Source organism: Paenibacillus sp. FSL P2-0322, assembly GCF_037975315.1.
Classification (GTDB): Bacteria; Bacillota; Bacilli; order Paenibacillales; family Paenibacillaceae; genus Paenibacillus; species Paenibacillus polymyxa_B.
Map to the genome: position 1 here is coordinate 1,776,886 of NZ_CP150243.1, position 461,373 is coordinate 2,238,258.

Genomic DNA, 461,373 nt, shown 5'->3' on the forward strand with positions numbered 1-461,373 from the left:
GTGTGGTACGTAAAGTTGATCAGCTGGGGAGAATAGTTTTGCCTAAGTCACTGCGTAAAAGGTACCAAATGAATGAGGGAGATCCTGTCGAAATTTTGGTTCAGGGTGACCACATTATTTTGGAGCGTTACCGTCCAAAATGTGTATTCTGCGGGTCCGTAGAACAAGTGAACGATTTCAAAGACCGTTATATTTGTGCTCAATGCCTGACAGAAATGACACAGTATTCCTCCTAAATGAGGCAAAAGCATCACGACATTCGTTCGTGATGCTTTTTTTCGGATAGAGCCGTACGTCGGCTAGCATATTTAATTTAGTAGTAGACTATTAGGTAGCTATTTATAGAACAAAAAATGAGTAGGGACTGGACGCAAATTACCATCGGACGGTTTGTTTACGACTCGACCGTTAAGTATAAGCGACGAGGAACCGCCTCCGTCCAAATTATAGGCATCTTGAACACCTAGATTGTACATTTTCCCTTGCAGTTCTTCGAGCGTCGCGCCCGAACCCCCGCTTTCATTGTAGCCGTCTACGACAATAATGAGCAACTGATCATCTTTATAGTTGCCAATGACCGTACGCGGGGCCCGCTTGGGGGAGACTTTCCATTTGTCAGGAATAGGCATTTTTTGTCCCCTTTGCAGCAGGACGGGAACGAAGGTAGCCCCAAAGGCAGGCTTTAAGCTGTCAAGAGCACCTTGACTGTAAAATTTGCCACCGATAAGCTTGCCATCGTTACTCAGTCCGACGAAGGATAAATCCTTAAAACTGGACTGAAAGCCAGTAAGGTAGTGGCCGTTCAAGACAGTAGTGCTTAATGGATAGCGTTTGCCGTCTCCATCCGCAAAGCCGCCTGCATTGATGCCTGCAATAGCTCCGTGTCTCAAGACTGCACGCATGGTGGTTTCGGAGCCACCCAATTTGTCACTTCCCAAAGACATTTTCATAGCAGTAGGATCTTTAAGTTTGACCTTCATAGCGTAGCCATGATAAATTCCCGGGTTTACCTTAAACAATTCAATGGTAATCCGGTTGCTATCTACCCGCTCATAGGGAACCCCCAGTTTGGCGGTGATACGTCGATCATAGATGATCGCGGGCCGCTTGGACTGCGTAGAGGCAGTCACGACAAGCTGATTCATCGTTTGGGTCGTTTGCTTGTATAGCTCAGAAGTCCGGCGAATCGTAGACAAGGTGTATGTTGCCGTTTGCTTGGCTTCATCAAGCTGCTTGCCTACTGATTGCGTTTGTAGAGTGACTTCAGCTTTTTGCAGACTCGAAGAAGTAGACCCAGGAAAGCTCAATGAGGGATGCACTAACAAAATACACCCCAACAAACCGATAAAAGGAGCAAGGGCCAACATAAAGAACCGGTTCACTTGTTTTGCGTCTACATTCATTTTAGCAAGTCCATTTTTTTCTGAAGTGTATTGAGTTGCTGCTTGACTTCGTTTAATTGGGTATACAGTTTATTGCTGTTATCGGTCTTATTGTTTGCATTATCCTTCGTAAAGGTCAGTAGTTCATTGAAGGACTGGACTTTTCCTTGCAATCCGCTAACTTCCTTGGAAAGAGCAGTCAGTTGCTTTTCATAGTCAGATTTGAGTGCTTGAATCTGTTGGTCTGTATGGGTTTGCATCTCGTTTAGCATTTGCTGCTTCAAGTGATTGCTATACAGATAGGTTGCGAGAGCACCTAGTATAATAAGAATGAACCAAAATAGCAGAAAAGCCTTTACGGGTAACCCCTTTCTTGAATTGCTCCGCCGAGCTTCGGTAGGAGGACGTTCAGGTGAAGCTTGCATACGATTTTCAACTCCCGTGTAAAGTCAAATTTCCAGTCTTTATTTGCAGTACCAATTCTATCATGGGCCTATTTATTTCGCAAAAGCGAAATAGTCGTATAAAAATATTGGAAAAAGAGATTGCATCGGAAGGAAGTCCTAGGATACAATTTCCTTAAACGTTTTTCGCTTCCTATACGTTCACATTCGCGCAATTTCTACATATGCAATCCCCAATTTTAGAATTATTTTCGCTACTAACTATGTATTTTTTTGTAAAATCAGGAGGTTTAGATATGAGAAAAGTATGGCAGGTGGTCATCATAGATATCCATCCTACAAGTATGCTGGGAACAAAGCTTATTTTGGAAGACCAGCAGGATTTGCTTGTCAGAGGGATGTCTTCCTCCGGAACGGAAGGCTTGGAGCTGGCTTGTTCCATTCGACCGGAAATCATTTTAATGGACTACAGGTTACCTGAGGGAACGGCGGAACCATTTTTGACACAAATGCGGGCCTTGTCTCCGGACAGCCATATTGTTATTATGACGGATGAGGATAATATTACGTTGTTTCAGCAGCTAATTTCGCTTGGAGCAAATGGAATGTTATCCAAGCAGGCATCACCGAGCCAGTTAATCCATCTGATCAACGGTTTACGCGAAGGATTTGCTTCTTTACCAATGGACTGGATTCGGTGTGGAAACTGGCCCTTTATGCCGTTAATGGCATCCGAGCCTTTTGACGAATTGACACAAACCGAAGTGTTTATTATGGAACGTATTGTACAAGGTATTACATATGACAAAATTGCTATCGAGATCGAAGTTAGCCGGCGCTCCATTGATAATTATCTACGTAAAATTTATGCGAAATTAGGCGTGTCCAGCCGGGCGCAGGCGATTGAACGTTATGCCTTATATGCGCGTCAGATGAAGCAGCTATATGCCTGACGCGTCAGCCCGGAGATCATGACCTATTTTTCAGGAGAAGGAGGATGTTCATGCAATATTCCTTTGCTTCACGAACGGCTGCGATGTTGGCTTCTCCAGTGCGTCATATCCGGGAAAATGCGAGAAGACACTCCTTTATATCTCTGGCTGAAGAACTACCTGCACAAGAGCTGTTTCCGGTGAAGTTGCTGGAAGAAGCGGCCCATGATGTGTTTGGCTCCGGCCCTGACGCCCTCCAGTATGGTGAACCGGAGGGCTATTTCCCTTTGCGGGCATGGCTTGCGGGAGAGTGGGAACAGCGTAAAGGAGTAAGAGTACCACCAGGTCAAATCCTTCTCACGACAGGCAGTCAGCAGGCCATTGACCTGATCATAAGGCTGATGGTGGATGAGCGTGATCCGGTATTAGTTGAAAACCCGACATCTCCTGGATGTTTACAAGTACTATCTATGCAGGGTGCGCAGATCGTTCCTGTAGAATCAGATGGGGAAGGTGTCATTCCTGATAAGCTTGAAGCTTTAATGATCCGTTATCGACCCAAGCTTTTTTTTGCCACGCCAACGTTTACAAACCCGACGGGCTCCTTGTGGAGCGCGGCAAGGCGGCAGGAAATTTTGGACCTGTGCAGGCATCATGAGGTGCTAGTAGTTGAGGATGATTCTTATGGTGAATTGCATTTGAAGCAAAAAAATGAGTCCCATGACAAGAGTCCGCATGGTCAGAGTCGAAAATTTGCTGAGACTTACCCCTCACTATTTGCGCTGGATCATGCGGGCCAGGGAGGTCAAGTACTCTATATCGGTTCGTTCAATAAAACAGTTGCTCCTGCGCTGAGAACGGGTTGGGCTGCTGGTCCTGCACCGTTAATTGAAGGGATGTACGCATTGAAGCAGCTGGCTGATATGCAATCCAGTACGATGAACCAACGGCTGCTGTTCCAATTGTTGACCAGCTCGCGTTTTCAATGGCACGAGCACTTGGCGATGTTGAACAAGGAATATTCGACTCGACTTCAATTAATCTTGGAGCTGCTCAAGCGCCCGTTTTGGAAAGACGTGACGTATCATATTCCGTCCGGTGGCATGTATGTATGGGTGCAGTTGCCCGATGGGCTGGACAGCGCATTGCTGCTAAAGGCGGCGTTACCCAAAGGCGTAGCCTTTATGCCCGGTGCGCTATGTGCGGTTGGCAGTGAAGGCGCGTCCCATATCCGACTCAATTTTAGCCATCCGGGCCGTGAGCAATTGCTTATGGGCATGAATCTGATCGGTGAGACGATCAGTGAATTTACTGCGCGGAGCTAGCAAAAACCATCGCCCCATGTCAGTCATCCTCCGCTTCCGCAGCAACGGTGGAGTAAGTGATTGGCGCTTCCGCAATCTGAAGCTGTCCACTGTCCTCGTCAAGCTCTGCGTCCATTCCAGTGGCCGTTTTAATGCCATGCTCTTGCAGTACTGCCGCATACTCGTTCAGGGCAGCTTCGCCAAACGGAGTCAGTCGATAGCGGCCGCGGGATACGCGCTCAAACCAGCCGTAGTAGTTGTGCTGAAGTACGGCAGCAGCTGTGCTGACGGCTGCTATGCGGGCGAGCTGCGCCGGAGCGGCTTCCCCCAAGCTCTGCAAGGCTACGGCTACACGCAGCGCTTTTTCCCGATAGGCAGTGACCAGCTTGCGTCGGGTGCTGCCGCCGATATTGTGGTCACCGCTGCGTGCGTGAAATTCCCGCAGCAGCTTTTCCTTGCGCGAGCCGGGGCGTACCTTTGCTGCATTGTGGACATTGTCGCTAGGCGCCGCAGGCTTACACAGTACCTCAACGAGTGGCGGCTTAGTTTTAAAATGGGTGACAGTGAGCAAGCCAAGTCCTAACTGGCGGCACAGTCCGACCAGCTCGTTCCAGCGCTGATTGACTGCCCCTTTTTTGGCACGATTCCGTTCTACAGCTACATATACATTGCTGCTTAGTTTCAAACGCTGCATGCCTTGCAGCACAAGCGCCAGGTTAAACGTCTTTTTGATCTCCACAATCAGTGGTGTCTGTTGCCCTGGCTTGATACCCACCAAATCGCAGTTGCGTACCTCTCCTTTGACTTCATATCCCAAGTTCTCAAAAAAGGCTTTCACCGGAGCGTACAGCTCCGTCTCATGCCGAACCGCCATGACTTCTCCCGCTCCTTTATCCCATTATTCCGAGCTTATATTGTACCATAATGCGTCAGGTCCGCGTCGTTGTTGTATATTTTAGCACAGTGTATCCCTTGTTTTTTTCGAAAAAGCAGAGAGACCTGTCATAAAAAATAGGTCAATTCTGAAATCAATCTGCATAGGTATGTATTACACTTTTTTTAAGGGGATTGCATCATATCCTGAAAGGCGTGACGAGTGTAGCCATAATCATCAGGAGTGGAGGATAGTCATTACGCAGTCATGGGAGGAACCGAGCATGAATATTTTTGAACGCGTTGCGGAGTACCGGGCGGAAAACAACCGTCTGGCCTGGAGCGGCACTTTTAGAGAGTATATTGAGATACTCAAGAAAGACCCGACGCCGGCGATGACAGCTCATGCACGGGTTTACAAGATGATTGAATCTTTTGGTGTAGAAGAGGTTGGGGGACATAAGCGATACAAATTTTTTGAGCAGGAGATCTTTGGACTGGATCGAGCGCTGGAAAAGTTGGTGGAGGAATATTTCCATTCATCAGCCAGGCGGCTCGATGTACGCAAGCGTATCCTTCTTTTGATGGGTCCCGTCAGTGGGGGGAAATCGACATTGGTCACGTTGCTAAAACGTGGTCTGGAGAAATTTTCGAGAACGGATCAGGGAGCTGTATACGCGATTGAAGGCTGCCCCATGCACGAGGACCCGCTTCATCTGATTCCTCATGAGCTGCGTCCCGATTTTGAAAAGGAGCTGGGTGTACGGATTGAAGGTAATCTCTGCCCATCCTGCCAGATGAGATTGCGCACGGAATTTGATGGCGATATTGAAAAGGTCCGCGTGGAGCGGGTATTTATATCGGAAGAAAACCGGATTGGTATTGGTACGTTCAGCCCTTCTGATCCGAAGTCACAGGATATTGCTGATTTGACGGGCAGCATCGACTTTTCCACGATTACGGAGTATGGTTCGGAATCTGACCCGCGTGCGTATCGGTTTGACGGAGAATTGAACAAAGCGAATCGTGGACTGATGGAGTTTCAGGAAATGCTGAAATGCGATGAGAAGTTTTTGTGGAATTTGCTTTCTCTGACCCAAGAGGGAAACTTCAAGGCTGGGCGGTTTGCGCTCATCAGTGCAGATGAACTGATCGTGGCTCACACCAATGAATCCGAGTATAAAAGCTTTATTGCAAACAAAAAGAACGAGGCGTTGCAATCACGGATGATTGTAATGCCGATTCCTTATAACCTGAAAGTATCTGAGGAAGAAAAGATTTACGCCAAGCTCATTGAACAAAGTGATATGAAACATATCCACATTGCGCCTCATGCGCTGCGAACGGCTGCCATTTTCTCCGTGCTTACCCGCTTGAAGGAGACGAAGAAACAGGGGATGGATCTGGTCAAAAAGATGCGCATGTATGACGGTGAAGAGGTCGAAGGATACAAGGAAGCCGATCTGAAAGAAATGCAAAGTGAGTTTCTAGAGGAAGGTATGTCCGGGGTAGACCCGCGGTACGTCATTAATCGTATTTCTAGTGCATTGATTAAGCAAAATGTGGAATCCATCAATGCCCTGGACATTTTACGAGCAATTAAGGATGGTCTGGATCAACATGCCTCCATCACAAAGGAAGAACGAGAACGCTATCTGAATTTCATTTCCGTGGCTCGTAAGGAATATGACGAATTGGCTAAAAAAGAAGTGCAGAAGGCCTTTGTGTACTCTTTCGAGGAATCAGCCAAGACGTTGTTTGACAACTATTTGGATAACATCGAAGCTTTTTGCAATTGGGCGAAAATTCGCGATCCACTCACAGATGAGGAACTCGACCCGGATGAGCGGCTCATGCGCTCTATTGAGGAGCAAATCGGGGTATCGGAAAATGCGAAAAAAGCGTTCCGTGAAGAAATATTAATCCGTATTTCCGCGTATTCTCGCAAGGGACGGAAGTTTGAGTATCATCATCATGATCGGCTGCGAGAAGCCATTGAGAAGAAGCTGTTCGCCGATTTGAAGGATATTGTGAAGATTACGACTTCGACCAAAACGCCTGACGCTAATCAGCTCAAACGGATGAATGAAGTGATTAAGCGATTGATTGAGGAGCATGGCTACACAGGAGCCAGCGCTAACGATCTGTTGAGGTATGTAGGTAGCCTCCTGAATCGGTAAGACGAAATAATAAACAAGTAAGTATGGTGAAACCATGGGTTGATCTGGATGGTGCCACACGGTTGTGAGGTATCCGATCAACGTGTTTCGTAGAGGGAATTCGGCAAGCACAGGGGATTTCAGGTGCTGCCGGATTCTTTTTTGTATCATCAGGCAGTTGTGATTATATATTTTCTGAAATTGCTATGAAAAAAATCATAATCAATCTTCTGCTTTTTTAACAATTTCTAAAAAGTTGCCGATAAATATGGTAATGTAAAATCTATGTAAACTATTATTTGGAGGAACTTATGATTCATGTCGCGGAGAGTAGATTAAAACAGATACAATATATTGGTATTACTGATGATGATTTGGCTTTATTGCATCATTATCAGGGACTATTCCAATCTATTGTGAATGAGGTGGTCGATCGGTTTTATGAGCATGTAGAAAAGGTTCCGCATCTCATGTCGATTATTTCCAAATGGTCGAATATTGAACGACTAAAACAAACGCAACGTGAATACTGGTTTTCTCTCGCAGATGGAAAAATAGATGATCCGTTTATCGAACACCGTCTTTTTGTGGGGCAGGTACATTCCCGAATCGGATTGTCTTCCGATTATTATTTGGGCACGTACATTGCTTATCTTGATATTGCAGTGGACATTTTAAAGCGTTCGGGGATAGAGGACTGGTTTTTTATTGTGCATGCTCTTTCCAAAATGTTCAACCTGGATTCCCAGCTTGTACTGGAAGCTTATCAGGAAAAGGAAAAGGAAAAGGAACAAATCAACGAGCTGGCCGACGAACAAACGCAGGTGCTGACCGTTGTGTCCCGAATTGCGCAAAATTTGACCGGGATGATTGCTGAGCTTAGGGAAAATACGGATAATATCGCGGAGAGTGCCTGCAACACTGCTTATTCGCAGGAACATACAGAGGAATTGGTACAGCATTTGAGTGACGAGATTAAGCATATTGAGCAGATGAGCGGTACGATCCGGGAACTGTCCGATCAGACTCATCTGCTGGGACTGAATGCGGCGATTGAGGCTGCCCATGCGCAGGAAGCAGGGCGCGGGTTTCAAATTGTGGCACAGGAGGTGCGAAAGCTTGCATCTAATTCGAAGCAAGCACAGGAGCAAATTCAGCGCAAGGTGCTGGATATTGCCCGTATGCTTGACAGTGTACAATCCGAAACAGCTGCCACAACAGCCAGTGCCCGGCAACAGGCTTCCAGCTCAGAGGAATTGGCTTCGTTCACAAAGCTGATCGAAAACATGGTGAAGGAATTGGAAATGCTACAGCACTCCTCGGAAATGCTGCAGGTGTAAGATGTGGCTTGAATGTACTATGGGGGCAGCAAGTCGATTGGCTTTAGCGGCATGCGCTTTTCCTGTAGTTGTTGTCAGAACACAAAAAAACAGACCTTTTCAGCGGGTCTGTTTTTTTTGTTTAGTTCCAAGCTGACAGATTATAATAACGATCTAAGTTCACGTCGGTATTTGTTCAAATGCACGAACGACGGAATGACTCGCTTGGCAGAACGGAAGCCGCCTATTCTGATATTGCGGACCACATGATAGGGAGAGATCAATAGTGCGTGAAGCAGATGCAAATCATGGGTGCTCAATGGACGATATCGTTGATAGTAATCTATCGCACGCAGCATCTTTGTCCCATTCCAAAGACAATTCCGATGAAGAAGATGGGAGAGATCTTTCATCCTTACATGTAGGGAGCAGTTTTCAAAGTCGATCAAATGGATTTTGAGCTGTTTGTCTTTAATCAGATTGGGATAATTATAGTCGCCGTGTATAAATGCGGCGGCTTTTTGCTCTTGAGCAATGGCTTCTCTAACTTTGGGCTGCTGTAGGCGATGGGACACTTCTTCACAAAGAGCTACGAGATGTGCTGTACCTCTGTATGGGATGAGGCGTTTTTTGTATCCAGCTATTTCATCGCTCAAGCCTTCATAACGGATTCTGGATGGCGGAGCTTCAGTGATAGGAAAGCTAACGGCACTGGAATGGAATTTGGCTAAAGTAGCAATTCCCTTTTTGAAGTCTATTCTTTTTGTGAATTCTGGTCTGAGTCCATGAACCCAATTGGTTAATGTATACGAAACACCTTCATAGGTCATGTAAGCCGTTTGTTGTACTGTTGGATAGACCTTTTGGCTGCGTGTAAACCCGCGCTCATCCAAGTAGGACAAGACACGTGTAATAAAACGGATCTCTTCTTCCGGAAATTTGTAGGGTTTTAAGCAATAAGTCGTATTAGCGGTCTCAATCTTGTGAATGTCCTTCATTTGACGGGTACGCTGAATTTTGATTCCGTACATCTGCTCAACGTTCGATAAAATCGACATTTTGATCCTCACTTTCTTTTATACATGAGCCCACTCTTGCAAAATATGGATGATTTGTAATCGAAGAGGCCACGACTGATCCCAATTGTCCAGGATTTCGCGATCTCTTGAACGATTCGGGTGTCGGGAAGCATGCCAGGCTTCTCGTGGTAGTTTATATAAAGCTGTAACAATCTTCCGTTCAGTACGGCTTAGTGGTTTACGCTTTTGGTATCCCTTCAGCAAGGATTGCACAAATTCAGGATTGAATTGAGTCGTATTCATAAGGGCCTTTGCCAAATCAGCATAGATTGAGCCGATCTTAGCCCGATCCCAATCAATGATTTTGAGATGACCGTCATCCGAAATAATGACATTTGGGGTAGTGATATCACTGTGTATCAAGGAGGGATGCCGATGTTCCATCCGAAGCAGCCTTATGATGGATGCATCCTGCAAATCCTTCCATGCTCGCCTGGATAAACGTTTGCAGTCTTCGCCGTGAGCATTGTACCAGTTGCGGTACGTTTTATCATGGCGACTGTTTTTTATCATTTTTCTTTGAAAAAGACGATCTTGGTTTTTCCATATCCGCAATTGTTGAATGGTCGGAGGGGACTTTCCTTTATCCATCCGATGCAAGCCGGTGGAGGTGGCGTGAAGTGTGGCAAGTGCCCGCCCCAGTTTTTCGAAATCTTCAGCGGTTTCCAGTCCCCGTCCTTTGATCCACTGACTTACATAAAATGGCGTTCCTTGATGTAGAGTCCATAACTTGCCGGAATGAGTGGGGAGCCATGCGGGCATGTAGGTATACTTTCTCTTTTTCAAAAGCCTTATATGACTCGCAGCTCGTTCCATCTGTTGAATCGTATTTGAACGGACCATCTTTGTACGACTAAAGGGCTTTAATGCATAAGTTCCCTTTTTCGTTTTCACCTGGATCACTGCATTTTTTCGGTATAATGATGAGACTAATCTTGATTTTAACGGGATCAGGCCGAAACGACGGGTGATTTTGCGAATCTGTGCTTTAGTATAGGATTTCGCCATAAGAACCTCACTTGACTTTGGATTGAAGAAAAAGGTAATCCTCTGTTAGTTATCAGTCTATTCATGAAGAAATAATAGGTGCAGTTTTATGAAGCCATCTTCGTTCTTTTCCTATGTCACATTGGTCAAAAAAACGGAGCAGCAAAAGTTCGCTGCTCCGTTTTAATTAGCTCTGTATTTAGTTACCCTGATTATGACCTGGGTGATTAATATTCGTTGTCATCATCATCTTCGTCTGTATCCACGATTGCGCCAGATGATGCATGGATTTCAAGCTCAACGGTTCCTTCGTTGGTGAGTACCTTTACCTCGTAGATGAACTGTCCATCTTCCTTATCCAATTTAGAAGACAAAAGGGTACTCCCGGGTACGTGCTTAAGCGCAATTTGTCCAGCCTGTTTTTCAGTCAGGGTGATGTGATTTGGCTTGTTAAGGGAGGACTCGTCATTCGAGTCATGATCAAGCTCAGAATGGGAACGGATGGTTTTCCCAGTATAAGCATCAACATCTATATCCCAATCTTTATCCCCTTGCTGGAGATCCACCTCATAGTAGACTTTTCCGTTCTTGCGCTCCAGTTCGACATCTTCAACTTGTGCATTATTCCCCACAGCCTTCTTGGCAATGTTGGCAGCGGCGGTCGCTCCAATAAGGCCCGTAGGTTTAGCGGCCCATACGGCATTCGCTGAGACACCCGTAACTGTAACTCCAAGCAGAACCGTGGCTGCCATAATTCCTAATGTATAGTTTTTTTTCATTACATAATTCCTCCTTGTGCTATAAGCATGAATACAGCTTATCTCTTGAACATGAGAGGAACATAATAGAATCATGAGAAAACCATGAGAAAACATGAGCTGAGATGATCATCAAGTCGTCATGATTCGTTGTGCTCCTGTTTTTCTTTTTCCCACGTTATAGAGTCGATAGAGCCCGATACTGCATTGACCTGTACTACTGCTTCACGCCCATCTTTTACCTCAACCTCAACCAGATAGTAGAGGCCTTTGTCGTTGCGATGAAGCTCAATATCATCGGATGTTCCGTTAACTGCTTTGGCAGCAAGCTTGGCTGCTTCTTTCTCTGTAATAACGAGAGAAACCGGGTCAGGTTTATTAGCTGGATTCGATGTGTCTCTGGTTGGTGAGGTACCGGGTTTGTGATCTTGGGGCTCCTGCTTCGCATCTGTATAAGCCTGTGTCCGCTTAATGGAGTCGATGACACCGTCATAGGCATTGGCTTTTATATCGTACTTCCCTTTGGCGCGTTCCAGCCTGATCAGATAAAAATCACCCAAGCGTTGGGATTCGAGCACCTCGCCGGGATACTGATGCAAAACGGATTGGATGACGGCCTTTTCTTCCAATGGAGAAGCTGCTAACGACCGTGCCCAAGGCCACTGTAAAAGACAAATTGTAATCAACACAGCCGCCAGCGTACCTCCAATCACCCACACATAGATGGCTTTCATCGTTATTCCCTCCTTTGGCTTATTATTTTGGAACGGTAGGGAGGATGATCGTTGCAGTTGTTCCGCTCCCCTCTACACTTTCTAGCCCAATTTGAGCATGTATAGCTTGTGCAATTCCTGTAGCCAATGATAAGCCTAGCCCAGCCCCACCTTCCTCGCGGCTTCTGGCTTCATCCACACGATAGAAGCGGTCGAATACTTTAGATAACTTTTCTTCCGGGATTCCAATTCCTTGATCTGTGATTCTTATGCAGGGTTGAGCTGTACCGCCCACCGTATCAATCATCAGGTGTATCGGCTCGTCACTGTATTTGCGTGCATTATCCAAAAAGATAAATAGGAGCTGCTTCAGCTTATTTTCATCGGTATAGCCAATGCAGTCTGTCTGTACATCCAGTTGAATTTGTCGGGCGAACGCATTTTCAAATGTAGCTTTTAATTCTGTCGCTATTCTGGTCAGGTGTACAGGCTCCAGCACGACATTCCATTGTTCTTCGTTTCTGGCCAACAGAAGAAGCTGCTCTGCCATGTCCTTCATTCGGATCGCCTCGGAATGAATCGCTTCAACGGATTCGGCGAAAATGTTGGGATGCTGCAACCCCCGCCGTTTGAGCAGGCTGGCATAACTTTCAATAATGGTGAGCGGTGTCTTCAATTCATGGGACGCATTAGATACAAATTGTTCTTGCCTGACGAAATTCCGCTCCAGCAGTTCAATCATGTCATTAAATGTTTCTCCCATTTCGACCAGTTCGTCGCGTGATGATGAATTGAGCGGAAGGCGTTTAAATTTCCCGCTGCGCTGAATTTCTTTCATCGTGCTAATCATAGATGTAATTGGACGTGTGATCAGTCTGCCGAGCAGCCTTCCCGACACCACAACAGGAATGAGCGCAATTCCAGTGACAGCCACAAGTACAATTCTGAGTACCTGTAGCGTCTGCATCGTCGGTTGCAGACTTTCGGTCACCTGGAGATTGACAACCTCGCCATTGGTCCAAATCATGGGGAGCGATACAAGAATGTAACGATTGCTTTCATAGGTAATCATGCGAACCTGCCGTGTTTCATCAAAAACGCCCTTCATCAAGCTAAGAGATTGCTCGGAAGAAGAGGTGATAGGGGGAAGAAAGTCACCTTCTGGTTTCATCAGCCGAAGCATGCCATCCAGCGGTACATAGGCTCGGAGAAGATCCTCAGCGGCTACGGATACCGGAGCACGTTGAATCCCACGAACTATGTTCTCTGCTGCGGCCTCTACCTGGTCTTTTCGACTGTCTATCGAAAGTTGGCTGAATAGGAAGTAGACTGAGAAATGAATGGCCACAAGTAAAACCCCGAATAATAACGAGGTATACGTATGGATTTTGTTTTGTAGCTTCATAAGGATTCCTTCAGAACGTAACCAATTCCGCGTACAGTATGGATCAGCTCAGGGAGCTGGCGCGTAGGGTCGATTTTATTGCGCACGTAGCGAATATACACATCGACCACATTGGTATCGCCCATATAATCTATGCCCCATACATTCTCCAGTAATTGTTCACGGCTAAGTACCTGCCGCTGGTGTCTGAGTAAATGAACGAGCAAGTCAAACTCTCGCGGTGTAAGCTCAATGTTGTGCTCTCCTCGAAGAACTTCACGAGTACCTTCATGGAGACGTAAATCCCCGGCACTAAGCCATTTATCTACCCCTTGTGGAGCCATGTCTTTCGTTGCACCCACTCTGAGTGCGGCCCGTACACGTGCAAGCAGCTCTTCGATCACAAACGGTTTGGTAACATAATCATTGGCTCCCAAATCGAGTCCCTCGACCTTATCTGCAATGGAACTTTTAGCCGTCAGCAAAATGACAGGAACGTTCGCATCATGCTTACGAATCCTACGAAGTAGCTCGATGCCATTGAGACCGGGAATCATAATATCCAGCAACACTAGATCCCAATTGCCTTTGCAATACGTCTCCAGCCCATCAATTCCGTTTTTTTCTTTACATACTTGATAGCCTTCAAATTGAAGTTCGATCTCTAGAAGCCGAGCAATCTTTTCTTCGTCTTCTACGATCAAAATAGATTGTTTCATGATCATGCCCTCCTGTAGGCGAATAGCCGATACGGAAGTATTTTAGCATATACGGACAGGTAAGACACTCCAAAGCGCAGGGCAGTGAGGGAAGAGATGTTTATACTGCGTTATATTTCTTGACACTATAAAGGGATAAAATGTAATAATAGCGCTATGATTTTGTTTTTTTATCCTTAATGCACAACAAACAAGCCTTTGTTTTGGTCAGGACGAACATTGTTTATGTTAGGAAAGTTGCAGTAACATAAGTTAAAACTATTCACCAGAACCGAAATAAAGGCAGACCGCGGGCTTGCCCTTTGTCGCCAGGAGCGTAAAATAAAATGAAGCGAAAGCAGGGATTCAAAATGCATAAGCTTGGGATGATTACGATTGGGCAAGCCCCCCGGTCAGATGTGACCCCTATCGTAGAAAGGGCATTGGAAGGACGGGCAGAGCTGGTACAGGCTGGTGCGCTAGATGGGCTCTCATTGGACTATATACAACAGCATCTATCACCGTCACCGGGAGAATATGTATTAACCTCGCGCTTGACGACCGGGGAGTCGGTGGTCATTTCACGCGAAAAAATCCAGCCACTGCTCCAAGACAAAATCACACGTTTGGAGGAGCAAGGCATACGTACTATTTTGCTACTCTGTACCGGTGTGTTTCCTGGATTGCATACCCGAAGCGCTTTTCTAATTGAGCCAGATCATGTGCTTCCTCCTGTACTAAAGGCCATGTCCAGCGGAAGAAGGTTGGGTCTCATTGGACCGCTCGAAGAACAGAAGAACAACCTCAAGCTTAAATTCAGCCCTTATGGATTGAATCCAGAGTTTGCGGCAGCCTCGCCTTACAGTGGCAGTGAGGAAGAATTTCGCCGAGCAGCAGGACAGTTCAAGAATCAAGCCGATCTGATCGTACTGGATTGCATGGGCTATACGGAAACGCATAGAGAGCTAGCGGCGCATTACTCAGGGGTTCCCGTTGTATTGTCCAATGCCTTGATTGGCAAACTGGTATCGGAAATGGTGTAAGGAGCTAAAAATTGGAGGTAAGAACTATGAGTCAACAACGTATTGAAATCAGTAAAAATGTATTGCAAAAATGTTTGGGACTTACCGCTGGAGAGACGCTTCTGGTCGTAACCGACGATGATAAAAAAGAATTGGGCGAGTCTATATATGAAGCTGGCAAGGCACTGGGGGCAGAAGCAGCTATTTTGACGATGAAGGTTCGTTCCAAATCGGGCGAGGAGCCTCCGGCCCCTGTTGCCGAAGCCATGCTTCGCTCCAACGTTGTTGTATGTGTCACCCGGTATTCGCTGACACATACAAGTGCCCGTAAGCAAGCCGCAGCTGCTGGAGCACGCCTGGCGACCATGCCCGGCATGACAGACGATATGTTCATGAATGGAGCAATTGCTGCTGATTATCCGAAGGTCAAGGCGCTGACCGAAGAGGTGACCGCATTGCTGACTGCTGCCAAGCAGGTACGGATTGAAAAGGATGGATATAGTCTGAACTTTACCATAGAAGGGCGCAACGGCGTTCCCAGCACAGGTATGTATTTGAATCCTGGCGAATCGGGGAACCTGCCTTCAGGTGAAGCGTATATTGCTCCGCTGGAAGGAATGGCACAGGGTCAGATTGTGGTGGACGGTTCTGTAGCGGGAATCGGTGCCTTAAAAGAGCCGCTGCTGCTGACGGTGCAAAATGGAAGATTAATCGCGGCAGAAGGGGAAGCCGGACAGTCCCTGTTGGATATGCTCGGCGAAGGCGATGGTAGAATGCTGGCCGAATTTGGTATTGGAACGAATGATAAAGCCCGCATTACAGGTGTTGTGTTAGAGGACGAGAAAGTATATGGCACGATTCATGTCGCTTTTGGCAGCAATAATACCTTTGGGGGAACTGTCGCTGCGGGTGTACATATTGACGGAGTCGTACAAAAACCGGATGTATATCTGGATGATCGTCTGATTATGAAGGCTGGTCAGTTGCTAGAGCGATAAAGGGAGGAAGTTATCATGCTTGGAATGATCAGAGTGCTTACCATGCAGGACAAAGCAGCTATCGACCTTCACGGCCGGGTTATTGAGCAGCACTACGGGCTGCCTGTCACCAGTGTATGTATCCCCGATCAGCCGAAAGGAATCTACGATGATATCACAGACCGGGAAGCGGTGCCTAAAATTGTGCTCGCGGCGCAACAACTCGTTGAACAAGGCTGTACGTCTATCGGTATTAGCTGCGCGGCTGATCCGGCGCTAGAGGAAACTCGTCAGGCTGTATCTGTACCTGTATACGGGGCGGGGTCCTGTGCGGCACTCTTGGCTCTGACATCGGCCAGCCGTGTAGGCGTGTTGACCATTTTGGAGGAGGCTCCGCCGCTGATTCGCCGCATTTTGGGCGATTCCTATATCGGTACAGAGCGTCCCATAGGTGTGCAGACGACACTGGACTTGAACACTCCACAAGGTAAAGAGGCAGCTATGGCAGCAGCGTTACGGCTTCAGGAGAAGGGGGCTGAGGTAATTGTACTTGCCTGTACAGGTTTTGTAACAATGAACTTTGCGCCAGAGCTGGAGCGTACACTAGGGATTCGGGCTATTGACCCGATTGTGGCGTTGGGTGCAGCTGTTTCGGTACGCTAGCAGCCACTTCGTGTGGGGTACAAGCAGGATAGTTCTTAAACTTCATTATAAATAGTTGAATATTAAAATAAACCGCCTTTTCCAGAAAAGGGCGGTTTATTTATGTTCCATTGAGCTCCTAAAGATAGGAATGGGCTGGTGTGGATAGATTTGACCAAGCGGTAAAAGGTTTTGTTTTGTACACTTTTTTGGTACACTATCCTGAAAATTAGATGAACTAAGGATTTTGCAAAATAAATAGCAGGGTGGTCTGTCTTTATGAAAATACCGGGTGTAACAGTTCAAGAGCTCATGGCAATACCCGTGTTGAAGGAGGCGAAGGTATTAAGCGGAGAACAAGGGCTAAGCCGGGTTGTCCGGTTTATTGACATTATGGAAGTCCCTGACCTGAAAGGCTGGGTCCGGGAAGGTGTATTGTTAATGACAACGGCTTATTCGATCCGTCATGAGCCTGAGGTATTGTGTCAAATTATTCAATTACTGCATCAGGGCGGGGCGGCGGCGCTTGTGATCAAGCCTACCCGCTTTCTCACGGAAATTCCCCATAGTGCGCTTGAAGAAAGCAATGCCTGTGGCCTTCCTGTGATTGAGATTCCAGCCGATATTCCCTATACGGATATTACGCAGCGTGTCATGGATATGGTGTTGAACCGACAGGCAGAGCTGCTGCGACGTTCGGAAGAAATCTATCGAACGTTAACGACGATGGTGCTGGAGAACAGTGGCATACAGGCTGTAAGCGATAATATAGCAGAGCTTTTTAAAGCTCCGGTTGCTTTGGTTGATAATGGTGGTCAAGCCATTGTCACTTCACCACAAGATTGGGATTGGGCGAAGGTACAAGATGCTCGTCATTTTCCAATTAGTGTGGATAAACGTACAGTCGCCAAGTTGGTCATTGCCCGCAATGAACTGGATGATATGGAGCAGGTTGGTATTGAGCAGGCACGGCTGGTGATGGCGTTAGAATTAATGCGTGAAAAGGCAGTAGAAGATACGGAAAGCCGACTACGGGGGAATTTTATAGATGAGCTCATGACACCTCCGTTGCCGGTGCGGCATGAGGTTGAGCGGAGAGGTCGTCAATTGGGATTCAACCCGGAATATAACTGGGAGGTGGCTGTACTGGAAAGTGCTACGGCTCCGCCAGAAGAGATTCTTTCTGGGTTATTGAGTATCGAATCGACCCGACGGCGTGTGGTGTCTCATATTGAGTTCCGTTCAAATCGTGCGATATTATTTCTGCCGACTCTTCAGCCGAATGATCATCAGAACGCACCTGGCTCTGATCAGGAAACGTCCTGGAGTGATACGCTGAAAAACTGGTCAACTGAAAAAGCCTGGGGTACCGCCGATTATTATTTAGGCATCGGAAGTGCCAAAAAGTTATGGGAGCTGCTGCAAAGCTACAATGAAGCACGTCGTGCCATTACTGTAGCCCAGCGGCTGTATCCTGATAAACGTGTATGCAAATACAGCGATATAGAGATGCACTATATGCTTGGAGAAGCGATGGACAAAGAGGAATTTTCAAATTTGTTTGAACGCAAGCTGGGGAGACTTCAGCAATATGATCGCTCACATGGCAGTGACTTACTCAAAACGTTATTTTATTATTTGGAAAACAGGGGCAGTCTGGTAGATACAGCCAATTATCTTTTTATACATCGTAACTCAGTAAAATACAGATTGGAACGGATACGCGACATGACAGATTTTGATCTTAACGATCCACGTGAGCAGTTTATATGTCATACATGTCTGATTCATTATTATTTGCGGGAACATAGGTAGCTGGAGCGTTTTTTTAATGCAGGGAGGGCAGGACATGGATAAAAAAATACTGATAGCGGACGATGAGGCGAGCATTCGGAATGCGCTGGCTTATGCGTTAAAGCGAGAGGGTTTTTTGGTGGAAACTGCTGTTGATGGGGAGGACGCCTTGGAAAAAGTGCGTTTGTTCCACCCGGATGTTCTCATACTGGATGTGATGATGCCCAAACTGGGTGGATATGAGGTGTGCCGCCGTTTGGAAAGTCGGAAGGGCATCGGTATTTTACTGCTGACGGCCAAAAACGATATCGTTGATAAGGTACTCGGGCTGGAGCTGGGTGCGGACGATTTTATGAGCAAACCGTTTGACCTAAGGGAGCTGCTCGCTCGTATTAAAGCATTGGTACGGAGACTGGAGCGAGAAGGAGCGCCTGCCCCGGAAGGAACAGAAATGGTACTCGGCCCATTACGGGTACGTCCGTCCAGCCGAACGGCTGAACTTGGAGCCATAGCGCTGGATCTGACCCCCAAGGAGTTTGATGTGCTGGCGCTGTTGGTGTCTCATGCCGGGAGGGTGTATACACGGGACGAGCTGCTAGAGCAGGTATGGAGCTTCGATTATGTGGGCGGAACGCGGACGGTGGATATTCATATCCAGCGCTTGCGCAAGAAGCTTGAGCCGCATCAGGCGATATTGCAGACCGTGTATGGTATCGGCTATAAGGCAGAGAAAATGACGTGAACGAACATCATTCACTCCATCAGCAAGGAAGCTTGCGGTCCACCGACCAACAGAAACGCAAACGCAAACCTACAGGCTTAAGCCTGCGTTGGAAATTTCCCCTGGTACTGGCGGCTTTGCTGCTGTTTACTGTCGGTGTGCTGAGCTGGCTCGTGCTTACTGGCATTCGCGCTAACCAGACAGACCAAATGGAACGCAGCTTAAAGCGCCAGGCCGAAATTGTAGAAATGCGTGTAAAACAGTCTTACCTGTTGGGAGTGCGCCAATCACCGGAAGGCTTCATGAAGAAGCAGGCGCCCCAACTCGCAGTGGAACTGGGCGTATCCAGCAATATGCGCGTTATTTTATATGATGGTCAGGGGCATGAGGTTGGCAATTCTCTACCGCTGGCTTTTAGAACAAATGTCAGCCAGGCCCTTTCCTATGCGCTCCAAGGCAAAATTGCGTATATTACGGAAGGTAGCGCAGTCACCTATTTGGCTCCGCTTCAAGGTCCGGACGGCTTACTGGGAGTGGTACAGCTTCATAGCTCAACAGAAGCGCAGCAGCAGTTCTACCAGGCCATTGCCCAGTTGTTTCTATGGACAGGGGGTGCGGTGCTGGTATTGAGCTTTATTTTGGGCTTAGGCTATGTCAGCCGCCAGACGAGAGATATCGGACGACTGACTCGCGCTTCCGAGCAGATATCGACAGGGCACTATCCAGAAGCCAGACTGCTGCGGCGGCAGGACGAGCTGGGAAGGCTGGATGAAGGAATGCTCCAGATGAGTCATGTGATTCGGGAGAGCATTACCGCGCTGGAAAACGAAAAGCTTCGGCTGGAAGAAGCGGTTCAGCGTTTGAGAGAGCTGGAGCAGCAGCAAAAATCTTTTATTGGAAATATCAGCCATGAACTGAAGACTCCATTAACCTCTATTCAGGCCTATGCTGATTTACTGGACATGTATGGGGATGATCCTGAACTGGTGCGTGAAGCGAGAGAAAGTATCAGTAAGGAAACAAAACGGTTATACGAGCTTGTCGAGGACTCGCTGCGGCTATCTGTGCTGGATAAATATGATTTTGAATTGCATACGGAGGCTGTGAAACTGCATTCGTTGCTGGAAGATGCAGGGAGCCATATTCGAGGAAAAGCGGCAGCGCGTAGGCTGAATTTTTCGATAGATACCGTTCCTGCCCAGGTGTGGGGAGACCCTAAGCATCTGATGCATATTGTACTGAATTTGCTGGATAATGCAGTGAAGTACAATCGGGACGGTGGATGGATTACGTTATCGAATCGAGTAGAACAGGACACCGTGATTGTGTGTATACGCAATTCCGGCCCATGGATTCCTAGGGAGCAATGGGACATGATTTTTGAGCCGTTTGCTACCTTAAGTCGTGATCGATCTCGTCAGGACAGCGGTACGGGACTCGGTCTTCCTCTGGCGCGCAGACTGGCGGAGCGCATGGGGGGAGAGTTGCAGCTTACAGCTTCAGATCATAGTGGGTTGGAAAATGACAACGGGCATACAAATGTAAGTGGGAATGAATTTTCGCTTAGACTCCCTCTCTTGGTTCACGATGGCTCCCTGTAAATGGCCAACTGTTAGCACAGGGCTAAAATGGTGTCTTGTTTACAACTTGGAAACAATCCGATGTATTCATGAGATGTTCGGGCATTAAACTGGGGGTATCGTTAACAAGGAGGCCGTTATACATGATAAAGAAAAACATAGGCAGCTATGGGCAAAAGAACGGCTCCTCTCATCGCGAAGATTCCCGTACAAGAGTTTTCAGACAGAAAGCCACGGGGGTGCTCATGACCGGATTAATCGCCGGGGCATTGTTCAGCGGTTGCGGCATGAAGAGCGCAGGAGAGACAAATCCAGCATCCGGTATGAAACCGGGCCAACAGCTTACTGTGATTGACACGGATGCAGCCCAGCAGCAAGTAACGGACGAGCTGGTGGTATCGTCTATCGACAGGCTGGGGGATGTCTACGCGAGGTCTTGGCTGAGCGACGAAGAGCTGATTGTGGAGCGTAAAACCCAGCTGTGGATTCATAATGTAGAGACAGACAAGGAGCGGATTTTAACACCAGGTCGTAAGGCTCCACAGTTACTTGCTGTGGTATCACCGGATCAGCGCCATGTCTTTTTTACTGAAGGTAGCACCAGCAGCAAATATGATATTCAAGGCTACATTTTGGAACTAGGCAGTGGTAAGGTTACATCGATCGGCAAGCTGGATATGACTAACGAAGTGAGCTGGAGCGATGAGAATGATCTCATTACAGGCACACCGGATGGTAAAATCCAGCTCATTGGTCTGGACGGAAAAGCTAAAGAATTGAGTTTTCAAGATCCGAATCGCTCTGAATTGATGTCTCATGTCGAAAAAGTGGGTAACGCCATATTTTATACAGGCAGTGATAAACAAGGGTATCCGGTGCTGAATCGGTTCACCCTCAATCATCCTCAGTCTGTGACCATTGCAGAGGGTGCCATGTCCTTTGCCGTGTCGCCTGATGGTAAGTCAATTGCCATTGAAAAGCGGAAATGGAATACATCCGAACCAGCCCGTATGATCATTTTGGATGAACAGGGCAAAGAGAAAGGAATCGTCGGTCAAGGCACTTTAATGAGTCGTGGAAGCTGGTCCAGCGACGGGTCCAAGCTTGCTTATTCCATTTATGATGAGGATCAGCAAGGCATGAGAGGGCTGTATGTGTTTGACCAGTCTACGGGTAAAACCACTCCGGTTACGACCGATATCCAATCCTATGACAGCCCAACGGTATGGAGCCCATCCGCCCGGTTTTTATCCATGTACCAGAACATCTCGGAAGGTGGAAAACAGCTCAATCAAAGCTACATCGTCGAATTTAAGAGGAAGTAGTTTCTGGACCCAGTCGTACACGAGGCTCATCGTTGACAAGGAAATCATACCAGCGGTTGCGAAACCGAACCTGAGGTCCATCAGCGGGGACGTGTGCCTCCATTCGCAGCGCTTCTGGGATTGGACGCGGATGCTGGCTTTCCACCACGGCCCGATCCTCTTCCAGCACCTTGCCACTGTATCTGGAAAAAATGTGGCTCATACCCGGTACAAATCTGGCAAAATTACGTCCAGCCATTCCGTAGATGGCAGTTAACTCTTGCTCAATCGGAGTGAAGGTGACGAAATTAATAAACTTGCTGCGTCCTTCCTTGGCGGGAGTCAAAATCCATTGCTGTGGAAAGGTATATTGTAATAGACCTTTCCCGTTTTTCACTCGAATATGATTGTCATCCGCTTCAAACTCGATATGAATGTCGGTGGAGGATTTTTTACCGATCGTTTTGTTATGGACAATTGGCAAATGAGCGACATCCAGCACGCTCTCCACAACTCTCGTCAGATGTGCCTTCCACACGGAATCGTAGGGAGACAAAATGAGAGAGGGGTCCTCAAGCTCGGGAAAAATCTCCAGAGGAGGGGGGGATGTGGATGTTCCCAACCCTGAGTTTATCTCAGACTTTGAGCCAACGGCCTGAGCATATACCCACAGCAGACCGGCTTTTTCAATCGCGGGATAGGCATAGGTATGAGCAAATTCAGGAATAGCCCGTCCCGGATGTGCCGGAATATCCACACACTGCCCACTCTCATCGAAAGACCATGCATGATATGGACATGTGATGTGCCCGTTTTGACAATAGCCGAGCGACAAATCAGCTCCTCGGTGCGGGCAATAAGCATGGATGGCATGTACCTGACGATGATCATCACGGTACAGGACAATATCTTTGCCAAGCAGTCGCTTTTTAAGCGGTTTATTCTTTAGTTCCTTGGACCAGCCAACGGCATACCAGGCGATCGGGAATACCTGCTGATCACTTTCACGAACTTCACGAAAGCTGGGATGGGTGTTCATCTATATCAACGCTCCTCGTTCTGCTTCTCAACTATGACCCGTGGGTCATTTATCATATTAGTATAATACACCCCTGATCCAAAACGAAACAGGTGTCCTGAAATTGGCAAGAAACAAAGGTCGCTTAAGGTTGTATGAAATAGTAAAAAAAAGGCGCATATCCTTTTTAGGAATGCCCCTTTTTTAAATTAGGCTGGCTATTTGATTTTGTATGACTATACAAACTTACGATGATGTTTCTTACCGTCATATGAGAATAAGGCGAGCTTACCCTCAATCAATGTTTCCAAATGAACGGTGCGCCCCCACAGCTGATATACATACGGAAGTGTGCGCTCCATATATTTTAAATCCAGCTCAATGCCTTCGTACTGGTGCTTGAGCTTCAACTCGCCCGTATGCAGGTAATCTCCATCCTCGACGACGATATAAGGGGAGCCTCCATTCACACGTGAAAACACGAGCTGATCCCGTATGTTTTCCCAGGATTTATCGGTAATTTTCCAATCGGGTCCCCGTTTCTCAAACACGTACAGATCCAAATCCTCTGTCAGTTTCTTGGTCATGTAATTGCGTATAAAAGAGGTGTCTGAGTCGAACTCTCGTACCTCGAACATTTTAGCGCGTCCTTGGCCCGGTTTGCGTCCTTGTCGCTCTTGCTCCTCACGGGTTGGGTTATCCCATCGTTTTTCAATATCCTCAAATATTTTCAGTCCCAAATAGTACGGGTTCAGGCTTTGCTTGGAAGGCTGTACGACAGAAGCGTTCAGCATCGCAAATTCAACGGTTTCCTCCCCGGTCAAATCTAGTTCCCTTACAATCCGCTGGTGCCAATAGGAGGCCCAGCCTTCATTCATGATTTTGGTCTCCATTTGAGGCCAGAAATACAGCATTTCGTCCCGTAGCATCGTCATAATATCCCGCTGCCAGTCCTCCAGTACCTCCGAGAATTCCTGAATAAACCAGACGATATCTTTTTCAGGTTCCGGTGGGAACTTGCGTACCTTGATGCCCTCGGTCTCGGCGGGATCATGCTGCTTCACTGTGTCCAGTGACCATAGATCATCGTAAGGCCCAGGGGGACGCTGGCGTTTTCCGGGTTCTTTCTGCTCCCGAATTTTGAGCTCCATATAGCGCTGTTTATCCAGATGCCTTGGTTTGATAATCTGTGGATCCACATGCTCTTGTATCGCCAGTACAGAGTCAATGAAGGATTCTACAGCCTTTGACCCGTATTCCATTTCATAGCTGTTGATTCGATCTGCTGTGGCCGACATACTCTCTACCATATTGCGATTAGAAGCTGAGAAGCGAGCGTTGTGTTTGAAAAAATCACAGTGTGCCAGTACATGGGCGACAATCAGTTTATTTTGCACCAAAGAATTTCCTTCCAGCAGGAAGGCATAGCAGGGATTGGAGTTAATGACCAGCTCATAGATTTTGCTCAATCCAAAATCGTACTGCATTTTCATCTTGTGAAATGTTTTTCCAAAACTCCAGTGGCTGAAGCGCGTGGGCATACCATAGGCTCCGAACGTGTATACAATATCCGCCGGACAAATCTCATACCGCATCGGGTAGTAATCGAGCCCGAATCCATCGGCAATCTCCATAATTTCTGATATCGCATATTCTAGCTCCTTCTGGTCGGTACTCATCCCACCGATCCCCCTTCCCGTTTGCGAAAAAAGGTACGTAAGGCTTGGTATACCTCACCTTTTTCCTTGATGACATAGTACATAAACTGATCCTTTTTAATATTCTTGTAGGCTGACATCAGCGTGCTGCTGCGATTATATTGATTCACTTCTCCATAGCCGAACATATTGCTCCGCTTTATAAGTTCCTCGATTAGCTTCACACACCGCTCATTGTCCGAGGTCAGGTTATCGCCATCCGAGAAATGGAAGGGATAAATATTGTAGCTGGAAGGAGGATATCGTTTGTCGATAATCTCCAGTGCTTTTAAATAAGCGGAAGAGCAGATCGTGCCGCCACTTTCTCCGCGGGTAAAAAATTCTTCTTCCGTAACCTCTTTAGCCTCGGTATGATGCGCGAGAAAGACAATTTCCACCTTTTCATACTGACGGCGCAAAAAGCGGGTCATCCAGAAAAAGAAGCTGCGAGCGCAATATTTTTCAAAAGAGCCCATCGAGCCTGATGTGTCCATCATGGCTATAATCACCGCGTTGGATTGGGGAATGGTCTTCTCTTCCCATGTTTTGTAGCGAAGATCGTCCGGACTAATATGATGAATGCCCGGTTTCCCCTCACGGGCGTTGCGGCGCAGATTTTCGAGAATGGTTCGTTTCTTGTCAATGTTCGCTTGCATGCCTTTTTTACGTATATCATTAAATACGATAGATTCAACCTCAATTTGATCCTTGTCTTTTTGCTGTAAATTCGGCAATTCCATTTCCTCAAACAGCATATCTTCCAGTTCTTCTATGCTGACTTCCGTTTCCATAATATCGTGTCCCGGCTGGTCGCCGGCTTTCTCACCTTTACCTGGCTTCTGGGAAGCAGGATCACGTCCAATGACATCCCCCACCTGACTGTCGCCATCTCCTTGGCCTACATGCTTTTGCTTTTGATAGTTATAAATGAAGCGATATTCATCCAGACTGCGAATCGGCACTTTAATAATCTGTTGACCGTCCGACATAATAATATTTTCTTCCGTTATCAGATCGGGTAGATTTTGCTTAATGACATCTTTGACCTTCTGCTGATGACGTTGCTGGTCCTGGTACCCTTTGCGATGCAGCGACCAATCTTCGCGGGATACGACGAATGAATATGGCTGGCGTGGTTCCGGCATTATTAGGCACCCCCCAAGTGGATACACGGCACAGTTTGGCCTTGTTGGTTATTAAGTATATTCACGGGGATGAACGATATGTGATGGAACTCGATTTAAATTCTGCCCGTTTGCTTTTATAATGAAAGTAAAAAATGTAAAAAAAGAATGGAGAACCTTGGGTTATGGAAGAAATTGCAGTACTTATAGTAGACGATGAGCAGGGGTTGCGGGATATGCTGACAACGGTGTTAAAAAAAGAAGGATTCCTTCAAGTCAAGCATGCTGCAACGGGTCGGGAAGCGCTGCAAGTCGTGATGGAATCTCATGTGGATGTGATTGTACTTGATGTTATGCTGCCTGATAACGATGGGTTTGAGGTGTGTCGTCAAATGCGTCTATATACGGATGCCCCTATTCTTTTTTTGACGGCAAGAGATACAGACCTAGACAAATTAATGGGGTTTGGTATCGGAGGGGACGATTATATTACCAAACCGTTTAACCCGCTGGAAGTCGTTGCGCGTATGAAAGCTCGAATGAAATATCGGAAAGTTTCGACAGTGGCCATGAAACCGACCTTACGCACTTTAGATTTTGGATATTTTCGTCTGGAACTGGAATCCGGTGTATTGTATGTGGAGGACAAGCAGGTCGATTGTCCGGCACGTGAATGGCTACTGCTGGTATTTCTGTGCAAGCATCCTAACCGTATTTTCAGTGTACGGCAGCTTTATGAGGCGATATGGAGCGAGGCCTTCTTGGGTGATGAGAAGACCGTAGTGATTCATATCTCCCGTTTGCGGAAAAAAATAGAACCTGATCCCAAGCACCCGCAATTTTTAATCAATGTAAGAGGACTTGGTTATAAAATGATGTCAGTCAAGATGGAGGAGCAAGAATGAACTCTCTAGTTAAGATGTCCTTTCGTTTTATGAAAGTAACGTTATGCTTTGTACTGGCCTATTTTCTATGTTTTGTTATTTGCACGATCTTATATATTTTTATAAAAAGTATATTTGGAGCATCTCAAAATATAAATATTGATCTATTCTGGACAGGACTTGGTATCGTGCAGAGTGTTGTGTTCATAGCTGCCTACGGATGGTATATAGGCAAACCTTTGGTGTATGTAATTAAATGGATTGGAAATATTGCGACAGGGGAATTCCAAGCGCCGCTAAGTGAACTGGAACTGCCAGAGGGCAAAAAAAATCAGAAAAATAGTTATAAACCTCCGTATCAATTGTATAAAGAAGTTTTTGAACAAATGAACATCTTATCGGCCCAATTGCGCAGCAATGAGGAAGAGAGAGTGGCAATAGAGAAACGAAAACAGCAGTGGGTAGCAGGTGTAAGCCATGATCTGAAAACACCATTATCTTATATTGAAGGATATGCGGTCATGCTGACTGCTCAAGAGTATGACTGGTCTGATGAAGAAAGAAGAAGCTTTAGTATGGGTATCAGTGAGAAAGTGACGGAAATGAAGCAGTTGATTCAGGATTTGAATGCTTCTATGCAGCTTAAGGAAGGTCCATTGCCAATCCAATTGGAGAAGAAGGACATTGTGGAGTTTCTCCGTAGTACAGTCATAGATATCGCTAACCATCCTTCAGCCGAGCAATACGAATTTTCTTTTACGTCAATGGACGCGGCATGTATTATGCCCTTCGATAGTAAATTATTAGGCAGAGCGCTCCAGAATTTTTTGATTAATGCTATCATTCATAATCCTCCAGGTACACACGTTTCCATGGAAGTAAGCAAAGCGAACGATAAGCTTCATATTTCTATCGAAGACGACGGAATAGGAATGAATTCCAATGAGTACATGCAGGTATCTCATTCCCAAGGGCATGGAATACCTATTGCCAAAAGCTTTATTGAGGCGCATAACGGAACGCTTCATATCCTTTCAGGCAGTAAAGCGGGTACTAGGATGGAGATTTCACTGCCGCTAAACATCTAACTTTTTAACATCTAATCTCACATTTTGCAGTTTGCTCGGTTTTTTTGCCTGTTGTTTAGGGACTGTTTACCTGATGTTTACTTTACTTCAGTAAACTGTATGTAACTTAAGCTTCAGCATTAGAAGTCGAGAGGAGATCAGGAAATGTCTGAATATGTAATACATACACAGCAGCTAACTAGGCGTTTTGGAAAACGGGAATTTGTAAAACGAATAAATCTCCAGGTACCCGGACAGCAGATTTATGGATTTTTAGGACCTAATGGAGCGGGTAAAACAACCACGATTCGTATGCTACTTGGGCTGATTAAATCCACATCCGGGGAAATTGAGATTTTCGGGAAAAAGCTGAAGGATCAGCGTATGGAAATATTGAAGGATATTGGTTCCTTGGTTGAATCACCTGCCTATTATGCCCATTTATCCGCATATCGAAATTTAGAAATCGTTACAACCATGCGTGGACTGCCGACCCGAAGAATTCATGAAGTGCTGGATTTAGTGAGATTAACCAAGGATGCGTATCGTCCGGTAAAGGGATATTCCTTGGGGATGCGACAAAGACTGGGGATTGCTATGGCGCTTATTGCCAACCCCAAATTATTGATACTTGATGAACCGACGAATGGTTTGGACCCGTCTGGTATTCAGGAAATTCGGGAGTTAATTATGAGCCTCCCTGGCGCTTACGGAATGACGGTACTGGTTTCGAGCCATTTATTAAGCGAAATTGAGCAGATTGCAACCTATGTAGGAATTATTAATCAGGGTGAAATGATCTTCCAGGGAACGATGAAGGAACTCACCGCCAAAAGCAAGCCTCAATTATTCATTGAAACCCCAGATCCTGTTCTGGCTGCCGGTGCACTGATTCAGCATGGGTGGACGGCCGGGGCTGAATCGATTGAACAAAATGAGGTCGTGACTCCTATTGTAGATCGGCAACAATCTTCGGAGATGATCAAGGTGCTTGTGGAACACAATCATCCCATTTATCGGGTCACAGAGAAGAAAAAAACATTGGAGGAGATATTCCTGGAACTGACAGGTAAGGAGCGAAGCTTATGATACTCCGGGTTATAAAGGCAGAGGGGCTTAAGCTGAAGAAAATATGCTGGTGGATTCCTCTTATACAGGGGTGTGTACTTACAGGCATGACTGCTGTGGAATGGTATCTTTACTTTCGGCAAGGACCGGGAGGTGTCTACGCTGGTTTTGCCGTTATGTTTATGTTCCTTTCGTTTGTGATGCTGCTTGGCGGTACACTTTTGGCGAGTATTATGGCCGGTACAGAGCATGATACTCAAACATGGAAGCAGCTTATGGCCATGCCTGTTCCCAGAAGTTATATCTATTTATCCAAAATCGTATGGATTGTGATTCTGCAGTTGGGTACCGCCTTGATCACTGTAGCAGGTATGAGCCTCATCTGGGTGTTATATACAAACGAACCCATTCCTTGGCGGATCATGTTGTTACAGCCGATTAATGCAAGCTTGGCTACCCTACCAGTACTTGCAATTCAACTTTGGCTGTCTACGCTTTTCACTAATCAGGCATTCCCATTAGCGTTTGGTATATTCGGTTCAATTGCAAGCTTGTTTTTGGCACGCACAAGTATTCTGTGGATTAAAATATTGCCTTGGTCGTACCCTGCATTATCAAGTCCTCTGATGAAGGAACACATGATTTGGGTGATCGTTGCTTTAAGTGCAGGAGTCATCTTTACGGGACTTGGTACACTACAGTTTACCAAGCATGAATTCAAATAGAGAGGAAAAGATACATGGGCTCTATTTTACGCGTGGAGACAATAAAGCTTCAATGGATCATGGTTTGGATTCTCATTATATTGGATGCGATCATAAATTCTTTAATGGGAGTCCTGGAACTGAATGATTTGAAGCAGTTTTTTTCACCCAGTTGGTTAACTTTATATACTTATTCAGCGCAATTTCACTCTATGTTTTTTTATCCGCTCTATTGTGGAATTATTGCTTCTCTTTTGTGTGCGTACGAGCACCGGGATGGAGGATGGAAGATTTTATTGAGCAGCCCGTATCCTCGTCAGCAAATTTATTATGCAAAATATATATTGCTCATTCTCATACTGGGTCTGGATCAGCTTATATTTATAGTAGGCTATTTTGTAAGTGGAAATATAGCAGGTGCTCCAGGAGAGATCCCTTGGTCTGTCGTTCTTTCTACCAGTTTGGGAGGGTGGCTCGGGATTTTTCCCCTGGCAGCACTACAGCTTATGCTCTCGATAAAAATTCGGAATTTTGGAGCTTCTCTGGGAATGTCCATTTGTTGTGTGGTTCCTAATATTGTTATAACAGGCTTTCACTCTTCCATAGGTGCGTGGTTTCCTTTTACGATTCCTTATTATATTATGATGCCGCAAACAGCGACTTATGCACCCAGAGTTGAGCCTTACAGTCTCGGACTGATTGTCATTTTTACGTTTTTAGCCTATCTGTATGGTGGAAGAAAGATGTTTGTGAATAGGGACTGGTTGTAGTTAGGATAGCATGAGGATGTAATCCCAACCATTATTTTAATGGAGGAGGGCAAAATTGTGGAAGCAGGTAGCCATGAACACTTAATGGATATAGACGGAGTGTATGCAGAAATGTTTAGGCTGCAAGCCTCCTCGTATCTTTCACAACGAGAACGTGGTTTTGAGGAAGGAGATCTGTCGCCCTCGTTAGTAAGGACGACAGGTGGAGCCTAAGAAAGGACAGATGCCCTCCTATTGTAGGAGGGTAATTTTTTTCTTCACCACAAAAGTCGAATTACAGCCATACTCACAATACCGACAACGACGGTAGCCAGCAGGTTTTTGCTCCACAAGGCGGTCACTAGCGTAGGAAAGACAGCCATAAGCACTTGTCCATTAAGAGTGACTGAGGTTTCGGTTCGAACGAGCAGATTTTCCATCACGAGGGCCGTGAATATGCAGATGGGAATATAGGAAAGCCATTGTAGCACTGGCTTGGGTAGCGCCAGCCTTTGCAGCACGACAAAGGGAATGATCCTTGGAATCGCCGTGACAAGCATGGCACCGATTATGATATACAGGACATTGGGATTAATGTTCATTTGTCAGTTAACACTCCAATCGTTGCGGTGATCATGGTCGCTACAATGACGGCGATATGTGATGGTACCCACCAGGACAATAGGTACATCAGAACAGCCATACACAGCACAAGCAGCAGACGATGCTTGAGTTTGGAGGTCTGGACACTTTGGAGCTGGGAAATGAGCAGGGCAAGAAACATCGCTGGCAAGGCAAAGTCCAGACCAAAAGCCTCCGGCCGGGAAATCCAGTTCCCGAGAACCCCTCCCGCTACACAGGATGCAATCCAGGCGAGATAAGCTGTAATATTAAGCCCGTTCATCCAGCGGTCACTGACCTGCCCGCCTTTAGCCAATTTATCCGACGCTACTCCAAAGGATTCGTCCGTCAAAAGAACACCGATGCCTATGTTTTTCCACAATGAATATTTAGAAAAGTAAGGAGCCAGCGACGCACTTAACAGCAGATGACGAGCATTCACAATGAAAGTCGTTAAAATAATGACGGATGGAGGACTGGCTGCAGCCAGCATCGAGCACATGATAAACTGGGAGGCTCCTGCGTATACAAGCGCCGACATGAAGGCAATTTCCATGGTGCTAACCCCTGATGAAGCGCCCACAATGCCTGCCGCGAACCCAATACATACATAACCGAGCAATGTAGGAATACAATCTTTAACCCCTTGTAAAAAGCTGAGTGAATCGTGCTTCGTTCCGCTCAACTCCGAAGCTATGGACATTTTAACCTTACCCCCAGTGTATAAATTTTATAATAGTATATAACGTAAGTTGTAAAGTATCAATATATTATACGTTTGTATGTTATGTTGAATAGTTCCTACAGGAGAATTGCTCTTAAAAAGCTGTTTTACTGTTGACAACCCAATGAAGGCTATGTATTTACCAAAAAGGTTCGGTCGTGTTCCGGTTCCAGACGATTTGGCAGCAGCCAGTCATCCAAAAGCGGTGTTCAAATGTACTCCCGATGAGCTCTTCGAAATGGCAAACGGGCAAGAACTGATGATGAATCAAAACAGCTCGGATGTGTTCATATAAGGGCTGTTTTGACTGAATGGGGAACTCGTAAAAAAAGGGCGTCCCAGTCAGTTCATGACTTATGGGGCAACCCTAAGGTGGTGATTTATATAAGCTCCTGCCGCTTTTTCAGATATCCGTAGAGAATAATTCCCGAGATCGCGCAGATGGCTGCGCATAGACCGATAACTCCATATCCCGCCTGAAGTCCGCGCAGTATGCCAAGCTCAGTGGTTGCGCCGTAGACTATCTTGACCCCTTCGATTACCCAGCCGATCACATAGTTGCCAATGACACTACCTATGCCCATCAGCGTGACGACGAACGTAATAGCTGTATCACTGTCCTTCGGATATCTCCTTGCTATGAACGCCATCACGGTCGGATAGATCATTGCAATACCTGCACCTGATACGGCAAAGAGAAACGCCAGTCTCTCTCCACCCGCGATTGCTGCGAACGTACATATCGCTGAGAAGGCGGAGAATAGAATCGTCGAAAGCACGAACCCCATCCGGTCTGTGAGTGGACCAAGCAATAGGCGCCCCAACGAGAAGGTAAGAAAGAACGCTGAGAGCATGCTGGACGCCTCCACCGTGCTCCATGAATACGCTTTCTCTAAAAAGTTGACCAGCCAGCCCCCAACTGCGAGCTCAGAGACTACTCCAAACGACAGGATCATTACCATCATCCAGAGTGCTGGATCGCGGGTTAGCGTCTTGAGTGAGGTTCGATCCTCATGCTGCAAATCGTCTCCCGGGAAGGTGCTGAGCAGTGCGGCCACAATCGGCAGCAAGCAGAGCGACAACATAGCCAGATACATCCCCCGCCAGTCCAGCATATGTCCAAATACCGTCAGTGACATGACTCCCGTCGCCAGCAAAGGGGCGACTGTTGAGCTGAGCCCATAGAAAAAGTGGGACAAATTCATCATCGTGCCGGTATTTTTCACAAAAATCCTCGCCCCCAAAATTGCGAGCGCAATCTCCAGCATGCCGTTCCCGATATACATCAAGAAGTAGGACGAGGCGAAGAACGGATACGTGTGCGACAGATAGATGAACACTCCCGAGATGATCATGGAAGCAAAGGAAATGATGCTGACCGCCTTGATTCCCCACTTACGGACAAGGACAGCGGTGAACGAGCAGGCAATCAAATAACCAAGTGCGTTTAGAGACAACAATGTTCCGAGCTGCTGTTCATCCAGATTGAAGTCGAATTGGATGCGTGGAATGGCAGGGCCTTTAATATTTTCCGAGATGCCAAATACAATAAAGCCAATAAAAATTGTCGCCAGCTGCATCGTATACATGTGGCGGGACTTGCGGGTTTGCAGATTCAAATTTAGTCCCTCCTAGATAGCCAAACTTGATTTTCTCACCTGTTGGGTGTTCAGGGACGGAAAAGTCATAGGATAGCAGCCCTCCTTCAGGATATTACAATAGTTTTGAAAAAAGTTTTAATAAGTGAAAAGTTTAAGGACATTTATATTCAATGTCAAATGTTTTTATTGCATGTTGAAGTAAGCGAGGAACCTGACCATATTACAATTACAGTAAATTGTAGCATGTCTACTTCCCGTTTAAGCTTTGTATTACCTTGATCGGCTACACTTAATTTACTGTGGATAATAAGTCATGCATCCAAAATTGCAAAAGATAAATGATATTTTACGATACAGTCTATATATAGCGAACACACAGTCTTTTGTGTATTCTTCTTATATAGACTTTTGGATACAAGGAGGCATCGTCCGTGGATTCAATGCAGCATATTATTGGCTCTAATTTGGCTCAAATCAGGAAGACTAGAGGATTAAGTTTGGATAAGGTGGCTGAACTGACAGGGGTCAGCAAAGGGATGCTGGCTCAGATTGAGAAGGGGAAATCCAATCCTACGGTAACAACCCTTTGGAAAATTGCGAACGGTTTGCATGTATCCTTCTCCACCTTTCTCAAAGAAGATCCGCCGCAAATCACGAAGATTCGGAGGGAAGACCTGCATCCGGTTATTGATGAGGACGGTAACTATTTTGTTTACCCTGTATTCCCGTATCACGCTGAAAAGAAGTTTGAGGTGTTCACGGTAAGTCTGAAGCCAGGCTTTACACACCAGGCAGAGAAGCATTTGGGGGAGGAAACGATTCTCATGATCCGTGGGGAAATGTACTTTGAAATGCAGGGGCAACAGCTCAAGCTGAGTGCAGGGGATGCCGTGCAATTTCAAGTATCTGACATACATACCTACCGAAATGATTCGGATGAGGATGCCGATTTTTATGTATTGATTTATTATGCGGATTAGTGGGATGATTAGCATAGTCTAAAACAGGCTTCCACATCATGATTTTGCAAAATCCTGAGATATAAAAAGAGAGCAACGAGGAAAAGAGAGGAAAGAATCCATGGAAAGCAAGTACATCCGAGAAACCTACTGCTTCAAGACGTCCCGAGTATTTCCCAACGATATCAACAATCATAACACGCTCTTCGGCGGCCGATTAATGTCGTATATCGACGATATCGCATCTATTGCAGCTGCTAAGCTGTGTCGTACGAACACAGTTACAGCCTCTACGGATTCGGTGGATTTTTTGCTACCTATCCATCCGAGTGATTCTGTCACGCTAGAAGCGTTCGTAACCTGGACAGGCCGTAGCTCGATGGAGGTGTTCGTAAAGGTAATTCGTGAAGGACTGATGACTGGCGACCGGAAAATCGCAGCCACCGCCTTCCTGACCTTTGTGGCATTGGACGAGAACAACCGTAAAGTGACCGTCCCGCAGGTGATTCCAGAAACAGAAGAGCAGTTACAATTGCACCAGACGGCTCCATCACGCGCAGCCATACGGCGTCAGCGGAGAGAAGAAAGTAAGCAGCTGGCTAGTTTTTTGACAACAGATTATCCGTGGGAACTGTAACGTACTAGAGATTATCAATTTCATCGTTTTACGTAAAAAGGAGCCGTCTTTTCCGTTAGCAGTCACCATGATCTGCTCGGAATACGGCTCCTTTTGAAAATAACTTGAGCTATTCTACCTTAACTACACGGAAATGCTGATTCGTTCCACCATTATCGCCCCATTGAATGGCTTTGGCTCCATCGGCGGTGGCGCCTTCAGAAATATCGATCAGCTTGCCGGTTGCCCGATTTTTCAGCTTGTAATAACCACCGGTTACGGATACTAATTGCCAATGCTGACTGGACCAGCCTCCGTCACTCCACTGCTCAATAACTGTACCGTCTGTTGTGGTACCGCTTTCAACACCAATTAGCTTTCCGCTGTTGCGGTTCACAATTTTATAATATCCGCTGCCTGCATCCTTGAGCTGCCATTGCTGGTTTGCTGCTCCGGAATTTGCACGCTGCTCCAGGTCTGCGCCGTCCGTCGTTGCATTGCCAATAATGCTTAGTGGCTTATTGCTCTTGCGATTCACTAGCTGATAATAGGCACCCGGATCAATGGCAATTGACGTTGTTATCCCCTCGACCGCACCACTGGCGGTGTCAATATTAATGCTGTCGAACCAATCCATGGCTAATGAAGTCGCTGTTGGAAAACGCAGTGGCAGCCATACATATTGAGAATCCTGCACAGGACCGCTCCACGCACCCGCCCAACGGTCGCCCAAATACAGGTATGAAGTTGTCTGGGCACCTTCAACAGGAATCACGTAAGCCGACTGTGAACCATATGTCGTACCGTCTCCGAAGTTTATCGTATTACTCCAGGTTCCTTCAATGCTGGATGAGGTAGCATACTTGGCTTGATTGGGATTCCAGCCGGTTGCCCCGGATGTAATCAGGAAGTAGACGTCTCCTTTTTTGAACATCGCCGGAGCTTCACGATATTGTCCTGGCCAAAGTGTAGTCACCAGCGATTCAACTTGCAGAAAATCCGGTGTCAGACGATAGATGTTCAGATCCGCGTTTACCCGGGTAGCCGAAATGAGGTAAGCTGTACCGTTATCGTTGTATACGGTCATATCGCGCGAATCGTGATCCAGAGGACGGAAGCTGCCCTGATACGTGTAATCGCCGTCCACGGTATCGGAAGAAGCGATAGCCACTCGGGCCTCGTTGTAATTAACCCCATTCTCCTTATGCATCCATAATACGTATTTACGTGTTTTTTCATTGTAAATCACTTTCGGACGTTCAATATTCGAAACATTCAGCTCTACAGCGGAGCTGCTGGTCAGTACGTTTTTACGAAACTCCCAGTTTTTTAAATCAGAGGAACGGTAGGCGGATACCGCCTTGAATGTGCCGTTGGGATTACGATTTTCACCAAACCAATAATAGTAACCATCTACTTTAATCATACCACCCCCATGGGCATGGACCACGTTTCCATCTGTATCTTTAAACTGAATGCCATTCACAACATTCGCTGAAGCGGCTGAAGCGATCTTAGGAGAAAACATCTGAAAAATGCTCAACGTCAGCAAAATAGAGAGCATAATACACAGCAAGCGGGCAAAATCATATTTCATTGTTTCGTCCTCCTCTGTATGCGTTATTTTAAAGCGCTTTCATTAATAGGCTCTATGAAGTAGTTTTAATAGAGATGCTTATCCCAATTGTATCCATATTGAATTGAAAGTGCTAGAGTAGTATATTGACCATGTACACGGCACACGCCATCCATATCTAACAGACTTCAATCGAACGGTGAGTGTTACAAACTGGCTGATATTCATTAGATATACAGGAGGCAACCATGAAAATATACGCGATTGATACGAGCAAGCCGGAAGCTGAGGAGCATTACGAATTACTGGTAAATCGGGTTTCGCTGGAAAAGCAGCACAAGTTAGATCGTTTTTTACATCGGGAAGATGCTTTGAGGGGCTTATATGCCGATGTGCTGCTAAGATGGTTGGTCTGCCGGCAATTGAAGGTATCTAATTCCAGTCTTCAATTTACATACAACGCGTTCGGTAAGCCTTCCTTGATAAATGCACCCGCATTCCATTTTAATGTTTCTCACTCGGGAAAATGGGTGGTGTGCGCTATTGATGATCACCCGCTTGGAATCGACATTGAACAGCTCCGTCCTATAGATTTTGAGGTAGGTAGAGTGTGCTTTTCGGACACAGAGTATGATGCGTTAATGCGTCAGGATGCAGACAACCGCTTATCGTATTTTTACGATCTATGGACGCTTAAAGAAAGCTTTGTGAAGGCCGAGGGGCAGGGACTAACTCTACCGTTGAAGTCTTTTTCATTCGAGCTGAAGGCACAACCGTTCATAGGCTTCACGACAGAGGGCTTTACCACCGAGTATTGTCATTTTAAGCAGTATGAGTTGGATCAGGATTATAAAATGGCTGTCTGTGCAGCTCATGACCAATTTGCCCAGCAGGTGCAGCAGGTAGATATAAATACACTACGCTTGGAAGTGGCAACACAGGCGTAATATGAAGTGGATATGCGTATAGTTGAAAAAAGGAGATGAGTGGCGTTGACATTCGTTTTGTTCAAGCACGGCCGGTTGCATGGGGATTGGGCTTCCAAAGGAGACTCCATCGTTGTACAGCAGGGTCGGATACAAGCCATCGGATATGCTCGGGAGCTTGAATTGCAGTTGACCGGTAAGGAATATGAAACTGTGGATTGGGAAGACGCCTATGTACTGCCAGGCTTAACTGATTCACATATGCATTTGTCTATGCATGGTATGAAGCTGGCTATGCTGGATTTAACATCAGCTACCTCCAAGGAAGAGATGCTGGCTATGCTGCGCAAACGGGTCGCTGTAACACCGCCGGGAGAGTGGATTTTAGGACTTAACTGGAATGAAAATGCGTTTATTCCTGTTGAAATTCCAGGTATAGCCGAGCTGGATGCCATTACAGATCAGCATCCGGTATATCTCACTCGTACGTGCTTTCATACGTTCTTGGCCAATTCAGAGGCATTTCGGCGTGCGGGTATTAGCGAGGACACCCCTGACCCGGCTTCGGGAGCCTATGGACGAGACGCACATGGACGGTTGAACGGATTGATTTATGAGGAAGCATCCTTTGCCTTTACTAGCGTGCAGCCAGAGCCGGATTATTTGGTTAAGAAGGATACGATTCGGCGGGCTTGCCTGGATGCGCTACGGCTTGGTCTAACTGCTGCGCACACGGAAGATTTACGTTTTTTGGGCAGCGTGGAGACGATGCAGCGAATTTACAGGGAGCTGAGGGAAGAAGGTCTTGCTTTTCGCACACACCAGCTCATCTATCATCCCTTTATGGAAGAAGCGAAAGTGCAAGGGCTGCGTGCAGGTACCGGAAATGAGTGGTTTAAAATCGGTGCGATTAAAATGTTTGCCGATGGCGCTATTGGTGGAAGAACGGCATTATTGTCAGAACCTTATAGTGATGCTCCACATACCCGCGGAATGGCGATTCAACCGCAGCCAGAGCTGAATCAGATGGTGGCAGCTGCGAGGGCCGCAGGCTTTCCAGTGGCTGTACATGCTATAGGGGATGGGGCAGCGCACATGATTTTGACAGCGATGGAGGCCCATGTGCTCACGGAGGAAAGCGGTTTGCCAGATCGCCTGATCCATGGACAGGTGCTTAGGAGGGATTTGATCAAGAGAATGGCGAAGCTGCCGCTGATTGCGGACATCCAGCCCCGTTTTGTCGCAAGTGACTTCCCTTGGGTACTGGATCGGGTGGGGAAAGAACGGACTGAATATTTATATGCCTGGAAAAAGCTGCTGGAAGCAGGCATTCCATGTGCTGGAGGTAGTGACGCGCCGATTGAGCCGTTAAACCCTTTTCTTGGTATTCATGCGGCAGTGACTCGCGCCAAGCCCGAAGAAATACATGAGGGCTATCTTCCCGCTGAAAAGCTAGATGTACATGAAGCCATTCGTTTGTTTACCACGGGAAGCGCAGTAGCAGCCGGGGAAGCTGATGAGAGAGGGGCGATAGCTGAAGGGAAAGCCGCTGACTTTACAGTCATTGACCGTGATGTATTGGAAAGCCCGCAAGCTTTACTTGACGTGAGGGTACGAATGACAGTTGTAAACGGGAAAGTAGCATATCGGTCATAGGCTGGTGATAAGTTGTATGCCAAAAGCCTTCAACTTCACTTTTCACGTGAGGTTGAAGGCTTTGTATTTTATAAACCACGCTGTATAAATCGGTCTGCGTTTTTTACACTGGACCATAGATCAGAGCTGGCTCCGCCCGGATACCAGTAGGCGAAGCCAGCAAACCCAGCATCCTGCCCCAAGCGATACTTACGAGTGAAGGATCGTCCTTCCTCAAGCCACAGCTTATGAAGCTGTGTGTCTTTGTAAGACACGGTATACTGCTGAATATCCTCATTCCAGATTGGTTTGGAGACGGAACGGGATACTAGCTGGTTTTGCTGATCTAGTGATATATCAGAGGAAGCGATTGAATGTCCGCTAGCGTTAAGCGTCCAGTTCCGTGTAAATAATGGCAACGCCAAGATCGCTTTCTCCGGATAGGTGGTTTGTACAAAACGCCGTACGCTTTCACGGAGCCATGGCAATGAGGACACAGAGCCGGGGATCGAGCTACCTCCCCAATGCTCGTCATATCCCATCAGGATCAGATAGTCTGCCGCAGTGCCAAGCTGTTTATAATCAAAGGCGGCAGTCCAGTCCGTTCCATAATCAGGAGATACACAAATCGCCAGTACCGTATTCTGACTCTTCAACTTAGCTTTTAATTGTTGGACGAACAATGTTAAATTGGCACGATCCTGACCATCTACATTTTCAAAATCAATGACAAGTCCGTTCAAACCGTATACAGATACGGCATTGGCAAGCTGAGTTATAGTTTTATTCCGTAGAACCTCACTGGATAGAATTTGGTGCGTCAGCACCAGATTGGAACGGTTGCCTACCATAGCCCAGATATTTTTATGATGCTGTTTGGCCCAGGTAAGCAGCGACGCATTGGTATAGTCGCTTATACTACCTGTTTCATTTAGAAAAAACCAACGTGGTGACAGGGTGTTGATGTTGGATTGGAGCACCGTATTTTCAAACTGCTGAACGGTTTGATCATATTGCCAGCCTAGTCGGATGGAAGAAGCCGTGGAAGCAGTTTGGTTAGCATGCTTTGTTGAATACGTTAGCAGACGCTCCAGCAATGCCGCTGTTTCTTCGCGGGTTAGAGAGGATGCTGGACGAAAATAGTTACTTTCACCTTTCATAAAGCCGTAACGATTTACGGTGGTTACCGCATCAAGAGCCCAATCTGCAATTTCCCCAGTATCTGTGAAGGAGGAAGTAGCATTTCCTGATCCGCCCGAAGAACGGATGAGACGTGCGATCATCAAGGCCGCTTCTTGACGGGTTATAGGACTATTAGGTTGGAATGTGGCAGACGTTCCCCCCTGAACGATATTGAGTTGAGAAGCCGCTTCAATCCATCCATAGTACCACGTCTTTTGGGCAACATCTCGGTAGGAGGAAACGGCTGCTTGTACAGGCTCCAGACCGAGTGTACGGTCCAGTGCGGTAACCCATTCGGCTCTGGTAACAGCCTTTTTAGGAGAGAAGTAACCAGGTTGTGTACCGTTCAAAATTCCTTTAGCGTGCAGGGAAATAATAGACTGATAGGCATAGCTGTGTGCAATATCTTGGAACGTAGCGCCGGATGATGCTGCTGCTGGAGCAGCTAAGTATGAAGTGAATGTTGTGAATATTGTGATGGCTGCAGTTGCTGAAAGGGTGAGCCTGGTTAACCAACGTGATCGTTTGGAACTCATACCAAATAACCTTCTTTTTTATGATAGATTGTAGATTCATATATCGTTACTCGACGAATAATACTATCAAAAAGAGGAAAGTTATTCATTGCTAAATTGCTGGAAAAACACCAAAAAACCCGCTACCTATGCGGCAACGGGTTTGATATTGGATAAACTATGCTTTTTTGGCATACATAATACCGATAGTCTGTGGACCACAATGACTGGAAATGACACAGCCTGCTGTAGTTAGCAGTACCTCTTGTGCGTTCGTTTCTTCTTTCAAGCGAGCTTGCAACATCAGCGCATCTTCCTCGGCCAAAGCGTGCACGACAATAATGATATCGTTATCCATCTGATCTCGTTGATTCAGAGCGTTTTGCAGCATCTGATCCAGTGCTTTTTCACGTTTGCCGCGGACTTTGTAGGCAGGCGTCATTTTTCCGTCAATCACTTTGATCACCGGACGAATTTTGAGCAGACTGCCAATCAGGTTTTGCATGCCTGAGCATCTTCCGCCTTTATACAGGTATTCAAGTGTATCAATGACAAATTCCGTGTCTATTAACGGCCTGGTTTTTGTCAACATGTCTACAATCTGCTCTATCGTATTGCCGTTGGTTGCCGCACGAGCAGCTTTCATCACAAGCAGGCCAAAGCCGCACGACAAATTCAAGGAATCAAAAACCGTAATGCGACCTTCCGGAAATTCGGAGGCAGCGAGTAGCGCATTCTGGTACGTCGATGATAGCTCGGAAGACAGACTGATATATAAAATGTCGTCCCCTTGTTCTATGTAGGGCGCAAAGGCTTGAATAAAATCCGACGGAGAAGGTGCGGCGGTACGCGGTAAATGTCCCTCGCGGCTTACACGTTGAAATAATTGTTCTGGGTGAATGTTCACACCATCCTGCAATGCTTCATCACCAAATACTGTATACAATGGCACAATACTAATCTCGTACTGTTGACGCCAGTGAGCAGGAATATCACTGGTACTGTCGGCAAAAATTTTAATTTTGTTCATACATTGAATCCTCTCTGTGTGATGCAGAAAAATTATAAAGATTGCACGGAGGAAGGATAGATATCCGCTGTGCTATTCGGAACGGAAAGACCGATGGCAAGAAGTGCAATAAAGCCCACAATAATAAGTGCATTAATGATTAAGCCTGTAATAGCAAAGGTTTTCTTACGGTTTTTTAACGCAATTCCAATGATACCGACCACAAGTCCGCTACAATTCAGCAACAGGCTGCCTAAAAAAATAAAAGGAAGCAGTACCGTTCCGGTTTGCTGCAGAGCGACTTCCGGGTTCATCGTTTGGTATTGGCCGAAATGAGCCAGCAGATTAATAACCATAATAGCCAGAATAATATATCCGATCAGGCTGACAAGCGACATAATAAAAGAAGCAATTCCGGGACCGGAATGTTTGAGCTTGACCGGAGGCTGGAACACAGGAGTTTCTGAAAAAACAGGGTGCTCCTCAGGCGCAGCAGGCTTTTGCAAATTAGGATCTTGGTAACTCATTTTTTCAACTCCTTGAACATAGTCCGAACAGGTACTAATTTTCCACAAAATAAACAAAAAAGCAAGCCACCCTACACATTACCCTTCAAAAGACAGGGTCTAATCATCCAATTCTGTATGCGGTCTGTTCACACACGCTGGCTGGTAAACTTCATACGGTTTCGATAAAATAAGAAGAACATTCGGCTAAAAGGATGAGATGAAAAGGAGTACACAAACATGCAACGAAAATGGATATTTGTGGGATCTATAATGATGATGTTGGCGGTAGCCATTGGAGCGTTCGGGGCACATATTGTGAAAGCCCGGATCGACGCGGATGCTTTGGCCGTGTATGAAACAGGTGTGAAATATCATATGATTCACGCTGTCGGTTTGCTGATCATTGCGTTGGCTGCTGGACAGTGGGGTTCTTCCAACCGTTTGAGATGGGCAGCGCGTCTGTTATTAACGGGTATCATTTTGTTTTCCGGCAGCTTGTATGTGCTAAGTTTGACCGGAATCCGTGTGCTGGGGGCTATCACCCCCTTAGGAGGCGTGTGTTTTATTGCAGGATGGATATTGTTGGTATGGGCTGCCATGGGCCTGAAGAAAGAGGATTAGAGTTCTTTTCGGATAATGCAAAAAAAAGAGAACGGGCAGGAAAAACATAACGTTTTTCTTGCCCGTTCTCTTTTTTTTGCTTCGTTTTTTTATGAAGTATTTACATTTACGATGTGATTTCATCGATCTCATTCATTTTAAAGGAGTACACTTGCTTCTCATCTACATGATACACACTCAGCAGGCTATTATCATGATCCAGATTGAGGATGCGGCAAGGGATGCTACGCTGTCCGCCATAGCGGTTCACGATTAACCGTACAAGCGTATTATCTTGTATATAGCGTTTGATCCATTCATACGTACTAAGTTCTTGTTGTGTTGCAGGCTTTGGCTGTACGTGGGATTGTTTGATCTCTTGAACGACTGGCGGCTTGTTCGTAACTGCGGCTGACTTCTTTTTGGAGAACTTTTCCGCAAGCGTAGCAGCTGCGTCAGACGGGTTATTACTGGCTGACTGTTTTTTTAGATACAGTGCAGCTTCGATTAAATTCCCAAGTTCAATACCGGATTGAATCCGGCTATCCGCAATGTGTTCGTTTTGGCTCAAGAGATTAAGCAGGAACTGAAGGGCCTCTACGTTCGAACGGCCTTTAACTAATACATCTACATTAAATAAATAACTGGTTTCGTCTTGATTTGATTCCTTTTTCATACATCCTCCAGCCCAAGCCATGGGTAATTAGTCTTTTATAGTACCTATCAATATATCATTAAAACGTAATCTATCATAGTGCCTAAGGCCCTGTTGTTGGATATTAACAAAAATAAAATCTATATAAAGCCCTATGTGTAAAATTTTAATGGAGTACACCGGAATTGTACATTTTTGCATGTGTACACGAATGAGGTCAGTATGTGAGCACCAGATATAGATAAGCAAAGCCAGGTTTACATATACAGAGAATAAAGGAGGTAGGGGGTGAAATCAAGTAGTTTAAATTTTAAATATGTTACAGTGGGAAAATATAACGAAGCAGTATCATCCATCCAGAAGAAAAGTAAAATCCCCCTTAACGAAAGGGGGATGGGGCATATCAAAAACATGATATATTATAGTAATCGCAATTAAAGTAAATTTTATTTGCGATCAAAAGGGGATTCGTTGTGGTCGAATAAGGTAGTCATGTTCGACTGCCCAACTCACAAGACCACTCCAAAAATCTTCACAGGCTGAAATGATCTTCGCTGGTTCAGCTAAATCTCCGGACATCACCAACTTAACTACATCATCAAATCCTTCTGGACGACTCGGCAGTTCCATGGCCTCCGGTAGAACCATTGAACCCGTTGAGAAAAGCTTCTGATTGTGCAACCCAACTAACATAGCCCCATATTGGGCAAACTGCATTACCAAGTACGGCAAGTAGGTATGAGGGCCATTTACACGGACATTTCTAAGCTTTCCTATAAACTCGTACATTTCACCTACAAGCACTTCGTTGATGGCATGCCTGAAATCTTCCTTTGTTGGGGATTCGGCCGCTTCCTTTAATATAGAAAAAAAGTTTTTAGGATCATACAGACGAAGTGGGGAAAAGAAGGGTCCATGTGTCAATGGCCAATCGCCCTCAACAGTAGAGGCAATTTTAAGAAGAATGTCTGAACTACAGACGTTCACCTCAGCTTTCCAGGGCCCCGCCGACCATTCATGGCTAAATTCTACGGGGCCGTTTGGTTCCACTCAGTACACAAAACATTTCAATGTCCGAGAAAGGGCCGTCAGTACCTTTGGCAACAGATCCATAGATCCCTATAGCCAGAATTTTGTCTCTGTATACTTCATGTAACCTCGCAGCTATTTCGTGGCAAGTCTGAAGTCTCTCACTTCGAGAAATATTGACAGGTCCATTCATGTCCATTAGTGATCTCCCTCTATTTCCTACGGTCTAAGTGACTTGTCCAATTTACGGATTTGCCATTCAGCGAGGGTTTAATTTCACTTGTGAGCCCTTGCCGCCCGTCTGGATTCCAGTTTCCTTCACTCCGGCTTCCTTCAGATCGACCAGTAGCCGCTCTAGTACCGCTTTAGCAACAGGTGCTTCTTTTGCTCCAGAAGCTTTAACGACCAACTGCACCGGTTTGCCGGAACGCAGATGTTTGTCTGCCTGACGCAGCTTCGTGTCGTAATCATGCTCCTCAATATGAGCAGTGAAGCGAAGCTCCTTGACCTTTTCTTTGCCGCTGTTTTTTGCGGTTCGGCCGACATTCGTTTTGCTTGCTGCGGCTTCTTTTTGCGCAATCGCTTTTCCTTTGCCCTTTGCGACCAAGCTACAGGGCGGTGGACTGCTCATCAGTGAGGTGCAGACCAGGTCCACCCCTTTGGATCGGGCCATAGCCAAGGCTTCTGACTTCGAGACAACGCCGAGCTTCTCCCCTGCGAGTCCAGTGAGTACCACTTCGTCAGCTTTAATTTGCTCGTTGATTAATACTGCCACGTAAATGTAGCCTCCCTTAAACAATGATAAAGCTATCATATACGGAACCCGTTTGCGATTCAATTTTAGATCTATCCGTATTGACAAAAGTCACTAAGCCCTATACTCTTTTACTGATAATGATTATCATTTTCCAATGCAATATACATACAGGGGTGATTGAGAGAAATGAAAAAGATGTTGAATAGCCTATTGTTATTTGTAGTATTTACTATTGTATTGGCGGGCTGCGGTGCAGCTGGGGATAGCTCGAAGACGGAAGGTACTGCTGGGTCTGAGCAGACATCTACTACGGCTGGTCCAGTTACGGTTAAGGACGACCACGGGGAAGTCAAGCTGGACAAGCCAGCGGAACGTGTCGTTGTACTCGAATGGACGTTTACCGAGGACCTCATTGCACTTGGCGTACAGCCTGTCGGCAATGCGGACAATGAAAACTACAAGCTGTGGGTAACACCGGAGGCAAAGCTGGCTGATACCGTAACTGATATCGGCACACGGGGCGAACCGAATCTAGAAGCGATTGCGGCGCTCAAGCCAGATCTTATTATCTCTAACGCCGATAACAATGCAGCGATCTATGCACAGCTTAAGGGGATTGCACCGACGATAGAATTCGATCCTTACAAGGGGAACGGCTATGATTACGACCGTATGGTCGAAATTTTCAAGCAAGTCGCTGTGGCTACCGGAAAAACGGAACAGGCTGATAAGGTCCTAAGCGAACTTGACCAGCACTATGTAGATGCAAAGGCTACATTGGAGAAGGCAGGCAAAGCAGACTTTCACTATGCGCTGACACAAGCCTTTACAGCTCAAAATGCTGCCAGTCTACGAATGTTCAAAGAAAATTCGGTTGTAGTGGGAACGCTTGCGAAAATCGGCATGGTGAACGACTGGAAGTCGGACAAGACTGAGAAATATGGGTTTAGCACCGTTGGCATTGAAGCTCTTCCAGCTGTGCAGGACAGCAATTTTATCTATATTACGCAAAAGACGGACGATGTATTTGGAGCCGCGATGAAGAACAACTCGGTATGGAACGGACTGAACTTTGTCAAAGAAAAACGGACCTACCCACTGGACGGTACAACATGGACGTTCGGCGGCCCAATCTCATCCAAAGTGCTGGTTGATCAAGTAGTCGGAGCTCTGACGAAATGACCCGAACAGGCACAACGGGTTTATCGAAGACTTGGCGTGTAGGAAGCATTTTTGGGGGCGGATTGATCGTCCTCATCGTGCTTTTTTTTGTAAGCTTGTGTTATGGAGAGGCTTCAATCCCGCTGCATACAGTAATTGAGGCGTTGACCCAGCGTCAGAATACGCTCGATCATAACATGGTGTGGGATCTCCGAATGCCGCGTACGGTCATCGGAATCCTGGCTGGTGGTGCGCTGGCCATCGCCGGTGCTCTGCTCCAGGCCATCACCAAAAATCCGCTGGCGGCTTCTGATACACTAGGAATTAACGCCGGTGCCTACTTTGTGGTCGTCCTTGGCGCGGTGATGTTTCCCGGATTGCTGCATCAGGCGCCGTTTCTATTTGCCGCTGTCGGCGGCCTGCTTGCAGCGGTACTGGCTTACTTCATGGGCGGGGGACGAGCTGGAAGTCCGATTCGGTTGGCGCTTGCCGGCTTGATTGTATCCATGGTTCTCGGTTCGTTTACCGGAGCTTTGCATATCTTTTATTCATTTGAAACGCAGGGACTGTTTCTCTGGGGTTCTGGCTCGCTTGTGCAAAACGACTGGAGCGGGACGACTTACGCCTGGCCCTGGGTCGTAGGACTCTCGGTCATTGCCGTTCTTTTGTCAAGGCAGTTTGATGTTCTGGATCTGGATGAGTCCACATCCACGTCACTCGGGCAAAAGGTTAGCTTGACCCGGGCGGTGGGAATTGTATTGGCTGTCCTGCTGTCAACCATTACAGTTAGCGTCATTGGACCCATTGGTTTTGTGGGTTTGGTAGCTCCGCATTTGGTGCGCTTAAGCGGTCTAAAAATGCATCGTTGGGTGCTGCCCGGTTCCTTCCTGTGGGGGGCATTGCTGTTGACGGGTGCTGACGTGCTGGCGAAAATGGTCCACCAATCAAGCATGGATCTGCCGACCGGAGCAATGATGGCCTTGATCGGTGCTCCTTGGTTAATTTGGCTGATTCTGTGGAAAATGAAGCTGCCTTCTGGTATTAGTGGACAATCTTCAATGAACATAGGTGTGCGCTCTCGGAAATTACCGTATGGCAGGCTGGTCATGTTGCTTGGGTGCGGTGCCCTGCTGTTGACCGTATTCAGCCTGATGTTTGGAGGAATGCGAATTCCTGTCGGCGATCTATTGTCCGGCCTGTTCGGCGGTGAGAACGCAAATTCGGCCTTGCTGCAGTTTAGAATTCCGCGCACGCTGGTGGCAGCCGGGGCTGGTATCGCGCTTGCGGTCAGCGGTGTCTTGATCCAATTAGCCGTTCGTAATCCCTTAGCGGATGCCTCGATCATTGGTGTTTCTTCAGGGGCTGGCTTTGGTGCGCTTGCAGTGATTATCGTTTGGCCTGGGCTACCTGTTTATATGCTGCCCATCGCGGCGATTGCCGGAGCGACGGTGTCGGCGGCGGTGATCTTCTTTTTATCATGGAACAAGCACCTAAACCCGTCTGTGGTCATCCTACTTGGGATTGCTGTATCAGCGATCGGAGCAGCCGGCATTCAGATACTGATTATCCAAGGCTCGCTTTGGGGCAGCACAGGCTATATTTGGCTGACGGGTAGTACCTACGCTCGAAACTGGGGGCAGGTGGCGACGATTCTGGCTTTTCTGCTCGTGTTGTTGCCAATAGCCTGGTGGCTAGCTCGCCGCTTCGATCTTTTGGTGTTTGACGATAGCAGCGCCATGGGACTGGGACTTCCGGTGCGCCGCACCCGGCTGCTGGCCATGGCAGTGGGTGTGCTGCTGGCGGGCGGAGCGGTGGCCTGTGTTGGTACAGTTGGCTTCATCGGGCTGATTGCCCCGCATATCGTGCGTACGTTGATTGGGCACCATGTACGCCGCTCCATTGTTCTGTCGAGCATCTTGGGAGCGGTGATGCTGGTGCTGGCTGATACGATTGGCCGGACAGTGCTTGCGCCGACCGAAATTCCTTCCGGATTGCTGATCGCACTGATCGGTGCACCGTATTTCCTATACTTGATGTATCGCTCCAATAAGAGTAAGTCAGTGTAATTGAATATGTACACAAACAGGCTGTTTCCCAGCGGATTTTCCGTGGGGAAGCAGCCTTTATTATTTATTTTTCTACGTAATCATTGGACTTTATATTTACAAATCTAATAAAATAGATATAATGTTTTATATGGAACCGTCACTGATTTATAAAGCATTGTCAAACGAAACTCGTCGTCTAATTATGCTGTGGTTAAAAAAACCAGAAGAGTTTTTTGATGAACAGGCTTATCTAAAGCAAGGGCTTAATTTTCAAATTGGTGTATGTGTGGGAGATATACAGGCTAAAGCGGGACTTGCGCAGTCTGTGATTTCAAGTTATTTATTAACGATGCAAAAATCCGGTTTGTTAGAGTCTGAGCGTATTGGGAAGTGGACGTACTATCGTCGGAATGAAAAAACAATCCGGGAATTTGCAGAGTACGTTCAAAAGGAACTATAAACTGAAAGGAGGTTTTTTTTCACATAACATATCTACAAATCTATATATATAATTAAATTGGAGGCTTATACTTAAAATGAAAAAGGTTAACCCGTTACTTATTATCATTCTGGCTTTAGGCGTATTCGGTATTATTACAACGGAAATGGGGATTATAGGCGTTCTTCCTCAAGTAACTCAAAAATTCAATGTATCAGCTGCCCAGGCTGGTTGGCTCGTCAGTATTTTTTCTTTAGTTGTAGCGATTTCAGGTCCGTTCTTGACCTTACTCGTTTCCGGCATGAATCGTAAAGTCATTCTATTAACCGCTGTATTCAGTTTTGTCATTTCCAATATTGTCTATGCCTATACCACTCATTTTGAGGTCATGCTCATTTTTCGTGTTCTTCCTGCTATTTTTCATCCTGTCTTTTTTTCGGTCGCTCTCGTGACTGCATCTCATCTTGTCCCCCCTGAAAAGAGTAGTAAAGCAGTCACCAAGGTTTTCGCTGGAATTACAGTAGGATTTGCTTTTGGCGTGCCTTTGACTTCCTATCTTGCTGATAAGATATCGTTAGAAGCTGCTTTCTTATTTGGTGCTGTCGTAAGCATGATTGCATTTGTAGGAATACTCGTATGGCTTCCTTCCCTGCCAGTTCAGGAAAAGATGTCTTATGGCAAACAGCTTGGTATATTACGTAAACCTCAATTGTGGTTCAACATTGTGACTGTTATTTTTATCTTTGCAGCTATGTTTTCGGTGTATAGCTACTTTGCTGAATATCTTGGAGAAGTAACTCTTATGAACGGGTCATGGATCAGTATGATGTTGATGGTCTTTGGAATCGTCATGATTTTTGGAAACTTTTTATTTGGAGGATTATTACATAAAAATCTGACTAAGACCGTCATCATGTTCCCATTGCTATATATGGTCATTTACGTATTCACTTATGCTCTGGGGGCTTCTTTCCTACCGATGATTGTGGTTGTGCTCATTTGGGGGGCCGTGCATTCCGGGGGGCTAATTATTAGTCAAACATGGTTAACCACTGAAGCGAAAGAAGCTCCAGAGTTTGGAAACAGCCTGTTTGTCTCATTTTCTAATCTAGGTATTACGATGGGAGCTGCTATAGGCGGCTGGTTTATCTCTCACTTGGGAATACACCAGCTCATCTGGAGCGGAATGATGTTTGCACTGCTAGCGTTCTTATCTATGATTATAAAAATAAAATTGTTCAATTCGAATGCAACGGAAGTCAACGTGCGTTAAAATATGGAGAGACATTAGAAGAGTACTCTACATTATCTAATTGGGAGGAATAGATGAATATTCGAATGTATCACGATCTGGAGGCTCAATTGGAAGAGGAAATTTGGGCTCTTGGTGAGGAAGCAGCTCATATACTCCCATTAGATAGCAACTTAGCTGAGGAAAAAGCACAGAAGGCCTGGGATCTAATACCCGAACCTAAGCATACATGGGGCATTACAGGTGTAACCTTACATCAATACGTTCAAATTCTCAATTATAACGGACATACTCAGCGATCAGTAGAGCTTTTAAATGAGGAGATTTTAGATTTGGAAGGTGCAGGGTACCTTATACATGCTGAACCTTATATCCAGATGGCGGAAACACTTCTTCATCAGAGCAAGCCTGGATTAGCTCATAAATATCTCAAGAAGGCATACTCGATTGGGGGCGCACGGGCATTTCGGGATCAGCCCAAGCTTTATCTCGAAATGGCGAAAAGTAAAGCTCTGGATGAACAGGATGTATTACTTCAATTTGCAGCGTTAGATGTGAATGCCAAACTTCTAAGCGATTTAAAGGATAATCAATAACCAATGAAATGGCCTCATACAGTCTGAGATAAAATGCTGATCTGGATACGACGGAAAATGGGTTTCAATATTATTTATGGGGAGGACTAATGCATTGAAATTAAAAGAAGTGCTTTTAGGCACCCACAGTTTCGAAGCGATAAAAGCTTTTTACGGCTCTCTCTTGGATTTGCAGGTTGTGGAGGAAAACCCTTCGCGGTTGTCTTTTCAAGTAGGGGAATCGGTTCTTGCTTTTCAGGAATCCTCCCACATGGAAAATGAATTTTATCATATTGCGGTTACGATTCCAACGAATAAATTCATAGAAGCAAAACAGTGGATAATCGACCGTGGGATTTCATTGATTTCAAGACCCCAAGAAGATGAGTTTTTTTTCGAAAACTGGAATGCAACAGCGCTTTACTTCTATGATCCGGATCATAACCTTGTCGAGTTCATCGCTCACCATACACTCAACAACGCAGTCACTGAAGCTTTCGGGCCCCACTCTCTACTTCGTATAAGCGAGATCGGTCTTCCTGTCGATGATGTCTCCGAAGTATCTAGGATAATCGCCGAAACGTTCCAACTTGATTCATGGGGAGGGGCTGGACAGAAATTCGCGCCGCTAGGGGATGTAGAAGGATCATTTATAGTCATAGACAAGCAACGGCCTTGGTTTCCTGATGATAGGCTTCCGGTCGTATTTAACACCAGAGTCTTGTTCGAAGCTCCATGCTCTGCCAGTCTTTCGCTTCACAATGGTTTGTATGAATTGAGATCAAACTGATTTAGGGCTTCCCCGGATTTCTGGAATAAAGCTTGCACAAGGGGGAAATCCGGGGGGCCATAATACATTCAGGAGAGAATATATGAATATTAGACTACTTGATTCAAATGAAAAATATCCATTAGAGCTCTTGTTACTAGCTGATCCTTCGCACCAACTTGTTGAGGAATACTTAAAAAGAGGGCAGTGTTTTGTAGCAGAGATTGACCATCATATTGTTGGAGTCTATGTTCTTTTACCTACAAGACCTGAAACAGTTGAGTTAGTGAATATAGCAGTATCAGAAGGTATGCATGGTAAAGGAATAGGCAGACAATTAGTAACACATGCAATTGAAACAGCTAGGGCACAAGGTTATAAAACGATGGAAATGGGCACAGGAAACTCTAGCATTGGGCAGTTAGCTCTCTACCAAAAATGTGGGTTCAGAATTGTTGGTGTAGATCTAGATTTCTTTGTCAGACATAACTATCTAGAAGAAATTTATGAGAATGGCATACAGTGTAGAGATATGATTCGTATGTCTCAGGATTTATAGAGCTTAATTTCTTTGCAAACCCTTCAAAGGTATCTTAAGTAAGGTTCTGAAAGGTATATGATATTGTGCCAAAAGATGGTACAATAAATTGCGGAAAGGCTATACAATCATTGGATTGCAATAGTCCTCTTTTTAATGAGTTGATATCCTAACAAGTTCCTGATAAGGGGTGGTTACTTTTGTACAACACAACCACGATACTCACAGAGATAACAAAACATATGAAAGATAAAGATTTAATCCTTAGTGATCTTGCCAGAGAGGCAGAAATGAATCCGGGAACCATGAGCAGTATTATTAATGGGAACCGCACTCTTTCAGTGGATCAGCTAGACCGAATTACAAAAGCAATGGGGCATCCCGTTGGCTATTACTACGAACGGTATGTGTCTGAGTATTTAACAGAGGCTAATCCGAATTGGCGTCGAATGAGTCCTTTCATACATAATTGTGCAAAATTGAATAAGCTGGACTGTATTCATGAAGTTGTTAATTTATTGATGGATAAGTTAGGCTATTCAGAATCCTTATTTGAGCTTGCTGAAGAATTATTTCATGAAAAGATGTACCAAGCGGCAGCCATACTTTATGAAAATGTAGCTGTAAGTGAGAAAAAACAATACTCAGAACGTCTGGCTATGTGTCAGTACCGCTTGTTCCATACGAGGCAAGGAGACAATCAAGAGAAAAACTATGAAGCGGCAGTTCAATTTGAAATATATGTTGAACGACTAGATGAGATAGATCAGTTAGAAGCGTTAAAAGATTTGGCGAATACATACCGTTCGTTACGTAAATGGGACAAAGTAGAATTGTTCGCTAAAGCTTTGGGAGACAAAGCTAAAATTCAATACAAATTGGAACAACAGCGGCATCATGTGAAAAAAGAAAATTCAAAGAAACCAAGTTTTCCTCTGTTTGCTTATTGGGCATTTTCTCATTTACTTCGTGCAGAAGTTTGTGAGGCTCATAAAGATTATGAGAAGGCACTTCAACATACGTACAAATATGGTGACTTAAGTTGGGTGAAAGATTCAGATGAAACTACTTTGAAGTGGAAAAGGCAATATGAAGAATGGTCTAAAGCCAATACTTATGTAAATAAACTTCATGCTGGTGAAATTGGTGTTTTGGCTGATTATGTAACATTTTTTTCTTCAAGGAAAGAAGAGTTACTTTCCGGATTAGATAACATACTTGAAGCTGCTAATCGATATCATTTAAATGTTGATAATATACTAAATCAATTTCAAACAGAAATTTTAGTTTTGCTGGATAAACCTGAGTGTGTAGGTACGTACAACCAACAATTAGTTATAGAACGTTATGTTCATTTCACACATGAATTAGCGGTTTACTACTTTAACAAAAATAATTTTGTGGATGGATTTACTTTTTTGTTAAATTGTTTGGGAAAATCTACATTAATCAATAATAAGTCGTATATAATTAAGTGTGTAAAGCTATATGAGTTCTATCAGGAATGTGCAGCATCTGAGACGAAGACAGCATATAGAAATTTAATTAATGAGGTGGATAATGATGAAACGTAAAGTAATTCTATCTTTTTTAGTTACCAGTTTTATACTAGTAGTAGTAGCGGTTCCCCTTCTTCAGCACCAAGACAAAGGGTCTACTTATGAGCCTACAGGGCAACATGGAGGAATGTGAGAATAAAGTGTCGCAAGTTCATGATTACAGTAGAGCATAGAAAATCAACTATTATCAAGTAGTTAGGTGGGATTATCCGTCTAGCTCTTTTTATATGACTTATTTTAATATTATTTTACTATACATGAATAAACCCTAAATATTTTATGGCTCCACGGATGTCCACAGTACTGCAATTGCTGCATAAAAATATCTGGATAAATAAAGCTTTCATAGCTGTTTTCAATTTACTGATATGTACTGGTTCATTTTATTAAAATCTCATAACTGACTGAAATGAACAGACTCTAAATTCATATGTGTACACTCGTACACTGTTGCAGCCTAGATAATATGTCTAGGTTTCTTTGTTTTTAATATCCATATATTATTATTTAGATAAAATGAGGGGGGGGATTTACACCCAAAACATCTCTTTAATTTCTACAATTTCCTCCAGCACATCTATCTACACCGTATAGTTATTTAATGGACGCTGATTTCTGCTTCTAAATACCCCGGAGGTGGTTAAAATCAAATTACCATTCAATTTCCACAAATATGGGCATAGCACTTTCACTCCCTGACTCAGCCTATTTTTCGACTTGATACCATACGCAAATTGTAGACGGTAGTTGGTCAGCTTTACATATCAATTTTAAGACCAATCTACAGATAAATTATAATGGAATTTGAACACATCTACTCAATCTGATAAATTTGTATTGCTTGATTTGTCCTCTGATATTCCACTTTATCATGAAATCATTGTAAACTATCCAAAAAGGTATCTTGAGTAAATATCTGAAATATATATGATTTTATTCTAAAAAACGGTATAATCATGAGTGATCAAATAAATTAATTTTATAACTCGTTTCTCAATTACATAGTTTTTTATCTATGCATCATATGAAAAGTTTATGATGAAGGGTGGTTTATCTATGGAGATCACACCTACGATTAGAGCAGAAGTTCAAACCTATCTGATACGGAAAAGCTTAACCATGACCGAGTTTGGACACATCATTGATTTGAATGTAGGTACGGTTAGCAGTATTGTTACTGGAAATCGTATTTTATCCGTTAACCAATTGGATCGCATTACTGCCGGGATGGAATTACCACCAGACTATTTTTATGAACGTTACATTGAAGAGTGTATCATAGAAGAAACGCTCAACTGGCGAAGAATTAGCCCTTTTTTGTACCGATGTGTGGAGCTTGATCGACTCGATTGCTTGCAACGAGTTGTATTTTTGTTGCTGGATAATCCAATCTATCCTCCGTTACTCTTTGAAGTAGCCGAGAATATTTACAGAGATGGTCACAATGAAGCAGCGGCGTTTCTTTATGAAAATGTGGCCGAGAGTGAAAGGCAGCAACATTCAGAGCGATTGGCGGTTTGTCATTATCGATTGTTTACGATTCGTGTTGGAGACGATCAAGAGAAAAACTATGATGCAGCGGTTCAGTTCGAGCCTTACGTTGAAAGATTAGATGAAATAGATCAGCTTGATGCACTAAGAGCGTTGGTGAATACATATCGTTCTCTACGAAAATGGGTTAAATTGGATTATTTTGCTAAATCGCTGGGAAATAAAGCGAAAATACAATACAAAATTGATCAACAGCATTCTGAAAATAGTGAACATACAAAGAAGCCGCTATACCCTTCATTTGTCTACTGGGCATTTTCGCATTTAATACGTGCTGAAGTTTGTGATGCTAATAAAGATTATGAGACAGCACTCCAACATATCCAGAGATATGCCGATTTAAGCTGGGTAGAAGAGAAAGATGAAACGACCCTAGAATGGAAAAATCAATTTAAAGAATGGGCAAGCGCTAATATTTATGTGAATAGGCTTATGTCAGGCGACTTAAGTGTAATCCCTGATTATGTTGCTTATTTTTCTTCAAAGAAAGATGAAATACTCCCCGCAATAGATAATATAATTGAGGTGGCTAATCGATATAATATAAATGTAGATCACATCCTTGAATTGTTTGAAGCAGAAATTCAGTCTTTTTTGAATGAACAAAATCAGGTAGGCGTATATACTCAACAAATTAGTTCAGAACGTTTTACTCATTTTTCAAGGGAATTGGCGATCTATCTTTTGCGTAAGGGGAGATTTTCAGACGGCTTCACATTTTTGTTCAGCTGTTTGGAAAAGTCTGCTGAAGCTAATAATAGAATACAAGCAATCAGATGTATGAGGTTGTTTACACATTTTAAAGAACATGCATCTGCTCACACGAGGGCAGTCTACGGAAATCTAATTAAAGTGGTTAATGAAGATGAAGATGAAGAGTAAGTTGATTCCACCCTCCTAGTATCCAGTTTTATGTCAGTAGCATTAGTAATTACGATCCAACTGGACAACATGGAGGAATGTTGGAATAAAATAATCTCAAGTTTAAGATCACAATAGACCTAGAAAATTAACTATGATCAAGAGGTTAGATGGAATTATCCGTCTAGCCTTTTTCATATCGTTTGTTTTGCTCTACATAAATAAGCTTCTAGAAGTGACTTAGCTTGGACTTTTATCTGTCAAATGCTTATTTGATCATTGGAAGATTATATAATGTGGAAAGTAGTATTTAAATAACAAGACATATTGCCTATTCCCTTCATTTCCCTTATGATAATTGCACTACTACCAAAGAAGGAGATACATATGAAGAAAGCTATTCTACTACTATTAATGTTTGCTATCTTAATTCCATCACAAGTATTAGCAGCAAAAGCTACAAAAGCTATGTCAACAAGTGAAATCGAAAAAATATACTTTGAGGATTACAAAGGCCATGTCAAAGAAATTAGAATTGCACAGAAACATCTAAATGCTGTTCTGGGGGCAGAAGTTCGTGAGCTAACTCAGAAATTAAGTCAAGCATCAGCGCGCTATAAAAACGAAGTGAAAAATAAATCAAGTAAAGCGGTAATAGCTCAAGCCAAGGCTGAATGCGATAAATTAAAGAAGCAGCTCAGCGTGGCGAAGGTGGAACTAAGTAAAAGTATTAAAAATTACAAAAAAGAAAGCGAACAAGCATTAAAAGATATTGCAAATCAGAAAGCAGAGCTTATAAAATTCATTAAGAACCACACAGCAGGAAAAGATAAACTTACGGAGTCTCAATTTAACCAACAGGTTAATGGAGATATTAAGTCGATTAACGGCTCATTTACCGGCATTTTAAAAATGTTGATGGAAGCTAAATAATGGTGAGTAAAGGCAGCAGGTATCACCTGTTGTCTTTTTAATTTAGGCTTATAATGGAAGTTATTGTTGGAGACTTTGGATTGCTGTGGAATGGAGACAAAGAGGATATATGGATATGGATGAAATAAATTTGTTCGTTTTTATATAATGAAGTACGATTAGCGAGGAGAAAAATTTATGAATCGTAAGTTTTTTATCATGGCTTTGATAAGAGGTATTTTCGGGTATTTCCCTTGTGGGCTGGGAGTTGCAGTATTTATTGGAGGCTTATAGCAGATATAGTCTAAGAGGTTTTTTAATTGGAGCTACATTTTTCCTTATCGGGGGATTGGTGCTTTACTTCACAAGACGCTATGAATCATCAGATTGGTTACTTTAGATAAAGCAAATATTACATTAGAAGGAGTATAGATGTTATCACCAAAACAAGAAGAGAGCCTTAGTAAATTTATGAGTAAAATTCTTAGGCATACACCAGAACAGTTTGGAATTAAGTTGGACCATGAAGGTTATTGCCACGTGCATGACTTAATTTCAGCAATTAAATCAGAGAATAGATGGTTGGATATAGGAGAAGCAGGGATTGATCAAGTCGTAACTAATTGTCCAAAGAAGCGATACCACATGGTAAATGGATACATACGAGCGAACTACGGGCACAGTGCAGGAAGATTAGATTACAAAGAATCCATTCCGCCAACTGCTCTTTATCACGGAACAAATAGCAAAGTAGTTGATAAAATTATTACCGAGGGAATTAAACCAATGGGGAGAAAGTATGTTCATCTATCTGAGACACTTGAATTTGCAACATTGGCAGGTAAGAGACGTGGTGAATTAGTCATTCTTGAAGTCGATACAGTAAAAGCGCTGGATAATAATGTGAAGTTCTATATCGCTAACAATGGTGTTTGGCTTGCCGATTTTGTGCCTCCACAATATTTCAAAAAAATTTAACAATGATATTTTCGTTTATATTAAAAAGAGGCTTTATACAATACTTTTGACATAGTAAATCCGTTTATATCAGTCCATTTGTCACATAATATAAAAGGAAATCTCAGGATAACAGGTGGATATCCCTAAACATCTCCTTCTGATAAGATTATTTCCATCTAAATTAAAATGGACGTGATCAATTGGGGAGAATATTGGTTCCACCTGACAAGCTTATGGAAGTGGCTGACCAGTTCTTGCATGGTAAACACGAAATGGAACGTATATTGAATTTACTGAATGGAAGAATTGATTTTGTCCAACAAGGTTGGTCTGGTGCTACCCGAGAGAGGTTTTTCCAAGATTTTCAGGTCTCTAGACAATCCATGGGCGTGACGCTTGAACGACTTTCTACGGTTGCACAAGAACTCATTTTTATTTCAAAAAACTTCACACAGGTAGATGGAGAAAAAGTCGTACTGGATGTGCCAGGGAATGGTGTGCCTGTTAAAACGGCATCAAGCGGTGAAGGTTGGTTACATAAAATCTTTGAACAGATCGGTAAAGCTGAGATCACAAAAGCCGAAGCTCAGATGGAAGCTAGTAAGCTTCAAGGGGAAATTTTGTGGGATACTGCTCAGGGAGCGAAAGGTGCTATTCAGGAAGATTTAACCTTGGGGATGCTGCCTGACAAAGACCGTGACTATGATCATCCTATGGCTGCTAAAGTAGGTGAAATTCTCGGTCACGTAGCTACGACATTGCAGGGAGCTGGTGAGGTAATCGTTGGAACAGGTGGAGAAGGATTATCAGTTGCTGTTTCATCCACGGGAGTTGGTAGTATTATCGGAATACCTGGATTGATTGGCTCAGCAGCTTTAGCGGCACATGGAGGTACAACCGCAGTTAAAGGCGCAAGCGGAATAGGAAAAAGCTCAGCGGAATTGTGGCAGATGATGAAGGGAGAAGGTGGAGGTTCATCTAAATCTACTCCATCTTCGGGAGCTAAGGCAGAAAAGGCTCCACATGTAATCGAGGGAACTCACAATAATAATATAGGGAGTATAATTAAGGAAGGAAATAAGACGAAATATACAAACCCTGCTGGCAATGAATTGACATGGGTTGATCAACATCCCAAAAATATTAACCGGGATATTGAGAACTTTATGAATAGCTCAGATGTAGGAAAGGCAACTGAAGCAAAAGTAGCTGGCTTTTTAAAAGAAGAACGGGAAGTCACTGGTTTTGGACAAAAAATTTTAAAGAAAGATGGTCAATTTGCAGGTGATTTAGATGTAGTTACAAAAAATGAATTAATTGAGGTTAAGGCTTCAATCAAAGCAGTTAAAGAAGGACAACTTGAGAAAATGACAATTACGACTGATAAGCTTTATTTTAATCCAGAACAGAAGAAAGTTATACTTTATATCGATAAGCCTTTGGGCAATCTATCTCAAAGTAATATAGAAAAATTAGATAATATCAAGAAGCTAGGAGTAACTGTTGTAAATTCCTTAGAGGAATTAAGAAAGGTGGTTAAGTGATGGGAAGTTCGGCTTTTATTTTAATAGAACGAGAAAAATATACACCTGAGAAATTACTGGGAGATGCAATCGTAGCTGCCTTTCATGCAGATGCTGGATTATATTTTGACAATGATAAAAAATATAAGAACGAACAGTTTTTTTCAACAACTCTAAATATATCTTATAACCCACTGGGTGCTGAAAATAACCAGCAGTTTATATTCTATATTGACGGAATTGATAATTACGAAATTAATTATGAGCATGATGAAGATATTAGTGGATTAGATTCAAGCTTGTCCTTGTATCAAGTAGGATGTATTGAAGATGTTTATGGTGTTGAAGAGCTAATTTTTCGATTTATATATGAATATCTCAAGCTAAATCCTACTGACTATTTTTGGATTCCTGATTATGATTGGGTTTACAGTTGGGAAGATATTCAGAAGTTCAGATCTCTGCCCTATGATCCAAACTGGTGCTATAAAAATCCTAAATCAATATAATTCACAGCAATTGATAAATATCTATAAGCTTGCTCCTTTAATGATAAAATGGGGGAAAGCTTTTTTCATATTAATTTATCTGATAAAGAAGATAATTTGCATGCACCTAAGAATTAAGAGGCAGGATTAATAGGAGAGTCTTCAATCAGACTACTAACTTAGTGATATGGTTAAAGTATACGGGAAGGTACGTAAATGTTATGAAGTATGATACATACTTAAAATTATGGGAAGAACAAAATAGTCTAATGAGACTATTAGAGAGGAGGGGGATGAATCAGAAATTTTTTATCATGGCTTTGATAAGAGTTTTTTTAATTGGAGCTACATTAGGGTTATTGTGACATTCAAGATTTGATTCAAGGGATAAGATCAGAGAATAGATGGGCCGATGTCTGTGAGTCGGATATCAAGCAAGTAGTAAACCATTGTCCAAAGCAAAGGTATGAAACTGTTAATGGATACATAAAAGCTAATTACGGTCACAGTACAGGCAGGTTAGATTATAAGGAAGCTACTCCACCAACCATTCTCTATCACGGTAAAAACACAAAGGTAATCCACAACATTTTTAATGAAGGAATTAAGCCAATAGGCAGAAAGTATGTACATCTATCGGAATCCCTTGAGTTTGCAATTTTAGTAGGCAAAAGACGTGGGGAACTAGTGATCCTCGAAGTAGACACAGAAAAGGCATTAGCTAATCAAGTGAAGTTTTATAAAGCCAACCATGGTGTTTGGCTTGCTGACCTTGTACCGCCACAGTACTTAAAGAAGTTTGACAAAGCGTAGACCTAGAACATTAACGATGATAAAGAGACTAGATGTGATGAATCATCTAGTCTTTTTGATATGGCCTGTTTGCTGTAAATACATAATTCTCCTAAAATTTTGAATGTATCCACGAGTGTCCACACTTACCCGGAAATGCTGCATAAAATATCCCGGGTGAACAAAGAGGAGGTGCATGTGAGAACAATGATACACATGGAATCCGTGCAAGTGGGTGAGCATACATTTATCGGAGTCGAGGTCAAACTGCCTAAAACAACGCTGCTGACTATCTCCTACTCCGTGGTTACTCATGTTTGGTGCGTCTAAGATACGGCTACTTCAGGGGATTAAAATCTCCTTTATTTAAGCCTTAAAGTCAAGCAGGACAAGCTTTCATAAATATTTGCTTCGAACCGTCAATTAAGAAAAGAAGCCGTTGCTTGGATGGCTCCTTTGCCTTAAAATTATTCGGATGAAATCTACTTATTTACTCTTATGCATAAAAAAGTAATTGTATACACCACTCCAGCAAAGAGGCTTAGTAGAAACGAGGTTGATAATGTTCTGAAAATAAAAGTAGAAGTGGGTACCGTATAGAATTCAAACATACCGTTGACCGAAGAGCTCGTTGTTGTTGGCCCTTTAATAAAAGAATAGTATATTCCTACAAAAAAACCGTAAGACAAATACTTAATAAGATTTTTTTCGAATTTACTCATTTGTTAGCCTCCAATAATGTTTTTGTAAAAGTAGAATTCTTGTACTATGAAGCCATTCAAAGTAATGTAGGAAAAGTCTATTAATATAGCGATCTTAAAAATCTTTGGTAAGGATGTTTATTGATATTATGTCAATTATATTGTTTTGAATCAAGAAAAAGGAATAATGATATATTCATCTTTACTCAATCTTTGGTATTAGCGCTATGGATAAAATCCCTGAAAATCTAGGTTATTAGGTGCGGAATAGGGAAGAGCTCAGCGGAATTGTGGCAGATGGCGAAAGGAAAAGGTAGAGGTTCATCTAAATCCCCAGAAGTTAAGGTAGAAAAGATACCTGATGGACTTGAAGGAACGGGTGAAATTCAAAAGAGAACGTATGAGCCTAATCCCAAACATGATCCTCAAAGTGGGTGGGGGAGTCCCAACCCAATTCCAGACGCTGAGACAGGGCAAAAGTTATTGGATGCAGCCTACTCATCTTCAAAAAATAAGCAACTATATAATATTTATGAGGGGAAGCTTGTTAAATTTAAACCAGATGGTGAAATGGGTTGGCATCCATATGAGGTTACGAACCCTGCTAGGGAAGTACCTGCCGATGTATTAAGGCAGTTCCTAAGGGATGGTAAAATTACGAAAGTGGAGTACAATAAGCTATTAAGAAATAAGTGAGGTGCGTTATTCTGAGAACATTTGGAGATAAAAGTACTTTTGCTATCCAATATGAATTTGTAAATAATCCTTTTAACGAAAAGAGTTTAGCTGGTGAATCATGGGGAAGAATTGAATTGTTTGTTCGAGGAAGAAATATTTTCGAGTATAAGAGAGAAAACGTTGCAATACCTTTTCAATGGAATTTAATTTATATTGTTGAATGGTTTAGTGAAAATCATATGCATATATTGAGTGATGAAGCATTTCCTCTTCCAGCTGAAGGACAAAACACTCTTGAACTTATAAATAATTGTTTGTTGTTTGAGTCCGATAATGACGCTGAATTTGATCAATGGTTTGATACAAAGCAAGAATGGGAGTTTAAACACTCATGGTTTTCAAATAGAGCAGGCTCATTTTTGCCTGATGTATTCTTCAGGAGAGTTAACGATGAAATAGAGATTGCATGGGATAATGAGTCTACGTACTCTTCGGAAGGGATCACTTTCATGAATCCAATTGGAGTTGAATATATCCCCATGGGTATATTTGATTCTACTGTAAGGAATTTTGTTGAAGATTTCTTGGATAATCTTCTATTTAATTCTAAGAACAAAAGTGACGCCGAAAGAATTTGTGAAAAAATAAAGGGTTTAATAGTCCAAGAATAGTTTTACTGCTTTGATTATCTTTATGCCTCTAAGGCTTTTTTGATGAGCTATCAGTGCCCAATAAACCAATCATTAAACTATAACTCTTAATACTTAACACTAAACGATACAGTGGGCTAGATGGGATTATTCATCTAGCCTTTTTGGTTAGTATGGGTTAGAGGATTTATGTTTTTTAAAGACTGAAAAAATAAAGCCTCATTTAAAGGACTTTTTGTGGTCTGGGTGCTGTGTATGGGTACTATATAAATTGTAAGCACGACAAAGCATATAGTCTCCTATGCTCTAACATTCGTTATAAAGTAGTAAGATGCCATTACACCTAAGAAAATTAAAACAATTGCGCTACACGCGATGTAGGTTACACGAATCATGGAAATTTAAAGCAGCATCCAGAGTGGTCTCATGAACATGTTTTTGAATGGAAAGAAAGATGGGGCATTTAAAAGAGTTAACAAGAAGTAGGAGGGACTTTTTTGGAATACAATGAATTGGTGGAACGTTTTGAAATGGGGGAAGAGTTTCAGTTCTCCTATAAAAATGATAGCTATTGGATTAGCCAGAATGAAGAAGGGTACTTTCTTACTCGTGAAAGAGACAGTTTTTCGCAGTCGTTTGAATCAGCAAGAGAGTTGTTTATTCTTGGGAAGATTGATGATAAGACTATTTTAGAGTTGTGGGATAACATAGACATTTGAAAAAGTACTATTTGAGCCTACTCCTTAATAATAAAAACGGGAGTGGGCCTTTTACATAGTTAGTCAATCTGAATAAAGGAGGATGACATTTACAAACACCTTGCTTCAAACGAAGGTGCGTCAAATTCAAATTACCATGCTCCAATATCAACATTACAAGTTGTTGAGCTAATCAAGCAGATGAACAAAATGCCCATCTAAAAGATATTACCGATATTGTTAAGGAACTCGGTATCACGAAACAACAGCTACATAACTATAAAAAACTCCTAAAGTTGATTCCTGAGTTACAGGGTATGTTTGAAGATCAGGAGTTGAAAGCGATGACTATAAGCTTTTGGTCATAGGTATAAAGTTATCTTATTTCACATAACAATTAGGAATTAAGTTCGTTTTCCATAAATCGGAATAATGTTACTATGTCATAACGAACTCAAACAGAGGTATATTATGACAACAATTAAAGTGACACCTGAGCAGCTTATGACTGCCTCCAAGCAGTTTGAGTTAGCACAGCAAACGGCAACTCAAATGAATAGTAATTTAGTACAACAAATTTCATCTATGGGGCAATTGTGGGAAGGACTGACTAAAGAGCACTTTTACTATTCCTTCCAAACCTCTCAGAAGAATATGAATGACTTTGTTACCTTGACGGATTCTATTGCTAGGGAATTACGTCACCATGCAGATAAATTCAGATTAGCAGATCTGATGGAAGCAGGTAACATTGACGCAAGTTGTTTACCACCTCCACCGAATTCATGTGCTGTTCCTGCTCCAGATACACGGAATGCGTTCCAAAAATCAGTAGATAGCTTAACTGAACTAGGTCAGGATTTTGTAGACGCTAACTCAGTACGCTATGAGAAAAAGTTTAATTCAGTCTGGAGCTTTCTAGATTATATGTCATATGGTATTCCAAAAGGAATGTACCAAGGGTACATGGAACGGGCAGCTAAACAAAACGATTCATGGAATGACATGCTCAATTTCGGTACATTTGGAGTAACAGGTATGATTCAAGGGGCATTTAATCCAAACAATGCCTGGTCAAAGGAACACTGGGCTAATATGATCGGTACAGCTGGATTAATTGGAGGAGTTAGTTCAGTAATCAAGCCTAAAATTGGTTTGAAATCATCTATTAAGTATGAGATTCCGAAGAATAATGCGAATTCGAAATTGCGTAATTCAATAGAATCTGAACCTAAAACAGAAGTACAAACAGGTGGAAGAAACGATCTTTCAATTGATGAATATTTTCGTAGAGAAGCTGAAGCAGATGAGATGTATGATCAAATCAGAGCGTCTGATAGTGATGTAAGAGCAATAGCTGAAAATTCTGGAATGAAGGAAAGTAGAGTTCAAAGAATCAAAGAACACGTTTTCATAAATGAACATATAAAGTCGAGTGGTTATGGCAGATTTCATTCTGATTACGAAATAGCTCAAGCATGGGATAGATTACAAAAAGGATTACAAACAGAAAAAGATATGGATTTGCTTAATCATGAATTGTTTGAATCCAGATTTGAGGGTATATTTAAAACAGACTATGAGACTGCTCATAAAGCTGCGGTAAGGTCGGGTCGTCCATGGGAAATAGAATAGAGGAGATTTTATAATGGGAGCATTTGTTTTACTTTTTAAAGAGCATGAGGATGAGAATGTAGTTATTTATAGATATGGCCCAAATGAACACATTATGGGGAAAATTCAATTGAACAAAGAGACTAAGCTATTCTCTGAAATTGAACCTTTACCAGATCCGAGTCATTCAAATAAATTTTATTTTGATAGGGCTGCACAGCGGATGGCACGTTGCTTCGTTAAAGAAGGTGGTATATTTCCCGAAAAGTTGACATTTGAATCATAAAGTAGCTTCAATAATACGAACCGAGCTTGCTCCTTTAACAATAAAATAGGAGTGAGCTTTTTTCATTTTTCATAGTAATTTATCTGATAAAGAAGATAATTTGCATGCACCTAAGAATTTAGAGGTGGGTTTAAACAGGAGAGTCTTCAATCAGGCTACTTACTTAGTGATATGGTTAAAGTAACGGAAGGTACGTGAATGTTATGAAGTATGATGCATACTTAAAATTATGGGAAGAACAAAATAGTCTAATGAGACTATTAGAGAGGAGGGGGATGAATCAGAAATTTTTTTCATGGCTTTGATAAGAGGTTTTTTAATTTGAGATACATTTTTCCTTACCGGGGCATTAGTGCTTTACTTCACAAGGCGCTATGAATTAATAAAGTGCTACTTTTATCACGAAAAGAGAAGCGCTGAGTAAATATATCAAACGCTTCTCTTATTAATAATCTGGTTAATAGATATAGAATAAGTAGTATGCCTAGCGCTATCCCTATTATTGTAACAGGTTCTTATTCATAATATTTATTGCGTCCTTTGTTATTAATTTAAAAATTGTGATTCCCAAGTACCGTCTGCATATCCCCAAATTGTATGTGTACCAGTTCCGATTACCTCTTCAAGAGACGGATGAGTAAAGTTCCAAGTGAAATATGCTGTCTGGTAGGCGCTGCGCTTGTCAGAGTTAATATGTGGTTTCTCTTCTTTTATGGTGATATTCACTAAAGGGACCCACTTTCTTGTAACAACTCCACCGCCATTTAGAATTTCAGTCACTTTCCCCGCACTAACTCTGTAATGTATATATACTTGTGTTGTAATAATATTGATACCAAATGTAGAAACGACTGTTTCAGCATGAGGTGTATATTCAGTCGCAAAAGGAGTAGTAGAGTGTGCTTGTTTGTTTTGGTTTACCCTCACTTTTATATCTCCATTATATAAATCTGAATCTTTTCCGCTTTGTATTACATTAAAAATTGATTTTATCGCTTCAGGATCATTCATATAATTTACAAACTTTTGTTGTTCTTCTTGCGAGAGATTTGTGAACTGCTCTAGAATGACAGAGGAGTCATTATCGTTCTGCGAGTTGAGTTCTTTATTATTGGCTTTTAGATAATTAATGTAGTCTTCAGGGGTGTTAATAGATAAAGAATCCTGTGCGTTAACTGAGTAAGGAAGTACACTTAAAAATAATACAAATACAACAAACAAACTTAATAATTTTTTCACTTTATAATCACTCCTTAGATATGTTAGTAAAACAAAACCATTAACATCCTTTAAATGGATTTGATTTACAAGGAATATACTACCATATATAAAATAAATTATCAAATTGTAGACTAGTAATAAATCTAATTGAAATCAAACAAATAAATATAATGAAAGTTGATAATTTAATAAAAGTATGTAACTAAAGTTCAGCTAAGGATGGAGACTATAACATATATGAATTGTCAAACGGCATCTTTTATTATTTCTGGTTGCGAGATCCCTTTAGGGGAAGTAATGAGGCGATGTACATATCTTAACTAATGATGATAAGGAAGTTGGATGGGTTACACTGATTAAGGATGTAAATAGTCTAGCAATGCTTATGAATTGGAGAAAAGTTGCTGTTACTATAACAATTAATCAGTTCTTGAGAAAACCGAATAATAAGTACTACTTCAAGAAGTTAGTGAAGCACTTACTACTTACTTGAGGAACATAAAAACAGTATTTGATAATCTTTTGAAGGGAGAAAATTACGTATGAAGCACTACTCAAAATACAAATATGTTTATAATAACTGGTATGTAGCTAGTTGCGAGAAGCATGGTGAAAAACCAATTGATTTGACATCTACTTTGAAATTGTTCCTGAATGTAAAATGGAAGAAATGAGACAGTTGTTGCATCGATGGAGTAACACCATAAAAGCAGGATTTTACTGTCACTTTTAAGAAATGTATATGGAATAAATATAGGAAGGCAAGTTGTTGAATAGTAAAATCACAATTCTCAATGGCAAAGAATCATTTTTGTATCGATTTATCTTAAATACAATTAACTTTGGAACCTTTCATGCTGATACTTTACATATTTCGATGAATTAGTGATTGAAGAGTTGCAAACGCACGAAAAACTAGTTGGTTAGGGAAAAATGATGCTGGAGAGCCTTTTGGAGATAATTCAGTATTAAAATTGATTACCACAATAAGACTGCCAAATGGCCATCAATGAGAATATCAAAAATTACTGGATGGATTCGCCCCAATGAAAATATGACCTATGAAGAAGTATACACTTTTTACGCCAAGTGCGATTTTATCCCAGATGGAAAGTTGCTCAAATATATAGAATAAAACATAACAGTATAACATTGAAAAGATAAACCATAACAGTATGGCAATGGTAAAAAGATTTTATGGCTGTAACATTAAATTTTGAATTAGAATGCAGACTGATAAAGATCTAACCCAGTACCAAATTCATAAGATTGTTAATGCCGCAGTTGAGAAAGTGCATAAGGAATTAGAAGAACTCAAAAAAGATTAAAAGAACTCGATGATGGCAAAACTCATGGGATATTGCTAATGCTTATTCCTGAGTTGCAGGATATGGTTGTTGTTACATCCTATAAGGCCTTTAGACGCAGATAGAAAGTTTATCCTTTCTTGTAACGATTGGGAATTAATATGGTGTTCCATAAATTTGAATAGTGTTTTTATGTCATAACGAACTTAAACAGAGGTATAATATGACAACAATTAAAGTGACACCTGAGCAGCTTACGACTGTCTCCAAGAAATTAGAACAGGCACAACAATTAGTAGCTCAAATGAATAGCAATTTAGTACAACAAATTTCATCTATGGGGCAATTGTGGGAAGGGCTGACTAAGGAGGAATTTTACAATTAACCCCATACATCTCAGAAGAATATGAATGACTTACCCTGACGAATTCTAGTGCTAGGGAGTACGTCACCATGCAGATAAATTCAGATTAGCAGATCTGATGGAAGCAGGGAACATTGACGCAAGTTGTTTACCACCCCCACCTAATTCTTGTGATGTTCCTACTGCAGATACATGAAACGCATTTCGAAAATCGGCAGATAGCTTAACTGAACTAGGTCAGGATTTTGTAGCCGCTAATTCAAAATGCTATGAGAAGAAATTCAATTCAGTGTGAAGCTTCTTAGATATATGTCTTTTGGTATTCCAAAAGGAATGTATCATGGGTACATGGAACGGGCAGCTAAACAAAACGATTCATGGAGATGTTCTTTTGGAGATTATGAAGTTAGACGATATTATTAAAACACCCAATAAAGGAATCATTTTAATTGGAACAAATATTGGATTAGATAAGCAGGATCATACGAATCTGAAAAGTTTGATAGGTTCAAAAATACAAGTAGATAAGGTAGATGGGACAAAATGTGAACTGGACGTATTGGATATTAGCCTTTCTTTTTCCATTGCTAACCTTCCACTCATTGGTATTAGTGTAAAGGATTCAGAAAATATTAAAGATATAAAAAAGGGAACACAAGTAGTGCAATTGTTGGATGGATAAGGTAATCAAGCAGATGGACAAAATGTCCATATAAAAGATATCCCCGATTCAATTGGAGAAGATGAATGGGTTGAAGACTATAAATGGTATGCTGCAATAGCAGCAAGGAACAGCCACATCTGAGCAAGTAAGGATGTTGGACCAGAGATACTGAAGGAATAATATTGTGAACACAGATAAAGTAAATGTGTCCACTTTCTAGTCTAGACCCATAAGCCTCCTAATATTTTGAATGTATCCACGGGCGTCCACACTTACCCGGAAGTGCTGCATAAAATATCCCGGGTGAACAAAGAGGAGGTGCATGTAATAACCATGATACACATGGAATCCGTGCAAGTGGGTGAGCATACATTTATCGGAGTTGAGGTCAAACTGCCTAAAACAACGCTGTTGACGATCTCTAACTCCCGTGGTTACATCATGTGTGGTGCCCTGGATGTTGGACTGCTCAATGAACGGCTGGCGGATCGGAAAATTCTTGCCGCACGAGCTGTGGGGGTAAAAACGCTGAAGGAATTGTTGGAAGCGCCGATGGAATCGGTGACGACTGAAGCGGAGCAACTAGGGATTAAGCCAGGTATGCCAGGATACGAAGCACTTTTGAAACTGGTGTAATGAAGCCTATGTGCATATGTTGCATAAAAGTAGAGGAACAAGAACCGAAAAAAACCGGACTTTTTGGCTCCGGTTTTTTTCTATGAAAAGTATTATTCTATCGAGAAGAATCATTTGAATTATATACGAACGATATGACCTGCAAGAACAATTATTCGGCAAACAAATGGGTCAGGTTCTCGCTAAAGGGTGCTTGTACAATCCCTTTTTCGGTAATGATGGCGGTAATGTACTCATGAGGTGTAACGTCGAATGCTGGGTTGTAGACTTTGATGCCCTGCGGGGCGGTCCTTTTACCAAAGCTTTCGGTAACTTCCTCCGCAGAACGCTCTTCAATCGGAATATCTGAGCCTGTTGCGGTCTGCAAATCAATGGTAGATAGTGGCGAAGCGACATAAAAAGGAATGCCATGCGCCTTCGCTAGCACAGCTAGACTATAGGTGCCGATTTTGTTGGCCACATCTCCATTAGCAGCGACTCTATCTGTGCCGACAATAACGGCCTGTACCCATCCTTTGGACATCACCATGCCCGCCATATTGTCACAGAGCAGGGTGACATCAATGCCTGCCTGCTGAAGCTCGAAAGCGGTCAGGCGCGCCCCCTGCAGCACGGGGCGGGTTTCGTCGGCAAATACTTTGAGGTGAATGCCGTTCTCCTGCGCAAGGTACATCGGCGCGAGCGCTGTTCCGTATTTCGCTGTCGCCAATCCGCCTGCATTGCAGTGAGTAAGTACGCCCATCCCGTCCTCGAACAGAGGTAAAGCATGGATGCCGATCTGGCGACATACTTGCTCATCCTCTGCCTGAATGGCTGTGGCTTCACGTTCCAGCCCGGCATTCCAGTCTTCGACCTGACCTTCGCTAGCTTCAACGATGAGTTCCCCAGCCCGCTTCTTCATGCGGTCAAGGGCCCAGAATAGGTTCACTGCCGTCGGGCGTGAAGTAGCCAAATGTCCGCACACGGTGTGTACATGCTGCAGCCACCCAGCAGCGTCGGTGCCGTCGTAGGCGGTAGCTCCTAGCACAACGCCGTAGGCCGCAGCCATCCCGATAGCAGGCGCACCACGTACCTTCATGGCATGTATGCCATCCCATACTTCCTCGGCCGTGAATAAATCCAGCATGACAATCGTTTCGGGCAGCAGACGCTGATCCAACATAGACAAGCGGTTGCCTTTCCACACCAGCGAAGATAGAGCCTGACTGGACACTGCAGCTTTCCCAGAGGTTACGGGCGCCGATTCTTTCTTTTCACTCATATTCATTAAGCTCCTTTAGTTTGGGCAGCTGTTGCTGTCCGAACAATGTCTCCCAGTTCCCGAATCGAATGAAGCTCGCGATTGCGAAGAACCAAGGATTTACCGATAGATAACGCCAGACGTTCCGCAGCTTCCTTGATAGCAGGATCGGCAATGGTGTCGATATCTGCCACATGCGACAGGCTGATGATACGGCGAATCACTTTGCACCCTGCAAAACCAATCGTATCTTGCAGTACTTTCTGGAGATACAAGTCCTGATATCCCGCTGTACGTGCCATATGATCGGTGACATGCTCGTCCCACAGTTTGCGGAACCTACGCTCAAACTGTTCCCATACCTGAATGGCGGTCTCCAGAACCCAGTCACGCCTTTCCTTTAGAGCCTTCTCGCCAGAGGTCCATCCGGGTTGTGCTGCGTAGTTCAACAGCAGATTGGCGATCACCGCTCCGATATCAAAGCCCATGGGTCCGTAGTAGGCAAATTCAGGATCAATGACTTTAGTCGATTCGGTCGTTACAAAAATGCTGCCAGTATGAAGGTCACCGTGCAGAAGCGCTTCGGTTCGTGTCAAAAACTTTTCTCGCAGCAAAGCCACTTCCAGGTGAAGCACTTGATCTGTACGTAGTGCCTCTGCTTCGTCTTCGATGTACGCACCATAGTTGTTATTATCTGAGATCCGATACGGTTCATCCAGAATCAGATCTTCAGTTATTTTGCAGAGATCCGGGTTGATAAAGCGTTTAACCAGGTCTTTTTTATCCTGCTGATTCATGCCCAAATCTGAGGTGAAGAAGAGCGTGCGTGCCAGAAACTCCCCAATATGATTAGCGAAATATGGATAGGTGTTTCCTTCTATTAGTCCCTTGCGCATGATGGTGTGTGAGCTAAGATCCTCCATCACGGTCAACGCAAGCTCATCGTCATACGCCAGTACCGCAGGAACCAATTCGGGGCAAATGTAGTGTTCCTGCTGAAGTGCCTCGCGTTCAATACGGGCACGATCCAGTGAAAGCGGCCAGGATTCACCCACAATTTTTACATAGGGAAGTGCCTGCTTGGCAATGATACTCTTGTTAGATTCAGAATCCGTAATATGAAAAACCAGATTTAAGTTACCATCACCGATTTCTCGGCATTCCAGATGGGCTTCCTGACTAAAAAATCCGGGGATGTTCTTCACGAATTCGATTGCTTCTTCAGTCGTTAAAGGATGATATTGGGACAACGAAGTCACCTCCATAAAATGTGCGCATGTAAATAGTTTAAAAAATATCACAATATTAAACCAAGTATTTTGATAGGATAGAGAAAGTATAACGAAAATCATTGAAGTTTTGTACATTTTTTTTATGGGAATTGAAAGAGGAAGAAAGGAGTACTCTTTTTTTGTTTCGTCTCCGTATAGAGAGGGTAAATATGAGACAGACGTCCGGCAGGTGATATTAGGATGCCCGCTGGCGTCTTACCGTCAGCAATGGCGGTGATGGATACGTAAACGTTCCTGAAAATCAATTTGATGAAAAAGGAAGGGATTTATGATGGCTAAAACAACAAGTAACTCGAAAAATACGCAAACCAAATCGGTGGAGGAACTTTTAAACCGTCAAGTCGCTAACCTCAATGTGTTATATGTAAAAATTCATAACTATCACTGGTATGTGAAAGGCTCCAGTTTCTACACACTCCATGTTAAATTTGAAGAGTTATACAATGAAGTGACATTGAAAATGGATGAGATCGCCGAGCGTTTGCTCGCGTTGAAAGGTTCTCCTTCCGCAACGTTGAAGGAATACCTGGAGCTGTCGTCGATTCAGGAAGCAACCGGCAACGAAGATGCTCCTAAGATGGTACAAACCTTGATCGAGGATTTTGCAACTGTATGCGAGGAGTTTCAGGAAGGTATCGAACTGGCGGAAAGCAATTCCGACCAGCCAACTGCAGATTTGCTGATTGGTTATAAAGCGGATCTGGAGAAACATATGTGGATGCTTCGCTCTTATTTGGGCTAATTGGCCGAATTTCGCTCCATCACTCAATGCCTAGTTCGGTGAATTTAATTCCACTCCATAGTGATGGGGTTACGCTCTGAAATAAACTCTCTACATGTAAAACGCTACTGACGTCATGCTGTCAGTAGCGTTTTTATGGCTGGAAAAAGATCATGCATCCCATGTTTTTTGTACAAATTTATAATTATATGAACAACCACAGGATGAATTTTGCTATTTGTGTGCCTGGTAGGGTGAACATTTTATGAAGAAAGTTGGATAACGTGTGTCTGTTGGTTGCACCCTTAAAGATATTTATTATAAAATAACTTGAGAATCATTGAGAATCAGTTTAGAATGATTATAAATAAATTTTTAAATATTACTTGAAATCAGGGGGCTCCCCTGTTTAAATATACTTTCTGATTTCGACACCACACTACATTTTTTGGAGGGTATTGCGAATATGGCTACAAACTTTAAGATTGAAGGTCTCAAGGCGACCATTGAAGGCAAGGAAATTTTGAAAGGTATTAACCTCGAAATGAAGGGCGGAGAAATCCATGCCATCATGGGTCCTAACGGTACGGGTAAAAGTACACTCGCGTCTGCTTTGATGGGTCATCCTAAATATGAAGTCACAGATGGCAAAGTAACTTTGGATGGAGAAGACGTGCTGGATATGGAAGTGGATGAGCGTGCACGTGCAGGATTGTTCTTGGCGATGCAGTATCCGAGTGAAATTGCAGGGGTAACGAACTCCGACTTTTTGCGTAGTGCGATTAACGCGCGCCGTGAAGAAGGACAAGAAATCTCCCTGATTAAGTTTATCCGTCAAATGGAAAGCAAAATGAAAGAGCTCGAAATGAATCCTGAGTTTGCTCACCGTTACCTGAACGAAGGCTTCTCTGGTGGTGAGAAAAAACGGAATGAAATTTTGCAAATGATGATGATTGATCCGAAAATTGTCATTCTTGATGAAATCGACTCCGGTCTGGATATCGATGCTTTGAGAATCGTGGCTAGCGGTGTCAACGCTATGCGTTCCGAAGAGCGTGGTTTCCTTATCATTACTCACTATCAACGTCTGTTAAACTACGTTAAACCAGATTATGTACATGTAATGATGCAAGGACGTATCGTTAAATCCGGTGGTCCTGAGCTTGCTGAGCGTCTGGAAGCGGACGGTTACGACTGGATCAAGGAAGAGCTGGGTATCGTTGATGAAACTGTAGGACAAGAGGCGTAAGCCGGAAGCGAGGAGGAAAACTAATGACTACACAAACAATCCTTCCGGTAGATTCCGAGCAACTGCGTGTTCTGTCCGAACGTAACGGCGAACCATCTTGGTTGGCCGAAGACAGACAAAAAGCACTTGAGCTTGCAGGCAAACTGGAGCTTCCGGTATTTGAAAAAACAAAAATCGAACGATGGAAATTAAACGATTACGGTCAACATAAACAGAACGAGGTCATTGCATCGGTAGGGCAGGTCCCGGCAGCCATTGCTGATCTGGTCAAAGAGCAACAGGAGGGTGGTCTGATTATTCAGCGCAACTCCGGCGCGGTATATGTGAAGCTGAGCGAGGAATTGGCGGCGCAAGGCGTCATTTTCACGGATTTACAAACAGCGGTTAAAGAGCATGCTGATTTGGTTAAAGCTCATCTGAACACAGTTATTAAGGCTGAAGAAAATTCATTATCTGCATTGCACGCAGCACTCTGGAACGGTGGAGTATTTGCTTATGTGCCTAAAAATGTAGAGCTGAACGTTCCGCTTCAAGCTGTATTTCTGACGGACGATGCGACTGCAACGTTTGCACCGCATGTGCTGCTCATTGTTGAAAGCCACAGTTCCGTGACTTACGTAGACAACTATGTATCTGCGGATTTGGCGGCACCTGTTCTTCATAACGGTGCGGTAGAAGTTGTTGCAAATGCAGGAGCTAAAGTACGTTATGCGACAGTCCATCAGTTTGGAGAGCAAGTAACGGATATTTCGATTCGTCGTGCTACGTTGGGAAATGACGCAGCTATCGAATGGATTGTGGGCGAAATGAACAACGGTAATACAGCAAGCAATACCATGTCCGTGCTCAAAGGCAATGGCTCCAATTCGGATGCCAAGATCATTGCTGTTGGTTCCGGCTCACAAAAGCTGAACTATACGACACAAGCACAGCATTTTGGTAAAAATTCCGCCAGTCAGATGATTACGCGCGCAGTAATGCGTGAAGAAGCGTCTTCCATCATTAACGGAATTACAAAAATTGAAAAAGGTGCTACCAAAGCAGACGGTCAGCAAACAGAACGTGTTCTTATGCTCAGCCCGAAAGCGCGTGGTGACGCTAACCCGATCCTGCTGATTGATGAAGATGATGTAACGGCAGGTCACGCAGCATCGGTTGGTCAGGTAAACCGTGAACAAGTGTATTACTTGATGTCCCGCGGGATTAGCCGTGCAGAAGCTGAACGTCTGATTATTTATGGCTTCTTGGCACCTGTCGTATCTGAAATTCCGCTCGAAGGACTTCAACATCAGCTGCAAAGCCTTGTTGAAAGGAAGTTAGGCCAATGAATACTGCATTGATCCGTGAACAGTTCCCGATTTTACATCAGGAGATTAACGGTCATCCGCTGGTTTATTTGGATAATGCGGCCACTTCGCAAAAACCGCTGGCGGTCATCGAGGCGATCAAGCACTACTACGAATTTGATAATTCAAATGTTCACCGTGGTGTGCATACCTTGGGTAGTCGCGCAACGGATGCTTATGAAGGTGCGCGGGAGAAGGTAGCCCGCTTTCTGAATGCAAAGCGCAGTCAGGAAATTATTTTTACAAGAGGAACAACAACGGCGTTGAATCTGGTCGCTTCTTCCTATGGCAGGGCTAATTGCCAGGCAGGTGATGAAATTGTCATCACACAAATGGAGCATCACAGTAATCTGATTCCGTGGCAACAGGTAGCCAAAGCCACAGGCGCGACTTTGAAATATATTCCACTTCAAGAGGATGGTAGCGTTGATCTTGCTGATGTGGAGAATACCATTACAGAAAACACGAAAATTGTAGCGATTGCGCATGTCTCCAATGTGCTGGGTGTTGTGAACCCTGTCAAAGAGATTGCAGCTATTGCGCATCGCAAAGGCGCAGTCATCGTTATAGACGGTGCACAAAGCACACCACATATGAAAGTAGACGTGCAAGACATCGATGCTGACTTTTATGCCTTTTCGGGTCACAAAATGTGTGCTCCTACTGGGATCGGAGCACTGTACGGCAAGAAGACGCTGCTGGAAAACATGGAGCCCATTGAGTTCGGCGGTGAAATGATCGACGATGTGGGATTGTATGAATCCACATGGAAGGAGCTGCCTTGGAAATTCGAAGGTGGAACCCCGATTATAGCCGGAGCCGTTGGCTTGGGAGCTGCCATTGATTTTCTGGAAAGCATCGGACTGGACGCCATTGCACAGCATGAAAGCCGTCTGGTCGACTATGCTCTCAAACGTCTCCGTGAAGTGGAGGGGTTGACGATTTACGGACCTGCAGAACGTCATGTCGGGCTTGTAACATTCAACTTGGATGATGTGCATCCGCATGATGTAGCTACCGTATTGGATAGCAAAGGGGTGGCTGTACGTGCAGGCCATCATTGCTGCCAGCCATTGATGCGCTGGTTGAAAGCCAGTGCGACTGCACGTGCCAGCTTTTACCTCTATAACACGGAAGAGGAAGTCGACGCTTTGGTCAGCGCCTTAATCCAAACAAAGGAGTATTTTGGCGATGCAACTTGATGACTTGTACCGACGCGTGATTATGGATCATTATAAAAATCCGCGCAATCGCGGACGTTTTGAGGACGATGCCGTTACGGTGGATTTGAATAATCCTACGTGTGGTGACCGGATTTCTCTTCAACTCAAAACGAAAGACGGCGTGGTCGAAGATGCCCGTTTTACTGGCGAAGGCTGCTCGATTAGTATGTCCTCAGCTTCGATGATGACAGAAGCGGTTAAAGGAAAAACGATTGACCAGGCACTGGATATGGCGAGCCGCTTCTCTTCTTTAATGAAGGGAGAAGCCGTCGAATTCGATGATTATGAAGAATTGGAAGCTTTGTCAGGTGTAAATAAGTTCCCGGCCCGCATCAAATGTGCGACACTGGCTTGGAACGCGCTGCGCAAAGGGATTGATGAAGATAAATAATTTAAATAGAACAGAGGAGGTTTGAGAAACATGGCCAAGAAAGCACCGGAAATGGAAGAGTATAAATATGGCTTTCGTGACGAGCACAAGTCCATTTTCCAAACAGGTAAGGGTCTCACTCCGGAAATTGTAAAGGAAATCTCCAAAATTAAGGATGAGCCAGAATGGATGCTGGAGTTCCGTCTGAAAGCACTGAAACAGTTTGAAAAAATGCCAATGCCAAACTGGGGCGGAGATATGGATGAACTGGATTTCAACGATATCCAGTACTATGTAAGACCTTCCGAGAAACAAGGGAAGACATGGGAAGAAGTTCCGACGGAAATTAAAGAAACCTTTGATAAACTGGGTATTCCTGAGGCGGAGCAAAAGTTTTTGGCTGGTGTATCCGCACAGTATGAATCCGAGGTTGTCTACCACAGTATGCAAAAGGAACTGGAAGACCAGGGCGTTATTTTCATGGATACCGATACGGCGTTGCGTGAGCATCCTGAGATTCTGAAAGAGTATTTTGCAACAGTTGTACCTCCTGCGGACAATAAGTTTGCTGCACTGAACAGTGCGGTATGGTCAGGCGGTAGCTTCATCTATGTACCAAAAGGCGTGAAATGTGAAGTTCCATTGCAGGCTTACTTCCGTATCAACTCGGAAAACATGGGTCAATTTGAGCGTACGCTTATTATTGCGGACGAAGACAGCTTTGTGCATTATGTAGAAGGTTGCACGGCTCCAATTTACAGCACGAACTCACTGCATAGTGCCGTGGTCGAAATTATTTGTAAGAAGAACGCACGCGTTCGTTATACAACGATCCAGAACTGGGCACCAAACATCTATAACCTGGTAACCAAACGTGCGGTTGCAGAAGAAAACGCAACGATGGAATGGGTCGATGGTAACATCGGTTCCAAGTTGACGATGAAGTATCCAGCCGTTGTATTGAAAGGCCGTGGAGCGAAAGGGATGGTCCTGTCCATCGCTGTTGCAGGCAAAGGCCAGCATCAGGATGCAGGTGCGAAAATGATCCACTTGGCACCAGACACCACCTCCACAATTGTATCCAAGTCGATCAGTAAGCACGGCGGTAAAGTAACGTATCGCGGATTAGCTTCATTCGGTCGTCAGGCTCAAGGTGCAAAATCGAATATCAAGTGTGATACGCTGATTTTGGATAATCAATCAACTTCAGATACTATTCCTTATAATGAAATCATGAATGACGACATCACGCTTGAGCACGAAGCAACGGTTTCCAAGGTATCGGAAGATCAGCTGTTCTATCTGATGAGCCGTGGTTTGACTGAAGCAGAGGCAACGCAAATGATCGTTATGGGCTTTATTGAGCCGTTCACCAAAGAGCTGCCGATGGAATATGCGGTAGAAATGAACCGTTTGATCAAGTTCGAAATGGAAGGCAGTATTGGTTAAAACGCAGTAACCCTTGGTGTGACAAGGTTTTTGAGGTATTCTAAAGCTGTTAAATCGGAGTCGTGCCGATTTTGTGCCGACTCGGATTTCCTGCTAGTACAGAAGGCGAACTTTTTAAGTTCGCCTTCTTCTATTTTTTCCGTAATGTCTAAAAAGATGTCGGCAGTTTTCTGAATTGTCTTATGATCTAACGCTTTTATAAGGGGAGATAGAATTAAAAAAAATTATTGTTAGGACTGCGGATAATTGCCTAGCACTTAACTATGTTTGCTTAATAGGATATTGTAAAGCCACAAAACATAAGGAGGCAGGCAACGGATGCAGAAGAATAAAGCTGGAGTGAAGAAGAAACCCCTCTCTTCTAAACAGACACAGAGGCATGTACATGAATTTGAAGGTAGTACCAAACTGGCTGAAGAAGGCGCAGACCGACATAACCACCGCTTTGCAGGTGTTACTGGGCAAGCGATTCGAGTTGGAAGAAGTCATGTCCATGAAATTGATCTTTCAAAAACTGATTTCGTGAACCATTTTCATAATCTGAGAAGGATTAGAACAGGACCCGCTATTCCAGTCGGAAATGGCAAGCACGTACATTTTGTTACGGGCCAAACCACATTAAATGATGGTCATGTACACCAGTTCAATTTCGCAACATTGATTCAGGCACCTCTTATTTAATAAACAAATGTAGCAAATAATATAGTAGTAGAAACGCGTTTTTATTGTGTTTGATCGTTGTAAATTGTGACTAGGTTAATGTCCCTAACATAAAAAGAGGCTGTCCTTCGTAGAAGAACCTACGAATCAAGGACAGTCTCTTTTTATTCGCGTAGCCTGGGCTTCGGCAAGACATTTCGTTCCACCGAAGTAACGCCGGGAGGCAGTAGCGGATCAGGATTCCAAATAAATTTCATCAATGGATACATGGCGTTCCCTAGATAAATCTACATATTCATCATCGTTAATTCTCACTAAGGGTCTGAAGTAATCAGCAGGATTGTTCAGAATAATCGTTCCTGTCTGCCCTGTAGTCAGCAGAACCTGCTTATTAATGAAATTAGGAAGCATATGTCTGATGAACACTTGGGTAGCTTCTGGGTTTAGATGTCCAAAACTCATGCTGTGCAGCTCGCGTAATACGGCGAGTAGCTCCTGCTTCGTCTGGTACACACGATTGGAAATCATCGCGCTATACACGTCTGCAATAGCTGTTATGCTGGCAAAAGGATGAATTTCTTCCTTGAACAGTCCATGGGGATATCCACTTCCATCTTCACGCTCGTGATGCTGCAAGGCGACAATTGCAGAAATCTCATCGCTGGTTGAATTGCGAATAATATCATAGCCATAGAGAGAATGTTTCTTCATTTCATGAAATTCTTCAGGTGTCAGTTTATCCGGTTTGTTCAAAATTTCATCCGGTATCATGGATTTGCCTATATCGTGTAAATATCCGGCTTTACCAGCGGCATAAGCTTCTTCTTCTGTATATCCAAGCCATGTGGCAATGTAATATGACAGTACACCTACTTGGAGAGAATGATTATAGGTATAGTGATCTCCCCGCTCCATAATTAACAGCAGAGATACGACATCTTTTTGACGAGCCAGCTCTGAAACGAGAGGGCCGAACAGTTCATCAACTCGATATTCATCAAATTTTCCAGTTGAGGAAGCTTCGAGAAACATGCTTTCAAAGCCACTGATCGTCTGCTCCATGAGGGGAACGGCGCGTTTGAGGGATTCAGGGGAAGCTGGAACATCGGGGGCAAAGTCAACCGGAATGCTCGCAGAACCGGCATCAATGTCGATATAATCGACACCATGCATAATGAGTTTGGAAATGTCGTCATGCTGAAGCTCGGTGCCCTGAATCATGACAGGTACACCGTGCCCATTGTATGTATCGGATTTGAGGCGATCTCCCGGCTTGGCATCGGTAACGTGAACTCTCATGTGCTAACCTCCTTATTGTCGTAAATTTGTCGAAAATATGAAACAACCCTAATATATCAAGAATTATATGGGATGACAACGACTAAATTACTATTATTCCAAGCTGTAAAATAGGTCCCAGGCACCCGTTTCCTATCAGATTCCTACAGTAGATTACGTCAATGCTTTTCACTATGTTTATGATGTGAGATTGTTCAGAGAGTACAGCGAAGCTTAAGGACTATGTCCACTCATATGTACCATATTGCTAAATAACATGGTATGCTTAAACATTAGAAGCTCCAAAGTCGATATATATAAAGTATAGAGGAGGGCGGTTATGGAGATGACGACTCGGCAAACGTTGACCATTTTGCATACCAATGATATCCATAGTCATTTTGGCAGTATGCCTTCGATAGCCGCGATGATCGATGAACGAAGAGCCGCATCACGGGATGCGCTGCTTGTGCTCGACATAGGAGACCACATGGACCGGATGGCCCCCGAAACGGAAGGAACGCTCGGTGGGGCAAATGTGGATGTGATTAATCTAACAGGATACGATGCAATTACGATCGGTAACAATGAGGGACTGACTTTTACCCCGGATATGATTGAACAGGCATATGCGGGGATTCATTGTCCGGTCGTATGCGGCAATATGACAGAGCGTGCTACGGGGATGAGCCCTTCGTGGATGAAGGAATCCCTTATCGTAGACAAAGCTGGAATCAAGGTCGGTTTACTCGGTGTGACGGCTCCTTTTGTAGAGTTTTATCAATTGCTGGGCTGGGATGTGCTCAATCCGTTTGAGGTGCTGGGGAAGCAGATCGCGGCACTGAGAAAGCAGGTTGATGTTTTGGTCGTGATGTCGCACCTGGGTCTACCTTCCGATCAAAAATTAGCGTCGCAGTTTCCTGAAATTGACGTTATCCTTGGAGGTCACACCCATCATGTGCTGGAGGAACCGCTTTGGATCGGAAAAACAGCTTTATGTGGGGCGGGGAAGTTCGGAACGCTGCTGGGTGAAGTGACACTAAGTCGTAACAATAGCCTCGAACCGTTTCGAGTCACGTCAGGCGGCGTAGTTCCTGTAGATCAGACACTACTGGACGAAAAAGTGGCATCGGCCATTGTGGTGCATCGCAGACAAGCAGAGCGCGCCATGGAGAGCACCATTGCGGTGACGGATCGGAAACTGGAGATTGCATATGATCAGGAATCCCCTTTTGGGAATATGCTGGCACAAGCGGTGTCCCATTTTACAGGAACAGAAATTGCCCTCGTCAATGCGGGACAACTGCTCGGCCCATTACCTCAAGGGGATATCAGCAAAGGAATACTACATTCCTTATGCCCTTCGCCGATTAATGCCTGTGTTATGAAGTTGCGGGGAAGAGATATTCGGTTGGCGCTGGAGCAGTCCTTGCTGCCTGAATTTACAGACAAGCCCATGACGGGCTTTGGCTTCAGAGGCAAAGTGCTTGGCACGATGTGTGTGGAAGGCTTGGCCATTCAGTATGACTCGGGCCGTGCTCCTTATGAAAAAGTGACGGACATTCGTGTAGCGGGTCAACCTTTGGAAGAGCATGAGGAATACACAGTGGGCACGTTGGATATGTTCACTTTCAAAGCAGGTTATGAAGTGCTTGCGAACGGAACAGATCTCCGATTTATGCTTCCAGAATTTTTACGGGATTTGATTGAAATGGAGTTGAAGCGTCCGGGCGCGATGGAAGAATGTTTTGCAGCTAGGTGGCTTCAGGTATCAAAACAATCGGGAGAGGATTAAGCTGCGACTGGTACCTGTTACATTATTGAGAGCCGGCATGAAGCTGGGCAAAAAAATATACAATGAAAACGGAATGGTGCTGCTCTCGGAAGGTGTTGAGCTTACTTCGCGATTGATTGAACGTCTAGGCCAAGTCGGTATTGGATATGTATACATTGAGGATGCTGTGACAGAAGATATCGTCATTCCTGAGATGATCCATGAACAGACAAGGGCCGCGGCGCTACAGGAAATCAAAAAGCAGTTTCAAGGGTTGTCATCCTACTCCGTAGATCATAAGCACAAATATTTTGGCAAGTCATTTTATAAGGTGATGGAATCCATTCTGGACGATATTGGAGGCCGTCAGGACACCATCATTATGTTGATGGATATCGGGGCCGCGGATCAGGATTTGTATCATCATTCTTTGAACGTATGTTTATATTCACTAGTACTTGGAATATCCAATGGCTACGATAATAACCAGCTCATGGAGCTGGGGATAGGTTCACTACTGCACGATATCGGTAAAATGAAAATTTCACCTCAAGTACTCTATAAGCCGGGTAAATTGACGGATGAGGAATATGAGCATATGAAAACACACACGGTGATCGGCTACAAGCTGCTCAAAGACGAGCCTGGAATTCCCTTGTTGTCGGCTCATTGTGCATTACAGCATCATGAGCGTATCGACGGCAGTGGATACCCACATGGTTGGAAAAAGGACCAGATCCACGAATATGCGAAATGGATCGGTCTGGCGGACTCGTACGACGCAATGACAGCAAGTCGGATATATAAACAGGCTTTGTTGCCTTATGAAGCGATGGAAGTGCTGTACGCCGGGGCAGGAACGTTATATGAGCAGCGAATGCTGGAAGCCTTTCGTGATTGTGTAGCTATTTACCCCCTGGGACTCTCTGTGGTGCTCAACACGGGGGAAGAGGGGGTCGTGGTGCGTATACATCCCAAAATCCCGCAAAGACCCGTCATTCGCATTGTAAGGGACCGGGATGGGCAGGAAGTGAAGGCACCTTATGATGTCGATTTGTCCGTATCCCTCTCGGTTATGATTACAAACACATTGGGCGCTACTGCCGCCCCTTTCGGAGGAGTACACGTAGATTAGCAGATGATGTGGAAGAAAGCATGCAGACACTTTACACATCATGATATGATAATTATACGTCTTTTGAGGTTAATAACAGAAATAAGGTGAAAACATAATGACAGTTCTACAAAATAACACGCTACCCCAAATATCGCCAACCTATGATCCGTGGGACCCGATTGTCTCACTGCGTACACATGGTCGTCATTTGCTAACGAGTGTGGAAATGACCGTAACGCATCTATGTAATATGCGCTGTGAGCATTGCGCTGTTGGCGACATGTTAGTTATGAAGGAGGCCCCTTTCCTGCCGTTAGACCTAATGCTGAAGCGTCTGGATGAAGTCGAGCATCTGGAGACCATCAGTATTACAGGCGGGGAACCTGCTTTACTCGATAAAACAGTGGATGAAGTGATCGTTCCACTGCTGAAATATGCCAAGGAGCGCGGTATTCGCTCACAAATCAACTCCAATCTGACGTTAGATATTCGCAGATATGAGAAGATGCTTCCTTATCTGGATGTGATGCATATTTCGTTTAACTATTTGAATGCGGACGATTTTTATGAAGTGGGTTTTGCAAATACCGGCCGGCCGACTCCACGTGCGGGTGCTGTTCGCCTGTATGAAAAAATGATGGAAAATGCCCGCAGATTGAGTGAAATGGGAATGTTCATTTCAGCTGAATCCATGATTAATTATCGGACACACACGAAGCTGGAGGGCATTCATCAGTTAATCAACGAAATGGGATGCCGACGGCATGAAGTTCATCCAATGTATGCGTCGAATTTTGCCTCTGCTTTGCCTGTGCTTTCACTCGACGATATGCGAAACTCTATCCATAAGCTGCTGGATGTACGTAATCAGGACATGTGGATGTTGTTTGGGACATTACCGTTCTTTGCTTGTTCGGATCGGGAAGAAGACCGCAAACTGCTTCGCCGCTTGCGTCAGGAACCGAATATTACGGTGCGTAATGATCCAGACGGAAGAAACCGTGTGAATGTGAATATGTTCACGGGTAGCGTGTATGTGACGGATTTTGCAGACATTCCGGCTTTCGGAAACATTCAGGAAGACAGTCTGGACGATATTTTTGGTGAATGGCTGAATGAGCATCCGCTGAATCAGACTGTGAACTGTCATTGTGATGCCGCTGCCTGTTGTGGACCGAACCTGCTCGTGGCGGATATGTACTACAAAGGAATAGACTTTAAATCAAGAAAAGCATTACAATTATGAGTATTTTTGCATGATTTTAATTAGCAACTTCCAATCAATAAAATTTGGATTGAATTGCTTGCAAACCAAAAGATGCAAAATGCAAACTATAGAAATGGGGAGTTCGTATTGGATGGTCATACCGAGTTTCATTGGGGATTGCTAGCTGTGAATCTCCTCTTGGTACTGCTGCTTGTCTTTCTAAATGGTGTATTTGTGGCCGCAGAATTTTCGTTGGTCAAAATGCGCCAATCCCGATTGACGCAGCTCCAAAGCGAGGGTCATCGCCTGGCAGGCTATGCGCTGAAGGTGAACCAAAAGTTGGATGCTTATCTGTCCGCCACCCAATTGGGCATTACGCTGGCTTCATTGGGCTTGGGTTGGATTGGAGAGCCAGCAATATCCGGCTACCTGATAGAGCCACTCATGCACAAACTCGGTGTAACTGACGGTACACTGATTACAACGGTATCCGTTATCGTCGGATTTTGCGTAATTACCTTTTTGCATATCGTATTGGGGGAACTGGCGCCAAAGTCCTTAGCGATTCAGAAGACCGAAGGTGTGGCGTTGTTTTTATCGGCGCCTTTGCTGCTTTTTTATAAGGTCTTTCTGCCTGTGATCTGGGTATTGAATGCTGCGGCAAATTTACTGTTGCGTGCATTCGGCATTCAGCCGGCGAGTGAAGCCGAAGCGGCTCATTCGGAGGAAGAGATTCGTATATTGATGAATCAGAGCGCCAAAAGCGGTGTGATTGATAAGGACGAAATTAAGCTGATGGATAATATTTTTGATTTTTCTGACTTGCTTGCCCGCGAAATCATGCTGCCGCGTACAGATATGGATTGTTTGTACACGAATTTGTCGTTTAAGGAAAATCTCAAGATTATCAGCGAGACCAAGCATTCCCGCTACCCGGTAGCGGTTGAGGATAAAGACCAGATTATCGGTTTTGTCCATATTACGGATCTTCTGCTAGCTGAGCAGGGAGAGCAACTGGATCTGGCTTCGGTGGTACGTCCTATTTTGAATGTGCCGGAGTCCATGGAAGTGAGTCACGTGCTACGCCTTATGCAGAAAAAACATTCCCAAATGACTCTCGTGGTAGATGAGTACGGCGGAACGGCCGGGCTGCTGACAGCGGAGGAAATTTTGGAGGAAATCGTCGGGGATCTCTATGATGAATTTGAGGATGAACGCCCGAGCGTGGAAATGAAGGAGAACTTCATCTCTGTGGACGGTCGTATGCTCATTGAGGATGTCAATGATTTGACTGGAGTGAATATTGAAGACGACGAGGTGGATTCCATCGGGGGATGGCTGTTCAAGGAATTGGAAGGCATTCCGGTGAAAGGGAAGAAAATTGAGTTTTATAACCTTACCTTTGAGGTGGAGGAAGCAACAAGGCTTCGCATAATGAGAGTGAAGATTCACCGCAAGCCTGAGCCTGTGATTGAAGATGAGCTTTCTACCGATTGATTCCTGATCCACAGAGATAGGTAAGATCAGTTGAGGTATGTAAGTTATTATAGAGTGCTGAAGAAAGAGCCTTTAGATCCACGTACCGTGGGTTTAAAGGCTCTTTTTTGATTAGAAACAGTTCTATAGTTATTTTCTTTGAACAATTATTTTTATCTGTGATTTTTTGTTCGAGACTTGGGCGATGCGGCATATGTTGAATAGTAAAGCAGATGGATCAATCAAAGGAGGTCCCGGCCCGTGAAATTTCCACAGCAAGGTGAGTATGCCCCGTTTGTCGGCCCGTTCGATCCGTGTCCACCCGTCCTGTGCAAGACTTATGTGCTTCCGCCAAACTTATTTGTACAATTTCAGCCCCCTGGTCTACCGCAATTCAGTCCAGATGAGGCGCTGACGAAGGGGACACTATGGCCTCTACTTTACAGCCCTTATGAGCCTATGAGAAACCAGGGGGGAGGCGAATAGAATGGAGAATCCAAAACAGGGTCAGTCCCCAAACCCATTCCAACAGCAAATTCAGCATGAGAGTGGGTATCAACAGCCGAATCCATATCAAAGCCCTTATTCAAATCCGTATTCATACCAGAACCAGTATCAGAGCCAAGCTCAGGACTATAGTCAAGCCGGAAACCCAGCCCAAGGCTGCACGCCCCAAACCAAGCCGGGTGATGCCCAGTTTTATGCGCTGTTGGAGAAGCTTCAGGCGGTAGATTTTGTATTGGTGGAACTGAATTTGTATCTCAATACACACCCGGATGATTTACAGGCTATCGAACAGTTCAATAAGCTGACGCAGGAAAGAACGGCGATTGCTAACGAGTACCAGATCTTATATGGGCCTTTACAAAATTTTGGCCGTGCCTATTCCAAGTATCCTTGGGAATGGAACCAAACTCCTTGGCCGTGGCAGGTCTAGGTAGGTACAACCTTTTATAAAGGAGGAACATGAATGTGGGTATATGAGAAAAAACTGCAATATCCCGTACGTGTCAGCAAATGTGATCCTCATATGGCCAAACTGCTTATGGAGCAGTATGGTGGAGCGGATGGCGAGCTGGCGGCGGCTTTGCGGTATCTGAATCAGCGGTATACGATTCCGGATAAGGTTATCGGCGTACTTAATGATATAGGTACGGAAGAATTTGCGCACCTCGAAATGATTGCGACTATGATTTACAAGCTGACCAAGGATGCGAGTGTAGAGCAAATGAAGGCAGCCGGGCTGGGGGAATATTATGCGGCGCATGATCATGCGCTGTATTACCAGAGCGCAGGCGGAGTTCCTTTTACAGCGACCTATTTTCAAGCCAAGGGTGATCCAATTGCGGATTTGTATGAGGATATTGCGGCAGAAGAAAAGGCGAGAGCTACATATCAGTGGCTGATTGATTTAACCGATGATGTGGATTTGCAGGATAGTCTGAAGTTTCTGCGTGAACGCGAAATAATCCATTCGCTCCGTTTCCATGAGTCTGTGGAAATTTTGAAGGGGGAAAGAGACCGGAAGAAAGTGTTCTGAGAAAATGATACACAAGGTCTCTTGGTGAGCTTAAGCTTGCAGGAGACTTTTTTCTTTTGAAGTCATCTAAGCTATGAAATGGTCGTTCTCAAGGAGTAGCAATGGGCATTTTGTATATAAGAGGGGGCAAAAATAAAAGCCCCCAAAAATTGCAGGCTGTCAGCCCGGGTATCGTGCCGAGCACATATCGGCATGATGACTAAAAGGCCGGCTACATTAAACGACCTTCCCTGGCGCGTCTTTCTCATCCCTATTGCTTCAGTTGTGCAAAATATTGCTCGTTATATAACACGCTTGGATGGGTAGGATGGTGCAACTGAGCGATGCGATGATGCGATTTTGCCTTTTCGATGTCACCGATTCGGTCGTAACACAGGCATAATTGCAAGTGTGGAAACCAGGTATAGTACGAGGAATTGGTTAAGGCCATCACATCTTGTGGAGGCTCTATCAGCGTCGCCTGACGAAACCAGTAAATGGCTTGAGTATACTGCTCATCTTCAATGAACAAATTGCCAAAGGCACAGCAGAACTGTGCGCGTGGTACATCAAGGTTAAGTGTGCGAAGCAGAGCCATACGCTGCTCCTGTTTTTGACCCTGGTGAGCGTAGCAATCCGCTAGCTTAAAGCAAGCAGCAATCCGATCTTCAATCCATCCGAGATCTAGACCCAGATAGTGTTTGTACTGCTGGATGGCTTCTAGTATGCGTCCGTTATCATAAAGTTCATTAGCGAAGTAGTAGTGATCTCGTTCAGAAAATGCGGTGCCTTGCTCCCGATGCTTGAGATAGATATGCAAATTACGATCAGTGTAAGCACGTGTCTTTTTATGAGTCACCGCCATATTACTGTGAAAGGTACTGCCTGTCACATTCAGGAATTCGTGAACAAATCCGATCCATCTGAATTTACGATCACGTCGCACCATTCGGTTTCTTTTGAGCTTATGCAGCGGCTGCCCCTGTTCATCTACAGATAGCACATAATCCATCGTAATGCTGTCATACGAGACGGTGGCTTGTTTTTTCCAGTCGAGAAATGCCAGTCGGTCTTGCTCTTCTAAGATGTCGTCGGCATCCAGCCAAAATTGATATTCCTGTGTTGCCTGATCAAACGCATAATTGCGGGCTGCGGAAAAATCATCACACCATTCAAAAGGGTATATCCGAGCGTTGAACGATGCAGCTACCTCTTGGGTACTGTCGGTAGAGCCAGTATCAACGATAATGATTTCATCTACCAGGTCATGGACTGATTTCAGACAGGTATGAAGTGCTTCTTCTTCATTTTTGACAATCATACATAAGCTGACAGTTACCATGCTCTTTGTCCCTCCCAAAAAACTTGATATAATCTCCATTTTATGTAGGATAGCTTGCTCATTATGTAGTAATTCCGATGGAGCATTTAGAGGATGTGTAATGATCATAAATTCAAACTTGCTCTAATAAATTAGAAAATCAAAGTCTGATATGAAGGGGGAGGAGATTGTGCGAAATTCGATATTATCAAGTGCGACCGGGAAATAAATTTGATGGCTAAATGTAGTTGGAAAACAGGTGAAAAACAGAAAAAAGGCAGTTAACTGGATGTTAAGGTTGTATTTTTGTATTGATGTCGTTTTCATTGATATTTCCAGGTGTAAGTCCATTCCTACCACGCTCACTCCCATATCGCTTGGTCGCAATTATGGTATGCCTTAGGACATGGAGGGAGAACGGTTTATGAGGCTTCTACCTGATGGAGGCGTTGAATCATGCGTATACTAATCGGTAGCCCGGTGCACCAGAAACCGGAAACATTGTCTTTATTTCTTCAAGCTTTGGAGCGACTGGAGGCACCTGACGTGCTGCCCGATTATTTATTTGTGGATGATAATGACAATCCGACTTCAAGCCAATGGCTTGCCGATTTTTCCAATCGACTGCCAGGCAGGGTTTTGCCCTTGTTGACAGGCTCACAGCAAGTGGAGAACCGAAGTGATGAGCACACTCATTATTGGCCGCCTGCCCTCGTCTGGAAAGTGGCTGATTTTAAAAATCGTCTTATTGATTATGCACTTCAGCATAATTATGACGCGCTGTTTTTGGTCGATTCAGACCTGATTCTCCATTCCCGTACCTTATGTAAACTGGTAGAGGCGGAGAAGGATATTGTATCTGAGATTTTCTGGACACGCTGGCAGCCGGAGGGGCCTCTATTGCCTCAGGTGTGGGTTAGTGATGAATATAATTTGTTCCATCGTGAAGAAGGCGAAGTGTTGTCGGCAGAGGAGCGAGCGCAACGCGAGTTGCATTTCATACACCAATTGCACGTTCCTGGTTTGTACGAGGTGGGTGGTCTAGGCGCTTGCACCCTAATCCGCAGACGTGCACTGGAAGCAGGGATTCACTTTGGTAAAATCAAAAACGTTTCCTATTGGGGAGAAGATCGACATTTCTGTATTCGGGCAGCTGCATTTGGATTTCCACTTTTTGTAGATACACACTATCCGGCGATGCATCTGTACCGGGAAGCGGATAGAATAAAGGCAGAGCAGCTACTATTCACCCTAAAGTATTTTACAACGAGTGGTGTTCATACGGACCATTCAGAACATTTAGCATATCTGGATCACTCCGATACTTCTACTAACTCTCCTGCCTTCAATCGTTCTGCATCATCAAGTCCCTCTAAGTTCCCTGAACCTCCTGTTATACCGTATGATCTCCGTGAGTCAGCTGTCTTTGCCAAGTACACTGCAGATTCTTTTGCTGTACCACAAACATTCTCTGGTCCACGACAAAGTGAACTTCATACGCCGCCTGTCTCCAAACCCAAATTGACGCTGACCATGACGGTATACAATGAGGCAGATCGCAAGCTCATTGACGTGCTGCGGAGTCATCGGGAATATATTGATGAAGCGGTCATTATTGATGATGGCAGTCAGGATGATAGCGGAGAGTTGTGCCGCGAGATCCTGAAGGGAATCCCATTGCGTTTAATACGCAATGAAACAGCTTCTTTTACCAATGAATTAGAGCTGCGAAAACAGCAGTGGAGAGAGACGTTGGCATCCTCTCCCGAATGGATATTAAACATGGACGCTGACGAAATGTTCGAATCCCGTTTTGCTCAAGGGGTACATTCGTTGTTAGCAGGAACGAAAGCGGATACGATTTGTTTCAGGTTGTTTGATATGTGGACTTCCACGCATTATCGCGATGATGATTATTGGCAGGCTCATCAGTATTACCGTCCTTTTTTAATTCGATATAAGGAAGGGTTTTCTTATAAATGGAAGGAGCAGTCCTTGCACTGTGGGAGATTTCCCGAAAATGTGCTTGACCTACCCAGTGAAATCAGCAACTACCGTATCCAGCATTGGGGATGGTGTACACCTGCTATTCGCATGGCCAAATTTCAGCGATACCAGTTGCTTGATCCAAGTGCTCGTTATGGCTGGAAAGAGCAATATGAATCTATTTTGGACCCGAACCCCCGACTCACGCTTTGGGTAGATCAGGACAACATAAATGCAGAAAAAGAAACTGCACCAGAGTATGAAGCTGCCGATGATGTGAACGCCATGGATGTTGCTGAGATTGCGAGTGTCCAGGTTATTAATAATTCCGACCTACAAATAAAAAGTGAAACAAAGGACTTACTTTATAGTAAATGCAAACTGTGTGGCTCATCTGACACGGCAGTATTTCATAGCTATGAACGCTTTACCTTGATGGGATGCGGCTCCTGCGGATTGGTTTTTCGTAATGATGTAGATCATATACAGCCAGAGGATATGATTGCAAAAATTTATAATGCCGAATGGGTTGCTATGCGGGATAGTGCAGCAACTTCAACTTATGGAGATCATGCCCTTTTTGGACTTATGCTGCTGGATATGTTCAGTACCAGTAAAGGAAAATTGCTTGAGATTGGATCAGGTACCGGAGAATTTATTCATGCTGCCCTTCAAGCCGGCTGGGATGCAGTGGGCATTGAACCTTCCATAGACTCGCGTGCTTACGCCAAATACAAATATGACGTGGATTTATTGCCGGGTTACTGGGGCGATGAAGCCGAAGAAGATACTCAAACCGAAGAAGCACATGAAATACAGGAATTGAATGAAGAACAAGAAGCAGAAGAAGATACTGACTTATCACTGGATCACAAATACGAGGCCGTAGCATGCTGGCATGTGCTGGAGCATATTGCGGACCCTGTTACATTTTTGACAGATTTACGCGAACAGCTTCAACCTGACGGGACGTTGTATATTACGGTGCCCAACAAAAACTCGTTCACCAATGAGGCTTATGGTGTTTATTCGCCTTTATTTACGGAGGAAGATCATTTGTATCATTATTCTGAGCATACGCTTGCGCTCTTACTGGAAAAGTCTGGCTTCCGCCCAGTGGCTATGTTCACCCGCCAACTTCCCTCTGGTTTGGATGCCCTGCTGCAAGCCCATCCTTTGTACGGTGAGCTTGCCTTTACGGAGCAAATGGGATTGTTAGCCAAACTTCAAGGCGAGAAACGGGGTCATGAACTGTGCTGTGTCGCAAGAGTAATTTAATCATCCCTAAAAGGAGGCAGCATCCATGAACATGTCTGACCCGTATCTGTCTCGCTTTTTTGTATATTCTGATCCCAACTCCTCCAGCATGATTTACAGACTCCCCCAAAGCTGGTGGAGTCGCCCCTATGAGTATGAGTGGTGTCTTCAATTTATGTCTGGGCAAGATACAGTGCTGGACGCAGCATGTGGAATCCCACATCCATTCAAATTTGAGTTGGCCCGCCGTTGCGCTCAGGTCTATGCCTGCGATCTGGATATTCGGATCATTTCCGTGGATGCCATTTTGGCCGAGGTGCGGCGGGATATCGGAGAGGAGGCTGCCGAGCGCATTCAGGAGATTTTGCCAGTTCGGCTCCACTCCGCACATGCCAATCTGACGGCTCTGCCCTATGAGGATGCCAGTTTTGACAAAATTGTATGTATTTCGGTGCTGGAGCATTTAACACCTGATGAATCTTTGGCAGCCTTACGTGAATTTCACCGGACCTTACGCGATGACGGAATGCTTCTGCTGACGTTTGATTACCCTACAGTGGACCTGTCAGCGATGGAGCAATGGATAGAGCAGGCGGGATTTTCGTATTGGAATGGTGTGGATCTCAAGCTTCCACGGGGTGCTTTACACACGGATATGTGGGGTGGTTTGCATTGTTTCAGGACTGTTTTAAAAAAATATAAGAGTTAGCGGTATGCGCAATGAGGTTTACACGGACCTCTCTTATTGCTTATCATGAGAGGGGTTAGAGTTGTAAACCTACATAGGAAAGGAATGACTGATAACTACATGAACAATGCACCTGTGTTGAAGAAACCTGAGGCTATGGTATTTGATATGGACGGTACACTTTTTCAGACGGAGACGCTATTGCTTCCTGCGTACCACAAGCTGTTTGATACGCTGCGCGCCGAAGGGCTTTATGAAGGAGAGACTCCTCCCGAGGAGCTTATTTTGAATAGTTTGGGCATGCTGCTGGATGAAATCTGGAGAAGAGTGATGCCGGAAGCCAGCGAAGCGGCCCATAGAAGAGCGGACGAGCTGCTGCTTCAGCTGGAACTGGAAGGATTGAAGAACGGAAGTCATGCCCTGTATCCACATGTAAAAGAAACACTCCAGACCCTTCATGAGCAAGGTGTTCGATTGTTCGTAGCCAGTAACGGGCTGGAGGACTATGTAAAGGGGATCGCTGCTGCGTATGAAATGGTTCCCATTTTTGAAGGACTGTACAGTGCTGGGGAGTACAGCACGCTTTCCAAAGTGAATTTGCTGGAAATTCTGTTGAGCAAGCACGATATTTCGAACGTATGGATGGTAGGAGATCGTTCCTCAGATGTGGAAGCAGGCAAAAAGAACGGACAGACGGTGATCGGTTGCGCTTATGCTGGATTTGGTGTGAACGATGAGTTGAAGGGGTCCGATGCGATTATTACAGACTTTACGCAACTGCTTACACTTTATAAAAACGCCGAGTAACTGTGAAACACAGGTAATTGGTTATAAATAGGCTCGACGCACCATATAATTAAAACATGCTGGTACTGTCGGGCAGACGAAAAAAGAAAGGAAGGCAGCCACTTTACGTGGAGCCTTCCTTTGTCTTATTCTCTGTCTTATTCTCTGTCTTATTTTCTGCTTTATCTTCTGTTTTATCTTCTGCTTTGTAGTCCGTCTGAGGCTTAGGATTAATTTGTGTGTGGTAGACCCACAAAGCATATTCCATGGGCTTGGCGATGGAACGGCGATAGGTTTCTTTTTCACCAATACGTGAAAAGACCTCACGGGCTGGCTTCGGGTTGACTTCCAGCACGTATATATGACCGTCCTTATTAATTGCCAAATCGAGCGCAAGCTCGCACAATGCCCCGTAGCTTTCTTCCAGATATGCAGCGATGTCCAGTCCGAGTTTTTCCCCTTGCTTGATGATTTTCTCTCTATGGCTTTCATCACGAATCCATTGCGTCAGCAATTGGCTCATCGGTACCGCCTTGCCTCCACCATGCAGGTTGGAAGTGACACTCCGATGTGCCCCGATTCGCCCGGCGCATCCGGTTAGCTCCCATACTCCTTGGCTATTTTTCTGTACCAGCATACGGTAATCATGGACTCTGCCATTCGGCAACTGCACAGGAATGCCTTCCTGAACAATGTAGTTATCCATGTTCCAGCTGCTCAGACGCGGCTCCAGACGGTCTAGACGTACCCGCTGCTGGGGAATAATATGGCGTTTGCGATTGCGGCCCTCAATCAGATACAGGCCTCCTTGCTTGTTAACAGGTTCAATACGTAAAATGCCGCGGCCTCCCGTACCGTTAATCGGCTTGAGGTACACTAGTGAATTCTGTTTAAGCATCCGTTTTACACTATGAAATCCACTGAACAGCTCTGTTGCAGGCAAATGGGCGCGAAAGGCAGACCTCCTCGCAAGCTGCTGATGAATGACCCACTTGTTACTCAGCGGTCGGTTTAAATATACAAGGTCTGTGTATTGCAATCGGAACTGCTTCAACTGACGATATCGCTCACTGCGCTGTACCCGGCAACGGTCGAAAATCATATCTGGAAACTCTCGCCATTTTCGGGTCCATTTTCCGCTGTGTGGATCATAGATTTGGGCAAGGAGCAGCCTGCGATCCTTGTGGACATCTGCAGGAGTGAATACATACATATCCAGTCCCAGCCTTTTCCCTTCTGCAATCATGCGCTCATATATGTCGCGCTCCTCCAATTGCTTCTTGTTGTTCAAATACAAGGTCATGATGCCTAGGACAGGTTTTGGCACAGCATTCCACCTTCCTCTGCCGTCTGCTTATCTTGGGATAACTCCCCGTGAAATATCAGCGTGGGTTTCCCGGTCGGTCCAGTCGTCATTTCGTGCGCAACAAGTCCAGCGCGGAAACAGGTTTTGAGACTGGACATATTGTCGGCGGCTACGCTGCACGTCAGACGGCGCAGCTGTTTGAGCTGGGCGGACAGCAGTCTAGCGCCCAGTCTGCGGCCCCGGTAAATCGGACGAACAATTACGATGCAAGCATCCTTCCCGTAATTCAGAGCGAGGGAAAATCCCGCAATCCGCAGCCCCTTCTCCGTGCGCACATATGCGCACAAGAGGGAGGAGCCGGGGGTGTTCAATAGCTCGGGCGTTAAAACTGCCAACTGCCGCAGAGCATTACGAGTAATGCGCATGCCCCCTGAACTGCGGGCCAAAAACAGCAACTGTCGTCGTCTCAGTAGCCAGCTCCGGGCAGGCAAATGTTGAACATCGCTAATTTGCGGCATGATTCCACTTCCTTGATCATGATTTCAATCGTCCGGCCAAAAAGGAGCTGTACTGGAATATGCGTCTAAGCGACTTTTGGCGGATTTCCGGCTCGTCAAATTTCATCGGTTTGGCATTGGCCTCAAAAAACCAGAGTGTTCCGAGCGTATCCACGCCCAAATCCATGGACATTTCGCCGTGAGAAAGACCGGATGCGCGTTCAATTTGACGTGCAATCTGTATGGCCGTACTTTTAACTTTGCTCAGTAGATCCGTGCTGTCCTCAGGCCCAAACAGCGAGGACAGTAGCTTGAACGGGTCCTCTACACTCCCGCCACGCGGGACATGTGTGGTGATGCTCCCTTTACCCGCCAGTCTGGCACCGACCCCGGTTATACTCCAGGAGCCACGGATATTTTTTTGTACCAGGATACGCAGGTCGAAGGGTTTTTTCTGATAGGTTGCCAGATCGATACCCTGTTGAATGATATAAGGCGAGTTGCCTGCTTCCCGGCGGATACGTCCCCACAGCCGGGATAGCGATACAGATTTGTAGGTTACACTTTTTTTGTCATGCTGAATGGTCAGTCTGTAAGCCATGAGATGGTCTGGGTGGAATTTAAGAATCATAATCCCTTTTCCGGCCTTACCGTTTTCCGGCTTGAGATACAGGTATGGATACGCAGACAGCATTTTTCCTAATGAAGACAGGTTGCTTAACCGTTTGGTTGCCGGAACAAGCTGACGAGTGGTTTCCGAGGTACGCAACCACTTGAACAGTTCCCATTTGTTAAAAAAGCCTGGATTGTACAGTTCAATGCCTGAGGCATGTGAAATTTCATCCAACTTTGTGCGCACAGAGGTTTTAAGTTCATAATTACGGTTTGGGATGCGATTATAAATGACCTGTGGAGGTGGGAAATTCTGTTCCTCCCACGTCTGTAAGCTCTTGTTGAAGACATAGCCCTTAACCGTCTCATCTGCCAGTTTCAGGTCCCTGACGGTAACAATGTACACCTGATATCCCATCCGTGTTCCCGTTTCAAGAATATCCCTGAAATTGCGCTGATTGCCCTTGAAAAATTGCCCTTCGTCGTGCACTGTCAATACAGCAACGACTGGCTTATGCTCCGCCCGGGTATTCATAGTTCCTCTTTTCTGCGGAATTTACTGAGGTAAAGACAGTGGTCCAAAATATGCTCCACGGATGCTTTACCCTCCGCACGCAACGATGGATGCTGAAAAATGGATCGGCCTGGCTTGGAGTTGGCTTCAAACATCCATACCTTTTCATCCTGATCAATGCCCAGATCAAAACCGATTTCACCCAGTAGATGCTGGTGGTGGTGTTCAATGGCTTCAGCGAGCGTAACTGCTACATTCTTGGCACGTTGAAGCACTTCACCCGCCCGGTCTCCGAATACCCGGTTCAACGCCTGTTCAGGTGTCATAAGGGAGCCGCCATTTTTGATATGGGTTGTGACACTGCCACGTCCGGATTTTTTGGCTCCAATGCCGACAACGACCCACTGGTTATTTCCATTTTTATGCATGTGAAACCGGAAATCAATCGGGCAATTGTCAATCTCGATCAGCTGGATGCCCTGTTGAATGACATAACCCTTTAGCATCTGTCCCTGATTGGAGTGAAGCATCCTGAGCATGGAGTTAAAAGAGGTGAATTTTAGCAATACATTGCTATTTTTCTTACGGTACCTCACATAATATCCTTGCTTGGGAACATGGGACAGACGGTAGATTCCTTTACCGAGACTGCCTCCACTTGGCTTGTAATAAGCAAATTGATGTCGCTCCAGCATACTTCGGATACGTTCAGAGCTGGGATTCGTGTATGATTCAGGGACATAGCGGTTAACATCTGGGTTATTCTCCAGCAGATTATAGATATCGGACTTATTGAAAAAGCTCCAGTTAAAGAAGGGAATTCGTTTGCGGGAAAAGCGTTCGCGTAGTTGATTGATCGCTGGGGAAAAATCAGAGCGACGGCTCGGCAAACGATTATAGATCACGTCTGGCAAAGGTACAAGTTTACGTGTAAATTCCCCGCTGGATGACAGAAAATAGCCGTTAATCGTATCATTTTGCCAGTTGATATCCCGAGGGGTGAAGGCAAAAATATACGATTTTTTGCTACCTTCCTTCAGCAGTTGCTTAATAAAGCCTGTGCGTGATCCGAAAGGGCGAGTGGTGGAGGTGGTACCGTCAGACAGCACGCCAATCAACGGCCCTAGCTGTATATCACCATCCAGATTTCGCAAATAGATGGACCCGCTTTTGGGAACACGGATTGCGTTACGTAAGCCGGAGGTCAAGTATAGATGGCGTCCCGCCTTCTGAATTGGTTTTACTGTAGCGGGGATCTGATCCTTACCGAGCCGCAGACGAACGGACTTGGCTCCGGATAATTTAAGGCTTTTCAACAAGGCAGTGGATATATACGCCACCTTGTCGGGCTGCTGTGAGAAATGCACATTGCAATGCGTTAAACTCATCTGTTTATCCTCCTATACCGTATGTTCAAGGGAGGCGTCCGCGCCCTTTGGCCCTGTCGCTTTGGAATGGGTCATTAAATATCGAGCATATTCGAGCGGGCGGTTGACCGACTGGAAAGCGCACTCTGGCTGACGGGTCTGAAAAAAGGAGGCCCGCCCAGGTCGGGAATTAACCTCCAATAGCCAGATGTTCCCGATCCGGTCAATACCGTAATCAATTCCCAACTCGCCAAGGCGGCCATAACGTTCCTCCAGCGCCCTGGTAATGGTCAAGGACAGCGTCATCATCTGCCTGATGATGAGACGCGTGGTGTCCGCGCCAAATTGTTCACGAAGGTAAGGCTCAGCAGGATGGGCTTCGCCTCCACCGTGCAGATTAGAAGTCAGGGTTCCTTTTCTGCCTTCTCTTACGGCAAAGCCCGTCAGGCACCAATAGCCGTTTCCATCCTTTTGCATGAGTGCGCGAACATCAAAGGGATGATTGCTTTGGCTTGTTAATTTCAAATAAGGCTGCACGATATAAGCGCGTTTGTGTGCAATTCCGTGGATCCATGACAATCCTGCATCCAATTCGGAAAACGAGCGCCGGAACGGGCGGTTACGGGAGTCTCTACCCTGTACAAGTAGTCCCTGACCTCCTTCTGCCAGCCGGAGATACAGTGTGCTCTTGCCATGTGTTCCGGTCTGTGGCTTCATAAACAGCTCCGAATGGCGTCGTAGCCATTCCACAAGCTGAGTCGTGTCCCGGTAAGGCGCCGTAGGCGGCACAAAGGGACGCACTTTATCTACCGCATGCAAAGCGCGATACACCTGCCATTTGCCAGGTAAGTTACGCGACCAGTAGATGAGCTTGCGCGATTTTTGCTCCGCCATGTCTTCCAGTGTGCGCCTGACATTCTGGCTCTCGTGGACATGGAGACAGCGGTTATACACAATGTCCGGCAACGGAAAGCGGCCGGATGTCCATACTCCGTTACGATAAACATAACCTCGTATGGAGTGATCTTCAGGTGAGACTCCTTCGGCGGTAAACGCCATTACGCTAAGACCAGAGCGCCTGCCCAACAGACTTAGCCTGCGGCAAAAATCGGCTTCGGTAATAGGGGGAGTGACGGCCTGATTCCGGCTAACAAGCACGCCCAGCGTACCTGGCACAACAAGAGACACCGACAACAGCTCCTTTGGCAGCCAGACTCTGGAAGAGATGAATTCATTTGAAGCCGGCTGAATAACAGCAGTATTCAATCATTTTTTTTACGGACGGGCGAGTTTTCTGATCATTTAACGGCGTGTTGTCATTCTTTGATGGCTTCGAATTGACCTCCAGCAACCAGATGCGCCCTGTGCTATCTATTGCCAGATCAATACCAAATTCCGCGAAATGGGCGGGAATTTCTTTTTCCACTCCGCTTGCGATATCCAGTGCTGCTGTTTTCAGAGAGGTATGCCCATTCGATTTAACGGTTGCGGGCAGCGTGGTTTTGGCAAGTGCTTCCTTGACTGTGCTCAGCGTGCCGCCTCTTGCCAGATTGGACACAAAGTGGCTTCCTCCAGCGATCCGGGCGACAATGGATGTTACGGTCCAGGTTCCGGACGAATTTTTCTGTACAAGCGCACGAAAGTCGACCGGACGCTTACCGTGATCAATCAAGGTAAGTCCCTGTTGGAGTTGAAAGCGTGTTGTTTTCATTTTTCCCGCTAAGCTTTTGTACAGCTTATCTACGTTGGCATACGTTTGCTTGCGGGGCGTGCCCGCTGTTGTGGATAACACCGAAAAGGTGCCATCGGTTTGCTTGTTAATGCGCATTATGCCTTTACCTAAGCTTCCGCGCACTGGCTTGAGAAAAACAGCGGGATACTGGTTGCACATTTTTTTGAAAACAGCAAAGGTTTGCAGCAAGTGGGACTCGGGTAAATACTTGCGCAGGGAAGAATTTGATTTAAGCGCATCAAATACTTCATTCTTATCCAGAAACTTTTCGTTAAAAATGGTCGTGCCGTACTGCGATTTTACTTCTTTCATGAAATGCTGTACGCTAGTTCTGTTCTCGAGTTTACGGGAGGTAAGACGATTATTGACGACATCGCCTGCGGGCATGACCGTCTTTTTCCAGCCTCCGTCATACACCCATCCCTGAACTCGCCCGGGCTGACTTCCGATATGCTCCGGGGTGAAAAAATACACATATGCTCCTTGTCTGCGGCATTCCCCGACTAGTTCACGGCAGAACAGGGTGATCGACCCGAAAGGCTTGTCGGGCTGTTCGGGATAGTCCCGACTGACCAGCACGCTAATAAGTGGGCCCACTCGAAGTGTCCGGCGACCTCGGCTGTAGGTTACTCGCAGATCACAATTGGCATGAAGCCCCATTTTTCGGGCTAGCACGCTTCCCACACGTAGGCCGCTGTAGCGGGGCACCGATATGACGGTAACCTCTTGGCGGAACGAACCGAAGGCGAGCTGAACGGGGTGGCCAGCGGATATTTTCCATTTGCGAAGCAGGGACTCGCCGACCATGAGTACGTCATCCTGCAAGATGCCCGATCCGATGATTTGAATCGTTGTTTTTTTGATGGACATCGTGGATCTCCTTCCGGGCAGCAACTTGATGTCTTGAAAGTAACGGGAAACGTGAATGGGCTGTAATAGCACTGATTCATCATATGAGGACATATATCCCTTGGTGATTGACGGACAATGTGAAATGTTGACACTAAACTTGTATTGGAGGAATAAACAATCATGAACATCTATGACAAAGCCCATGATTTAGCGAAAGCATTGAAGGAAAGCAAAGAGGTAGAGGAAATTACGTCAGCGATGAAGCTGATCGAAACCGATCCAGAAGCCAAGAAAATGCTCGACGATTTCCGTGAACGCCAAATGGAAGTACAGCAACGGATGATGAGCGGCGATATGCCAGCACAGGAAGAGATGGAAAAGATGGAGAAGCTGTTTGAGGTACTTAGCTTGAACCTCAACATCCGACGCCTGTTCGACGCTGAACGCCGCTTGAGCGTGATTATTGAGGATGTTAACAAAATTATTGCAGACAGTCTTCAAGATTTGTACGGTTCATCTCTGTAAGTTTGTCTCATATTCCTTCCTGTCCTCTCATAGACTAGATACATAGAGTCACAGGGAGAGGAAGGGATACGATTGGGTTCTTTTAAAAAATGGAAACACGGTTCGTACACACTGATTGCGCTGGCTATGGTCTTGGTTGCGTTACCACGCATCTCGCTTGCAGGCGGTTTGAACTGGGTCAACGGCTTTGGGATAGTATGGGTACTTTTTGCGCTGCTAGTCATCGGGGCGAACATGCATTTTTTGCTGGGTGTGGATGAGGAAAAGCGCAAAACGCTGGAGCGTGTGCGGCGGGCCAAAATGCAGCAGTGGCAGATGAAATGGGATAAAAAAGCTGACAAAGGTAGCATGCAGTGAGTTTTTTTTAGCTTGTCCTGGGATTGCCCCCAGATACAAATCAATCATAGTAAGAAGCGGTCCTTGTAATAGAGGGGATCGCTTTTTTGCTATTTCCGAAGCAGAAAACTCAAAATGAACAAAGGTCTAAAATAAAGGTATTTTGTGCTATAATAGATACAGAATGATACAGATTGAACGTTGGGGGTGTAACAGAGTTGGACGGGCTAGATGAAACAGTTACGAAGCATGAGCAGCTATTGCGACATATCGAGCAGTTGAAAATAGGCTCCAAAATTTCTGTGCGCAGGTTGGCTAAAGAAATGAGCGTCAGCGAAGGAACGGCCTATCGGGCCGTGAAGGAAGCCGAGAACCTGGGAATTGTCATTACCAAGGAACGGATCGGAACAGTACGAGTAGAGAAGCGTCCGCGCGGCTTGTCCGAGCAGCTGACCTTTGCAGATGTCGTGAATATTGTAGAGGGACATGTGCTGGGCGGAAGTGAGGGGCTGGAGAAGCCCTTGCACAAGTATGTTATTGGGGCGATGCGCGAGGAAGCTATGGCCCGTTATATTGACGCTGGCAGTTTGCTGATCGTTGGTAACCGTGAGGATGCGCATTCACTTGCATTGGAGCAGGGGGCAGGTGTGCTGATTACAGGGGGATTCGGTACGAGCCGAGAGGTTAAGCAGCTCGCAGACAAGATCAGTCTGCCGATTATTTCCTCACGCCATGATACTTTTACAGTGGCATCTATGATTAATAGAGCCATATTTGACCGCTTGATCAAAAAGAAAATTATGCTGATTGAAGACATTGCGGCAGGCAAACCGAAAACGTTGACCTTGAAAATCAACAGCACGCTTACCGAGTTTGAAGAACTTTCGGTGACGACTGGACATCATCATTTTGCAATAGTGGATGAATGGAATCGTTTAATTGGTATCGTCAGCCGCAAAGATGTGGAGGGGCTTCAACCTGAGCATACGATGGATAAATGTCTGATCCGCAATCCGATAACGGTCACTTACCAGACCTCGCTGGCTTCAGCCGCGCAAATGATGGCGTGGGAAGGTGTGGATTACTTGCCGGTCGTGGACCGCAACCGCAAGCTGCTCGGGTCCGTTACACGGCGTGAGGTGCTGGAGGCGCTGCGTAACGCCCAAAAGCAGCCACAACTTGGCGAGACGTTCGACCAGTTGATCTGGAACGGGTTTGCTGAAGAGCGTAATGAGGATGGATCGTTATTTTTCCGCGGTTTTATCATTCCGCAAATGGCGACCAATTTAGGTACGATCTCGGAAGGCGTACTGGTCAACGTGATGACACAAGCGGGCTACCGGGCAGCTAGAGACATGACCGGCAAGGATTATGTGCTGGACAATTTAACGACTTATTTTATTAGACCCGTACAGATAGAGGATGCTGTCGTTCTTCGTCCGTTGTTGCTTGAGATGAGTCGCCGTACCTGCAAGCTAGAAATTGCAATTTCACGGGAAAATCATTTGGTATGCAAAGCAGTGATGACGCTTCAATCCATTGAACATGGTTAGTCTACCAATGGATTGGAACAAGGTGTGAAGGCGAATAGATCGACTTAGTGGCTTTCAGGCAATCTTTCTTTTGCTTCCAGCCAAATTTGCAGCACACCTTCCATTACAAGCATCGTTTTGACCTGGATCGTATACTCCTTGTCACGAACGGTGTATTTTTTTTGGTGCAGCAACATACGTACCAGCTTGCTGTCAGAGTCAATCTCAAACATATCTCTGCCACGCAGCACCTCCAGATCACGACTGACACGGCGCAGAAGTTCCTTTAGGTTAATAGAATCAATTTTTTCGGCCGAAGCTTCCTCCGGAATCAGCTTGATCTCTTTGACAACGGTTTGGCGCTTGCTGTATTTGCGCAATGTTTTGTTGTCCTCCTCGGCTTGCTGGAGCTGGAATTGAAGATCCTGGTTGTTCGTCCATAGCTGATTGAAGCTGGCATGCCAGATGGCATTGTAGATCATTCCTCCCGTAATCATACCGAGTACAAAGACGGAGGATAATTGCATAAAAGGGCGCAGGCGCTCAAAAGGGGGGACTCTCATAGTCGTTTCACCTCACGGCCGTCCGTTGCCGCATACCCACTTGACCAGCTCTGCACCCATATGAGCGCCTAAAAAGGCGAAAATCAAATACAATATCTGCTTAATGGCAGGTGACAAATTACCATCTAACATATTGCTTTCAATAACCCGGATCGGGTCCATCGTCCCCCCCACAGCGGCGGCAAGCGCCCATATTTTAATTCTTCCAGCAACCTCCAGCATGGTCTGGGTAGGCGGCTGAAGCGATACCACAGCTCCCATTCCGCCGAGCATGGCTCCCCCGAGCACGATGCCGAAGGCAATGAAGAAGTCGAGAATCGCTTTGGATATAAAAGTGCTCATGCTCTTTTCCTCCTTAGGTATACGAATCAGGACGGCGCTTGTCCGCCGAGGTCTGTACTTTTTATTCTATGGGCGCTACTAACGCGGATATGATAAAATAGTTTGAAGAAAATCAAGCGGTGAAAGGAAGAGAAGCGCATGAGTTCATTTGTGCATTTGCATGTTCATAGCGAGTACAGCCTGCTGGACGGCGCGGCTCGTACCGCGGAGTTGGTCAAACAGGCATCAGCTTACGGAATGAAGGCGCTGGCCCTTACAGATCACGGGGTCATGTACGGTGCCATTCCTTTTTATAGAGCGTGTGTAGAGAACGGCATTAAGCCGATTATCGGGTGTGAGGCCTATATGACGGCAGGATCGCGCAAGGAGCGTGGCAGCCGGAAGGATCAGCCCATATATCATTTAATTTTGCTCGCCAAAAATAAAACAGGCTATCAAAATCTGATGAAGCTGTGCTCCATCGGCCATTTGGAGGGCTTTCACTACAAGCCGCGCATCGACATGGAGGCTTTGGCTGCCCATCATGAAGGCATCATATGCCTGAGCGCTTGTTTGGGCGGTGAAGTGCCGCAGCATTTACTGCATGGTCGGGAAGCTGAAGCACGACGAGCAGCGGAGCGATATCGTAACATTTTTGGCGATGATTTTTATCTGGAACTCCAGGATCATGGTCTATCGGAGCAAAAACGCGTAAATCCTCTCTTGATCGCACTGGCGAAGGAACTGGATATTCCACTGGTGGCGACGAATGACGTGCATTACTTGACTGAGCCAGATGCAGACGTGCAGGACGTTCTGATCTGTATCGGGACAGGGAAGACAGTTGACGATGAGGAGCGCTTGCGTATACCAACACGTCAGTTGTATCTGAAAAGTCAGGAGGATATGGCTCGTTTATTCCCGCATGTGGCAGAAGCCATCGCCAACACGGTGCGTATTGCTGAAAAATGCGAACTGGAGCTGGAATTCGGTCAATCCATTTTGCCTGAATATCGTCCGCTGCCGGAAGGAATGACCTCTTCTTCCTATTTACGCAATTTGTGCGTGCAAGGGCTGGAGCATCGCTATGGAAGCGATCCCGGATGGGAGCAGCCGGAAGAACGGGAAAGGCTGAACCAACGGCTAAACTATGAGTTAAATACCATTGACAGTATGGGTTTCAGCGATTATTTCCTGATTGTATGGGATTTTATTGCCTTCGCTCATAAGCATAAGATAGCAACGGGACCGGGGCGTGGTTCCTCAGCAGGCAGTTTGGTTGCCTATGTGCTTAACATCACGAATGTCGATCCGATGAAATACAACCTGCTCTTTGAACGGTTTCTGAATCCCGAACGAATTAGTATGCCGGATATAGATATTGATTTTAGTGATGAACGGCGTGACGAGGTTATCGACTATGTAGTACAAAAGTACGGAAATGAGCATGTAGCGCAAATTATTACCTTTGGAACGCTGGCGGCAAGAGCCGCTGTCCGTGACGTCGGTCGTGTATTGAACGTGCCATATGGCGAGGTGGACAAGGCAGCCAAGCTGATTCCGGCGCAGCTAGGCATTAATATCCGTCATGCGTTGGAAATTACCCCGGAGCTGAAAACGCTATATGAAACGAAGCCCAAGACACGTGAACTGCTGGATATGGCGATCAAGGTTGAAGGAATGCCTCGTCATGCTTCGACACATGCAGCAGGTGTTGTCATTTCGCGGACTCCATTGACCGATGCGGTTCCGCTTCAAGAGGGGAGTGAAGGGGTACCTTTGACGCAGTACTCGATGGAAAATCTAGAGCGCATTGGTTTGCTTAAAATGGATTTCCTTGGGCTGCGTACACTCTCCATTATTGAACGGTGCATACACTGGATTGCGGAAGACCATGGAGAAACGCCTGATTTTAGCCGTATTCCCGATAATGATCCACATACCTATGACTTGCTGGGCAAAGGAGATACAGGAGGCGTATTCCAGCTGGAGTCGGCCGGTGTACGCCGGGTACTCAAGGATTTGAAGCCGAGTGTATTCGAGGATATCATTTCTGTCCTGGCTTTGTATCGTCCGGGCCCGATGGGCTTTATTCCTAACTTTATACAGGCCAAGCATGGTCAGATTGAGATTTCTTATCCGCATCCTGACCTGGAACCGATCTTAAAGGACACGTACGGTATTATTGTGTATCAGGAGCAAATCATGCAGATTGCTTCACGCATGGCGGGTTTTTCCCTGGGAGAAGCCGATCTGTTGCGCCGAGCTGTGTCCAAGAAAAAGCGCGAAGTGCTGGATCTGGAGCGCGGGCATTTTGTCGAAGGCAGTATCAAGCAGGGATATACGGAGGAGGAGGCCGGAAGGGTTTACGATATGATTGTCCGTTTTGCTGACTACGGCTTCCCGCGTGCCCATGCAGCTGCTTATGGTGTGCTAGCATTTCAGACGGCTTATTTAAAGGCCCATTATCCGGTACAATTTATGGCTTCAATGCTGACAGCGGTGATGGGAAGTCATCGAAAAGTGGCTGAATATGTTGTCGAATGCCGTCGTATGGATATCGCAGTGTTGCCACCTGATGTGAATGAGAGCGGGGTGCTGTTTACTCCGTTACAGCAGGGAGGCATCCGCTTCGGCTTGGCTGCGATTAAAAATGTCGGCACACAGGCGATGGAGAGCATTCTCGCTGTTCGCAAGGAACGGCCTTTCGACAGCCTGCTCGATTTTTGTCGACGTGTCGATTTGCGGGTATGTAATAAGAGAGTAATTGAATCGCTTATTCAGGCAGGGGCCTTTGATTCGTTGACGGGTCATCGGGCACAGTTGCTTGCCATGCTGGATGAAACGGTGGATGCAGCCGTCAAATGGCGCAAGGAACGGGATGACTTGCAAATTGATATGTTTGGTTTTGTGGAAATGCCCAATTGGGATATCGAATATCCCAATGTACCCCAATTTAGTGCCAGCCAGCAATTAGAGCTGGAACGTGAACTGCTGGGACTGTATTTATCGGGGCATCCGTTGGATGATTTTGAGTCGCTGTTAGAAAGCAGCGAGGCGGATCGTTTGATGGAGCTGGGCGATGTCCCCGATGAAACGGTTGTTGTGACTGCAGGCATGGTAGTGTCACTCAAAACGATTACGACCAAGCAGGGTAAGGCTATGGCCTTTATTGAGCTGGAGGATCAGATTGAGCGCTGTGAGGTTGTGCTGTTTCCTGAGGTATGGAAGCGAAGCCAGCAGTGGATTGAAAAGGGAGCTTTGCTTACGCTTCGAGCCAAGATGCAGCAGCAGGACGAGCACTTCAAGCTCCTTGCGGATGAGACCGCCCCGCTGGCGGAAGACTCGCTGGCACGGCTCCTCCAGCGCCGACGTGCCAGTACGCGCTCGTCCGCCACAGCTGGAGCATCCGTACCAGCTGCTGGCCCTGCTGCTGGCGTCGCGGGTGGGAGAGCGTCGCGTATGTCGTCTCCGCCTTCGACAGCCACTGCATCTGCTTCGCCTCAACCGAAGGCGGCCCGTCCTGTGACGGCTACTTCACCGCGCGGAGCCGAAGCGGCTCGCGGTGAGCAGGTGCCGGGCCCGCGCAGCGTGGAGTCGACCACTCGTCAGCGGGTGTTTGTCAAAATCACCCGCCAGGCCGAGGAGGACGCCAGCTTGCTGGTCAGTCTCAAGGCACTGCTACAGGAGCATCCCGGTGCTATGCCTACCGTGCTTTTTTATGAGAGCAACCAGCGTCTGCTTGCGTTGAGCGATGCTTACAACATTAAGCCTTCTCCTCAGCTTTTTGATCAAATGGAGTCGATGTTGGGTGAAGGCACGGTGAAAGTCAAATGATAGGCACACAGCAAAGCGCCCTTATTGTAACGGTTTAATGAACATTTTCCTTCCCTCCAGCATACACTTGGAAAACTGGCGGAACAGGAGATTCAACACGTACCCTGCACCATAAGGTCCCGTACGGTGAAAGAATAGAACTGCACGGTGAAAGCGGGAGGGAAATTATGTCCTATGAATATGCAGAAACTTTGTTAAATCGCAGAGGCATTCGGATCGAGTCCATTGCGGACATTGTTTTTCAGCTTCAGCTAAAATATTATCCTCATTTGACGATGGAAGAATGTATAGACAGTGTCAAAGCGGTTTTGCAAAAGCGCGAGGTTCAATATACGTTGCTCACAGGTATTGCGCTTGATGAACTGGCCGAAAAAAAACTTCTCCCCCAGCCATTGCAAGCCATTATGGAGGCTGACGAACCGCTGTACGGAGTGGACGAGACACTGGCTCTTGGAATTACGAGTGTGTACGGTATGATCGGCTTAACCAGTTTTGGTTATCTGGATAAGGAAAAGACGGGGATTATTGAACAGCTGAACCAAAAAGGCAGTGGTATTCATGTGTTTTTAGACGATCTTGTCGCCGGACTGGCTGCCGCTGCTTCTTCGCGCATTGCACATCGGAGCCTCCATGCTAAGCATTATCCTGCATCATTGGATGCTTAATTGACCTGTGTGGACAGAGTTGATGATTTTCTAGGCCCTCCGACGGAACTTGAATGATCAGGAGGGCTTTTGTTGCGGGAAAAAAGTAAGGTATGTTATCATGAGTCTATTATATGGGCTCAAAACTTGAGGCTTAGGGGGTAGAAACAAGGCATGTGGACGGTGATTTATATTGCACCGACGGCCAGACTGGCTGACATGATTAAGCTCAAACTGTCTGAAGAAGGTTTTATGGTGCAGGCCCGGGCCATCAGCGCATCCAAGCAACAGTTTGAGATACTTGTGCCTTCGGGTGAAGTCGAAGAAATACAGGAAGTGCTTAATTCGATTTTGCGCCCTTGAGTCCGGAACGGCGGAAGTGATACAGCAGCATGAGTGGAACAAAGGATGCACGATCGGCGGTAATGTTTTAGTAACAGGCGTTGACGTGTGTATGAACATAATGCTTAGAGGTGCCGCATAGACGGCAGAGGACCTTGTATCGGTTACGGCTGACAAATAAACGGCTGGAGAGGTGTAGTTGTGTTTAAAGATTTATTCCAAAAGAAGCGTAAATACGCGACCATCCCTTCGGAACGGGCGCTGAGCGGCGATCAAGCGGACATGCCGGATCGTCCCAAACGGGAAATTCCCGAAGGTCTTATGACCAAATGTGGCAAGTGCGGAAGTATTCAATACAGCAAAGAACTAGAGAAAAATTTGAAAGTGTGTCCGGTGTGCGGATACCATATGCGTTTGAATGCAATGGATCGCATTCGCATGGTGCTCGACGAAGACACATTTACGGAATATGATGCAGATATGATTTCGGTTGACCCGCTGGACTTTCCGGGATATGCGAGCAAGCTGGAGCAACAGACCCTGAAATCTGGCTTGCGAGAGGCTGTCGTTACAGGCGACGGCCTTATTTATGGACATCCTGTTGTCGTTGCTGTGATGAGCTTTGACTTTTTTACCGGCAGTATGGGTTCGGTCGTAGGAGAGAAAATTACCCGCGCCATTGAGCAAGCAATAGACAAGCGTCTGCCGCTAATTATTTTCTCAACTTCTGGCGGGGCACGTATGCAGGAAAGTATTTTAAGCTTGATGCAGATGGCCAAAACAAGTGCTGCTCTTGCTCGTCTGGATGAGCAGGGCTTGCTCTATATTTCTGTTATCACCGACCCGACTACAGGCGGAGTATCCGCCAGCTTTGCTACGCTTGGAGATATTAATATTGCGGAGCCAGGAGCTGTATTCGGCTTTGCAGGGCGTATTGTAATTGAACAGACAATCAGACAGAAGTTGCCGGATGATTTTCAAACATCCGAATTTAATTTGCAGCACGGACAATTGGATATGGTTGTACACCGCAAGGAACTGCGTGATACCCTCGGGCAACTGCTTGATCTGCACAGTGTGAAAGGGGTGGAATAGATGGCTGGTGAATTGCCTTATGAAAAGCCCCTGGTCGAGATGCGACAGAAGATCGAAGAACTCAAGCAATTCGGACAGGATAAGCAAATTGATTTTACAGATGAAATCAACCGTCTCGAGGACCGTTATCTCGAGATGGAAGAAGAAATATATTCGAACATTACAGCACCACAAAAAATGCATTTGGCCCGTCATCATCAAAGACCAACGTCTCTTGATCTGATTGAGCAGGTGTTTACGGACTTTATTGAATTACACGGCGACCGCTTGTTTGGAGACGATCTGGCGGTTGTGGGCGGAATTGCCAAGCTAAATGGTATTCCGGTGACCGTCATTGGTCAACAGCGTGGTAAGGATACGAAAGATAACATTGCACGTTTCTTTGGTAGTGCTCATCCGGAAGGATTTCGTAAAGGCTTGCGTCTGATGCAGCAGGCTGATAAATTCAAACGCCCAATTATTACATTCATTGATACGAAGGGCGCTTATCCGGGTAATACAGCAGAGGAGAGAGGTCAATCGGAAGCGATTGCCCGCAACTTGCGGGAGATGGCAAAGCTTTCGGTGCCTGTTATTTGTGTGGTCATCGGCGAGGGTGGAAGCGGCGGTGCGCTTGCGTTTGCAGTCGGTAACCGTGTGCTGATGCTGGAACATGCCATTTATTCGGCCATTTCTCCAAACGGTGCTGCCTCGATTCTATGGAAAGATGCTTCCAAGGCCGATCAGGCAGCTGAAGCCATGAAGATTACGGCTAATGACCTCCTGCGCATGGAAATTATCGAGGATATTGTGCCGGAGCCGAAAGGAGGCGCGCATCGTAACTATGAAGTGACCGCTGCCGCAATCAAGGAGCTATTGGAACGTCATTTGGCAGACCTTACGAATATGAGCTGCGATGAATTGAGGGAAGATCGGTATCAAAAATTCCGAAAAATAGGTCAATACACCTTCTTGAAGTCTTCGGAATCTGAGCCTATGTTGTAATACGCTGTAAACGGGTAACAATAAATATGACGAACTTCCTATACAAATAGGAAAAAGTGTAGTAGATTTAATTGTTGGAAAAAGATATAAAGAGTAGCACCTTTGAAAACGGAGGAAAAACCCAAATGCGCAAAACTAAGATTGTATGTACCATCGGTCCTTCCAGTGAGTCATTGGAAAATGTGAAGAAACTGATTTTGGCTGGTATGAACGTAGCCCGCCTGAATTTCTCTCACGGTGATTTCGAGGAGCATGGCAACCGGATTAAAAACATCCGTCAAGCTTGTAAGGAGCTTAACAAGAACGTTGCTATTTTGCTCGATACGAAGGGGCCGGAAATCCGGACAGGAAAGCTCGAAGTTGAACCTATTGAGCTTGTTCAGGACGAGTTCATTACGCTGACAACGGAAGAAATTCTCGGTACGCAAGATCGTATTTCTATTACGTACAAAGATCTTCCCTCGGACGTGGAGCCCGGCTCCACCATTCTGATCGACGATGGTCTGATCGGACTCACCGTTATTGAAGTATCAGGCACTGAAATCAAATGCCGCATTGTTAATGGCGGAACGATCAAGAGCAAGAAGGGCGTTAACGTTCCAGGCGTCGCTATTTCTTTGCCTGGTATTACGGAAAAAGATGCTAATGATATCATTTTCGGTATTGAGCAGGACATTGATTTCATCGCGGCTTCTTTTGTTCGTAAAGCAAGTGATGTGCTGGAAATCCGCGAATTGCTGGCGAAACACAACGCAAGTCATATTCAAATCATCTCCAAAATAGAAAATCAGCAAGGTGTTGACAACCTGGATGAAATTTTGGAAGCTTCGGATGGCCTGATGGTTGCTCGTGGTGACCTCGGTGTGGAAATTCCTGCTGAAGAAGTGCCTCTGGCGCAAAAATTGATGATTAACAAATGTAATGTAGCTGGCAAGCCTGTTATTACGGCAACACAAATGCTGGATTCCATGCAACGTAACCCGCGTCCGACTCGTGCGGAAGCAAGTGACGTGGCGAATGCTATTTTTGACGGAACAGACGCAATTATGCTGTCCGGCGAAACAGCTGCGGGTAAATATCCGGTAGAATCCGTATTGACGATGTCACGTATTGCAGAAAAAGCTGAGTCTTCTCTGAACTACCGTGATTTGTTCAAAAAACAAAGAACGGCTCAAGAAATTAGTATTACAGAAGCAATCAGTCAATCTGTTTCTATTTCTGCACTTGACCTGCATGCCAAAGCGATCCTGACGTCCACACAAAGCGGAACAACGGCGCGTATGATTTCTAAATACCGTCCTGAAGCTCCGATTGTTGCTGTTACAACACAGGAAAGAACAGTTCGCCGTTTGGCTCTGATCTGGGGCGTACATGCAGTACAAGGCAGACCAGTCGTTGACACAACAGATAGTCTGTTTGACAATGCGCTGGAAGGCGGTCGCAAATCTGGCCTCGTTAAAGAGGGCGATTTGGTTGTGATTACTGCGGGCGTACCTCTTGGTGATTCCGGTTCTACGAACCTGATCAAAATTAGCTGCGTTCCAGCACAAGCGTAATTAAAGTCTCGAAATAATACCGAGGCTGTATGTATTCGTTACAACAAGCAAAAGAGCATTCAAGTCAATAAGACTTGGATGCTCTTTTTTTATGCTCTCTAGCTTTTCATTTCCAGTCCTTCTCGTCGTATGAAATCAAGGAATGCCTGTTGCGTCAAGTTCATGTGTGTATCTTGTTGGTACACGATGTTTATTTGATAATGACTCCTTTTGTTATCAGCCTCGGGATAAGGAAGCCATTCCACCGAGGGAACAGCATTTTCATTATTATCGACTCCACTTGCAGGAAAGAAGGCAAGCGCTTCTCCGCCGCTTACGACTTGCTTTACCGCTTCCCAAGAGTTGATTTCCAGATGAGGCTTAACTAGCGAGGAATACTGATCTACAACTGATGAACCGCTATATTTTACCCATGTGTGCTTGTCCAGCATATCGGGTCCATCGAACTCCTCTGATATGGATGCAGGTGCAAGTGCAGATGCAGAACGGATAACTCCTACTTGATCTGAAGCCACTGGCTCTGCCACCGTATACTCTGAAAGAGAATCTCTATCGTCGAGAAAAGCAAAATCAATTTCTCCCTGTTTCAGTAGCTGCTTAATGGCATCCGGGGATTGAATCTCCAACTGAATACGACAATCTGGATATCGTTGAGCAAACTTAGCCATCAAAGTGGGGAGGAGATACGTACCTGATATCGACTCTGCACTCAGATGTAATTGACCCTGTGACTCTTCTGTCAGTTCATCTACAGCTTGTCTAGCTTCTTGCTCCAGAGAGATGATCTGTTTTGCGTAAGGTAATAATTTTTTTCCAGCTTCCGTTAGCATAATCCTGCCTTGTTGAAGAGAGAATAGGGAAACACCCATTTCCTTTTCCAAGCTTTTCATATGAAAGCTGACGGTAGGTTGTTTGACTTGCAAAGCTTCGGCCACATCCGTTGCCTTATGGAATTTGTCGATCAGCATCAAGATACGCAATTTTAGAATATTCATGGAATCCAGCAGCTCTCCTTATATGTCGTTCATATGTGAATTTCAAACTATAGATTAATTATATACCGAAAAATAATTTATCTATCAATATTTTATATTTGTTTTACAAAACCACGTCGTTCGTCTAACATTCCAGGCCTACAATGTAAAAGTGTTGATGGTCATAAATAAAAAACCGTCACTTAACTAAGGGGAGGACAATAAAAAATGTTGAAAAAATGGCCGTTCATTCTGATGACTCTCACCATGGTATTTGCACTTGCAGCTTGCGGATCAGGTAACAATGCTGCACCACAAGGAGAAGCTGCTACAGGAACAGACAATAAAGCAGCTGCTGAACTGACAGGAAATATTCTGGCTGTTGGCTCCACTGCACTTCAACCATTGGTAGAGCAAGCGGGACAAAAATTTATGGCTGTCGATAAATATAAAGGCATTGCAGTTCAAGTACAGGGCGGCGGTAGCGGTACTGGCTTGACTCAAGTTTCCGGCGGACAAGCGGACATCGGTAACTCCGACGTGTTTGCAAAAGAAAAACTGGAGAGCGGCGCAGATGAACTGGTCGATCACCAAGTAGCTGTTGTAGCCATGTCAGCGGTAGCGAATCCTAAAGTAGGCGTTACAGACCTGAAAAAAGATCAATTGGTACAAATCTTTACAGGTAAAATCACGAACTGGAAAGAAGTTGGCGGTGCAGATCAAAAAATCGTTATCGTAAACCGTCCAAGCAGCTCCGGTACTCGTGCAACATTTGAAAAATACGCATTGGGACAAAAAACGGAAGATCTGCCGGGCTCCATTCAAGAAGATTCCTCCGGTACTGTGAAAAAACTGATTGCTGAAACACCGGGTGCGATTGGTTATCTGGCTCTGTCCTACATCGACAACACAGTAACTACTTTGAAATATGATGGCGTTGAAGCTAACGTTGAAAATGTAGAACAAGGTAAATATCCAGTATGGGCTTACGAGCATATGTACACTAAAGGTGAGCCAAAAGAGCATGTAAAAGCATTCCTTGACTACATTCTGTCAGATGAAATCCAAAAAACGGATGTCGTAGACTTGGGATACATTCCAGTAGCAGGTATGCAAGTGAAACGTGATGCTGACGGTAATATCACGAAATAAGGAGAGTCACACCTCCTGTTCGATGAACGCAGCTAACGCGAGTATATTCACGAAGAAGAGGCGGACTAGCGTCCTGCCTCTATTCTTCGGTTAAAGGAGTTACAGTATGGAACCAATTGAAGGGAAGGCATACATGGAACAGAATAAACGATCCCGAGTTATGAAAGAAAGACATTACTGGGAAGAATGGACCGGCCGCATATATACGTCGGTTTGTGTCGTTTTTTTAGTTGCAGTCATTGTCTCCATCGTATATTTTGTTGCCTCCAAAGGTGTAGCTACATTTGCGGTGAATGGAGTCAGTCTGCGAGAGTTTTTCTTTGGAACCAAATGGAGCCCGGATGGCGAGCCTAAGTCCTTCGGAGCGCTTCCGTTTATTACGGGTTCTTTTGCAGTAACCATACTGGCGGCTTTAATTGCCAGTCCGCTCAGCTTATGTGCGGCTTTATTTATGACGGAAATCGTGCCGAAATCGGGTAAACGTATCCTTCAACCCGCGATTGAATTATTATCTGGTATTCCGTCGGTTGTATATGGCTTTGTCGGCTTGACCGTCATCGTCCCGCTGCTGCGGAACGTGTTTGGAGGACAAGGCATTGGCATTCTGGCAGGCTGCCTAGTGTTGTCAGTCATGATTTTGCCGACGATTACGAGTATTATGGCGGATGCATTGTCTTCCTTACCGGGGGGGCTGCGTGAATCCTCTTATGCTTTGGGTGCTACCCGCTGGCAGACAATTGCCCGTGTTATTATTCCGACGCTGCTGCCTGCTCTTTTAACAGGAATTATTCTCGGTATGGCTCGTGCCTTCGGAGAAGCGTTGGCTGTACAGATGGTAATCGGGAATGCTCCGCACATACCGCATTCCTTGCTGGAATCCGCTTCGACCTTGACCAGCGTCATTACACTTAGCATGGGGAATACAGCGATGGGCTCCGTTCATAACAATGCTCTCTGGAGCATGGCGCTTGTTCTTCTGCTCATGACATTCATTTTCGTGCTGCTGGTAAGGCTGCTTGAAAGGAGAAACCGGGTTTGATGAAAGCTAAAACGACCGACAAGATCGCTACATTTGTAATCTGTTTCTTCGCCTTGTTCATTGTTGCACTTTTGGTGGGATTACTGGGCTTCATTTTGGCCCGCGGAGTCAGTCATATTTCTTTTGACTTTTTAACCAGTGCTCCCCAAACATTACGTGCAGGCGGTGGCATTGGCCCACAACTATTTAATTCCGTATTTTTGTTAATCTTAACTTTGATTATCACCATTCCGATTGGCTGGGGCGCAGGTATTTACATGGCGCAATATGCAAAGCCGGGGAAAATTACGGACTTTATACGACTTGTCGTCGAAGTATTGTCCTCCTTCCCGTCTATCGTCATCGGATTGTTTGGACTACTACTTATCGTAAATACGTTTGATTTTGGCTTTTCCCTCTTATCAGGAGCCTTGGCTTTGGCCGTATTCAACCTGCCGCTGATGGTTCGCACAACTGAGCAGGCTTTCCGAGCTGTGCCGAAGGAGCAAAAGGAAGCTGGACTCGCGCTTGGATTATCCAAGTGGAAAATCATCACCTCCATTTTGTTGCCAGCTGCGCTGCCAAGCTTGATTACGGGTACGATTTTGGCCGCAGGCCGTATTTTCGGGGAAGCCGCCGCACTGCTGTTTACAGCAGGGATGAGTACGCCGCCGCTTGATTTTACCGATTGGAATCCATTGCATGCCAGATCGCCTATTAACCCGATGCGACCTGCTGAAACATTGGCTGTTCATATTTGGAAGGTCAACAGTGAGGGGATTGCTCCTGACTCCAAAGATATTGCTGCAGGCGCTTCTGCCGTACTGGTGCTGCTTGTGCTTGCATTCAACTTGAGTGCAAGATGGTTCGGAAGAGTTGTATACCGCCGTCTGACAGCTGCCAAACGTATGGATTAGAAAGGGGATGGAGAACAATGGAACATGTGATTACGCGAACGGCAAAAACCGCCGCACCAGCAACATCCGTTCAGTCTACGCGTTCGGAACAGCTTGCGGGGCAACCGCCGCATCCGTTCAGTACTGAGGATTTGAGTATTTATTATGGCAGCTTTGAGGCTGTGAAAAAAGTGAATCTGGCCTTTCCCGAGCAGACTGTGACTGCCCTGATCGGGCCTTCCGGCTGCGGTAAATCGACCTTTTTGCGCTCCCTTAATCGAATGAATGATGAGATTGCATCTTCCTCTACAACAGGTCACATCTGGATGGATGGACAGGATTTGACAGCACCGGAAACGGACGTGATCAAGCTGCGTCAGCAAATTGGCATGGTGTGGCAGCGTCCCAACCCTTTTTACAAATCTATTTACAATAATATCGCCTTCGGTCCCAAATACCGTGGGGTGCGTAAGAAGAAACAGCTTGATGAAATCGTCGAAAGTAGCCTGCGTAAAGCAGCATTATGGGATGAGGTCAAGGATCGCCTTCATGACTCCGCTCTGGCGCTGTCTGGCGGGCAACAGCAGCGGCTTTGCATTGCACGTGCACTATCCGTTCAACCGAAAATTCTATTGCTTGACGAGCCAGCCTCCGCGCTGGACCCTGTGTCTACAGGCAAGGTAGAAGAGCTCATTACCGAATTAAAAAAAGAACTGCGCATCGTTATTGTGACGCACAATATGCAGCAGGCTGCACGAATTTCCGATTATACTGCTTATTTTTATATCGGAAGTCTGGTTGAACATGGGAAAACGAACGATATTTTCACGAATCCTGAAAATGAGCTGACTCAGGAGTACATCATGGGTCGATTTGGTTAAGCGATGTTGCTCATCGACCTACTATATATTAGCTGCACGTAAAATCCTCTTACTAATCCAGCATTAGTAAGAGGATTTTTATTGTTTTCAACGTTTTGTAACTTTTTTAATCTATTAGTAAATTAAAATATATTGATCGTTTGGATATATTTTCATATAATACAACTAACTATTTATCATGCATAAATAGTGGTTCAGTTCCCTTCGCTATCAAAAAGAATCTTCAGCAAGAATATATAGGGTTAAACTGAACGCAATTACCCAACTCAAAATAAGGGAGAGGTTCAAATGAAGAAGAAGATGTGTCCAACCGTAAAGATGATAGCGCTCTCAAGTTTGGCGATTACAGTAACGTCAGGACTCCTAAGTCCCTCATGGGCTGCGGCACAGGAGATGGTGCCGGCTACATATGATTCAGGACGTGAATCGGCGACTGCTTCTTATGAGCTTACCACAGATTCAGCTGTGGGACGGGACGTTTATGGTGACGGTGTAAATTCAGGTGTTTTGGATCGTGAGCAATTATTTGGGCTGTCGGCTGTGACGAAGCCAACCGCTGTTGTGAATACAGACAGCCTCCTGAACAAAATGCGCGACTTTAGCAAGTTCTCTACGGGGAATACATCCAAGGATACTACACTTGCCTTAAATATTGTATCCTGGCAATTACCACATGGCGGATTCTTCAAAGCTATGGAAAAGAATTATAAATCCAAATGGGATGGCAAAACTGCACGCTCCACATGGAAGAGCAAGGATGGTGTTGAGCTCGGAACGTTCGATAACGAGGCCACGACAACCGAGATTCGCTTTTTGGCGGATGTATACAAAAAAACAAAAAATAAAGACATTAAGAACAGTGTACAAAAAGCAATTGACTTCGTTTTAACCTCTCAGTATTCCTCCGGTGGCTGGCCGCAAGTATACCCTAAACGTGGTAATTATTCCGATGCTGTAACTTATAATGATGATGCGATGGTTAGAGTTATGGTTTTGGCTGACGATATTGTGAACAAGAAGCAGCCGTTTGATAGCGATATTTTGGACGATGCATCTCGCTCCAGACTTCAGCAAGCGCTAAACAAAGGTATCCAGTACACAATTAAGTCTCAAATTGTAAATAATGGTACACCGACAATCTGGGGTGCACAGCACGATCCGGCTACTTATGCATCTGTTGAAGCCCGGGCATTTGAGTTACCTTCCAAAACAACTACGGAATCAGTAGGCATTACTGCTTTTCTCATGTCCCAGCCGCAAACCGCTGAAGTGAAAAAAGCGGCTCAGAGCGCTTTGAAATGGTTTGATGCCAACCGAATCGACGGTATCAAATACAATCGTCAAGGTCCGGAGTTTTTCCAAAAGGATGCATCGAGCGTAATGTGGTATCGTTTCTATAATGTGGAAGACAATAAGTATTTCTTTTCAGACCGGGATGGCAAAAAGTATACCGACATCATGAAAATTAGTGAGGAAAGACGACTTGGTTACGCCTGGGCGGGAAGCCAGGCTAAGAGCTTGCTTAAGCTGGCTTCGGATAGCGGATATTATAAACTGTCCAAGCCGCTGCCACAATAATAAAGGCATTATTATATATGATTTGCGAGGGTGGACCGGTCGGTCTGCCCTCTTTTTGTTCCTGGGCTGTAAATATGGTTTAATGGAGAGAGGGCAAAATAGAGATAAAGATGCACAAAGATAGGAGAGCTTGTATGACTCAAGAGGAGAAACAAACGGAATTACGCTGGTATGGCGCACCGCTACGTGTCCGTTATCAGGAAAGCGACCAGATGGGGGTCGTATATCATGCAAATTATTTGAACTGGTTTGAGATCGGGCGTACCGAAATGATCCGGCAGGCGGGCTTTAACTATCGGAGCATGGAGGAACGAGGAGTCTTGCTGCCAGTTATTGAAATCAATGCGAAATATGCGAGTCCTGCTCGATATGATGATTTAATTACCATTTATACGGCAATTACGGACTTCTCTAGACTACGTCTAAACTATACCTATGAGGTTCGACGGGTAACGGACGATGAGCATCAAAGGTATCTGGGAAAGGTATGGACCCAGGCAGACACGCTACCGGGAGAACTGCTTGTCACAGGGATGACACGTCATGTATGGTTGAACACCGAATGGAAGCCTGTTCGACTAGATCAGGCGCTACCTGAGCTGTACACTGCATTAAGGTTTGCTTTTACAGGCGGGGAGGGGCAGAAGTCATGATGATGCGTAAACGTCTATGGCTGTTGCTGCTGCTCATTCCTTTGGCGGAGCTGTACGGGTTTATATGGGTAAGTCATTGGATTGGAGCGGGCAAAACGATTTTACTCATCATTCTGACGACCCTAATCGGGGCTGCCATGATGCAATTTGAAGGTCGTAAGGTGATTGCCGATGCGAAAAATGAAATGAACCGGGGGCAAATGCCCGGCCGTAAAATGCTGGATGGATTATGTGTCTTTTTCGGTGGGAGCTTGCTGCTTATCCCCGGATTTTTAACAGATATTATTGGTTTTACGTTGGTATTCCCTTTAACACGAGCGTTGTACCGACGCTTTTTATTGAAGTGGCTGGAGAAAAAAATGAAAAACGGCAGTATTACGTTTCGGCGATTTTGACGTGAGCTGCCGTTTTTCCTATCCATGATCTAGCGGACTCTTCCAGCGAGAATATAGTTGCGCAAGTCCTGAATGACATTCGCGCGATTCAGTGCATCAACGACAATCAGTGATACAGGTCCGATAATTAGTCCTAAAACGCCAAACAGCTTGAGCCCGATGAACATACCGATGAGGGTGGGAAGCGGGTTCAAGCCCACGCTGCTGGCCAGCACCTTAGGCTCCACGATCTGTCGTCCAATCAACAGGATGATATAAAGGATCGACAATCCTACCCCTAGTGCCAAATTACCAGACATATACGCATACAGTATCCACGGAATCATCACAATGCCAACCCCCAAATAAGGTAGCAAGTCCACTAGCCCGATCATCAAACCGATGGTAAAGGCGGATTCCACACGCAATATGAACAGCCCAACAATGACTGTTAATGCCGTAATGGAGATGATAATAAACTGTGCACGCAAATAGCCGTACAGTGCTTTACGCAGATCGTGCCATATATCCGACAATGGTTTGCGAATCGTATCAGGAACCGTATTTGAGAGCATCCGACTATGTCGGTCCCAGTCCTTACTAATAAAAAAGGCTGCTAATACAATAACCATTAGAACTGCTCCCATATTAGGCAGAGAGGTTAGCAAGTTCAAAACTCCATTAAAAAATTGAGCGACTAGCGTAGTGACAGCCGAACTGACGGTTTGAGTTGTCTTATCAATATTACTGTTAATGGTATGTTGGTAATCCGGATTATCCCGGATAAAATGGTTAATTTCAATAATTACATTTTGAATCAAATCGCTTTGTGTCCAATCGATAAACAGACTTTTAAAACGCTCAATATGTCCGTCGAAAGTCATGGCCAACTTAATAACTTCTCGGACCATGCGGGTGATTGCCGCAGAAAGGATAATTGCAATTCCACCTAAATATACAAATAATGAGACCGTGACAGCCGTCCAACGTGGCATACGGGCTTTGTTACGCAGAAAACTAACCAGTGGATTCATGGCATAAGCCACAAGCCAGGCGAATAGGAAAGGATAGATGAGAGGGAAAAGCGCATATATGCCCAGTAACAGAGCTACAATCACGATTGCCACCCATATAGCACGAAATATGCGATTCAGGATTAATCGGCTCAAGCTCTCACGGCTCCTTTCTTTTGCGATAGTTTTTCATAAAATAAATGCTCTACTATACATATGCGGGAAAGGGGGGAGACAAGACCTGTGTAAAAAAGTGCAAATAAATCAATATTTTTTGTAAGGGGTTTCAAAAATTTATTTATGGAAGCGATAAAACATTTGAATGTGTTGGAATAGCCCTCAATGTTCACATAAACGACAAAATCCAGTATAGTGAAAGAAGGTTTAAATATTGACATATGGCGTTAACATTACTCAGCTATTTAAAAGACATATCTTACTTTTGAAAATGTTTACATTGCAAGTCCGTTCACAATGTTTTTACAAAGGAGAGATGTAACGATGACAGCGACTAAAGGTCTGGAAGGGATCGTAGCGACCACTTCCTCCATAAGCTCTATCGTAGATGGCGTTCTCACGTACCGGGGTTATAACATTGATGATTTGGCTGTTAACGCCGATTTTGAAGAGGTAGCTTATTTGTTGTGGTTTGGAAAATTACCTGATAAAGAGCAATTGCAGGAGCTTCGCAACCAGTTAAGCGAATACGCTGCTATTCCGGATGAAATTGTTACTCAATTAAAGTTATACCCTAAAAATTTGAGCACGATGGCTGCCTTGAGGTCAGCCGTATCGTCTCTCGCTTTGTATGACCCAGAGGCGGATGATATGTCGAGAGAGTCTAATGTGACTAAAACCGTCAAGCTTCAGGCGCAATTGCCCACCATTGTGGCAGCGATAGCACGTATACGCGAGGGCTTGGAGCCGATTGCGCCTAAAAAAGGTATTTCCATCGCTGAAAACTTTTTGTATCAGCTGACTGGCAAGGATCCAGAGGAGACGGCTATTAAAGCGTTCAATCAGGCTCTCGTGCTGCACGCCGATCATGAATTAAATGCTTCTACCTTTGCTGCGCGTGTAACGGTAGCCACATTGTCGGATATTTATTCTGGAATCACGTCTGCAATTGGAGCTTTAAAAGGACCACTGCATGGTGGGGCCAATGAGGCTGTGGCCAAAACGCTGGAGGAGATTGGTGGTTTGGATCAGGTGGACTCCTATATTCAGGCGAAACTGGATAACCGCGAAAAAATTATGGGCTTTGGACACCGAGTCTATAAAAACGGTGATCCGCGTGCCAAGCACTTGCACAAAATGTCCCGCGAGCTGGGGGAAATGAACGGTGACACAACGTTGTTTGATATGTCAGTTCGAATTGAAGGAATTGTAACAGGGCAAAAAGGCTTGAAGCCCAATGTGGATTTTTATTCTGCCTCTGTGTATACCCAACTGGGTATCAAGAGAGACCTGTTTACACCTATTTTTGCTGTGAGTCGTGTATCTGGATGGACCGCACACATTTTAGAGCAGTATGAAAATAACCGCCTGATTCGTCCTCGCGCCGAATATACAGGTCCAATGGATCAAAAATATGTATCACCAGAGTTGCGCTAGCCCCTTGTCGAAGGAAGATTGAGGTTGTATACCCTGAATTTAAAAAATAAGGTACAATAGAGGGGACGACGAGAGATGTACGTTTTTGTCAGTGATAAAGATCATGTCTTTCGTCCTGTACCCATTCATATCTGAGGAGGAAAAGGAACTTATGGCGAAATTTGAAAAGTTTGAGCTCCCAACTGAAGGCGAAAAAATTACGATTGATAACGGTCAACTACAGGTTCCGAACCATCCGGTAATTCCGTTTATCGAAGGTGACGGCACGGGTCGCGACATCTGGAAAGCTTCCAAACGCGTACTGGACGCAGCTGTAGAAAAAGCATATAACGGCAGCAAAAAGATTGCCTGGTATGAAGTATTCGCTGGTGAGAAAGCTTTCAATACATACGGCGAATGGCTCCCTAACGATACTTTGGAAGCCATCCGTGAGTATATTGTAGCCATCAAAGGACCACTTACGACACCTATTGGCGGTGGTATCCGTTCGTTGAATGTGGCATTGCGTCAAGAACTGGATTTATACGTATGTCTGCGTCCTGTTCGTTATTTTAACGGTGTTCCTTCTCCAGTGAAACGTCCTGAATTGGTAGACATGGTTATTTTCCGTGAGAACACAGAAGATATTTACGCGGGGATCGAGTATGCTGAAGGGTCTGAAGACGTGAAAAAGGTTATTCAGTTCCTCCAACAAGAGCTGGGTGTGAACAAAATCCGTTTCCCTGAAACCTCTGGTATTGGCATTAAGCCAGTTTCTTCCGAGGGTTCAAAGCGTCTGGTGCGGGCTGCCATTCAGTATGCTGTTGACCACGGACGCAAGAGTGTAACGCTCGTACACAAAGGTAACATTATGAAATTTACCGAGGGTGCCTTCAAAAACTGGGGTTATGAAGTGGCTGAGGAAGAATTTGCAGATAAAGTATTTACTTGGGCCCAATATGATGTAATCAAGGAAAAAGACGGTGAGGATGCGGCGAATGCAGCTCAAAAAGCAGCTGAAGATGCAGGCAAAATCATTATCAAGGATGCGATTGCTGATATTGCACTTCAGCAAGTACTGACTCGTCCTTCTGAATTTGATGTGATTGCTACGCTCAACCTGAACGGGGACTATCTGTCCGATGCTCTTGCTGCCCAAGTTGGTGGAATTGGTATTGCGCCAGGTGCGAACATTAACTATGTAACAGGGCATGCTATCTTTGAAGCTACACATGGTACAGCTCCAAAATACGCCGACAAAGACGTAGTGAACCCTGGTTCCGTAATTCTGTCGGGCGTAATGTTGCTTGAACACTTGGGTTGGCAAGAAGCGGCTGACCTGATTTACAAAGGGCTGGAGACGTCCATTAATAAGAAGATTGTAACTTATGACTTTGCTCGTCTGATGGATGGTGCTACACAAGTGAAATGCTCCGAGTTCGCAGATACCATTATTAGTAACCTGTAAGGAAGGGGAATACCACTTGTCCATTCAACGTAAAAAAATATCCATTGTTGGCGCCGGTTTTACCGGTGCCACTACCGCATTGCTGCTGGCTCAAAAGGAGCTAGGTGATATCGTACTCATCGATATTCCGCAACTAGAGAATCCGACCAAAGGCAAGGCGCTTGATATTTTGGAGGCCGGTCCGGTACAGGGATTTGACAGCCAGATCACGGGCACTTCCAATTACGAGGATGCAGCTAACTCGGATATCGTCATTATTACAGCCGGGATTGCACGCAAGCCGGGTATGAGCCGTGATGATTTGGTAAATACGAACGCAGGAATTGTAAAATCCGTTTGTGAGAACGTGAAGAAGTATGCGCCGGATTCTATCGTCATTATTCTGAGTAATCCGGTAGATGCTATGACCTATACTGCCTATCAAACGCTTGGGTTCCCGAAAAATCGGGTTATTGGCCAATCAGGTGTGCTGGATACAGCGCGATATTGTACCTTTATTGCACAAGAACTGAACGTTTCTGTCGAAGACGTGCGCGGCTTCGTTATGGGTGGTCACGGTGATGATATGGTGCCCCTGGTACGCTATTCCAGCGTTGGAGGTATACCTATCGAAACCCTGATTTCGCAGGAACGTATCGAAGCGATCGTACAACGGACACGCGGCGGTGGCGGAGAGATCGTTAATCTGTTGGGTAATGGTAGCGCATATTATGCTCCGGCAGCTTCGCTTGCACAAATGACAGAAGCGATTGTAAAAGATAAAAAACGGATTATTCCGGTCATTGCCTACCTGGAGGGAGAGTACGGCTACCAGGATTTATTCCTTGGCGTACCGACACTTCTTGGCGGCAATGGCATCGAAAAAGTGTTCGAGTTGGAATTGACAGCCGAAGAAAAAGCAGCGCTCGATCAATCCGCCGAATCGGTCCGCAGTGTGATTAAAATAGTTACCGTATAGATTCAATTTTCTACTAAGACGGTATACTTTTACTTGAAGAGGTGTCCCCAAGCCATAGTCATGGCCGCCGGACACCTCTTTTACTTTTAAGTAATCTATTCGTTTTCTTCCGTATTCCTTTGCTTTGACCCACTTCCCCGGTATAATAGAGTTCATATGTATTGATAGTTACATGAGGATCTTGCAAAATCCTGACATAGAAAAGCATGTCCCAAAACACTGAAAAGATGGTAGTCATTCGTTGGAATATGATCGTTCTATGGAAAAAAAGTTTGTAAGAAAACAAAGAAATGGAGGTTGTAAAGAATGTTTTTTATTCACATTATTGGATCACTGGCAATGGGTTTTTATTTATTGCTCCCCTTCGTTGTGGGCAAAATCGACAAATTGGCTCCTAGCGTGCAGGAAGGAACGATATCGGCTGTTCAGCTATTGAACCGTTTGGCTCAATTTGCACTGATCCTTGTGCTTGTTAGCGGTATCTATATGATTTTTCCCTGGGGTTCTTATTCGGTAGCATGGATCGTTGTCGTTTTGCTGTTGTTTCTCGCCATTTCTGGTATCGCGGGAGCCATGGGTAAGCCGTTACGGCTGTCGCTGGAAGCGATTCGTAGCCAACAGCCTATTACGCAATACGCTGGCAAAATGCGAATGTTCAGTACGCTGCTTGCCGTCTTCCTGATTTTAATTACGTTTTTAATGGTATACAGCCATATTATTTAATTATGCATTTGGTGAGAGCCTGTAATCGAATGATGAAAAATGCTAAATTGAAAAAACGGTCTGTGCTGAATAAGCATAGGCCGTTTTTTTGTTTGCTCAAATAACTACATTTTCCTTTTTTCGTTTAACGAATAACTTTGTGTGGTAAATCAGGAGTAGAGTGGATGCAAATGTTGCATCCTAAAAAATATCTGATTTTGAAGGGAGAATGTACAATGCCTAAAAGTAACCAACCTCAGCAAACCTTGCCCCCACAGCATCAGGACCAGCAACCGGGGATTGAGTCCAAAATGTCGCCTGCACCCCAGTTTGAAAAACCAACTTACAAAGCTGCTGGCAAGCTAATAGGTAAAGTTGCACTTATTACTGGTGGAGACAGTGGAATTGGACGGGCTGTAGCTGTCACGTATGCCAAAGAAGGTGCGGACGTAGCTATCATTTACTTGAATGAACACAAGGACGCGGAAGAAACAAAACGTCAGGTAGAGCAGGAGGGACGCAAATGTGTGTTGATTCCTGGCGATATCGGAGATGACCAATTTGCCAAAAAAGCGGTTCAACAGACGGTTCACGAGCTGGGCAAGCTCGACATCGTTGTGAACAATGCGGCAGAGCAGCATCCACAGCAAAAGCTGGAGGATATTACCAAAGAACAGTTGGAGCGTACTTTCCGTACGAATATTTTTGGTATGTTCTTCCTGACGCAAGCAGCATTGCCGCATTTGAAGAAAGGAAGCACTATCGTCAACACAACATCGATTACCGCGTACGCTGGGAACAAGACACTCATTGATTATTCATCGACGAAAGGGGCAATCACATCCTTTACTCGTTCCCTTTCACTCAATTTGGCGGATCAAGGTATTCGGGTGAACGCTGTAGCACCAGGGCCAATCTGGACGCCGTTAATCCCGTCTACATTTGATGCCAAGACGGTCAGCGAGTTTGGAGGAGCACAGCCAATGAAGCGTCCGGGTCAGCCGGAAGAATTGGCGCCAGCCTATGTGTACCTTGCTTCAGACGATTCTTCATATGTAAGCGGGCAGGTTATTCATATCAACGGCGGTGAAGTTATAAACGGATAAGAGGATAAAGGAAAGGCTGGGGGCGTGTTATGCCCTAGCCTTTTTTTCTTTTCACAGTGGAACATAATGAAGGTAGCCTGTAGAATGAGACTTAACTTACATAAAGGATGGGCATATTTTATGAAATCGTTTCGTTTCAGGCTTACCCTGATCATGCTGATTTTGATTGGCGTATCTGTCCTTGCTGCTGGAATCACGATGGGACAAATTTTTAAAAATTCGAATATGAAGGTGCTAGAGGAGAACATGGGACGGGAGATTGACCTTCTTCGGGCTACATTCCCTTTTGTTAATGCAGATGCCCTGTCCAGTACGGATTATGTCTCTTATTATTCTCAAAAGGCGAAAGAAATTGCTCGTCTGACGGAATCGCGGGTGACCTTCATTCGCAAGGACGGGACGGTGGTTGGCGATTCGTTAAGTGATCCTCGTAAGATGGAAAACCACGCATCTCGTGATGAAATACGGCAAGCCACGGTGGAAGGAATCGGTCGGACAATACGCTACAGCGAAACTCTGCAACGAAACATGCTATACGTCGCTGAACCTGTTGTATCGGACAAGGGCTTTGATGGGTATATCCGTTTGTCTATGAGCCTGAAAGCGGTGGAGGAGGGAGTACGGCGCGGCTGGACGGCCATCGGGATTGGTCTTGTGTTGCTGTTTATTGCTGCTGGATTGGTGAGCTATCGTATTGCTCGCAGCCTCACCTCGCCCATTGAACATATTACAGGGGTAGCCAACCGCATATCAGGGCTGGATTATGACGCAAGAGTCGGTGTACAGCGCCGGGATGAGGTAGGGCAACTGGGTGAAGCCATTAATCGTATGGCTGACAGTCTCCAAGACCAAATGAAAACGATACGCGACAATGAGGATCTACTCCAGAGCGTCATGAGTAATATGACAGGCGGAATTCTAATGATTGATGCAAGTGAGTGTATTGCGCTTGTAAACCGTGAGTCTGAGCGAATGCTTGGTGTCGTGGGTAAACGGGTGACGGACAAGCCGTATCATGAGCTGAAGAAGCACTATGAGCTCACAAAGCTAATTGAGGGCAGCATACAAAGCCGAGAGAGGTTGCATGGTGAGGTTCATTTGTACAATCCCGAGGAGAGACTCGTGTTGCTGGACGGTGTCCCGATGTATGAGGATGAAGGCGGATACCGCGGGATGCTGTTCCTTTTACAGGATATTACGGCCATTCGACGGTTGGAAAATATGCGGAGCGAATTTGTGGCTAACGTTTCTCATGAGCTAAAAACACCGATTGCCGCGGTCAAGGGCTTTGCCGAGACGTTACTCGGTGGCGGGGTTAAAGATGAAGAGACGGCCCGCTCATTTTTGCAAATTATATATGATGAAAGCGAACGATTGAATCGGCTAATCGGTGACATTCTGGAGCTATCCAAAATTGAATCCAAGCGTTCTCCGCTGGATTGCTCGCCGGTGCACGTTTCGTCGTTCATAGATTCATTGCTGGAAAAACTGAACAATGTTGCGGCCAAAAAAACAATTACGCTACACATGGATATCCCGGATGAGTTGTTTATGGAGGCAGATGAAGATAAGCTTCAGCAGATTTTCTTGAACCTTTTGTCTAATGGCATCAACTATACACTTGATGGTGGCAAGGTAAAGATCAAGGTTCTAACGATACAGCGGGAGAATGACACGGAAAAGGTCGTATTTACAGTCAGTGATACAGGTATTGGAATTCCGAAGAAGGACCTGCCACGTATCTTTGAGCGCTTTTATCGGGTGGACAAAGGACGCTCGCGCAACTCTGGCGGAACGGGGCTGGGATTGTCGATCGTCAAACACTTGGTCGATTTGCATCATGGCACCCTTTCGGTGGAAAGTGAGCTTGGATTGGGTACCACGTTTACAGTTGAATTACCACTATTGCAACAGGAAGAATGAACTAGAACATTTTTTACATTCTGTTAACAATGCCGTGATAAAATAAACGGGTGTCGCATGAGTATGGAAAAGGTTTCAGGATTTTGACCAATGCGCCTTTAACAGGTAAACAGGAGATGAAGTTATTTATGGGACAACGCTTGCTGGTTATTGAGGATGAACCAACGCTTGCCAGATTGCTATCCTACAATTTGATACAAGAAGGCTTCGAAGTGGACACGGAGGATCATGGCAGTGCCGGGTTTGAGAAAGCCTCCAGAGAGTCCTACGATTTGATCCTGCTGGATTTGATGTTGCCGGGAATGAACGGACTGGACATTCTGAGCAGACTTCGCCATCAGGGGCTGACGACGCCTATCATTATTTTAACGGCCAAAAACGGTGAAGCAGAGGTTGTTCAAGGGCTGAAGTCGGGTGCGGATGATTACATCACGAAGCCTTTTGGCGTTTCTGAGCTGTTGGCCCGCGTGACGGCTGTGCTGCGAAGAACTTCCGGCGGGGATGAAGGAGTGTTGTCTGATCAGAAAGATAGCTCCAAAATTCAATTGGGCGAGCTGGAGATTTACCCCGAAAAATATGAAGTCATTCTTGGAGGTCAGTCCATCAGCCTCAGACCAAAGGAATTTGAGGTACTTCTTTATTTGTCCCGCAAGCCGGGTGTGGTATTGACCCGAGATGATCTGATGAATGCTGTTTGGGGTTTTGACTACATTGGCGGTCAACGGACCGTGGATGTGCACGTCAGTTCCTTACGTAAAAAGCTGGAGCTAGATCCCGACTCGGTTCATATTGATTCGATCCGTGGAGTGGGTTACAAGCTGGTTGTAAATAAAAAAAGAAGCGCTTCTCATTTATTATAAATGAGAAGCGTTTTTCTTTATCTATGGCAGTGTCCGGCGACTTTTGTGTCCATTTCGTGATTTTACATTTCATTAACAAAACTGATCGCTAGAATCAACAAATGACCGATATGATGTTCCCGTCACTCCAAGTAGTTAAAAAAAGGGGACTTCAGAACGATGATAACGGAACCAAAGACCCAGCCGAGTTCCACTGCCGTGATTGAACGTGAAGCATACAAGCCGATTACTACCTATGTGCCATGCCGGGAGGTTCCGATCATTGGTACGGACATGTCTTGTAAAGAACTGTTAGCACTTATGAAAACACAGGAAGATATACCTTGTGTTATTGTTGTGGATAAAAATGATCTTCCACTGGGCATTATTATGAGAGATGCGTACAATCGCCATTTTACGGGCAGATTTGCTGCGGCGTTGTTCTATGACAAGCCTGCGGCCATATTTGCCGACCCCGATACATTAATTGTGGATTTAAAAAGCCGGGCATCGGACATTGTGGAATTGGCGATGTTGCGTGAAGAACAGCGTTTTTACGATTGTGTGTTGATTAAGGAAGGCACACGATTACTCGGCGTACTCACGATTCGTGATATCCTGTCCGTCGTGCAGCGAATGCAAAGAGAAGCGGACGAAGAGCGGGGCGATGTGATTCGGCATAGCTATGACGGAGTCCAGCGTATTCAGCTGACTGTGCTGGATGCAGCTAAAGAGGCCGATGACAGTGTGCGGCTAACCCGCTCAATGAGTGAATTATCCCGCCGTGGCAAAGTAGAATTGGAGGATGTTTTGCTCTCCTATCGTGCGGTCACGGAGCAAATGAAGCGCCAGCATGAGCAGATGACGGCGTTGACCCAATCGCTGAATGACATTGCGGGCATGGCCTCATCCATTCGTGCACTGGCAGATCAAAGCGGACTGCTGGCGATCAATGCGTCCATTGAGGCGGCGCATGCTGGCGAACACGGACGAGGCTTCCAGATTGTGTCTCAGGAGGTGCGGAATATGTCACTCCAGACGAAAGCTTTTTCCACGCAGATTACAGGCTTACTCACCCATATCGAGCAGATGCTGCGTGACACTGCTGAACTGACGGATACGAGTATGCAGCAGATTCATACAGGCTCTCAATATATTTCTGCTGGAACACAAACTTTTGCCAAACTATTGCAGGCTGTCGATGAAATTGAAGCCAAAAACAGCGAAATGTCCCATTCCGCAGAGAAAGCGGCTTTGAATGCAGCCGAAATTGCACAGGAGCTTGAGCTCATGCTAAGTTCTTGATCATTTTACATACCGTTAACAAATCCACCACACTAAATTTACACACAGCTTATATAATCTTCATATTGTGCAAATCAGGTGCAATGCTTGAGGATCATAACTGCAACACGAAGGAGATCATAAATCCATGAATGATTCCGTAATCCGGATTGATAAGCTGAATTTATATTATGAGAAATTTCACGCGCTGAAACATATAAACCTCGATATTCCTGAAAAAACGGTAACTGCCTTTATCGGCCCGTCCGGCTGCGGCAAATCGACCCTGCTGCGTACGCTGAACCGGATGAATGACATGATACCGGGAACGCGTATTGAAGGCACCGTGAGTATCGCAGGTCAGGATATATACGGCGATACTATGGAAGTAGAAACTCTGCGTAAGCAGGTAGGAATGGTTTTTCAACAGCCTAACCCATTTCCCAAATCGATTTATGATAACGTGGCCTACGGCCCACGTCTGCATGGAGTTCGGCAAAAGGACAAGTTGGACGAATTGGTCGAGCAAAGCCTGCGGCAGGCGGCACTCTGGGAAGAGGTCAAGGACTTTCTGAAGCGTTCAGCTCTGAGCTTGTCCGGTGGACAACAGCAGCGGTTGTGCATTGCCCGGGCGCTTGCTGTACAGCCAGATATTTTGCTTATGGACGAGGCGACATCTGCGCTAGATCCGATCTCCACGATGAAAATTGAAGAACTGGTTCAGGAATTGCGAGACACATATACCATCGTCATGGTGACGCATAACATGCATCAGGCAGCGCGTGTGTCCGGTCGAACTGCGTTCTTTTTAAATGGTGTTGTGGTGGAAGCGGCGGATACAGAGACGATGTTTTCCACGCCGCAAGATTCACGTACAGAAGATTATATTTCAGGGCGATTTGGCTAAAGCCTACCAGATGAATATGCCAGAAGGGGTGACTTCGAAATGATACGTAGAAAAGGTTTTGATGAAGGGTTAGATGAGCTGAGAGCCGTACTGCGCGAAATGGGTGCACACGTTTCGAAGGCGCTCGATCAGGCCATTGAATGTTTGCAGACCAAAAATATAGAATTGGCTCAGCAGGTGGTCAAAAATGATGCATCCCTCAATACGCTGGAAGAGAATATTCTCGATATGGGTTCCAAGCTCATTATTACCCAGCAACCGGTAGCGAAGGATTTGCGCCGGATCATTGTTGCATTTAAAATTTCCAGTGATCTGGAACGAATGGGCGATTTGGCACTTGATATTGCCAAGGTGACACTTCGTTTGGAAGGGCAGCAGATCATTAAGCCTCTGGTGGATATTCCGCACATGGCTTCCATTGTTAAAGAAATGATAGATGATGCGATCAAATCCTATTTGGATGAAAATACAGATCTGGCCTACAAAATGGCCAAAGAGGATGATCGTGTGGATTCCATGTATAGCCACATGATCAGCGATCTGTACGCCTTTATGGTAGAAAAGCCGGCAGAGGCTTCACAAGCCATGCTGCAACTGCTTGTAGGACGATACATTGAACGAATTGGTGACCATGCTACGAATATCGGTGAAAGTACTGTATATCTCGTGACAGGGGAGAGACCAGATTTGAACCAGTAGAGCTTTCAGGTATATAGCGGTTGTTTCTGACCCAGACTTGTCTTTGAGCAAAAGGCAAATTTGGTTAGGAAGCAGCCGTTTTTTTCTGAAAAAGGAGTCTTGTATGTTAAGATAGGAAGAGGAATGCGTAAAACGTAAGAACGTTACGAATGCATTGATGAACTTGCGAGGTGCTAAATGGATAAACTCATGCTTATAGATGGTAACAGTATCATTTACCGGGCGTTTTTTGCTATGCCACCGTTAACGAATTCGAGCGGGCAGCAGACGAACGCGGTGTACGGATTTACGACGATGTTATTGCGGCTCTTGGAGGAGCACAAACCAACACATATTCTGGTTGCCTTCGATGCCGGCAAAATAACGTTTCGCCATAAAGGATACGAGGATTACAAAGGTGGACGGGAGAAAACACCGCCAGAGCTGTCTCAGCAATTTCCGTTGCTGAAAGAGCTATTGACCGCTTTCGGCATTGCCCAGTTTGAACTGGATGGCTATGAGGCGGACGATATTATAGGCACCCTGTCCAAGACAGCGGACGAAGCCGGTTTTAATGTGCTGGTCGTGACTGGGGACAAGGATATGCTCCAATTGGCCTCAGACCATGTCACAGTCGGCTTGACCCGCAAAGGGGTTACTGAGGTGGAGACGTATGGACCTGAGCAAATTCAGGAACGATATGGCCTGAAGCCGCTGCAAATTATTGATCTTAAGGGTCTGATGGGCGATACGTCGGACAATATTCCTGGTATTCCTGGCGTGGGAGAAAAAACAGCGCTCAAGCTGCTGCATCAATACGGTTCAGTCGAAGAAGTGCTGGCGCACACGAATGAGCTGAAGGGCAAAATGAAAGAACGTGTAGAGACACATGCTGATGATGCGCGAATGAGCAAAGATTTGGCGACCATTTATCGGGATGTAACGTTGGACAAGCAGCTGGAAGATGTGGCCTTCGGCGGGCTGCAAGCAGAAACGGCCGGGCCAGCTCTGGCGAAGCTGGAGTTCAAGTCCTTGCTGGAGCGTTTATCCTTTTCAGGTGAGGTTGGAAGTACTGGGGTAGACGTAGAGGAAGCCGAGGCTGACGTAACAGTGCTGGATGAGCAGCGGATTAGCGAATTGGTAGAAGTGTTGGATCGTGTGGATGTGCTGCATGTTGAGACGCATGGTGATAATCCGCATCATGCTGACATTGTAGGTCTGATATTTGCCGCAACGGGACAGCAATTTTTTATGACACTGGATGCACTGCAAAGCGATGCAGCTACACCTATTCGCGCATGGCTTGCTGACCCTGAACGCAAAAAACGCGGTCATGATCTGCATCGAACGGATTTGGCTTTACACTGGCATGGAATTGAGTTTGCAGGTGCCGAGTTTGATGTGCAACTGGCAGGGTACTTGCTGGACCCAACCGATGCAAACCAGACATTGAGCGGATTGGCAGCCAAATATGGCTTGTCTTCGATCCGCCCAGACGAAGAAGTGTTCGGCAAAGGAGCTAAATATAAAGTCCCTGACGTGGATGTACTGTCCGATCATGTGGCGCGTAAGGCAGCGGTGATTGAAGCTTTGGTGCCTGTGCAGCAGGCGGAGCTGGAAAAAACGGAAATGCACAAGCTGTTTCATGAGCTGGAGATGCCGTTGTCCCGCATTTTGGCGGATATGGAGAAGCAGGGCATCTTGGTGAACGTAGAAGAACTACGCGCTTTGGGGAAAGAATTTGAAGCCCAGATTGCAACGTTGGTGGGTGAAATCTACAGCATTGCCGGAGTAGAGTTCAATCTGAATTCACCTAAACAGCTGGGTGAGATTTTGTTTGATAAACTGGGTTTGCCTGTCATTAAAAAGACGAAAACGGGGTACTCGACCGATGCGGAGGTATTGGAAAAGCTGGCCCCCTATCATGATATTGTGCAAAATATTTTGCAGTACCGCACTATTGCCAAACTCCAATCGACGTATGTCGAAGGATTGCTGAAAGAAATTTCGGAGAAAACAGGTAAGGTGCATACGTATTTCCGGCAGACGGTTGCAGCAACTGGACGCTTGAGCAGTCAATTTCCGAATTTGCAAAACATTCCGATTCGTCTTGAAGAGGGTCGCAAAATCCGCAAAGTGTTTGTTCCGTCCGAACCGGGCTGGTCTATTTTGGCGGCAGACTACTCACAGATTGAGCTGCGGGTGCTAGCTGATATTTCGGATGATGAACGTTTGAAGGAAGCCTTTGTCCACGATATGGACATCCATACCAAGACCGCATCCGATGTGTTTGGTGTAGCAGCGGAAGATGTGGACTCCAACATGCGGCGTTCTGCGAAGGCAGTCAACTTTGGGATTGTCTATGGAATCAGTGATTATGGTCTGTCACAAAATTTGAATATTACGCGGAAGGAAGCGGCTCGCTTTATCGACCAGTATTTTGATGTGTTCCAAGGCGTTCGCCGTTACATGGATGATATTGTGAAGGATGCGAAGCGGGACGGCTACGTAAAAACGCTGTTGGAACGCAGACGCTATTTGCCGGAGATTAACGCCAGCAATTTCAACCTGCGTTCATTCGCTGAGCGTACAGCGATGAATACGCCGATTCAAGGTACCGCTGCCGATATTATCAAGTTGGCGATGGTACAGATGGATAAGGCGCTACGTGAACGTAATCTTCGCAGCAGAATGCTGCTCCAAGTACATGATGAGCTTGTGTTCGAGGTTCCGCCTGAGGAAATGGAAACGATGAAAGAGCTTGTCCCGGCTACCATGGAAGCTGCATTAAAGCTGGCTGTGCCGCTCAAAGCCGAAGTAAGCTATGGCAGCAATTGGTATGAGGCCAAGTAAGATATTTCAATGAGTAGATAGTCCCAATTTGACGCTGCTTCCGTTATAATATAGGGTGAGGTGAAGACATCATGCCGGAATTACCGGAAGTAGAAACAATTAAACGAACGCTAAACGAGCTTATCGTTGATAAACATATAGATCATGTCACCGTGAATTTACCGCGGATCATTCAACGGCCCGATGATATTCAGGCTTTTGCGATGGAATTGGCCGATCACCGGATTACAGGGGTGGAGAGACGCGGAAAGTTTCTGCGGATTTTGCTGGACGGGCTGGTGTTGGTCTCCCATCTTCGAATGGAAGGGCGATATGGATTGTATTCGCAACATGATCCTGTGGAAAAGCATACCCATGTCATCTTTCATTTTAAAGATGGTACGGAGCTGCGTTATCAGGATGTGCGCCAGTTTGGCACGATGCACTTATTTCCGGCAGGACAGGATTTGCTGGAAAAGCCGCTGAACAAGCTTGGTTTGGAACCGATGGACGAGGCCTTTACACCCGAAATGCTGCGTGTCGCTGTTGGAACTCGTTCGACTTCGATCAAGGCAGCGCTGTTAAACCAGTCATATGTGGTGGGCATTGGGAATATTTATGTAGATGAATCGTTGTTTAAGGCGGGGATTCATCCAGCACAGCCAGCCAAAAGCCTAACGGATAGCCAATTTCATGTCTTGCATGAAGCTATTGTCTCCACGCTGGGTGCGTCGATTCAGGTTGGAGGCTCGTCCATTAAATCGTTCGTTAATGGACAGGGCAAAACGGGCGACTTCCAGCATCAATTGCAAATCTATGGACGTAACGCGAAGCCTTGCATTAACTGTGGCACATTGATCGAAAAATCTGTCGTAGCCGGACGTGGCACACATCATTGTCCGGTCTGCCAGCCTCTGCGCTAAACAGGCACAGTCACCCCAAGCCCATCCCTCTCATATATTGTTCCAAGTACCAATACTGCGGAGGGTTTCGGTTGTTATAAGGCCCTGCCTTCGCAATGGGAGGGAATTGGAGTGGCTAATCATTGGGGAGCCCTGCTGTTACTGGCATTTGCGCTAAGTTTGGACAGTTTCGGAGTCGGTGTTACATATGGTCTGCGCAAAATGAAAATTCCACTGTTGTCGATTGCTATCATCTCCGTATGTTCAGGTTTGGTGATTGGCATATCCATGCAATTGGGCGCATTACTATCTCGTGTCCTGTCTCCTGTATATACGACCGTTTTCGGCGCTGTCATCCTGATCTGTATCGGCTGTTACTCTTTGTTTCAAGCTCTGCACCGCAAAGAGGATTCGCTAGAGGATTCAGCGGAGGCCTCTCGGGGGCTGCTTCTTACAGAACAGACTGATCCAGTGAGCAGATCTGTTCTTGGAGAGAAGAAGAGTATAGAGGATGCTGATACAGAGTCTTTCCTTAGCTCAAGAAAAGATCTGTCGGCAGAAGCTTCTGTAGAGCAGCAGGAGCGAACGCTATTTTCTCTGGAGTTCCGCAAATGGGGACTTGTTATTCGGATTCTTCGAAGCCCGTCTGCTGCGGATATGGACCGTTCTGGCAGTATATCTGCTACCGAAGCGGTTTGGCTGGGTATTGCATTATCGGTCGATGCGTTCGGAGCGGGATTAGGGGCAGCTATGCTTGGTTTTCAGCCACTGTCTACTGCGCTGGCTATTACGTTATTCAGTGGAACATTTTTGATTGCAGGGATGAAGGCAGGCTTCTTTCTATCAGCATTTCGATTTATGAAGGCGCTGGGTGTATTGCCGGCATTATTACTGATTATGATGGGCATATTGAAGCTGTTATGAGGTGAAAGAGCATGAATATCGGATTAACCGGAGGTATTGCTACCGGAAAAAGCACCGTGTCGGCTCTTTTGGTCGCCAAAGGTGCGCTGCTGATCGACGCAGATGCCATTGCCCGGGAAGTGATGCTTCCGGGGCATCCGGTGCTGGCGGCGGTCATACTGCATTTTGGACAAGCTATAGTGAACAGTGACGGAACCCTGCACCGCAAAAAACTGGGTGAGATTGTATTCGGAGACCCTGCCCAGCGGCAGGCACTTAACGATATTACACATCCTGCTATTCGTGAGGAAATGCGACTGCGTATGGAAGCATATGAACGGGAACAGCCGGACAAGCTTGTTTTGGCAGATATCCCGTTAATGTACGAGTCCGGGCTGGAGAGCTTGTACGAGGAAATTATGGTTGTGTACGTACCACGTGATATTCAGCTCCAGCGTCTGATGCTCAGAGACGGTCTGACGGAGGAACAAGCTGGACTTCGGCTGTCCGCACAAATGGATATTGAACAAAAGAAAAACTTGGCCGATATCGTTATCGATAATAGCGGAACACAGTCTGAGACGAAACGACAAATTGATCAATTTTGGCAGCGGAAGGGACTTGCATGAATATTTTGCGAAAGAAAAGAGTCCTGCTCACTTTGTTTGTCGGGTTTGTCCTGATTCTGTTCCTCAATTCAAATTGGATGTCCTGGTTCTATCCGATTCAATATAAGGATGAGATTCGGCAGTATTCACAAACGTATGAAGTGGACCCATTTTTGGTGGCGTCTATTATCCGCGTAGAAACCAATTTTAAAACCAGTAAGCAATCGCATAAGGGTGCACTGGGGTTGATGCAGATTATGCCGAATACAGCAAATTGGATTATGGACAGCGCCCAGATTCAAAAGGTTCCGCTAGACAGTGTCAAGCACGAGCCTGGTACCAATATAGAGCTGGGAACCTGGTATTTGCATAACCTATCCATGAAGTTTCAGGATAATCCTGTAGCAATCGTAGCTGCTTACAATGCAGGGCCGGGTAAAGTTCAAGAGTGGCTCGATAAGGGAGTGTGGGATGGAAAAGAAGAGTCCATTAAGCAAATCCCTTTTGGTGAGACACGACATTATGTACAGCGGGTCATTTATTACTACAGGCAATACACGAAAATTTATAATGATTTTTAAAAGACAAGTTAATGACATGATGAGCCTTTTCGCTTTAAAATGAAAAAAAGCGCAGGACAGGCTGTTTTTAGCAGCCCGTCCATACACTTTTTCTTGTTATTTCTGCATTATTACCGCGATTATTGGTATTGACCTGCCAATTGTTGTTCGGCGATCGTTACGAGGCGTTTTGTGATGTAGCCCCCGATCGAACCGTTCTCATAGGAAGTCATGTTACCTTGGTATCCATCTTGAGGAATGCTGATACCCAGCTCTTGAGCGATCTCATATTTCATTTGCTCCAGAGCACCGGAGGATCTGCTGACTACCAGATTGTTGGAGTTGCCATTGTTTCCTTGTGCCATTGTTGTTCACCTCCTCGCGATGTGGTAAACATATTATGATCCGTTTTGACAAAATTATTACTAAAAATCTTCGGGAATTTATTGGAAAAAGAAAGTGGTGAGATTATGAAATGTCCGTATTGTGCCTACAATGGCACAAAAGTGTTGGATTCGCGACCTGCGAATGATAACAAGTCCATCCGTCGCCGCCGTGAATGTGAGCAGTGTGCCAGGCGTTTTACCACCTTTGAAATGGTGGAGGAAACCCCACTCATGGTTATCAAAAAAGACGGCAGCCGTGAAGAGTTTAGTCGTGATAAAATGCTGCGCGGTCTCATTCGAGCCTGTGAGAAGCGCCCAGTATCCGTCGAGCAATTGGATATGATCGTATCCCAGGTGGAGAACGCTATCCGCAACACAGCAGCCACAGAAGTCGATAGTCAGCAGATCGGGGAGCTGGTCATGGAACAGCTTTACCCAGTGGATGAAGTCGCCTACGTACGTTTTGCGTCCGTCTATCGTCAGTTTAAAGACATCAATATGTTTATGAAGGAACTGAAAACATTGTTATCTAAAGATACAGCCAGCGACTGATCGCTGACTGTATCTTTCTTGGGTCAAGGTGGGAAGATGATTATATTTTTTTTATAAAAGTATTGACACAGGAATAAAAATTTTATATGATATAGAAGTCGCTTGAAACGTTGATTAACTTACTTATGATGGGGCCTTAGCTCAGCTGGGAGAGCGCATCGCTGGCAGCGATGAGGTCAGGGGTTCGATCCCCCTAGGCTCCACCAAACTTTTATTATGGACTCTTAGCTCAGTTGGTAGAGCAGTTGACTCTTAATCAATTGGTCCAGGGTTCGAGTCCCTGAGAGTCCATCCTTTTAGAAAAAACGGCAGAGATGCCGTTTTTTTGTTGTTTATAGATCTATTCCCAGTCTAACCGAGAACAGTTATGGGGTTTTCATTAGCATTTTTTCATTAGCATATCAAAAGAAGTATGGCAAAAAAGAACATCATTGTTTAACGCTGACTGACATAATCGGAAAGGGATTTGAGATACTCACCATTCACCAATTTTCTTGGGGCGAATACGGCTGTTAAGAAAGTTAGAGATTTTGAACGCGCGATTTTTTCATCCATCATGGAATGGTCGGCTTCAGGTAAATGAATCACGGACAGCAGTTCTGGAGGTATTTTCTGGCGATAGACTCGCTCGGTACCCTTTACATCAACATTAATATCTTTGCCAGCCAGAACCAAGAGTACAGGAGAATGGAAGTGACTTAATTCTTCGGTGGAATCAGACAGAAAATTTTTGCCTATAAAGCTCCATCTTTCTTTGGAAATCATATCGTCAGGATCGGCTATGCCTAGATATTCTTCATAAGAAGCATGTTTTTTCAGTAACTGTAGAACTTCTTGATCGTAGTTCAATGTCTTTTGAATTTCTTGCGGAGTAGCTCCTTCTTGTTCCATTTCTTTTCTGGTATTAAATTGTCCTTGGGAAATCCAGTTCACGGCAGGCGATACAAGGATGCTGAATGCAATATCATGCTCCTCTTTAACGATCTTCGGAATGACCCATCCTGCTTGACTGGCTCCCCATAGGCCGATTTTTTGCTTATCAATTATCGGTAAGCTTCTTGCCCAGTCTATTGCATATCGGATCTCCTGTGCGCGGTCCTCCATGCTTTGGTCGAGCCAATTGCCAGGAGCGCTGTTAATACCGGGCTTATTCAGTGACAGGGAGGCATAACCCTTGGAAGCGAACTTTTCCCACAGTGGTTTGTATCCATCATCATATGTGTCATTAATAGGACCATCCCCATGGACAAAAACAACCAATCCAACCTTTCCCGAGTAGTTCTTAGGCAAAGCTAATGTACCTGTTAACAGCCCTTTAGGTGTCTTAATTTGTATTTTTTCTTCTGTCATCTTGTAGGAATTTTGATATAGAACAATTAGTATCAAGGCAACAGCCAGAGCTGCCGCAATACCAAAAGTAAGCTTGAATGTTTTTTTCAACGATGCTCTCTCCTCGAATGCAGATTCTCTTTCCAACTCATCAGATACCATACAGGCTCCTTGAACCAAAAATGCCGTAACCCATTATACTTGGATTGTTCTACTTCAAACGCCAGTTTGTGATACAAACGGATAGCCCCTTGGTTCTTATGCGCTACATGAAGCGTCAATGCATGAAACCCAGATTCAACCGTAAATTGCTGTGCGAAAGCTAGAAGACGGCGTCCTATTCCCTGGTTACGATGACTTGAACGAATCGCCAAATGATCAATGTAACACTCATTTGCAGCGGGGGTATACTCCAGCGCATGCATACCTGTCAAAAATTTAAATACATTGAAGCAACCAAACTGTTTTAGGAGCGGAGCTAAAGAAATGGGATTTGTTTCAGGAAGTGAAGAGGAGGGGGCCTTCCATTTGAGGGAAAGAACACCGACAACATCTTCGTTCTCTTTGGCTACAAATTGTTTCATAGATGAAGAATAAGGATTTTGAACCCAAACCTGCATTAACAACTTCTGTATATCTTGCTCCTCCAGTGTAACAAGAGATTGGAATTTTGCTTTAAACGATTCGACTAAAAGACTGCAAACAGCTTCATGGTCTTGTTTCTGGTATGCAACAATGTCAAAGGATTTTGCACTCATGTAACGCCCTCCAAGATTTATTCTACTTTAACTTGAATTTCGTATTGCAGCTTGTTGTTGTCGAACATCGAAAGATAAGATTTTTCTACAAGAACAATCTTGCTTTGGCAGTTATATTGGTGATGAGCTATATATCGTTCCATTTGTTTGATTTCATCATCAATCTCAGGTTCTTCAATGACGGTAAGATGCTTATAAAGATAGTTGCCTTCTTCCAGAATATAGTCAGCCACATCCACCGTTTCATAACACAGCTTCACCTGTCCGGCATCAGACAAGTAATGCAGGTCATTTTCAAATAATCGAGGTGGGGCAGGGCGGTGTTCAAATAGGTTTCCGGCAGTGAGCTCTTGACCATTCTCCAATGCAAACCATAGCTTTAAATGACGGGGACCTAATCGTTTGACCTGATACTCATCGTCCTGCTGGGTCCGATTATTATGTTCTTCTAACACTTTGTGAATAAACTGTTCATGCATCTTCAAGTTGGCTATTTCAGTCTGTACCTTCTGCAATGAATGCTCTAAAAGCTGGTTATAACCATCGGCAGCATAGGAAGTCATACATTCTTGAATCTGACCGACAGGGACATTTAATTTGCGTAATAATAAAATATGCGAAAGCTGATAAATCTCATGAAGCCCGTACATTCGATATTGATTTTCTTCTGTATGTGATGGATACAGGACTCCCTTTTCTTCAAAATATCGCAGTTGATGTACAGATACATTCATGAGCTGAGCAAGCTGGCTGATCGTAATGTGTTCTTTCAATGACAGGACTCCTTACTGATAGTTGAATAACTCCACTATAAACCTTAGGTCAGACCTAGGGTCAATAGAAAATATCAAATCAAATCTTGGATAGGCGTATGTGTCGAGCATTTGATGCCCACACCAAGGGGGAGACTGGAGAGTTTACCTGTCGGTGATAACCCGTTATAATCATAAGATTAGTGAGCATAAACAAGATGCTCCGGATGAAGGTTAGAATGGGGAAATCATGTTGAAAACTTTTAAAAAGGTATACATTGAGATAACGAGCATTTGCAATCTCGCATGCAGTTTTTGTCCTCAAACACAGCGTGTCAAAAAATTTATTGATCCGGAAGTCTTTCGAAATGTGCTTGATCAGGTCAAACCACATACGGATTACATCTATTTGCATGTAAAAGGAGAGCCGTTGCTCCATCCGAAAATTGATCTTTTGCTGGAAAGTGCTCATGAGAAAGGCTTGAAGGTCAATATAACCACCAATGGTACCTTGCTGCCGAAGACCGGACATAAGCTGCTTGGGCAACCAGCGCTGCGTCAGATGAACTTCTCTCTCCACAGTTTTGACGGGCATGAAGGCTCCGTGGATCGAGAAGGATATTTGGGTAATATTTTCACGTTTGTAAGAGAAGCGGTGAAACACAATGTCATTATTTCGTTCCGTCTCTGGAACTTGACTGAAGATAATTTGACTAATGTGCAGCGTCAGCGCAACCGGGAAACACTTGAACGACTGGAGCAAGAATTTGGACTGGACTATCGGATTGAGGAAAAGGTGATACCAGGCAGTGGGGTCAAAATCGCACCAAACGTTTATTTGAATCAAGACCATGAATTTGAATGGCCGAGCCTCAGTGCCCCCGAAGATGACGGAAAAGGCTTTTGCCATGCACTCCGTAGCCAAGCGGCGGTATTGGTGGATGGAACGGTGGTCCCTTGCTGTCTGGATGGAGAAGGTGTCATTAATTTAGGTAACGTGCATGAGCAATCTTTTTCCGACATTGTGGAAGGGGAGCGTGCAAACCGTCTGTACTTCGGGTTCTCTAAGAGAGAAGCGGTAGAAGAGTTATGCCGAAAATGCGGGTACCGCAAACGATTTGGAACATAACGGAGATTTGGCAGGTGGAGACTTCGAATCTCTGACAAATCGTTACCTCCGTTTTGAGTTTAGATTCTTAGGAAAAATCCGCTAAACATCAAGGATTTCTTGGTGTTTAGCGGATTTTTTGCATACGTAAAACATACTTACATTCAACTATTAACCAGCGCTTTGGCATACTGTTTGCCTGCCGAGAGAAGGCTGTCACTCAGTTTAGGATCATTAACAGAACGTGCAAGCACAAGAGAACCAACCATACTACTGAACAATGCACTGCCCTTGGACTGATCCATTCCCCCCAAATTGGAGATAAACGTAATCATTCTTTCCAACTCCTGCGTGAATATCTGCCGGATTTCTTCGGAAGAACGGGCTATTTCTACGGAAAGGGCAGGAATAATACAGCCTATTTCTGTTCGATCACGGTGATGGGTGCTTAAATAGTAATCGATGACAACATTAATTTTAGGATCTTGCTTTTCTTGGTCAACGGCCTCCTGAAGCAGTGCGAGGGTATCACTGACGGCATAGCGACAGGCTTCGGCGACTAGCTGTTCTTTGTTATCAAAGTGTGAATAAAACCCGCCGTGAGTTAATCCTGCCCCTTTCATAATAAAGGGCACACTTACATCTTGAATACCGTTGGCACGGAAAGCTTGGGCAGCACTTTCAACGATCTTACTCCGCACTTTCATCTTATGGCCTTTTGGATAAGGCATTGTAATCACTCCACGGGTTTATAATGCTAACTTCAAAATATTATAATCATCATAATAAAACGTGTCAATTTGTCTTCCTATAACGACAACTTCAGAAAGGCTGATCAAGACTATTGACGCTTTTAAAATATGATGACTATAATATATTATAATCATCATATTTTAAATCATGCCATTTTAACAGGAGGTATTAGTTATGAGCAAGCTTGAATCTGTAGAAACACTGGTCATTGGATCAGGGCCAGGAGGTTATGTGGCAGCATTGCGTTCTTCTCAGCTTGGAATGAAAACGGCGATTGTTGAACGCAGTCAGCTAGGTGGAGTGTGCACGAATGTGGGCTGCATTCCATCCAAAGCTTTGATTGCCGAAGCACATCGCTATGAGATACTCAGGCAGGTAAATCAGGCAGATGCAGCGATGTCATTCGTGAATGCTCAGGCTTTCAAACAGGGGATTGTGAATAAGCAGGCAGGCGGAGTTGGCTTTTTAATGAAAACGGCAGGTGTGAGCATTCTGGAAGGGGAGGCAAGTTTGGTTGATGGGCATACAGCCATCATCAATCAAAATGGAGCGGAACAAACGATATCCTTTAAGTATGCCATATTGGCAACCGGCTCCCGTCCAATCGAGCTGAAAGCATTTCCGTTTGGCGGACGTATTTTGTCCTCTACAGAGGCGCTTTCGCTTCCAGCGGTTCCGTCCAGCCTGATCGTGATAGGTGGTGGATATATTGGCGTTGAGCTTGGACAAATGTATGCCAAATTTGGAACAAAGGTAATGATTCTGGAGGGAGGGGAACGGGTGCTGCCGGGATTTGAGACGGACCTTGTGGCCCCTGTTGTTAAGCAATTGAAAACAGATGGTGCAAGCATCGTAACTGGGGCGATAGCCGAAAAAGTCGTGCATAATACGGATACTATTACGCTGCATTATTCAAAAGATCAAGAGCAGCATCATGTCACCGCTGAGTTTGTATTAGTTACTGTAGGCAGAAAACCGAATACGGATGGCAGATTAGGATTGGAGCACATTGGCTTGCCACTGACGAGCAGGGGGTTGATCGAGACAGACGAGCAGTGTAGAACGGCTATTCCGCATATTTTTGCCATTGGAGATATTACGGAGGGTCCAGCCCTTGCCCATAAGGCTTCCTATGAAGCGAAGATTGCGGCAGAAGCGATTGCAGGTCAAGCTGCTAAAGTGGATTATAAAGCCATGCCGTTGGTTGTCTTTTCTGAACCAGAGCTGGCTAGTGTTGGCCTAAGTGAAACAGAAGCAAAGGAAAAAGCCTTACCGATTGTCATTGGCAGAGCTTCCTTTGCAATTAACGGCAGAGCATTGGCGCTAAGGGCAGCAGAGGGGTACATCAAAATCGTAGCAAAGCAGGGGTCGGGGATCGTACTGGGGGCGCAAATCGTCGGCGTCGAAGCTTCAACACTCATTTCCGAGCTTGCTCTGGCTATCGAGATGGGAGCAACCGTAGAAGACTTAGCTCTAACCATTCATCCCCATCCTACATTGGGAGAAGTAATCATGGAGGCTGCGGAGAATGCGGTCAGAAAAATGGACCGTCCAAAGTAGAGGCTCCGTATGAAATCACTTCATTGCCTGTGAGAATAATTATCAACTATAATATATTATAGTTTGAATATGAGATTGAGCAGGTACGTGGATGGTTTAGATCGGGGGCTGAACAAAAGCAATGAAGTTGAATGATCACATTTTGCTGTGGAATCATGTTTTTATACAGGTGATGGATGTTCGTCATAAGAAGATCGAAGAAGGGGAGGAGCTACGAACCTATCGACTTCCTGCCAGTGCGTTCTTGTATGCCGTTCGTGGAAACGCACGGGTACGGTTAGATAACAGTATTCACAGGGTAGAGCGTTTCCATGTACTGCATGGCGGAAAAGGAATGTGCCTGAGTATCCTGGCGGAAGAGGTGCTTGAATATTACATCATTTTGTACAAGGCAACGTTGGCCCTGCCTAGCCGCAAAGAGATTGCACAATTGCTGGAAAAGGAAAATCCTTTTCAGAACCAGTATGCTTTCGCACCTCATTACCCACTGCCCCTGTACGATAAAGTGAAGCTGTTGGAGCAAGAATGGCGTGAAGCTTCCGGACTTGGCAAACTGCATGTCAAAGCCTTATTTCAACAATTTGTATATGAGTTGTTGCAGCAGTTGTATCGGCAGGGCATTGAGCCTCTTAAGCCCGACCTGGTATCGCAGGCTGTAGCCTATATTCGTGAGCATTTTAGTCGGCCTATGACACTTGAGTCCATTGCGGAGGAGCTAGAATGCAGTACCGGACATTTATCCAGGTTGTTCAAAAATAAAATGCATACCAGTTCGATTCATTACTTGGGCCAAGTAAGAGCAGATCGAGCGGCAGAACTGCTAATGCAGACGGACGCCACTTTGCAGGAGATCGCAGAGCGTGTGGGATATCCAGATGCCCATTCTTTAAGTCGCAGCTTCAAGAAATATAAGGGACTATCTCCCGTACGATTCAAAAAGGAACGGGAGCATCATGCTCAGAAGCAAGATCAGGATATGCCCCAAACGATGCTTAAATATGCCCTTCAGCGGACATCTTTCGCACGTTATACTGATATTGATTATCAATATCGGTATAACGCGGAAGGAGATTTGTTTATGCACGGAAGAGTCAAAATAACGGCCATGATGATTATGCTGTGTTTATCATTGATGCTGGGAGCTTGCTCGGCTCCGACGAATACAAATGGAAGCTCGCAAACGAAGGCTAATCATACAGCGACATCATCCAACAGCGATGGACAAGCGGCAGTGCAAGCACAGACAAGAACGGTTAAGACATTAAAAGGCGATGTGGAAGTACCTGCAAACCCGAAACGAGTGGCATCGGATCAGTATATGGGTCATCTTTTGAAGCTGGGGATTATTCCGGTGGGGGTCAGAAGTTTTATGCTGAATGAGGCTTGGATTGATCAATCGGGATATCCCAAAGAGAAATTGGCCGGAATCAAGGATCTCGGTGAATTTCCTATGGATTTGGAGGAACTGACCGTTCTGCAACCGGATTTAATTATCGGTTCAATCGAAAAGAACATCGACAGCTACCAAAAGGTAGGAACGACTGTGTTCCTGCCGTATTGGGAAGGCGAATCTACAGCGGGACCACTGGATAAATTCCGCAGAATTAGCGAAATCTTTGGCAAGCAGAAAGAAGCCGAGCAGTGGATTACTGAATATGAGAAGAAAGCTGCAGAGGCCAGAACGAAAATTCAAGGTATCGTTAAAGAAGGAGAGACGGTTTCAATTGTACAAGTCGCCAATAAATCGATATATGTTTTGGCAGCAAAAGGCGGCAATTACGGAAGTCCGACCATTTATCAGACGCTAAAGCTGCCACCTACCAAAAAGGCATTGAACATGAAAGAAGGATTTGAAAATATTTCGCTTGAGGTTTTACCCGAGTATATGGGAGATCACATCTTTGTATACGGTTCAGAAGATGAAGGGGCTAATCAGATTCTGCATAGTGAGCTATGGAAAGGCCTTCCGGCTGTAAAAAAAGGACAGGTTTATATGTACGGTTCATTCAGCGATAAAGGGGATGAGTTTGTGATGGAAGACCCTTATTCATTGGAGCTTCAATTGGATACCATAGTTAATCTCTTATTAGCCCACAAAAAATAAAGCTGAATACAGCTATAAAAAACGAAAATACGTTACCGATGAAACACTTGATTCATAGACAAAAAAACTGCTAAAACGAGGGTAAACCTCTGTGTTTAGCAGTTTTTTTGTCGTAATTCAACAGAGGCACTCACCTCAGTCGCTTATTGTAGTCGTCACCACGCCATTAATGACTGCCGTTCGTTGCAACGTCCCCGTTTACAAAAAACAGTGACTATTCTCACAAAAAACGACATCTTCCGACACTGGAATGCCATATTATAGTAAGTGTTGATAGGCTATAATCGTAGCAGTGAAAACGGATTGTCACAAAAATTTATTAGAGTCAGGATTGGTGGTTCAAATAATGAAGCTGGCAACAAAATTAACTTGGATGATGCTCATCATACTGCTTCTCGTAGGCTCCTCCATTGGATACTTCGGATATCGTACCGCTTACCATCAAGTGGATGAAGCTGCTGGGATCGAGCTGGTGGGTTGCGCCAATATTACGACTGGCCTTATAGATCCTGCGGATATATCGGCTCTGGTCAGTGGAGATAACAGCAAACTTGCTGCCATTGAAGACCGGATCGGCTGGATTGTAGCACATAAGCCTATTTTTAAGGAGGCTTTTATTATCTCTTTGGATGGAAAAATTTTGGCCGCCGATGCCAACTTTAAGCAAAGAGGCTATCAAGCTGGCGATTCCTTCTATTTTACAGACGAAGACAAAGAAATGATAACTACCATGAAGCATTCAGCATATTCCAAGGTTTATACATATGAAGGAACCTCGCTCAAAACTGGATACGGCCCCATTTATCAGGACCATGATCCCACCAAGCCCATTGTTGCACTGATGGCCATCAATTTTGACGGCTCGTTAATTCAGGAACGGACGTTGGATATTATTGTTCAGCCCTTTATTATTGGCGGCTCCATTTTCATGGTGGCTATCCTTGTTGTTTACCTGTTGATTCGCCATATGGTAAGTCCGCTTACCAAGCTGTCAGCCTCTGTGAACACCATTACCAAGGGCGACCTTACCCATGAACCGCTTCTCTTCAAAAACAAGGATGAAATCGGGACGCTGGCCCGCGACTTCAACGATATGACAATGAACCTGCGCAACCTGATTACCCAGGTCAATGACACCTCTATGCTGGTCGCTTCTTCCTCTCAAGAGCTGTCTGCCAGCGCACAGGCAACGAACCGTGCTGGAGAGCATAGCGTGAATGTTACGATTGAGTTGGCTGATGGGGCGCATACCCAATTGCAAAACCTGGAAGGAAGCTATAAAGCTATTCAGGATATGTCCCGCTTCATCAGCGATATTGCTGGCAATGCGGACATCGCAATGAACAAGGCCGCGGATAATGTCCAGAAAGCACGCCTTGGCCGGGAATCAATGGATTCCACCACCTCCCAAATGGGAGTTGTCAGCGAAAGCATCGGCGATCTCTCAAGCATTATTCATACGCTTGGCAGCCACTCCAAGGAGATTGAGAACATTGTCGGCACCATTGCCAGCATCGCCGAGGAGACCAACTTGCTGTCTTTGAATGCAGCGATAGAAGCTGCGCGCGCCGGAGAAGAAGGTCAGGGCTTTGCCGTTGTCGCTGGCTCTGTCCGCAAATTGGCCGAACGTTCTGCCAATTCTGCCACACAAATCAGCGAACTGATCAGTCTGATTATCGCCCAAATGGACAAGGCAGGAGAAACTATGAAGCGTTCCACGAACGAAATGATGCAGGGCAAGGAGTTGATCATATCAGCCGGGCGCTCCTTCTCCGAGATTGAAGTCTCCATCTCCGACATGTCTTCCCAAAGCGAGCAAATATCAGCCACAGTTCGGGATCTGGCGCTGATCTCTGAAGAGCTCGTTGAAGCCATTCAGAATACCGTAATGGTCTCTAACCATACGGTTAAAGGGGCAGAGTCCCTGTCCGCCTCTTCGGAGCAACAGCTTGCTGCCATGCAAGAAGTGGAATCCTCCGCAGCGCTCCTCTCATCACTGGCCGAGAAGCTTCAGGTGCTTGTAGAGAACTTCAAGATTTAAATATTCGAGGTTCAAAGAGAAATAAACCGCTAAAGACGAGGATAAACCCTGTGTTTGGCGGTTTTTTATAGTAATTTTACGAAGGCATTCTCTCAGTCGCTTATGGTAGTCGTTACTGTGACATTGTTGACAGAGGTTGAGGAAGCACTAGAGTTGAAATTAACAACCTCAACGACTACTGTTGCACCAACAATCAGGCCTGTATTTATAATTAGATTTGTAGCAGAAAGCGTTGTTAAGCCGCCTCGCTGCAACGTCCCATTTACAAATACATTGTAGTATCCGCTACTGGTCGGAACAACAAGACTGTTTGCCGCGACTGAAGTACCACTATCATTTGTGAAATTTTGTGCCGGGATAGTGGTCACTCCACCTAATATATTACCAAGCACGACAATAGCTGTGTAACGATTAACCACTGGAGTGACATTGATACTTGTTGTAATAGCAATGTTTCCAGATACGATACTGTCTGCTTCCAGATAGATTCGAATAATAGACATAGGAATTCCTCCATTCCTAATATTCCAGATAAATATTATAGTTTATGTGAATATTCTAGATATGGATTGGATGGGGGAGGAGTCTTCCAATTATTTCTCTTTGTTCAAGCTTCTTTGGGCCCGGGTTACTATTCGCTTCGTTTCTTTGGTATCCGAAATCATCAGCCATGCATTACAAACTTGAAGAACCCATTCTGGGTTGGTTTTGCTGGCGTCATTCAACCAATTACCAACGGAGTCCTGGACATATTTGGCCGGATCGGACTGAACAGCCTCCAAGAGAGGAAGAGCCAGCTCGGGATGTTCTTTTAGTTCAGGGATGTGCTTGGCCCAAACGCCTTGTGGCCGGATTAATTCAATGGCAAAACGACGTATGTTAGCATCCTCATCTCGCACCCAACTGTCTAACAGGGCAAGCCCTTCAAGCAGTTGCAAGGATATGGATTCTCTCACGGCCATCCAGGCTATTTCACGTACTCCGAAATGGGAATCGGCTGCAAAGGGGCGAATGCCAGCCAATTTTTCCTTTACACTTAAACGGGGATCAATCCCGATGATGTAGGCAGCCCAGCAGCGAATGCTGTCTGAAAGATGGGAGGCCATCGCATCAAAGATGCGAATACGTTCTTCTATCGCTTGTTGCTCAAACACATGAAGCCACGCTCGCGCGATTGCGGGTATCATTTTCATGATCTTCTTTTCCTTCAGCTGATTCAATTCGGTCATGAAGACATCGGATGATCGCTGCAAGCCAAATTCATCAAGAGTATTTTGCAATAGTACAACATGATCGACAGCCAGCCATTCGGTGAGATTCACCGTCTCAAGCCGCCCCTGCTGTAGCAGCTGAAGCACATCATTAGGAATATCTGACCCTTTGCGGGCCCCTTTTCGGTGTAACATTTCATTCACTCCATATCGTAAATTGTCTGATAGGTATACGATACTTTTTTGGGTAGGAGTATAGATGTAATGTAGTTTACAACTTCATTAGCTTTTCGCGATGGATGTAAATCGTCTTAAAGCCGGTTTTAATGACCTTTTCTTTGACAAGCTCCTGAAGAGCAGTTGTTACAGCCTCACGGGTGGCCCCGACCAGATTCGCAATTTCCTGATGGGAGAGAGGAAAATTGATTTTGCAATACTCTTCACGGCTTTGGAGGGCGAACTGATCGGACAATTTCAGAAGAACATACAAAATTTTATCCTGTAAATTTCCCAAAGCTAAATGCTGGGCCAGACTGCTCATTCCTGAGATTCGGTCACTTAACACCTTGATCATGTTCATCATGAACCGGGGATGTTCTATTAAAAAATGCTCGAATCGGTCTTTGTCCATCCGGCAGATATCGCATTCTTCTATCGTTTCTATATACATATCCCTTGTCCCTAGTGAAATCATATCCATTTCACCAAATACATTTCCTTCGCTGAGGATATCCAAAGTAAATTGCTTTCCGTCAGCGTTTAGCTTATACAGACGTACTTTTCCCTTTTTCACAAAATAAAGTCCCTCGGAAAAGGTCTCTGGGGTTTGTATAAAGTTTTTTTTCGCTATAGTCGTAATGGAGGTCATTTGGTCCATTTCAATTAAATCTTCTAATGAGAGACTATGAAGCAAATTAAATTGGGACAGGTATTGAATGCTATTCATATGTTCTCCTTTTCGTTGCACAGGGTATACAGAATCATAATACAATTATAGCTTCTCTGAGGTATTTTGACCTCTATTACTCACTTGTTTGCGCTAGAGTGAATAATGAATTTTGGGGAATCTGTCGGATTTATGTAAAGGGGAGGTTGGTATAAAATAGATATGCATGTTTGATAGTAGATACATAAAGAGCGAGGGAATAACGATGATTAAATTAAAAGATGTAGGCAATTTCGAGGTCCTTCCTGAGAGAGCGATGCATATCGTTCAAGGCAATATATCCGCTTTACGCCAAGCGCTGACCGAAGGCTGGGATATAGAACAAGGGATCGTACTCAGTAAATATACGACATTAAGTCCATTGGATATTACACTCATCACTGAGCAAATGGAAGTCTTGAAGCTACTGGTCGATGAGGGGGTTCAACTTAATGTGAAGGATAATCCCGCATTCCTGACGGCTGTTCGCTATGGTACCGAAGAGATTGTCCGTTATGTGGTCGCCCATGGCGCGAAGCTGGACGGGAAAAATCATGTCAAATCCGGTGCCTATGAGCAAGCCTACTACGGTAACAAAAGCAATATGCTGCTTATCCATGAGCTGGGCCTCGATATGAAGCAGCATGCTGGAGCAACACTCCGCAACGCAGTTAGTAAGCATGACCTGAAAACAGTAGCATTACTATTGGAACATGGCGTAGATATTAATTTCAATGCCCCTAATATGGTATATCCTTATAAAGCCACGCCTTTGACAGTGGCGGCACGCAACAATGATTTTGCGATGGTGAAGTATTTGGTTCAGCAAGGCGCTGATGTGACGCTGGCAGAAAAAGATGGAGAACGGGCATATACAATTGCACTAAGTAATAAAAACGTAGAAATGGCTGAGTATTTAAAGTCTGTAGAGCCTCCAGCATTTCATAATCTGGAAAATAAACGACATGCTTTGAAAAGCTACAAGCTTCCAAAGGAGATTGTTGCCTTTCTGATGGGGGATCAGCTCCGTGTGGACCTGCCAGAAAATGATCTTGATATTCAATTTGTTGAGTTCTTCTCATTCATAGATACGGTTGAGATGAAGGTAGGTCGGCAAAAGCTGTTGCGTCTGTCTCTAAAAGTAGATAATTACTCGGATATTATATTGGTGTGGAATCCGAGGCAGAAGTGCCTGGGTTATTATGACGAGGAGCATCAGGAATATGCGGATGTGTGCAGCTTTGCCGAGTTTCTTGCACAGCCGGAAGATTATCTGGAGAAGATTATTGAGGGGGAATATTTATCATAACGAGGTGAGCCATGAATGCGGTATGCACGCAGTCATGGCTCTTGTTATTTTAAAATACAGCGCTAGTGTACACAGATGCCTAATGCTCATCAGGAATGGTTACGTATGAGCTGAATGAGATTTAGGGTAGCGGTAGATAGGGGTTCGTTCTTGCGGGTACAGATGGCGATTGAATTGAGAAGCTGGATGTCTTCTACATATACCCGGCACAGCTCGCCGCGTTCTACATATTCATATTCTTGTTTGAATTTTGCAATCCAGGCTGGAATGAGAAAATGAGCCGGTAAATAAGTAGCTGCTAGCCGGATATGACCATGGACTCCATCACGATAATCTTGAGATAATTGTTCGATTTGCTGTTCGACGGCAAAGAGCCGTTTGGCGAGTACAGCAAGCTTTTTACCAGCATCCGTTAAGGCAATCCCTCTTCCTAGCGGCATGAGCAGTGTGAGAGATATTTCTTTTTCAAATTTTTTAATCTGGGCGGCAATCGCAGGTTGGCTAATATTTAAAAGTTCAGAGGCACGTGTCACACTCCCTAATAATTCATTTACAATCAAATTGTAAGTTAATCCAAAGGAGAGTGGAGCGAATGAATCAAACGAACACGTGGGATCAAGTAGACCAGTATATCTCGGAGAGTCTCGTTCCGCATGATGCTGTCTTGGAACAAGTATTGGCTACTAACCAAAAGGCGGGACTACCTCCGCATGATGTATCGCCCAATCAGGGAAAGCTATTAAATATCCTTGCTCAAATGCAGGGAGCGCGACGCGTGCTGGAGATCGGTACTTTGGGAGGCTACAGTACAATCTGGTTGGGAAGGGCGTTGCTGAAGGATGGAAAAATAGTTACGCTGGAAGCCAACCCGATCCATGCTAAAATTGCCCGGTCGAATATATCGCTGGCTCAGTTGGATGGAATGGTGGAACTTCGGGAGGGAGAAGCTTTGGAGCAGTTAGCACAGATGAAAGAGGAGGAAGTTGAGCACAGACCCTCAGGTGCAGGGAGTAAGAAAGTTTTATGATATGCTGGCTGAAGAATCAAGAATTACAGCTACAGCTATCCAAACCGTGGGGAGCAAGGGGTATGACGGTTTCGTCATTGGAATCGTTAAGGGCTGAACGCTAAGCGTCTCGATTGGCTAAACACAAAGGGGATCAGTCCTCGTGTTTAGCTTTTTTCTGAGTAGAGAAGATGGGGACGAATTGTGCGCATAATGGTAAAATAGTACTGATGGAAGCCTTAGAACGTTTTTGAACGTTTACTGCTGAATTCCTATGTAAGAAGAATGAATTTACATAAAAGTAGATGGATTTTCTTTAAAATGTAAACGCAATCATAATGATTGGATCAGGAATTCACCATTTTGTAAAAAAATGAATTAGAAATGAATTTTTTTGAATCTTTTTGAAGAAAAATGATTGTTTTTTGTCAAGTTTGTGGTACGATATGAACAGTTGGGGGAATGATGATGCTGACGGAAGAAAGATACAAGTTAATAATACAGCGCTTACAAGAATGTGGTGTTGTAAAGTTGCAAGAATTGGCTGATCTGTTGGGAGCTTCTGAGTCAACGATTCGGCGTGATTTGATAGATCTTGAGGGCCGTCAGTTGCTCAAGCGGATTCATGGCGGGGCAACCTTGCTGAATCAGAAAAGTCAGGAACCTGGCATGGAAGAAAAAACATTCAAAAACGTTCAAGAAAAAAATGCAGTGGCCCGTATAGCAGCCAAAGAAATTTTGGATGGCGAATGTATTTATCTGGATGCGGGAACAACAACGATGGCGATGATTCCTTACATTGAAGCTAAAGACGTGACGGTCGTGACGAATGGACTATCCCACGTAGAAGCACTGGTAAGCAAAAGAATCAGAAGCTATCTACTGGGAGGGATGATGAAAATTCATACCAAAGCCGTAATCGGGAGTATTGCCCTACAAAATTTGGACAATTTTCGATTCGACAAGTGCTTTCTAGGAACGAACGGGGTGGATATGGAAATGGGGTATACAACTCCTGATCCTGAAGAGGCGCTGATCAAGCGGCGTGCCCACCAGCTGTCTGGCAAAACGTATGTGTTAGCCGATTCCAGCAAAATTGGAGAAGTAACCTTCGCCAAACTGTTCGAGCTCAAGGAAGCTATACTTATTACCGAATCGATGCCAGAACGGTCACGCCGATCCATCGCTCAGAAAACTAAGATAATCGAGGGATAACAATGATATATACAGTAACGCTGAACCCTTCCATTGATTATATCGTGGAAGTTGATGATTTGAAGCTTGGTGATTTGAACCGGATGAAACGTGATTTAAAACTGCCAGGTGGTAAGGGAATTAATGTATCACGTGTACTGAACCAGTTGGGAGCAGATAGCACGGCGATTGGTTTTCTCGGAGGATTCACAGGCAGGTTTATCGACGATACATTGCGGGAAGAATCCATTAAAACTGATTTTGTAATTATCGAAGATGACACACGGATTAACATTAAGCTCAAGCATGGCGATGAAACGGAAATTAACGGTTTGGGACCTGCGATTCGTGAGCAAGAGGCCGATGCGTTGGTGCAAAAGCTGGCGGGACTCCAGAAAAATGACATTGTCGTCTTGTCGGGAAGTATCCCGCCGTCACTTGGAGGAGACTTCTATGATCGGCTGATTAGCGTATGCCAGCAAACTGGAGCTGAATTCGTCATCGACACCACAGGTGAGGCGCTGATGAAGGCACTGGTTCATAAACCGCTGCTCATCAAGCCGAATCACCATGAGCTGGCTGAGTTGTTTGGCGTAACGATTCATTCAAAGGAGGAGATCGTCACTTACGGTCGTAAGCTGCTGGAAGCAGGTGCAAAAAATGTACTGATTTCCATGGCAGGAGAAGGGGCTTTGTTCATTACGGCAGATGAAGTGTATCACGCAAATGTACCAGCAGGAACGGTGAAAAATTCTGTAGGCGCAGGTGATTCAATGATTGCTGGATTCGTGGGTACGCTGGCTCTTCATGGCGATCCGATCGAAGCATTCCGTGCAGGAGTGGCATCCGGAAGCGCAACTGCGTTCTCCGATGATCTGGCTACTAGAGAGAAGATTGAACAATTACGGCCGCAAGTCACGATTTCAAAACGGTAATCCAGCTGCATCATGAGCTTATTATGCGTGTCTCGACACGCTGATCGAACTTAGGAGAGTGTGAAAAATGAGAATAACAGACCTGATGATTAAAGAAACGATGATCATGGACCTGCAGGCGACGACAAAAGACGAGGCGATTGAGGAGCTCATCGCTCGTCTCGAAGCAAGTGGACGTATTAATGACCGTGCCTTGTTTAAAGAAATGATTTACAAACGTGAAGCAGAGTCCAGCACTGGAATCGGCGGCGGCATTGCGATGCCGCATGCCAAGACCAAAGCCGTGAATGAAGCGACTGTCGTTTTCGCCAAAAGCAGTAAAGGCGTAGAATTCGAATCGTTGGATGGTGAGCCGGCGAAAGTATTCTTCATGATTGCGGCTCCAGAGGGAGCAGCAAATACGCATCTTCGCACACTGGCTGCCCTTTCCCGGCTGTTGATTGATACCGATTTTATCGGGAACCTTATGAAAACGCAAACACCGGATGAAGTATCTATGCTGTTTGATACCAAGCAGGCGGAAGAAGAAGCTGCCAAGAAAGCAAAAGAGGCTAAGAAAGAGGATGCCAAAGCACAGCAAACGCCAGACGTTATCGTTGGCAATCCGAATTCTGACGAATTTGTGGTTGCAGTGACCGCTTGTCCTACAGGCATTGCACACACGTTTATGGCAGAAGATGCTCTCATTAAGAAAGCGAAAGAAATGGGTGTAAATATCCGTGTAGAGACGAACGGCTCGGAAGGCGCACAAAACGTACTGACAGCGGATGAAATTCGCCGTGCCAAAGGTGTAATCGTCGCAGCTGACAAGAAGGTTGAAATGGCCAGATTTGACGGTAAACCTGTATTGCAAAGACCAGTAAGCGACGGTATCCGTAAATCTGAGGAACTGATCCGCAAAGCGCTGAACGGCGATGCCCCAATTTATCGTAGTGAAGGTAAAGGCAGCGCTGATGAGTCGAAAGCGGAGAAGAGCAGTGTGGGCAGTAAAATTTACAAGGATTTAATGAACGGTATTTCTCATATGCTGCCATTCGTTGTAGGCGGGGGGATTTTGTTAGCAATTTCCTTCTTGATTGAACAAGTGGCAGGAGAAGACAATGTATTGTTCCAACTGTTGCAGACAATTGGCGGTGGAACAGGTGCGTTCCACTTCCTGATTCCGATACTGGCCGGATTTATCGCGATGAGCATTGGAGACCGCCCGGCACTGATGCCAGGTATGGTTGGGGGTCTGATGGCTGTAAACTCTAATGCAGGTTTCCTTGGCGGTCTGGCAGCTGGTTTCATGGCTGGTTATGTGGTGATCTTCCTGCGTAAAGCTTTTGCAGGTCTGCCGAAAGCGCTGGATGGTTTAAAACCAATCTTGTTATACCCTGTATTTGGACTCCTAATTTCAGGCGCGATTATGTTCTACCTGTTCGATCCGATTTTCGGTGGTATTAATACGTGGCTTGTCAATGTTCTGAACAATTTGGGAACAGGTAATGCAGTTATTTTGGGTCTGATTCTGGGCGGAATGATGTCGATCGACATGGGTGGACCTTTTAACAAAGCAGCTTACGCATTTTCGATCGGTGTCTTTACTTCCAGTGGTAACACGAACGGAGCTATGATGGCGGCTGTTATGGCAGGTGGTATGGTACCTCCGTTGGCGATCGCATTAGCTTCGACGTTCTTCAAAAATAAGTTTACTGAGCAAGAGCGCAAGTCTGGCTTGACGAACTATGTACTTGGATTGTCCTTCATTACGGAAGGAGCCATTCCATTCGCAGCTGCTGATCCTCTGCGTGTCCTGACCTCTTGTATTGTAGGTTCAGCGATTGCTGGTGGTCTGACGCAGTTCTGGCAAATCAATCTTCCAGCTCCACATGGCGGAATTTTTGTAGCAGCTCTTGCCAATCATGCTTTGTTGTTCTTGCTTGCAGTGGCGATTGGTTCCGTGATTTCCGCGCTCATTCTGGGATTGTGGAAAAAACCGCTCGAAGCGAAATAACGGGTATCACAGGAGTGAAAAAATAAAAAGAGGGTCACATTTCCTTAGGCCTTCAAAATAGTAAAGCCGCTAAACACCAGGTTTCTGAGTGTTTGGCGGCTTTTTCTTTATGCAAAGGTGTCGGCTTTGCCTATATAGCTTATTAGTAGTTATTGCATTGGAGCTATAGCCTACAAAGCTCCTTAACCAGCTGTATAAACAGCTTTCGGGCCGAAGACATATACTGCTGGTGATGGTTGTTTTGTAGGAGTCCAATAGGAATATTCGGGTCTGTTAACTGGAGGGGGACGGTGACCAGTTCCTCCTGCATAGGCATTGATGATAGAATCACTCCAACTGAAGGAATCGTTTTTACAAATGTGGGGATCGACGAAATTTGACTGACAGTATAAAAAAACGGCATCGACGGGAAGCGGGAAAGTTCTTTTTCCAGTCGTATATGGTACAAGCAGTTCTTACCTCCGACGATAAGCGGGTACTCGTACAGATCTTCGAGATGAAGCTCACTTTTTACCGCAAAAGGGTGATTACGGGACACAATAAAGGCGATGTGTTCGTGATATATGGGTTCAAAGTGTAAGGAAGGAATGGAGTGAGGTTCCCCAGAGATTGCAAAATCCAGCTTACCGTCCACCAAAGCATTTGCGAGTGCATCCGTGTTTCCAACTGTAAAATGGCACGTAATATTCGGTTTATGCTCTCGAAACTGCTGTAGAACCAAGGGCAGTACGGTAGCCGCCACCGTTTCAATCACACCGATATGAAGCGTGCCAATCTCCTCCTTTTTCAGAGACTTCGCCTGGTCCATTACAAAATTCCAATGCTGAATAAGCCCGTCTATCTCCTCGGCATATAGTTTGCCTGGGGACGTTAACTCCGCATCCCAACCCCTTTTAAAAAGCTGAAATCCCAGCTCTTTCTCTAATCTCTGGATTTGGCTCGTGACTGTAGACTGAGCGTAGTTTAATTTGGCAGCAGCTTTTGAAAACGTTCCTTCTTCGATTATGGTACGAAATGTAGTTAATTCTTTCAGATCCACGCATGCTCATCTCCATCGGTGAAATTAAATATATTTATGATTATTTTCAATTATACAGATGAAAGTAAGGGGAGTACAATTATATTATCCCAACGGATAGGAGAGTTGAACATGCCATTTGTACGAGTTGGCTACATGGAGCAGCAATACACAGAGCAAGAGTTGCCTTGGATTAGTCGTTGTATCATGAACGCTTTGATTGAACATTTTCTGGTTCCGGAAAAAGATTACTTTCAGGTTTTTCATGCTCATAAGCAAAGCGAGTTTTATTATAGTCCCGATTATTTGAATATACCCAGAACAGATAAGCTGCTGTATATCCAAATTACAATGGGAACGGGTAGAACTACGGAACAAAAAAAGAGTTTCTACCAAAAGTTAGCGGAACTCTTATCTATTGAATGTAAGGTTAGACCGGAGGATGTATTTGTAACACTGGTAGAGACTGAATTAGAGGATTGGTCCTTTGGCAACGGACTTGCCCAGATGATTGTATGAAGCATAAATTGATCAAATCGAGTGTTCGAGAAACCATCGGTGATTTTGCTCCCGCTTTTGTAGGTTATACAGAGGATGTTCTTTTTGGAGATGTATGGAGAAGAAGTGAGCTATCTCTCAGAGAACGGAGTCTCATCACCGTCTCCGCATTGGTAGCGGGTGAGCATGTAAATCAACTCCCTTATCATCTGAAACTGGCCAAGGAGAACGGGATTTCGGAAGAAGAACTGGTTGAGGTCATTACACAGCTTGCCTTTTATGTAGGATGGCCCCGGGCAGCCTCAGCTATTCAGGTTGCCAAAGAGGTATTTTGTAAAGAGAAAGAGAGTTAAACATGAACCTAAAAAAACCGCTAAGCACAAGGGGTTCCGAGTGTTTGGCGGTTTTTTGGCATGGCATACAAATGGAGAAGCGAAGGACTATCTGATCAGATGCAGGCAAAAGTCCAGATCAGCCTGGAGATGCTCCTTCATCAGCCGTTCTGCTGTATCGCCGTCATGTGCGCGGATAGCCTCACAAATATGCTGGTGCTCATCAATCAGAAAGGGACGATGATAGTAGACGACCGTATGACGGAATAAATAAATAACGGATTGCATCCGATCAAACAAATCAATCATCATCGAATTATTACTGGCCTTCATAATGATCTCATGAAACTCTTTGTTCGCTTGCATCACCTCATCCAGCGAGCCGGAACGCCCGATGTCCACACATTGCTCCAAAGCCAGTAGCTCTGTCTCGGACAAGTAGGCAGCCGCGCTGCGCGCCGCATGTCCTTCAAGCAGCATCCGTAGCTCAAAGGTATTGCGCAGGTCGGTTTCAGATAGCTTGACTACACGTTTATTGACGATAAGCCCTTCCTGCTCCAATTTGCGGATGGATTCACGGATAGGCGTGCGGCTTACACCGAGCTGCGTGGCAAGCTTTTCCTCAACCAACTTGGTTCCTTGAGGGATGGTTCCGTTCAGGATCATATCACGCAGTGTTTCATAAGATTGCTGGTGCGCCGTTCGAGAGTTATTGCTGCTGTACTGCATGTCATTCACCTCTACGTCTACTTTAGCGAAAAGATGGAGGTTAAACAATGTCTATCCTATATAATCGATAAAATTGATACAAATTTTAAATTTTTGTATACAAAAATGAATTTATTGTGTACAATCGCAAATATAAAGACGAATTAATAGCGCTTACATGTGATAAAAAGCGTTTACAAATGGATTTATCTAAAAATCCTGAATAGGAAATCGAATTCGAAAAGCTATGGAGGGAATTTACATGACAAAGAAAATTGGATTTATTGGATTAGGTATTATGGGTCGTCCGATGTCGTTAAATCTTTTGAAAGCGGATTATGAGCTGACCGTATTTGATATTAATCAGGAAACCGTCACTGCTTTGGTTGCGTCAGGCGCACATGCAGCGGCATCCCCGAAGGAAGTTGCAGAGCGCAGTGAAATCATTTTTACGATGTTGCCGAATTCCAATCATGTGAAAGAAGTCATTTTGGGCGAGAACGGGATTTTAAAAGGGGCTAGTATTGGAAGCGTTATCGTAGATATGAGCTCGATTTCTCCAGTCGTCTCCAAAGAGCTGTCGGTGAAAGCCGTTGAGGCTGGTCTGCACATGCTGGATGCCCCTGTCAGTGGTGGCGAACCGAAAGCAATTGATGGGACATTGGCGATTATGGTTGGTGGCAAAGAATCAGTGTTTGAGCATGTCTTGGATGTTCTGCATGTGCTGGGTCAGGATGTCACCTTGGTTGGTGATAATGGCTGCGGCACAACGGCAAAGCTGGCTAACCAGATCATGGTGAACCTGAATATCGCGGCCATGTCTGAAGCGCTTGTATTTGCAGCCAAGGCGGGAATTAATATTGAAAAAATGGTGCAAGCGATTCGCGGTGGATTGGCAGGCAGTGCGGTACTGGATGCTAAAGTTCCTCTGATCTTGCAACGGAATTTTGTAGCTGGGGGTCGGATTGATATTAACCTCAAGGACATCACGAACGTTATGGAAACCGCGCATGACATCGGTGTACCGTTGCCACTTAGTAGCCAACTGCTGGAAATATTCCACGCACTCAAAGTGGATGGTAAAGCGGCGGATGATCACGGCGGAATCGTGCAATATTTTGAAAAACTCGCAGGCGTACAGGTAAAAGCAGAGTAGTAGAGCATGCTAATCAAGAATTTGAATAAGGTGGAGATCACATGAATGTAAATGCAGGATATACTTCGTTGTTAGCTCTTCAAGCAGAATTGCCTCCTGAATGGGACAGCAAAGGATTGCGTCAGGAAATTCGCCGGATTAATGACGCCAGAGGACGGAAAATTATCGTATTAGACGATGATCCGACTGGGGTACAAACCGTTCATGATATTGATGTTTTGACGCAGTGGGATGAAGCATTGCTTCGTGAAGCATTCGACTCACCGGAAACGCTTTTTTATATCCTGACCAATACACGCGGACTTGATGCGCAAACCGCAGAACGGATTAACCGCGAGATTGCTCGCAACGTACAGGCTGTCGCCACCGAAAAGGGCAAATCATTTACCTTTGTCAGCCGTAGTGATTCCATGTTGCGTGGGTATTACCCGCTGGAAACGGACGTACTGGCAGAAGAAGGATCGCGTCAAAGTGGACGGAGCTACGACGGTCATCTGATCATTCCAGCCTTTTTCGAAGCTGGACGAGTAACCGGAGGCAACACCCACTATATGGTGGAGGATGATACGCTAATCCCCGTACATGAGTCGGAGTTTGCCAAGGATAAGGTATTTGGCTATGAAAACGGCGATTTAACCGCTTGGGTAGAAGAAAAGACAGAAGGTCGTATTCAAGCCTCGGTATGTCTTGTCATTTCACTGGAACAGATTCGCAAGGGACCAGACGCTGTGCAAGAAGTATTGCTACAAGCGAAGGATAACGTACCAATCATCGTCAACGTGCTTTCGTATGCGGATATGGATGTAGTATCACTGGGGCTGCTGAAAGCAGAAGAGCAAGGGAAAATGTTTATTTTCCGCACAGCTGCTTCTTTTGTGAAATCGTATGCCGGGATATCTGACCAGGAATATTTGCCAAAGGAACGACTGATTGCAAGTGGACAGGAAGGTCACGGTGGTATTGTAGTCGTCGGTTCCTATGTTCAAAAAACAACAAAACAGCTGGAGCAGTTACTTACGTACCCGGAAATTGTGGGTCTTGAAATTGATGTGGAACGGGTGTTGGATTCTGAGGGCTACACACAGGAATTAAGCCGTGTTATCGCAGAAGCCAATACACAACTGGCTGCGGGCAACAATGTGGTGGTATACAGTAGCCGCAAACTCATTGCGGTAGATAATAAAGCTGATAATTTCAAAATTAGTCAAACGGTATCCGGTGCACTGGTCGAAATCGTACAGTCGCTTGAGACGGTGCCTAAGTTTATCATCGCCAAAGGCGGCATTACTTCCAGTGATGTGGCAACCAAAGGTTTTGCTATCCGAAAAGCACGTGTACTCGGCCAGGTTGCGGCAGGCATCCCTGTGTGGCTGACCGGAAACGAAGCCAAATTCAGCGGCATTCCGTATATTGTGTTCCCTGGTAATGTGGGCGGAGAACGAACATTGCTGGAAACCGTAGAGAAAATTGAAAACGAGCAGGGTTAACCCCTGTTTTTCAACAAACTTAGAGAGCGCTTACTTAATGAGGGGGTTATAACATGTATTCCGTATTCGGACTCAGTCATGATGCAAGTTTGTTATTATATGCACTTATTTCTATTATTGGACTGATTCTGCTGATCGCTAAAGTCAAAATGAACCCATTTGTCGCGCTCATCGTCGGTGCTGTGTTCATGGGTCTAATTGCAGGTATGCCGCTGAAAAGTATTGTGACAGCTTATCAAGAAGGTGTGGCCAGTGTGCTCGGTTTTATCGCCATTGTTCTTGGTCTGGGTACGATGCTGGGTAAGCTGATGGCTGAGTCTGGTGGTGCGGAGCAGATTGCCAAGACCATGGTGCGGGTGTTCGGTGAGAAAAATGTCCATTGGGCCATGATGGTGGTCGCTGTCATTTGTGGTATCCCGGTATTCATTCAGGTAGGTATCGTACTGTTGTTCCCGCTCGTATTCGTTATTGCCAAGCATACCGGAACTTCGCTCATTAAAATCGGGATTTCTCTTGTAGCTGGATTGGCGGTTGTGCATAGTCTTATCCCTCCGCATCCGGCAGCGATGCTGGCAGTAGGTATTTTTAACGCGAATATTGGTAAAACGATCTTCCTTGCGCTTATCGTAGCATTGCCGTCCGCAGCGATTGCGGGTCCGATCTACGGAAGCTGGATTTCCAAGCGTATCAAGCTGGAGACTTCGAGTGAATTGATGGAACAATTTACAGAAACGAAAGAAAGAGAATTGCCGGGCTTTGGTATTACACTCTTCACCATTATGCTGCCCGTTATTTTGATGCTGCTGGCGACGATTGTCGATCTGATTTTGCCAGAAGCCAACGTCTTCAGACAGGTCATTGATTTCATCGGCAGTCCGATTATTGCGTTGCTGATTGCTTTGCTGTTCTCGCTTTACTCTTTTGGTTATGCACGCAACTTCGATAGCAAGCAGCTATTGAAGTTTACGAACGATTGCCTGGGTCCGGTTGCTTCTATCATCCTGCTGATCGGTGCAGGCGGTGGTTTCAACAAGATTCTGACTGCCAGCGGTGTAGGAGATGCGATTGCAGGTTTTGCCCAGCATGCACATTTGTCTCCGCTTGTATTGGCCTTTGTGATTGCAGGTCTTATCCGGGCCGCCGTTGGTTCCGCCACGGTAGCCATGACGACGGCGGCAGGTATTGTCGCTCCGATTGCAGTCACGATGCCGGGGGTGAGCCCGGAGCTACTGGTGTTGGCTACCGGAGCAGGCTCGATCATTTTGTCCCACGTGAATGACTCCGGCTTCTGGATTGTTAAAGAATACATGAACCTGTCCGTACCTCAAACCCTGAAAACGTGGACAGTCATGGAAACCATTCTCGGGTTCAGTGCTTTTGGCATCGTGATGATACTCAGTATTTTTATCTAATTTGTTCATAAACGATCTTTCCAGAAGGCTTTTCAACATGTTTGTATTGTTATTCTGCATTGAAAGCGGTATAGTAAGGGTAATTGAATGAGGGGTGAAGTGCCCTTCGGGATTGTTACTGGTAAGCAGGCGATACCCAAATAATGACTAATTGATTTAGTCGTTATTTGGTTTTTTTTGTTATTACAAACTTTGTCATTACATCAATGAGGTGAGCAGATAAATGATCATCCGGCAAATTTTTAACAACAATGTCATCCGAGTCGAAAATCAGGTGGGTCATGAATTTGTTGTCATAGGGAATGGCCTGGGCTTTAAAAAGAAAAATGGCCAGAGGGTCGATGAGGAAAAAATAGAAAAAACCTTTGTATTAAAGTCTGATAAAATTCCACAAAAATTAATAGATCTTATTGGGGAAACATCTGTAGAGTATTTAAAGGTGGCGGATGAAATTGTAGGCGGCGCAAAAAAGGAAATGGGAGATATTTTTAGTGATAACATCTATATTTCTCTGATTGACCATATTCAATTTGCCATCTCTCGATACAGAAAATCCGTGGGACTTAAAAATTCACTCTTATGGCAAATTAAAAAATTTTACAAAAAAGAATTTATGATCGGAATGAATGCTTTGGACATTATCCATGCTCAATTTGGCATCCAAATGGATGAGCATGAAGCCAGCTTTATTGCTATGCATTTTGTAAATGCAAGACAAGACGGTCAGGGAATGAAACAAACGGTTGAGATTACCGAGGTCATTGATGACATTTTCAACATTGTAACCGATTACTATCAGATTACACTGGATGAAACTTCGTTCAATTATTCCCGGTTTATTACTCATTTGCAGTACTTTGCCCAACGATTGCTGAGCAATGAACAAGAACAACTAGCTTCAGGGGATAATTTCTTGTATGACCAAGTCAAAGATAAATACGAGAGGGCTTTTCAATGCACCCAATTAATCAATCAATATTTGGAATTAAAGCATGAAAGTGCTATGTCGATTGACGAAAAAGTGTATTTGACGATTCATATACAGCGTGTAACCTCCAGAAACGATATGGCTACTTCTTAGAAAAAAAAGCTTGCAAACGATTTCTAAGTGATTTATAGTAGGCTCACAACTTAAATATAAGGATTGTTACTGGTTAAGCAGGCGATACCTAAATGAATGGCAGTGATCATGTTCTTTGATCATACAGGCCTTTCGTTTAGGTATTTTTTTGTTTTCAGGCAATCTGCCCAAGAGGAGAATGAACATGGACCATAAGAAAATGGGCGAAGACATCGTACGTCTCGTTGGAGGAGAAGAAAATATCAATGGGCTTGTCCATTGTGCTACACGACTCCGATTTGACCTGAAGGATTCACGAAAAGCCGAAAGAGAAGCGCTTGAGAAGCACGAGGGGATCATTACAGTTGTTGAAAGCGGAGGACAATTTCAAGTTGTTATTGGCAGCCATGTTGCCTATGTATATGCGGAGATCATGAAAAACAGGATTTTTGAATCGAATTCCTCTACAGCCAGTGAATCTAGTGGTAAAAAAACATCGGTCATATCCACAATCTTTGAAGTCATTTCCGGCAGTTTCTCCCCGTTGATTCCGGCGATGGCGGGCTCGGGAATGATAAAAGCACTCCTGACGGTTTTGACCTTGCTGGGATGGATGTCTGCAACAAGTGATACTTATATGATCCTGTCTGCTGCAGGGAATGCTGTGTTTTACTTTTTGCCGATTTTGCTTGGGATCACGCTTGGTATAAAGCTGAAGGCGAATCCTTATGTAGCTGGTGTGATCGGTGCGGCTCTCATGGAACCCAACTTTACGGGGCTGATGGACAAAGGCTCTGATGTATCGTTTTTAGGAATACCAGTGGTCATGATGAACTACTCCGCCAGTGTTTTCCCGATTTTCATATCCATTAGCATATATGCGTTGGTGGATAAGTTTTTGAAGAAGATCATTCTTAAGGATTTACAACTATTTTTAGTTCCGATGCTGGCTTTGATGATTATGGTTCCGCTATCTGCGATGGCTTTCGGACCTTTCGGTACAGGGGTAGGAGATTGGATTTCTTCAGGTGTGACATGGTTAATCGGTGTAAGTGGAATTTTGTCAGGGATTGTTCTTGGCGGTTTTATGACCTTTATGGTCGTCTTCGGACTTCACTGGGGTTTTACACCCATTACGATTCAAAATATCGGTGTTGGCGGTGATCCGATTGAGGCGATGGCTGCAGCAGCTGTATTTGCTCAAATTGGTGTCGCATTTGGTATCTTCCTGAAGGCGAGAAAAGATAAAACACTTAGAACTCTTGCCGGTTCCACGAGTATTACAGGATTGCTGGCTGGTGTGACAGAGCCGATTGTGTATGGTCTGGTGCTTCGTTATAAACGTGTCATTCCGATTGTCATTATCGCAGGCGCTCTAGGCGGAGCTATCAATGGACATTTTGGAGTGAAAATGACGGCTTATGTTTTTCACAACATTTTTGCAATTCCAGTATATACGCCAACCTTAATTTATGTTATCGCCATTGCATGTTCATTTATAGCTGCAACGATGCTGATCCTTATTTTTGGATATGAAAGCAAGGTAAAGGGGGAGGCCCCAGAAACAGTTGAATCCGTGAAAACAGCAGAACCAGAGCCTGTTGTTACAGCAACCAAGGCCGTTGATATCAAGAAAGAAACAATCTACAGCCCGATCACAGGCAGGACCACACCACTGAGTCAAGTGAATGATTCTGCATTTTCTACAGGGGCTATGGGAAAAGGGTTAGCCATTGAACCGTCTGTCGGCGAGGTTGTAGCGCCAATAGATGGAGTCGTAACCTCGCTGTTCCCCACAGGACATGCCATAGGATTGACTTCCAGTGCAGGTACAGAGATATTAATTCATATCGGAATTAACACCGTTTCGCTGAAAGGGAAGCATTTTAATCCAGTGGTTAAAGAGGGCGACAGCGTGAAACAGGGCGATTTGTTAATCCAATTTGACAGGGAGCAGATTATTGAAGCAGGATACGAAATCGTGACGCCTGTCATTGTCACACTTACGCAACATAAAGTGGACGTATTTGAGACAAATCAGGAGCAGATTCAAAAAAATGAAGTATTGTTAACTTTGGTTGTGTGATACTGGCAAGCATCATCATCACATATATGAATTGCGAACATCAGAAGGATATAACTATAACTGGAGGGACTAGATCATGAAACATAATCAATTGAAGGCATTTCCTGAAAATTTTTTCTGGGGAGCTTCCACTTCCGCTTATCAAGTAGAGGGTGCATGGGACGAAGATGGAAAAGGACCTTCTGTCATTGACATGGCTAATCACGTCGAAGGGGTCACTGATTTTAAGGTAACCAGTGATCATTACCATATGTTCAAAGAAGACGTAGCTCTGATGGCTGAAATGGGCTTTAAAGCATATCGTTTCTCTATTGCTTGGACACGTATTTATCCCCAGGGCGCAGGTGAAGTTAATCAGAAGGGAATCGCGTTTTACAGCTCATTAATTGATGAACTAATTAAATACGGGATTGAACCGATTGTTACTATGTATCATTTTGATCTGCCTTATGCTCTTGAAAAACAAGGCGGTTGGTCGAAGAGGGAGACGATTGATGCCTTCGAACAGTATGCCAAAACATTGTTTGAGAACTTTGGAGACAGGGTGAAATATTGGTTAACCATTAATGAGCAGAACATGCTGATTCTCCATCCCGGTTCTATTGGCACATTAGATACAAGTCTCGAAAATCCACAAAGGGTACTGTATCAACAAAATCATCATATGTTAGTCGCGCAGGCGAAAGCAATGGTATTGTGCCATGAAATGCTACCTGACGCGAAAATTGGACCTGCGCCGAATATCGGGGTTATCTATCCAGCCAGTTCCAAGCCGGAAGATACACTGGCGGCTGATAACTATGCAGCGATTCGCAACTGGCTCTATCTGGATATGGCTGTATTTGGCCGTTACAATCACATTGCGTGGAGCTATTTGGTCGAGAAAGGCTATGAGCCTGTCATTGAAGAAGGGGATATGGACATTTTAGCGAAGGGGAACCCGGACTTTATCGCATTTAATTATTATACCTCTCAAACCGTAGGAGAAAGTTTAGATGACGGAAATGATTTTTCACATACAGGAGATCAGCATGAAATTGTGGGTGAACCCGGAGCATATCGAGGTTCCGTCAACCCCAACCTGCAAACGACGGAGTTTGGTTGGGAGATTGATCCGGTCGGTTTTAGAACCACATTACGCCAAATTTATTCTCGCTACCACTTGCCTTTAATCGTGACAGAGAACGGCTTGGGCGCTTTTGACAAGCTTGAAGAAGGGGATGTAGTGAATGATCCTTACCGCATTGACTTTTTCAAGAAACATATCGAGCAGATTCAACTGGCTATTACAGACGGTGTAGAAGTATTCGGCTTCTGTCCGTGGTCTGCGATTGATCTTGTTAGTACCCATCAGGGCTCCAGCAAGCGTTACGGGTTTATCTATGTGGATCGTGAGGAGTTTGATCTCAAGGATCTGCGTCGTATTCGTAAACAAAGCTTCTATTGGTATCAAAAGCTGATCTCCACAAACGGTGAAATTCGTTAATTAAAGTATCATAACTAGAGCACCTCCTTGAAATGGAAGATTTCCATTTAGGGAGGTGTTTATATTTTTTAAACCTTAGGGGGAGAGGCTGATTTCATTTAAGCAACAACTATCCCTTTTCCAGAAGTGTGATTATGTATTATATAATAGAAGAAACACAAACGGAAAGGACATTATGCATTGACCTTACAACAATTAAAATATGTCATTGAGGTTGCCAATCGTGGCTCCATGAATGAGGCGGCGAAGCGGTTGTTCATTTCCCAGCCCAGTCTGTCGAACGCGATTCGTGATTTGGAGGAAGAAATTCATATCACCATTTTTGAGCGTACCAATAAGGGGATTTCTTTGTCCAAGGAAGGCGTGGAATTCCTCGGTTATGCACGCCAGGTCGTTGAGCAGGCGGAGTTACTGGAAAGTCGCTATCTGGATGCCAAGCCTTCACCACAGCATTTTGCTGTGTCCACGCAGCATTACGCATTTGCTGTAAATGCATTCGTAAATCTGGTAAATCAATATGGTCAAGAAGAGTATGAATTGGCTTTACGAGAGACCAAAACCCATGAAATCATACAGGATGTCAAAAGCCTGCGCAGTGAGATTGGAATCCTGTATCTGAACGAATTTAACGCCAAGGTCATTAACAAGCTGCTAAAAGATGCGAATCTGCAATTCAATAGCCTGTTTACGGCCAAGCCGCATATTTTTATCAGTGCCAATAATCCGCTCTCCCGACAGTCTATCGTGACCATTGATCAGCTTCATCCGTATCCGTATTTGTCCTTTGAACAAGGGGAGTACAATTCCTTTCACTTTTCCGAGGAGATTCTCAGTACGTTATCGCATCCCAAAAGCATTCGTGTCCATGACCGGGCGACCCTTTTTAATTTGCTCATTGGCTTGAACGGCTATACGATTTCTACCGGGGTGATCAGTGCGGATCTGAACGGTAACGACATTATTTCCGTCCCTCTGGAATGTGATGAGTCTATTAATGTGGGATGGATTTGCCATAAAAACGCTGCGCTCTCCAAGCTGGCTACCGTCTATGTAGAAGCGTTGCATGAGGCGATAGGGGAATAAAAGGTTGGGTATAGCCTTAGGCTATAACTAGCTATAGTTTATTGGAGTTACCTTATAACTGAAAATGTATGTTATCTTTCTTACAAGAACTTCACTACAGAAGCGAAAAAGGAGATAACCCTAATGAGCAGCATCCTTGACAATGCATCCCAACGTAAAGTGACCCCTTTTAGACATGATATGGTCGGAAGCTTTTTGCGCCCGCAAGCGATTAAAGACGCCAGAATTCAATTTCAAAATAATGAAATCTCTGCGGACGAGCTGAGAAAGATTGAAGATAACGAAATTATCAAGCTAGTGGAAAAGCAAAAATCCCTAGGACTTCAAGCCGTGACGGACGGTGAATTCAGACGCTCCTGGTGGCATCTTGATTTTATGTGGGGTCTGGACGGCGTGGAAAAGGTACAGCTTTCGAACGGCTACCAATTCCAAGGTGTGGAAACAAGAGCGGAAACCGCACGCTTGTCCGGTAAAATCGGACATTCCCGTCATCCTTTCATTGAAGATTTCAAATTCCTGAAGCAAGTAGCAGGTGAGGATGCGATCGCGCGCCAAACGATCCCGGCACCTGCGCAATTTCTGGCTGAGCTGTTGCGTGGCGAAAATAAAGAAACAACCGACACGTATTACAGCAATCTGGATGAACTGGTGACGGATATCGCCAAAGCTTACAAATTCGTGATTCAAGCGTTGTACAATGAGGGTTGCCGCAGCTTACAGCTGGATGATTGCACATGGGGTATGCTCTGTGATAAAAACTATTGGGAAGCTAGACAGCATGCGGGTGAGAATGTGGAAGATACCAAAAAGCTGTTCGCTCGCGTGAATCAGGAAACGGTGAATGATCTCCCAGCCGATTTGGTCGTTACGACCCACGTATGCCGTGGTAACTACCATTCCACCTGGGCATCCTCTGGCGGCTATGAGCCTGTAGCCGAAACTCTGTTCGGCATCGACAACATCGACGGCTACTATCTCGAATTCGATACCGACCGTGCAGGTGATTTCACACCGCTTAAGCATCTGAAAGATCAAAAGCAGGTCGTACTGGGCCTCGTTTCCTCCAAAACAGGTGAACTGGAAGACAAGCAGACGGTCATTAATCGTATTAAGGAAGCGACTCAATTCGTCGACATCAACCACATCTGCCTCAGCCCACAATGCGGTTTTGCTTCGACAGAAGAGGGCAATATTCTGACAGAAGAGCAGCAGTGGAAAAAGCTTGCTTTCATTAAAGAGATTGCAGACGAGATTTGGAAGTAAGGGTTATAGGGTAATTAAAAGGTTCTATTAGTTAAAGATATTTTATTAAAAAACACGTCATATATTGACGTGTTTTTTAATATTTACAAGATTAGGTGGGAGTATTCTTTTGATTGAATTCCATAACATAAACAATATGGTCATATGGTTTCGCTAAACAGATGGCGGGAAAATCTAAAAAAGTATAATTTCTGAATATCCTAAAAAAGGCTAAGACTCTTTTATGTTTGCCCGGTCAAACGAGGGAAGTTGTTACTGGCAACGTAGGGGATAGAACAATTTATTATTACGCTGAGAGCGTATCAAGAAATCTTGTGTGGTCAGGTAGTTTCCCGATACATGTTCCTAATTATAATTTCAGTGGATGTTGGATCTGGAATATTAATGGTAATTTATGTAATAATTGCAGAAGAGTTGGTTTTAAAACACTTAACATCCAACGCGGTTTCGTGATTTTTACAGTCAACCTTATTACAAATAGTGCTCAAAGAAAAACGAAGCTAAAAAATGTTCGTATGGTATTGCCCACAAAAAGGGTAAAAAGAAAATCTAAATTGAATGACCGCAAGAAACTACCTAGAAGCCAATAATTTCATAGTCACGGGGAATCCTTTGTAATTTCGTATTCGATTCAGTTCGCGCTTTTATATAAGAAACTTGAAATTAAGTTAATAGTGGATATATATATGTTATTTTAATTTTCGATAGGGTATTGAACTTACGTAAAACAATAGTGCAATAGGAACTGCCTTATTAACTAAAGGTGGCTCCTTTATTTTTGCAAAAAAATCTTTTTTAATTTGTAATTTCCCTTATCACATTCCTCGCCAAACGTACTTTCTCTGGACTCGACTTTTTGAGCATCGTAATAATTTCTATAATATCTTCATCAGACTCCACAATTTTGGGGTCCTCGCTTACATATGAAAACAACTGAACTAAGTTTACGTCTAGTGCTTTTGCAATTTTAGCTACATTTATCAAAGAAACATTCTTTTCTCCACGTTCGATCTGTCCAATGTATGTAAAATGAAATCCACCTTTTTCCCCAAGAGCTTCTTGTGAGAGGCCTTTTTCTTTGCGTAACACTCTTATTCTAGCCCCAACTAGCTTTAGTACTTCTTTGTCCTGCATTTATCTACACCCCTTCATACTAAAAAGTGTAGTCAAGATTTTCTTGGGTAAACATGAGATTAAGAATCGTATATTCAGCATGTATTATATCTATAAGTATTATTTTAGAGTATAATAAGAATATTCTTAAAATTCTCTGGAGGAATAGATATGAAAGAAGCTCCTTCTACCTTTATTCCAAGTCCCACTCAACTGTCCAGACCCTCACAACACCTACATAATTCAATAACGGATTTTCACACTCTATCCCAATACCACATGAAACTAGCCCAAATCCTGTACAAGCACAATCAACTCCAATGCTGCATAATCCTATGTGACTGGGCGTTAACCTCCATGTTAAAAGCTATATATATGAAAGAAAACAACAGCCTTTTCCCTCCCGGATTCCTGTCCATGACTGACCTGCTGCACTTATTACATACCGAAACCAACCCGGGATTGGATGTTGTTGTATTTATAGGTACCACTCAATTTCTTTCATCCCAGTCAGAAACCCCGCTCCTTCAAAAAATGAAGTACAAGGATGTGAGCAGGTTACTGCGAAGAACGGACGACATTCTCTGCCAGTTGTCATCCCGAGTGATTAGCGATCCATCCGCGACGTATCAGTCCATTTTCTGAATAGCCCTTCCATGGCAAATAAACTTGCCAATTCGCCCTGTCGTAATCCGCTTTTCTTCATACGATAAGAGTAAGCTTTAACGCAAGGAGGGATTCAGACATGGGTGAAGTAGGTTACGGTGGAGCATGGACATCCACAGGAGCGATTTTGGTATTGTTCATTTTGTTGGTGATTATTACTAAGTCTTTTCTGATCTAACAGCAGGTTAGATCGCTTAAATCCACAAATCGGCCTTCTTTCACGACATCGTGAGGGAGGGCTTTTTTATGCAGAATGGGTGTTAGCCCAACATGTTGTCTGGCCCTGCAAGCATTGTTATACTTTACATACAGGGAGATTTTCCCTCAAGTATATGGCAATACGGATAGCGTAAGACGTGGGAAAACAGAAATTGGCTGACCAAAATCAGGAGGATCGGATGATGAATATGGCAAGCAGTCCATTTCAATTTACGACAGACACGGCGACTCTCTGCCTATTTGATACGCAAGCACTTAAGCATCGTTTGGACGATGATCCGGATTGGTGGTCCATCGAAGAGGACGAGCTGGGCGAGTTGAATGCGGGAAATGTAGCTTTTTTGAATCTGGGAGCCGACGGGACCTATGAGGTTGTGATGACAGATCATATTGACAAGCCTGCTGTACGACTGTTTTTGAAGGTTCCCTCAGGTAACCTATTTATTGGAGCAGGGGAGGAAGCCACAAGTGGTGGACTGGAGCCTGAATGTGTATGGGGAGGGACGTTCCTTTCTGTGCAACCCGGACTTTATGAATGCTTGGCGAGCAGAGAAGACAATCGTATTTATCTTTCTTTAAAAAAAGGAAGCGAAGGCACCAATAGCTTTACGGGTCTGATTCGATTGTAGGTTGCAGGATCAACCCGTAATGGCCCATACAAGCCACCTGAACAGGTGGAAGCAGGAACAACCGGAACCGGGGGAAAATGGAAAAAGGGATATCCCCACGGCTTACACATCCGTGAAGACAGCCCTTTATCCGTCTATTGATACTTTACAATAATGGCATTGCTGATTTGGCGGCCGGGTGTGGTGAGGTAGGAGCCGTTGTAATACAGCCCGCTGGAAGCACCGCCGTCCAGATTCATGGCCTGATAAGCTCCGGCCTGTTTCATCATTTGGGCGAGCTGCGGTATAGTCGCTCCGCTTGTGGTCAGGAGGATCAGCTTATGATCCCGACTCATTCCTATTGCGCTGCGGGCGCCGCCGCCTGTTAATATTTTTGGGTCCTTGAAGCCTTCGGCTTTGACATTTAGGGAAACCTGTCCATTTGTGACCAGACGAGGCCCAGCTTGCAGGGCACCTTCGACGTTACCTTGGCTTAACCGTTGTTCAAAGGCAGAACCTGACACCAGTTCAGCTAAATGGTTCGCATCGTAGGTGAAGACCGTCCGTTGGTCGCCGGAGCTTTTTTTCAACATCTTTCCGTGACTGACCAGGTAGCCGTAAGGCGTTTTGTAGGAGCTTTTGGTATAGGCGTCAAAGAATGTACCATTTATGGCTACAACCGCTTGATTACGTTTGGCGAGACTGCTTAAGTCTTCCACTTTGCCGATAGTATTGCCTGCCAGAGCCACATCCAGGCTTACCTTGGGATGGAGCATAGAGATGGTGACCACCTTAGCGGAAAAGGTACGAGATCCGACCTTGAAGCTTTTATGAGCCGTCGTAATGGGTGTAGTATTTCCGGGTAGCTTACCGGTAAGTACCGGAAGCGTGACGGACGTTGTACCCTGCTTAATGCGTACAGCTGAGGTTTCCTTTTGCCATGAGACTTGCAGGTTTAGATATTGGCTGATGAACTGCAAGGGTACATAGGTCGAACCATTATCGGTAAAAGGAGCATTTTGCAAACGGACCGTTTGATCGTTCACTTTGGCAGTAGATTTTCCGGCAAATAGGGTAATCCGAGTATTGCCTTGCGCAATTTCTATTTTTTTGTCCGCTGCCGTCATGTTGAGTGTGATCCCTTCATAGCTGTTCAGGAGACGAAGCGGGATGAAGGAGTGGTTACTCTGGTCCACATAGACCAGCATAGGTGCTGGGGCAGCAGCGTAGATCGGGGATACAAGTAATAGCAAGGACAGGATAACAAGTGCGGTGATTCTTTTCATGAATAGATCAATCTCCTTATGTAGTCTTGACACTTTACGAGGTGCTTGTAATTATATCGGGTTTTATAAGTTGTAAATGTATGTTATGCGAATTTTGAGTGTTTAGCTGATATAGGAAGCGGGAGGTTGGAGATGAGCAGGTATGAGACAAGACTTGAGGATTACCGTCGCAGAGAGCGCCCGTCTTATCGTGTATTTGAAGGATTACAGGAATTGGTGCGTAGCGTGGGGCAACTGCATAATAACTGGTTATATGTGAATGTGGATCAATGGGATCAGGACCCTGTTTACACACCGATTTATTATTGGGATGAGCATTGGCTAGAGGAATGTGCAGAGGAGGGTACAGCCGTAACCAACGAACAGGACGAGTATATTCCCAAGTGGGTGCCGGATCGTCAGGTTCAAACCTGGTTTGAGTTGGCGACCTTCGAAAGTATTGTAGAAGTCCTTAAGGCTGCTGGACAGCCAGTGACGCTTCAGATGGTGATTATGGCGGTAAAATACTATGACAAACGAGATGCCTATCTGGACTATGAAGAGGTGAAGGCAGTGACAGACCTGTGGTCTGTGCTGACAAAGGTGAGAAACCACCTTACATAATGAACAAAGCCTGTAGAACAAACAGGGCATACATACACTGGATGGGGGAAGCAAATGAGTTGGTTGAATCATGAAATGGCAGCAAAGTGGCGACAGGAAGGAAAAAGGTATGCCGCAGATGTGAATGAATTTATCAGAGTCGGCATGGAAAGTGAATGGCAGCAGGAGCAATCAGAGCCAAAGCAGGACGAACGCCCCAAGATGGCTAAAGATATTTTTCGTATGATTCAGGAGGCAAATCAGGCTGGTGAAATGGAGCAGTTACGTCGAGAAATTCCAGCCGCGTCTTGGCCGCTTACACCAGCGTTCGAGGAGGCTTTGCAAGCCGTTAGGCCGATAGCTTTTGTGAATGGAGCCAATGAAATCATTGTACATGCGGGCAATCCTCGGGAACGTGGGACGATCTATGTGACGGGAAAAGATGGAATCTTGCAAATCCCCGGACTGCATCGAGTAGGCTGTTCGCCGGACGGGACTTATTTTGCGTTGGTGGATGGACAGGGGATTCGTATTGTTCGTCAACCGGACCGAAATCTGCAAGGAGAAGAGACAGCACATTTTCAGTGGAAGGATATACAAGGACGCTTAAAAGCATCCATTCCTGGTCTGGAGTGCTTGGGAGATGAGGAGCATCCTGAAGATATATTAGATGAAGTGATCCCGTTTGGCGATGGACAGCGACTTCTGCTGGTTTGCGGTTACGGTGTTTATTTGCTGGGTGTTGATCAGGTGGATTTGATCCATCCCAAGGCGTCTGAACGAAGAGAACTAGAGCTGGAAGACACGATTGTGGATATGGCTCATGGAGCTGTGTCGAGGGATGGACGCTGGATCGCTTACGGCAGCCAGATGAGTGAGCATATGCTTATGGATCTGTCCGATAAGACGGTGCATACATTGGAGCCAAGTTCTAGTTATCCGCATTATGCCCTATTTTCCAAAGATGATCTGGACGTCTGGTACAATGCCTGTCATTTCTATAACGGTGCCACCATTCAAGTATCGATTGCTGAGGTGGAGCAGGGTCTTGCTCAGAATAAGGAAGAATGGCCGATAATCAATGAAGAAATGCGAGTATACGCCGCAACAGCGCTGACACAAGGATCTATTTTGGGTGATGCCTACGGTTATCTCCGTCTGATTGACAGGAAGGGTCGTGAACTTTGGCGCTATTTTGTCGGCAGTACGATATCCGGGCTGGCAGTTACACCTGATGAAGGTATGTTGGCGGTTGGAACGTATGGAGGTATGCTTCATTTGATTGATTTGCAGAGCGGCACGAAGGACGAATATAGCATTGGCACCGCACCAATTCACGAGACAGCGCGTTGGGTGATCTGGCGGAACTATGAGCCATTGCGCTGGTAATACTAATATTCCGCAAATGGTGATAAAAGCAAGTTCTGATAAGCTGAACTTAAAAAGTGTAGTAACACATGATTACAATGCTATTTTCAGATAGAGGGCATTTGGCATTAACCCATGATGCAAAATGTGAATAGAGAGGAAAGAGGTGTGAGGACATGGACAAGAAAGCGGATATTCGTACATCCATGAAGGAACTATTTGCTCAAATGGATGAAGCCTTTTTTATGGATGTGGAAGAAAATGTACCGATTGAAATGCGTGATGGGAATGTCGACGAGGAGGGATGGATCAAATGGAAGCCTCTCCCTTCACAGATTACTGAACAGGAAGTTCGGGAGATGGAGGAAAAATACCATTTTGAGCTGCCGCCCCTGCTGAGGAGTTTTATCATGTCCTACCATTATGTATCTTTACAATTCGATAATGAATCCATTCCGGGAGTATACTGGAGCGATTGTACGTTTGTTGAGTTTCCACGTCTGCCTGTAGGTCAAGGCTTAAAGGCATTTTATGATTTGATTGATCAATGGTCACCTCTGCTGTCAGCAGGCTACATTCCTTTTGCAATAGCAGAGGACGATCAGGGTCCCGTTTGTTTAAATGCAGGCAGCAGACATAAGGACGGCGATTATCCTATTGTTTGGTTCTTTCATGAAGACCTACAGCATTTGAATGAGGATGAGCTGCGGATCAGGAGTAATCTGCTTCCCCATGTACAGGGGCTGTTTCCATCTTCTGTCGAAATGTTTAACGTGATGTTTAAGCACATTAGACACTAGCGATTTCCTAAAATGTAATTTTACTGCTCAGCCAACCGAGATATTGACATAAAAAATGAGGAATGTTATAAAAAAGGTAGGCTAGCACTCGAATGATGGGAGTGCTAACAAAGTTGAATCGTTTGCATAGCTCATATCTGCTGGCCTTACATAGGTTCATATCTGAAAGGAGATATCCGAATGGAGAAAAAACAGTTTCAGGCTGAGTCCAAGCGTCTGCTAGAAATGATGATTAACTCGATTTACACGCAAAAGGAAATTTTCCTAAGAGAGCTGATCTCCAATGCAAGTGATGCGATTGACAAAATTTATTACAAAGCATTGACGGATGATCAACTGGTCTTTGACAAAGAAAATTATTATATCAAAGTAACGGCCGATAAGGATAATAGAACGCTAACCCTGCGTGATACCGGGATTGGTATGACCAAAGAAGAACTAGAAAATAACCTGGGTGTTATTGCTAAAAGCGGCTCACTGGCATTCAAAAATGAAAATGAATCCAAGGATGGTCATGATATCATCGGTCAATTCGGCGTCGGCTTCTATTCAGCTTTTATGGTAGCCGATGTGGTTACAGTGACTACCAAGGCTTTGGGAAGTGATACTGCTTATAAATGGGAATCCACAGGTGCAGACGGGTATACCATTGAAGCAGCTGAGAAGGACGAGGTCGGAACCGAGATTGTTCTGAAAATCAAAGCAAACACCGAAGATGAGTCCTACGACGAATATTTGGACGAGTATCGTTTAAAAGCACTGATTAAAAAATACTCCGACTTTATCCGCTATCCGATTAAAATGGATATTACAGGCAAGCGTCTGAAAGAGGGAAGCGACAACGAATTCGAGGATTACGAAGAAGAACAGCGTATCAACAGCATGGTTCCTATCTGGAGAAAAAACAAAAGCGAGCTGACCGACGAGGATTATCAAAATTTCTATGCGGAAAAACGCTATGGCTACGACAAGCCGCTCCAGCATATCCACGTCAGCGCGGACGGCGCGGTAGTGTACCAAGCTATTCTGTTTATTCCTGAAAATATCCCGTTTGATTTCTACTCCAAGGAATATGAAAAAGGGCTGGAATTGTATGCCAACGGTGTGCTGATTATGGAAAAATCTCCTGACCTGCTGCCGGATTATTTTAGCTTTGTCAAAGGTATGGTTGACTCCGAAAGCCTGTCACTCAACATTTCCAGAGAAATGCTGCAGCATGACCGTCAGCTGAAGCTGATTGCCAAAAATATCGAAAGCAAAATTAAAGGCCAATTGCTGACCTTGCTCAAAAATGACCGGGAGAAGTATGATCAATTCTACAAATCATTTGGCAGACAATTGAAATTTGGTGTTTACAACGATTACGGCAGACATAAAGAAACTCTCCAGGATCTGCTCATGTTCTACTCTTCTACAGAGAAAAAGCAGGTTACTTTGGACGAATACGTATCACGTATGCCAGAGGATCAGAAGTATATTTATTATGCTTCCGGCGAGTCCAACGAGCGTATTGAAAAACTGCCGCAAACCGAAATGGTGGCCGATAAAGGCTACGAAATTCTGTACTTCACCGATGATATTGATGAGTTCGCTATTAAAATGCTCTTAAGCTACAAAGAGAAAGAATTCAAATCTGTATCGAGCGGCGATCTGGGCATTGAGCCTGACGAAAACGAGAAAGAAACAGAAGCAGAACAAAACGACAACAAAGAGCTGTTCGAGTACATGAAGGGCTTGCTGGAAGGCAAGGTATCCAGTGTTAAAGCCTCCAAGCGCTTGAAGACACATCCGGTATGTCTGTCCGCAGACGGCGAAGTGACGATTGAGATGGAGAAAATCTTGAACGCTATGCCTAATAACGCCGATGTCAAAGCGAATAAAGTGCTGGAAATCAACATAAACCATGCGGTGTTCAACTCTTTGAAAGAAGCTTTTGCCGAGGATAAGGAGAAAGTAAACCTCTATACGGCATTACTGTATAATCAGGCTTTGCTGATCGAAGGCTTGCCGCTGCAAGATCCGGTTGAATTCACGAATGATATTTGCAAAATCATGGTTTAAAAAGCTTTACTGTATAGAGCCGTTCCCATACTGGGGGCGGCTTTATTTATCATAAACGCTTCTTAAAGCTCCATAATAGGTCATATAGCGCTTACAGAAAAAGGATGGGCCACACAATGCCGATCATACTCAATACAAAGGAGGGCGATTACATGAGTCTGGATCGAGCCAGCGAGGAACTCCAAAATTTAAACCGAAGTGAGCTTATACAGTTGGTGGAAAAAATCATCAGAGATGAGGGAACAGAAGAGGAAATCGACAGCATGCTGACCATAGTGATGCAAAATACGCCCCATCCGGGGATCAGTAATTTGATCTACTGGGATGATCGTGATTTGAGTGCGGCAGAGATCGTAGATGAGGCATTACGCTATCAGCCCATAATCTTACCCCCACATGAATCTTCTTCATAGGATGCGGAGGGGTGGTCTTTTGTTTAGAAATAAGATAATATTAACTCTTTAGGGCTATGAGCATTATATTCAAAAAAACTTCCGTTAAATGCGTGCTGACTTCCCTGGTATGTATGGGGTAATGTTTGTTTTCTGCACACTTTACGAAGTTTTTATGCCTAATTTTGGGATTTGTAAAGTTTTTGTGACATGCTCCTGTGAATTTTGATACAGCAAATTGTCGTTTTTCTTGATTATTTGGTGGGATGTCTTTATAATCATTTTGTTTGCAAGAATGATTAGCGATTAGCGTATGGAATAAGGAGGTTATTTATTTTGGGAAAAGCATTGATTATTGGCGCCGGTGGCGTGGCCAGCGTTGTGGTGCATAAATGTTGCCAAAACCCAGATGTATTTGAAGAAATTTGTATCGCAAGCAGAACTGTTGAGAAATGCGATGCGCTTAAAGAGAAGCTGGGTGGAGGTCGTACGAAGATACAAACGGCTCAGCTTGATGCTGACAACACCGACATGGTCATTGACTTGATTCGAAGCTTTCAACCGGATGTAGTTATCAATGTGGCTCTCCCTTATCAGGATTTGACGATAATGGATGCTTGCCTTGAGACAGGTGTTCATTACGTTGATACGGCGAACTATGAACCGCCGGATACGCCGAAGTTTGAATACAGCTGGCAATGGGCCTACAAAGAAAGATTCGAAAAAGCAGGAATTACAGCTCTGCTGGGCAGCGGTTTTGATCCAGGCGTAACTGGAGTATTTACGGCTTATGCTCAAAAGCACTACTTTGATGAAATTCATACGATTGATATTGTGGATGCGAATGCAGGGGACCACGGATATCCTTTTGCAACTAATTTTAATCCGGAAATCAATATTCGTGAAATTACGGCGAAGGGCCGTTACTTTGAAAACGGAGAATGGATTGAAACTGAGCCACTTTCTGAGAAAAAGGTATACGACCTTCCTGAAATTGGACCGAAAAATATATATCTTTTGTACCATGAAGAACTGGAATCTCTTGCAGTGAATATTAAAGGCGTGAAAAAAATCCGCTTCTGGATGACGTTCTCGGACAATTATCTGAATCATCTGAATGTACTTCAAAACGTAGGCATGACTTCTATCGAGCCTATTGATTACGAAGGACAACAAATCATTCCACTGCAATTCCTGAAAGCTATTTTGCCAGACCCGGCTTCTCTGGGACCAAGAACAAAAGGCAAAACGAACATTGGTTGCATCATCCAAGGTGTGAAAGATGGAAAACCAAAAACGTATTATGTTTACAATGTTTGTGATCATGAGGAATGTTATGCAGAGGTTGGCTCTCAAGCCATTTCTTACACAACTGGTGTTCCTGCCATGATCGGCGCAATGCTTATTATCAAAGGTATCTGGAAAAAACCAGGCGTTTACAACGTTGAGGAATTTGATCCAGATCCATTTATGGAAGCACTAAATAAACACGGATTGCCATGGCAAGAGAACTTTACGCCAACGTTGCTTGATTGAGGTCTGCGATGAATATTGATATTACAGGACTTCCATCACCTTGTTATCTTGTTGACGAAAGACTTCTTGTCAAAAACCTTGAGGTTTTAAATTCCGTTCAAGAGCGGACAGGCTGCAGTATTTTGCTCGCTCTTAAGGGATTTTCGATGTTTTCGACCTTTCCTCTGGTTGGCAAATACTTAAAAGGCGTAACCTCCAGTTCGTTGTTCGAAGCACGACTTGGTCGCGAAAAAATGGACAAAGAGGTTCACGTATACGCACCTGCTTATGTTGACAGTGAATTTGATGAGCTATTGGAGTATGTTGACCATATTGTTTTCAACTCCTTTGATCAACTGAAACGCTACAAAAGCAGAGTGCAAGGCGTAACTTCCAAAAAAATCGACATCGGCATTCGGGTTAATCCAGAATATTCGGAAATCGAAACGCCGCTGTATGATCCTTGCTACAACAACTCCAGAATGGGTGTGACTCTGGCTAACTTTAGACCTGAGGATCTGGATGGCGTAGACGGTATTCATTTTCATACGATGTGTGAACAGAATTCAGATACGCTAGAGCGCACCATTAAAGTCGTGGATGAGAAATTCGGACCATACATTAAGAACATGAAATGGCTCAATTTCGGCGGCGGCCACCATATTACCAGAGAAGACTATGATCTGGACACGCTGGTACGCTGTATTCAATATTTTCAAGATAAATATGGTGTGCAGGTTTATTTGGAGCCGGGCGAAGCTATTGCTTTGAATACTGGGTATCTGGTTGCTACCGTATTGGATACGATGAAAAACGGAATGGATATTGCCATTTTGGATACTTCGGCTGAATGTCATATGCCTGATGTACTGGCAATGCCATATCGCCCGAACATCATCGATGCAGGCCAGCCTGGCGAGTATGCTTACACCTACAGACTTGGTGGACTTACGTGCTTGGCTGGAGATGTGATTGGTGACTATTCCTTTAAAGAGCCATTGAAGCCGGGAGACAAGCTTGTATTCTGCGACATGGCCCATTACACGATGGTCAAAAACCACATGTTCAACGGAGTCAACCTGCCAGCCATCGCCAGCTACAACGACGAAGAAGGCATCAAGGTAATCCGTCAGTTCTCCTACGAGGACTTTAGCTCGCGTTTGTCGTAAGGAATAAATAATGTGAAGTGACTTAACACAAGAAGCCGCGTCCCTGAAATAGGGGCACGGCTTTTGTAGTTAGTATTTATTGATTTTCTAAACTACTAAGTAAATACATAATTTTAGTTAGGTTCAGTAGAGACTTTATAAAAGAACGTCCTACCTGTATAAGGTTCAAGTCCTGGTGCTTCGACGACTAGGTAGTATTCCTTACCTTTTTCAAATTCTACATCTAAAAAATATTGATCGTCTCTTGAACGACTCAATTTATGATGATTACTATTATAAACAGTCATTTGCAACCAGGAATCAGAGTATCTGTCTCCCTGAATTGCAAAATGAACTTTTTGCGATTCATAAGCCTTAAATTTATATACATCATAGGCTTCCCAGACTCCAGGAACCCCTTCTTTACCAAGGGTCCCAATGATAGAATCACCTACAAAAAAAGGGTTCGCTTGTTCGAAGGTGCCATTTGGTTCCTGTTCATTTCCAGTAAGGGTTGGAACAGCAATTAGTTGCTTGTTTGCTGTAGGGTTTGTTTCTTCGGCTGCAGCGATACCAGCAGTAGTACTCAGCATAAGTGTCAGGCCTAATGAAGCTAACAATGTCTTTTTCATAGTAAAGTTCCTTTCTTTTTTAGGGTTTTTAAGGGGGTTAAAATCATGGAGATAAATGAGTAAAATATAAATACTAAATTGGGAATTATTTAAAAATGGACTTGATGTGTGAGATGAAATAATAGGTAGAGGTGAATATATCTGTGAGGCATTTAAGGATTCGACAAGTTTTCCTACTCGGGCTTTAGCTCGTGTTTAGTGTAAAATAGACAGAATTAATGGACTGGAGTGGCACGAATGGATAATGTAATCTGAACTAAAAGAGCCTTATACCTTAAAATAGAGGCTAGACTCTTTATTTGAATCTACGAAGGCAACGTATTTTATTGTCCAATTGTAGCCGGAATTTTATACCAGAACAATTGACCGATTTCGTAGCCTGGCGTTTCTACTTCTAAGTAGTACCATTTGCCTGCTTCAAGTTCTTTACCTAAAGTGTACTGACCATCATTTGCCGACTTTATCTTATGACCATTGCTGTCACGTAAAACCATTTTTAACCACGCACTCGGATACTTATCTCCTTCAAGTTTAAAATCAACCCACTTGGTTTCAAAAACCTTGAATTTGTAAACGTCGTAGGTGTCATAGTATCTTCCATCAATAAGTTCTCCAATGCTTCCATATATATTATCACCTAAAAAAATTTCGCTTGCTTCTTCAAAGCTATTATTAGGCTCTCTGTCAGTCCCATTCCAGATAGCTGGATAGATTCCTTTTGCAATGCGGGTGCTGCTTCTTGAGCAGATGCAACGGCGGTGGATGTGCTTAATAGAAGTGCAAGACCTAGTGTAGAAAAAACTGCCTTTTTCATTTAATAATCTCTTCCCTTCTTATATTTTGGGATTTAAACGAATATATATAACCAATTACATCCATTATTATATATTTAATCCCAATAAAATGGAATAAAAATGGAACTATAAACAAAAATATATATTTTTTTGTCACAATTATGCGTTTTTACAAATTTATTCACTAAACTTCAATTAAGAGTTAGCCAACTTACTGTATACTATAAAATCCCGTCTTAATATGCTGTCGTGAAAAGGGGCATCCTATTTTAGGAGTAACACAAGCTATGTTATACTCCATAATTGGAGGTGAAAAATATATGTTCGATCCGACGGTTTTTGATAATTTAAAAGTGGCCATGGAAAATACAGTATACGATCTGGATAATTTGGATTCACGTATTGACATTACACAGCGGATCGACAGATTGGAAATGTCTGTGATGTCACGTGAATTTGCTGTCCAATTCAGACTGAGAGAACACCCGGGTGTGACAGCAGAGATTCAACTAAAGGCGGATTTAAACAACTTGGCTGCGGAAATTTTGGAAATTAAAGATCAAATTCCGGGATGTGTCTTGTTACTGAGTTTTTACATGGAAATTCGTGAGATTGAGTCACAATGCAGCCGGATTGAAAATATACTGGCCGAAATTTGGAAGCCCGATCTTAGACCGGTACAAACCCTTAGTCAGATTTACGGAGAGAAGACGTCTATATACCAAAACAGGATTGAACTCCGATTTTCCAGACAAATTAACGAAGATCAGATGGAAGACATTCCAGAGCTGTTGGAACACATATTGCTGACGCTTATGGAATTAAACAAGGTCTAAAGGGTTAGGGCCCTAATGTAAATGACATTAGTAGACCAACAAGTTAACGTTAGAGGAGTTGAAAGTATAAATGAATGAACTAGAATTCTCTCAAGTATATGCGATTATGGAGGCTTCTTTTCCTGAAACGGAATGCAGAACATCCGAGTCACAAAGGGCTCTGCTTCATCATCCATGTTATCGTTTACTTACCAAAAAGGACGAACAAGGGCAAATAATTGCTTTTTTGGCGGGATGGGAGTTTACAGATTTTCGGTTTGTAGAGCATATTGCCGTAGATTCGGCTATACGAGGTGGCGGGTTAGGTAAAGAGCTTATGAGCAAGTTTATTTCACAGTCCGGTAAACCGGTAGTACTGGAGGTTGAGCCACCAGTGGATGAATGGACTCGGAGAAGAATTGGTTTTTATGAACGTTTGGGGTTTCATCTGAACCATTTTGACTATGTACAGCCCCCTTTAAGAGAAGGACAGGCTGATCTGCGGCTTCAAATTATGAGCTATCCAGGTGCGCTGGCTGAACAGGATTTTGCTCCGTTTAAAGAGATTTTATATACCGAGGTCTATAGGTTAAATAAGAAGACTATATAGCTAAAGGTGTTTCATTATCGTTAATGTTTTGTCCATGCCATCACAAATTCTTTCTCGTCAGTTTCGGCATCAACAGATTCCGCTTGAATGGTAAATCCATTTTTGGTATAGAAGTTAAATGCTTTCGTGTTCGACTGGTATACTTTTAATTGAATCTCATCATGTTGCTTCTTGATCCAATCTAGTAGTAACTTGCCATAGCCTTTTCTTTGAGAATCAACACGTATAAACAGAGCCGCCAAGTATCCATCCAACATGGAAACAAAGCCGCCAATGCTATGATCATCTTGTATGATAACGTAGTTTTGAGCGAGGGGAAGGTACCTGTTTTCCATCTCGGTAACTTGTGATGCCCAATACTGCGGAGCAATAAAATGATGGGCTTCTATGGAAGCATCCAGCCAGATGGCTGTCAACTCGTTGAGCTCTTCCACATTTGCGGGTCTAATCGACATCGTATCTCCTCTTTCACAGTGCAGTATGTAATCTTATAGATGATGTTGAAATAAAAAAGACCGTCCGAGGACGGTCTTTCTACCCGTGGCGCTTAATTAAAGCTTTGATCCGTATCCCGCGCCTCCGTCAACTCTGTAAATTAGAGAATAACGGACCGGGTAAGGGATACGCTCAACATGCGATTATTGATGTTGACGCACCTCCTTTCCTGATGGACCCATTTTACCATATATGGATTGTGATATCCAGTGATTTTCTTATATTTGCGGAAATGATTCATAGAAAATACAAAATAAAAATGGCTTGATTTTATGTTCTATGAAAGATATAATCTTAATTACGGTGACTGAAAAACATCGGTGTGAGTACATAATATGCGGTCGTGGCGGAATTGGCAGACGCGCACGGTTCAGGTCCGTGTGGGCTAACCCCCGTGGAGGTTCGAGTCCTCTCGACCGCATCATAGCCTAACATTTACAGGTTCTTGGATTGGCTGGATGCCACCAAGAGCCTGTTTTTATATGGTTAAGATGCGTGTACCATTATAACTATTTTATTTATACTGAAATATATATTTAATATAGTCCTTTGCACTCTGATTAATGTCTTCGTCGCTTGCTTGAAACGAGGCTCCAAAGACAGCGAAATAGGGTAATGTTATCGCGCCAACATGCACTGCGCTTGCTTTAAAAGGTGCTATAACTTCATCTACAGTAAAAGAAACGGAACCAGTAGGTGAGTAATTTTCTTTTTTATCGCCAATGGACATGGCTATCCCTAGCTTCTTTCCTTTTAACTTATCACCTTGTGAACCATAAGCCCATCCATGAGTAAAAACATCATCCATCCATTTTTTTAATAAAGGCGGGTAACTATACCAATATAAAGGGAATTGAAATATGATATTACTATGTGCTTCAAGTAACTTTTGCTCTTTCAAAACATCAATGCTCCAGTTTGGGTACTCTTTATAAATTTCGTGAATTGTAATTTCATTGGTATATTGAAGTAATTCTCGTTTCCATCTGTTATTTACTCTAGAATCTTCGATATGGGGATGAGCTAAAATCACAAGAGTTTTCATCATAAATCACCTTTCTTACGTAACATATTTGCCTTTGTAGATGCTCTATTATTATTCTGTATGCTTCAAAAAAAGTAAATACACACAATAAAGTAAGATAGTTACTTGAAAGTGTGCATTGGACTTAGAGTGAAGATACGCAATTATAAAATTAATTAGATAAACTTTGTTATTTTTAGCGTTGAAGAGGTGGTACTATGAAACAATATAATTTAGGCATAGAAGCAACACTTGAGATCATCGGAGGTAAATGGAAATCATTAATCATTTGTTTATTAATGTCTGGTAGAAAAAGGACAAGTGAATTACAGCGTAGTATTCCGGGCATTTCTCAAAAGGTTCTTATACAGCAACTTCGCGAACTTGAAAAGGATGGTATCATAGGTAGACATGTGTATAATCAAATGCCTCCAAAAGTGGAGTATTATATAACGGAATATGGAATTACAGCAAATGAAATTATTGACTTAATGTGTTCTTGGGGAAGGGCTAATATCCAAATAAGACAACAGCAAGGAGAAGATGTGATGTTGTTAGAAAATGATTCAAAATGAATAGTGGAGTAAAAAAGCGTTGTAGACTATGATGTTTACGACGGTTTTCTTCGGCTGCCTTCAAGTGCTAGGTTATATGTTGAGCCGCAAGCTGATTTGCTATATAGTTATGACTGGACAACCATTACATCCATATTAAATGAATGCTAAAGTAGGGGGACCCTTGCAATGATTATTAAACCGAAAATTCGTGGTTTCATATGTACGACTGCACATCCTGCAGGATGCGCGGCTCATGTTAACCGTCAGATCAACTACATCAAAGATAGCACATCAATACAAGGAGCTAAAAAGGTACTTGTGATCGGAGCATCTACTGGATATGGGCTGGCTTCTCGTATTGCTGCGAGCTTCGGTCTGGGAGCGGACACCATAGGGGTATCCTATGAACGTCCCGCATCAGAGGGGCGCACGGCTTCAGCAGGCTGGTACAATACGGTAGCCTTTGAAAGAGCGGCCAGAGCAGCTGGCTACATAGCAGAAAGCATTAATGGAGATGCTTTTTCTCATGAAATTAAGCAGGAGACGTTGAAGCTGGTAAAGGAAAAGCTGGGCAAGGTAGACCTGATTGTGTATAGTGTCGCTTCACCGCGACGGACACATCCCGATACGGGTGAGACCTTTAATTCCGTTCTCAAGCCTATCGGACAGTCTTTTTCTAATAAAACAGTGAATACCAATACAGGTGTCGTATCAGAAATTACGCTAGAACCGGCTACGCAGGAGGAAATTGAGAACACCATCACGGTAATGGGTGGCGAAGATTGGTCCTTGTGGCTAAAAGCGTTGGAAGAAGCTGATCTGCTGGCTGAAGGAGTAACCACACTGGCTTACTCGTATATTGGTCCTGAAATTACGGAGGCTATCTATCGTAAAGGAACCATTGGCCAAGCTAAAAATGATTTGGAAGCTACAGCACATACTCTAACAAAGCAACTGGAACGTTATCATGGAAAAGCCTATGTTTCTGTGAATAAAGCTTTGGTTACACAATCCAGTTCGGCTATTCCAGTCGTGCCTTTGTATATTTCTTTGCTGTTTAAGGTCATGAAAGAAAAGGGACTGCACGAGGGATGTATTGAGCAGGCACAACGTCTGTTCGAGACGCTATACAGTGGGTCCACTGTGGAAACGGATGAAGAAGGACGCATCCGTCTGGATAACTGGGAAATGAGAGACGATGTGCAGCAGGCTGTCAAAGCAGCTTGGTCCGAAATCACTACAGAAAATGTATCTGAATTAGGCGATCTTGAACAATACCGTCTGGATTTCCTTCAATTATTTGGATTCGGGTTTGATGAAATTGATTATGAATTAGATGTTAATCCAGAGGTTGATACAACTTTATAAGTGAATATTTGTAAAACAAAAACGGGTACTCTCAAGCGATGCAATTGCTTAAGAGACCCGTTTTTTATGTATATTGGCAAAAAAACAAGTTGCACTCGTTTCACTAACAGCATTTATCGAGAATTAGACGTGGAAAGTGACTTACGGTGCAGCAAGCGAAAAACGGCAATGGTAATGACAATCCCCGCAACGCCAAAGACTGCAACAGAAGTCAGTGCCCGATAAGCTTGCCAGCCGAACAAAAAAGCAATACCACTGCCAAACGTTGTACCTGCCAGTAACCCAAGTGCACAGGCAATATCCGTTCCAAATTTCATAAACATGTTCCTTTCGAATATATAAATTAAAAAGTAACTTGTACTTTTTCTCTGGACTTGGACACACACTTGTGCGTACAATTAAATAGTAATCGTTTTCAAACGGAATCTCTTAATCATTATGGATCATTCTTGTGCAAATTATTCCTTTTTCAGGAGGCTGATGAAATGAATATGAATGAGCAGATCAAGCTGTGGAACGAAGAGGCGCAGGCTAGTAACGCTGATCATCCTCACCGAAAGGTTGAATTGTTTATTGAGGTACGGGATGGAGCACTGGAGTCTGTTGTTCCTTATCTGAACCAACAGGATTATCGTCATGTAACTCTGGTAGAAGATGAGCATACTTCGGCGGCGGCTGGAACAAAAGTGGCTGAGCTGATTCGTGAGGCAGGTTTGACAGTTGATGTCGTCCGCTTACCTCCGAATGCTGTAGGGGATGTCATTGCTGATGAAACCTACATTATGAAAGTGCTGCTGGGTGTGGCGGATAATAGTCAGGCTGTACTTGCTGTAGGCTCCGGCACGATTCATGATCTGGTTCGCTTCGTATGTTATAAAATGAATCGTCCGTTCTTGTCAGTTCCGACGGCTGCTTCGGTGGATGGTTTTACCTCCGCAGGCGCACCACTAATTGTGGACGGCAGCAAGCAGACATTCCAAGCAGTTCCGCCAGAGGCGATCTTTGCTGATTTGTCCGTGCTGGCAAATGCGCCACAGACGATGACTGCGGCCGGTTTTGGCGATATGCTCGGTAAGTTCACCTCACTAGCGGACTGGCATGTTTCCAGAGATTTGGGAAACGAGCCATATTCACCTGTGGCTAATCGCATTACTGAGGAGGCTCTGCGTGACTGTGTAGAGCATGTCGACGAGATTGCGGCAGGCAGCAAGGCTGGTGTCGAGGTATTGATGAATGCGCTGATTGCATCTGGTATTTCGATGCTGATGATAGATCATTCCCGTCCAGCGTCAGGGGGAGAGCACCATATTTCCCACCGAATTGAAATGGATTTTATTGCAGAGGGACGCAAGCAAGTTTTGCATGGTGCCAAAGTAGGCGTAGCATCCGCATTGCTGTCTGACCTGTACAGGGATTTAGCAGCCAGTCAGGATGTAGAGGCTTTTAAGGTGTATCGGGCTTTGCCTACGTCGGAGCAGATGCGTGCATGGCTGGCTCAGGTCGGAGGCCCATCTACCATTGCCGAGCTGGGGGTTACGGAGGAACAGCTTGCGCGTGCATTGCGCACGGCCCATACCTTGCGTGATCGCTATACTGGACTCAAGTATATGAATGAACATCAATTGCTTCGTTCGTAATGTGTAACATCTACACAAATTGTCCTTAGATATTCGGCCAGTTATGTGTGGCAAGGAAGGGATAAGCGAATGGGTTTACACCTCCGGCAGCAATACGACGATATCCTGTTCCTGTAACATTTGTATGTACAAATGAACGGTATGCTATAATCGTGGAATATGAACAGGTACACGATATTGCAAGTACGGAGGAAATTATGGCGCCCAAATATATACAAGTTAAACAAGAAATTTTGTCCTGGATTCATTCATCTAAACTGGAACCACAAAGCCAGCTTCCATCTGAGCATGAAATGTCTGAACAATTTGCCGTTAGTCGGCAAACGGTGCGTCAGGCGCTGGGTGAGCTGGTGCAGGAAGGCTGGCTGTTTCGGATGCAGGGCAAGGGAACCTTTGTCGCGACACGGGACAGCAAGCAGCCCGAAGATCCAAAGACGATTGGAGTCGTTACAACCTATATATCGGATTATATTTTCCCATCCATTGTACAGGGAATTGAATCCAAATTGAGTCGCCAGGGATACAAGATGCTGCTGTCAAGCACAGGTAATGACCCTGAGCAAGAAAGTCAGTGCCTAGAAATGCTGTTAAGTCAACCGCTGAGCGGAATTATTATTGAACCGACCAAAAGTGGAGAGCGTAACCCCAATCTGAACTATTATTTAACCGTGGAAAATCGCCAAATCCCTTATTTGATGATCAATGCGCGTTATGAGGAAATGGATGCGCCATGTCTGCGAGTAGATGATGAAAAGGGTGGTTTTTTGGCGGCCGAGCATCTGATTAAGCTGGGACACCGACGCTTGGCCGGATTTTTCAAAACCGATGATATGCAAGGAATTCTTCGTATGAAAGGATTTGTGGCTGCTCACCGCAAATATGGAGTGACATTACACCCGAACGCAGTAACGACTTACCGGACAGAAGAAAAAAATGAGATTCCGCTACAACGTGCGTCGAGGCTGCTGGCGATGGAGGCGGGAGAGCGTCCTACTGGATGGGTGACCTATAATGATGAGTTGGCTGTTCGACTCCTGGATATTGTACGTTCGGCGGGCCTGAACATTCCCAATGATCTATCGCTGGTTGGGTTTGATGATTCATTTTTGGCGACAGCAACGGAAATCAAGCTAACGACAATTCGACATCCAAAGGAAGAATTGGGGTTACGTGCTGCCGATACCATGCTGTCGATGATTGAAGAGAAGGGGTACCATGAAGAAGATCGTCAGTTAATTCTACCGCCTGAGCTCATCGTTCGTGAATCTACGGGGCCTGTTCAGGTAATGCCTGGAGAAAACTAGGCAGGGAGATCAGTCTTAACATGTAAGGACAAGTTAGTAAGTGTACAGCTTCAACGCTTAATATTTGATGGGCATGTTTTTCGCCATACCGAACAGTCTGTTTTCTGGATTGCAGAAATAGACTGTTTTTGCTATGTTTTTTCTGAAAATGAGTACATAAATCTATCGAGAAAATACATAAAAAAGACTAGCTAAGTTGTACGTACAAGCATATAATGAAAGCGGAACCAAGGATAAAGGGTCGTTAAGACCTTCCTGTAATTTTCCATTTGAAGTTAGTTTCAGTCACCTCCTCCATTGCAGATTTCAGAAATGATAGTAAAAGGTGTGTTTTATACATATTAGAACAATTGAAAAAGGAAGTATGGGAGGCCAATTTGGCTCTTCCAAGGAGTGGCCTATGAAGAACTGAAAGCGGAGCAACTGGTTGTACTGATTCTACAAGGCGATATTGTCGAGGTTGACCTTCGGCCTTCGTCAGATACGCCTACACATCATCTGGCACTATACCGTTCTTTCGTTCGGAATCCAGAATTCACCTTAGTGGATCTGGCGCTGCTGGGTAAGCATTTTCTGCGCAAGCATGGGGCGAACGCTTATGATGGTCAACGATAAAGGAGGAGGCACACAAATGAGCAAGTATACAATTGGTGTCGATTATGGAACGGAGTCTGGCCGTGCGGTCATTGTTGACCTGTCTGACGGAGCTGAAATTGCTACACATGTAACACTTTACCGTCATGGAGTTATTGATGAAGTATTGCCTGGTAGCAGACGCAAGTTGGATATGGATTGGGCGCTGGAACATCCGGCTGATTATATTGAAGTGCTGACTATTTCTATACCTGCCGTTATGAAGGAGACTGGCATTTCTCCAGACGATATCATCGGGATCGGAATTGATTTTACAGCATGCACGATGCTGCCGATCGACGCGCAAGGACAACCGTTGTGCTTTGACGAGAACCTAAAAGATAACCCGCATAGTTGGGTGAAACTGTGGAAGCATCATGCAGCACAGGATGAAGCGGACCGTTTAAATGCCATTGCCTCGCAGCGAGGAGAGGCCTTTCTGCCCCGCTATGGAGGGAAAATTTCTTCCGAATGGATGATCGCAAAAATTTGGCAAATTCTGAACGAGGCACCGGACATTTATAATCAAACAGACCGCTTTGTAGAAGCGACCGACTGGGTAATTTCCCAGCTCAGCGGGGAACTGAAACGTAATCAGTGTACAGCTGGCTACAAGTCTATTTACCATCATCGCGATGGTTATCCGGATCGTGAATTTTTCAGAGCGCTCGATCCGCGTCTAGATAATTTGACGGATACGAAGCTGCGCGGTGAGATTTATGAATTGGGTGCCCGTGCGGGTGGATTAACAGAGGGTATGGCCGCAAAACTCGGACTGAATCCGGGAACGGCAGTAGCGGTAGGCAATGTGGATGCACATGCGGCTGTTCCGGCAGTAGGCGTCGTCACACCAGGCAAGCTGGTGATGGCGATGGGAACTTCCATTTGCCATATGCTCCTCGGTGAGGAAGAAAAAGAAGTAGAGGGTATGTGTGGCGTTGTAGAGAACGGAATTATTCCGGGCTATTACGGGTATGAGGCTGGACAATCGGCGGTAGGAGACATTTTCGCATGGTTTGTGGAACATGCTGTTCCGGGCGAATTGAAGGAGCAGGCAGCTGCGGAAGGTGTGAACGTCCATGTATGGCTGGAGCGTAAAGCGGCTGAATATAAACCGGGCGAAACCGGATTGCTGGCACTCGACTGGTGGAACGGTAACCGTTCTTTGTTGGTTGACACCAACCTGACGGGGCTGATTGTCGGATATACGTTGCTGACGAAGCCAGAGGAAGTGTATCGTACATTGCTGGAAGCAACTGCGTTCGGAACACGTAAAATTGTCGATGCGTTCCATCATAACGGCGTGCCAGTAGACGTATTGTATGCGTGCGGTGGATTGCCGCAGAAAAATCGTCTTTTGATGCAAATTTATGCTGACGTAACCGGACGGGAAATTAAGGTCGCTGCTTCTACCCAAACTCCTGCGTTGGGTGCAGCCATGTTCGCAGCAGTGGCTGCGGGAGCTGAAGCTGGAGGGTGCGACGATATCGTCGTAGCAGCGCGTCATATGGCGCGTGTACGGGACGAGAGCTTCAAGCCGATCCCTGAGAACGCGGCCGTGTATGATAAGCTGTACGAGGAATACAGCCGTCTTCACGACTACTTTGGACGTGGAGGCAATCCGATGATGAAAAAGCTAAAGTCCATCAAGGAAGAAGCCAAACGTTCAACTGAAACGGCAAGCATTCATTCTTAAAAAGCTGACAAAATATAAGCAAGAAGTATTTAAAGGTCTGTTATCTAAAAAGCACAGTGCGCCGAGGAATCGGCAGACTGTGCTTTTTTGCATTTTTATATTCTGTGAATTACATGATGTGAAAGTCTCAGCGGATGAAAGATGGTAATGCGTTCCTTTCAAAGACTTTCATGAAAATTACAACCATTTCTCTTTTACGGACATTTTTACTTTTTCAGCATGGCATCAGCAAACAAAATGGATTTTGGAATACGGAAAAACTGTTCCGCCTGATCCTGGAAGGTTTGCGAAGGAACGGTACCCTGATGCAACCATTTCCGAAATGTACCGGGGTGAACACCAATCCAATGACTCACATCGGTCACCGAAATATCATGTACCATGCATAGACCCGCCAAGATCCGATTTTTAACCGGAGAACGAGTCACAGTCCGTTTCATAAAACGGGACGGCGCTGGTTGACAGATGAGTGGTGAACGCCGGACAACCTCTTCATTAAATAGAATATGGTGCGGATAACCAAGTGTATTACACGTCTTTTCCAGATTAGTGTTGCCGGGAATGCGACCTTCATATACCCACGCACTGACACTACGGGAGGAAATGGAAAGCTCCTCGGCAAGTTGGGACAGTTTAATGTCATTAGCCATCAAAACGGCAAGCAAAACGCGATTGCGCACTTGACAGCGTGTTGGTTTACGAAAACGTTTGACACGCACACCTTTTCCCAAATATTTGCGATTGATCAGAGACCACGCCTGAATGGAATGTTTATCTTGTTGTTTAGGCATATACCCTCCGATTTTTTTTAACCACATACTACTATACCCGAAGGGGGGTTTGCAAGTGACTCCTCTCCTGATTTTCTTTTAATCCCATGGGCTTAACCGGTTTATGGAAAATAAGGTCCATTTGGCCTATAAAAATGGAAGTTTAAGGTGTCGATATATTAAAATGTGACATTATTAATGGGAATGGAGGTAATATGTTCTTCTATTACAATTGTAAGGATGTACAGAGAGAAAAGTGGGTCTTTGCAGCCCAACATGCATTTTTTTGACGAGAAAAAGGGAGGTTATACAGCTAGATGATTTGTAAAAAGGTAGTGGTATGGTTTCTGACGGCGATTTTAGCGATTAACACCTTGCTGTGTCTGCCTGTTGAAGCAGGAGCAGAAAAACAAAATGCAACGGGCGGAATACAACAAGGTCATGCAGGTTTGGTACAGGAGGAACAGGAGCTTTCTGATGGAACAGCTTCTTTCAATCCGCCCACTTCTGCGACAAACAGCGTTTATAATGCACTCATGATGAGCTTGGCGGCAACGGTGGAGTATACGTCAATCGTTATCGAACCTGGGGAAACCTATGAATTCGAGAATACAGATACGATCAGTAAGTCCATATATAGCAACGCTTCTCAATCAAAAGGCATTTTGTACGATAGTGTAAGTTACAAAGAGGACGGAGACATCAGCACTGTCCATATGGACTATGGCATAAGCCCCATTGGTGTTCCTGGGGGAGGCACAGCGTTAATTACGAATACAGGAACAGCAGCATTAACCGTAAAAGTAACGGACGTCTTCACCTACAGTACATCGGAGGACCCGGCACTAGAGCGAGTTACGGTCTCTAAAAATGAAAGCTATCGGATTGTGAATGAAGGATGGACTGCCCGTTCGATTCAGCATGATGGGTCAAATGCAGACAATCGCCGTTTTGATTACGCAAAATACAAGGCAGACGGAACTTTATCCGCATCTGATCTTAATAGCATTGCTCATCCCTCTTTGGGTGATGGCGAGGAACTGATTATTACAGGTTCCACTGCCAATGCGGTGACCTTCGGATTTCCATACGGCAAATACAGTATAGAAAGCACCGGCGAGCCGGCTTATGCGCGGGTTACCCTAAATCAGGGAGAAAGCTACCAATTTATCAATGTGGGAACCCGATTGGATACGGTGGAAAGTGACGGTACATCTAAAGATAAACTTGACTATGTTGTTTATCTGGCAAACGGAACAGAGGCTTCACGCGGCAGTGGCACTACGGCGAAGCCGCAGATTGCTGTGGACAGATACGCGGTAATTACCCAGGTCACTGCAAACCCGGTTACATACGGGGCTCCATATCGCAATTTTATTGCCCGTCCTGTGGGTGGTGATGCAATCAGCCGTGTGGAGCTTGAGGTGGGCAAGAGCTACATTTTCCACAATAATGGTACGCTAATGAATCCGATCTACAATAACTCCAAAAAGGTAGGAAGCTTGTTCGACTATGCTATTTACAAGCCGGATGGAACGGTAAATTCCTCTGGTTTTAACAGCCAGTCTGGTCCCATGATCCCGCCTTCGGGATATGCCATTGTGACTGTGATCGGTCCGAGTCCTATTATCTTTGACTATACAGATGATTTTTCCTGGGAAACGAGTAGCCATCCTGCTTTCTTGCGGGTAACACTTTCGAAAGGTGAAAGTTATGCTTTTACCAATATTAGTGATCATTTGAGGAATCTGCACAGCACTGCCAGTACCGTTAAAGGAAAATATGATGTGGTTCTGTACAAAGCAGATGGTACAGAGCAATCCAGGCGCAATACCGGGAACTCAACCTTTTTGGTTGGTGCAGGTAAAAAGGCCAGTGTGACGGTAACCAGTGACACGCCAATCACGTTTGGTGGTATCTATCGGAGCTTTAAGGCCAGTGAAGATGATAATGGTATCGGGCAAACGACGCTGGAGCCAGGGGATTCGTACATTTTCCGCAATCATGATAGCAAATCGAATTCATTGCGGCATGACAAAAGTAGTGGAAGTGCACGCTTTGATTCGGCAAGCTATCGAGGGCTTCGTTTACTGACATCAGATCATTTCAACAATACAGTGGACCCAGAGATTGTTGCAGGCGGTGAAGCCATTGTCACCAATGTATCCGATCGGCCAATCACCTTTAGTTACAGCAGTAAGGTAGAGGCTATGCTTAACGCACAGGCAGCCTTCCATCGAATTACATTGAAACGCGGTGAAAGCCGGAAATTTATCAATGTAAGCACTTTGGACAAGGCTCTGGATGTCATTTCAGTCAGCAATATGAAGTGGAATTACATGAATTACAAGGCAGACGGTACGGTGTACAGTCAGGCCAGTGATACGACTCAATTGCCGTTGGTACAGGCTGGTGGATATGCCATTGTAACGACGGTTTCGGATGTGCCAGTGACTTATGGAGCTGTGTTAGGAATATTCGACGTTGAGGATGCTCAGGTGCCGACAGGCAATCAAGTCACTGTCAAGCAGGGAGAAAGCTATGTATTCCATAATACTGGTTCACAGGCTTCCTCATTAACGACAGATGCTTCAAACGAAAGCCGCCTCTACGACTATGCCATATATGAAGAAGGTAGCGGTGTAAATTCCAAGGTGGATAGAGCAGGTATGGATGCTTCTCTACCTGAAATCTCACTTGGAGCCGGAGATACGCTCGTTGTGACTGTCACTTCGCCGCAAGCCGTGACCTTTCATTTCAAGAATGAAATTAAAGCGGAGCCAAGCACAGAACCGGCGTTGTTAAAAACGTCTTTGTCTGGCGGCAACCAGGAGATATGGATCAATCGCGGAAGTCAGGAGGCCCCTATCGTGACGAATGCGAAGGCGGCTGGTGGAACGTATCAATATACCGTTACGGATCAGGCTGGAAAAGTGATTCGTGAACATAAAGAGGCGATAGATAATCAACAGCAAGTGCCAGCTAATGCAAATATTCATCTTGCCGTAGCTGCAGCTGCTCCTGCTGTTAACTTTGGAGCGCCTTATCGTGTGTTTGCCGTAAAAAATAACGATGACAGCAAGCTGGACGAGCTAATTGAGCTCATAGATAAAGAAGCTGACTTTACGGCAGGCCAACAAGGGAAATATCGGTTTACACCCAAAGAAGACGGGATTTACCGTTTTGCTGTGAAGGAGAAATCCAACTTTGCTGCGCAGCAACCCATTGTAAGCTTGTTTACGGACCCTGATTTTAGTAACCAGCTTGTCTCTTCAACAGAGCAAGCACAAATATATGGTTGGGATTACACGGTCTTAGAGTATGAGATGAAGGCAGGCCAAACGGTTTATGTGAAGCTGACAGAAACCAATAGCGGCGCATTACAAACCGTAATTAAGGCAGCACATATGGCGCTTGGTAAGGATACTTCATATGAATATGGAAAAGGGAACCGAATGAATAAAGTTATTTTGTTCACCGGTGATCAAATTCAACTGGATTATGACTTAAACGGAAACGTCATTAGACGGACGAAGAAGGTATTTCCTTTTACAGATTAAAAGGATGTCTTTGCTTCGAAAAAACATAACAGATAGTTAGATGTACAGGCATTATTAAATAGGGGTGAGCGAGTGTTTAAACGTTATATTTGTAGTCTACTATGTATGGCAATGTTGCTGGGTCCATGGAGCACATGGGCATATGGAGAAGAAGGGCACGGAGAGGCGGCAGCTTCTCAGTCTTCTTCGTCTTCCACTCCACAGATTATTACCAGAGCATGGCTTGCGCAGCAAACTGGTAAAGATCAGGCTTGGGTCAATGCACAGTTATCCAAAGGCTATACTTTATATGATATTTATAAAGCTTGGCAAAAAGATGGTGGAGAAAATTCATTACCGGAGCAAAGTCCAAGCTTGTGGGTACAGCAGAATGGGCTGACATTGAGCACAAATGCAAAGGCGGAACCGTCTGATGAGTCGGCTGAGCTGAAGGAAGGTGAAAAGCCCACTCAGGCCGCCCAGGATGAAAAGGCAACTCAACAACCGCTAGATAAGGAAGAGGATAAAGCGCCGGCTCCAGACACGACTGAGATGGATATACCATCCATCCCCCGAGTAAATGATTCCGTATATGCTCCGACTCCAGGAGAAAACGGACTGATCGGGAAGGATTTACTTAAACAAAGTTTGTTGCAGGTATCTGCTACAACAGATGTGTATGCTCCTTTTGATCAGGCGGCGCTTGCACAAAGCAGGTTGAGTGATGATGCTTCACGTTATGGGCTGAATTACGGTGACAACGGTGTATCCACCGCTTATGGACAGCTTGTCGTGCAAAATACGGACTTGGTGCTGCCGGGTTCATTACCCTTCGCACTGACTCGTGTGTATAACAGTTCATTGGCAAATAACCAGATTGGTGTGCAGCAAAATGAAGGGTTGTATACAAACACCAGTGCCATCCGCGAGGAGGAAGCAGCTTCTGGTCTGGGAAGAGGCTGGAAGTGGGATCTTCCTCATATACAGAAACAGGATGGTAAGCGGTATTTGTATATGCCGGGAACAGGCTCCTATGAAATGAAAAATGATTTGCAGCTTGAAGGATATGCATACAAAGATCTGAAGATCAGTACAGATCAAAGCGCAAGCGTGCAGGGAGTAAGCAGTGCATACAAAATAGCAGTGCTGAATGGAAACGACTATTTTCTGGATCAGGACGGTTATTTGATTTTAATCCAGGATGCGTATAAGAATCGGGTGGAATTTGACTATACAAGTTCTGGTGGAGCAAAGCTCATTCGTTCGATTCGAAATAATGATGGCAGAGAGCTTGACTTCACTTACAATGCTGGACAGCTTGTTGTTAAAGAGCAGGGTACAGACCATCAGTACACTTATCGTCAAAGTGGCGAGGGAAGCAGCAAGGTGCTGTCAGAAGTGTTGGATTCTCTTTCCAGAAGCACAAGCTATGCGTATACATTCATGGACGCTCCTTTTAATGTGGTCGTAGATGGTGAAGGAAAGACTGGAGCCCTACAGCAAAATGCATCGGCGTTGCTTACACGAATTGTACGACCTACTTCATCGATCACAGACATTCGTTATGAAGCATTTAACAAGCAGATAGGTGTATACGGTACACAAGGCGTGTTCAAGGTGGTTTCACGCGCTGATATGTACAGTACAACCGCAGGCAATCGTTATTTAAATAAAATTGATTTCACCTATTCCGGGGAAGATCTAGCCAACTATGGGAAAAACGCTGAATGGACGGTAGTTGCCAAAGGGACACGTACAGCGGAAACCTTCCATTTCGGTAAAGTCTTTAGAGGAGATAACGTACCGGACAAGCTTGTTCTAAACAGCTATGATCAAGAGGGAGATTCTACCGGCTATCATATAGATTACACGTATAATGATGCCATGGACTGGAATTTGCCTGTGCAAATGCGAGAGTCCTATACGGAGGGAGGTTCTTCATCAGAACCTGTAACGACCTCCTATGACTACAATGAATATGGCCTTCCTTTGAAAATATCCCAAAGTACGGGATCGGAGACTGTTCATACGTATAAAACCTCTAGTGAGCCTTTTTTCTGGGTTCAACCTACCCAGACGGTTACTAAAATAAGTGAAGGAAAAACTGGAACGACAGTTCGAACTTATAAAGCAGAGGGCGCATTGTATGAACTGAAAAACTATGAAGGTACAGAGCAAGGGAAGCTTTTATCACATACCTATACTTTTTACAATGCAAAAGGGAATGTAAGTGGTCAGAAAGTTCTTATTGATGACAGAAACTATACGGATGTTTCTATTGATTATAAGTCTCCCTATGGTTCTCAGCTCCCAACAAGGCAGCTTTTGCCTAAAGGTGTTGAGTACACGTATGACTACTATCCGACTGGAGAAATCAAGTCCCAAACAGATGCCAAGCGCAAAACAGAGTCCTATGTATATGATTCTTTGGGACGTGTAACAAAGGTTACTTATCCAGATGGAACTCAAACCGTCGTGGTGTACAAGGATGATACGAATGATGTCACTGTCACCGGACCCGATGGTATCAGCGCCGAAAGATTGTATAATCCGTTCGGGCAAATGCTCCAGCAGCAAGTGGGTGATGCAATCTATGGTTATAGTTATGATGAGAATGGGGATTTGGTAGAAAGCACGGATGCCGAACAAGCAACCACTCGCTATGCCTATGATGCCTTTGGACGACCTGTGAAGACGACCTATGCGGATGGCACAACAGATACCGTGACGTATAACGCGGTGGATCGTACTGTCACTCAGACGGATGTGTCCGGTTATCGTGTGCGTGAAGTATCAGATGCTTTAGGTCGTGTGACTTCCACACAAGAAGCTAAAAATGGATCATTTCAGCCGCTGGAATCGTTAGCTTATAATTATGCGGGTATGGTCACTAGCCGTACAGACGGTAATGGTCAACGCACGCTCTATGATTACGATGCTTTGGGACAAATGACCTCGGTCACTGATCCATCCGGACAGCAGGTCAGCTATGTGTATGATCTAGCCGGAAATTTGAAGACCGTTCAGTTTCCAGATGGGCAAAAAAATGTGTATTCATATGATGAGTTGGGCAGACGTACGTTACTTGAGAAATCAAGCGGAGGAACTACGTTAAATATTTACGATACGGATGGAACTATCTCCCGTATGTTGACAGGAAAATCGGATGCCATTACCTTTCAATATAACACTGACGGATTAGTTACCGAAGCGGCAGGTCCCGATTTTAAAACCAATTATACCTATGACAGCGCAGGACGAAGAAAAAGCATGACAGATGGTCAGGGAACGACCACCTATGCCTATGATCCATCAGATGGGTCGTTGACTGGGCTGAAGTACCCTGATGGTACGCACATCAGCTATGAATACAACAAGCAGTCTCGTACAGGCTATGTGCTAACAGATGCTGCTGGCACGTCTATGCATGTTCAATCCAAGCTGGACAGTGTGGGCCGAGTTACCCAAATGGACATTAGCGCTGGGACCGGTGTGGCAAATGTACAGAGTTTGGGAGAAGCGAGTGCTGCTGCGGGTGGATCACTAGATAGCATGACGTTTGATTATGCTCCTAATGGTTTGCTAAAAGGTCAGTCTTCGAGCAGAGGACTGAGTACACGATTCAGCTATAACGGACTGGATTTATCCGGGGTTACGGTGGAGCAAGGCGGTACGGCGCTACACCAATTTGGTTATGAACGGGATGGGAATAAAAACATCATCGGACGTACACAAAACGGAACAACAGACCAGTTTGGATATGACCCGTCAAATCGGATTGCCAGCGAAGCCGCTGGTGAAAAAAATAAGACCTATGGCTACGATCCGAATGGAAACCGAAGCGCTGAAAGCAGTGGCAAAGTGTTCGGCATGAAAAATGCTGAATATACGTATGATTCTGTCAGCCGTCTGACAAAGGTGACCGGTGAAGGCAAAGAGGTCGGGTACAGCTATAACGGAGACGGTCTACTGTACGAGCGTACAGAGGGCGGCAAAACGACTCGGTATTACTATGACGAAGAAGCGAAGCTGATTGCGGAAGCCGAGGTCCAAGGTGGAACAGCCAAGATCACTTACGCTTACGTGTATGACTTGTCCGGTCAACTGTGGGCCAGACAAGACAAGGTAAGCGGGCAGTTGCAATATTATCAGCTCAACGGTCACGGTGATGTAGTAGGCCTAAGTGATAGTTCGGGCAAGGAATTGAATAGCTACAGCTACGATATCTGGGGCGGCCCGGAGAAGGTCAAAGAGACCGTTCCGAATGTGCTGCGCTATGCTGGCGAGTATTGGGACGATACGACCGGACTCCAGTACCTGCGGGCTCGCTGGTATGATCCAGGCACAGCCCGTTTTATGGGCGAGGATACGTATCAGGGAGAGATGAGCGATCCGCAAAGCTTGAACGGGTATGCGTATGCAGCCAATAATCCACTATTCTATGTGGATCCGAGTGGGCATCTGTATTCAGTACCGGACATAGAAAATTTGTTGGGATATTCTAAGCAGTTTACTCCAAATGATGCGGCCTATTGGTTAGCGCGTGAAAAATTGGGAACAATCTTTGGACCAATATATGGAGAAGCTAATAACAATCGCTATAAGTATCTATTTGGGATGATGACCCGGACTGGGTCATATGGGAATACATCAGGTAATGCAAGTTGGGCTCAAAGCCAGCTTCTTGCAGATTATACCAAATGGCGAAGGGACGTAGGAATATCCAATGGACTAGCCGCTCTGAGTCCGGGATCTAAAGGCGTGGCAGGGAAACTTAGCAAAACTATTGGGGCTGCTAAAGGTGCTAAAGGAGGTCTTGTCAAACCGGAAGCAGCCGTAAATGGGAGTAAAAAACACGGTGTGAATTGGAAAGAAGGTCCGGCCCGAGCCAAAAACGAAGGGAAACCTCAAGGTCAGTGGAATAAGGCTGATTTAGATTATGCTACAGAGAAGGCGAACACATTAAAACCTGGTGAAAATGGATATTTTGATTTGCCATCAGGTTCAAAATCCATTATACACTTGCCCGATGGAACAACAGTTCCAGCTACAAAAATGTGGGTTCGAAATAATGGCACGGGAACTTGGCATGGGTATCCTATGCCCTAAAAAATAAGAGGAGGTCAAGAATTGTGGATTTTTGGATTCAAGCAAGTTGTCCTAGATGTACAGGTTTCTTTGATGGAGAAGATCAAAATTTATCAAATGCAATTGAAACAATATTTCCAATGATGACTGAAAAGGCTGTCATGGTTTGGAAATCCATATATATACCGCTATGTTATAAATATGACATTAGTTATATGATAGATGATATTCTTTATATTCTTGAAAAATTAAGAAGTAATTCATCTGGTGAGATATCTTTGCATTGGGCATCTGATACATTTGCTAATGTATGGAATATAAGTTGGTCGGATGAGCAAATGGAAATAAACTCTCAATGGGGTTCTGTTTTGGGACATACTGAACAATTATTGACCACTAAAGGAGCTATTACTCTATCTAAGAAGTCTTTTAGATCAGAATGGAAAAGAGTTCTTTTCAATATTATATCGGGGCTAAGGGAATCAGGATATGAAGAGGGTAGCCTTTCGGGCATGTCGCGTTTAATTGCAGAGTATAACGCAATTGATGGTGAAGGAGTTCTCTACAATTGAAGAAGCGATGAGGAATGCTTTTGATAACTATAGTAAAGATTATCCGAATGGATTTAAAAGCTATTTTGGCGATTTCCAGAAACAAGATTAATTGTTGAATTGCAACGAGGTGCTTTGATGTTAGGTAACTTTTCGGAATGTAGTCAAAACCAAGTAATATCTTTTATTCCAATATTGTAAGACGTTAAGATTAAATGAGGTTGTTATTTGATTTTAAATGGAAAAATCGATGATGGTTATTTTACATTGGATTAATACTTCAGAAGATCTTGGAGATTTCTCTTCAAGGTCTTCTTTTGTGATCCACTCAAAGTACATAAATAATTTTTTCGAACATAGCTAGATTTATATAATTTAAATGTATTCCCAAAGATAAATAATGAAATTACAAAAAAAAGAATTTTAGGATGTACTTATTTAAAGAATACACGAGCAGGTTCGAGAAATGAAGTATTTCTTATGAGCAGAAGAGTGTCTAGATGATAATTTTAAATAATTATGTATAACTATTGCTGAAACAATAAGTATATTATAAATGATAATCAGATAGTTTCCTAACGGGCAGAGGGGAATTTGTCGGTATAGCCACTTAATACTGAGTATAAAATTCATAAAAGACTTGTTTTATAGGTTCTAGTTCCATCAAAAGAATCTACTAATCGCTTGTACTCTTATTAACTCCGGCCAATTTATTCACAAATTTGTAACCTTCTCTGGTAGGGGGGTTGCGAGATTGTTTTCAAATTGTTTTACTATATTTACCTACTATAGTCTGGTAATCTATTAATATATATAGGGGGAACGAAAAGACGTCAGGTTCAGTCGGTTCATACGCGTTTATGTTCTATATGTTGAGTGAATGTCTATATTGCCATGTCTATATCGTCATGTCTGTATAACTTCATAGACAAGCTAGAGATAGCTCCCGCACATTATAAAATACAGCACAGGATGGTGTAATGAATGAAGCTTTTAAATGCAAAATGGATGGCTGTATGCTTGATGGCAATCTGTTGTTTGGGTTTGCTAGGTATACATACGAATACGGCGAGTGCACAAGCGAAGGCTCCTTTGCTGGGGGTCAATGATGTGTTGCTAGATTCGAATACCATTCAGCCCGTAATGAAAAATGATAAGTTGTATGTTCCTATCGTTACATTAGGGCAAAAGATGGGGATTTCTACTTCGGCCAACGGCAACACATTGGTACTGACTGGACATAATCGCAGCTTTACGCTGGATTTGAACAAGGGGGATGTGTTCGAGCGTGGAGATCGTACAATGGTGCCAATTCGCACTTTGACCGATGCGTTCGGCTTCACTATTACGCTTCCAACAAGTAATCTATATCGAATTCAGAACGCAAATGCTAGTTTGTCTGATGCTCAGTTTTTGAATACATTCGCAACAGAAATTAAACAGTATGCAGCTGTCAAACCGGGCAAAGCCAGCAATTCAGGCAACAAGGGAACTGCCTCATCATCCAGCCGTACGATTTATTTGAGCTTCGATGATGGTCCTACGGCGCATACGTCGCAGCTGCTGGATATTTTAGATAAATATAATGCGAAGGCTACTTTCTTCATGCTGGGACCTGAAATTCGTCAACATAGCGCAGTGATGAAAAGAATGGTAGAGGCGGGTCATGGTTTGGGCCTGCATGGGATGACGCATCAGGTGAAGAAAATCTATGCATCCCCGGCAGCAGCATTGGCAGAGATGAATCAGGATAATGAAATTTTATTTAAGGCTACAGGAAAACGCACTTCTTTGATTCGTACACCTTATGGCAGCAAACCGTATTTGAAGAAAGCATATCGTGATCAACTGACGGGTGCAGGTTATCATATTTGGGACTGGAATATCGATTCCAATGATTGGCGTTATACTAAAAATCCAGAGCATTTTGTACAGACTGTCCTAAGTGATATTAGAAGATTGAAAAAGCAAGGCAGAACACCAGTCGTTCTTATGCATGATAAGCCATCTACGATCAAGGTTCTTCCACAAATCATGGCCGCTTTGCAGAAAGAAGGATATTCGTTCGAGCCGTTGAATGATAACCTGACTCCGCTTAATTTTTGGAATGATCATCGTTAATTGAATAGCATGAAAGAAAAGGCACCTTTTCAACCATTATATAGTGGTTGAAAAGGTGTCTTTTTGTTGTATTCGCTCGGAATTGTGAAGTTTGCAGCATGCTTTATATGAATCTATGAATTCATGTCTATGCACAGGTCATATGACTTTACGGGTTACCACGTCGCTGCATATATTACAGTAACCGCCCCGAGAGGAGGAGAGGTATGAATATTAATCCGAGTATGTTTAGTATGATTTGCGCTACCGCAGGAGCCCTTATTACGTTTGCCTTTGGCGGCTGGAATCAGCTAATGGTGCTATTCACGGTTGCAATGGCTGTTGATTATGTGACTGGAGTCGCCGCAGCAATTAAGACTGGGCAAGGTTTAAGCAGTAAAGCCGGCTTTTGGGGGCTGGCTAGAAAGGCTTTAATGCTAATGGTAATTTCTTTGGCGCATCACGTGGATCTCCTGATGGGTACCGAAATCATGAAAGGGGCGACAACGTATTTTTATTTATCCAATGAATTGATCTCTATTACGGAAAACTGTTCACGAATGGGTCTGCCGCTCCCACCGAAGCTCAAGAATTTTTTTGCCCTATTAAAGGACAAGGAGTCTGATGGTAAAAATGGCGGAAAAGATCGCTAGAATTACAAAGTTTCTTTCCGTATGTGGGGCGTTATGATAAAATTTTCAAGAGAACATTTTAAGATAAGGAGCCTATACGCATGATTAAACATATTGTTTTGTTCAAATTGAAAGACCGCTCCCCCGAAAGCATTGAGCACACGGCATCCATTTTGCGCAGCATGAACGGCAAAATCAAAGAGCTGCTGTCACTCGAAGTAGGTACGGATGTGATTCGTTCGGAACGTTCTTATGATATTTCCCTTACCGCTGTTGTCGAAACACTGGAGGATTTGCAAACGTATCAGGTACATCCTGTGCACCAGGAAATTATTGTACACATGAATGAAGTAAAGGATGTATCTATCGCAGTTGATTATGAAATCTAAAGCGATTACTGGAGGTGTAGGACCTTGTATTATGTCAACCGGGAACAAATTGAGCTTCGACTAGGGGCTGTTCCCGACATTGTCGCCGGACTTCGCCAGACTTCTGCTGCCTGGAACGGCGATCTGTTGCAGGGGCTAGTGCAGGAGCGCTGCCTTCATCTGGCAATTGAGACGGTAACGGACGTAGGAAGCTATATCATCGACGGATTTATTATGCGTGACGCTAGTAGCTATGAGGATATTATCGGTATCATTCATGAGGAGGGTGTACTGGATGATACCGTATTTCATTCGCTAGTAGAGCTGGTAGGCTTACGTAAACCCCTAGTACAGGAGTACTTCCATTGGGACCGGACAAGCCTTCACCCGCTTACACCAAAGCTGCCTGGGTTGCTGGAGCTTTTTGCATCTAACGTGCATGATTATTTAAATAAGGAATTGGGTCCCCAGCCCGAGGGAGTGTAAAGGCAAAAGTGACGGATAAGTATATCGTACCCGAAATGCCCACTAGGCGCATGATCATGACATTATTGAAAACCCAGGGACCTGTGGGCGTCGGAAGCTTGGCAGCTCAATTGGGCATTACCGAAATGGGAGTGCGCAGGCATCTCAAATTGATGGAGCAGGATGGTCTGATCGTGGCTACGATCGTGAGACAGGCGATGGGACGCCCGACGTTTTTATACAGTCTGAGCGAGCAGGGAAGCGAGCAGTTTCCTCGTAATTATGATCATCTGTTACTGGAACTGTTAGAGGAGCTGGATGAAGAACAGGGAATGGAAGCTGTTTACTCGCTGTTTGATGGTAGAAAACGTAAAATGATGAAGCGCTACGCCCCTCACATGGAGGGGAAGACTACACTGGCCTCACGTGTGGAAAAGCTTTCGGGCATCCAGAATGCTTCCGGATATATGGCAGAGTGGCACGAGGAAGAGGATGGTAGCTACTCTATTGTGGAATACAATTGTCCTATCTCTCAAATTGCAGGCCGTTACCGCAAGGCTTGTGAATGCGAGCAGCAAATGTTTGAGGAGCTGCTTGATGCCGAGGTTGTTCGTGAGGATTGTTTGGCGGATGGGGGCCGTTGTTGCCTGTATCGTATCCGCTCTAAAAAAAAGTAAAACTTTTCAGGCTTGTTTTCTGTATCATGACAAGCTCTCCATGCTTATAATGCACTAACAGATGGGCATTCGCCCGGGCACAAGGGAGAGATGATGATGAAGGAGAACTGCAAAAGTTTTATCCGAGGCGCGTTGGCAGGCAGCATTATTGGTTCGGTTGCTGCTTTGTTATTTGCCCCTAAGTCTGGTCGTGAGCTGCGTCAGAATATTACAGATCAGGCGCGCAACGTAAGTGATAAGGGACAGGAGCTAGCGGGGAAAATTTCAGACACCTCAATTGAGTATACTGACAAAATTAAGGAGACAGCCTCAGCCGTCATTCATGAAATTGGGCAATGGCGTAAAAAGGGTGAAATTATTCCTGAGGTTAGTATTTCATCAGCGACTGTTCAAGAAGATACGGAAAAAGATGCTCTGTAACGGTCTGTAAAACGTAGGTGAAACACTGAATACGGTTTGAATTCGTGGCTTCTCCCGTTGGGGTGGAGCCTTTTTATTGATCACTTCCTCGTTTTAGGGTAATCTTTTGGGGTACCTTTTACATTAATACGACATAAGGTATGTAGCAACGGATAGCTTTCCGAGATGAAACAACTCATATTTGAACAAAAAAGGAAGCGGTGTGTACGTGCAGCAAGCGATTGCAATATTGGATTCCGGTGTAGGAGGTTTGACGGTTGTAAAAGAAGTCATGCGTCAGCTTCCACGGGAAAAAATCATTTATTTTGGAGACACTGCGCGCACTCCGTATGGCCCCCGACCATCGGAAGAGGTTAAAAAATTTACAGAGCAAATGGTTGATTTTCTGATTCAATTTGATCCGAAAGTCATTATTATTGCTTGTAACACGGCTACTGCCGCGGCATTGGACTATATAAGCCAAAAGGTATCCATTCCGGTGATCGGAGTCATTCACCCTGGGGCTCGTGCTGCGATTAGCGCGACGGCTACCGGGCATGTCGGGGTGATTGGGACTGTCGGTACGATTCGAAGCGGAGCGTATACAGCTGCGCTCAAGCAATTGTCTCCTTATGTAGACGTGGTGAGCCATGCTTGTCCTGCGCTTGTTCCATTGGTGGAACAAGGGTTATTCCGCTCCAAGACGACATCGCAGGTTGTGGAGGAGACATTGAGACCTATTCAAACGTATCCGATTGATTGTCTGATTCTTGGTTGTACGCATTATCCTTTTTTGAAGGAAACGATTCAAGAAGTCATGGGGCCTGCAGTAAAGCTCATTAGCTCGGCAGATGAAACGGCGCGTGAGACGAGTACCATTTTGTATAACAAAGGCAAGTTGGAAGCTGGGGACGAAACGCCGGTGCATCAGCTTTTTTGTTCCGGCGATCCTGAATTGTTCCAGCGCATTGCCGCACAGTGGCTCGGGGAGCAAATTCGCCAAACGCCTGTCGTCTGGCAAGTCACCAATTTGGATTAACGAGACAGCCGACTTTTTTTGTCATTGGACAAAAGAAGTCGGTTGTTTTGCTTTTCGCTACATCAAGACACGCCGCGTCTGCATAACATGCAGTAAGGCAGATGGAAGGGGCGTAGTAAGATGAGGGAATATATCGTTCAAAAAGGAGATACATTGCACCGGGTCGCCTCGGCTTTTAAACTATCGGCGGATACTTTGATCGTAGATAATCCGTGGGCCGCCACGCAACCCTATCTGATTAGTGGTCAAGTGTTATATATTCGTCCGTCTACGGATCGTAAATACGTTATTCAGCCTGGTGAGTATGCAAGACAGATTGCCAAGCAGTTTGGTGTGGAGCTTGATGAGTTACGGCTAGCCAATCCAGGACTTGCGGAGCATGATTTTACGGAAGGAAAAACTATTGTTATTCCTGAAGACCATCAGGATCAGATTGTACGATTACGTGGAGAATATGGATATGAAGATTTAAAGGAAGACCTAGCGGCCTTGGCCCTCAGATATCCGTTTATTGAAGTTGGCAGCATTGGCACCAGTGTCATGGGGAAGGATATTCCTTATGTACGTATTGGGCAGGGAACCCGTAAAATTCATGCCAATGCTTCTGTTCATGCTAATGAATGGCTGACGACGCCTTGTTTGCTGCGTTTTATAGAGCAATATGCACAAGGGATCGATGGGACTGAAGAACATATAGGGACCTCTCAATGGGTGTATGGAGGTTCTCCGCAGGATTTGCTGGAGCATACATCCCTATGGGTGGTTCCGATGGTCAACCCGGATGGGGTAGAGCTGGTGCAACAAGGTGTACTCCCAACTCATCCGTTGTATCATGATCTCAAAAAGTGGAATGAAGGACGTGCTGATTATCGCGGTTGGAAGGCCAATATTCGTGGTGTCGATCTCAACGATCAATTTCCGGCATATTGGGAAGAAGAGGTACGCAGACGCGGTAAAATAGGTCCGTCTCGACGAGACTATGCAGGACCTGCACCTTTGTCTGAACCAGAGTCCAAGGCGCTTGCCGATCTGACGGAGCGCGAACAGTTCGACATGGTGTTATCCATACACAGTCAGGGACAGGAGATCTATTGGAATTATCGGGATCTAGAGCCTAAGGAGAGCCGAGATTGGGCCTTGCGGCTAGCTGCCGCAACAGGGTACCGGGCGGTAAAGCTGGGTGGGAGCGATGCAGGGTACAAGGATTGGTTTATACAGCGATTTGGTAAACCAGGGTTTACCGTTGAAGTCGGTCTAGGTGTAAATCCGCTGCCCATGCGTGATTACGATGATATTGCAGCAGAAGTGGGCATGTTAATGGCAACAGTGCTGTCATGGTGAAAAATTCGGCCTACTGAAACGTATCGAATCATTTGCGCGTATTAGGAGGAACACGTTTTTTATAAGTGTTCCTCTTTACATGTCCCTTCAATGGGGTATATATACTTAGGAGCATTGGAAATGGAGTGAACAACTATGAAGTGGAAAAGATTACTATCTCTCCGTCAATGGTCACATGTATTTCGTCGTATGCCCCGATTTATTACTTCATCAAGGATTCCGCTGGGAGAAAAGTTACTCTTTGCGGTGCCTGTATTGCTCTATTGGGTATTACCTGATGTCATGCCATTTATGCCCATCGACGATATTGGTGTGACGCTATTGCTTATGAATTGGTTTGTCACCCGTGCCGAACGAAAATATCCAGATGTGCTTGAAAAACAGCATGTACGTGTTCGGTAGATAAGCTTATGAATTTCGTGATTGCGATTTTTCACGATTTTCTTTACAATAGGAATATTGCCTTTTGCTATGCTGAATATAATTGTGGTCTATCGGCTCATGATGATGTTTCAGACGCAGCTGTGCTGCCGTAGTACCTCTTTCCCTCTGGGATAGAGGCTAATTATTTGAGTTGTTGATTTTACCCGCTAGGTTGTGTGGTGTGGATATGTATCCAATGAACCACATTTCATTTAATGAATATGAAGGAGATGAAGTTTGATGAACTGCAAAATTACTCGTAACGCAGCTAAAGTATTGAAACTTGAACTGGATAAGGAAGAGAACCAAGGGAAGAGCCTGCGCGTTGTTATTACTCATGCTCATGGAGATCATGCTCATTACGGGCTGGATTTGGACACGCCTAAAGAAACAGATACTGTCGTATCTACAGATAAAGGCATTGACGTAATTTTGGAAAACGGCCAGCCGCTGCTGGATGGTGTGAAAATTGATTACTTGTACTTCCCCGAAGAAGGATTTGTCATTACTAACCCTTCCCAAGGTAATCACGGCGACCACTAAGCCGGAGCTCGGAGGGATGACAGATGGCCAATGATATTCGCGTATGTGATGAATGCAATCATATCCGCTTGAAAACGATCTTGCCCAAGTTGCAAAAGATGGCACCAGATGCCGAGATCAAAATCGGCTGCAAATCGTATTGCGGTCCTTGTGGGAAACGAGCGTTTGTATATGTGAACGGACGTTATGTGAGTGCGGCCACAGAGGATGAAGTATTGGAGAAGGCTGCGCGCTTTATCAAATAGTTCCAGTACGCAGCATTCGCAATTTTTGAATAGTTCTCCTTCTTCTGATCCATGCTAATGGATGTAGACCACTGCCCAGAAGGAGGAGTGACTCATGGCCCAATATGATTCTAATCTCGACAATCACAGTGTTGAGGCTCAAACACAAAACTCGGTGGACAGGCTTCACAATGCCGTCTCTCAGGCATTGTCACATCCGGCTGAGCAACTGATTGAGCAGGCTGAGCAATCTCGCACTCATGCGGAGCATGCCATACAGCAGGCAAAGGATAGCCTTGGTGACGACTCAGTAGAAGTTGCAGAGGACATGCTTGGTGAAGAGGTACAACGGCTTGAACAAGCTAAAAAAACGTTGCGTTCCTAGCGCAGTCGAGTGACAATCCATATAAAAAAGCACGATCCACAGCACTTACAAGCTGATGGATCGTGCTTTTTTGTTATATACAGGGCGGTTATGCGATTGGCATCCTTAAAAGAGTTCGGGGAGGATGCTATGTCAGCAACCTCCCACAGAAAGTCTATTAGATAAAGAAGGAGTTACTTCTTTGTTTGTGGTTCCCATTCGCGAATAAGATCGTATGTGATAACCTGATCAGATATGTTCAACCGATTGAGAGCTTCGGTATAGCCCGGTCCGCAGGCGTTAACATCTGTAGGCTGGCCTGTACTCAGGTTGTAACAGGTCCCTTTGGAGAATGTACCGTCCTCAGATGGAATGTAGTACACTCGTCCATCGGTGAAAGCACCAGTACGCAGTACAACCATACGAGGCTTCCCGCTAAACAGATCGTTTCCCATAAAATGATATGGTTTTGTAGAAATCCCAAGTAGGTGCATTACGGAAGGCGTCAGATCCAACTGACCTGCCGGTTCCGTATACGTGCCCGCCTGACTTCCGTCAGGAAGATGCACAAGCAATGGCACCTGATTCATGATTTTCTGCATGTCCAGATCCGTAAGTGGCTTGCCTAAAAACTTCTCATACAGTGCTTTGTCTTTAATAGAATTGTCATGATCCCCATAAAACATCAGGATCGTATCATCCCACAGTCCGTCTTTCTTCATCTGATCTACCAATTCGCCCAGTGCTTCATCTACATAATGGACAGATTTCAGATAGTCTCCGAACATGGTACCTTCAAACTCGCCAACGTCTAAATCTACCGCGTCAGGTGACAGGTTGTACGGATGATGGCTGGAGATACCGACCATATAGGCGTAGAACGGCTGCTTAACTTCGGTGGTGAGATCATTGAGCGTTTGACGGAAAAAGGATTTATCTCCCAGTGACCAACCCAGTGGCTCATCTATTTTAAAATCTTTTTTACTGTAGAACTTGTCATAGTTCATTGCCTTATACATGGTGTAACGGTTCCAGAAGCTGCTATCGTACACGTGAAACGCATTGGGACTATACCCAGTATCCTTCAAAATGGAAGGTAACGTATCGAATTTATGGTCCGCATAACGGATAAATACCGAGCCAGTAGGGAGCGGATGCAGCGAAGCATGTGTAGAGAAGTCCGCGTCCGAAGTACGACCCTGCGCAGTCTGGTGAAAATAATTGTTGAAATACATGCTTTCCTTCGTCAGTTTGTCAAAGTTAGGCGTAATCGCTTGACCGTTGATCTGTTTGCCGATAAAAAAGTTCATGAACGCTTCAGCTTGAATGACCATCACGTTTTTCCCCTTATACTTGCCAGATAGATCATTTTTAACCTGAAGCAACTTTTGGTGCTGATTAAACCATTCCTTATCCTTATCAGATTCCGCTTGAGCCAATGTTGGCTGGGGACCAAGGTGATCTTGACCATAACGGTAGATGTCATATCCATGAAATCCGATCAATCCGGTTACGTTGTACAAGGCCATTGACCACCAGTTGCCGACAAATATGCCAGTTGCCCACGTGGAGGTATAATATTTGATCGGCCCAAATGTCAATACATAGCCAATCAGGAAGGCCAATGCCCCTTTGGAGAAGCGAAGCAGGAACCTCCTTGTGAACGAGCTTCGGGATGCTTCTAAATAAGTATCATTCGTTGTAAGTCGACGTCGTAACGAAGCCACAAATATGACATACGGAATGAATAGAATCCAGTCTGCAAAAAAGAAAATGTCCCACCAGTACATAAGGGATGCGATACTCCCGCCCAGAGAATCAACTTGTCCGGCTTGAAGCAAGACGGGAATCGTAATGAAATCCTGGAAATAACGATAATAAACCATGTCGGAATAAATGAGCGCGGTGAGTAAAACATCGAGCACCACAAGAGCAATCAAACGTCCGCGACGTGGTAGCCATAAGGTCCAGAAGCTCACAAGTAAAAGAGAACCAATAGCGATGACATAATCCAGCGGATTCATGTCAATATTTTGGGCATGCAAGTTATAGTGAATCAGTACGAGCTTGCCGATCATAAGTACAAAAAACAGACCTAATCCAAAATATCGAGACAGCAGCACTCTGCTGAACGTGTTACCAGTGCGACTTGCACTGGACGTGCGAATAACCAACACTTTACCCCCTCCGGCAGAAATGTTCGGCTAGTATAAACTACATATTAACGTAATGTTAAAACCGAAATGCCTTTAATTATTATAGCGCTCATCTCGCGCATTTCAATGATTAAGTAAAGAAAATACAGCACAAATCAGGCCAGAAGAACGAACAGAGGGTTCGTTTCCTGGCCTAAACTTCATCATATTTAAGGCTGCAACGGCGAAGTATCTTTGCGGCGCGGAGGCAGAGGGCCTAGATACTGATAGTATTGGCATTCAATACGGCCGTTAAACAACTTCCGGCGCTTGTCTGCTTTACGGCCCCAATAATGCTCAAATTGCTTGGTGGAGCTGATGGCAAAGAAAGACCAAGTCTTCATTTCGGCTGCCGTGCGTGCGAGTGAACGGATCAGCTTTTCCACCTCGGATTGCTCGCTCAGTCTCTCGCCATAAGGTGGGTTTGTAATCATCACACCATATTGTCCTTCGAGTCTGACTTTAGTTACAGGCATTACCTTAAGAGGGATGTCTTTAGCAAAGCCTGCTGCTTTTACAGCTGCCTCAGCAACTTGTATGGCATTTGGGTCGATATCGCTACCTGCAATCTCAAAAGGAATGTCATCGCGGGTCAAATCCATCGCTTCGTCGCGAGCCTGATCCCATAATTCTCTGCCAATGACAGGCCAGTCTTCCGAGTTAAAGGTACGTCTCAGGCCTGGCGCAATGTTCCAGGCTTGCATGGCAGCTTCGACCAATAAAGTACCGGAACCGCAGCATGGGTCATAGAATGGTCGGTCAGGGCTCCAGCGACTAAGCTGAATAAGAGCAGAAGCCATCGTTTCTTTGAGAGGCGCCTCTGTAACGAGCTTACGATAGCCGCGTTTGTGCAGTCCTGGACCGGTCGTATCAAGTGTCAGCAATGCACGATCATTCAATAGAATGACCTCAATGACGTAACGAGGGCCATCTTCAGCAAACCAATCTGTGTGGTAGGTTTCCTTGAGCTTCTCTACAATCGCCTTCTTGACGATTCCCTGACTGGCTGGTACGCTACTAAGCTGTGATTTGTGCGAACGTCCCTCTACGGGAAATTCACCATCTACAGGAATCCAATCCTGCCAAGGCAATGCTTTGGTACCCTCGAACAGCTCGTCGAAGGTAGTTGCAGCAAATTCACCCATTTTTATAAGCACGCGGTCTGATGTGCGAAGCCACAGGTTACACCGGCATATATCCATATAATCTCCGGTAAAAACGACGCGGCCATTTTCAACGGTCAGATCTTCGTACCCGAGTTCTCTGAGTTCCCGGGCCACGACGGCTTCAAGTCCCATTGGCGCAGTTGCAATTAGTTGCAGTTGAGTCATTAAACGTATTCACTCCGTCCCCATAATCATGTAAGCTTGGTTCAATCCCTATAGTATAGGTCATTGTACTCGAAGAGACAAATCATTAAGGTAAAAAATTTACGAAGGACATCACGTCCAACCTGCGCTATGATTAAGCAAGAAGGAGAGATGAACCGTGGAAATTACACCAAATATGACCCCTGAACAATATGTAGACCAGCTGGTACAAGAAGATGAAGCACTGCGCAGTATTAGGGAGGCTATCGTTAAAGAAGGTATGCCGGAAGTATCCGTTGCTCATCCTTACGGAAAACTGTTGACCTTTCTAATTGAAGTATCTGGCGCACAGCATGTACTGGAAATCGGCGCATTAGGCGGCTACAGTGGATTATGTCTGGCTCGTGGGCTGGGAGAAAAGGGCCGCATTGTGTCACTGGAGCTGAAAGAAGCGTACGCAGCGCTGGCACATCGACATATGGAAAACAACGGATACGGTGACCGTGTCGAATATCGTATCGGACCCGCAGCGGACAGCTTGAAGGAACTTCAGGAAGAGGGAAGAACTTTCGATTTTTTCTTCATTGATGCAGATAAGGAAAATTACCCAGTGTATCTGGAATATGCGATTGCTCTGGCGAATCCGGGTGCCATTATTGCGGGAGACAACTGTTTCCTTCGCGGACGGACGCTGAATACGGATAAGAACGGCCCTGCCGTCCAGGCCGTGAGACGTTTTAACGAAACGATAGCAACAGATCCACGGCTGGTCAGCACGCTTTTGCCAGCTTACGATGGATTGGCGCTAGCTCGAGTTAAATAGTGTTCATTCCCTATGTATAGCTATACAAAAAGAACCTCCTTGTCCACAGCAGCGTGGAGCGGAGGTTCTTATCTGTTAAGGCAGGCTTGTCTTACCACGAGGTTATCTTACCTGAAATCAGGCGTAGCCTTACGATCAAAAAGCTTCATGCGTACCCAGAATATGTTGACGATTAACAGGACACCTGACATGATAAACAGTCCTTCGATGCCAATAAACCCGGATAGCACCCCGCCAATGACAGCACCCAGCATATTTCCGAGCGCTAGCGAACTGGTATTGAAGCCGAAAGAACGGCTTTCCATTCCTTCCGGTGTATACGTGCGAATCAACGCATTTACGCTTGGTAGCAGACCGCCCATAAATACACCCATGAAAAAACGGATAATGACAAGTTGCCATACTTCATTGACAAAAGCCTGCGGAATGAGCATAACCGCCGTTCCGAGCAGTGCAATGGTCAAGATCTTGTGTGCCCCTATCTTGTCACTCAATCTTCCAAGGAGCGGTGCAGCAACCATATTGGATACGCCTGTAATAGCCGTAACGAACCCGGCAATTAACGCAATTCCTTCTGCCGACCCATACAGCTTTTGCACATATAACGGCAGCAGAGATACCGTACTGATCATGGCAAACTGGAGTAGAAACGTTACGGTGAACAAAGCCGGAAGCTGGGGCGTATGGCTTAGCTCCTTTAATCCGGCAAGAACCGAAATTTGCGGTATGCGTGCGGCTTCCGTTTTGCTGAAATTTTCTTTAACCAGAAACATTGCGATGAGCGAGGCTATAAAAATTAGAGCGCCTGTAATATAAAAGATCGGTCTGAATCCGACCCAGTCAGCCAAAAATCCGCCTAGCAGAGGGCCGAGAATCGTGCCAGCCATCTGACCGGATTGCATAATCCCCATAGCGAATCCGGTTCGCTCTTTGGGAGTGGTACCCGACACTAGGGAAATCGATGCCGGATTGAAACCCGAAATCGTACCGTTCAGCAGGCGAAGCGCCAGCAGTTGCCACGGGTGGGTGACCAAACCCATACATCCGATGACCAAAGCCATACCAAAGCCTGAGCGAAGCAGCATGACTTTACGTCCATATCGGTCAGCCAGCTTGCCCCACAAAGGCTGGAACATAAATGAGGTCAAAAAGTTAGCGGCAAAAATAACTCCGGCCCATAGACCAATATCGTGCTCTCCCTTCACATGAAGGTCCTGAGCCAGATACAGGGCGAGGAACGGAGTAATCATCGTGATACCCGCATTGACCAGAAACTGACCGAACCAAAGCACAATGAGATTGATTTTCCACGTCTCCCACGTCTCCCACGTTTTCAATGTGCTTTCACTTCCTTTCTGCCCATTCTCATCCTGTTGTAAATCCTACTTATCAAAGCATAACTTCTCCGGAGCTTTAAAAAAGCCATTTCTCTAGTATAGCACACTTCATTGAAACTTTATCCAAATGTCATGGGTTTGTCATGGTTTGTTCGAGAGCTGCGGTTGTTACGACTCTTGAAAAAGGGCATAATAAAATATAGTATTTATGATTCGAACTGGAGGCTGAAGTCATGACCTACAATGATACTTTTATCCGCGCTTGCCGCAAGCAAGCTGTGGATCATATTCCCGTATGGTACATGCGGCAGGCCGGAAGGTATGACCCTGAGTATCGCAAAATTAAAGAAAAATACACATTGCTTGAAATATGCCGCCAGCCCGAGTTGGCCGCAGAAGTGACCTTGATGCCCGTGCGCAAGCTTGGGGTGGACGCTGCAATTTTATATTCTGATATTATGAATCCGGTAGCCTCGCTAGGGGTTGATTTTGATATTGTCAAAAATATTGGCCCGGTTATTGATAATCCGATTCGGTCAGCTGCAGACGTAGACAAGTTGCGTCCGATTGATGTGGAACGCGATTTGGGTCATATTTTGGAAACGATCCGTATTTTGGACCGTGAACTAAACGTGCCATTGATTACGTTCGCTGGAGCGCCTTTTACCATTGCAAGCTATTTAATAGAAGGAAGACCCTCCAAAGGATATATTCGCACCAAAGCGATGATGTATGGAGAGCCTGAGCTGTGGCATCGCCTGATGGATAAGCTAGGAGACATGGTTATTACATACGTGCGAGCCCATATTGCTAATGGCGGTAAGGCTTTTCAATTGTTTGATAGCTGGGTAGGTGCGCTCTCGCCTTATGATTTTCAAACTTTTGTGCTGCCGACTATCACACGTATTTTCCATGAACTATCTGATCTGGATGTACCTAAAATTTATTTTCCGGGCGTAAGCTCTGGTGAATTGCTCCCACACTTGAATGGGTTAAAAGCCGATGTGATTGGACTGGACTGGCGGGTAAGTATACCTGAAGGACGTCGTCGCTTGGGGAACGGTTTTGGTGTACAGGGAAACCTGGATCCTTATGTGCTTACTGCTCCAATCGATGTTATCAAGCAGTATGCGAAAACCATTGTAGATGAAGGCATTTTGGAGCCGGGTTACATTTTCAATCTCGGTCACGGTTTATTTCCTGAGGCCTCGCTAGATAAGCTAAGAGAGCTTACTAATTATGTACATGAGTATTCCCGCTCGGTTTTGTCAAAAAATGAATACATTAGAAATGTTAAGAGGTGATCTGTTAATGAAAACAAAAGTGGGTGTACTGGTCATGTCCTACGGGACGCCGGAGAGTCTGGATCAGGTGGAAGCCTATTATACACATATTCGTCGCGGCAATGCTCCTTCGCCGGAGCAGTTAAAAGAATTAAAGGATCGTTATGAAGCTATTGTAGGCGGTGTGTTTCCGCTGCGGCAGAATACGGATCGGCAGGTTCAAAACTTGCAGGAAACCTTAAATCGGGAAAATCGCAACCCGGACATTGAATTTGTCTGTTATCAGGGACTCAAACATGCCAAACCGTTTATTGAAGACGGTGTGGAAGCTATGGTGCATGATGGCATTCGTACAGCGGTGGGTGTCGTGCTGGCTCCTCACTATTCCGTTATGAGTGTAGGCACTTATATTAAGCGCGCACAGGCTAAGGCACAGGAACTGGATCTGGCCATATCATTTGTGGAGAGCTATTATCTTCATCCTAAGCTGATTAAGACGCTGACTGAGCGTGTGAACGCCAAACTGGCGCTTTTTGAAGAAGCTGGAGCCAAGCGGGACGAGGTTCGTGTTCTGTTTAGTGCGCACAGCTTGCCTGAGCGGATTTTGGCTATGGGTGATCCTTATGTTGAGCAATTAATGGCTACTTCGCAGGCAGTTGCGGACAAGGCGGGAATTACCAACTGGCAGTTTACATGGCAAAGCGCCGGTCGTACAGCAGAGCCATGGCTGGGGCCAGACATTTTGGATACCATGCACAGTCTTAAAGAGGAGCAAGTGGAATATGTGCTGGCTGCGCCAGTTGGCTTTGTTTCTGATCACTTAGAGGTGTTATACGATCTGGATATTGAAGCACAGGCGTTGGCGAAGGAATTGGATATGCGTTTTCAGCGTATTGATTCACTCAACAGTGATCCACTGTATATGGAGACGCTTAGTGATGTCATCATAGACCAATGGAAAAAGGGATGAGGGCATAATGGAGCAAAAGTTACGTAATATTGTGATTGTAGGCGGAGGCTTGACCGGGCTTAGCACTGCTTTTTATACACGAAAAATGTACAAAGAAGCTGGCTACACACCTCGAATTACGCTGGTGGAGAAAGCTTCCGTGCTGGGCGGGAAAATTGAAACGCTGCATAAAGATGGTTTTGTAATTGAAAAGGGGCCAGATTCCTTTCTGGCCCGTAAAACGGCCATGATAGACCTGGCAAAAGAGCTGGAGTTGGATCATGAGCTGGTGAGCACAAATCCTGAGGCTAAAAAGACATACATTTTGCATGAAGGACAGCTTCATCCGATGCCTCCTGGGCTGGTGCTGGGGATTCCAACAGAGCTGAAACCCTTTTTGCGCAGCGGCTTGATCTCTCTAGGCGGGAAAATGCGGGCTATGATGGATTTTGTCATTCCGCCTCGCCGTGTACCGGGAGATGAGGCGTTGGGTGATTTTATTGAACGCCGACTGGGCAAAGAAGTGCTGGAAAATGTAACTGAGCCACTGCTGGCGGGGATTTATGCTGCCAACATGAAGACGCTAAGTTTGCAGGCGACCTTCCCACAATTTGCTGAGGTAGAGCAGCAATACGGAAGCCTCATTCATGGGATGATGACAGGCCGAAAACCAGCTGAAACACATACGGGTACGAAAAAAAGTGCCTTTTTGACCTTCCGTCAAGGCTTGCAAAGTTTGGTGCATGCGTTGCTGAATGATTTGTATGACTGTGATTTACGCACCGGAATTGCTGTTACAGAATTCACAAAGACCACGGAAAGTGGAGACAGCCCATATCGCGTTATGCTAGACAATGGAGAGACGCTGGAGGCGGATGATATTTTTGTAACGACTCCCAACTTTGCTGCTGCGCCGCTATTGCGAGATCATGTCAATGTGGCTGCACTGGAAGCCGTTAATTACGTCTCCGTAGCAAACGTGGTCATGGCCTTCGATAAAACAGATATTGAGAATGTCTTTGACGGTTCTGGTTTTCTGGTCCCTCGCAAAGAAGGACGCAGCGTGACCGCTTGTACATGGACGTCTGCCAAGTGGCTACATACTAGCCCGGATGATAAGGTGCTGTTGCGCTGTTATGTAGGGCGAGCAGGAGCTGAAGACACTGTAGAGTTACCGGATGATGAGCTGATTGCACTGGTACGTAAGGATTTGAAAGAGATGATGGGAGTTACAGCAACTCCGCTGTTCACGGAAATTACACGTCTTCGCAATTCCATGCCGCAATATCCGGTAGGGCATCCGCAGGCTATAGCTGATTTGCGGGAAGAGTTACGCACTGCCATGCCGGGAGTGTATGTGTTGGGTGCTGGCTATGATGCGATTGGTTTACCGGATTGCATCCGTCAGGCTAAGGAATGGGCCTCCCATGCCGTCCAAACGACACAGCAGGAAGCGGTCAAGGTACAGGTGTAAATGTTCAATGATGAACCCTTCGCGATCCAGGCGAGGGGTTCTATTTATATTGAAATTTGATATATAATGGAGAAGGTGTAAAATTCGCCAGCTAATAAAGAAGTTATGCATATGCAATAGCATAGAAGGAGTGAAGAATGTACCCTCCCAGATCACAGAGAAATGAAGGTCGCAAGAAAGCAAGAAAACCAAAAATAGGCAAGGCTTGGATTATTACGAATCTGGTCCTGCTGCTTATGATCGTAGGTCTTTTCGGTTATTATTACATATTTGAACACGACAACAGTGGCTCTCTTGCGGAAAATGCCGGGTATTCGCAAACGGAGAAGAAAATGCAAACGGAATCTGCTAGTGAAGAGCGGTCTACTCCCTCGGTCAGTGAAAATGTTACAGCCTTGTCAAATAAACAGCTGGACGAAGGCCCACATGCAGATAAACAATTTGCTGACGATGAAACGAAGCAATCTGCTGCTTCAGACACAAGCCATCGTCCCGCGACAACGTCTGACACAAATGCTCCCGAAGGCAGCTCTTCAGGAGCAAAATTATCCTCGGGGAAAGACGGGCAGGCAGGGAACGATACGTCTAAGGATGTATACGACGGTAATCCATCCGCCGATAAGGGAGGAACGGAGGATGTGAAAAAATCCAAAACAGACGGTGTAGATTCTCCGACAGTCACGCTTCACTTTGTAGGGGATGTGCAATTTTCCGGTAAAGTTGAGCAGCGATTGGAACAGAATGGGTTTGATTTTCCTTATCAATATCTCGGAAACTTTTTTCATAAAGACGATCTGACGATTGCCAATCTGGAAACGCCCGTGACAACGAATGGTGTGGGTGCGTTAAATAAAACGTATGTGTATAAATCTTCGCCCAAGGCGTTAACTGCGTTGGCTGCGGCAGGGATAGATGCTGTCAATTTGGCCAATAATCACATTTTGGATCAGGGCACAGACGGATTATTGGATACACTGAAATATCTGGATGAAAAAGGTATTGCCCATGCTGGAGCCGGACGTAATGCAAAAGAAGCGTATGCGCCGCATTATTTTGAACGTAAAGGGATCAAAATTGCGTTATTAGGGACTACACGTGTCATGCCTGAAGCCAACTGGAATGCGGGCGCCAAACTGCCCGGTGTAGCAGGAGCCTATGATTCGTCCGCTATCGTAAAGTCCATCCGTGAGGCACGAATGCAGGCCGATCTGGTGATTGTCATTGCCCATTGGGGGAAGGAGCGCGCTACTGCACTTGAGCCCCATCAGACCGAGTTATCGCATGCTTTTATTGATGCTGGAGCTGATCTTGTCATTGGCGGTCATCCACATGTGCTTCAAGGGATGGAGCAATATAAAGGTAAATGGATCGCATACAGCACAGGCAATTTTATTTTTTCTAAATCAACGGTGCCAGCCACTTGGGATACAGCCATATTTCAGGCAACCTGCACCCGAAAAGGGGCTTGCGAAATGAAGCTGACCCCTTACCGGGCGGAGCTAGGTCAACCGATTCCATTGAAGGATACGGAGGCCAGCAAAATTTTGCAGAGAGTGGCGGCACTGTCACCGGGAAATGTCTCTATAGGGACGGATGGTACAGTAAGCGCTCAATAGAAGCTCGAAAAGAAATTTTTTATATGGGAATTGACGGAACGATCGTATGAAGGACTCCTTTGTGGATGGAGGTCATAACAAGATGAATCATTTGTGCGTGGCTCACCGCGGTTTTTCGGGGATTGCTCCCGAGAACACGATGGCAGCCTTTAAGCTTGCGTTGAAGCAGCCATTTGTACACTGGATTGAGCTGGATGTACAGCTGTCAAAGGACGGTGTTCCGGTGGTAATTCATGATTTTACGCTGGAGCGAACGACGAATGGTACAGGGAAAGTAAAGGATTCAGACTGGAAAGCATTGCAACAACTTGATGCTGGTAGCTGGAAAAGTGCAGAATACCGTGAAGAAATGATCCCTTCCCTCGCACAGGTACTGGATTTATGTCGTGGCCGCGCATCACTCAATATTGAGCTTAAAACAGCGGGAGATATGTATCCGGGACTGGAGAAAGCCGTACTCCGTGAAATTGTGATGAGAGGGATGGAGGGAGAGGTGGTATTAACCTCTTTTGAGCGTGCCGCATTACGCCGGGCTAAGGAGCTGTCTCCTGAGATCCGTACCGGATTGATTATCGATGCGCGTCCAGATGATTTGGCAACGCAACTGGAGCAGCTACAATGCACTTTTTTATCCATAGGCTATCCGCGTTTGGATCGAAACCTGATGAAAGATCTCACTGGCCGCGGTATTACTGTCATGGCGTGGACGGTGGATGACCGCCGTATAATGCGGAAATTGTCCTCATTACATCCTGAATTGATGATTTGCACTAATTGGCCGGATCGCTGGGAGCAGGTTTTTTTGCTTTCCAAGCACCGGATGTGGCACTATATACGTAAACTTATTCGTTAATCAATTGGACTACATACGCGGGAAGGGTGACGGATCGTGATGAACGTGGAAATTCGTAATGTTTACTGTGTTGGGCGCAATTATAAGCTGCATGCGGAGGAGCTGGGTAATGAGGTTCCCGCAGAACCGATGATTTTTTTGAAGCCGTCTCATGCAGTCGTGCCGCTGGATGGCGCCACGCTGGAGCTTCCTCAGGGGCAGGGAGATATTCATTTTGAGACTGAGCTGGTCGTGGCTGTAGGACGTAAATACGAACCAGGCATGTCTGCAGATACGTGTCTAAACGCATTTGCATTCGGCATTGATTTTACCCTGCGTGATGTACAAAGTATCCTCAAGAAAAAAGGCCATCCATGGACCGCCGCCAAAGGCTTCAAATCGTCTGCTCCCGTGACACCATTCCTGCCTTTAGAAAAATTGGACATGCTGGAGCAGCAGGATTTTTCCTTGCTCAAAAATGGACAGGAAGTCCAGCGTGGACATGTTAAGGATATGATTTTTTCTATCCAGCACATCGTTGAATATATAGCGACTCATTATGGGCTGGGTGAAGGGGATATTATTTTTACAGGTACTCCAGCAGGAGTAGGGCCTACAGCAAGCGGGGATCGCTTTGAGCTTTTCTGGGGGAGTGATCGTCAGGGAAGCTTCACCATTGCATAAATTTGTGAACGGCATTCATGGATGAGGATTAAAAAAGGGAATGTTCTTGGTAGTTGGGAAGTAAAGAGCGATTCCCTTAGAAAAGCATTGTGAAGGCCGTGTCCTGTGCCAAAGCATGGGACACGGCTTTTATATAAGTGTAGAGCATTGTACAATAATATACAGAACGAAAAAAGAAAAACGGAGATTCATTTCAAAAGCGGGGGTATATCATGGACTGGATCATCGGATTGCTTTGTGCTGCTGTGGTGGCGGGAGCTGCATTTTATAAAAAATCCTTAACCTTATCTGGCTTTGCCACGGCTGTACTGATGGGAACCGTATATTATGGGGCGGGTAACCTGTTCTGGTTCGGCACATTGCTCTTGTTCTTTATCACGTCGACCCTCCTGTCGAGGTTCAAAAAGGAGCGCAAGGCTGAGCTGGAAAAATCGTATGCCAAAACCGGAAACCGGGATGCAGGCCAAGTATGGGCCAATGGGGGATTAGGTATGCTGTTATGCCTGGGCTATGCGATATGGCCTCATGTTACGTGGCAGCTGGCTTTTGTCGGTGTCATGGCTACGGTAACATCCGATACGTGGGCAACGGAATTTGGCAGCCTGAGTCGTAGGCCACCCCGTTCGGTGCTTAACGGGAAGGTGCTGGCACCCGGAACCTCAGGTGGAGTATCTGTATTGGGAACGGCTGCGGCCTTGGCTGGGGGTGTACTGATCGGCATAGGTGCATGGGGCTTTGGACACGCCATAGGAACGCCGAGCTTGCCGTTATGGTTGTGGGCACTGGTTGGAGGTATATCCGGTAGCGCCGGGGCCTTTGCTGATTCCTATCTAGGTGCTACAGTGCAAATGATGCGTTCCTGCACGGTTTGCGGACGGGAAGTAGAAGTAGACTCACATTGTGGACAAACGACGGTCTATGTACGAGGCTGGCGTTGGATGAGCAATGATCGGGTGAATAGCATTAGTTCTATTTTCGGAGGATTGGTCGCTCTTGCAGGTATTTTTTTTATACTTTGAACACAGAGCTGGAGATCATTACAAGGAAAAATTTGTTATAAGAATTGACCGTGTTTCAATCCTTGTATAAGGAGGTGCTAAGATGGGCGATATACAAGGAGATAAATATGAAGCTATTTTGGACGCCGCTTACACCGTCTTTGGCACCAAAGGCTTTTATGAAAGCAAAATTTCCGAGATTGCAGAACAAGCGGGAGTTGCCAAAGGCACAGTATACTTGTACTTTAAAAGCAAAGAGCAGCTATTTACAGCAGTCACACGTAGAGATTGCGAGCAATACCTAGCCGAAATGCAAGGCGCATTAATCAATCGTACTTTGGGAGAAGGACTGCTGCGGATGGCAAATTTGCATCTGCACTACTATTTCAAGCGCAAGCAGCATACTAAATTATTTTTTATGACCCCCAACAGTGACCCCGACCTAATGGAGTTTATGTGGGGATTTATCCAGGACTATACTGATTTGGTCAAAAATAAACTGGCGTCAGAGGGTGTACAGCAGTCTGAGTTTCATGCGAAGGCATTCATTGGTATGTTGGAACGCCTAAAAATGGATATTTTATTGAATAAAGATTTCCGCGAATGTGACGTAGATCAGACGGCTGAATTAGCGGCGAACTTATTTATGCATGGCTGTAAAGCCGGGGTACAAAAATCCTGACATCTTGTTGCTAAAAAACCGTACTGACTTCGTTCAGGTAACGGTTTTTTTAATCATTGGCTGTGTCTGTGTTAAAATAAACAGGATGCATCACAAAATAGGGGAAGAGTAGGGAATCCGTATGAATATTATGACCGTTGAACATATAACGAAAAGCTATGGCGAGAAAATGTTGTTTGAGGATGCTTCCTTTGGTATGGATGAACGTGACAAAATAGGGGTCGTCGGTGTAAATGGTACCGGCAAATCAACGTTTTTACGTGTAATTTCCGGCTTAGAGCCGCCAGATGATGGCAATATTGCAGTGAACAACGATGTGCGAATTCAGTATCTAGCACAAAATCCGGAGTTTGATCCCGAAATGAAGGTGCTCCAGCATATTTTTCATGGCAACCAGCCTGAGATGAAGGCGGTCCGTGAATATACGGAAATCATGGAGTTGTTGGAATTAAATCCGGGTAGCGAGGAGCTTCAAAATCGTCTATTGCGAGCAAGTCAGCAAATGGATACGTTCCAGGCATGGCAGCTGGAGAGTGAGGCCAAAAATATACTTACCCGACTGGGGATCACCCAGTTTGAGTCTCGTATGGGTGTTCTATCCGGCGGGCAGCGTAAGCGGGTGGCTTTGGCGGCGGCTTTGATCCAACCCTGCGAGTTGCTCATTCTGGACGAGCCTACAAACCATATTGATAATGAGTCTGTTGAATGGTTGGAGCAGTATTTGCAAAAAAGACGTGGTGCGTTGTTAATGATCACGCATGATCGCTATTTTCTGGATAGAGTTGCAAATGTCATGTTGGAGCTGGATCATGGCCGCCTTTTCCGTTATGAGGCTAACTATACCCGTTTTCTGGAGCTGAAGGCAGAACGTGAGGAGCGGGAAGCGTCTACGGAACAAAAAAGGAAGAACTTGCTGCGTAATGAGCTGGCCTGGATTCGTCGTGGAGCAAAGGCTCGTTCCACCAAGCAGAAAGCGCGTATTGATCGATATGAGCAGCTTAGGGATCAGCAACCGGAAGCTCGTTCTGGATCTGTAGATATGTCTGTCGCCTCCACACGTCTGGGTAAAAAGATATTGGAGATCGAGCATCTGTCCAAATCGGTAGATTCCCGTAAGCTGATACAGGACTTGAGCTACATTGCGGTTCCTGGTGATCGTGTTGGTATCCTAGGTCCTAACGGTAGTGGGAAATCCACTCTGCTCCAAATGATTGCCCAGCATATAGAACCGGATTCCGGCAGTGTTGTGCTGGGGCCGACCGTGAAGATAGGCTATTTTACTCAGGAACATCAGGAAATGAACGAATCACTGCGTGTTATTGAGTATATTAAGGAAGAAGCCGAAGTGATTCGTACAGCAGACGGTTCGACGATTACAGCTGCACAAATGCTGGAGCGTTTCCTGTTTGCACCAAGCGCGCAATGGACGGTTATTTCCAGGCTGTCCGGGGGTGAAAAACGGCGCTTGTATCTGCTTCGTGTTCTGATGTCGGCACCGAATGTGCTATTGCTGGATGAACCAACAAATGATCTGGATATTCAAACCCTTTCCGTTTTGGAAGACTATCTGGATGAATTCCCGGGCGTGGTGTTTATTGTTTCTCATGATCGCTATTTCCTGGATCGGACAGTGGACAAAATACTGGCGTTTGAAGGGGATGGACAGGTACGAGTACATGTAGGCGACTATAGTGAGTATGCAGAATGGATCAGTAAAAATGCTCAATCTTCTGTGAATACGTCTGTCTCGACGAGTACGGCTTCCTCGAATCGCTCTTCCGCGCCTAAGTCTGCGGGTCCTTCCGATTCAGTCAAGGAGACAAGTAAAACCAAGCTTAAATTCACCTTCAAGGAACAGCGGGAATATGAGCAAATTGATGAACTGATTGAACAAGCCGAACAGAAGTTGGCCGACATTCAGCGGCAGATGGAAGAGTCTTTCAGTGATTCAGCACGACTACAGGAGCTCATGGCTGAGCAAGTAAAGGCCGAACAGCATCTGGAGCACCAAATGGAACGCTGGACCTACCTGAATGAGCTAGCCGAGCAGATTGAACAAAGTAAATCTTAAAAACACAAAAGCAAGTCACCATTCAGAGTGGGGGCTTGCTTTTTTTATCGAATTATTAATACGTTTTTCATATTAAAAGCGAGTCAATTATATATTTCTAATATTAAATTACAGTGGGTATAATGGATTGCAGATGGAGGGGAGGAATTGAAAATGGAATATCGTAAACTTGGAAAAAGTGGTTTGATGGTAAGTGAGATCGCATTGGGAAACTGGATCACCCACGGTGCTCAAGTGGATGATACCATAGCGCAAGCCTGTGTAAACGCTGCATTAGACTCAGGGATTACCACGTTTGATACCGCTGATGTGTATTCGGATACCCTGGCGGAAACGGTTTTGGGTCATTCTTTAAAGGGAATACGCCGTGAAAGTATTGAATTATGTACTAAGGTTTTTCATCCCACAGGTACCGGACAGAATGATAAAGGGCTGTCTCGTAAACATATCATGGAGGCCTGCCATGCTTCTCTTCGACGCCTACAAACGGATTATATTGATGTATATTATGCACACCGTTTTGATCCAACCGTATCGCTTGAAGAAACTTTTTTGGCCTTATCCGACTTGGTGCGGCAAGGGAAGGTTTTGTATGTAGGAGTAAGCGAGTGGACAGCAGAGCAGATAAAGCAAGGAGCTGCTCTGGCTAGGGAATTAAAGGTCCCATTCGTGGCAAGTCAGCCCCAATATTCCATGCTATGGCGTGTCATTGAAGCTGAAGTGATTCCCGCTTGTGAGCAGGAAGGGATTGGGCAGGTGGTTTGGTCACCTCTGGCACAAGGTATTCTTTCTGGTAAATATGCAGCAGACAAGCCGTTACCCGAGGGTTCACGAGCTTCTACGACAGCAGGGTCACCATTTTTCGAACGTTTGGCTGGACAATGGTTACGTAAAGAAGTCCTTTTGGCAGTAAAGAAAATTCAGCCGATTGCAGAAGAATACGGACTGACGCTGCCCCAGCTTGCAGTCGCATGGGTTTTACAAAACCCGCAAGTGTCCTCAGCTATTATCGGTGCTTCCAAGCCCGAGCAGGTTAAAGAGAACGTAAAAGCTGCGGGTGTCCGTCTAGATGGGCAGGTCATGAGACAATTGGATAGCGTTTTAAATGGTATTGTTGAACGTGATCCGAGAAAAACAGGTTAAGATATACGATCAAGGAGATTTACATGTCTAACTCTTCGTTACAAGCTGTTTCTTCAACCACTTCCAGAAAATGAGTCAGAACAGTTTCATGTGCACCTGTTTTCCATGCAGCATAAAGTGGGATGGACGGAGACTCTTCTTGAAATGAACGAAATACGACATCACTGCGTTGAAAGACAGATACGGAAGAGGGGACAATGGAGATACCTATACCCGCCGCTACCAAGTTAACGATCGTATACATTTGAACGGCTTCCTGTACGATTTGAGGCTGAAATCCATGTTGTCCGCAAAAGTCGAGTATGAGATTATGAAAAGAAGCTCCCATATGAGGCGGAGACAGGATAAAAGATTCGTCCGCTAAAGAACGTAAAGACAAGGTTGAATGGTGGGCTAACGGATGTGTCTGAGGAAGAACGGCCATGAGTGATTCGTTGGTGTAAAGACGAGAAGTGATATGTATAGATGGATCTGCACTGCGCAGGAAGCCCACATGAACTTTGCCATCGTGTATGGCTTTTAGTTGTTGGACAGATGTCATTTCAAATAACGTAAGCTTCACATCTGGGAAGCTCTCTCGGAATTTCTTCAAGGCATTAACCATCAGACTGCCAGAGGCTGAATCTACAAAAGCGATGGATAAATGTCCGAACTTCCCCTGACTTGCAAGCTGTGTGATCTTAATAGATCTTTCCAATTGAGCAACCATGTTTCTGGATTCTTCTAAAAATATCGCTCCTGCTGACGTAAGTCGAACTTGTCTTTTGGTTCGTTCCAAAAGCTTCACACCAAGCTCTTCTTCAAGGCTTTGAATTTGTTGGCTCAAGGGAGGTTGGGTGATATTCAGTTTTTTCGCAGCACGGTTAAAATGCAGTTCTTCCGCTACTGCGATAAAGTAACGTAGTTTTTTCAGATCCATAGCTGTGATTTCCTTTCACTAAGCCTTCACCGACCTATTCTCCAGTGGAACAGGTCGGTTTTTATCGTTCGAATTAAACTGTCACATAAGCTGCAAGCAGACGTGCAGTGTTCACCACGGCCTGCTGGTGCGTGCGCTCCATTGCATGGGAGGCGTGTACGCCAGGGCCGATCAAAGCAGCACGGATGTTATTACCTGCTCTTAGTGCAGCCGAAGCGTCCGAACCGTAGTGCGGATAAATATCTACAGCATACGGAATATTCAGCTCTTTGGCCAGCTCAATCAGACGGGTCGTCATATTATAGTCGTAAGGCCCGGAGGAATCTTTGGCACAGATAGAAACATCCGTTTCCTTGCAGCTCAGATCTTCACCCATACAGCCCATATCGACAGCTATCATCTCACTGATTCCTTCAGGTATGTAAGCCGCTCCGTGCCCCACTTCCTCATAGTTAGAAATGAGCAATTTAACGGTATGTCGAGGCTTCCAGTTTCCATGTACAGCAGATTCCAGTAGACCAAACAGTGCAGCTACACTAGCTTTATCATCCAGATGCCGTGACTTGATAAATCCACTCGGTGTTACGACTGGACGCGCATCGAACGAAATAAAATCGCCCACCGCAATACCGAGCTGAAGCACGTCTTCTTTTGACTCAACAAGCTCGTCAATCCGAACCTCCATGTGGCTCTCCTTGCGCTCAAAGCTTCGTGCATCATCATAGACGTGCACGGATGGATGGCTGGACAGAATAGTGCCCGTATACGTTTGTCCGCTTCGGGTATGAATAAGGCAGTATTCGTTCTCAATGCTGTTCATCATGAAACCGCCGACGGATGTCAGACGTAGGGTGCCTTGTGCTGTAATCGAACGTACCATCGCGCCCAATGTATCCACATGTGCGCTCAGCGCCACCGTACGGTCCGTTTCCTGACCTTCCAGAGTCAAGATGGCACCCCCTTTTGCATTCCATTCGATGGGTACCCCGAGGCTCTCAGCTTCCTTACGAATCAGCTCCATCACATGGTGTGTGTACCCACTGGGACTGGGCGTGTTCAGTAGCTGATTTAAAAAGTTCATCATATAATCTTCATTGAATTGAATCGTCATTTGTTGCTCCTCCTCATTTGGACAACCGATCAGGTTTAGAGGACGGTTGCTCTATATCTTGGTCGAAAGTAGACCCTGTGCTGGAAGACCCAGTCGTGTCATAGGTCACATCCGCGTTTGCTTCCACCGTGGATGTGTGCTCTTCTTGTAATGTATGAAGCTGAGTAGTCAGACGTTTAATCTCTCTCTGAAGCCTATATTGGCGGAAAATACCGAAAGAACCGACAATAAGTCCACCTAGAAGAGTGCAACCAAGAATAAGCAGAATCAAAGGAATGCTAACCATACTGAATAGAAAGTTCACTTGAACCGAATTCACATTAATAACAGCAAATACAGCTGTTAACAGAGCAATAACAAGAGCTGCGATCAAAGACCATTGTGTTTTCAAAATGCCACCTCCTCCCGTTACATTATAAAATCCCTTGCCCGCCATGGACAAGGGATTTATCCGTGCATCATTTCAATGCTGGATTTTAAGTGCGCACGGTTTTACTTTCCTTCAGTTAGCTTTTCCATTTCTGTAATGACTTCTTCGAATACGCTCATCGCTTCGCGGATCGGCTGCGGAGAGGACATGTCAACGCCAGCTTTTTTCAAAATATTAATTGAATAATCACTGCCACCGCTCTTTAAGAAGCCCAAGTAACGGTCAACGGCTGGTTGGCCTTCTTCCAGAATCTGTTTCGAGAAACTAGTTGCTGCCGAGAAGCCAGTAGCATATTTGTAGACATAAAAACTGTTATAAAAATGAGGGATCCGTGCCCATTCCATTTCAATGTCTTTGTCTACCTTCATGCCAGGCCCGTGATATTTCACATTCAGATCATAGTAAATCTCCGATAAAAGCTGCGGTGTAAGGGATTCCCCCTGTTCAGCGCGTTCATGTACAATTTTCTCAAATTCCGCAAACATGGTTTGACGGAATACCGTTGTGCGGAATTGATCTGCATAGTAGGTGAGAAGGTACATTTTCTCTTTCGGATCGGTTGATTTGTTCAGCAAGTAGTCCATTAGCAACGCTTCATTGGTTGTGGATGCCACTTCAGCCAGGAAAATGGTGTACTGTGCATCTCTATACTTCAATGCGTTGTCTGAATAGTACGAATGCAACGCATGCCCCATTTCATGAGCAAGTGTGAACATGCTGTTCAGGTTGTCTTTATGATTCAGCAGCACATATGGGTGGGTACCATAAGCTCCCCAACTGTATGCACCAGTACGTTTGTTTTCGTTTTCGTATACATCGATCCAGCGCTCATCATAGCCTTTTTGCAGCGAAGCGAGATAGTCCTCGCCCAGTGGCTTAAGGCCTTCCTTTGTTTGCGTTTTGGCGTCTTCATACGTAATGTCCATCTTGTATTCGTCCACAAGCGGAGCGAACAAATCATACATATGGAGCTCATCCACACCTAACAACTTTTTACGCAGCTTGATGTAACGATGGAGCAGGGGTAAGCTTTCATGAATGGTGTCAATGAGATTCGTGTACACTTCCTTCGGAATATTGTCACCGTACAGTGACATTTCCAGTACAGAAGGGTATTTGCGAACACGAGAATAAAAAATATTCTTGTTTACATTGGCACTTAGTGTAGAAGCAATTGTATTTTTATTTTTGGCATATGTGTCATATACCGCTTTAAAAGCACGTTCGCGTACTTCGCGGTGCGGACTTTCGAGGAATTGAATGTAGCTGCCATGAGTCAGCTCAACCTCTTTGCCGTTCTCATCCTTAATTTTTGGAAACTTCAGATCAGCGTTGTTGAGCATGCCAAAAATCGTTTGCGGGGCTTGAGCCAGATTGCCAACCTGAGCGAGCAGCGCTTCTTCTGTCTTCCCCAAAATATGTGCTTTTTCCCGCTTCATTTCTTGAAGTGTAAACCGATAATCTGCAAGCTTTGGATCTTCAATGAAGGCATCAAGCTGATGATCCGGCAGTGCCAAAATTTCAGGCGTCACAAAAGAAAGAGACTCGCTAACCTCAACGCCTAATTTTTTTGCTTTTTGCGAAAGACCCTGGTATGTAGGTTCAGCTGTATCCTCATCATGATGCAGATGTGCGTACACATATACACGCTCGGTTTTAAGCGACAATTCATCTTCCAATTTAAAACAGCTGCCAATCGACTCTGCTGAATTGAGCTTGCCTTGGAATTGTTCAGCCTTTTTGGCTAGTTGTTTGACTTCTTCGTATTCTTGATCCCATGCTTTGCGGTTAGGAAACAAATCTTCCAGTTTCCATGTATTTTCCACTGGCGCATCAGCGCGTTTTACAATTTCACTCATGGAGAGCCTCCTCTGATCGAACGTAATGTGGGGTAGGGCTGCGGCAGTAAGGGACGGATGCCAAAACGAAGAAACCGCCACGCTTACCGTAAGCAGCAGGGCAAGAGGTTTTACAGGATGCATGTAACGGCAGATCCTCCTTATACCATGGCTTGTTATGCCATAGTATGACCTCTTACGCCCGAAAGTATAATTTTCCTTACTGTGGGTTGGAACCTATATTTAATAAGCTGTATACAATAAGATAAAAGGCAAGGCAAACCATGATTACAGCAGTGAGGGCCATCCACTTTTTGAGAGGAGTCGGTATCGTATCACGCTTCATGATCAGCACTCCGCCCAGCGTGAAGGCCAGAATAATGAAGATGAGATAGCTGTTGGACACCATGAATAGGCTAGACCTGTTTGAAAGCGTTCATGATCCGCTGCCACTCTTCCTCATTATCTTGAAAGGACTGCTTGGGAAACCGATTTTGAGCCCAATGCATCAGCGCCGGACGGCTTAAAAACGTGTGGGCTTCCTCGCCCCAATCATCGGATATTTCCCGTAGAACGATGTAACGGCCCTGCACCTCGACAGTCATCATGTTCCAATTGTCTTTTTTGTATATTTCGTGTTTTTTCATCATATGCATGTCTCCGATTTTATAGATGTTTTGGTTCATGATACCGCAGTTTCCGCCGCAAAAGCAAATCATTCCAGCCCGAAAAACCAGGAAAAACATCAATTGCATTGTGAAAAAGCATGAAGTATAATATGGATATTCGCCATAGATGGCGGTATTTTTAGGAGGTTGTTCACTTGAAAGGTACAGTTAAATGGTTTAACGCAGAAAAAGGTTATGGCTTCATTCAAATGGATGGTGGCGAGGACGTATTCGTACATTTCTCCGCAATCCAAGGCGACGGCTTTAAAACTTTGGAAGAAGGTCAAGCGGTTGAATTCGAAATTACTGAAGGTAACCGTGGACCCCAAGCAGCTAACGTAATCAAACTGTAAGTGTAACTGAATTGTAAGAATGGTTCCGTTTCTACGGATGTCTTATATATTACGGTTAAACTATGAATTGAGAGCGCAGTTCCTTACATTTAAGGGACTGCGCTTTTTTGCGTAAATACGTTTATGATATGAGAAGATTGAGCAGGAATAGGGTATTATACGTAATAAAACTAAGCAGAAGACATCTTAAATTGAAGGAGTTGAGAAAATGAGTGCAGCAGAGGCTAGTCGTAGGCCTTCCCTGATTGAAGGTCCTATTGCCAAAACGCTGTTTATGTTCTCTTTGCCGATGCTGTTCGGAAACATTCTGCAATCCCTGAATGGAACGATCAACTCGATCTGGGTTGGAAAGTTTCTGGGAGAAGCCGCATTGACTGCCGCTTCCAACGGAAATATTATAATGTTTTTTCTTATCAGTTCGATTTTTGGCGTCACCATGGCGGCCACCATTATGATCGGACAAAATATCGGAGCAGGAGACGTAGCTGAAACCAAGCGTGTAGTAGGTACAAGTGCAGTTTTTTTTCTGGTGCTCGCTTTTGCTATAGGTATTATCGGATTTTTGAGTGCGCCTTGGATTCTTCATGTACTCAATACACCTGCCGAATCGGTGGATATGGCGATCACGTATACACGTATTATTTTCGCAGGCATGCCCTTTTTGTACGGCTATAACTACATAATGACTGTAATGAGAGGGGCTGGAGATTCCAAAACACCATTTTATTTTCTAATTGTTTCCGTCGTACTGGATGTACTACTCAACCCGCTGTTAATATTCGGATGGGGATCGATTCCTGCTATGGGCATTGGAGGTTCCGCTACTGCTACTCTGATCGCTCAAGGGATCAGCTTTGTGTTGATCCTCATTTACCTATATCGAGTAAAATATTTTTTGCGCATTACTTCTTCAGAGCTTCATTTACTCAGATTTGATTGGAAGATTATTTGGACCCTAATCCGTAAGGGAGTGCCGATGGGGTTGCAAATGATTGCTGTCTCCACCAGCGCGATTGCTTTAATGAATCTGATTAATGGCTACGGAACAGTGGCAGCAGCAGCTTATACAGCAGCCAATAATTTGTCCAGCTATGTGCAGATGCCGGCAATGGCGTTAGGTGCAGCCGTATCTTCCTTTGCCGCTCAAAATATCGGAGCAGGACGTTGGGATCGAGTGCGCATGACAACCTGGATTGGGATTGTGTATAATTTTGTGTTGACTGGTGGAGCTGTGGTATTAATTTACGTGTTTAACCGTCAGGCCTTGCTCATGTTCCTTCCTTCTACGGGGGGTGCATTGGAATTGGGTATGCGGATTAATCTGATCACTTTGTGGTCTTTTGTTATATTCGGTGTTACTAATGTCATTACAGGTGTTGTTCGATCAACGGGTTCCGTAATGATACCGCTTTTAATTACCATTATTTCATTATGGGGCATTCGTATACCTTTGGCCTATGTATTTGTTGATGAGTATGGTCTAGATGCTGTATGGTGGAGTTTTCCTGTTGGTTTTGCTATCTCTGCCGTAGCAGTCATTTTCTATTATGCTTTCGGGAAATGGAAGCAGGCAAGCATGGGAGAGGGAATCCAAGGGGTGAAGCCAGCAGAGGACAAGGGATAGGTAGGCCATTTATACTATTTGCGATTAAAGTCTTATAAGGATAGATTTTGTGTAACTCCTATTTTTGACTAATAAAACATTACGGGTATAAAGTCTTTTTGTGAGAATAGCTCATTTTTCTTGAATTTTAAAGAAAAAAGTGAGGTTGTTCATTTGTGCTAAAAGGACGAACATATTATAATGGATATGGTTTGGATAGGTATAATTACGTAGACAACAATGTGGAGGCACCGTCATTTGAGTTATGTTGAGCAAGGACGTTATCAAGTACCGAGAGGCCCCATAGGTCTAATGAGCCGAATGTACAAGCACATTCTCCCTGAAACGAAACTAGAATTGAGTAACTGGAAGAGCAAGGCCGAACAAATTCCGGACCCTGAGCTGCGAAGCCAGGCGCTTGCGAGCATAGCGGATAAGACGTTTCACTGCGTGGGTGGGGCGGTTTATGCCGCAGCCAATATGTCTGCCCGGCAGACGCTAATTCCGCTGATCGTAGCGTATCAGACCATTAGTGATTATCTGGACAACCTGTGTGATCGCAGTACGTCCATGGACCCGGATGATTTCAGGCTGTTGCATCAGGCTATGCTGGATGCGGTTAATCCGACGGCTAGGCCAGTGAATTATTATGAGTTGCGTCGTGAGCAGGAGGATGGCGGTTATTTGACCGGGCTGGTGACAACCTGTCAGTCTTGTGTAAGCAGGCTTCCGGGCTATGAGGCGGCAATGCCTTACGTTCAGGATTTGGCGCGATTATACACGGATTTGCAAGTATACAAGCATATTAAACCCGAGCTGCGGGAACAAGCGCTTTTGGACTGGTGGTCGCTTCATAAAGACCGTACACCAGAGTTGCGCTGGAATGAGTTTGCTGCGGCTACCGGTTCAACTCTGGGGGTCTTTATGCTGTTTCTTGCTGCCAGCGACCAGCATCTGACCGATGCAGGGGCTGCCTCAATACATGCATCGTATTTTCCACATGTGTGCAGTCTTCATATTTTGCTGGATTATCTAATCGATCAAGACGAAGACCGGAAGGGCGGAGATCTTAACTTTTGCAATTATTATGAAGATACCGACATGATGCTAGACCGGATCGCCTACGTTGTGAATCGGGCGCGGGCTGATATTGCAGATGTCCCTGCCAGCTCCTTTCACCGGATGATTATCGAGGGATTGCTGGCTTTATATTTATCCGACCCTAAAGTTAGCGAGCAGCAGGACGTTCGCGCTGTTTCGAGACGTTTAATGAAAAATAGTCCGCTCATGCGTTTGTTTTTCTTATTAAACAGTCGATGGATAAGAAGGCTTATATGATTATTTTGAGGAGGTCATAAATCATGACAGCAGTTAAGAAAATTGCAGTATTAACAAGTGGTGGAGATTCACAAGGGATGAACGCGGCAGTTCGCGCCGTCGTACGTAGCGGATTGTATTTTGGACTGGAAGTATTCGGGATTCAACGCGGTTATCAAGGCCTTTTGAACGATGATATTTTTCCAATGGATCTGAGAAGCGTCGGAGATATTATCCAACGTGGGGGTACTGTACTTCAATCTGCAAGATGCCTGGAATTTACGACTGAAGAAGGGCAGAAAAAAGGCGCTCAAATTTTGCGTAACCGTGGAATTGACGGCGTAGTCGTGATTGGTGGCGACGGTTCTTACCAAGGAGCTAACAAACTGACCAAGCAAGGCATTAAAACCATGTGTCTTCCGGGTACGATTGACAATGACATTTCTTTCACGGACTACACTATTGGTTTTGATACAGCGGTTAGTATCGTAGTGGACGCAATCAACAAGCTGCGTGATACGATGTCATCGCATGAACGTTCTTCCATCGTGGAAGTTATGGGACGTCATTGTGGCGATATTGCTCTGCATGCAGGGCTGGCTTCTGGCGCAGAAACGATTTTGGTGCCTGAGGTAGAATTTGACCTGAATGAAGTATCCGATCGGATGAAGCAAAACTTTAAGCATGGCAAACGCCATAGTATCATTATCGTTGCTGAGGGTGTAGGCAAAGGCGAAACAGTAGCACAGGTTATCCAAGAAAACTGTCCGGATTATGAGCCTCGTGTTACAGTGCTTGGACACATTCAACGTGGAGGCACACCAACAGCGTTTGACCGCAACCTGGCGAGCCGTTTGGGTGACTTTGCTGTTCGCCAATTGATCGAGGGCATATCTGACAAGGCTTGCGGAACGATCGACGGTAAGTTGGTAGCTACAGATATTGACAAGGTTGTAAATACCAAAAAAGATTTCAATATGGAGCTTTATGAGCTGGCCTTGCGTTTGTCCCAATAATAAGAGCCTTTATGTAAAATAGATCGGCTCTGATATTGGAAAAGATCAAAATTATGCGGATGACCCGAGTCATCCGCTATTTTTTTAGCTTTGAGTCCTATCAGGAGGTAGTCATACATGTACCTATTCAAAATCGAAGTGGACAGTTCGGAAGGAGCGCTGACCGTCATTCTCGCTGCTGAAAATGAAGAACAGGCATTTGAAGAAATTGAACAACATGTGGAGAGACACTTTCTTTATCCCCCCAAGCTGAACGAAGTGGCGATTGTGGAGAAAAAACGAATAACTTTAGGGGCAGCATATGTAATCGAGACACGCAAAGGCTAAATTGCCTCTGCGTGTTGTTTTTTTTCGGAGAAACGACGTTGTACTTTCACCAGACGCCAGAGAAGTAAAATAGCGCCTACTGCCAATCCTGTAATCAAACCGATCCAGTAGCCGTAGGGCCCTAGTGAAGTCCAGCGTGCCAGTATATATCCTACAGGAAGCCCAATGACCCAATAGGAGAGGAATGTGAGCAAAAAGGCTGGATTGACGTCTTTATACCCGCGCAGCGCTCCTTGTGTAGGTGTAGCGACAGCATCAGATATCTGAAAGAAAATCGCATAGATTAGAAAATGCTGTGCCAATTGAATGACCTGCGGATCGGTGGAGTAAAGTCGAGCAACCTGTTCACCCCAGATAAGCAGTACAATAGCTGTAATCAGTGATAGACCTACTGCGCTGCTGATACCCATTACACTATAAGCTTTGGCATCCCGCGGGCGAGTAGCTCCTGTTTCATAGCCAACCAGAATCGTAAGTGCCATGCAAATGCTGAGTGGAATCATATACAGCGTAGATGCAAAGTTCATGGCGGCCTGATGTGCGGCTATGGTAGCTGTATTATAACTGCTCATGAAGAGGGTGACGGCTGAAAAGACGGCAGTCTCAAAAAATATAGCAAATCCAATCGGTACTCCAATCTTGATGAGCTCTTTCAAAGCACCAGCAGCAATCCCGTATATTTTGTTAAAGATTTGGTATTCGGCAAATATTTTTCCACGATGCGCAGTGATACCGGCAACCAGCATGATGATCCAGTAGGTGGTCGCCGTCGCTACCCCGGAACCCACACCCCCCAGACGCTGAAAACCCCAGTTTCCATAAATAAGTAGATAATTTAACAATACATTGATGGGTAATGACATGAGCGTGATTAACATCGTAAAGCGGGTTTGTCCCAATGCATCCATAAAGCTTCGGAGCACAGTGTAGGCAAATAGAGGAACAATCCCGAAGGCCATGGCACAAAGGTAATATAGGGCCACATTATGAACTCTCAGTTCCAAATTCATACCGTTCAAAATAGGTTTGATCAAAATAATGCCAGCAATCAAAACGACCATAGACAGGGCGAGAGAGAGCCAAAGTGCTTGAATGACATAGTAGGAGACTTTATCTTTGCGCTGTGCTCCTACCAATTGAGATACAATGGGCGTGATAGCCATAAGTATTCCATTAAGGCCTGTTTGTACAGGAACCCATAGGCTTACTCCAATGGCTACTCCAGCCAGATCGGCAGGGGAAAAGTGCCCTGACATATTCGTATCGAAAAAAGTCATGGCAGATAGTGCAAGCTGGGTAATCAGGATAGGGAGTAAAATGTAGAAAAGCTGCTTCCATTTCTGCCCCGTTGTTAGTGTCAATTGCATTTTTGTTTTCCTCATTTACTAGGGATTGATTATTTGTATATATCATAACATGTAAGTATTTATTGTAAGGGATACCGCTACATTTGAACAGTAATAAAAAAGACTGCACCCGTTCGCCAAACAACGGGACAGCCTTCGAAATAATTATATAATTTCTAAATCTTGTATAAGAGAACGAGAAGTCCGGAGGGATAAATTATTTGTAAGTTACTCCACTTGTATAGCGGTTTGTGGCATTCCAGAGTAAATATTCATCCACTTTCATATCCTTAAGCGCGCGAATTTGATCCTCTACTTGCGTTTTCCCATACTTGGCATAATGTCCGCTCCCCAACCAACTTGCGGTAAAATCCTGGATCCAAGGACGAATAATTGGCTTTAGCTTGCCCGTCGGATCGAGCTTTTTGTGGGTATCGGCCATGGAGCCTTTAATCGTCTGGTAAGGATTCTTATCGGGATCTTTTACACCGAACCAGCCTGTGGTGTAGTGACTTGGATAAACCATGGGCGAAATGACATCCACATTTTCGGAGATTTTAGTGAAATCCTGTCCAATCCCCTCCGCAGCAGGAACGGATGCGGCATATCCGAAAATATCTACCGATACTCGCACACCTAATGGAGCAAGCTCTTTGCGGGCATATTGTACGAATTCAGCGACTGCATCCGAGCGGGATTGATCTGATTTGGTATATTTCAGCTTGTCTGCTCTTTTCTCAAAGCCTTCGGGGAAACGTACATAGTCAAATTGAATTTCCTTAAAACCAAGTTTGGCTGCTTCCTTAGCGATGGCGATATTATAATCCCATACTTCTTTATTATAGGGATTAACGAACCCGTCTCCTTTGCCGTTTTTCCAGACAGAGCCGTCAGGGTTACGGAAAGACATCTCGGGATTTTTGTTGGCCAGTACCGTATCTTTAAATACGACAATACGAGCAATCGGGTAAACATTATGCTTTTTCAATCGGTCCATCAAACCGGAAATATCCCGAATGAATTTTTGCGGCTTGCCCAATTTGAGCAGCTCGGGAGTGGTCGTTGGATAAGTGATGTAACCTGCATCGTCTTTAATATCAATAACCATGGAATTGAGCTCTGTCTTGTCAAGCAGTTCAAGCAACTGGGTCATACGCGAACCGCCTGCGCTATACGCCGTGACATAGATGCCCTTGATAGCAGGAGTCGTCGGTTGTGGGTCAATTTTAACCGGAGGATTGGAGGCATCCACCTTCATATTATTGTGCTGAGCCTGAATCATGGCGCTGCTAATTGTTGTTGCCACCGTATCTTTTACATTTGGAGCGTTGGCTGACTGATCCCCGTTTCCGCCTATCCCCATCGCCAATAGCATAATTGCCCAAATCATATTCATTTCCTAACTCTCTCCCTTATGTATGTCGCTTACCTGATTATACGTAAAGTTATGTATCGAAAAACAACACGCTTGTAACCAATACTGGAATCATCAGGCACAGTCTTACATGATTAACCCAACCGGTGTTCATTGAATCCATAAAAATGCATAAATAATGCCGCTCTCTTCGCGGTCGTAGATGCAACCGGAAGAAGCGGCACTTGGTAAAGAAATTTATTGAAGATAATTATTGTCTTGATGCTCGCAAATACTGTACTGAATAATTTCTAGCGCATCCGTTGGCTTGAGTATGGCCATCCCGTCCCGAAGCACAATCATCGAGTTAAGCTCATCCTTTTTAAGAGAAGGGAGCATTTCCGGGTACCACCTTAAGACAATGTCGGACAGTTTTACCGTTTCCATTTCCACAAAAATCACCCTTTCCTGCTCGGAATCATTCCAAAAGAATCATTCAATACGATTCGGAAAAGCAAAGTGCCTGTGAAATAGCAGGTAAAGCTGGTCTTTATATACTATGGGAACAGCGCACATATAGTGTACCACAGAAACTGTATTTTGACACTTAGGTTTGTGCTTATCTTCGGCGAAATGAACCCATCACCCCAACCGTTTCCACAATATTGACAAAAGCAGATGGGTCCACTTCTTTAATGATGCGTTTTAATTCAACTAGCTCGTAGCGTGTCGTGACAGTCATCAGCATGTCCTTTTCGGTATGTGAAAATGCGCCTTCAATTTTTATTTTGCTAACACCGCGTGGTGTGGTCAACATCCGCTCCAGTAGCTTGTCGGTGTGCTCTGTAATAATGTAGACGGTAATCTTCGTGTGACTGACATAGATTTGATCCAATACCTTGCCAGTCACAAAAATAGATAGCATCGACGCAAGTGCAATATTCCAATCATCGTTCAAATATCCTGCTGCAAGAATGACCAGTCCATTCATGCCAACAAGTACAGTTCCTACGGGGAAGTCACGATAACGAGTGACGATGGAACCGATAATGTCAAAACCGCCCGTGGACCCTCCTACCCGAAAGGAAATTCCTGCTCCAACGCCGATCATTACCCCACCAAAAACGGAGGCCAGCAGGGGGTCCGACACGACAGATTGCACCGGCACCCACGCCAAAATCCACGTTGTAACGACAACGGATAAAATGCTCAGGCTAATAAAACGCTTGCCTAAAATAAACCAGCCTGCAATAAGCATCGGGATATTGATAATAAAATACATCGCGCTGATATCAAATTTTGTGAAGTAGCCGATTAACATGGAAAGCCCGGCTACTCCTCCGCTCAGCAAGTGGTGTGGCACGAGAAACAGATTAAAACCGCATGCAATGGCAGCGGCTCCAAAAATGACAGTTAAGCAGTTTAACACTATTTTTAACAACTTAATTTCACCTCATTTAAATTATACGGGAAGCAACTTGCTGGTATTCATGAATTGTTCTGTGCTATAATGCGATGTGGATATTCTTGAGTAGGGACCTATGTCCAGAGAAACACTTAAAATTTAAACTGTTTTAAAAAGGATAAATTCGTTTAAGATGTATCGGATAGGTTCCCCAAATTCATTACAGAAAGATGCAGTTATAGGTCTAAATAAACTGTCACTGTATTGGGGAAAACTTATACAATAATATCGCTACTTAAGAATACAGACAACATTGTGGATTGTCCACCACATCCACCATTATGAAGGAGTTTGAATAAATTTGACGACATTTGCAGAATTTGATCTTGAACCGAAAGTAATTCAGGCGATTACAGAACTGGGTTTTGAAGAAGCAACACCAATTCAATCCCAATCCATCCCGATTGCACTGCAAGGCAGAGACATGATTGGCCAAGCCCAAACAGGTACTGGTAAAACTGCTGCGTTTGGTATTCCGCTGATCAACAAAATTTCTAGAAGCGACGAAAAAATCAGAGCCCTGATCATGGCACCAACACGTGAGCTTGCTATCCAGGTAGCTGAAGAAATCGAAAAACTCTCCCGTTTCAAAGGTCTTCGTACTTTGCCAATCTATGGTGGACAAGATATCGTACGCCAGATTCGTGCTTTGAAAAAGAAACCTCAAATTATTATTGGTACGCCAGGACGCTTGCTTGACCATATTAATCGCAAAACCATCAAGCTGGAAGATGTAAACACAGTTGTTTTGGATGAAGCAGATGAAATGTTGGATATGGGCTTCATGGAAGATATTCAATCCATTCTGAAGCAAGTTCCAGACGAGCGCCAAACGATGCTTTTCTCGGCTACAATGCCTCCTAATATTAAAAGATTGGCTGAGCAATTCCTCAAAAATCCTGAGCATGTTTCAGTTATTCCTAAACAAGTTAGTGCTCCACTGATTGATCAGGCTTATATCGAAGTTCCTGAGCGTCAAAAATTCGAAGCATTGAGCCGTTTGATCGACATGGAATCCCCAGAACTTGCTATCGTATTTGGTCGTACCAAGCGTCGGGTAGACGAGCTGGCTGAAGCTCTGCAAAAACGCGGATATTCTGCAGACGGTTTGCATGGTGACTTGTCTCAAAACCAACGTGATGCTGTAATGCGTAAATTCCGTGACGGAAGCATCGATGTGCTCGTAGCGACTGACGTAGCTGCCCGTGGTTTGGACGTTTCCGGCGTAACTCACGTTGTGAACTTTGACCTTCCGCAAGATCCAGAAAGCTATGTTCACCGTATTGGACGTACTGGACGTGCAGGTAAAGAAGGGGAAGCTTGGTCTTTCGTAACGCCTCGTGAAATTGACCATTTGCACTTTATCGAACGTGTAACTCGTCACCGCATTCCACGCAAGCCGCTTCCAACGTTGGCTGAAGCTCTGGAAGGCAAACAACGTATCATTGCTGAACGTCTCCTAGAGGCTGTAGAAAGCGGTGAGCTGAACGAGTACAAAGGTTTGGCTATTCAAATGCTGGAGCAATATGATTCTGTACAACTTCTCTCCGCAGCTCTGAAACTGATGACTGGTGAGAAAAGAGAAGCATCGATTGAGTTGACTCCAGAAGATCCGATCCGTGCAAAACGTCGTAAACCAGACGTGCGTTCTGGCGGTCGCAAGCCTTCCAACTATAGCGGTCGTAGCAATGGTGGTTACAATTCCAACCGTTCTGGCGGTACCGGCGGTAGTGGAAGTAAAGGTGGATATGGCGGTTACAACCGTGGCAAAGAAGGCGGTGGCTACAACCGTGATTCAGGAAGCCGCTACAGTGGAGATCGTAAACCACGCCCGAGCAGCAATGGAGAAACTCGTCGTCCTGCAAGACGTGAAGATTCCTCTTCCGAATAAGAAATGAAATAATGAAAAGTCGAAGCAGATGAAGCTTCGGCTTTTTTGTTATGATTGATCAGTATGAATGAACCTTTTAGCGATCTGCTTTAATGGGTCATGTATTGATTTCTCTGGCGTATTAGGGCTGAAATACGGTATGATATAGTCAAGAGCCGGAATTTATAGGCATAGCAACATGAGTCTTGGAACTGCCAAGGCTTGCGGAGGGAGAGACTGACATTGGAGTTTAAAGGAGCTATGGGTGGTATTTACCGCCTGACCGAGTGGATTACCCGACTGGCGGCTACAAATTTGTTATGGGTGTTATGTTCGTCGCCTTTTGTATTCTGCCTCATACTGAAACTACTTGTAATGAATCAGAATTTGGCTAATGAGTCTTTACAAATGAACTGGGCGATGGCTATTTTGGCACCGCTTACTTTATTTCCAGCCACATCGGCTATGTTCACAGTGGTTCGCAAATGGGTAATGGGTGATACCGATACGGGCGTGTTTCGTACCTTTTTTAAAGGGTATAAAGAGAATTATAAGCAGAGTCTGATCGGGGGTATCTTTTACACATTGCTGTTTGTCATCATGTATGTGGATTATACCGTATATATGACACAACTCAGCAACTTGCAAATCGTGGGCGTAATTATGCTTATTCTTATCATTATTTTGCTTGTGTCTATGTTTAACTTCTTTTCGATGGTGGCTCATTATCATATGTCTACCGGACAAATTATTAAAAATGCGGTTTTATTGACGCTGATTCGACCATTCCGTGTATTTTCCACCATGCTCGGCAGCGCCGTTGTTATATTTATTGGAGTCAAATATCCTGTGCTTTTCCTATTCTTCATCGGCAGCGTGGTTGCCTGGTTCGCTTTCTTTAATTTTTATGGAACATTCCTCAAAATGCAAGATCAAATGGAAAAGATGAAGCAGAAAGATGAAGATACGGCAACCATTGAAGACAAGAAAAGTGATAACCTCTAAAAATAAAACATATTTCTCCTAGCATTTACTTTCTGAGTGAGAAGCGCTATAATAAGGTCACATCCTGCGATGCACGTTACGGTCATTTGTTGTTTTGAACCAATGACAATGTCTAGGGAGATCTATACGGATGAACAGCTGAAAAGCCCTGTCAATTCCTGACAAGGGGACTTCAAAAGTTTATTCTGCGGTCACCCACCTGCTAAAGCAGGTTCAGAAGACGCTATGGTCGGACGGCATCGGCGGGTACTCCAAAGATAATGAATACACTCTGTTCATGCTTCGTGCAGAAACAGGGTGTTTTTTGTATGTAACAATGTTAAACTAAGACATGAGGTACTAAGGTCGCATACCACAGGTATGGTCGGTTAAGTTTTTGTTGTTTAACGTTTTTATAAAGCGCTTGCAGCAAAAAAACCGATGTGCTGCATTATGGCAACGATTATCGTGAAGGAGGAAATGTCTTGTCGTTGAAGAGGACTCTGGTAGGGATTGTGCGCAGCCAAGAAGGTACAAGCGACCGGGTCAAGGACCCCCAAATGAAGACACGCTATTATAACTTATCGAGAGACAAGGCTTGGGAAGAAGTATCATCTATTTTGAAAAAAATTCCTGGCTACAAGGTACTCCATGAGGTAGCATCCGTAGGTGAGATTACGTTAGAGAAGCGAACGGCGTTCGGTAGAACTGTCGACATTACCGTTTCTATATTGTCCGTCTCGCCAGTTCGGAGTGCGGTGGATATTTATTCTGCTTCGCGCGGATCGCTAGGGGACTTGGGCGCGAATTACCGCATCATTTTGCAACTGTTCGCTGTGATTGACAAGAAGCTGTCCGCTCATAAGGTCGTGCAGTAATTGTAGATGTGTGAGCAGTGATGTGGCAGACAAACGTCAAAAAAAAGCGAGGAAGGCAACCCTTCACTCGCTTTTTTAATATTCAGTCTTGATTTAGACGAGTTTTTTCACTGCTGCAATCGCTTGCTCATAGTCAGGGTGCTCGGACATTTCGCTCAAGTATTCTACGTAAGCGATTTTATCATTTTGATCAATCACAAAAATAGCTCTATGATCCAAATGGAATTCCTTGATGAACACACCATAAGCTTCGCCGAAGGAATGATCCTTATAGTCGGACAGTGTCAATACGCGGTCGATACCGGCAGCACCGCACCAACGAGCTTGAGCGAAAGGCAGATCGACGCTGACAGTCAGCACTACGACTTGATCCCCAAGGGAATCAGCTTCCTGGTTAAAACGTCGAGTCTGTGCGTCACACACGCCTGTATCCAAAGAAGGAACAACACTGATCAATTTGACTTTGCCTGCAAAGTCTTGGAGCGTAGCTGCTTCTAGCAGGTTTTTCTGTAATTTGAAATCAGGTGCCTGATCTCCAACCTTCAGTTCAGGACCTAAGAGTGTCAAAGGATTGCCTTTAAAAGTAGCAGCTCCTGTACGTTCTTGTGCCATATGTAATAGCCTCCTTGGTTTTTAGCATTGGTTATCGTTGCCGAAATCTATTATAATCTTTTATAAAAGACATTGTCCAATTTGAATAAGGTGGAGACACCCATGAAGGAAGGATTGCCTTGATTTTTTTACGTTATGAGAACTGGAAAAGTTATTTGCGGTTTTACCCAGTAACCTGTCTGATTTTGCTCATTAATATTGTGATGTTTATTGTACTCACCGTACAGGGGGGATCGGAAAATAGTTTGACGTTGATCCGATATGGAGCTTTGATTAATGAAGCGCCATTCACTGATCAACTGTGGCGATATGTATCAGCTATGTTTTTACATGCAGGGTTTGATCATCTTCTGTTCAATTCCTTCGCCATACTCGTCTTCGCTCCTCCGCTGGAGCGTTTGCTGGGGTCCTTCCGCTATGTGTTATTGTATCTGGTCACGGGCATTGTAGGGAACATACTGTCCATCGCGCATTACAATATGATGACGGAAACGACAGTCTCTGTAGGGGCTTCAGGAGCGATTTATGGCATCTATGGAGCATTCCTATACGTTGCCCTGTTCCAGCGGTCACTGATGGATGACGCCTCGCGTAAAACGCTGTACACGCTGCTTGGGTTTGGTATCCTGTTTTCTTTCGCTGTAGCGAACATTAACTGGACCGCTCACTTCGGGGGATTGCTCAGTGGGTTTTTCCTTTATGGATTAATGATCAGATTGACTGGCCAACGCAAACGTCACTAAAGATAGTTTTACGGTAAGTTAGCAGGGGAAGAAAGAGGATGATGTTCGATTGACGTCTTCTTCCGGATGTTGAAAAACAGATTGGAGCGAATATCGGAGTGGAATTAAGACAGTTGCAATACTTCATGAAGGTAGCGCAAAAAGAACATGTCACTCAGGCAGCCGAGGAGCTACATGTGGCGCAATCTGCGGTAAGTCGGCAAATTCATCAGCTTGAAGAGGAGCTGGGAGTCAATCTTTTTATGCAAAAGGGTCGCAATTTGCAGCTTACGCCAGTGGGACAACTATTTTGCAAACGGGTTGAGACGATTATAAAAGATCTAGAGCGAGCTGTTTTGGAAGTACATGAGTTTTTGGATCCTGAGGGGGGCGAAATCCGCATCGGTTTTCCGCACAGTTTGGGGATTCATCTTATTCCTACAGTGGTGGCTGAATTCCGAAAGCGGTATCCCAATGTTAAATTCAGATTTAAACAGGGGATGTACCCGAGTTTAATTCGTGATGTGTTAGCGGGTGAGGTGGATTTGGCTTTTGTATCTCCTTTTCCGGATCGTCATGATCATGTAGAGGGGGATGTGGTGCTGACCGAGGAGTTGTTTGCTGTTCTCCCGCCCAATCATCCTTTAGCTACGGCCAAACACATTACGCTGAGTCAGCTTAAAGGAGAAAAATTCATCCTGTTCAGAGATGGATATTCGTTACGTCCGATTGTCTGGCAGGCTTGTCTGGAGGCAGGGTTTACGCCGGATATCGCTTTTGAAGGTGAAGAGACAGATACGATTCGCGGATTAGTTGCGGCTGGTATGGGAGTCAGTCTTTTGCCTGAAATGGCGTTGTTTCAGACCAACCCGCTTCAACCTGCAAGAGTGTCGATTGTTGATCCAGAGGTCACGCGAACTATTGGCTTGATTCATCGCAGAGATGACAAACTACCATTAGTTGCAAAGTCATTCCGAACTTTTTTGTTGCAATATTTTGGCCTTAAAGGTAGTGCTGCTACTCCGAATGGAAGTGCTAAAGCGGATTTAGGGCAGTGAGTATAGCTGATTGGTTTTAGATAAAGGAAAAAGGTTGTTCCTCTTGGTGGAGGAACAACCTTTTTTGTAATACAAGCAATTAATCCCGGCTGTTAAAGATACCGATTAAGCGGATTAGTTCCAGCAAGGAAACGAGAGCTGCAGCCACATAAGTTAATGCAGCAGCATTTAATACTTTGGCTATACCCCGTTCTTCATCACTACGGATAAACCCTTCGGAAACCATAATTTCTCGGGCGCGGTTGGAAGCATTGAATTCAACCGGTAATGTAATTAATTGAAAAGCGACAGTAGCCGAGAAAAAGATGATACCCAAGCCAATCAGGTTCGTGTAGCTGAATAAGAAACCGGCAATCAGCAGAAACGGTGCAATCCCGGAAGCGAAGTTTACGATCGGAAAGATCCGGTGACGGAGTGCCAGCATGGGATAATGCTCTTTATGCTGAATGGCATGACCAACCTCGTGACAAGCTACGGCAACTGCAGAAATGGATTTTTCATAATAAACGGGCTCGGACAGCCGTACGACTCTTTGTATTGGATCATAATGGTCAGATAAAGCACCAGGTACTGGTTCAATAGGCACATCATGCAAACCATTGCGATCCAGCATGTGCCGAGCTGCATCATAACCGGTCAACCCATTTTCGTTTGGGACATCAGACCATTTATTAAAAGTACCTTTTACACGGAATTGCGCCCATAAGGATAATCCGAACGCAAGAATAATCAATATATACATACCCATCATAAAGCAACCCTCCATTATTGTTCATCACTAGCCCGGGCATCTACATCATAGAACTATGCTCCAGCAGATACTTCAGAGCTTCGATACAAGCGGCGCTTTGTGGTAGTAGACCAGTAAGCAACTTGCGCACTTGAACGGGCTTGAGCTGCCCCAGAAGAGGCTGTAGTTCATTGACTTCACGTTCCAGACGCTGCATGTGCATCTCTAGACTCGTTAGTTTGTCCGTGACGTGCTCTTCCCCCGCGACCGAGTTCCATTTAATCAGTGTCTGTCTGATTTCCTCGAGGCTATATTTCTCTTGTTTCATTTGGTTAATACGTTCAAGCCTGTTTAAGGTTTCATCATTATAAAGCCGATAATTTTTCAATGATCGTTCTTCAGGTGTGATTAAACCAAGCTTTGTGTAATAATCAATAGTTCGTTCGCTGACACCAGCCGCCTTGGCTAGCTCACCAATTCGATACAGCTTCATATCCCCATCTGTCTTCACCTCGCGCTCTTCGTTCAACCTTCAATATTAGCATTTGCAAACGGAGTGTTTATAAAGAATATTTTACATGATTCCCAACCATACAGTCAAACGTCATGCTTTTTTTCGGACAGAAACAAGCTACTTTTATAGTTAGTAAATGTGACATGGATTGTTTGGGACCATATTTTTTTAACATAATAAAAAAAATCTTGTCAACTTTCATGTATTCTGATTATAATGACAATAAGAATTTCACGAAATGTAAAGAAACTTAACATTCGAGGGAGTGGGCTTCATGAGAAAAAAGTGGTTAGTTGTATTATTGGCCATGCTGACAGTATTAGCTTTTCCGGTAGGTGCGTTTGCTGCTGACGGTCCGACAAATATTCAACTTCAAGCTGGGTTAAACACGGCCTTTACGTTCTTGGCATTTATACTTGTATTTTTTATGCAAGCGGGATTTGCATTGCTGGAGGCAGGCTCGACACGAATGAAGAATGCGGGCCATGTCGCTGGTAAAACGATTCTCACCACGGGTGTTGCGGCTTTGTCCTTCTGGGCACTTGGATTTGGATTCGGCTTTGGTAATGATGGCGGCAACGGATTTATGGGACTGACGGGTTTCTTCATGAGTGGTACGGATGCTGCAGTATCGTTTGATGCTCTTTCAGGTCTGGATGTTCCGATTACAATTATGTTTTTGTTCCACTTTGCTTTCGCTGCGGTATCACTTTCTATCGCATGCGGGGGGATGGCAGAGCGTGCAAAATTAAGTGTATACATTATCTTCGGTATTTTATTCTCCATCGTAATCTATCCGGTTGTAGCTCACTGGGTGTGGGGCGGCGGATGGCTTGGTAAGTTGGGAATGCAGGATTATGCCGGTTCGACGGTAGTCCATTTGACAGGCGCTACGGCGGCACTCGTCGCTACACTGCTGCTCAAACCGCGTCTGGGCAAGTTCAATAAAGATGGCAAGCCGAACATTATCCCTGGTCATAATCAGGTGTACTCTATCTTGGGTGTTATTATTCTCTGGTTTGGTTGGTTTGGATTTAACCCAGGTAGTGCTGTATCGGCTATGAACGACGGATTCTTTGGATATGTGGCCTTGACTACCAATATTGCTGCTGCGGCAGGTGGAGTTTTCGCTTTGCTCGTATCCTGGATGGTATACGGAAAGGCAGATATTCCTGCTATGCTAAACGGTGTGCTGGCGGCTTTGGTTGCCATTACTGGTTCTTGTGCCTTTGTGGCACCTTGGGCGGCACTGGTCATTGGTGCAGTTGCAGGGATCGTCACTTTCTTCACAGCGCAATGGTTCGAGCGTGCAAGAGTAGATGACCCGGTATATGCTTTCTCCGTGCATGGTGTTGCAGGGATGTGGGGCGCAGTGTCTACAGGGTTCTTCGCTACTCCTGAGCTTGTAAAAATAACAGGTGTAGGTCAAGCGGGTCTGTTCTATGGTGGTGGATTTACACAATTAGGGGTACAGCTGCTTGGACTGATTGGCACCTTGGCTTTCGTGTTCGTCATTTCCTTCATTATTCTGGGTGCGATGAAAGCGATTATGGGTATTCGCGTTACGGAAGAGGAAGAAACGATGGGACTGGATATCAGTGAACACGGTACGTACGGCTATCCTGAGCAAATGAAGTTGGTTGCCGAGGCTGAAAAGCGTTCTGGAATTGTGAACTAATATGTAAAATATAAAGAACCAGTATGAATGAGCGGAGGAGATGGAAGTATGGAACTGCAAAATATGGCCCCTTGGGTGAGTTCCGCCGAAGTGATAGATCATGCAGATACACCTGAATCGCTAAGGCAGGCCAGGGTCGACTCTCAAAAATGGCTGCTGGCTTCCCAAGCCTCCGCTCCGTTATCAGACTGGTTACGAACGGCGAATGAAATGCATGACCGCATCGCGGCCAGAGCTGTACAAATGTGCGAAAAAGGGATGGTTGAGGATGGCTTCGGCCCTCCTCCCGTCCCTTACGCATTTATAGCCTTCGGAAGCATGGGGCGCTCGGAATCGACGCTGTGGAGTGACCAGGATAACGGTATGATTATCAGTGACACAATATCTGCTGACAAAGAATTGTATTTTAGAGAGTTTGGTCGCAGAGTGTCTGCGATGTTAGAGTATTTGGGATATCCCAAATGTGAAGGGAAAGTAATGTGCTCGGAGCCGTTGTGGCGTCAAACATTGTCTGGATGGCAAAAACAGCTAACGAAATGGTCGGATGATTTTGCTTGGGAGCCGATCCGTTATCTGATTATCTCGTCTGATATGAGGCATATCGCTGGAGATGAGCGACTATCTGCAAACTGGAAACGAAGTTTTTATGAGTTGTTCCGAAAACATCCTGATTTACCCTCGGCGGTACTTAGGAACACAGTGAGGCATAAAGCGACACTTAATATTTTAGGTCAGATCGTTACCGAGCGCTTCGGTGAGCATGCGGGCGATTTTGATGTGAAATACGGATTGTACATTCCACTGGTGAACGCAGTCCGTTTTTTGGCGTTGCAACATGGTGTAGAGGAAACCTCCACCTTCAAAAGGCTCAGTCGTCTCGCATCACTGGAAGCGGCACCGTTGCCTTTACTCGATGCTTGCGAGCGAGCCTTTCGGATTGCGCTTCAGCTACGAATGGCTACGCCAGTGAAAGAGAATGATGGATTGCTGGTCAGCAATGGCTACCTGGCTGTAAAGCCGCTGAAACAAGGTAAAGGCTGGCATGAGTTGCGCGAGGCGCTTTCGACGGTACGACGGCTGCATCGTGCGTTGCAAAGGCAGTTGCGATTTATGGAAGGGAGAAGGTCATGAAGGAACCGGCGCAGGGAAGTGGCTTCTGGAGCGCTCTCCGCAGAGGAGGAGTACCGTCTGCGATCGCATCTGTAATGGGGGCTCCTACGGCTCAGCAGATGGCGTTTATTCGCTCCTTAACCCGGGAGCAACGGCGCTCTGAAGTATTGCGGACCCCGCTGGATCGTTTGGAGACGGTAGTTTTTGATCTGGAGACAACGGGATTTTCAGCACAGCATGGAGATGAGATTTTATCGTTCGGGGCGATTCGGGTTGTCGGGGACATGATTATGGAAAAAGAGCAGTTTTATACGCTTGTTAATCCACGGACTGTGATTCCTGAGCACATTACCGAGCTAACTGGGATTACCCGGGAAATGACGGATCAAGCTCCACCACTTATGAATGGACTGCACGACTTTATGTCCTTTGTAGGTGGGCGAGTACTTGTAGCACATGCTAGCGCTCATGATAAGGCCTTTTTGAATGCTGCGTTATGGAAAACATCTAAAGTCCAATTGACTCATCGTGTTCTGGATACGATGATGCTTGCCAAATGGCTCGAGCCACAGCAACATCAAACCTACAGTTTGGATGAATTGTTGGCCTACCAATCCATTCCGATTGAAGGGCGGCACCATGCGTTAGAGGATGCGAAAATGACGGCTAAGCTGTGGGTTGCGTATGTTCAGGAAATGCTGAAGCGTAACGTGACCAATTTGGCAGATGTCTACGCGCATTTAAGTCATGCCTGATTCAGTACAAGGCATAGCATTCATATACACATAAAAACAGCAAGTTCGCGATTTCGTGGGTTTGCTGTTTTTTTGCGTCCTGTTCAGATTTAGAAGGTTAGAGGTGGGAACAGTATGGGCATCCTATGGAGAAGGTAAGGGTCATTAGATGAAAGACAGGTGATAAGACGTGAAAAGATTTCTTTTCATCAGAGCGATGGTTATGCTGGTTGTGGTTGGGGCTTCATGGGGAGTTATTGCAAACACAACTTATGCAGCAAGCCTGTCCATAAAAAATGTACCATTAAAAGAGGAATATGGTAGAGAAAGAGTTGAAGCTGAGAAAGAGGTAGAGGCTGAAGCACATGCGGTAGAGGTAATGAAAAAGATAAAGCCTGGTCAACGGCTTCCTTCTTTGATTTTAAAGGGGTTAAATGGCAAGTCCTACGATGTAGGGGCCACGCGCAATAAAGCTTTGGTTATTAGCTTTTGGGCTTCGTGGTGCGACCCGTGCCGATTAGAAGCACCTATGCTGAATGAGTTGTATAGTAAGTACAAAGATGATGTGGATGTTTATGGTATCAATGTAACTCGCTATGATCGATTGGAGGATGTACAGAAGTTTTCCCGCTCTTTGGATCTCCAATTTCCCATTTTACTTGATGAGCAAGGAGCATTGTTTGAACGATTTGGAGGGGTGGCTTTTCCGACCCATGTACTGGTTGATCATCATGGACAGGTCCGCGAAATCATAATCGGAATGCTCAGTGAGCAGGAGTTGGAACGCAAAATAAAAACTCTTCAAAAAAAGAAGGTGTCTTTGGGAGCCGAGTAGACCGCCAAAGGCACCTTATAGCTCATGCGAGCACCTGATTAGTGATTAACTAATCCATGATGAGTAAGCTCTGCCTGATCGTTTTTTGGAGTTGGTGCTTCCAACAATGCGTAACGGAAACTGTCCAAGAGAGCTTCCCAGCTGGCTTCAATTACATTTTCGGATACACCTACATTACTCCAGACGTCCTCGTAATTTTTAGACTCAATGAGCACACGTACCTTGGCGGCGGTGGCATCCTTTTCGTCAAGCACACGTACCTTGTAGTCAGCCAAATGCATGTCCCGCAAGGCAGGGAAATACTGAGAAAGAGCCTTGCGGAGTGCGTTATCGAGCGCGTTGACAGGACCGTTGCCTTCAGCTGCGGTATAGACACTCGTCCCTGCGACATTCAGTTTCAAGAATGCCTCGGATACGACCGGGCGGCCGGCTGTTTTCTCTACCAGCACTTTAAAGGACTCAAAAGAGAACATTTCCTTCACTTCACCGCCTGCTTCACGAATGAGCAGTTCCAGCGAAGCATCCGCGCCTTCAAACTGGTATCCCTGATGCTCCAGTTCCTTGATGCGGCTAATTACGCCACGTGCCTCATCACTGGATGGGTCAAGGGTGATGCCCAGCTCTTGCGCTTTGGATACCACGTTGCTTTGCCCGGCCAGTTCGGAGACCAAAACCCGCTGCTTGTTCCCCACGAGTTCAGGAGCGATGTGCTCATAAGTTCGCGAGTCGCGCAGAATGGCTGACACGTGAATGCCCCCCTTATGGGCAAAAGCTGCATTGCCAACATAAGGCTGGTTCACAGGCATATTGACGTTGGCGACTTCGCTCACAAAGCGGGCTGTATTGTGGAGTTGATTTAACTTTTCAATATCTAGACAGTCGTAGCCCAGCTTGAGCTGCAAATTAGGAATGACGGAGCACAGGTTAGCGTTACCACACCGTTCACCGTAGCCGTTGATGGTACCCTGAACCTGCCTTGCGCCTGCTTGTACAGCACTTAGAGAGTTCGCTACTGCCAATTCGCAGTCATTGTGTGTATGAATACCCAACTGTGACCTCGTTATCTGGCTTTGCAGCATAGTGACAATTTCCCGAATCTCATGCGGTAGGGTACCGCCGTTTGTATCGCACATCACGAGCCAATCCGCGCCTGCTTCTTCAGCTTTTTTCATAACGGCCATTGCATACTCGGGATTATTTTTATATCCGTCGAAAAAATGTTCGGCATCAAAAATAACCTCCATGCCCCCTTGCTTTAAAAAGGCGATGGAGTCGTAAATCATAGACAGATTTTCCTCCAGTGTCGTCTGTAAGGCGGTGTGTACATGAAAATCCCATGATTTACCCACAAGTGTAGCAGCCTGAGCGCCGGATTCCAGAATTCGTTGCAGATTGACATCCTGTGCTGCGATGCTATCTTTGCGGCGCGTGCTGCCAAAGGCGACAATCTTTGCCTGAAGGCCCAGCTCTTGTACCCGTTTGAAAAATTCGATATCCTTGCTGTTGCTTCCGGGAATCCCGCCTTCAATATAATGAACACCGAGATCATCGAGTTTTTTGGCGATTTTCAATTTGTCATCAGCAGACAAGCTAATTCCTTCTCCTTGAGTGCCGTCTCGCAGCGTTGTGTCAAAGATAGAAATAGCGGTGGACATGAGGGACTCCTCCTTTGCGGATTGCTCAGATTGGTGATGCTCTGCTTTTTTAAGCACATTAATTTAGTTGTTTAACGCTTAAAAACAGGAAAGCGTTAGTTTGTCGTGTTCGTATGTTAGTCGATTATATCAACTTATGACTTCAATTGTAATATATAATTATCATTTTTAGCCGCAAAACCATTATTTTTATGTAAAATAGAAATAGCATTTAAAAGTGTCTCAAGTATAAAATCAAAACACATATTCCCGCGATGATGGGTGAATTTACAGTTAAAAAGAAGGGTTGAGCATGAAAGATGTCAGTGCTTATTATCCGGCTGGTGGGCGAGTTATTCTGCATGTGGATATGAATGCATTTTATTGTTCCGTTCATGCAGCGGAGGAGCCGGAGAAATATAAGGGACTGCCTACCGCGGTGGCAGGCAGTAGTGAGCTGCGCAAAGGTGTAATTGTAACCTGCTCTTATGAAGCCCGACGATTGGGTATTTCAACAGGGATGGTCGTTCAGCAGGCTCGCCGGATCTGTCCACAGCTCATTGTAATACAGCCTGATTTTCACTTGTATCGTCGTTATTCCAAAGCATTTATGAGCATTGCATATTCGTATACGCCTATGCTTGAAGCGACTTCAATTGATGAGTGCTATCTGGATATTTCTGGCTCCAAACAGTTTGGAACACCTATGGAAATTGCTGAGGAAATCCAGCGCAGAGTAGAAGACGAGCTGGGCCTGCCCTGTTCAATTGGAGTTGCTCCTAACAAGTTGCTGGCCAAAATGGCTTCTGATCTGAAAAAACCACGCGGGATATCTATTCTACGTTTGCGTGATGTACCCAATATTTTGTGGAACCTTCCTTGTGGTCAATTGTTTGGTGTGGGCCGCAAAACGGCAGATAAGCTTCTACAAATGAATATTCGTACCATTGGGCAACTAGCTAAGGCCGATGAGCATATGCTGGTTGGCGTATTTGGTGTGACGGGTTCGTGGTTAAAATTGGCCGCTAACGGAATTAACCATTCACCAGTCAGCACTGAACGGGAGCCAAACAAGTCCATTGGTCACACGACTACCCTGCCTATGGATGTGGTAAAGCTGGAAGAAGCCCAACGGGTACTTCTTAACATTAGTGATCAGGTGGCCCGGCGGCTTCGACGACACGGTATGCTGGCAGGAGGTATACAATTGACGATTCGGACGCCGGATATGAAGACCTTTACGCGTTCTCAAGTCAGGAGCACTCCTACGGAAAGTGCAGAGGACATATATAAGGAAGCTTGTGCGTTGTATCGTCGCCATTGGGGAGAAGATAAGCCTGTACGCTTACTGGGGATTACGTTACAGCAGCTCATTCCAAAGGAGGAAGCGGCCGTTCAAATGGATCTATTTGAATACCAGGATCAGCCTAAGAAAGAAAGCTTATTGAAGACGATGGATGCACTGCGCGATAAGTTTGGTGAAAATGCAATTTTGACCGCTGGGATGCTGGGAGATGATCCTTCGGTACTTCTTCGCAACTCCAAGCTGCGCGGAACTTCGCTGCAAAAAGACAATCTACCAACTCCGGAGTGAACTTTTGGATAGATTATTGCAAGCATCAGAAGCTTACGTTATAAGCATTTTTTACACGAAGGATAAAGGAAAATAATTTGTAATAATATTGGGTTTGTATTAATATGTGAATAGAATGTAAAAGCTGGTTTGTTTGATTGTATAGGAGGAAGAGAAAAGTTATGGCTAAATACACTTGGGTAGAAAAAGATACATGCATTGCTTGCGGAGCCTGTGGCGCTACAGCACCTGACATTTATGATTATGATGATGAAGGTTTGGCTGAAGTGATCTTTGAAGGGGATGCAAACCAAGGCATCAAGGCAATCTCGGATGATTTGTTTGATGATATGCAGGATGCTTGTGACGGTTGCCCTACAGATTCCATTAAAGTAGCAGACGAGCCGTTCAATAAAGAAGGTTAAGCGTAGGCTTCTTTGATAGGCACAGCACCGACAGCTCCCTTCGCCGTATAACGGTGAAAGTAAGCTGTCGGTGCTGTTTTTTTAGATTATAGAATAGTTCAGCGGAGCTGAGCCATTCTATAATCTAAAAAAACTTCTGCCAAACGCGGTCTGGCTTCCGTGAAAGTCCATCGATAGACGTTTTTTTTATGTGCTGTCCATCGAGTCTATTTTTACCGATATACATAATAGGAAGTATGCAAGATTACACGATCAGGAGGATCCGATGAACCATTCGCCTCATCTTAAATCGTATGTAAAAAAACACCCTGATAATAAAATGGCCTGGTATTTACTCGGCAAAGAGTATGAGAGCAGCGGTCAGGAGGGCAAAGCAAATTATTGCTTCAATCGCGCAGGAGAAGTGTTCGAAGCCTTCGAGCATAAACAGATTCCGGCAGACGTATGGATGGAATATCAGGATAAACTGGTTCAGATGTCCAAGGAGAAGGAGCGAAGGACGGCTCGAACACGCCACCTGTTAACTGCGTTAATGGTACTACTGCTCATATGGGTTCCTTCAGCCAATTCACCGAGACCCTCAAATGAAAATACATCTGTTCCATCCGGAACTGAGCAGGCAGCAATTGATAATATTGAAGTTACGAAAGTGGCCACTGCTGATCCGAAGGAGATGGCCCAGATCGGTGTGGTTGGTGGTGTGTTTACGGCTCAAGCTCGAAAAGGGAGTGGAGCTGGAACGGGGCTTACTGATATGTTGGCTAAGACTAGCCGATTGCCGTCCAAGACTACGATGTTGGGCATGGAGCAAGGGGGCTCGTGGCTGCTCTGGAGAGAGGGCATGAAGCCATTACTTAGTGTACAGAACAAAGGAAACGGCGGATTAGCTGTTCAGTCTTACGACGCCGCTGCGTGTGCTTGCAAGCCGTCAGACAGTGAAAATCTTCGCAAAGCAGGTCTAAAATGGGCTGCTGGACAGGAGGAATTAGCTGTGTTGAATAGCTCCATGCGTGCTTTTCGCTCACAGCATCAACGTCTTCCCCAGAGTCTTGATGAACTGACTCGAGACTTTCCCGCTAACACGATGTACGGTACGACAGACGGGATGAAGAAGGCTTTTACACCTATGCGTAATTTACTTGCTTCACCTGGACAGGGAACAGGGAAGGCAGTAGATTTAGACGCTGACTCGTCGGCCGAAAGCAGTCCATTACTGGCATCGTCATTGCACGGACGACCTTTTCTAGGGCAACCGCTGCGAATTGTGGTGGACAAATCTAAGCACAGGCTCGCCCTGGTAAGTGGCAATGTACTTATTCGAAATTATCCTATCGGTTTGGGTGGAGAAAGAACACCAGAAGGGAAATTTGTGATTACCGATAAAGTAGTAAATCCGAACGGAAAATCCAACGGTGAGTTTGGTAGTCGTGGGATGCAACTGTCTGCAACGAATTATGCCATTCATGGCACGAACGAGCCGGACAGCATTGGCAAAAATGAGTCGTTGGGTTGCGTCCGAATGGGTAAAGAGGATGTGGAGGAATTGTTTGCACTTGTACCTTCGGGTACGGAGGTGGTCATTGGTAACGGGGGATTGCCTGATCAAGTGCTGGTGCCTGGTTCTCGATTTACAAGTGAGCCGCAGCATGACCAGACAAATCCCCGCAAAACCTATCACTGGCTAAATTAACGTTTTGATGCTATTGCTACTTGGTGTTTAACGATTTCCTGCTTGTGCTAAAACAATGACCAGAATAATCACAATGATGAGGAGAACAAAGCTGACGGCGGTCCATACAATCGCTTTCTTGTTCACCTCATCCTTTTTCTTTTGCAGACTGGGCGGCTTGCGCTTGGTCTTCATATCAGCAATCCCTCTTTTCTAACGGGCTAAGGTCTTGTCTTACTATGTCCATTGTAAATGGTTTGATTATACATTTTCAATGACATCTCCATGACAACTGAATTGTTCTGATACTACACCTCGCAAATTACTTTCTTTTTGGTATGGAAAAAGCTAAACTATTTTGTAGAGATGTTTTTTTAGGATTGTGCAAGGGCATAGAACGGAGTGGATGAATCGTGTTGTATCGAAGGATTGCGAAACCTGTTTTTTTTAAAATGAGTCCAGAGACGGCCCATCATGTAGTCATTGACGGCTTAAAACATGCGGGTTCACTCCCTGGTGGAGCAGCGACACTGCGAGGGATGTACGGAGTCAAGGAAACGGAGGATCTTGCCGTTGATCTGTTTGGCATTCATTTTCCCAACCCGATTGGACTGGCTGCAGGACTGGATAAAAATGCAGAAGCGGTTACTGGTTTTTCTTCTATCGGGTTTGGATTTATGGAAGTGGGAACGGTGACACCTGTGGGACAGCCCGGCAATGATCGACCTCGTTTGTTCCGACTGCCTCCCGATGAGGCGTTAGTCAATCGGATGGGCTTTAACAATCTGGGTGCTGAGAGCATGGCCAAACGTCTGGCTGCACTCAAACATCGACCTGTTCCGGTCGCAGTTAATATCGGTAAAAATAAAATCACGCCCAATGAGGATGCTCATAAGGACTATGAAAAGTGTATTTCCGCACTGTATCCGTATGCGGACTTCTTTGTAGTGAATATTAGCTCGCCGAATACGCCGGATTTACGAAAGCTCCAGCATGGTCATGAACTGAAGTCGCTATTGGAAGCGGTTCGGGCAGAGATGGGAGTCCAGGCGAAAAAGTACGGCAATGCCAAGTCTGTACTAGTTAAAATTGCGCCGGATGTATCGGATGAGGAATTGGAATATATGACAGATGCGATTGCTGCCAGTGGAGTAGACGGCATTATTGCGACCAATACAACGATATCCAGAGCTGGTCTGACGCACCGAAATGCGAGTGAAACAGGAGGGCTGAGTGGTAAGCCGCTGCGTGACCGTTCCACAGAGGTCATCGGACGGGTGTACCGCCAGACGGAAGGTAAGCTGCCTATTATCGGATCAGGCGGCATCTTCACGAGTCGTGATGCCTATGACAAAATTAAAGCAGGCGCAAGCCTGATTGAAATTTATACAGCATTGATCTACGAAGGGCCGGAAGTAAATAGGGCTATACATGCTGGCCTGCGTGAGCTGCTTCGAAAGGACGGCTTTAGACACATTAACGAGGCTGTTGGTGCAGATCACAGATAAAAAAGTGTTGTCGGAAGAGACAGGAGGTACGGGGATGGACGGAAGAGACTGGGGAACATTTTTACTGCCATACGATCAGGCGGTGGAAGAGCTTAAGGTCAAGTTCAAAACAATGCGTGCGGAGCTGAAAAAGCGCGAGGAATACGCTCCTATCGAATTCGTAACCGGACGGGTTAAAAAAATATCAAGCATCCTCGATAAGGCGAAGAGATTACAAGTTCCTTCTGATCAGCTGGAGACGGGAATCGAGGATATTGCAGGCATTCGCATTATGTGTCAATTTGTAGAGGATATTCGGCGGGTGGCCGAATACATCAGAAGACGTAAGGATTTGACCGTACTGTATGAAAAGGACTATATCACCAATTATAAAGACAGCGGCTATCGCAGCTTTCATATGATTGTGGAGTATCCGGTTCAAACAGCAGTGGGGCTGAAAATCGTGCTGGCAGAGATTCAAATCCGCACGTTGGCTATGAATTTTTGGGCAACCATAGAACATTCTCTTAGCTATAAGTATCGTGAAAGCTTGCCTGATAATATGCGCACACGGTTGAAAAAGGCAGCTGAGGCAGCCTTTGTATTGGATAATGAGATGTCTTCCATGCGTCTTGAAATATTGGAAGCGCAGAAAAAGTTCGAGGATGAAGCCAATATCGTATCCAAAGTGCTAACAGGTATGCATCGGCTGTATTTCTACCATAAGATCAGTGAAACGATTGATGCGCAGCGCAGATTTAATGAACTGTGGGAACGGCACGACATGGAAGGAATCAAGCTGCTTCACGATGAAGTTAAAGAGATGCTAGAAGCCTCTACCAAGGAAGAAGACAGGGATGAATATTAAATGGCAAACCTTTCCTACGAACCGCTGTACGTGACTTATTTGGTATACTTCAATCGGGATCGGGATTACTTTGAATGTCATGAGGTACTGGAAGAGCTGTGGCTTAAGCTGGACCGTGACCCTGTATATAAAGGTTTGCTGCAAGTTGCTGTAGGACTGTATCATTTTCGGAATGGTAACTATCGTGGTGGACATATGATGCTGGATAGTGCGGTCCACCGGCTGGAATATGCTCCTTCGCAGGCGCTGGGCATTAATATGGCGAAACTGGTGGACGAAGCGCGCGTTTGCGCCCGTCAGCTTGCTGAAGCTGTTATGACCTGCACGGAAGAGCTTCAGCACCAACCGCCGGTTTATCGGGATTTGACGATTGAAATCGTCGAGCCCGGGTTGCGCCGTGCCGTGGAGAAGGCATCGTCGTCCATTCCAGTCAACATCCCGCAGCAGAGAGGTCCTCGGCGTGGGGAAAAGCATGAGCGGCGTCAGCAGGCGCTGGAAGCTTCAATTAGGCGAAGACAGGCCGCTGGCGGATCGGGCTTTGTCTCGGTGGAAACGAAGGATGCGCCTTGAGTTTGAAGCACATGCACATGGTAAGCAAGCAGCCCGATCCGTTTCATGGGGATCGGGCTGCTTTATCGTTTCAGGTGTGTGAACGTTTGACTAGGAGGTTACGTTCTTTTTATATTTCTCAAAGAAGGCTTTGAAATCGTCGAGTGTGTACCCATTGTCCGAAGGACTTTCCTTCAACCCGCCTACCATACGTTCCTTTTCCACGCCTTTTTCGTAATAAATGAGCGTAGGGGTATACTCAATCTTATACTTGTCCCAGCCATCCTCATACTCACGCAGGTTAAATTCGTGCATCGTAATGTTCTCCTGCTTGCTCAAAGGCAAGAGCTTGGGAGTAGTGGCGCGGCAATGCACACAGTCGGACGCGAAATGATAGACGAAAAAGTTTTCCTTTTTATCAATTTTGCTCTGTAGATCTTCCGGCTTAATAATTTGCTGATAGTTCGGGTCATTCAGCAACTCTTGAGTAGCAGGATTTAACGAGGCTGTGGAAACGCCATACAGCTTGTTTTTAGTGCCTGAATTTAAAGCGAGCAGCACTCCAAGCAAAATGACCAGCACAACAAAAAAGCCGATGACAGGTATAAGCTTTTTTTTGTTGGATTTTTGTGCGTTCAATGCAATCTCTCCTATCAAAATTCAAAATATGTAGCTATGAATCTCATTATTATACAACATTACAGCTTGTAGTGAAAGTTTGTAAATCACACCGATATTGCAGGATAACAGGTTGAATATGGTACAATAAAATTTATTTTAAAAGGACAGGATGATTACGATTATGGGTGTACAGCTCCCCACAGCATTTTTAAAGCGTATGGAGCAATTGCTCGGCGACGAATTTGAAGCATTTATGACCGCCTATGACCACACGCCCCATGCCGGGATTCGCGTCAATACGTTAAAAATTCCGGTGGAGGACTTTAAGGAACGTTCTCCGTTCGAACTGCGGCCGATTCCGTGGTGTGCCACGGGTTTCTACATTCCGCACGGTACAAAGCCGGGATTACATCCTTACTACCATGCGGGGCTGTACTATGTACAGGAACCGAGTGCAATGTCTCCAGTTGAGCTACTCAATGTAGCTCAGGACGAAGCTGTATTGGACTTGTGCGCTGCACCGGGCGGGAAATCGACCCAAATAGCTGCCAAACTACAAGGAAGCGGCGTATTGGTGACAAATGATATTAGCGCGGACCGAACCAAAGCGTTGGCTAAAAATGTGGAATTGTACGGTGTGCGTAATGCCGTGGTACTGAATGAAAGCCCGGATCGAATCGCCGCTGCCTTTCCTCATTTTTTTGACAAGATACTAATTGACGCACCTTGCTCGGGAGAAGGTATGTTCCGCAAGGATGAGGATATGGCAAAACAATGGGAGACGCATTCGGTGGATAAATGTGTAGTCATGCAACGGGACATTTTGCGTGTAGCGGCCTCAATGCTGAGCGCAGGAGGGAGAATTGTCTATTCGACCTGCACCTTTGCGCCAGAAGAAAACGAAGGAATGATCGCAGAATTTCTGGGAGCTCATCCCGATTTTGACGTAGTCCCTGTTCCATCGGAAGCAGGCTTTGCACCAGGTCATCCGGAATGGATGAGTGAAGAGGTCGCGGCAGCACACCCCGAACTGCGGGGAACAGCACGCCTTTGGCCGCATCTCGTAGAGGGAGAAGGCCATTTTATCGCTGTGTTGCAACATCGGGGTGGCAATGCTGCTGCGATGGAAGATCACACTGAATCCGGGGATTTGACTCAACGTGAGGACAAGAATGACAGGGCATTGAACATAGATGCAGTGTATCCACGGAAGAAGCAGTTTTTGTCCGTCAAGGAAGCGCTGACGCCAAGCGGTCAAGGAAGACATGCGACTGGTGAGCCTAAACGAAATGGTAAAGGAATGGACGGGAAGTCCGGTAAAGGAAAGTCCGCGCGCGGCTTGGGTGGCAATAAGTCCCGTTCTGGCAAGGAAAATGTAAAATCCGCTGCACGCTCCCCACAGGATGTGCTGGAGTCCTATCACCAATTTGTGAAGGAGCAGCTGGAGGTGTGCTTTACAGGCTATACGGTGGTTTACGGAGATCGTATTTATCAGTCGCCATTAGCATCACATCGTTTGGACGGCCTTAAGGTGGTGCGACCAGGCTGGTTTATGGGTACCGACAAGAATGGTCGCTTTGTGCCTTCACACCCGCTGGCGGTGGCATTACGCCCTTCAGAGGCGTCTAGAAGCATCAATCTCTCCAGTTCAGATGCTGAGGCCATCCGGTATTTAAAAGGTGAGACCTTGTCCATCCCCGTTGAGAGAATGGCAATGCGGAACGAAGTCCAGCCCAAAGGCTATACTCTCGTGTGCATTGATGGTTATTCGGCTGGGTGGGGCAAATGGCAGGACGGCATGCTCAAAAATGAATACCCTACAGGCTGGAGGTGGACATCGGTATGAGTGGAAAAGGGAGACAAACGCAACGTTTGGATAAAGTTTTAACCCATATGGGATATGGCTCCCGTAGTGATATCAAGAGACAAGTTAAGCAAGGGATGATCACGGTAAACGGGAGAACCACCAAGGATAGCGGCTTACAGGTTCATCCCTACCAGGATCAGATTGAAGTGAACGGGGAACTTGTTGTTTTTCGGGAGTATATTTACATCATGCTGCACAAGCCACCGGGCGTCATATCTGCAACTGAAGATACGAGGGAGCGGACGGTGCTGGATTTGCTGAGTGCGGAAGAACGACATTTTGAGCCCTTTCCAGTAGGACGCTTAGATAAAGATACAGAAGGACTATTGTTGTTGACCAACGACGGTAAGCTAGCGCACGAACTACTTTCTCCACGGCGGCATGTCCCTAAAACGTATGAGGCTACCGTGTCGGGTCATGTCACGGAGGAGGATATTCATCAATTTACAGCAGGAGTGGAACTGGATGATGGGTATGTTACCCTTCCCGCGCAGTTGACCATTCTTCGTCACGAACATCCGTACCAGGCAGATGGAGAAGTCATTTCCTATATTTCGCTTGTAATCCATGAGGGTAAGTTTCATCAAGTGAAGCGTATGTTCGAGGCGGTTGGTAAAAAGGTGACCTATTTGAAAAGAACGGCCATGGGGCCATTGAAGCTGGATGAACAGCTTCCACTGGGCAGCTATCGAGAGCTGACTAGCGAAGAATTGGCATGGATCGGCCGGGATATAGCATCTGCAACGTCAGAAGTTTGATAGGCAGATTAAATATAAATGACGCACAGGCTCTTATGAGATTCCTGTGCGTCATTTTATGATATAGACAACCTGACAGAGAATTATTCAAACTCAACGTTCAACACTGAATCGCAGTTTACGAATTATTGTGCGCGTGCTGCCCGGCTTTTTTTCACTTCGGCTGCTTTATAAGCTGTAACCTTGTTTTTACCTGTCGTTTTGGATATGTACATTGCTTGATCGGCCTGCTTGACCAGTTCATCCGGGTTCATTTCTTTCTTCACTGTACTGTATCCGACACTGATCGTGACAATGCTTTCTTCCGCGACCCGCTCGCGGATACGTTCTGCGACATGTCCAACCTTGGCACGTCGATCCACAACCATTGCGACCAGTTCCTCGCCACCGTATCGTCCGGTCAGTCCGATTTCATCCAGTTCATCCTCCATAATCTGTGCGACCTGTTTGAGTACTTCATCCGCACGAGCATGGCCCTGCGTATCATTCAGCTTTTTGAAATTGTCAATATCGCAAAAAATGACCGACACGCGGATTCCTTGATCCATATATCGCCGTAGTCGTCCCGAAAAATATTTGCGGTTATACAGCCCTGTCAGGCCATCGGTGATGGAAGAACGGTAAATCCTTTGGAGCAGCTCCACAATCCGTTCAAATAGGATAATGAATAACGTAGTGTAGTACAGCAATGGTAAAAATGACATATATAGGACTGCGTTTGACCTGCCTGCTTCTTCAGGGATGTCATTTCGCAGCCACAAATAGCCGAGCCAGAGCAAATACATGAATAAGCCCGCTACATACTTCTTTGGCTGTCCGATTCGTGGGGTTATGAACACAAGGCTCAGTATAAGTACCAGTACTCGATAAAACAGAGTGAATCCAACTAGTTTCGCTGTGCTGATCCAAGCGGGTAACAAACCTGCAGTCCAGGCAATAACCGGCAAAATCAATAACGCACCCAGCAGCATCAAGGTCCATGTCTGCACACGTTTCAGCTTCCGGTAGAGTTGAAATACGGCGGCATTGATGAGCACGAAGGCAGACGCCTCCAGCGCATTTTTCCACACGATTCCTTGAAGTTGCATCTTGCCTCCGCCTGCTGAATAGAGATTCATGGCTTCATATGTCATAATAATAATAGCGGCAACCGAAAAAAGGATATAGGCTCTTTTTCGTTGTCTGCTATATATGATCACGCACATCAGTGCCATCATGAGTATAATATACAAACCGCAGGCTGCACTTACGGCCCCGGCCAGAGATGGGAAACCCAAGGTTCCCGATAAGGACAACAACGTCAACATCACCGACTCCATTTGCAAAAGTAGTCAATCTATTGAACGGATGATACCGTTCCGATACAATAGACAGGATTTATCCCATTTAAAATGTTATAATTTTCTTTTGTGACTAACATTTATTCTCAATATATCATCTTTCAGAAAATCCGGAAACCTATACATACAATCTGTGATCCGGGCAGTTTAATGCTTGAAAGGGGAAGCACGTCATGAAATTGCTACAGGCTCTCTTTTTCCCACCCGAGCAACCGGGAGGCGTTTCATCCATGATTCCATATCTGCAAGAGCGATTTACATCCCCCCGTTGGGAAATGGAGCTATTTTCAATCCCTAAACGGATTCGCAACAAGGGTAGGGACGAAGTAACTTTTGATACCTTTGACTGGACGAGATATGAACAATATCCAATCGTCCAAAAATATATTCAGACGTACCGTGACTATTTGTGGTGGACACGGCTTCGTATTCAGAAGCCCTATGACCTCATTCATGCCCATCATCCTATTGCCGGAATCGCCATGAAAACTGTTTTTCCTGATATTCCGCTCGTACAGACGATTCACTCTTCCTATGAGAAGGAGTTAATTCTAAACGGGAAAATAGAGGAGAACGGGCCTGAACACCAATTCTTGGTGTCACTGTATGGGGAAATGGAGCAGAAGGCGGATCGCTTGATAGCGGTATCTCATTCTTTTCAGCATTACTTAACTCCTTACGTTCAGAATCCGCAAGACATTGCAGTCATTCCGAACGGATATGATGAGAAGCGCTTCAAGCCCATTCCACACGAAAATGAAGTGACACAGCTCATAACCGTTTGCCGCCTTGTTCCGGCGAAAGGACTGGATATTTTATTGCGGGCCTGTGCTGAACTTAAAAAAAGAAATCTGGAATTTGTGCTTCATATTATTGGAGACGGTCCGGTTCGCCCTGAGCTGGAAGAGATGGCACGACAGCTCGATATATACCATGAGACGATTTTTTATGGATATACCCTTCATCCAGAAGAGTTTATGCCTTTCTTTGATGTATTTGTTTTGCCTTCTCGGGCGGAGGCCTTTGGTTCGGTATTTGCGGAAGCAGCGTTGAGCTGTCTGGCATTGGTAGGTACAGAAGTGGGAGGAATACCGGAGCAGATTGAGGATGGGGTAAATGGCCTGCTCGTGCCACCCGACAATCCGAGGGCACTGGCAGACGCTTTAGAGAAGGTCATTGCTGACCCTGCCTATCGTTATGAGCTGGCTAGATCTGCCTGCGATAAGGCTAAATCAAGCTATTCTTTAAGTCGGGCGGTTAACGAGTTGAAGAAAATGTATTTGAAATTTCCACATTAACCATGACGAGTATCACCTGGTTTGGAATCGGAATGCCGAAAGCTGGAGCGAGGACGTGAGGAACGGAAAGGTCTCCCGCGTCCTGCTATGATCAGTTTACTAACCCACATCAGACTGAGCATTCCGAAAATAGGATAAAGGACAGATAACAGTGAACTGAAGCCGAACTGACTGATTAAAAAACAGGTGAGCATAATGAATAGTGTGATGAGCTTGGTCGAAATTTGGACATGCTGACGAATTTGCAGACTGACTCCATAAATGTCGGCTACAAAGGTACTGAAGATTTCCATGAAAATGAGTAGAATGTATATGATTTCGACAAAGGCACCCAGACGGTAAGCAATGCTTCCCATAGGGATTTCAAATTGCTGAATACCCGGCATATGTGCTGACATGGCAAAGTGCGCAGCCATCAGCATAAATCCGACACCAATTCCTCCCAAAACTCCACCCCAGCGGATGGTTCTTCGGGAAAAGGTTTGGCTGCCAAGGGGTACAAGCACGGCTTGGGCCATAGTCAGGTTGAAGGACGTGTACAGCAGTGGAGAGAGCAAGGTTCGAAATGTACTGTGATCTGTCGTATTCGTAATAAAACTCTGAGGATTAGGCATGGAGAGCGTGCTGTGAACGAGCAGAAGAGACATGATGATCATCAAAGGGACAACCACGGTGTTCATATGCAAGATGGCTTTAATGCCTTTACTTAGCAGCAAATAAGTTCCAATCAGTGTAATAAGCAGTCCGGTTTGGTAATGCAGGTGAAGGTGCTCTACAAAAACAGAGCCGGCTCCTGCCAGCATGACGCTGTTTACGCCAATCAGCACGATGAGTGTAAACCAGCTAATCCATTTCCCGGCATTGGCGCCAAAAAGATGTTTGTTCAGGTCCTCGTAGGATTTGGCTGAAATATCATGAGCGATCAGCATCATTTTCGTACCCAACCATACAAATATGATTGTGGATAGCATAATAGTGAGTGTAGCCCAACGACCATACTGCGTAAAAAATTGCAGAATTTCTTGTCCGGTAGCAAATCCGGCACCGACGATTGTACCAATGTATGTAAAAGCAATCTGAAAAACATGAATATTACGTTTCATCCCCAGTCCCTCCTTGCCTGCTTGAATAACGCTGCAGCGAGCATATAATACAAACTATGTTCAACTGAAATAGGACATGACTGGATGAGACTGAAAATAATTAAAGTGAATTTAATGAATAGCTTGACGGGAGCGTAATTTATGGGTCAAATCCTTGCATGGATACTGGAATACGGATATTTGGCAATGTTCGGTTTGCTTGCACTTGGAGTAGCGGGTATGCCGATACCCGACGAAGTGCTAATGATCGCCTTCGGCGGGCTCGTGTCTCAAGGGCACTACAACTTCATTGCTGCACTGGCAGTCACATTTTTCGGTAGTATGACGGGTATGATGCTTAGCTACACACTGGGGCGTCTGCTGGGCAAACCACTTTTGCATCGATACGGAAAATGGGTGAGGCTTACGCCTTCTAGAATTGCCTCTTCTGAAAATTGGTTTGGGCGCTATGGTACCTGGGGAATCCTGTTCGGATATTTTGTCCCCGGCTTGAGACATGTATCCTCATATCTGGCAGGTACAACCCGTCTAGGCGTTTTTCGCTATATCAGTTATGCATCAGCAGGAGCTTTGCTGTGGTGCGGTACATTTTTGGGGATTGGACATGCGGTGGGCATGCATTGGGAGCAGGTGGCGAAGCTAATGGAGAAGGTGACGCATCGGATAGGGCTGGTCGTTATTCTTTTAATCGTTGTGGGAGGAATCACCGCATGGTTCTGGAACAAGCGTAAAAAAAATGTCACATGACCGCATGGAAAGCAGCTATAGCTTGAAAGCGGCGGGTGAAGTATGGTACTTTTACCGCATAGGAATGCCGTGGGAGGTCATGTAATGGAAGTATTAAAGAAACGAATTTTAGATGAAGGCGTGATTGCATCAGATCAGGTGCTGAAGCTGGATGGTTTGCTTAATCACCAGGTTGATCCAGAGCTGACAATGGCAATGGGAAGAGAGTTCGCAGCACGTTTCCGGGAAGAGAAGATCACCAGAGTAGTGACCGTGGAGTCCTCAGGCATTGCCATCGGGTTTGCGACAGCATTGGAATTGGGTGTACCGTTGGTATTCGCTCGTCGTAAAAAGACCCTATTAGCTGATCCAGACGCGCTATGTGAACGCGTACCTTCGTTTACTAAAGGTATTGTGACGGATATTATGCTGTCTCGTCAATTTATTCACGAAGATGATCGTGTTCTGTTCATTGATGATATTATCGCTAATGGTGATGCGGCACGAGGCATGGTTAAAATCATTCAACGCTCCGGAGCGGAGTTGATTGGATTCGGTGTCGCGGTGGAAAAAAGCTTTCAGGCCGGAGCGAGAACCATCCGTGAGCAGGGTATTCGTGTAGAGTCATTGGTCAAAATTTCGTCGTTAGCTGACGGCAAGATTGAGTTTGCTGAATAGTAACAATTCAAAACTCCTGATCCTTATTTCTAATAATAACCTTTGCATGAGCTTCAATTTCGCTTATAATATAGATAAGGTTTTGGAGAGGAGGCAGCAACATGGGGAAAGAACAATTGACCGAACAGTTTTTTCTGGAAAAACTGGCAGCGGCTAAAGTACACTTTGAGCGTGCCTTGGATTGTAAGCATACGGAATTCGACGATTTGTATCCCTATATGATTGAACATCCTCAGTTTTTTTGGTATAAACGCTATGTGGCCTGGTCTGAGTTGTTGACGTTGGTTAACCTATGCGAAGAATTGTCCTTCTCTTGGAAAGAAGAATTTACTGCTCACCAAGTGGAGTATGTAGATCAGCGAGTGTTGTCTGCACAAGTGCTGGACTTCTGGTACGAGAAGAACGATACAAAAGAACATGATCACAGTGTAAACCAGTCGGGATAATTTGTCGCTCTGTTGGCAATCCATATAAGTAGTAAGAGAGAAGAGACCTAAATGATTGTTTAGGTCTCTTTTTAAACTTTTTTCATGTATATAGAATCATGGTTGCTGTGTTAAAAAAGTGAATAAGGAGGGGACAAGGATGATTATGGACGAAGAATTGGATGCTTATCGACTCTCCGGTGAAAAGGTGCGTGTCGTACGCGATGGATTGGAGTCCAACGATGTTGTTGGCATTGTACTGGCATGGGATGATGAACAGGTGCTTATTCGCCGCCAGAATCGACGTGTGGTCAAGTTGGATCGCAGTTATACATACCAGCCATTCGGCGAGCCGCGTCACAATCCGATAGATCTGGGTTAGGAAGGGGTTCCAAATGGGTGTTGGATAAAAATAACTGGGTGTTTCATTAGGCATACAGAAACTCTAAATCGGACACAGTAATGAAGGAAAATCCAACAGAGAGGACGTGCTGTGTCAATGACGGTTATGGACGAAAAAGTACATGCATACAAGGATCAAATCAGCCATTTGGAAGATCGGTTGCCCGAGGTAGTTCATGCATATCATCGCTTTACCGGAGAGTGCTTTCAAGCCGGCAGCTTAGATGAGAAAACCAAGCAACTGATTGCGCTAGGCATTGGCTTATTTGCCAACAATGAAGTATGCACGTTTTATCACGTGGACGAGGCGCGGTCCAAAGGAGCCAGTGATCAGGAAATTATGGAGACCATTGCTGTGGCCGCAGCAGTAGGTGGAGGACATGCTCTAAGTCAAGGGGTTACGCGTGTACAGAAGGCGTTGCAATAAAGCAAATCATTAATAGATATGCTTATACTTCGTGATAGCGAATATAGATCGATTTTGATATATGATGGTTATGGAAAGGAGCTTCCGAGCACAGTTGGTGTCTGCGGAAGCTTCTTTCTTTTGCGTGTTTGTTGTGCGGGGATTATGCTCTTCTGCTTGCGGAAAAAGCAGCAGGGCGAGACGTTTTACGCTTATAGGCCAAAGAGGATGTAACCAAACTTCGTTCAACGATGCGTAGGGGTTTAGAAGTTGAATTGTTTGGTAATTCGGGGCGATGTTTCTCTAGTAAAGGAAGGGCGGCTGTATGAGGCATGGAGGTCGAGAGCCCCAGATATGCTCGCATCCGCTCATACATTTCTTTACGGAATGCTGGCATAGCCATATTGAACTGCTCTTTATTTCCTTTACTTATATAGGTGGCGTGAACGCCGGAGTGGTTTTGTTGTATGTCTAGAACATGAATGTGATATTTATTAAATTCATGTTTTATTTCAGACAGCAGGATTCCGGTACGATCTAAACCTGCGTTAACCATTTCGACATAAAGATCAGGGGTTTTCAGCATACCGCTTTCTTCAAGAATTAGGCTGTCCCGCTCAAATACTTTTTGAATAAAGGTAAGGAGCAGATAACTTTTCACAAGAGACCATTCATGCTGAGTAGTATCTAAAGAAGTCATTACCATTCACCGCCTTAGGAAAATGTGATGATAATTCATAACCGATTGAAAAAAAGAACCTTCGTTCCCGAGAACTTATGTTCTTATTTTAGCTTATTATTCCTTTTTTATCAAGGGGAAATTAACAAACATAAAAGGTTTGACATCTTGATATGAGCATGGTATGATCTATCTTGTCGCTAAGAAAGATAGATCTTTCGAGGTATATGACAACATATATGCGGTCGTGGCGGAATTGGCAGACGCGCACGGTTCAGGTCCGTGTGGGCTAACCCCCGTGGAGGTTCGAGTCCTCTCGACCGCATCATCTTATAATATGCAGGTTTGTGAATTGCTTTTGTAGCAGTTTGCGGACCTTTTTGTATGCTTAAAAGATTTAAGTTGTTACCCAAGACCTGTGTCGAAGAAATCTCTCCGAAGCTATGAGAACAGGATAATAAGTCTACTGTTGGAATGACCTTATAAGCGCATTCCGGTGGATTTTTCCTAATTGAATCTACTGAATACGAGACTTTTGGAGGCACTCAAAAATAACAAATAAAACAGCTGCCGCTCGTAAGATGTAGCGGCAGTTGTTTAGAATTAACTACATGGAATTAACTGTATCAAAACTCAACATCTCTTTTTTTCTTGGAGCGCGCCCCTGCCAAACGGACAACTAGCGAAGCTACCACCAAAATTGCAGTTACTCCCACAAGGATAACAAAAAAGGATTGATCAAAAGCAGAACGGCCCGCATCTTTCAGTGCTTCTGCAGCCTGGGCAGGCAAACCCTCTGCAGCTATGAGCGCTTCATCCAGGCTGTCTTTCACATTCGCTGGAACGTGGAGTCCCGTAGGGACTTTCATAGCTAGGGAATACGCAAGAGTTGACATGCTTCCGATGATAGCAATCCCTGATGCTCCCCCCATTTCATAGGCAACTTCTTCAATCGATGCAGCCATGCCTGCTTTGTGTGCCGGGGCATAGTTCATAATGGAGTGAGATGCTGCTGTCATACCTGCTCCCAAACCCACACCAAGTAAAGCCAATCCAAGAATCTGCCCGGCCATGCCTGAATTAAATTGCGTGAGATAGATGCCCATTCCCAGACCGGCAATCAGAAGAGAGAAGCTTTTAATACGGATAACGTCATAGCGATGCAATATGGACCCGGTTAAGGGGCCAGCAATGAGAGATGCAATCGGTATGCTGATCGTGTACAGTCCTGCTTGGAGAGGCGACAGACCTTCCACCAGTTGAAGACGCTGAGTTACAATATATTGAATCCCCATCTGTGTAAATGCACCCACCAAGGCCGTTATAAATCCGGTGCTGAACCTTGTAATTTTAAATAAAGTAAGATCAATAAGAGGGCTAGCGCTTTTATTTTGACGACGGATAAAGATGATAAGTGCCAAGACGCCGATAACCGCACCTATTACGGCCAATATTGGAGACCCGTCACGACGGGCAAACTCTTTGATGGAATAGATGAGTCCCACCATGGCGATCATGATTTGGATGGAGCCGGTAAGATCCCATTTTTTCTCTTTATTGCCCGCATGTTTTGGAACATAAATCAGAGTTAATGCAAAAGCAATGATCGCAATCGGCAAATTAATCAAAAATACAGAACCCCACCAAAAATGCTCTAAAAGAAGCCCGCCGACGATAGGACCTAGTCCTGCTCCTCCTGCAGAAACGGAGCCCCAAATGCCGATCGCGAATCCACGCTCGCGTTCATCTGTAAATGTAACCCTAATGATTGACAAGGTAGCGGGCATCATCATAGACGCTCCGACTGCAAGAAGAACCCGAGACGCCACCAATACAAAGGGCACGGGGGAAAAGGCGGCAGTAAGCGAAGCAGCAGCAAATACAAGCAACCCGAGGGTAAAGATTTTTTTATAACCCAAGCGGTCCCCAAGCGTTCCCATTGCTGGCAGCAGACCCGCCATAACGAGCGAGTAGCCATTGAGAATCCATAATTTTTCTGACGCTGATGCACCGAGGTCATGGGTTAAGCTCGGCAATGCGGTATACAGGATGGTCATATCCATCACAATAAGCAAAAGAGCGCTTGATACGATAGCCAGAACCAACCAGCGTTTGAATTTAGACATGTTGTTCCTCCGTGAATATAAATTTAAGTTATTACAATTTAAAACCTTAATCTATAGGGTTACCCTATAGTCAAGTGCTAATTCTCGGGATAAAATAGACATACTAAACTTCTAAAACATAACGGAGGAATGAGTTATGTCAAAAAGTCACAGCCCATACTTTACTACCAGTGAGCTGGCCAAGACTTGCGGAGTCACCAAACATACCCTGTTCCATTATGATGAGATCGGGCTCTTGAAACCAGAATTCACAAACTCAAAAGGCTATCGTTTTTACTCCATTCAGCAATGCTACGCGCTTGATATTATTAATGTGCTAAAGAAGGCGGGAAGCTCACTACAGGAAATCAAGGAATTTATTGAGAATCAGAATACGCCTCTGCTCATAGAGCTATTCAAACAGAAACTGCATGACCTTGAAGTGGAACGGATTAGAATAAAACGGATGCAAAGCCTATTGAAAGATGCCATTGAAATGACGGAGCAAGCCAAGGGAGAGTTACACGATGGACCGTCGATAGAAGAATGTGAAGAGGAATATTTCATTGCCACACAACTGGAACAGGGTGATGGTGATAAGGAGTTTGCTCACAAATTAAGTGAACATCGAGATTATTGCGAAAATCACTTTACTGATTATGAGTTTCCGATCTGGACCATTTTATCCAAGGATCGGTTTGAGTCAGGGGATTATTATTCCGATTATATTGCCAATAAGCTAAAGGCTCCGACTGTGGGAGAGAGAATAGTTACCAAACCCAAAGGCCTCTATGCTGTCTTAAATCACAGAGGATCATATGAAACAATGTCTGAAGCGTACTCCGTTATAAAAGAGTATATAGCGAGTAAAGGGATGACTGTGTGCGGGAGTGCGTACGCAGTGGATTTGCTCAACTATTTCGCAGAAAAAAATCCAGACGACTATGTAATACGGATATCGGTTGAGGTTTGTAAAGGGAGAAAATTTCTTTTATAAGGTTATCTTTTAAGATATGATAAAAAATAACGCACTTTATGATTGAAGCTATTGAAAGGTTGGATGAAATATGGAGAAAGCAACTTTTGCAGGTGGATGCTTCTGGTGTATGGTGACTCCGTTTGAGGAGCAGCCGGGCATTCATGGCATTGTGTCAGGATACACTGGAGGAACGATTCCTGATCCGACCTACGAGCAGGTTAAAACAGGAACTACAGGTCACTACGAGGTGGTGCAGATTACTTTTGAGCCTGAGCTGTTTCCTTATGAAAAGCTGCTCGAATTATATTGGCCGCAAACAGATCCTACCGACGGGGAAGGTCAATTCCAGGACCGGGGTACACAGTATAAACCCGCAATTTTTTATCATACAGAGCAGCAACGTGAGCTTGCGCAACAGTCCAAGGAGCAGTTGGTACAAAGTGGACGTTTTGATAAGCCAATTGTAACGGAGATTCTTCCTGCTTCTATTTTTTATCCGGCAGAGGATTATCATCAGGATTACCACAAGAAAAACGTGAAGCACTATAAGGAAGATCGGGCCCAATCAGGCCGTGATGAATTTATTGATAAGAACTGGTAAGCGGCTTTAATATACGTTTCTACGCACGATAAGGCAGATCAGGGAGTATTCCATGGATCTGCCTTATACATATTTAGACGAGGTTACTCACACAATGAAGGGACAGAGAAGGAGGCTGACCCGCAATGAGTACACGACGGAAGCTACACATGAGAAACATAATAAAAAAGGCTTTAAAGGCATCTCGCGGCCGGAAAGAGCCAGCTTATGTACCTGTTTTCCATTCAAGCTCTAAAATACGGAGAACCGTAGTACTCTGTATTTCGGTATGCATGTTATTCATGGTCTGTAGTACTGGTGTTGCAAAAGCATTAGACAAACAGGACGTGCCGCAAAAGATGGTTGCCGTCATTATCGACGATCTGGGAAATAATATGAAAGGGACTGAGCAAATTTTAAATTTACCCGTTAAGATTACCGTTGCTGTGATGCCTTTCCTGCCTACAACCAAGCAGGACGCTATGGAAGCGCATAAGCGTGGTCATGATGTCATCGTCCATCTTCCAATGGAACCAAAGCAGGGAAAGCCCGAATGGCTTGGACCCGGAGCAATTAAGGCAAATATGACGGATGAAGAAGTACGCGCTAAGGTGACAGCAGCCATAAAGGATGTTCCTTATGCGATAGGAATGAACAACCACATGGGTTCCAAGGTCACTTCGGATAAACGCATTATGTCTATTGTTCTTGATGTTTGTAAGGAGCATGGACTATTTTTTGTCGACAGCCGTACTAATTATTGGTCAGTGGTACCTGAACTTGCCGCTAAAAAGGGAATGCCACCGGTACGCAATGATGTTTTCCTGGATGATGTCCATACACTCGCTCATGTGAATCGGCAACTTACAAAAGTGGTTGAGTGGCTGGACGAGCACGATACATGCGTAACGATTGGGCACGTTGGCGTGTCTGGCATGTATACATCCTCGGCTCTTCATTCATCGGTTCCCAAGCTAAAGGAGCACGCCAAATTTGTGGGTATTAGCGATTTGGTGCGTGCTGTATGGGGATGGACTGGAGACCCAGCCACCAACACTACCATGCCGTCAGATGCGCAATAATGCCTTCGGCAACAGCTTCAGCAATGCTTTTTTGACCGCGATCCCCGGAAAGCATGGCTCTGTCCTGTTCGTTACTGATAAATCCGGTTTCCACAATTACAGCGGGATGCTGGATTTTATTCAGAAGATAAAAGGGTTTTCCGTACACTGTTTCTCTATTCATGCAAAATAAGCGGTTTAATGAATGCTGAATCCGTTCAGCCAACAGATAGCTGCTGCCTTCATCCTGATACAGCACAATGGGTCCACGTTTTTCGGTACGTTTGGTCCAATTGACATGCAGGCTTACAACCAAAGCGGTGGGCAGTTGTTCTGTTAGACTTTTACGTTGAGCCAGGTCTTTAAGGTGCCGGGATTTGGACTGCAACCAACGGTTATCGTCACTCAGTGCGTAGTCCTTGTCCCGATTCAGGACAGCAGGGTAACCCTGGGAGCGTAAGATCAAGTACAGCTTTTGAGCAATGGCGAGATTGATATCTTTTTCCAAAAGCCCTTTGTGACTTGTTCCACCATCCACACCGCCATGGCCTACATCAATCAGGACAACGGGCTTGGCAAAAGCGTGATAGGACGAATGTACGTTGGATGGACCCTCTGTATACTTGTTCGGTTCGCTACTTTTCTCGTTGGGCTGAGCAGCTAGATAGGTAAATGGGGCAAATACAGCACTGCAAAGGATGCATAGACTCAACCCCAGCCCTTTCAGCCATATCTTGTTTAACTTTTTTTTTCGCACGTTCTATTCCTCCAGTGGACGAATTGATTGTTTACTGAAAAACCATGCATAACAGACATCAAACCTAAAGCAACGTAGCTGCCTTCAAACATAACAATTAGCCTTGAGGTAACTGTTATGTTGAAGATAGTATGTTCCATTTAAGGGAAACCATGCATAGTTATTCCCACAGGGGTTAGACCTTTTGGAAAATGAGCAAGCTAGTTGTATCTGCACCTAACGTGTAAATCCGATATTTCCAAGCAATGTGAATGGACATGATAGGGGCAGAATAGAGGAGGTCATGGAGGATGGCGAAGAGTGACGAACTGGTGACGTATATTACGCAGCGGATTGTTCGCTATATGGAAACGCCGCGTGATGTTCGGCGCAGTCAAAAACAAGCCAGAGAGCCGTGGGTGAGCAAATGGTTTGGCATGTTGCCTCTCGCTCTGAAAATGTGGATGAAATCCACACGCAGAGAACGAAGAGAGCGACATTAAACTCGCCAGAGAGACCACAAGAGGCATAGGGTATGCCATTTGAGGTCTCTTTTTGTGTTGTAGGGATCATTCCGAATCATTTTGCGTGTTTCTTAATAACTAAGAGTCCAAACGATAAAATTCACCAGCTGACAATAACTGTTTTAAGGGTACAAATCGGGACAGTCCATGATGGTAGGTTAACGCATATAAATTGGGTTGGGACGGATGATCTGGGGATATCCAGGACTGATACCCACTAATGGATAAGGGACCTCCAAAGGCAAAATTGATACCTGTGGCAGAAAATATAATACGCGGTGAAATACTCAGTGTATCCATAAATTGGGCTGTGTTACGGACAGAAAGTTTTTGCTTGGGTTGAAGCCAGCCCAGATCGTCATAGGGATCAAAAGGAGCAGACGAGACCGTAACCGCTTGCGCCTTTGTTTTCAAAAAGGGTACAGATGAAGAGAATGCGTTGTTCTGGAGCTTATGTTTCCAACTCTCATCTGCCACTTCTACAGGTAACGGATCGCCAGTCACAGCATCAATACATATTTCGCTGCCTGTAGAGGAACGCACCAGCCAGTAGGCTAGTAGCGGTTCCTCATACATAGGTGTGATTTGCAGCTTGTCGATAGATGAAAGATCAGTATCTGTGAGCGACACCAGGGATTGACGAAGTACAGCCATACTATAAGGCCCGCCCGGACCATTCCCGTATTCGTTGAGTTGATATGCGCCATTGGAGTCTGAGCCGATAATCAGGTAGCCGATGTATTCTCCCGCACGGTTTACTTGAACAAGCCAACTATGGGTTCCAGGTCCGAGCGGATGATAGCTAAGCTCAGCATCTTTCCACGAGGCAAAAGGGGGCTGCGATGATAGGGATTGTACCGTGTTGTCCGCAGTCTGTTTTACGTCTGCGGGCACGCCTTGCTCCTCAGTAGGAAAACTTGCTGAAACATCACCCGGGGAAGGGGTAACAGGACTCGTGGAATTCAATGGAGGAACCCACGAGCTTTCGTTGTAGAGAGACACCGAGTTTAAATTGTTGCCTTGTGCGACTAAGGGAGCCGCATGAATGGAAGTGAACGGACAGACTGCGGACAGGCCGATCAGAACAGCTGCGATCATACCTATGCTATAGTGCCCGGAATGACTCTTATTCAATGTAATCCACCTTTCTGTCGGCTTGATTGCCCGACGGAGGCATTCTTTTTTTATCCAGCATACAGCCTGTCCGATGAAAAGACTGCTGCACCTTGTCGGCGCAAATGTCGTATTCAGGTTCGCTTTTTGCTGTCGATACATAGGAGACATGTTTAACCAAACTTGTGGTTACAGCAGCGGAAACTGATGTAGGCTGAAGCAAGATGTTACAAGCTGACGATACCTCTGCAACTTTCCTGCGAAGGAGCGAGAGATATCGGTTACCGCAGATGAAATATCCCGCAGTTAATGGCGGATACGAGTACCTTAGGCTCATATTGCCATACCATTTCTTTACGACGGGCTTGATACTGCTCTGAAATGGCCTCTTTTTTATCCTCTTCCTCTTTCTGCTCCTTGATTAGATCATCGTAGTAATGGTCAATAACCTCCAATTCCTCACGCAATCGTTCCCTCGCCTGCTCAGCCCAATCATAATCTTGCTGACGGAGCTGTTCGGTAAGATAGCTTTCAAGCGAGGTGGAAGCTTCAGGGACAGACAGCTTGGCAGGCTGTACATGCATATTGCCCGCCAGCAGCGGGCTGAGCTGCCGGGTTTCGAGCATGGCGCCAAAATCGGTTACAATGGTGCCGCTTTTGAGCGAAATACCTAGCCACTGAAGTTCCTCACGCTTCAAATCGCAGGCGAATTCAATCTTATAGCAAATGCTGAGCCAAGCTTCATAGACTACGGGAGAGCGGGCAGACAGCTGACGGGCATCAGGCTGCTCAAACAAATAAACATATTTCCCTCCATCCCGTGCGGCTTCAAAAATTTGATGCAGCCGACGGCTTCCATATCGAAGCTCCTCCTGCAAAATACGTCCAGGTCCCAATTGTGGTAACGTCGGTACATGACCGAAGTAACGCCCCATGACCTGATCCTGTGCTGCGTTGCCTGATGCTGGAGTTGGTGGCGTATGATCCGCTAAACGTTCCTGTTCTGTGCGATAGGCTTCCCCATCAAAGATGAAAGTGAAGGACATCGTCTGCGCTGGAACGCCAGTACGCTCTACGTATCCCCAATAGTAGGGGCGGTTTGTTAAGGCTTTATCCGCTTCTGGAGAAAGCTTGACGGTTACATGGTGGGGCGACCTCTCGATGACACTACATCCGGTAGCTTCCAGATAGGTGTGGACAAAGCGCTGGACTTGCTGTGCATTCATGGTCAAACTAGCGACCTCCCTTCACACTGCGTCGAGCTTTGCCTGGAGGAACCGTATTGCCTGCTAAGCCTAATAAATTCTCGGTGTTTGGCTGGTCTGTGCGCAGTTGTTCCATTTCCTGTTTGATGGAATCCAGCGAGTGACCCAGATTTTGCATTTTTTTGCGAATTTCATCATCGCTACTGGATTCAAGCATAATTTTATACAAACTTTTTTCAATGGATTCTTTCTTCTCAAACTTCTCCAGAATAACGTCCAATCCGCCAATGACCATCTCAAACATATTTATCTTTTCATGCAGCAGATGCAGGATATGCTCCTCAATCGTTCCAGTTGTGGACAAGTTAAAAATATTAACATCATGCGTCTGTCCAAGTCGATGTACCCGTCCGATCCGCTGCTCCACGCGCATGGGATTCCACGGTAAATCGAAGTTAATCATATGGTGACAAAATTGCAGGTTAATGCCTTCACCACCCGCTTCGGTGGCAATCATGACCTGAATGCGCCCACGGAACAGATCCATCATCCAATCCTTGCGTCCACGGTTCATGCCGCCTCGGTAAGGAACAGCAGATAGGCCACGGTCACGGAAATAGTTCAGCAAATACTCCTGTGTGGCTCGGTATTCTGTAAAAATGATCACTTTTTCGTTCATCTGACGGATAAGCTCAAGCGCTTTTTCTGCTTTGGAATTGGCCTTGATCGCTTTAATGTGTGCAACCAAATCCCAGACACGATCGCGTAGAGGAGAGTCTGGAGCCATCTTTTTAGACAAATTGACCAGAGTCACGAACACAGCGTCCCGGCTGCTGCACACTTCCCGTTGAAGGGTGACGAGAGACAGCATGCTACTTAAATTTCCGCCATTCGCCTGGTATTGCTCTTTGACAAAAGAGGTCACCCCATCGTACAGCGCTTGCTCTTCCGGCGAAAGTTCCAAGTGAATGTTGGAAACATTTCGTTTGGTGAATTGAACCGGGCCTTCTCCGCGACGATTGCGGATCATGACTTTAGACAGCTCATCCTTGAGCTGATCTTCATTTTTAGGCAGACGTTTATCTACAACAAAGTTGGCTGAAAAATCGCCATGTCTTCCCAATTGACCGGGCTTGAGCAGTGTAATCAGGTTAAACAGCTCAGACAGATCGTTTTGTACAGGTGTTGCTGTCAGGAGCAAACAATATTTTTTACGCAGCTTCATAATGAACTGGTAGTTGGATGTCTTTTTATTTTTCAGCTTATGAGCCTCGTCTATAATGAGCAGGTCATAATCGGTATCTAGCAGGATGTTACTATGGGGTTCCCGCTTGGCGGTATCCATAGAGGCCACGACGACCTCGGAAGACCAAGAATACGCTTTCTTCTGGGCGACAGCGGGAATACCGAATTTGCTGTTCAGCTCACGCACCCATTGTAGGACCAGGGATGCGGGTACAAGAATAAGCACTTTGGAAGCCAGCCCGCGAACCAGATATTCTTTTAGGATCATTCCAGCTTCGATCGTTTTGCCTAGGCCGACTTCATCGGCAAGAATGGCACGTCCGGACATTTGAAACAGTACCTTCCGAGCGGTATCCAGCTGATGGGGGAGTGGAGTGAGGTCTTGCAAATGCTGTAGACATTGAAGCTCATCGAAGCTCGGCACCAGCTTGGCTTTTTCAGCCTCAATGGCCAGCTGATACAGATTCCAATCTCCCCAAGGGCCACCTTTGCGTAGGCGTTGGTCCAGCTCATCCTGCCAGCTTCGATCAAATTGCACCGGAACAGGCAGTGGCGCTTGATTGTGTATATGCGGGGAACTTGTCGATTTGGCTTTCATGATGATTCCCTCCCTCCTGGTAGTAGCACAGTTGAAGCTCTTGGTTCTGTCACATATGTGGCATCTATTTAGCACAGATCGTAGATGTAGTATGGACGGAAAAAGATATCTTCATAACAGGAGGGATGAAATCCTTTAGCTGCCTTCCATTAACTTTTGGAGTTTACTTTCCGTAGAGGTTTGCGCATTGGGGGTGTAAATGCTACAACGGAGATCAACACTGCCTTGTACCTGAAGAGAAGTCAGTTCAAATAGCATTTTGCCAGCCTTGGCATGACGAAATTCAATGAGCACCTCCGGTGCGGAGCTTACTTCACTCTGATTCCAAAGCTCGTTAAACTCTGGGTAGGCCTGGCTCATATTTTGTATAAATTGTGCATACCAGGGGTCTGTCACGTATTGCCCGTAATAAGCGCGGAAAATAGCAAGGAACCCCTTTACAAAGTGTTCCCAGTTCACGGCTAGACTTTTAAACTCCTTTTTGGTGAATAGCAGTTCAATCATATTGCGTTGCTCATGTGGTAGCTCGGCAAAATCCATAAAAACATGAGCAGCAGCGGCGTTCCAGCCGACAATATGACAGCGCCGATCTGAAATAATAGCAGGGCAGTAGTGCAGCTCTTGTACGATTTTTTGCAGAGAGGGGGAAATGACGGCTTGCTCTGCAGGAGCAGGAAGGCTGTGAGACCCGGCCTCAATCGCCAAATCATACAAATATTTGCGCTCGTCTGTGTTCAACTGCAATGCGGCAGCAATAGCATCCAACACAGAGGCGGACACCTTAATATCTCGTCCTTGTTCCAGCCAGGTATACCAGGTCGTACTGACACCTGCCAGCTGAGCGACTTCTTCTCTGCGTAAGCCTGGTGTTCTGCGACGTGATCCTTGGGGGAGACCGACCATATGTGGGTGTAGGCGGGCTCTTTTCGTTTTTAGAAAAACAGATAGTGCTTCCAGACGTGCTTCCGTTTTCATAGGTATTTTCTCTCCATTCAATGGGTATATCCGAAGTGAGCAAATAAGGCATTTACTATAGTAGTGTTCATTATACCAGGATAAACAAACACTTGTAATAGGATAAGACGAGGTTAAAATGAGGATTATAAGTAAGTCATCGAGCAGGAGGAATGAATAGCTTATGCAAAGAGTAGTGATAACAGGTATGGGTGTCGTTTCCCCACTGGGTAATGAAGTGGACACGTTGTGGAAGAATTTGCTGGAAGGCAATTCAGGTATACGTAAAATTGATACATTCGATGTGTCCGATTTGAAAGCACAAATTGCTGGACTGGTACAGGATTTTGATGCAGAAAAACAATGGGGACGTAAAGATGCTAGACGAATGGATCGGTTTACTCAGTTTGCATTATATGCGGCAGAACAAGCGCTTAAGGATTCCGGTCTGGAACTGGATCACACCGATTTGGAGCGTGTCGGTGTTTATGTGGGATCGGGAGTCGGCGGTTTGGATACGTTGGTGGACAATGTAGATGTGCTGCTACATCGTGGACCGGGTAGAGTTAGCCCAACGCTGGTACCTATGATGATCTCGAATATGGCTGCTGCTCAAATTAGTATCGCGTTTGGAGCGATGGGACCTACGCTTTCACCCGTGACGGCTTGCTCTATTGGGAATACAGCAATTGGAGAGGCGTTTCGGACGATTCGTACAGGAGATGCAGATGTCATTTTTGCCGGTGGGGCTGAAGCGGCGGTGACTAGATTGGCCTTGGCGAGTTTCGCTAATGCGACTGCCTTGTCCACACGTAACGAGGAGCCTTCTATAGCAAGTCGACCTTTTGATCAGAATCGGGACGGCTTTGTCATGAGCGAAGGTGCAGGTATTCTGGTACTGGAGTCACTGGAACACGCTATCCGACGTGGTGCGGAAATCTATGGTGAGGTCATCGGTTATGGAGCCAGTTCGGATGCTTATCACATGGTTGCACCGCATCCCGAAGGAACCGGAGCTTACTTGGCGATGAAAGCGGCCCTTCGTTCGGCTCACATCTCCCCTGAAGAAGTGGACGTGATTAGCGCCCACGCGACGAGTACGTCTGTCGGGGATGTCGCTGAGACCCTTGCAATCCACAAGCTTTTTGGTGATTATGCCTATCAGATTCCGGTTACTGCGAATAAGTCCATGCTGGGTCATATGCTGGGGGCTGCGGGCGGTGTTGAAGCGATTGCACTTGTGCAAAGCCTGCGAGAAGGTATCATTCCTCCAACCATGCATCTGGATAATCCAGACCCTGCTTGCGATCTGGATTATGTGCCTCACGAAGCGCGCAAGGTTCCACTAAATATTGGGCTATCTAATTCTTTCGGCTTCGGTGGTCATAATGCGGTTATTGTGCTGAAGCGCTACGAGTCATAATTTGTAAGGAGTTATTGAAACCTCAGGCATTCTATCCGGCTGGATAGAGCACCTGAGGTTATTTTAATCGAAGAATAACAGATTCATTTTAGATAAAAGATAGAGTAAGATGAAGGAAAACATTTGGAGGGACGTGAAACCATGATTTTAATCAGGAACATACAATCAGCAGACGCTGAAGCGTATTGGAATTTGAGACTGGAAGCCCTGCAAATGAACCCTGAAGCTTTTGGAACCTCCTATGAGGAAGCTGCAAGAGTTCCATTATCTGATGTGGTGAAGCAGATACAAAATAAACGAGATCATTACATACTTGGTGCATTTACAAAGGATCATCAGCTAGCTGGTATGACTGGGTTTAGAAGAGAACAAAAAATAAAAACGCAGCATAAAGGAACGATTTGGGGAGTTTATGTACCATCGACCTACCGAGGTCAGGGGATCGCTAAAAAACTTTTATTGGAAGTCATCAGCCAAGGTAGAAAATTGGAAGGTTTGAAGCAAATTAACCTGAGTGTGGTAACTACCAATCAAGCTGCTGTTAAGCTGTATAGGAAGTTGGGATTTGAAACCTATGGTATAGAAAAGAATGCTTTAGAATATCACGGACAGGAATATAATGAGGAACTCATGGCTTATTTTTACTAAGGGTGAAAGGTTTTGAAAAAATGAAAATTGACCGATTGCTTTCTATCGTCATTTTGCTGCTAAAGAAAAATAGAGTACAAGCGAAGGAACTGGCTGATTTATATGAGGTTTCGATCCGGACGATCTATAGAGATATTGAAGCGATTAGTATGGCAGGTATTCCGGTGGTGACTTATCAGGGAGCCAATGGGGGAATCGGTCTGATGGAAGGATACCGTCTGGATCGCAGTATGCTGACGGATAACGATGTCAAGGACATTGTGATGGGGCTGCAGAGTTTGTCCTCGACGTTGGGCAGCCCCAATGTGTCGCGGTTACTTCATAAATTTGAAAGTATTATACCGGAGTCCGGGAAAGAGCGATTTAGTGTCCGTACCACACAGTTTATCGTCGATCATTCGGGATGGGGAAATCAAGCTGCACAGGAAGGCAAATTGAAAAAGGTGAAAGAAGCAATGAGCCAAGCGCGTACTGTCGCTTTTACCTATCGAAATGCGGAAGGAGCCATAACGGAACGGAATGTTGAACCGCATACGCTCGTTCTGAAAGGACAACAATGGTTTGTATATGCGTATTGTCCCGATAGGGAGCAGTTTCGTCTATTCAAACTCTCCCGCATGAGTGACCCTGTGGTTACAGAGACAGTTTTTGCTCGCAGGGACCTTTCTTATGAAGTGCTGCCGTGGAATGAGGGACGGATGGAGGCATCCAGAGCCGTACAACCATTTACGCTACAATTTAACCGTAATTCAAGGCATTTGGCGGAGGACTGGTTTGGCGTAGAAGCATTGACCGAGCAGGAGGAAGGGATCTATACGGTTTCGGTCCCGTTTCCTGAGGATGCATGGGCGTACGGATTTATTTTAAGCCTGGGACCGGATGTGGTTGTCAAGGAACCAGCCCATTTGCGAGACAAGATTCATAAGATGGCGCTGAGTATTGCGTCTAATTATGAAGAAGTTCGGGAATCATCTTAGATTAAGTAAAACAAACCTGACCCATAGTTGTCAGGTTTGTTTCGTTATACTGGTGGCATACCTGATATCAGTTAGCGAAAGGGGATTTACGAGGATGGATAAAGCTTGTCAAAGTTGCGGGATGCCGTTGGAGCATGAGGACCAATATGGAACGGATGCACAACATCATAAAACGGATGAGTATTGCAAGTATTGTTACAAGGAAGGCAAATTTGTACAGCCTGAATTGACTATGGAGGGAATGATTCAGCAGTCTGTGCCTTTCCTGGTAGAGAAGGGGATGCAGGAAGAAGAAGCGACTTCGATGCTGCGTAATTACCTGCCGTTTTTGAAACGATGGCGATCCTCAGAGGATACGGGGCTTACACTGGATGGACCCATTCGGGAAGAATATCGAGGTGAGATCCGTTTGATTGGGTTGAAAGCACGTACAAGTAATCAGAATGAACAAACATCTCACGGGATCATTCCAAGCATGTGGGAACGTTTTTGGAGTGAGGACGTGCCTGGTCGGATAAAGGAAAAAGCAGGACATGCTTCTGTCTATGGTTGCTATACTGACTATGAAAATGGAGCTTTGGGCGAGTATACATTTTTTATCGGGAAGGAAGTGGCTGTTGATTTCCAGACTCCTGATGACCTTGAAGAACTTGTCATTCCGGCTGCACGCTACGCCATTTTTCAGGCAACTCAGGAACCCTCTTCTGTCTTCCGTGTATGGCAGACGATCTGGGAGTGGGCTGCCACGGGACAAGGGGAGCGGACATACACAGGTGATTTTGAAGTGTACGGCAGTCCTGATGAACCTGTTTTGATTTATATTGCAATCAAGTGATGATTTTGTTGTGACAGAAGAGAACCGCCGGTCATTGTCGTGGACCCGGCGGTTTTTCTGATTCAATCAATAGCAGTCTCCCCATCAAGTTGAACGTCGAGTTACAGCCCAAAAGATGAGAGCCAGAGCACTGACACCAGCTCCTAATAGACACACCCCGTTCCATCCGGCATAGATGTACATATGAGTGGAAGCAATGGCCCCGGTGGCGCTACCGATGGAATAAAATATCATGTAGCCTGCAGTAAGTCGGCTCCGTGCCTCAGGGCGAACATTGAAAATCAGGCTTTGGTTGGTGACATGTACAGCCTGTACGGCCAAATCCAAAAGTATTACGCCAAGAACTAAAGCGAACAGAGAATGCTCGGTGTAGCGGATAGGTAACCAGGATAGCAGCAATACAACTAGTGCGATACCCGTCGTCCGTTGTCCCAAGCCCTGATCGGCAAGACGCCCTGCTCGTGCTGCTGCTAATGCCCCGGCGACTCCAGCCAGGCCAAAGGCTCCGATGGCTGTATGTGAAAGAGATAGAGGCGGGGCACTGAGAGGTAACACAAGCGAAGTCCACAATATGCTGAACGCCGTAAAAATGAGCAGCGCAAGGACAGCACGAATACGCAGAATTCGTTCTTGCACGAACAGTACGATAACCGAGCGGAGCAGTTGCGGATAGGAAAGTGTCACACTTGTGGGTTCGTTCTTTGGCAACACCCGCAACAGAGCTACAGCCATAAACAGCGTAAGTATAGCAGAAACAAGGTAAACTGAACGCCAGCCTGCCAGATCAGTTAATACACCGGCCACGGTTCGTGCCAGCAGAATGCCGATAACGACTCCACTGGTCACCAGACCTACGATACGCCCACGTTCAGTCGGATTAGCCAAGGTAGAGGCGAAAGCCACGAGTGTTTGAGTGACTACAGCCAGCAGTCCAATCATTGCCATTCCCATAAGCAGTATTGTACGGGTAGGAGCAAAGCTAACCACGATTAGTGCCAGCACGGATAGCAGCATTTGCCCTGTAATCAGTCGTCGTCGATTCAAAAGATCGCCAAGCGGGACGAGCAGCAATAATCCCAACGCATAACAAATTTGCGTGATGGTAATGACCATGCCTACCGATGAGTGCGTAATGCCAAATTCGTTTGCCAGCGCATCCAGCAATGGCTGTGCATAGTAAATGTTAGCGACAGCCAGCCCGCAGGCTATGGCAAACAAGAGTGCCACAGATCGGGACAAGGAGGGAATGGGGGCTGTTTCGGCAGCATTTGCTACCTTTTGATGAGGGAGGAGTACCGCTTTTTCTTCTGACGTCTTCATTTTCACATACCACGTCGCTTTCTGTAATTTACATACCGTTGAGTATAATATACCGATTGGTATGTAATGAATTTAGGTCAATATAACTCGTGCAAATATAAAATGTCAAGAGTTTATCATGTGCATATTTGACAGTTTCTTTTCCTGATCATACAATCTTAATATACTGAACGATATGAAAAGAAGGAGCTGCTTATGGTTCGACCACGGGAATTTGATGAAGATCAAGCGTTGAATGCAGCGATGCAAATTTTTTGGGAAAAAGGATTCGAGGCTACATCTTTAAGCGATTTAACCTCCAAAATGGGAATTCAGCGCCCTAGCATTTACGCTGCTTTTGGAGACAAGAAGCAATTATTCGAAGCCGCGCTGCGCAAATATACGCAATCCCACGCTGCTTATGTACGCTCTAGACTACAAAGCAATTCTTCTGTAAAAGAAGCGTTTTACAATTTTTTTGGAGGAATCGTGGCAGAAGAGTACGAGGATGGGCCTAATAGGGGATGCTTTTGTATCAATACGATGGTAGAATTAGCCCCTCATGATGAAAGATTTGAAATTTTAACCAGAGAACATCAGATGTATCTTTCTGCCGTCTTTCAGGAAACCCTTGAGCGCGGTATACGATCAGGAGAGCTGGAGGCTAGCATGGACGCACGAGCTCTGGCCCATACGATGGTCTCTTTGTTAATCGGGATTACCGTGATGATGAAATCACGTCCAGCGCGCTCTTTTGTAGATCAGGCGGTTGCGACTTTACTTATATTACTGGATGGGAAATAGAGATGAAGGGAAGAAGCAGGGATGCCACAGATAAAGGCCGTTCAAACCCCGATTGGAGCATTGTATGGACGAGATGCGATCTATTTGGACCATGTGCATATGAATTATTCGAAGAAGGAGCTAGTTTTGAAGGGAGAGATTAATGGGGGGCTGGCAGCGGAAGCAACAGATGGTTTTGTGCCCTACGAACTGATATTCACAGAAGTCTACTACTTCAACATGATTGAACTGGACGTTGCTTTGCACCTGTCTGATCGGGAATATACGCAGGGCAGCAGCTTTGATGAGCTTACAGATACGCCGTTATTGGCTACAATAGCAAGTGCACGGGGGAAAAATCTAAAGCACCTTATGCTGAAAACCTATGACGATATAGTAGAAATTGCCTGTGGAGACTATAAGATGACTATATAAACGGTTGATTTTTAGAAGAGGAGCAGGATCAATGGATACCCAAATTGAACTATTAAACGTGACTGTATGCTGAATATGTTATTCATACTGTCGGTCCTGTGTGGAATGGTGGCGACCATCGGGAAGAGGAGCTATTGGCGAAATGCTACCATAATGCACTCCAATTAGCTTTAGAACTGAATGCACGAAGCATTGCCTTTCCGAACATCAGCTGAATGAGAGAATACATGCGTGGAAATTAGGGGGGATCATGAATGCATGAGGAGCAAAACCAGGAACATTGGCCGGTGTGGGCTACGGAGCCTGTAAAAATAGTGAATGCTGATCCTGCCTGGTCAGAGCAGGGCTTAAAGGTCATTCACCAGTTGCGGGAGTTATTACTGCCGTTTAAGGTGACGGAAATCGAACATATAGGAAGCACGGCAATTCCCAATCTTTCCGCTAAGCCCATTATTGATATTATGGCAAAATTAGAATCTTGGGATCAACTGGAACAGGTCGTATCTGCTTTACAACCAGCAGGCTGGAACTATGTTCCACCTGAATTGGACGGTCGGGAATGGAGAAGATTTTTGGTTAAAGTGGAACAGGATCAAAGAAAGGGACATCTGCATCTCATGCTGAAATCTGATGAGCATTGGGATCAGCAGCTATTGTTTCGGAATCGACTTCGTGAACAGCCTGAGCTGATTCAGCAATATGATGTATTAAAAAGACGGCTGGCGATGGAAAATCAGCATGATCGTGAAGCATACACGGAGGCCAAGACTGATTTTGTGCAAAACGTTCTGAATACCGGACATCCTAAAGATTAGGACGACCGGACTCCTGGATACTTTCCGACCAAGCGCCGAAATCTCCGACATTTGTTATTGCCGTGTAGGGGAATGGCCGGAAGGCTTGCCAGCACACCAGAAAAAGCTTATTCAGAAGCTGCTAAAGTAACTTTCATCCAGTACTCATGTTCATTTCATGATAGGAAAAATCGTATTTATAGACGTTTCAAGAATACGCTGATGCGTTCCAAAGCCATTTCCAACTGTTCTCGTGATGATGCATACGAGCAGCGGATAAAGCCCTCGCCGCCTGGGCCAAATGCGGAACCGGGTACAGTAATGACTCCTTCTTCTTCCAGCAACCGCTTGGCAAACTGCTCTGAGCTTAACCCTGTGTGCATAATGGAGGGAAAAGCATAGAAGGCACCGTTTGGTTCGTGACATGGCAGTCCTGTCTGACATAGGCCTTCAACGAACCATTTTCTACGCAGATTGTAGGATTCCATCATACGATCTTTTTCCTCCAGCCCGTTACGCAGGGATTCAATTGCGGCAATTTGCCCGATAATAGGAGCGCACATGGCGGTATATTGATGAATCTTCAGCATAGCTGAAATCAACTCTCTTGGGCCGCACACGTAGCCGACCCTCCAGCCTGTCATCGCAAATGCTTTGGAAAAGCCGCTGATGAGCAGGGTGCGCTCTTTCATTCCCGGCAGAGCAGCGAAGCTTACATGCTTCTGTCCATAGGTCAGTTCAGCATAAATTTCGTCTGATATGACGACAAGATTATGCTCCTCAACCAGGCGGGCAATCGGTAGCCAATCCTCATAAGTCATCACCCCACCCGTCGGATTATTTGGATAACAGAGAATAAGCACTTTGGATCGTGGAGTCAGCTTGGCTTGGAGTGCCTCAGCTGTCAGCTTGAACTGCTGATCCGCAGAGGTTTCAACTGTTACGGTATGTCCTCCGTTCAGAAACGTGATGGGTGAATACGAAATATAACATGGAGCTGGAATGAGTATTTCATCGTGTGCGGTGATCAGGGCGCGTAGTGCCAAATCCAGTGCTTCACTGCTGCCAATGGTAACCATGATTTCATCTGTCGGGTTGTAGGATGTGCTGAAGCTGCTCTCCAGATACCCGGCAATCTCTTCACGAAGCTCGGGAAGTCCAGCATTCGGTGTATATGATGTTTTACCATTTTCCAGTGCTGTGATACAGGCCTTTCTGACATGTAGAGGGGTTACAAAGTCAGGTTCACCGACACCAAGCGATACAATATCTTTTCTGCCTGTACTATATTCGAAAAACTTACGGATGCCCGAAGGTGGCATTTCCCGTACAGCTGGAGTCAAAAAATCGGTTATTGATACTGCTGTCGATACATTTGTCATGATGATTTCCTCCTTTTTAAAAAACAAAAAAACCCGCCCCTGTAAAAGGGACGAGTTTATACCCGTGTTACCACCCTAGTTTCATTCCATAGGAAATGACACTCTGTTCACGTATCCATCAATACGTGTTCCGGTTAACGCTGGAAAGGCGGCAGAGCTTACTTCAGTTCAGCCCGCTTCTCAGAGATGGCGTTCGGCTACCCTCGGAATGTTGGCTTTCACCTGCCCCAACTCTCTGCAAATCCGCTGTGTAGCTTACTCGTTCTCGTCATTGAAATTTGTTACCGTATCAAGTTAGGTGTAATTATAAGCACAACATTTCAGGATGGCAAGTCTTTTTTTATAAACTTTAAAGACACATCATCATCATTGACGACTGGAAAATAACGTATATAGTGGTATCAAGGGGATTGTGCCCCAGAATTCAATGTGTTATATGACTATATTGCCAGAGAGGAATGGTATCCATATGAACGTATTTGAACGCTTTAGCAGTAAAGTTTTGCCGGCGGATTGGAGCTGGATCAATGAGCCGGCTAAATGGAGATTCGATGATTCCAAGTCTTTGCAAATTTCTGCACCTTCACAGGCAGATTTCTTTAGGGATCCGTCTGGCGCAGTGACTAAATCGTCCGCACCCTTTTTGCATACAACGCTTCAAGGTGATTTTACAATATGGACGAGGGTCCGTGTTGATATGAAGCAGCCTTATGATTCAGGATGCTTGATGATGATGGCGGATGATACCCACTGGGCTAAGCTGTGTTTTGAATATTTTGAAAGCACTCCATCTATTCTTAGTGTGGTCACTCGGGATACATCCGATGATTGTATCTCTGGGGCGATGGACGTGCTCAATCCATATTTACGAGTGGCACGAGCTGGAAATTGCTTTGCATTCCATTATTCATCAGACGGTCAGCATTGGAAGCTGGCGAGATATTTTGGTATGAATGTTCCTAACCAGCTAAAAGTTGGAGTTGTTGCTCAATCCCCGGTGGGGGAGGGCTGTGCTGTTACCTTTGATGCCTTGACGATAACAAACCATGTATCCGAGGACATACGAAATGTGGAGTAAATAGACAAAGGCTTTCTCTCTAAGTATGAAAGCGCTATAAAATAGGACTTAAAAAGACGTATATACGCATACTCAGGCAGGAGGTAGATGGAAACTTGCTGTTAAGAAGGAAGGGCTACAAGCTGCCCAGTTTGTTGGGAGTGCTGCTTGTAGCTACGTTGGGCTGTTTCGGACTCATTATGTATTTACAGTCCACAAGCGGAACGAGGATGTATCAATTTCTGTACTGGGATATATTCCTGGCCTGGGTTCCGGTCTTTATCACTCTGGGAATGATGGCTTTATCCAGACTGCAAAGTACAAAAGTGAGAAGTATTCTTTTATTTTTTTCTTCAATTGTATGGTTGTTTTTTCTGCCGAATGCTCTTTATTTGGTGACTGAGTTACTTCATGCGTTTCGTTTTTACGATATGAATCCTGATACACGTTTTTGGTTGAACACACAATTTTGGTTTATCTTATTTACGTCTTTTTCAGCAGCAGGGCTGGGCCTTTTTCTTACATCCCTTTGTGTATTGGTGATCCACCATATGCTGAGGAGGGTTTGTTCAGGTGGACTCGCATGGGCTGTAGTTTTTGTGTTGTTGTGGCTGGCCAGCATAGGCGTATATATTGGCAGATTTGCTCGCTGGAATAGCTGGGATGTATTATTGCAGCCACTGGTGCTCCTTGCGGATATTTGGAGATGGGGAGTACATGCAGGACCAAGGCTTCATTTGCTGTCCTTTTGCTGGCTGGTGTTTGGGATAGCAGTCATTTTTTATTTATTGATCTATATCTCTTTAAGTGAGAATCAGGATGTTTAGGCCGAGGACATGTATTCGATGAATACAGGCTTCGGCCTATTTTTTTACATGTAGAGTGTCAGGAGTTAGTGTTGTCCTCCCCGTGCACATCGTAAAGTACGCGTACAAGCAGATCCTGACTGAAATTCCCGAATCTTTTGCCAAAAATAGTGAGCCCACCTTTGTTTTCCGATTGATCGGTTACGGATAAACGGAGTGTAATGTCGCTTTTATAGTTAAGGTTAATATCGTCTATTGTGACTTCGGATATGCGGCACCCGTCAATGAAGCTGCCATGCTGATTGATGCGAATTAATTTGAGCATACCATATTGATTCAAATGCGGAGGCCACCAATCTGGATTCAGAACCCCCGGCACTTCTCCAAAATCTCCGGCGCTGGTCCAGTGCCCAATAGGGATACCGTTAATATGAAAACAAATGTCAGAGGGATATTCCTCACAATAGCAGGGTGCTTCTGAGCCCAGTTCTGCGGAGAATTGAATTTCCTTAAAGGATTGATTCGCTTTCAGATAGTTGGGGATGCGGTATTCCAAAAAACCTTCGGCCATCCAGATCATTTCCGACTCCAGCCGCCCGGGATCTGCAAAATAGCGTGGATCATCAAAATCACCGATTATGCTGTCTCGGGTCACCAATCCACAAGTGGGGGACGCTTGGTAGTTACTATAATGACCTACGCGAATCTCAACCTCATACACATTTTTTTGTTCTCTGCTGCGCAAATCTACCATCAGCTTATCCTTGTTCAAATAACACATTTTTCGGGTACCGTGCTTGCCGCTCACGGTATTGATCTCCACAAGGCCGCATTCTTCCAACTTTCGAATATGCATTGTAATGGTACCGTTGCTCAAATTAAGTTTGTTGGCAATGTCATTCATACTTTGGCCCTGATAAGCAAGTAGCTCGAGAATTTGAATGCGGATTTCTGACCCCAGTGCTTTAAAAATATCTAACCCTGACATTAAGTCCTTAATATAAATCATATCTATAGACCATCCTTATCTATAAAAATTGTGATGTAAGCGCTTGTATTTTTTACTTTGATTTATGTTAAAATAAAATCAAAAAGAAGTAAACTGCTTTTTTGTAAATTTTTTTTACTAAATAAAGAGGGGAGTGAATTAGACTCCAAATTAGAGATTATTTCATAAATGAATCGTATTTAAGTTTTATTTCTAGTTTTTTAGATAAAAATTAACTTAAATACGATTTAATTTTGCTTTTCATATTACTCTAATCTATGTTTTATAATTATTTAAAAAGATTGAAAAATACATTGACGAACTGAGGAAGGGCATGCTATATTTTGTTTGTAAACGAATTCATTATTGATAAAGTAAAATGTTAATTATATGGTACATGAGAGGGATGATAATCACAGCGGCAATCAACAACGGGTTGTGTACCGCACAGTTAAAGATTAGGCCGAGTGGTATGAAGTTATTTTAACACCAAATGTATGCGGTTTCATTTAAATTTAGGAGGGGTCGCGTTGATAAAGAAAAAAGGTTTTGCAATAGCAATGGTTGTTCTGTTGTTAATGATGGCTGCATTGACTGGTTGTGGCGGGGGAAGTTCCAGTAGTGATGGAAGCAAGGAACTGACATTCATGTTCCGTGGTGGAACAGATGAGCAAAAGGCTTATAAGGAAGTAATTAAGAAATTTGAAGCGGAACATCCTGGCGTAAAGGTTAAAATGGTCGTGACAGCAGCGGACCAATATGCTACAAAGCTTAGAGCTGCGATCACAGGAAATAATCTTCCAGATGTTTTTTATTTTAACCCTGGAGATGTGAAAGCTTATGTAAACAGTGGGGTACTGAAGAACCTCACCCCTTACATTGAGAAGAATAAGGATATAAACCTAGATAACATTTGGAAATACGGTGTGGATTTATATCGCTATGACGGTAAAATGGCCGGTCAAGGAGATATTTACGGTATGCCGAAGGACTTGGGTCCATTCGCACTTGGCTACAACAAAACGATGTTCGAAAAAGCGGGCGTGCCTTTGCCTGATAAAGACAAACCGTATACATGGGATGAGTTCATCAAGGTCAACCAAGAGTTAACCAAAGATACCAATGGTGACGGCAAGCCAGATCAGTATGGTACAGGCTTTAACGTTCAGTGGGCATTACAAGCCTTTGTATGGAGCAATGGGGCGGATTGGCTGGATGAGAGCAAAACCAAAGTAACGGTTGATGATCCGAAATTTGCGGAAGCGCTTCAGTACTTTGCTGACATGCAAAACAAATATAAAATCACACCTGGTATTGAACAATCGCAAACATTGGACACATACCAACGTTGGATGAAGGGCGAAATGGCATTCTTCCCGGTAGGTCCTTGGGATATGAGTACATTTGAAAAACTGCCATTCGAATATGATTTGCTGCCGTTCCCAGCCGGATCGACTGGAAAATCGGCAACATGGATTGGTTCCCTGGGTATCGGTGTTTCCTCTAAAACAAAATATCCAGATGAAGCTGTAGAACTGGTTAATTACCTGACCACTTCCAAAGAAGGAATGAAGCAGCTGGTAGATGCCAAGGTACAAATTCCGAATCTGCTGGACATGGCTGATGAATGGTCCAAAGATACGAAAACCAAGCCTAACAATAAACAGGAATTTATTGATATCGTAAATGACTATGGACGCTCATTACCAGGCAACTATACGTATAATGCAGAATGGTATGATATTTTCTTCACAGATATTCAGCCTGTACTGGACGGCAAAATTACGGCGGCAGATTATCTGAAGCAAGAACAACCGAAAATGCAGAAACTGCTGGATAAAGCGGTGGAGCAAGAGAAAAAATCACAGAAATAATGCGTAAATAGAGGAAAAAAGGATGATGTTAGTGGCTAAATATCATGCTGCTAACATCATCTTCATTCCAAATTAGAAACAGAGGTGAGCCCTGTGATAACCAAATCTAATCTCTACCGCAAAGAGAAGATATATGGATACTTATTTATTCTTCCACCTATTCTCGGTCTGCTAATCTTTACGTTATTCCCGTTTGTCTATTCGTTATACGGCTCTTTTACAGACTGGGACGGATTGGGACAAATGAATTTTATTGGTTTCGACAATTTTAAAGATTTATTTAGCGATGAGCTCTTTTATAAATCGATGTACAATACTCTTTTCTTAATGCTTGGTATTCCAATCGGTCTTGTGCTAGCTTTACTGCTGGCACTAGGTTTGAATCGCAAGATTCCAGGTACGACAACATTTCGTGTGATTTACTATATCCCGGTTATTTCTTCGTTGGCTGCCGTTTCTATTATGTGGAACTGGGCATACAACGGAGACTATGGTTTGGTGAACCAATTCCTCGAAATATTCGGTATTAAGGGTCCTAACTGGCTGATGGATAAGGATACGGTTAAACCGGCCTTGATTCTCATGACCGTCTGGAAGGGTCTCGGCTATACGATGCTGCTATATTTGGCAGCCCTGCAAAGCGTGTCTCGCTCTTATTATGAAGCAGCAGAGCTAGATGGAGCTAGCGGATTCCAGATGTTCCGCAATATTACATGGCCAATGGTGAAACCAGTAACCTTCTTCCTGGTCGTAACTAATATCATTGGTGGTTCGCAAATCTTTACTGAAATGAACATTATGACACCTACAGGGGGTCCGGAATACTCGTCCGCCTCAATCGTCTTTTATATTTGGGATAAGGCATTTAAAAACCTGCAAATGGGATATGCCTCCGCGATGGCTATGATTCTCGGCATCTTCATTTTTATCGTAACTTTGATTCAATTCAAAATGAATGAAAAATCGTCCTTTGATGGGGATTGATTTTCGCGGAAAGGAGTGAGTCTGATTATGTCCCATAGTCAAAAAACGAAAGTTACCAATACCATTATCTTTATTGTACTAGCGATTGGAGCGATTGTGATGATCGCGCCGCTGCTTTGGATGCTGTCCACTTCGGTGAAAGAAAAGCAGGATGTCTTTGCTCTTCCGCCAGTATGGATACCAGAGGTGTTCCAGTTTGGCAAGTATAAGGAAATTTGGGAAGCAGGACCTTTGTTAAGCGGGATCAAGAACAGTGTGATTGTGGCTGTAAGTGTTACCGTTATAGGTACCTTTACATCCAGTGTAGCCGCTTTTGCATTTGCAAAGCTGAGATTCCCTCATAAAAATAAACTGTTTCTGGCACTCATCGCATCTATGATGATTCCATACCCAACGGTTATGATTCCACAGTTTATGATGTTTTCCAAACTGGGCTGGGTGGATACACTGCTGCCTCTGATTGTTCCAGGTTTGTTCGGAAATGTAGTTATGATCTTTTTCCTGCGGCAGTACTTGCTTAGTGTACCAGATGCCATTATCGAAGCTGCTAAAATTGACGGAAGTTCTTATTTCCGACTCTATTCGTCGATTACGTTCCCGCTCATTAAGCCAGCAGTTGCAGCACAGCTTATTTTATGGTTCATGGGGATTTGGAACGATTATTTGGCACCGATTATTTACTTGAACTCACCAGAAACGCAGACACTGCAGCTGGTTATCGCGAATTTTAATGCGACTTACGCCATTCAGACGGACTATCCGCTTATCATGGCAGCATCAATTATAGCCTTGTTACCTGTACTGATTATATTCTTGATCTTCCAGAAACAAATTATTGAATCGGTTGCCATTTCGGGTGTCAAAGGCTAATTGACACTTGGAGGGTATGGATGAATGATGTAAGGCAGTCACAATATGTAATGGGTAAAGGAAGGAGGAGAATAACAGTTATGGTTATGCTGCTCATGCTGGGTCTATCCGGCTGTGGGGATAACACTCCGGACCCTGTGTATCCGCAGGCTCCGCCTCCCGATCACTTGTATGATCAAAGTACGATTAACGATGAACAGCGCTGGACCATTAACAATGCACATGACCCGGCGATTATCAAAACAGATCAAGGCTATTATGTCTACTCAACGGATGTAAAGACAGGTGGAGAATTGAGACCTGGTGTTATGGTACGCAAATCGACTGATCTGATTCACTGGAACTGGGTTCAGTATGCACTCCCCGGCATTCCAAAGGAAGCGGAGGCGTGGTCATCAGCAACCAATCTGTGGGCACCGGACATCATCAAGATGGGTGATACCTATCGGATGTATTACTCCGCTTCTACCTTTGGCAGCACACGGTCTGCGATCGGATTGCAGACATCCAGCTCCCCGGAAGGCCCTTGGAAGGATGAGGGGCTGGTCGTTAAAACGAGAGAGCATGACAAGCTGAATGCGATTGATGCCAATCCGGTGCTGGATGCAGAGGGAAATCCATGGATGGTATACGGCTCTTTTTTCGGCGGTATTTACATTACGCCGCTTGATCCCCTGACTGGAAAGCTTAAAGAGTCCGGCTATGGCAAAAATATCGCTGCCAGAGATCGGGCAACTGAGGACGGTGCTGTAGAAGGGCCTTACATTGTGTACAATCCAATGTTCCGTAAATACTACTTGTTCGTCTCGTATGATTCTTTGTTCGAGGACTACAATGTTCGCGTTGCTCGCTCAGATTCTATCACAGGGCCTTATGTGGACATGAATGGACATGACATGGCAGATACCAGCTATTTGCCTCAATACGAGATTGGAAACAAGGTATTGGGCGGTTATCGGTTCAGCGAAGGAGAAGGCTGGGTTGCGCCAGGTCACAATTCTGTCCTGAAGGACGGTGCGGATTATTATATTGTACATCATGCGCGGGGAGAAACGGACAAGAGCTGGCCGTACCTGCATGTACGCAAAATATTATGGACGGCAGAGGGCTGGCCGGTCGTCTCTCCGGAGCGCTATGCGGGGGAAAAGGAGCAGGATATACCCAAAAGGCTATTATCCGGCAACTGGGAGCGCATCGTGATAAGGCAGGAAGTAGATGGTCAGGTGGAAGCTGAACCGCTCCGTCTTGAAGATGGAGGGCGGGCAACCAGTGGTTCTCTTGAAGGTCACTGGAGCTTTGATGGCAAGCGTACTCTAACAATGGATTGGAGCGATACATCCGAAGGAACAAAGGAAGAACTGTTATTGCTTCCTTCATGGGACTGGGAGCTCGGTCGCCATACTCTAATTTTCACAGGTATGAATGAAAAGGGAATTTCCATCTGGGGAAAACGTATCAGCGATTAATTGTATGAACTACATACTACACATAGAGGAGAGAAAAACCATGAATCAATCTGTACCCTTTAATAATCCGGTCATTGAGCAACGGGCAGACCCTTGGATTTACAAGCATAGTGACGGATACTATTATTTCACCGGATCTGTGCCAGAGTATGACCGCATTGAGGTTCGACGAGCAAGTACTATTCAAGGCTTGAGTACAGCAGAGCCTGTCGCAGTATGGCACAAATATGAAACGGGCCCGTTAAGTGCGAACATTTGGGCACCGGAAATTCATTATATTAACGACAAATGGTACATTTATTTTGCAGCAGCTCGTACAACGGAGACGAAGGAAGGCCTGTTCGACCACCGGATGTTCGTGCTGGAAAATGATTCAGCTAATCCTCTGGAAGGGGAATGGGTGGAAAAAGGACAGATCAAAACCCGTTGGGAGACGTTCGCTCTCGATGCGACAACCTTCCAGCATAATGGAGTTCTGTATTATGTGTGGGCTCAGAAGGACCCGGACATCGTCGGTAATTCCAATCTGTATATTTCTGAAATGAGCAATCCGTGGACGCTGCGCGGTGAGCAGATCATGATCTCTACTCCTGAATATGATTGGGAAATCATCGGTTTTAAGGTGAATGAAGGAGCAGCGGTTCTGAAACGGAACGGGCGGATCTTTATCAGTTATTCAGCTAGCGCCACAGACCACAATTATTGCATGGGCCTGTTGACAGCAGATGAGAATGCGGATTTACTTGATCCGAAATCATGGACGAAATCACCTGAGCCGGTATTCTGCACCAATGAGGAAACAGGACAATTCGGGCCAGGTCATAACAGTTTTACGGTTGCTGCTGACGGTAGCGATGTAATCGTATATCACGCCCGGAACTACAAGGAAATTACAGGTGATCCGCTGTATGATCCGAATCGTCATACACGTGTTCAGCCGTTCAACTGGAAGGAAGATGGAACACCTGATTTTGGTATTCCAGCACCAGATGGCGTTTCTGTTGATAAATAAGCGAAATCTATTATAGATGGTTGACGTGTTGCACAGCGGTACTGTAACTTTCTAGAAATCATAGGGAATTATGATTCGACTGCGTATAACAAGAGTAATAAGATATCTTCTGAGCCTTCAGGCTGGAGGATATCTTTTTGCTTTTGGGACGGCAATGAGGACTCTTTTCAAAAACTTCGATTTCTGCTATATTTAAATCGTAATATTTACGAATTGATCAAGGGGTGGAAATCTCGTGAACAAGCGGATTGATCCGTTTACCGTTAAAAAGGTTGAATACCTGCTGAATGGCTATATTGCGCTAAAGGTGCCAGGCTACGTGCGTTCTGACGTGCGGCTCATTTATCAAATAGAGGATAACTGTTTGATCTTGACGGAGGAAAGGCCTTCTAATGAAACTGAGTCGTGGGATCGCACGGACATTGTCCAATTTCGCTGGGAGGAAAATCATTGGCATGTATATGCCCGGCAAGAGGCTGAAAGCTGGCAGCGCGTAAAAGAGATTGCACCTAATCCGTGCTTTGAAGAACAGCTCGAACAGGTAGAAATAGATCCAGCAGGTATTTTTTGGACAGGTTAACGAAGTGCAGAATGATAAGTTCGGAAGATGGAGGTAGTGGGAGTCGTCCCGTTAAACTATATATGGAAGTAAACAGGCTGACCGTAACTCCTTATATGGAAGTTACGGTCATTTGTTTTGTCTGGGGTGGCACTGTCTAGTTTACGTTTCCATGTCTTGTCATGGGGCTTGTTACGGGCACTGTAAATCAGGGTATGTGAAACACAGAGCGTGATAACGAGTGGGGAGCGGTGTGTAGTGAATGAGCAGCAACGTAATGACAGACAAAGGCGTATAGATGAGCAGTATCGACCGGAACCTGAGATAAGACAAGTAGAGCGGGAGTGTGAAGCATTGTATCCAAAAGGCAGATCCCGAATTGCACTGACAGGCGCCAGTGGTTATATCGGGCATAATCTGCTGCAGAGGCTGACTGAGCATGCAGATGTCATTGCCTTATCCCGCAGTGGAGATCAGCGTAAAAATACAGAGCACGTGGAATGGCGCTCGTGTGATTTTTTTTCTATGGAGGATGCAAATCAAGGATTACATGGAGCGGATTATGCCGTATATCTCATTCATTCCATGCTGCCCTCGGCGAAGCTGACACAAGGAACATTTGAGGATATGGATGTGATTTTGGCAGAGCATTTTGCCCGGGCAGCGCGTAATAACGGGGTGAAGCAGATTGTATACTTGAGCGGTATCCTTCCCGAGCATACAAGTGAGGATGAACTATCCCGACATTTACGCAGCCGTCTGGAGGTTGAGCGTGTATTGAAGTCTTTTGGAGTACCTGTAACCACAATTCGTGCAGGCTTGATCGTCGGCCCACAGGGTTCATCGTTTCCAATTTTGCTCAAGCTCGTTCGCAGATTACCAGTCATGATTCTGCCTCGTTGGACCCGAACCAAGACCCACCCGATTGCATTGGAGGATATTTTGAATGCGCTGGATCGGAGCATCGGCAACCGCACTCTTGATGAACAAATTATAGACGTAGGTGGGCCGGAGGTTATGACATATAGAGAAATGATGCAAAGAACAGCGGAAATAATGGATAAAAAGCGTCGCTTTTTTAATGTGCCGTTGCTGACGATCAAACTGTCCCGCCTTTGGGTTACCCTAGTGACTGGAGCCTCCAAAGAGATGGCTTATCCGCTGATTGAAAGCTTGGCTCATCCGATGGTGGCGCAACGGAAACATAAGATTCAAGGCATCAGCGATGGGAAGATTTCCTTTGACAAAGCAGCTCGAACCTCACTCGAGCAGGAAGAAGAATATCGGCATAAGAAGAATTCCCATAGCAAGTCCAAAAAGCCGTTAAAGTCAGCAATTCGATCATTAAAATCTGATGTACGCTCGGTGCAACGGATCAAACTCCCGCCTGGTAAGGATGCAACATGGGCCGGGGAGCGCTATTTGGCCTGGCTTCCGGTCTTTGCAAAACCTTGGGTTCGTGTCGAGACACGGGGCCCGGATACTTATCAGTTGTATCTCTTGGGTAGTCGAAAGCCGTTGTTAGAAATGATTTATGACCGTGCGCAGAGCACCTCTGAGTTTGCACTCTATCGAATCACAGGTGGCACTTTTGCCACTGTAAAGGAAGACCATCGCGGCAGGCTTGAGTTCCTGCAAATTCCCGGTACAAATATTTGCGTCGTAGCCATTCATGATTATGTGCCATCGCTGCCTTGGTTTATTTATAAATATACACAGGCCAAAGTGCATTTGGGGGTTATGTATGCGTTTGGCAAGTATGTCAAGCGGTTGATTGATACAAATGTTTAATATTTTCCACGAGATGGAAGCTACAAATGTATGGTAAAGTGTAATATATACAAGGTTTTATCCAAATGTCCTATCCAAAGTCTCCTGTGCATACCGAATCCGAATCACACGAGGTGAGAAAAATGCTGCAATCGTTAAAAGCCATTGCTAATTACAGGAAAGAAAATGATCTGGCCTGGGATACACCGACTTGGTTAAAGCTGCTTGTTTCGGCTGAGGAGCGTATTGTAAATTTGGAACGCATTCGATCTATAGGTGAGTTAAAGGATGCCAATCCTGTACTGGATTACGTGGAGCGTACGTTGCTTATTTTGGACGGACTTCCATTGTCATTCTGGGTTAAAGAGCTACTGGAGGATGTATTGGTGTGGTCTGAGACAGCCAAAGGAGGTACAGTCCGCGAACGGCTACGCTGGCAGCATGAGGGCATTAATTTATTTGTACATAATATCGGCTCCTCCCAACTGTATGTCAGACAGGCCCAAGCGGAGTCCCCTGCGTACCCGCGCAATAGCATGACCCGAATTCTGATTGAGACGCATGGATTGATCGGGCAATATATACGGGGAGAAATTCCTTTTGCGGAAAATCGACTGCTGCTTGAAATTACTCGTAAGGGCTGGCTGAGCTCTGAGGAACTGGAGCTTGTTTTACGGGCCCTGAACGAGTGTATTATCGCCGGGGTAGAACCTGCATTATGGGACCAAGTACGCAGTGAAGTAGAGCAGCTGATCGGCTGGATTGCATGGGATAACGCACCTGTAGTCTGGAGTGTAAAGGAGCGACTGGAGAGATTACGGTCGGTTTCAATTCATGAAGGAGAGCCGTTCGAGCAGGCTTACACAGAACTAGAGCGGGAGTTGAATGTAGAGAAGGCGCTGGCTCCGTTGGAGAATCGGACACTTTGGTATGTAGAATCAGCTTTGCAGGATTTTTCACTTCAAGAACTGGTAAAGGTATTCTTACTCACATTGAGGGATGGGACGGGGCAGGAACAGCCTGCGACCGTTCGCCATATCAGTTTCGAATCGCTTATGAATACGATGTATTATGACTATCGTGGTGTCAAGAAAATTAACGTATATAAAAAACGAATGATAGAAAAATATTTAAGTGCACTGTCCTGGCAGGACATCTCAAAAGGGAAACGGAAGCATAATCCTCATTTGAGTGTGATCGTGGAGCATAAAGAGGAGCTGCCGAGTACTGTATTTTTTAATTTTGTATTTTCATCTGCGGCTGAGAAACTAATCGATTTTTGTATTGAAGCAGAAAAAACGCCTCTGTATGACAAAGCAGTCCTGCTGCTGTTCGATCTGTTCGGATTACGGCGTGATGCTTATGATCGCTTTCACAATGAGGAAACGTATCTTACAGATATGAACCAGACCGTAGATTACAAAAGGGTCATTTTGGATTACGTGACGGGAACCCGCATACTGGATATTGGACCCGGCGGGGGCGTGCTGCTGGATCTGATCGAACAGGAAAGACCAGATGCGAAGCCATTAGGTCTTGATATTTCTGTGAATGTCATTGAGGCACTTAAACGTAAAAAGCAATTGGAGCGCCATCGTTGGGATGTCATCAAAGGAGATGCGCTTCGGTTGGAGGAATATGTGGAAACGGGGAGCATGGACACGGTCATCTTCTCTTCGATTCTTCACGAGCTCTATTCCTACATCGAACGAGATGGAATTCGGTTCAATCCACAAACGGTGGAGGCTGCTTTGCAGAGTGCCTATCGTGTGCTTGCACCCGGCGGGCGTATCATCATTCGTGACGGTATTATGACCGAACCAGTAGAGCAGCGCAGACGAATTCGATTCTTGGAGCCGGACGGAATGGAATGGCTGATGCGGTATGCGCAAGATTTTGCAGGCCGCCACATTGAAATAGAGCGTGTGGGTGAGCATGAGGCTGTTTTGCCAGTGAACGATGCGATGGAATTTCTATATACCTATACATGGGGGGCGGAAGCCTATGTGCATGAAGTGCAGGAGCAGTTTGGTTATTTTACCCCGTCACAGTATGAAGAGTGTATCCATAACACACTTGGATCACAAGCGATTATCCGGGTGAGCCGCCATTATTTACAGGAGGGCTATGCCGAGGCGCTGTCCAGCCGTGTTGAGTTCATGGATGAGCAGGGCCAGCGGGTTCCTTTGCCAGACAGTACCTGTCTGATCGTGATTGAGAAGCCGAATAATAGGGCTGGAATTGCTGAATGATTTTTAATTTGAACAAGAGAATGCCTTCTGATTTGTGCCAAGCACGATTGGAAGGCATTTTTTAGAAAGCTAGTGGAGGTGTGTTCATGTATGTCCTCGCAGGTGGAAATATCCGGGTATGACCCGCAGTGGGCTGAAGAGTATATGCAAGAGCAAAGGAAAATTGTAGAGGCTCTCAAAGATGTATGTGTCGGCATAGAGCATATCGGTAGTACGTCCGTTCCTAATCTGGGAGCCAAGCCTATTATTGATATTATGGTTGGAGTAGAAGAGTTGGCAAGTCTTCAATCCGAACATCGAGAGCGTCTACAAGGGTTTCAATATGAATATGTATATAAGCCTGATTTTCCAGAGAGAGCTTTCTTTCGCCGTGGAGAATGGGGAGCTGGGACTCATCACTTGCATATTTACAAGTATAAAGGTGAGCATTGGGAAAACCATCTATTGTTCAGAGATTACTTAAAAGCGCATCCTGATAGCCTACGAGCGTATGATACTTTAAAAAAAGATTTGGCGTACCAATTCAAATATGACCGTGCAGCGTATACCGAAGCCAAAGGACCATTCATTCGGCAGGTGGTTGAGCGAGCGAAGCTTGAAAGATATAGGCAGGGACAGATGAATTCTTAGTACGCATGGACAAGGTGGAGGAATGATGAAGAATATGATGCTTGATGCACAGGTAACGCCGAATGGTTTAAAAGATAGAATGATGCTGCTGTCAGCGCTGGACATTATATTGTCTCCAGAAGATTGGTTACGCACGTATCGTATGCAGTCTGAATGGTCTGGTGATGTATGCCTGGGTGAGGTGAACAACGGCGCGGGAGATACGATTCATATGCTATGGACGCGTGGAGGTGTGCTGTTGAAGGGTTTTGACCACGAATCTCCTGTAAGTCCTCATGCGAGAGACGAATATGAGGTCTGGCCGGGCATGTACGACGGTGTGCCTGATGATATGATGGAGCTCTTGGAAGACGAAGCCCTGGAGAAGGAGGACGTTACCTTTTGTATGTGGAGGGAAGCGGAAGATAAGGAGTGGCGTATGGGCAATGCGAACATTCCCGAGGCGTATGACGATGGCTCATCCTTTTTGCTGGGGAAAATTATAGTTACACCGGAGGAATATCAGGATTGGGCTGAAAGTTACTATGAGTTGCCGATTTCTCTAGGGGTGGTAAGCCAGATTTTCAACGGCGTTCCGGTCACTGCACAGATGATCTCTGCGCTTCATCCACAGCGTAACGTTACGGAAGCGATAAAGGAGCTAAAGCAGCTTGGCGTTCAGGTGCATGAAATCTAAGAATACAGATTTGTTTTTCTTGACAAGTTTTGTATATAATACAGGAGAAATGGCTGGGTAATCACCTTGAATTAAAGGAGCTGTGTTGAAGATGTCCAAACGTTTGATTCCTTACATCACGATGGATGGAAATGCAAAAGAAGCAATCGAATTTTATGAAGAGGCATTGGATGCTCAACTGCTTTTTATTCAAACCTTTGGGGAAATGCCGGAAAACCCCGATTTTCCCATTCCCGCAGAGGTCAAGGAACGTGTGGGACATGCTACCCTTAAAGTGGGTGAGACAGAGCTCATGTTTTCTGATACCTTTCCCGGATCACCGTTTAGCAGCGGAAATCAGGTGAGTATCTGTATTACAACCGATAGTGTGGAGCAAGCTCAAAAAATGTTTGATGCTCTACAGCAAGGAGGACAGGTGGGAATGCCTTTGCAGGAAACCCATTTTAGTCCCGCTTATGGGAATGTAACAGACAAGTTTGGTGTCACCTTTCAAATGTTCACAGAGGCTCGGTCTTAAGAAATGGAAAACGGCTCGATTCCGCTACTTTAGCGATCTGGCCGTTTTTTTTACGTATAGTTCAATTCCTAGAATAAATAATGATTTTATTATTGTTGAAATAGAAACAAAAATATATTATATTATGTTGTTAATGCACCAACGGGTGGGAGGACAGGCCATGAACAAAGAAGAACAGGTCATAATGGGTTTCAGGGACTTATATAACAAGATGGTTTGGCTTAATAAGGATAAGATGGAAGACAGTCTTAAGGGTTATAAGTCTTCTGAAGTACATTGCATCGAATACATTGAAAGAAATGTAGATTCCAACGTGACAAAACTTGCGGAGTCCCTTTATATGACTAGCGGTGCCATAAGTAAAATAACTAAGAAGCTCATAAAAAGAGGCATTATCGAAAGCTACCAGAAGCCGGATAACAAGAAAGAAATCTATTTTAGGCTTACGGAGCAAGGGAAAGTAATCTATAAAATCCATGAGGAACTGCACAAAGAGTTTCAAGAGCGGGATAAAGCTGTATTTGAGCAGGTAACTGAGGAGCAATTTGACAGTATGATTAGCTTCCTGGAAAAGTATAGTAGGCATTTGGATGCAGAAATAAAGAAACAGGGTGTAGATATTAAGTCGGAATAAATTTGAATAATGAAAATCAAACCACAGGCAGCTGGGTTCTATTGAGAACGGGCTGCATTTTTTTTGCTACTTTTTTGTTGCCGAGGAAGCAAAACTGTGATACGATATTTTTGCTTCCAAGGAAATAAAAACATAGCTTTTGAGGGGAGAATTTAATGTTCAAATTTAGATCACACCATGAACAGAACACAGAACAAACCGTAGATAAACACGCTTTAATATTCGGTCTTATCTCTGTGTTTCTTTGCGGAATAGGCTTCAGTATCATAGCACCTGTCGTCCCATTCTTAGTACAGCTTTATATAAGCAATCCGGGACAACAAGCTATCGTTGTCACGTTGCTGACCTCTGTTTATGCCTTCTGCGTGTTTTTTGCGGCCCCCGTACTTGGAGCTCTGAGTGACAAATATGGCCGTCGTCCATTGCTCTTAGTATGCCTTTTGGGTTCCGCAATCGGGTACTTGGTTTTTGGCATAGGAGGAGCTCTATGGGTACTATTTGCGGGACGCATAATAGAGGGGATAACAGGTGGGAGCATAAGCACGATCTTCGCATATTTTGCAGACATCATTCCTCCAGAACAGAGAACCAAATACTTTGGATGGGTGAGTGCGGTTGTAGGTGTAGGCACTGTCATTGGTCCAACTGTAGGCGGATTACTTGCCAAGTTTGGTTATTCTGTACCTATGTATTTTGGAGCAATCATAACTTTATTGAATGTTGTTTATGGATTCTTTTTTATGCCAGAGAGCCTTGCCAAGAATAATAGACTGAAAGAGATTACCTTTGTAAGACTGAATCCATTTACACAGCTTGCAAACATACTTTCCATGAAAAACTTAAAAAGGCTACTTGTCTCGGCGTTCTTACTTTGGATACCCAACGGATCTTTACAGGCCGTTTTTTCACAATTTACAATGGATACCTTCGGTTGGAAGCCTGCACTAATCGGACTTATGTTTTCAATTATGGGCTTCCAAGACATCATTTCACAAGGTTTCATCATGCCAAAGCTTTTGATAAAACTTAATGATAAACAGATAGCAATTCTTGGAATGGTTTCGGAGATTATAGGCTACAGTCTTATTGCGCTATCTACTTTGTTCTCATTCTATCCTCTTTTTATCGCTGGAATGTTTATATTTGGTTTTGGTGATTCGATCTTTGGGCCTTCATTCAATGGGATGCTCTCCAAGTCTGTCGATTCTAGTGAACAAGGAAGGATTCAAGGAGGTAGTCAATCTATTCAGGCTTTAGCAAGAATGATTGGGCCTATCATTGGAGGTCAAATCTATGTATCACTTGGTCATGCCGCACCCGCTTTTATGGGTATGATACTTATAGCAGCGGCAATACCAGTTTTATATAAGCGAACGCAAGTAAATGAGGATTTTGCAAAAATCCCATAAGCGACTTCCAATGAACAAGATATAGATCGAAATGGTATAGTTCGTCTATATCTTGCACTTCGGAGCGACTGGAATCGAATTTTGCAAAATCCTGAAATATGTAAACTATCTACTTTGTTTACAGTCTGAGCCATCCGCATGCGGATGGCTCTTCATAGTATCACCTTGCTAAATTAATTTCACGTATTTGTACTTATACGCCAAAATTAAAATCATCATCTGTCAGCGGCTCTACATTCATCGCCCGCACATAGCCGTTTCCTTTTTTAGAAAAGAAATCATGCTGCTTAGTGTGGGTGCTGATACCGTTGAATACAATGGGATTAACTTCTTCTTCTTCAAACAGTGGATCAAAGCCCAAGTTCATCATGGCCTTGTTGGCGTTGTAGCGCAAAAAGACTTTCACATCGTCTACGAGTCCAATAGGAGTGTAAATTTGCTCGGTGTATTGTTCCTCGTTATTGTGCAAGTAGCGGAGCAAGCCTACCAGCGTCTGGTAAAGATCACGTTGTTCTTCCTCGGCCAATTCTGCATAAATCTCCTGTGCCAGTACACCTACGTACACACCGTGAATACTTTCATCCCGCAGGATCAAATCGATAATTTCTCCACTGCATGTCAGCTTACCCTGGCCCGCCAAATAAAGAGGGTAGAAGAAGCCGCTATAAAATAAATAGCTTTCTAAAAGCACCGACGCTGCCATCGCGAGATACAGGTCTTTGGGTGTGTGGATATTCATATAATACTGACGAATGGTTTCTGCCTTGGTTTGGAGATGTGAATTTTCTTCCACCCAGCGGAACACACCGTCAATTTCTTCCGTGGAAGCTAGCGTTGTAAAGATGCTACTGTACGACTTGGCATGAATTTGTTCCATCATCGCCATAAAGCTTAGTACGGCTTTGCGTTGCAGTCCGTCCACATGCTCCATAATTTGCGGCATACCCACGCCGCCTTGAATGGTATCCAGTAGCGTCAATCCGCCCAGCACCTTCATGTAGGCTTCTTTTTCGATATCACTGAGGGTTACCCAGGACATTTTATCGTCAGACAACGGGATTTCATCATCCGTCCAAAATTGCATAATGTTCTGGTTCCAGAACATCAGTGTGAAATCATCGTCCGAGCGATTCCAGTTTACAGCTTGTATACCTGTCATTGTTAGCATTCTCCCTTCAGCTTGCGAGATTCCCTGGAAACACATATTGAAATAGTGCAGGCGAATCATCGTATGCTTGACATACGGAAGCTGTATCCGCGAGGGTCTTGTCCAGTCCCGTAAAAGGTCTGAACCACACGCTGGATACAGCTTCTAATGCAAAGCATCCATATCTATTCAAAATCTAATTTTTATACTACAGCTTGTTACCACTTATGCTTTAGATGGAGCAGGTGAGGCACTCTTCCACAGACAGCTTTTTGGTGCGTGTGTAGTATAACGATTTAAGTCCTTTGTGTGCGGCGTACAGATAGCAACGTGCTAACTGACGCGTAGTCACGTCACTGTTCACATGAAGCACGGTCGAAATTCCTTGGTCCACGTGCGGCTGGATTTCTGCAATCAGATCAAGCACTTTGAACTGATCCATTTGATAAGCGGATTTATAGAAGAACACGTTATCCTTTTGCAAATAAGGCATTGGATAGTAGGTCGTCGAATTGGCATAGGTACGGGTTTCAATCTGCTCAACAATCGGCATGACGCTGGATGTTGCATTTTGAATGTACGAAATGCTAGCAGTCGGCGCAATTGCCATACGATAGGCGTGGTACAGGCCATTTTTCATCACATCTGCTTTTAATTTGTCCCAGTCCGCTGAAGTCGGAACATAGATGCCTTTGAACAACTCTTGCACACGTGCAGTTGTCGGACGATAATCTGTGTTCAGGTATCGGTCAAAATATACGCCTGTCGCATAATCCGATTCCTCAAATCCATAAAAGCTTTGTCCAGCTGCTTTCGCGATTTCCATACTCTTTTCGATGGAATGATAGTTCATCGTCATGAAGAAGGTACGGACAAAGTCTTTTGCTTCATTGCTTTCATACGCAATTTTGTTTTTGGCAAAGTAGCCGTGCAGATTCATAACACCCAGACCGACGGAGTGCATTTCACGGTTCGCTTTCGCAACACCTGGTGCATTAGCTACTTGGGTCATATCGCTGACTGAGGTGAGCGCGATCATACCCTCATGAACGGATTCGCGAATTTTACCATGTTCCATCACATTTACAATGTTCAGAGAAGCCAGATTACAGCTCACGTCCCGGCGGATAGTATCCTGTTGTCCGTAATCTGTAATTTCGGAAGTTTCCTGCAACTGGAAGATTTCCGTGCATAGGTTCGACATCTTGACTTGACCCACGTTTTTAAGAGCATGTGCCTGGTTCGCGTTACTTTTGTTCATGATATATGGATAACCAGACTCCAACTGAATCATGGCAATTTTCGTCAGCATGTCACGTGCGCTCATCGCTATTTTTTTCTTCACCCGATCGTCAGCAAGCAGCGTGTCGTACATTTCATCCAAATCCATGTCGTCCAGATGCGTTCCATAGGCTTTGAACACACTGTAAGGAGCAAATACATGCAGCGGTTCATTATCTTGAGCCAGCTTGTAAAAGCGGTTTGGCACCAGCAATCCAATAGAAAGTGTCTTGAGACGTACTCTTTCGTCAGCATTGATTTTTTTGCTATCCAGGAACTCAAGCACGTCCCATCCGAAAATGTTGTAATAGGCTGCGCCAGAACCTTTACGTTGTCCCATTTGATCTGCGTAGGAGAAGCCGTCTTCCATCAGCTTCAGCACAGGCATTATGCCTTTTGCTGCGCCTTCTACACCCTTAATCGCTTCACCGCGTGCCCGCAGCTTCGACAGATTAACGGCAACACCTCCGCCGATTTTGGACAACTGCATGCAGGTGTTCAGCACATAGTTGATTGAGTTCAGGGAGTCGTCCATTTCGAGCAGGAAGCAGGATACCAATTCCCCACGGCGGCTTTTGCCTGCATTCAGGAAGGTTGGCGTCGCTGGCTGGAGACGTTGCTCCATCATCGAGCGGGACAACAGGCGTGCCGTATCGGCATTACCGCGTCCTAAATGCAGCGCGACAGCAGCAACCCGGTCAGGGTAATGTTCCAAATAGACTTTACGGTCGTTACTCTTCATTGCATAGTCAGTATAAAACTTCGATGCTGCCATATAGGAAGGAAATTTAAAATTATAGCTATGAGTGATATGGAAAATATCATTAATTTCGTCAGCCGTGTAGCTGTTATAGAAATTTTCGTAATAATCATTCTCAATCATATACAGCACTTGAGCGGCTGTGTCAGCAAACTTCAAACTCCGTTCCTGAACTTCCTTCATAAATTCCGCTACAGCCTCTTGGTCCTTTTCCAATTGGAAAAAGCCGTCTGTATCGCGTTTCATCAACATGTTGTTCAATTCAATATGCCGCAACTCGGCTCACCTCCTGTTTAAAACGCTCTACATCTCCGAACGTTCCAGATAATTCAAATTTACTAATTACGGGGACATTATAGTGGTCGGCAATCAAATCCGCACTTTTGGCAAATTTCTCACCCCAGTTACGGTTGCCGCTTGCAGCTACACCAACAAGGTTTTGTGCATTTTTTTTCAAAAAGGAAGATACCCTCTCAGGTATCTGCCCAAACCCGGTTGTATATGTAATAAGTACGTAAGGTTCTTCTATAGTCATTTGCTCCTCGATCTGAACCGCTGGAAGCTTGAGCTTGTTTATGAATCTTTTTACATTGCCGGTCTTGGAATCATATGCAATCAGCATGGTATGCAACCTCCTTAAACAATTAACGAAAAAAGAAAACGGCATTGCCTGAGATCCATCATAGCTGGAATCCCTTGCTGGCTGTACCATTTAAAATTTTTGACTCTATATTTACATGTATTTTCATACCTGTATCTTCAAGATATCGGGCATAAATACGTTTTTTACACTATATTTAGAGTACATTCTCTATTTTATATCTATATATAGTTTTGTCAATCGGTCTAGAGGGGATCAGCGGACCCAGATCGGGTATAAGTCCAAGCGGGGTGCGGAAAAGAGCGAAAGAACTTTTTTTTCGTAAGTATGTTAAAAAAGTATTGGAGTTTTTGAGGGTGAAGATGTACGATTTGTCAATGGGCAATAGAATGGAAAATTTACATTTTACTGTAGAAAGGATGAAGCAAATGGGAAGTGATTTTATGGAATTTCAATCGTTTAATATGATCTTTTTTATCGTATTTGGACTCATTGCTTTTGTAATGATTATGGGAATTGTCAAAACGATAGGAGCGGGCCTGTCCAATCAAGCAGCCGAACGGGTACAACGTTCATGTAAGGTTGTGGATAAACGGACGAGAGTGCGTGGGGGATCAGGCGATTTTTCAGCTTCGACATATTATTATATCACCTTTGAGTTTGACGGGGGTGAGCGTATGGAGCTGGAGGTGAAGGATACGGACTTTGGTATGATTGTGATCGGGGATCGTGGGGAGCTTCATTATAAAGGTACACGTTTTCTAGAGTTTGTGAGAGTAATGGAAGCGTAAAGGTGTTGGCGGGGAGATAGTATTGCCAAAACAAATACATAATTGGAGGGAAGATTACGATGCCGCATATCATTGGAAAACGAATAGTATTGAGAGAATACCGTCAAGAAGATGTACCAGATATCCGAAAATGGGTCAATGACCCGGAAATCACACGTGGTTTAAGCGACGTGTTTATCTACCCGCATTCACAGGTGAATAGCGAATCCTTTGTGCAGATGATGATTGACGGCAACCCCGAGATCAAAGGTTTTGTCATTGCGCATAAAGACACACTGGACTATATCGGACAACTGGATTTATTCAAAATCAACTGGGTAAATCGGCACGCTACCCTTGGTGTTGTGATCGGGCGTGAAGGTGACCTGGGCAAAGGTTACGGACGGGAGGCGATCCGGCTGTTACAAAAATTCGCATTTCATACGCTGAACCTGCATCGGCTGGAGCTGGAGGTCTATGCGTTCAATGAACGTGCATACCGTTGCTATTTGGCATGCGGCTTCAAGGAGGAAGGTCGGCTACGGGAAAAGCTATTCAGGGAAGGGCACTATTATGACATTATTCAGATGGGGATTTTGCGCGGTGAATACGAGGCTGCAGAGCAAGCGACGGAATCCTGAGAGTGCAACCTCATAAGCTATTTTACTCCGTCAGCTTTCTTCAATTTTTTATGAGTGAAATCACGGGGACTACGCTCATCCTTTTTCTATTAGCTAAAGGACTTTCTTTGCAGAGTGCGAACTTCTTACTAGTTGTATTCTTTGTAAGTATTTTTTTGTTTGAGATACCCACAGGGGCTATTGCAGATAAGTATGGAAGAAAAATTTCTGTTATTTTGGGACTTTGTTGTTTTCTACTCTATAGTGTGTTGTTCGCTTGGACAGATCATATCGGGGTGCTTGTGTTTGCGCAAGTCTTTGGGGGTCTGGCTATATGTTTACAATCAGGTTCGTTGGAATCATGGGTTGTGGAAAATAGTGATAAGCCCATGGAAGTTCTTTTTACAACCTCTAACAGTATACAGTACATTTCGGGATTTATTTGTGGTCTGTTGGGGGCCTTCCTCGCAACTTTTAACTATTCACTTCCATGGGCGGCTAGCATTTTATCTATTATTGTATGCATTTTTCTATGCTCCTTTTATATGGATGAGGAGAATGTTGCTCATCGAAAGACGTCTACTACTCGCATTAAAACGATTATCGGAGAAAGCGTCCGTATCGGTTTTGAAAATAAGTCTATCTGGATTGTGTTTATGATTGGCTTATTTATCAGCTTTTCGAACTCGGCGGGGAATACATTTCAACAGCCACGTCTGGTTGGCCTTTCTGAACAAGGGATTTGGATTATGGGGTTTATCAAGGCAGGGTATTCACTATGTATGACTTTGGGAAGTTACCTGGTTCGAAAGCTAGGCGCACGATACAGTGATGTACATATACTCATGTATGCTTGCGGTATGATTGGGATATGGCTCATTTTAGCCGGTGCGTTCAACACATTTTATCCTGTACTGCTTACCTTTTTGATCTATGAAATTGGGCGCGGCATGTATCCGGTTGCCAAACAAATTTTTCTGAACAAAAGAATCTCTAATGAGTATCGTTCTACACTACTATCTCTGGATTCTGCGATTTCACAATTAGGCATGTGCGTAGGTTTAATCGTGACAGGTATCATCAGTCGTAATTTTACGGATTTGTCTTCCGATCAAACACCTATTCAAATATCTTGGGTGATGTGTGGCGGGATTGCGTTGATTCCTATCATTTTATTGTTTCACGTCAATCGTGTTTCAGGCAAAAGTAATTCTTGGAAAGAAAAAGAAACCAAACAGAATGTTTAATATAAAAGTTAATGTAGAAGGGCTGAACAGCATTGTCTGTCAGCCCTATAATATTTCATTAAAAAGCAAACCCTATTTTTCGCCGTACCACAGTTTCAGGCGATTTTGGATTAGGCCAGTGTAGATTTCTTCAGCTTTTGGCACACCCGCCTGATCCAGCTCTTGGAGCATGCGGTCATACACAGCGTCGAACTGATCTGGCTTGGCGAGTACGGCCTCAGGAATCCGTTTGCGTACAATGTCCTGTGACTTCTGATAAATAACATTGTAATTTGTATTGGTCGGAACAGGCATGTTGTAGGCAGCCCCCCACTCTTTTACCGGAAAATCCTTTTCGTTCGGGAACAGGTCTTTCCACGTCTGGGCTTTGTATGCCTGAAGGGACTCTTTTTCGGCTTGACTATAATTTTCGGTAATCATCTCTGGATAATTGGTTGTGTAATAGTTGCCAGAAGGGTCCTTTACGCTATCGCCGTAATGTGGCCCCCATATCCAGTACAAACCGATTCCTGACTCTCTACTAAAAGAAGCATTATCGGTGTTTTTACGTTGTTGCACATCCGCCGGAATGACACGTTTGCCGTTCTCTACATTGTAATGCTGGCCTTCAATTCCCCAATTGCGTAAAATTTGCCCTTCGTCGGAGGCCAGAAAATCCAGAAACTTGATAGCTCGCACCGGATTTTCACATGAGGTTGTAATTCCGATCCCGGATGCGGTATCGAAGCCAATGGGCTGGAGGGAATGATCCTCGTATTTCTCATTTAAAGTGACTGGAAAATGGGCGTAAGTGAATTCATCCTTACCTGCTGCCTTGAGCGCATTTTCGGCATCTTGATAGTTCCATTCCTGATCAATGAGTCCGATGACACGGCCTGCGGCGATTTTGGACTTATACTGATCACTTTTTTGCACAAAAGTATCCTTATCCAACAGTCCTTCATTGTACATATGGTTCAACCAACGGAAATATTCACGTTCTTCTGGGCGCTTGTAGTGAAGAATGGCTTTGTGTGTTTTAGGATCAATATAATATTCGCCATCGTCGGGTCCACCTGTAGCAGTAACAGCCGGGTTAGTCACTGTAATTTGAATTTTCCAGTCTTCGGCATCAAGTGATAGGGGGATGGTTCGCTGGCCATTGGTAGTAGGGTATTTGGCGACATAATCTTTAAGTGCTTTTTCAAAATCTTGAACGGTGCGGATTTTAGGATATCCAAGCTTCTTAAGTGCCTGATGCTGGATTTCGAAGCCGGCTTGTGCATCAAACGCGATGTGATCCACACCCAAATTGGTCGGGATCGTGTAGATGGCTGGATCTTCACTACTATATTTAATACGATTAAAATAGTCTCCATACACTTTCTTAATGTTAGGGCCGTATTTGTCAATGAGGTCGGTTAGGTCAATGAGTGCTCCGGCATCGACCAGCTTGCCAATGTCTGATTTGGGGTACACGAGATCTGGATACTCTCCGCTCGCTGCCATTAAAGCAAACTTTTCCTCGCCTCGGCCATTGACAGCATGTTCAGCATTTAGCGTAACGCCCGTTTTCTTGATAATTTCCTGCCCGACAGCATCCTTCATGTTGTTCCAGTTAGAGCTGGAATCACCGCCAAAGAAAGTAAATGTAATAGGGCTGGTGTCATTAGGATCTTCCTTTTCTGCCTTACTGCCTGTTCCGTTCGCACAGCCCGTTGTAACGAGCAGCAGCAAAGACAGGAGCAGGATGGAGCTCTGACGTACCGACCTGTTCATGAACATTTGCAAATCCCCCTTAATAAGTATGATTTACACAATGTAAGTGCTTTCAATAGTAAATTGTAGGAAATAAAAAACCTCACGTCAAGTTATTTATAATTGTTTGTTATGCGGTTTGTTTTTTTATTAAGCAAACATATTTTGGTGGAGGGTGTGGATTTGTACAAATCTATCATTTGATGATCTAAAACAAAGTATGCTACGATGGTACCAGTTTATAGGTACACCCGTGTATTAGAAAGGTTAAGGTAGAAAAAGATTCCGAATAGGGTTGGGTGAGAAGATGCGTGGAAAAGTAACGTTGCAAGAAATTGCGGATGCGGCGGGCGTTTCAAAGTTCGCTGTTTCGCGTGCACTGTCAGGCAAACCCGGTGTAAGTGACGAAACAAGGGCGGTTCTGGTCAAGCTTGCTGCCCAGATGGGCTATTTTCGCAGTCATCCCAAAATGACAGGGGTAGAGCCTCGGGACACAGATCCCAGAGAATGGTCGGGTACCGTGCTAGTGTTATTTCCGAATATTAGGTACCAGAACAGGGAATCCAGGTACTGGGGGCCTGTATTTGAAGGGATTTCCGAGCGTCTGAACCGTAAGGGTATGGATATGATCACGTTAACGGAGCCCTCGACTGAAGATACGTTTTCTCTACTGAACCCGGAGGCGATTAAAGGGATTATCACAGTAGGAACGATTTCAACTTCGTTGTTGCTGAACATTTATCGGATGGGTATTCCGGTCGTTATGGTAGATCATTGGGATTCTGCATTTTTAAGTGATACGGTGTTTACAGATAATCGCACATGCATGAGTGAATTAATGAAGGACTTGCTGTGCAGGGGCTATACCCGCTTTCAGTTTGTGGGTCATATTGATGACGCTCACAGTTTCTACGAACGCTGGGAAGCTTGTCGTTCCACACTGGAAATGAGCGGAGTAGAATTGCGGCAGAATAAAGCCCTTCTTCACGGAGGAGCGCAGGCGCTTGCTGAGGAAATGGACAAGTTGTCTGAGGACGAACTGCCTGAGGTTTTTGTATGTGCTAATGATGTGACTGCTGCGCAAGTCGTGGATGTGCTGAAAGAAAAGGGGATTGACGTTCCGAGGCGTTGCGGAGTGACCGGGTTTGACGATACGAATGAACAAATGCCGATTTATGCCACGGTGAGAGTGGATAAGGAATTGCTGGGAATGCGTGCAGTGGACCAGTTGTTGTGGCGCATAACGAACCCGGACTCGCCTGTCGAGAAAAAATTGCTACATGCTGAGCTATTCGTACGGGAAGTTCATGCACCCCGGATCAGTCGGGAAAATGATGACCGTGAGCGTCCCATCAGCACAATCACATATAGTTAATGTCCAGATACGTGTTATGACACCATACACCGTGAAGACGAAGGAGGTCGCTTTTAGCCTGTTTAGGGGCAGAGGGCGACTTTTATTTTGTATTTTGTCATTTGTTCCAAAAAACAATTGACTACTTTGTTAGCTTAATGTTATTTTTGTTATGTTACTGATGAATCCAGATGTTCCCAATCATGCTTATAGGGAGGCTTGTGACGATGGTTAATGTGATAGGGTTGGAGGGCTGGAGGTTTAGGGAAGCACAAAGTGATGAGTGGCTCAGCGCGAAAGTGCCGGGTTGTGTGCATACCGATCTTTTACGACATGGCAAAATTCCTGATCCGTTTATCGGTATGAACGAGATGGAGGTACAGTGGATTGATAAGCAGGATTGGGTATATGAAGCCCATTTTGAGATAAATGCAGATCAGCTTCAATGTCAATGTGTAGAGTTGGTGTTGGAAGGTCTGGACACATACGCGGATGTAAAAGTGAATGGTCAATCTGTCTTGTCAGCCAATAATATGTTTCGGGTATGGAGACAAGATGTGACGGCATTTGTTCAGCAAGGGGAAAATCGGCTGGAAATCAGTTTTCGTTCTCCGATTGCTGAAGATGTACCCAAGCTGGAAAGCTTAGGTTATGGACTCCCTGCACCCAATGATCAGTCCGAGATAGGTGGTTTGTCCGACAAAAAGGTAAGCGTTTTCGCACGTAAGGCTCCCTACCACTATGGTTGGGATTGGGGACCGAGGCTGGTGACGAGCGGTATCTGGAGAGAGGTCCGGATCGAAGCGTGGTCCGGTCTGATCGTGAGAGACTTGTTTATTCGACAGGACGAGGTGAATTCGGTAGGGGCTAAACTCATGGCAGTGGTAGAGATCGAAAATGCAGATGAGATTAGAGATGCCAAGTTGCGTATTTCCGTTGACGGGAAGGTGTGGTCCAAGCCAGTTCGGCTGCTGAAGGGGAAGCAGACGGTGGAGTTGGAGCTGGAGATGAAGAAGCCGAAGCTGTGGTGGTGCCGTGGGCTGGGGGAGCCGCATCTATATACGTTTGTGGCCGAATTGGTGGAACAAGAACAAGGAGCTGTAATCGCGGAAAAATCAGTAAAAACGGGGCTGCGTTCCATCCGTCTTGTACGTGAACGGGATGCAGCAGGAGAGAGCTTTTATTTTGAGCTGAACGGAATTCCAGTGTTTGCAAAAGGGGCTAACCATATTCCGAATGACAGCTTTGTCACTGAAGTTACGATGGAACGATATCGGTATGAAATTGCCAGTGCAGCAGCCTCGAATATGAATATGTTGCGGGTGTGGGGTGGCGGTATTTATGAACAAGACGTATTTTATGAGCTTTGTGATGAATACGGTTTGCTCGTGTGGCAAGATTTTATGTTCGCCTGCAGCATGTACCCAGTGGATGAGGATTTTATGGACAATGTGGCACAGGAAGCCGAGGACAATATCAAGCGGCTGCGTCATCATCCCTGCATTGCCTTATGGTGCGGCAACAATGAGATCGATTCTGCATGGGCGCATTATGAAGAGAACGGAGGCTGGGGCTGGAAAAAGGACTACACACCTGAGCAACGGGAGCGCCTGTGGGATGATTATGAAACGCTCTTTCATCGGATTCTACCGGAGGCGGTACACACCTGGTCTGCGCAGACGGCATATTGGCCCTCCTCCCCGCTGATTGACCTGACGAGAGATCGGAACCAGCATGCCCATCGGTCTTCAGCTGCAGGTGATATTCATTATTGGGGTGTATGGCACGCGTCTGAGCCGTTTGAGAATTACCATGTCCATGTGGGTCGTTTTATGAGTGAATATGGTTTTCAGTCCTTTCCAGAATACAAGTCCGTTCGTACTTATGCGGAAGAAAAGGATTTGGAGCTGGAATCTGCGGTGATGCTGGCACATCAGAAGAACAGCGCAGGCAATCGTCTGATTAAAGAATATATGGGGCGGTACATGCGAGAGCCAAAGGATTTTACAAGTTTTCTTCCCATGAGCCAAATTTTACAGGCAGAAGCAATGAAAGCAGCTATAGAGGCGCATCGTCGTCACAAGCCTTATTGCATGGGAACATTATACTGGCAAATGAATGACTGCTGGCCCGTTGCCTCCTGGTCGAGTATGGACTATTTTGGTCGTTGGAAGGCGTTCCAATATACGGCTAAGCGCAGCTTTGCCGATGTGCTGTTGAGTGCAACAGATACAGAACAGGGGAATAAGGCCCTGCATCTGGTCAACGATACACTAGAGCGGATATCAGGAACGCTGCGGCTGACGCTTTTGCATATCCGTAGCAGCCAGGCTATTCGTGAAGAGAACGTTAAGGTAAAGCAACCAGCAGGCGGTGCAGGAATTGTACATATACTGCCTATCGACAAATGGCTGAGTGGCTTGAACCGTGCGGAGCATATGCTGGTCGCGTGTCTGACGCAGAATGATGAACAGGTGGCCTCTGGTGAAATTTATTTTGCAGACACAAAAGAGATGGATTTACCGCAGGCGAAAATTGAAGTGACAGAGATTCAGGGAAGCGGGGGCAGCAGATTCATGCTGTGTTCGGATGTACTTGCTAGACACGTGTGGCTATCGGCAGAGCAGGAAGGTATTTTCAGCGACAACCATCTGGATCTGGCTCCTGGTATTCCAAAAACAGTGGAATTTTTGGCCTTGCGCAACGGTGCCTCAGTATTTGAGGCAGCTGCGCCGGGTACATTGACAGTACATTCATTGGTCAATTGGATACAAGGTTAGACAGAAGTAAAAGCTTATCCGTCTTTAAGTAGATGATGGATAAGCTTTTTTTATAATATAAATTTATTTTATGATATGTAGAGCGTTTTCATAATGTTAATATACATAACAAAAGAGGGTTTTCGACTTAAGTGATAACAGATCATTTGTAAGAAATCTATCTATTTAGCATCTAATTTTGGTAGAATAGGTTCAAAGTATAATCAAATCCGCATTAAAACTGACATCACGAGTATGCTTAGTGTTGAGCGAAGCCCTATAGAGAGGGTCATGAAAGCATTAGGCGGCAGGGGGAGGACATGATGCGAAAGAGCTGGTACAGGAGATTGCTTTTTTCCTATTTTCCGATTTTTATGTTGACGGTGTCGATCCTCATTTTTTTATCCTTCCTGATTGTAAACGAAATATCGCGCAATGAAACTGGAAAGGCGAATCGGATTACAACCGGATTTGTGATGGACAGTGTGGAGAAGTCGCTGACAAAGGTAGAAATGGACGTATTAAGCGAGGCGGAGACGAACAAGAGCTACAGTTCTTTTCTGAATGGGCAGGCGCAAAGTGGCAGCACGATGCTGTATGGGCTGGTTGGAAGCCTACGCGCGCTTAAGGATAATCATGAACTGGTACATTCCGTTTATATTTATCGAACGAAGGATCACACGGTGTTAACGAGAAGTGGACTTCAGGATGCTTCGACATTCATTGATTATCCGTATATTGAGCAGGCTCTTCAGTCGGAGGATCGGCAGTGGTCACCTGTGCGGGAATGGACGGAGCCGGGAACACATACGTCAGAACGTGTGATTTCGATGCATAAGCGCCTCCCGTTGCCTTTTGGAGGACAAGGGCTGCTGGTAATCAATATCGGTGTGTATCCGTTGCAGCAAATGATTGGTCAAATGACGAATCCGACAGTTTCCTATCTGGTGATTAATGATGCTAGCGGTCAAACCATTTATCCAGCTGCATCCGGTACAAAAGATGCTGTAAAAGCAGAGGACGGGCAGCAACTGACTCATCTGATGTCCCCCCGGCTGGGATGGAGTTTTGAAAGTGGTATTCGTGCCGGACAGTTGTTCGAGTGGGTGTCTGTTATCTCTTACGTCTGGATTGTAGTTGGATTGGCTGTTGTTATATTAGCGGTGATCTACATTATTTATGTGACCCGCAGAAATTACAGGCCAATTCAGCTGATGATGCAGCGTATTCAACAACTGCCCAGCCGTCCGGGTGAGGAAAACAACAAGGACGAGCTGTGGATGATTGATCATGCGTTGCAAAGTCTGATTCGGCAAACGATTGATTATGAACAGCAGGAGCATGCGAATATACTCATTCGGCGGCGGCAGCTGTTCCTTGATCTTATGGAAGGTACAGGCACCGAAACGGTAGAGCTTCGGCTGAATGATCTTTCTCCTTTTGCGGATGGCGGGAAGAGAGGTGTTACTCTGGTTTATGCTGTCATGGTGGTAGAGTTGCACGATCTGGATCTGCCACAGACAGCAGACGGTAGCAGACGTTTAGAGGATCATGGGGGCGAAGATCAGCGTTTAAGCCTGTCGTTGCTTGGTGTGGTACAGGAACTAGCAGCTACCTATGGATGGCAGGGCTGGGCAGAATGGATGAGTCGTAAAAGAATTTCCGTTTTATTGCGGAAAGAGGTAGATGATGGGGAAGGCTTACTGGGTGTGAAGCTGCAAGAAATGGCACAAACAGGCTGTGAGTGGCTGCATGGGCATCTGGGTGTACAGCTCACGATTGGGATAGGCGGCCAGATTCATGAGTTGGCGCATGTTCAGGATTCCTATCGGTCCGCCATTTCTGCTCTGCGGTACCGGTTAACGCTTGGAGTGCGTGATATTGTAACCAGTGAACAGGTTCCGCAGGCTGATGACATTCCATTATACTCTTATTTGCCGCTGATTTCGGAGACGATTCGTTCTTTTCGGCTGGCGAGCCACGATTGGCGTGTACAGCTGGAAGGACTATTTGGGGCAATGGAAACAGACAAGCTGAAGGATGGGGATATTTTAACGGTAATGCAGTGGATGCAAGAACTGCTGCAACGGGAAATGCGTGAGATGAAGGATGTATCGGGGGCGCTGGATCGTTATTTTAACGGACCGGAAGCAGAAAGATGGAAATGTGAGGTCGAGTCTGCTTCTTCATTGGCTGTGATGCATACGCTAATGCTGGAGCACATGACCACTGTGTATCGGACTTACGTTGCCGCCAGTGAAACCAAAAGCTACCGGGCTATGGTTAGCGAAATGAAGCAATATATTGAAGAGCACTATACGAATCCGGATTTATCGTTAAATCATTTGAGTGAACGTTTTGATGTGTCACCTAAATATGCTAGTCATCTATTTAAAACAGAATTTGATATGAAATTCGTCGATTTTTTGACCCGGCTCCGTATGAATCATGCCCAGCAAATGCTGTGTAACACGACCGAGACGGTTCAGCATATTGCGACTCAGGTTGGTTATGCCAATTCGATTACCTTTGGGCGGGTATTTAAGCGGGTAGTCGGCGTAACGCCGGGAGATTATCGCAAGCTGAGATTAAAACCGGAGGATTCATTAACAGGGGGAGCGCTATAGGCGCTCGCCTTTTTTGTTTTTTTCATTAAAAAGGGGAGTAAAGCGCGTCAGTTTATGGGGCGGAATTTAGTTTATTGCGGCACAGGTGTTCAAATGCGATACTTATGTCCATATCTTGAACCTACAGGGCGTCAACAGCCGATGTATTGGCAGGCATGATGGCGAACCGGAATGACGGAGGATGGCTATGGCGGACATGTATGTACAAAAGCAACACAGGGATGAGCCGAAGGCTTCCGGCTGGGCCGCAGGCATTGATGTTGGCGGGACGAAGACGCTGATCTGTATCGGCACAGCGGAGCGGCAAGTAGTGGTGAGGCATAAATTTCCGACAGTTCATACGAAGGATGCCCATTTTTTCTTTGAGAGTCTGTTTGAGGAGCTGGACCATTGTCTGAAGCAGGAAGGCTTGTCGCTGGCACAGTTAAAAGGCATAGGTATCGGTTTCCCTGGTGTGGTGGATAACGATAGCGGAACGATTACCCACGCCCCGGCAATTCCATGGAGTGTTCAAGATCGTATACATGGCGACAGTACGCATGGCGGTAATGCGCATGAAAGTATACGATCTATCGTTGCACACCGATACAGTGGTCGCTTAGTGCTGGATAATGATGTGAATATGGCTGCTTTGGGAGAACAATGGTTAGGGGCAGCTCGGGGATTACGGCATGTGATGATGATAACGGTGGGAACAGGTATCGGTTGTGGCCTTATTTTAAATGGAGAGATGTATAAGGGAGCCGCAGGCGGAGCAGGTGAAATGGCTTATTGGATTGCAGGCGAGGAACAGGCACGGCAAGCAGCAAAACAGAAAGGGACGGATGAGTTCGGTGTGTTCGAATCTTTAACATCGGGGACGGCGATAACGCGCAGTGTAAAATCAGCACTCGCCTCTGGCATACCAGGTACACACATGATCCGGCTAGCAGGAGGAAACAGGGACGAGGTAGGGGCGAGACATGTATTGCAAGCGGCGTCCGAAGGGGATGTAGAAGCACAGATGATTTTGGAGCCTGCGCTAGTGCATATGGCGATGGCTTTGACGAATGTGATCAGCCTGCTGAACCCGGAAATGATCGTTGTAGGTGGCGGTGTAGCAGAAGGTAACACGTATTATTTGGATGAAATTCGGCAAAGAGTAGCCTTATGGACGGATATTCCTTGTACTATTGTACCTGCTGGTCTGGGGAATGAAGCCGGGGCCATCGGAGCATTGGCTACGATTCTGGGCAGCTCGGTACGCTAAACAACAGGGAGGTTTCCAGATGGTAGGCTCACAAATGCTGAAGCTACGAAGCTTCTATTTGTTTATTGGCTTGGCAGGGGGCATGTTTAATCCATATTTGACACTACTGCTGGTTCAGAATGGATTGACGAGCAGCAGTGTCGGTGTTCTGATGGCGATTGGTACGCTGGTATCCATTTTGGTTCAGCCGATATGGGGAATTATTGTGGATCAATATCGTCAAATGCGGCTGGTGCTCATTTTGAGTGTAGCGGTTCCGGGAATTATGGCTGTATGTTATCAGTCGGAGCGTTTTGTTCTGATGGCGCTTGTGTATTCCACTATGGCAATATTTACGGCAACGCAGGCGCCGATTGCGGATTCCTATGCGATTGTGGCGGCCAAGAAGGCAGGAACGACCTATGGCAGTATACGATTTATGGCGAGTATAGGCAATGCGGTGGGCGGTTACGCCGGGGGGCTATTTGTATCGCTGTTATCTGTGACTATGATGTGGGTACCTTTTTTGGTGCTGAACAGTCTTGCGGCCCTGACGGCGCTGGCGTTGCCGAAAAATACGGAGGAAGATCTCGTGCTGCGCAAATCGTTTTCGGACGGCATTGGTCAATTGATACGCAACAGGACATTTTTAATATTTTTGGGGGGCAGTTTTTTAGTAAATCAGACGTTAACCGCATTCAACACCTATTTCGTATTGGCCTTTAAGATGTCGGGAGGACTTACGAATTTGGTCGGGGTTGCTCTGCTGATTGCGTCCATTACGAATGTCCCCTCCATGCTGCTCGCTTCACGAGTGATTCGAAAGATTGGGTTAGAGAGAACTCTTTTGCTAGGAGCAGTCGCTTATATGATTCGATGGGGAATTCAATTAGCTTTTCCCGACCCTACCGTTATGATTGCTGTGCAGGTGCTGCACGGATTGTCATTTGGTTTTTTCTACATCGCAGCGGTCGAGTATGTTTCACATGTAACTGAAAAGGATATGCAAGCGACCGGACAAAGCGTGTTCAATATGGTATTTGCCGGGCTGGCAGGGATTGTAGGTAATTTGTTAAATGGCTTTCTTCTTCACGCTGGAGGGCCGCAATTAATGAACCTGGCGTGTCTGATCAGCGCAACCTTGGGGGCATTAATGATGGTTTATGTATCACGTAGCCGTAAGGATGGGAAAACAGGGAAGGTACGCAAGCTATCCATGAGCCTCCCTTCAGAGACTTCACAGTAGGAGTAGTGACGTTAGTATTTCATTGAAATTAACAAAATGTAGTGTGAGCATCGAATCCCTGATGAGGGTGAGGATGCTCTTTTTTTCGTGCGAAAAACTTTTAAATCACGTGATATGGAACTATAGCTCACACAAAACGAACAAAGAAAATGGTTTATTCACAGGAAAATAGTGATTTTTAATAAGAGTAAGCGCTTCATCATGTTCAGTAATCGCTTTCAATCAACCGGTTTATGATTGGGAAACTAGTTTATTGTCAGTTTTCCTGCGGTCATGTCATACTAAGGCACATCCCGGACCAAAAGGGACAGACTCATGCCGATGCATGAAATGTCATAACCTCCTCATCAGAAGAGGCGACGAACGGGAAAAGCAGACAAAGGGGTGTTCAGGAATGAGTGGGAATAAGGCTGGAGGAACATTGAAGAAGCTTCGTCTGCTGCTTGCAGCTACGGTTGCACTGTCGGTTGTATTGAGCGGATGCTCGTCGGGTGAGGCGGACAAGGCTTCGACCGCTACCGGAAACAAGGGTGGTTCATTGAAGGTTGAAATTTTTGACAGAGGCAATACACCTCAGGGCTATACCATTACTGACAGCTATTTAACCCGATATGCAAAAGAAAACTTTGGCAAACCCAACGATATTGATCTGACGTACGTGCCCGTTCAGCGCTCCGAAGAAGTTACCAAGCTGAATGTTCTGATGGCTAGCGGTGGTGATGTACCTGATATCGTGTTCACTTATGATTCCGGAACCTTTGAACGGTATGCGGAGCAGGGTGGACTGACAGACTTGACCCCTCTGCTGAATGAGTACGGCCCAAATCTTAAAAAATTCCTCGGTGAAGATACGCTCAGCTACGGTCAGGTGGGGGGCAAGCAGTTCGCCATTCCCGGCAAACGTACCATCTTAGGGAAATATTCCTCTTTTATTCGTCAGGATTGGCTCGATACGCTGAATATGCCTGTTCCTAAAACGACAGACGAACTATACAACACGCTAAAAGCGTTCAAGGAAAAAGACCCCGGCAAGACCGGCGGTAAGGTCGTTCCGCTGGGAATGACGATGGAGCCGGGGCAATATGATCCGCTGTTGTGGTCTTTTATTAAGCCAGTGACAGATGAGCAGAAATATACGCTAACCCAAGAGCTGGGTTCCCGTGACTATCCAATCCTGCTACCTGGATTCAAGGATGGAGTTCAGTTTATGAACAAGCTTTACAATGAGAATCTGATCAGCAAGGACTTTGGTCTGGATAAGGACAAAAAACAGCTGACTCAGGATATTCAAAGCGGAAATACCGGTTTTTTCAGTGAAGATTACGACAACATCTATTATAACGACTCCGCCTATCCGAATCTGTTGGCTAACCAGTCCGCAGCGAAGCTGACTCCAATGGACCCTTATACCAACAGTGAGGGTAAGCACGCCAAGCCAGAATTTGCATCCAATGGACTCTACATTATGGTACCTAAATCCAGTGAGCATGCGATTGAGGCGATCAAGTATCTCGACTGGATGTCTTCCGAGAAGGTGCTGCTTGATATGCAAAATGGTGTGGAAGGCGAGAACTATACCTTGAAAGACGGAATTCCAGTTGCCAAGGAGAAACCGACACAAGAAGCGCAGGATCGTATCTATAATCAGGGTGATGTGGTCATTATTGCGAATGGCAAGATTGCAGGAGATGATAACAAAAACAAGGAAGCCTTTGTTTTGGGCATGCCGTCCCAATTCCAAGAGGATGTTCGCAAGGCGATGGATATTTCCAACACGGACACAATTTCACCAGTGAAATTTGACCATCCGATTAAAGCCGAGTCCAAATACAGTAACTCATTGCTGGATAAGTTTGACGAAATGGTCGTTAAATCCGTGATGGTGCCTCCGGCGCAGTTTGATGCAACATTCGAAGCGGCGTTGAAGGATTATATGGTGAGCGGTGGTCAAGCGATATTGGATGAGCGTACCGAAGCTTATAAGGCCATGACAGGCAAGTAAGAAGGCGGAAAGTAAAGGAGGAGACAGCGCATGAAAGGGAACGTTTACTTCCGCAGATATTGGCAATTATACGCGTTGCTTGTGCTGCCCCTGGCCTACTTCATTGTGTTCAAATATGGTCCGATGTGGGGAGTACAGATCGCGTTTAAGGATTTCAACTTCTTTCAGGGAATTACAGGGAGTGAGTGGATCGGGTTCGATGCGTTTAGAGAAGTGTTTCGTATGGATGATTTTTATCGAACGCTGCGCAATACCATCGTGCTAAACCTGCTTGATTTGCTGGTATCTTTTCCAGCACCTTTAATCTTGGCGATTTTGCTCTATGAAATGAAAGTAGTCTGGTTTAAAAAGCTGTCACAAACGATTTTGTATGTTCCCCATTTTATTTCGTGGGTGATTATTGGCGGGATTGTGTACCAGGTGTTTGGTACGCAGTCCGGCATGATCAACAATGTGCTTACTTCGCTCGGCTTTCAGGCGATTCCATTTTTGACAGATAAAAATGACTGGGTACTCACCTACCTGCTGACAGGAGTGTGGCAAAGTGCAGGCTGGGGAACGATTTTGTACCTCGCTGCCTTGACCGGGATTAACCGGGAATTGTTCGAAGCTGCCGAGGTAGATGGTGCAGGACGCATGAAAAGAATTTGGTACATTACGATCCCTGGCATGAAAACGACTATTGCTACGCTTCTTATCATTAATTTGGGTAATATGATCACCATTGGCTTTGATCGTCCTTATGTAATTGGAAATGTGGCGGTTCGAGATTATTCCGATGTACTTAGCACGTTCGTGTATCGCATCGGGATGGAATCCGGGCAATATACGCTGGCAACGGTGGTAGGCCTGTTCCAAGCTGTGGTTGGTCTCATCTTCGTATTAGGAGCTAACTATGCCTCCAAGAAACTGACAGATGAAAGTATTATGTAAGGGGAAAGGAGCTGACATCTGATGAGTGAACGTACTGCAAATCGCACCTTTGATATCGTAACCACCGTGTTAGTGGCTGTGGCTGTACTACTGTGCTTGGCCCCGTTTATTCACATTTTGTCTATTTCCTTTAGCTCGAACCGGGCCATTACATCCGGGGAAGTTACTTTGTTCCCAGTAGAGTTCAATTTGAAGGCATACGGAAAGGTCTTTTCTGATATGAGCATGATCCGTTCGCTCGGGTTTACAGTTATGCTGACGCTGATCACGACAGTGCTGAGTATGTTAATGACAATTATCGCAGCATATCCATTAACAAAGAAACACCTAAGAGGTCGTAAAACGATTATGTTCATTATTGTAGTAACGATGTTTTTCAGCGGCGGCATCATTCCTGAATACATTCTGGTGCGCGACTTACATTTGTTGAATAATATGTGGTCCCTTATTTTACCAGGGCTGATCAGCCCGTTTTATCTGATTATTTTGATTTCCTTTTTTAATGGGATTCCAGAAAGCTTGGGAGAAGCAGCAGAAATCGATGGCAGCAGCCAGTTCGGCACTTTGCTTCGGATTGTACTGCCGCTGTCCCTGCCTGTGCTGGCGACATTAAGCCTGTTTTACGGTGTAGGCCGTTGGAACGGATTTCAGGATACGCTGATGTATATTCAAAACCCCGACTTGTTCCCGTTACAGCTCAAGCTGTATCAAATGATTCAAAATAATATGGTATCCGAGCTAACCAGGCTGGAAGGAGCCAGTGGCGCGAGAATTACGCCTGAAGGGTTGAAGGCAGCAAGTGTCATTTTTGCAACGGTTCCAATTCTGCTAGTGTATCCGTGGCTGCAAAGATATTTTGTCAGCGGCGTGATGGTGGGAGCGGTGAAAGGGTGATGATAATGAAGGCGAAGGGGGAATATTCCTTTTCCACCTGTTGGAATATTAAAAAGCATACGGTCGGCCGAGAACTTGTAGAGGAAATCCGTCAGTTGGGCTTTAGCAGGGTGGAGTTGAACTATAACATTACCCGGGAAATGCTGACGACGATTGAGCCTATGATTGAGCGGGGAGAAATCGGCATATCGAGTGTGCATAATACATTTCCTCATACACCAGACCCGGATTACGGCACGGATTCCGTTCTGCTCGGGTTTGACGATGAAAGCAAGCGACAACGTGCGATAGAGCTGTTGGTGCAATCTGCGGAATATGCGCATCGTTATGGTGCAAAAGCGGTAGTTGTGCATCCCGGAGAGGTTCCATTTCCATATGATATCAGTGAGGAACTAGAGGATATTTTCAATGAGCAGGGCAGGGATTCTGCTGCTTATCAAACGTTGTGGGGCCAAATGCTGGAGCGTCGGAATTCACTGAGTGGGCACTATGTACAACGCATCCGTGATAGTCTGGAAGAGGTGTGTGACCGCATCGCATCCAAGGGATATGATGTAGCCATTGGCATTGAAACGCGTTCACGTTGCTATCAGATGCCTACGTTGCAGGAGGCAAAGACGATTATAGATCGTTTGAAGGGTGCACCTGTCTATCTGTGGTATGACATTGGACACGGTATGATTATGGACCGAATGGGACTGTACGACAACGCCAAGGAAGCCAATGAAATGATCGACTATATTCTCGGTGTTCATATTCATGAAACCATTGGTTTATCCGATCACTGGTGCCCTTATATTCATAGTGGTGATCTGGAGTTCTTCGATCGTTTTGTGAATATTATCCGGCAGGCCCCTATTAAGGTTTATGAGCTGAAAGCAGCTTGTCAGCCGGAGGATATTGAACGTAGCCATGAGTTGCTGACAAGTAAGATAGCGAAGCTTCAGCCGCAAGGATGATAAACGATTATGGATATTACAGGGGTTGAGAGGAATGTATAGTAAAATCGTAGCGATCAACGATGCCTGGGTAAAACCAGGTATGGACCATCAGGTACTGGATGCTGACAGCCGTTATTACGGCGGAGTGACTGATGATGAGAATGGAATCGCCTGGCCTAATCATTCGGTTGGTACTCCTGCCGCAATGGCGATCTGGGCGGCAGCGCTCGTCAATCCGGATTCTGCATATTATCGGAATGAGGATGTACTCATCCGACTGGAGCTGGCTGCGCAGTACATGCTACGTGTGCAGCATGAGGACGGTTCTATTTCACCGGGCTGGACCAATTTTCACTCGCCACCGGATACAGCGTTCGTGGTGGTAGGCTACGCCCAGGTCTATCAGCTGCTGGTTGGTGACGACTGGCTGGAGCTGCGTCGGGTGACTGATGCGATCTACTTGTTTCTGGAGCGGACGATTCCGGTCATGCTGACCGGAGGTTGCCATACGCCAAATCACCGTTGGGTTTTGTGTGCTGCGCTGGGATTTCTACATGAGCTGTTTGATCTGCCCGAGGCGCTCGTGCGGGCTGAGGCTTGGCTAGCCGAAGGGCTGGACGGGACGCCAGATGGCGAATGGACGGAGCGCAGCAACGGAATTTATAATGCCGTTAGCGATATTATGCTGATTCATGCTGCCCGATTATTAAAACTGCCGGAGCTACTAGAGTCGGTGCGTCGTAATTTACGCATGATGGTGTACCTTGTCCATCCTGATGGTGAAGTGGTCACAGAGTATTCAGGGAGACAGGATTTTGGGGTGATCATGAACTTATCTTCTTATCTTCTACCATATGCCATGCTGGCTACAGAGGATGAGGACGCTATATTTGAAGCGATGGCTGTCGCCGCTATTCAAGTCATGGATCATCCGGGTGGTGCTCCTATCAATGCGGCTGTGCGCTTTTTACTAGATCCGCGTTTGCAAACTCGTCAAGTATTGCCAGCTACATTACCTGTCACCTACAACCAGTTACTGAACGGAGACTTCCCAAGGGCTGACTATCTGAGTCGAATGGATGAGGCAGGCCATCACCAGCAGATTTATCATAGCCGACTGCATACGGACTTTGGCGCGCCAGTCGTTCGATATCGGCAGGAGGATACCAGTGCCACACTGATGACCGAGGCTTCATCGTTCCTATCGTTGCGGCACGGAGATGCACGATTATTGGCGGTTCAGGTTGCATCGTATTTCTCGCCTGGTTTTGTACCCATGCAGAAGCTGACAGCTCACGAACATGGTTGGACTCTGTCGGGCACACAGGTCAAAGGTTATTATGGCCCTGTAGCGACCTTAGATCTGCCGCCTACCTCGCAGGAGGAAGTCAGTCCGTGGTACTTGCTTCCGCATCACAAACGGCCATTAACCCATGAACAAAAGCATGAAATTCGGGTCGATGTGGATCGTCAGAGCGATATGTGGACGCTTCGTTTTCGCTCAGAGGGTCCAGTAGATTGCATGACACAGATTCGATTTATTTTTGGGCGCGAAGGACGCTTCACTTGCGGGGAATACAGGCTGGTTAACGAAACGGTTCAATGTTGGACTGGCGGTATGGCGCGCTATGAATCTGGGAATGCGTGGTTTGAGCTGCTGGGAACAACCGTAGAGCATAAGGCTAATTCGGTAAGGGGAGCCACTCTCCCCATGGATTGCCATACATTGCTGGTTAATTGGGTGACTCCGTTTGATCATACGATCCGCATTCGTATGTCGCCTTTACCTGTGAGTGAAGTCTAAAACACAGTAAGCATCTATTTTTCGGGGATGAAGTCCATTCCCGGAGAACGGATGTTTTTTTATGTTCATTTATGCCAGGGTAGAGCGCTTCCATTGAGCTTGAAGCCATTGTGGTGTACACTGTCCAGAACAGGTGTAAATTGGAACGTCAGGAAGGCAAGACGGTTACAAGGAGGGAAAGACACATATGTATGCCCGTTTAAGATCGTTAAATTATCCACTAAAACTCTATGTTTTTTTAGCACTGGCCTTATGCTCCGTAATCAGTACATTGTGGATCATTAACGTGCGACTGCCCTCAGGGGGCCGCCCTTATCTTTTTATTTGGTGGAATATGATGTTGGCCTGGATTCCTATGGTGTTGACGCTACTGCTTGATGTAATGTACAGCTCGTGGAGGCGGGGAACGAGGACATTTTTACTCTGGATTACGGGGGCGGCATGGCTTTTCTTTTATCCCAATACACCCTATTTGATCACAGATTTGCTGCATGTATTCGCCAGATATCCATTTCTCGGGGAGCAACGCTTCTGGGGAAATCCGTACTTTTGGAATCATGTACTGGGAATGCTGCTGGTAGCCGTACTTGGCCTGACAATGGGTTTTGTATCGCTCGAATCCGTACGACAATTGGTACAGCGTGCACGTGGTGGGCTTGTTAGTTGGCTGTTTATGCTGGCGGTACTCTTGTTGAGTAGCCTGGGTATTTACATTGGCCGTTTCTTTCGAGGGAACACATGGGATATTGTTTCTGCGCCCTCTCAACTGTATGCACAAGTATCTTCCATATGGGCAGACTCCTTGCAACGTACTCATTTTGTGGAGTTTAGTGGGATGGTATTCGTCATTTTGCTCGTCAGCTATGTATCCACGATGTGCGTAGTCTGGATGGGGAACAACCGCCAGGACGAATGGCGTCGCTGGTGATTTGATTGCAGCTGAGTGGCTGGATATCATCAAAAAATGTAAAAACAAAGGAGGAATAGCTACAATGAACGGACAGAATCGATCCGATATCCGCGCTGGTCTTCAGGTAGATATTGTACTTAAAAAGGATCAGCCTACCGGTAAGCTGACGCGAGGAACGGTGAAAGATATTTTGACCAATTCCCCGCGTCATCCGCATGGAATCAAAGTGCGTTTGGCAGACGGACAGGTTGGGCGTGTCAAACATATCGTAACGAACGAAGGCTAGAGCTTTGGGCTGAGGAGGAATGAAGATGAACCAGGCAACGGCATGGTCTAAAAATGATCGCTACCCGCTTGTTTTACTTGTATTGCTGGCGCTTGCCCTCATTTGGTCCTTGATTCGCCCGGTGGATTATTTTACATGGGTACTGGAAGTTCTACCCGCGGTTTTGGGAGCTGTGCTGCTGACGGCTTTGTACCGTAGATTTCGGTTTACCAATCTGGTATACACCCTAATCTGGCTGCACGCATTGATCTTGATTGTCGGTGGACATTATACCTATGCCGAAATGCCACTGTTCAACTGGATCCGGGATACGTTCGGACTGGAGCGCAATTATTATGATCGACTTGGGCATTTTGTACAAGGTTTTGTACCTGCACTCATTGTCAGGGAAGTGCTGTTGCGTAAAACGGCCTTGGGAAGCGGGAGCTGGCTCACTTTCCTCACGGTTAGTGTGTGTCTTGCGATCAGCGCTGTGTACGAGCTGATTGAGTTTGCTGTAGCCAAGGCAACCGGAACGGCAGCAGAAGCCTTTTTGGGCACACAGGGAGATGTATGGGATACCCAATGGGATATGCTTCTTGCGTTCATCGGTGCCTTGACCGCAGTGATTTTGTTGAGTGGGGTACATAACAAGCTGCTGAAACAATTAAGGTATTAGCAGAATTTATTTACCTCGCTTTTATCATGCTATCTGGAATTTCGCTGTTTTTGAAGGCTACATTCGCGTCATGGGACGGCTGTCGAGGTGTAGGGTTGCTGCGTCCATGTAGCTGTCCAGTAGCCGTTCAAAAATACGGTCCCACGTCTGCTTCAGGCTGTAGGCTCTACCCGCTCTGGACATAGAATCGCGAAGTGAGGCATCCTCGTACAACAGGTGTACAGCTTTGGCAAAGGCAGCGGCGTCCCCAGCAGGACACAATAGTCCTGTTTTTCCATGGATTAGATTATCTTTTACCCCGCCTTCATTGGCACCGACCACAGGTGTACCGCTCGCCATAGCCTCCAGTACAACGTTGCCGAAGGTTTCCGTGGTGGAAGGGAAGAGAAATACGTCGGCTGCGGCGTAGAGTTCAGCTAATTCCGGCCCTTTCACAAAACCAAGCCAGTGGACTGCATGCTCCGGTACCCCTATATCCGCTGTAGTTTTGACCTTATACAATGGACCATCTCCTGCAATGACCAGCACAGAGGCTGCGCGGACGTCGTCGGGTAACTGGAGATAGGAATCCAGTAACGTGTCTATCCCCTTTTCCGGTGCAAGCCTGCCCACATACAAAATAACAAATGCATCTGCATGAACGCCCCATTTCCTCCATACTGCATTACGGTCCACCTTTGGTTGAAATCGGTCAGTATCAATGCCTCTACTCCAGATTTCGAGCTGCCCCATTCCTTTATTGCGCAACAATTCCATGGTTGATTGAGAAGGGACATACACCCTTTCGCAATGTCTGTGAAACCAGAGCATGTATTTCCATAACGCAGGTTCAAGCCAGCGAAGCTTGTAATATTCGAGGTATTTATCAAAGTGGGTGTGATATGAGGCGACGAGTGGAATATGGTGTTTGGCTGCGTAGCTTGTTCCATACAGGCCAAGGTTAAACGGAGTAGCGACATGAATCAAATGCGGGGAAAAGGCTGACAGACGCTCGTTGATCTGTTTGGCGTTGGGGATCGCAAGTCTGCATTCCCGGTACAATAAAAAGGGAATACTCCGAAATCGCTCCACACCCGGCCCAGAGGGCAGATGATGGTCTGCCTCCGGTGCGAAGACGAGCGTAGATACTCCATGTGTCTCCAGATAGCCAATCCATCGTTCCAGGGTCAGAGCAGCGCCATTCACGTCAGGCGTATACGTGTCCGTAAATAATGCAACTCGAAGCATGCCTTCATTCCTCCTCCGCCATTCTCATTTATCCTATGACGTTCCAGGGGAGTCCGCTTGGAGGCTCCGGCTTTTATTGTGTCATGATTTTGTTTACGGGCTTGCCGGGTTTTGTAAAAGCTGGCCCGCGGACGGGCGCTTTTCTCGGAACATTCTGTAATAGACGAGGGAAGACAAAATATAGAAAACACCTGTCATGCTAAATGTGATGGCATAGCCCCAGTAGTTGCCATAAGTTGTAACCAAATAGGCTTGTACAGGTCCCATACCTGCGGTGCCTAGCATCCAGGTCGTCTGGAGAATGGAGTTGGCAATGCCACGATTTTTATCTGACACACGTTCGACGAGAATGGCGGTTTGCAGCGGATTGGCTGCATTCATTAGCGCTTGCCTGAATAGAAAGCTGATGGAAGCGATCCATAGCACGTTCGTAAAGCCTGTAATGAGAAGGAACGGTAGCGAAAGCAGTTGGAAGCCAACTACAGCTCTGACCAGTCCTATTCGGCTACCGAGGGTAGGTCCGATCAACATGGAGAGGATGGTCATGAGCTGGCCGAGTGCAATCAGTAAACTCATTGCGCTGAGTGATACGGAGAAGCGGTTCGTAAAATACAAATTAAGATACGGGATGACCAGACCTGAACCTAACCCAAGAAAAAACTGGGCCAGAACAAATTGTCCAATAACCCGGCGATCAGAAGCAGCAGCAGGCGTCTCCGAGTCAGGTATATCGGATGTACTGTGCGGCGTATGTACTTGTTCTGTTTGGGGTGAAGATTCGGCAGGAGCTGGTGCTTCTAAGGTTGCCGTAGTTTTTGTGATGAATAATAGAGGAATAAAAGCGGTCAATGTTGCCATTCCTCCAAGGAACAGAGCAACCCGCAGACTGGATAGCGGTGTGATTCCCCACGTCTGCAGCCCATCTGCGAGTACACCACCCCCGAAGCTGCCTAGGACTTGGGCTGCCAGTACAAGAGCTGAGTAATAGCTGAATATTTTTAAGCGTTGGGCTTTACTTATGCTTTCCGCTAAGAAAGGCACAGCCAGCACCTGAATAAAGGCGGCGAATACACCTGAGATTACGGCAAATACCAACATGCTTCCACTGGTATCTGTAAAGGTACGGGCGAGAAAGGCCAGGCCGCTGAATAACGCGCCGATGACCAGCATATTTTTGCGGCTCGTCCGATCGCCCCAAAATCCGACCGGAATGAACAGCAACGCCGTCGCTAGCGCCTGCATGCTGACCACTTGGCCGTTCATATCATCGTCAAAGCCAAGCTTTTGGATATACAGGTTGTACAGCACAGAAAACATTCCCGTACCCATCTGGTACAGCAGATTGGCCATAAAAAACAATCGGATATTACGCGGCCACTTTCGGGGCTCTTCTAACATTTTGCTAATCCATGACACGATGAGTTCCTCCTGTGACGTTGTTGAAAATAAGTTAATTCTGTTGATATGTATTCTATCAGGAACTGTACATTTCATAAATATTCCTGATCTCCGATTGTTTTGGGTAATAATAAAGCATGGACTTTACATTGAATTTTCATTATAGTAATTCGGTATGAATAAATTTGAAAGGTAAGCAGGAGGGATGGCTTTGGCTTTTGGAGCACGGGTGTTAAAAACGGGAATCGCAGTGACGCTCGCCCTTTTTCTGAGCACGCTTTTGAACACCCATTCGCCTGTGGGGGCAGCGATAGCCGCTATTTTTGCCATGCAACCGTCGATATATAGGTCGTGGCGTTATTTTCTGGATCAACTCCAAACAAGCACACTAGGTGCAATCATGGCGTTGCTGGGCGGAATGGTATTTTCGAATGAGCCGATTGCAGTCGGGCTGGTATGTGTATTGGTACTTATGATATGTCTGAAAATAAATATGGCTGATACGGTTGGATTGACACTTGTGACCGTTGTTTCTGTAATGGAAGCCTCAGGAGACTGGAAATTTGCGGTGACCCGCTTTGCACTCACTTTGATTGGGATTGTGTCTGCTTTTGTCATCAATGTTAGCGTTTTTCCTCCGAAACCGAAAAGGCAGTTTATTAATCAGATTCAAAATGTATTTAACAGCATGTCTTTGTTGCTGCGTACTGCCATTTCCGATGAGATTAAGGAGTCTGTCTTTAAAGAGGAAAAAGGAAATCTGGAGGGAGCTATTAAATCGCTGTCGGACAAATATCATTTGTTCGAGGAAGAGCAGAAGAAGCTCAAGCGCTCTAAGTTTAGTCAAACGAGACAAATGGTAGTATACAAACAAATGCTCGGAAGTTTGCACAAAGGATATGAGGTACTGGATGCAGTGGAAAGGCACTATTTCCAGTCTCTACGGCCAAAGGGAACGGATGCTTTTTTTGACAGTCATCTGGAGCTACTGATTCGTTTTCACGAGCATGCTCTACTGAAATTCGAAAATAAGCTAAAACCGAATGAGGACGAAAGTGAATTGTTTCAGCAAGCCAACGGCGAATTTATGAAGCATGCGATTACACGTTTTGACCATTGTCAGGAGGGAATGCTGCGGCTTTCCATTGTAGCTGCGGCGATGTACGACTATGGTCATCAGCTGGAGAGGTTGAGCAGACTGGCCGATCATATTCATCCTGTGGAAGAGAGCAGATAGGCGAATTTCCTAAAAGAAAAGCGACCGCATTCATCAATCAGATGGCTGGTCGCTTTTTTATGTAATGAATTCAATTATGTAAGAACAGGTTAATAGAAGGTTGTCAGAACGCACAAAAAAAGCCCGCTGGTTGCGAACAGGGACTGAACTTGATACAATAGAGGATGCTCTGTTTTATGGTAAAACCATATGCATAAGTTGTGAATTACACTTCTTTTTATATTATAGCATGCTTCAAAGGATTAGTCAATTTTCCCGGATCAGGGGGATGCCGCGAGTATGCCCGGGTCCATAATAGAGCATAGTTTGTACGCAAGGGAGCCCTGCGTGGAGCAGGAGGAAACGGAACAGGAGCGATGTCAGTGACTACTGAACAGCAATGGAATGAAGAACAACGAAGAGTAGAAGATGTGACCGCAGTGATTAGCGGGCGTATTCGGAAGCTAGAGACAGAGGTTGGTTCTGTGCGCGGAGATGTCGTCGATATGCGTAAAGACTTCTGGGATGAGGTAACGATCAATTTCAGTGAGGCGGATGATGTGGGCGAGACGTCCACCAGTTTGCGTCAGCAGTCTGAGATTTTGTCTGAGCGGGAACGAAGACACAAGCATTCTACAGAGGCGTTAGGTCGTTTGAAAAAGTTACTTGATTCACCGTATTTTGCACGCATTGATTTTGCTGAGGAAGGGCAGACTGCGGAACGTGTTTATCTGGGGATTGCCTCCCTGCTGGATAATCAAGATGAGGAGTTTCTGATATACGACTGGCGCGCGCCTATTTCCAATCTTTATTACGATAACATGCCGGGGCCCGCTTCATATAAGACCCCGGCAGGGGAGATGGAAGGGGAACTCACGCTTAAGCGCCAATTCTCGATCCGTGATGGACAGATCCGTTTTATGTTCGATACAGGGGTGACGATTGGAGACGAACTTCTTCAAGCAGTATTGAGCCGCAGCTCGGATGCTCAAATGAAAAGTATTGTCGCTACCATCCAAAAGGAGCAGAATCGCATCATCCGTGATGATCGAAGTCGGATGCTCATTGTTCAGGGGGCGGCGGGAAGTGGCAAAACCTCTGCTGCGCTTCAGAGAGTAGCGTATTTGCTATATAAGTACCGGGATCGCTTACGAGCGGATCAGGTCGTGTTATTTTCGCCTAACCCGATGTTCAACAGTTACGTATCGACAGTATTGCCTGAATTGGGTGAGGAAAATATGCTTCAGGCCACGTTTCAGGAATATTTGGAGCGGCGTTTGGGCCGGGAGTTTCAGTTAGAAGATCCATTTGAACAGCTGGAATATGTGCTTTCAGCGTCGTTACAGCCTGGGTATGAAGCTAGGATGGAGGGTATCCGCTTTAAGTCGTCCAAGACATTCTTACATGTGATTACAGGCTACAAGACGTATTTGGAAAAGGAGGGAATGCGTTTTAAACCCATCCGCTTTCAGGGACGTGAGGTGGTTTCAGTAGAGCAAATGGCACGCAAGTTTTATGAATTCGACTCTACGGTGCGGCTGGCGAACCGATTGGAACTGCTGCGGGATTGGATGCTCAAAGAGCTGGCCCGCTTTGGTAAGGAAGAATGCTCCGCCCCATGGGTGGATCAACAGATGGATCTGATGGAGCCGGAGGATTATCAGCGTGCCTATAACCGCATGCGCCGTAAATCCAAGAATAAGGGCGATACCTTCGACGATTTTACGCGTGAAAGAGAAATATTGGCGCGTATGGTGGTCAGTGACCGCTTAAAGCCCCTGCGCAAATGGATTAAGGCGCTTCGCTTCGTAGATACGACCCGGCTCTACAGCGAGCTGTTTATGAACGAGACGCTGCTGAGCCAACTGGCGAATCATGCAGAGCTGCCCGTCAGCTGGGGTGAAATTAGTCGACAAACCCTGGAACGAATTCAGGCTGGGGAGTTAGCGTATGAGGATGTGACACCCTTTTTATATTTGCGTGAGTTGATGCTGGGTTTCCGTTCTAATAGCAACATCCGTCACGTGTTTATTGATGAGGCACAGGACTATTCCCCATTCCAACTGGCTTTCTTCAAGCGCTTATTTCCACAGGCTAAAATGACGGCACTGGGTGATTTTAATCAGGCTATCTATGCCCATGCCTCGGTGCTTCAGGATGCAGAGCCATTGTATGACTTGTATGGTGCAGATCAGACCGAAATGATTTCCCTGACACGAAGCTATCGCTCAACACAGGAGATTGTGGAATTTACTCGGGGGATGGTCGCTGGGGGAGAGCACATTGTACCGTTTAATCGTAAGGGTGAGAAGCCTCTTGTAAACGAGGTGCATTCGCGTGAAAAGTTGCATCAACAGATAGCTGGGAATGTCACAGAATTGTTGGCAGAAGGCTATGAATCCATCGCGGTGATTTGTAAAAATGCTGACGAAAGCGCGGCAGCCTACGAAGCGCTGGAAGGAAAGCTGTCAGTGAAGCCAAAATTGATTAAGAAAACAACTCCCGCTTTTGAAAAGGGGATTCATATCATTCCGGCCTACCTGGCAAAAGGCGTGGAATTCGATGCGGTCCTGATTTATGACGGATCAGCGAAACAATACCAGCGTGAGAGTGAGCGTAAGTTATTCTACACCGCCTGTACGCGAGCGATGCATCTGCTGCATATTTATAGCATAGGGGAGATTACGCCATTCGTGAGTTTACGGGATTCGGATACGTATACTCGCAAAGTGGAAGAAAGTGATCGTGTTCTATAGAGAGGACATTGGCAATCAGCTGGGGGCAAATACCTTAGAAACCCATGCGATGCTTGAATAGATGTAGAGTTGGCTGGCATTATGGAGCGTATTCCAGTAACATAAGCAAATAAGAAAAACAGGTAAGAAGCATAAACGGAGGTTACAAACGTAATGGACATGAAGAGTGTATTTCAACGCCCGCCGCTGGCGGACTGTGTACCCGAGCTGGTGGCTACAGCTAGAGGGGAGCGCAAGGCATCGCTGGTGATCCGCGGAGGAACGCTGGTCAATGTGGTATCGGGCGAATTGCTGCCAGGCATGTCTATTGCTGTGCAAGGTTCTCGTATCGCTTACGTCGGTAGGGACGTCAGTCATACGATTGGAGAAGACACCATAATCATTGAAGCCGAAGGCCGCTATATGGCACCGGGGTTACTGGACGGACATTGTCACATCGAAAGCACACAGCTGACCGTAACTGAGTTCGCTAAGGCTGTACTGCCGCTGGGAGTGACGGGGGGTTTTTTTGACCCGCATGAAATTTCCAATGTACTGGGTCTAAAAGGGCTTCGTCTGATGCTGGACGAAGCACGTACGACACCGCTTGCTGCTTACATGCAGGTGGCTTCTTGCGTGCCGTCCACAGGTCCGGAGCTGGAAACGACGGGTGCCTCCTTCGGCCCGGCGGAAGTCGCAGAGGCGTTAAGCTGGGGCCCGGATATGATCGGGCTGGGCGAAGTCATGAATTTCCCTGGTGTCGTCTATGGAGACGATGTGATGATCGGGGAAATTCAGGCCACGCTGCGCGCGGGCAAGGTGGCGGATGGCCATTTTACATGGGCCTCCGATGATTGGCGTCTGCCGGTCTATGCAGCCGCGGGAATTACGGGCGACCACGAGTGTGTCACGCCCGAGGATGTAGCCGAGCGTATCCGACTCGGCATGTATGCCAAGATGCGGCAAGGCTCCGCATGGCATGATGTGGCCGAGACGATCCGAGCCAGCACGGAAATGGGTCTCGACACGCGCCGCATGATGCTGGTAACGGATGACCGCAGCGCAGAATCCTTGCTCCATGAAGGACAGATGGATTTCGTCGTGCGTCATGCCATTGCACAGGGCGTCAAGCCCGTAACCGCGTTTCAGATGGCCACGCTGAATACGGCAGAGCGCTTCGGCGTGGCACGGGACATCGGATCGATCATTCCGGGTGCGATTGCCGACATTATTTTGCTTGATGGCCGATTGGCCGAAGTGAATGTGACGGCTACCATCGCAGCGGGCCAGCTGGTGGCCGAGCACGGTCAAATGGTCGCCAATTGGGACGGCTTCGTTTATCCTGCGGAAGTGATGGACACCGTCCATCTGGGGCGAGAGCTGAGTGCTGCAGATTTCCGCATTGCGGCTCCAGTACAGGAGGGGGATGTACCTGTACGGGTGATTCGTGTTACGGAAAATCACGTGGACACGAAGGAAGTGCGGATGACCGTTCCGGTCCGTAATGGAGAAGTCACGGCAGATCCTGCACAGGATTTGTGCAAAATAGCCGTTTTCGAGCGCCATCATGCCAGTGGCAGTCACGCGGTTGCCCTTGTAACAGGTGTGGGCTTCACCGAGCCGGCTGCGATTGCCATGACCGTCGCGCATGATAGCCACAACCTGCTCGTCATTGGTAATGATGACGGGCTCATGACCCAGGCGGCGAAGCAGGCTGTTGCCCTGCGTGGTGGCGTGGTCGTCGTATCCGCCTCGGGTGAGACGCGCTTCCCGCTGCCTATCGCCGGGCTGATGTCCCCAGCTCCGTTTGCAGAGGTGGCTGCGCAGTCCGAAAGTATCAGCCGGGCGCTTCAGCAATCCGGCTGCATGCTGAACAACGCGCTGATGACACTGTCACTGCTCGCACTGGTCGTTATCCCTGAAATCCGTCTGTCGGATCAGGGGCTTGTCGTGATCGGAGCGGATGGCATCCGCAAGGTATCTCTTTTCGTGGAAGAGGATGCTGCGGAAGTCTGATAGAACACGTCGCTGGGGGTTGTCCTGCAGGTCTGACCAGACCTGAGGGATAACCCCTGTTTTTCATATACGAAGCCAAAAAAGTTATCTTCGATTCCTTTATAAAAGTCAAGGAGTGGTGAGCAGATGCATCCCTGTTATCGTTCATTAGAAAAGATGGCTCATCAAGCCTCGATTATAGAGCAGGATTGGAACAGGTTTGTAGAGCAAACCCATGTGAAGCATATTCAGCAGGGAATTTGCCTTTTATCTTTTGGAGACGAAAAAAGTGTAATAAGAAAAAATCACATTATACAGTTGTATTACTTATAATCTTCAGAAAACCGTTCTTCCCAGCGGTAAACATTAACTGATTAATGGATTTTCTTGCGGTATCGTTAAACAAATACCACTTATCTTTCGATACGTCATGAACTAAAATCTCTGGATATTCTGTTGAAAGTTCAGATGGAACAGGACTAATTAAAGAATAAATATCAAAACGAACTAAGCTTTTCCCTTTTTGGTCTAAGAAATCATATTGTGCATTTTTATAATAAGACCCAAATGTGTCAATAGTGAAGCTCCAAGAGTAGTTTGCAGGTGCTTCAACCTTTTCACCTATGTTTTTTGCAAAAATATTATAAATGGTTTCATTAAATGCATTTACATTAATTTGCTGAACTACGCCGCCCATAAACATATGGTATTCATATTGCAATGCTTTTACTTGTACACCGTCTATGAACAATGGTTTAGTATCAATAGTCACTGCAAAGTTGTTGTAATTGACATTACAGCCAAACGTCTCTGCAATAAAACGAAGTGGAACATATATGCGATTATTTTTCGTGTATGGTTTTACATCAAGCAGTATCTTTTCTCCGTTTTTTTTCGCGGTGCTTCTATTTATTGCTAATTTCACTTTCATATCGCTTTTTGCGAGAATAACCTCGGAATTGGACCACTCGACGCTAGCCCCCAAACTTTCACTAATAACACGTAGAGGTACCATTGTGCGTTTGTTCTTCATTTCGGGCTTCACATCGGATGTAGTAGTCACACCGTCAACTTTGATTTGATTTTCTGCTGCATAAGTAGTGGACGATGAAATAAATAAAAAAATTGTAAGAAAAGCCCCAAAGAAAGCTTTTTTCATAAATGATTGCTCCTTTCTTGGTTAAATTTATTGCACAGCAACTTTACCCCATATTAAGACGCAACTGGATAAAGATCGTTGCGCTGTCCTGTCTGTTAACTTAACGTAACAACCAGTTTGTACTATTCAATTAACTTCCTTCATTTACCAATGGAAAATTTCTAACCTTCCCGGGGAATTATGTCGATAACATTGAATATTATTCATAAAATTTATCAAAGTAAATCCTTAGGGGGAAAGTTAATGAGAATACAGCTAAAAGTTGCGATTTCTCTAGCATGTTTAATGATGTTTATAGGTTGCTCAGCCTCACCAGTATCACAGCAGACGACCAAGATTACACTTTTGAATTCCAAAAGTGAAATAAAAACTCAGTTAGAAGAAGTAGCAAAACAATACAATCAAGAGCACTCTGAAGTATCTTTGGAGATTATTACCGCTCCTGAGGGGACGTCTGCATATCAAAAGCTGATGTCGATGTACGGCTCAGGAAGTCCCGCTACCATGTCGATGCTGGATCCTGGGGATGCTCAGCAATTTCTGGATAAAGCCGTTGATTTAAGCAAAGAAAAGTGGGTAGCTGATACGATAGAAAATGGACTTGACGCCGTTAAGAAAAGTGATGCTGTGCTGGGGTTTCCATTTGCAGTGGAAGGCTACGGATTAATTTACAATAAGAAAGTGCTGGACAAAGCAACAGGTGGGGCTTTTGATGCTTCCTCGGTAAAAAGTAGAAGCAACCTGAACTCATTAATGGCTAAGATTCAGAAGACGGGAGTAGCACCGGTCATGCTTTCACCAATGGACTGGTCTCTCGGCTCTCATCTTTTAGCTTTATCTTATTCTGTTCAGCCTGGGGGTTTTCCGGAGTTTGTTAAAGGTATGCAGGATAACTCCATAGACATGTCCCAAAACAGTGTGATGTCTGGATGGGTACAAACTTTAGACCTACTCAAGGATAACAGCATCAATAAGCATTCGCCTTTGGACAGCACGTATGACGATGGAGCTAAAGCATTAGGAGAGGGAAAAGTGGGGCTTTGGTTTATGGGCAACTGGGCTTGGGCGGGGATTAAGAGCAATGATACAGCAAATGAGGAATACGGTTTTTTGCCCCTTCCGTTAAGCGATAATACGGATGACCCTAACAATGCTAAGATTACAGTCGGTGTAACAAAGTATATTTTCATTGACTCCACAGCTACCACACCTCAGGAGCAAGAGGAAGCAAAGAAGTTTCTGAACTGGCTGGTATACGACAAGTCCGGACAAGATTTTCTTGTAAACAAGGCTAATACGGTACCCGCGTTCAAAAATATTGATTTAGAGCCTGCCGATCCTTTGGGAAGATCAATCAAGTCGTATATCTCGAGCGGAAAGACGCTGCCGTTTATGTCAACCCTTCCACCTGATCATGGGGCCATCACAGGAGCATCTATCCAAAGCTACATCAGTGGAAAGATAGATAAGGCTGAGCTGTTGCGCCAAATACGCATATATTGGAAAGCTCAGCAGTGATGACACGAGACCAGTCACGGGAGGAAGATAAAGATGTTTAAATTAACGTTAAAGAAAAAAATAATTAGTGCAGCGCTCATACTGGTTATCGTACTTTCCCTTTCAAGTGTTATAGGCGTCATTAAGATGTCGGAAATGGGAGAGGCTTCTGACAAGGTAAATAACAGGTCTTTACCCGCGGTTATTCTTCTTCAGGGTATGGATAAGCAGATTACAGAAATCGATAGACTCACCGTTCGATTGATACTTGAAGAGGATGCGGCTGTTCGCAGCACTTATCAAGAAGAACTAACCAAAGCTACTGCTTCAATGGATAAGAGTGTAAATGAATATCAAAGTTTAGCCTCTACGGCAGAGGAAAAAGAACTGTTCACCAACTTTTATGGTCAGTGGGCAATGTATCTTCGCCATCTCAAAGTGGTTTCCGCTGCCATGGAAGAAAACGACAAAGTGATGGCCTACATGATCATTCATGGAAATTCTTCTATTTATAAGGCAGCATTAGACGATGTAAATAAACTGAAGCTACTTAATGAGCAGTACGCTACTGATGCCGCTAATCAATCGAGTCAATCTTACCATTCAGGTAGAATTTTAATGATTTCTCTGACGATCATATGTACGATACTTGGAATCATTGGTTCTTTTTTACTGGCTCAATCGTTCACTAAGCCCATATTAAAGATAGCGGAACAGATAAAGCTGGTAACGAGGGGGAACCTGCAAGTGGAACCCCTTAGTATCCGATCAAAAGATGAGGTCGGGGAACTGGCATCCGATTTTAATGAAATGTGCGATTCACTGCGCAACCTTTTAAAGGAAGTTGTGGATAATTCCTTACTGGTTGCCTCTACGGCTGAACAGTTAACGGCCAGTGCGGAACAGACAAGCATCGCTACCGAGCAGATAGCTATAAGTGCCACTCAAGTCGCAGAGGGATCTCAGACACAGCTTGCAGATATAGCTGAAACGCTGAATTACACGGTAGACGTTTCTAAAAGTGTAGACAACATAACCAATCGCTTTGTTCATGTGGCTAATCTCACAACCCAAGCACAAGAAAAAGCAAACAACGGGAAAACCCGAATGTCTTCGACTGTCTCCCAAATAAGAGATGTGCATACCAAGGTAACTCAATCCGCTGAAGTGGTAAATATTCTAGGCGAAAAGTCGGCGGAGATTAAACAGATCACAGCTATGATCAGTGATATAGCAGCCCGAACCAACTTGCTTTCACTAAATGCGAGTATAGAAGCTGCAAGAGCGGGAGAGCAGGGAAAAGGGTTTGCGGTTGTTGCTTTTGAAGTACGCAATTTGTCGGCACAAGCAAGTGAAGCAACAGGCAAGATCTCTTCTCTGGTCAACGAAATTACCTTAAGAACAAACGAAGTCGTGCTTTCAATGAACGAAGGTGTTCAATCTCTAAATGAAGGTATGATGCTTGTCGAAGGTGTCGGTAACGTCTTTTCTGAGATTGTAGGTGCCGTTGAAGAAGTGAGCGGTGAGGTGGACACTGCGGCTGTAGAAGCAAGATCTGTAAATGAAGGAACCGTTTCTATGGTGGAATCTATGAGAAAAATTGCTGAAATCTCCGAACGTGCAGCCGATTCTACTCAAACAGTCGCAAGCGTGGTCGAGGAAACTACCGCTTCCATGCAGGAAGTGTCTGCAGGTGCTAACATGCTTGCCAAGCGGGCGGAAGAGATGAATCAAACGGTGTCGGTATTCAAGATTTAAAATAAGCTTCAAATTAACTGGAGTTAAGAGCGGCAGCCTTGGACGAGAAAAACAAGTCCTAGACTGCCGCTGTTCTGTTAAGCTCAAACCATTAGATTACGAATGAACTGCTTCAGCTTTTTTGTTTGCTCTTTTCAAATCTTGTTTACGACGTTCCTCCAGATACCGTTCCCCATTCTTCTTGTCTGCTGTCAGTGTAAAGCAGGATATGATGGTGAACAGGCCTGCAATGGAACCCAGAATTACATAGGTAATCGGGAAATTTAATACTTCATACATATGCCCCACAATGGGCGAGAAAATGGAAACCACCAGGGAGCCCATAAACAAATACAGCAGGTACATGGTGGAGGACAGGCGCTGGTCAAAGTTAACGGTAATATATTTGAAGATGGCTACCAGAATAAGCGGTTTCTCCAGGGAGTGAATCATCTTCATTGCAGCGACCCATATGGAACCGAATGGCAACGAAGAGCCGATAATACGCAAAGACATAATCGACCCGGCAATAATTAATGCCCATTTGGCGGTCGTTTTGTTTACAAACCAAGGGGTAACGAAAAGGAACACAAATTCCAGGAAAACTTGCACAGCGCTCAAATCGCCAAGGAATTGATTTCCTTCCGCTTTGGAACTGAACTGCGATACGAAGTATGTGGCAAACTGTTGGTCATATACCTCATAAATTTGGGTCACGCCAACCATGAATAGCATAAGAAACCAGAACTTTTTGGTACGTACGAGATGCAGTACATCAATTAGCTTCAACGATTCTGTTTTCTGCTGCTCCTGTCCGGAAATTTCGACTTTGGTCAGGAAGATGCAGATCATGGCAACAATGGCAGATACCGAGGCGATCCAGAAGGTCAGATTTACATTGATATTGATGACCCGTCCAGCAACAAAAGTAGCCGCCGCCCATCCGAGCGAACCCCACATACGAACCCGTCCGTATTCAAAGCCATATTTACGCGAAACTTTGTCCATATACGAATCGACGACACCGTTACCTGCATTAAACACCAGGCCGATAAATAGCGCACCAACAATGGCACCAATGACGAACTGCGTTTGAAGCAATGGACCGTACACATAGATAAAAAAGGGTCCGACGAGCAAAAGGATTGTAAAGAGTATGTACAGCAGATGTTTTCTCAAGCCCAGCTTGTCAGATAAGTAACCGAACAGGGGCTGCATGATCAAGGCGACGATTGAATTAGCCGCGTATAGAAATCCCGTGTAGGTTTGTGAAATTCCCAGGCTTTGTCCCAGCCAAATGACAAAAAAAGACATGGCGGCAGACCATGTAAACAGATAAGCGAAGTTAAAAATACTCAAAGACCAATAGTTGCGTTTTGCCAAATTCATCATGTTTAAGCACCCCTTTAAATTGTAGCGGCTCAAATTGTATACAACGTCAGTATGCATTGTCTGTACTATTAATTGTAAGGATTATTCAGATGCTTCCATAGGGCATTTTCCCAAGATTTCCTGTGCTTATTACAATCAGTTGATAATTCGAATAAAACAGCCGATCCTGATATGGATTAAATATGGTAAAATATACAAAACAGATTATGTATTACTCTTTCGAACAGAGATGAAGAATGCGTATGATTTTAAAGAAATCTAACATAGCGAACGCTTGAGAGTTAACTCACTTTCTTTATCCAAAAGCAACCAGGCAGCTCTTGATGTAAGCGATATGACGGTAACATGAGAATATGCTGTTACATGGGTGTTTGAACTAATTAAAAACTTTTACGAGACCTACCAGGTGTGTGTAACTACATCTACGTCTTGTAAGAAATAAGTCCTAAGTGTAAAATTCCCTTATAGTTCATTAAGCTCACTAAGTAGGAGGAGAAACATAGGGTAGCATCATAATTGTAAAAGCAAGGGGATGAAGTGATTCATTTTGCAAGTACAAAGTTACTTGAAACAGTGATCGTATATAGAGTATTGTGTAACGACGAGTTAAGACGAAACCCACTCACCCTAAAGGCACAGGTTATCACCCTACACTAGTCAGAAGGGGGGAGCGGATGGCTGTCCCTGATTGGTGATGGCATTTAGATCGAACTGAGCATTATTTGTGAAAAGCACCAGATTACATACTCTAGGCAATCAGATACCGTTCTTTGGATGCAACATGGGCTACGTCCCTATTAACATATATTATACAAATTAAAGAGAAAACGAATAAAAACAAAATGTTGTGAATTCGTAGTTGGAGGATTTATTATGTCGAAAAGTGTTTCTTCGTCCTTTATTATCATTATAGGATCAATGCTATTTGCCTTATTTTTTGGTGCAGGGAATCTAATCTTTCCACCTATGCTTGGGCAAATGGCTGGAAAGAATGTATGGATAGCCAATGCAGGTTTCTTGGTTACTGGAGTTGGCTTACCATTACTAGCCGTCACAGCCTTTGTTTTTTCGGGCAAAAGCAATTTGCAAACTTTAGCGAGTCGTGTACATCCTGTATTCGGCATTGTCTTTACAACTATTCTTTATCTAGCCATCGGGCCTTTATATGCAATTCCTAGAACCGGTAGTGTGTCATTTGAAATTGGAGTAAAACCTTTTTTTTCAAACAATGCAGATCATCCTGTCGCACTTTTTGTATTTACTATCCTTTTTTTTGCAGTTGCATGTTTGTTATCACTTAATCCTACAAAAATTATTGATGTAATCGGAAAGTTTTTAACACCCATTAAATTGACATTCATTGGATTACTTGTGATTGTAGCTATTATTCACCCAATAGGAAAGTTCCAAGAACCTGCGGAGGGTTATACATCGAATGTCTTTTTCAAAGGCTTTCAAGAGGGTTATTTAACATTGGACGCTCTTGTAGCCTTTATTTTTGGAATTATCATTGTGAATGCAATTAAGGATAGAGGAGTTACTTCCAAAAAAGAGTTGATGATCATTTGTGCCAAAGCGATAGCAATTGCGGTTATACTCTTAGCTTTTATCTATACGTCTCTTTCATACATGGGAGCTTCTAGCGTTGAAAAATTGGGTGTTTTAGGAAATGGGGCTGAGGTGTTAGCTAAGGTTTCCTCCTATTATTTTGGATCTTATGGTTCTATTCTATTAGGCTTAATGATTACAGTAGCGTGTTTAACGACAAGTGTGGGGCTTATCACTTCCTGCTCTTCCTTTTTTCATGGATTATTTCCAAAAGTCTCTTATAAAAGAGTTGCTCTCATGTTATCTATATTTAGTACCCTTGTAGCTAACATAGGTTTAACTCAGCTCATTAAGGTTTCAACGCCAGTATTAATGGCAATATATCCTATTGCTATTTCTCTGATATTTTTAACTTTTTTACATCCCGTATTTAAAGGAAGGTCAGAAGTATATCAAGGCAGTTTGATATTAACTTTTATCATTAGTTTATTTGATGGCTTGAATGCTGCTGGAATAAAAATTAATGTAATTAATGATTTTTTCACTCATCTTCTTCCATTATATAATGTAGGGTTAGGGTGGTTAATTCCCTCTGTTTTAGGAGGCGTAGCTGGCTACATATTTACTAAGTTAAGAGGAAGAAAAATAATTTTAGTACTTATGAAGCCCAAAAAAAATAAATGATTTATCCTATGCATATTAGTCTGTTATATAAGGGACAGCAAGCGCCTGATCTGCTTCGTGCTGCTTACGGTACTGCGAAGGGGTCAGGCCGTTCCATTTTTTAAAGGTCGCAATAAAATAGCTTAGATTGTCAAAACCAACATCCAGCGCAATATCAACCACTTTGCGATCACTTTGCTCCAGCAACCTGCAAGCCTTTTGAATCCGATGATAGTTAATATATTCTACCGGGCTTTTCTGAACCATCTGCTTAAAAAAACGGCAAAAATGCCCCTCACTCATTCCAATCTCATCTGCGATCTCCCGTAAACGTATAGGCTCATGAGCATGACTGTTAATATACACCAGCGCTTTTTTGATCCGTTCAACTTTATTGCGTTGCCCTGCCATAATCACATCCTCTCCGTTAGCGGGGGTCATGTGTGGGTACAGACAGGCGATCATGCTATAGAGCTGCGCCTTGGTCGCCAGTTCACGGGCAGGCGCATTCTGCTCATGGCTGGTGATAATGTGTCGCAATGCAGCCAGCACCTCTTGCTCCCAGGGCTGCACGCCACGAATGTGAGGGGGAGGGACAAGCTTTTTACTGATAAATGGGTCAATAAACTGCGTTTGCACCGTATCCTGCGTGCGGCTGTGCAGCATGTCGGGGTGAAACACCACCGCAGAAAATACGCAACGAGCGCTTTTTTGTAAATAACCTGCGTGAAGCTCGCCGCTGTTGACAAAAAGAGCTTCACCTTCGTTCACCTCCGTATAGACCATATCCGTCTGAAATATGGCGCTCCCCTGTTCCACTACGATAAACTCCATCTCCTCATGCCAATGGGACTCCAGTACACTATTTCCATTTAGCTGCTCTACGCTCGGATATACGCTGACCGGATACATGGGATTGCCGTGAATTCGATTTTCCCGCAACATTTCTCTTTGCATTTCTATGACTCCTTTTCCGCAAACTGATTTATATATAAAACATCAAAATATTGATACAATACGTCAAAATAAAAGAAGTAAACCCTTACATAAATCAATATTATTATAGTAAGGATTTCGAAAAAATCCAACAAGCGATTTGGGATTAAGAAAATAAAGATTGAAGCGGAGGAAGAAACAGATGAAATTTACTGATGGCTATTGGATGGTTCGCAAGGGCTATGAAATACAAAATCCTGCTGAAATCCGTGATATTGTGACGGACGATGCTTCCATGACGGTATATGCAGCCACCCACCGGATCGAGCATAAAGGAGATACGCTGAACGGAGCGTTGCTGAAAGCGACCTACAGCTCGCCTATGCCGAATGTCATTCAGGTGCGTCTGAACCACCATAAGGGACGGGTGCATCAGGGACCGAATTTTGAAATTCACACCTTGCCAACAGAGGTAGACATTACGGTGGATGAGGACGTAGCGGTACTGAAAAGCGGCGATCTGAGTGTGCGAGTCGGCCGTGGGAAGAGCTGGGATGTAGGCTTTTATGTCGAGGATCGCAAAGTCACAGGCAGCGGACATCGGGGACCAGGCTATATTACAGACCCGCAGGATCAGCCTTTTTTCCGGGAACAGCTGGAGCTGGGCATCGGTGAGTACGTATACGGACTTGGAGAGCGTTTCACTCCATTCGTAAAAAATGGCCAGGTAGTTGATATCTGGAATGAAGATGGCGGGACTAGCAGTGAGCAGGCATATAAAAACATTCCATTCTATCTATCTAATAAAGGGTATGGTGTGTTCGTCAACCATCCAGAAAAGGTATCCTATGAGATTGCATCGGAAAATGTATCAAAGGTTCAGTTTAGCGTCTCCGGCGAATCGTTAGAGTATTTTATTATTGGTGGAGCTAACCCTAAAGAAGTACTGGACAATTACACCAAGCTGACGGGTAAGCCTGCATTACCACCAGCCTGGACCTTTGGTTTGTGGCTGACCACTTCGTTCACAACAGATTATGATGAAGCGACAGTGAACCATTTTGTCGACGGGATGGCTGAGCGGGATCTGCCACTCTCGGTATTCCATTTTGACTGCTTCTGGATGAAGGAATACCAATGGTGCGATTTCCAGTGGGATCAAGACATGTTCCCGGACCCGGAAGGCATGCTGCAGAGATTGAAGGCAAAGGGTCTCAAAATTTGTGCATGGATCAATCCGTATATTGCGGAAAAATCCATTTTGTTCGATGAAGGTATGGAGAATGGTTATCTGGTCAAAACCGCCGATGGCAGCGTGTGGCAATGGGATATGTGGCAGGCGGGGATGGGGCTGGTTGACTTCACGAATCCGGCTGCAGTCGCCTGGTACCAGGATAAGCTCAAGGTGTTGGTAGATCAGGGGGTGGATTGCTTTAAAACTGATTTTGGCGAGCGCATCCCTACCCATGTGGTATATCATGACGGCTCTGATCCAATGAAGATGCATAATTATTATACGCATTTGTACAACAAGGCTGTATTTGATGTGCTGGAGGAAAAGCTGGGTAAAAATGAAGCCGCGTTATTTGCGCGTTCCGCTACAGCCGGGGGGCAACAGTTCCCGGTTCACTGGGGCGGAGACTGCTCGTCGACGTATGAGTCGATGGCGGAATCCTTGCGAGGCGGTTTGTCGCTTGGTTTGAGCGGCTTCGGCTTCTGGAGCCATGATATTAGCGGCTTTGAGTTAACGGCTGCGCCGGACGTGTACAAACGGTGGGTACAATTCGGGCTTCTGTCCTCTCATAGCCGTCTGCACGGAAACGAATCCTATCGCGTGCCCTGGCTGTTTGATGAAGAATCAGTCGACGTGGTGCGCAGTTTTACAAAACTCAAATGCTCGCTAATGCCATACCTGTATCCTTCTGCTGTGGAATCCTCAGAAAAGGGACTGCCGATGATGCGGGCTATGGTATTGGAATTCCCGCAGGACCCAACCTGTGCAACGCTGGATCTGCAATACATGCTGGGGGATTCCATTTTGGTAGCCCCGATCTTTAATAAAGAAGGCAATGTGCAGTATTATGTACCAGAGGGTAAGTGGACAAATTTACTTACGAATGAGAGCGTGTTAGGTGGTCGTTGGGTTAACGAGCATCATGATTTTACAACTTTGCCTGTGCTCGTGAAGCCGAACACACTTTTGGCAATCGGTCATGAGAACAGTCGTCCGGATTATGATTATGCTGATCAAGTGGCGCTTCATTTGTTTGAACTTGGTGAGGGGCAACAGGCTCGAACGATTATCGTGAATACGTCAGGTGAAGAAGAGCTAACGGTTACTGCTAGCCGCAAGAATTCTGTCATTACGGTGAAGGCAGAAGGTGCTGTTAAACCATGGTCGATAGTCCTGCGCGGTATCCACGAGGCTGTTCAAGTGGAGGAAGGCAGTAGCCAGTCGGGAGAACAGGGTGTAACCATTACACCAGCTTCCAGCGGACAGCAAGAGCTTACTATTCACTTGGGCTAGGTAAGGCGCTAGAAAGTGGATGAAGTATGTCATAATGTAGCGATTATATGCAAAAAAGGGCTTGCCTGATCCAATAGGCAAGCCTTTTTTGATGCAGATTTTTGATAGAGACCAGTTGCAACTTTTAGCTTTGGTATTTATTCCCATTTATTCTGCTGGAGTAGCAGCGGTACAATATACTGCCGGAAAATATCTACAGGAGTCCTTTTCTTTTTAAATCTATCAGCGGTAACGACAACAACCATGTCATACGACGGGACGACAACAATATATTGCCCACCAAAGCCGAGAGCGTAAAAATAGTCTGTTTCAGTTCCTATCTCTGTTTCATCTGAAAAGGAAGAAGTCCACCAGTGCCAGCCGTAAAATGCCTTTTGTGGTTTGGCAGCAGGAAGAAACGGACGGGTTGAATATCGGACTGTCTCTGTTTGGATGATGTGCCGTCCTTCCCAGCCTCCTTGGTTCAGATAAAGCCGCCCGAATTTGAGCATGTCCATCGGCCTGAGATGCAGTCCGAATCCACCCGTATGAGTACCCTGAGGATCGGTTTCCCAATGATAGCTTTCGATACTGAGCGGTTGGAATAATTGCTGCTCGGCAAATTCAGCAACTGTTTGTCCAGAAACATTACGTAGTATGGTGGCCAAAAGTTGAGAACAGCCAGAACTGTATTCCATTCGCGTACCTGGCACATCCGATAATGGCTGTGAAAGCACAAATTGCACCCAGTCTGACGTTTTGCTCATGGTAGGAAAAGAATTTTGTCCGCCAAATTCCGTCCAGTTAAAGCCTGCGGACATCGTCAGCAGATGTTCAATCGTAATATCACGCTTACGAGAATCACTATCTGTGGCCAACTGGGGAAAGAATTCGAGGATCGGCGTCTCCGGTTTCGGTCCCCGTTGCTGGTCCATAGCGATACTAACTAATGCGGAAATCACGCTTTTGGTACAGGAATTTATTTTATAGAGTTCATTAGCAATTTGAGGTTCACGATAGTAATTCATGATCATGTTACCCTGCTGCTCAATAAGGCAGCTGCGGGTTTCCAATTCGTTAAGCACGTGAATAAGCGGTTTGAGTTCCAGACTTTTCATGCAGATCCTCCTTGAGGCTTATGGCATAGCAATACATAGTATATCATTTTAATAGTCCGAAATTCGAAGAGTACAAACTGAAAACAGTTCATTTACTAATTTTGAATTTTTTTGTTCTTTGATATTAAAAAAGATATATATGTTCACTGAATAGACACAAGTATATTTAAAAATCTATACACTTTTTCTGTTTCATTCAAAAAAACAATCGAATAAAACGATATATAGTAAGTTGGACATTTTATTCAGAAATAACTGGGGGACCGATTCATGAATTTAACAATTAAGGCCAAAATGATTCTTAGCGCGATACTGATTCCGAGTGTGATTGCAGCTATGCTGCTGACCAATTACATTTTAAGCGTACATAGTGAGAATGAGTACAAGGATATTATGAATCGTGAAGAGGCTATTGCGTATAACTCGAAGTCTCTTCAATTTTTGTTAAACGGCATATCTAATGATGAGCGGGCATATTTGCTAACTCGTGATGAACAGTACGGGCGAGAGATCGGAAACAAGCAAAGTGAAGTTGCAAAGTTGCTACAGGAGACAGAAGCTCTGCTTAATACAGGTAATGAGGATTCTAAGAAAAAAATGACTGATCTCAAGACGGGGATTAATACTTACATGAATCAAGTTCATCGTTTACTGACTACAGCGGGGTATCAGAGTACAAGAGACGATGCTTTCCCGCCATTTTCTGATTTGCTCGATGATTTTGAAAACGAACGGGTGTTGCGTAAGCAACTTGATACCAAGGTAGTAGCCTTTGTCAAAGCTCAAGAAGATATGGTAACGGTGAAAGTACAGCAAGCGCACCAAACGATGACGAATACATCCTTGATTACGAGTATTGTAGGACTTCTAGTTATCATTTACAGTATTGTTCAATCCATCGTTTTGATTCGTTCAATTCGTCCATTACACCATATGAATGAGCAGCTGTTGGAAATGTCTGAAGGTGGGGGAGATTTGCGTAGCCGACTGGATATTACGTCCAAAGACGAAATCGGTATGATTGCAAGCTCCTACAACAAGCTTATTGAGGGGTTCCGCAGTATTATAGTGGATGCTCAGGATACGGCGCGTACATTAACCGTAACCGCAGAGCGGGTTAGCGTAAGTACAGAGGAAATGAATCAGGCCAATCGTCATACTTCCGGTGTAATGGAAGAGCTAGCGGCTGGTATGGAGCATCAGGTCGATGATATTACACAAACTACAGATACCGTAAAAGAGCTAGCCCACGAACTGGAACATATTGCAGCTACGAGCCAGCAGGTGTATGAGTTGTCTGATACAGCCGCTAAAGATGCAGAAGCAGGAGAACAATCTATAGGTCAGGCTATGCTTCAGATGGAGAAGGTAAGCGAAAGTGTAGACAGCTCTGCACGTGCTGTACGTTCACTTAGTGAACAGGCCGAACAGATTGGCATGATCGGAGCTGTTATTACCGGGATAGCCAAACAGACAGGAATGCTGGCGCTCAACGCGTCGATTGAAGCGGCAAGAGCCGGAGAGCAGGGCAAAGGATTTGCAGTTGTAGCCTCTGAGGTAAGAAGATTGGCCGAGCAGGTATCGGTTTCAGCAGCAGAAATCACACAATTTGTGCAAAATATTCAGGAGCATGTTGGAAATGTGGCTTCCAGTATGCAGACAGGGACGGTTGAAGTGCAGTCTGGCGTAAAGGTTATGCAATCCGCAGAAACTGCATTTCGTCAGATTGGAGGTTCCATTCAACTGGTCAGCGAACAGATTCACAGTGTAAATCGGTCTGTAGAACAGATGTCCGGCGGTTCCGAGCGAATGGTGGAAGCGGTGGAACGCATACGTGAAGTAGCAGAGCAGTCGGCAGGGGGAACCCAGAGCGTCAGTGCGGCAGCTGAAGAGCAGCTGGCTTCTATGGAGGAAATTGCATCATCTATTCATACACTGGCGGATATGTCGCAACTGCTGAATGCAAGGGTCGGTGGATTTAAAGTGTAACCGCATAAATCCCCACCAATGTAAACACAATAACATCTGTTGAACGAATCAGAACAGCTGTGTTATTACTTTTGCAAAGGTGGTAACGGGATGCAACAAAATAAAGGGAATCTGCTTGCGTTAGGTTCCATCCCGCTGATGATGACGCTGGGTAATTCCATGCTGATTCCTGTTTTACCGGAAATCGGACGTAAGCTACATGTAAGCTCTTTTCGGATTAGCATGTTGATTACAGTATATGCGGTAGTGGCCATTTTACTGATACCGATTGCGGGCTATCTCTCCGACCGATTTGGCCGTAAGGCGGTAATTGTTCCCTGTCTGATTCTGACTGTGATTGGAGGGGGGATTTCTGCGGCGGGAGCATGGCTGCTTCACGATTCGGCAGCATACTGGACCATTATTGGAGGCCGTCTACTTCAGGGTGCGGGAGCGGCAGGGGCTTTTCCTATAGTCATTCCGCTTGTAGGTGATTTGTACGAAAACGAGGATGAGGCCAGCAAGAACCTGGGCGTCGTCGAGACCTACAACACATTCGGTAAAGTGTTAAGTCCGATCCTCGGTGCCGCGTTGGGAGCAGTTCTATGGTTTTTGCCATTGGCAGTAATTCCAGGACTCTGTCTGATTTCACTCATTTTGGTGCTTTGGCTGATCCATGTGCCCAAGCGTAAGAACCAACCGATTATGTTTCGAGAGTTTGTGGGAAATGTGAAGCGGGTGCTTGCCGAAAAAGGACGCTGGCTCTATGCTATTTTCGCTATGGGCGGCATTTGTATGTTTGTCATTTTTGGAGTCTTGTTCTACTTATCCGACATACTAGAAAGTCGTTACAACCTCCGTGGGGTCTGGAAAGGTTTTGTGCTGGCCATTCCGCTTATTTCCCTCTGTCTGTGCTCTTATGTAGGAGGCAAGATTATCGGCAAACACAAAAAGCGCATGAAATGGATTGGTTTTAGCGGTTTGACCATATTGACGATCAGCTTTGCCATTCTCGGATTTTTTCAACATATTTATGCGGTGATTGGACTGTTTACGTTAGGGGGCGGCGGAATTGGGCTCGCACTGCCTTGTTTGGATGCCCTGATTACGAAGGGAATTGAAAAAGAGGAGCGCGGAACCATTACTTCGTTGTACAGCAGCATGCGCTTTGTCGGGGTATCGCTAGGCCCTCCGGTTGTTTCCTTGCTGCTGGGTCACAGTGGACATGGTCTGCTCTTTGGCGTGATGGCCGCAGTGGGAGGCATTGCAGCTCTGCTGATGCTGTTTGCGGTCAAACCCAAGCAGGATGAACCAACAGATGACAAATCCAGTGACCGTATGAGTGTAAATGAGGAGCTGACAGGCTTGTCCCGAGAAAAGCCTCTTTCTCCCAAGCTAAGACACAAAACTCCTGCGAAATAAAATGAAAAAGCACCCGTTGTCCACACAACCATGGCAACGGGTGCTTTTGATTATAAGCAGTTATAAACTAAATGTATTTGAAAACAATAGCTTTACCCATTGAGAGAAACATGCGATTTAGGCTTACGGCTTGCGATGATTTGTATAACATAGATCAGCAAAAACAGTACAATAAACAGCGAGGAAAGGCGGTACATCCACGCATAATCACTTGCTTTGGCAATAATGCCAAGTATAAGCGCACCGGCTGCAACCCCGAAATCGAGGGAATTGAGAAACATACCATTTGCCATGCCTCTTTGTTTAGGAGATACAATCTGAATCATCCAGGTTTGCAGGGTTGGCTGCATCACACCAAATCCGATACCGTAGCAAAGAGCCGACACATACATGAAATCATCACTGTGCGCGTAGGAAAGCAGGAGCAGACCGCCAATTAAAAAGAGGGAGCCGGGGATGAGCAGTGCTTTTGCTCCTTTTTTGTCATAAATACGGCCTGAGAAGGGACGCACGATTAGCACGGATACCGCATTAAACAGGAAAAAGTAGGCCGGGTGCGCCAGATTTGCTTCATCCCCGTAAAGCGCCATAAAGCCGAGTAGCCCACCATATGTGATAGACATCAGCATGTTTAACAAGGCGGGAACCCACAATTTACGGTTAAATGCCGGTTTTCGCCCTTCTTCCAAAGGAACCATAGGTGGTTCGATGTGCCCTTTGGGTAGTGTACGAATGAGCCAGTGAGCCAAAGGGAATATCACAACAATTACGGCTGCTGTCGTATAGGCAAGCAGGTTAAAACTCCCGTATTGCAGCATCGAAATGCCGATGGTTGGCCCAATCGACATCGCTAGACTGGTGGACAGACTAAAGAAACCCATTCCTTCACCAAGGCGCTTGGACGGGATGACGTCAGAGGCCATCGTTGGAAAAGCCGTACTGCTCATACCGAAGCCGATCCCGAATAACATCCGCATGAGCAGAAGCACTGTAATCGTCGGCGAAACACTGTACCCCAGCGTTCCTGCCAATGCAAACAGCAGCCCCACGAAGATCAGAGTGCTGCGATGCCCTTTTTCCAGCATACGGGCGGAAAAGAGCCGTGCCGCAATCGCACTTAAAGCAAATAAAGTGGTAACGAGACTAACCTGAACGGAACTAGCGTGGAATGTATTTTTCACATAAGAAGGAATAGAGGATAGAATCATCTGTAATTCCAAAAACAAAAATAAATTGGAAACCGTAAGAACAATAAATTCCTTGGTCCAAAGAGGTAGCTTGCTTTGTTGCATATTAATCGTTATCTCCTTGTTTTTCTGATTCGGTCATGTTGGCGTGAATTTGTAAAAGAGTCTGGCGGAATTGCTCCAGATCGGCTGAGGAAATTCTTCTTACAAAATCGTGATTGGCATCATATTCAATAGGAAGAATCTCTTTTACAAGCTGTCGGCCTGCTTCAGTCAAATGAAGTAAATAGGCTCGACGATCCTGAGGGCTATTCACACGCCGTACCCAGCCCTTCTTGTCTAATAAATCAATAATTCGAGTCGTGGTCGGCTGGTCCTTCACGGCCTTAGCTGCAATTTCTTTCTGATTTAAACCCTCAGCCTGATAGATTTGGTACAGAACCGACCATTGCTCTGGGGAAATATCATAAGGCTTGAGACGCTGCAAGAGCTGCTGACTCATTTTGCGGTGAGTAATCCCGAGCAACATCCCAATGGAACAATCGGGAGGCAAGTTATTCATAAGGTACTCCTTTCTGTTTCCCGTACATAAATTACTTTGAAATCAATTAGTTGTTATAACAATTATATGAACAACAAGTTATTTTGTCAAAAAAAGTTGTTCGGCGTTTTTAATTCTGCCATCACAAAACAAAACAAAAAAACAGCCCATAAAATACGGGCTGTTTAGGTTGATATAATATCGTTTGCCATGACTGGCGAATTAAGCTTTAGGTACAGTTTCCCAGTCCTTCAGGAAGCGTTCGATACCACTGTCTGTCAGCGGGTGTTTCCACAGAGAAGGGAGCAAGGAACCTGGAATGGTGGCAATATGTGCACCAGACAGAGCAGCATCTTCTACATGCTTAATGTTGCGGATGGATGCCGCGATGATTTCGGATTTCAGACCATGAATGTCCAAAATTTGTCTTAGTTCACGAATCAGCTTCATACCATCAACAGCGATATCATCCAGACGTCCTACGAATGGGCTGATAAAAGTAGCGCCAGCTTTGGCTGCCATCAAACCTTGAGCCGCGGAGAAAATCAGTGTTACATTCGTTTTGATTCCGTTCTTGGTCAGCTCGTTACAAGCGTACAAGCCGTCTTCGGTCATAGGAAGCTTGATAACCACGTTCGGTGCCCACTTGGCGATATCATAAGCTTCTTTGAGCATATCTTCAGCCTTCAGGCCAATAACCTCAGCACTTACGGGACCTTCAACGATACTGCAAATCTCCTGAATGACTTCCTTGAACACTCGACCTTCTTTAGCGATCAGTGAAGGGTTCGTTGTTACACCATCAACCAGACCCAAACGTTCAATACGTTTGATTTCTTCAATGTTACCAGTATCCAAGAAAAATTTCATTTGATTTCCTCCTCAGGTTTATATAATTCATAATACATATCACATGCGATGTACACTAGCTCATTTAAATGTAGCATATTGCACACGTTAAACTTATAATTAGTATGTATTACATCCTTAATTGTGACACATTTTAAATTTGAAAACAAGCTGTCTATGATTAAAATTTGATGAATTGTCGGAAGATGCTGAAATTTACCGATCTATGCTCATTTATAATATATACTACCCCACTTCATAAGGAGGTAATCATTATTCAACTGTCTGAAAGACAGCGGGAAATTGTTGATATTGTCCAGCGTCTGGCACCTGTAACAGGGGATAAAATTGCTGAAACACTGGGACTGACGCGTCCGACTCTCCGTTCTGATCTTGCTCTGCTCGTTATGCTCGGGCTGGTGGATGCCAAGCCGAAGGTAGGCTACTTGCCAGGACGTTACCCCAAATATGATAGTCATATCGGCAACATGCTCAAAAAGCTGACTGTGGCGGATATACTTAGTGATCCGATTTTGATTTCCGGTGAAACGACCGCCTATGATGCGGTGCTGATGCTGTTTCAGCAAAATACAGGCACGCTGATGGTCACAGGGGAGGAGCAGGAGCTCATTGGAATTGTTACGCGCAAGGATTTGCTGAAGGTCATGCTGGGGCATACCGATCTTCACACCGTACCGGTGACCATGGCAATGACGCGCCGGGCCCAAATGACGACGCTTGCTCCAGAAGACTCTTTACTGGAAGCGATATCGAGACTGATTCGGCATCAGGTCAATTGTCTTCCAGTTTTGGACGAGCAATGTAGCTCCTCAACTCCAATTCAAGGGTTGGTAGGGCGGGTTACGAAAACGGACATCATGAACGCCATTCTGAGCTTGACAGAAGAAAAAACGTAAAAGATGAATAAGGGGGCCTTGTATGTATTGGTTGGCCATGCTGACGATGCTGATTGACCATGTCGGACTTGTGTTTTTTCCGACGGATCCGGCTTGGAGAATTGCCGGCAGACTTGCTTTTCCAATCTATGCCTACGCGCTGTATATGGGGTATACCCGTACCCGAGATATGCGGAGCTATATGCTCCGTCTACTCGGGCTGGCTCTGATTTCTCAGGTGCCCTATATGCTGGCGTTTGATGTATACAGACCGAATGTAATCTGGACGCTACTGGCCTCGTTGCTCGCGCTGGCTGCTGCATCCCGCTTGAAGCATTGGGCGGCTGTAACGGGTCTGTACGTCCTTACAGCTCTGGTCATGGAGTTCAGCCAGATGGATTACGGGGCCTATGGTCTACTGCTGGTTCTCATTTATCGATACACTCGCTCATATATGATGATTGCAGCCCATTTTGCTTTGAACGTTGTGTATGATATGGTGCACCACGCAAATCTCCAACACTTTAGTCTGCTGTCCAGCATTCTGATCGTATGTTTTGCAACGGGAGAGAGCGGATTTTATAGTCGGGTACCGCGTTGGTTGTGGCGCAGCTTTTACCCGGTACATCTGGCTGTTATCGCGACAATTCGCATCTGGCCCTAATCTACATCTCATACAGCAAAAGAACCTTTAAAACCACGACATAAATGGTTTTAAAGGTTCTTTTTTATCCTTTATTAAGCTAGCCAATGTTTAGGATACCTTGTTGGGACCTTGGGCAAAAGGAAGTGGGCGAAGAGGAGCACCTTCCTTCATGTATTGCACCAATACTTCTGGAATATTGTGTATTCCACCTGCATTGACGCGATAGCCGTTCATTTGCCCAGGCGAGTTAATCCCCCGTTTTACCGTGAATGTAACGTCAATTCCCAAGGAACGGCAAATTTCCAACGTCTCCTTGGTATACCCACCATAAGGGAAGGCAAGTACATTCTGATCATTGTGTAGATGCTTGAACAGCTTCTTGTCAGCCATGTCCAAGTCGGTATAAACCCGCTGTTTGAACTCATTCTCTGTTTCCATTCGCCCCAGCTTTTTCGAATACACCGGGCCCATCAGAAGCGGCTTTTGTTTGGTGCGGGCTGTGTTGGAGTATCCGTAAGCATGCTGGTCATTGGTGTGATTGTAAAAATCAATGCCTTCGGCATGCATCTGATGAATTTGATCCCATGTGAGCTTTGGAATACCAATGTGCTTGGGATTGCTGATCGTGGACGTGATGAGAAAATTGGTTGCCGGTACCTGGTACTTTTTCAACACGGGAAAAGTGTCCGTGTAAAAGGACTCATAGCCGTCGTCGAATGTCATGAGTACCGCATTATCAGGAACCTTGGCTTTATGTAAAATAAAGTCGGTATACTCTTTCATCGTGATCCAGTGGAAGCCGTTAGCTTTCATTTCGTCCAACTGCCTCGTTAAATTACTAAGCTTGAGAGCGCCGGGATCAGGTGGAGTCTTGGTCACCTCATGATACATCAGGACAATGACTTTGTTTTGGTAATATACTTTATCTGGTGTAGGCGTCAGTGAGAATAAATGGCGTACCAGTCGATCTGCATGAGCTGTACGTGTACGATGAGTCCCTTTAACTGTAGGTGTGTGGTATATGCTACGTGCTTCATACACCAAAATCCCTAAAATAGCCAACAAACTTATGATTAGCAACGTTCTTTTAAAAAAAGTGTGTTTCATTGAATGACATCCCCCGCATGCAAAAAAATTCTGAAAGTATAGAGGTTTATACTAAATATGAAACTAGCAAAATCTAGTCTATCATACCGAAAACATGCGGGGGAAATATCACAACTTTGTTACCTCTGTGTTGCTTTTACAGATACCGATGAAGAGGTCGGGAAGTAACCGATCTCGACGGCATGCTGGATCATGTTCCGAATAAAGTTAAGGTCGGTTGCCGGGCATTGAACGCCAGCTTGTTCCAGCAGAGCTGCGGTTACAGAGCATCCGTAACGGTAAGCTGAATCCTTGGCTCCGTCACCTTCCAGTTGTCCCATAGCAAGGTGAAGTGCATCCTCCTGAATGCCGGAAGACGGATTCAGCAGCCAAGCGCTGTAATCGTCAAAAGGCAGGGTTTCTACTGCGTAACCGAGTTGGTTTACCATAGCGATCAGTTCATCATATGGCAGTGGGTTCGGATTGCAGATATGGAAAATGCGGTTTGCGCTTTTTTGATGAACGGACAGCTCTACGATAGCACGGCTGGCGTAATCAATCGGTGTGAAGTCCGTATGCCAATCGGCTTGTGGCGCTTTGCCCAGCAGCAGCATCGCCTTCATCATGCGATAATAAGCATTGCTGTCGATATTTCGCTGGAAGCGTCCGTTGGCCGAATGGGCTGTCAAATTACCCGCGCGATAGATCGAGACAGGCGTACCCGCTTGAGCTGCTTGGAACAATAGCTTCTCTGCTGCGAGTTTACTGTTCGTGTACAGGTTGTCCACGTTCAATTCGTCTGGGAAGGCAGAAAGCTCCAATGCCGACTCCCATTTTCCTTCGTTTGCAAGATCCTCCGGTATCCCCATAGTGGAGACATGATGGAACGATACTCCCGGCTTGGCTTGGGCGATTTTCAGCAGTTCCAGTGTACCGGTCACATTCGTGCGATCGAAAGCTGCCGAATCACCAAAATGGCGAACGTCAGCGGCGCTGTGAATGATGCCGTCGATTTGGTGCTCCAGCATATGGCGGTCGACGGAAGAGAGACCAAGATCAGCTTGCTCCAGATCCCCATAGACAGCTTTTACCCGTCCTTCGATCAAGCTGGAGATATCTTGTCCAAAATATCCCATCAATACGGACTGAATACGCTCGATACCGGATGGACCGTCCTGAGAAGGGCGTACCATCGCGTATACTTTGGCTTCTGTCCGTTGAAGCAGGTCATACAGAATGTGCGAGCCCAGATAGCCTGTAGCACCGGTCAACAAGATCACGCGCAAGTCGCGGACTTCAGCTAAGTCAGAAGCACCAGACAACTCAATAGGATGCTCATTCAAGTCCATTTTTTCTTGAGAAATCGCAAGTGGCTTGCGTTGCGGCGTTTGTTCCGTACCTAATTGTTCCACATATTCAGCAAGCTCGCGAACGGTTTTGTAGCGGAAAAAATCTCCGATGCGCAGCGCGCCATAGCGCGGCTTTAGAATAGCCAGCACATGAATGACACGAAGCGAATCGCCCCCAATCAGGAAGAAATCATCGGTAGCGCCAATGTTATTTTTACCAAGCACTTGAGTCCATGCTTCGGCAATAAGTGTTTCGGTTCCTTCTCGGAGAGGTTCCCCGCCAAATGAAAGATCAGACGCTTCCGGAAGTGGTCGCAGGGCCAACTTTTTGCGATCGATCTTGCCAGTTGGTGAAATTGGCATGGCTTCCAGATGAACGACATGGCTTGGTACAAAATAAGAAGGCAGCTTGCCCCCAATATAAGACTGAATAACGTCTTGTGGAATGGATTGTCCATCCGAAGTGGTAAAATAGCCAACTAACATGTTCTGATCTGTGTGATCTTTGACGGCTACTACAGCGACGTCCTGAACACCTGGATGTTTGGAAAAATGGTCTTCAATTTCTCCAATTTCAATCCGATTCCCCCGAATTTTGAGTTGTGAATCCTTGCGGCTTACGTATTCAATCGTACCATCTGGCAGCAGCTTGGCGATATCACCCGAGCGGTACATTTTTTCACCCGGAACAAAAGGATTGTCCACGAATGATTGGGCTGTACGTTCTGGCTGATGGAGATAGCCATGGGCCAATGCAGGAGTAGCAATGCATACTTCACCCGGAATATTGACAGGGCAAAGCTTGTTATCATCGTTAACGATATACACTTTGTAATTGTAAATCGGCTTGCCGATCGGAATATTGACGACATGCTCAGGCACGGCACCACGGACCCGATGGGTCGTCGTCGCTACGGTGCATTCTGTCGGTCCGTATACGTTTACGATGTCGGTATCTGTACCGAATTTGCTTTGGAACGCTCGAACTTGTGAGCCGTACAGCGCTTCGCCTGCCACAGTAACAATCCGTACCTTAGCGAGTTTGCGATAGCCTTCGTCTGACAAGTACGTAGATAGCTGATTAAAGAATACGGTCGGCAAAATAGTAATAATCGTCGTGCCTGTACGTGCAATGGCTTCAGCGAATTCTTCAACAGATACACGTTCTTCGGAAGACAGCAAGTACAATTTTGCACCGTAAAACAAGGCTCCAATTGTATCCCAAACGGATGCATCGAAGCTGTAGGTCGCAAATTGGGTCAATACATCCTGAGGTGTAATGTCGCAATCGCGTTGCACGACAGCTCCTAGGTTAACGACACCACGGTGAGCGATCAGGGCACCTTTCGGTTTGCCTGTAGAGCCGGATGTATAGATGACATAAGCTAGATCATCCGGACTTACATTAACGTTCGGATTGCTTGCAGCATAGCCTGCCAGTGGCCCGTTAATCGCTAAAATTTCTTTTACCGTCTCAATCGAACCGCACAGTTCAGTCGCTTGTTCCATGAGTGCGGAAGTTGTTAAGACAAAAGGAGAACGCGTGTCTTCGACAATGTAGCTACTCCGGTCAGCGGGGTGGGCGGGATCAACAGGTACATATACGCCTCCGGCTTTCAGGATACCAAGCAGTGAAATGACGGTCTCTAAGCTCCGTTCCATGAAGATAGTCACGAATTCACCTTTGGTAAGACCTTTGGATAACAAGACACGTGCGACTTGGTTAGCACGTTCGTTCAACTCACGGTACGTGTACTCTCCAGTGTGTGAAGCAATAGCCGGACGATCAGGGTATTGTGAAGCCGCCTCCTCAAACATTCCATGAATAGTTTGGTGCTCAGGATATTTCACAACTGTATTATTTAAAGCTTCGTGAGCAGCTCGATCCGCATCCGATAATATATCAATGGAATTCACAAGTGCATGGCTGTTGGTTAGCGCGCCACGCAAAAGGGTTTCAAAGTATTCTGCGTATCGGACAACCGTTGTTTCCAGCAAGAGTGATTGATCATAACGTATCTGTATTTGATAAGCGCCATTGTGTTCACTAACAGCCCAGTCCATAATACGGGATTCTACACCGCTGTCCGTAGGCAGATTTGCCGAAAATGAAGTATCGGCTTGTGGTTCCGCAAGGTATGCATTAGGCTCACGGAGCATCTCCTGAAATAAGCCTGCTAGTTCGTGAAAAGTCGTTTCCTTTTCGACAGTCAGCGAAGCTGTAAGCAGACCGGTTTGCAGCACAAAAGTAGAAAAAGAAACTTCTTCTTCTGCGGATAGGCGATATACCCATGCAGTATATGCTGATAAGAGCAACGCTTGTTTGTCTTCCGCAGTTTTTTGCTGATTTAATTGTTCCGAGATGGACGCTTCTAACTCTACTTGATAAGTAGAGGATGTATGCTTGCGTTGTATACGTGCACAATCCAAGGGAACTAGGAATGGGGATGGGGTTGTCTGTGTGCTGTTTTGTAGTAATGAAGCCATTACGCTAACCTCCTGAATGTATGATGTCTTAATATAAATGGTAAATTCAGTAAATGCCTCCGATCCCTTCAAATGCATGAACAGGAGGGAGGCATTACCGAATGATTTACTTATGAAATAAATTTTGGAGTCGATAAATGGTTATTATGATTTGGTACGGTTGGTGTCTGCAATTTTGAAATAAGATGTAATTTCTTGAAGCTCTTCAGACATGGATGTCAATTTATGGGATGAATCAATGATCGAATCTAAAGAAGCTTTTTGTTCCTCCACCGTTCGCACAATGTGAACACTGTTATTGGCTGTTTTGGTTACGGTGGAAGAAAGATCGTCTGCTGTCGCTGTCATTTCCTGTGTACCCGCAGATATTTGCTCAGTAGCACTGGATACTTCTTGGATTTGCCATGCTACATTTTTAGTTGCTTGAAGAATATCATTGAACAGCACGCCTGCTTGTCCGGCAACGACGATTCCGTTTTGAACTTCAACGTTTCCTTGCTCCATTGACTTCACAGCTTGTCCGATTTCACTTTGAATTTCTTCAATCAGGGATGTAATTTGTTTGGTTGCATCCGCAGATTGTTCTGCCAGCTTACGTACTTCACTGGCAACAACGGCAAAGCCTTTACCTTCTTCGCCAACGCGCGCAGCTTCAATAGAAGCGTTCAGAGCGAGCAGGTTGGTTTGACTGGAGATGCCTGAAATGGTACTGATGATATTGCCAATTTCCTGCGAACGACTGTCCAGCAACTTGATGATACGAGAAGTATTGGTTACTGTATCGGTAATCAAGTGCATTTGGGATGATACCTTACCTACAATCTCGTTGCCTTCATTAGAACGTTTCTCTACCGAATTGGCTTCCTCCGCAACATTGGAAGAACTAGTGGCAATATTTTGAATTACCGAAGCCATTTCAGCCATGGCACGTGCACTATCACCTGTTGCTTTTTCCTGCGAACGGATATTCTCCGTGATTTCACTGATGTTTTGATTGATGATGTTGGAATTGATTCCGTTTTGCTCGCAGATTGCGAGTAATTCCTTGGCAGATTCATTGACTTCATCCGTTGTCTGCTTCACTTTGGTCATAATGCTGTTAATATGACTTACCATATTGTTGAAGTTCTGATTCACGAGCCCCAAATCATCATGACCTGCATGAATTTGAACATCCAGATTTCCTCTGCTTACTTCACTGATACCATACATCAGTTGCTTAATCGGGGACAGCGTGCGCTTCACAACCCAATATTGAAGCGCCAGGCAGATCAGTAGGAAAATCACTAAAATGGTAGCGCCGCTAATGAGCAGCTTGGTCAATCCTGCAGGTACGGCACCGGCATCTGCATCAACTGCAAAATATGCAAAGATTTTGCCACTTGGATCTTTAATCGGAGTCATCAAAGTCGTCCATGTACCAAAAGAATCATCGTAGAAGCTGGTGAATGTTGGTTTGCCACTGTCCAGCATACCGGTTACGCCTACTGCTACGACATTGGGTTGCTCGTACATGGAGCCAACGAGCAGCTTATCTTTTTCAAATGCTTCTCTGAGATCCGTTGGCATCGCCACAATAGATGTTAGATTGCCATTTTCGAGCTCCGTCCCGAAAATATAAGCATGAGAGATATTCGGATTCGTCGCCATGATGTTATCTAGATACGCGCGGAGTTTGGTTTGAACGGGTCCATCATAATTTTTCTCTTGAACCGCTTGGGTTACTTCATCGGAATTAATGCCCTGGGCCCACTTCAATGTGATTTTTTCCACTTGCCCATGCAATTGGTCTATCAAAATCGTACGTTGGATCAAATAACTGGACACAATAAGGACTAGCCCAATCAATACGATGTTGAAGAAGGATAATAATAAGTTTTTGGTGAAGAATGATAAGCTACTCCACTTTTTCAAAATGTTCCACTCCCTGGTTGTATTTTTGTATATGGTGTTGAACCGCTTATCGAATGAGATAATCAAGTCCCCCTTACAAACATATTAATCGAGATCATAGACCCTTGAATTTTAAGTAATAGGTCTTAAGTCCTTTTATAGACAAGTATGATATCCCTATATATATGTCGTACGAAAAGCCCTTGAAATGAATACCTTACACAATAAAAAATTAATTTTTAATAGGTAAACGCTGTCTGTGTTTCAGTATATTCCAATTTATACTTCTACTTGAAATTCGACTTCATTACAGTCCATAAGCAACTATTCAACAGAAACCATCATACTTTATAATAGAGTCAAATGCACTTATCAATTTGGGACATTTTTCATATTTGACGTTAAAAATGCTTGATTTAGCGCGGTTTTTGTGAATTGTTTGCGAAATGAGTCCTTATATCCATGTAAAGAGAAGAGGGATAAGAAGAATGTCCAAGCTTACGATTTTAAAGGTTGAGAGTAATCATGAGGATCTGCATAAGTTGATCCAAAGGCTGGATGAGGACTTGCTGGAAAGGTATCCTGCCGACGAAATTTACTTGGTCGATTTTTCCAATCCGAAAGTTAAAAAAATGGTTTTCGCTGTTGTGTATGTGGACGAAAAACCGGTGGCTTGTGGAGGGCTTAGGCCTATAGATGCGGAAGAAATGGAGCTCAAAAGGTTTTATGTCGATTCCTCTTATCGCAGACAAGGAATTGCGGTGAGTCTATTATCTTTTTTGGAAGAGGAAGCCAGCAAACGAGGAGTTGTAAGAATTAAACTGGAGACCGGAGCGGCTCAACCTGAAGCGATTGCTCTCTATACCAAGCGGGGATACGAACCTATTGAACGGTTTGGGGAGTATGAACACGATGAAAACAGCCTTTGTTATGGTAAAAAGCTGTCTCTGTTATTATAAAGCGTTCTCTTATAAAATGGATGATGATCAATACTAGCCTATATAGCGGGAGAGATGATAATGAATTTGAAGCAAAAAGCGGCCGAAAAAGCAGTTGAGGCGATTCAGGACGGCATGAAAGTAGGACTTGGTACAGGCTCGACAGCCTTTTGGGCTATTCAAAAAATCGGTGAGCGTGTAGCACAAGGATTACATATACAGGCTGTAGCTACATCCCAAGCCTCGGAGGATCAGGCCAGGGAGCTGGGAATTCCCATCATTCCGTTTGATCAGATTGGAAGGCTTGACGTTACCATCGACGGTGCAGATGAGGTGAACGAGCAACTGGTACTGGTGAAAGGTGGAGGCGGAGCCCTGCTGAGAGAGAAAATTGTGGAAAGCAATAGCGACCGATTAATCATTATTGTCGATGAGTCCAAGGATGTGAAGGTGCTGGGTGCATTTCCTTTACCCGTTGAGGTCGTACCCTTTGCCAGTGAGTGGACGTTGGAGGCTTTGCGGGGGACGGGCTGTAAAGCAGAATGGCGTATGAAAGACGGCGAGCGCTTCCTTACGGATAATGGTAATTATATTGCCGATTGTCGCTATGGTACGATCGAGAATCCGCAGGAATTGGAAATCCGCTTGAATCAAATTCCGGGTGTAGTCGATAACGGACTGTTCATTAATATGGCGGACCAGGTTATTATCGCACGGGCCAATGGACAGATCGACGTCCGTAACAAGTAATGTCTAGGACCCGCCTGCTTCATCATGTGGCATTGATGTTATTGATTTTATATACAGGGCTTCTATTATATTGGATGTTTCTCGGTTTTGGTCGTACATTACGACCAGGACCCCCGTATTCGTATAATATTGTTCCGTTTGATACGATTAGGCAATACTGGCGGGCAATGGAGTCGTTTCCTTTTCGGGTATGGGGTGTTAATTTGCTCGGTAATATTGGCGTATTTATTCCCTTCGGTATCCTTGTGCCTATCATTTGGGTGTCCATGCGAAGTATAGGCAGTCTGTTGTTAACGATAGTGATCGCACTGGTCATTCTTGAGGTGTCCCAAATGCTGCTGGGCGCAGGTACAATGGATGTAGATGACATCATACTGAATGTTCTGGGAGTATTATGCGGCCGTGTTGCCTACGTATTTGTACGTAAGAAGTTAGGGATAACAACATAATCGTCCCGCTCTCTGGATCAGTGCTTTAAGACTGGCTGAGAGCGGGCTTTTTTTACATAATGAACTGTAACCTTCTCATAATAGACAGTAATTCCTCCATTTATAGGACGTAAGAGCAGGGAAAGGAACGCTTAAACTTGACAAAAGTGCACAATTAAGATATCTTGGAATAAAGATATGAGTAACGGAGGCTGTTAATATGTCTGTAAAACCAGATGATCAGGACTTAGCACTTAATTTGTTCGTTGTTCTGGCTCGTGCTTATAATTCGGTCACGTCCCGTACGAATCGGGACATTCATAGTCATGGATTAAATACAACAGAATTTGGAGTGCTTGATCTGCTGTATTATCGGGGACCACAGCCTTTGCAGAAGATTGGAGAAAAGGTACTAATCTCTAGTGGGAATATTACGTACGTGGTAGATAAACTTCAGAAAAAAAACTTGCTTACCCGTCGTGCATCACAAGATGATCGGCGTGTGATTTATGCAGAATTGACTGATGATGGACGTCATTTCTTTGAGCAAATATTCCCGCAGCATCATCGTGTCATTATGGAGACCGTAGATGGCTTATCTGTGGAAGAGAAAGAGCAGGCTATTCATCTGTTAAAAAAGCTTGGACTAACGGCTGAGGGGCAGAAGAGTAACGGATCATAAATTGTGCATGTGCAGGTTAAATCTGCTTTTAGATAAAATACCGACTTCTCGGTATTTTATTTTTTTGTCGTATTTTGGGGAGTAGGGTTAATGTAGAGACGCAAATCAGGTATAATTGTCTAATAGTCACGTCTGGAACAAATCCCCAGTATCTGTTTCGAATACAATACCTTGTCGGGGAAGGAGCTGTACATGAGTATACAGCAATATACCGCAGGTGAATCGCTATTGATGCAAGCAGGAGCTTTGGCTGAATTAGTTACCCATAAGCAATACGAATTACAGCCCGATCTTTTGCAGCGTTTTGGGGATAACGGTAAAATAAAGACAAAACAGGATTCTATATATAGTTTGAACTATTTAGCTGAAAGTGTAATCATGAACAGCCCTATTTTATTTACACAGTATGTTTCCTGGTTAAAAAAGCTTCTGGAGGGTTTCGGCATAACCCAAGAAGATTTGAGCATCAATTTCAGATTAATCCAGGAGACGTTGGTAGAGCACTTCGATCATACGGATAAAACCATGGTGCTGGAGCATCTGGATTTGGGGATACAGCAAATTGGAAAGAAAGAGGAGTATGCCTCTTTTATTACAGATGATAATCCTTATGCTGCTAACGTGGCTCAATATTTGGAATATTTACTTTCAGGTAATCGCAGACAGGCTTTGGATTGGATCGTCCGTTTGCTGGATGAGGGTATCTCTATTCAACATACGTATAAATATATTTTTCAAATTTCGCAATATGAAATAGGCCGTCTATGGCATGAAGGCAAAATCACCGTCGGTCAAGAGCATTTTTGCACTGCCGCGACTCAATTTATTATTTCCAGCCTGTACCCCAGATGGATGGGAAGTGGAAGTAAGGAACGCTGCCTCGTGGCGGCGTGTGTAGGCAGCGAGCAGCATGAATTTGGTCTGCGTATGCTGGCTGATATATTTGAAATGGATGGTTGGGATACGTATTATTTAGGTGCCAATGTACCTAACCGGAGTCTGCTTCAGGCCATTGTGAGTTACAAGGCGGATGTGGTGGCTATCTCAGCTACCATGGCTTACCATGTCCATCTAGTGAAAGAGTTGATTGCTCTCATTCGGCAAGACCCAACTACTAGCCATGTGAAAATTATGGTCGGAGGCTTGCCTTTTAATCTCGATTCCCACTTGTGGCAGGAAGTAGGGGCGGACGGATACGCACCAGGTGCGGAGGAAGCACTGGAGGTTGCAGGTGACTTACTTTCGCTCAGGAAATAAGGTTAGTTTTGTGAACCTGTTAGTCATTTTGTAAAGGGGGCCTTTTAATATGAAGGAACCGACAGCAGAAATGGCTGTCCTGCGGAAAACGGTCGAACAATTAACGGATGAGATTGTGAAAAGCAAGGCTGAGGAAGAAAAGCTGCTGAATGAATTTTCATCAATGAACAACGAACTGGTCAATCTGCAGCGTCAGCTTGCCAAAAGTAATGCGGAATTAACACGGACGAAGGAAGAAGCCGTACGGGCTAATGACCTAAAGAGCACTTTTCTGGCTGTGGTTAGTCATGAATTCAGAACGCCAATGAATGGAATACTTGGAATGATCGAAATGTTAGGTTCATCCAAACTTTCCCCAGATCAACGGCAGGCCATCGGTGTGATACGTGAGTCAGCCTCTCTGTTGTTGAACATGATTAATAATCTGCTTGATATATCCAAAGTGGAAGCAGGACAGATGGAACTGGAGATCGGAAATGTCAGAGTTCAGGCGATTATGAGTCACGTTGCCCAGTTGTTGGAGCCGCAAATCTATCAGATGGGTAACCGGTTGAGTATAGAGACCGATACCAGTGTGGCAGAGCATCTGGAGGGAGATTCGGCAAGGATCATGCAGATTTTGCTCAATCTGTTGAACAATGCGAATAAATTTACGAGTGAGGGATTGCTCATCGTTCGAACAAAATTAGTGGAGGAAACAAAAGATTCCCAACGTGTTCGGTTTGAGGTGCAGGATTCGGGTATTGGGATTTCACCGGAGGATCAGAATAAGCTGTTTCAGCCCTATGTACAGGCCGGTGAAGGAAGCGCCTCCCAATATGGAGGAACGGGTCTGGGGCTATGGATATGCAGTTCATTTGTGGAACTCATGCAGGGAGAAATTGGGGTCGTCAGTGAAGAAGGCCAAGGCTCTACGTTCTGGTTTGAAATTCCCTTCATGAAAGGATCGGAGCAGGCAGACGAAATGGAGAAGCATGAAACTGGTGATTTGAAGGTGTTTAGCGAGTTGCTGCGTGAGCACAGTCATTCTCAAACTATTTTGGTGGCTGAGGATAATCGGGTAAATCGTCAGGTGGTGCAATTACAGCTTAACCACTTGGGATTCCAGCATATTGATTTTGCTGAGGATGGACAAGCTGCTGTAAGAGCGGCCTCCGAACGATCCTACGCTTGTATTCTAATGGATCATCATATGCCTCTGCTGAATGGTCATGATGCGGCGAAAGCGATCCGCCAGCGGGAAGCAGAAAACCAGCAACCACCTGTGCCAATCATTTCTTTGACCGGAAATGTGTCCGAGGAGGATCAGGCACGGGGCCAGGAGGTTGGAGTGAACGATTACTTGATGAAGCCAGTAACGATTGAAAGGCTCTCTGAAAAGCTTGTCAAATGGCTTCCAAAGCCGGAAACCGAGCCGATTTTGGATGAGGAAGTTATACGTGAAATTATGATGCTGGACGAGGATGGCAGCACGGGACTACTGGAGTCATTGGTCGAAATGTATACTAGTGATACACCTGCTAAAATCAATAGGTTAAGAGAACTGGCTGCTGCGGGCGAAGCCACAAAAGTAGTAGAGGCTGCTCATGAGTTGAAATCAGGCAGCGTGAGTCTGGGTGTCGGGCGTTTGTCCTCGTTGCTGTCCGATATTGAACAGCTTGCACGGGAGAACCGACTTGAGAATGCGAAAGCGAAGTTGTCTGCGCTCCAATCTGTCTATCAAGCAACGTGTTTAGAGCTGGAACGCTATATTCACCAGTGCTAGACAGGTTTCCCCCTTGTTAGACTTGCATACGGAAGGAGGACGTAAGAGACATATATGAAAGAACAGTTACGTTCCATTCACCCGCTGGCCTGGACGATTATTGTCGGTACAATTTTTGGACGGATGGCGACATCCATGAGTATCCCGTTTTTGTCTATTTACCTTACCACCCGTCTAGGGGTGTCCCCCTTTCATACGGGGGTGATCGTATCGGTCAGCTCGTTGGTCGGCATTTTTGCCAGCTTTTACGGTGGATATATTTCAGATCGAATCGGACGGCGAAAGGTGATGCTGGTGTCCATTGCGAGCTGGGCGCTTGTATTCGTTGCTTTTGCGTTGGCGGAAGCGGCCTGGGCCTTTTTTGTCATTAATGCTCTGAATGGACTGTGCAGATCCTTGTTCGAGCCAACCTCACGGGCACTGTTATCAGATGTAACCCCGAAGGAGAAAAGACTGCTTATCTACAATATGAGATATGCAGCCATTAATGTTGGGGTGGTGGCAGGGCCGTTGCTTGGTTTAATGTTAGGATCTGCATCCACGGGGACGCCGTTTATGGTAGCTGCTGGTGTGTACGCATTGTACGGGGTACTGTTGTTGATCCAATTTGCCCGGTATGCATCGGATCTGCATATAGGTACAACGGCGGGAGAGGCTCCACTGCGGATGGGCGAGGCATTCCGTACAGCCAGCCGTGATCCGGTGTTTATGCCGATTTTGCTGGGAACGGTATTTTGTGTGATGGGCTATGCTCATTCCAATTCCACAATGCCTCAATTCTTGTCCTTATCCTTCGCAGAAGGAACCCGATGGTTTACATACATGCTGACGGTCAACGCGGTTTGTGTATTGGCATTTCAATATCCGCTGGTGCGATTGGCAAGTCGATTTTCCCCGGTGAATTCCTTGATTGCAGGGAATATATGTATTGCGGTCAGCCTGTTGCTGTGCGGTATGCTAAACTCAGGCTGGATGTTTATACTGGATATGGTGCTGTTTACGGTTGGTGAAGTGTTATTGTTCACGATGTTGGACGTACTGATTGACCAAATTGCAGATGCTCAATATAAAGGGACCTACTTCGGTACAATCGGCTTTAATAATTTGGGAAGCGTGCTGGCTCCTTTATTTGGTGGCTGGTTGCTGGATATCTATGGTCAAACGGCGCCGCTTGCCGTTTTTGTTCCGGTTGCCCTGTCGGTTGTGATTGGCATTCCGTTTCTTCTGGTCGCACGCCGCCGTCTGGCGCAGCGTACAGCACGGATCGCGGCTCAAGGAGGAGAATCGGTGCAGCAACTGTCATCATAAAAAGGGAGTTGAGTGCAGGATGAAGTCGGAAGAAAATGTGCTACGAATCATACAATATATGAATGATCCGCAGGTACTGCAAGACTTGCGATATGTGCGAGAGCTGAAGTTGCCGCAAGGATGTATTGCCGCAGGCTATGTACGTAACCGGGTTTGGGACAAGCTCCATGGCTATACAACTGCTACACCTTTAAACGATATTGATGTTATTTACTTTGACCCGAAAAATACGCTAGAGGAACGAGATGAGTATCTAGAATTGTCCTTGAACCGTAAGCAGGCTGGACGTAACTGGTCTGTCAAAAATCAGGCTCGGATGCATATTCGCAACGGAGAGGCTCCTTATTCCTCGATAGAGGATGCGATGAGCCGCTGGCCAGAGACGGCAACGGCTGTGGCGGTTAGATTGAATGACAAGGATCAAATAGAGGTCATTTGTCCGCATGGATTGGAAGATCTGCTGGATATGCGGGTACGGCAAAGTCCTTTGTTTCGTCACACAACGGCTTTTCGTCAGCGTGTATTTGAGAAGCAGTGGCTTGATAACTGGCCGTTGCTTATTATGGAGAATTAGAGGTAATCCTAATTTCAGGATATTAAGGAGAGACGACATACAATGTTTAAAAATATAAAAACAGATTCAGATCGTGAGGAGGTTCTGGAGCTGTTAACCTACGCTGTGCTGGATCATCCTGAACGCGGAGAAGCAGCTTTACGTACCTATCAAGCCTCGGATGACTGGAAGCTGTTCGGTGTAGAAGATGAAGGACTTATTGTAGGTATTGTTGGCTTTGAGGAACAGGAGGATGGAACAACCGTAATTCGCCATCTGGCCGTGTTGCCTGAAAACCGTCATAGAGGATATGCCAGAGGCATGCTGCTTACGCTTATCCAGGAGCGTAATCCGAAACGGCTTACTGTGGACACGGATGCGGAGGGGGCAGATTTCTTCCGCAATGTGGGCTTTGCCGTATATGGATCAGAGGATTTGCCGGATGGTGGGCAATTCCATTGTGTATATGAAATAGACGAAGAATAAGCGAATCTCCGGGTCCCGCGTTCCTCTTTCTACATAAGATATGTTATGTAGAAAGAGGGAGGTGGGTTTCATTGGCGTACCACTATACAGCGATTGGAGATTCTTTAACAACAGGTGCGGGGACGTTGCTGAGCGGCGGATTTGTACCTATCTATCGGCGAATGGCAGAAAGACATCTCCGTACGCCAGTCAGTTACGAGAATCTGGGAATTAACGGGCTGACATCGCAGGAGTTGCTGTCAATGGTCCGCAACAATCCGCTTTTTCGATCGGCGCTCAGCCGGGCTGAACTTATAACGGTAACGATCGGCGGGAATGATCTGCGCCCATACATCAGCGCCCTTGCTGGAGATTCCGGCTTGTCGGGTTCCTCCATTCCGCAAGCACTGAATCACACAAAAGAACATGTGCGCCAAATTGTACATGCCCTGTATCAGATAAAGTCCGGTCAGCGTGAGCCATTTATCATCCGAATGGTGGGATTATATAATCCTTTTCCAGGGGTAAGGGAGGCGGGAGTGTATGTGCGCCAGTACAACTCGTTTCTCTACACATTGGGCGGACCCAATTACCGGGTGGCGAACATTTATCCCGCATTTGAGGGCTATGAACGGGCACTACTTTCGTTAGACCGGGTGCATCCGAACAGTCGTGGTTATCGCGTGATTGCAGAAGAGCTGAATCGGCTTGGTTATGCACCGTTACGGTGAGCGTGAGAGGATGCTTTGGATCGGACAAAGTATATTAAAGAAAGAGGTTCATGATGGCAGTAGAAACTGACCATCATGAACCTCTTTTTATGCATTTCGGCGTGCTAAATCTCCAATACAGCCTTCAGCTTGGTACAGTCTTCCAGCAACTCGGGCAGCTGCCCCAAAAATAGAAGAAGGGCTTTCACGTGAGCTATTTCCACGTTTTCTTCCGAGATCTCACGCTGTAATCTGCTTAGGATTTGCACATATTCATTCCGGGTAGCTTCATTTAATTTAGTTTGTTTCAGAACCGTATCTATACGTTGCAGTGCATAGGAGATTTGTTTTCCTTTGGTCCAGATTTGATCAGAATCTTCATAGAATACGGAATCGCGGCCCCACATGATTTGATGTTGAACATCAGGGCTCAACATTCCTTGTGCCAGTATATCCGTAATGCTGACAATAAATTCAGCCAGTGTTTGATGCTCCGTTGAGGACAGTTCTGAATCGCTCATTCGGAAGGAATTAATAATGATACTTTTGATGACAAAATTGATATCGTGCGCATAGTCACGTATAGATTGTCCATAAGCATCAATTAAGAAATCAACCATCACGTTAGACAAATAATGTTCAACACGATCAATGGCTTGTGCGATTTTTTCTTCCTTAGAACCGATTAAAGGGACGGAGTATACCAGCAAATGAACTTTATTCTTATAAATCCGGCCCAGCGCAATCAAATACAGTTGTCTCAACTTTTCACGGGAAGGTAGCTGGTGCTTCAAATAAAGTTCTTTAATATCTGCATCAAGAAGTTTTTCAATCAGGACGATTGTCCCCAGCAGCAACTCTTCTTTACTTTGAAAGTATTTATAAAAGGAAGCCTTGACCATCCCGCTTTTGCGGGCAATTTCATCCACCGAGGTGGCATCGTACCCTTTTTCAGAAAACAGGGAAAGGGCGGCATAGATAATATCTTCACTCGTTATTTTTTTCATTGTACCCCCAATTTTTTGCTCTGACTTTTTAATTTCCAGCGGGCAATAACCATATACAGGGACGGAACCACAAACATCGTAAGAATGGTCGAGTACATCAATCCAAACATAATGGTATACGCCAGCGGTCTAAACATAAGCTCTCCAATAAGCGCAATCGGAATCAGACCGACAATGGCTGTCAGTGAAGTAAGCAATATGGGACGGAAACGCGCTTTGGTCGCTGCAATAACCGCCTCCTTCAGTTCGATCCCTTCACGTCTTGCATCCTCAATAAACTCAATCAGCACAATGCCGTTACGTACGACAATACCTGCCAAGGTCATTAAGCCCAACACGCCCATAAAACTAACCGGCGTATTTAGAATGAACAAGCCAAGAAATCCGCCTGCTGCTGCCATATACACGGTAGTCAATATGATGAGTGGAGTCGAGAAAGAATAAAATTGCAAAAAGATCAGCATGAAGATTAATAGTATGACGACAACATATAACCATCCTATTTCTGATAAAATGTCATCTTGTCCTGAAATCTCGCCGCCAATTTCCCAAGTGTAGCCTGGAGGAAATTTAATGTCCTGCAATTTAAGCTTGACGTCCTTCATGACTTCGGAAGCTGTACGCCCGTGAACTTCAGCTTCAACAGTAATCGAACGCTTTAAATTATAATGGTTAATTTTTTGTGTTGCAAAGGATGGCTTCAACTCAGCCAATTGAGATAAAGGGATTTGAACACCATTGGCATTGGTCACATTCAATTGCTGAAACAAAATTTCAGGATTTTGATCGGTTTGGCTTAGCTTCAGCTTAATATTTATCAAATCTTTCCCCGTATCAAATCGGCTAAAGCTCACGCCATTACCCATTAACAAGAGTGTACGTGTCAGATCATTATTGCTTACCTGATATTGATCCATCGCTTGTTTGTTGATTTGGAAATCCAACGTATAGCCTTCATTTTCCATATTGTCTTGTATGTCCTGTGTTCCTCTGGTAGCCATAATGCCTTCTTTTAACTGCTGTGACAACGAACGCAACTGATCTACATCATTGCCTAAAATCCGAATGGAGATCGGCTTACCGAGAGGCACCCCCACTTTGGCTATTTTCAAGGAAATGGATTGACCCGGATAACGATCCTTTAAGATGGAGGGCCATTTGTCTGCCATTTCATCGGGATCAAATGCACCTTCTTCCCCAATAATAGCAATTTGACCCACGGTTGTGCCTGTTTTGGCGTCAGCGGTCATATCTTGAAACAACCGGGGAGCATCGCCGCCAGCCGCATAACTGATCGTTTCCACATGAGGTTGCTGCTTCACCCATTTGGCAATATCCACGGTGACCCGCTTGGTTTCTTCTATAGAAGTACCTGTAGGCATACGCACATTAATGCTTAATTCCGGATCGTTGGTTCTGGGGAACAGGTCGATCGGAATCAGAGCAAGTATGCCGTACAGCGTGGTACTGATCAATAATCCTAATGCAGCATATAATCCAGGTTGCTTAATGACTCTCGGAATCAGCTTGCTGGTATATACGTTACGAAGAGCATCAATTTGTTTTCCCAGCAGTCCCGACGGCTTCATGGTGGAGTTGGGCGTTTTTTGATTTCGTTGTCCATACCATTCTCTAAAGATTGGGATGACGGTAAAGGACATGAACATGGAAGCCAATAACGTAAAGATAACAGCAAACGGTAATGGTTTGATAAGGGAGCCTGCATCGCCTGATAAAAAGAACAGCGGGGCAAAGGAGGCTACAGTTGCCAGGGTTGCGGTCAAAATGGAAATGGAAACTTCTTTCGTTCCATTTAATGCTGCTATCTTGGGACTCTCGCCCAAGGTCATCATTCTGCGTTCAATATTATCATTAACCACCACAGCATCATCGACTAGAATCCCCATTACAATAATTAAGCCAATGACCGTAACCTGATTCAATGTTATTCCGAGCATAGGGAGAATAATGAGACCTATGGCGATTGAAATAGGAATAGCCAGTGCCACAAAAGAGGATGTAATCAGATTCAAGCCCAATGTACATACGATCACAACCGCCGCAATGGCAAACAGCAATTCACGGGTCAAGCCATGAAAAATATGATCAATCCGCTCGGTCTGTGAAAATAACGTATTCAGTTGAAACGTATTAGGCAGATTTGGTTTTAACAACTGCATTTCTTTATTTACTTTGCTATAAATCGTGTCTACGTCAGAGCCGGTATTACCGTTAATCGTCAGTGTAATAGCTGGTTTACCGTTAAAAAAGGCCATATAGCTGCTGGTGTTATGTGTAAGCAATACGGTGCCCACATCACTGAGATACACAGGAGCGCCGCTGTCTGTTCTGGAAATAATGACTTTACTCAAATCCTGAGCATCCTTGGACTGCTTTACATTCAAGCGATAGGTACGTTCATTGTAATCCAGATTGCCTATCGGATATTGATCATTTTCCTTCTGCACTGCACTCATGAGCTGTTCCCAACTGATATGGTACTGCTGGAGCTTTTGAGCATCAATTTGAATCTGAACCTCTTGATCCGGTAATCCCTTGATTGTTACTTCCGATACACCGGGAATGGTTTTTAATTGATCCTTCCATGATATCACCATATCATTTAGTTGATACAATTGCTCCACAGAGTCCCCCGTGATGGCGTAGGAATGGATAAATACTTTATTCAAATCATCGTTAACGACAGGCTTTTGAGCATCTGTGGGCAGAAAAAATTGGGCATCGTTCATTTTTTTGCGTAATGTATCCCAGGCTTCTGTGGCATTGGCGTTGCCTTCTGTCTCAATGATAATCGTCGAAAGTCCATTTTCGGATGTAGAAGAAATCTTTTTAATATGATTGATTTCTTTCATTTTTTGTTCCAGAGGCTTTGTGACCGTTTGTTCTACCTTTTGGGGTGTAGCTCCAGGGTAGAGGGTCGTGACCACAGCGGTTTTCTTGATAATATCCGGCGTTTCCTGCCGGGGAAGCTGAGAGACACTATACAGCCCGGCAACAATCGACATGATAAAAATAAAGAGGGTCAGTTTTTTCTTTTTGATAAAATATGCAATCATTTGCTCGTTCCCCCCATGATCTGAACGAGCAGCCCATCGTAGATCAGGTTTACTCCGGTGGTAACGATACGATCCCCGACATTCAGCCCCTTGGTAATTTCGAGCTTATTGTTGGACATCTGACCGACATTCACGACCGTCTTGACCGCTTTGTTGTTCACCACTTTATAGACAAAAGTATCTGTACCGTTATTAATGACAGCCTTGGCTGGGAGCAAAATTTGCTCACTTTGGGTCAATTGGCGGCCTGCCTTTACGACTTGTCCCGGGGCCCAATCATGCTGGGTGTTAGGAACAATCACTTCCACGTTGATACTGCCCGTATTGGTGTTGGTGGCCGGATAAATTTTGCTGACCGTTCCTTCTCTGTTCTCATCGTACAGTTGAAGCTGGACGGTCTGACCTTGCTTCCAGTTCGTGATTTCATGATCGGGAACAGGGAGCAGCACCTTGAGCTTGTCGATTTGTCCGATACGATATACCGGCTGTCCAGCGCTCGCCAATTGTCCCACCGTTGCTTTTTTCTCCAGAATAACGCCGGAAATGGGGGCTTTTAAAGCTGTCTTGGAGAGGGAAAGTTCGGCTTGCTTTTTGGCAATGACCGCTTGCTGATATGCTGCAGTAGCGTTATCTTTAGTGGCTACTGCCTGTTCCTTCGCGGCGATGGCAGACTCTTTCCCGGCTTGGGCTTGGTGCAAGCTGGATGCTGCCGATTGCCGATCTTCTATTGTCGCTCCCTCCTGTATTAAGGAGAGGGCATCTTGTGCATCCTCCAGGTCCCTGGAGGCGTTGGTTAAAGCAAGCTGTGCATTTTCATAATCGTTTTTGGTTGCAGCTCCCTGATCATATAAAAGCTTGGTGCGTTCAGCGGTAGCCTGTGCTTTAGTCAAAGCGGACTGTGCTCTTTGCACTTTGGTACGGACCTGTGCCCTTTCCTGCTCACGGGCACCCTTGTTCACTTTGTTAACTCCAGCTTGAGCTGCTGCCTTTTGCGCGTCGGCGGATTGAATGGAGGCATCTGCACTTGAAATGGCAGCTGTAGCATTTTTGATACCTGCCTGTGCTTCAAGGATAGCTGTACTAGCCTGCTCCAGTTGTAGCTGGTAGCTGGATGAATCAAGCATCGTCAAGATCTGCCCCTGGGATACGGAGTCTCCCACATTGACAACTGTGTCGCGAATCAGTCCGGATAACTCAAAAGATACGGAGGTATCCTCATAGGGCTGTAGCGTGCTTGAAAGGTCAAAAGAAGCAGACAGCGGTTCTTTTTTAACAACCATCGCTTCTACCTTTTGATTTTGTTGTTCTGCTGCTTCTTGATCACTCGATCCTGTAGATGAGCAAGCTGAGGTGAACAGAAGAATGAATATAGCAGATATGTAGAGACTGGGTTTTAACAAGATGATCATCCTTTCTGTCTTTTTTGTACTTTAAAGTTTATGTATAAACTCATCAGTTCATAAACGGATTATATGACCTGATTTGTGGCATGTCAACAACTGATTACAAAAAAATGCCTCAAATTCAGGATGCGAAAGGGAGCCGATTCAGGTCCGTGGAAGTACATGGTAGACAAACGTAAAAACGACCTTTCTCAAAAGAAGAGAAAGGTCGTTAAGAAAATAAATATAGCTGTTTAGCCGATTAATTTACGGAATAAGCTACGTACAGCCCACTTGCGCTCACTTCGTTTACGGTATTTGGGCAGAGAGCGATAGACGGCAATGGACTGGTTAAAGGCTACAATGGCCTCATCCTTGCGTCCCAGCATACGGTACATCAAGCCTGTCAGATAATAGCCCTCACTGGAAGAAGACTGAATCTCCTGAAACTGCTGCAGATAATGAAGCGACTTATTGACGTCACGTTCCTTGAAAGCAGCGGCTAAATGCAAATAAGGCTCACCGTATTGCACCCGCGGGTTAATATCCAGTGCTTTCAATAAATGCTGTTCTCCAACCTCCAGATGGTTTGTGTGTACTTCAGCCGTTCCCCGTGCGTTCCAATAGTCTGCTGATTCTTCATAACGGGATTCAATTTCCAATAACAGCTCCAAAGCCTGCGGATATTTCTTGCTTTCGATCCAGATACGTGCCAAATCGAACTTGGCAGCCACATCGTTGGCGTTTAGCGTAATCTGTTGGCGCAATCGAGCGGCATTGCGTCTTCTTTTCCATGGTTTGCTGATGCTGGGCAATACACCCACAAAGCTGCGATCTAATATATAGATCACGATTAGGAGTACGAGCATTGCCAAAAACGGGTTGCCGAGCAAACTCCATAGTAGAGAGAAAATTAAAAATTTCCCAATCATTCTGCTCCAATCCTCCTGTGCATGTAACAATCCATACTTTCCACATTATAGCATAGGGTCACTTTAAGGGTCATTAGCATGATGAGATTTGGAAGGATGGTAGAGGGGGCGAGAAGAGAAATACTTATTTGTGATGCTCGATGTATAGTTTTACGAGAAAAGGAACCTTTTTTTATTTCCGCCAAAAGGTTGAACAGTCTGCCTTATCCAAAATATTAAACTCGATCATTTTCTCAAGTAATGAGAAATCAACTGGACTATCCCACTGGATACGTACCAACTGCTTGGTGTGATCATAGCCAGCCTGCACAATTAACTCAGAAAAATGATTAATCCCTGCCTTTTCAGGGGCAACGGCCAAATGATGTTTGGCTACGCTAAAGCCAATAATAAATGTGCCGTGATCCGTAAACATAGGTTGATTCCACGCAATTTTTGCCATTAAATTTGGAAACTTCTTGGTTACCCAAGCCAAAACCTCTTGCGTTCGGGCCCGATGTTGGGGGTTATCAATATGCTCTAAATATTCTGCAAAAGCTTCCATGTTGTTCCCTCCTTAATTAAAAATTATATCGTTCAGAAAAGTTCCTCAAACCTATTTGTCATTAAATGGTTTAACTATCATTTTATCGCAGCAACATGTTTCTCAAGGAGTAATTGTCTGTTGAATAATCAAAAATATATTTAGATATAAAAAACACCTTTTATGTCCTGTTATATTCCTCAGCAAGAATAGAGTACAAACATGAATCATGAAACTCGCCTTTGTAGTACCAGTGTTCACGCATCAAACCTTCACGTTGCATTCCGATCTGTTGCATAACCTTCTCAGAAGCCTTGTTTTCTGGACGACATGTTGCATAAATACGGTGGACAGCAAGTGTGCTAAATCCAAAGTCTAGTAACGCTCGTGCTGCCTCTGCTGCATAACCCTTCCCTTGATAATCTGGATTCAAAACGTAACCCAATTCTGCACTAGTATCTTTGACATGAATACCCATACCGCCGATCAGGATTCCATTATTTTTCAGACAAACGGCTAGTTCGTAGTCTTGTCGTGGCTGTTCCTGCTGCGAAGCTAAAACTTGTTCTATATATGCCTTTGTATCTTCTTCTGTATTCGGTCCCCAGGCTGTATATCTAGTAACTTCAGGCAATGACGTGTACGTATGTATACTTTCCCAATCAGATCTGAAAATATCACGAATGATGAGCCGGTTTGTCTCAAATTGCATAATTATTTATTCCTCCTGTCTATAGTCAAAAGACTCTACCTAGTATTTCAAAACGATTAATACCTCAATCCAATTTTTTAAGCGAACGTAGTCTTTAAACGTTATGACCTCCATTTTACAATGAATCCAGACCTTTTGCCGCCTGAACGCAATCCGCAAGGGAGCGTCCGGCAAAAGGCAATTAGAAGATAATGAATGTGGACTGGAATAGCCTACTGTTACTGGCTATCTGGTTCGTCCTAAAACAGCCTGCGCGCTGTGACGAAACGTTTCTGCCATTTATCGTCAAGCGTGTCAAAATGAACGCCGCGTTCTTTGGAAAATGTATGGAGCAATTTGTTGTTCCCTGCATAGATAGCCACATGGCCGATCTCTATCCCGCGTGCGCTGAAGAACAGCAGGTCGCCTTTGCGCAGCTCGTTCAGCCCGACCTCCCGCCCTTCTTTAGCCTGATCGTAAGAGACACGGGGGAGGTCGATAGAGAGCGTATGCTGGAACACTTCCCCCACAAAAGAAGAACAATCAAAGGTCGATGTCTGTCCGGTTGCTGCGCCGAATTCATAAGGGATACCGAGAAATTTCTCTCCGTAGGCGATGAGTTCATCTCCCTGCCGTTCCGCCAGGGATGGGCTGGAATAGTCGCTGTATTTTGGTTTTGCCGATATGTATCCGGTCAGGTTGTCTTTAGTGCGCACTTCCAGCCAGAGAGCATTGACCTCGCGGATGACGTGAACCTTTTCGCTGGCTGGAATAAGCCGCAGGGAAGGGGAAGCTCCCGATGAATCCGGTTCGCTGCGCAGGTTGACCCTGGAAAGAACTGTTGTGAAAAAATCGTCCCTGGAGGCAATCCGGATTGTCCGGGTAAGGGCATCCCACTTCACTGTGCTCCCAAGTGCTTCGCTCACAAAACGCAGTGGAATCATCGTGTTGCCCTCAACGATCTGTCCCGGAACATTCAGGGACAGCGTTTTGCCGTTTAGGGTAGCAACGAGTTCCCCGATGTGGTAGGTCAGCACCGTGTCGGTTTTGGTTGCTGTTACGGTTTTGCTGAATCCGTTCCAGGAAAGCACAGCTCCTTGCGCCTCAAACAACTGACGCATGGGGACGAGCGTTGTCCCGTCTAGCAGCAGCGGCTCGGCGGCAAGCTGAAGCGGGTGGTCATCCACATAAACGGTCGTCACCGGAGTCAGCGGTACCGACTTCGCATAAGACGGGTTTGCTTGGAGCAGCGATACTGCCAGCAGAGCCAGCAATACTCCCTTGTTGATTGTCATGCTGTCATCACCTCGTTATTAATGTGTTCATCTAAGTTGTACGAGGCTTCCTCCGATTAGTTGTGTACCAAATATTGGATTCGTTTAAAAAAACAAAACAAACAAAAATAAAACCAATAAATATCTGTGTTTCATTATTGACATCAAAATAAAATAAAGATAAAATTATAAATGTGAAATATTTCACTTTAGAGAATAATTCTATATTTAGCGAGGCAACAAGAAGTGAATTCTTTAGGAGGCCGATTTTATATGAGTGCACATGTATTTTTTGTACCATCTATCAATCTTATGGGAACAGGCTGTTTGCATGAAGTTGGGCCGTATATAAAAGAACTGAATTTAAACAAAGCTCTAGTCGTTACGGATAAATTTTTGATGAAGAGTGGCATTGCAGGCAAGGTTACATCTTTGCTGGATGATATTGGATTGAACTATGCGGTATACGATGAAGTAAAACCAAATCCGACCTGTAAAAATGTACATGATGGTGTTCAGTTTCTGCAAGAAAACGGATGTGACTTTTTAATTTCGATTGGCGGAGGATCACCACAGGATACGGCTAAGGGAATCGGCATTATTGCTACCAACGGGGGACATATAACCGAGTATGAGGGCGTTCATAAATCCAAGCATAAATCGCTTCCTATTGTAGCTATTAATACCACAGCAGGAACATCGGCTGAAATCACGATCAATTATGTCATTACGGACGAAGAGCGCAAGGTCAAGATGGTTATGGTTGATAAGAATAGTGTAGCTACGATTTCGGTCAACGACCCTGAGCTGATGGTAGACAAACCCGCCGCGTTAACGGCAGCTACAGGACTAGATGCTTTGACCCATGCTATTGAAGCTTTGGTTACGCCAGGTTCCTATCCTGTAACGAATGCGACTGCGTTGGCAGCAGTAGAGATTATTTTTAATCATTTGGCTCGTACAGTGAGCAACGGTCATGATATAGAAGCACGTGAGCAAATGGTATACGCTATTTTCTTGGGAGGACTTGCATTTAATAATGCCGGATTGGGTTACGTTCATGCGATGGCGCATCAGCTTGGCGGCGTATACGATTTGCCTCATGGTGTTTGTAATGCCATGCTGCTGCCGATTGTGGAGGAGGAGAATGCCAAGCATGTACCAGAGAAGTTTCGTGCCATCGCTAAGGTCATCGGTTTTGAAGATAAGGGGAAAACGGATAAGGAATGCGCAGACTATGTAATCCAAAGAATCAAAGACCTGTCGAAGGAAGTAGGGATTCCTTCCAAACTTTCTGAACTGGGTGTAAATGAAGTGGATTTGGATCTGCTTGCCGAGAACTCAATGAAGGATGCTTGCGCTCCGGGCAATCCGTTCATACCTAGCAAAGAACAAGTTATCGAGATGTTTAAGAAAATTCTTTAAATAAAAGATGCAATTATTTTACTAAATACTATAAGGGCTGTCCCAGGAACTGATCGAAGTATACTGGGAACGGCCCTTTTTATTCGCATTTTCTGCTAAGAGATTTGTGAGACTAGAGATAAGACAACCCCATTGAAGATTAAAGGCACAGCTCTCTCGGCTAAATCTGTAGGAGACTCTTTTTTTCCTTCCACATTCCAGCGAAAGGTTACACCATAAATGGACCAGCTTAAAATGGTCGCGGCAAGTTCTAACGTTCTTTGGTCTGTATTATTGGCTTCTCTTGTTATGAGTTGAAGTATGAATTGCTCTAATTGATTCTTAATATGTTCTTCCAGGATCGGTGCCACTGAATTATATTTATGAACGCATTGGTTACTTGAGTCGTGATAGTCACATAACGAAAGAATAAGTTTCTGAATGATCTCCTCCGACAAACGTGCCTCAGCATCAATCCTCTTGATAACATACTCCAAAAATGCGTCTGACAAAAGGGTTTCAAGCAGTGCATATTTATCTTGAAAATGTGCATAGAACGTGGCACGGTTAATGGTGGCTTTTTGGGTAATGTCATTGATCGTAATCGTGTAGAAGTCTTTCTTATTTAATTGGTCAACGAATGCGTCGAGAATTAATCTACGTGTTCGAATGACGCGCGGATCGTTTGGGTTGGGTGAGGTTACACCAGGCATCCTCAAGACACTCCTTTCAGGTAAATTAAATGATTCCCCCATTATAAACATGTGTTGTTTTGTCAACAAGTGAGTTTAGATATACAACAATTTTATAACCCTTTTGGTTAAGCAACAGAATGAACATTTTGTCGGTTGAATGATAAATTAAACATTGCTAACATTTCACTTGCACCCCGTTTGATGGTGCACGAGCTTTTTATATATCGCTAAAAACGATAAAAGAAAATGGGGAGGTACAATCCTTGAGTAATCAACCGCAAAATGTCCATTCAACAGAAGCTTTATTTCAACCTTATACCATTCATAATCTGACCCTACAGACTCGTATTGTAATGCCGGCAATGGGCCGCGCTTTTTCACCAAATGGTGTGCCAGGACCGGATGTAGCCGCTTATTATCGCCGTCGCGCAGAGAATGGTGTAGGTCTTATTATTACTGAAGGTGCAGTAATTGACCATCCTGCTGGAACAAGTGAGCCGAGGATACCTAATTTTTATGGAGAAGCGGCTTTAAACGGTTGGGCTGAAGTGGTCAGACAGGTTCATGAAGCCGGTAGTAAAATTTTTCCACAGCTTTGGCATATGGGGATGGCTCGCCCTTTGGGATCTCAGCCGAACCCAGAAGCGCTGTCGATTGGTCCATCAGGGCTGGATCTGGAAGGAAAAAAAGTGACCGAGCCGATGACAGAAGAAGAAATCGTCAAGGTCATTGGGGCCTATGTCGATGCAGCTGCGAATGCAAAACGATTGGGCTTTGACGGCGTTGAAATTCACGGAGCGCACGGCTATCTGGTTGATCAATTCTTTTGGGAGAGAACGAACCAACGTACGGATCGCTATGGTGGCGATATCATAAAACGTGCACAATTCGCCATTGAGCTTGTGGAAGCTATTCGTGCTGAGGTTGGCCCTGACTACCCTATTGCCATGCGCCTATCCCAATGGAAAATGAATGATTATAACGCAAAACCGTTCGATACACCGGATAAACTGGGGCAATTCCTGAATGTGTTAGTACAAGCGGGCGTGGACATCTTCCATTGCTCGACACGGCGCTTTTGGGTACCTGAATTTGAAGGCTCCGATTTGAGCTTTGCCGGATGGATGAAGAAGCTGACTGGAAAAACCACGATTACGGTTGGCTCTGTAGGTCTGGATGAGGATTTTGTAAGTTATACGGAAGGGAAAGGGGCAGGACACCAAGATATTAATGAACTTCTGGAACGGCTGGACAACAATGAATTTGATCTGGTAGCTGTTGGGCGTGCGCTTCTGGGTGATCCTGCATGGGCTACAAAAATACGTGAAGGCCGAATTCATGATCTTCAAACCTTTACACCTGAGGTACTTCAAACGCTCAACTAAAACATCTCATACTTCGAATACCTCTTTAAATAAACAGTGTAAGCCAAAATACTCAAAGTCAGGTAAGGAACTTCGGGTATTTTGGCTTTTTAATGCGTCTGCGACAGTAGTCACCATGAACCATTTTAGATTAAGTCATATTTGCTTTAAAGTTTTCTTTTCTTGGGTACTCAAGTATTGAATTTTCTTTAAAAGCTGCTCCATTTAACAAGCTCCTATCTATTTTAGATCCCATTATAACAAACTTATTCTTAATTCTTTGAAGCATTTCATACGTTAAAACCAAATCAGACTGACATAAATACTTGATATATATAGATGTCTATGTAATAATGCTTGTATGTTAAAAAATAATGCAGCTGCACTGATAGGAACCATTAGAGACTCGATCAATAAATTGATTGTGTCTGAGCTCGAATCGAATGGAATCGAAGGAATTGTTCCTACTCATGGTGGAATTCTAATGTTCCTTTATCAAAAGGACGGGCTTTCCATTAAGGAATTGACGCAAAAAATTTCTCGTCAGCAACCCACTGTTACTGTTTTGATCGACAAGCTAGTGAAGTTGGGATATGTCGAAAGAAAAAAAGAAAGGGAGGATAGCAGAGTTACCCTGATATATTTGACCGATAAGGGAAGAAAGCTGGAGCCTGTGTTTGCGGCGATCTCCAATAGATTACAAGAAACCATCTATGGTGGTCTGAAAGACGAGGAAAAAGAACAACTGGAATATCTGTTAGAGCATGTAAAAAACAGATTATAATTTTTTTTGAATAAATGCATAGATATCTATATTAATATCAAAATAACAATAAAACTTCTGGAGGTTATTTAAATGAAACATCTTATCATCTATGCTCACTCTAACGCTGAAAGCTTTAATCACGCGATACTGGAAACCGTTGTAACTACCTTGAAAGAAAAAGGTGACGAAGTCGTTGTACGTGATCTATATGCCCTTGATTTTCAACCTGTATTAAAACCTGAGGATACTGCCGCTATGAGAGCAGGGCAAACTCCGGCTGATATCAAAGTGGAGCAGGAATACATCTCACAATCGGATACAATTACTTTTATTTCTCCCATCTGGTGGACAGGTCTTCCTGCCATCCTGAAAGGTTACGTTGACCGTGTATTTGCATACGGATTTGCATATACGGCTGGTGCGGAAGGGATTAATAAGCTGCTTACAGGTAAAAAAGGTTTTATTGTGAATACACATGGTACTCCCAACGCGATCTACGATGAAATCGGTATGACCGCAGGATTGAAGATCACATCAGATACGGGAATTTTTGATTTCGTTGGAATTGAATCCGTCGGTCACTTGCTGCTTGGAAGTATTGGTTACCTTGATGAAGATGGCTATAAAGGACTGCTAAAGCAAGTCCAAGACACGGTTAAAACGGTGCTGTAAAGTCAGTTTATGTTCTCTTAGAAACGTAAGACATTCTTTAAATGATGAGGTCAACCCGTATTTAGTGGTTGGCCTTTTCTTATAGTGCTTATATATCTCCAACATCCCGGTTCATAGATCTTTTGAATTTGTAATAGCATCTTGGGGCAGATATAACTGGACATTCAAGGGTGTGTTGAAGCATGACTCTATGATCTTTCGACGGTTTTGGAATGTCCCTCTACGATTAAGTACATGTAAACGTCAATAGGGTCCTCACGTTCAATTTTAAAACCAAACCGTTCATAAAGACGTCTGGCTGAGCTTCCTTGCAGAACATTTAAGGTTACATGTTTTCCTTTTACATGATTTTGTTCTAGCAGATTTTTTAATATTTGACTGCCGACTCCTTTACCTTGGTAACTGGGATGAATATAAAAATGCTCCAATAAATAACCGTCTAATCTCGGTTTAAAAGCTATGCAGCCCACAAAAGAAGAGTCTTCCTCAATGATCCAGGTATGGACAGAATCGAATGCATCACGAAAGCGTTGACGAACTTTCTCTTCATCAAACCTTCCTAATCTTGTTAAATCGTTCCGCAGTACAATCGCCCGTAAATTAGCAATGCTTTCAATATCCGAATTGTGGGATTGGCGAAGAGTAAACCTTTTCATCTTATGTAACAACTCCTTTACCGTAAACTGGAAAGAGGTGATCAAGCGTATTTTTTCTTATTCGACGCGGAGCTCATTAACCCTTGTATTAAAATTCACAAATATTTCATTGTTATTATCGTGGGCAATTCATTATAGTACATAGTATTAATAGTTAACTGTATGTATTATGTGTTTTGCGGAGGTTCACTATGAAAGATTATGAACTAAGAGACGAATTGAGAGAATCCGTTAACCGGATTTATGACATGGAATTATTCAGTAGCCTGACGGAGCTTGTTCAGGGGGAAAACCATGTGCTTCAATATTTAGTTCAGCATCGGGATGATGAAATTAATCCTTCCTTACTCAGCGATCATCTGCATGTATCCAGATCAAGAATTACGGCAGCGCTTACGGGATTAAGGAAAAAAGGCTATGTGACTATGGAAATGTCTGAGCATGACAGACGACGAATGTGTGTAAGGCTCACAGTAGATGGTGAATCCTTGATCAAACAGAAGCAACAGAGAATTGAAGGTTATTTTGAAGCGCTTGTAGTAGGTTTGGGTGAGAAGAATGTGAAGGAATTTATACGGTTAATTGAGCTTTCTTTGAGTATTATGAATGCGGGTTCTATTGAAAAATAACATAATGTGAGGGTGTACCGGGTGAGATATAAAATAATAGCAGACAGCTGCTGTGATTTAACGAGAGAGCTTAGAGAAGAGATGCAAGTTACTACAATTCCGTTAAATATGACGCTGGGAGATAAATGCTTCGTAGATGATGACACATTGGACTTGCCTCAGTTTATGGAAGAAATGAAAGCCTGTACAACCAAAATTGGATCCGCATCACCGTCACCTATGCTGTATAAGGAAGCCTTTCAAGGTACGCATACTTCTTTTGCCATTACATTATCCAGCAACCTGTCCAGTTCTTATTCCAGTGCATTGGTAGGAAAAGATATGGCGGAAGAAGAGGGGGCGGATGTTCATGTATTTGATTCGAAAAGCGCTTCGGCTGGACAGCTCTTGTTAGCTCTAAAACTACGCAAGCTAATCGACGAGGGCTATCATAAAAGCGAAATTATTTCTTCCTTGGAGAGCTTTATCAGCAAGATGAAAACGTACTTTGTTTTAGAAAATCTGGATAATTTGGTTAAGAACGGACGGATGAATAAAATCACAGGAAAAATACTTTCACTCTTGCATATCAGGCCTATTTTAGGCTCGGATGGTGACGGGAATATCGCATTTTTTACTCAAGCACGCGGTCAGAATCAAATTATCGAAAAGCTGGCAGATACTATTGAAAAAAGTGGCCGGGCTACCGAAGGAGAAAGCATCGTCATTACTCACTGCAATAATCCTGGGCTGGCGGAAAAATTAATGAATGCGCTGAAGAAACGCTATCAATTTAAAGATATTCATATTGTGTCCACCAGAGGGATTAGTTCAATGTATGCCAATGACAAAGGGATCATTATGGCCTTTTAAAAATATTCAGGGTTTATCCTCGCTGTATGGATAAACCCTTTTTAATACACTGAGACTTTGCGGGAGTTCAAGCCTATCTCAATTTTTTAATGAGGACAGAAGCGTTTATACTGGCTTGAGTTCCTCCGGCTTGTGTTTGCAGGGTAACAGCAGTAGTAGAGCTATGGTTTCGCAGAGTAAGGACGTCACCGCATGCCAGAGCGAGGATAGCTTGCCCTGTGTTCTGTTGTGTCCCGGCTCCTGAGCCGTATACAGTTCCCACAGCCAGTGCGCCATTAATAAAGATGGCGAATTGGTTAGGTTCCACACCGGACACCGAAAAGTGAACTTCATATTTTCCAGCATCGGATACAGCAATCTGTGTAGTTCCTGGAACATGAGCAATTCCAGGTGTAAGTATACCGTTCGTATCCAAAATGACATCCCCTTCAATCGGAACAACTTGGGGCTTCACATTATAAATATAACCGAACTGCGCTAAATCACCTATGGTTCCAGGATCCCCTTCAGGCCCTAAAGCGCTATGATTAATATTCACACTTACAAGTTGCTTTTTGACGATGATATCTTTTCCAACCCCTTTCCGTTTCGAGCGGACTTTTCTCTTTGGGGGCTTCTCCTCAAACTTTTTTTCTAACTTATCAAACCAGGCACGGACAAAAACATTTTTTTTACGGCCTTTTTTTCGTTTTAATTCAGGATGACCCAATACAAACACCTCCATATGGTTTGTTGTATACTACTCCATTCATCTAGAGGAGGCATGGATATCTGTCCTGTGATTCATAGGAAACGATCTATTTTGACTAAAAACGGGCTGCTGTACAAGGTGCATTCGTCTAGTATGTAAAAAAGCACCTTTGAATGTGCACTTGGATGACAACCAAGGAACAGACAAAGGCGCCAGTAGAGACGAGTCTCATGATGAAGCGGTTTGAAGCCGTTTTTTGCGCACATATAGGGCGTACAAGATGCCCCCAAGCAGGCACAGGATACAGGCGAAGCCTGCCAGCAACCACGCTGATGAGACTGCTCCACCACGATCCATGCTATTTCCGAGCCATAAAGGCAGCAGAGCTCCCCCAACTCCACCTGCGCCGATAAGCAGGCTAGTGGTAGATTCTTCGGTGCCTGGCATCATTTTGCTGGCAAAAACAAGTGCGATGGAGAAGATGCCGGACATGCCCAGCCCCAGCAGTACAATAAGGATAAAGGCGCCTTCAGTCCCTTTGATCAGCGGGAACACGCACAGCAGCACGGTCGCTGCCAGCGAGCTCAGGGCGACAAAGACACCGTAGCCGTATCGATCGGCAATGTAGCCTGTGAATAACCGGCCGGTAGCCATTGCTAACCAGAAGCAGGTGACACTAAGTGCTGCTTCGGCTTGTGTGAGACCCAGCCGTTCGATGAACATGGAGGGCAGGAAATTAGCCAGGCTCATCTCTGTCCCTACATAGATAAAGAAAAAGACGATAAATAGTGCAAGTAGCTTCCAATTGCCTATAGGGCTATCCTTAGAAGCCTCCACCGTGGGGGATTTGGGTGAGTTAGTGGAACGCGTATGGTTGTCACCTTGGTGTTCCTGTTGGTCTAATACAGCGTCCAGCGTGCCGAAGGACCCGCGCAGCCAAGCTATGACAGTGACGGCTGCAAACATAGAAATGATGGGGAAGGCCAATCGCCACCAACCGAGTGCAATGAGCTGGCTGGCGATAGCGGGCATAGCCAAAGCGCCAATCCCAAAAAAGACTTCCAGACGGCTCATAGCCGCACCCGTTCCTTGAGTAATACCGCTGATAATAATAGTGCCAATGAGTGTTTCTATCATACCAAAGCCAAACCCGGCTGCTGCCCCGACGGCATATAGCCAACCCCAAGGCGGCAGCAATGAGTACAGCACTTCCGCCGCGCATAGCAGGAGCAGGGCGAATACCAGACTTCGGCGTTTGCCGAAACTCCGGGCAAGCCACGGCGACAGCAGGACTCCAGCCAGAAAACCGGAAAATTGAGCGAAGATTAGACTTCCGCCATCCGTATAGTTTCTACCGTAATGCTCTAACAACACAGGCAGTAGGGAGCCTACAACCACGTGTGCCAGGCCGATTAAAAAATAAGATAAGCTGCCGATCCATAGCAGTCGTTTCATGATGAACTCCTTTGATACCTAGATTTGACTCATGCGGCAAGCTAAACTGCATGAGTCAAATCTGAGTGATTATGATAGCTCCAGTACTTGAAAGCCGTAGCCTTCAATAGAAATTTCTCCTTCCAGGTATTTACCGCTGATCAGCTCATTCCCTTTCTGATCATCCAGATGATATTGCTGCGTCTGGGCGTTATGATTCAGAACGAATAGATATGATTTTCCATCTTTGGTCCGTACAGTGGCTTCTACACCCGCAGGAGCGCGCAGCAGGGATGGAATCCCTTTTTGCTCACAAATGTAGCCCAGCAGGCCATCAAGGAAAGCTTCTTCAGGGTCTGAAGCAACGTACCATGCCTCACCTTGACCGAAACGATTGCGTGTCAGCACTGGCATGCCCTGATAGAAATCATCGCCGTATTCTGCCAGCACCTCGGCGCCTTCGCTATGCAACAAGTCGCAGAGCAGACCGCATTTATATTCACCTTGTAATACGCCCACCTTTTCTTTCAATACAATGCGATTGTGTGATTCCGGCAGAAGGGCGTCAATTTCTTCCACCCAGATCCCGAGCAAGTTACGTAGTTTACCAGGATATCCTCCGGTTGTGACCAGATCGTTTTCATTTACAATGCCACTGAAAAAGGTCGTTACGAAGGTGCCGCCATGCTCTGTGAACTGTTCCAGCTTCTCGGCGGTACCCGGCTTGACCATGTATAGTACAGGCGCGATAATGAGATCATATTTCTGGAAATCTGCATCAACAGAAACCAGGTCTACCTGTACACTCCGCCGGAAGAGGGGAGTATAATACTTGTGTACCTGATCCATATATTTCAAGGCAACAGAAGGGCCACTTGATTTTTCCAAAGCCCACCAATTATCCCAATCGAATAAAATGGCTACTTTGGCATTAACGGTCGCGTCAAGTAGCCTGTTGCCTAATGCGCCAAGCTCACTGCCAAGCTGTGCCACCTCGCGAAATACACGTGTGTTCTCATGCCCGGCATGCTCAATGACGGCCCCGTGGAATTTCTCACAAGCGCCGATCGAGCGGCGAAGCTGGAAGAACATGACCGTGTCCGCGCCATGCGCGACTGCCTGATAGCTCCATAACCGCATAACGCCGGGCCGTTTAAGCGAATTATACGCCTGCCAGTTCTGCTGGCTCGGTGTTTGCTCCATCAGCATAAAGGGTTGCCCATCCTTCAATCCGCGCATCAGATCGTGCGCCATCGCCGTATAGCTTATCGGAGTATTGGCCCCGGGATAGCTGTCCCAAGATACAATATCCATGTACTTAGCCCATTTAAAATAGTCCAGTTGCTTAAAAAAACCCATCAGATTGGTCGTTACCACGGCATCGGGAACATGTTTTTTAATCGCGTTATATTCCAATAGGTAGCAATCCAGCATACTGTCTGAATTGAAGCGCGCATAATCGAGGGATATGCCCTGAAAGCAGGAGTGATTTTCTCCCCAATGCTCGCTCAGATTATTTGGCGGTACAATTTCATCCCAATCATAGAAGGTGTGACCCCAGAAGGAAGTATTCCACACCCGGTTTAGCTCTTCCAGTGATCCGTATTTTTGCTTGAGCCACACCCGGAATGCGGCCGCGCAGTTATCACAATAGCAATCCCCGCCGTACTCATTGGACACGTGCCACACGAGGATCGCGGGATGGTTTTTGTATCGTTCTGCAATTCGATCAGCCATCTGCTCCGCGTATTTTCGATACGTTGGACTGTTCGGACAGGAGTTGTGGCGGCCACCGAATTTCCGCTTCCGTCCGTCAGCGTCTACCCGGAGAACGTCGGGGTAGCGGGTAGCCATCCAAGCAGGGTGCGCTGCCGTGCTAGTAGCTAGACAAACGAAGATATCGCTTTCATAAAGACTGTCAATCAATTGATCCAGCCATTCAAAATGATATGTGATTTCGTCGGACTGAATTTTGGCCCATGAGAATACGTTGACCGTGGCGATATCAATCCCTGCTTGCCTGAACATCCGTAAATCTTCCTGATGCGTGGCCTCATCCCATTGCTCAGGATTATAATCTCCACCGTAAAATACTTTAGGAAGTTTGCTGCTTATCATGCCAATCACCTCTGTATATAAGAATAATTCTATCTTATAATACAAATAACTGCTTTTAAATATAATAAAATGAACGTGTATATAACAATATGGATCTACATGAAGAATATATACCCGCATACGCCGGAGGTGCTTTTTATGATTTTAACTCCCCATCATTTAAGATTTTTCCTGACTACGCGTGAGCACTCTTTACCCCTTTTTATTGAAAGTATCGGATTTAACAGCAGGCAGGAGGATGTGTCCCGTCCAGAGGGTTATCCGTGCTTTCACTGGATTCAGACGGTGTCTGGTGAAGGGATGTTTACATTTAAAGGGGGGACCTTCCGTCTGGGAGAGCAGTCCGGGGTTCTGCTGCTGCCCGGGGAATCCCATGCATACAGACGGGCGACCAAGGTTTGGCGAACGTTATACATTACATTTGACGGCCCCATCGCCGCTGCTGTATTGACTGCACTGGGATTGAAGCATACGCGTGGGTATCATTGGGACCCGGATAGCGAGCTGCACAGCTTTGGGGAAACTATGCTCCATTCCATGGTTAGTGAACGTGATTTGTCTGGATTAGATGCTTCGGCCAATATGTATCGTTTTCTGACTCTACTGCGTAAACATGGACAACATAGCTCGATGCCTTCCCTATCCCATAATGTGGAACGTTTAACCCCTGTACTGGCCTTTATGGAGCAAAATTATGCCAGTCCAGATGTGGGCCTAGGTGATATGGCAGTTATGATGAATGTCAGCTCCCGTCATTTAAATACATTATTTAAGCAAGCGTTTGGTGTGACTTCTTATGCTTATCTGATTGTAATTCGGCTGCGGAAGGCCAAGGAAATGATGACGGAATATCCGCAATTAACAGTAAAGGAGATTTCGGAGCGAGTAGGATTCCGAGATGCCAGTCATTTTGTGGCAACTTTCCGCCGAGCTGAAGGAATTACCCCGGAAAGGTTCAAATTACTGTATACATAAGGGTATTTTATCGAAATACTCTTTCTTACTCGGGAATGCTCTTTTTAGGGAGCATTCCTTATTGTTTTTTTCAGGATGAGGGAGTATAAAATAATAGTTCATTTGTTTCATCAAACTGATGTGCAGGTGACATAATAAACATAAGATCCATAGTTCTTTTGCAAAACCCTCATCCAAAGAAGGAGTCAACGAAATGCTGAGTAAAGTCAAAAGATTATTAATCGGTCGTCCGCGAAAGTCGACGGCCCTTGAAGATGAGAAACTGAATAAGCTCAAGGCACTGGCCATTCTGTCCTCAGATGCCTTGTCCTCTGTAGCTTACGGAACGGAGCAAATTCTGCTGGTTTTAATTACAGCTGGCTTCGCTGCCCTATGGTATTCCATTCCTATATCCATTGCGGTATTGGGTTTGCTGATCATTCTGATCCTGTCCTATAGACAGACCATATTTTCCTATCCTGGTGGTGGCGGAGCGTACATTGTTGCACAGGACAATTTGGGAAAGAGTCCGAGTCTGATTGCAGGTGGTTCTTTGCTGGTCGATTATATTCTGACGGTAGCAGTTAGCTCATCAGCAGGTACAGATGCCATTACATCTGCGTTCCCGTCGTTACATGATCATCGGATCGCCATTGCTCTGATTATGATTATCTTTTTGACTATTATGAACTTGCGCGGGGTGACAGAATCTGCCTCGGTGCTGGCTGTACCGATTTACTTATTTGTTGTTGCTATTTTTGTTTTGATTATTAGCGGTATCATTCATTACGTGGCAGGGGGAGCTCATGCTGCAGCACCGCAATTTGGAGCTACGGTATCCAACGTCAGCCTGTTCCTGCTACTGAAGGCGTTCAGCTCGGGTTGCTCGGCGTTAACTGGGGTAGAGGCTGTCTCGAATGCCATTCCGAACTTCCGCAAGCCAGCTGCCAAAAATGCAGCAACTACACTAATGATGATGGGTTTGATTCTCGGGTGTATGTTTATCGGAATTAGTTTGCTGGCTTATTGGTACGGTGTTCGTCCTAATCCGCATGAAACGGTCATTTCGCAAATTGCGAACGCCACTTTCGGGCGCGGTGTGATGTATTACATCATTCAGGGCGTAACGGCGCTCATCTTGTTTTTGGCGGCGAATACAGCCTATTCGGCCTTTCCATTGCTTGCTTTTATGCTCGCGAAGGACAAATACATGCCACACATGTTCATGGTTCGTGGAGATCGGCTTGGATACTCTAATGGTATCCTGTTTCTGAGTATCTTCTCGGCATTGCTGGTTATCGTATTTGGCGGCAACACAGAAAATCTGATCCCGCTTTATGCCGTAGGGGTATTTATTCCGTTCACGCTCTCGCAACTTGGCATGATGATTCGCTGGATCAAGCTCAAACCGCCAGGCTGGATCGTCAAACTTGCTATTAATACGGTTGGGATGCTGACCACGCTGTCGATTACTCTCATCTTTATTTTCACCAAATTTAGCCAGGTGTGGGTAATCTTTATCTTTCTGCCTTTGGTTCTGTATTTCTTTATGAAGATCAACAGGCATTACAAAAATACGGCTGAACAACTGCGCATTGATATTACCAAGGATAAACCTATGGTGAAAGGCAATACGATTATTATTCCGGTGGCAGGTATTACGCGAGTCGTTATGAATACGATCAGCTATGCCAAAACCTTGTCGGATAATGTGGTTGCCGTATATGTGGGTGTGGATGATGAGGCGATTCAAAAAATGGAACAGAAGTGGGAAGAGTGGGACGTGGGCATACGTTTAGTAGTGCTGAGATCCCGTTATCGCAGCATCATTAATCCGCTCCGCAAGTTCATCGATACAGTAGAGTGGAAAAAAGCAGACGAGGACCATATCACTGTTCTCATTCCACAATTCATCACCAAGCACTGGTGGGAAAATATTCTACACAATCAGACCAGCTTACTGATGAGAGCTTATTTGATTAATTACAAAGACGTGATCGTAACGACCGTCCCTTTTCATTTAAACAAATGAGGATTTTGCAAAAATCCCATAAGCGACTTCCGATGAACAGGATATAGATCGAAATGCTTTAGTTCGTCTATATCTTGCACTTCGGAGCGACTGGAATCGAATTTTGCAAAATCCTGAAATAAAGTCACTTGCCAATTAGCCCAACTCATTTGTGTGAGCTGACTATAGCAAGGACAAAATGAACATCTTTTGGCCGCATTTCTTTGCGGTCGGAGGGTGTTTTTTTTGCATAACGGAGATATTTACTTTGGTGATACATTTTGTGTATTATAGATACGAAATGTATCATTCGAGACTGTTATGGAGGGATACGATGCCCGAAGCCAAGGGGAAAATGGAAGATGACAAGCTGCAATTTGTAGATACGCTGAGGGCGCTGGCTATTATTGGAGTTTTACTTGTGCATGTCAGCCAGCATGTAGACGGATTAAACGGATGGTTGCAAAAAGGCTTGAGTATAGGAGCTAAAGGTGTCGCTTTATTTTATATGGCCAGCGCTTTTACGCTATTTTTATCCTTGAGCAGACGTTCGGGTGACAAGAGGGAAAGAATTTCAGCTTACCTGTTGCGTCGTTTTTTTCGGATTGCTCCTTTGTATTACGTGATGTTAGGAATCTATTTAGTTGTGAACGGGACAGGTCCACGATTTTGGCTTGGAGATCAGGAGGGAGTCACTGCCGCCAATATCGCAGCTCATGTCCTGTTTTTGAATGGTCTGAATCCGTACTGGATCAACAGCATTATTGGTGTGGAATGGTCCATTGCGGTGGAATGTATGTTTTATCTGTTTATCCCCCTATTATTTAAGCTGATCCGATCAGTCCGCCATGCGACCTGGTTTGTTGTGATGGCACTTGTGGTAAGCTTTGGGCTAAATACGGTATTTGCTCAATATCCATGGATTAATGATCACTCTTTATGGGGGCACTATCTGTATTTATGGTTTCCGAATCAATTGCCTGTCTTTGGACTAGGTATATTGTTGTTTTTCATTTGGAAAGACGAGCGGCATTGGAAAAGTATAGACCGGGTCAGTGGAGGTTTGCTGCTGGTTTCTGTGCTATTTGCATTTTTTGGAGGTATGACCGATTATCTCATAGGTATCGGGTTGCTGCTGGGAGCGTATGCTTTGTATCACAGGCACCCGATCTGGCTGCTTAATCGGGGGTGGTCATGGATCGGCCGTCTTAGCTACAGCATGTATTTGACGCATATGCTGGTTCTGGGACTAATCGTACAGGTTAAACTACCTTTTGCTCCCCTAGTCAGCCTCACACTTATGTTTATCATGACGTTGCTATTCACCATCGGACTATCCTGGTTTACCTACTCGTGGATTGAACAGCCCGGCATCCGTTGGGGGAAAAAGCTTATCTCACGTATGAAGCCTGTGCACAAGCAGGGAGATTCGGTCAAAGAAAGTGTTGCCTAAGCTGCAACTTGAAACAGCATCCGATAACATTTGGTTGAAGTGCTTGAATAAATCTATGAAATAATTGAAAAGACCTCTTGAAAAGTAGCTCCCAGCCCTTTATATTCGATGTACATCCAAGTTTTTGAATACACCGATGAGGTTTGTTGTAATTGTAAAGGAGATGCACGCATGCTTTTGAAGCCAATCGGCTTTTTGCTTTTCTCCACGCTTGAGGGAGTAGCTGTTTTTGCGCTGATTTTGAGTATTTTTAAAGTTAAAATGATCCCTTATCTATGGCAGGCCATTTTTGTTAACCTGATTATGAATTTGCAAAGTTATATGCTCCGAGAGGAGTTTTCCTTTTCGTATTTGGTGCCTGTCGTAAATATGCTGCTTTTTATTTTTTTACTTGCTACGGTCGTGAAGATTCCGATTGTGTGGTCCGGTATTATGACAGTTACAGGTTATTTTGCATATGCCGTTGTTCAGTCTGTATTCCTAAAAGTCATGTTCGGCAACCTTCCGGTTTCTGAGCTGCAGGATGGGTCCTTGAAGGGCTATCTGCTACAAGTGGTAAGCGCGGCAGTAGGACTGCTTATTTCATTGATGCTGTATCGAAAAGGGATCGGCTTTTCCCCTAATTTCAAGAAGCTAAAGTTCAAAGAGGAATATGGAATTGTCATCACGCTGATTATCCTGTCGCTCATTTCAACTTCTATTGTGCTCTACTATAACGAGGTATGGTTAAATATGATATTTTTTGCACTGGTTTCGGGATTTTTCATCTATTATGCAATCGGAAAGGAATACCGGGATGATTGAAGCGATGGCTTTCAAACTTGCTAACCAGATCAAACGTACTGTGCCTGATCATCCGGCCTCTGTCGCGGTACTTAAATACGCACTTGCTCTCATTCTGAATGCGTCCATGATCATCGTGTTAACACTATTCGCCTCAATCTTCACGGGGCGGATGGTAGAGGCTGTAATGATTCTCGTCGCTTTCGCCCTGCTGCGCCAAATATCAGGAGGCATTCATTTGAAAACGGGCATGGCATGTGTGTTGGTGACCTCAGCAGCTTTTACTTACATATCCTGCATTGCCTTAAATAGTTGGTGGACAAACCTGTTTACCGGAATAGCTCTCATTCTCGTTTTATGTTTTGCCCCGTCCAGAATTGAAAAGCAGTCACGCATTCCAGTACAATTTTATCCCCTCTTGCGACTGTTATCCTCCTTGCTTGTATGTACTAATTTTGTAATCGGTTCCTCTGTAGTGGCTATTGCTTTTTTGGTCCAGAGCCTAACATTGATCCGGGGAAGGAGGTGAGTGGAATGATGAGGAAAATGGTATATGGATTAGCTACATCGTTGTCTATGTTTGCAACATTTGCTGTATCAGTGGCGAGTTACGTGTATGTTTATCAAGGGGATACACCCGAGGAACTGCTGAAATAAACAAAATACCGAAATAGAAAAATGATACATAGAGCTGCTATTAAGCAGCTTCTTTTTATGCAAAAAAATCAGGCGCTCCATTAAAGAGCGCCCGAATGGGAGAGGAGAAACCGGACGAAGAGCTTATGGGGAAACGTAAGTCTTCTCCGCGGTTGTCTACGACATTGGTTGAATGCCGATATCCTAAGGATGCCCAGGGAATGGTTTTTTATACCTGCCTCATCCTAAGTTTTTCAAACGGCGGTGCATGTGGTACGATAGCGTCATAATCTTATATGGTTATGAACACATATAGAAAATAGGTGAGTTTCAGCGTGAGAGTGGTATCGGGTAGTGCCAAAGGAAGGCCGTTAAAGGCAGTTCCCGGCACAGGGACGCGGCCGACCACGGATAAGGTCAAGGAAGCGCTATTTAGCATGATAGGTCCTTATTTTGATGGGGGAGTCGCACTTGATTTGTTTGCTGGCAGTGGTGGCCTGGGTATAGAGGCGCTTAGCCGGGGAATGGACAAGGCTGTTTTTATTGATATGGAATCCAAAAGCATTGATGTCATTAAAGAAAATTTGCGAAAAACTGGATTGGAAGGACAGGCTGAAGTGTTCCGCAATGATGCCGGACGAGCGCTCAAGGTGCTGGCAAAACGTGGAGCTCTTTTTGATGCTGTTTTTCTGGACCCACCCTATCGTCTCAAACACGGAGATGAATTAATGAGCCGTATGGCTGAGTTGAACTTGCTTCGTTCAGATGCAATCATCGTGCTGGAGTATGAATCGGGACATGAATATCCGGAAAGCTTCGGGCCGTTCGAACAGGTCAGAAAAGCAGTTTATGGTGAAACGGCGTTATCTATTTATCATTTTGCAGCCGATGTTTTGTCGGATGTCGTAGAACATACAGAAGCCGGAGGGGTCAAATTCGGCATCAGCGAATCAGACGGGGAGGACCATCATGATTGAGCACAAACCACGTATTGCTGTATATCCGGGAACTTTTGATCCCGTGACGATGGGGCATCAGGATATTATTCAAAGAGCAGCCAGACAGTTTGATCTATTGATTGTCGCGGTTCTTAACAATATTAGTAAAAATCCGCTGTTTTCACTTGAGGAACGAATGGAGTTACTGCGAACGGTAACTCGCGATATCCCGAACGTTGAAGTGGACAGCTTCCGTGATCTGACAGCTAATTATGTACGTCAAAAAGGGGCCCAGGTTATTGTCAGAGGAATTCGGTCGGTGACTGATTTTGAATATGAGCTACAATTAGCCTCTACAAATCATAAGCTGAACCCGGATGCGGAAACGATCTTTATGATGACCAATCCAGCTTATTCATATCTGAGTTCCAGTATGGTGAAGGAAATTGCGCATTTTGATGGCAAGGTTGTAGATCTGGTGGCACCGGAGGTGGAAGACGCACTGCGTGCGAAGGTCAACGCGAATCGTGGCGGCTCCACCATGAAGTCATAAAGGAAAAGGCCAGCAGGGTAACTATAATTGTACCTAGCAGTGCAATGGACAGTACGGTTAGTTGCCAGGGGTACATAGATGTTCCTTCAATTTGTGTTAATAAGCCGCTGGCTCCGGCCATGACAGGATGCGTGGCGGATTCATTTACGCTTTCCGCAAAAGAAGACACAGAACTGCGACTGACGTAAGCGGGAGTTGTATTGCTGAAGATGCGGCTAAGCGGGACCCATGTCGCCAAGGTAAGTCCAAAAGCAATGATCCCATGGAGTACTCGTGACAGGGTGAAGGTGATGCCCTTGTCGGAAGGCCTGGTGACGGCGGTAATTTGAAGCCAGCCGCACAGGCCACCCCAGCCCAACACAGCACTGATCAGGGCTGCTTGTGTACGGAGATCAAAGGGCAGACGGCTGATTTCATAGGAACCCAGATGGATTTCCATCCAGGCAGGCCATATGAAAGAAAGCGATCCTTGGCCTGTATATATGGACAGCAGTCGAATCAGTACGGAAAAGAAAATAATGAATCCACCTGTCACCATCAGCGTCTGTACAGCATGGGATACGGTTTCGCCCAACAGTTTTCCGAAACTGCGGCCGTCCCGTTCTCTGGCAGAGCGGGTAGCTTCCCATGCGGATCGGATCAGGGAGGGAGAAGTACGGGAAACTGAGGTGCGCCGGAGGGCAGCTGGCGTTTCCCGTTTTTGCAATTCTTTGGACGGTACAGGTAGTCTGGCTGTGATCCAGCCTGCCAGCAGCCCGGAAATCCAGTGAACGGCAAGTAACATCACACCTGCGGCAGCATTGTGCAGTAGCCCTGTCCCGATGACGAGCAGGATGGTAATCGGATTGCAGAAATGAGCGATAGCGGTTAGACGTCGAAGCTGAAACGCGGTCATATCCTCCTGTTGTGCCCATTGGCGCACTGCTTCCGCAGCAGCCGGGAATCCTGCGGTCAGGCCGAGGGCCAATACCCAGCCGCTTCGCCCGGGTAGACGGAACCAGAATCGCATAAACGGCTCCAGCAGGACACCTAGTCCATGTACTAGACCAAAGGCGATGAGCATTTCGGACAGCATCAAAAAAGGCAACATGGCCGGGAAAATAATACTCCACCATAGCTTAAGGCCTTGAGTAGAGGCTTGAAATACTTTTTCTGGTGAGGCGACAACAGCCAGTACAAGTAAAATGGCTCCAAGGCCAAGCAGTACGGTTGTCCAATAAGGAGCGGAATGGGCTTCCTTTTGCATCAAAGAATTCACCTCTCATAAATATACTAAGGAGAGTCGGATGCTGTCTCCAGCGTTTATTCACGTTCGTTGTCTTGGGATAGGTTGTTCGTATACGTTGTCGTAAACAATGTATGCTTTTTCGGAAGGCTTGAGAACAGGTGGCGTAGAGGCACTTGGGTAAGATAGGAGAAGTTAGGCTGCAAGGGGGAGAAGCAATGAAACGAATAAACCGGAAAAGAGCTTTTTTTACAACCGGTTATGTCTTAATGCTGGCTGCAATGGTCTATGTGCTGGTCTATATGCCAACCCCTTATCTGATCTATGGACCAGGTGGGGCAAACGAGATCAAACCGATGGTTAGAGTCCAGGAGGGTGACAGCATCGAACGGGGGAATTTTATGATGACGACGGTATCGGCGCGTTATGCCAATGTTATCATGTTGGGCCTGTCCAAGTTGGACCGCAATTCGGAGATTCAACGCAAAGAGGATCGTCTGCATGGAAGAAGTGAAGACGAATATGCGGCAGAGCAGGTATGGTATATGGGGGATTCCCAATCTTCCGCAATGGAGGCTGCATACACCCGTGCCCATGTCCCCTATCGGATTGTGCCAGATTACGTGTATGTATTTAAGGTCCCGGGCTCGAACAGCGTGTTCAAGCCTGGAGATGAAATATTGGAGCTGAACGGAGTGAGGGTGACCGATAATCGTTCCATTCGGAAGGCTTTGGAGGACGAAAAACCGGGAACAATGGCTAAAGTGAAGCTAAAGCGTGATGGAAAGTTGCTGACCGTGCAAGCTCCCTTAACGACCATCAAGGACAGTGAGACGGGCAAGCAACGTTCTGGATTTGGCGTCAGTATTGCCACGGTACAGAAGGTACAGCCGAAGGATGGACGTAAAACGATTCATTTTACATCTACGGATGTTGGCGGTCCTTCGGCAGGTTTGATGTTTACCATGGAAATTTATAACCAACTGACACCAGGTGATCTGAGTAAGGGATATCGTGCAGCCGGTACGGGTACTATTGATAAGGACGGTCAGGTTGGAGCGATTGGTGGTGCAAAGTATAAAATAGTTGCTGCTGACCGTCAGGATGCGGATTTGTTTTTCGTCCCTGCAGATAATTATAAAGAGGCGAAGGCCAAAGCTGAGCAAATTGGAACCCGGATGAAGCTTGTTCCGGTTCGCAAGCTTGGCGATGCGCTGAATTATATGGAAAAGCTGCCCATCAAACCATAATGGGCGGTCGCAAGTAATCAGCATACATGTCGCGGATGGCGGGACGTGGCATCCCGGCTGCGTGTATGGTGGCTGCGGCTGTATCCCAGTCCAGCTGAGGATGTGATCCGGCAGACAGCTTGACCCATACCGGAAGGGTGGCTGTCTGCTTCATGCGTGCCAGCAGCTCGCGTCCAGCCCTGTTAAAGCCGAGCACGCGGATATAGCCCGGACCATTCGCCAGCTCAGCCGGAGTCATATCGGTTTTGGCATGATTCAGCAAAATATGTGTACACATCCGCTGAAGCTTCGTACGAGTATAGCGCCTTGTCTTGATAGCGGCGAGCAGGGCCTCCACAGAAGGCTGGGGGAGCGTGTACAGCGATTGCCGCAGACGATGCTCCAGCCCTTCGGTGACCTCGTGCAGCTCCGCCAGCTGCTGCGGGCTACGTGTGATCAGAGCGTTCAGCAGCGGCTGGCTGAACGCTTCCCAATGCAGCGGCGCGCGTTCGGCTTGCCACTCGCGCCGCAAAATCTCCAGTGTCGCCGCAGGTATGTACGGCGACGCGGCCTCAGGCCCGCCGTTCAGCAGCAGACGGCGGATGGCCGTGGCGCTGGCGATGACTCCGTCCGTAGGGGCCGCGGCTTCATGGTAGCCCGATCCCGTGCGGGCTACCGTGAAGGGCTTGATTGTGCTGCCCAGCCTTTCCAGCGCAATCAAGTAATGTAGCCCCAACGTATTGTTGGGCTGCTGCATGAGGGCGGCGAGCGCAGCGCCGTCCTCTCCTTCGGCCGCCAGCGCGGCTGCGGCTCCCGCGTAGGCAGCGGGATAGCTCGCGCCGCTGCTTAGGCGCTGCGCGATGCCGGCCTTGAGCTCGGCCGACTCTGCCGCCAGCACGCGGGCCAGCGCGCGCAGCGGGGCGATGTCTCCGCTCTCGCTACCGAAGCAGAGCGCATCGACGATGCCCATCGCATGGAGCAGGGCGACCGCTCCGCGGGCAAACCATTCTGCAGGCTGGACGGCATAGGCCACAGGCAACTCCAGAACCAGGTCCACACCCATGGCGAGTGCCATTTCGGTGCGGGACCATTTGTCTGTAATCGCGGGTTCACCCCGCTGAAGGAAAGGGCCACTCATCACAGCCACTGTGCGCTGTGCACCAGTGATGCGAAGAGACTCCTCCCAGTGATGGACATGTCCGTTATGCAGGGGGTTGTACTCTACAACCATACCGAGTGTTTTCAAGACCGTATGTCAGCTCCTTTCTTAAAGTAACTTATTGGGTAACTATTTTGATAATAATGGTTAAGTACCCGTGAATGATTGTTTTCAGGGCAGCTATACTGTTTTTCATCGTCGGCATGAACAAGACCATTGAGACCTGGACGAAAAAGCTTTATACTCGCATTATTGTACACGAAGAGTGGCGGGGGTACGAATACTCATCGGTACATGTTTAGCACAATGCATTTTTGCTTCTGCATAAAACTTGTCGAACCATTGGAAAACCGGTGGATTTGTGAGTGGTGTAAAGTGAAAGGTGTTGACAAACGACTCGATCAGTCGGTATAATAATTTTTGTTTGTTTGGAGTGATAGTGATGCAACTATTTTTTCGCAAAGTAGCAACAAGTGACGGTCCTTTTCCTATCCGTGAATCTCTTAATGTGAGTGAATTGGTGGATGATCGTGCTGATGTTACGGCCGTTTCCCCGCTGGAGACCGACTTGGTCGCCGTTAGTCTGGGTCAAGGCTTGATGAGCGTGGAAGGCACGTTGACCGCAGGTCTGGACATGCTGTGTTCACGCTGTTTAAGCCCGATGCACGAGGATTTAAAGATTGAATTCCGTGAACGGTTCAAGCAAACCTCTTCGAGTGTTGAAGAGGAGGATGAAGATGGCGATTTTATCGCAGTGACGGAGGACTCCTTCGACATTGCACCGTATTGTGAAGAACTGTTTGTACTGCATGTGCCGTTTGCGCCTTTGTGCAGTGAGGATTGTCAGGGAATCGCACCAAAGACCGGACAAAACTGGAGTATTGGCTCCGATGACAGTAACGATGGCGATACGGAAAAGATTGATCCGCGTCTGGCAGGGCTTAAGGATTTTTTTAAATGAGAATTGAGTTCAATTCTGAAAAATCATCATCCGCTTGTGCCGGAGAGTTACTGAACCGATGCGTGGATGTTGCAGGCTTGATTCACCGGCTGTAAGATAATTGCTTCTGGCATTTTCTTTCAGTCTTGAATGAGATAAGAAGTCATACCCGCTATGCGGGGGTGATCTGGTTAAGGAGGTGGGAATAATGGCAGTACCTCAACGGAGAACATCCAAAACTCGTCGCGACAAACGTCGTACTCACTTTAAACTGGCAGTACCAGGTATGGTGAAATGCTCCGAATGCGGCGAATTGAAACTTGCTCACCATGTGTGCAAAGTTTGCGGAACGTACAAAGCTAGAGAGATCATCTCTCAATAATGTCCGATAAGCGGATTCTTTGGAATCTTCGCAGGAAGAGTAGCGCTTCACTTCAGTGAGGCGCTACTTTTTTTTGTCTGCATGCTTCCTTTTTACGTCAGCATGCTATATACTGTTTTAGTACCAGGTTCTAAGAAAGAAGGGCCGAAGAGGTTCCTTTATACATACAAGAAGACAAATCGGCTTGAAGTTTCGCCGTTAGAAAGTGAAGTAAAGTAACCCGAACTGTCGTCTGAACGACAGTTTATTGTAGGGAAAGGAGGCGTCACTGACATCGAACGTTTGCCGAAGAGACAGAGACAGCAGCGGCTGACTCAATTAATTGATGATAATCCGTTCGTAACGGATCAGGAATTGACAAGACAGCTGAAGGTAAGTATTCAGACTATTCGGCTGGACCGGATGGAACTGGGAATCCCAGAATTGCGGGAACGGCTAAAGCTGATGGCTGAGCGCTCCTACGACCAGGTTCGTTCCTTGCCTTTGCATGAAGTGATCGGGGATATCGTTGATCTACAGTTGGATCGAAGCGGTATTTCGATTTTTGAGATTAAAGAGGAACATATTTTTTCGCGTACTGGCATTGCGCGGGGGCATTATGTATTTGCTCAGGCCAATTCATTGGCCGTTGCCGTGATTAATGATGAGATAGCATTGACTGCATCAGCGGATATACGCTTTGTCCGCCCGGTTCATTTAGGTGAGAAGTGCATTGCCAAGGCATATGTACGCTCAAATCCAGAACAAAAAGGGAAGGCTAAAGTGGAAGTCTTTGCCTACGTAGGAGAAGAAATGGTGTTCCAAGGCAACTTTGTCATTTATCGCTCCACGGAGGAAGAGTATAGCGAAGGAGGAAGTCAGCATGCGGATCGCCATTGATGCCATGGGGGGAGATAATGCTCCTGAGGCGACAGTAGAGGGCGCGCTATCTGCGGCAGCGGAATGGAAGGATACGGACATTACGCTGGTTGGTGACCTGGAACGAATTGAATCGGTTCTGAACGGTAGGGCGTTGCCGACGAACCTCAGCATTCGCCATGCATCCGAAATGATAGATGCGCAGGACGAGCCTGTAAAGGCAGTGCGCCGTAAAAAGGATGCCTCGATGGTCGTAGCTGGTCGAATGGTCAGAGAAGGCGAAGCGGATGCCATGATATCCGCAGGTAATACAGGCGCGCTAATGACCACAGGGTTGCTGGTGGTTGGAAGAATGGAGGGCATTGAACGTCCGGCTCTCGCGCCGATGATACCAACGATAGATGATCAGGGTATTCTAGCGCTGGACCTGGGAGCCAATATGGATGCCAAGCCTGAGCATCTTGCCCAGTATGCACTGATGGGGAGCTTGTATCGTCAGAAAGTTCACGGTGTGTCTTCTCCAAGGGTGGGTCTGCTGAATGTGGGGACCGAAGCTGGGAAGGGCAATGAACTGACGAAGTTGGCATATCCACTTATTGAGCAGTTACCTGTCAATTTTGTGGGTAATGTTGAATCGAGAGATGTGTTAACCGGGAATTGCGATGTACTGGTGTGCGATGGATTTGCTGGAAATATCATGCTAAAATCGCTAGAGGGTACAGCCGGAGCCATATTTTCTCTCTTAAAAGAGCAATTCACCAAATCCTTGAAGACCAAGCTTGCGGCAGCCTTGATTATGCCTGAGCTTCGCAGTCTGAAAGGTAAATTGGATTATAAAGAGCATGGCGGGGCTCCTTTGCTGGGTTTGAGTGGACTCGTCCTGAAAAGTCACGGTTCGTCTGACGGCGTTGCCGTCAAAAATGCGGTAAGGCAGGCTCGTACGGCCTTGCAAAACCGGTTGGTGGAAAGTATATCCAAGGAAATCAGCAGGAAGTGAGTGACGATATGAATAAATTACGGCCGGTTGGTGTTATCGGAACAGGGAAATACGTACCTGAGAAAATTCTGACCAATAAAGATTTGGAAGCAATCGTAGAAACAAGTGATGAATGGATTGTCAGCCGTACAGGGATTCAGGAGCGCCATATTGCGGCTCCAGAGCAGGCTACATCTGATTTAGCTTATGAAGCAGCAATTAAGGCGTTGGAGTCCGCGGGTATGACGGCACAGGATCTGGATTTAATTATTGTAGCTACGGTTACACCGGATATGGCGTTTCCGTCAACTGCCTGCATTCTTCAGGACAAATTGGGAGCCAAAGGCGCAGCAGCTTTCGATTTGTCTGCGGCATGCTCGGGTTTTGTATACGGACTGGCTACGGCAACGAGCTTCATTAAGACAGGTATCTATAATAATGCATTAATCATTGGGGCAGACTGTCTTTCTCGGATTACAGATTATACCGACCGCAATACCTGTGTTCTATTCGGAGATGGTGCAGGAGCTGTAGTGATTGGTGAAGTGCCTGAAGGTAGAGGATTCCAATCCTTTGATCTCGGGGCTGAGGGTGCCGGAGGCAGCTTACTCAAGTTGGAAGCAGGAGGCTCGCGTTTGCCTGCGAGTGCAGACACACTGGAAAATAAACAGCACTATATTTACATGAACGGACGCGAAGTGTTCAAGTTCGCGGTTCGTGTTATGGGAACGGCAACGGTCGATGTGTTGGAAAAAGCAGGGCTGTCCAAAGATGATATTGATCTGTTCGTTCCGCATCAAGCCAATGTTCGCATCATCCAATCGGCGATGCAACGTCTGGATTTACCAGAGGAAAAGGTAGTTGTTAATGTTCATAAATATGCGAATACATCGGCAGCATCAATCCCTCTCGCTCTTGTGGAAGCAGCTGAGGAAGGCCGCATGAAGGAAGGCGACCGTGTATTAATGGTGGGCTTTGGCGGTGGCTTGACCTGGGGAGCGTCGGTTCTTGTCTGGTAATAAAATGGAAGTTTTGATATAATATTGAATTTGTGTAGTGTTTTACAGGACAAGCATTGGATACAGAGAGGTGCATACACGATGGGCAAAACGGCATTTATATTTCCCGGTCAGGGTTCACAAGCTGTAGGTATGGCTAAAGATGCTTATGAAGCAGTTCCAGCTGCAACAGAAGTATTTCGCCAAGCGGACGAACGGTTAGGGTTCGCACTAAGCACACTGATTTTTGAAGGGCCGGACACAGCTTTGAAGCAAACATCCAATACGCAGCCTGCATTGTTAACGGCGAGCATTGCGTTGTATGAAGCGTTCAAGGAAAAAATGGGCATTCATCCCGATTATGTGGCTGGACACAGTCTAGGAGAATACAGCGCGCTAGTCGCTTCCGGTGTCCTCGCATTTGAGGATGCGGTTGAAATCGTTCGTACACGTGGCGAGTTCATGGAGCAGGCCATTCCTGATGGGCAAGGCGGGATGGCTGCTGTGTTGGGAGCTGATCGTGAAGCATTGGCAGCATTGTGCCGTGATATTACAGAGTCTGGTCAACTGGTCGAACTAGCCAACATCAATTGTCCTGGACAAATTGTTGTATCTGGTACGAAGGAGGGCGTAGCTGCTGTCGCTGAACGTGTGAAGGAAGCAGGAGGCAAGCGCGCTATTACTCTGGAGGTTAGCGGTCCTTTCCACTCGTCACTGATGAAGGAAGCAGCGATCAAGCTCTCCGGCAAGTTGGGGGCTGTAACTTTCTCCAAAGCTCAGGTTCCGGTTGTTGCCAATGTAACAGCTAAACCTGTACGTGAGGGGAGCGAAATTCGCCAACTGTTGGTGGATCAGGTCTATTCTCCGGTACTGTGGGAAGACAGTGTAACATGGCTACTAGAACAAGGTGTTGACACCTTTGTTGAGTTTGGACCGGGAAGTGTATTGACTGGACTGGTTAAAAAAATCGACAAATCGGTTAAGCTGTATAATATAAGCAGCCTGGAGTCGTTTGCTTCTGTAACGGAAGCCTTGGAGGCCCGTTAAAAGTATAATCATTGCCTTAACGGGTTATATACTTGCAAGGGGGGGACTATGATGTCTAAGCCATTGAGTGGAAAAACGGCGCTCGTTACGGGAGCGTCGCGCGGAATTGGCCGTAGTATTGCGCTGGCGCTGGCTGAAGCAGGTGCTAATGTGGCGGTAAACTATGCTGGTAGTGAAGCGGCTGCGACTGAGGTAGCAGAGCAGATTCGTGCCAAAGGTGTAGAGGCTATTACAGTTCAGGCAAATGTCGGTCGCGCTGACGAAGCAGATCAGTTGATCAAGGATGTGATTGGCGCTTGGGGCAAGATTGACATCCTGGTGAATAATGCCGGCATAACAAGAGATAATTTAATCATGCGCATGAAGGAAGAGGAATTCGATCAGGTGATCGAAACGAATCTGAAGGGTGTGTTTAATTGTCTTAAGTCGGCAACACGTCCAATGATGAAGCAGCGTTCTGGCCGAATTATCAATATCTCCTCCGTGGTTGGTGTACTTGGCAACGCAGGACAAGCCAACTACGTTGCTGCTAAAGCAGGGGTAATTGGTCTTACCAAATCCTCTGCTCGAGAGCTTGCTTCGAGAGGTATTACAGTGAACTGTGTGGCTCCTGGATTCATCGATACTGAGATGACGCAGGTGCTGGCTGATGATTTGCGTGACAATATGCTGAGCGGTATTCCGCTGGCCCGTCTTGGACGGCCTGAGGAAATTGCTGACGTGGTGCTGTTCTTGGCCTCGGATGCTTCCTCATATATGACGGGCCAGACTTTGCATGTGGATGGCGGCATGTATATGTAGTAGCATGTTGCAATCCGCATGCCCCGATGAAGAGTTGTCAATGAAAACTCTCTTCTATGGCATTTTAATTGTAATTTTCGTATAATACCTAAGAGGAGGTGAGCCGGATGTCCGATGTATTGGAGCGCGTAAAACGCATTGTCGTTGACCGTTTGGGAGCCGACGAAGCCGAAGTTACACTTGAAGCATCTTTTAAAGATGATTTAGGCGCTGATTCTCTCGATGTAGTTGAATTGGTAATGGAATTGGAAGATGAGTTTGATATGGAAATCTCTGATGAAGATGCAGAGAAAATTACAACTGTAGGTGAAGTTGTGAAGTACATACAATCTCATACCTAATTCATGTCATCAAAAGTCCCGTTCTGTTACAGGCGGGACTTTCTCCTAATTATACAGATTGAACTAAAGACGGAATTGCCGCGTGTTTTTGAGTCTGGCTCAGCTTCACTTAGTCAAAGGCTGAGGAGTATGCGGCATTACTAACTTTAGTTGATTCTATATTATTTTTACGCACAAGAGAGTGCGGTCTTAAAATACAATATGCAGTAGACATAGAGGTGATTATCTTTGAAACAACGTGTTGTCATAACAGGAATGGGTGTAATCACTTCGCTGGGACAGGATTTGAACACACTATGGGATAATCTGATGGCTGGAAAATCCGGCGTCAGTGAAATCGAAGCTTTCGATACAAGTGAGTACACTACGAAAATAGCCGCTTCCATTAAAGATTTTAATCCAGAGGATTATATTGAACGTAAGGATGCGCGTAAAATGGACCGCTTTGTGCAGTTTGCGGTTGCTGCTAGTAAATTGGCGCTTGAGGACAGCGGACTTGTAATCGGAGAAAATGCGGATGCTGAGCGTGTTGGTGTATCTGTCGGTTCCGGTATTGGTGGATTGGGAACTTGGGAGGATCAGCACAACGCACTGATTGAAAAAGGACCTAAACGCGTAAGCCCTTTCTTCATCCCGATGATGATTGCTAATATGGGTTCCGGTCAAGTGTCAATTTCACTCGGTGCTAAAGGCCCCAATACATCACCGGTTACGGCTTGTGCCACGGGCAGTCATGCTATTGGTGATTCCTTCCGCATGATTCAGCGTGGTGACGCAGACGCCATGATTTGCGGAGGAGCTGAGGCGACTATTCGTCCGATTGGTATGGCTGGATTTTGTTCCATGCGAGCAATGTCCACGCGTAACGACGAGCCTGAAAAGGCAAGCCGTCCTTTTGATACCGAAAGAGACGGGTTTGTTATGGGCGAAGGCTCTGGTGTTCTTATTCTAGAATCGTTGGATCATGCTTTGAAGCGTGGTGCGCGTATTTACGGTGAAGTGATTGGCTACGGTCTTTCTGGCGATGCCCATCATATGACGGAGCCTGATCCAGAGGGAGCAGCACGCTGCATTAGAATGGCGATCCGTGATGCTGGATTGAATCCTGAAGAGATTGATTATATCAATGCACATGGTACATCTACGCCAGTCGGTGATAAATCCGAAACGGAAGCAGTCAAGAAAACGCTGGGAGAGCATGCCTATAAGGTAGCGATCAGCTCAACTAAGTCGATGACAGGGCATTTATTGGGTGCAGCGGGCGGCGTTGAAGCCGTGATCTGTGGTCTCGCCCTTCAGCATCAGACGATTCCGCCAACGATTAATTTGGATAATCAAGACCCGGCATGCGATCTTGATTATGTACCTAATAAGCCGAGAAAAGCGGAACTGAATGTGGTTATGTCCAATTCCTTTGGTTTTGGCGGTCACAATGCTACGGTTATTCTAAAAAAATATGAAGCATAAGGGGTCAGTTCGTTGAGTGGAGACTTGAAGCAATTACAGCAGAAACTTCATATTCAATTCAACAATCGGCAGCTTCTGAAGCAGGCCTTTACGCACGCTTCCTACGTAAACGAACATCGGTTCAGTCAGCATGCAGACAATGAGCGTCTTGAATTTTTAGGTGACGCTGTTCTGGAACTGACGGTGTCCGAGCAATTGTACAATCAGTACCCTAATCGACCCGAAGGCGAACTCACCAAGCTACGTGCAGCTATTGTCTGTGAGCCTTCTCTGGTGAAGTTTGCTGTCGGGCTTGAGTTTGGGCAATATGTACTGCTTGGAAAAGGTGAAGAGTTGACAGGTGGACGTACTCGTCCGGCTCTGTTGGCTGATGTATTCGAAGCGTTCGTAGGTGCGCTTTATTTGGATCAGGGTCTGGAGGCCGTCCGGTCGTTTCTGGAACGTTATATTTTTCCTCAAATTGTATTAAACGGTAAGCTTCAGATGAGTGATTTCAAAACAGAGCTTCAGGAACTGACGCAGCATCATAACATGGGGATGCTTGAATACAAGATTGTAGAGGAGCGCGGACCAGCCCATGAGCGCGAGTTTGTAGCTGAGGTATATATGGACAGCGAACGGCTAGGGGCAGGTACGGGACGCTCCAAAAAAGAAGCTGAGCAGCAAGCGGCGGCAGTAGCTTTAAACCGTTTGAAGCTGGCAGAATCGTAATCGGTACCTGAGCAGCCCGGACGGGTTACACAAGCAGGGGACACAAAGTAAGAGCAAAGGGCAGTCCGCGGGGAGTCCCGGCCCGTAATGGCGAATGGACTGCGTTTTGCTCTTTTTTCGTGGCTTTGCTGGTGTAATGTGAGTGTCGGTACTGTGCTTTATACAAGCTAGTTTATGCTACAATAGGGATAATTCATATCAATCAGGTGTACGGTGTTGTACAAGCATATTTGAAATGTTAGAGGTGAGATTGAGCATGTTTTTAAAGCGCATTGAGCTGGCGGGCTTCAAATCGTTTGCAGATAAAACGGAAATGGAATTTGTCCGCGGCATTACGGCAGTCGTCGGACCCAACGGAAGCGGAAAAAGTAATATTTCCGACGGGATTCGTTGGGTGCTTGGCGAACAGAGTGCCAAATCACTGCGTGGCGGCAAAATGGAGGACATTATTTTTGCGGGTAGTGATGCTCGTAAGGCTGTTAATTACGGTGAAGTATCGCTTACGTTGGATAATGAAGATCAGGCGTTGCCTCTGGATTTTGGTGAAGTCACGGTAACGCGACGTGTACATCGAAGTGGGGATAGTGAATATTTCATTAATCGGCAATCATGCAGACTCCGAGATATTACAGAGCTGTTTATGGATACAGGGATTGGTAAAGAAGCTTATTCAATTATTGGACAGGGACGCATCGAAGAAATTCTGAGTACCCGATCTGAGGATCGTCGAGGTATTTTTGAGGAAGCCTCGGGTATCGTAAAGTATAAATCGCGTAAAAAAGATGCGGTTCGCAAGCTGGATGAAACGGAGCAAAATTTACTGCGTATTCACGATTTGGTTAGTGAACTGGAGGATCAGATTGGACCGCTTAAGGAGCAGTCTGAAAAGGCGATTCATTTTAAAGAGCTGCGCGGTGAATTGAAATCCAAAGAAATTTCAATGTACGTCCATCAAATTGAACAAATTCATACTTCGTGGAGCGATGCGACTTCCAAATTAGCTTTGCTGCAGCAGGAGCAACTTCAGTTGTCTACAGTGGTGTCCCGCCACGATGCGATGCTGGAAAGCGACCGCAACGAATTACGCCAGCTGGAAGAGCAAGTAGAGCGGTTGCAAAGGGATCTGCTGCAATACAGTGAAGCGACGGAGAAAAGTGAAGGCTACGGCGAATTGCTCAAAGAGCGCACACGCAATCTGGAGGCTAATCGGGAACAATTGATCTTATCACTTAGCACAAGCGAATCACGGCATTCCGAGCGCAGGAGTGAACTGGATCAACTGAACGAAAAGCTGTCTGCACTGAATGTAGAGCTTGACGAGTTGCGTGGGCGGCTGTCTGACGAAGAGGCCAAACTGATTGGTGTTACAGGCGGAATCAGCCAGGAGCAGGAAGAAAGCCTAAAGGGTGGTCTGCTGGAGCTGATGAATCAGATGGCACAGGCGCGTAACGAAATTCGTTATACAGACCAACAGAAGGAAGCATTGGAACGGCGTGTGACTCGTGTAAGTGACGAATCCGGCAAATGGGAAGCCCAGAAAGTACAGCTTGAACAGCGCAAAAAGGGACTGGAAGCTGCTGTTCAGAAGCTGGGGCAGGAAATCAGTAGTTTGCGTAGTGGCTATATTCAGGGAAGTGAAAAGTACCAAGCCCTGCAAAAACTACTGGAAGAAAACCAGGGTACGGTTCGTAAATGGGAACAAAAACGAGAGGCTCTAATTTCACGGCGAGATACGATGAAGGAAATGCAGGATGATTTTGACGGCTTCATGCTTGGAGTTAAAGAGGTATTGAAGGCTGCACGAAAAGAAACCTTGCACGGTGTACATGGAGCGGTAGCGGAGCTGATTCGGGTGCCTGAGCATTTAGAGCAGGCGATGGAGACCGCTTTGGGTGCTTCAGTTCAGCATATCGTGATGGAAAATGAATCCGTATCCAGACAGGCGATCAGTTTTCTAAAGCAACGTCAACTGGGCAGAGCGACATTTTTGCCTATGGATGTTATCCGCCCGCGTCAAATCGGTGCGGGGGAACGCCAAATTGCAGAAGGCGCTGAAGGCTTTGTCGGGATCGGTGCAGATCTTGTTCAGTATGATGATCGATATGCCGGAATTGTAGGCAGTCTCTTGGGGAATGTGGTCATTGCCCGTACGTTGGAAGATGCAAACCGTATTGCGGCCCGTTGCCAATATAGATACCGCGTGGTCACTTTGGAAGGCGATGTTGTCAATGCAGGGGGTTCCATGACTGGGGGAAGCCAGTTCAAGAAAAATGCTAATCTGCTTGGACGTAAACGTCAGCTGGATCAGTTGGATCAAGACATTGTAGATACGGAGCAGCAAATTGCAAGGTTGCGCCAGAGTGCAATAGATACCAAACGCCAGCTGGAGGAGACACAGACCCGTCTGGACGAGTTGCGTCAGGGCGGCGATGTGAAGCGCGGTGAAGAGCAGCAGATGGCAATGGAGCTCAAGCAACTGGAGCATGAACTTCGTCATGTTCTGGAGCAGGTCGCTGCGTCTGGTCAGGAGAAAAAGGGCTTTGATCAGGAAATCAAGGAGCTGGAAACTTCCCGTGAAGAAGCGTTGGTAAAGTTGGCTGCGCTGGAGGAAGAAGAGAAGAAAACGCATCAGGCCATTCACGCTGCCGAATTCGCCCGTAAAGCCAACGAATCTGCCAAAGAGCAGCTGCAGGGAGAGCTCACGAATCTCAAGGTAAGAGAAGGAAAGCTGGACCAGGAGCGCTTTTCATTGGAAGAGCAGCTGCGCAGATTGCGTGGGGATTATGATACTCTTGGTAAGGATTCGAGACAAAACAAGACCTTGCTTGCTTCCATCGAAGCAGATTTGCTGACCAATGAGCAGGAGACCGTGAAACAGATTGAAAATCTCAATCAATACCGTTTGAAAAAGGAAGAAGCCGCACAGCAACTGGAATTCAAGCGGGCTGCACGCAGCAGCTTGTCCAAAAAGCTGGAAGTGGCTGAGAACGACACGAAAGAACAGCGAATTCAGCTCAAGTCAGTGGAGGAGTTGCTTCGTCAAACGGAAATTGGAGTAAATCGACTTGATGTGGAACTGGAAAATGTTCTGAAAAAATTAAGTGATGATTATGAACTCAGCTATGAGTTAGCCAAGCAGCGTTACCCTATACCTGAAGATATTGAAGGTACGCAGAGTGAGGTAGAAAGGCTCAAACGTGGTATTTCCGCGTTAGGTGAGGTGAATCTAGGCGCCATTGAGGAATACCAGCGTGTGCATGAGCGTTATACGTTTCTTGATGAGCAAAAGTCTGATTTGGTGGAGGCCAAGACAACGCTTTATCAGGTTATTCGTGAAATGGATGAAGAAATGTCCAAACGCTTTAAGACTACATTCGATGCTATTCGGCGCGAATTTGGAACGGTATTCTCCAAGCTGTTCGGAGGCGGACGTGCTGATCTCGTGCTGCTTGACCCGGAACGCTTGCTGGAGACGGGAATCGACATCGTAGCTCAACCACCGGGCAAAAAACTGCAAAACTTGCAGCTACTGTCGGGCGGTGAGCGTGCGTTAACAGCGATGGCGTTACTATTTGCCATTTTACACGTTAAACCTGTTCCATTCTGTGTACTCGATGAAGTAGAGGCTGCATTGGACGAAGCAAACGTGGTGCGTTTTGCCCAGTATTTACGAGAATTCTCGGAGCAGACACAGTTCATTGTAGTCACACACCGCAAGGGCACAATGGAAGAATCTGATGTGCTGTACGGGGTTACGATGGAGGAAGGCGGGGTTTCCAAACTCGTATCTGTCAAGCTGGACAACGATGAAGCTGAGATTGCCTGACATTAAATAACATACTTTCAGACCAACGGAGGGAATCCATGAGTTTCTTTAGAAAATTGAAGGAAAGCATTGCAAACAAAACTGAATCTGTCACAAAACAGTTCAAAGATGGTTTGGAAAAAACACGTAAAGGTTTTGTTGAAAAAGTAACGGACTTGATGATTCGCCGTAAAAAGATTGATGAGGAATTTTATGAGGAACTGGAAGAAATTCTGATCGGAGCAGACGTAGGCGTCAACACGGTTATGAACCTCATTGAAGACCTGCGAGAAGAAGTGAAAAAGCGCAAAATCGAGGACGCATCCGAGTTACAGCCTGTATTGTCGGAAAAGCTGTCCGAGTTGCTGCGGGGTAATGACAATAGTCAGCTCAAAATGAGTCCTGACGGGATTACAGTCATTTTATTCGTGGGAGTCAATGGCGTCGGCAAAACAACAACCATTGGCAAGTTAGCTCACCGTTTTAAACAAGAGGGCAAAAAAGTATTGTTGGCTGCTGGGGATACGTTCCGGGCGGGTGCGATTGAACAGTTGGAGGTATGGGGCGAACGGGCAGGTGTAGAGGTTATTAAGCAGCAATCCGGTTCCGATCCGGCTGCGGTTATGTTTGATGCCGTACAGGCTGCCAAGCAGCGTAAAGTGGATGTTTTGTTGTGTGATACCGCAGGACGTCTTCAGAATAAAAGCAATCTAATGGAGGAACTGAACAAAATTTTCCGTGTGATTCAACGCGAAATTCCAGATGCTCCACATGAAGTGTTGTTGGTACTTGATGCGACGACTGGACAAAATGCACTTAACCAAGCCAAGCTGTTTGGTGAGAAAAGCGGTGTAACCGGGCTGGTACTAACGAAGTTGGATGGTACAGCGAAGGGCGGGATTGTTGTGGCCATACGTCAGGAGATGAATTTGCCTGTTAAGCTGGTGGGCTTAGGTGAAAAAGTGAATGATCTTCAACCGTTTGATTCCGAGCAATTCGTTCATGCGTTGTTTGCGGGGTTGATTCAGGAAGAGACGGTCGAAGCAACTGCTACAGGCGAGGAAGAACAGAACTGATACGTTTAAAGTAGGCTTTCATACTACGTTTGGGACTAAGTAGCCATCCTGTTGCTGCTCAAGTTCGCCCAGATGTATAATGAAAGCAAGAAGTCTGTCGATGCTGTATATGTAATGTATCTTGTATGTAAAATATAAATCAGGAAGCCGGGTGAAAAACCGATGGCAAACACCTATACCTACTCCCGACGGGAAGAAGTAGCCAACGCCATTACACATGGAATTGGAGCCGTTTTAAGCGTAGCAGCGCTTGTGTTGCTCATTGTTTTTGCTAGCATGAAAGGAACCACTTGGCATGTCGTCAGCTTTACGATTTACGGGATTACGATGTTGCTGTTGTACACCAATTCAACGTTGCTTCATAGCCTGCGTGAAGGGAAAATGAAAGATTTGTTCGAAATATTCGATCATTCTTGCATTTACCTGTTCATTGCAGGCAGCTACACCCCGTTTATGCTCGTTGCACTGCGAGGTACTATGGGATGGACACTGTTTGGAGTGATTTGGGGGATTGCACTGTTTGGTGTGTTGTTCAAGGCGTTTTTCACCAAGCGCTTTCTGTTTATGTCTACCGTGTTTTACATTGTGATGGGCTGGCTCATCACCATTGCCTGGAATCCTCTTGTTGCGACTGTTCCCGCCGGAGGGATGACGTTATTGTTCGTAGGTGGTCTAATGTATACGTTGGGCACGATTTTCTATGTGTGGCGGGCATTTCCATATCACCATGCGATCTGGCATCTGTTTGTTTTAGCAGGCAGCATACTTCATTTTCTGGCTGTTCTGCTGTATCTTACTCCAGTAAGGGTTTAAGTAACAGTGGGCAAAAAGCCGATCCGTACTTCCGTTTAAGGGCAGTGGATCGGCTTTTTTTTGTATGACAAGGGATAACGCTTGACATCTTCTTTTCTTTTATGTATCATAAGGAACGTTGAAAAGAACTGTAAAGTGTTTTTCCTTGACGATGGAGGTATACAAGATGAGTCAGGAGAATCGGCTGGAAAAGACAAACCGGATTAACCGACTGTTTGACTTCTATGAACCTCTGCTTACAGAGAAGCAACAGATGTTTTTAAAATATTACTTCCATGATGATTTTTCTTTAGGGGAAATTGCATCGGAATTTCAAATTAGCCGTCAGGCAGTGTATGAACATATTAAACGTGCTGAACAGGTATTGGAAATGTACGAGGAAAAGCTTGGTTTGCTAAGTAAGTATGAGCGTAGAATCCAAGATCTCGAAGAATTAAATAAGACGTTGTATGAGGCATTCGGTAAAATCGGTGAGTCCGATGAAGGCACTCTGCAACATGTCCATCAAATTGTAAATCGCCTGCAGGAATTGTAGGACATATAGATATAAGAACAAACAACCCTGGTAGACAAGGAGGTGCGAAAGTATGGCATTTGAAGGATTATCGACTCGCTTGCAAAATGTATTCAGTAAACTGCGCGGTAAAGGAAAAGTGTCTGAGGATGATGTAGCTCAGGCGATGCGTGAAGTACGATTAGCTTTGCTTGAGGCGGACGTTAACTTCAAGGTTGTAAAGGACTTTATTGCCAAGGTAAAGGAGAAATCCGTTGGTAAGGAAGTGATGGACAGCTTTACGCCAGGCATGGTCATCATCGACATCGTGAACAAGGAACTGACCGAGTTGATGGGTGGCAGTCAGGCCAAGCTTGCCAAAGCAAACAAACCGCCTACGGTCATTATGATGGTGGGTCTCCAGGGCGCAGGTAAGACGACGACGTCTGGTAAACTGGCGAAATTGTTGCAAAAGCAAAATCATCGTCCATTGCTTGTAGCTGGTGATATTTATAGACCAGCCGCGATCAAGCAACTTCAGGTTCTGGGGGAGCAGATTAATACTCCTGTATTTACACTGGGAGATCAGACAAGCCCGGTAGAAATTGCGAAACAGGGTTTGCAGCATGCTAAGGATAATGGTAATGACTACGTTATTATAGATACTGCGGGTCGTCTTCATGTTGATGAAGAGCTCATGGAAGAGTTACGTCAGATTCATACCAACGTCAACCCGGATGAAGTTCTACTGGTTGTAGATAGCATGACGGGGCAGGACGCGGTTAACGTTGCAGAGCACTTTAATAGTAGCTTGGAGTTGACGGGAGTTGTACTGACGAAGCTGGATGGTGACACTCGTGGTGGTGCAGCTTTATCAGTTAAGGCTGTGACGGGATGCCCGATCAAGTTTGCTACATTGGGTGAAAAGCTGGATGCGATGGAGCCGTTTCATCCTGAACGGATGGCTTCACGGATTTTAGGCATGGGTGACATGTTGTCCCTGATTGAAAAAGCGCAGTCCAATATCGACGCCGATAAGGCGAAGGAAATGGAACGGAAAATGCGTAATGCCGAGTTTACTTTTGAAGATTTTCTGGAGCAAATGGATCAAGTTAAGAAGCTTGGTCCAATCGACCAGATTCTTGATATGATTCCCGGTATGGGCAACATGAAGCAAATGAAAGATATCAAAGTGGATGACAAACAGATGGGCCGGATTGAGGCTATCGTTCATTCTATGACCACACAGGAAAAGCAAAACCCAGACATGATTAATCATAGCCGACGCAAACGTATTTCTGTAGGCAGTGGAACATCACTGGCTGAGGTAAATCGTCTGATAAAGCAATTTGACGAAATGCGCCGCATGATGAAGCAGTTCTCAGACATGATGGGACCTAAGGGTGGCAAAAACAAGGCTATGAAGCAGCTGAAGAGTATGGGCAAAGGTATGAAGTTTCCTTTCCGCTAAGGCCATTAGGCCTTTGGAATTATGGGATAACAATATACAGTCTACTTTTTGAAGGAGGTGAATTTTCGTGGCAGTTCGTATTCGTCTGAAACGTATGGGTGCACATAAAGCTCCTTTCTATCGCGTCGTGGTATCTGATTCTCGTTCCCCGCGTGACGGTCGTTTTATCGAAGAAATCGGTTACTACAACCCAATCACAGTACCAGCGGTTGTAAAAATTGATGAAGATAAAGCGCTGAAATGGTTGCAAGATGGTGCACAAGCATCCGACACAGTCCGTAACTTGCTTAGCAAAGCGGGCGTAATGAAAAAGTTTCATGAATCTAAACTACAGAAATAAGGTGCTGATACGGAGGGTCAACCATGGAAGAATTAGTGATAATCATTGCTAAGGCTTTAGTCGATCATCCGGAAGATGTAACCGTGAAGACCTTGGAGAAGGATCGGCTTGTTGTATATGAGCTTAGTGTGCATCCTGAGGATGTAGGCAAAATCATTGGTAAGCAGGGTCGTATCGCCAAGGCGCTTCGCACTGTGGTTGCATCAGCAGCCGTTAAGATGGATAAACGGGTTACCGTAGACATCATATCTTAAAGATATACGAAAGTGGGTTAGGATGTATGTCCTAACCCTTTTTCGTACATGATGAAGATGATATGGAGCGGGACCGATTACAAGCAGGAGGAACACGATGCAACAATTGTTTAATGTCGGAAAAATTGTGAACACCCATGGAATCCGTGGGGAGCTTAAAATATTAACGACGACAGATTTCCCAGAAGATCGTTTTGCTAAAGGTAGTGAGCTTTTGATTGTTCCGGCGGAAGGTAAAGCACCGATCCCCGTAACTGTTGAAACAGCGCGTTTTCAAAAAAATATGGTTGTCGCTAAATTTAAGGAATATCACAATATTAATGAAGTTGAAAAATATAAAGGTACATTGTTGAAGGTATCTGCTGAGCGGTTAGGCGAATTGGAAGAAAACGAATTCTATTTTCATGAAGTAGTCGGCATGGAAGTGGTGACCGAAGACGGAAATGAGCTCGGCGTGGTCAAAGAAATTTTGACTCCGGGAGCCAATGATGTATGGGTAGTCAAAATGCCTAAAGGCAAGGAACTGCTATTGCCGTATATAGAGGATGTTATTTTGGATGTAAACGTGCGTGAAAAACGGGTTACGGTACGGTTAATGGAAGGTCTGCTGTAATGAGGGTGGATGTGCTGACCCTGTTTCCAGAGATGTTTGATGGAGTATTTAATGCAAGCATTCTGGGAAAAGCAAGGGATAAGGGAATTGTATCACTGCAAGCGGTTAATTTTCGTCAGTATGCTGGCAACAAGCATGGACAAGTGGATGATACGCCCTATGGCGGTGGGGGCGGCATGGTTTTGAAGCCTGACCCTATTTTTGCTGCTGTGGAAGCGCTGTTGGATAAATCAGAGCAACCAACATTAGAGACAGCCGATGAAGTTATCCAACATGAAGGGGTAGAACGTAACACAGACATAAAATCTCCGCGTATCATTTTGATGTGTCCACAAGGCGAGACTTTTACGCAAAAGAAAGCGGAAGAGCTGGCCAAAGAGGACCATCTTATTTTTATATGTGGGCATTATGAGGGTTATGATGAGCGTATTCGAGAGTATTTGGTGACGGATGAGCTTTCTATCGGAGATTATGTATTGACTGGTGGTGAGCTTCCAGCCATGACCGTCATTGACAGTGTGACACGGTTGCTACCAGGAGTGCTGGGGAACGAAACGAGTGCGGTAACGGACTCGTTTAGTACGGGGCTGCTGGAGTACCCCCATTATACCCGGCCTGCGGAGTTTCGGGGCTGGAAAGTACCCGATGTACTCCTGTCAGGGCATCACGTCAATATTGATTCTTGGAGACGCCAAGAGGCGTTACGTCGCACGATGGAACGCCGACCAGACTTGTTGGAACAGGCTGAACTGACAGGCAAGGAGCGCATGTGGATTGAGGAGCAGCGCAAATCTGACTGTTTGGGGGATAAGCAATAAAGCGCCTTAGACATGAGTGGATTTGAAAGCAGGCAGTGACCTGTTTTATAATGGAGTCAATTAAATAATGTTTGGTCAAATCCCTTTTTGTTGTTGCAATGCGGTATCCTCCATGATACAATACATCTGTTGTGTGTAATACGGTGGTCCTCTGTGGATGATGAAGGAAACAGTTGTGTTTCCAGAAGAAGCATGAACACCTGTACGGAAGGAGGGAGTCATAGATGAATATCGTCCAAGCGATCACTGAAGAACAACTGCGTAAAGATTTGCCTAACTTTCGTCCTGGTGACACTTTGAAAGTGCACGTGAAAGTTATTGAGGGAACTCGTGAGCGTATCCAGTTGTTTGAAGGTGTTGTAATTAAACGCCGTGGTGGTGGAATCAGTGAGACTTTTACAGTTCGTAAAATTTCTTACGGTGTAGGTGTGGAAAGAACTTTCCCGCTTCATTCCCCGAAAATCGATAAAATCGACGTGGCTCGCCGTGGTAAAGTGCGTCGTGCGAAGCTTTATTATCTTCGTGAACTGCGCGGTAAAGCAGCGAGAATTAAAGAAATTCGTCGTTAATACAACGAATAACGAAAGGGGCTTGGTTACAAGCTCCTTTCGTTTTTTCTACGTACATAGGGAACTGTGGATTATTGACCGTAAAGAGAGGACAGTGAGCTATGGAGCAAGAAGTAGGACAAGGAGCTGTACAGCAGCCAACTGATCAGGATGGTACGCCCAAGCGTAAACCAAAAAATGAGATTTTTGAGTGGCTCAAGGCCATCATTATTGCGTTAGTGCTTGTCTTTTTAATCCGCTGGCTTCTCTTTAAGCCGTTTATTGTGGATGGCCCGTCGATGCAGCCTAACTTTCATACCGGAGAACGCGTCATTGTAAATGAGATTTTGTATGATTTCCGTGCCCCTAAACCAGGCGAAGTGATCGTGTTTCATGTGCCGGAGGAAGGAAGAGACTTTATCAAACGCGTCATTGCCGTTGAAGGAGATACGGTCAAGGTAGAAGGTGACACGATTACAGTAAATGGTAAGCCGATTCAGGAAGCTTATTTGAAAGCTCCTTTAGAAGAAGCCCATCAGAATGGCGAGCTTTACAACAAGTTTACAAATTTTCCAAATGAGAAGTTTAAGGATGGAAAAGTTCCGGCAGGGCATATTTTTGTAATGGGAGATAACCGTTCCAATAGTACAGACAGTCGGATGATTGGATATATTGATTTGAAGGAAGTCGTAGGTCGGGCTGACGTTATTTTCTGGCCGGCAAAAGATATGCAGTGGATTAACCACTAGAATAACTAATAAGCAGCATAGCTGCCGTAATCCTAACTAAGAGCCTAAGGGTAAAAGTAGGAGTTACGATCAATGGGGTGATGACGGTGACGATTCAATGGTTTCCTGGTCATATGACCAGAGCGCGCCGCCAAATTGAAGCAAAATTAAAGTTAATTGATTTGGTCATTGAGCTGATTGATGCTCGATTGCCGCTCTCCAGCCGAAATCCAATGATTGATGATATTTTGCAAGGCAAGCCGCGGATGATTATTTTGAATAAAGCAGATTTGGCGGACCCGGTAGTATCACAGCAATGGATTGCCTATTTTAAGGAGCAGGGGCATGTGGCCCTTCCGGTGGATGCCACAACTGGGACGGGACTAAAAGAAATTCCGATTCAGGCTAAGCTGCTGCTTAAGGAAAAGATAGATCGGCAGATTAGGAAGGGAATGAACCCGCGTCCTATGCGTGGGTTGATTGTTGGTATTCCGAATGTCGGCAAATCGACACTGATCAACCGAATGGCGGGACGTAATATTGCAGCTACGGGTGACCGTCCAGGGGTAACGAAGGCACAGCAGTGGATCAAGATCGGAGAAATTGAATTGCTGGATACACCAGGTATTCTATGGCCTAAATTTGAGGATCAGAATGTAGGCTATCGTCTGGCAGTTACAGGTGCGATCAAGGAAGAAATTCTGAATGTCGAGGATATTGCCTTTTTTGCGACTAAATATTTGGTTCAGTACTATTGGGATGCACTGGCAGAGCGCTTTGAGCTCACCGAACGTCCTGAAGATACAGAAAATCCTGATGAAATTGTCAACGTTATGGAAGCGATCGGACGTAAACGTGGCTGTATTGTTAGCGGCGGACGTGTAGATCTCGAAAAGGCGTCAAAAATCATTTTGCGTGAGCTGCGTGCAGGGAAGCTGGGACGATTCAGTTTGGAAGCTCCTTACTGATTTTACTGGTACACCGATGCAGAACATAGCATTTTGTGGCAAGGAAGAACCTTCCCCATCTCTCCGGAGAGGAGGAAGGTTTTTTTTGGTATTTGAAGGCAGTTAGAAAAGGGTTTTGGACGGTGAAGGTCTGTGGTAAGCTGAATTCAATCGCTAGAGCTACGGCATGAATGACGCGTTAAACTACATATAGATGGGCAGGTATTGAATATGGAAAATAAAGAGATTGTAGTGAAGGACATGCTACATTATGAAAAAAAATGCTGGGAGCAGTCTTGTGAGCGGATTGCAGGTATTGACGAGGTAGGTCGTGGATGCCTGTTTGGTGATGTTGTGGCCGCAGCAGTCATTTTACCAGTGGGTGAGTTACTGGAAGGTGTGGATGATTCCAAAAAATTGACGGACAAGAAGAGAGAAGCATACTACGAGCTGATTATGGAGAAGGCTATTGCTGTAGGAGTTGGCTATGTAGACGCGCACACGATTGATGATATCAATATTAAGCAGGCAGCTCGTTTGGCTATGAAGCAGGCTATTGAGGCTTTACATGTATCTCCTGATTATTTACTGGTGGATGCAGAAAAGGTAGATGTGCCTATTCCTCAGCTCTCTATTATTAAAGGAGATGCGAACAGTCAGTCCATTGCGGCGGCCTCTATCATCGCCAAGGTAACCCGTGATCGGCTGTGTAAAGGTGAATGGGATGCGAAGTATCCGGAATATGGGATCGGTATACATAAAGGTTACGCTACCAAGTTGCACAGGGAACAAATTTTGGCGCTAGGACCTACAAAGATGCATAGACGCAGCTTTCTGGGCAATTTGTTGACGGAGCAACCGACACTGTTTGATCTGTAGTTACTTATTATGAATCGGGACAATGCCGATATAAAGTATAACTAATACCATAAGCCCCTTTGAATGGGGGAGAGTGAGAGGAGGGGCGATATGAACATCGGATCTGTATTTCGTGGATTACTTGGAGATGTGAAGGCTGGAGAGGCTAAAAAACTTGATATGCAGCCAGGTCAGGTCGTACGAGGAGTCGTGCTAAAGGTGTCTGAGGACGGCGGTGAGGCTGTGTTGCAAATACAAGGTTCTCAGGTCAGGGCAAAGCTGGAGACCCCTCTTCAACCTGGACAGACTACAACGTTTCAGGTTCAACCGGCTTCCCCCAGCGGAATGACGGTGCTTAAGCCTCTGAACGATGTGGCCAATACACCACAGCAAACCGTAGCGCTGACAGATGTATTGGAATCGGTGGGACTGCCGGATACAGCTCAGAACAGGGAGCTTATACAGGCAATGCAAAAGAATGGTGTGCCGTTGACGTCGGAAAATGCGTCTTCTTTGCGAGAAGCTATGGCGAAGCAAAGCGGCAATGTACAATTGGGAACGTTTGTGCAGGCGGCGGCAGTTGCCTTTCAACGGGGACTTCCATTGACGGCAGAAAGCATAAACGGATTGCGTCAAGCGATGTTTGGGCCTCCTTTAAATGATCTGTTGTCTTCGCTGGAGCAAGAGCTTGAAACGGTATTAAAACAGCAAGCACAGGGAATATCCACTGATCGTTCAGTGGGGGAATCGACAGCTATAAAGAACGCTGACCGAATGTCTGCTAGTCCAACAGGTGCTTCTTCTGTGGTGGTAGATGGACAGGAAGGCCAAGCTCCTACATTGTCCAAGGATGCTTCTGCCGCTGCAAAGCAGACAGAAGCTGGACAAACCACAGGCGGCAAGGAATTTTTAAAAGGGACTCAAGCAGCCAACCTTGCTGCAGCAGCGAGTGCTTTGGCAACAGATTCAGATACTGCGACGGGGGCTGCATCTGCAGCCAAAGGGACTGCTCCAGGAGAATCGGAGGCAGCCAATGGACGCGGAGCGACAGTGGCATCGGAAGCTGGTGTAAATGCGCCAGAATCGAGTGCTGATGCATTAAATGGTCCCCGCACCAGAGTGGAGCAGTCACAGTCACAGCAAGCTACTGCGGCAAGCACACAGCTTAAGGATACGGATGGCGCTCCAGCGGCTGCCACGGCAGAGCCTGCGGGGACAAAGCCCGCCTTAACCGCAGCCACGGCTGACCGTCTCTCCGCACAGCAGGCTGGTGCCCCTGTGCCGCAATCCACAGCAGGCAACACTGCTGCGCCAGAGGTGCCGCTCCAGCGGCTGCGCACGCTGTTGCAAGAGCTACGCGCGGCGGTGCCGCCCGCACTGAGCACGGCAGCCCCAGAGCAGCCCGCAGCGGAAGTGGCGCAGCGGGCGGCTGGCGCCTCGCGGGCCGCAGACGCCGCTGCATCGCAGCCTGTGGCGTCCAGCCCGCAGCTCACCCCCACGGAAGACCCGTGGGTGGGCCGCGTACTGAAGCTGCTCGGTGCAGAGCACGAGCAGCAAGTGCACCGCGCGACTACACAGGTCGCGCAAGGGGCGGCGGCACGTATGGAGCCGCCAGAGGGAATGCCCCAGACGCTGCCGGGATTAGCGGCTGCGTCTGGGGACACGGTGTCAGCAGACGCAGACACCGTAAAAGGGGCACTGCTCCAGCTGATGAGCAGTGACGACCTGCCGCCCGCTTTGAAAGAGGCGGCTCAGCAGGTTGTACAGCACCTGACAGGTCAGCAGTTGCTGCTCAATACAGACCGAACGGCGCCTTTTGCACAAGTACACATGTTTATACCATTCGTTGGACCGGACGGTCGCGAAACAGCTACGATCCAGATTCAGTCCCGCCGCGGCAAACGGGGAGAGCTGGACGCCTCCAACTGTCGTCTTTGGTTTGATTTGGACATGAAGGGACTTGGACCGACCCTGGTAGATGTCCAGGTTGTAGATCGGATTGTAAGTGTCAAGCTCCATAATGATCATGAATGGGCGGCTTCGTTGTTAACCAGTGGGCGTGAGTCCATTCACACAGCGTTGGAGTCACTAGGATACCAGCTTCTATCGCTTCGTACCGAGCCCATGCCCATAAGGACTGAACAGAACAGCCTCGCCTCTTCTGAAGTACAAAGCTATGTGCCTCAGCCGTATAAAGGAGTCGATCTTAAAATATGAAAGAGCCGTTGGAACCTCCTTCTCCTTCCATAAAGAAGGCGGTCGCCCTTAAATATACGCCTGGTGAGAGCGAAGCACCGATTGTCGTTGCCAAAGGGAGCGGCCGTATTGCGGATAGCATTTTAGAAAAAGCTAAAGAACATGGTGTTCCAGTACAGGAGGATGCTGCGCTGGTAGAAGTACTGTCCAAACTTGATTTGGACGAACAAATCCCTGCTGAGCTCTATCAGTTGGTGGCAGAGGTGCTTACCTATATATATCAAATGGATCGGCTTGCTTCAAGGGATGACTGGTGATGTGGAATGAAATGAAGGCTGGAGGCAAGGATCAACGGAAAGCCAAAGGAGCGATGGGCGAAGAGGTAGCGGCTTTGTTTTTAGAAAACTTGGGTTACCGTATCATAGAGCGTAATTGGCGATGCCGCAGTGGTGAAATAGATCTGATTGCCAAGCAGGAGCATACACTTGTGTTTATTGAGGTGCGTAGTCGAAGTAGCTCCAAATATGGAACGCCAGCAGAATCAGTTACTGCACGTAAAATAGCCCAAGTTCGCCAAACAGCCGCTGTGTATTTGCATATGAACGGGATTGGAGATGCTCCCATCCGCTTTGACATGGTTTCTGTACAATTAACTGACGAAAAGGCAGTTGTTACGGACCATTTAATAGGCGCATTTTAAAAGAGTAAGAGCTTTTTCGAAGCTAAGAGTGCGGGACTGAATTCATATGTACAGGTTGACAGGAAGGAAAGCTACAGGTATATTTTATTGAGAATAGTTATCATTTTCATCTGAAAATGAATATCGAGAAGTTGTACCTGTGAAGGAGGATTTACGTGACAAAGCAAACCTTTAGTGAACATGTCATAGATGTAATTCAGGAACGCCGGACAATTAAACGATTTAAATCCGACTCCATTCCGGTAGATACGATCAAAGAACTGCTGGACGTCGCTGTGTGGGCTCCTAATCATAAAATGCGTGAACCGTGGCGTTTTCTGTTGTTTGCTGGTGAAGGACGGAAAAAGCTTGCAAAAGCAATTGCAGCCGATATCGGTAAGGACAACAAGTTTGAGAGCGGCATTTTGCACAACCCGATCCAGCTTTTAGTAGTGCTGGAAGAAGACCCGCGTCAAGCGGTTTGGGATGAGGATTTTGCAGCGGTCAGCGCGCTTGTACAAAACTTTATGCTTGCCGCATGGAGCAAAGGAATCGGAACGTTTTGGGTGACAAAGCCATTTTTGTATTCGCCTAAGTTCCGTGAGCACTTGGGAATTCAACCGGGTGAGAAGGTAATAGGAATGATATATGCAGGCTATCCTGACGTTATCCCGGAATCAAGACCACGTACTCCCGCAGCCGATAAGCTGACCTTGTTTGACAAATAATCTGTCGTCAGATAAACTTAGTCAAGAATTTTGAAAGCATAGTTCGAAGCTAAAATTTCGAACATTACATTTGCAAAGAATGAAAATTTGGAAGCACCTTTTTTCATATATGCAATGATTCCCGAGAGGGAGCATTCCAATATGAGGAGAGGTGCTTTTTGATATGTATGGAAAATTACACGGAGCTTGTCTGTATGGAATAGATGGCGTTCTGATTGAAGTTGAGATTGATTTGTCCAATGGCTTGCCTCAGACAGCGATTATAGGATTGCCGGATTCGGCGATTCGAGAGGCAGTGGAGCGTGTCAGAGCAGCAATTAAAAACTGTGGCTTTAAATATCCGTCCCAGCGTGTCACGATTAATTTAGCTCCTGCTGATTTGCGTAAGGAAGGTTCATCTTTTGACCTTGCTATCGCTTTAGGGTTGCTGACAACCAGTGAACAGGTCGTTTTACCCGTGGGAGAACGGACGCTGTTTATTGGCGAGCTGGCGCTGGATGGCAGTATTCGCCCTGTAAATGGGGTGCTGTCCATGGTTGATCTGGCCAAGCGAGAAGGATTCAACTCCGTGCTGCTTCCCCAGGAAAACGCAAGCGAGGCTCGTCTGATTACGGGGATACGTATTTACGCTATACGTCATCTAGCAGATCTTATCCCGATTGAAGATCGTGCACAAGGGACTGTTGATAGGCAAGCGACAAATCAGAGTTGTACTGCCAGTAAACAAGTCATGATCTGTTCCTATGGCCATTTACCTCAGGCAGAGCATTTACCGTTGTGTGAGAAAGAAGAGATAACTAGCAACATGGAGGATTACAGCGATGTGCTGGGTCAGCTGCACGCCAAGCGTGCGTTAGTCATCGCTGCAGCCGGAATGCATAATATCCTGCTTATGGGACCGCCGGGGGCTGGGAAAACCATGCTCATCCGCAGGTTGCCATCTATCCTTCCGCCTTTGACTGAAAAGGAGGCGCTTGAAGTCACCAAAGTATACAGCGCTGCCGGGAAGTGGAAGGAGTCATCGCCTCATCTGATGAATATTCGTCCCTTCCGTTCGCCTCATCATACGATCTCTGCTGCTGGTTTGGTGGGTGGGGGAGGTATACCCAAACCAGGAGAAATCAGTCTTGCACACCGGGGGATTTTATTTCTGGATGAGTTGCCTGAGTTTAGCCGTCATGTACTAGAAGTGCTGCGCCAACCATTGGAAGACCACAATGTTACGATCAGTCGTTCACGTGCTGTTTTTAAGTATCCGGCGCATTTTTTACTTGCTGCCTCTTTAAATCCGTGTCACTGTGGCTTTTTCGGAAATGATACGGAACATCAGCGCTGTACCTGTTCACCTGCAGCAGTAGCTCGCTACCGTTCACGTATTTCCGGTCCACTGCTGGATCGGATTGATCTTCAGCTTGAAGTATCGCAGCCGAAGGATTGGCGGGAGGAAAAAGAATCATTGTCATCCGCTGAAATGCGAAGGCAGGTGCTGGCTGCTCAAGCGATACAAATCCACAGATATAGCAAGCTTCCCTTTTCATGGAATAGTGAGCTGTCCGGTCAGATGCTTCGTAAATATGCCATATTAGAAAAAAATGCAGCGGACTTGCTTGATCAGACAATGGACGCACTCGGTTTAAGCATGCGTGCGTATGATCGAATTCTCAAGCTTTCGCGTACCATTGCAGACTTACATGACTCAGAGAAAATTTTGACTTCACATGTGGCTGAAGCTATTCAATACCGCCATATGGATAGAGCAAATGCCAGTTTTCCCGAAAGTTAAAAAGCAATAAAACTAGTAGTTATAACACGATCATTTTTATAAAAGAGTTTTTCCAAAGGGTATGTACAATAGAAAATGGAAAAAAGGACAAAAAAAGCTCCAGACAATAAAGATCTGGAGAAGAAAAATAAGATTATGACAATAGTGATTATACTATGAGTATATCAGTTTCGTATATACGATTATGCAGCATCTCCCATGTTACTTGATGGAAAAAAATAAACAGTCTTTAACGAAGGGATAGCTGAAAGGATAATAAGCCCCTCGACAAAAAACGATTGAGGGGCTTGTTGTGAAATTCATTCTAACGAAACTATTGAATCCATGAAGAGAGATGGAGATTCCCCCTACATGTGCTAAAGAAAATTTAAGTTACAAAACGTTCAGTTTCACTTCAATATTACCGCGGGTAGCACGGGAGTATGGACATTGTTCATGTGCGCCTTCCACGAGCTTTACTGCGGTTTCATGATCGACGCCTTTTACCAATACATCGAGGTTTACTCCAATTCCGAAGCCGCCGTCTTCCACTTTGCCGAAATGGACCGTAGCTGTTACTTCAGTACCTTCATGCTTAACACGTTGCATGCGAGCAACCATATTTAAGGCACTGTCAAAGCAAGCGGAATAGCCTGCTGCGAACAATTGCTCTGGATTTGTACCTGCACCGCCTGCGCCGCCCATTTCTTTTGGGGTATCAATATCTAAACGAAGTTCAGGGGAAGAAGACTCGATATAACCGTTACGTCCACCAACCGCTTTTACTGTTGTTTCATACATTTTTTGTTGAATGGTCATCATAATCCAATCACTGCCTCTCGCTCAATTTATATTTTACACAATTTAATTTATCAAAATAATTATAGTTTGTAAAGTATTTTGTGCAATTAGCATGTATTTTATTATATAATGTGCTAAAATAATGACGAAAGTAGGTGATCAGACAGCATGGAAAACAACCCTAATGAAGGTACAGCGTTAAAACTTGATAATCAGTTATGCTTTGCCATATATGCATGCTCCAGAGAGATTACGAAGCTATACCAGCCTTATCTGGAAAAGCTCGGTGTGACGTACTCGCAATATTTGGTACTTATCGTGCTCTGGGAGCGTGAAGAGTGTACAGTGAAGGAATTGGGTGAGGCACTATATTTGGACTCCGGCACACTAACTCCGCTATTGAAGAGATTGCAGAACGCCGGGCTGATCGATCGAAAGCGTTCCACTCAGGATGAGCGTAAGGTGCTGATTTCTTTGACGACAGAGGGAAGCGCATTGCGGGAAAAAGCTCTATCTGTACCAGGATGCATCCAGGAAAAAACAAGTATGACTCATGATCAATTTGGGTCGCTTCTGCTCCAGTTCAATGATCTGCTTGACCGTGTTCATCAAGCGAATGTACAAATTGAAAAATCATAAGGTATTTTCAGTTGCTCTTGCGAATCTTATGGCATGAGTTGTTCTCAGCTGAAAGTATTAATGCTTGAAGAAATAAAGTGCCTCTTAATGCGGATTAGGTAGTCCCATTTGCAGAGGTGCTTTTTTTGTGTGAATTTGTATTAATGGTAATATCCAATAATATCCAAGCATTCGATTTTGGGAATGATAATGATATCAAAATACTGTAATTCATGAGGTTAAATTATAAGGAAAGCGTTTTAAAAACATGTTACAATGATGTAGGTTTAGTATAGATTTCCTTGTGAACCGCCCTTGTTGCAGTCATGTTGATAGGAGGATTCCAGAATGAATATCCATGAATATCAGGGTAAAGAAGTATTAAAGCAGTACGGAGTGGCTGTACCGAACGGTAAGGTTGCCTATACGGTGGAGGAAGCCGTTGCTGCGGCAGAATCGCTTGGAAGCGCTGTTACGGTGGTAAAAGCACAAATACATGCTGGTGGACGCGGTAAAGCGGGTGGCGTGAAAGTTGCCAAAGGTTTGGATGAGGTGCGGACTTTTGCTTCTGAAATTTTGGGTAAGGTACTGGTGACGCATCAGACCGGACCTGAAGGTAAAGAGGTCAAACGCCTTTTGGTTGAGGAAGGCTGCGATATTCGTAAAGAATATTACGTCGGCGTTGTCGTAGATCGTGCGACTGGACGTATCGTAATGATGGCCTCAGAAGAAGGCGGTACGGAAATCGAAGAGGTGGCTGCAGCCACTCCGGAGAAGATTTTTAAAGCGGTTGTTGATCCAGCGATTGGGCTTCAGGTGTATCAGGCCCGTAAGTTGGCGTATGACATTAATATTCCTAATGAACTGGTAAACAAAGCGGTCAAGTTTATGCTGGCGCTATACGAAGCTTTTGTGGACAAGGACTGTTCGATTGCAGAAATCAATCCCTTAGTCGTTACGGGTGATGGGAATGTACTGGCGTTGGATGCCAAACTGAATTTTGATTCTAATGCGTTGTTCCGTCATAAGGATATTTTGGAATTGCGTGATTTGGATGAAGAGGATGAGAAGGAAATTGAGGCATCTAAATACGATCTAAGCTATATCGCTCTGGACGGAAATATTGGCTGTATGGTCAATGGTGCGGGTTTGGCGATGGCAACCATGGATATTATTAAATATTACGGTGGCGATCCGGCCAACTTCCTAGACGTAGGGGGCGGTGCGACGACGGAAAAGGTAACCGAAGCGTTCAAAATCATTTTGTCCGATCCGAAGGTAGAAGGTATTTTCGTGAACATTTTCGGCGGAATTATGCAGTGTGACATCATTGCGAACGGCGTCGTGGAGGCTGCCAAACAGTTGGGGCTGACTCGTCCGCTTGTTGTCCGTCTTGAAGGTACGAATGTTGAGCTCGGCAAACAGATTTTAGCGGAATCCGGTTTGAATATCGTGGCAGCCGATTCCATGGCGGATGGCGCCCAAAAAATCGTCGAACTTGTTCAATAGCCTGTTTGCATTCCGATATGCCGAATAAACGATAGGGGATGTGAAGATCGTGAGTATTTTGGTCGATAAGCATACAAAGGTGATTACACAGGGGATTACGGGAAAAACGGCGTTGTTTCATGCCAAGGGTGCACTTGATTACGGTACACAAATGGTAGGTGGCACCTCTCCAGGTAAGGGAGGCACCGAGGTAGAAATTACACTGGAGAACGGACAACAGGTCAAATTGCCGGTGTTTAATACAGTGAGCGAAGCCAAGGAAGCTACTGGCGCTACAGCGAGCGTGATTTACGTGCCACCAGCTTTTGCCGCAGATTCCATTTTGGAGGCTGTAGATTCGGAATTAGATCTCGTGATTTGTATCACGGAGGGCATTCCGGTGCTTGATATGATCAGGGTCAAACGTTTTATGGAAGGTAAAAAGACCGTTCTGATTGGCCCTAACTGCCCGGGCGTTATTACGCCAGGAGAATGTAAAATCGGTATTATGCCAGGTTACATTCATCTACCAGGTCATGTAGGCGTTGTGTCACGTAGTGGTACTTTGACCTATGAAGCAGTGCATCAGTTAACGACCCGAGGTATAGGACAATCTTCTGCGGTTGGTATTGGCGGTGACCCCGTTAAAGGTTCAGAATTCATTGATATTTTGCAACGCTTCAATGAGGACCCCAACACTCATGCTGTCATTATGATCGGAGAAATTGGTGGTACAGCCGAGGAAGAGGCTGCCGAGTGGATCAGGGATAATATGACGAAGCCAGTGGTTGGTTTTATCGGCGGTGTGACTGCGCCTCCAGGCAAACGGATGGGGCATGCAGGTGCCATTATTTCTGGTGGAAAAGGAACGGCCAAAGAGAAAATTGCCACGCTTGAAGCCTGTGGGATCAAGGTGGCACCGACTCCTTCCGAAATGGGCTCGACACTGGTAAGTGTGCTGGAAGCACGTGGTATTTTGAATTTGTGTACGACACATTAAATCGTGTTTCTTCATTAATATACAGGCCATAAAACTGCATCGAAATTTGCCGCAGGCTAGTGTATAATGAAAGAAAGGTAAGCAACCTTTTTATCTTCTGAAACAGGGGATGAAAAGGTTGCTTTTTTTGCGTTAAGACAGGCTTGTCAGGGAAACGCTTGCAAAATGATTCATTGTGCCACAAAATAAGGGAGGGTTCACTCTTCCGTGAATGGGGGAACCATAGTTTGGAAGAAAGATGGCTTTTGTTAGGCTTACATGAGTTAGAGGGAATCGGAAGAAAAACAATTCAGCGTATTTGGTCGAGTGACTATCAATTGCATGAGCTACTGCATTTTAGCGAACAGAAGTGGATCGAGATAGGGTTAAGCCCTGCTCAGGCACGCATTGCGGCTCAGTGTTATGATGAAGAATGGGTGCATGAACGATATCAGCGAGTTCAATCCGGTGATATTGGAACGGTAACTTATGTGGACGAGGATTATCCCCTATTAATGAAGGAAACAGTTGACCCACCTTGGGTAATGTATACAAAAGGGGATAAATCACTTTTGCATACATGTTCTATAGCCATGGTAGGAACCCGCGTTCCCACCGCTTATGGACGTAGAGCAGCGGAGATACTAACAGAGGGATTATGTAATGCAGGGATTACAATCGTTAGCGGATTGGCGAGAGGGATTGACAGTATTTGTCACGAAACAGCCCTGCGTCGGGGAGGAAACACGATTGGTGTACTGGGAACAGCGATTGATCAAATTTATCCTCCCCAAAATGCGTCTTTATTTGCAGAGATGGCTAGCAATGGCTTGATCTTATCAGAGTATCCTCCAGGCACAAGGTCGCATCCAGGAATGTTTCCACAACGTAATCGGATTATAGCCGGTCTAACGAAGGGAACGCTTGTTGTCGAAGCAGATGCAAGAAGCGGCTCCTTGATTACCGCTGATGCTGCACTGGAGGCAAATCGAGATGTGTTTGCTGTTCCCGGACCCATTACGTCACCGAAGAGTAGAGGTACGCTGAGCTTGATTAAGCAAGGGGCAAAAACGGTCACTGAAGCTTCGGATATTATTGAGGAGTATGAAGCAGATTTGCGTACAAGGGAGGTTTCTTCATACAATAGAGAGCAGAGTCTTAATCTGAAGGAGGTCTCCAAAGTGCCAGAAAGTGAGACTTCTGAGGAAAACCGTGTCATACTGTTGCTTGAACAGGGAACCATGACACTGGATGAACTGCTTGATGCTACGGCATGGGATTTTGGACTTTTACACGCAGTTCTGTTATCGTTAATCATAAAAAAAAGGATCGCCCAGCTAGCGGGCACAAAATACAAGCTTATTTAGTAGTTGTTTTTGCAAAGTCCTTAGTTAGTAAATGCACAAATTCAATTTTAAACATCAGGTGGAGGGCAGTATGGCATTCATCCGCGTCGCGGATTCCTACTCCTTCCCCACTTCCTGAAATGTGTTGACATTATGACTCGCAGCAGCGGAGCAGATGGAATTTTTCTGAAGAATCTCAGCGATCCGGAAGAATGACCAATCTGTGAAGCTCTCTATCGCGTCATAACTCACCACATTTCAGGAAGTCTATCATATTCATGTGTGTAATTGAGAGGAGGAAGAGCCTATGGCGGATTCACTCGTCATCGTGGAATCGCCTTCCAAGGCGAAGACGATCGGCAAATACTTAGGCAGCAAATATATCGTCAAGGCTTCCATGGGTCATATCAGGGATTTACCGAAGAGTCAGATCGGCGTAGAGGTCGAAAATGATTTTAATCCCAAATACATTACCATTCGAGGTAAAGGCTCAATTCTAAAAGAATTAAAGGATGCCCGAAAAAAAGTAAAAAAAGTATATCTGGCGGCTGACCCGGATCGCGAAGGTGAAGCTATTGCCTGGCATCTGGCGCATGCGCTGGAACTGGACGATACAGCAGATTGCCGTGTTGTATTTAATGAAATTACGAAGCAGGCTGTCAAAGATGCTTTTAAAACACCCCGTAAAATCAATATGGATTTGGTCAATGCTCAGCAGGCACGACGGATACTGGATCGACTTGTTGGCTACAAAATCAGCCCGTTGCTCTGGAAAAAGGTGAAAAAGGGCCTATCCGCTGGGCGTGTGCAGTCGGTTGCGGTGAAAATTATTTTGGACCGGGAAAACGAGATCAATGAGTTTGTACCGGAAGAATACTGGACGATTACAGCTAAACTAGCTATTAAAGACAGTACCTTTGAAGCGAAATTTCATAAGCTGCGCGGTGAAAAGAAAGAACTCTCTAGCGAAGCGGATGTACAAGAAGTGTTAGAAGCTATCGGAAAATCGTCCTACAAGGTACGCGATGTTAAAGAGAAAGAGCGTTTACGCAATCCTTCTCCTCCATTCACAACAAGTTCCTTGCAGCAGGAGGCGGCTCGGAAGCTCAACTTCCGTGCATCTAAAACGATGTCTGTAGCTCAGCAGCTATATGAGGGTGTGGATTTAGGTAAAGAAGGGACCGTGGGTCTGATTACGTATATGCGTACGGATTCCACACGGATCGCCGCTTCAGCTCAAGAGGAAGCGAAAGAATTAATTATTCAAAAATATGGCGAAGCTTTTGTACCTGAAACTCCTCGTCAATATTCAAAAAAAGCGGCCAACGCCCAGGATGCGCATGAAGCGATTCGTCCAACCTCTGCGTTACGCGATCCGGAAACAGTTAAGCCGTTTATGAGTCGGGATCAGTTCCGTTTGTACAAATTGGTATGGGAACGTTTCATGGCCAGCCAGATGGCTTCTGCTATTATGGATACTTTGTCCGTAGATATTGAAGCGGGTGAGACGATATTCCGGGCAGCAGGTTCTAAGGTCCGTTTTCCAGGTTTCATGAAAGTGTATGTAGAGGGAAATGACGACGGTAAAACCGAAGAAGATAAACTGCTGCCACCACTTCATCCAGGCGATAAATTAAAAAAAGAAGCGGTTGAGCCGAAGCAGCATTTTACACAACCGCCTCCCCGTTATACGGAAGCGCGACTGGTGAAGACGCTGGAAGAACTGGGTATAGGACGTCCAAGTACGTATGCACCAACGCTGGAAACCATTCAGAAACGTGGGTACGTTGCTATTGAAGAGAAGAAGTTTTTCCCTACAGAGCTGGGCGAATTGGTCATCGAACAGATGGAGGAGTTCTTCCCAGAGATTCTGAATGTGGAGTTTACAGCTAATATGGAAGGTGATCTTGACCACGTCGAAGAAGGCGAAGGTAATTGGGTCAAGGTGTTGAGTGACTTTTACGAGTCATTCGAGAAGCGACTTGAAGTGGCTGAAGAAGAAATGAAAGAAATTGAAATAAAAGATGAAGTATCCGATGTCATTTGTGATAAGTGTGGCAGCCAAATGGTGTATAAGCTTGGCCGATTTGGTAAATTCCTGGCCTGTTCTGCTTTTCCAGATTGCCGTAACACAAAGCCAATTGTTAAGGATATCGGGATTAATTGTCCTACATGCGGTGAGGGTCATGTCGTCGAACGACGGAGTAAAAAGGGACGTGTCTTCTATGGATGTGACCGCTACCCGGAATGTGATTTTGTTTCCTGGGATAAACCGTCCATTAAGCCTTGCCCAAGTTGCAGTAGCCTAATGGTCGAAAAACGTACAAAACAAGGAACGAAGCTCAACTGTACTGTCTGCGATCACAGCGAAATGCTGGAAGAGAGCGATGAGAGCGTAGAGACTTCTTAAGAACAACAATAGCAGGGGGATTTAAACGTGAGTGAACTACAAAAGGTAACGGTCATCGGAGCAGGTTTGGCGGGCAGCGAAGCTGCCTGGCAAATTGCAAGCCGTGGAGTGCCAGTTAAGTTGTATGAAATGAGGCCGGTTGTAAAAACACCAGCACATCATACAGATAAATTTGCCGAACTGGTATGCAGTAATTCCTTGCGGGCAAACGGCCTAACGAATGCAGTAGGCGTACTGAAGGAAGAGATGAGAATACTGAACTCCTTGATTCTGAGTGCAGCAGATCGTCATGCTGTTCCGGCTGGCGGTGCATTGGCAGTGGATCGTGACGGATTTTCCGGTCATATTACTGATACGCTTCATCAACACCCTTTGATCGAGGTTGTTAATGAAGAGCTTCAGGAAATCCCACAGGACGGTATTGTGGTCATTGCGACGGGGCCTTTAACTTCTCCAGCTTTGTCGGAACAGATTAAATCGCTGATGGGAGAGGAGTATTTTTATTTTTACGATGCGGCAGCCCCGATTGTAGAAAAGGACTCTATCGACATGAGCAAGGTTTATCTGGCTTCCCGTTATGATAAGGGAGAAGCAGCGTACTTGAATTGTCCGATGAACGAAGCGGAATTTGATGCTTTTTATGAGGCTCTGATTACGGCTGAGGTAGCGCAAGTCAAGGAATTCGAAAAAGAAATTTATTTCGAAGGCTGTATGCCCATCGAAGTGATGATGCAACGTGGGAAACAAACGGCATTGTTCGGACCGATGAAACCTGTGGGTCTCGTAAATCCACATACAGGTGAACTGCCCCACGCAGTTGTTCAGCTTCGGCAGGATAACGCCGCAGGAACGCTGTATAATCTGGTTGGTTTCCAGACTCACCTCAAATGGGGGGAGCAAAAGCGTGTATTTTCAATGATTCCGGGTCTTGAAGAGGCAGAGTTTGTACGTTACGGTGTGATGCATCGCAATACCTTTATTAATTCTCCGCAGCAACTTCATCCAACCTATCAGTTCAAGGGAAGAAGTAATCTATTCTTCGCCGGACAAATGACCGGTGTAGAGGGATATGTGGAGTCGGCGGCTTCTGGTCTGTTGGCCGGGATGAATGCGGCACGAGCAGCGCGTGGACAGGAAATGTTTGTATTTCCTGCAGAAACGACATTAGGCAGCATGGCACGGTATATTACGACCGCTGATTTTAAGCATTTTCAACCGATGAATGCAAACTTTGGTTTGCTTCCAAAGTTGGAGAAACGGATTCGTAACAAAAAGGAAAAAAATGAAGCTCTCGCTAATCGCGCGCTGGAAAGTTTGCATGGTTATATCAACGAAACGGGAGTTATGTCAGCTGAAGTACAGGCATAAGGATGAAGGAAAAGGAGGAGCGCGTTATGGATATGTCCTTTCATGCTACCACCATCTGCGCTGTACGCCACAATGGCAAAGGAGCTATTGCGGGTGATGGACAGGTAACGTTCGGCAACAGTGTTGTAATGAAGCAGACGGCAAAAAAAGTGCGCAGATTGTATCGTGGTCAGGTCGTTGCGGGATTCGCGGGTTCGGTGGCAGATGCTATCACGTTATTTGAAAAGTTCGAAAATAAGCTAGAGGAACACCACGGAAATCTTCAAAGAGCAGCCGTGGAACTGGCCAAGGACTGGCGTCAGGATCGTATTCTGCGCAAGCTGGAAGCGCTCATGATTGTGATGGACTCATCCGGAATGCTGCTCATTTCTGGAGGCGGCGAAATTATCGAGCCGGATGATGATGTGCTTGCGATTGGCTCAGGTGGTAATTTTGCATTGGCGGCTGCCCGTGCTTTCAAACGCCATGGCTCTGGCATGGAAGCAAAGGACATGGCACGGGAAGCGCTAGAGGTTGCTTCGGAAATATGTGTGTATACGAACAATCAGATTATCGTGGAAGAACTGTAAATCGGCTCTGAGTATTCAAGGGTGGAGGAGTGCAAAATGAATAATCAATCGTTGACGCCCAGACAAGTGGTATCCGAGCTGGATAAGTATATTGTCGGACAAAAGGAAGCTAAAAAATCTGTTGCTGTTGCCTTGCGTAACCGTTATCGGCGTAGTAAGCTGCCGGATGATATCCGGGATGAAATTGTGCCTAAAAATATTTTGATGATCGGACCGACAGGTGTGGGTAAAACTGAAATTGCACGTAGACTTGCACGGCTCGTGGGGGCTCCTTTTGTCAAGGTAGAGGCGACCAAATTTACAGAAGTGGGTTACGTCGGTCGTGATGTGGAATCCATGGTGCGTGATCTGATGGAAACCTCTATTCGCATCGTTAAGACGGAACGAACAGAGAATGTGAAGGACAAAGCGGAGGACATGGCAAATGAACGGATTGTCAGCATCCTTGTACCTGCAGAAAAGTCAAACAAATCGCAACGTAATCCCTTTGAAATGCTGTTTGGCAATAACACGGGAACTTCGGTAGAAGAAGAACCACCACAACAGGATGGATCTTTGGCGGAAAAGCGCCGTAAGGTTAAATTCGATCTGTTATCCGGTAAGCTTGAGGATGATGTCATAGAGATTGATGTGGAGGATACTGCACCCAATATGCTCGATATGTTTGCTGGGCAAGGGAATGAACAAATGGGTATGAATATGCAGGAGATGTTCGGAAGTTTTCTGCCCAAGCGGACGAAGAAGCGCAAGCTACCAGTCAAGGAAGCTCGCAAGGTGCTAATTCAAGATGAAGCTGCCAAATTGATCGATATGGATGATGTGATTCAGGAGTCTGTGAAGCGTGCTGAGCAATCCGGTATTATTTTTATTGATGAAATAGATAAGATTGCCAGCCAGGGTAAGGGGAGCGGCCCCGATGTGTCGAGAGAAGGCGTCCAGCGCGATATTTTACCTATTGTCGAGGGATCTACCATCATGACCAAATACGGTCCGGTAAGAACAGATTACATTCTGTTTATTGCTGCAGGAGCTTTTCATGTTGCAAAACCATCTGACCTGATCCCTGAGCTTCAGGGCCGTTTTCCAATCCGTGTGGAATTAAGTAGCCTGACTTTGGATGAGTTTGTGTCGATACTGACGGAGCCTAAAAATGCGCTGACCAAGCAATACACTGATCTACTCCGTACTGAGGAGATTGAAGTCGAATTTTCTGCGGAAGCGATCCGTGAGATTGCCAGCATTGCTGAGTCTGTAAATCGCAACACCGAAAATATTGGCGCACGTCGTTTGCATACCATTCTAGAAAAGCTGCTGGAGGATCTGTCGTTTGAAGCACCAGAGCTTACATTGGATCGTATGATCATTACCCCGGAATATGTACGTGAGAAGCTGGGAGATATTGCCCAAAACAGGGACCTTAGTCAGTATATTTTATGAATAGGGTTTCTAAAAATAGGGTGTGTGGTCCAGAATAACACTATCTTGCACCGTCGTTTAGACCTAGATAATGGTCAAGTTGATGATTTTTCTGTCTATTCCAAAAGTAGGACGTATAATCTTTTACAGGTGTAAAGTGCTAAGAAAACATTCATTTTCTTGAAATAAACCTGAAAAATTTAACATTTTATGCATCTAAAGCCCTCTTTTTTAAAAAAGATAGGGCTTTTTTCTTATTGTAATTAGGTCCCAACTCTACGAAACTTAGAATATATGACAGAAAGTTATTATTTTCTACTTAAGACCTAAAAGAAATGTATAATTATGAAATTTTATTGTCGAAAAAAAGTGAAAAATCTTGTTTTATTGAATCTTACTTTGGAGTAGACGCTGGGAGGGAGGAGCTAAATGAATCTGCTGGGTGATATGAGCTTTCAAAAGCTTCAGGCAGGTGTACAGGCGGCAAATACGAGACAACGTGTGATGGCGGACAATATATCCAATGCGGATACCCCGTATTTTAAGCGTTCGGAGGTTTCATTTGAAGAACTGCTTCAGCAGCAAATGGACGGTGATGTCACACCACTACGTGGAAAAGTAACCAATTCAAGACATTTTCAAATAGGACCTGTGAACTCCATTCCAGATGCCACGGTCACCAAAGATGGGTACTCAGTCATGAATAACAATATGAACAACGTAGATATCGACAGAGAAATGAGTCTTATGGCTGAAAATCAACTAAGATATAATACCTACATCCAAGAAATTAATGAGCGCATCAAAATGATGAGAACAGCGGTAGAAGGGAGATAGGACTAGGTGAAGATTAACAACGGCTTTGATATTAGTGCATCTGCTCTTACGGCCCAACGGTTGCGGATGGACGTTATATCTAGCAACATTGCCAACGCAGAGACAACTCGGGCGAAAGTAGAGAATGGACAAGCAGTTCCATATCGGAGAAAAACGGTTGTTTTGGAGCCGAACCAATCTGGCTTTGCCGATGTTTTAAAGGCTCAAATGGAAGGAAGTAGCACAAGCGCTGCTGGCGTTAAGGTTTCGCAAATTCAGGAAGATCAGTCACCTTTGAAGCCTGTGTACAATCCGGGTCACCCGGACGCTGATAAAGATGGCTATGTATATATGCCTAATGTAGACATTATGAAAGAAATGGTCGACATGATTTCCGCAACACGCTCATACGAAGCCAATGTAACAGCTCTGAATGCATCAAAGGCTATGGTTTCCAAAGCGCTTGAAATCGGTCGCTAAGTTCTAGGACTACTAACTACTTAATAGGGAGAGTAAAACATGATTCAGAACGCCATGTTTAATGTACAGACACCGGTAATACAGCAGATTCAATCGCCTAACAATGAGTTGACGAAAGCGACGCCTTCCGAATCCTTGAAGGATTTTGGTTCCTTCCTAAAGGATGCTCTCAATGAAGTAGGGCAGCAGGAAGCCGCTACGCACCAGATGTCCGACCAATTCATGGCAGGCAAAGTTGATGTAGATCAGGTCATGATCACTTCCCAACAAGCGCTGCTTTCCCTGCAGCTTACTACACAGGTCCGAAACAAAGCGATCGAAGCCTATCAGGAGATCATGCGTACACAGATGTAAAGAGGGTTTAGCAAAGTTTCGGATGGGGTGACGGAGTGAACGAGAGAATCGCCCAATATCGGGATAAGATTTCCGGGTATTGGAATAATTTCAGCAAAAAACAGAAGATATTACTTGTTTCGACATTAGCATTCATCATTATCGCCGTTGTAGTGCTAACGATGCAGTTTACTAAAACCGAGTATGAAGTGGCTTTCCGAGATTTAAATGCTAACGATGCAGCCGGAGTCATTAAATATCTCGATTCTGCGGGTATACCGTATCAACTTAATGCTGGTGGGACACAAATCTCAGTTCCAACCGCTAATGCGGATAAGGCGAAGGTAGATGTTGGGTCTCAAGGCCTGATTCAGAAGGGTTCAATCGGCATGAGTGCTTTTGACCAGTCCTCCTCTGCCATTGGTATGACGGAGAACGAGTTCAATGTGAAGTACAATAATGCATTGAACGGCGAAATACAGCAACTGTTGGAACGGATGGATGGTGTCCAAAGCTCCAAAGCTGTCATTAATATGCCAAAGGAAAACATTTTTGCCGGACTTGAAGAAAAGGACAAAGCCTCCGCTTCGATTCAAATGGAATTCGAGCCTGGCTTTACTCCAAATCAGCAAGCGATCGACGGATATTTTAATCTGGTAAAAACGGCCGTACCGAATCTGCCAGTGGAAAACATTACGATCACCAATAAGGAATATGAGTTGATTCCAACGGCCAAGGGCGGCCAAGGTGGGCTCACTAGTGGTGTTCAGGAAAACATGGCTCTACAGAAGAAGTTTGAGAGCGATGTAAGGAATAATGTTCAACAATTTTTGTCGAAAATTGTTGGAGACGACAAGGTAAATGTGCTGGTTATGTCCCAGCTAAATTTCGACAAAGTAACATCAAAGGAACAAATGGTCACACCTGTTGATCAAACGAAAATGAAGGGTATTGAAATTAGCGCCCAACAAATTCAGGAAAGCTATACGGGCAGTAGTGGACAAACCGGAGGAGTTGCAGGAACAGGAACACAGGATGTTCCAGGCTACCCTGGAGGAGCTAATTCCGGCAATACCAGCTCAGATAAGAGCTCAAGTACGATTAACTACGAAGTTAACCGAATTGCAAGGGATATTATCCAAAGTCCGTACACTGTAAAAGATTTAACCATTAATGTAGCAGTTGAACCACCAACAGGTCAGCAAACGTTGGATACTGCAACTCAGACAGCAATTCAAAATATTTTGGTTAATATTGTAAGAGCGTCGTTAGCGAATTCTGGTACTACTATTACAGACGCTGATTTGGCTAAGAAGGTTTCAGTGTTCTCACAAGCTGTTCCGGCGCCTGCGAGCACGAATACATTCTTCTCAGCTTCCAACCCTTGGCTATGGGGCATCGGAGCTGCTGTTCTGGCACTGCTGGCGGGTGTAATCTTCCTCATCGTACGCGGTCGTCGTAATCAGGAAGAAGAGTTGGATGAAGAATTGCAACTCATGCCAACGCCGACGGAGTTCCCGTCTATTACCATGGAAAGTGTGACAAATGAAAGTCAAGTGCGTAAACAGCTTGAAAGTCTGGCGAAAAAGAAACCCGACGAATTCGTCAATCTGCTTCGTACATGGCTGGCTGACGAATAGAGGTGAGTTCATTGGCAAAGGCAAGCAGTCAAGGTTTAACGGGAAGACAGAAAGCGGCTATACTTCTCATCACAATGGGACCAGAGGTATCTGCTCAAATATTCAAGCATTTGCGTGATGAGGAGATCGAGCAACTTACATTGGAAATTGCCAATGTGCGGAAGGTCGATGCCATTGAGAAAGACTCCATCATGGCCGAGTTTCATCAAATTTGTTTGGCTCAGGAGTACATTTCCCAAGGCGGTATTAATTACGCTAAAGAAATATTGGAAAAAGCACTCGGATCGCAAAAAGCAGTTGAGGTCATTAACCGTCTAACAGCGACGTTACAGGTAAGACCCTTCGATTTTGCCCGCAAGGCTGATCCAAACCAGATATTGAATTTTATACAGAATGAGAATCCGCAAACGATTGCTCTCGTGCTTTCGTACTTGCAATTCGAGCAGGCGGCTGCAATTCTGTCGTCTCTGCCACAGGAAAAACAGGCAGATGTGGCCCGGCGTGTCGCTGTCATGGACAGTACATCTCCGGAAGTTATTTCCCAGGTGGAACGAGTGTTAGAGCAAAAGCTATCTGCAACCGCAACGCAGGATTATACAAATGCGGGTGGTATCGAGTCCATTGTTCAGATTTTGAATGGCGTAGACCGCGGAACCGAACGTACGATTCTCGACTCGCTTGAAATTCAAGATCCAGAACTGGCTGAGGAAATCAAGAAAAGAATGTTCGTATTCGAGGATATCGTCAATGTGGACAACCGTTCCATTCAGCGCATTATCCGCGATATCGACAATGCAGATTTGCAATTGGCGCTTAAAGTGTCCAGTGAAGAAGTACGCGATGTGATTTTCCGAAATATGTCGAAACGTATGGCAGAAACCTTCAAAGAGGAAATGGAGTACATGGGACCGGTGCGGTTGCGTGATGTGGAAGAAGCACAGACACGTATCGTATCGACGATCCGCAGATTGGAAGAGGCCGGTGAGATTATAATCGCACGCGGCGGAGGAGATGACATCATTGTCTAACTTGATCAAATCTTTCCAATATGTTCCTGTAGAGGCTTTGAAAACAATTGATGTGGCACATACGTATGCGCCAGAAACGACGGATGAAGAAATCACAACTGAATATACGGAGCCGGAGCCTCAGCGAGATCACGAGGCTGAACGGCTGCGGGATGAAATGCTGAATGATGCTAAGGATTTTGCCGAACGTCAGGTTCGCGAGGCAGCTGAAGAAGCGGAACGGATGCTTCAGGAGGCACAGCAGCAGATTGAAGCCTGGTGGCAGGAACGACGCGAGCATGACGAGCAGTTAACTCAGTCGTTAAAAGCTGATGGGTTTCAGCAAGGATATGAAGAAGGTCAGAAGCTGGCTGAGGCCGAGCTCCAGACGAAATCAGAGCAGATGATGGAAGAAGCACAGGATATTCTGCGTCAGGCCTATGAGATCAAGGAACAACTGATTCAGGAAGCTGAGCCTTTCCTGGTTGAACTGAGTAGTGCTATTGCTGAGAAGGTCATTGAGAAACAGCTTAGCCTTGAGCCTGAATACACGATTGAATTAATTCGTAAAAATTTGGCTCGTAAGCGGGAAAAAGGAACCATTACATTGTGTGTGTCGCCTCAGCATTTCGCATTTGTGCAAGGTGCACGAGAAGAATTGTCATTAACTGTCGATTCGCAGGCAGAACTGCAAATTATTCCTGATGGTACTGTGAAAGATCGCGGTTGTGTTATCCGTTCTTCCTTTGGAAGTGTGGATGCGCGGATTGATACGCAATTAGCTGAGATCAAAAAGGAATTATTGCGTCTGGCACATGAGAATGAGGAGCGAAGACATGAAGGGGCTTAATGCGCACCGCTACATGGATCATTTGCGCCAGCTGGACCCGGTTCGGGTAAATGGCAAGGTTACGCAGGTTATCGGCCTGATGGTTGAATCGGAAGGTCCAGACGCCAGTATCGGGGATGTTTGTTACATTTATCCGGGTAAAACGGCAAAGCCGTTGCAAGCGGAGGTCGTAGGCTTCAGGGACAATAAAGTGCTTCTGATGCCACTTGGAGAACTGCAATCCATTGGTCCCGGTTGTGATGTTGTAGGAACAGGGAAACCGTTGAATGTGCAGGTCGGGTCGGAGCTGTTAGGCAAAGTACTGGACGGATTGGGTCAGCCTCTGGATGGCTCATTGATTCCCTCTCGAATGGCGAGATATTCAACCTTCAATATTCCGTCCAATCCGCTGAATCGTCCGCGTGTGCAGGAACCAATCAGTATCGGGGTGCGCGCTATCGACGGGTTGCTTACTATCGGTAAAGGACAACGGGTTGGTATTTTTGCAGGTTCGGGTGTAGGTAAAAGTACCTTGATGGGAATGATTGCTCGTAATACGGAAGCTGATGTGAATGTAATTGCCTTGATCGGGGAACGTGGACGCGAGGTGCTGGACTTTATTGAACGGGATTTAGGTCCGGAGGGACTAGAACGTTCCGTGGTCATTGTGGCAACTTCCGACCAGCCTGCGTTAATCCGTATTAAGGGTGCACTTATTGCAACGACGATCGCGGAATATTTTCGGGATCGCGGGTTAAATGTCATGCTGATGATGGATTCAGTTACCCGGTATGCGATGGCCCAACGTGAAGTGGGACTAGCCGTAGGGGAGCCGCCAGCAATGAGAGGGTACACACCTTCCGTGTTTGCTAGTCTACCTAAGCTTCTAGAACGTGCAGGGACAGGTCCTACTGGCTCCATAACCGCTTTTTATACGGTGCTGGTCGATGGTGATGATATGAACGAGCCCATCGCGGATGCGGTGCGCGGGATTTTGGATGGACACATTGTCTTGAATCGTGGGATTGCGAACAAAGGACATTTTCCCGCAATTGATGTGTTAGCGAGTATTAGCCGGGTTATGAAGGATATCGCACCACGAGATCAGATAGACGCTGCCGAGAACATTAAGCGCTTGATGGCCGTTTACAAAGATTCGGAGGACCTGATTAATATCGGGGCCTATCAGCAGGGTTCAAATGCAGAAATTGACGAATCCATGGAGCGTATACGGGATATATGGGATTTTACAAGACAAAGAACAGATGAAAAGGCTGAGCTGGACGAGGTAAGGGAGCGTTTGATTTCTGAATTTACGAGGAGATGAAGGTTGAACGATGAGATTTCAGTATTCCTTTCAGAAAGTTGTAGACTTGAAAACCAACGAAAAGTCACAGGCCGAATGGTTGCTTTCCAGTGCTGTCGGACAATTGCAGGCTGAGGAGCAAACATTAACACAGCTTGTAGGCGAAAGGAATCGGGTCATATCAGCCATTCAAAAGGCTGCCGAGGATTGCGCGTCACTCTCTACCATTCAGGAATTACAGGCTTATGTTAATCATCTGGACCAATGTATTACACGCAAGCATAGGGATGTTCAATATGCGCAGCAAAATGTGCAAAGCAAACAAACCGTTTTGACCGATAAAATGCTGGATGAACAGGTTTGGCTGAAAGCAAGAGAGAAGGCCAACGTGAAATTCCAACAGGAAATGCTCCTGCGCGAGCAGAACGAGCTGGATGAAATGGCTTCCGTGCGATTTGCCATGAAAGCCCGGTAAGCGGAAAGTCATAGGATACGCATATCAGCTGCCTGAGGAGGAAGACGATGGCACAGAAGTTAGCAGAAAATGAACTGGATATGGATTTAGGAAAAGAATCAGGCGGGGGATTTGAACGGTTTATGTTTTTCCTGATTCCGATTGTGTTCACAATCGTTCTGGTCGGGGTCCTGCTTACATTGTTCAATATGGACTTCAGAAGCGAAATGATTTCATTAGGGAACAAAATACCAGTTGTTAAAAATTGGGTGCCTGAACCGAAAGATAAGGCTACTCAGACGAAAGAGGCAGATCAGAAGGCACAGTCTGAAAGTTCTGAAGCAACCATTCAGCAGTTAAAGTCAGATTTAGCCAAGCAGACGGAGGAGCTTAAAAAGGCTACCGCTGCTAAGACGACACAAGATAAAAAGGTTACTGAACTGCAGAATCAGGTCAATACGCTGCAAACGCAACAGGAACAGCAGCCACAGGCCAGTCAGCAGGGACAGGCTGGTACGCAAACTACAGGTGGAACAACAAATGAAGATCCTTATGTAAAACAGGCCAGAGATCTTGCTAGCATGTATGAAGGAATGACAGCTAGTAAAGCGGCACCGATTATGGAGAATCTGACTACGGAAGAGACTGTGCAGCTGCTAAGCTACATGGACCCTGCCAACAGTGCAAAGATTTTGCAAAAGATGGACGCTAAAAAAGCAGCCGATATTACTATGGCTCTGAAAAACGTAACGCCATCTACGGATTTGTCAGTTGCTGCGTTGCAGTCTCGTCTGAAAAAGGATCAAGGTACCACAGCTGGCACGACGAGTAAGAGTTTGCAAAGCACTCAAATCAGTAGCACATTTGCTTCCATGGACAAGAAGAGCGGTGCCGAACTTATTTTACAAACTTACAAAATCAGTCCAGACAAGGCATTAAACATATTAAATACAGTAGATGATTCGACACGTGGTTCTTTACTACAAAATATGTCTGCCAAGGATGCGGCTCAGACTGCAAAAATTTTGAACAAACTGATGGGCAGTAAGTAATTTAAATGAAGGGAGGTGAAAAATAAATGACCCTTATTTCTCAAAGTGTATCGCTCAGCTCCAGTCAAACAGCTAGCAGTACGACAGCCTCAACAACGAGTACAGCCACGGCTGCCGGAGCAACCACGGGTGCTTTTAATCAAACACTTACGCAAATGATGACAGGCGGGCAAACGGGCTCAGCAGGCACAGATGCGAACGGTTCTCCATTAGTTATGGTACTTCCGCTGATTGCAACCGGAGAATCCACGGAAGCTCCAACCGAGCCGCTGGTCGAAACACTGGCTCCTTTGCTGCAAAATCTCGAAAAGCTGGATGATCAGGTAGCTGCCGATCCTGCTCTGCTTGCTTCTCTGCAAGCGTGGATTCAGCAAGTACAACAGTTTTTGCAAGGCGACGGAACAAATCAACAGTTAAACGGTGGAGAAACGTCAGAGGCGACAGGCTTAACAGCCTTGGCAGCCAACCCTGCTACTCTTCGATTTGCATTGCAGGACGCTTTGTCACAACTTGCCAATGTAGCAGAGCAGGCTTCTGGAGACCAAAAGTCCCAGGTGGCACAGTTGCTACAATCGCTCCAAAGCGCAACGGCAGGGACGGGAGCTATTTCCGATGAGCAGTGGAATGGTGTAATGAAAGCTGTGGAACTTGCTGATGGTGGGGATTCACAAGCGGTTCAGCCTTCTGCAAATCGAGCAAATGGTACTCAGACCGTAGCTACAGCTACTACAGACAAACAGGTTGTTGTTTCTCAGCAGCAAGCAAGTCAGGGCGAAACTAATCAGCAAGGTTCAGAAGGGCAACGTTCATCAACTAATATTCTCGTTCAGTCTACAGTTAAGACGACTGGAGCGGATGAAGCGAGTGCATTCGTAGATGTAACTGAGCAAGCGGATCCGACAGCAACTGACAATCAGACTCCAGTGATCACAACTGCGGGACAGCTTTCGGTACAAACGCAAGGAACAACACCTTCGGCTCCAGCTCAACCAGTCGTACATGTACGGCAATTTGCCAAGGAGATGACCGAATTTGTAGTTCAGAAACTTGACATTGTAAAACACACTGGTTTGACGGAAGCGACCATCATGCTTCGTCCAGATCATCTGGGCCAGCTGGAGGTTAAGCTGACGATGCAAAATGGTCATCTGGTTGCCCAGTTCATGACTGAGCATAGCGGAGCGAAGGATTTGCTGGAACAGCAAATGTCGCAGCTGCGTTCGAGCCTGCAGAGCCAAGGTATCCAGGTAGATAAGGTAGAAGTAACGCACAATGAGTCGCTTTCCTCCCATATGTATCAGGATGGACGCGGATCTGGAGCTAATCAGCAGCAGCAATCCAACCAACGTTCCAAAGCTCGTGGTAGAGAAGAGAGCGAGGATGCTATGAAGGTAGCTGAAATGGCAGAAGAGCTTCGTAACTGGACAGCAGAACAACGCGCAGATGATATGAATCGGACAGGCTCCTTTACAGCACAAGCGTAATGATGGAGGTGAGAACACAATGACGACTACAGACAACAATGTATCCACCAGTAACGTCTGGCCGAATTACAATGTGAATAATGTCAAAACAGCAAGTGCCAAGGATACTAAAACGATGGGTAAAGATCAATTTCTGAAAATTTTGATCACCCAGCTACAAAATCAGGATCCGATGCAGCCTTTGGAGGATAAAGAATTTATCGCTCAAATGGCCCAGTTTTCCTCGGTGGAACAACTGATGAACATTTCTACGCAGTTGAATGCATTGGGACAGTCTTTGGGTACGGCTTCCGGTTTGATAGGAAAAGAAGTCAGCTGGATTGAGGCAGGTAAAAAAGACTCCATTACAGGTGAAGCAGGCGCGGGTACAGTGAAAAGTGGAATCGTGGATTCCATCGTTATTCGCGACGGTGTGCAGTATGCCAAAATGGGAGCGGCTGAGGTGGCATTAAAAGATGTAACATCAGTGAGCCAAGCTAACACAACGACTCCCGCTACAGGTACATCGGATACTTCATCTTCTTCCTCTACTGGAAGCGGTGAGAACTCATGAATGACAGGATAACGGTCGGACGCCTTTTTCCCGCCAACGTGCCCCCGGCAGCAATCACACAAAACCGAGTGAATTCGGTATCCAAGGATGCCAGACCGTTCGGTCAGGTGTTGCAGGATCAGGTGCTCAAGCTGAGCAACCATGCAGCCAAGCGTCTGGAGCAGCGGGGAATAGAGTTGAGAAGTGACCAAATGGCGAAAATCAACTCTGCTGTGGATAAAGCAGCTGCCAAAGGCGCCAAAGAATCATTGATTTTAATGCAGGATATGGCTTTGATTGTAAGTGTACCTAATCGAACAGTTGTTACCGCGATGGATAAGAAATCCATGGAGGATAACGTATTTACGCAGATAGATAGTGCTGTAATTATTTCATGAAAAATGTATACGAAGTGGCTGGCCCGAATAGGAAAGCCATGAAAAAGCCGCGGATCGACTGATGCGGTCAACTAAGCAACCAATCAGAGGAGGATTTATACTCAATGTTGAGATCAATGTATTCAGGTGTATCGGGCATGAAGGGCTTTCAAACGAAGCTGGACGTTATCGGTAACAACATTGCAAACGTAAATACTACAGGCTTCAAGTCCAGCCGAGTAATGTTCAAGGATATCTTGAGCCAAACGAGTTCAGGCGCAAGTGCACCAGACGGAACAACAACCGCCGGGCAGAATGCCAAGCAGGTAGGTTTGGGGGTATCGGTCAGCTCAATTGATACACTGCATCTTCCAGGTAGTGCAATGACTACGAACAACCCAACGGAT

General features: G+C 45.4%; 429 protein-coding genes, 4 tRNA genes, 1 other RNA gene, 6 pseudogenes and 1 other annotated feature (2 of these 441 cut by a window edge). Of the genes and pseudogenes, 320 read left to right on the top strand and 120 right to left on the bottom strand.

Features of this window, described 5'->3' with window-relative positions; genetic code table 11:
- Window positions 1-236: the 3' portion of an AbrB/MazE/SpoVT family DNA-binding domain-containing protein gene (locus MKY24_RS07820; protein ID WP_013309439.1), read on the top strand. It extends 13 nt beyond the left edge of the window; 236 of the gene's 249 nt are visible here — the last part of the coding sequence; the start codon falls outside the window, past its left edge; it ends in the stop codon at window positions 234-236.
- Window positions 237-335: 99 nt separating this feature from the next.
- Here MKY24_RS07820 and MKY24_RS07825 read toward each other — a convergent pair whose 3' ends face one another.
- Both MKY24_RS07825 and MKY24_RS07830 read right to left on the bottom strand, forming a co-directional pair.
- Window positions 336-1,403: a phosphodiester glycosidase family protein gene (locus MKY24_RS07825; protein ID WP_068940120.1), complete on the bottom strand. Its 1,068-nt coding sequence runs from the start codon at window positions 1,401-1,403 to the stop codon at window positions 336-338.
- A complete protein-coding gene (locus MKY24_RS07830; protein ID WP_023987807.1) occupies window positions 1,400-1,807 on the bottom strand; it encodes a hypothetical protein in 408 nt (135 codons plus the stop codon). The genes MKY24_RS07825 and MKY24_RS07830 overlap by 4 nt, the downstream gene beginning before the upstream one ends.
- A gap of 275 nt (window positions 1,808-2,082) precedes the next feature.
- On the opposite strand from MKY24_RS07830, the gene MKY24_RS07835 reads away from it, so the two are divergent.
- Window positions 2,083-2,739: a response regulator transcription factor gene (locus MKY24_RS07835; RefSeq protein WP_023987808.1), complete on the top strand. Its 657-nt coding sequence runs from the start codon at window positions 2,083-2,085 to the stop codon at window positions 2,737-2,739.
- 50 nt (window positions 2,740-2,789) lie between these two features.
- Window positions 2,790-4,043, top strand: coding sequence for a PLP-dependent aminotransferase family protein (locus MKY24_RS07840; protein ID WP_029516518.1), 1,254 nt, complete (start codon window positions 2,790-2,792; stop codon window positions 4,041-4,043).
- A gap of 19 nt (window positions 4,044-4,062) precedes the next feature.
- On the opposite strand, the gene MKY24_RS07845 is transcribed toward MKY24_RS07840, so the two are convergent.
- A complete protein-coding gene (locus tag MKY24_RS07845) occupies window positions 4,063-4,896 on the bottom strand; it encodes a DUF2161 family putative PD-(D/E)XK-type phosphodiesterase (protein ID WP_023987810.1) in 834 nt (277 codons plus the stop codon).
- A 283-nt stretch (window positions 4,897-5,179) separates the two neighbouring features.
- On the opposite strand from MKY24_RS07845, the gene MKY24_RS07850 reads away from it, so the two are divergent.
- Both MKY24_RS07850 and MKY24_RS07855 read left to right on the top strand, forming a co-directional pair.
- Window positions 5,180-7,075, top strand: coding sequence for a PrkA family serine protein kinase (locus MKY24_RS07850; protein WP_023987811.1), 1,896 nt, complete (start codon window positions 5,180-5,182; stop codon window positions 7,073-7,075).
- A gap of 290 nt (window positions 7,076-7,365) precedes the next feature.
- Entirely contained in the window at window positions 7,366-8,394 is a 1,029-nt protein-coding gene (locus tag MKY24_RS07855; RefSeq protein WP_339201723.1) for a globin-coupled sensor protein, read from the top strand.
- A gap of 140 nt (window positions 8,395-8,534) precedes the next feature.
- Here the strand turns inward: MKY24_RS07855 and MKY24_RS07860 are convergent, their stop codons facing one another.
- The 6 genes from MKY24_RS07860 to MKY24_RS07885 all read right to left on the bottom strand — a co-directional run bounded on the left by MKY24_RS07860 (window position 8,535) and on the right by MKY24_RS07885 (window position 14,013).
- Window positions 8,535-9,431: an aminoglycoside phosphotransferase family protein gene (locus MKY24_RS07860; protein ID WP_023987813.1), complete on the bottom strand. Its 897-nt coding sequence runs from the start codon at window positions 9,429-9,431 to the stop codon at window positions 8,535-8,537.
- 18 nt (window positions 9,432-9,449) lie between these two features.
- The gene (locus MKY24_RS07865; RefSeq protein WP_339201725.1) at window positions 9,450-10,460 is read right to left on the bottom strand and encodes an aminoglycoside phosphotransferase family protein; all 1,011 of its coding nucleotides are present in this window, start codon (window positions 10,458-10,460) and stop codon (window positions 9,450-9,452) included.
- A 206-nt stretch (window positions 10,461-10,666) separates the two neighbouring features.
- Window positions 10,667-11,218 (bottom strand): PepSY domain-containing protein, encoded by a 552-nt coding sequence (locus MKY24_RS07870; RefSeq protein WP_023987815.1) that lies wholly within the window; start codon window positions 11,216-11,218, stop codon window positions 10,667-10,669.
- Window positions 11,219-11,337: 119 nt separating this feature from the next.
- Complete coding sequence (locus tag MKY24_RS07875) at window positions 11,338-11,931, bottom strand: PepSY domain-containing protein (RefSeq protein ID WP_316243474.1); 594 nt, start codon at window positions 11,929-11,931, stop codon at window positions 11,338-11,340.
- 22 nt (window positions 11,932-11,953) lie between these two features.
- Window positions 11,954-13,315 (bottom strand): HAMP domain-containing sensor histidine kinase, encoded by a 1,362-nt coding sequence (locus MKY24_RS07880; protein WP_316243475.1) that lies wholly within the window; start codon window positions 13,313-13,315, stop codon window positions 11,954-11,956.
- Complete coding sequence (locus MKY24_RS07885) at window positions 13,312-14,013, bottom strand: response regulator transcription factor (RefSeq protein ID WP_023987818.1); 702 nt, start codon at window positions 14,011-14,013, stop codon at window positions 13,312-13,314. The genes MKY24_RS07880 and MKY24_RS07885 overlap by 4 nt, the downstream gene beginning before the upstream one ends.
- 326 nt (window positions 14,014-14,339) lie before the next feature.
- On the opposite strand from MKY24_RS07885, the gene MKY24_RS07890 reads away from it, so the two are divergent.
- The 7 genes from MKY24_RS07890 to MKY24_RS07920 all read left to right on the top strand — a co-directional run bounded on the left by MKY24_RS07890 (window position 14,340) and on the right by MKY24_RS07920 (window position 22,053).
- Window positions 14,340-15,035 carry an AroM family protein gene (locus MKY24_RS07890; RefSeq protein ID WP_069080722.1) on the top strand — a complete coding sequence of 232 codons (696 nt, stop codon included), beginning with the start codon at window positions 14,340-14,342 and terminating at the stop codon, window positions 15,033-15,035.
- A gap of 26 nt (window positions 15,036-15,061) precedes the next feature.
- Window positions 15,062-16,012: an aminopeptidase gene (locus MKY24_RS07895; protein WP_023987820.1), complete on the top strand. Its 951-nt coding sequence runs from the start codon at window positions 15,062-15,064 to the stop codon at window positions 16,010-16,012.
- Between the two features lie 15 nt (window positions 16,013-16,027).
- Window positions 16,028-16,654 (top strand): aspartate/glutamate racemase family protein, encoded by a 627-nt coding sequence (locus MKY24_RS07900; RefSeq protein WP_068940131.1) that lies wholly within the window; start codon window positions 16,028-16,030, stop codon window positions 16,652-16,654.
- A gap of 258 nt (window positions 16,655-16,912) precedes the next feature.
- Window positions 16,913-18,448 (top strand): PucR family transcriptional regulator, encoded by a 1,536-nt coding sequence (locus MKY24_RS07905; RefSeq protein WP_053325048.1) that lies wholly within the window; start codon window positions 16,913-16,915, stop codon window positions 18,446-18,448.
- 34 nt (window positions 18,449-18,482) lie between these two features.
- On the top strand, window positions 18,483-19,169 hold the full coding sequence (locus tag MKY24_RS07910) for a response regulator transcription factor (RefSeq protein ID WP_025723943.1): 687 nt from the start codon (window positions 18,483-18,485) through the stop codon (window positions 19,167-19,169).
- A complete protein-coding gene (locus MKY24_RS07915; RefSeq protein WP_339201729.1) occupies window positions 19,166-20,749 on the top strand; it encodes a HAMP domain-containing sensor histidine kinase in 1,584 nt (527 codons plus the stop codon). Before MKY24_RS07910 ends, MKY24_RS07915 begins: the two co-directional genes overlap by 4 nt.
- A 122-nt stretch (window positions 20,750-20,871) precedes the next feature.
- A complete protein-coding gene (locus tag MKY24_RS07920; protein WP_339201731.1) occupies window positions 20,872-22,053 on the top strand; it encodes a WD40 repeat domain-containing protein in 1,182 nt (393 codons plus the stop codon).
- Here MKY24_RS07920 and MKY24_RS07925 read toward each other — a convergent pair.
- The 3 genes from MKY24_RS07925 to yhbH all read right to left on the bottom strand — a co-directional run bounded on the left by MKY24_RS07925 (window position 22,040) and on the right by yhbH (window position 25,892).
- Window positions 22,040-23,071: an aromatic ring-hydroxylating dioxygenase subunit alpha gene (locus tag MKY24_RS07925; RefSeq protein ID WP_339201732.1), complete on the bottom strand. Its 1,032-nt coding sequence runs from the start codon at window positions 23,069-23,071 to the stop codon at window positions 22,040-22,042. The genes MKY24_RS07920 and MKY24_RS07925 overlap by 14 nt on opposite strands.
- A gap of 215 nt (window positions 23,072-23,286) precedes the next feature.
- Complete coding sequence (locus tag MKY24_RS07930; RefSeq protein ID WP_339201734.1) at window positions 23,287-24,729, bottom strand: SpoVR family protein; 1,443 nt, start codon at window positions 24,727-24,729, stop codon at window positions 23,287-23,289.
- Window positions 24,726-25,892 (bottom strand): sporulation protein YhbH, encoded by a 1,167-nt coding sequence (gene yhbH, locus MKY24_RS07935; protein ID WP_023987828.1) that lies wholly within the window; start codon window positions 25,890-25,892, stop codon window positions 24,726-24,728. Before yhbH ends, MKY24_RS07930 begins: the two co-directional genes overlap by 4 nt.
- A gap of 164 nt (window positions 25,893-26,056) precedes the next feature.
- Here yhbH and MKY24_RS07940 point away from each other — a divergent pair, with 164 nt between their 5' ends.
- The 6 genes from MKY24_RS07940 (at window position 26,057) to MKY24_RS07965 (ending at window position 30,577) form a co-directional block, all read left to right on the top strand.
- Window positions 26,057-26,776, top strand: coding sequence for a response regulator transcription factor (locus MKY24_RS07940; protein WP_023987829.1), 720 nt, complete (start codon window positions 26,057-26,059; stop codon window positions 26,774-26,776).
- Window positions 26,777-26,805: 29 nt separating this feature from the next.
- A complete protein-coding gene (locus tag MKY24_RS07945; RefSeq protein WP_256715613.1) occupies window positions 26,806-27,843 on the top strand; it encodes a HAMP domain-containing sensor histidine kinase in 1,038 nt (345 codons plus the stop codon).
- A 144-nt stretch (window positions 27,844-27,987) separates the two neighbouring features.
- A complete protein-coding gene (locus MKY24_RS07950) occupies window positions 27,988-28,911 on the top strand; it encodes an ABC transporter ATP-binding protein (RefSeq protein ID WP_023987831.1) in 924 nt (307 codons plus the stop codon).
- Window positions 28,908-29,615, top strand: a complete 708-nt coding sequence (locus MKY24_RS07955) for an ABC transporter permease (RefSeq protein ID WP_023987832.1) — start codon at window positions 28,908-28,910, stop codon at window positions 29,613-29,615. The genes MKY24_RS07950 and MKY24_RS07955 overlap by 4 nt, the downstream gene beginning before the upstream one ends.
- A gap of 32 nt (window positions 29,616-29,647) precedes the next feature.
- Window positions 29,648-30,364, top strand: a complete 717-nt coding sequence (locus MKY24_RS07960; RefSeq protein ID WP_279831505.1) for an ABC transporter permease — start codon at window positions 29,648-29,650, stop codon at window positions 30,362-30,364.
- A 57-nt stretch (window positions 30,365-30,421) separates the two neighbouring features.
- Entirely contained in the window at window positions 30,422-30,577 is a 156-nt protein-coding gene (locus MKY24_RS07965; protein WP_155613660.1) for a hypothetical protein, read from the top strand.
- A 44-nt stretch (window positions 30,578-30,621) separates the two neighbouring features.
- Here the strand turns inward: MKY24_RS07965 and MKY24_RS07970 are convergent, their stop codons facing one another.
- Window positions 30,622-30,945 carry an AzlD domain-containing protein gene (locus MKY24_RS07970; protein ID WP_053325053.1) on the bottom strand — a complete coding sequence of 108 codons (324 nt, stop codon included), beginning with the start codon at window positions 30,943-30,945 and terminating at the stop codon, window positions 30,622-30,624.
- Window positions 30,942-31,667 (bottom strand): AzlC family ABC transporter permease, encoded by a 726-nt coding sequence (locus MKY24_RS07975; protein ID WP_028542932.1) that lies wholly within the window; start codon window positions 31,665-31,667, stop codon window positions 30,942-30,944. The genes MKY24_RS07970 and MKY24_RS07975 overlap by 4 nt, the downstream gene beginning before the upstream one ends.
- 154 nt (window positions 31,668-31,821) lie before the next feature.
- Here MKY24_RS07975 and MKY24_RS07980 point away from each other — a divergent pair, with 154 nt between their 5' ends.
- Window positions 31,822-31,983, top strand: a complete 162-nt coding sequence (locus MKY24_RS07980; RefSeq protein WP_339201736.1) for a hypothetical protein — start codon at window positions 31,822-31,824, stop codon at window positions 31,981-31,983.
- Window positions 31,984-32,068: 85 nt separating this feature from the next.
- On the opposite strand, the gene MKY24_RS07985 is transcribed toward MKY24_RS07980, so the two are convergent.
- On the bottom strand, window positions 32,069-33,307 hold the full coding sequence (locus tag MKY24_RS07985; RefSeq protein WP_028542931.1) for an MFS transporter: 1,239 nt from the start codon (window positions 33,305-33,307) through the stop codon (window positions 32,069-32,071).
- A 413-nt stretch (window positions 33,308-33,720) separates the two neighbouring features.
- On the opposite strand from MKY24_RS07985, the gene MKY24_RS07990 reads away from it, so the two are divergent.
- The gene (locus tag MKY24_RS07990; RefSeq protein ID WP_023987843.1) at window positions 33,721-34,269 is read left to right on the top strand and encodes a helix-turn-helix domain-containing protein; all 549 of its coding nucleotides are present in this window, start codon (window positions 33,721-33,723) and stop codon (window positions 34,267-34,269) included.
- Window positions 34,270-34,369: 100 nt separating this feature from the next.
- Window positions 34,370-34,885 carry an acyl-CoA thioesterase gene (locus MKY24_RS07995; RefSeq protein WP_013309488.1) on the top strand — a complete coding sequence of 172 codons (516 nt, stop codon included), beginning with the start codon at window positions 34,370-34,372 and terminating at the stop codon, window positions 34,883-34,885.
- Window positions 34,886-34,994: 109 nt separating this feature from the next.
- Here the strand turns inward: MKY24_RS07995 and MKY24_RS08000 are convergent, their stop codons facing one another.
- Window positions 34,995-36,461: an RICIN domain-containing protein gene (locus tag MKY24_RS08000; RefSeq protein WP_339201738.1), complete on the bottom strand. Its 1,467-nt coding sequence runs from the start codon at window positions 36,459-36,461 to the stop codon at window positions 34,995-34,997.
- 227 nt (window positions 36,462-36,688) lie between these two features.
- Here MKY24_RS08000 and MKY24_RS08005 point away from each other — a divergent pair, with 227 nt between their 5' ends.
- Window positions 36,689-37,387 (top strand): 4'-phosphopantetheinyl transferase superfamily protein, encoded by a 699-nt coding sequence (locus MKY24_RS08005; protein WP_068940135.1) that lies wholly within the window; start codon window positions 36,689-36,691, stop codon window positions 37,385-37,387.
- Between the two features lie 45 nt (window positions 37,388-37,432).
- Entirely contained in the window at window positions 37,433-39,022 is a 1,590-nt protein-coding gene (locus MKY24_RS08010) for an amidohydrolase (protein ID WP_279831484.1), read from the top strand.
- A 68-nt stretch (window positions 39,023-39,090) separates the two neighbouring features.
- Here the strand turns inward: MKY24_RS08010 and MKY24_RS08015 are convergent, their stop codons facing one another.
- The 3 genes from MKY24_RS08015 to MKY24_RS08025 all read right to left on the bottom strand — a co-directional run bounded on the left by MKY24_RS08015 (window position 39,091) and on the right by MKY24_RS08025 (window position 42,234).
- On the bottom strand, window positions 39,091-40,719 hold the full coding sequence (locus tag MKY24_RS08015) for an S-layer homology domain-containing protein (RefSeq protein WP_339201739.1): 1,629 nt from the start codon (window positions 40,717-40,719) through the stop codon (window positions 39,091-39,093).
- 157 nt (window positions 40,720-40,876) lie between these two features.
- On the bottom strand, window positions 40,877-41,728 hold the full coding sequence (locus MKY24_RS08020) for a DegV family protein (RefSeq protein WP_068940141.1): 852 nt from the start codon (window positions 41,726-41,728) through the stop codon (window positions 40,877-40,879).
- Between the two features lie 32 nt (window positions 41,729-41,760).
- Window positions 41,761-42,234 carry a hypothetical protein gene (locus MKY24_RS08025; protein WP_053325059.1) on the bottom strand — a complete coding sequence of 158 codons (474 nt, stop codon included), beginning with the start codon at window positions 42,232-42,234 and terminating at the stop codon, window positions 41,761-41,763.
- A 219-nt stretch (window positions 42,235-42,453) separates the two neighbouring features.
- On the opposite strand from MKY24_RS08025, the gene MKY24_RS08030 reads away from it, so the two are divergent.
- On the top strand, window positions 42,454-42,837 hold the full coding sequence (locus MKY24_RS08030; protein ID WP_339201740.1) for a DUF423 domain-containing protein: 384 nt from the start codon (window positions 42,454-42,456) through the stop codon (window positions 42,835-42,837).
- Between the two features lie 106 nt (window positions 42,838-42,943).
- On the opposite strand, the gene MKY24_RS08035 is transcribed toward MKY24_RS08030, so the two are convergent.
- The 3 genes and pseudogenes from MKY24_RS08035 to infC all read right to left on the bottom strand — a co-directional run bounded on the left by MKY24_RS08035 (window position 42,944) and on the right by infC (window position 45,275).
- Complete coding sequence (locus MKY24_RS08035) at window positions 42,944-43,492, bottom strand: hypothetical protein (RefSeq protein WP_023987852.1); 549 nt, start codon at window positions 43,490-43,492, stop codon at window positions 42,944-42,946.
- A 435-nt stretch (window positions 43,493-43,927) separates the two neighbouring features.
- Window positions 43,928-44,699 (bottom strand): annotated as a pseudogene (locus tag MKY24_RS08040) (ANT(4')-I family aminoglycoside nucleotidyltransferase).
- 60 nt (window positions 44,700-44,759) lie between these two features.
- Window positions 44,760-45,275: a translation initiation factor IF-3 gene (gene infC, locus MKY24_RS08045; protein ID WP_053325060.1), complete on the bottom strand. Its 516-nt coding sequence runs from the start codon at window positions 45,273-45,275 to the stop codon at window positions 44,760-44,762.
- Between the two features lie 168 nt (window positions 45,276-45,443).
- On the opposite strand from infC, the gene MKY24_RS08050 reads away from it, so the two are divergent.
- The 20 genes and pseudogenes from MKY24_RS08050 (at window position 45,444) to MKY24_RS08145 (ending at window position 65,312) form a co-directional block, all read left to right on the top strand.
- Window positions 45,444-46,439, top strand: coding sequence for an iron-siderophore ABC transporter substrate-binding protein (locus tag MKY24_RS08050; protein ID WP_023987856.1), 996 nt, complete (start codon window positions 45,444-45,446; stop codon window positions 46,437-46,439).
- A complete protein-coding gene (locus MKY24_RS08055; RefSeq protein WP_339201742.1) occupies window positions 46,436-48,484 on the top strand; it encodes an iron ABC transporter permease in 2,049 nt (682 codons plus the stop codon). Before MKY24_RS08050 ends, MKY24_RS08055 begins: the two co-directional genes overlap by 4 nt.
- A gap of 130 nt (window positions 48,485-48,614) precedes the next feature.
- The gene (locus MKY24_RS08060) at window positions 48,615-48,926 is read left to right on the top strand and encodes a helix-turn-helix transcriptional regulator (RefSeq protein WP_023987858.1); all 312 of its coding nucleotides are present in this window, start codon (window positions 48,615-48,617) and stop codon (window positions 48,924-48,926) included.
- A gap of 76 nt (window positions 48,927-49,002) precedes the next feature.
- Window positions 49,003-50,178 (top strand): MFS transporter, encoded by a 1,176-nt coding sequence (locus tag MKY24_RS08065; RefSeq protein WP_023987859.1) that lies wholly within the window; start codon window positions 49,003-49,005, stop codon window positions 50,176-50,178.
- Between the two features lie 53 nt (window positions 50,179-50,231).
- Window positions 50,232-50,753, top strand: coding sequence for a hypothetical protein (locus MKY24_RS08070; RefSeq protein ID WP_339201743.1), 522 nt, complete (start codon window positions 50,232-50,234; stop codon window positions 50,751-50,753).
- Window positions 50,754-50,847: 94 nt separating this feature from the next.
- On the top strand, window positions 50,848-51,522 hold the full coding sequence (locus tag MKY24_RS08075; protein ID WP_339201744.1) for a VOC family protein: 675 nt from the start codon (window positions 50,848-50,850) through the stop codon (window positions 51,520-51,522).
- An 82-nt stretch (window positions 51,523-51,604) separates the two neighbouring features.
- The gene (locus tag MKY24_RS08080; protein ID WP_053325065.1) at window positions 51,605-52,060 is read left to right on the top strand and encodes a GNAT family N-acetyltransferase; all 456 of its coding nucleotides are present in this window, start codon (window positions 51,605-51,607) and stop codon (window positions 52,058-52,060) included.
- 179 nt (window positions 52,061-52,239) lie between these two features.
- On the top strand, window positions 52,240-53,613 hold the full coding sequence (locus MKY24_RS08085; RefSeq protein ID WP_339201745.1) for a helix-turn-helix transcriptional regulator: 1,374 nt from the start codon (window positions 52,240-52,242) through the stop codon (window positions 53,611-53,613).
- A 1,041-nt stretch (window positions 53,614-54,654) separates the two neighbouring features.
- Window positions 54,655-56,031 carry a helix-turn-helix transcriptional regulator gene (locus tag MKY24_RS08090; protein WP_339201746.1) on the top strand — a complete coding sequence of 459 codons (1,377 nt, stop codon included), beginning with the start codon at window positions 54,655-54,657 and terminating at the stop codon, window positions 56,029-56,031.
- Between the two features lie 366 nt (window positions 56,032-56,397).
- Window positions 56,398-56,943, top strand: coding sequence for a hypothetical protein (locus MKY24_RS08095; RefSeq protein WP_339201748.1), 546 nt, complete (start codon window positions 56,398-56,400; stop codon window positions 56,941-56,943).
- A gap of 411 nt (window positions 56,944-57,354) precedes the next feature.
- On the top strand, window positions 57,355-57,900 hold the full coding sequence (locus MKY24_RS08100; protein WP_339201749.1) for an RNA 2'-phosphotransferase: 546 nt from the start codon (window positions 57,355-57,357) through the stop codon (window positions 57,898-57,900).
- Window positions 57,901-58,082: 182 nt separating this feature from the next.
- Complete coding sequence (locus MKY24_RS08105) at window positions 58,083-59,426, top strand: WXG100 family type VII secretion target (protein ID WP_339201750.1); 1,344 nt, start codon at window positions 58,083-58,085, stop codon at window positions 59,424-59,426.
- Window positions 59,426-59,914 carry a hypothetical protein gene (locus tag MKY24_RS08110; RefSeq protein ID WP_071640119.1) on the top strand — a complete coding sequence of 163 codons (489 nt, stop codon included), beginning with the start codon at window positions 59,426-59,428 and terminating at the stop codon, window positions 59,912-59,914. The genes MKY24_RS08105 and MKY24_RS08110 overlap by 1 nt, the downstream gene beginning before the upstream one ends.
- A gap of 345 nt (window positions 59,915-60,259) precedes the next feature.
- Window positions 60,260-60,706, top strand: a complete 447-nt coding sequence (locus MKY24_RS08115; protein WP_279832193.1) for an RNA 2'-phosphotransferase — start codon at window positions 60,260-60,262, stop codon at window positions 60,704-60,706.
- A gap of 186 nt (window positions 60,707-60,892) precedes the next feature.
- A pseudogene (locus MKY24_RS08120) lies at window positions 60,893-60,988 on the top strand (DUF1805 domain-containing protein); the annotation flags it as partial.
- A 695-nt stretch (window positions 60,989-61,683) separates the two neighbouring features.
- Complete coding sequence (locus MKY24_RS08125; protein ID WP_279831443.1) at window positions 61,684-62,082, top strand: hypothetical protein; 399 nt, start codon at window positions 61,684-61,686, stop codon at window positions 62,080-62,082.
- The gene (locus tag MKY24_RS08130; RefSeq protein WP_339201752.1) at window positions 62,079-62,735 is read left to right on the top strand and encodes a DUF5984 family protein; all 657 of its coding nucleotides are present in this window, start codon (window positions 62,079-62,081) and stop codon (window positions 62,733-62,735) included. The genes MKY24_RS08125 and MKY24_RS08130 overlap by 4 nt, the downstream gene beginning before the upstream one ends.
- A gap of 476 nt (window positions 62,736-63,211) precedes the next feature.
- Entirely contained in the window at window positions 63,212-63,433 is a 222-nt protein-coding gene (locus MKY24_RS08135; RefSeq protein WP_104495212.1) for a hypothetical protein, read from the top strand.
- Window positions 63,434-63,883: 450 nt separating this feature from the next.
- Window positions 63,884-65,047, top strand: a complete 1,164-nt coding sequence (locus tag MKY24_RS08140; protein WP_076294942.1) for a WXG100 family type VII secretion target — start codon at window positions 63,884-63,886, stop codon at window positions 65,045-65,047.
- A gap of 13 nt (window positions 65,048-65,060) precedes the next feature.
- A complete protein-coding gene (locus tag MKY24_RS08145; protein ID WP_023987879.1) occupies window positions 65,061-65,312 on the top strand; it encodes a hypothetical protein in 252 nt (83 codons plus the stop codon).
- Window positions 65,313-65,858: 546 nt separating this feature from the next.
- Here the strand turns inward: MKY24_RS08145 and MKY24_RS08150 are convergent.
- A complete protein-coding gene (locus MKY24_RS08150) occupies window positions 65,859-66,551 on the bottom strand; it encodes a hypothetical protein (protein WP_279831432.1) in 693 nt (230 codons plus the stop codon).
- Window positions 66,552-68,063: 1,512 nt separating this feature from the next.
- Between MKY24_RS08150 and MKY24_RS08155 the strand changes: the two are divergent.
- The 3 genes and pseudogenes from MKY24_RS08155 to MKY24_RS08165 all read left to right on the top strand — a co-directional run.
- A pseudogene (locus tag MKY24_RS08155) lies at window positions 68,064-68,585 on the top strand (WXG100 family type VII secretion target); the annotation flags it as partial.
- Between the two features lie 10 nt (window positions 68,586-68,595).
- Window positions 68,596-68,886, top strand: a complete 291-nt coding sequence (locus MKY24_RS08160; RefSeq protein ID WP_071558963.1) for a hypothetical protein — start codon at window positions 68,596-68,598, stop codon at window positions 68,884-68,886.
- A 315-nt stretch (window positions 68,887-69,201) separates the two neighbouring features.
- Window positions 69,202-69,504 carry a DUF1805 domain-containing protein gene (locus MKY24_RS08165; protein ID WP_023987881.1) on the top strand — a complete coding sequence of 101 codons (303 nt, stop codon included), beginning with the start codon at window positions 69,202-69,204 and terminating at the stop codon, window positions 69,502-69,504.
- 151 nt (window positions 69,505-69,655) lie between these two features.
- Here the strand turns inward: MKY24_RS08165 and mtnA are convergent, their stop codons facing one another.
- Together mtnA and mtnK are read right to left on the bottom strand one after the other, a co-directional pair.
- Window positions 69,656-70,765, bottom strand: a complete 1,110-nt coding sequence (gene mtnA / locus MKY24_RS08170; RefSeq protein ID WP_068940172.1) for an S-methyl-5-thioribose-1-phosphate isomerase — start codon at window positions 70,763-70,765, stop codon at window positions 69,656-69,658.
- Between the two features lie 5 nt (window positions 70,766-70,770).
- Complete coding sequence (mtnK, locus tag MKY24_RS08175; protein ID WP_028542908.1) at window positions 70,771-71,994, bottom strand: S-methyl-5-thioribose kinase; 1,224 nt, start codon at window positions 71,992-71,994, stop codon at window positions 70,771-70,773.
- Window positions 71,995-72,307: 313 nt separating this feature from the next.
- On the opposite strand from mtnK, the gene MKY24_RS08180 reads away from it, so the two are divergent.
- The 7 genes from MKY24_RS08180 to MKY24_RS08210 all read left to right on the top strand — a co-directional run bounded on the left by MKY24_RS08180 (window position 72,308) and on the right by MKY24_RS08210 (window position 79,075).
- Window positions 72,308-72,778, top strand: a complete 471-nt coding sequence (locus MKY24_RS08180) for a Dps family protein (protein ID WP_013309551.1) — start codon at window positions 72,308-72,310, stop codon at window positions 72,776-72,778.
- A 445-nt stretch (window positions 72,779-73,223) separates the two neighbouring features.
- The gene (gene sufC, locus MKY24_RS08185) at window positions 73,224-74,006 is read left to right on the top strand and encodes a Fe-S cluster assembly ATPase SufC (protein WP_013309552.1); all 783 of its coding nucleotides are present in this window, start codon (window positions 73,224-73,226) and stop codon (window positions 74,004-74,006) included.
- Between the two features lie 23 nt (window positions 74,007-74,029).
- The gene (sufD, locus tag MKY24_RS08190) at window positions 74,030-75,334 is read left to right on the top strand and encodes a Fe-S cluster assembly protein SufD (protein WP_023987884.1); all 1,305 of its coding nucleotides are present in this window, start codon (window positions 74,030-74,032) and stop codon (window positions 75,332-75,334) included.
- Entirely contained in the window at window positions 75,331-76,554 is a 1,224-nt protein-coding gene (locus tag MKY24_RS08195; protein WP_053325090.1) for a cysteine desulfurase, read from the top strand. The genes sufD and MKY24_RS08195 overlap by 4 nt, the downstream gene beginning before the upstream one ends.
- Window positions 76,544-76,966: a Fe-S cluster assembly sulfur transfer protein SufU gene (sufU, locus tag MKY24_RS08200; RefSeq protein WP_013309555.1), complete on the top strand. Its 423-nt coding sequence runs from the start codon at window positions 76,544-76,546 to the stop codon at window positions 76,964-76,966. Before MKY24_RS08195 ends, sufU begins: the two co-directional genes overlap by 11 nt.
- A gap of 30 nt (window positions 76,967-76,996) precedes the next feature.
- On the top strand, window positions 76,997-78,394 hold the full coding sequence (gene sufB / locus MKY24_RS08205; protein WP_013309556.1) for a Fe-S cluster assembly protein SufB: 1,398 nt from the start codon (window positions 76,997-76,999) through the stop codon (window positions 78,392-78,394).
- Between the two features lie 318 nt (window positions 78,395-78,712).
- Window positions 78,713-79,075, top strand: coding sequence for a YmaF family protein (locus tag MKY24_RS08210; protein ID WP_028542906.1), 363 nt, complete (start codon window positions 78,713-78,715; stop codon window positions 79,073-79,075).
- Window positions 79,076-79,288: 213 nt separating this feature from the next.
- On the opposite strand, the gene MKY24_RS08215 is transcribed toward MKY24_RS08210, so the two are convergent.
- Window positions 79,289-80,353, bottom strand: a complete 1,065-nt coding sequence (locus tag MKY24_RS08215) for an HD-GYP domain-containing protein (RefSeq protein ID WP_023987887.1) — start codon at window positions 80,351-80,353, stop codon at window positions 79,289-79,291.
- Window positions 80,354-80,672: 319 nt separating this feature from the next.
- On the opposite strand from MKY24_RS08215, the gene MKY24_RS08220 reads away from it, so the two are divergent.
- The 7 genes from MKY24_RS08220 (at window position 80,673) to MKY24_RS08250 (ending at window position 87,446) form a co-directional block, all read left to right on the top strand.
- Window positions 80,673-82,127, top strand: coding sequence for a bifunctional UDP-sugar hydrolase/5'-nucleotidase (locus tag MKY24_RS08220; RefSeq protein WP_023987888.1), 1,455 nt, complete (start codon window positions 80,673-80,675; stop codon window positions 82,125-82,127).
- Window positions 82,081-83,241 (top strand): HD-GYP domain-containing protein, encoded by a 1,161-nt coding sequence (locus MKY24_RS08225; protein ID WP_025722542.1) that lies wholly within the window; start codon window positions 82,081-82,083, stop codon window positions 83,239-83,241. The genes MKY24_RS08220 and MKY24_RS08225 overlap by 47 nt, the downstream gene beginning before the upstream one ends.
- 97 nt (window positions 83,242-83,338) lie before the next feature.
- A complete protein-coding gene (gene yfkAB / locus MKY24_RS08230; RefSeq protein WP_023987890.1) occupies window positions 83,339-84,469 on the top strand; it encodes a radical SAM/CxCxxxxC motif protein YfkAB in 1,131 nt (376 codons plus the stop codon).
- A gap of 108 nt (window positions 84,470-84,577) precedes the next feature.
- The gene (locus MKY24_RS08235) at window positions 84,578-85,927 is read left to right on the top strand and encodes a hemolysin family protein (RefSeq protein ID WP_023987891.1); all 1,350 of its coding nucleotides are present in this window, start codon (window positions 84,578-84,580) and stop codon (window positions 85,925-85,927) included.
- A gap of 240 nt (window positions 85,928-86,167) precedes the next feature.
- Window positions 86,168-86,392: a spore coat associated protein CotJA gene (locus MKY24_RS08240; protein WP_025722540.1), complete on the top strand. Its 225-nt coding sequence runs from the start codon at window positions 86,168-86,170 to the stop codon at window positions 86,390-86,392.
- 1 nt (window position 86,393) lies between these two features.
- Window positions 86,394-86,843 (top strand): spore coat protein CotJB, encoded by a 450-nt coding sequence (locus tag MKY24_RS08245; protein ID WP_023987893.1) that lies wholly within the window; start codon window positions 86,394-86,396, stop codon window positions 86,841-86,843.
- Between the two features lie 33 nt (window positions 86,844-86,876).
- Window positions 86,877-87,446, top strand: a complete 570-nt coding sequence (locus MKY24_RS08250; RefSeq protein ID WP_013309567.1) for a manganese catalase family protein — start codon at window positions 86,877-86,879, stop codon at window positions 87,444-87,446.
- A 250-nt stretch (window positions 87,447-87,696) separates the two neighbouring features.
- Here MKY24_RS08250 and MKY24_RS08255 read toward each other — a convergent pair whose 3' ends face one another.
- A complete protein-coding gene (locus MKY24_RS08255; RefSeq protein ID WP_023987894.1) occupies window positions 87,697-88,767 on the bottom strand; it encodes a glycosyltransferase family 2 protein in 1,071 nt (356 codons plus the stop codon).
- Between the two features lie 435 nt (window positions 88,768-89,202).
- On the opposite strand from MKY24_RS08255, the gene MKY24_RS08260 reads away from it, so the two are divergent.
- From MKY24_RS08260 to MKY24_RS08270, 3 genes are all read left to right on the top strand, one after another.
- The gene (locus MKY24_RS08260) at window positions 89,203-92,010 is read left to right on the top strand and encodes a bifunctional glycosyltransferase/class I SAM-dependent methyltransferase (RefSeq protein WP_339201755.1); all 2,808 of its coding nucleotides are present in this window, start codon (window positions 89,203-89,205) and stop codon (window positions 92,008-92,010) included.
- 25 nt (window positions 92,011-92,035) lie between these two features.
- Window positions 92,036-92,698: a class I SAM-dependent methyltransferase gene (locus tag MKY24_RS08265; protein ID WP_023987896.1), complete on the top strand. Its 663-nt coding sequence runs from the start codon at window positions 92,036-92,038 to the stop codon at window positions 92,696-92,698.
- 84 nt (window positions 92,699-92,782) lie between these two features.
- Window positions 92,783-93,484, top strand: a complete 702-nt coding sequence (locus tag MKY24_RS08270) for an HAD hydrolase-like protein (protein ID WP_013309571.1) — start codon at window positions 92,783-92,785, stop codon at window positions 93,482-93,484.
- A 103-nt stretch (window positions 93,485-93,587) separates the two neighbouring features.
- Here MKY24_RS08270 and MKY24_RS08275 read toward each other — a convergent pair whose 3' ends face one another.
- The 6 genes from MKY24_RS08275 to MKY24_RS08300 are packed head-to-tail and all read right to left on the bottom strand — an operon-like array spanning window position 93,588 to window position 100,361.
- Complete coding sequence (locus MKY24_RS08275) at window positions 93,588-94,790, bottom strand: YheC/YheD family protein (RefSeq protein WP_028542900.1); 1,203 nt, start codon at window positions 94,788-94,790, stop codon at window positions 93,588-93,590.
- Entirely contained in the window at window positions 94,772-95,287 is a 516-nt protein-coding gene (locus tag MKY24_RS08280; protein ID WP_339201756.1) for a GNAT family N-acetyltransferase, read from the bottom strand. Before MKY24_RS08280 ends, MKY24_RS08275 begins: the two co-directional genes overlap by 19 nt.
- A 16-nt stretch (window positions 95,288-95,303) precedes the next feature.
- The gene (locus tag MKY24_RS08285; protein WP_023987900.1) at window positions 95,304-96,413 is read right to left on the bottom strand and encodes a YheC/YheD family protein; all 1,110 of its coding nucleotides are present in this window, start codon (window positions 96,411-96,413) and stop codon (window positions 95,304-95,306) included.
- Entirely contained in the window at window positions 96,410-97,780 is a 1,371-nt protein-coding gene (locus MKY24_RS08290; protein WP_013309575.1) for a YheC/YheD family protein, read from the bottom strand. Before MKY24_RS08290 ends, MKY24_RS08285 begins: the two co-directional genes overlap by 4 nt.
- Window positions 97,781-97,792: 12 nt before the next feature.
- Window positions 97,793-98,947: a YheC/YheD family protein gene (locus tag MKY24_RS08295; protein ID WP_069080141.1), complete on the bottom strand. Its 1,155-nt coding sequence runs from the start codon at window positions 98,945-98,947 to the stop codon at window positions 97,793-97,795.
- A gap of 43 nt (window positions 98,948-98,990) precedes the next feature.
- Complete coding sequence (locus tag MKY24_RS08300; protein WP_023987902.1) at window positions 98,991-100,361, bottom strand: YheC/YheD family protein; 1,371 nt, start codon at window positions 100,359-100,361, stop codon at window positions 98,991-98,993.
- Between the two features lie 162 nt (window positions 100,362-100,523).
- Here MKY24_RS08300 and MKY24_RS08305 point away from each other — a divergent pair, with 162 nt between their 5' ends.
- The 3 genes from MKY24_RS08305 (at window position 100,524) to MKY24_RS08315 (ending at window position 102,757) form a co-directional block, all read left to right on the top strand.
- Window positions 100,524-100,868: a YlbF family regulator gene (locus MKY24_RS08305; RefSeq protein ID WP_013309578.1), complete on the top strand. Its 345-nt coding sequence runs from the start codon at window positions 100,524-100,526 to the stop codon at window positions 100,866-100,868.
- 72 nt (window positions 100,869-100,940) lie between these two features.
- Window positions 100,941-101,225 carry a hypothetical protein gene (locus tag MKY24_RS08310; RefSeq protein ID WP_023987903.1) on the top strand — a complete coding sequence of 95 codons (285 nt, stop codon included), beginning with the start codon at window positions 100,941-100,943 and terminating at the stop codon, window positions 101,223-101,225.
- Between the two features lie 197 nt (window positions 101,226-101,422).
- A complete protein-coding gene (locus tag MKY24_RS08315) occupies window positions 101,423-102,757 on the top strand; it encodes a DRTGG domain-containing protein (protein WP_013309580.1) in 1,335 nt (444 codons plus the stop codon).
- A 44-nt stretch (window positions 102,758-102,801) separates the two neighbouring features.
- Here MKY24_RS08315 and MKY24_RS08320 read toward each other — a convergent pair whose 3' ends face one another.
- The gene (locus MKY24_RS08320; protein WP_023987904.1) at window positions 102,802-103,299 is read right to left on the bottom strand and encodes a hypothetical protein; all 498 of its coding nucleotides are present in this window, start codon (window positions 103,297-103,299) and stop codon (window positions 102,802-102,804) included.
- Between the two features lie 12 nt (window positions 103,300-103,311).
- Window positions 103,312-103,641, bottom strand: a complete 330-nt coding sequence (locus MKY24_RS08325; protein WP_013309582.1) for a YtrH family sporulation protein — start codon at window positions 103,639-103,641, stop codon at window positions 103,312-103,314.
- 138 nt (window positions 103,642-103,779) lie between these two features.
- On the opposite strand from MKY24_RS08325, the gene MKY24_RS08330 reads away from it, so the two are divergent.
- The 6 genes from MKY24_RS08330 to pyk all read left to right on the top strand — a co-directional run bounded on the left by MKY24_RS08330 (window position 103,780) and on the right by pyk (window position 112,078).
- Complete coding sequence (locus tag MKY24_RS08330; RefSeq protein ID WP_279831383.1) at window positions 103,780-107,457, top strand: DNA polymerase III subunit alpha; 3,678 nt, start codon at window positions 103,780-103,782, stop codon at window positions 107,455-107,457.
- A 167-nt stretch (window positions 107,458-107,624) separates the two neighbouring features.
- Window positions 107,625-108,122, top strand: a complete 498-nt coding sequence (locus MKY24_RS08335; protein WP_023987905.1) for a phosphatidylglycerophosphatase A — start codon at window positions 107,625-107,627, stop codon at window positions 108,120-108,122.
- 153 nt (window positions 108,123-108,275) lie between these two features.
- The gene (locus tag MKY24_RS08340; protein WP_013309585.1) at window positions 108,276-108,464 is read left to right on the top strand and encodes a hypothetical protein; all 189 of its coding nucleotides are present in this window, start codon (window positions 108,276-108,278) and stop codon (window positions 108,462-108,464) included.
- 180 nt (window positions 108,465-108,644) lie between these two features.
- Complete coding sequence (gene accD / locus MKY24_RS08345; RefSeq protein WP_013309586.1) at window positions 108,645-109,538, top strand: acetyl-CoA carboxylase, carboxyltransferase subunit beta; 894 nt, start codon at window positions 108,645-108,647, stop codon at window positions 109,536-109,538.
- Complete coding sequence (locus tag MKY24_RS08350; RefSeq protein ID WP_023987906.1) at window positions 109,539-110,522, top strand: acetyl-CoA carboxylase carboxyltransferase subunit alpha; 984 nt, start codon at window positions 109,539-109,541, stop codon at window positions 110,520-110,522.
- Between the two features lie 125 nt (window positions 110,523-110,647).
- Complete coding sequence (pyk, locus tag MKY24_RS08355; RefSeq protein ID WP_023987907.1) at window positions 110,648-112,078, top strand: pyruvate kinase; 1,431 nt, start codon at window positions 110,648-110,650, stop codon at window positions 112,076-112,078.
- Between the two features lie 98 nt (window positions 112,079-112,176).
- Here the strand turns inward: pyk and MKY24_RS08360 are convergent, their stop codons facing one another.
- Window positions 112,177-113,073: a LysR family transcriptional regulator gene (locus MKY24_RS08360; protein ID WP_160789319.1), complete on the bottom strand. Its 897-nt coding sequence runs from the start codon at window positions 113,071-113,073 to the stop codon at window positions 112,177-112,179.
- A 207-nt stretch (window positions 113,074-113,280) separates the two neighbouring features.
- On the opposite strand from MKY24_RS08360, the gene MKY24_RS08365 reads away from it, so the two are divergent.
- From MKY24_RS08365 to MKY24_RS08395, 7 genes are all read left to right on the top strand, one after another.
- Entirely contained in the window at window positions 113,281-114,204 is a 924-nt protein-coding gene (locus MKY24_RS08365) for a phosphate ABC transporter substrate-binding protein PstS family protein (protein WP_025722004.1), read from the top strand.
- Window positions 114,205-114,310: 106 nt separating this feature from the next.
- A complete protein-coding gene (pstC, locus tag MKY24_RS08370) occupies window positions 114,311-115,243 on the top strand; it encodes a phosphate ABC transporter permease subunit PstC (RefSeq protein ID WP_013370343.1) in 933 nt (310 codons plus the stop codon).
- Window positions 115,243-116,139 (top strand): phosphate ABC transporter permease PstA, encoded by an 897-nt coding sequence (gene pstA / locus MKY24_RS08375; protein ID WP_023987910.1) that lies wholly within the window; start codon window positions 115,243-115,245, stop codon window positions 116,137-116,139. The genes pstC and pstA overlap by 1 nt, the downstream gene beginning before the upstream one ends.
- A 17-nt stretch (window positions 116,140-116,156) precedes the next feature.
- Window positions 116,157-116,999 (top strand): phosphate ABC transporter ATP-binding protein PstB, encoded by an 843-nt coding sequence (gene pstB, locus MKY24_RS08380; RefSeq protein ID WP_023987911.1) that lies wholly within the window; start codon window positions 116,157-116,159, stop codon window positions 116,997-116,999.
- A 288-nt stretch (window positions 117,000-117,287) separates the two neighbouring features.
- Entirely contained in the window at window positions 117,288-118,577 is a 1,290-nt protein-coding gene (pelA, locus tag MKY24_RS08385; RefSeq protein WP_028542895.1) for a pectate lyase, read from the top strand.
- 134 nt (window positions 118,578-118,711) lie between these two features.
- Entirely contained in the window at window positions 118,712-119,230 is a 519-nt protein-coding gene (locus MKY24_RS08390) for a thioesterase family protein (RefSeq protein WP_023987913.1), read from the top strand.
- The gene (locus MKY24_RS08395; RefSeq protein WP_013309596.1) at window positions 119,227-119,625 is read left to right on the top strand and encodes an FxsA family protein; all 399 of its coding nucleotides are present in this window, start codon (window positions 119,227-119,229) and stop codon (window positions 119,623-119,625) included. Before MKY24_RS08390 ends, MKY24_RS08395 begins: the two co-directional genes overlap by 4 nt.
- Before the next feature lie 29 nt (window positions 119,626-119,654).
- Here MKY24_RS08395 and ytvI read toward each other — a convergent pair whose 3' ends face one another.
- Window positions 119,655-120,773: a sporulation integral membrane protein YtvI gene (gene ytvI, locus MKY24_RS08400; protein WP_028542894.1), complete on the bottom strand. Its 1,119-nt coding sequence runs from the start codon at window positions 120,771-120,773 to the stop codon at window positions 119,655-119,657.
- Between the two features lie 345 nt (window positions 120,774-121,118).
- On the opposite strand from ytvI, the gene citZ reads away from it, so the two are divergent.
- The 15 genes from citZ to MKY24_RS08475 all read left to right on the top strand — a co-directional run bounded on the left by citZ (window position 121,119) and on the right by MKY24_RS08475 (window position 137,901).
- On the top strand, window positions 121,119-122,231 hold the full coding sequence (gene citZ / locus MKY24_RS08405; RefSeq protein WP_028542893.1) for a citrate synthase: 1,113 nt from the start codon (window positions 121,119-121,121) through the stop codon (window positions 122,229-122,231).
- A gap of 151 nt (window positions 122,232-122,382) precedes the next feature.
- Entirely contained in the window at window positions 122,383-123,678 is a 1,296-nt protein-coding gene (gene icd / locus MKY24_RS08410; RefSeq protein ID WP_023987916.1) for an NADP-dependent isocitrate dehydrogenase, read from the top strand.
- 16 nt (window positions 123,679-123,694) lie between these two features.
- Complete coding sequence (gene mdh, locus MKY24_RS08415; protein WP_028542892.1) at window positions 123,695-124,636, top strand: malate dehydrogenase; 942 nt, start codon at window positions 123,695-123,697, stop codon at window positions 124,634-124,636.
- A gap of 306 nt (window positions 124,637-124,942) precedes the next feature.
- Window positions 124,943-125,359, top strand: coding sequence for a hypothetical protein (locus MKY24_RS08420; protein WP_023987918.1), 417 nt, complete (start codon window positions 124,943-124,945; stop codon window positions 125,357-125,359).
- Between the two features lie 215 nt (window positions 125,360-125,574).
- On the top strand, window positions 125,575-126,444 hold the full coding sequence (locus tag MKY24_RS08425) for an SDR family oxidoreductase (protein WP_279831362.1): 870 nt from the start codon (window positions 125,575-125,577) through the stop codon (window positions 126,442-126,444).
- A 120-nt stretch (window positions 126,445-126,564) separates the two neighbouring features.
- Window positions 126,565-128,367, top strand: a complete 1,803-nt coding sequence (locus MKY24_RS08430) for an ATP-binding protein (protein ID WP_339201762.1) — start codon at window positions 126,565-126,567, stop codon at window positions 128,365-128,367.
- A gap of 128 nt (window positions 128,368-128,495) precedes the next feature.
- The gene (locus MKY24_RS08435; RefSeq protein WP_013309604.1) at window positions 128,496-129,227 is read left to right on the top strand and encodes a response regulator transcription factor; all 732 of its coding nucleotides are present in this window, start codon (window positions 128,496-128,498) and stop codon (window positions 129,225-129,227) included.
- 159 nt (window positions 129,228-129,386) lie between these two features.
- Window positions 129,387-130,511: a methyl-accepting chemotaxis protein gene (locus MKY24_RS08440; protein ID WP_075154007.1), complete on the top strand. Its 1,125-nt coding sequence runs from the start codon at window positions 129,387-129,389 to the stop codon at window positions 130,509-130,511.
- Window positions 130,512-130,638: 127 nt separating this feature from the next.
- On the top strand, window positions 130,639-131,397 hold the full coding sequence (gene pstB / locus MKY24_RS08445; protein ID WP_023987922.1) for a phosphate ABC transporter ATP-binding protein PstB: 759 nt from the start codon (window positions 130,639-130,641) through the stop codon (window positions 131,395-131,397).
- Between the two features lie 39 nt (window positions 131,398-131,436).
- On the top strand, window positions 131,437-132,096 hold the full coding sequence (gene phoU / locus MKY24_RS08450) for a phosphate signaling complex protein PhoU (RefSeq protein WP_023987923.1): 660 nt from the start codon (window positions 131,437-131,439) through the stop codon (window positions 132,094-132,096).
- A 177-nt stretch (window positions 132,097-132,273) separates the two neighbouring features.
- On the top strand, window positions 132,274-134,928 hold the full coding sequence (gene polA / locus MKY24_RS08455; RefSeq protein WP_053325101.1) for a DNA polymerase I: 2,655 nt from the start codon (window positions 132,274-132,276) through the stop codon (window positions 134,926-134,928).
- Between the two features lie 71 nt (window positions 134,929-134,999).
- Window positions 135,000-135,830: a DNA-formamidopyrimidine glycosylase gene (gene mutM, locus MKY24_RS08460; protein ID WP_339201764.1), complete on the top strand. Its 831-nt coding sequence runs from the start codon at window positions 135,000-135,002 to the stop codon at window positions 135,828-135,830.
- A 111-nt stretch (window positions 135,831-135,941) separates the two neighbouring features.
- Complete coding sequence (locus MKY24_RS08465) at window positions 135,942-136,733, top strand: MntP/YtaF family protein (protein ID WP_023987926.1); 792 nt, start codon at window positions 135,942-135,944, stop codon at window positions 136,731-136,733.
- Window positions 136,734-136,744: 11 nt separating this feature from the next.
- Window positions 136,745-137,341, top strand: a complete 597-nt coding sequence (gene coaE / locus MKY24_RS08470; protein ID WP_339201766.1) for a dephospho-CoA kinase — start codon at window positions 136,745-136,747, stop codon at window positions 137,339-137,341.
- Complete coding sequence (locus tag MKY24_RS08475) at window positions 137,338-137,901, top strand: lytic transglycosylase domain-containing protein (protein ID WP_023987928.1); 564 nt, start codon at window positions 137,338-137,340, stop codon at window positions 137,899-137,901. Before coaE ends, MKY24_RS08475 begins: the two co-directional genes overlap by 4 nt.
- A gap of 119 nt (window positions 137,902-138,020) precedes the next feature.
- Here MKY24_RS08475 and MKY24_RS08480 read toward each other — a convergent pair whose 3' ends face one another.
- Window positions 138,021-138,245, bottom strand: a complete 225-nt coding sequence (locus MKY24_RS08480; RefSeq protein WP_013309613.1) for an alpha/beta-type small acid-soluble spore protein — start codon at window positions 138,243-138,245, stop codon at window positions 138,021-138,023.
- A 105-nt stretch (window positions 138,246-138,350) separates the two neighbouring features.
- Between MKY24_RS08480 and nrdR the strand changes: the two genes are divergently transcribed.
- The 3 genes from nrdR to MKY24_RS08495 all read left to right on the top strand — a co-directional run bounded on the left by nrdR (window position 138,351) and on the right by MKY24_RS08495 (window position 139,109).
- The gene (gene nrdR / locus MKY24_RS08485) at window positions 138,351-138,818 is read left to right on the top strand and encodes a transcriptional regulator NrdR (protein ID WP_013309614.1); all 468 of its coding nucleotides are present in this window, start codon (window positions 138,351-138,353) and stop codon (window positions 138,816-138,818) included.
- Window positions 138,819-138,948: 130 nt separating this feature from the next.
- Window positions 138,949-139,024: transfer RNA gene (locus MKY24_RS08490), tRNA-Ala, on the top strand.
- A gap of 12 nt (window positions 139,025-139,036) precedes the next feature.
- A tRNA-Lys gene (locus MKY24_RS08495) sits at window positions 139,037-139,109 on the top strand.
- Window positions 139,110-139,253: 144 nt separating this feature from the next.
- Here MKY24_RS08495 and MKY24_RS08500 read toward each other — a convergent pair.
- Genes MKY24_RS08500 through MKY24_RS08510 form a run of 3 tightly spaced genes read right to left on the bottom strand, consistent with a single transcriptional unit; the run spans window position 139,254 to window position 141,678 of the window.
- The gene (locus MKY24_RS08500) at window positions 139,254-140,258 is read right to left on the bottom strand and encodes a CocE/NonD family hydrolase (protein ID WP_075154011.1); all 1,005 of its coding nucleotides are present in this window, start codon (window positions 140,256-140,258) and stop codon (window positions 139,254-139,256) included.
- On the bottom strand, window positions 140,255-140,905 hold the full coding sequence (locus MKY24_RS08505; protein WP_104411499.1) for an N-acetyltransferase: 651 nt from the start codon (window positions 140,903-140,905) through the stop codon (window positions 140,255-140,257). The genes MKY24_RS08500 and MKY24_RS08505 overlap by 4 nt, the downstream gene beginning before the upstream one ends.
- Window positions 140,906-140,922: 17 nt before the next feature.
- Window positions 140,923-141,678 carry a MerR family transcriptional regulator gene (locus tag MKY24_RS08510; protein WP_110455454.1) on the bottom strand — a complete coding sequence of 252 codons (756 nt, stop codon included), beginning with the start codon at window positions 141,676-141,678 and terminating at the stop codon, window positions 140,923-140,925.
- A 229-nt stretch (window positions 141,679-141,907) separates the two neighbouring features.
- Here MKY24_RS08510 and MKY24_RS08515 point away from each other — a divergent pair, with 229 nt between their 5' ends.
- A complete protein-coding gene (locus MKY24_RS08515) occupies window positions 141,908-142,786 on the top strand; it encodes a radical SAM/SPASM domain-containing protein (RefSeq protein WP_025719701.1) in 879 nt (292 codons plus the stop codon).
- A gap of 143 nt (window positions 142,787-142,929) precedes the next feature.
- Here the strand turns inward: MKY24_RS08515 and MKY24_RS08520 are convergent, their stop codons facing one another.
- Window positions 142,930-143,496: a TetR/AcrR family transcriptional regulator gene (locus tag MKY24_RS08520; protein ID WP_023987933.1), complete on the bottom strand. Its 567-nt coding sequence runs from the start codon at window positions 143,494-143,496 to the stop codon at window positions 142,930-142,932.
- A gap of 196 nt (window positions 143,497-143,692) precedes the next feature.
- Here MKY24_RS08520 and lpdA point away from each other — a divergent pair, with 196 nt between their 5' ends.
- The 3 genes from lpdA to MKY24_RS08535 all read left to right on the top strand — a co-directional run bounded on the left by lpdA (window position 143,693) and on the right by MKY24_RS08535 (window position 149,223).
- Window positions 143,693-145,078, top strand: a complete 1,386-nt coding sequence (lpdA, locus tag MKY24_RS08525) for a dihydrolipoyl dehydrogenase (protein WP_053325104.1) — start codon at window positions 143,693-143,695, stop codon at window positions 145,076-145,078.
- A 121-nt stretch (window positions 145,079-145,199) separates the two neighbouring features.
- A complete protein-coding gene (locus MKY24_RS08530; protein WP_339201768.1) occupies window positions 145,200-147,182 on the top strand; it encodes an AraC family transcriptional regulator in 1,983 nt (660 codons plus the stop codon).
- Window positions 147,183-147,528: 346 nt separating this feature from the next.
- Window positions 147,529-149,223 carry a methyl-accepting chemotaxis protein gene (locus tag MKY24_RS08535; protein ID WP_023987936.1) on the top strand — a complete coding sequence of 565 codons (1,695 nt, stop codon included), beginning with the start codon at window positions 147,529-147,531 and terminating at the stop codon, window positions 149,221-149,223.
- 92 nt (window positions 149,224-149,315) lie between these two features.
- On the opposite strand, the gene MKY24_RS08540 is transcribed toward MKY24_RS08535, so the two are convergent.
- The 3 genes from MKY24_RS08540 to MKY24_RS08550 form a co-directional block, all read right to left on the bottom strand.
- Window positions 149,316-149,726, bottom strand: coding sequence for a DUF4183 domain-containing protein (locus tag MKY24_RS08540; RefSeq protein ID WP_023987937.1), 411 nt, complete (start codon window positions 149,724-149,726; stop codon window positions 149,316-149,318).
- 90 nt (window positions 149,727-149,816) lie between these two features.
- Complete coding sequence (locus MKY24_RS08545) at window positions 149,817-150,629, bottom strand: DNA alkylation repair protein (RefSeq protein ID WP_028542884.1); 813 nt, start codon at window positions 150,627-150,629, stop codon at window positions 149,817-149,819.
- Between the two features lie 76 nt (window positions 150,630-150,705).
- A complete protein-coding gene (locus tag MKY24_RS08550; RefSeq protein ID WP_028542883.1) occupies window positions 150,706-151,380 on the bottom strand; it encodes a Crp/Fnr family transcriptional regulator in 675 nt (224 codons plus the stop codon).
- Between the two features lie 205 nt (window positions 151,381-151,585).
- Here MKY24_RS08550 and MKY24_RS08555 point away from each other — a divergent pair, with 205 nt between their 5' ends.
- Window positions 151,586-152,668 (top strand): ankyrin repeat domain-containing protein, encoded by a 1,083-nt coding sequence (locus tag MKY24_RS08555; protein ID WP_339201770.1) that lies wholly within the window; start codon window positions 151,586-151,588, stop codon window positions 152,666-152,668.
- An 89-nt stretch (window positions 152,669-152,757) separates the two neighbouring features.
- Here MKY24_RS08555 and MKY24_RS08560 read toward each other — a convergent pair whose 3' ends face one another.
- On the bottom strand, window positions 152,758-153,228 hold the full coding sequence (locus MKY24_RS08560) for a LysR family transcriptional regulator (RefSeq protein ID WP_339201771.1): 471 nt from the start codon (window positions 153,226-153,228) through the stop codon (window positions 152,758-152,760).
- A gap of 32 nt (window positions 153,229-153,260) precedes the next feature.
- Here MKY24_RS08560 and MKY24_RS08565 point away from each other — a divergent pair.
- The 4 genes and pseudogenes from MKY24_RS08565 (at window position 153,261) to MKY24_RS08580 (ending at window position 157,799) form a co-directional block, all read left to right on the top strand.
- Window positions 153,261-153,792 (top strand): annotated as a pseudogene (locus MKY24_RS08565) (class I SAM-dependent methyltransferase).
- Window positions 153,793-154,142: 350 nt separating this feature from the next.
- Window positions 154,143-154,889 (top strand): DeoR/GlpR family DNA-binding transcription regulator, encoded by a 747-nt coding sequence (locus MKY24_RS08570; protein WP_023987941.1) that lies wholly within the window; start codon window positions 154,143-154,145, stop codon window positions 154,887-154,889.
- 2 nt (window positions 154,890-154,891) lie between these two features.
- Complete coding sequence (gene pfkB / locus MKY24_RS08575) at window positions 154,892-155,803, top strand: 1-phosphofructokinase (RefSeq protein WP_023987942.1); 912 nt, start codon at window positions 154,892-154,894, stop codon at window positions 155,801-155,803.
- 67 nt (window positions 155,804-155,870) lie between these two features.
- Complete coding sequence (locus MKY24_RS08580) at window positions 155,871-157,799, top strand: fructose-specific PTS transporter subunit EIIC (protein ID WP_076157068.1); 1,929 nt, start codon at window positions 155,871-155,873, stop codon at window positions 157,797-157,799.
- A 163-nt stretch (window positions 157,800-157,962) separates the two neighbouring features.
- Here MKY24_RS08580 and MKY24_RS08585 read toward each other — a convergent pair whose 3' ends face one another.
- The gene (locus MKY24_RS08585; protein ID WP_338533437.1) at window positions 157,963-158,838 is read right to left on the bottom strand and encodes a LysR family transcriptional regulator; all 876 of its coding nucleotides are present in this window, start codon (window positions 158,836-158,838) and stop codon (window positions 157,963-157,965) included.
- A 111-nt stretch (window positions 158,839-158,949) separates the two neighbouring features.
- Here MKY24_RS08585 and MKY24_RS08590 point away from each other — a divergent pair, with 111 nt between their 5' ends.
- Together MKY24_RS08590 and MKY24_RS08595 are read left to right on the top strand one after the other, a co-directional pair.
- Window positions 158,950-159,336 carry a tautomerase family protein gene (locus tag MKY24_RS08590; protein ID WP_254347957.1) on the top strand — a complete coding sequence of 129 codons (387 nt, stop codon included), beginning with the start codon at window positions 158,950-158,952 and terminating at the stop codon, window positions 159,334-159,336.
- A complete protein-coding gene (locus MKY24_RS08595; RefSeq protein ID WP_023987946.1) occupies window positions 159,333-159,668 on the top strand; it encodes a carboxymuconolactone decarboxylase family protein in 336 nt (111 codons plus the stop codon). Before MKY24_RS08590 ends, MKY24_RS08595 begins: the two co-directional genes overlap by 4 nt.
- 87 nt (window positions 159,669-159,755) lie before the next feature.
- On the opposite strand, the gene MKY24_RS08600 is transcribed toward MKY24_RS08595, so the two are convergent.
- Window positions 159,756-160,376: a GntR family transcriptional regulator gene (locus MKY24_RS08600; protein WP_071558950.1), complete on the bottom strand. Its 621-nt coding sequence runs from the start codon at window positions 160,374-160,376 to the stop codon at window positions 159,756-159,758.
- Between the two features lie 241 nt (window positions 160,377-160,617).
- Between MKY24_RS08600 and garR the strand changes: the two genes are divergently transcribed.
- The 8 genes from garR to MKY24_RS08640 all read left to right on the top strand — a co-directional run bounded on the left by garR (window position 160,618) and on the right by MKY24_RS08640 (window position 171,388).
- Entirely contained in the window at window positions 160,618-161,511 is an 894-nt protein-coding gene (garR, locus tag MKY24_RS08605) for a 2-hydroxy-3-oxopropionate reductase (protein ID WP_071558949.1), read from the top strand.
- Between the two features lie 41 nt (window positions 161,512-161,552).
- Window positions 161,553-162,998, top strand: coding sequence for a four-carbon acid sugar kinase family protein (locus MKY24_RS08610; RefSeq protein WP_339201776.1), 1,446 nt, complete (start codon window positions 161,553-161,555; stop codon window positions 162,996-162,998).
- Between the two features lie 53 nt (window positions 162,999-163,051).
- A complete protein-coding gene (locus tag MKY24_RS08615; RefSeq protein WP_339201778.1) occupies window positions 163,052-164,410 on the top strand; it encodes a GntP family permease in 1,359 nt (452 codons plus the stop codon).
- Between the two features lie 223 nt (window positions 164,411-164,633).
- Window positions 164,634-165,491, top strand: coding sequence for a PRD domain-containing protein (locus tag MKY24_RS08620; protein WP_028542871.1), 858 nt, complete (start codon window positions 164,634-164,636; stop codon window positions 165,489-165,491).
- Window positions 165,492-165,675: 184 nt separating this feature from the next.
- On the top strand, window positions 165,676-167,556 hold the full coding sequence (locus tag MKY24_RS08625) for a beta-glucoside-specific PTS transporter subunit IIABC (RefSeq protein WP_339201779.1): 1,881 nt from the start codon (window positions 165,676-165,678) through the stop codon (window positions 167,554-167,556).
- Window positions 167,557-167,632: 76 nt separating this feature from the next.
- A complete protein-coding gene (locus MKY24_RS08630) occupies window positions 167,633-169,042 on the top strand; it encodes a glycoside hydrolase family 1 protein (RefSeq protein WP_254347963.1) in 1,410 nt (469 codons plus the stop codon).
- Window positions 169,043-169,222: 180 nt separating this feature from the next.
- The gene (locus MKY24_RS08635; protein WP_023987954.1) at window positions 169,223-170,125 is read left to right on the top strand and encodes a LysR family transcriptional regulator; all 903 of its coding nucleotides are present in this window, start codon (window positions 169,223-169,225) and stop codon (window positions 170,123-170,125) included.
- 123 nt (window positions 170,126-170,248) lie between these two features.
- The gene (locus MKY24_RS08640; RefSeq protein WP_339201782.1) at window positions 170,249-171,388 is read left to right on the top strand and encodes a 5-methyltetrahydropteroyltriglutamate--homocysteine S-methyltransferase; all 1,140 of its coding nucleotides are present in this window, start codon (window positions 170,249-170,251) and stop codon (window positions 171,386-171,388) included.
- A gap of 795 nt (window positions 171,389-172,183) precedes the next feature.
- Here MKY24_RS08640 and MKY24_RS08645 read toward each other — a convergent pair.
- A complete protein-coding gene (locus MKY24_RS08645; RefSeq protein WP_023987960.1) occupies window positions 172,184-172,522 on the bottom strand; it encodes a helix-turn-helix transcriptional regulator in 339 nt (112 codons plus the stop codon).
- Between the two features lie 396 nt (window positions 172,523-172,918).
- Between MKY24_RS08645 and MKY24_RS08650 the strand changes: the two genes are divergently transcribed.
- From MKY24_RS08650 to MKY24_RS08660, 3 genes are all read left to right on the top strand, one after another.
- On the top strand, window positions 172,919-173,146 hold the full coding sequence (locus MKY24_RS08650) for a hypothetical protein (RefSeq protein WP_339201783.1): 228 nt from the start codon (window positions 172,919-172,921) through the stop codon (window positions 173,144-173,146).
- 100 nt (window positions 173,147-173,246) lie between these two features.
- On the top strand, window positions 173,247-173,345 hold the full coding sequence (locus tag MKY24_RS08655) for a hypothetical protein (protein WP_014599622.1): 99 nt from the start codon (window positions 173,247-173,249) through the stop codon (window positions 173,343-173,345).
- A gap of 220 nt (window positions 173,346-173,565) precedes the next feature.
- Window positions 173,566-174,015, top strand: coding sequence for a DUF6386 family protein (locus MKY24_RS08660; RefSeq protein ID WP_023987962.1), 450 nt, complete (start codon window positions 173,566-173,568; stop codon window positions 174,013-174,015).
- A 134-nt stretch (window positions 174,016-174,149) separates the two neighbouring features.
- On the opposite strand, the gene MKY24_RS08665 is transcribed toward MKY24_RS08660, so the two are convergent.
- Complete coding sequence (locus MKY24_RS08665; protein ID WP_279831288.1) at window positions 174,150-175,280, bottom strand: phosphodiester glycosidase family protein; 1,131 nt, start codon at window positions 175,278-175,280, stop codon at window positions 174,150-174,152.
- Between the two features lie 132 nt (window positions 175,281-175,412).
- Between MKY24_RS08665 and MKY24_RS08670 the strand changes: the two genes are divergently transcribed.
- From MKY24_RS08670 to nspC, 7 genes are all read left to right on the top strand, one after another.
- A complete protein-coding gene (locus MKY24_RS08670) occupies window positions 175,413-175,883 on the top strand; it encodes a hypothetical protein (RefSeq protein WP_053325130.1) in 471 nt (156 codons plus the stop codon).
- A 54-nt stretch (window positions 175,884-175,937) separates the two neighbouring features.
- Window positions 175,938-177,251, top strand: coding sequence for a hypothetical protein (locus MKY24_RS08675; protein ID WP_339201785.1), 1,314 nt, complete (start codon window positions 175,938-175,940; stop codon window positions 177,249-177,251).
- Between the two features lie 155 nt (window positions 177,252-177,406).
- Complete coding sequence (locus MKY24_RS08680; RefSeq protein WP_023987966.1) at window positions 177,407-178,030, top strand: SMI1/KNR4 family protein; 624 nt, start codon at window positions 177,407-177,409, stop codon at window positions 178,028-178,030.
- 180 nt (window positions 178,031-178,210) lie between these two features.
- The gene (gene htpG / locus MKY24_RS08685) at window positions 178,211-180,091 is read left to right on the top strand and encodes a molecular chaperone HtpG (RefSeq protein ID WP_023987967.1); all 1,881 of its coding nucleotides are present in this window, start codon (window positions 178,211-178,213) and stop codon (window positions 180,089-180,091) included.
- 152 nt (window positions 180,092-180,243) lie between these two features.
- Complete coding sequence (locus MKY24_RS08690) at window positions 180,244-180,504, top strand: bacteriocin immunity protein (protein WP_023987968.1); 261 nt, start codon at window positions 180,244-180,246, stop codon at window positions 180,502-180,504.
- 315 nt (window positions 180,505-180,819) lie between these two features.
- The gene (locus MKY24_RS08695; RefSeq protein ID WP_013309649.1) at window positions 180,820-182,019 is read left to right on the top strand and encodes a saccharopine dehydrogenase family protein; all 1,200 of its coding nucleotides are present in this window, start codon (window positions 180,820-180,822) and stop codon (window positions 182,017-182,019) included.
- A gap of 8 nt (window positions 182,020-182,027) precedes the next feature.
- Window positions 182,028-183,167 carry a carboxynorspermidine decarboxylase gene (gene nspC / locus MKY24_RS08700; RefSeq protein ID WP_023987969.1) on the top strand — a complete coding sequence of 380 codons (1,140 nt, stop codon included), beginning with the start codon at window positions 182,028-182,030 and terminating at the stop codon, window positions 183,165-183,167.
- 113 nt (window positions 183,168-183,280) lie between these two features.
- On the opposite strand, the gene MKY24_RS08705 is transcribed toward nspC, so the two are convergent.
- The 3 genes from MKY24_RS08705 to MKY24_RS08715 all read right to left on the bottom strand — a co-directional run bounded on the left by MKY24_RS08705 (window position 183,281) and on the right by MKY24_RS08715 (window position 184,592).
- On the bottom strand, window positions 183,281-183,778 hold the full coding sequence (locus tag MKY24_RS08705) for a hypothetical protein (protein ID WP_279831275.1): 498 nt from the start codon (window positions 183,776-183,778) through the stop codon (window positions 183,281-183,283).
- Window positions 183,779-184,101: 323 nt separating this feature from the next.
- Window positions 184,102-184,272 carry a hypothetical protein gene (locus MKY24_RS08710; RefSeq protein ID WP_279831274.1) on the bottom strand — a complete coding sequence of 57 codons (171 nt, stop codon included), beginning with the start codon at window positions 184,270-184,272 and terminating at the stop codon, window positions 184,102-184,104.
- 143 nt (window positions 184,273-184,415) lie between these two features.
- The gene (locus MKY24_RS08715; protein ID WP_279831273.1) at window positions 184,416-184,592 is read right to left on the bottom strand and encodes a hypothetical protein; all 177 of its coding nucleotides are present in this window, start codon (window positions 184,590-184,592) and stop codon (window positions 184,416-184,418) included.
- Between the two features lie 300 nt (window positions 184,593-184,892).
- Between MKY24_RS08715 and MKY24_RS08720 the strand changes: the two genes are divergently transcribed.
- Both MKY24_RS08720 and MKY24_RS08725 read left to right on the top strand, forming a co-directional pair.
- Complete coding sequence (locus MKY24_RS08720) at window positions 184,893-185,408, top strand: hypothetical protein (RefSeq protein WP_023987971.1); 516 nt, start codon at window positions 184,893-184,895, stop codon at window positions 185,406-185,408.
- A gap of 70 nt (window positions 185,409-185,478) precedes the next feature.
- Window positions 185,479-185,997, top strand: a complete 519-nt coding sequence (locus MKY24_RS08725; protein WP_023987972.1) for a GNAT family N-acetyltransferase — start codon at window positions 185,479-185,481, stop codon at window positions 185,995-185,997.
- A gap of 20 nt (window positions 185,998-186,017) precedes the next feature.
- Here MKY24_RS08725 and MKY24_RS08730 read toward each other — a convergent pair whose 3' ends face one another.
- A complete protein-coding gene (locus tag MKY24_RS08730; protein ID WP_053325137.1) occupies window positions 186,018-186,452 on the bottom strand; it encodes an N-acetyltransferase in 435 nt (144 codons plus the stop codon).
- A 377-nt stretch (window positions 186,453-186,829) separates the two neighbouring features.
- On the opposite strand from MKY24_RS08730, the gene MKY24_RS08735 reads away from it, so the two are divergent.
- Window positions 186,830-186,913 (top strand) — tRNA-Leu (locus MKY24_RS08735).
- Window positions 186,914-187,006: 93 nt separating this feature from the next.
- Here the strand turns inward: MKY24_RS08735 and MKY24_RS08740 are convergent.
- Window positions 187,007-187,537, bottom strand: coding sequence for an NAD(P)H-dependent oxidoreductase (locus tag MKY24_RS08740; protein WP_053325138.1), 531 nt, complete (start codon window positions 187,535-187,537; stop codon window positions 187,007-187,009).
- A gap of 197 nt (window positions 187,538-187,734) precedes the next feature.
- On the opposite strand from MKY24_RS08740, the gene MKY24_RS08745 reads away from it, so the two are divergent.
- Together MKY24_RS08745 and fabV are read left to right on the top strand one after the other, a co-directional pair.
- Window positions 187,735-188,091, top strand: coding sequence for a helix-turn-helix domain-containing protein (locus MKY24_RS08745; RefSeq protein ID WP_023987974.1), 357 nt, complete (start codon window positions 187,735-187,737; stop codon window positions 188,089-188,091).
- 168 nt (window positions 188,092-188,259) lie between these two features.
- Entirely contained in the window at window positions 188,260-189,441 is a 1,182-nt protein-coding gene (gene fabV, locus MKY24_RS08750) for an enoyl-ACP reductase FabV (RefSeq protein ID WP_023987975.1), read from the top strand.
- Between the two features lie 113 nt (window positions 189,442-189,554).
- Here fabV and MKY24_RS08755 read toward each other — a convergent pair whose 3' ends face one another.
- Window positions 189,555-189,758, bottom strand: coding sequence for a hypothetical protein (locus MKY24_RS08755; RefSeq protein ID WP_023987976.1), 204 nt, complete (start codon window positions 189,756-189,758; stop codon window positions 189,555-189,557).
- Window positions 189,759-189,926: 168 nt separating this feature from the next.
- On the opposite strand from MKY24_RS08755, the gene MKY24_RS08760 reads away from it, so the two are divergent.
- The 4 genes and pseudogenes from MKY24_RS08760 to MKY24_RS08775 all read left to right on the top strand — a co-directional run bounded on the left by MKY24_RS08760 (window position 189,927) and on the right by MKY24_RS08775 (window position 194,711).
- Complete coding sequence (locus MKY24_RS08760) at window positions 189,927-191,078, top strand: sn-glycerol-1-phosphate dehydrogenase (protein ID WP_053325139.1); 1,152 nt, start codon at window positions 189,927-189,929, stop codon at window positions 191,076-191,078.
- A gap of 197 nt (window positions 191,079-191,275) precedes the next feature.
- The gene (locus MKY24_RS08765; protein WP_053325140.1) at window positions 191,276-192,382 is read left to right on the top strand and encodes a GntR family transcriptional regulator; all 1,107 of its coding nucleotides are present in this window, start codon (window positions 191,276-191,278) and stop codon (window positions 192,380-192,382) included.
- Window positions 192,383-192,720: 338 nt separating this feature from the next.
- Window positions 192,721-192,901 (top strand): annotated as a pseudogene (locus MKY24_RS08770) (class II aldolase/adducin family protein); the annotation flags it as partial.
- Between the two features lie 112 nt (window positions 192,902-193,013).
- The gene (locus MKY24_RS08775) at window positions 193,014-194,711 is read left to right on the top strand and encodes a ribulokinase (RefSeq protein ID WP_339201790.1); all 1,698 of its coding nucleotides are present in this window, start codon (window positions 193,014-193,016) and stop codon (window positions 194,709-194,711) included.
- A 206-nt stretch (window positions 194,712-194,917) separates the two neighbouring features.
- Here the strand turns inward: MKY24_RS08775 and MKY24_RS08780 are convergent, their stop codons facing one another.
- Complete coding sequence (locus tag MKY24_RS08780; RefSeq protein ID WP_007429779.1) at window positions 194,918-195,502, bottom strand: helix-turn-helix transcriptional regulator; 585 nt, start codon at window positions 195,500-195,502, stop codon at window positions 194,918-194,920.
- 296 nt (window positions 195,503-195,798) lie between these two features.
- Between MKY24_RS08780 and MKY24_RS08785 the strand changes: the two genes are divergently transcribed.
- From MKY24_RS08785 to MKY24_RS08855, 15 genes are all read left to right on the top strand, one after another.
- Window positions 195,799-199,041, top strand: coding sequence for a hypothetical protein (locus tag MKY24_RS08785; protein WP_339201792.1), 3,243 nt, complete (start codon window positions 195,799-195,801; stop codon window positions 199,039-199,041).
- 105 nt (window positions 199,042-199,146) lie between these two features.
- Window positions 199,147-204,129, top strand: a complete 4,983-nt coding sequence (locus MKY24_RS08790; protein WP_339201794.1) for an RHS repeat-associated core domain-containing protein — start codon at window positions 199,147-199,149, stop codon at window positions 204,127-204,129.
- 23 nt (window positions 204,130-204,152) lie between these two features.
- Window positions 204,153-204,680 (top strand): hypothetical protein, encoded by a 528-nt coding sequence (locus tag MKY24_RS08795; protein WP_254325934.1) that lies wholly within the window; start codon window positions 204,153-204,155, stop codon window positions 204,678-204,680.
- A 963-nt stretch (window positions 204,681-205,643) separates the two neighbouring features.
- On the top strand, window positions 205,644-206,780 hold the full coding sequence (locus tag MKY24_RS08800) for a polysaccharide deacetylase (RefSeq protein ID WP_023987984.1): 1,137 nt from the start codon (window positions 205,644-205,646) through the stop codon (window positions 206,778-206,780).
- Window positions 206,781-206,986: 206 nt separating this feature from the next.
- A complete protein-coding gene (locus tag MKY24_RS08805; RefSeq protein WP_023987985.1) occupies window positions 206,987-207,412 on the top strand; it encodes a phage holin family protein in 426 nt (141 codons plus the stop codon).
- An 80-nt stretch (window positions 207,413-207,492) separates the two neighbouring features.
- Window positions 207,493-207,780 (top strand): Dabb family protein, encoded by a 288-nt coding sequence (locus MKY24_RS08810; protein WP_013309679.1) that lies wholly within the window; start codon window positions 207,493-207,495, stop codon window positions 207,778-207,780.
- A gap of 24 nt (window positions 207,781-207,804) precedes the next feature.
- On the top strand, window positions 207,805-208,245 hold the full coding sequence (locus MKY24_RS08815; RefSeq protein WP_023987986.1) for a HepT-like ribonuclease domain-containing protein: 441 nt from the start codon (window positions 207,805-207,807) through the stop codon (window positions 208,243-208,245).
- A gap of 8 nt (window positions 208,246-208,253) precedes the next feature.
- A complete protein-coding gene (locus MKY24_RS08820; protein ID WP_028542843.1) occupies window positions 208,254-208,901 on the top strand; it encodes a metalloregulator ArsR/SmtB family transcription factor in 648 nt (215 codons plus the stop codon).
- A gap of 96 nt (window positions 208,902-208,997) precedes the next feature.
- Complete coding sequence (locus MKY24_RS08825) at window positions 208,998-209,321, top strand: YtxH domain-containing protein (RefSeq protein WP_068940242.1); 324 nt, start codon at window positions 208,998-209,000, stop codon at window positions 209,319-209,321.
- Between the two features lie 208 nt (window positions 209,322-209,529).
- Window positions 209,530-210,339, top strand: coding sequence for a glutamate racemase (gene racE, locus MKY24_RS08830; RefSeq protein WP_023987989.1), 810 nt, complete (start codon window positions 209,530-209,532; stop codon window positions 210,337-210,339).
- Window positions 210,340-210,459: 120 nt separating this feature from the next.
- On the top strand, window positions 210,460-211,680 hold the full coding sequence (locus MKY24_RS08835; protein WP_339201797.1) for a M14 family zinc carboxypeptidase: 1,221 nt from the start codon (window positions 210,460-210,462) through the stop codon (window positions 211,678-211,680).
- A gap of 135 nt (window positions 211,681-211,815) precedes the next feature.
- Window positions 211,816-212,082, top strand: coding sequence for a hypothetical protein (locus MKY24_RS08840; protein ID WP_023987991.1), 267 nt, complete (start codon window positions 211,816-211,818; stop codon window positions 212,080-212,082).
- 261 nt (window positions 212,083-212,343) lie between these two features.
- A complete protein-coding gene (locus MKY24_RS08845) occupies window positions 212,344-212,646 on the top strand; it encodes a heme biosynthesis protein HemY (protein ID WP_013309686.1) in 303 nt (100 codons plus the stop codon).
- A 23-nt stretch (window positions 212,647-212,669) separates the two neighbouring features.
- Window positions 212,670-212,891 carry a DUF1450 domain-containing protein gene (locus MKY24_RS08850; RefSeq protein ID WP_007429791.1) on the top strand — a complete coding sequence of 74 codons (222 nt, stop codon included), beginning with the start codon at window positions 212,670-212,672 and terminating at the stop codon, window positions 212,889-212,891.
- Between the two features lie 94 nt (window positions 212,892-212,985).
- Entirely contained in the window at window positions 212,986-213,255 is a 270-nt protein-coding gene (locus tag MKY24_RS08855; protein ID WP_023987992.1) for a hypothetical protein, read from the top strand.
- Between the two features lie 173 nt (window positions 213,256-213,428).
- On the opposite strand, the gene MKY24_RS08860 is transcribed toward MKY24_RS08855, so the two are convergent.
- A complete protein-coding gene (locus tag MKY24_RS08860) occupies window positions 213,429-215,411 on the bottom strand; it encodes an LTA synthase family protein (RefSeq protein WP_028542840.1) in 1,983 nt (660 codons plus the stop codon).
- Window positions 215,412-215,599: 188 nt separating this feature from the next.
- Window positions 215,600-216,760: a class I SAM-dependent RNA methyltransferase gene (locus tag MKY24_RS08865; RefSeq protein WP_023987994.1), complete on the bottom strand. Its 1,161-nt coding sequence runs from the start codon at window positions 216,758-216,760 to the stop codon at window positions 215,600-215,602.
- A gap of 157 nt (window positions 216,761-216,917) precedes the next feature.
- Here MKY24_RS08865 and MKY24_RS08870 point away from each other — a divergent pair, with 157 nt between their 5' ends.
- Window positions 216,918-217,562 (top strand): O-methyltransferase, encoded by a 645-nt coding sequence (locus tag MKY24_RS08870; RefSeq protein WP_023987995.1) that lies wholly within the window; start codon window positions 216,918-216,920, stop codon window positions 217,560-217,562.
- 107 nt (window positions 217,563-217,669) lie between these two features.
- On the opposite strand, the gene MKY24_RS08875 is transcribed toward MKY24_RS08870, so the two are convergent.
- Complete coding sequence (locus MKY24_RS08875) at window positions 217,670-218,899, bottom strand: MFS transporter (RefSeq protein ID WP_053325151.1); 1,230 nt, start codon at window positions 218,897-218,899, stop codon at window positions 217,670-217,672.
- Between the two features lie 233 nt (window positions 218,900-219,132).
- On the opposite strand from MKY24_RS08875, the gene hemE reads away from it, so the two are divergent.
- The 10 genes from hemE (at window position 219,133) to MKY24_RS08925 (ending at window position 230,631) form a co-directional block, all read left to right on the top strand.
- Window positions 219,133-220,203 carry a uroporphyrinogen decarboxylase gene (gene hemE / locus MKY24_RS08880; protein ID WP_023987997.1) on the top strand — a complete coding sequence of 357 codons (1,071 nt, stop codon included), beginning with the start codon at window positions 219,133-219,135 and terminating at the stop codon, window positions 220,201-220,203.
- Between the two features lie 7 nt (window positions 220,204-220,210).
- On the top strand, window positions 220,211-221,152 hold the full coding sequence (hemH, locus tag MKY24_RS08885; RefSeq protein WP_028542839.1) for a ferrochelatase: 942 nt from the start codon (window positions 220,211-220,213) through the stop codon (window positions 221,150-221,152).
- A gap of 7 nt (window positions 221,153-221,159) precedes the next feature.
- The gene (hemG, locus tag MKY24_RS08890) at window positions 221,160-222,605 is read left to right on the top strand and encodes a protoporphyrinogen oxidase (protein WP_339201799.1); all 1,446 of its coding nucleotides are present in this window, start codon (window positions 221,160-221,162) and stop codon (window positions 222,603-222,605) included.
- Window positions 222,606-222,742: 137 nt separating this feature from the next.
- The gene (locus MKY24_RS08895) at window positions 222,743-224,221 is read left to right on the top strand and encodes a CapA family protein (RefSeq protein ID WP_339201800.1); all 1,479 of its coding nucleotides are present in this window, start codon (window positions 222,743-222,745) and stop codon (window positions 224,219-224,221) included.
- An 82-nt stretch (window positions 224,222-224,303) separates the two neighbouring features.
- Window positions 224,304-225,074, top strand: coding sequence for a glycerophosphodiester phosphodiesterase family protein (locus MKY24_RS08900; RefSeq protein WP_339201801.1), 771 nt, complete (start codon window positions 224,304-224,306; stop codon window positions 225,072-225,074).
- A 39-nt stretch (window positions 225,075-225,113) separates the two neighbouring features.
- Window positions 225,114-225,737: a fumarylacetoacetate hydrolase family protein gene (locus MKY24_RS08905; RefSeq protein WP_076294922.1), complete on the top strand. Its 624-nt coding sequence runs from the start codon at window positions 225,114-225,116 to the stop codon at window positions 225,735-225,737.
- Between the two features lie 212 nt (window positions 225,738-225,949).
- Complete coding sequence (locus tag MKY24_RS08910; RefSeq protein ID WP_028542834.1) at window positions 225,950-226,756, top strand: DUF92 domain-containing protein; 807 nt, start codon at window positions 225,950-225,952, stop codon at window positions 226,754-226,756.
- Between the two features lie 82 nt (window positions 226,757-226,838).
- Window positions 226,839-227,417, top strand: a complete 579-nt coding sequence (locus MKY24_RS08915; protein WP_028542833.1) for a TetR/AcrR family transcriptional regulator — start codon at window positions 226,839-226,841, stop codon at window positions 227,415-227,417.
- A gap of 121 nt (window positions 227,418-227,538) precedes the next feature.
- Window positions 227,539-229,488, top strand: coding sequence for an ABC-F family ATP-binding cassette domain-containing protein (locus tag MKY24_RS08920; protein ID WP_339201802.1), 1,950 nt, complete (start codon window positions 227,539-227,541; stop codon window positions 229,486-229,488).
- A gap of 153 nt (window positions 229,489-229,641) precedes the next feature.
- Complete coding sequence (locus MKY24_RS08925) at window positions 229,642-230,631, top strand: aldo/keto reductase family protein (RefSeq protein WP_339201804.1); 990 nt, start codon at window positions 229,642-229,644, stop codon at window positions 230,629-230,631.
- A 19-nt stretch (window positions 230,632-230,650) separates the two neighbouring features.
- On the opposite strand, the gene MKY24_RS08930 is transcribed toward MKY24_RS08925, so the two are convergent.
- From MKY24_RS08930 to MKY24_RS08955, 6 genes are all read right to left on the bottom strand, one after another.
- Complete coding sequence (locus MKY24_RS08930; RefSeq protein WP_339201806.1) at window positions 230,651-231,550, bottom strand: LysR substrate-binding domain-containing protein; 900 nt, start codon at window positions 231,548-231,550, stop codon at window positions 230,651-230,653.
- Between the two features lie 73 nt (window positions 231,551-231,623).
- A complete protein-coding gene (locus tag MKY24_RS08935) occupies window positions 231,624-232,661 on the bottom strand; it encodes a M42 family metallopeptidase (protein ID WP_339201807.1) in 1,038 nt (345 codons plus the stop codon).
- A gap of 13 nt (window positions 232,662-232,674) precedes the next feature.
- Window positions 232,675-233,097: a lipopolysaccharide assembly protein LapA domain-containing protein gene (locus MKY24_RS08940; RefSeq protein WP_053325159.1), complete on the bottom strand. Its 423-nt coding sequence runs from the start codon at window positions 233,095-233,097 to the stop codon at window positions 232,675-232,677.
- A gap of 56 nt (window positions 233,098-233,153) precedes the next feature.
- Window positions 233,154-234,950: an oligoendopeptidase F gene (gene pepF / locus MKY24_RS08945; RefSeq protein ID WP_025722300.1), complete on the bottom strand. Its 1,797-nt coding sequence runs from the start codon at window positions 234,948-234,950 to the stop codon at window positions 233,154-233,156.
- A gap of 199 nt (window positions 234,951-235,149) precedes the next feature.
- The gene (locus MKY24_RS08950) at window positions 235,150-235,338 is read right to left on the bottom strand and encodes a hypothetical protein (RefSeq protein ID WP_025715827.1); all 189 of its coding nucleotides are present in this window, start codon (window positions 235,336-235,338) and stop codon (window positions 235,150-235,152) included.
- Between the two features lie 7 nt (window positions 235,339-235,345).
- Window positions 235,346-235,579, bottom strand: a complete 234-nt coding sequence (locus MKY24_RS08955) for a hypothetical protein (protein WP_013309704.1) — start codon at window positions 235,577-235,579, stop codon at window positions 235,346-235,348.
- A 173-nt stretch (window positions 235,580-235,752) separates the two neighbouring features.
- Here MKY24_RS08955 and MKY24_RS08960 point away from each other — a divergent pair, with 173 nt between their 5' ends.
- The 5 genes from MKY24_RS08960 (at window position 235,753) to MKY24_RS08980 (ending at window position 240,213) form a co-directional block, all read left to right on the top strand.
- A complete protein-coding gene (locus MKY24_RS08960; protein WP_013309706.1) occupies window positions 235,753-235,950 on the top strand; it encodes a cold shock domain-containing protein in 198 nt (65 codons plus the stop codon).
- Window positions 235,951-236,158: 208 nt separating this feature from the next.
- Window positions 236,159-237,574: an MATE family efflux transporter gene (locus tag MKY24_RS08965; protein ID WP_339201811.1), complete on the top strand. Its 1,416-nt coding sequence runs from the start codon at window positions 236,159-236,161 to the stop codon at window positions 237,572-237,574.
- A gap of 237 nt (window positions 237,575-237,811) precedes the next feature.
- The gene (locus MKY24_RS08970; RefSeq protein ID WP_013309708.1) at window positions 237,812-238,891 is read left to right on the top strand and encodes a tetraprenyl-beta-curcumene synthase family protein; all 1,080 of its coding nucleotides are present in this window, start codon (window positions 237,812-237,814) and stop codon (window positions 238,889-238,891) included.
- A 23-nt stretch (window positions 238,892-238,914) separates the two neighbouring features.
- Window positions 238,915-239,886, top strand: a complete 972-nt coding sequence (gene pfkA, locus MKY24_RS08975; protein WP_023988013.1) for a 6-phosphofructokinase — start codon at window positions 238,915-238,917, stop codon at window positions 239,884-239,886.
- 117 nt (window positions 239,887-240,003) lie between these two features.
- Complete coding sequence (locus tag MKY24_RS08980) at window positions 240,004-240,213, top strand: DUF3906 family protein (RefSeq protein ID WP_013309710.1); 210 nt, start codon at window positions 240,004-240,006, stop codon at window positions 240,211-240,213.
- Here MKY24_RS08980 and MKY24_RS08985 read toward each other — a convergent pair.
- From MKY24_RS08985 to MKY24_RS09000, 4 genes are all read right to left on the bottom strand, one after another.
- Complete coding sequence (locus tag MKY24_RS08985; RefSeq protein ID WP_339201813.1) at window positions 240,210-241,580, bottom strand: MATE family efflux transporter; 1,371 nt, start codon at window positions 241,578-241,580, stop codon at window positions 240,210-240,212. The two genes, MKY24_RS08980 and MKY24_RS08985, sit on opposite strands and share 4 nt — an antisense overlap.
- A gap of 196 nt (window positions 241,581-241,776) precedes the next feature.
- Window positions 241,777-242,955, bottom strand: a complete 1,179-nt coding sequence (locus MKY24_RS08990; protein ID WP_028542824.1) for a putative glycoside hydrolase — start codon at window positions 242,953-242,955, stop codon at window positions 241,777-241,779.
- Between the two features lie 216 nt (window positions 242,956-243,171).
- Window positions 243,172-243,360, bottom strand: a complete 189-nt coding sequence (locus tag MKY24_RS08995; RefSeq protein ID WP_080683009.1) for a hypothetical protein — start codon at window positions 243,358-243,360, stop codon at window positions 243,172-243,174.
- A gap of 172 nt (window positions 243,361-243,532) precedes the next feature.
- A complete protein-coding gene (locus MKY24_RS09000) occupies window positions 243,533-244,354 on the bottom strand; it encodes a YitT family protein (protein WP_023988017.1) in 822 nt (273 codons plus the stop codon).
- A 325-nt stretch (window positions 244,355-244,679) separates the two neighbouring features.
- Here MKY24_RS09000 and MKY24_RS09005 point away from each other — a divergent pair, with 325 nt between their 5' ends.
- From MKY24_RS09005 to MKY24_RS09020, 4 genes are all read left to right on the top strand, one after another.
- Window positions 244,680-246,269, top strand: a complete 1,590-nt coding sequence (locus tag MKY24_RS09005) for a DEAD/DEAH box helicase (RefSeq protein WP_023988018.1) — start codon at window positions 244,680-244,682, stop codon at window positions 246,267-246,269.
- Window positions 246,270-246,491: 222 nt separating this feature from the next.
- Window positions 246,492-247,253: a DUF624 domain-containing protein gene (locus MKY24_RS09010; RefSeq protein WP_023988019.1), complete on the top strand. Its 762-nt coding sequence runs from the start codon at window positions 246,492-246,494 to the stop codon at window positions 247,251-247,253.
- 58 nt (window positions 247,254-247,311) lie between these two features.
- A non-coding RNA gene (gene ssrS, locus MKY24_RS09015) (6S RNA) lies at window positions 247,312-247,506 on the top strand.
- Between the two features lie 211 nt (window positions 247,507-247,717).
- A complete protein-coding gene (locus tag MKY24_RS09020; protein ID WP_013309718.1) occupies window positions 247,718-248,110 on the top strand; it encodes a DUF1499 domain-containing protein in 393 nt (130 codons plus the stop codon).
- Window positions 248,111-248,203: 93 nt separating this feature from the next.
- Here the strand turns inward: MKY24_RS09020 and tpx are convergent, their stop codons facing one another.
- Window positions 248,204-248,722, bottom strand: a complete 519-nt coding sequence (gene tpx, locus MKY24_RS09025) for a thiol peroxidase (protein ID WP_053325164.1) — start codon at window positions 248,720-248,722, stop codon at window positions 248,204-248,206.
- A 119-nt stretch (window positions 248,723-248,841) separates the two neighbouring features.
- Between tpx and MKY24_RS09030 the strand changes: the two genes are divergently transcribed.
- Both MKY24_RS09030 and MKY24_RS09035 read left to right on the top strand, forming a co-directional pair.
- Complete coding sequence (locus tag MKY24_RS09030) at window positions 248,842-249,465, top strand: rhomboid family intramembrane serine protease (RefSeq protein ID WP_023988021.1); 624 nt, start codon at window positions 248,842-248,844, stop codon at window positions 249,463-249,465.
- Window positions 249,466-249,563: 98 nt separating this feature from the next.
- Entirely contained in the window at window positions 249,564-250,502 is a 939-nt protein-coding gene (locus MKY24_RS09035; RefSeq protein WP_023988022.1) for a LysR family transcriptional regulator, read from the top strand.
- Between the two features lie 79 nt (window positions 250,503-250,581).
- Here MKY24_RS09035 and MKY24_RS09040 read toward each other — a convergent pair whose 3' ends face one another.
- Window positions 250,582-251,253 (bottom strand): zinc metallopeptidase, encoded by a 672-nt coding sequence (locus MKY24_RS09040; protein WP_013309722.1) that lies wholly within the window; start codon window positions 251,251-251,253, stop codon window positions 250,582-250,584.
- Between the two features lie 40 nt (window positions 251,254-251,293).
- Window positions 251,294-251,725, bottom strand: a complete 432-nt coding sequence (locus MKY24_RS09045; protein ID WP_339201817.1) for a MerR family transcriptional regulator — start codon at window positions 251,723-251,725, stop codon at window positions 251,294-251,296.
- 295 nt (window positions 251,726-252,020) lie between these two features.
- Between MKY24_RS09045 and MKY24_RS09050 the strand changes: the two genes are divergently transcribed.
- From MKY24_RS09050 to MKY24_RS09065, 4 genes are all read left to right on the top strand, one after another.
- Window positions 252,021-253,424, top strand: coding sequence for an ammonium transporter (locus tag MKY24_RS09050; protein WP_023988025.1), 1,404 nt, complete (start codon window positions 252,021-252,023; stop codon window positions 253,422-253,424).
- A 48-nt stretch (window positions 253,425-253,472) separates the two neighbouring features.
- Entirely contained in the window at window positions 253,473-254,555 is a 1,083-nt protein-coding gene (locus MKY24_RS09055) for a DUF294 nucleotidyltransferase-like domain-containing protein (protein ID WP_316243536.1), read from the top strand.
- A complete protein-coding gene (locus tag MKY24_RS09060; RefSeq protein ID WP_023988027.1) occupies window positions 254,552-255,289 on the top strand; it encodes an exonuclease domain-containing protein in 738 nt (245 codons plus the stop codon). The genes MKY24_RS09055 and MKY24_RS09060 overlap by 4 nt, the downstream gene beginning before the upstream one ends.
- Before the next feature lie 169 nt (window positions 255,290-255,458).
- Window positions 255,459-256,103 carry a TlpA disulfide reductase family protein gene (locus MKY24_RS09065; protein WP_076264296.1) on the top strand — a complete coding sequence of 215 codons (645 nt, stop codon included), beginning with the start codon at window positions 255,459-255,461 and terminating at the stop codon, window positions 256,101-256,103.
- A gap of 38 nt (window positions 256,104-256,141) precedes the next feature.
- Here MKY24_RS09065 and cimA read toward each other — a convergent pair whose 3' ends face one another.
- The gene (gene cimA, locus MKY24_RS09070; protein WP_028542818.1) at window positions 256,142-257,758 is read right to left on the bottom strand and encodes a citramalate synthase; all 1,617 of its coding nucleotides are present in this window, start codon (window positions 257,756-257,758) and stop codon (window positions 256,142-256,144) included.
- 292 nt (window positions 257,759-258,050) lie between these two features.
- Between cimA and MKY24_RS09075 the strand changes: the two genes are divergently transcribed.
- From MKY24_RS09075 to MKY24_RS09085, 3 genes are all read left to right on the top strand, one after another.
- Window positions 258,051-259,331 carry a DNA polymerase IV gene (locus MKY24_RS09075; RefSeq protein WP_023988030.1) on the top strand — a complete coding sequence of 427 codons (1,281 nt, stop codon included), beginning with the start codon at window positions 258,051-258,053 and terminating at the stop codon, window positions 259,329-259,331.
- 161 nt (window positions 259,332-259,492) lie between these two features.
- Window positions 259,493-259,735 (top strand): ferredoxin, encoded by a 243-nt coding sequence (locus tag MKY24_RS09080; RefSeq protein WP_023988031.1) that lies wholly within the window; start codon window positions 259,493-259,495, stop codon window positions 259,733-259,735.
- A 265-nt stretch (window positions 259,736-260,000) separates the two neighbouring features.
- Complete coding sequence (locus tag MKY24_RS09085) at window positions 260,001-261,425, top strand: L,D-transpeptidase (RefSeq protein WP_076157011.1); 1,425 nt, start codon at window positions 260,001-260,003, stop codon at window positions 261,423-261,425.
- A 27-nt stretch (window positions 261,426-261,452) separates the two neighbouring features.
- On the opposite strand, the gene MKY24_RS09090 is transcribed toward MKY24_RS09085, so the two are convergent.
- Window positions 261,453-261,599, bottom strand: a complete 147-nt coding sequence (locus MKY24_RS09090; protein WP_023988033.1) for a hypothetical protein — start codon at window positions 261,597-261,599, stop codon at window positions 261,453-261,455.
- A 218-nt stretch (window positions 261,600-261,817) separates the two neighbouring features.
- Here MKY24_RS09090 and MKY24_RS09095 point away from each other — a divergent pair, with 218 nt between their 5' ends.
- The 3 genes from MKY24_RS09095 to MKY24_RS09105 are packed head-to-tail and all read left to right on the top strand — an operon-like array spanning window position 261,818 to window position 264,329.
- Complete coding sequence (locus MKY24_RS09095) at window positions 261,818-262,912, top strand: quinone-dependent dihydroorotate dehydrogenase (protein ID WP_025720086.1); 1,095 nt, start codon at window positions 261,818-261,820, stop codon at window positions 262,910-262,912.
- Between the two features lie 34 nt (window positions 262,913-262,946).
- On the top strand, window positions 262,947-263,759 hold the full coding sequence (locus tag MKY24_RS09100; RefSeq protein ID WP_023988035.1) for a GTP pyrophosphokinase family protein: 813 nt from the start codon (window positions 262,947-262,949) through the stop codon (window positions 263,757-263,759).
- A complete protein-coding gene (locus MKY24_RS09105) occupies window positions 263,760-264,329 on the top strand; it encodes a DUF309 domain-containing protein (protein ID WP_339201822.1) in 570 nt (189 codons plus the stop codon).
- A gap of 90 nt (window positions 264,330-264,419) precedes the next feature.
- Here MKY24_RS09105 and MKY24_RS09110 read toward each other — a convergent pair whose 3' ends face one another.
- Window positions 264,420-264,947, bottom strand: a complete 528-nt coding sequence (locus tag MKY24_RS09110) for a thioredoxin family protein (RefSeq protein WP_013309735.1) — start codon at window positions 264,945-264,947, stop codon at window positions 264,420-264,422.
- 163 nt (window positions 264,948-265,110) lie between these two features.
- Between MKY24_RS09110 and MKY24_RS09115 the strand changes: the two genes are divergently transcribed.
- Window positions 265,111-266,775, top strand: a complete 1,665-nt coding sequence (locus MKY24_RS09115) for an RsmB/NOP family class I SAM-dependent RNA methyltransferase (protein ID WP_339201824.1) — start codon at window positions 265,111-265,113, stop codon at window positions 266,773-266,775.
- Entirely contained in the window at window positions 266,772-267,554 is a 783-nt protein-coding gene (locus MKY24_RS09120; RefSeq protein WP_023988038.1) for a pseudouridine synthase, read from the top strand. Before MKY24_RS09115 ends, MKY24_RS09120 begins: the two co-directional genes overlap by 4 nt.
- Before the next feature lie 125 nt (window positions 267,555-267,679).
- Here the strand turns inward: MKY24_RS09120 and MKY24_RS09125 are convergent, their stop codons facing one another.
- Complete coding sequence (locus MKY24_RS09125) at window positions 267,680-268,861, bottom strand: GGDEF domain-containing protein (protein WP_053325169.1); 1,182 nt, start codon at window positions 268,859-268,861, stop codon at window positions 267,680-267,682.
- Between the two features lie 206 nt (window positions 268,862-269,067).
- On the opposite strand from MKY24_RS09125, the gene MKY24_RS09130 reads away from it, so the two are divergent.
- Complete coding sequence (locus tag MKY24_RS09130; RefSeq protein ID WP_023988040.1) at window positions 269,068-270,192, top strand: glycosyltransferase family 4 protein; 1,125 nt, start codon at window positions 269,068-269,070, stop codon at window positions 270,190-270,192.
- Here MKY24_RS09130 and MKY24_RS09135 read toward each other — a convergent pair.
- Window positions 270,189-271,295: a hypothetical protein gene (locus MKY24_RS09135; protein WP_339201826.1), complete on the bottom strand. Its 1,107-nt coding sequence runs from the start codon at window positions 271,293-271,295 to the stop codon at window positions 270,189-270,191. The genes MKY24_RS09130 and MKY24_RS09135 overlap by 4 nt on opposite strands.
- A gap of 141 nt (window positions 271,296-271,436) precedes the next feature.
- Between MKY24_RS09135 and MKY24_RS09140 the strand changes: the two genes are divergently transcribed.
- The 5 genes from MKY24_RS09140 to MKY24_RS09160 all read left to right on the top strand — a co-directional run bounded on the left by MKY24_RS09140 (window position 271,437) and on the right by MKY24_RS09160 (window position 273,953).
- Window positions 271,437-272,042, top strand: a complete 606-nt coding sequence (locus MKY24_RS09140) for a DedA family protein (protein WP_023988042.1) — start codon at window positions 271,437-271,439, stop codon at window positions 272,040-272,042.
- A gap of 84 nt (window positions 272,043-272,126) precedes the next feature.
- On the top strand, window positions 272,127-272,699 hold the full coding sequence (locus MKY24_RS09145; RefSeq protein WP_339201827.1) for a xanthine phosphoribosyltransferase: 573 nt from the start codon (window positions 272,127-272,129) through the stop codon (window positions 272,697-272,699).
- 101 nt (window positions 272,700-272,800) lie between these two features.
- The gene (locus tag MKY24_RS09150; RefSeq protein ID WP_007429850.1) at window positions 272,801-273,145 is read left to right on the top strand and encodes a hypothetical protein; all 345 of its coding nucleotides are present in this window, start codon (window positions 272,801-272,803) and stop codon (window positions 273,143-273,145) included.
- Between the two features lie 139 nt (window positions 273,146-273,284).
- Complete coding sequence (locus tag MKY24_RS09155) at window positions 273,285-273,506, top strand: hypothetical protein (protein WP_023988044.1); 222 nt, start codon at window positions 273,285-273,287, stop codon at window positions 273,504-273,506.
- Between the two features lie 117 nt (window positions 273,507-273,623).
- Window positions 273,624-273,953 carry a carboxymuconolactone decarboxylase family protein gene (locus tag MKY24_RS09160; protein WP_165176713.1) on the top strand — a complete coding sequence of 110 codons (330 nt, stop codon included), beginning with the start codon at window positions 273,624-273,626 and terminating at the stop codon, window positions 273,951-273,953.
- 142 nt (window positions 273,954-274,095) lie between these two features.
- Here MKY24_RS09160 and MKY24_RS09165 read toward each other — a convergent pair whose 3' ends face one another.
- A complete protein-coding gene (locus MKY24_RS09165; protein ID WP_339201831.1) occupies window positions 274,096-274,632 on the bottom strand; it encodes a hypothetical protein in 537 nt (178 codons plus the stop codon).
- A gap of 220 nt (window positions 274,633-274,852) precedes the next feature.
- Between MKY24_RS09165 and MKY24_RS09170 the strand changes: the two genes are divergently transcribed.
- Window positions 274,853-274,936: transfer RNA gene (locus MKY24_RS09170), tRNA-Leu, on the top strand.
- 301 nt (window positions 274,937-275,237) lie between these two features.
- On the opposite strand, the gene MKY24_RS09175 is transcribed toward MKY24_RS09170, so the two are convergent.
- Entirely contained in the window at window positions 275,238-276,737 is a 1,500-nt protein-coding gene (locus tag MKY24_RS09175) for an MFS transporter (RefSeq protein ID WP_023988047.1), read from the bottom strand.
- A 136-nt stretch (window positions 276,738-276,873) separates the two neighbouring features.
- On the opposite strand from MKY24_RS09175, the gene MKY24_RS09180 reads away from it, so the two are divergent.
- From MKY24_RS09180 to MKY24_RS09190, 3 genes are all read left to right on the top strand, one after another.
- Complete coding sequence (locus MKY24_RS09180) at window positions 276,874-277,713, top strand: MerR family transcriptional regulator (protein ID WP_053325172.1); 840 nt, start codon at window positions 276,874-276,876, stop codon at window positions 277,711-277,713.
- Between the two features lie 70 nt (window positions 277,714-277,783).
- Window positions 277,784-278,296 carry a peptide-methionine (S)-S-oxide reductase MsrA gene (gene msrA / locus MKY24_RS09185; RefSeq protein WP_028542807.1) on the top strand — a complete coding sequence of 171 codons (513 nt, stop codon included), beginning with the start codon at window positions 277,784-277,786 and terminating at the stop codon, window positions 278,294-278,296.
- 125 nt (window positions 278,297-278,421) lie between these two features.
- Complete coding sequence (locus MKY24_RS09190; RefSeq protein ID WP_053325173.1) at window positions 278,422-279,357, top strand: divergent polysaccharide deacetylase family protein; 936 nt, start codon at window positions 278,422-278,424, stop codon at window positions 279,355-279,357.
- Here MKY24_RS09190 and MKY24_RS09195 read toward each other — a convergent pair.
- On the bottom strand, window positions 279,332-280,093 hold the full coding sequence (locus MKY24_RS09195; protein ID WP_023988051.1) for an N-acetylmuramoyl-L-alanine amidase: 762 nt from the start codon (window positions 280,091-280,093) through the stop codon (window positions 279,332-279,334). The genes MKY24_RS09190 and MKY24_RS09195 overlap by 26 nt on opposite strands.
- Window positions 280,094-280,383: 290 nt before the next feature.
- Between MKY24_RS09195 and MKY24_RS09200 the strand changes: the two genes are divergently transcribed.
- A complete protein-coding gene (locus tag MKY24_RS09200; RefSeq protein WP_023988052.1) occupies window positions 280,384-280,575 on the top strand; it encodes a YqzE family protein in 192 nt (63 codons plus the stop codon).
- A gap of 99 nt (window positions 280,576-280,674) precedes the next feature.
- Here MKY24_RS09200 and MKY24_RS09205 read toward each other — a convergent pair whose 3' ends face one another.
- From MKY24_RS09205 to MKY24_RS09225, 5 genes are all read right to left on the bottom strand, one after another.
- Window positions 280,675-281,730, bottom strand: a complete 1,056-nt coding sequence (locus MKY24_RS09205; protein WP_023988053.1) for a hypothetical protein — start codon at window positions 281,728-281,730, stop codon at window positions 280,675-280,677.
- Window positions 281,723-281,932, bottom strand: a complete 210-nt coding sequence (locus MKY24_RS09210) for a hypothetical protein (RefSeq protein WP_069080852.1) — start codon at window positions 281,930-281,932, stop codon at window positions 281,723-281,725. The genes MKY24_RS09205 and MKY24_RS09210 overlap by 8 nt, the downstream gene beginning before the upstream one ends.
- Before the next feature lie 58 nt (window positions 281,933-281,990).
- Complete coding sequence (locus tag MKY24_RS09215) at window positions 281,991-282,941, bottom strand: YqhG family protein (protein ID WP_028542803.1); 951 nt, start codon at window positions 282,939-282,941, stop codon at window positions 281,991-281,993.
- A 1-nt stretch (window position 282,942) separates the two neighbouring features.
- Window positions 282,943-284,757 carry an SNF2-related protein gene (locus MKY24_RS09220; protein WP_068940291.1) on the bottom strand — a complete coding sequence of 605 codons (1,815 nt, stop codon included), beginning with the start codon at window positions 284,755-284,757 and terminating at the stop codon, window positions 282,943-282,945.
- A gap of 135 nt (window positions 284,758-284,892) precedes the next feature.
- Window positions 284,893-285,732 carry a helix-turn-helix transcriptional regulator gene (locus MKY24_RS09225; RefSeq protein ID WP_339201837.1) on the bottom strand — a complete coding sequence of 280 codons (840 nt, stop codon included), beginning with the start codon at window positions 285,730-285,732 and terminating at the stop codon, window positions 284,893-284,895.
- A gap of 163 nt (window positions 285,733-285,895) precedes the next feature.
- Here MKY24_RS09225 and fabF (MKY24_RS09230) point away from each other — a divergent pair, with 163 nt between their 5' ends.
- The 4 genes from fabF (MKY24_RS09230) to MKY24_RS09245 all read left to right on the top strand — a co-directional run bounded on the left by fabF (MKY24_RS09230) (window position 285,896) and on the right by MKY24_RS09245 (window position 289,594).
- A complete protein-coding gene (gene fabF, locus MKY24_RS09230) occupies window positions 285,896-287,134 on the top strand; it encodes a beta-ketoacyl-ACP synthase II (RefSeq protein ID WP_023988058.1) in 1,239 nt (412 codons plus the stop codon).
- Between the two features lie 141 nt (window positions 287,135-287,275).
- Window positions 287,276-287,782, top strand: a complete 507-nt coding sequence (locus tag MKY24_RS09235) for an N-acetyltransferase (RefSeq protein WP_023988059.1) — start codon at window positions 287,276-287,278, stop codon at window positions 287,780-287,782.
- 20 nt (window positions 287,783-287,802) lie between these two features.
- Window positions 287,803-288,759 (top strand): YafY family protein, encoded by a 957-nt coding sequence (locus MKY24_RS09240; RefSeq protein ID WP_023988060.1) that lies wholly within the window; start codon window positions 287,803-287,805, stop codon window positions 288,757-288,759.
- A 94-nt stretch (window positions 288,760-288,853) separates the two neighbouring features.
- Entirely contained in the window at window positions 288,854-289,594 is a 741-nt protein-coding gene (locus MKY24_RS09245) for a zinc ribbon domain-containing protein (RefSeq protein WP_339201840.1), read from the top strand.
- An 84-nt stretch (window positions 289,595-289,678) separates the two neighbouring features.
- Here MKY24_RS09245 and MKY24_RS09250 read toward each other — a convergent pair whose 3' ends face one another.
- Entirely contained in the window at window positions 289,679-290,914 is a 1,236-nt protein-coding gene (locus MKY24_RS09250; protein WP_023988062.1) for an MFS transporter, read from the bottom strand.
- Window positions 290,915-291,109: 195 nt separating this feature from the next.
- Between MKY24_RS09250 and MKY24_RS09255 the strand changes: the two genes are divergently transcribed.
- From MKY24_RS09255 to MKY24_RS09270, 4 genes and pseudogenes are all read left to right on the top strand, one after another.
- On the top strand, window positions 291,110-291,697 hold the full coding sequence (locus tag MKY24_RS09255; protein WP_023988063.1) for a TetR/AcrR family transcriptional regulator: 588 nt from the start codon (window positions 291,110-291,112) through the stop codon (window positions 291,695-291,697).
- A gap of 21 nt (window positions 291,698-291,718) precedes the next feature.
- Entirely contained in the window at window positions 291,719-292,111 is a 393-nt protein-coding gene (locus tag MKY24_RS09260; RefSeq protein WP_023988064.1) for a hypothetical protein, read from the top strand.
- Between the two features lie 68 nt (window positions 292,112-292,179).
- Window positions 292,180-292,323 (top strand): annotated as a pseudogene (locus MKY24_RS09265) (macro domain-containing protein); the annotation flags it as partial.
- 42 nt (window positions 292,324-292,365) lie between these two features.
- Window positions 292,366-292,926, top strand: coding sequence for a GrpB family protein (locus MKY24_RS09270; RefSeq protein ID WP_023988065.1), 561 nt, complete (start codon window positions 292,366-292,368; stop codon window positions 292,924-292,926).
- 176 nt (window positions 292,927-293,102) lie between these two features.
- On the opposite strand, the gene MKY24_RS09275 is transcribed toward MKY24_RS09270, so the two are convergent.
- Entirely contained in the window at window positions 293,103-294,287 is a 1,185-nt protein-coding gene (locus MKY24_RS09275; RefSeq protein ID WP_209941659.1) for an aminotransferase class I/II-fold pyridoxal phosphate-dependent enzyme, read from the bottom strand.
- A gap of 43 nt (window positions 294,288-294,330) precedes the next feature.
- Window positions 294,331-294,568: a binding site (T-box leader), on the bottom strand.
- Window positions 294,569-294,756: 188 nt separating this feature from the next.
- Here MKY24_RS09275 and MKY24_RS09280 point away from each other — a divergent pair.
- Window positions 294,757-295,365, top strand: coding sequence for a DUF1349 domain-containing protein (locus MKY24_RS09280; protein WP_339201842.1), 609 nt, complete (start codon window positions 294,757-294,759; stop codon window positions 295,363-295,365).
- 95 nt (window positions 295,366-295,460) lie between these two features.
- Complete coding sequence (locus tag MKY24_RS09285; protein ID WP_339201844.1) at window positions 295,461-296,171, top strand: DUF1361 domain-containing protein; 711 nt, start codon at window positions 295,461-295,463, stop codon at window positions 296,169-296,171.
- A 58-nt stretch (window positions 296,172-296,229) separates the two neighbouring features.
- Here the strand turns inward: MKY24_RS09285 and MKY24_RS09290 are convergent, their stop codons facing one another.
- Window positions 296,230-297,159, bottom strand: coding sequence for an ArsR family transcriptional regulator (locus MKY24_RS09290; protein ID WP_023988069.1), 930 nt, complete (start codon window positions 297,157-297,159; stop codon window positions 296,230-296,232).
- Between the two features lie 509 nt (window positions 297,160-297,668).
- Here MKY24_RS09290 and MKY24_RS09295 point away from each other — a divergent pair.
- From MKY24_RS09295 to MKY24_RS09355, 13 genes are all read left to right on the top strand, one after another.
- The gene (locus tag MKY24_RS09295) at window positions 297,669-299,012 is read left to right on the top strand and encodes a sugar ABC transporter substrate-binding protein (RefSeq protein WP_023988070.1); all 1,344 of its coding nucleotides are present in this window, start codon (window positions 297,669-297,671) and stop codon (window positions 299,010-299,012) included.
- A gap of 93 nt (window positions 299,013-299,105) precedes the next feature.
- Complete coding sequence (locus MKY24_RS09300; RefSeq protein ID WP_023988071.1) at window positions 299,106-299,996, top strand: sugar ABC transporter permease; 891 nt, start codon at window positions 299,106-299,108, stop codon at window positions 299,994-299,996.
- 27 nt (window positions 299,997-300,023) lie between these two features.
- Window positions 300,024-300,866: a carbohydrate ABC transporter permease gene (locus MKY24_RS09305; RefSeq protein ID WP_023988072.1), complete on the top strand. Its 843-nt coding sequence runs from the start codon at window positions 300,024-300,026 to the stop codon at window positions 300,864-300,866.
- 80 nt (window positions 300,867-300,946) lie between these two features.
- The gene (locus tag MKY24_RS09310) at window positions 300,947-302,332 is read left to right on the top strand and encodes an arabinan endo-1,5-alpha-L-arabinosidase (RefSeq protein WP_279832172.1); all 1,386 of its coding nucleotides are present in this window, start codon (window positions 300,947-300,949) and stop codon (window positions 302,330-302,332) included.
- A 40-nt stretch (window positions 302,333-302,372) separates the two neighbouring features.
- Window positions 302,373-303,344 carry a family 43 glycosylhydrolase gene (locus MKY24_RS09315; RefSeq protein ID WP_279831120.1) on the top strand — a complete coding sequence of 324 codons (972 nt, stop codon included), beginning with the start codon at window positions 302,373-302,375 and terminating at the stop codon, window positions 303,342-303,344.
- Window positions 303,345-303,579: 235 nt separating this feature from the next.
- Window positions 303,580-303,924 carry a DUF3024 domain-containing protein gene (locus MKY24_RS09320; RefSeq protein WP_231517263.1) on the top strand — a complete coding sequence of 115 codons (345 nt, stop codon included), beginning with the start codon at window positions 303,580-303,582 and terminating at the stop codon, window positions 303,922-303,924.
- Window positions 303,925-304,161: 237 nt separating this feature from the next.
- On the top strand, window positions 304,162-305,694 hold the full coding sequence (locus MKY24_RS09325) for an NAD(P)H-binding protein (protein ID WP_305953829.1): 1,533 nt from the start codon (window positions 304,162-304,164) through the stop codon (window positions 305,692-305,694).
- Window positions 305,695-305,816: 122 nt separating this feature from the next.
- Window positions 305,817-307,925, top strand: coding sequence for a class I SAM-dependent methyltransferase (locus MKY24_RS09330; RefSeq protein ID WP_076156990.1), 2,109 nt, complete (start codon window positions 305,817-305,819; stop codon window positions 307,923-307,925).
- Window positions 307,926-308,015: 90 nt separating this feature from the next.
- On the top strand, window positions 308,016-308,555 hold the full coding sequence (locus MKY24_RS09335) for a GrpB family protein (RefSeq protein WP_076156986.1): 540 nt from the start codon (window positions 308,016-308,018) through the stop codon (window positions 308,553-308,555).
- A gap of 22 nt (window positions 308,556-308,577) precedes the next feature.
- Window positions 308,578-309,231: a hypothetical protein gene (locus MKY24_RS09340; protein ID WP_256703532.1), complete on the top strand. Its 654-nt coding sequence runs from the start codon at window positions 308,578-308,580 to the stop codon at window positions 309,229-309,231.
- 91 nt (window positions 309,232-309,322) lie between these two features.
- The gene (locus tag MKY24_RS09345) at window positions 309,323-309,748 is read left to right on the top strand and encodes a VOC family protein (RefSeq protein ID WP_053325184.1); all 426 of its coding nucleotides are present in this window, start codon (window positions 309,323-309,325) and stop codon (window positions 309,746-309,748) included.
- A 160-nt stretch (window positions 309,749-309,908) separates the two neighbouring features.
- Complete coding sequence (locus tag MKY24_RS09350; protein ID WP_023988081.1) at window positions 309,909-310,382, top strand: MarR family transcriptional regulator; 474 nt, start codon at window positions 309,909-309,911, stop codon at window positions 310,380-310,382.
- A 155-nt stretch (window positions 310,383-310,537) separates the two neighbouring features.
- Window positions 310,538-311,791, top strand: a complete 1,254-nt coding sequence (locus MKY24_RS09355) for an MFS transporter (RefSeq protein ID WP_076156976.1) — start codon at window positions 310,538-310,540, stop codon at window positions 311,789-311,791.
- A gap of 193 nt (window positions 311,792-311,984) precedes the next feature.
- Here MKY24_RS09355 and nrdF read toward each other — a convergent pair whose 3' ends face one another.
- The 3 genes from nrdF to nrdI all read right to left on the bottom strand — a co-directional run bounded on the left by nrdF (window position 311,985) and on the right by nrdI (window position 315,601).
- Entirely contained in the window at window positions 311,985-312,950 is a 966-nt protein-coding gene (nrdF, locus tag MKY24_RS09360) for a class 1b ribonucleoside-diphosphate reductase subunit beta (protein WP_076156972.1), read from the bottom strand.
- A 220-nt stretch (window positions 312,951-313,170) separates the two neighbouring features.
- Window positions 313,171-315,255, bottom strand: coding sequence for a class 1b ribonucleoside-diphosphate reductase subunit alpha (gene nrdE / locus MKY24_RS09365; RefSeq protein ID WP_339201849.1), 2,085 nt, complete (start codon window positions 315,253-315,255; stop codon window positions 313,171-313,173).
- The gene (nrdI, locus tag MKY24_RS09370; RefSeq protein ID WP_016819181.1) at window positions 315,242-315,601 is read right to left on the bottom strand and encodes a class Ib ribonucleoside-diphosphate reductase assembly flavoprotein NrdI; all 360 of its coding nucleotides are present in this window, start codon (window positions 315,599-315,601) and stop codon (window positions 315,242-315,244) included. The genes nrdE and nrdI overlap by 14 nt, the downstream gene beginning before the upstream one ends.
- A gap of 407 nt (window positions 315,602-316,008) precedes the next feature.
- Between nrdI and MKY24_RS09375 the strand changes: the two genes are divergently transcribed.
- From MKY24_RS09375 to MKY24_RS09385, 3 genes are read left to right on the top strand one after another with little or no spacing between them, the layout of a single operon-like run.
- Entirely contained in the window at window positions 316,009-316,371 is a 363-nt protein-coding gene (locus MKY24_RS09375; protein ID WP_069292104.1) for a DUF2500 domain-containing protein, read from the top strand.
- A 59-nt stretch (window positions 316,372-316,430) separates the two neighbouring features.
- Entirely contained in the window at window positions 316,431-316,991 is a 561-nt protein-coding gene (locus MKY24_RS09380) for a GNAT family protein (RefSeq protein ID WP_339201851.1), read from the top strand.
- A 2-nt stretch (window positions 316,992-316,993) separates the two neighbouring features.
- Window positions 316,994-318,217: an MFS transporter gene (locus MKY24_RS09385; RefSeq protein ID WP_339201853.1), complete on the top strand. Its 1,224-nt coding sequence runs from the start codon at window positions 316,994-316,996 to the stop codon at window positions 318,215-318,217.
- A 72-nt stretch (window positions 318,218-318,289) separates the two neighbouring features.
- Here MKY24_RS09385 and MKY24_RS09390 read toward each other — a convergent pair whose 3' ends face one another.
- A complete protein-coding gene (locus tag MKY24_RS09390) occupies window positions 318,290-319,981 on the bottom strand; it encodes an ABC transporter substrate-binding protein (protein WP_023988087.1) in 1,692 nt (563 codons plus the stop codon).
- Window positions 319,982-320,261: 280 nt separating this feature from the next.
- On the opposite strand from MKY24_RS09390, the gene MKY24_RS09395 reads away from it, so the two are divergent.
- The 13 genes from MKY24_RS09395 (at window position 320,262) to MKY24_RS09455 (ending at window position 337,596) form a co-directional block, all read left to right on the top strand.
- Entirely contained in the window at window positions 320,262-321,329 is a 1,068-nt protein-coding gene (locus tag MKY24_RS09395) for a LacI family DNA-binding transcriptional regulator (protein ID WP_339201855.1), read from the top strand.
- A gap of 206 nt (window positions 321,330-321,535) precedes the next feature.
- A complete protein-coding gene (locus MKY24_RS09400; protein ID WP_339201856.1) occupies window positions 321,536-324,088 on the top strand; it encodes a glycoside hydrolase family 2 protein in 2,553 nt (850 codons plus the stop codon).
- A gap of 299 nt (window positions 324,089-324,387) precedes the next feature.
- Window positions 324,388-326,694 carry a helix-turn-helix domain-containing protein gene (locus MKY24_RS09405; protein WP_339201857.1) on the top strand — a complete coding sequence of 769 codons (2,307 nt, stop codon included), beginning with the start codon at window positions 324,388-324,390 and terminating at the stop codon, window positions 326,692-326,694.
- 187 nt (window positions 326,695-326,881) lie between these two features.
- The gene (locus MKY24_RS09410; RefSeq protein WP_339201858.1) at window positions 326,882-327,943 is read left to right on the top strand and encodes an ROK family protein; all 1,062 of its coding nucleotides are present in this window, start codon (window positions 326,882-326,884) and stop codon (window positions 327,941-327,943) included.
- 19 nt (window positions 327,944-327,962) lie between these two features.
- Window positions 327,963-329,168, top strand: a complete 1,206-nt coding sequence (locus tag MKY24_RS09415; RefSeq protein ID WP_075154049.1) for an MFS transporter — start codon at window positions 327,963-327,965, stop codon at window positions 329,166-329,168.
- A 394-nt stretch (window positions 329,169-329,562) separates the two neighbouring features.
- Window positions 329,563-331,170, top strand: coding sequence for an extracellular solute-binding protein (locus MKY24_RS09420; RefSeq protein ID WP_028542781.1), 1,608 nt, complete (start codon window positions 329,563-329,565; stop codon window positions 331,168-331,170).
- Window positions 331,171-331,200: 30 nt separating this feature from the next.
- Window positions 331,201-332,103: an ABC transporter permease subunit gene (locus tag MKY24_RS09425; protein WP_025721738.1), complete on the top strand. Its 903-nt coding sequence runs from the start codon at window positions 331,201-331,203 to the stop codon at window positions 332,101-332,103.
- 21 nt (window positions 332,104-332,124) lie between these two features.
- Window positions 332,125-332,997 (top strand): carbohydrate ABC transporter permease, encoded by an 873-nt coding sequence (locus tag MKY24_RS09430; protein ID WP_028542780.1) that lies wholly within the window; start codon window positions 332,125-332,127, stop codon window positions 332,995-332,997.
- A complete protein-coding gene (locus tag MKY24_RS09435) occupies window positions 332,997-333,956 on the top strand; it encodes a TIM barrel protein (protein WP_034095012.1) in 960 nt (319 codons plus the stop codon). Before MKY24_RS09430 ends, MKY24_RS09435 begins: the two co-directional genes overlap by 1 nt.
- Window positions 333,957-333,990: 34 nt before the next feature.
- Window positions 333,991-335,742 (top strand): hypothetical protein, encoded by a 1,752-nt coding sequence (locus MKY24_RS09440; RefSeq protein WP_028542779.1) that lies wholly within the window; start codon window positions 333,991-333,993, stop codon window positions 335,740-335,742.
- Between the two features lie 187 nt (window positions 335,743-335,929).
- Window positions 335,930-336,670 (top strand): DUF1361 domain-containing protein, encoded by a 741-nt coding sequence (locus MKY24_RS09445; protein WP_028542778.1) that lies wholly within the window; start codon window positions 335,930-335,932, stop codon window positions 336,668-336,670.
- Window positions 336,671-336,734: 64 nt separating this feature from the next.
- A complete protein-coding gene (locus MKY24_RS09450; RefSeq protein ID WP_013309792.1) occupies window positions 336,735-336,938 on the top strand; it encodes a YwbE family protein in 204 nt (67 codons plus the stop codon).
- 25 nt (window positions 336,939-336,963) lie between these two features.
- Window positions 336,964-337,596, top strand: coding sequence for a DUF2238 domain-containing protein (locus tag MKY24_RS09455; protein ID WP_023988099.1), 633 nt, complete (start codon window positions 336,964-336,966; stop codon window positions 337,594-337,596).
- Between the two features lie 57 nt (window positions 337,597-337,653).
- Here the strand turns inward: MKY24_RS09455 and MKY24_RS09460 are convergent, their stop codons facing one another.
- Together MKY24_RS09460 and MKY24_RS09465 are read right to left on the bottom strand one after the other, a co-directional pair.
- Entirely contained in the window at window positions 337,654-338,823 is a 1,170-nt protein-coding gene (locus tag MKY24_RS09460; RefSeq protein ID WP_028542777.1) for a glycosyltransferase family 1 protein, read from the bottom strand.
- A 93-nt stretch (window positions 338,824-338,916) separates the two neighbouring features.
- Window positions 338,917-340,239: an MFS transporter gene (locus MKY24_RS09465; RefSeq protein WP_049828503.1), complete on the bottom strand. Its 1,323-nt coding sequence runs from the start codon at window positions 340,237-340,239 to the stop codon at window positions 338,917-338,919.
- 187 nt (window positions 340,240-340,426) lie between these two features.
- Between MKY24_RS09465 and MKY24_RS09470 the strand changes: the two genes are divergently transcribed.
- The 3 genes from MKY24_RS09470 (at window position 340,427) to MKY24_RS09480 (ending at window position 346,188) form a co-directional block, all read left to right on the top strand.
- The gene (locus tag MKY24_RS09470) at window positions 340,427-341,458 is read left to right on the top strand and encodes an aromatic acid exporter family protein (RefSeq protein WP_175405266.1); all 1,032 of its coding nucleotides are present in this window, start codon (window positions 340,427-340,429) and stop codon (window positions 341,456-341,458) included.
- Window positions 341,459-341,814: 356 nt separating this feature from the next.
- On the top strand, window positions 341,815-344,193 hold the full coding sequence (gene helD / locus MKY24_RS09475) for an RNA polymerase recycling motor HelD (RefSeq protein ID WP_339201862.1): 2,379 nt from the start codon (window positions 341,815-341,817) through the stop codon (window positions 344,191-344,193).
- Between the two features lie 153 nt (window positions 344,194-344,346).
- On the top strand, window positions 344,347-346,188 hold the full coding sequence (locus MKY24_RS09480; RefSeq protein ID WP_339201863.1) for an adenine deaminase C-terminal domain-containing protein: 1,842 nt from the start codon (window positions 344,347-344,349) through the stop codon (window positions 346,186-346,188).
- A 289-nt stretch (window positions 346,189-346,477) separates the two neighbouring features.
- Here MKY24_RS09480 and MKY24_RS09485 read toward each other — a convergent pair whose 3' ends face one another.
- Window positions 346,478-347,326: a copper amine oxidase N-terminal domain-containing protein gene (locus MKY24_RS09485; RefSeq protein ID WP_053325201.1), complete on the bottom strand. Its 849-nt coding sequence runs from the start codon at window positions 347,324-347,326 to the stop codon at window positions 346,478-346,480.
- A 243-nt stretch (window positions 347,327-347,569) separates the two neighbouring features.
- Here MKY24_RS09485 and MKY24_RS09490 point away from each other — a divergent pair, with 243 nt between their 5' ends.
- On the top strand, window positions 347,570-348,844 hold the full coding sequence (locus tag MKY24_RS09490; RefSeq protein ID WP_023988107.1) for an ABC transporter substrate-binding protein: 1,275 nt from the start codon (window positions 347,570-347,572) through the stop codon (window positions 348,842-348,844).
- Between the two features lie 33 nt (window positions 348,845-348,877).
- Complete coding sequence (locus tag MKY24_RS09495) at window positions 348,878-350,581, top strand: methyl-accepting chemotaxis protein (protein WP_034095013.1); 1,704 nt, start codon at window positions 348,878-348,880, stop codon at window positions 350,579-350,581.
- A 96-nt stretch (window positions 350,582-350,677) separates the two neighbouring features.
- On the opposite strand, the gene MKY24_RS09500 is transcribed toward MKY24_RS09495, so the two are convergent.
- Window positions 350,678-351,952, bottom strand: a complete 1,275-nt coding sequence (locus MKY24_RS09500) for an oligosaccharide MFS transporter (protein WP_034095014.1) — start codon at window positions 351,950-351,952, stop codon at window positions 350,678-350,680.
- A gap of 873 nt (window positions 351,953-352,825) precedes the next feature.
- On the opposite strand from MKY24_RS09500, the gene brnQ reads away from it, so the two are divergent.
- A complete protein-coding gene (gene brnQ, locus MKY24_RS09505; protein WP_023988110.1) occupies window positions 352,826-354,184 on the top strand; it encodes a branched-chain amino acid transport system II carrier protein in 1,359 nt (452 codons plus the stop codon).
- Between the two features lie 15 nt (window positions 354,185-354,199).
- Here the strand turns inward: brnQ and MKY24_RS09510 are convergent, their stop codons facing one another.
- Window positions 354,200-355,120: an AraC family transcriptional regulator gene (locus tag MKY24_RS09510; protein WP_028542770.1), complete on the bottom strand. Its 921-nt coding sequence runs from the start codon at window positions 355,118-355,120 to the stop codon at window positions 354,200-354,202.
- A gap of 181 nt (window positions 355,121-355,301) precedes the next feature.
- On the opposite strand from MKY24_RS09510, the gene yicI reads away from it, so the two are divergent.
- A complete protein-coding gene (yicI, locus tag MKY24_RS09515; RefSeq protein ID WP_316243557.1) occupies window positions 355,302-357,626 on the top strand; it encodes an alpha-xylosidase in 2,325 nt (774 codons plus the stop codon).
- Window positions 357,627-357,763: 137 nt separating this feature from the next.
- On the opposite strand, the gene MKY24_RS09520 is transcribed toward yicI, so the two are convergent.
- Window positions 357,764-358,723 (bottom strand): serine hydrolase, encoded by a 960-nt coding sequence (locus MKY24_RS09520; protein ID WP_053325204.1) that lies wholly within the window; start codon window positions 358,721-358,723, stop codon window positions 357,764-357,766.
- 270 nt (window positions 358,724-358,993) lie between these two features.
- On the opposite strand from MKY24_RS09520, the gene MKY24_RS09525 reads away from it, so the two are divergent.
- Both MKY24_RS09525 and MKY24_RS09530 read left to right on the top strand, forming a co-directional pair.
- Window positions 358,994-360,712 carry a HAMP domain-containing methyl-accepting chemotaxis protein gene (locus MKY24_RS09525; RefSeq protein WP_053325205.1) on the top strand — a complete coding sequence of 573 codons (1,719 nt, stop codon included), beginning with the start codon at window positions 358,994-358,996 and terminating at the stop codon, window positions 360,710-360,712.
- Window positions 360,713-360,802: 90 nt separating this feature from the next.
- On the top strand, window positions 360,803-362,113 hold the full coding sequence (locus MKY24_RS09530; protein WP_053325206.1) for an MFS transporter: 1,311 nt from the start codon (window positions 360,803-360,805) through the stop codon (window positions 362,111-362,113).
- 92 nt (window positions 362,114-362,205) lie between these two features.
- Here MKY24_RS09530 and MKY24_RS09535 read toward each other — a convergent pair whose 3' ends face one another.
- From MKY24_RS09535 to fsa, 3 genes are all read right to left on the bottom strand, one after another.
- Complete coding sequence (locus MKY24_RS09535; protein WP_339201864.1) at window positions 362,206-363,405, bottom strand: MFS transporter; 1,200 nt, start codon at window positions 363,403-363,405, stop codon at window positions 362,206-362,208.
- Window position 363,406: 1 nt separating this feature from the next.
- Window positions 363,407-363,862, bottom strand: coding sequence for a MarR family transcriptional regulator (locus tag MKY24_RS09540; protein ID WP_023988117.1), 456 nt, complete (start codon window positions 363,860-363,862; stop codon window positions 363,407-363,409).
- 201 nt (window positions 363,863-364,063) lie between these two features.
- Complete coding sequence (gene fsa / locus MKY24_RS09545) at window positions 364,064-364,711, bottom strand: fructose-6-phosphate aldolase (RefSeq protein WP_013309811.1); 648 nt, start codon at window positions 364,709-364,711, stop codon at window positions 364,064-364,066.
- A gap of 185 nt (window positions 364,712-364,896) precedes the next feature.
- On the opposite strand from fsa, the gene MKY24_RS09550 reads away from it, so the two are divergent.
- The gene (locus MKY24_RS09550) at window positions 364,897-365,607 is read left to right on the top strand and encodes a CBS domain-containing protein (protein ID WP_028542764.1); all 711 of its coding nucleotides are present in this window, start codon (window positions 364,897-364,899) and stop codon (window positions 365,605-365,607) included.
- A gap of 22 nt (window positions 365,608-365,629) precedes the next feature.
- Window positions 365,630-366,250, top strand: coding sequence for a TraX family protein (locus MKY24_RS09555; protein WP_339201865.1), 621 nt, complete (start codon window positions 365,630-365,632; stop codon window positions 366,248-366,250).
- A 90-nt stretch (window positions 366,251-366,340) separates the two neighbouring features.
- Here the strand turns inward: MKY24_RS09555 and MKY24_RS09560 are convergent, their stop codons facing one another.
- From MKY24_RS09560 to MKY24_RS09570, 3 genes are all read right to left on the bottom strand, one after another.
- Entirely contained in the window at window positions 366,341-367,339 is a 999-nt protein-coding gene (locus MKY24_RS09560; protein ID WP_053325209.1) for a polysaccharide deacetylase family protein, read from the bottom strand.
- Window positions 367,340-367,458: 119 nt separating this feature from the next.
- Window positions 367,459-371,154: an amino acid adenylation domain-containing protein gene (locus tag MKY24_RS09565; protein WP_339201866.1), complete on the bottom strand. Its 3,696-nt coding sequence runs from the start codon at window positions 371,152-371,154 to the stop codon at window positions 367,459-367,461.
- A gap of 144 nt (window positions 371,155-371,298) precedes the next feature.
- Window positions 371,299-373,068: a methyl-accepting chemotaxis protein gene (locus tag MKY24_RS09570; protein WP_023988122.1), complete on the bottom strand. Its 1,770-nt coding sequence runs from the start codon at window positions 373,066-373,068 to the stop codon at window positions 371,299-371,301.
- 467 nt (window positions 373,069-373,535) lie between these two features.
- On the opposite strand from MKY24_RS09570, the gene MKY24_RS09575 reads away from it, so the two are divergent.
- The 10 genes from MKY24_RS09575 (at window position 373,536) to MKY24_RS09620 (ending at window position 381,924) form a co-directional block, all read left to right on the top strand.
- The gene (locus MKY24_RS09575) at window positions 373,536-374,006 is read left to right on the top strand and encodes a GNAT family N-acetyltransferase (protein ID WP_028542760.1); all 471 of its coding nucleotides are present in this window, start codon (window positions 373,536-373,538) and stop codon (window positions 374,004-374,006) included.
- Window positions 374,007-374,066: 60 nt separating this feature from the next.
- Window positions 374,067-374,735 carry a ribose-5-phosphate isomerase RpiA gene (rpiA, locus tag MKY24_RS09580; protein WP_025718577.1) on the top strand — a complete coding sequence of 223 codons (669 nt, stop codon included), beginning with the start codon at window positions 374,067-374,069 and terminating at the stop codon, window positions 374,733-374,735.
- Window positions 374,735-375,184, top strand: a complete 450-nt coding sequence (locus MKY24_RS09585) for a VanZ family protein (RefSeq protein ID WP_023988125.1) — start codon at window positions 374,735-374,737, stop codon at window positions 375,182-375,184. The genes rpiA and MKY24_RS09585 overlap by 1 nt, the downstream gene beginning before the upstream one ends.
- A 199-nt stretch (window positions 375,185-375,383) precedes the next feature.
- A complete protein-coding gene (locus tag MKY24_RS09590) occupies window positions 375,384-375,845 on the top strand; it encodes a MarR family transcriptional regulator (protein WP_013309820.1) in 462 nt (153 codons plus the stop codon).
- 192 nt (window positions 375,846-376,037) lie between these two features.
- Window positions 376,038-377,102, top strand: coding sequence for a cobalamin-dependent protein (locus MKY24_RS09595; protein ID WP_316243564.1), 1,065 nt, complete (start codon window positions 376,038-376,040; stop codon window positions 377,100-377,102).
- Between the two features lie 49 nt (window positions 377,103-377,151).
- Complete coding sequence (locus MKY24_RS09600; protein ID WP_028542758.1) at window positions 377,152-378,867, top strand: ATP-binding protein; 1,716 nt, start codon at window positions 377,152-377,154, stop codon at window positions 378,865-378,867.
- Between the two features lie 54 nt (window positions 378,868-378,921).
- Window positions 378,922-380,175, top strand: coding sequence for an MFS transporter (locus MKY24_RS09605; protein ID WP_028542757.1), 1,254 nt, complete (start codon window positions 378,922-378,924; stop codon window positions 380,173-380,175).
- A 19-nt stretch (window positions 380,176-380,194) separates the two neighbouring features.
- Window positions 380,195-380,749, top strand: coding sequence for a nucleotidyltransferase family protein (locus MKY24_RS09610; protein WP_023988129.1), 555 nt, complete (start codon window positions 380,195-380,197; stop codon window positions 380,747-380,749).
- 42 nt (window positions 380,750-380,791) lie between these two features.
- Window positions 380,792-381,214 (top strand): GNAT family N-acetyltransferase, encoded by a 423-nt coding sequence (locus MKY24_RS09615; RefSeq protein WP_023988130.1) that lies wholly within the window; start codon window positions 380,792-380,794, stop codon window positions 381,212-381,214.
- A gap of 71 nt (window positions 381,215-381,285) precedes the next feature.
- Window positions 381,286-381,924: a GDSL-type esterase/lipase family protein gene (locus MKY24_RS09620; protein WP_023988131.1), complete on the top strand. Its 639-nt coding sequence runs from the start codon at window positions 381,286-381,288 to the stop codon at window positions 381,922-381,924.
- A gap of 104 nt (window positions 381,925-382,028) precedes the next feature.
- Here MKY24_RS09620 and MKY24_RS09625 read toward each other — a convergent pair whose 3' ends face one another.
- The 7 genes from MKY24_RS09625 to MKY24_RS09655 form a co-directional block, all read right to left on the bottom strand.
- Complete coding sequence (locus tag MKY24_RS09625; RefSeq protein WP_028542754.1) at window positions 382,029-382,910, bottom strand: TetR/AcrR family transcriptional regulator; 882 nt, start codon at window positions 382,908-382,910, stop codon at window positions 382,029-382,031.
- Window positions 382,907-385,987 carry an efflux RND transporter permease subunit gene (locus tag MKY24_RS09630; protein WP_053325214.1) on the bottom strand — a complete coding sequence of 1,027 codons (3,081 nt, stop codon included), beginning with the start codon at window positions 385,985-385,987 and terminating at the stop codon, window positions 382,907-382,909. Before MKY24_RS09630 ends, MKY24_RS09625 begins: the two co-directional genes overlap by 4 nt.
- Window positions 385,984-387,387: an efflux RND transporter periplasmic adaptor subunit gene (locus MKY24_RS09635; protein WP_231517258.1), complete on the bottom strand. Its 1,404-nt coding sequence runs from the start codon at window positions 387,385-387,387 to the stop codon at window positions 385,984-385,986. The genes MKY24_RS09630 and MKY24_RS09635 overlap by 4 nt, the downstream gene beginning before the upstream one ends.
- A gap of 236 nt (window positions 387,388-387,623) precedes the next feature.
- A complete protein-coding gene (locus MKY24_RS09640) occupies window positions 387,624-388,301 on the bottom strand; it encodes a tetratricopeptide repeat protein (RefSeq protein ID WP_053325215.1) in 678 nt (225 codons plus the stop codon).
- A 172-nt stretch (window positions 388,302-388,473) separates the two neighbouring features.
- Complete coding sequence (locus MKY24_RS09645) at window positions 388,474-388,845, bottom strand: iron chaperone (protein WP_075154066.1); 372 nt, start codon at window positions 388,843-388,845, stop codon at window positions 388,474-388,476.
- Between the two features lie 160 nt (window positions 388,846-389,005).
- On the bottom strand, window positions 389,006-389,536 hold the full coding sequence (locus MKY24_RS09650; protein ID WP_076156913.1) for a GNAT family protein: 531 nt from the start codon (window positions 389,534-389,536) through the stop codon (window positions 389,006-389,008).
- A gap of 239 nt (window positions 389,537-389,775) precedes the next feature.
- Window positions 389,776-390,810 carry a stalk domain-containing protein gene (locus MKY24_RS09655; protein WP_339201868.1) on the bottom strand — a complete coding sequence of 345 codons (1,035 nt, stop codon included), beginning with the start codon at window positions 390,808-390,810 and terminating at the stop codon, window positions 389,776-389,778.
- A 252-nt stretch (window positions 390,811-391,062) separates the two neighbouring features.
- Between MKY24_RS09655 and MKY24_RS09660 the strand changes: the two genes are divergently transcribed.
- Complete coding sequence (locus MKY24_RS09660; protein ID WP_023988139.1) at window positions 391,063-392,214, top strand: iron-containing alcohol dehydrogenase; 1,152 nt, start codon at window positions 391,063-391,065, stop codon at window positions 392,212-392,214.
- Window positions 392,215-392,309: 95 nt separating this feature from the next.
- On the opposite strand, the gene MKY24_RS09665 is transcribed toward MKY24_RS09660, so the two are convergent.
- A complete protein-coding gene (locus MKY24_RS09665) occupies window positions 392,310-392,906 on the bottom strand; it encodes a TetR/AcrR family transcriptional regulator C-terminal domain-containing protein (RefSeq protein ID WP_023988140.1) in 597 nt (198 codons plus the stop codon).
- A 245-nt stretch (window positions 392,907-393,151) separates the two neighbouring features.
- Between MKY24_RS09665 and MKY24_RS09670 the strand changes: the two genes are divergently transcribed.
- The 3 genes from MKY24_RS09670 (at window position 393,152) to MKY24_RS09680 (ending at window position 395,690) form a co-directional block, all read left to right on the top strand.
- The gene (locus MKY24_RS09670) at window positions 393,152-394,273 is read left to right on the top strand and encodes an NADH:flavin oxidoreductase (protein WP_339201869.1); all 1,122 of its coding nucleotides are present in this window, start codon (window positions 393,152-393,154) and stop codon (window positions 394,271-394,273) included.
- A gap of 340 nt (window positions 394,274-394,613) precedes the next feature.
- Window positions 394,614-395,036, top strand: a complete 423-nt coding sequence (locus tag MKY24_RS09675) for a MarR family transcriptional regulator (RefSeq protein ID WP_076264267.1) — start codon at window positions 394,614-394,616, stop codon at window positions 395,034-395,036.
- A gap of 72 nt (window positions 395,037-395,108) precedes the next feature.
- Entirely contained in the window at window positions 395,109-395,690 is a 582-nt protein-coding gene (locus MKY24_RS09680) for an NAD(P)H-dependent oxidoreductase (RefSeq protein ID WP_023988143.1), read from the top strand.
- A gap of 188 nt (window positions 395,691-395,878) precedes the next feature.
- On the opposite strand, the gene MKY24_RS09685 is transcribed toward MKY24_RS09680, so the two are convergent.
- Window positions 395,879-396,346, bottom strand: coding sequence for a GNAT family N-acetyltransferase (locus MKY24_RS09685; RefSeq protein ID WP_023988144.1), 468 nt, complete (start codon window positions 396,344-396,346; stop codon window positions 395,879-395,881).
- A 191-nt stretch (window positions 396,347-396,537) separates the two neighbouring features.
- Between MKY24_RS09685 and MKY24_RS09690 the strand changes: the two genes are divergently transcribed.
- Window positions 396,538-396,975: a MarR family transcriptional regulator gene (locus MKY24_RS09690; protein ID WP_071640431.1), complete on the top strand. Its 438-nt coding sequence runs from the start codon at window positions 396,538-396,540 to the stop codon at window positions 396,973-396,975.
- 21 nt (window positions 396,976-396,996) lie between these two features.
- Window positions 396,997-397,827: a DegV family protein gene (locus MKY24_RS09695; protein ID WP_023988146.1), complete on the top strand. Its 831-nt coding sequence runs from the start codon at window positions 396,997-396,999 to the stop codon at window positions 397,825-397,827.
- A 73-nt stretch (window positions 397,828-397,900) separates the two neighbouring features.
- On the opposite strand, the gene MKY24_RS09700 is transcribed toward MKY24_RS09695, so the two are convergent.
- From MKY24_RS09700 to MKY24_RS09710, 3 genes are all read right to left on the bottom strand, one after another.
- Window positions 397,901-398,536, bottom strand: coding sequence for a hypothetical protein (locus tag MKY24_RS09700; RefSeq protein WP_023988147.1), 636 nt, complete (start codon window positions 398,534-398,536; stop codon window positions 397,901-397,903).
- Window positions 398,537-398,746: 210 nt separating this feature from the next.
- Window positions 398,747-399,973: an MFS transporter gene (locus MKY24_RS09705; protein WP_053325222.1), complete on the bottom strand. Its 1,227-nt coding sequence runs from the start codon at window positions 399,971-399,973 to the stop codon at window positions 398,747-398,749.
- Window positions 399,974-400,042: 69 nt separating this feature from the next.
- Window positions 400,043-402,070, bottom strand: a complete 2,028-nt coding sequence (locus MKY24_RS09710; RefSeq protein WP_338533480.1) for a beta-galactosidase — start codon at window positions 402,068-402,070, stop codon at window positions 400,043-400,045.
- 138 nt (window positions 402,071-402,208) lie between these two features.
- On the opposite strand from MKY24_RS09710, the gene MKY24_RS09715 reads away from it, so the two are divergent.
- The 8 genes from MKY24_RS09715 to coaD all read left to right on the top strand — a co-directional run bounded on the left by MKY24_RS09715 (window position 402,209) and on the right by coaD (window position 409,398).
- The gene (locus MKY24_RS09715) at window positions 402,209-403,045 is read left to right on the top strand and encodes an AraC family transcriptional regulator (protein WP_023988150.1); all 837 of its coding nucleotides are present in this window, start codon (window positions 402,209-402,211) and stop codon (window positions 403,043-403,045) included.
- 193 nt (window positions 403,046-403,238) lie between these two features.
- Window positions 403,239-405,056, top strand: coding sequence for an APC family permease (locus MKY24_RS09720; RefSeq protein WP_023988151.1), 1,818 nt, complete (start codon window positions 403,239-403,241; stop codon window positions 405,054-405,056).
- A 313-nt stretch (window positions 405,057-405,369) separates the two neighbouring features.
- Window positions 405,370-406,488: an acyltransferase gene (locus tag MKY24_RS09725; RefSeq protein ID WP_338533481.1), complete on the top strand. Its 1,119-nt coding sequence runs from the start codon at window positions 405,370-405,372 to the stop codon at window positions 406,486-406,488.
- Between the two features lie 171 nt (window positions 406,489-406,659).
- A complete protein-coding gene (locus tag MKY24_RS09730; RefSeq protein WP_338533482.1) occupies window positions 406,660-407,292 on the top strand; it encodes a hypothetical protein in 633 nt (210 codons plus the stop codon).
- A complete protein-coding gene (locus tag MKY24_RS09735) occupies window positions 407,285-407,800 on the top strand; it encodes an accessory gene regulator B family protein (RefSeq protein ID WP_028542742.1) in 516 nt (171 codons plus the stop codon). Before MKY24_RS09730 ends, MKY24_RS09735 begins: the two co-directional genes overlap by 8 nt.
- A gap of 5 nt (window positions 407,801-407,805) precedes the next feature.
- Complete coding sequence (locus MKY24_RS09740; RefSeq protein WP_023988155.1) at window positions 407,806-407,928, top strand: cyclic lactone autoinducer peptide; 123 nt, start codon at window positions 407,806-407,808, stop codon at window positions 407,926-407,928.
- A 314-nt stretch (window positions 407,929-408,242) separates the two neighbouring features.
- Window positions 408,243-408,884, top strand: coding sequence for a 16S rRNA (guanine(966)-N(2))-methyltransferase RsmD (gene rsmD / locus MKY24_RS09745; RefSeq protein WP_028542741.1), 642 nt, complete (start codon window positions 408,243-408,245; stop codon window positions 408,882-408,884).
- A complete protein-coding gene (gene coaD / locus MKY24_RS09750) occupies window positions 408,877-409,398 on the top strand; it encodes a pantetheine-phosphate adenylyltransferase (protein ID WP_013309846.1) in 522 nt (173 codons plus the stop codon). The genes rsmD and coaD overlap by 8 nt, the downstream gene beginning before the upstream one ends.
- On the opposite strand, the gene MKY24_RS09755 is transcribed toward coaD, so the two are convergent.
- Window positions 409,361-410,644 (bottom strand): nucleoside recognition protein, encoded by a 1,284-nt coding sequence (locus tag MKY24_RS09755; RefSeq protein WP_023988157.1) that lies wholly within the window; start codon window positions 410,642-410,644, stop codon window positions 409,361-409,363. The two genes, coaD and MKY24_RS09755, sit on opposite strands and share 38 nt — an antisense overlap.
- A gap of 197 nt (window positions 410,645-410,841) precedes the next feature.
- Here MKY24_RS09755 and MKY24_RS09760 point away from each other — a divergent pair, with 197 nt between their 5' ends.
- Window positions 410,842-411,873, top strand: a complete 1,032-nt coding sequence (locus tag MKY24_RS09760; protein ID WP_339201872.1) for a S16 family serine protease — start codon at window positions 410,842-410,844, stop codon at window positions 411,871-411,873.
- Here the strand turns inward: MKY24_RS09760 and MKY24_RS09765 are convergent.
- Window positions 411,863-413,098 (bottom strand): nucleotidyltransferase, encoded by a 1,236-nt coding sequence (locus MKY24_RS09765; protein ID WP_339201873.1) that lies wholly within the window; start codon window positions 413,096-413,098, stop codon window positions 411,863-411,865. The two genes, MKY24_RS09760 and MKY24_RS09765, sit on opposite strands and share 11 nt — an antisense overlap.
- 355 nt (window positions 413,099-413,453) lie before the next feature.
- Here MKY24_RS09765 and MKY24_RS09770 point away from each other — a divergent pair, with 355 nt between their 5' ends.
- The 28 genes from MKY24_RS09770 to MKY24_RS09905 all read left to right on the top strand — a co-directional run bounded on the left by MKY24_RS09770 (window position 413,454) and on the right by MKY24_RS09905 (window position 439,682).
- The gene (locus MKY24_RS09770) at window positions 413,454-413,972 is read left to right on the top strand and encodes a DUF177 domain-containing protein (RefSeq protein ID WP_023988160.1); all 519 of its coding nucleotides are present in this window, start codon (window positions 413,454-413,456) and stop codon (window positions 413,970-413,972) included.
- A gap of 187 nt (window positions 413,973-414,159) precedes the next feature.
- Window positions 414,160-414,333 (top strand): 50S ribosomal protein L32, encoded by a 174-nt coding sequence (gene rpmF, locus MKY24_RS09775; protein WP_007429979.1) that lies wholly within the window; start codon window positions 414,160-414,162, stop codon window positions 414,331-414,333.
- A 282-nt stretch (window positions 414,334-414,615) separates the two neighbouring features.
- Window positions 414,616-415,212: a transcription factor FapR gene (fapR, locus tag MKY24_RS09780; RefSeq protein ID WP_007429980.1), complete on the top strand. Its 597-nt coding sequence runs from the start codon at window positions 414,616-414,618 to the stop codon at window positions 415,210-415,212.
- Window positions 415,196-416,188: a phosphate acyltransferase PlsX gene (plsX, locus tag MKY24_RS09785; RefSeq protein ID WP_023988161.1), complete on the top strand. Its 993-nt coding sequence runs from the start codon at window positions 415,196-415,198 to the stop codon at window positions 416,186-416,188. Before fapR ends, plsX begins: the two co-directional genes overlap by 17 nt.
- 8 nt (window positions 416,189-416,196) lie before the next feature.
- A complete protein-coding gene (locus tag MKY24_RS09790) occupies window positions 416,197-417,186 on the top strand; it encodes a beta-ketoacyl-ACP synthase III (protein WP_023988162.1) in 990 nt (329 codons plus the stop codon).
- Between the two features lie 81 nt (window positions 417,187-417,267).
- The gene (fabD, locus tag MKY24_RS09795; RefSeq protein ID WP_339201874.1) at window positions 417,268-418,212 is read left to right on the top strand and encodes an ACP S-malonyltransferase; all 945 of its coding nucleotides are present in this window, start codon (window positions 417,268-417,270) and stop codon (window positions 418,210-418,212) included.
- A 51-nt stretch (window positions 418,213-418,263) separates the two neighbouring features.
- A complete protein-coding gene (fabG, locus tag MKY24_RS09800; protein ID WP_023988164.1) occupies window positions 418,264-419,013 on the top strand; it encodes a 3-oxoacyl-[acyl-carrier-protein] reductase in 750 nt (249 codons plus the stop codon).
- 107 nt (window positions 419,014-419,120) lie between these two features.
- On the top strand, window positions 419,121-419,354 hold the full coding sequence (locus tag MKY24_RS09805; RefSeq protein WP_007429985.1) for an acyl carrier protein: 234 nt from the start codon (window positions 419,121-419,123) through the stop codon (window positions 419,352-419,354).
- Window positions 419,355-419,582: 228 nt separating this feature from the next.
- Window positions 419,583-420,821, top strand: coding sequence for a beta-ketoacyl-ACP synthase II (fabF, locus tag MKY24_RS09810; RefSeq protein WP_023988165.1), 1,239 nt, complete (start codon window positions 419,583-419,585; stop codon window positions 420,819-420,821).
- A 12-nt stretch (window positions 420,822-420,833) separates the two neighbouring features.
- Complete coding sequence (rnc, locus tag MKY24_RS09815; RefSeq protein WP_013309856.1) at window positions 420,834-421,532, top strand: ribonuclease III; 699 nt, start codon at window positions 420,834-420,836, stop codon at window positions 421,530-421,532.
- Window positions 421,533-421,788: 256 nt separating this feature from the next.
- Window positions 421,789-425,358 carry a chromosome segregation protein SMC gene (gene smc / locus MKY24_RS09820; protein ID WP_053325229.1) on the top strand — a complete coding sequence of 1,190 codons (3,570 nt, stop codon included), beginning with the start codon at window positions 421,789-421,791 and terminating at the stop codon, window positions 425,356-425,358.
- A 38-nt stretch (window positions 425,359-425,396) separates the two neighbouring features.
- Window positions 425,397-426,413, top strand: coding sequence for a signal recognition particle-docking protein FtsY (gene ftsY, locus MKY24_RS09825; protein WP_339201875.1), 1,017 nt, complete (start codon window positions 425,397-425,399; stop codon window positions 426,411-426,413).
- Window positions 426,414-426,575: 162 nt separating this feature from the next.
- On the top strand, window positions 426,576-427,226 hold the full coding sequence (locus MKY24_RS09830) for a hemolysin III family protein (RefSeq protein ID WP_023988168.1): 651 nt from the start codon (window positions 426,576-426,578) through the stop codon (window positions 427,224-427,226).
- 166 nt (window positions 427,227-427,392) lie between these two features.
- Entirely contained in the window at window positions 427,393-427,761 is a 369-nt protein-coding gene (locus MKY24_RS09835) for a putative DNA-binding protein (RefSeq protein WP_023988169.1), read from the top strand.
- A 52-nt stretch (window positions 427,762-427,813) separates the two neighbouring features.
- On the top strand, window positions 427,814-429,190 hold the full coding sequence (gene ffh, locus MKY24_RS09840; protein WP_023988170.1) for a signal recognition particle protein: 1,377 nt from the start codon (window positions 427,814-427,816) through the stop codon (window positions 429,188-429,190).
- A gap of 67 nt (window positions 429,191-429,257) precedes the next feature.
- Complete coding sequence (gene rpsP / locus MKY24_RS09845) at window positions 429,258-429,530, top strand: 30S ribosomal protein S16 (RefSeq protein WP_013309862.1); 273 nt, start codon at window positions 429,258-429,260, stop codon at window positions 429,528-429,530.
- A 23-nt stretch (window positions 429,531-429,553) separates the two neighbouring features.
- Window positions 429,554-429,784: a KH domain-containing protein gene (locus tag MKY24_RS09850; protein ID WP_013309863.1), complete on the top strand. Its 231-nt coding sequence runs from the start codon at window positions 429,554-429,556 to the stop codon at window positions 429,782-429,784.
- A gap of 97 nt (window positions 429,785-429,881) precedes the next feature.
- A complete protein-coding gene (gene rimM, locus MKY24_RS09855; protein WP_013309864.1) occupies window positions 429,882-430,397 on the top strand; it encodes a ribosome maturation factor RimM in 516 nt (171 codons plus the stop codon).
- Window positions 430,397-431,215: a tRNA (guanosine(37)-N1)-methyltransferase TrmD gene (gene trmD / locus MKY24_RS09860; RefSeq protein WP_023988171.1), complete on the top strand. Its 819-nt coding sequence runs from the start codon at window positions 430,397-430,399 to the stop codon at window positions 431,213-431,215. Before rimM ends, trmD begins: the two co-directional genes overlap by 1 nt.
- A 224-nt stretch (window positions 431,216-431,439) precedes the next feature.
- On the top strand, window positions 431,440-431,784 hold the full coding sequence (rplS, locus tag MKY24_RS09865; protein WP_010346403.1) for a 50S ribosomal protein L19: 345 nt from the start codon (window positions 431,440-431,442) through the stop codon (window positions 431,782-431,784).
- 101 nt (window positions 431,785-431,885) lie between these two features.
- Window positions 431,886-432,512, top strand: coding sequence for a signal peptidase I (gene lepB / locus MKY24_RS09870; RefSeq protein ID WP_013309866.1), 627 nt, complete (start codon window positions 431,886-431,888; stop codon window positions 432,510-432,512).
- A gap of 86 nt (window positions 432,513-432,598) precedes the next feature.
- Window positions 432,599-433,459, top strand: a complete 861-nt coding sequence (gene ylqF / locus MKY24_RS09875; RefSeq protein WP_023988173.1) for a ribosome biogenesis GTPase YlqF — start codon at window positions 432,599-432,601, stop codon at window positions 433,457-433,459.
- A gap of 210 nt (window positions 433,460-433,669) precedes the next feature.
- Entirely contained in the window at window positions 433,670-434,317 is a 648-nt protein-coding gene (locus tag MKY24_RS09880; RefSeq protein ID WP_209941739.1) for a ribonuclease HII, read from the top strand.
- Window positions 434,318-434,407: 90 nt separating this feature from the next.
- Entirely contained in the window at window positions 434,408-436,513 is a 2,106-nt protein-coding gene (locus MKY24_RS09885; RefSeq protein ID WP_339201876.1) for a DNA ligase, read from the top strand.
- Window positions 436,510-436,809, top strand: a complete 300-nt coding sequence (locus tag MKY24_RS09890) for an EscU/YscU/HrcU family type III secretion system export apparatus switch protein (protein WP_023988176.1) — start codon at window positions 436,510-436,512, stop codon at window positions 436,807-436,809. Before MKY24_RS09885 ends, MKY24_RS09890 begins: the two co-directional genes overlap by 4 nt.
- Entirely contained in the window at window positions 436,809-437,192 is a 384-nt protein-coding gene (locus MKY24_RS09895) for a YraN family protein (RefSeq protein ID WP_279830974.1), read from the top strand. Before MKY24_RS09890 ends, MKY24_RS09895 begins: the two co-directional genes overlap by 1 nt.
- Window positions 437,193-437,347: 155 nt before the next feature.
- Window positions 437,348-437,899, top strand: a complete 552-nt coding sequence (locus MKY24_RS09900; protein WP_023988178.1) for a nitroreductase — start codon at window positions 437,348-437,350, stop codon at window positions 437,897-437,899.
- 163 nt (window positions 437,900-438,062) lie between these two features.
- Window positions 438,063-439,682 carry a YifB family Mg chelatase-like AAA ATPase gene (locus MKY24_RS09905; protein WP_339201877.1) on the top strand — a complete coding sequence of 540 codons (1,620 nt, stop codon included), beginning with the start codon at window positions 438,063-438,065 and terminating at the stop codon, window positions 439,680-439,682.
- Between the two features lie 372 nt (window positions 439,683-440,054).
- Here the strand turns inward: MKY24_RS09905 and MKY24_RS09910 are convergent, their stop codons facing one another.
- Window positions 440,055-440,483: an organic hydroperoxide resistance protein gene (locus tag MKY24_RS09910; protein ID WP_013309874.1), complete on the bottom strand. Its 429-nt coding sequence runs from the start codon at window positions 440,481-440,483 to the stop codon at window positions 440,055-440,057.
- Window positions 440,484-440,630: 147 nt separating this feature from the next.
- On the opposite strand from MKY24_RS09910, the gene MKY24_RS09915 reads away from it, so the two are divergent.
- The 21 genes from MKY24_RS09915 to flgF form a co-directional block, all read left to right on the top strand.
- Window positions 440,631-441,101, top strand: a complete 471-nt coding sequence (locus MKY24_RS09915; protein WP_023988180.1) for a MarR family transcriptional regulator — start codon at window positions 440,631-440,633, stop codon at window positions 441,099-441,101.
- A 327-nt stretch (window positions 441,102-441,428) separates the two neighbouring features.
- Complete coding sequence (gene sucC / locus MKY24_RS09920) at window positions 441,429-442,589, top strand: ADP-forming succinate--CoA ligase subunit beta (RefSeq protein WP_053325253.1); 1,161 nt, start codon at window positions 441,429-441,431, stop codon at window positions 442,587-442,589.
- A 49-nt stretch (window positions 442,590-442,638) separates the two neighbouring features.
- A complete protein-coding gene (gene sucD / locus MKY24_RS09925; RefSeq protein WP_069080947.1) occupies window positions 442,639-443,568 on the top strand; it encodes a succinate--CoA ligase subunit alpha in 930 nt (309 codons plus the stop codon).
- 227 nt (window positions 443,569-443,795) lie between these two features.
- A complete protein-coding gene (gene dprA / locus MKY24_RS09930; RefSeq protein WP_023988183.1) occupies window positions 443,796-444,914 on the top strand; it encodes a DNA-processing protein DprA in 1,119 nt (372 codons plus the stop codon).
- A gap of 286 nt (window positions 444,915-445,200) precedes the next feature.
- Window positions 445,201-447,303: a type I DNA topoisomerase gene (gene topA / locus MKY24_RS09935; RefSeq protein WP_053325254.1), complete on the top strand. Its 2,103-nt coding sequence runs from the start codon at window positions 445,201-445,203 to the stop codon at window positions 447,301-447,303.
- 27 nt (window positions 447,304-447,330) lie between these two features.
- Window positions 447,331-448,671, top strand: a complete 1,341-nt coding sequence (gene trmFO, locus MKY24_RS09940) for an FADH(2)-oxidizing methylenetetrahydrofolate--tRNA-(uracil(54)-C(5))-methyltransferase TrmFO (protein WP_023988185.1) — start codon at window positions 447,331-447,333, stop codon at window positions 448,669-448,671.
- Between the two features lie 26 nt (window positions 448,672-448,697).
- The gene (hslV, locus tag MKY24_RS09945) at window positions 448,698-449,240 is read left to right on the top strand and encodes an ATP-dependent protease subunit HslV (protein WP_013309881.1); all 543 of its coding nucleotides are present in this window, start codon (window positions 448,698-448,700) and stop codon (window positions 449,238-449,240) included.
- 36 nt (window positions 449,241-449,276) lie between these two features.
- Window positions 449,277-450,677: an ATP-dependent protease ATPase subunit HslU gene (gene hslU / locus MKY24_RS09950; protein WP_023988186.1), complete on the top strand. Its 1,401-nt coding sequence runs from the start codon at window positions 449,277-449,279 to the stop codon at window positions 450,675-450,677.
- A gap of 408 nt (window positions 450,678-451,085) precedes the next feature.
- Window positions 451,086-451,493, top strand: coding sequence for a flagellar basal body rod protein FlgB (gene flgB / locus MKY24_RS09955; RefSeq protein WP_013309883.1), 408 nt, complete (start codon window positions 451,086-451,088; stop codon window positions 451,491-451,493).
- 6 nt (window positions 451,494-451,499) lie between these two features.
- Window positions 451,500-451,952, top strand: coding sequence for a flagellar basal body rod protein FlgC (gene flgC, locus MKY24_RS09960; protein WP_013309884.1), 453 nt, complete (start codon window positions 451,500-451,502; stop codon window positions 451,950-451,952).
- Window positions 451,953-451,991: 39 nt separating this feature from the next.
- Window positions 451,992-452,306: a flagellar hook-basal body complex protein FliE gene (gene fliE, locus MKY24_RS09965; RefSeq protein WP_007430020.1), complete on the top strand. Its 315-nt coding sequence runs from the start codon at window positions 451,992-451,994 to the stop codon at window positions 452,304-452,306.
- Window positions 452,307-452,341: 35 nt separating this feature from the next.
- Window positions 452,342-453,925 carry a flagellar basal-body MS-ring/collar protein FliF gene (gene fliF, locus MKY24_RS09970; protein ID WP_023988187.1) on the top strand — a complete coding sequence of 528 codons (1,584 nt, stop codon included), beginning with the start codon at window positions 452,342-452,344 and terminating at the stop codon, window positions 453,923-453,925.
- An 11-nt stretch (window positions 453,926-453,936) separates the two neighbouring features.
- Window positions 453,937-454,953 carry a flagellar motor switch protein FliG gene (fliG, locus tag MKY24_RS09975; protein ID WP_013370674.1) on the top strand — a complete coding sequence of 339 codons (1,017 nt, stop codon included), beginning with the start codon at window positions 453,937-453,939 and terminating at the stop codon, window positions 454,951-454,953.
- Entirely contained in the window at window positions 454,946-455,782 is an 837-nt protein-coding gene (locus MKY24_RS09980; protein ID WP_025723732.1) for a FliH/SctL family protein, read from the top strand. The genes fliG and MKY24_RS09980 overlap by 8 nt, the downstream gene beginning before the upstream one ends.
- Window positions 455,769-457,088 carry a flagellar protein export ATPase FliI gene (gene fliI, locus MKY24_RS09985; protein ID WP_339201881.1) on the top strand — a complete coding sequence of 440 codons (1,320 nt, stop codon included), beginning with the start codon at window positions 455,769-455,771 and terminating at the stop codon, window positions 457,086-457,088. Before MKY24_RS09980 ends, fliI begins: the two co-directional genes overlap by 14 nt.
- A gap of 10 nt (window positions 457,089-457,098) precedes the next feature.
- Window positions 457,099-457,542 (top strand): flagellar export protein FliJ, encoded by a 444-nt coding sequence (gene fliJ, locus MKY24_RS09990; protein ID WP_339201883.1) that lies wholly within the window; start codon window positions 457,099-457,101, stop codon window positions 457,540-457,542.
- 47 nt (window positions 457,543-457,589) lie between these two features.
- Window positions 457,590-458,573, top strand: a complete 984-nt coding sequence (locus tag MKY24_RS09995; protein WP_028542724.1) for a kinesin — start codon at window positions 457,590-457,592, stop codon at window positions 458,571-458,573.
- A gap of 26 nt (window positions 458,574-458,599) precedes the next feature.
- Complete coding sequence (locus MKY24_RS10000) at window positions 458,600-460,057, top strand: flagellar hook-length control protein FliK (protein ID WP_279830953.1); 1,458 nt, start codon at window positions 458,600-458,602, stop codon at window positions 460,055-460,057.
- Window positions 460,058-460,076: 19 nt separating this feature from the next.
- On the top strand, window positions 460,077-460,610 hold the full coding sequence (locus MKY24_RS10005) for a flagellar hook capping FlgD N-terminal domain-containing protein (protein WP_068940652.1): 534 nt from the start codon (window positions 460,077-460,079) through the stop codon (window positions 460,608-460,610).
- Complete coding sequence (locus MKY24_RS10010; protein ID WP_023988192.1) at window positions 460,607-460,987, top strand: TIGR02530 family flagellar biosynthesis protein; 381 nt, start codon at window positions 460,607-460,609, stop codon at window positions 460,985-460,987. Before MKY24_RS10005 ends, MKY24_RS10010 begins: the two co-directional genes overlap by 4 nt.
- A gap of 104 nt (window positions 460,988-461,091) precedes the next feature.
- On the top strand, window positions 461,092-461,373 hold the 5' portion of the coding sequence (flgF, locus tag MKY24_RS10015; RefSeq protein ID WP_023988193.1) for a flagellar basal-body rod protein FlgF. It continues 528 nt past the right edge of the window; 282 of the gene's 810 nt are visible here — the first part of the coding sequence; it begins with the start codon at window positions 461,092-461,094; its stop codon lies off the right edge, out of view.

Excerpts from the sequence above, each read along its gene's own strand:
- MKY24_RS07825 (WP_068940120.1), bottom strand. The coding sequence starts at position 1,403 with ATGAATGTAGACGCAAAACAAGTGAACCGGTTCTTTATGTTGGCCCTT.
- MKY24_RS07830 (WP_023987807.1), bottom strand. The coding sequence starts at position 1,807 with ATGCAAGCTTCACCTGAACGTCCTCCTACCGAAGCTCGGCGGAGCAAT.
- MKY24_RS07835 (WP_023987808.1), top strand. The coding sequence starts at position 2,083 with ATGAGAAAAGTATGGCAGGTGGTCATCATAGATATCCATCCTACAAGT.
- MKY24_RS07840 (WP_029516518.1), top strand. The coding sequence starts at position 2,790 with ATGCAATATTCCTTTGCTTCACGAACGGCTGCGATGTTGGCTTCTCCA.
- MKY24_RS07845 (WP_023987810.1), bottom strand. The coding sequence starts at position 4,896 with ATGGCGGTTCGGCATGAGACGGAGCTGTACGCTCCGGTGAAAGCCTTT.
- MKY24_RS07850 (WP_023987811.1), top strand. The coding sequence starts at position 5,180 with ATGAATATTTTTGAACGCGTTGCGGAGTACCGGGCGGAAAACAACCGT.
- MKY24_RS07855 (WP_339201723.1), top strand. The coding sequence starts at position 7,366 with ATGATTCATGTCGCGGAGAGTAGATTAAAACAGATACAATATATTGGT.
- MKY24_RS07860 (WP_023987813.1), bottom strand. The coding sequence starts at position 9,431 with ATGTCGATTTTATCGAACGTTGAGCAGATGTACGGAATCAAAATTCAG.
- MKY24_RS07865 (WP_339201725.1), bottom strand. The coding sequence starts at position 10,460 with ATGGCGAAATCCTATACTAAAGCACAGATTCGCAAAATCACCCGTCGT.
- MKY24_RS07870 (WP_023987815.1), bottom strand. The coding sequence starts at position 11,218 with ATGAAAAAAAACTATACATTAGGAATTATGGCAGCCACGGTTCTGCTT.
- MKY24_RS07875 (WP_316243474.1), bottom strand. The coding sequence starts at position 11,931 with ATGAAAGCCATCTATGTGTGGGTGATTGGAGGTACGCTGGCGGCTGTG.
- MKY24_RS07880 (WP_316243475.1), bottom strand. The coding sequence starts at position 13,315 with ATGAAGCTACAAAACAAAATCCATACGTATACCTCGTTATTATTCGGG.
- MKY24_RS07885 (WP_023987818.1), bottom strand. The coding sequence starts at position 14,013 with ATGAAACAATCTATTTTGATCGTAGAAGACGAAGAAAAGATTGCTCGG.
- MKY24_RS07890 (WP_069080722.1), top strand. The coding sequence starts at position 14,340 with ATGAAGCGAAAGCAGGGATTCAAAATGCATAAGCTTGGGATGATTACG.
- MKY24_RS07895 (WP_023987820.1), top strand. The coding sequence starts at position 15,062 with ATGAGTCAACAACGTATTGAAATCAGTAAAAATGTATTGCAAAAATGT.
- MKY24_RS07900 (WP_068940131.1), top strand. The coding sequence starts at position 16,028 with ATGCTTGGAATGATCAGAGTGCTTACCATGCAGGACAAAGCAGCTATC.
- MKY24_RS07905 (WP_053325048.1), top strand. The coding sequence starts at position 16,913 with ATGAAAATACCGGGTGTAACAGTTCAAGAGCTCATGGCAATACCCGTG.
- MKY24_RS07910 (WP_025723943.1), top strand. The coding sequence starts at position 18,483 with ATGGATAAAAAAATACTGATAGCGGACGATGAGGCGAGCATTCGGAAT.
- MKY24_RS07920 (WP_339201731.1), top strand. The coding sequence starts at position 20,872 with ATGATAAAGAAAAACATAGGCAGCTATGGGCAAAAGAACGGCTCCTCT.
- MKY24_RS07925 (WP_339201732.1), bottom strand. The coding sequence starts at position 23,071 with ATGAACACCCATCCCAGCTTTCGTGAAGTTCGTGAAAGTGATCAGCAG.
- MKY24_RS07930 (WP_339201734.1), bottom strand. The coding sequence starts at position 24,729 with ATGAGTACCGACCAGAAGGAGCTAGAATATGCGATATCAGAAATTATG.
- yhbH (WP_023987828.1), bottom strand. The coding sequence starts at position 25,892 with ATGCCGGAACCACGCCAGCCATATTCATTCGTCGTATCCCGCGAAGAT.
- MKY24_RS07940 (WP_023987829.1), top strand. The coding sequence starts at position 26,057 with ATGGAAGAAATTGCAGTACTTATAGTAGACGATGAGCAGGGGTTGCGG.
- MKY24_RS07945 (WP_256715613.1), top strand. The coding sequence starts at position 26,806 with ATGAAAGTAACGTTATGCTTTGTACTGGCCTATTTTCTATGTTTTGTT.
- MKY24_RS07950 (WP_023987831.1), top strand. The coding sequence starts at position 27,988 with ATGTCTGAATATGTAATACATACACAGCAGCTAACTAGGCGTTTTGGA.
- MKY24_RS07955 (WP_023987832.1), top strand. The coding sequence starts at position 28,908 with ATGATACTCCGGGTTATAAAGGCAGAGGGGCTTAAGCTGAAGAAAATA.
- MKY24_RS07970 (WP_053325053.1), bottom strand. The coding sequence starts at position 30,945 with ATGAACATTAATCCCAATGTCCTGTATATCATAATCGGTGCCATGCTT.
- MKY24_RS07975 (WP_028542932.1), bottom strand. The coding sequence starts at position 31,667 with ATGTCCATAGCTTCGGAGTTGAGCGGAACGAAGCACGATTCACTCAGC.
- MKY24_RS07980 (WP_339201736.1), top strand. The coding sequence starts at position 31,822 with ATGTATTTACCAAAAAGGTTCGGTCGTGTTCCGGTTCCAGACGATTTG.
- MKY24_RS07995 (WP_013309488.1), top strand. The coding sequence starts at position 34,370 with ATGGAAAGCAAGTACATCCGAGAAACCTACTGCTTCAAGACGTCCCGA.
- MKY24_RS08000 (WP_339201738.1), bottom strand. The coding sequence starts at position 36,461 with ATGAAATATGATTTTGCCCGCTTGCTGTGTATTATGCTCTCTATTTTG.
- MKY24_RS08005 (WP_068940135.1), top strand. The coding sequence starts at position 36,689 with ATGAAAATATACGCGATTGATACGAGCAAGCCGGAAGCTGAGGAGCAT.
- MKY24_RS08015 (WP_339201739.1), bottom strand. The coding sequence starts at position 40,719 with ATGAGTTCCAAACGATCACGTTGGTTAACCAGGCTCACCCTTTCAGCA.
- MKY24_RS08020 (WP_068940141.1), bottom strand. The coding sequence starts at position 41,728 with ATGAACAAAATTAAAATTTTTGCCGACAGTACCAGTGATATTCCTGCT.
- MKY24_RS08025 (WP_053325059.1), bottom strand. The coding sequence starts at position 42,234 with ATGAGTTACCAAGATCCTAATTTGCAAAAGCCTGCTGCGCCTGAGGAG.
- MKY24_RS08030 (WP_339201740.1), top strand. The coding sequence starts at position 42,454 with ATGCAACGAAAATGGATATTTGTGGGATCTATAATGATGATGTTGGCG.
- MKY24_RS08035 (WP_023987852.1), bottom strand. The coding sequence starts at position 43,492 with ATGAAAAAGGAATCAAATCAAGACGAAACCAGTTATTTATTTAATGTA.
- MKY24_RS08050 (WP_023987856.1), top strand. The coding sequence starts at position 45,444 with ATGAAAAAGATGTTGAATAGCCTATTGTTATTTGTAGTATTTACTATT.
- MKY24_RS08055 (WP_339201742.1), top strand. The coding sequence starts at position 46,436 with ATGACCCGAACAGGCACAACGGGTTTATCGAAGACTTGGCGTGTAGGA.
- MKY24_RS08060 (WP_023987858.1), top strand. The coding sequence starts at position 48,615 with ATGGAACCGTCACTGATTTATAAAGCATTGTCAAACGAAACTCGTCGT.
- MKY24_RS08065 (WP_023987859.1), top strand. The coding sequence starts at position 49,003 with ATGAAAAAGGTTAACCCGTTACTTATTATCATTCTGGCTTTAGGCGTA.
- MKY24_RS08070 (WP_339201743.1), top strand. The coding sequence starts at position 50,232 with ATGAATATTCGAATGTATCACGATCTGGAGGCTCAATTGGAAGAGGAA.
- MKY24_RS08080 (WP_053325065.1), top strand. The coding sequence starts at position 51,605 with ATGAATATTAGACTACTTGATTCAAATGAAAAATATCCATTAGAGCTC.
- MKY24_RS08090 (WP_339201746.1), top strand. The coding sequence starts at position 54,655 with ATGGAGATCACACCTACGATTAGAGCAGAAGTTCAAACCTATCTGATA.
- MKY24_RS08095 (WP_339201748.1), top strand. The coding sequence starts at position 56,398 with ATGAAGAAAGCTATTCTACTACTATTAATGTTTGCTATCTTAATTCCA.
- MKY24_RS08100 (WP_339201749.1), top strand. The coding sequence starts at position 57,355 with ATGTTATCACCAAAACAAGAAGAGAGCCTTAGTAAATTTATGAGTAAA.
- MKY24_RS08110 (WP_071640119.1), top strand. The coding sequence starts at position 59,426 with ATGGGAAGTTCGGCTTTTATTTTAATAGAACGAGAAAAATATACACCT.
- MKY24_RS08125 (WP_279831443.1), top strand. The coding sequence starts at position 61,684 with ATGGCGAAAGGAAAAGGTAGAGGTTCATCTAAATCCCCAGAAGTTAAG.
- MKY24_RS08140 (WP_076294942.1), top strand. The coding sequence starts at position 63,884 with ATGACAACAATTAAAGTGACACCTGAGCAGCTTATGACTGCCTCCAAG.
- MKY24_RS08145 (WP_023987879.1), top strand. The coding sequence starts at position 65,061 with ATGGGAGCATTTGTTTTACTTTTTAAAGAGCATGAGGATGAGAATGTA.
- MKY24_RS08165 (WP_023987881.1), top strand. The coding sequence starts at position 69,202 with ATGATACACATGGAATCCGTGCAAGTGGGTGAGCATACATTTATCGGA.
- mtnA (WP_068940172.1), bottom strand. The coding sequence starts at position 70,765 with ATGAGTGAAAAGAAAGAATCGGCGCCCGTAACCTCTGGGAAAGCTGCA.
- MKY24_RS08180 (WP_013309551.1), top strand. The coding sequence starts at position 72,308 with ATGGCTAAAACAACAAGTAACTCGAAAAATACGCAAACCAAATCGGTG.
- sufC (WP_013309552.1), top strand. The coding sequence starts at position 73,224 with ATGGCTACAAACTTTAAGATTGAAGGTCTCAAGGCGACCATTGAAGGC.
- sufD (WP_023987884.1), top strand. The coding sequence starts at position 74,030 with ATGACTACACAAACAATCCTTCCGGTAGATTCCGAGCAACTGCGTGTT.
- MKY24_RS08195 (WP_053325090.1), top strand. The coding sequence starts at position 75,331 with ATGAATACTGCATTGATCCGTGAACAGTTCCCGATTTTACATCAGGAG.
- sufU (WP_013309555.1), top strand. The coding sequence starts at position 76,544 with ATGCAACTTGATGACTTGTACCGACGCGTGATTATGGATCATTATAAA.
- sufB (WP_013309556.1), top strand. The coding sequence starts at position 76,997 with ATGGCCAAGAAAGCACCGGAAATGGAAGAGTATAAATATGGCTTTCGT.
- MKY24_RS08210 (WP_028542906.1), top strand. The coding sequence starts at position 78,713 with ATGCAGAAGAATAAAGCTGGAGTGAAGAAGAAACCCCTCTCTTCTAAA.
- MKY24_RS08215 (WP_023987887.1), bottom strand. The coding sequence starts at position 80,353 with ATGAGAGTTCACGTTACCGATGCCAAGCCGGGAGATCGCCTCAAATCC.
- MKY24_RS08220 (WP_023987888.1), top strand. The coding sequence starts at position 80,673 with ATGGAGATGACGACTCGGCAAACGTTGACCATTTTGCATACCAATGAT.
- yfkAB (WP_023987890.1), top strand. The coding sequence starts at position 83,339 with ATGACAGTTCTACAAAATAACACGCTACCCCAAATATCGCCAACCTAT.
- MKY24_RS08245 (WP_023987893.1), top strand. The coding sequence starts at position 86,394 with ATGGAGAATCCAAAACAGGGTCAGTCCCCAAACCCATTCCAACAGCAA.
- MKY24_RS08250 (WP_013309567.1), top strand. The coding sequence starts at position 86,877 with ATGTGGGTATATGAGAAAAAACTGCAATATCCCGTACGTGTCAGCAAA.
- MKY24_RS08255 (WP_023987894.1), bottom strand. The coding sequence starts at position 88,767 with ATGGTAACTGTCAGCTTATGTATGATTGTCAAAAATGAAGAAGAAGCA.
- MKY24_RS08260 (WP_339201755.1), top strand. The coding sequence starts at position 89,203 with ATGCGTATACTAATCGGTAGCCCGGTGCACCAGAAACCGGAAACATTG.
- MKY24_RS08265 (WP_023987896.1), top strand. The coding sequence starts at position 92,036 with ATGAACATGTCTGACCCGTATCTGTCTCGCTTTTTTGTATATTCTGAT.
- MKY24_RS08270 (WP_013309571.1), top strand. The coding sequence starts at position 92,783 with ATGACTGATAACTACATGAACAATGCACCTGTGTTGAAGAAACCTGAG.
- MKY24_RS08280 (WP_339201756.1), bottom strand. The coding sequence starts at position 95,287 with ATGCCGCAAATTAGCGATGTTCAACATTTGCCTGCCCGGAGCTGGCTA.
- MKY24_RS08285 (WP_023987900.1), bottom strand. The coding sequence starts at position 96,413 with ATGAATACCCGGGCGGAGCATAAGCCAGTCGTTGCTGTATTGACAGTG.
- MKY24_RS08290 (WP_013309575.1), bottom strand. The coding sequence starts at position 97,780 with ATGAGTTTAACGCATTGCAATGTGCATTTCTCACAGCAGCCCGACAAG.
- MKY24_RS08300 (WP_023987902.1), bottom strand. The coding sequence starts at position 100,361 with ATGTCCATCAAAAAAACAACGATTCAAATCATCGGATCGGGCATCTTG.
- MKY24_RS08305 (WP_013309578.1), top strand. The coding sequence starts at position 100,524 with ATGAACATCTATGACAAAGCCCATGATTTAGCGAAAGCATTGAAGGAA.
- MKY24_RS08320 (WP_023987904.1), bottom strand. The coding sequence starts at position 103,299 with ATGAGAGTCCCCCCTTTTGAGCGCCTGCGCCCTTTTATGCAATTATCC.
- MKY24_RS08325 (WP_013309582.1), bottom strand. The coding sequence starts at position 103,641 with ATGAGCACTTTTATATCCAAAGCGATTCTCGACTTCTTCATTGCCTTC.
- MKY24_RS08330 (WP_279831383.1), top strand. The coding sequence starts at position 103,780 with ATGAGTTCATTTGTGCATTTGCATGTTCATAGCGAGTACAGCCTGCTG.
- MKY24_RS08335 (WP_023987905.1), top strand. The coding sequence starts at position 107,625 with ATGTCCTATGAATATGCAGAAACTTTGTTAAATCGCAGAGGCATTCGG.
- MKY24_RS08340 (WP_013309585.1), top strand. The coding sequence starts at position 108,276 with ATGTGGACGGTGATTTATATTGCACCGACGGCCAGACTGGCTGACATG.
- MKY24_RS08350 (WP_023987906.1), top strand. The coding sequence starts at position 109,539 with ATGGCTGGTGAATTGCCTTATGAAAAGCCCCTGGTCGAGATGCGACAG.
- pyk (WP_023987907.1), top strand. The coding sequence starts at position 110,648 with ATGCGCAAAACTAAGATTGTATGTACCATCGGTCCTTCCAGTGAGTCA.
- MKY24_RS08360 (WP_160789319.1), bottom strand. The coding sequence starts at position 113,073 with ATGAATATTCTAAAATTGCGTATCTTGATGCTGATCGACAAATTCCAT.
- MKY24_RS08365 (WP_025722004.1), top strand. The coding sequence starts at position 113,281 with ATGTTGAAAAAATGGCCGTTCATTCTGATGACTCTCACCATGGTATTT.
- pstC (WP_013370343.1), top strand. The coding sequence starts at position 114,311 with ATGGAACCAATTGAAGGGAAGGCATACATGGAACAGAATAAACGATCC.
- pstA (WP_023987910.1), top strand. The coding sequence starts at position 115,243 with ATGAAAGCTAAAACGACCGACAAGATCGCTACATTTGTAATCTGTTTC.
- pstB (WP_023987911.1), top strand. The coding sequence starts at position 116,157 with ATGGAACATGTGATTACGCGAACGGCAAAAACCGCCGCACCAGCAACA.
- pelA (WP_028542895.1), top strand. The coding sequence starts at position 117,288 with ATGAAGAAGAAGATGTGTCCAACCGTAAAGATGATAGCGCTCTCAAGT.
- MKY24_RS08390 (WP_023987913.1), top strand. The coding sequence starts at position 118,712 with ATGACTCAAGAGGAGAAACAAACGGAATTACGCTGGTATGGCGCACCG.
- MKY24_RS08395 (WP_013309596.1), top strand. The coding sequence starts at position 119,227 with ATGATGATGCGTAAACGTCTATGGCTGTTGCTGCTGCTCATTCCTTTG.
- citZ (WP_028542893.1), top strand. The coding sequence starts at position 121,119 with ATGACAGCGACTAAAGGTCTGGAAGGGATCGTAGCGACCACTTCCTCC.
- icd (WP_023987916.1), top strand. The coding sequence starts at position 122,383 with ATGGCGAAATTTGAAAAGTTTGAGCTCCCAACTGAAGGCGAAAAAATT.
- MKY24_RS08420 (WP_023987918.1), top strand. The coding sequence starts at position 124,943 with ATGTTTTTTATTCACATTATTGGATCACTGGCAATGGGTTTTTATTTA.
- MKY24_RS08425 (WP_279831362.1), top strand. The coding sequence starts at position 125,575 with ATGCCTAAAAGTAACCAACCTCAGCAAACCTTGCCCCCACAGCATCAG.
- MKY24_RS08430 (WP_339201762.1), top strand. The coding sequence starts at position 126,565 with ATGAAATCGTTTCGTTTCAGGCTTACCCTGATCATGCTGATTTTGATT.
- MKY24_RS08435 (WP_013309604.1), top strand. The coding sequence starts at position 128,496 with ATGGGACAACGCTTGCTGGTTATTGAGGATGAACCAACGCTTGCCAGA.
- MKY24_RS08440 (WP_075154007.1), top strand. The coding sequence starts at position 129,387 with ATGATAACGGAACCAAAGACCCAGCCGAGTTCCACTGCCGTGATTGAA.
- pstB (WP_023987922.1), top strand. The coding sequence starts at position 130,639 with ATGAATGATTCCGTAATCCGGATTGATAAGCTGAATTTATATTATGAG.
- phoU (WP_023987923.1), top strand. The coding sequence starts at position 131,437 with ATGATACGTAGAAAAGGTTTTGATGAAGGGTTAGATGAGCTGAGAGCC.
- polA (WP_053325101.1), top strand. The coding sequence starts at position 132,274 with ATGGATAAACTCATGCTTATAGATGGTAACAGTATCATTTACCGGGCG.
- mutM (WP_339201764.1), top strand. The coding sequence starts at position 135,000 with ATGCCGGAATTACCGGAAGTAGAAACAATTAAACGAACGCTAAACGAG.
- coaE (WP_339201766.1), top strand. The coding sequence starts at position 136,745 with ATGAATATCGGATTAACCGGAGGTATTGCTACCGGAAAAAGCACCGTG.
- MKY24_RS08475 (WP_023987928.1), top strand. The coding sequence starts at position 137,338 with ATGAATATTTTGCGAAAGAAAAGAGTCCTGCTCACTTTGTTTGTCGGG.
- MKY24_RS08480 (WP_013309613.1), bottom strand. The coding sequence starts at position 138,245 with ATGGCACAAGGAAACAATGGCAACTCCAACAATCTGGTAGTCAGCAGA.
- nrdR (WP_013309614.1), top strand. The coding sequence starts at position 138,351 with ATGAAATGTCCGTATTGTGCCTACAATGGCACAAAAGTGTTGGATTCG.
- MKY24_RS08505 (WP_104411499.1), bottom strand. The coding sequence starts at position 140,905 with ATGAGTGCAAAATCCTTTGACATTGTTGCATACCAGAAACAAGACCAT.
- MKY24_RS08515 (WP_025719701.1), top strand. The coding sequence starts at position 141,908 with ATGTTGAAAACTTTTAAAAAGGTATACATTGAGATAACGAGCATTTGC.
- MKY24_RS08520 (WP_023987933.1), bottom strand. The coding sequence starts at position 143,496 with ATGCCTTATCCAAAAGGCCATAAGATGAAAGTGCGGAGTAAGATCGTT.
- lpdA (WP_053325104.1), top strand. The coding sequence starts at position 143,693 with ATGAGCAAGCTTGAATCTGTAGAAACACTGGTCATTGGATCAGGGCCA.
- MKY24_RS08530 (WP_339201768.1), top strand. The coding sequence starts at position 145,200 with ATGAAGTTGAATGATCACATTTTGCTGTGGAATCATGTTTTTATACAG.
- MKY24_RS08535 (WP_023987936.1), top strand. The coding sequence starts at position 147,529 with ATGAAGCTGGCAACAAAATTAACTTGGATGATGCTCATCATACTGCTT.
- MKY24_RS08540 (WP_023987937.1), bottom strand. The coding sequence starts at position 149,726 with ATGTCTATTATTCGAATCTATCTGGAAGCAGACAGTATCGTATCTGGA.
- MKY24_RS08545 (WP_028542884.1), bottom strand. The coding sequence starts at position 150,629 with ATGTTACACCGAAAAGGGGCCCGCAAAGGGTCAGATATTCCTAATGAT.
- MKY24_RS08550 (WP_028542883.1), bottom strand. The coding sequence starts at position 151,380 with ATGAATAGCATTCAATACCTGTCCCAATTTAATTTGCTTCATAGTCTC.
- MKY24_RS08555 (WP_339201770.1), top strand. The coding sequence starts at position 151,586 with ATGATTAAATTAAAAGATGTAGGCAATTTCGAGGTCCTTCCTGAGAGA.
- MKY24_RS08570 (WP_023987941.1), top strand. The coding sequence starts at position 154,143 with ATGCTGACGGAAGAAAGATACAAGTTAATAATACAGCGCTTACAAGAA.
- pfkB (WP_023987942.1), top strand. The coding sequence starts at position 154,892 with ATGATATATACAGTAACGCTGAACCCTTCCATTGATTATATCGTGGAA.
- MKY24_RS08580 (WP_076157068.1), top strand. The coding sequence starts at position 155,871 with ATGAGAATAACAGACCTGATGATTAAAGAAACGATGATCATGGACCTG.
- MKY24_RS08590 (WP_254347957.1), top strand. The coding sequence starts at position 158,950 with ATGCCATTTGTACGAGTTGGCTACATGGAGCAGCAATACACAGAGCAA.
- MKY24_RS08595 (WP_023987946.1), top strand. The coding sequence starts at position 159,333 with ATGAAGCATAAATTGATCAAATCGAGTGTTCGAGAAACCATCGGTGAT.
- MKY24_RS08600 (WP_071558950.1), bottom strand. The coding sequence starts at position 160,376 with ATGCAGTACAGCAGCAATAACTCTCGAACGGCGCACCAGCAATCTTAT.
- garR (WP_071558949.1), top strand. The coding sequence starts at position 160,618 with ATGACAAAGAAAATTGGATTTATTGGATTAGGTATTATGGGTCGTCCG.
- MKY24_RS08610 (WP_339201776.1), top strand. The coding sequence starts at position 161,553 with ATGAATGTAAATGCAGGATATACTTCGTTGTTAGCTCTTCAAGCAGAA.
- MKY24_RS08615 (WP_339201778.1), top strand. The coding sequence starts at position 163,052 with ATGTATTCCGTATTCGGACTCAGTCATGATGCAAGTTTGTTATTATAT.
- MKY24_RS08620 (WP_028542871.1), top strand. The coding sequence starts at position 164,634 with ATGATCATCCGGCAAATTTTTAACAACAATGTCATCCGAGTCGAAAAT.
- MKY24_RS08625 (WP_339201779.1), top strand. The coding sequence starts at position 165,676 with ATGGACCATAAGAAAATGGGCGAAGACATCGTACGTCTCGTTGGAGGA.
- MKY24_RS08630 (WP_254347963.1), top strand. The coding sequence starts at position 167,633 with ATGAAACATAATCAATTGAAGGCATTTCCTGAAAATTTTTTCTGGGGA.
- MKY24_RS08640 (WP_339201782.1), top strand. The coding sequence starts at position 170,249 with ATGAGCAGCATCCTTGACAATGCATCCCAACGTAAAGTGACCCCTTTT.
- MKY24_RS08645 (WP_023987960.1), bottom strand. The coding sequence starts at position 172,522 with ATGCAGGACAAAGAAGTACTAAAGCTAGTTGGGGCTAGAATAAGAGTG.
- MKY24_RS08650 (WP_339201783.1), top strand. The coding sequence starts at position 172,919 with ATGACTGACCTGCTGCACTTATTACATACCGAAACCAACCCGGGATTG.
- MKY24_RS08655 (WP_014599622.1), top strand. The coding sequence starts at position 173,247 with ATGGGTGAAGTAGGTTACGGTGGAGCATGGACATCCACAGGAGCGATT.
- MKY24_RS08660 (WP_023987962.1), top strand. The coding sequence starts at position 173,566 with ATGATGAATATGGCAAGCAGTCCATTTCAATTTACGACAGACACGGCG.
- MKY24_RS08665 (WP_279831288.1), bottom strand. The coding sequence starts at position 175,280 with ATGAAAAGAATCACCGCACTTGTTATCCTGTCCTTGCTATTACTTGTA.
- MKY24_RS08670 (WP_053325130.1), top strand. The coding sequence starts at position 175,413 with ATGAGCAGGTATGAGACAAGACTTGAGGATTACCGTCGCAGAGAGCGC.
- MKY24_RS08675 (WP_339201785.1), top strand. The coding sequence starts at position 175,938 with ATGAGTTGGTTGAATCATGAAATGGCAGCAAAGTGGCGACAGGAAGGA.
- MKY24_RS08680 (WP_023987966.1), top strand. The coding sequence starts at position 177,407 with ATGGACAAGAAAGCGGATATTCGTACATCCATGAAGGAACTATTTGCT.
- htpG (WP_023987967.1), top strand. The coding sequence starts at position 178,211 with ATGGAGAAAAAACAGTTTCAGGCTGAGTCCAAGCGTCTGCTAGAAATG.
- MKY24_RS08690 (WP_023987968.1), top strand. The coding sequence starts at position 180,244 with ATGAGTCTGGATCGAGCCAGCGAGGAACTCCAAAATTTAAACCGAAGT.
- nspC (WP_023987969.1), top strand. The coding sequence starts at position 182,028 with ATGAATATTGATATTACAGGACTTCCATCACCTTGTTATCTTGTTGAC.
- MKY24_RS08705 (WP_279831275.1), bottom strand. The coding sequence starts at position 183,778 with ATGAAAAAGACATTGTTAGCTTCATTAGGCCTGACACTTATGCTGAGT.
- MKY24_RS08710 (WP_279831274.1), bottom strand. The coding sequence starts at position 184,272 with ATGGTTTTACGTGACAGCAATGGTCATAAGATAAAGTCGGCAAATGAT.
- MKY24_RS08715 (WP_279831273.1), bottom strand. The coding sequence starts at position 184,592 with ATGAAAAAGGCAGTTTTTTCTACACTAGGTCTTGCACTTCTATTAAGC.
- MKY24_RS08720 (WP_023987971.1), top strand. The coding sequence starts at position 184,893 with ATGTTCGATCCGACGGTTTTTGATAATTTAAAAGTGGCCATGGAAAAT.
- MKY24_RS08725 (WP_023987972.1), top strand. The coding sequence starts at position 185,479 with ATGAATGAACTAGAATTCTCTCAAGTATATGCGATTATGGAGGCTTCT.
- MKY24_RS08730 (WP_053325137.1), bottom strand. The coding sequence starts at position 186,452 with ATGTCGATTAGACCCGCAAATGTGGAAGAGCTCAACGAGTTGACAGCC.
- MKY24_RS08740 (WP_053325138.1), bottom strand. The coding sequence starts at position 187,537 with ATGAAAACTCTTGTGATTTTAGCTCATCCCCATATCGAAGATTCTAGA.
- MKY24_RS08745 (WP_023987974.1), top strand. The coding sequence starts at position 187,735 with ATGAAACAATATAATTTAGGCATAGAAGCAACACTTGAGATCATCGGA.
- fabV (WP_023987975.1), top strand. The coding sequence starts at position 188,260 with ATGATTATTAAACCGAAAATTCGTGGTTTCATATGTACGACTGCACAT.
- MKY24_RS08755 (WP_023987976.1), bottom strand. The coding sequence starts at position 189,758 with ATGAAATTTGGAACGGATATTGCCTGTGCACTTGGGTTACTGGCAGGT.
- MKY24_RS08760 (WP_053325139.1), top strand. The coding sequence starts at position 189,927 with ATGAATATGAATGAGCAGATCAAGCTGTGGAACGAAGAGGCGCAGGCT.
- MKY24_RS08765 (WP_053325140.1), top strand. The coding sequence starts at position 191,276 with ATGGCGCCCAAATATATACAAGTTAAACAAGAAATTTTGTCCTGGATT.
- MKY24_RS08775 (WP_339201790.1), top strand. The coding sequence starts at position 193,014 with ATGAGCAAGTATACAATTGGTGTCGATTATGGAACGGAGTCTGGCCGT.
- MKY24_RS08780 (WP_007429779.1), bottom strand. The coding sequence starts at position 195,502 with ATGCCTAAACAACAAGATAAACATTCCATTCAGGCGTGGTCTCTGATC.
- MKY24_RS08785 (WP_339201792.1), top strand. The coding sequence starts at position 195,799 with ATGATTTGTAAAAAGGTAGTGGTATGGTTTCTGACGGCGATTTTAGCG.
- MKY24_RS08790 (WP_339201794.1), top strand. The coding sequence starts at position 199,147 with ATGGCAATGTTGCTGGGTCCATGGAGCACATGGGCATATGGAGAAGAA.
- MKY24_RS08800 (WP_023987984.1), top strand. The coding sequence starts at position 205,644 with ATGAAGCTTTTAAATGCAAAATGGATGGCTGTATGCTTGATGGCAATC.
- MKY24_RS08805 (WP_023987985.1), top strand. The coding sequence starts at position 206,987 with ATGAATATTAATCCGAGTATGTTTAGTATGATTTGCGCTACCGCAGGA.
- MKY24_RS08810 (WP_013309679.1), top strand. The coding sequence starts at position 207,493 with ATGATTAAACATATTGTTTTGTTCAAATTGAAAGACCGCTCCCCCGAA.
- MKY24_RS08825 (WP_068940242.1), top strand. The coding sequence starts at position 208,998 with ATGAAGGAGAACTGCAAAAGTTTTATCCGAGGCGCGTTGGCAGGCAGC.
- MKY24_RS08835 (WP_339201797.1), top strand. The coding sequence starts at position 210,460 with ATGAGGGAATATATCGTTCAAAAAGGAGATACATTGCACCGGGTCGCC.
- MKY24_RS08840 (WP_023987991.1), top strand. The coding sequence starts at position 211,816 with ATGAAGTGGAAAAGATTACTATCTCTCCGTCAATGGTCACATGTATTT.
- MKY24_RS08845 (WP_013309686.1), top strand. The coding sequence starts at position 212,344 with ATGAACTGCAAAATTACTCGTAACGCAGCTAAAGTATTGAAACTTGAA.
- MKY24_RS08850 (WP_007429791.1), top strand. The coding sequence starts at position 212,670 with ATGGCCAATGATATTCGCGTATGTGATGAATGCAATCATATCCGCTTG.
- MKY24_RS08855 (WP_023987992.1), top strand. The coding sequence starts at position 212,986 with ATGGCCCAATATGATTCTAATCTCGACAATCACAGTGTTGAGGCTCAA.
- MKY24_RS08865 (WP_023987994.1), bottom strand. The coding sequence starts at position 216,760 with ATGACTCAACTGCAACTAATTGCAACTGCGCCAATGGGACTTGAAGCC.
- hemE (WP_023987997.1), top strand. The coding sequence starts at position 219,133 with ATGACCTACAATGATACTTTTATCCGCGCTTGCCGCAAGCAAGCTGTG.
- hemH (WP_028542839.1), top strand. The coding sequence starts at position 220,211 with ATGAAAACAAAAGTGGGTGTACTGGTCATGTCCTACGGGACGCCGGAG.
- hemG (WP_339201799.1), top strand. The coding sequence starts at position 221,160 with ATGGAGCAAAAGTTACGTAATATTGTGATTGTAGGCGGAGGCTTGACC.
- MKY24_RS08895 (WP_339201800.1), top strand. The coding sequence starts at position 222,743 with ATGTACCCTCCCAGATCACAGAGAAATGAAGGTCGCAAGAAAGCAAGA.
- MKY24_RS08900 (WP_339201801.1), top strand. The coding sequence starts at position 224,304 with ATGAATCATTTGTGCGTGGCTCACCGCGGTTTTTCGGGGATTGCTCCC.
- MKY24_RS08905 (WP_076294922.1), top strand. The coding sequence starts at position 225,114 with ATGAACGTGGAAATTCGTAATGTTTACTGTGTTGGGCGCAATTATAAG.
- MKY24_RS08910 (WP_028542834.1), top strand. The coding sequence starts at position 225,950 with ATGGACTGGATCATCGGATTGCTTTGTGCTGCTGTGGTGGCGGGAGCT.
- MKY24_RS08915 (WP_028542833.1), top strand. The coding sequence starts at position 226,839 with ATGGGCGATATACAAGGAGATAAATATGAAGCTATTTTGGACGCCGCT.
- MKY24_RS08920 (WP_339201802.1), top strand. The coding sequence starts at position 227,539 with ATGAATATTATGACCGTTGAACATATAACGAAAAGCTATGGCGAGAAA.
- MKY24_RS08925 (WP_339201804.1), top strand. The coding sequence starts at position 229,642 with ATGGAATATCGTAAACTTGGAAAAAGTGGTTTGATGGTAAGTGAGATC.
- MKY24_RS08930 (WP_339201806.1), bottom strand. The coding sequence starts at position 231,550 with ATGGATCTGAAAAAACTACGTTACTTTATCGCAGTAGCGGAAGAACTG.
- MKY24_RS08935 (WP_339201807.1), bottom strand. The coding sequence starts at position 232,661 with ATGACGATTCAATTCAATGAAGATTATATGATGAACTTTTTAAATCAG.
- MKY24_RS08940 (WP_053325159.1), bottom strand. The coding sequence starts at position 233,097 with ATGGCGGGCAAGGGATTTTATAATGTAACGGGAGGAGGTGGCATTTTG.
- pepF (WP_025722300.1), bottom strand. The coding sequence starts at position 234,950 with ATGAGTGAAATTGTAAAACGCGCTGATGCGCCAGTGGAAAATACATGG.
- MKY24_RS08950 (WP_025715827.1), bottom strand. The coding sequence starts at position 235,338 with ATGGTGTCCAACAGCTATCTCATCTTCATTATTCTGGCCTTCACGCTG.
- MKY24_RS08955 (WP_013309704.1), bottom strand. The coding sequence starts at position 235,579 with ATGATGAAAAAACACGAAATATACAAAAAAGACAATTGGAACATGATG.
- MKY24_RS08965 (WP_339201811.1), top strand. The coding sequence starts at position 236,159 with ATGAGTGCAGCAGAGGCTAGTCGTAGGCCTTCCCTGATTGAAGGTCCT.
- pfkA (WP_023988013.1), top strand. The coding sequence starts at position 238,915 with ATGACAGCAGTTAAGAAAATTGCAGTATTAACAAGTGGTGGAGATTCA.
- MKY24_RS08980 (WP_013309710.1), top strand. The coding sequence starts at position 240,004 with ATGTACCTATTCAAAATCGAAGTGGACAGTTCGGAAGGAGCGCTGACC.
- MKY24_RS08985 (WP_339201813.1), bottom strand. The coding sequence starts at position 241,580 with ATGCAATTGACACTAACAACGGGGCAGAAATGGAAGCAGCTTTTCTAC.
- MKY24_RS08990 (WP_028542824.1), bottom strand. The coding sequence starts at position 242,955 with ATGAATATGATTTGGGCAATTATGCTATTGGCGATGGGGATAGGCGGA.
- MKY24_RS08995 (WP_080683009.1), bottom strand. The coding sequence starts at position 243,360 with ATGGAAACGGTAAAACTGTCCGACATTGTCTTAAGGTGGTACCCGGAA.
- tpx (WP_053325164.1), bottom strand. The coding sequence starts at position 248,722 with ATGGCACAAGAACGTACAGGAGCTGCTACTTTTAAAGGCAATCCTTTG.
- MKY24_RS09040 (WP_013309722.1), bottom strand. The coding sequence starts at position 251,253 with ATGATGGGTATGTATATATTGATTATTCTTGCGTTCGGATTATCCTTA.
- MKY24_RS09045 (WP_339201817.1), bottom strand. The coding sequence starts at position 251,725 with ATGAAGCTGTATCGAATTGGTGAGCTAGCCAAGGCGGCTGGTGTCAGC.
- MKY24_RS09050 (WP_023988025.1), top strand. The coding sequence starts at position 252,021 with ATGAGAAAAAAGTGGTTAGTTGTATTATTGGCCATGCTGACAGTATTA.
- MKY24_RS09055 (WP_316243536.1), top strand. The coding sequence starts at position 253,473 with ATGGAACTGCAAAATATGGCCCCTTGGGTGAGTTCCGCCGAAGTGATA.
- MKY24_RS09060 (WP_023988027.1), top strand. The coding sequence starts at position 254,552 with ATGAAGGAACCGGCGCAGGGAAGTGGCTTCTGGAGCGCTCTCCGCAGA.
- cimA (WP_028542818.1), bottom strand. The coding sequence starts at position 257,758 with ATGTCCACCGCTATTTCTATCTTTGACACAACGCTGCGAGACGGCACT.
- MKY24_RS09075 (WP_023988030.1), top strand. The coding sequence starts at position 258,051 with ATGAAAGATGTCAGTGCTTATTATCCGGCTGGTGGGCGAGTTATTCTG.
- MKY24_RS09080 (WP_023988031.1), top strand. The coding sequence starts at position 259,493 with ATGGCTAAATACACTTGGGTAGAAAAAGATACATGCATTGCTTGCGGA.
- MKY24_RS09085 (WP_076157011.1), top strand. The coding sequence starts at position 260,001 with ATGAACCATTCGCCTCATCTTAAATCGTATGTAAAAAAACACCCTGAT.
- MKY24_RS09090 (WP_023988033.1), bottom strand. The coding sequence starts at position 261,599 with ATGAAGACCAAGCGCAAGCCGCCCAGTCTGCAAAAGAAAAAGGATGAG.
- MKY24_RS09100 (WP_023988035.1), top strand. The coding sequence starts at position 262,947 with ATGGACGGAAGAGACTGGGGAACATTTTTACTGCCATACGATCAGGCG.
- MKY24_RS09105 (WP_339201822.1), top strand. The coding sequence starts at position 263,760 with ATGGCAAACCTTTCCTACGAACCGCTGTACGTGACTTATTTGGTATAC.
- MKY24_RS09115 (WP_339201824.1), top strand. The coding sequence starts at position 265,111 with ATGGGTGTACAGCTCCCCACAGCATTTTTAAAGCGTATGGAGCAATTG.
- MKY24_RS09120 (WP_023988038.1), top strand. The coding sequence starts at position 266,772 with ATGAGTGGAAAAGGGAGACAAACGCAACGTTTGGATAAAGTTTTAACC.
- MKY24_RS09125 (WP_053325169.1), bottom strand. The coding sequence starts at position 268,861 with ATGTTGACGTTGTTGTCCTTATCGGGAACCTTGGGTTTCCCATCTCTG.
- MKY24_RS09130 (WP_023988040.1), top strand. The coding sequence starts at position 269,068 with ATGAAATTGCTACAGGCTCTCTTTTTCCCACCCGAGCAACCGGGAGGC.
- MKY24_RS09135 (WP_339201826.1), bottom strand. The coding sequence starts at position 271,295 with ATGAAACGTAATATTCATGTTTTTCAGATTGCTTTTACATACATTGGT.
- MKY24_RS09140 (WP_023988042.1), top strand. The coding sequence starts at position 271,437 with ATGGGTCAAATCCTTGCATGGATACTGGAATACGGATATTTGGCAATG.
- MKY24_RS09145 (WP_339201827.1), top strand. The coding sequence starts at position 272,127 with ATGGAAGTATTAAAGAAACGAATTTTAGATGAAGGCGTGATTGCATCA.
- MKY24_RS09150 (WP_007429850.1), top strand. The coding sequence starts at position 272,801 with ATGGGGAAAGAACAATTGACCGAACAGTTTTTTCTGGAAAAACTGGCA.
- MKY24_RS09155 (WP_023988044.1), top strand. The coding sequence starts at position 273,285 with ATGATTATGGACGAAGAATTGGATGCTTATCGACTCTCCGGTGAAAAG.
- MKY24_RS09160 (WP_165176713.1), top strand. The coding sequence starts at position 273,624 with ATGACGGTTATGGACGAAAAAGTACATGCATACAAGGATCAAATCAGC.
- MKY24_RS09165 (WP_339201831.1), bottom strand. The coding sequence starts at position 274,632 with ATGACTTCTTTAGATACTACTCAGCATGAATGGTCTCTTGTGAAAAGT.
- MKY24_RS09175 (WP_023988047.1), bottom strand. The coding sequence starts at position 276,737 with ATGTCTAAATTCAAACGCTGGTTGGTTCTGGCTATCGTATCAAGCGCT.
- MKY24_RS09180 (WP_053325172.1), top strand. The coding sequence starts at position 276,874 with ATGTCAAAAAGTCACAGCCCATACTTTACTACCAGTGAGCTGGCCAAG.
- msrA (WP_028542807.1), top strand. The coding sequence starts at position 277,784 with ATGGAGAAAGCAACTTTTGCAGGTGGATGCTTCTGGTGTATGGTGACT.
- MKY24_RS09190 (WP_053325173.1), top strand. The coding sequence starts at position 278,422 with ATGAGTACACGACGGAAGCTACACATGAGAAACATAATAAAAAAGGCT.
- MKY24_RS09200 (WP_023988052.1), top strand. The coding sequence starts at position 280,384 with ATGGCGAAGAGTGACGAACTGGTGACGTATATTACGCAGCGGATTGTT.
- MKY24_RS09220 (WP_068940291.1), bottom strand. The coding sequence starts at position 284,757 with ATGAAAGCCAAATCGACAAGTTCCCCGCATATACACAATCAAGCGCCA.
- MKY24_RS09225 (WP_339201837.1), bottom strand. The coding sequence starts at position 285,732 with ATGAAAACGGAAGCACGTCTGGAAGCACTATCTGTTTTTCTAAAAACG.
- fabF (WP_023988058.1), top strand. The coding sequence starts at position 285,896 with ATGCAAAGAGTAGTGATAACAGGTATGGGTGTCGTTTCCCCACTGGGT.
- MKY24_RS09235 (WP_023988059.1), top strand. The coding sequence starts at position 287,276 with ATGATTTTAATCAGGAACATACAATCAGCAGACGCTGAAGCGTATTGG.
- MKY24_RS09240 (WP_023988060.1), top strand. The coding sequence starts at position 287,803 with ATGAAAATTGACCGATTGCTTTCTATCGTCATTTTGCTGCTAAAGAAA.
- MKY24_RS09245 (WP_339201840.1), top strand. The coding sequence starts at position 288,854 with ATGGATAAAGCTTGTCAAAGTTGCGGGATGCCGTTGGAGCATGAGGAC.
- MKY24_RS09250 (WP_023988062.1), bottom strand. The coding sequence starts at position 290,914 with ATGAAGACGTCAGAAGAAAAAGCGGTACTCCTCCCTCATCAAAAGGTA.
- MKY24_RS09255 (WP_023988063.1), top strand. The coding sequence starts at position 291,110 with ATGGTTCGACCACGGGAATTTGATGAAGATCAAGCGTTGAATGCAGCG.
- MKY24_RS09260 (WP_023988064.1), top strand. The coding sequence starts at position 291,719 with ATGCCACAGATAAAGGCCGTTCAAACCCCGATTGGAGCATTGTATGGA.
- MKY24_RS09270 (WP_023988065.1), top strand. The coding sequence starts at position 292,366 with ATGCATGAGGAGCAAAACCAGGAACATTGGCCGGTGTGGGCTACGGAG.
- MKY24_RS09275 (WP_209941659.1), bottom strand. The coding sequence starts at position 294,287 with ATGACAAATGTATCGACAGCAGTATCAATAACCGATTTTTTGACTCCA.
- MKY24_RS09280 (WP_339201842.1), top strand. The coding sequence starts at position 294,757 with ATGAACGTATTTGAACGCTTTAGCAGTAAAGTTTTGCCGGCGGATTGG.
- MKY24_RS09290 (WP_023988069.1), bottom strand. The coding sequence starts at position 297,159 with ATGATTTATATTAAGGACTTAATGTCAGGGTTAGATATTTTTAAAGCA.
- MKY24_RS09305 (WP_023988072.1), top strand. The coding sequence starts at position 300,024 with ATGTCCCATAGTCAAAAAACGAAAGTTACCAATACCATTATCTTTATT.
- MKY24_RS09310 (WP_279832172.1), top strand. The coding sequence starts at position 300,947 with ATGGTTATGCTGCTCATGCTGGGTCTATCCGGCTGTGGGGATAACACT.
- MKY24_RS09315 (WP_279831120.1), top strand. The coding sequence starts at position 302,373 with ATGAATCAATCTGTACCCTTTAATAATCCGGTCATTGAGCAACGGGCA.
- MKY24_RS09330 (WP_076156990.1), top strand. The coding sequence starts at position 305,817 with ATGCTGCAATCGTTAAAAGCCATTGCTAATTACAGGAAAGAAAATGAT.
- MKY24_RS09335 (WP_076156986.1), top strand. The coding sequence starts at position 308,016 with ATGTCCTCGCAGGTGGAAATATCCGGGTATGACCCGCAGTGGGCTGAA.
- MKY24_RS09340 (WP_256703532.1), top strand. The coding sequence starts at position 308,578 with ATGATGAAGAATATGATGCTTGATGCACAGGTAACGCCGAATGGTTTA.
- MKY24_RS09345 (WP_053325184.1), top strand. The coding sequence starts at position 309,323 with ATGTCCAAACGTTTGATTCCTTACATCACGATGGATGGAAATGCAAAA.
- MKY24_RS09350 (WP_023988081.1), top strand. The coding sequence starts at position 309,909 with ATGAACAAAGAAGAACAGGTCATAATGGGTTTCAGGGACTTATATAAC.
- MKY24_RS09355 (WP_076156976.1), top strand. The coding sequence starts at position 310,538 with ATGTTCAAATTTAGATCACACCATGAACAGAACACAGAACAAACCGTA.
- nrdF (WP_076156972.1), bottom strand. The coding sequence starts at position 312,950 with ATGACAGGTATACAAGCTGTAAACTGGAATCGCTCGGACGATGATTTC.
- nrdI (WP_016819181.1), bottom strand. The coding sequence starts at position 315,601 with ATGCTGATTGCATATGATTCCAAGACCGGCAATGTAAAAAGATTCATA.
- MKY24_RS09375 (WP_069292104.1), top strand. The coding sequence starts at position 316,009 with ATGGGAAGTGATTTTATGGAATTTCAATCGTTTAATATGATCTTTTTT.
- MKY24_RS09380 (WP_339201851.1), top strand. The coding sequence starts at position 316,431 with ATGCCGCATATCATTGGAAAACGAATAGTATTGAGAGAATACCGTCAA.
- MKY24_RS09390 (WP_023988087.1), bottom strand. The coding sequence starts at position 319,981 with ATGTTCATGAACAGGTCGGTACGTCAGAGCTCCATCCTGCTCCTGTCT.
- MKY24_RS09395 (WP_339201855.1), top strand. The coding sequence starts at position 320,262 with ATGCGTGGAAAAGTAACGTTGCAAGAAATTGCGGATGCGGCGGGCGTT.
- MKY24_RS09400 (WP_339201856.1), top strand. The coding sequence starts at position 321,536 with ATGGTTAATGTGATAGGGTTGGAGGGCTGGAGGTTTAGGGAAGCACAA.
- MKY24_RS09405 (WP_339201857.1), top strand. The coding sequence starts at position 324,388 with ATGATGCGAAAGAGCTGGTACAGGAGATTGCTTTTTTCCTATTTTCCG.
- MKY24_RS09410 (WP_339201858.1), top strand. The coding sequence starts at position 326,882 with ATGGCGGACATGTATGTACAAAAGCAACACAGGGATGAGCCGAAGGCT.
- MKY24_RS09415 (WP_075154049.1), top strand. The coding sequence starts at position 327,963 with ATGGTAGGCTCACAAATGCTGAAGCTACGAAGCTTCTATTTGTTTATT.
- MKY24_RS09420 (WP_028542781.1), top strand. The coding sequence starts at position 329,563 with ATGAGTGGGAATAAGGCTGGAGGAACATTGAAGAAGCTTCGTCTGCTG.
- MKY24_RS09425 (WP_025721738.1), top strand. The coding sequence starts at position 331,201 with ATGAAAGGGAACGTTTACTTCCGCAGATATTGGCAATTATACGCGTTG.
- MKY24_RS09430 (WP_028542780.1), top strand. The coding sequence starts at position 332,125 with ATGAGTGAACGTACTGCAAATCGCACCTTTGATATCGTAACCACCGTG.
- MKY24_RS09435 (WP_034095012.1), top strand. The coding sequence starts at position 332,997 with ATGATAATGAAGGCGAAGGGGGAATATTCCTTTTCCACCTGTTGGAAT.
- MKY24_RS09440 (WP_028542779.1), top strand. The coding sequence starts at position 333,991 with ATGTATAGTAAAATCGTAGCGATCAACGATGCCTGGGTAAAACCAGGT.
- MKY24_RS09445 (WP_028542778.1), top strand. The coding sequence starts at position 335,930 with ATGTATGCCCGTTTAAGATCGTTAAATTATCCACTAAAACTCTATGTT.
- MKY24_RS09450 (WP_013309792.1), top strand. The coding sequence starts at position 336,735 with ATGAACGGACAGAATCGATCCGATATCCGCGCTGGTCTTCAGGTAGAT.
- MKY24_RS09455 (WP_023988099.1), top strand. The coding sequence starts at position 336,964 with ATGAACCAGGCAACGGCATGGTCTAAAAATGATCGCTACCCGCTTGTT.
- MKY24_RS09460 (WP_028542777.1), bottom strand. The coding sequence starts at position 338,823 with ATGCTTCGAGTTGCATTATTTACGGACACGTATACGCCTGACGTGAAT.
- MKY24_RS09470 (WP_175405266.1), top strand. The coding sequence starts at position 340,427 with ATGGCTTTGGCTTTTGGAGCACGGGTGTTAAAAACGGGAATCGCAGTG.
- helD (WP_339201862.1), top strand. The coding sequence starts at position 341,815 with ATGTCAGTGACTACTGAACAGCAATGGAATGAAGAACAACGAAGAGTA.
- MKY24_RS09480 (WP_339201863.1), top strand. The coding sequence starts at position 344,347 with ATGGACATGAAGAGTGTATTTCAACGCCCGCCGCTGGCGGACTGTGTA.
- MKY24_RS09485 (WP_053325201.1), bottom strand. The coding sequence starts at position 347,326 with ATGAAAAAAGCTTTCTTTGGGGCTTTTCTTACAATTTTTTTATTTATT.
- MKY24_RS09490 (WP_023988107.1), top strand. The coding sequence starts at position 347,570 with ATGAGAATACAGCTAAAAGTTGCGATTTCTCTAGCATGTTTAATGATG.
- MKY24_RS09495 (WP_034095013.1), top strand. The coding sequence starts at position 348,878 with ATGTTTAAATTAACGTTAAAGAAAAAAATAATTAGTGCAGCGCTCATA.
- MKY24_RS09500 (WP_034095014.1), bottom strand. The coding sequence starts at position 351,952 with ATGATGAATTTGGCAAAACGCAACTATTGGTCTTTGAGTATTTTTAAC.
- brnQ (WP_023988110.1), top strand. The coding sequence starts at position 352,826 with ATGTCGAAAAGTGTTTCTTCGTCCTTTATTATCATTATAGGATCAATG.
- MKY24_RS09510 (WP_028542770.1), bottom strand. The coding sequence starts at position 355,120 with ATGCAAAGAGAAATGTTGCGGGAAAATCGAATTCACGGCAATCCCATG.
- yicI (WP_316243557.1), top strand. The coding sequence starts at position 355,302 with ATGAAATTTACTGATGGCTATTGGATGGTTCGCAAGGGCTATGAAATA.
- MKY24_RS09520 (WP_053325204.1), bottom strand. The coding sequence starts at position 358,723 with ATGAAAAGTCTGGAACTCAAACCGCTTATTCACGTGCTTAACGAATTG.
- MKY24_RS09525 (WP_053325205.1), top strand. The coding sequence starts at position 358,994 with ATGAATTTAACAATTAAGGCCAAAATGATTCTTAGCGCGATACTGATT.
- MKY24_RS09530 (WP_053325206.1), top strand. The coding sequence starts at position 360,803 with ATGCAACAAAATAAAGGGAATCTGCTTGCGTTAGGTTCCATCCCGCTG.
- MKY24_RS09535 (WP_339201864.1), bottom strand. The coding sequence starts at position 363,405 with ATGCAACAAAGCAAGCTACCTCTTTGGACCAAGGAATTTATTGTTCTT.
- MKY24_RS09540 (WP_023988117.1), bottom strand. The coding sequence starts at position 363,862 with ATGAATAACTTGCCTCCCGATTGTTCCATTGGGATGTTGCTCGGGATT.
- fsa (WP_013309811.1), bottom strand. The coding sequence starts at position 364,711 with ATGAAATTTTTCTTGGATACTGGTAACATTGAAGAAATCAAACGTATT.
- MKY24_RS09550 (WP_028542764.1), top strand. The coding sequence starts at position 364,897 with ATGCTGAAATTTACCGATCTATGCTCATTTATAATATATACTACCCCA.
- MKY24_RS09555 (WP_339201865.1), top strand. The coding sequence starts at position 365,630 with ATGTATTGGTTGGCCATGCTGACGATGCTGATTGACCATGTCGGACTT.
- MKY24_RS09560 (WP_053325209.1), bottom strand. The coding sequence starts at position 367,339 with ATGAAACACACTTTTTTTAAAAGAACGTTGCTAATCATAAGTTTGTTG.
- MKY24_RS09565 (WP_339201866.1), bottom strand. The coding sequence starts at position 371,154 with ATGGCTTCATTACTACAAAACAGCACACAGACAACCCCATCCCCATTC.
- MKY24_RS09575 (WP_028542760.1), top strand. The coding sequence starts at position 373,536 with ATGTCCAAGCTTACGATTTTAAAGGTTGAGAGTAATCATGAGGATCTG.
- rpiA (WP_025718577.1), top strand. The coding sequence starts at position 374,067 with ATGAATTTGAAGCAAAAAGCGGCCGAAAAAGCAGTTGAGGCGATTCAG.
- MKY24_RS09585 (WP_023988125.1), top strand. The coding sequence starts at position 374,735 with ATGTCTAGGACCCGCCTGCTTCATCATGTGGCATTGATGTTATTGATT.
- MKY24_RS09590 (WP_013309820.1), top strand. The coding sequence starts at position 375,384 with ATGTCTGTAAAACCAGATGATCAGGACTTAGCACTTAATTTGTTCGTT.
- MKY24_RS09595 (WP_316243564.1), top strand. The coding sequence starts at position 376,038 with ATGAGTATACAGCAATATACCGCAGGTGAATCGCTATTGATGCAAGCA.
- MKY24_RS09600 (WP_028542758.1), top strand. The coding sequence starts at position 377,152 with ATGAAGGAACCGACAGCAGAAATGGCTGTCCTGCGGAAAACGGTCGAA.
- MKY24_RS09605 (WP_028542757.1), top strand. The coding sequence starts at position 378,922 with ATGAAAGAACAGTTACGTTCCATTCACCCGCTGGCCTGGACGATTATT.
- MKY24_RS09610 (WP_023988129.1), top strand. The coding sequence starts at position 380,195 with ATGAAGTCGGAAGAAAATGTGCTACGAATCATACAATATATGAATGAT.
- MKY24_RS09615 (WP_023988130.1), top strand. The coding sequence starts at position 380,792 with ATGTTTAAAAATATAAAAACAGATTCAGATCGTGAGGAGGTTCTGGAG.
- MKY24_RS09625 (WP_028542754.1), bottom strand. The coding sequence starts at position 382,910 with ATGAAAAAAATAACGAGTGAAGATATTATCTATGCCGCCCTTTCCCTG.
- MKY24_RS09630 (WP_053325214.1), bottom strand. The coding sequence starts at position 385,987 with ATGATTGCATATTTTATCAAAAAGAAAAAACTGACCCTCTTTATTTTT.
- MKY24_RS09640 (WP_053325215.1), bottom strand. The coding sequence starts at position 388,301 with ATGATTGGGAAATTTTTAATTTTCTCTCTACTATGGAGTTTGCTCGGC.
- MKY24_RS09645 (WP_075154066.1), bottom strand. The coding sequence starts at position 388,845 with ATGGAAGCTTTTGCAGAATATTTAGAGCATATTGATAACCCCCAACAT.
- MKY24_RS09650 (WP_076156913.1), bottom strand. The coding sequence starts at position 389,536 with ATGCAATTTGAGACAAACCGGCTCATCATTCGTGATATTTTCAGATCT.
- MKY24_RS09655 (WP_339201868.1), bottom strand. The coding sequence starts at position 390,810 with ATGACAATCAACAAGGGAGTATTGCTGGCTCTGCTGGCAGTATCGCTG.
- MKY24_RS09660 (WP_023988139.1), top strand. The coding sequence starts at position 391,063 with ATGAGTGCACATGTATTTTTTGTACCATCTATCAATCTTATGGGAACA.
- MKY24_RS09665 (WP_023988140.1), bottom strand. The coding sequence starts at position 392,906 with ATGCCTGGTGTAACCTCACCCAACCCAAACGATCCGCGCGTCATTCGA.
- MKY24_RS09675 (WP_076264267.1), top strand. The coding sequence starts at position 394,614 with ATGTTAAAAAATAATGCAGCTGCACTGATAGGAACCATTAGAGACTCG.
- MKY24_RS09680 (WP_023988143.1), top strand. The coding sequence starts at position 395,109 with ATGAAACATCTTATCATCTATGCTCACTCTAACGCTGAAAGCTTTAAT.
- MKY24_RS09685 (WP_023988144.1), bottom strand. The coding sequence starts at position 396,346 with ATGAAAAGGTTTACTCTTCGCCAATCCCACAATTCGGATATTGAAAGC.
- MKY24_RS09690 (WP_071640431.1), top strand. The coding sequence starts at position 396,538 with ATGAAAGATTATGAACTAAGAGACGAATTGAGAGAATCCGTTAACCGG.
- MKY24_RS09705 (WP_053325222.1), bottom strand. The coding sequence starts at position 399,973 with ATGAAACGACTGCTATGGATCGGCAGCTTATCTTATTTTTTAATCGGC.
- MKY24_RS09710 (WP_338533480.1), bottom strand. The coding sequence starts at position 402,070 with ATGATAAGCAGCAAACTTCCTAAAGTATTTTACGGTGGAGATTATAAT.
- MKY24_RS09715 (WP_023988150.1), top strand. The coding sequence starts at position 402,209 with ATGATTTTAACTCCCCATCATTTAAGATTTTTCCTGACTACGCGTGAG.
- MKY24_RS09720 (WP_023988151.1), top strand. The coding sequence starts at position 403,239 with ATGCTGAGTAAAGTCAAAAGATTATTAATCGGTCGTCCGCGAAAGTCG.
- MKY24_RS09725 (WP_338533481.1), top strand. The coding sequence starts at position 405,370 with ATGCCCGAAGCCAAGGGGAAAATGGAAGATGACAAGCTGCAATTTGTA.
- MKY24_RS09730 (WP_338533482.1), top strand. The coding sequence starts at position 406,660 with ATGCTTTTGAAGCCAATCGGCTTTTTGCTTTTCTCCACGCTTGAGGGA.
- MKY24_RS09735 (WP_028542742.1), top strand. The coding sequence starts at position 407,285 with ATGATTGAAGCGATGGCTTTCAAACTTGCTAACCAGATCAAACGTACT.
- MKY24_RS09740 (WP_023988155.1), top strand. The coding sequence starts at position 407,806 with ATGATGAGGAAAATGGTATATGGATTAGCTACATCGTTGTCTATGTTT.
- coaD (WP_013309846.1), top strand. The coding sequence starts at position 408,877 with ATGATTGAGCACAAACCACGTATTGCTGTATATCCGGGAACTTTTGAT.
- MKY24_RS09755 (WP_023988157.1), bottom strand. The coding sequence starts at position 410,644 with ATGCAAAAGGAAGCCCATTCCGCTCCTTATTGGACAACCGTACTGCTT.
- MKY24_RS09760 (WP_339201872.1), top strand. The coding sequence starts at position 410,842 with ATGAAACGAATAAACCGGAAAAGAGCTTTTTTTACAACCGGTTATGTC.
- MKY24_RS09770 (WP_023988160.1), top strand. The coding sequence starts at position 413,454 with ATGCAACTATTTTTTCGCAAAGTAGCAACAAGTGACGGTCCTTTTCCT.
- rpmF (WP_007429979.1), top strand. The coding sequence starts at position 414,160 with ATGGCAGTACCTCAACGGAGAACATCCAAAACTCGTCGCGACAAACGT.
- plsX (WP_023988161.1), top strand. The coding sequence starts at position 415,196 with ATGCGGATCGCCATTGATGCCATGGGGGGAGATAATGCTCCTGAGGCG.
- MKY24_RS09790 (WP_023988162.1), top strand. The coding sequence starts at position 416,197 with ATGAATAAATTACGGCCGGTTGGTGTTATCGGAACAGGGAAATACGTA.
- fabD (WP_339201874.1), top strand. The coding sequence starts at position 417,268 with ATGGGCAAAACGGCATTTATATTTCCCGGTCAGGGTTCACAAGCTGTA.
- fabG (WP_023988164.1), top strand. The coding sequence starts at position 418,264 with ATGTCTAAGCCATTGAGTGGAAAAACGGCGCTCGTTACGGGAGCGTCG.
- MKY24_RS09805 (WP_007429985.1), top strand. The coding sequence starts at position 419,121 with ATGTCCGATGTATTGGAGCGCGTAAAACGCATTGTCGTTGACCGTTTG.
- smc (WP_053325229.1), top strand. The coding sequence starts at position 421,789 with ATGTTTTTAAAGCGCATTGAGCTGGCGGGCTTCAAATCGTTTGCAGAT.
- ftsY (WP_339201875.1), top strand. The coding sequence starts at position 425,397 with ATGAGTTTCTTTAGAAAATTGAAGGAAAGCATTGCAAACAAAACTGAA.
- MKY24_RS09830 (WP_023988168.1), top strand. The coding sequence starts at position 426,576 with ATGGCAAACACCTATACCTACTCCCGACGGGAAGAAGTAGCCAACGCC.
- MKY24_RS09835 (WP_023988169.1), top strand. The coding sequence starts at position 427,393 with ATGAGTCAGGAGAATCGGCTGGAAAAGACAAACCGGATTAACCGACTG.
- ffh (WP_023988170.1), top strand. The coding sequence starts at position 427,814 with ATGGCATTTGAAGGATTATCGACTCGCTTGCAAAATGTATTCAGTAAA.
- MKY24_RS09850 (WP_013309863.1), top strand. The coding sequence starts at position 429,554 with ATGGAAGAATTAGTGATAATCATTGCTAAGGCTTTAGTCGATCATCCG.
- rimM (WP_013309864.1), top strand. The coding sequence starts at position 429,882 with ATGCAACAATTGTTTAATGTCGGAAAAATTGTGAACACCCATGGAATC.
- trmD (WP_023988171.1), top strand. The coding sequence starts at position 430,397 with ATGAGGGTGGATGTGCTGACCCTGTTTCCAGAGATGTTTGATGGAGTA.
- rplS (WP_010346403.1), top strand. The coding sequence starts at position 431,440 with ATGAATATCGTCCAAGCGATCACTGAAGAACAACTGCGTAAAGATTTG.
- lepB (WP_013309866.1), top strand. The coding sequence starts at position 431,886 with ATGGAGCAAGAAGTAGGACAAGGAGCTGTACAGCAGCCAACTGATCAG.
- MKY24_RS09880 (WP_209941739.1), top strand. The coding sequence starts at position 433,670 with ATGGAAAATAAAGAGATTGTAGTGAAGGACATGCTACATTATGAAAAA.
- MKY24_RS09885 (WP_339201876.1), top strand. The coding sequence starts at position 434,408 with ATGAACATCGGATCTGTATTTCGTGGATTACTTGGAGATGTGAAGGCT.
- MKY24_RS09890 (WP_023988176.1), top strand. The coding sequence starts at position 436,510 with ATGAAAGAGCCGTTGGAACCTCCTTCTCCTTCCATAAAGAAGGCGGTC.
- MKY24_RS09895 (WP_279830974.1), top strand. The coding sequence starts at position 436,809 with ATGTGGAATGAAATGAAGGCTGGAGGCAAGGATCAACGGAAAGCCAAA.
- MKY24_RS09905 (WP_339201877.1), top strand. The coding sequence starts at position 438,063 with ATGTATGGAAAATTACACGGAGCTTGTCTGTATGGAATAGATGGCGTT.
- MKY24_RS09910 (WP_013309874.1), bottom strand. The coding sequence starts at position 440,483 with ATGATGACCATTCAACAAAAAATGTATGAAACAACAGTAAAAGCGGTT.
- MKY24_RS09915 (WP_023988180.1), top strand. The coding sequence starts at position 440,631 with ATGGAAAACAACCCTAATGAAGGTACAGCGTTAAAACTTGATAATCAG.
- sucC (WP_053325253.1), top strand. The coding sequence starts at position 441,429 with ATGAATATCCATGAATATCAGGGTAAAGAAGTATTAAAGCAGTACGGA.
- topA (WP_053325254.1), top strand. The coding sequence starts at position 445,201 with ATGGCGGATTCACTCGTCATCGTGGAATCGCCTTCCAAGGCGAAGACG.
- hslV (WP_013309881.1), top strand. The coding sequence starts at position 448,698 with ATGGATATGTCCTTTCATGCTACCACCATCTGCGCTGTACGCCACAAT.
- hslU (WP_023988186.1), top strand. The coding sequence starts at position 449,277 with ATGAATAATCAATCGTTGACGCCCAGACAAGTGGTATCCGAGCTGGAT.
- flgB (WP_013309883.1), top strand. The coding sequence starts at position 451,086 with ATGAATCTGCTGGGTGATATGAGCTTTCAAAAGCTTCAGGCAGGTGTA.
- fliE (WP_007430020.1), top strand. The coding sequence starts at position 451,992 with ATGATTCAGAACGCCATGTTTAATGTACAGACACCGGTAATACAGCAG.
- fliI (WP_339201881.1), top strand. The coding sequence starts at position 455,769 with ATGAAGGGGCTTAATGCGCACCGCTACATGGATCATTTGCGCCAGCTG.
- fliJ (WP_339201883.1), top strand. The coding sequence starts at position 457,099 with ATGAGATTTCAGTATTCCTTTCAGAAAGTTGTAGACTTGAAAACCAAC.
- MKY24_RS09995 (WP_028542724.1), top strand. The coding sequence starts at position 457,590 with ATGGCACAGAAGTTAGCAGAAAATGAACTGGATATGGATTTAGGAAAA.
- MKY24_RS10000 (WP_279830953.1), top strand. The coding sequence starts at position 458,600 with ATGACCCTTATTTCTCAAAGTGTATCGCTCAGCTCCAGTCAAACAGCT.
- MKY24_RS10005 (WP_068940652.1), top strand. The coding sequence starts at position 460,077 with ATGACGACTACAGACAACAATGTATCCACCAGTAACGTCTGGCCGAAT.
- MKY24_RS10010 (WP_023988192.1), top strand. The coding sequence starts at position 460,607 with ATGAATGACAGGATAACGGTCGGACGCCTTTTTCCCGCCAACGTGCCC.